Source organism: Streptomyces sp. NPDC002520, from assembly GCF_053595235.1.
The window spans coordinates 228,652-632,422 of the sequence record NZ_JBSFXG010000002.1 but is presented as its reverse complement, the minus strand read 5'-3'; the positions used below and the strand labels follow the sequence as shown (position 1 = coordinate 632,422).

The 403,771-nt window shown below is 71.3% G+C and carries 371 protein-coding genes, 4 tRNA genes, 1 other RNA gene and 14 pseudogenes (1 of these 390 cut by a window edge); 227 read left to right on the top strand and 163 right to left on the bottom strand.

Going from position 1 to position 403,771, the window contains the following annotated elements:
- Window positions 1-148: 148 nt before the first annotated feature.
- Window positions 149-616 (bottom strand): RDD family protein, encoded by a 468-nt coding sequence (locus ACWD5D_RS06005; protein WP_451371559.1) that lies wholly within the window; start codon window positions 614-616, stop codon window positions 149-151.
- Between the two features lie 210 nt (window positions 617-826).
- Here ACWD5D_RS06005 and glnA (ACWD5D_RS06000) point away from each other — a divergent pair, with 210 nt between their 5' ends.
- Window positions 827-2,236, top strand: a complete 1,410-nt coding sequence (glnA, locus tag ACWD5D_RS06000; protein WP_451371558.1) for a type I glutamate--ammonia ligase — start codon at window positions 827-829, stop codon at window positions 2,234-2,236.
- A gap of 122 nt (window positions 2,237-2,358) precedes the next feature.
- On the opposite strand, the gene ACWD5D_RS05995 is transcribed toward glnA (ACWD5D_RS06000), so the two are convergent.
- Window positions 2,359-2,664 carry a hypothetical protein gene (locus tag ACWD5D_RS05995; RefSeq protein WP_451371557.1) on the bottom strand — a complete coding sequence of 102 codons (306 nt, stop codon included), beginning with the start codon at window positions 2,662-2,664 and terminating at the stop codon, window positions 2,359-2,361.
- A gap of 209 nt (window positions 2,665-2,873) precedes the next feature.
- Window positions 2,874-4,496, bottom strand: a complete 1,623-nt coding sequence (locus tag ACWD5D_RS05990; RefSeq protein ID WP_451371556.1) for an IS200/IS605 family accessory protein TnpB-related protein — start codon at window positions 4,494-4,496, stop codon at window positions 2,874-2,876.
- 250 nt (window positions 4,497-4,746) lie between these two features.
- On the opposite strand from ACWD5D_RS05990, the gene ACWD5D_RS05985 reads away from it, so the two are divergent.
- From ACWD5D_RS05985 to ACWD5D_RS05950, 8 genes are all read left to right on the top strand, one after another.
- Window positions 4,747-5,004, top strand: a complete 258-nt coding sequence (locus ACWD5D_RS05985; RefSeq protein ID WP_451371555.1) for an SCO2583/SCO2584 N-terminal domain-containing protein — start codon at window positions 4,747-4,749, stop codon at window positions 5,002-5,004.
- Window positions 5,005-5,046: 42 nt separating this feature from the next.
- Window positions 5,047-6,438, top strand: coding sequence for a hypothetical protein (locus ACWD5D_RS05980; RefSeq protein ID WP_451371554.1), 1,392 nt, complete (start codon window positions 5,047-5,049; stop codon window positions 6,436-6,438).
- A 118-nt stretch (window positions 6,439-6,556) separates the two neighbouring features.
- Window positions 6,557-7,477, top strand: coding sequence for a zinc metalloprotease HtpX (gene htpX, locus ACWD5D_RS05975; protein ID WP_451371553.1), 921 nt, complete (start codon window positions 6,557-6,559; stop codon window positions 7,475-7,477).
- A 4-nt stretch (window positions 7,478-7,481) separates the two neighbouring features.
- Window positions 7,482-8,090 carry a PspA-associated protein PspAB gene (pspAB, locus tag ACWD5D_RS05970; RefSeq protein WP_451371552.1) on the top strand — a complete coding sequence of 203 codons (609 nt, stop codon included), beginning with the start codon at window positions 7,482-7,484 and terminating at the stop codon, window positions 8,088-8,090.
- Between the two features lie 693 nt (window positions 8,091-8,783).
- The gene (locus ACWD5D_RS05965; RefSeq protein WP_451371551.1) at window positions 8,784-10,418 is read left to right on the top strand and encodes a nuclear transport factor 2 family protein; all 1,635 of its coding nucleotides are present in this window, start codon (window positions 8,784-8,786) and stop codon (window positions 10,416-10,418) included.
- A gap of 104 nt (window positions 10,419-10,522) precedes the next feature.
- Entirely contained in the window at window positions 10,523-11,398 is an 876-nt protein-coding gene (locus ACWD5D_RS05960) for an aldo/keto reductase (protein WP_451371550.1), read from the top strand.
- A 167-nt stretch (window positions 11,399-11,565) separates the two neighbouring features.
- Complete coding sequence (locus ACWD5D_RS05955) at window positions 11,566-12,024, top strand: hypothetical protein (RefSeq protein WP_451371549.1); 459 nt, start codon at window positions 11,566-11,568, stop codon at window positions 12,022-12,024.
- On the top strand, window positions 12,017-13,201 hold the full coding sequence (locus ACWD5D_RS05950; protein WP_451371548.1) for a winged helix DNA-binding domain-containing protein: 1,185 nt from the start codon (window positions 12,017-12,019) through the stop codon (window positions 13,199-13,201). The genes ACWD5D_RS05955 and ACWD5D_RS05950 overlap by 8 nt, the downstream gene beginning before the upstream one ends.
- A gap of 188 nt (window positions 13,202-13,389) precedes the next feature.
- On the opposite strand, the gene ACWD5D_RS05945 is transcribed toward ACWD5D_RS05950, so the two are convergent.
- Entirely contained in the window at window positions 13,390-13,704 is a 315-nt protein-coding gene (locus ACWD5D_RS05945) for a hypothetical protein (RefSeq protein ID WP_451371547.1), read from the bottom strand.
- Between the two features lie 233 nt (window positions 13,705-13,937).
- Between ACWD5D_RS05945 and ACWD5D_RS05940 the strand changes: the two genes are divergently transcribed.
- The 8 genes from ACWD5D_RS05940 to ACWD5D_RS05905 all read left to right on the top strand — a co-directional run bounded on the left by ACWD5D_RS05940 (window position 13,938) and on the right by ACWD5D_RS05905 (window position 22,362).
- Window positions 13,938-14,306 carry an arsenate reductase family protein gene (locus ACWD5D_RS05940; RefSeq protein ID WP_451371546.1) on the top strand — a complete coding sequence of 123 codons (369 nt, stop codon included), beginning with the start codon at window positions 13,938-13,940 and terminating at the stop codon, window positions 14,304-14,306.
- 141 nt (window positions 14,307-14,447) lie between these two features.
- Window positions 14,448-15,170, top strand: a complete 723-nt coding sequence (locus ACWD5D_RS05935; RefSeq protein WP_451371545.1) for a hypothetical protein — start codon at window positions 14,448-14,450, stop codon at window positions 15,168-15,170.
- 432 nt (window positions 15,171-15,602) lie between these two features.
- Complete coding sequence (gene glnII / locus ACWD5D_RS05930) at window positions 15,603-16,634, top strand: glutamine synthetase (protein ID WP_451371544.1); 1,032 nt, start codon at window positions 15,603-15,605, stop codon at window positions 16,632-16,634.
- Between the two features lie 349 nt (window positions 16,635-16,983).
- Complete coding sequence (locus tag ACWD5D_RS05925; protein WP_451371543.1) at window positions 16,984-17,580, top strand: winged helix-turn-helix domain-containing protein; 597 nt, start codon at window positions 16,984-16,986, stop codon at window positions 17,578-17,580.
- 60 nt (window positions 17,581-17,640) lie between these two features.
- Complete coding sequence (locus ACWD5D_RS05920; protein WP_451371542.1) at window positions 17,641-18,660, top strand: SDR family oxidoreductase; 1,020 nt, start codon at window positions 17,641-17,643, stop codon at window positions 18,658-18,660.
- A gap of 51 nt (window positions 18,661-18,711) precedes the next feature.
- The gene (locus ACWD5D_RS05915) at window positions 18,712-19,983 is read left to right on the top strand and encodes a sensor histidine kinase (protein ID WP_451371541.1); all 1,272 of its coding nucleotides are present in this window, start codon (window positions 18,712-18,714) and stop codon (window positions 19,981-19,983) included.
- Window positions 19,968-20,618 (top strand): response regulator transcription factor, encoded by a 651-nt coding sequence (locus tag ACWD5D_RS05910; RefSeq protein ID WP_451371540.1) that lies wholly within the window; start codon window positions 19,968-19,970, stop codon window positions 20,616-20,618. The genes ACWD5D_RS05915 and ACWD5D_RS05910 overlap by 16 nt, the downstream gene beginning before the upstream one ends.
- A gap of 193 nt (window positions 20,619-20,811) precedes the next feature.
- Window positions 20,812-22,362 carry a DUF1996 domain-containing protein gene (locus ACWD5D_RS05905; protein ID WP_451371539.1) on the top strand — a complete coding sequence of 517 codons (1,551 nt, stop codon included), beginning with the start codon at window positions 20,812-20,814 and terminating at the stop codon, window positions 22,360-22,362.
- Between the two features lie 93 nt (window positions 22,363-22,455).
- On the opposite strand, the gene ACWD5D_RS05900 is transcribed toward ACWD5D_RS05905, so the two are convergent.
- Window positions 22,456-22,848, bottom strand: a complete 393-nt coding sequence (locus ACWD5D_RS05900) for a hypothetical protein (protein WP_451371538.1) — start codon at window positions 22,846-22,848, stop codon at window positions 22,456-22,458.
- A 95-nt stretch (window positions 22,849-22,943) separates the two neighbouring features.
- Between ACWD5D_RS05900 and ACWD5D_RS05895 the strand changes: the two genes are divergently transcribed.
- The 5 genes from ACWD5D_RS05895 to ACWD5D_RS05875 all read left to right on the top strand — a co-directional run bounded on the left by ACWD5D_RS05895 (window position 22,944) and on the right by ACWD5D_RS05875 (window position 28,338).
- Window positions 22,944-23,471, top strand: coding sequence for a tetratricopeptide repeat protein (locus ACWD5D_RS05895; RefSeq protein WP_451371537.1), 528 nt, complete (start codon window positions 22,944-22,946; stop codon window positions 23,469-23,471).
- A 49-nt stretch (window positions 23,472-23,520) separates the two neighbouring features.
- Window positions 23,521-25,482: a hypothetical protein gene (locus tag ACWD5D_RS05890; protein ID WP_451371536.1), complete on the top strand. Its 1,962-nt coding sequence runs from the start codon at window positions 23,521-23,523 to the stop codon at window positions 25,480-25,482.
- Window positions 25,483-25,603: 121 nt separating this feature from the next.
- Window positions 25,604-26,500 (top strand): metal-dependent hydrolase, encoded by an 897-nt coding sequence (locus tag ACWD5D_RS05885; protein ID WP_451371535.1) that lies wholly within the window; start codon window positions 25,604-25,606, stop codon window positions 26,498-26,500.
- Entirely contained in the window at window positions 26,501-27,580 is a 1,080-nt protein-coding gene (locus ACWD5D_RS05880; RefSeq protein ID WP_451371534.1) for a PDR/VanB family oxidoreductase, read from the top strand. It abuts the gene before it with no gap.
- A gap of 68 nt (window positions 27,581-27,648) precedes the next feature.
- Entirely contained in the window at window positions 27,649-28,338 is a 690-nt protein-coding gene (locus tag ACWD5D_RS05875; protein WP_451371533.1) for a TetR/AcrR family transcriptional regulator, read from the top strand.
- 16 nt (window positions 28,339-28,354) lie between these two features.
- Here the strand turns inward: ACWD5D_RS05875 and ACWD5D_RS05870 are convergent, their stop codons facing one another.
- The 7 genes from ACWD5D_RS05870 to ACWD5D_RS05840 form a co-directional block, all read right to left on the bottom strand.
- A complete protein-coding gene (locus ACWD5D_RS05870; protein WP_451371532.1) occupies window positions 28,355-28,720 on the bottom strand; it encodes a 5-carboxymethyl-2-hydroxymuconate Delta-isomerase in 366 nt (121 codons plus the stop codon).
- A 32-nt stretch (window positions 28,721-28,752) separates the two neighbouring features.
- The gene (pulA, locus tag ACWD5D_RS05865; protein WP_451371587.1) at window positions 28,753-34,128 is read right to left on the bottom strand and encodes a pullulanase-type alpha-1,6-glucosidase; all 5,376 of its coding nucleotides are present in this window, start codon (window positions 34,126-34,128) and stop codon (window positions 28,753-28,755) included.
- 178 nt (window positions 34,129-34,306) lie between these two features.
- Window positions 34,307-35,686 carry an alpha-amylase gene (locus ACWD5D_RS05860; RefSeq protein WP_451371531.1) on the bottom strand — a complete coding sequence of 460 codons (1,380 nt, stop codon included), beginning with the start codon at window positions 35,684-35,686 and terminating at the stop codon, window positions 34,307-34,309.
- Between the two features lie 134 nt (window positions 35,687-35,820).
- A complete protein-coding gene (locus ACWD5D_RS05855) occupies window positions 35,821-37,503 on the bottom strand; it encodes a glycoside hydrolase family 13 protein (protein WP_451371530.1) in 1,683 nt (560 codons plus the stop codon).
- Window positions 37,504-37,654: 151 nt separating this feature from the next.
- Entirely contained in the window at window positions 37,655-38,557 is a 903-nt protein-coding gene (locus ACWD5D_RS05850; protein WP_451371529.1) for a sugar ABC transporter permease, read from the bottom strand.
- Between the two features lie 19 nt (window positions 38,558-38,576).
- Entirely contained in the window at window positions 38,577-39,581 is a 1,005-nt protein-coding gene (locus tag ACWD5D_RS05845; RefSeq protein WP_451371528.1) for a carbohydrate ABC transporter permease, read from the bottom strand.
- Between the two features lie 98 nt (window positions 39,582-39,679).
- Window positions 39,680-40,951 carry an extracellular solute-binding protein gene (locus tag ACWD5D_RS05840; protein WP_451371527.1) on the bottom strand — a complete coding sequence of 424 codons (1,272 nt, stop codon included), beginning with the start codon at window positions 40,949-40,951 and terminating at the stop codon, window positions 39,680-39,682.
- Between the two features lie 421 nt (window positions 40,952-41,372).
- Between ACWD5D_RS05840 and ACWD5D_RS05835 the strand changes: the two genes are divergently transcribed.
- Window positions 41,373-42,407 (top strand): LacI family DNA-binding transcriptional regulator, encoded by a 1,035-nt coding sequence (locus tag ACWD5D_RS05835; protein WP_451371526.1) that lies wholly within the window; start codon window positions 41,373-41,375, stop codon window positions 42,405-42,407.
- A 142-nt stretch (window positions 42,408-42,549) separates the two neighbouring features.
- Window positions 42,550-43,422, top strand: a complete 873-nt coding sequence (locus tag ACWD5D_RS05830) for a phosphatase PAP2 family protein (protein ID WP_451371525.1) — start codon at window positions 42,550-42,552, stop codon at window positions 43,420-43,422.
- Between the two features lie 234 nt (window positions 43,423-43,656).
- On the opposite strand, the gene ACWD5D_RS05825 is transcribed toward ACWD5D_RS05830, so the two are convergent.
- Window positions 43,657-46,665 carry a bifunctional [glutamine synthetase] adenylyltransferase/[glutamine synthetase]-adenylyl-L-tyrosine phosphorylase gene (locus ACWD5D_RS05825; RefSeq protein ID WP_451371524.1) on the bottom strand — a complete coding sequence of 1,003 codons (3,009 nt, stop codon included), beginning with the start codon at window positions 46,663-46,665 and terminating at the stop codon, window positions 43,657-43,659.
- 194 nt (window positions 46,666-46,859) lie between these two features.
- Between ACWD5D_RS05825 and ACWD5D_RS05820 the strand changes: the two are divergent.
- Both ACWD5D_RS05820 and ACWD5D_RS05815 read left to right on the top strand, forming a co-directional pair.
- A pseudogene (locus ACWD5D_RS05820) lies at window positions 46,860-47,093 on the top strand (TolB-like translocation protein); the annotation flags it as partial.
- A gap of 334 nt (window positions 47,094-47,427) precedes the next feature.
- Window positions 47,428-47,766 carry a hypothetical protein gene (locus tag ACWD5D_RS05815; RefSeq protein ID WP_451371523.1) on the top strand — a complete coding sequence of 113 codons (339 nt, stop codon included), beginning with the start codon at window positions 47,428-47,430 and terminating at the stop codon, window positions 47,764-47,766.
- Window positions 47,767-47,861: 95 nt separating this feature from the next.
- On the opposite strand, the gene glnA (ACWD5D_RS05810) is transcribed toward ACWD5D_RS05815, so the two are convergent.
- Complete coding sequence (gene glnA, locus ACWD5D_RS05810; RefSeq protein WP_393880278.1) at window positions 47,862-49,223, bottom strand: type I glutamate--ammonia ligase; 1,362 nt, start codon at window positions 49,221-49,223, stop codon at window positions 47,862-47,864.
- Between the two features lie 306 nt (window positions 49,224-49,529).
- On the opposite strand from glnA (ACWD5D_RS05810), the gene ACWD5D_RS05805 reads away from it, so the two are divergent.
- Complete coding sequence (locus ACWD5D_RS05805) at window positions 49,530-49,751, top strand: hypothetical protein (RefSeq protein WP_451371588.1); 222 nt, start codon at window positions 49,530-49,532, stop codon at window positions 49,749-49,751.
- 41 nt (window positions 49,752-49,792) lie between these two features.
- Here ACWD5D_RS05805 and ACWD5D_RS05800 read toward each other — a convergent pair whose 3' ends face one another.
- Window positions 49,793-50,236 carry an Rrf2 family transcriptional regulator gene (locus tag ACWD5D_RS05800; protein WP_451371522.1) on the bottom strand — a complete coding sequence of 148 codons (444 nt, stop codon included), beginning with the start codon at window positions 50,234-50,236 and terminating at the stop codon, window positions 49,793-49,795.
- A 136-nt stretch (window positions 50,237-50,372) separates the two neighbouring features.
- Here ACWD5D_RS05800 and ACWD5D_RS05795 point away from each other — a divergent pair, with 136 nt between their 5' ends.
- Window positions 50,373-51,059 carry a DUF3105 domain-containing protein gene (locus tag ACWD5D_RS05795; protein WP_451371521.1) on the top strand — a complete coding sequence of 229 codons (687 nt, stop codon included), beginning with the start codon at window positions 50,373-50,375 and terminating at the stop codon, window positions 51,057-51,059.
- Window positions 51,056-51,688, top strand: a complete 633-nt coding sequence (locus ACWD5D_RS05790) for a DUF305 domain-containing protein (protein ID WP_451371520.1) — start codon at window positions 51,056-51,058, stop codon at window positions 51,686-51,688. Before ACWD5D_RS05795 ends, ACWD5D_RS05790 begins: the two co-directional genes overlap by 4 nt.
- Here ACWD5D_RS05790 and ACWD5D_RS05785 read toward each other — a convergent pair.
- Window positions 51,657-52,949 (bottom strand): RNA-guided endonuclease InsQ/TnpB family protein, encoded by a 1,293-nt coding sequence (locus ACWD5D_RS05785; protein ID WP_451371586.1) that lies wholly within the window; start codon window positions 52,947-52,949, stop codon window positions 51,657-51,659. The two genes, ACWD5D_RS05790 and ACWD5D_RS05785, sit on opposite strands and share 32 nt — an antisense overlap.
- A gap of 32 nt (window positions 52,950-52,981) precedes the next feature.
- On the opposite strand from ACWD5D_RS05785, the pseudogene tnpA reads away from it, so the two are divergent.
- The 3 genes and pseudogenes from tnpA to ACWD5D_RS05770 all read left to right on the top strand — a co-directional run bounded on the left by tnpA (window position 52,982) and on the right by ACWD5D_RS05770 (window position 57,829).
- Window positions 52,982-53,478: pseudogene (tnpA, locus tag ACWD5D_RS05780) on the top strand (IS200/IS605 family transposase).
- A 252-nt stretch (window positions 53,479-53,730) separates the two neighbouring features.
- On the top strand, window positions 53,731-55,674 hold the full coding sequence (locus ACWD5D_RS05775; protein WP_451371519.1) for a S53 family peptidase: 1,944 nt from the start codon (window positions 53,731-53,733) through the stop codon (window positions 55,672-55,674).
- 106 nt (window positions 55,675-55,780) lie between these two features.
- Window positions 55,781-57,829 (top strand): NAD(+) synthase, encoded by a 2,049-nt coding sequence (locus ACWD5D_RS05770; protein ID WP_451371518.1) that lies wholly within the window; start codon window positions 55,781-55,783, stop codon window positions 57,827-57,829.
- Window positions 57,830-57,855: 26 nt separating this feature from the next.
- Here the strand turns inward: ACWD5D_RS05770 and ACWD5D_RS05765 are convergent, their stop codons facing one another.
- A complete protein-coding gene (locus ACWD5D_RS05765) occupies window positions 57,856-58,134 on the bottom strand; it encodes a DUF397 domain-containing protein (RefSeq protein ID WP_451371517.1) in 279 nt (92 codons plus the stop codon).
- The gene (locus ACWD5D_RS05760; protein WP_451371516.1) at window positions 58,106-58,969 is read right to left on the bottom strand and encodes a helix-turn-helix domain-containing protein; all 864 of its coding nucleotides are present in this window, start codon (window positions 58,967-58,969) and stop codon (window positions 58,106-58,108) included. Before ACWD5D_RS05760 ends, ACWD5D_RS05765 begins: the two co-directional genes overlap by 29 nt.
- A 112-nt stretch (window positions 58,970-59,081) precedes the next feature.
- Between ACWD5D_RS05760 and ACWD5D_RS05755 the strand changes: the two genes are divergently transcribed.
- Together ACWD5D_RS05755 and ACWD5D_RS05750 are read left to right on the top strand one after the other, a co-directional pair.
- The gene (locus tag ACWD5D_RS05755) at window positions 59,082-59,306 is read left to right on the top strand and encodes a hypothetical protein (protein WP_451371515.1); all 225 of its coding nucleotides are present in this window, start codon (window positions 59,082-59,084) and stop codon (window positions 59,304-59,306) included.
- A complete protein-coding gene (locus ACWD5D_RS05750) occupies window positions 59,303-59,653 on the top strand; it encodes an ATP-binding protein (RefSeq protein ID WP_451371514.1) in 351 nt (116 codons plus the stop codon). The genes ACWD5D_RS05755 and ACWD5D_RS05750 overlap by 4 nt, the downstream gene beginning before the upstream one ends.
- A gap of 121 nt (window positions 59,654-59,774) precedes the next feature.
- Here ACWD5D_RS05750 and ACWD5D_RS05745 read toward each other — a convergent pair.
- Both ACWD5D_RS05745 and ACWD5D_RS05740 read right to left on the bottom strand, forming a co-directional pair.
- Window positions 59,775-60,227 (bottom strand): annotated as a pseudogene (locus ACWD5D_RS05745) (sensor histidine kinase); the annotation flags it as partial.
- 78 nt (window positions 60,228-60,305) lie between these two features.
- A pseudogene (locus ACWD5D_RS05740) lies at window positions 60,306-60,545 on the bottom strand (transposase); the annotation flags it as partial.
- Window positions 60,546-60,752: 207 nt separating this feature from the next.
- On the opposite strand from ACWD5D_RS05740, the gene ACWD5D_RS05735 reads away from it, so the two are divergent.
- Window positions 60,753-62,162: an LCP family protein gene (locus ACWD5D_RS05735; protein ID WP_451371513.1), complete on the top strand. Its 1,410-nt coding sequence runs from the start codon at window positions 60,753-60,755 to the stop codon at window positions 62,160-62,162.
- A 402-nt stretch (window positions 62,163-62,564) separates the two neighbouring features.
- Here ACWD5D_RS05735 and ACWD5D_RS05730 read toward each other — a convergent pair whose 3' ends face one another.
- The 4 genes from ACWD5D_RS05730 to ACWD5D_RS05715 all read right to left on the bottom strand — a co-directional run bounded on the left by ACWD5D_RS05730 (window position 62,565) and on the right by ACWD5D_RS05715 (window position 67,443).
- Entirely contained in the window at window positions 62,565-63,785 is a 1,221-nt protein-coding gene (locus ACWD5D_RS05730; protein WP_451371512.1) for an MFS transporter, read from the bottom strand.
- A 102-nt stretch (window positions 63,786-63,887) separates the two neighbouring features.
- The gene (locus ACWD5D_RS05725; protein WP_451371511.1) at window positions 63,888-64,937 is read right to left on the bottom strand and encodes an endonuclease/exonuclease/phosphatase family protein; all 1,050 of its coding nucleotides are present in this window, start codon (window positions 64,935-64,937) and stop codon (window positions 63,888-63,890) included.
- Window positions 64,938-65,157: 220 nt separating this feature from the next.
- Entirely contained in the window at window positions 65,158-65,781 is a 624-nt protein-coding gene (locus ACWD5D_RS05720; RefSeq protein WP_451371510.1) for a TetR/AcrR family transcriptional regulator, read from the bottom strand.
- A 75-nt stretch (window positions 65,782-65,856) separates the two neighbouring features.
- A complete protein-coding gene (locus tag ACWD5D_RS05715) occupies window positions 65,857-67,443 on the bottom strand; it encodes an MFS transporter (RefSeq protein WP_451371509.1) in 1,587 nt (528 codons plus the stop codon).
- Between the two features lie 245 nt (window positions 67,444-67,688).
- Between ACWD5D_RS05715 and panB the strand changes: the two genes are divergently transcribed.
- The 3 genes from panB to ACWD5D_RS05700 all read left to right on the top strand — a co-directional run bounded on the left by panB (window position 67,689) and on the right by ACWD5D_RS05700 (window position 70,683).
- Complete coding sequence (gene panB, locus ACWD5D_RS05710; RefSeq protein ID WP_451371508.1) at window positions 67,689-68,570, top strand: 3-methyl-2-oxobutanoate hydroxymethyltransferase; 882 nt, start codon at window positions 67,689-67,691, stop codon at window positions 68,568-68,570.
- A gap of 260 nt (window positions 68,571-68,830) precedes the next feature.
- Window positions 68,831-69,856: an ATP-binding cassette domain-containing protein gene (locus tag ACWD5D_RS05705; RefSeq protein ID WP_451371507.1), complete on the top strand. Its 1,026-nt coding sequence runs from the start codon at window positions 68,831-68,833 to the stop codon at window positions 69,854-69,856.
- The gene (locus tag ACWD5D_RS05700) at window positions 69,853-70,683 is read left to right on the top strand and encodes an ABC transporter permease (RefSeq protein WP_451371506.1); all 831 of its coding nucleotides are present in this window, start codon (window positions 69,853-69,855) and stop codon (window positions 70,681-70,683) included. The genes ACWD5D_RS05705 and ACWD5D_RS05700 overlap by 4 nt, the downstream gene beginning before the upstream one ends.
- Before the next feature lie 56 nt (window positions 70,684-70,739).
- Here the strand turns inward: ACWD5D_RS05700 and ACWD5D_RS05695 are convergent, their stop codons facing one another.
- Together ACWD5D_RS05695 and ACWD5D_RS05690 are read right to left on the bottom strand one after the other, a co-directional pair.
- Window positions 70,740-74,009 carry a BTAD domain-containing putative transcriptional regulator gene (locus tag ACWD5D_RS05695; RefSeq protein WP_451371505.1) on the bottom strand — a complete coding sequence of 1,090 codons (3,270 nt, stop codon included), beginning with the start codon at window positions 74,007-74,009 and terminating at the stop codon, window positions 70,740-70,742.
- A 22-nt stretch (window positions 74,010-74,031) separates the two neighbouring features.
- A complete protein-coding gene (locus tag ACWD5D_RS05690; RefSeq protein ID WP_451371504.1) occupies window positions 74,032-74,517 on the bottom strand; it encodes a DUF6578 domain-containing protein in 486 nt (161 codons plus the stop codon).
- 115 nt (window positions 74,518-74,632) lie between these two features.
- Between ACWD5D_RS05690 and ACWD5D_RS05685 the strand changes: the two genes are divergently transcribed.
- Entirely contained in the window at window positions 74,633-75,433 is an 801-nt protein-coding gene (locus tag ACWD5D_RS05685; RefSeq protein WP_451371503.1) for a site-2 protease family protein, read from the top strand.
- Here ACWD5D_RS05685 and ACWD5D_RS05680 read toward each other — a convergent pair.
- Together ACWD5D_RS05680 and npdG are read right to left on the bottom strand one after the other, a co-directional pair.
- Complete coding sequence (locus ACWD5D_RS05680; RefSeq protein WP_451371502.1) at window positions 75,423-75,614, bottom strand: hypothetical protein; 192 nt, start codon at window positions 75,612-75,614, stop codon at window positions 75,423-75,425. The two genes, ACWD5D_RS05685 and ACWD5D_RS05680, sit on opposite strands and share 11 nt — an antisense overlap.
- Window positions 75,615-75,718: 104 nt before the next feature.
- On the bottom strand, window positions 75,719-76,432 hold the full coding sequence (npdG, locus tag ACWD5D_RS05675) for an NADPH-dependent F420 reductase (protein ID WP_451371501.1): 714 nt from the start codon (window positions 76,430-76,432) through the stop codon (window positions 75,719-75,721).
- A gap of 153 nt (window positions 76,433-76,585) precedes the next feature.
- Between npdG and ACWD5D_RS05670 the strand changes: the two genes are divergently transcribed.
- Both ACWD5D_RS05670 and ACWD5D_RS05665 read left to right on the top strand, forming a co-directional pair.
- On the top strand, window positions 76,586-77,188 hold the full coding sequence (locus tag ACWD5D_RS05670) for a hypothetical protein (RefSeq protein WP_451371500.1): 603 nt from the start codon (window positions 76,586-76,588) through the stop codon (window positions 77,186-77,188).
- Between the two features lie 33 nt (window positions 77,189-77,221).
- Window positions 77,222-77,426: pseudogene (locus ACWD5D_RS05665) on the top strand (MFS transporter); the annotation flags it as partial.
- A gap of 25 nt (window positions 77,427-77,451) precedes the next feature.
- On the opposite strand, the gene ACWD5D_RS05660 reads toward ACWD5D_RS05665, so the two are convergent.
- Window positions 77,452-77,685, bottom strand: coding sequence for a hypothetical protein (locus tag ACWD5D_RS05660; protein ID WP_451371499.1), 234 nt, complete (start codon window positions 77,683-77,685; stop codon window positions 77,452-77,454).
- A gap of 58 nt (window positions 77,686-77,743) precedes the next feature.
- On the opposite strand from ACWD5D_RS05660, the gene map reads away from it, so the two are divergent.
- Together map and ACWD5D_RS05650 are read left to right on the top strand one after the other, a co-directional pair.
- Window positions 77,744-78,601, top strand: a complete 858-nt coding sequence (map, locus tag ACWD5D_RS05655; protein WP_451371498.1) for a type I methionyl aminopeptidase — start codon at window positions 77,744-77,746, stop codon at window positions 78,599-78,601.
- 151 nt (window positions 78,602-78,752) lie between these two features.
- The gene (locus ACWD5D_RS05650; protein ID WP_451371497.1) at window positions 78,753-79,400 is read left to right on the top strand and encodes a biliverdin-producing heme oxygenase; all 648 of its coding nucleotides are present in this window, start codon (window positions 78,753-78,755) and stop codon (window positions 79,398-79,400) included.
- Here the strand turns inward: ACWD5D_RS05650 and ACWD5D_RS05645 are convergent.
- Window positions 79,397-80,041 (bottom strand): PhzF family phenazine biosynthesis protein, encoded by a 645-nt coding sequence (locus tag ACWD5D_RS05645; RefSeq protein WP_451371496.1) that lies wholly within the window; start codon window positions 80,039-80,041, stop codon window positions 79,397-79,399. The two genes, ACWD5D_RS05650 and ACWD5D_RS05645, sit on opposite strands and share 4 nt — an antisense overlap.
- 220 nt (window positions 80,042-80,261) lie before the next feature.
- On the opposite strand from ACWD5D_RS05645, the gene efeO reads away from it, so the two are divergent.
- The 4 genes from efeO to ACWD5D_RS05625 are packed head-to-tail and all read left to right on the top strand — an operon-like array spanning window position 80,262 to window position 84,523.
- The gene (gene efeO, locus ACWD5D_RS05640) at window positions 80,262-81,401 is read left to right on the top strand and encodes an iron uptake system protein EfeO (RefSeq protein ID WP_451371495.1); all 1,140 of its coding nucleotides are present in this window, start codon (window positions 80,262-80,264) and stop codon (window positions 81,399-81,401) included.
- 31 nt (window positions 81,402-81,432) lie between these two features.
- Entirely contained in the window at window positions 81,433-82,695 is a 1,263-nt protein-coding gene (gene efeB / locus ACWD5D_RS05635; protein ID WP_451371494.1) for an iron uptake transporter deferrochelatase/peroxidase subunit, read from the top strand.
- 3 nt (window positions 82,696-82,698) lie between these two features.
- Entirely contained in the window at window positions 82,699-83,565 is an 867-nt protein-coding gene (gene efeU, locus ACWD5D_RS05630) for an iron uptake transporter permease EfeU (RefSeq protein WP_451371493.1), read from the top strand.
- Complete coding sequence (locus ACWD5D_RS05625; protein ID WP_451371492.1) at window positions 83,531-84,523, top strand: hypothetical protein; 993 nt, start codon at window positions 83,531-83,533, stop codon at window positions 84,521-84,523. Before efeU ends, ACWD5D_RS05625 begins: the two co-directional genes overlap by 35 nt.
- 230 nt (window positions 84,524-84,753) lie before the next feature.
- Here ACWD5D_RS05625 and ACWD5D_RS05620 read toward each other — a convergent pair whose 3' ends face one another.
- The 5 genes from ACWD5D_RS05620 to ACWD5D_RS05600 all read right to left on the bottom strand — a co-directional run bounded on the left by ACWD5D_RS05620 (window position 84,754) and on the right by ACWD5D_RS05600 (window position 89,894).
- Window positions 84,754-85,491, bottom strand: a complete 738-nt coding sequence (locus ACWD5D_RS05620) for a bifunctional DNA primase/polymerase (protein ID WP_451371491.1) — start codon at window positions 85,489-85,491, stop codon at window positions 84,754-84,756.
- A 61-nt stretch (window positions 85,492-85,552) separates the two neighbouring features.
- The gene (locus ACWD5D_RS05615; RefSeq protein WP_451371490.1) at window positions 85,553-86,182 is read right to left on the bottom strand and encodes a TetR/AcrR family transcriptional regulator; all 630 of its coding nucleotides are present in this window, start codon (window positions 86,180-86,182) and stop codon (window positions 85,553-85,555) included.
- Window positions 86,183-86,208: 26 nt separating this feature from the next.
- On the bottom strand, window positions 86,209-87,204 hold the full coding sequence (locus ACWD5D_RS05610) for a small ribosomal subunit Rsm22 family protein (protein ID WP_451371489.1): 996 nt from the start codon (window positions 87,202-87,204) through the stop codon (window positions 86,209-86,211).
- A 237-nt stretch (window positions 87,205-87,441) separates the two neighbouring features.
- The gene (locus ACWD5D_RS05605) at window positions 87,442-88,617 is read right to left on the bottom strand and encodes a serine hydrolase domain-containing protein (protein WP_451371488.1); all 1,176 of its coding nucleotides are present in this window, start codon (window positions 88,615-88,617) and stop codon (window positions 87,442-87,444) included.
- Window positions 88,569-89,894, bottom strand: a complete 1,326-nt coding sequence (locus ACWD5D_RS05600; protein ID WP_451371487.1) for a multidrug effflux MFS transporter — start codon at window positions 89,892-89,894, stop codon at window positions 88,569-88,571. The genes ACWD5D_RS05605 and ACWD5D_RS05600 overlap by 49 nt, the downstream gene beginning before the upstream one ends.
- Window positions 89,895-90,058: 164 nt before the next feature.
- On the opposite strand from ACWD5D_RS05600, the gene ACWD5D_RS05595 reads away from it, so the two are divergent.
- On the top strand, window positions 90,059-90,817 hold the full coding sequence (locus tag ACWD5D_RS05595) for an SDR family oxidoreductase (RefSeq protein ID WP_451371486.1): 759 nt from the start codon (window positions 90,059-90,061) through the stop codon (window positions 90,815-90,817).
- Window positions 90,818-91,064: 247 nt separating this feature from the next.
- On the opposite strand, the gene ACWD5D_RS05590 is transcribed toward ACWD5D_RS05595, so the two are convergent.
- From ACWD5D_RS05590 to ACWD5D_RS05580, 3 genes are all read right to left on the bottom strand, one after another.
- On the bottom strand, window positions 91,065-92,288 hold the full coding sequence (locus ACWD5D_RS05590; protein WP_451371485.1) for a D-alanyl-D-alanine carboxypeptidase family protein: 1,224 nt from the start codon (window positions 92,286-92,288) through the stop codon (window positions 91,065-91,067).
- 171 nt (window positions 92,289-92,459) lie between these two features.
- Window positions 92,460-93,491, bottom strand: coding sequence for an aldo/keto reductase (locus ACWD5D_RS05585; protein WP_451371484.1), 1,032 nt, complete (start codon window positions 93,489-93,491; stop codon window positions 92,460-92,462).
- Window positions 93,492-93,549: 58 nt separating this feature from the next.
- Window positions 93,550-93,876: a nuclear transport factor 2 family protein gene (locus ACWD5D_RS05580; protein WP_451371483.1), complete on the bottom strand. Its 327-nt coding sequence runs from the start codon at window positions 93,874-93,876 to the stop codon at window positions 93,550-93,552.
- Window positions 93,877-94,038: 162 nt separating this feature from the next.
- On the opposite strand from ACWD5D_RS05580, the gene ACWD5D_RS05575 reads away from it, so the two are divergent.
- Entirely contained in the window at window positions 94,039-94,584 is a 546-nt protein-coding gene (locus ACWD5D_RS05575; RefSeq protein ID WP_451371482.1) for a DoxX family membrane protein, read from the top strand.
- A 275-nt stretch (window positions 94,585-94,859) separates the two neighbouring features.
- Here the strand turns inward: ACWD5D_RS05575 and fabF are convergent, their stop codons facing one another.
- On the bottom strand, window positions 94,860-96,098 hold the full coding sequence (fabF, locus tag ACWD5D_RS05570) for a beta-ketoacyl-ACP synthase II (protein ID WP_451371481.1): 1,239 nt from the start codon (window positions 96,096-96,098) through the stop codon (window positions 94,860-94,862).
- Window positions 96,099-96,640: 542 nt separating this feature from the next.
- Between fabF and ACWD5D_RS05565 the strand changes: the two genes are divergently transcribed.
- Complete coding sequence (locus ACWD5D_RS05565; protein ID WP_451371480.1) at window positions 96,641-96,898, top strand: acyl carrier protein; 258 nt, start codon at window positions 96,641-96,643, stop codon at window positions 96,896-96,898.
- 45 nt (window positions 96,899-96,943) lie between these two features.
- Here ACWD5D_RS05565 and ACWD5D_RS05560 read toward each other — a convergent pair whose 3' ends face one another.
- Together ACWD5D_RS05560 and cimA are read right to left on the bottom strand one after the other, a co-directional pair.
- Entirely contained in the window at window positions 96,944-97,177 is a 234-nt protein-coding gene (locus ACWD5D_RS05560; RefSeq protein ID WP_451371479.1) for a hypothetical protein, read from the bottom strand.
- A gap of 139 nt (window positions 97,178-97,316) precedes the next feature.
- Window positions 97,317-98,954: a citramalate synthase gene (gene cimA / locus ACWD5D_RS05555; protein WP_451371478.1), complete on the bottom strand. Its 1,638-nt coding sequence runs from the start codon at window positions 98,952-98,954 to the stop codon at window positions 97,317-97,319.
- Window positions 98,955-99,177: 223 nt separating this feature from the next.
- Between cimA and ACWD5D_RS05550 the strand changes: the two genes are divergently transcribed.
- From ACWD5D_RS05550 to ACWD5D_RS05540, 3 genes are all read left to right on the top strand, one after another.
- Window positions 99,178-99,867, top strand: a complete 690-nt coding sequence (locus tag ACWD5D_RS05550; RefSeq protein ID WP_451371477.1) for a 4'-phosphopantetheinyl transferase family protein — start codon at window positions 99,178-99,180, stop codon at window positions 99,865-99,867.
- Between the two features lie 386 nt (window positions 99,868-100,253).
- Window positions 100,254-100,787, top strand: coding sequence for a DUF6879 family protein (locus tag ACWD5D_RS05545; protein ID WP_451371476.1), 534 nt, complete (start codon window positions 100,254-100,256; stop codon window positions 100,785-100,787).
- A gap of 88 nt (window positions 100,788-100,875) precedes the next feature.
- Window positions 100,876-101,544 carry a DNA methyltransferase gene (locus ACWD5D_RS05540; protein ID WP_451371475.1) on the top strand — a complete coding sequence of 223 codons (669 nt, stop codon included), beginning with the start codon at window positions 100,876-100,878 and terminating at the stop codon, window positions 101,542-101,544.
- Window positions 101,545-101,550: 6 nt separating this feature from the next.
- Here ACWD5D_RS05540 and ACWD5D_RS05535 read toward each other — a convergent pair whose 3' ends face one another.
- The 3 genes from ACWD5D_RS05535 to ACWD5D_RS05525 all read right to left on the bottom strand — a co-directional run bounded on the left by ACWD5D_RS05535 (window position 101,551) and on the right by ACWD5D_RS05525 (window position 103,767).
- Window positions 101,551-102,282, bottom strand: a complete 732-nt coding sequence (locus ACWD5D_RS05535) for a PIG-L deacetylase family protein (RefSeq protein ID WP_451371474.1) — start codon at window positions 102,280-102,282, stop codon at window positions 101,551-101,553.
- Between the two features lie 34 nt (window positions 102,283-102,316).
- Window positions 102,317-103,216, bottom strand: coding sequence for an alpha/beta hydrolase (locus ACWD5D_RS05530; RefSeq protein ID WP_451371473.1), 900 nt, complete (start codon window positions 103,214-103,216; stop codon window positions 102,317-102,319).
- Window positions 103,217-103,296: 80 nt separating this feature from the next.
- On the bottom strand, window positions 103,297-103,767 hold the full coding sequence (locus ACWD5D_RS05525) for a nuclear transport factor 2 family protein (protein WP_451371472.1): 471 nt from the start codon (window positions 103,765-103,767) through the stop codon (window positions 103,297-103,299).
- Between the two features lie 250 nt (window positions 103,768-104,017).
- Here ACWD5D_RS05525 and ACWD5D_RS05520 point away from each other — a divergent pair, with 250 nt between their 5' ends.
- The 13 genes from ACWD5D_RS05520 to ACWD5D_RS05460 all read left to right on the top strand — a co-directional run bounded on the left by ACWD5D_RS05520 (window position 104,018) and on the right by ACWD5D_RS05460 (window position 119,405).
- Window positions 104,018-105,892, top strand: a complete 1,875-nt coding sequence (locus ACWD5D_RS05520; protein WP_451371471.1) for a BTAD domain-containing putative transcriptional regulator — start codon at window positions 104,018-104,020, stop codon at window positions 105,890-105,892.
- Between the two features lie 205 nt (window positions 105,893-106,097).
- Entirely contained in the window at window positions 106,098-107,642 is a 1,545-nt protein-coding gene (locus tag ACWD5D_RS05515) for an acyl-CoA carboxylase subunit beta (RefSeq protein ID WP_451371585.1), read from the top strand.
- Window positions 107,639-107,881: an acyl-CoA carboxylase subunit epsilon gene (locus ACWD5D_RS05510; RefSeq protein WP_451371470.1), complete on the top strand. Its 243-nt coding sequence runs from the start codon at window positions 107,639-107,641 to the stop codon at window positions 107,879-107,881. The genes ACWD5D_RS05515 and ACWD5D_RS05510 overlap by 4 nt, the downstream gene beginning before the upstream one ends.
- Window positions 107,881-108,879 (top strand): ACP S-malonyltransferase, encoded by a 999-nt coding sequence (gene fabD, locus ACWD5D_RS05505; protein WP_451371469.1) that lies wholly within the window; start codon window positions 107,881-107,883, stop codon window positions 108,877-108,879. Before ACWD5D_RS05510 ends, fabD begins: the two co-directional genes overlap by 1 nt.
- An 86-nt stretch (window positions 108,880-108,965) precedes the next feature.
- On the top strand, window positions 108,966-109,379 hold the full coding sequence (locus ACWD5D_RS05500) for an acyl carrier protein (RefSeq protein ID WP_451371468.1): 414 nt from the start codon (window positions 108,966-108,968) through the stop codon (window positions 109,377-109,379).
- Window positions 109,351-109,911 carry a holo-ACP synthase gene (gene acpS / locus ACWD5D_RS05495; RefSeq protein WP_451371467.1) on the top strand — a complete coding sequence of 187 codons (561 nt, stop codon included), beginning with the start codon at window positions 109,351-109,353 and terminating at the stop codon, window positions 109,909-109,911. The genes ACWD5D_RS05500 and acpS overlap by 29 nt, the downstream gene beginning before the upstream one ends.
- A gap of 113 nt (window positions 109,912-110,024) precedes the next feature.
- Entirely contained in the window at window positions 110,025-111,314 is a 1,290-nt protein-coding gene (locus ACWD5D_RS05490; protein WP_451371466.1) for a beta-ketoacyl-[acyl-carrier-protein] synthase family protein, read from the top strand.
- Window positions 111,315-111,343: 29 nt separating this feature from the next.
- The gene (locus ACWD5D_RS05485; protein WP_451371465.1) at window positions 111,344-112,645 is read left to right on the top strand and encodes a beta-ketoacyl-[acyl-carrier-protein] synthase family protein; all 1,302 of its coding nucleotides are present in this window, start codon (window positions 111,344-111,346) and stop codon (window positions 112,643-112,645) included.
- A gap of 38 nt (window positions 112,646-112,683) precedes the next feature.
- A complete protein-coding gene (locus ACWD5D_RS05480; RefSeq protein WP_451371464.1) occupies window positions 112,684-115,050 on the top strand; it encodes a beta-ketoacyl synthase N-terminal-like domain-containing protein in 2,367 nt (788 codons plus the stop codon).
- Window positions 115,047-116,141, top strand: coding sequence for a 3-oxoacyl-ACP synthase III family protein (locus tag ACWD5D_RS05475; RefSeq protein ID WP_451371463.1), 1,095 nt, complete (start codon window positions 115,047-115,049; stop codon window positions 116,139-116,141). Before ACWD5D_RS05480 ends, ACWD5D_RS05475 begins: the two co-directional genes overlap by 4 nt.
- A 56-nt stretch (window positions 116,142-116,197) precedes the next feature.
- Window positions 116,198-117,196 carry an aldo/keto reductase gene (locus ACWD5D_RS05470; protein ID WP_451371584.1) on the top strand — a complete coding sequence of 333 codons (999 nt, stop codon included), beginning with the start codon at window positions 116,198-116,200 and terminating at the stop codon, window positions 117,194-117,196.
- A gap of 62 nt (window positions 117,197-117,258) precedes the next feature.
- Complete coding sequence (locus tag ACWD5D_RS05465; protein WP_451371462.1) at window positions 117,259-118,479, top strand: FAD-dependent monooxygenase; 1,221 nt, start codon at window positions 117,259-117,261, stop codon at window positions 118,477-118,479.
- A 44-nt stretch (window positions 118,480-118,523) separates the two neighbouring features.
- Window positions 118,524-119,405, top strand: coding sequence for an ester cyclase (locus ACWD5D_RS05460; protein WP_451371461.1), 882 nt, complete (start codon window positions 118,524-118,526; stop codon window positions 119,403-119,405).
- Window positions 119,406-119,702: 297 nt separating this feature from the next.
- Here ACWD5D_RS05460 and ACWD5D_RS05455 read toward each other — a convergent pair whose 3' ends face one another.
- The 3 genes from ACWD5D_RS05455 to ACWD5D_RS05445 all read right to left on the bottom strand — a co-directional run bounded on the left by ACWD5D_RS05455 (window position 119,703) and on the right by ACWD5D_RS05445 (window position 122,354).
- Entirely contained in the window at window positions 119,703-120,611 is a 909-nt protein-coding gene (locus tag ACWD5D_RS05455; protein ID WP_451371460.1) for a glycosyltransferase, read from the bottom strand.
- 17 nt (window positions 120,612-120,628) lie between these two features.
- Window positions 120,629-121,441 (bottom strand): AfsR/SARP family transcriptional regulator, encoded by an 813-nt coding sequence (locus ACWD5D_RS05450; RefSeq protein ID WP_451371459.1) that lies wholly within the window; start codon window positions 121,439-121,441, stop codon window positions 120,629-120,631.
- A 289-nt stretch (window positions 121,442-121,730) separates the two neighbouring features.
- Window positions 121,731-122,354 (bottom strand): dTDP-4-dehydrorhamnose 3,5-epimerase family protein, encoded by a 624-nt coding sequence (locus ACWD5D_RS05445; protein ID WP_451371458.1) that lies wholly within the window; start codon window positions 122,352-122,354, stop codon window positions 121,731-121,733.
- 213 nt (window positions 122,355-122,567) lie between these two features.
- Between ACWD5D_RS05445 and ACWD5D_RS05440 the strand changes: the two genes are divergently transcribed.
- The gene (locus tag ACWD5D_RS05440; protein WP_451371457.1) at window positions 122,568-123,266 is read left to right on the top strand and encodes a hemerythrin domain-containing protein; all 699 of its coding nucleotides are present in this window, start codon (window positions 122,568-122,570) and stop codon (window positions 123,264-123,266) included.
- A gap of 130 nt (window positions 123,267-123,396) precedes the next feature.
- On the opposite strand, the gene ACWD5D_RS05435 is transcribed toward ACWD5D_RS05440, so the two are convergent.
- The 4 genes from ACWD5D_RS05435 to ACWD5D_RS05420 form a co-directional block, all read right to left on the bottom strand.
- A complete protein-coding gene (locus ACWD5D_RS05435) occupies window positions 123,397-124,383 on the bottom strand; it encodes an aldo/keto reductase (protein ID WP_451371456.1) in 987 nt (328 codons plus the stop codon).
- Between the two features lie 46 nt (window positions 124,384-124,429).
- Window positions 124,430-125,434 carry an NAD-dependent epimerase/dehydratase family protein gene (locus tag ACWD5D_RS05430; RefSeq protein WP_451371455.1) on the bottom strand — a complete coding sequence of 335 codons (1,005 nt, stop codon included), beginning with the start codon at window positions 125,432-125,434 and terminating at the stop codon, window positions 124,430-124,432.
- Between the two features lie 67 nt (window positions 125,435-125,501).
- Window positions 125,502-126,893: an NDP-hexose 2,3-dehydratase family protein gene (locus tag ACWD5D_RS05425; protein WP_451371454.1), complete on the bottom strand. Its 1,392-nt coding sequence runs from the start codon at window positions 126,891-126,893 to the stop codon at window positions 125,502-125,504.
- Window positions 126,894-126,949: 56 nt separating this feature from the next.
- Window positions 126,950-127,420: a nuclear transport factor 2 family protein gene (locus ACWD5D_RS05420; protein ID WP_451371453.1), complete on the bottom strand. Its 471-nt coding sequence runs from the start codon at window positions 127,418-127,420 to the stop codon at window positions 126,950-126,952.
- 200 nt (window positions 127,421-127,620) lie between these two features.
- Here ACWD5D_RS05420 and ACWD5D_RS05415 point away from each other — a divergent pair, with 200 nt between their 5' ends.
- Window positions 127,621-128,040, top strand: coding sequence for an ester cyclase (locus ACWD5D_RS05415; RefSeq protein WP_451371452.1), 420 nt, complete (start codon window positions 127,621-127,623; stop codon window positions 128,038-128,040).
- A gap of 90 nt (window positions 128,041-128,130) precedes the next feature.
- On the opposite strand, the gene ACWD5D_RS05410 is transcribed toward ACWD5D_RS05415, so the two are convergent.
- A complete protein-coding gene (locus ACWD5D_RS05410; protein ID WP_451371451.1) occupies window positions 128,131-129,252 on the bottom strand; it encodes a glycosyltransferase in 1,122 nt (373 codons plus the stop codon).
- Between the two features lie 154 nt (window positions 129,253-129,406).
- Window positions 129,407-130,846: a DHA2 family efflux MFS transporter permease subunit gene (locus tag ACWD5D_RS05405; RefSeq protein WP_451371583.1), complete on the bottom strand. Its 1,440-nt coding sequence runs from the start codon at window positions 130,844-130,846 to the stop codon at window positions 129,407-129,409.
- Window positions 130,847-131,264: 418 nt separating this feature from the next.
- On the opposite strand from ACWD5D_RS05405, the gene rfbA reads away from it, so the two are divergent.
- From rfbA to ACWD5D_RS05375, 6 genes are all read left to right on the top strand, one after another.
- Entirely contained in the window at window positions 131,265-132,161 is an 897-nt protein-coding gene (gene rfbA / locus ACWD5D_RS05400) for a glucose-1-phosphate thymidylyltransferase RfbA (protein ID WP_451371450.1), read from the top strand.
- Window positions 132,162-132,195: 34 nt separating this feature from the next.
- The gene (gene rfbB / locus ACWD5D_RS05395; RefSeq protein WP_451371449.1) at window positions 132,196-133,227 is read left to right on the top strand and encodes a dTDP-glucose 4,6-dehydratase; all 1,032 of its coding nucleotides are present in this window, start codon (window positions 132,196-132,198) and stop codon (window positions 133,225-133,227) included.
- Between the two features lie 108 nt (window positions 133,228-133,335).
- Window positions 133,336-133,809 (top strand): hypothetical protein, encoded by a 474-nt coding sequence (locus ACWD5D_RS05390; RefSeq protein WP_451371448.1) that lies wholly within the window; start codon window positions 133,336-133,338, stop codon window positions 133,807-133,809.
- The gene (locus ACWD5D_RS05385) at window positions 133,806-136,118 is read left to right on the top strand and encodes a TOMM precursor leader peptide-binding protein (protein WP_451371447.1); all 2,313 of its coding nucleotides are present in this window, start codon (window positions 133,806-133,808) and stop codon (window positions 136,116-136,118) included. Before ACWD5D_RS05390 ends, ACWD5D_RS05385 begins: the two co-directional genes overlap by 4 nt.
- Window positions 136,119-136,311: 193 nt before the next feature.
- A complete protein-coding gene (locus tag ACWD5D_RS05380; protein ID WP_451371446.1) occupies window positions 136,312-137,502 on the top strand; it encodes a sensor histidine kinase in 1,191 nt (396 codons plus the stop codon).
- 104 nt (window positions 137,503-137,606) lie between these two features.
- Window positions 137,607-138,215, top strand: a complete 609-nt coding sequence (locus ACWD5D_RS05375) for a response regulator (RefSeq protein ID WP_451371445.1) — start codon at window positions 137,607-137,609, stop codon at window positions 138,213-138,215.
- A 43-nt stretch (window positions 138,216-138,258) separates the two neighbouring features.
- Here the strand turns inward: ACWD5D_RS05375 and ACWD5D_RS05370 are convergent, their stop codons facing one another.
- Together ACWD5D_RS05370 and ACWD5D_RS05365 are read right to left on the bottom strand one after the other, a co-directional pair.
- Window positions 138,259-138,894, bottom strand: coding sequence for an NADH oxidase (locus tag ACWD5D_RS05370; protein ID WP_451371444.1), 636 nt, complete (start codon window positions 138,892-138,894; stop codon window positions 138,259-138,261).
- 208 nt (window positions 138,895-139,102) lie between these two features.
- Window positions 139,103-140,356, bottom strand: a complete 1,254-nt coding sequence (locus ACWD5D_RS05365) for an MFS transporter (protein WP_451371443.1) — start codon at window positions 140,354-140,356, stop codon at window positions 139,103-139,105.
- Window positions 140,357-140,463: 107 nt separating this feature from the next.
- Between ACWD5D_RS05365 and ACWD5D_RS05360 the strand changes: the two genes are divergently transcribed.
- Window positions 140,464-140,916, top strand: coding sequence for an SAM-dependent methyltransferase (locus tag ACWD5D_RS05360; protein WP_451371442.1), 453 nt, complete (start codon window positions 140,464-140,466; stop codon window positions 140,914-140,916).
- Window positions 140,917-140,936: 20 nt separating this feature from the next.
- Here the strand turns inward: ACWD5D_RS05360 and ACWD5D_RS05355 are convergent, their stop codons facing one another.
- The 8 genes from ACWD5D_RS05355 to ACWD5D_RS05320 all read right to left on the bottom strand — a co-directional run bounded on the left by ACWD5D_RS05355 (window position 140,937) and on the right by ACWD5D_RS05320 (window position 148,485).
- Window positions 140,937-142,421 (bottom strand): FAD-dependent monooxygenase, encoded by a 1,485-nt coding sequence (locus ACWD5D_RS05355; protein ID WP_451371441.1) that lies wholly within the window; start codon window positions 142,419-142,421, stop codon window positions 140,937-140,939.
- Entirely contained in the window at window positions 142,418-142,951 is a 534-nt protein-coding gene (locus ACWD5D_RS05350) for a truncated hemoglobin (RefSeq protein ID WP_451371440.1), read from the bottom strand. Before ACWD5D_RS05350 ends, ACWD5D_RS05355 begins: the two co-directional genes overlap by 4 nt.
- Before the next feature lie 21 nt (window positions 142,952-142,972).
- On the bottom strand, window positions 142,973-144,061 hold the full coding sequence (locus ACWD5D_RS05345; protein WP_451371439.1) for a hypothetical protein: 1,089 nt from the start codon (window positions 144,059-144,061) through the stop codon (window positions 142,973-142,975).
- 88 nt (window positions 144,062-144,149) lie between these two features.
- Entirely contained in the window at window positions 144,150-144,809 is a 660-nt protein-coding gene (locus tag ACWD5D_RS05340) for a hypothetical protein (protein WP_451371438.1), read from the bottom strand.
- A 178-nt stretch (window positions 144,810-144,987) separates the two neighbouring features.
- A complete protein-coding gene (locus ACWD5D_RS05335) occupies window positions 144,988-145,764 on the bottom strand; it encodes a helix-turn-helix domain-containing protein (RefSeq protein WP_451371437.1) in 777 nt (258 codons plus the stop codon).
- A gap of 134 nt (window positions 145,765-145,898) precedes the next feature.
- Window positions 145,899-146,513: a 3-oxoacid CoA-transferase subunit B gene (locus ACWD5D_RS05330; protein WP_451371582.1), complete on the bottom strand. Its 615-nt coding sequence runs from the start codon at window positions 146,511-146,513 to the stop codon at window positions 145,899-145,901.
- An 83-nt stretch (window positions 146,514-146,596) separates the two neighbouring features.
- Window positions 146,597-147,292 (bottom strand): 3-oxoacid CoA-transferase subunit A, encoded by a 696-nt coding sequence (locus tag ACWD5D_RS05325; protein WP_451371436.1) that lies wholly within the window; start codon window positions 147,290-147,292, stop codon window positions 146,597-146,599.
- Window positions 147,289-148,485 (bottom strand): thiolase family protein, encoded by a 1,197-nt coding sequence (locus tag ACWD5D_RS05320; protein WP_451371435.1) that lies wholly within the window; start codon window positions 148,483-148,485, stop codon window positions 147,289-147,291. Before ACWD5D_RS05320 ends, ACWD5D_RS05325 begins: the two co-directional genes overlap by 4 nt.
- A 70-nt stretch (window positions 148,486-148,555) precedes the next feature.
- Here ACWD5D_RS05320 and ACWD5D_RS05315 point away from each other — a divergent pair, with 70 nt between their 5' ends.
- Window positions 148,556-149,437, top strand: coding sequence for a LysR substrate-binding domain-containing protein (locus tag ACWD5D_RS05315; protein ID WP_451371434.1), 882 nt, complete (start codon window positions 148,556-148,558; stop codon window positions 149,435-149,437).
- A 177-nt stretch (window positions 149,438-149,614) separates the two neighbouring features.
- Here the strand turns inward: ACWD5D_RS05315 and rnpB are convergent.
- The 4 genes and pseudogenes from rnpB to ACWD5D_RS05295 form a co-directional block, all read right to left on the bottom strand.
- Window positions 149,615-150,019, bottom strand: an RNA gene (rnpB, locus tag ACWD5D_RS05310) — RNase P RNA component class A.
- A 115-nt stretch (window positions 150,020-150,134) separates the two neighbouring features.
- Window positions 150,135-150,863: pseudogene (locus ACWD5D_RS05305) on the bottom strand (DMT family transporter); the annotation flags it as partial.
- A gap of 82 nt (window positions 150,864-150,945) precedes the next feature.
- Window positions 150,946-151,779 carry a helix-turn-helix domain-containing protein gene (locus tag ACWD5D_RS05300; protein WP_451371433.1) on the bottom strand — a complete coding sequence of 278 codons (834 nt, stop codon included), beginning with the start codon at window positions 151,777-151,779 and terminating at the stop codon, window positions 150,946-150,948.
- 12 nt (window positions 151,780-151,791) lie between these two features.
- A pseudogene (locus tag ACWD5D_RS05295) lies at window positions 151,792-152,196 on the bottom strand (IS200/IS605 family accessory protein TnpB-related protein); the annotation flags it as partial.
- Between the two features lie 495 nt (window positions 152,197-152,691).
- On the opposite strand from ACWD5D_RS05295, the gene ACWD5D_RS05290 reads away from it, so the two are divergent.
- The gene (locus tag ACWD5D_RS05290; RefSeq protein ID WP_451371432.1) at window positions 152,692-153,006 is read left to right on the top strand and encodes a hypothetical protein; all 315 of its coding nucleotides are present in this window, start codon (window positions 152,692-152,694) and stop codon (window positions 153,004-153,006) included.
- On the opposite strand, the gene ACWD5D_RS05285 is transcribed toward ACWD5D_RS05290, so the two are convergent.
- Window positions 152,957-154,390, bottom strand: coding sequence for an RNB domain-containing ribonuclease (locus tag ACWD5D_RS05285; protein WP_451371431.1), 1,434 nt, complete (start codon window positions 154,388-154,390; stop codon window positions 152,957-152,959). The genes ACWD5D_RS05290 and ACWD5D_RS05285 overlap by 50 nt on opposite strands.
- A 74-nt stretch (window positions 154,391-154,464) precedes the next feature.
- Between ACWD5D_RS05285 and yaaA the strand changes: the two genes are divergently transcribed.
- Both yaaA and eda read left to right on the top strand, forming a co-directional pair.
- Window positions 154,465-155,256: a peroxide stress protein YaaA gene (gene yaaA / locus ACWD5D_RS05280; RefSeq protein WP_451371430.1), complete on the top strand. Its 792-nt coding sequence runs from the start codon at window positions 154,465-154,467 to the stop codon at window positions 155,254-155,256.
- A 70-nt stretch (window positions 155,257-155,326) separates the two neighbouring features.
- Window positions 155,327-155,989: a bifunctional 4-hydroxy-2-oxoglutarate aldolase/2-dehydro-3-deoxy-phosphogluconate aldolase gene (gene eda, locus ACWD5D_RS05275; protein ID WP_451371429.1), complete on the top strand. Its 663-nt coding sequence runs from the start codon at window positions 155,327-155,329 to the stop codon at window positions 155,987-155,989.
- On the opposite strand, the gene ACWD5D_RS05270 is transcribed toward eda, so the two are convergent.
- The 3 genes from ACWD5D_RS05270 to ACWD5D_RS05260 are packed head-to-tail and all read right to left on the bottom strand — an operon-like array spanning window position 155,961 to window position 158,969.
- On the bottom strand, window positions 155,961-157,325 hold the full coding sequence (locus ACWD5D_RS05270) for a bifunctional RNase H/acid phosphatase (RefSeq protein WP_451371428.1): 1,365 nt from the start codon (window positions 157,323-157,325) through the stop codon (window positions 155,961-155,963). The genes eda and ACWD5D_RS05270 overlap by 29 nt on opposite strands.
- A gap of 32 nt (window positions 157,326-157,357) precedes the next feature.
- On the bottom strand, window positions 157,358-158,101 hold the full coding sequence (locus tag ACWD5D_RS05265; protein ID WP_451371581.1) for a zinc ribbon domain-containing protein: 744 nt from the start codon (window positions 158,099-158,101) through the stop codon (window positions 157,358-157,360).
- Window positions 158,102-158,114: 13 nt separating this feature from the next.
- The gene (locus ACWD5D_RS05260) at window positions 158,115-158,969 is read right to left on the bottom strand and encodes a Nif3-like dinuclear metal center hexameric protein (RefSeq protein ID WP_451371427.1); all 855 of its coding nucleotides are present in this window, start codon (window positions 158,967-158,969) and stop codon (window positions 158,115-158,117) included.
- A gap of 187 nt (window positions 158,970-159,156) precedes the next feature.
- On the opposite strand from ACWD5D_RS05260, the gene ACWD5D_RS05255 reads away from it, so the two are divergent.
- Both ACWD5D_RS05255 and ACWD5D_RS05250 read left to right on the top strand, forming a co-directional pair.
- The gene (locus tag ACWD5D_RS05255) at window positions 159,157-160,593 is read left to right on the top strand and encodes a hypothetical protein (protein WP_451371426.1); all 1,437 of its coding nucleotides are present in this window, start codon (window positions 159,157-159,159) and stop codon (window positions 160,591-160,593) included.
- A 95-nt stretch (window positions 160,594-160,688) separates the two neighbouring features.
- Window positions 160,689-160,844, top strand: coding sequence for a hypothetical protein (locus ACWD5D_RS05250; protein ID WP_451371425.1), 156 nt, complete (start codon window positions 160,689-160,691; stop codon window positions 160,842-160,844).
- A gap of 82 nt (window positions 160,845-160,926) precedes the next feature.
- Here the strand turns inward: ACWD5D_RS05250 and ACWD5D_RS05245 are convergent, their stop codons facing one another.
- Genes ACWD5D_RS05245 through ACWD5D_RS05235 form a run of 3 tightly spaced genes read right to left on the bottom strand, consistent with a single transcriptional unit; the run spans window position 160,927 to window position 163,858 of the window.
- The gene (locus tag ACWD5D_RS05245; protein WP_451371424.1) at window positions 160,927-161,865 is read right to left on the bottom strand and encodes a 3-oxoacyl-ACP reductase; all 939 of its coding nucleotides are present in this window, start codon (window positions 161,863-161,865) and stop codon (window positions 160,927-160,929) included.
- A gap of 12 nt (window positions 161,866-161,877) precedes the next feature.
- Window positions 161,878-162,954, bottom strand: coding sequence for a Zn-dependent alcohol dehydrogenase (locus tag ACWD5D_RS05240; protein ID WP_451371423.1), 1,077 nt, complete (start codon window positions 162,952-162,954; stop codon window positions 161,878-161,880).
- 28 nt (window positions 162,955-162,982) lie between these two features.
- The gene (locus ACWD5D_RS05235) at window positions 162,983-163,858 is read right to left on the bottom strand and encodes a MaoC/PaaZ C-terminal domain-containing protein (RefSeq protein ID WP_451371422.1); all 876 of its coding nucleotides are present in this window, start codon (window positions 163,856-163,858) and stop codon (window positions 162,983-162,985) included.
- Between the two features lie 291 nt (window positions 163,859-164,149).
- Between ACWD5D_RS05235 and ACWD5D_RS05230 the strand changes: the two genes are divergently transcribed.
- Together ACWD5D_RS05230 and ACWD5D_RS05225 are read left to right on the top strand one after the other, a co-directional pair.
- Window positions 164,150-165,433: a sensor histidine kinase gene (locus ACWD5D_RS05230; protein ID WP_451371421.1), complete on the top strand. Its 1,284-nt coding sequence runs from the start codon at window positions 164,150-164,152 to the stop codon at window positions 165,431-165,433.
- Window positions 165,434-165,526: 93 nt separating this feature from the next.
- Window positions 165,527-166,159, top strand: a complete 633-nt coding sequence (locus tag ACWD5D_RS05225; RefSeq protein ID WP_451371580.1) for a response regulator — start codon at window positions 165,527-165,529, stop codon at window positions 166,157-166,159.
- A gap of 36 nt (window positions 166,160-166,195) precedes the next feature.
- Here the strand turns inward: ACWD5D_RS05225 and ACWD5D_RS05220 are convergent, their stop codons facing one another.
- The 4 genes from ACWD5D_RS05220 to ACWD5D_RS05205 all read right to left on the bottom strand — a co-directional run bounded on the left by ACWD5D_RS05220 (window position 166,196) and on the right by ACWD5D_RS05205 (window position 170,416).
- The gene (locus ACWD5D_RS05220; RefSeq protein WP_451371420.1) at window positions 166,196-166,981 is read right to left on the bottom strand and encodes a hypothetical protein; all 786 of its coding nucleotides are present in this window, start codon (window positions 166,979-166,981) and stop codon (window positions 166,196-166,198) included.
- Between the two features lie 29 nt (window positions 166,982-167,010).
- Window positions 167,011-167,550, bottom strand: a complete 540-nt coding sequence (locus tag ACWD5D_RS05215) for a SigE family RNA polymerase sigma factor (RefSeq protein ID WP_451371419.1) — start codon at window positions 167,548-167,550, stop codon at window positions 167,011-167,013.
- A 51-nt stretch (window positions 167,551-167,601) separates the two neighbouring features.
- On the bottom strand, window positions 167,602-169,101 hold the full coding sequence (locus tag ACWD5D_RS05210) for an MFS transporter (protein WP_451371418.1): 1,500 nt from the start codon (window positions 169,099-169,101) through the stop codon (window positions 167,602-167,604).
- 127 nt (window positions 169,102-169,228) lie between these two features.
- Window positions 169,229-170,416 (bottom strand): thiolase C-terminal domain-containing protein, encoded by a 1,188-nt coding sequence (locus ACWD5D_RS05205; RefSeq protein ID WP_451371417.1) that lies wholly within the window; start codon window positions 170,414-170,416, stop codon window positions 169,229-169,231.
- 161 nt (window positions 170,417-170,577) lie between these two features.
- On the opposite strand from ACWD5D_RS05205, the gene ACWD5D_RS05200 reads away from it, so the two are divergent.
- The 5 genes from ACWD5D_RS05200 (at window position 170,578) to ACWD5D_RS05180 (ending at window position 176,265) form a co-directional block, all read left to right on the top strand.
- Window positions 170,578-172,323 (top strand): MFS transporter, encoded by a 1,746-nt coding sequence (locus ACWD5D_RS05200; protein WP_451371416.1) that lies wholly within the window; start codon window positions 170,578-170,580, stop codon window positions 172,321-172,323.
- Between the two features lie 204 nt (window positions 172,324-172,527).
- Window positions 172,528-173,181: a class I SAM-dependent methyltransferase gene (locus ACWD5D_RS05195; protein ID WP_451371415.1), complete on the top strand. Its 654-nt coding sequence runs from the start codon at window positions 172,528-172,530 to the stop codon at window positions 173,179-173,181.
- Window positions 173,182-173,275: 94 nt separating this feature from the next.
- Window positions 173,276-174,226: an N-acetylmuramoyl-L-alanine amidase gene (locus ACWD5D_RS05190; RefSeq protein WP_451371414.1), complete on the top strand. Its 951-nt coding sequence runs from the start codon at window positions 173,276-173,278 to the stop codon at window positions 174,224-174,226.
- A gap of 86 nt (window positions 174,227-174,312) precedes the next feature.
- On the top strand, window positions 174,313-175,149 hold the full coding sequence (locus tag ACWD5D_RS05185) for a hypothetical protein (protein WP_451371413.1): 837 nt from the start codon (window positions 174,313-174,315) through the stop codon (window positions 175,147-175,149).
- Between the two features lie 105 nt (window positions 175,150-175,254).
- Window positions 175,255-176,265, top strand: coding sequence for an LLM class F420-dependent oxidoreductase (locus tag ACWD5D_RS05180; protein ID WP_451371412.1), 1,011 nt, complete (start codon window positions 175,255-175,257; stop codon window positions 176,263-176,265).
- Between the two features lie 25 nt (window positions 176,266-176,290).
- Here the strand turns inward: ACWD5D_RS05180 and ACWD5D_RS05175 are convergent, their stop codons facing one another.
- A complete protein-coding gene (locus ACWD5D_RS05175; protein ID WP_451371411.1) occupies window positions 176,291-176,854 on the bottom strand; it encodes a hypothetical protein in 564 nt (187 codons plus the stop codon).
- 129 nt (window positions 176,855-176,983) lie between these two features.
- Between ACWD5D_RS05175 and ACWD5D_RS05170 the strand changes: the two genes are divergently transcribed.
- Window positions 176,984-177,280, top strand: a complete 297-nt coding sequence (locus ACWD5D_RS05170; protein ID WP_451371410.1) for a hypothetical protein — start codon at window positions 176,984-176,986, stop codon at window positions 177,278-177,280.
- A gap of 10 nt (window positions 177,281-177,290) precedes the next feature.
- Here ACWD5D_RS05170 and ACWD5D_RS05165 read toward each other — a convergent pair whose 3' ends face one another.
- The 3 genes from ACWD5D_RS05165 to ACWD5D_RS05155 all read right to left on the bottom strand — a co-directional run bounded on the left by ACWD5D_RS05165 (window position 177,291) and on the right by ACWD5D_RS05155 (window position 180,758).
- Window positions 177,291-178,361, bottom strand: coding sequence for a prenyltransferase/squalene oxidase repeat-containing protein (locus ACWD5D_RS05165; RefSeq protein ID WP_451371409.1), 1,071 nt, complete (start codon window positions 178,359-178,361; stop codon window positions 177,291-177,293).
- Window positions 178,358-179,092, bottom strand: coding sequence for a class I SAM-dependent methyltransferase (locus ACWD5D_RS05160; protein ID WP_451371408.1), 735 nt, complete (start codon window positions 179,090-179,092; stop codon window positions 178,358-178,360). The genes ACWD5D_RS05165 and ACWD5D_RS05160 overlap by 4 nt, the downstream gene beginning before the upstream one ends.
- Window positions 179,093-179,258: 166 nt before the next feature.
- Window positions 179,259-180,758: a glycosyltransferase family 4 protein gene (locus tag ACWD5D_RS05155; protein ID WP_451371407.1), complete on the bottom strand. Its 1,500-nt coding sequence runs from the start codon at window positions 180,756-180,758 to the stop codon at window positions 179,259-179,261.
- Window positions 180,759-180,978: 220 nt separating this feature from the next.
- On the opposite strand from ACWD5D_RS05155, the gene ACWD5D_RS05150 reads away from it, so the two are divergent.
- Complete coding sequence (locus tag ACWD5D_RS05150; protein WP_451371406.1) at window positions 180,979-181,611, top strand: TetR family transcriptional regulator; 633 nt, start codon at window positions 180,979-180,981, stop codon at window positions 181,609-181,611.
- Between the two features lie 60 nt (window positions 181,612-181,671).
- Here ACWD5D_RS05150 and ACWD5D_RS05145 read toward each other — a convergent pair whose 3' ends face one another.
- On the bottom strand, window positions 181,672-181,905 hold the full coding sequence (locus ACWD5D_RS05145; RefSeq protein WP_451371579.1) for a ferredoxin: 234 nt from the start codon (window positions 181,903-181,905) through the stop codon (window positions 181,672-181,674).
- 2 nt (window positions 181,906-181,907) lie between these two features.
- Window positions 181,908-183,359 (bottom strand): aldehyde dehydrogenase, encoded by a 1,452-nt coding sequence (locus tag ACWD5D_RS05140; protein ID WP_451371405.1) that lies wholly within the window; start codon window positions 183,357-183,359, stop codon window positions 181,908-181,910.
- A gap of 117 nt (window positions 183,360-183,476) precedes the next feature.
- Here ACWD5D_RS05140 and ACWD5D_RS05135 point away from each other — a divergent pair, with 117 nt between their 5' ends.
- The 8 genes from ACWD5D_RS05135 to ACWD5D_RS05100 all read left to right on the top strand — a co-directional run bounded on the left by ACWD5D_RS05135 (window position 183,477) and on the right by ACWD5D_RS05100 (window position 193,018).
- Complete coding sequence (locus ACWD5D_RS05135; protein WP_451371404.1) at window positions 183,477-184,505, top strand: MBL fold metallo-hydrolase; 1,029 nt, start codon at window positions 183,477-183,479, stop codon at window positions 184,503-184,505.
- 556 nt (window positions 184,506-185,061) lie between these two features.
- A complete protein-coding gene (locus tag ACWD5D_RS05130) occupies window positions 185,062-186,291 on the top strand; it encodes a prenyltransferase/squalene oxidase repeat-containing protein (RefSeq protein ID WP_451371403.1) in 1,230 nt (409 codons plus the stop codon).
- Entirely contained in the window at window positions 186,288-186,974 is a 687-nt protein-coding gene (locus ACWD5D_RS05125) for an SCO2322 family protein (RefSeq protein WP_451371402.1), read from the top strand. Before ACWD5D_RS05130 ends, ACWD5D_RS05125 begins: the two co-directional genes overlap by 4 nt.
- Window positions 186,975-187,203: 229 nt before the next feature.
- The gene (locus ACWD5D_RS05120) at window positions 187,204-188,400 is read left to right on the top strand and encodes a CbiQ family ECF transporter T component (RefSeq protein ID WP_451371401.1); all 1,197 of its coding nucleotides are present in this window, start codon (window positions 187,204-187,206) and stop codon (window positions 188,398-188,400) included.
- The gene (locus tag ACWD5D_RS05115; RefSeq protein ID WP_451371400.1) at window positions 188,397-190,337 is read left to right on the top strand and encodes an ABC transporter ATP-binding protein; all 1,941 of its coding nucleotides are present in this window, start codon (window positions 188,397-188,399) and stop codon (window positions 190,335-190,337) included. The genes ACWD5D_RS05120 and ACWD5D_RS05115 overlap by 4 nt, the downstream gene beginning before the upstream one ends.
- Window positions 190,334-191,227, top strand: a complete 894-nt coding sequence (locus tag ACWD5D_RS05110; RefSeq protein ID WP_451371399.1) for an ECF transporter S component — start codon at window positions 190,334-190,336, stop codon at window positions 191,225-191,227. Before ACWD5D_RS05115 ends, ACWD5D_RS05110 begins: the two co-directional genes overlap by 4 nt.
- Before the next feature lie 341 nt (window positions 191,228-191,568).
- A complete protein-coding gene (locus ACWD5D_RS05105; RefSeq protein WP_451371398.1) occupies window positions 191,569-191,982 on the top strand; it encodes an aggregation-promoting factor C-terminal-like domain-containing protein in 414 nt (137 codons plus the stop codon).
- 328 nt (window positions 191,983-192,310) lie between these two features.
- The gene (locus ACWD5D_RS05100) at window positions 192,311-193,018 is read left to right on the top strand and encodes a YoaK family protein (RefSeq protein ID WP_451371397.1); all 708 of its coding nucleotides are present in this window, start codon (window positions 192,311-192,313) and stop codon (window positions 193,016-193,018) included.
- Window positions 193,019-193,212: 194 nt separating this feature from the next.
- Here the strand turns inward: ACWD5D_RS05100 and ACWD5D_RS05095 are convergent, their stop codons facing one another.
- Window positions 193,213-194,382, bottom strand: a complete 1,170-nt coding sequence (locus ACWD5D_RS05095; RefSeq protein WP_451371396.1) for a steroid 3-ketoacyl-CoA thiolase — start codon at window positions 194,380-194,382, stop codon at window positions 193,213-193,215.
- 269 nt (window positions 194,383-194,651) lie between these two features.
- Between ACWD5D_RS05095 and ACWD5D_RS05090 the strand changes: the two genes are divergently transcribed.
- The 4 genes from ACWD5D_RS05090 to ACWD5D_RS05075 all read left to right on the top strand — a co-directional run bounded on the left by ACWD5D_RS05090 (window position 194,652) and on the right by ACWD5D_RS05075 (window position 199,889).
- A complete protein-coding gene (locus ACWD5D_RS05090) occupies window positions 194,652-195,887 on the top strand; it encodes a cytochrome P450 (protein WP_451371395.1) in 1,236 nt (411 codons plus the stop codon).
- Window positions 195,888-196,408: 521 nt separating this feature from the next.
- Complete coding sequence (gene proP, locus ACWD5D_RS05085) at window positions 196,409-197,785, top strand: glycine betaine/L-proline transporter ProP (RefSeq protein WP_451371394.1); 1,377 nt, start codon at window positions 196,409-196,411, stop codon at window positions 197,783-197,785.
- Between the two features lie 267 nt (window positions 197,786-198,052).
- Entirely contained in the window at window positions 198,053-199,147 is a 1,095-nt protein-coding gene (locus tag ACWD5D_RS05080) for a DUF2330 domain-containing protein (RefSeq protein ID WP_451371393.1), read from the top strand.
- A 70-nt stretch (window positions 199,148-199,217) separates the two neighbouring features.
- Complete coding sequence (locus ACWD5D_RS05075; RefSeq protein WP_451371392.1) at window positions 199,218-199,889, top strand: O-methyltransferase; 672 nt, start codon at window positions 199,218-199,220, stop codon at window positions 199,887-199,889.
- A 48-nt stretch (window positions 199,890-199,937) separates the two neighbouring features.
- On the opposite strand, the gene ACWD5D_RS05070 is transcribed toward ACWD5D_RS05075, so the two are convergent.
- Window positions 199,938-200,330: a hypothetical protein gene (locus ACWD5D_RS05070; protein WP_451371391.1), complete on the bottom strand. Its 393-nt coding sequence runs from the start codon at window positions 200,328-200,330 to the stop codon at window positions 199,938-199,940.
- A 108-nt stretch (window positions 200,331-200,438) separates the two neighbouring features.
- Between ACWD5D_RS05070 and ACWD5D_RS05065 the strand changes: the two genes are divergently transcribed.
- Together ACWD5D_RS05065 and ACWD5D_RS05060 are read left to right on the top strand one after the other, a co-directional pair.
- Entirely contained in the window at window positions 200,439-200,873 is a 435-nt protein-coding gene (locus tag ACWD5D_RS05065) for a DnaJ family domain-containing protein (protein ID WP_451371390.1), read from the top strand.
- 51 nt (window positions 200,874-200,924) lie between these two features.
- On the top strand, window positions 200,925-201,455 hold the full coding sequence (locus tag ACWD5D_RS05060) for a GNAT family N-acetyltransferase (RefSeq protein WP_451371389.1): 531 nt from the start codon (window positions 200,925-200,927) through the stop codon (window positions 201,453-201,455).
- 135 nt (window positions 201,456-201,590) lie between these two features.
- Here ACWD5D_RS05060 and ACWD5D_RS05055 read toward each other — a convergent pair whose 3' ends face one another.
- Window positions 201,591-203,630 carry a DHA2 family efflux MFS transporter permease subunit gene (locus ACWD5D_RS05055; protein ID WP_451371388.1) on the bottom strand — a complete coding sequence of 680 codons (2,040 nt, stop codon included), beginning with the start codon at window positions 203,628-203,630 and terminating at the stop codon, window positions 201,591-201,593.
- A gap of 163 nt (window positions 203,631-203,793) precedes the next feature.
- Here ACWD5D_RS05055 and ACWD5D_RS05050 point away from each other — a divergent pair, with 163 nt between their 5' ends.
- The gene (locus tag ACWD5D_RS05050; RefSeq protein ID WP_451371387.1) at window positions 203,794-204,954 is read left to right on the top strand and encodes a peptidoglycan-binding domain-containing protein; all 1,161 of its coding nucleotides are present in this window, start codon (window positions 203,794-203,796) and stop codon (window positions 204,952-204,954) included.
- Between the two features lie 84 nt (window positions 204,955-205,038).
- Here ACWD5D_RS05050 and ACWD5D_RS05045 read toward each other — a convergent pair whose 3' ends face one another.
- Together ACWD5D_RS05045 and ACWD5D_RS05040 are read right to left on the bottom strand one after the other, a co-directional pair.
- Window positions 205,039-205,695, bottom strand: a complete 657-nt coding sequence (locus ACWD5D_RS05045) for an HAD-IA family hydrolase (RefSeq protein ID WP_451371386.1) — start codon at window positions 205,693-205,695, stop codon at window positions 205,039-205,041.
- Window positions 205,696-205,907: 212 nt separating this feature from the next.
- Window positions 205,908-206,489 carry a TMEM165/GDT1 family protein gene (locus tag ACWD5D_RS05040; protein ID WP_451371385.1) on the bottom strand — a complete coding sequence of 194 codons (582 nt, stop codon included), beginning with the start codon at window positions 206,487-206,489 and terminating at the stop codon, window positions 205,908-205,910.
- Between the two features lie 376 nt (window positions 206,490-206,865).
- Here ACWD5D_RS05040 and ACWD5D_RS05035 point away from each other — a divergent pair, with 376 nt between their 5' ends.
- The 4 genes from ACWD5D_RS05035 to ACWD5D_RS05020 all read left to right on the top strand — a co-directional run bounded on the left by ACWD5D_RS05035 (window position 206,866) and on the right by ACWD5D_RS05020 (window position 210,051).
- Window positions 206,866-207,510 (top strand): HNH endonuclease family protein, encoded by a 645-nt coding sequence (locus ACWD5D_RS05035; protein ID WP_451371384.1) that lies wholly within the window; start codon window positions 206,866-206,868, stop codon window positions 207,508-207,510.
- 215 nt (window positions 207,511-207,725) lie between these two features.
- On the top strand, window positions 207,726-208,676 hold the full coding sequence (locus ACWD5D_RS05030) for a helix-turn-helix domain-containing protein (protein ID WP_451371383.1): 951 nt from the start codon (window positions 207,726-207,728) through the stop codon (window positions 208,674-208,676).
- 185 nt (window positions 208,677-208,861) lie between these two features.
- Window positions 208,862-209,317: a DoxX family protein gene (locus tag ACWD5D_RS05025; RefSeq protein ID WP_451371382.1), complete on the top strand. Its 456-nt coding sequence runs from the start codon at window positions 208,862-208,864 to the stop codon at window positions 209,315-209,317.
- Between the two features lie 110 nt (window positions 209,318-209,427).
- Window positions 209,428-210,051, top strand: a complete 624-nt coding sequence (locus ACWD5D_RS05020) for a DedA family protein (protein ID WP_451371381.1) — start codon at window positions 209,428-209,430, stop codon at window positions 210,049-210,051.
- 26 nt (window positions 210,052-210,077) lie between these two features.
- Here the strand turns inward: ACWD5D_RS05020 and ACWD5D_RS05015 are convergent, their stop codons facing one another.
- Window positions 210,078-210,308 (bottom strand): DUF2277 domain-containing protein, encoded by a 231-nt coding sequence (locus ACWD5D_RS05015; protein WP_451371380.1) that lies wholly within the window; start codon window positions 210,306-210,308, stop codon window positions 210,078-210,080.
- Window positions 210,309-210,400: 92 nt separating this feature from the next.
- On the opposite strand from ACWD5D_RS05015, the gene ACWD5D_RS05010 reads away from it, so the two are divergent.
- The gene (locus ACWD5D_RS05010; RefSeq protein ID WP_451371379.1) at window positions 210,401-211,426 is read left to right on the top strand and encodes a ketopantoate reductase family protein; all 1,026 of its coding nucleotides are present in this window, start codon (window positions 210,401-210,403) and stop codon (window positions 211,424-211,426) included.
- A 53-nt stretch (window positions 211,427-211,479) separates the two neighbouring features.
- On the opposite strand, the gene ACWD5D_RS05005 is transcribed toward ACWD5D_RS05010, so the two are convergent.
- On the bottom strand, window positions 211,480-212,721 hold the full coding sequence (locus tag ACWD5D_RS05005) for an alpha/beta hydrolase (protein WP_451371378.1): 1,242 nt from the start codon (window positions 212,719-212,721) through the stop codon (window positions 211,480-211,482).
- A gap of 590 nt (window positions 212,722-213,311) precedes the next feature.
- Here ACWD5D_RS05005 and ACWD5D_RS05000 point away from each other — a divergent pair.
- The gene (locus ACWD5D_RS05000) at window positions 213,312-213,653 is read left to right on the top strand and encodes a hypothetical protein (RefSeq protein ID WP_451371377.1); all 342 of its coding nucleotides are present in this window, start codon (window positions 213,312-213,314) and stop codon (window positions 213,651-213,653) included.
- Between the two features lie 45 nt (window positions 213,654-213,698).
- Here the strand turns inward: ACWD5D_RS05000 and ACWD5D_RS04995 are convergent.
- Window positions 213,699-213,770: transfer RNA gene (locus ACWD5D_RS04995), tRNA-Val, on the bottom strand.
- Between the two features lie 179 nt (window positions 213,771-213,949).
- Here ACWD5D_RS04995 and ACWD5D_RS04990 point away from each other — a divergent pair.
- The 3 genes from ACWD5D_RS04990 (at window position 213,950) to ACWD5D_RS04980 (ending at window position 216,331) form a co-directional block, all read left to right on the top strand.
- Window positions 213,950-215,344 carry a hypothetical protein gene (locus ACWD5D_RS04990; RefSeq protein ID WP_451371376.1) on the top strand — a complete coding sequence of 465 codons (1,395 nt, stop codon included), beginning with the start codon at window positions 213,950-213,952 and terminating at the stop codon, window positions 215,342-215,344.
- 176 nt (window positions 215,345-215,520) lie between these two features.
- Window positions 215,521-216,069 (top strand): DUF4383 domain-containing protein, encoded by a 549-nt coding sequence (locus ACWD5D_RS04985; protein WP_451371375.1) that lies wholly within the window; start codon window positions 215,521-215,523, stop codon window positions 216,067-216,069.
- 37 nt (window positions 216,070-216,106) lie between these two features.
- Window positions 216,107-216,331, top strand: a complete 225-nt coding sequence (locus ACWD5D_RS04980) for an FmdB family zinc ribbon protein (protein ID WP_451371374.1) — start codon at window positions 216,107-216,109, stop codon at window positions 216,329-216,331.
- Window positions 216,332-216,480: 149 nt separating this feature from the next.
- Here the strand turns inward: ACWD5D_RS04980 and ACWD5D_RS04975 are convergent, their stop codons facing one another.
- Genes ACWD5D_RS04975 through ACWD5D_RS04965 form a run of 3 tightly spaced genes read right to left on the bottom strand, consistent with a single transcriptional unit; the run spans window position 216,481 to window position 221,035 of the window.
- A complete protein-coding gene (locus ACWD5D_RS04975; RefSeq protein ID WP_451371373.1) occupies window positions 216,481-217,311 on the bottom strand; it encodes an HAD family hydrolase in 831 nt (276 codons plus the stop codon).
- Window positions 217,311-219,848 (bottom strand): phosphoribosyltransferase, encoded by a 2,538-nt coding sequence (locus ACWD5D_RS04970; RefSeq protein WP_451371372.1) that lies wholly within the window; start codon window positions 219,846-219,848, stop codon window positions 217,311-217,313. The genes ACWD5D_RS04975 and ACWD5D_RS04970 overlap by 1 nt, the downstream gene beginning before the upstream one ends.
- A 20-nt stretch (window positions 219,849-219,868) precedes the next feature.
- Window positions 219,869-221,035: an HpcH/HpaI aldolase/citrate lyase family protein gene (locus tag ACWD5D_RS04965; protein ID WP_451371371.1), complete on the bottom strand. Its 1,167-nt coding sequence runs from the start codon at window positions 221,033-221,035 to the stop codon at window positions 219,869-219,871.
- A gap of 178 nt (window positions 221,036-221,213) precedes the next feature.
- On the opposite strand from ACWD5D_RS04965, the gene ACWD5D_RS04960 reads away from it, so the two are divergent.
- Window positions 221,214-222,053 carry a TerD family protein gene (locus ACWD5D_RS04960; RefSeq protein ID WP_451371370.1) on the top strand — a complete coding sequence of 280 codons (840 nt, stop codon included), beginning with the start codon at window positions 221,214-221,216 and terminating at the stop codon, window positions 222,051-222,053.
- Between the two features lie 87 nt (window positions 222,054-222,140).
- Here the strand turns inward: ACWD5D_RS04960 and ACWD5D_RS04955 are convergent, their stop codons facing one another.
- The 7 genes from ACWD5D_RS04955 to ACWD5D_RS04925 form a co-directional block, all read right to left on the bottom strand.
- Window positions 222,141-222,875, bottom strand: coding sequence for a TerD family protein (locus tag ACWD5D_RS04955; RefSeq protein WP_451371578.1), 735 nt, complete (start codon window positions 222,873-222,875; stop codon window positions 222,141-222,143).
- Window positions 222,876-223,025: 150 nt separating this feature from the next.
- Window positions 223,026-224,171 carry a DUF475 domain-containing protein gene (locus ACWD5D_RS04950; protein ID WP_451371369.1) on the bottom strand — a complete coding sequence of 382 codons (1,146 nt, stop codon included), beginning with the start codon at window positions 224,169-224,171 and terminating at the stop codon, window positions 223,026-223,028.
- A gap of 149 nt (window positions 224,172-224,320) precedes the next feature.
- Window positions 224,321-224,500 carry a hypothetical protein gene (locus ACWD5D_RS04945; protein WP_451371368.1) on the bottom strand — a complete coding sequence of 60 codons (180 nt, stop codon included), beginning with the start codon at window positions 224,498-224,500 and terminating at the stop codon, window positions 224,321-224,323.
- Window positions 224,501-224,599: 99 nt separating this feature from the next.
- A complete protein-coding gene (locus tag ACWD5D_RS04940) occupies window positions 224,600-225,178 on the bottom strand; it encodes a TerD family protein (RefSeq protein ID WP_451371367.1) in 579 nt (192 codons plus the stop codon).
- Between the two features lie 100 nt (window positions 225,179-225,278).
- Window positions 225,279-225,854: a calcium homeostasis/redox stress adaptation protein gene (locus ACWD5D_RS04935; protein WP_201815185.1), complete on the bottom strand. Its 576-nt coding sequence runs from the start codon at window positions 225,852-225,854 to the stop codon at window positions 225,279-225,281.
- Window positions 225,855-225,993: 139 nt separating this feature from the next.
- Window positions 225,994-226,452 (bottom strand): peroxiredoxin, encoded by a 459-nt coding sequence (locus ACWD5D_RS04930; RefSeq protein ID WP_451371366.1) that lies wholly within the window; start codon window positions 226,450-226,452, stop codon window positions 225,994-225,996.
- Between the two features lie 133 nt (window positions 226,453-226,585).
- Window positions 226,586-227,023, bottom strand: a complete 438-nt coding sequence (locus ACWD5D_RS04925) for a DUF3052 domain-containing protein (protein WP_451371365.1) — start codon at window positions 227,021-227,023, stop codon at window positions 226,586-226,588.
- Between the two features lie 442 nt (window positions 227,024-227,465).
- Between ACWD5D_RS04925 and aceE the strand changes: the two genes are divergently transcribed.
- Window positions 227,466-230,222 (top strand): pyruvate dehydrogenase (acetyl-transferring), homodimeric type, encoded by a 2,757-nt coding sequence (gene aceE / locus ACWD5D_RS04920; protein WP_451371364.1) that lies wholly within the window; start codon window positions 227,466-227,468, stop codon window positions 230,220-230,222.
- A 113-nt stretch (window positions 230,223-230,335) separates the two neighbouring features.
- Window positions 230,336-231,079 (top strand): potassium channel family protein, encoded by a 744-nt coding sequence (locus ACWD5D_RS04915; RefSeq protein ID WP_451371363.1) that lies wholly within the window; start codon window positions 230,336-230,338, stop codon window positions 231,077-231,079.
- A 211-nt stretch (window positions 231,080-231,290) separates the two neighbouring features.
- On the opposite strand, the gene ACWD5D_RS04910 is transcribed toward ACWD5D_RS04915, so the two are convergent.
- On the bottom strand, window positions 231,291-232,916 hold the full coding sequence (locus ACWD5D_RS04910) for an MFS transporter (RefSeq protein ID WP_451371362.1): 1,626 nt from the start codon (window positions 232,914-232,916) through the stop codon (window positions 231,291-231,293).
- Window positions 232,917-233,049: 133 nt separating this feature from the next.
- Here ACWD5D_RS04910 and ACWD5D_RS04905 point away from each other — a divergent pair, with 133 nt between their 5' ends.
- The 3 genes from ACWD5D_RS04905 to ACWD5D_RS04895 all read left to right on the top strand — a co-directional run bounded on the left by ACWD5D_RS04905 (window position 233,050) and on the right by ACWD5D_RS04895 (window position 235,999).
- Window positions 233,050-233,676: a TetR family transcriptional regulator gene (locus ACWD5D_RS04905; RefSeq protein WP_451371577.1), complete on the top strand. Its 627-nt coding sequence runs from the start codon at window positions 233,050-233,052 to the stop codon at window positions 233,674-233,676.
- Between the two features lie 169 nt (window positions 233,677-233,845).
- Window positions 233,846-235,063, top strand: coding sequence for an alpha/beta hydrolase (locus tag ACWD5D_RS04900; RefSeq protein ID WP_451371361.1), 1,218 nt, complete (start codon window positions 233,846-233,848; stop codon window positions 235,061-235,063).
- A gap of 66 nt (window positions 235,064-235,129) precedes the next feature.
- The gene (locus ACWD5D_RS04895; RefSeq protein WP_451371360.1) at window positions 235,130-235,999 is read left to right on the top strand and encodes a DUF4429 domain-containing protein; all 870 of its coding nucleotides are present in this window, start codon (window positions 235,130-235,132) and stop codon (window positions 235,997-235,999) included.
- A 97-nt stretch (window positions 236,000-236,096) separates the two neighbouring features.
- On the opposite strand, the gene ACWD5D_RS04890 is transcribed toward ACWD5D_RS04895, so the two are convergent.
- Entirely contained in the window at window positions 236,097-236,567 is a 471-nt protein-coding gene (locus ACWD5D_RS04890; RefSeq protein WP_451371359.1) for a MerR family transcriptional regulator, read from the bottom strand.
- Window positions 236,568-236,691: 124 nt separating this feature from the next.
- On the opposite strand from ACWD5D_RS04890, the gene ACWD5D_RS04885 reads away from it, so the two are divergent.
- Window positions 236,692-237,519, top strand: coding sequence for a serine hydrolase domain-containing protein (locus ACWD5D_RS04885; protein ID WP_451371358.1), 828 nt, complete (start codon window positions 236,692-236,694; stop codon window positions 237,517-237,519).
- A gap of 24 nt (window positions 237,520-237,543) precedes the next feature.
- On the opposite strand, the gene ACWD5D_RS04880 is transcribed toward ACWD5D_RS04885, so the two are convergent.
- Window positions 237,544-237,972, bottom strand: coding sequence for an ATP-binding protein (locus tag ACWD5D_RS04880; RefSeq protein WP_451371357.1), 429 nt, complete (start codon window positions 237,970-237,972; stop codon window positions 237,544-237,546).
- Between the two features lie 83 nt (window positions 237,973-238,055).
- Between ACWD5D_RS04880 and ACWD5D_RS04875 the strand changes: the two genes are divergently transcribed.
- The 3 genes from ACWD5D_RS04875 to ACWD5D_RS04865 all read left to right on the top strand — a co-directional run bounded on the left by ACWD5D_RS04875 (window position 238,056) and on the right by ACWD5D_RS04865 (window position 239,878).
- Window positions 238,056-238,880, top strand: coding sequence for a helix-turn-helix domain-containing protein (locus ACWD5D_RS04875; protein WP_451371356.1), 825 nt, complete (start codon window positions 238,056-238,058; stop codon window positions 238,878-238,880).
- Window positions 238,864-239,061 carry a DUF397 domain-containing protein gene (locus ACWD5D_RS04870; protein ID WP_451371355.1) on the top strand — a complete coding sequence of 66 codons (198 nt, stop codon included), beginning with the start codon at window positions 238,864-238,866 and terminating at the stop codon, window positions 239,059-239,061. Before ACWD5D_RS04875 ends, ACWD5D_RS04870 begins: the two co-directional genes overlap by 17 nt.
- Before the next feature lie 403 nt (window positions 239,062-239,464).
- On the top strand, window positions 239,465-239,878 hold the full coding sequence (locus tag ACWD5D_RS04865) for a hypothetical protein (protein WP_451371354.1): 414 nt from the start codon (window positions 239,465-239,467) through the stop codon (window positions 239,876-239,878).
- Between the two features lie 59 nt (window positions 239,879-239,937).
- Here the strand turns inward: ACWD5D_RS04865 and ACWD5D_RS04860 are convergent, their stop codons facing one another.
- Window positions 239,938-240,594 (bottom strand): pirin family protein, encoded by a 657-nt coding sequence (locus ACWD5D_RS04860; protein ID WP_451371576.1) that lies wholly within the window; start codon window positions 240,592-240,594, stop codon window positions 239,938-239,940.
- Window positions 240,595-240,882: 288 nt separating this feature from the next.
- Between ACWD5D_RS04860 and fasR the strand changes: the two genes are divergently transcribed.
- The 5 genes from fasR (at window position 240,883) to ACWD5D_RS04835 (ending at window position 245,873) form a co-directional block, all read left to right on the top strand.
- Window positions 240,883-242,088, top strand: a complete 1,206-nt coding sequence (gene fasR, locus ACWD5D_RS04855) for a fatty acid biosynthesis transcriptional regulator FasR (protein WP_451371353.1) — start codon at window positions 240,883-240,885, stop codon at window positions 242,086-242,088.
- 89 nt (window positions 242,089-242,177) lie between these two features.
- Window positions 242,178-243,104: an ACP S-malonyltransferase gene (locus ACWD5D_RS04850; protein WP_451371352.1), complete on the top strand. Its 927-nt coding sequence runs from the start codon at window positions 242,178-242,180 to the stop codon at window positions 243,102-243,104.
- 23 nt (window positions 243,105-243,127) lie between these two features.
- Window positions 243,128-244,159 carry a beta-ketoacyl-ACP synthase 3 gene (locus ACWD5D_RS04845; protein ID WP_451371351.1) on the top strand — a complete coding sequence of 344 codons (1,032 nt, stop codon included), beginning with the start codon at window positions 243,128-243,130 and terminating at the stop codon, window positions 244,157-244,159.
- 106 nt (window positions 244,160-244,265) lie between these two features.
- Entirely contained in the window at window positions 244,266-244,514 is a 249-nt protein-coding gene (locus ACWD5D_RS04840) for an acyl carrier protein (RefSeq protein WP_451371350.1), read from the top strand.
- Between the two features lie 87 nt (window positions 244,515-244,601).
- Entirely contained in the window at window positions 244,602-245,873 is a 1,272-nt protein-coding gene (locus tag ACWD5D_RS04835) for a beta-ketoacyl-[acyl-carrier-protein] synthase family protein (RefSeq protein WP_451371349.1), read from the top strand.
- 121 nt (window positions 245,874-245,994) lie between these two features.
- Here the strand turns inward: ACWD5D_RS04835 and ACWD5D_RS04830 are convergent, their stop codons facing one another.
- Window positions 245,995-246,489 (bottom strand): DUF3145 domain-containing protein, encoded by a 495-nt coding sequence (locus ACWD5D_RS04830; RefSeq protein ID WP_451371348.1) that lies wholly within the window; start codon window positions 246,487-246,489, stop codon window positions 245,995-245,997.
- Between the two features lie 255 nt (window positions 246,490-246,744).
- Here ACWD5D_RS04830 and ACWD5D_RS04825 point away from each other — a divergent pair, with 255 nt between their 5' ends.
- On the top strand, window positions 246,745-247,653 hold the full coding sequence (locus ACWD5D_RS04825; protein ID WP_451371347.1) for an SGNH/GDSL hydrolase family protein: 909 nt from the start codon (window positions 246,745-246,747) through the stop codon (window positions 247,651-247,653).
- A 237-nt stretch (window positions 247,654-247,890) separates the two neighbouring features.
- On the opposite strand, the gene ACWD5D_RS04820 is transcribed toward ACWD5D_RS04825, so the two are convergent.
- The 3 genes from ACWD5D_RS04820 to ACWD5D_RS04810 all read right to left on the bottom strand — a co-directional run bounded on the left by ACWD5D_RS04820 (window position 247,891) and on the right by ACWD5D_RS04810 (window position 249,658).
- Window positions 247,891-248,280 (bottom strand): RidA family protein, encoded by a 390-nt coding sequence (locus ACWD5D_RS04820; protein ID WP_451371346.1) that lies wholly within the window; start codon window positions 248,278-248,280, stop codon window positions 247,891-247,893.
- 56 nt (window positions 248,281-248,336) lie between these two features.
- A complete protein-coding gene (locus ACWD5D_RS04815; protein ID WP_451371345.1) occupies window positions 248,337-249,146 on the bottom strand; it encodes an EI24 domain-containing protein in 810 nt (269 codons plus the stop codon).
- A gap of 77 nt (window positions 249,147-249,223) precedes the next feature.
- A complete protein-coding gene (locus tag ACWD5D_RS04810) occupies window positions 249,224-249,658 on the bottom strand; it encodes a MarR family winged helix-turn-helix transcriptional regulator (RefSeq protein ID WP_451371344.1) in 435 nt (144 codons plus the stop codon).
- Between the two features lie 87 nt (window positions 249,659-249,745).
- Here ACWD5D_RS04810 and ACWD5D_RS04805 point away from each other — a divergent pair, with 87 nt between their 5' ends.
- Together ACWD5D_RS04805 and ACWD5D_RS04800 are read left to right on the top strand one after the other, a co-directional pair.
- Window positions 249,746-250,744 carry an NADP-dependent oxidoreductase gene (locus ACWD5D_RS04805; protein ID WP_451371343.1) on the top strand — a complete coding sequence of 333 codons (999 nt, stop codon included), beginning with the start codon at window positions 249,746-249,748 and terminating at the stop codon, window positions 250,742-250,744.
- A 104-nt stretch (window positions 250,745-250,848) separates the two neighbouring features.
- A complete protein-coding gene (locus ACWD5D_RS04800) occupies window positions 250,849-251,268 on the top strand; it encodes an organic hydroperoxide resistance protein (protein ID WP_451371342.1) in 420 nt (139 codons plus the stop codon).
- A 136-nt stretch (window positions 251,269-251,404) separates the two neighbouring features.
- Here the strand turns inward: ACWD5D_RS04800 and ACWD5D_RS04795 are convergent, their stop codons facing one another.
- Together ACWD5D_RS04795 and ACWD5D_RS04790 are read right to left on the bottom strand one after the other, a co-directional pair.
- On the bottom strand, window positions 251,405-252,571 hold the full coding sequence (locus tag ACWD5D_RS04795; protein ID WP_451371341.1) for a serine hydrolase domain-containing protein: 1,167 nt from the start codon (window positions 252,569-252,571) through the stop codon (window positions 251,405-251,407).
- 246 nt (window positions 252,572-252,817) lie between these two features.
- Window positions 252,818-253,813, bottom strand: a complete 996-nt coding sequence (locus tag ACWD5D_RS04790; RefSeq protein ID WP_451371340.1) for an SCO2400 family protein — start codon at window positions 253,811-253,813, stop codon at window positions 252,818-252,820.
- Between the two features lie 294 nt (window positions 253,814-254,107).
- Between ACWD5D_RS04790 and ACWD5D_RS04785 the strand changes: the two genes are divergently transcribed.
- From ACWD5D_RS04785 to ACWD5D_RS04765, 5 genes are all read left to right on the top strand, one after another.
- Window positions 254,108-255,874, top strand: a complete 1,767-nt coding sequence (locus tag ACWD5D_RS04785) for a pyridoxal phosphate-dependent aminotransferase (protein WP_451371339.1) — start codon at window positions 254,108-254,110, stop codon at window positions 255,872-255,874.
- 320 nt (window positions 255,875-256,194) lie between these two features.
- Complete coding sequence (locus ACWD5D_RS04780; RefSeq protein ID WP_451371338.1) at window positions 256,195-259,176, top strand: glycoside hydrolase family 35 protein; 2,982 nt, start codon at window positions 256,195-256,197, stop codon at window positions 259,174-259,176.
- Window positions 259,177-259,310: 134 nt separating this feature from the next.
- Window positions 259,311-259,919, top strand: a complete 609-nt coding sequence (locus tag ACWD5D_RS04775) for a toxin-antitoxin system, toxin component family protein (RefSeq protein WP_451371337.1) — start codon at window positions 259,311-259,313, stop codon at window positions 259,917-259,919.
- The gene (locus ACWD5D_RS04770; RefSeq protein WP_451371336.1) at window positions 259,916-261,184 is read left to right on the top strand and encodes an MAB_1171c family putative transporter; all 1,269 of its coding nucleotides are present in this window, start codon (window positions 259,916-259,918) and stop codon (window positions 261,182-261,184) included. The genes ACWD5D_RS04775 and ACWD5D_RS04770 overlap by 4 nt, the downstream gene beginning before the upstream one ends.
- A gap of 151 nt (window positions 261,185-261,335) precedes the next feature.
- Window positions 261,336-261,893 (top strand): hypothetical protein, encoded by a 558-nt coding sequence (locus ACWD5D_RS04765; RefSeq protein WP_451371335.1) that lies wholly within the window; start codon window positions 261,336-261,338, stop codon window positions 261,891-261,893.
- Window position 261,894: 1 nt separating this feature from the next.
- Here the strand turns inward: ACWD5D_RS04765 and ACWD5D_RS04760 are convergent, their stop codons facing one another.
- Window positions 261,895-262,725, bottom strand: coding sequence for an oxidoreductase (locus ACWD5D_RS04760; RefSeq protein WP_451371334.1), 831 nt, complete (start codon window positions 262,723-262,725; stop codon window positions 261,895-261,897).
- 96 nt (window positions 262,726-262,821) lie between these two features.
- Here ACWD5D_RS04760 and ACWD5D_RS04755 point away from each other — a divergent pair, with 96 nt between their 5' ends.
- A complete protein-coding gene (locus ACWD5D_RS04755) occupies window positions 262,822-263,733 on the top strand; it encodes a LysR family transcriptional regulator (protein WP_451371333.1) in 912 nt (303 codons plus the stop codon).
- A gap of 10 nt (window positions 263,734-263,743) precedes the next feature.
- Here the strand turns inward: ACWD5D_RS04755 and ACWD5D_RS04750 are convergent, their stop codons facing one another.
- A complete protein-coding gene (locus ACWD5D_RS04750; RefSeq protein ID WP_451371332.1) occupies window positions 263,744-264,622 on the bottom strand; it encodes an ATP-grasp domain-containing protein in 879 nt (292 codons plus the stop codon).
- Window positions 264,623-264,760: 138 nt separating this feature from the next.
- Here ACWD5D_RS04750 and ACWD5D_RS04745 point away from each other — a divergent pair, with 138 nt between their 5' ends.
- From ACWD5D_RS04745 to ACWD5D_RS04725, 5 genes are all read left to right on the top strand, one after another.
- Complete coding sequence (locus ACWD5D_RS04745) at window positions 264,761-265,852, top strand: MerR family transcriptional regulator (protein WP_451371331.1); 1,092 nt, start codon at window positions 264,761-264,763, stop codon at window positions 265,850-265,852.
- Between the two features lie 138 nt (window positions 265,853-265,990).
- On the top strand, window positions 265,991-266,629 hold the full coding sequence (locus ACWD5D_RS04740; protein ID WP_451371330.1) for a LysE family translocator: 639 nt from the start codon (window positions 265,991-265,993) through the stop codon (window positions 266,627-266,629).
- A gap of 69 nt (window positions 266,630-266,698) precedes the next feature.
- Entirely contained in the window at window positions 266,699-267,298 is a 600-nt protein-coding gene (locus ACWD5D_RS04735; RefSeq protein ID WP_451371329.1) for an O-methyltransferase, read from the top strand.
- 56 nt (window positions 267,299-267,354) lie between these two features.
- Window positions 267,355-268,842 carry an acyl-CoA synthetase gene (locus ACWD5D_RS04730; protein ID WP_451371328.1) on the top strand — a complete coding sequence of 496 codons (1,488 nt, stop codon included), beginning with the start codon at window positions 267,355-267,357 and terminating at the stop codon, window positions 268,840-268,842.
- Window positions 268,835-270,187 carry a carboxyl transferase domain-containing protein gene (locus tag ACWD5D_RS04725; protein ID WP_451371327.1) on the top strand — a complete coding sequence of 451 codons (1,353 nt, stop codon included), beginning with the start codon at window positions 268,835-268,837 and terminating at the stop codon, window positions 270,185-270,187. The genes ACWD5D_RS04730 and ACWD5D_RS04725 overlap by 8 nt, the downstream gene beginning before the upstream one ends.
- Before the next feature lie 32 nt (window positions 270,188-270,219).
- On the opposite strand, the gene ACWD5D_RS04720 is transcribed toward ACWD5D_RS04725, so the two are convergent.
- Window positions 270,220-273,840: a S8 family serine peptidase gene (locus ACWD5D_RS04720; RefSeq protein WP_451371326.1), complete on the bottom strand. Its 3,621-nt coding sequence runs from the start codon at window positions 273,838-273,840 to the stop codon at window positions 270,220-270,222.
- 240 nt (window positions 273,841-274,080) lie between these two features.
- On the opposite strand from ACWD5D_RS04720, the gene ACWD5D_RS04715 reads away from it, so the two are divergent.
- Entirely contained in the window at window positions 274,081-274,527 is a 447-nt protein-coding gene (locus ACWD5D_RS04715; protein ID WP_451371325.1) for a CU044_2847 family protein, read from the top strand.
- Between the two features lie 317 nt (window positions 274,528-274,844).
- Complete coding sequence (locus ACWD5D_RS04710) at window positions 274,845-275,882, top strand: rod shape-determining protein (RefSeq protein WP_451371324.1); 1,038 nt, start codon at window positions 274,845-274,847, stop codon at window positions 275,880-275,882.
- Window positions 275,883-276,906: 1,024 nt separating this feature from the next.
- Here ACWD5D_RS04710 and ACWD5D_RS04705 read toward each other — a convergent pair.
- Genes ACWD5D_RS04705 through ACWD5D_RS04695 form a run of 3 tightly spaced genes read right to left on the bottom strand, consistent with a single transcriptional unit; the run spans window position 276,907 to window position 279,747 of the window.
- Window positions 276,907-277,428 carry a hypothetical protein gene (locus tag ACWD5D_RS04705; protein WP_451371323.1) on the bottom strand — a complete coding sequence of 174 codons (522 nt, stop codon included), beginning with the start codon at window positions 277,426-277,428 and terminating at the stop codon, window positions 276,907-276,909.
- Window positions 277,425-278,321: an alpha/beta hydrolase gene (locus tag ACWD5D_RS04700; RefSeq protein WP_451371322.1), complete on the bottom strand. Its 897-nt coding sequence runs from the start codon at window positions 278,319-278,321 to the stop codon at window positions 277,425-277,427. The genes ACWD5D_RS04705 and ACWD5D_RS04700 overlap by 4 nt, the downstream gene beginning before the upstream one ends.
- Window positions 278,311-279,747 (bottom strand): MFS transporter, encoded by a 1,437-nt coding sequence (locus ACWD5D_RS04695; protein ID WP_451371321.1) that lies wholly within the window; start codon window positions 279,745-279,747, stop codon window positions 278,311-278,313. Before ACWD5D_RS04695 ends, ACWD5D_RS04700 begins: the two co-directional genes overlap by 11 nt.
- Before the next feature lie 221 nt (window positions 279,748-279,968).
- On the opposite strand from ACWD5D_RS04695, the gene ACWD5D_RS04690 reads away from it, so the two are divergent.
- Both ACWD5D_RS04690 and ACWD5D_RS04685 read left to right on the top strand, forming a co-directional pair.
- The gene (locus tag ACWD5D_RS04690; protein ID WP_451371320.1) at window positions 279,969-280,850 is read left to right on the top strand and encodes a helix-turn-helix transcriptional regulator; all 882 of its coding nucleotides are present in this window, start codon (window positions 279,969-279,971) and stop codon (window positions 280,848-280,850) included.
- 264 nt (window positions 280,851-281,114) lie between these two features.
- Entirely contained in the window at window positions 281,115-281,240 is a 126-nt protein-coding gene (locus ACWD5D_RS04685; RefSeq protein WP_451371319.1) for a hypothetical protein, read from the top strand.
- An 80-nt stretch (window positions 281,241-281,320) separates the two neighbouring features.
- Here the strand turns inward: ACWD5D_RS04685 and ACWD5D_RS04680 are convergent, their stop codons facing one another.
- The 4 genes from ACWD5D_RS04680 to ACWD5D_RS04665 form a co-directional block, all read right to left on the bottom strand.
- Complete coding sequence (locus tag ACWD5D_RS04680; protein WP_451371318.1) at window positions 281,321-281,929, bottom strand: hypothetical protein; 609 nt, start codon at window positions 281,927-281,929, stop codon at window positions 281,321-281,323.
- 430 nt (window positions 281,930-282,359) lie between these two features.
- Window positions 282,360-282,869 (bottom strand): hypothetical protein, encoded by a 510-nt coding sequence (locus ACWD5D_RS04675; protein ID WP_451371317.1) that lies wholly within the window; start codon window positions 282,867-282,869, stop codon window positions 282,360-282,362.
- The gene (locus ACWD5D_RS04670) at window positions 282,866-284,434 is read right to left on the bottom strand and encodes a site-specific integrase (RefSeq protein WP_451371316.1); all 1,569 of its coding nucleotides are present in this window, start codon (window positions 284,432-284,434) and stop codon (window positions 282,866-282,868) included. Before ACWD5D_RS04670 ends, ACWD5D_RS04675 begins: the two co-directional genes overlap by 4 nt.
- A 41-nt stretch (window positions 284,435-284,475) precedes the next feature.
- A complete protein-coding gene (locus ACWD5D_RS04665) occupies window positions 284,476-285,333 on the bottom strand; it encodes a helix-turn-helix domain-containing protein (RefSeq protein WP_451371315.1) in 858 nt (285 codons plus the stop codon).
- Window positions 285,334-285,551: 218 nt separating this feature from the next.
- On the opposite strand from ACWD5D_RS04665, the gene ACWD5D_RS04660 reads away from it, so the two are divergent.
- The 15 genes from ACWD5D_RS04660 to ACWD5D_RS04590 all read left to right on the top strand — a co-directional run bounded on the left by ACWD5D_RS04660 (window position 285,552) and on the right by ACWD5D_RS04590 (window position 295,679).
- The gene (locus tag ACWD5D_RS04660) at window positions 285,552-285,815 is read left to right on the top strand and encodes a helix-turn-helix domain-containing protein (protein ID WP_451371314.1); all 264 of its coding nucleotides are present in this window, start codon (window positions 285,552-285,554) and stop codon (window positions 285,813-285,815) included.
- Between the two features lie 94 nt (window positions 285,816-285,909).
- Window positions 285,910-286,419, top strand: coding sequence for a hypothetical protein (locus ACWD5D_RS04655; RefSeq protein WP_451371313.1), 510 nt, complete (start codon window positions 285,910-285,912; stop codon window positions 286,417-286,419).
- Window positions 286,420-286,502: 83 nt separating this feature from the next.
- Window positions 286,503-289,064, top strand: coding sequence for a DUF927 domain-containing protein (locus ACWD5D_RS04650; RefSeq protein ID WP_451371312.1), 2,562 nt, complete (start codon window positions 286,503-286,505; stop codon window positions 289,062-289,064).
- Window positions 289,065-289,385: 321 nt separating this feature from the next.
- Window positions 289,386-290,999, top strand: a complete 1,614-nt coding sequence (locus tag ACWD5D_RS04645; RefSeq protein WP_451371311.1) for a DEAD/DEAH box helicase — start codon at window positions 289,386-289,388, stop codon at window positions 290,997-290,999.
- Window positions 290,996-291,163 (top strand): hypothetical protein, encoded by a 168-nt coding sequence (locus ACWD5D_RS04640; RefSeq protein WP_451371310.1) that lies wholly within the window; start codon window positions 290,996-290,998, stop codon window positions 291,161-291,163. The genes ACWD5D_RS04645 and ACWD5D_RS04640 overlap by 4 nt, the downstream gene beginning before the upstream one ends.
- Window positions 291,160-291,786 carry a hypothetical protein gene (locus ACWD5D_RS04635; RefSeq protein ID WP_451371309.1) on the top strand — a complete coding sequence of 209 codons (627 nt, stop codon included), beginning with the start codon at window positions 291,160-291,162 and terminating at the stop codon, window positions 291,784-291,786. Before ACWD5D_RS04640 ends, ACWD5D_RS04635 begins: the two co-directional genes overlap by 4 nt.
- A 372-nt stretch (window positions 291,787-292,158) precedes the next feature.
- Window positions 292,159-292,614, top strand: coding sequence for an RNA polymerase sigma factor (locus ACWD5D_RS04630; RefSeq protein ID WP_451371308.1), 456 nt, complete (start codon window positions 292,159-292,161; stop codon window positions 292,612-292,614).
- Entirely contained in the window at window positions 292,611-292,955 is a 345-nt protein-coding gene (locus ACWD5D_RS04625) for a hypothetical protein (RefSeq protein WP_451371307.1), read from the top strand. Before ACWD5D_RS04630 ends, ACWD5D_RS04625 begins: the two co-directional genes overlap by 4 nt.
- The gene (locus tag ACWD5D_RS04620) at window positions 292,952-293,335 is read left to right on the top strand and encodes a DUF6907 domain-containing protein (protein WP_451371306.1); all 384 of its coding nucleotides are present in this window, start codon (window positions 292,952-292,954) and stop codon (window positions 293,333-293,335) included. Before ACWD5D_RS04625 ends, ACWD5D_RS04620 begins: the two co-directional genes overlap by 4 nt.
- Window positions 293,332-293,679, top strand: a complete 348-nt coding sequence (locus ACWD5D_RS04615) for a helix-turn-helix domain-containing protein (protein ID WP_451371305.1) — start codon at window positions 293,332-293,334, stop codon at window positions 293,677-293,679. The genes ACWD5D_RS04620 and ACWD5D_RS04615 overlap by 4 nt, the downstream gene beginning before the upstream one ends.
- Entirely contained in the window at window positions 293,676-293,825 is a 150-nt protein-coding gene (locus tag ACWD5D_RS04610; RefSeq protein ID WP_451371304.1) for a hypothetical protein, read from the top strand. The genes ACWD5D_RS04615 and ACWD5D_RS04610 overlap by 4 nt, the downstream gene beginning before the upstream one ends.
- 8 nt (window positions 293,826-293,833) lie before the next feature.
- A complete protein-coding gene (locus tag ACWD5D_RS04605) occupies window positions 293,834-294,340 on the top strand; it encodes a hypothetical protein (RefSeq protein WP_451371303.1) in 507 nt (168 codons plus the stop codon).
- Window positions 294,340-294,690 (top strand): hypothetical protein, encoded by a 351-nt coding sequence (locus ACWD5D_RS04600; protein WP_451371302.1) that lies wholly within the window; start codon window positions 294,340-294,342, stop codon window positions 294,688-294,690. Before ACWD5D_RS04605 ends, ACWD5D_RS04600 begins: the two co-directional genes overlap by 1 nt.
- Window positions 294,691-294,791: 101 nt before the next feature.
- Window positions 294,792-294,992 (top strand): hypothetical protein, encoded by a 201-nt coding sequence (locus ACWD5D_RS04595; protein ID WP_451371301.1) that lies wholly within the window; start codon window positions 294,792-294,794, stop codon window positions 294,990-294,992.
- A 258-nt stretch (window positions 294,993-295,250) separates the two neighbouring features.
- Window positions 295,251-295,679, top strand: coding sequence for a hypothetical protein (locus ACWD5D_RS04590; RefSeq protein ID WP_451371300.1), 429 nt, complete (start codon window positions 295,251-295,253; stop codon window positions 295,677-295,679).
- Window positions 295,680-295,751: 72 nt separating this feature from the next.
- Here the strand turns inward: ACWD5D_RS04590 and ACWD5D_RS04585 are convergent, their stop codons facing one another.
- Window positions 295,752-296,291 (bottom strand): PH domain-containing protein, encoded by a 540-nt coding sequence (locus tag ACWD5D_RS04585; protein WP_451371299.1) that lies wholly within the window; start codon window positions 296,289-296,291, stop codon window positions 295,752-295,754.
- Window positions 296,292-296,395: 104 nt separating this feature from the next.
- Here ACWD5D_RS04585 and ACWD5D_RS04580 point away from each other — a divergent pair, with 104 nt between their 5' ends.
- The 20 genes from ACWD5D_RS04580 to ACWD5D_RS04485 all read left to right on the top strand — a co-directional run bounded on the left by ACWD5D_RS04580 (window position 296,396) and on the right by ACWD5D_RS04485 (window position 314,041).
- The gene (locus tag ACWD5D_RS04580; RefSeq protein WP_451371298.1) at window positions 296,396-296,713 is read left to right on the top strand and encodes an HNH endonuclease; all 318 of its coding nucleotides are present in this window, start codon (window positions 296,396-296,398) and stop codon (window positions 296,711-296,713) included.
- 124 nt (window positions 296,714-296,837) lie between these two features.
- Window positions 296,838-297,080, top strand: coding sequence for a hypothetical protein (locus ACWD5D_RS04575; RefSeq protein ID WP_451371297.1), 243 nt, complete (start codon window positions 296,838-296,840; stop codon window positions 297,078-297,080).
- Window positions 297,043-298,605 carry a terminase large subunit domain-containing protein gene (locus ACWD5D_RS04570; protein ID WP_451371296.1) on the top strand — a complete coding sequence of 521 codons (1,563 nt, stop codon included), beginning with the start codon at window positions 297,043-297,045 and terminating at the stop codon, window positions 298,603-298,605. Before ACWD5D_RS04575 ends, ACWD5D_RS04570 begins: the two co-directional genes overlap by 38 nt.
- 11 nt (window positions 298,606-298,616) lie before the next feature.
- Complete coding sequence (locus tag ACWD5D_RS04565) at window positions 298,617-299,837, top strand: phage portal protein (protein WP_451371295.1); 1,221 nt, start codon at window positions 298,617-298,619, stop codon at window positions 299,835-299,837.
- Window positions 299,834-300,505, top strand: coding sequence for an HK97 family phage prohead protease (locus ACWD5D_RS04560; RefSeq protein WP_451371294.1), 672 nt, complete (start codon window positions 299,834-299,836; stop codon window positions 300,503-300,505). Before ACWD5D_RS04565 ends, ACWD5D_RS04560 begins: the two co-directional genes overlap by 4 nt.
- 139 nt (window positions 300,506-300,644) lie before the next feature.
- Window positions 300,645-302,036, top strand: coding sequence for a hypothetical protein (locus tag ACWD5D_RS04555; protein ID WP_451371293.1), 1,392 nt, complete (start codon window positions 300,645-300,647; stop codon window positions 302,034-302,036).
- Window positions 302,037-302,108: 72 nt separating this feature from the next.
- On the top strand, window positions 302,109-302,318 hold the full coding sequence (locus tag ACWD5D_RS04550) for a hypothetical protein (protein ID WP_451371292.1): 210 nt from the start codon (window positions 302,109-302,111) through the stop codon (window positions 302,316-302,318).
- Between the two features lies 1 nt (window position 302,319).
- Window positions 302,320-302,922 (top strand): phage gp6-like head-tail connector protein, encoded by a 603-nt coding sequence (locus ACWD5D_RS04545; RefSeq protein WP_451371291.1) that lies wholly within the window; start codon window positions 302,320-302,322, stop codon window positions 302,920-302,922.
- An 8-nt stretch (window positions 302,923-302,930) separates the two neighbouring features.
- Window positions 302,931-303,380: a hypothetical protein gene (locus ACWD5D_RS04540; RefSeq protein WP_451371290.1), complete on the top strand. Its 450-nt coding sequence runs from the start codon at window positions 302,931-302,933 to the stop codon at window positions 303,378-303,380.
- A 14-nt stretch (window positions 303,381-303,394) separates the two neighbouring features.
- Entirely contained in the window at window positions 303,395-303,607 is a 213-nt protein-coding gene (locus ACWD5D_RS04535; RefSeq protein ID WP_451371289.1) for a hypothetical protein, read from the top strand.
- A gap of 1 nt (window position 303,608) precedes the next feature.
- Window positions 303,609-304,346: a hypothetical protein gene (locus ACWD5D_RS04530; RefSeq protein WP_451371288.1), complete on the top strand. Its 738-nt coding sequence runs from the start codon at window positions 303,609-303,611 to the stop codon at window positions 304,344-304,346.
- A 62-nt stretch (window positions 304,347-304,408) separates the two neighbouring features.
- Window positions 304,409-304,819 (top strand): phage tail tube protein, encoded by a 411-nt coding sequence (locus ACWD5D_RS04525; protein WP_451371287.1) that lies wholly within the window; start codon window positions 304,409-304,411, stop codon window positions 304,817-304,819.
- Entirely contained in the window at window positions 304,819-305,331 is a 513-nt protein-coding gene (locus ACWD5D_RS04520; RefSeq protein WP_451371286.1) for a hypothetical protein, read from the top strand. Before ACWD5D_RS04525 ends, ACWD5D_RS04520 begins: the two co-directional genes overlap by 1 nt.
- Before the next feature lie 8 nt (window positions 305,332-305,339).
- Complete coding sequence (locus tag ACWD5D_RS04515) at window positions 305,340-305,750, top strand: hypothetical protein (protein WP_451371285.1); 411 nt, start codon at window positions 305,340-305,342, stop codon at window positions 305,748-305,750.
- A gap of 176 nt (window positions 305,751-305,926) precedes the next feature.
- Window positions 305,927-308,851: a phage tail tape measure protein gene (locus tag ACWD5D_RS04510; RefSeq protein WP_451371284.1), complete on the top strand. Its 2,925-nt coding sequence runs from the start codon at window positions 305,927-305,929 to the stop codon at window positions 308,849-308,851.
- A 12-nt stretch (window positions 308,852-308,863) separates the two neighbouring features.
- Complete coding sequence (locus tag ACWD5D_RS04505) at window positions 308,864-312,238, top strand: hypothetical protein (protein WP_451371283.1); 3,375 nt, start codon at window positions 308,864-308,866, stop codon at window positions 312,236-312,238.
- 9 nt (window positions 312,239-312,247) lie between these two features.
- Window positions 312,248-312,748, top strand: coding sequence for a hypothetical protein (locus ACWD5D_RS04500; protein WP_451371282.1), 501 nt, complete (start codon window positions 312,248-312,250; stop codon window positions 312,746-312,748).
- A 64-nt stretch (window positions 312,749-312,812) separates the two neighbouring features.
- A complete protein-coding gene (locus ACWD5D_RS04495) occupies window positions 312,813-313,541 on the top strand; it encodes a peptidoglycan recognition protein family protein (RefSeq protein WP_451371281.1) in 729 nt (242 codons plus the stop codon).
- A gap of 3 nt (window positions 313,542-313,544) precedes the next feature.
- Window positions 313,545-313,760: a holin gene (locus ACWD5D_RS04490; RefSeq protein ID WP_451371280.1), complete on the top strand. Its 216-nt coding sequence runs from the start codon at window positions 313,545-313,547 to the stop codon at window positions 313,758-313,760.
- Window positions 313,757-314,041 (top strand): hypothetical protein, encoded by a 285-nt coding sequence (locus tag ACWD5D_RS04485; protein WP_451371279.1) that lies wholly within the window; start codon window positions 313,757-313,759, stop codon window positions 314,039-314,041. The genes ACWD5D_RS04490 and ACWD5D_RS04485 overlap by 4 nt, the downstream gene beginning before the upstream one ends.
- Before the next feature lie 65 nt (window positions 314,042-314,106).
- On the opposite strand, the gene ACWD5D_RS04480 is transcribed toward ACWD5D_RS04485, so the two are convergent.
- The 3 genes from ACWD5D_RS04480 to ACWD5D_RS04470 are packed head-to-tail and all read right to left on the bottom strand — an operon-like array spanning window position 314,107 to window position 315,741.
- Window positions 314,107-314,958, bottom strand: a complete 852-nt coding sequence (locus ACWD5D_RS04480; protein ID WP_451371278.1) for a helix-turn-helix domain-containing protein — start codon at window positions 314,956-314,958, stop codon at window positions 314,107-314,109.
- A 23-nt stretch (window positions 314,959-314,981) separates the two neighbouring features.
- Window positions 314,982-315,509, bottom strand: a complete 528-nt coding sequence (locus tag ACWD5D_RS04475) for a DUF6879 family protein (protein WP_451371277.1) — start codon at window positions 315,507-315,509, stop codon at window positions 314,982-314,984.
- A complete protein-coding gene (locus tag ACWD5D_RS04470; RefSeq protein ID WP_451371276.1) occupies window positions 315,481-315,741 on the bottom strand; it encodes a hypothetical protein in 261 nt (86 codons plus the stop codon). Before ACWD5D_RS04470 ends, ACWD5D_RS04475 begins: the two co-directional genes overlap by 29 nt.
- A gap of 208 nt (window positions 315,742-315,949) precedes the next feature.
- Here ACWD5D_RS04470 and ACWD5D_RS04465 point away from each other — a divergent pair, with 208 nt between their 5' ends.
- From ACWD5D_RS04465 to ACWD5D_RS04450, 4 genes are all read left to right on the top strand, one after another.
- Window positions 315,950-316,303 carry a hypothetical protein gene (locus tag ACWD5D_RS04465; protein ID WP_451371275.1) on the top strand — a complete coding sequence of 118 codons (354 nt, stop codon included), beginning with the start codon at window positions 315,950-315,952 and terminating at the stop codon, window positions 316,301-316,303.
- On the top strand, window positions 316,300-316,461 hold the full coding sequence (locus ACWD5D_RS04460) for a hypothetical protein (RefSeq protein WP_451371274.1): 162 nt from the start codon (window positions 316,300-316,302) through the stop codon (window positions 316,459-316,461). The genes ACWD5D_RS04465 and ACWD5D_RS04460 overlap by 4 nt, the downstream gene beginning before the upstream one ends.
- 145 nt (window positions 316,462-316,606) lie before the next feature.
- The gene (locus ACWD5D_RS04455; protein ID WP_451371273.1) at window positions 316,607-317,107 is read left to right on the top strand and encodes a hypothetical protein; all 501 of its coding nucleotides are present in this window, start codon (window positions 316,607-316,609) and stop codon (window positions 317,105-317,107) included.
- 80 nt (window positions 317,108-317,187) lie between these two features.
- Window positions 317,188-317,841: a class I SAM-dependent DNA methyltransferase gene (locus ACWD5D_RS04450; protein ID WP_451371272.1), complete on the top strand. Its 654-nt coding sequence runs from the start codon at window positions 317,188-317,190 to the stop codon at window positions 317,839-317,841.
- Between the two features lie 181 nt (window positions 317,842-318,022).
- Here the strand turns inward: ACWD5D_RS04450 and ACWD5D_RS04445 are convergent.
- From ACWD5D_RS04445 to ACWD5D_RS04435, 3 genes are all read right to left on the bottom strand, one after another.
- Window positions 318,023-318,096: transfer RNA gene (locus ACWD5D_RS04445), tRNA-Ile, on the bottom strand.
- 175 nt (window positions 318,097-318,271) lie between these two features.
- Window positions 318,272-318,344 (bottom strand) — tRNA-Asn (locus tag ACWD5D_RS04440).
- A 6-nt stretch (window positions 318,345-318,350) separates the two neighbouring features.
- A tRNA-Asn gene (locus ACWD5D_RS04435) sits at window positions 318,351-318,423 on the bottom strand.
- Window positions 318,424-318,581: 158 nt separating this feature from the next.
- Between ACWD5D_RS04435 and ACWD5D_RS04430 the strand changes: the two genes are divergently transcribed.
- The 4 genes from ACWD5D_RS04430 (at window position 318,582) to ACWD5D_RS04415 (ending at window position 324,336) form a co-directional block, all read left to right on the top strand.
- Window positions 318,582-318,881, top strand: a complete 300-nt coding sequence (locus ACWD5D_RS04430) for a YtxH domain-containing protein (RefSeq protein WP_451371271.1) — start codon at window positions 318,582-318,584, stop codon at window positions 318,879-318,881.
- Between the two features lie 158 nt (window positions 318,882-319,039).
- Window positions 319,040-320,494 carry a xylulokinase gene (locus tag ACWD5D_RS04425; protein ID WP_451371270.1) on the top strand — a complete coding sequence of 485 codons (1,455 nt, stop codon included), beginning with the start codon at window positions 319,040-319,042 and terminating at the stop codon, window positions 320,492-320,494.
- A 180-nt stretch (window positions 320,495-320,674) separates the two neighbouring features.
- Entirely contained in the window at window positions 320,675-322,408 is a 1,734-nt protein-coding gene (locus tag ACWD5D_RS04420) for an ABC transporter ATP-binding protein (protein WP_451371269.1), read from the top strand.
- Window positions 322,408-324,336, top strand: coding sequence for an ABC transporter ATP-binding protein (locus ACWD5D_RS04415; RefSeq protein ID WP_451371268.1), 1,929 nt, complete (start codon window positions 322,408-322,410; stop codon window positions 324,334-324,336). The genes ACWD5D_RS04420 and ACWD5D_RS04415 overlap by 1 nt, the downstream gene beginning before the upstream one ends.
- A gap of 65 nt (window positions 324,337-324,401) precedes the next feature.
- On the opposite strand, the pseudogene ACWD5D_RS04410 reads toward ACWD5D_RS04415, so the two are convergent.
- From ACWD5D_RS04410 to ACWD5D_RS04390, 5 genes and pseudogenes are all read right to left on the bottom strand, one after another.
- Window positions 324,402-325,731 (bottom strand): annotated as a pseudogene (locus ACWD5D_RS04410) (RNA polymerase sigma factor).
- Between the two features lie 78 nt (window positions 325,732-325,809).
- The gene (dnaG, locus tag ACWD5D_RS04405) at window positions 325,810-327,714 is read right to left on the bottom strand and encodes a DNA primase (protein WP_451371267.1); all 1,905 of its coding nucleotides are present in this window, start codon (window positions 327,712-327,714) and stop codon (window positions 325,810-325,812) included.
- A 47-nt stretch (window positions 327,715-327,761) separates the two neighbouring features.
- Window positions 327,762-329,027: an NAD(P)/FAD-dependent oxidoreductase gene (locus ACWD5D_RS04400; RefSeq protein ID WP_451371266.1), complete on the bottom strand. Its 1,266-nt coding sequence runs from the start codon at window positions 329,025-329,027 to the stop codon at window positions 327,762-327,764.
- Between the two features lie 93 nt (window positions 329,028-329,120).
- Entirely contained in the window at window positions 329,121-330,419 is a 1,299-nt protein-coding gene (locus ACWD5D_RS04395) for a deoxyguanosinetriphosphate triphosphohydrolase (RefSeq protein ID WP_451371265.1), read from the bottom strand.
- 145 nt (window positions 330,420-330,564) lie between these two features.
- Window positions 330,565-331,422 carry a sirohydrochlorin chelatase gene (locus ACWD5D_RS04390; protein WP_451371264.1) on the bottom strand — a complete coding sequence of 286 codons (858 nt, stop codon included), beginning with the start codon at window positions 331,420-331,422 and terminating at the stop codon, window positions 330,565-330,567.
- 155 nt (window positions 331,423-331,577) lie between these two features.
- On the opposite strand from ACWD5D_RS04390, the gene ACWD5D_RS04385 reads away from it, so the two are divergent.
- The 3 genes from ACWD5D_RS04385 to ACWD5D_RS04375 all read left to right on the top strand — a co-directional run bounded on the left by ACWD5D_RS04385 (window position 331,578) and on the right by ACWD5D_RS04375 (window position 336,656).
- Window positions 331,578-332,258, top strand: coding sequence for a SanA/YdcF family protein (locus ACWD5D_RS04385; protein WP_451371263.1), 681 nt, complete (start codon window positions 331,578-331,580; stop codon window positions 332,256-332,258).
- Window positions 332,259-332,260: 2 nt separating this feature from the next.
- The gene (locus tag ACWD5D_RS04380; RefSeq protein ID WP_451371262.1) at window positions 332,261-333,730 is read left to right on the top strand and encodes a membrane-associated oxidoreductase; all 1,470 of its coding nucleotides are present in this window, start codon (window positions 332,261-332,263) and stop codon (window positions 333,728-333,730) included.
- Between the two features lie 118 nt (window positions 333,731-333,848).
- Window positions 333,849-336,656, top strand: a complete 2,808-nt coding sequence (locus ACWD5D_RS04375) for a molybdopterin-dependent oxidoreductase (protein ID WP_451371261.1) — start codon at window positions 333,849-333,851, stop codon at window positions 336,654-336,656.
- 71 nt (window positions 336,657-336,727) lie between these two features.
- On the opposite strand, the gene ACWD5D_RS04370 is transcribed toward ACWD5D_RS04375, so the two are convergent.
- Complete coding sequence (locus tag ACWD5D_RS04370; RefSeq protein WP_451371260.1) at window positions 336,728-337,165, bottom strand: gamma-glutamylcyclotransferase family protein; 438 nt, start codon at window positions 337,163-337,165, stop codon at window positions 336,728-336,730.
- A gap of 141 nt (window positions 337,166-337,306) precedes the next feature.
- Here ACWD5D_RS04370 and ACWD5D_RS04365 point away from each other — a divergent pair, with 141 nt between their 5' ends.
- The 13 genes and pseudogenes from ACWD5D_RS04365 (at window position 337,307) to ACWD5D_RS04305 (ending at window position 351,996) form a co-directional block, all read left to right on the top strand.
- Complete coding sequence (locus tag ACWD5D_RS04365) at window positions 337,307-338,956, top strand: M4 family metallopeptidase (protein WP_451371259.1); 1,650 nt, start codon at window positions 337,307-337,309, stop codon at window positions 338,954-338,956.
- A 378-nt stretch (window positions 338,957-339,334) separates the two neighbouring features.
- Window positions 339,335-339,877, top strand: a complete 543-nt coding sequence (locus tag ACWD5D_RS04360) for a hypothetical protein (RefSeq protein WP_451371258.1) — start codon at window positions 339,335-339,337, stop codon at window positions 339,875-339,877.
- Window positions 339,878-340,062: 185 nt separating this feature from the next.
- Window positions 340,063-340,674: pseudogene (locus tag ACWD5D_RS04355) on the top strand (class F sortase); the annotation flags it as partial.
- Window positions 340,675-341,177: 503 nt separating this feature from the next.
- Window positions 341,178-342,392 carry an NAD(P)/FAD-dependent oxidoreductase gene (locus ACWD5D_RS04350; RefSeq protein ID WP_451371257.1) on the top strand — a complete coding sequence of 405 codons (1,215 nt, stop codon included), beginning with the start codon at window positions 341,178-341,180 and terminating at the stop codon, window positions 342,390-342,392.
- The gene (nirB, locus tag ACWD5D_RS04345) at window positions 342,392-345,022 is read left to right on the top strand and encodes a nitrite reductase large subunit NirB (protein ID WP_451371256.1); all 2,631 of its coding nucleotides are present in this window, start codon (window positions 342,392-342,394) and stop codon (window positions 345,020-345,022) included. The genes ACWD5D_RS04350 and nirB overlap by 1 nt, the downstream gene beginning before the upstream one ends.
- Window positions 345,019-345,369 carry a nitrite reductase small subunit NirD gene (gene nirD, locus ACWD5D_RS04340; protein WP_451371255.1) on the top strand — a complete coding sequence of 117 codons (351 nt, stop codon included), beginning with the start codon at window positions 345,019-345,021 and terminating at the stop codon, window positions 345,367-345,369. The genes nirB and nirD overlap by 4 nt, the downstream gene beginning before the upstream one ends.
- Window positions 345,370-345,931: 562 nt before the next feature.
- Window positions 345,932-347,335, top strand: coding sequence for an ATP-binding protein (locus ACWD5D_RS04335; RefSeq protein WP_451371254.1), 1,404 nt, complete (start codon window positions 345,932-345,934; stop codon window positions 347,333-347,335).
- 2 nt (window positions 347,336-347,337) lie between these two features.
- Complete coding sequence (locus ACWD5D_RS04330) at window positions 347,338-347,760, top strand: roadblock/LC7 domain-containing protein (protein WP_451371253.1); 423 nt, start codon at window positions 347,338-347,340, stop codon at window positions 347,758-347,760.
- Window positions 347,757-348,110, top strand: a complete 354-nt coding sequence (locus tag ACWD5D_RS04325; protein WP_451371252.1) for a DUF742 domain-containing protein — start codon at window positions 347,757-347,759, stop codon at window positions 348,108-348,110. The genes ACWD5D_RS04330 and ACWD5D_RS04325 overlap by 4 nt, the downstream gene beginning before the upstream one ends.
- Window positions 348,088-348,726 (top strand): GTP-binding protein, encoded by a 639-nt coding sequence (locus ACWD5D_RS04320; RefSeq protein WP_451371251.1) that lies wholly within the window; start codon window positions 348,088-348,090, stop codon window positions 348,724-348,726. Before ACWD5D_RS04325 ends, ACWD5D_RS04320 begins: the two co-directional genes overlap by 23 nt.
- A complete protein-coding gene (locus ACWD5D_RS04315; RefSeq protein WP_451371250.1) occupies window positions 348,723-349,937 on the top strand; it encodes a cytochrome P450 in 1,215 nt (404 codons plus the stop codon). The genes ACWD5D_RS04320 and ACWD5D_RS04315 overlap by 4 nt, the downstream gene beginning before the upstream one ends.
- 116 nt (window positions 349,938-350,053) lie before the next feature.
- Window positions 350,054-351,298 (top strand): cytochrome P450 family protein, encoded by a 1,245-nt coding sequence (locus ACWD5D_RS04310; RefSeq protein ID WP_451371249.1) that lies wholly within the window; start codon window positions 350,054-350,056, stop codon window positions 351,296-351,298.
- Window positions 351,299-351,438: 140 nt separating this feature from the next.
- The gene (locus ACWD5D_RS04305) at window positions 351,439-351,996 is read left to right on the top strand and encodes a DUF4232 domain-containing protein (protein ID WP_451371248.1); all 558 of its coding nucleotides are present in this window, start codon (window positions 351,439-351,441) and stop codon (window positions 351,994-351,996) included.
- Window positions 351,997-352,154: 158 nt separating this feature from the next.
- Here the strand turns inward: ACWD5D_RS04305 and ppdK are convergent, their stop codons facing one another.
- The gene (gene ppdK / locus ACWD5D_RS04300; RefSeq protein WP_451371247.1) at window positions 352,155-354,902 is read right to left on the bottom strand and encodes a pyruvate, phosphate dikinase; all 2,748 of its coding nucleotides are present in this window, start codon (window positions 354,900-354,902) and stop codon (window positions 352,155-352,157) included.
- An 892-nt stretch (window positions 354,903-355,794) separates the two neighbouring features.
- On the opposite strand from ppdK, the gene ACWD5D_RS04295 reads away from it, so the two are divergent.
- Window positions 355,795-357,393: a CDP-alcohol phosphatidyltransferase gene (locus ACWD5D_RS04295; protein ID WP_451371575.1), complete on the top strand. Its 1,599-nt coding sequence runs from the start codon at window positions 355,795-355,797 to the stop codon at window positions 357,391-357,393.
- 173 nt (window positions 357,394-357,566) lie between these two features.
- Here the strand turns inward: ACWD5D_RS04295 and dusB are convergent, their stop codons facing one another.
- Window positions 357,567-358,709 (bottom strand): tRNA dihydrouridine synthase DusB, encoded by a 1,143-nt coding sequence (gene dusB, locus ACWD5D_RS04290; RefSeq protein ID WP_451371246.1) that lies wholly within the window; start codon window positions 358,707-358,709, stop codon window positions 357,567-357,569.
- A gap of 82 nt (window positions 358,710-358,791) precedes the next feature.
- Here dusB and ACWD5D_RS04285 point away from each other — a divergent pair, with 82 nt between their 5' ends.
- The 5 genes and pseudogenes from ACWD5D_RS04285 (at window position 358,792) to ACWD5D_RS04265 (ending at window position 363,351) form a co-directional block, all read left to right on the top strand.
- Entirely contained in the window at window positions 358,792-360,243 is a 1,452-nt protein-coding gene (locus ACWD5D_RS04285; protein WP_451371245.1) for an MFS transporter, read from the top strand.
- 231 nt (window positions 360,244-360,474) lie between these two features.
- The gene (locus ACWD5D_RS04280) at window positions 360,475-361,839 is read left to right on the top strand and encodes an alpha/beta hydrolase family protein (protein WP_451371244.1); all 1,365 of its coding nucleotides are present in this window, start codon (window positions 360,475-360,477) and stop codon (window positions 361,837-361,839) included.
- A 123-nt stretch (window positions 361,840-361,962) separates the two neighbouring features.
- Window positions 361,963-362,363: pseudogene (locus tag ACWD5D_RS04275) on the top strand (MFS transporter); the annotation flags it as partial.
- A gap of 108 nt (window positions 362,364-362,471) precedes the next feature.
- Window positions 362,472-362,696: a hypothetical protein gene (locus ACWD5D_RS04270; RefSeq protein WP_451371243.1), complete on the top strand. Its 225-nt coding sequence runs from the start codon at window positions 362,472-362,474 to the stop codon at window positions 362,694-362,696.
- A 238-nt stretch (window positions 362,697-362,934) separates the two neighbouring features.
- Complete coding sequence (locus ACWD5D_RS04265) at window positions 362,935-363,351, top strand: hypothetical protein (RefSeq protein WP_451371242.1); 417 nt, start codon at window positions 362,935-362,937, stop codon at window positions 363,349-363,351.
- Here ACWD5D_RS04265 and ACWD5D_RS04260 read toward each other — a convergent pair.
- Both ACWD5D_RS04260 and ACWD5D_RS04255 read right to left on the bottom strand, forming a co-directional pair.
- Complete coding sequence (locus ACWD5D_RS04260; RefSeq protein WP_451371241.1) at window positions 363,338-363,928, bottom strand: TetR family transcriptional regulator; 591 nt, start codon at window positions 363,926-363,928, stop codon at window positions 363,338-363,340. The genes ACWD5D_RS04265 and ACWD5D_RS04260 overlap by 14 nt on opposite strands.
- Window positions 363,929-363,954: 26 nt before the next feature.
- Entirely contained in the window at window positions 363,955-364,965 is a 1,011-nt protein-coding gene (locus ACWD5D_RS04255) for an aldo/keto reductase (protein ID WP_451371240.1), read from the bottom strand.
- A 78-nt stretch (window positions 364,966-365,043) separates the two neighbouring features.
- Between ACWD5D_RS04255 and ACWD5D_RS04250 the strand changes: the two are divergent.
- A pseudogene (locus ACWD5D_RS04250) lies at window positions 365,044-365,196 on the top strand (chitinase); the annotation flags it as partial.
- 77 nt (window positions 365,197-365,273) lie between these two features.
- Here ACWD5D_RS04250 and ACWD5D_RS04245 read toward each other — a convergent pair.
- Entirely contained in the window at window positions 365,274-366,656 is a 1,383-nt protein-coding gene (locus ACWD5D_RS04245) for a glycine--tRNA ligase (RefSeq protein ID WP_451371239.1), read from the bottom strand.
- Window positions 366,657-366,819: 163 nt separating this feature from the next.
- Here ACWD5D_RS04245 and ACWD5D_RS04240 point away from each other — a divergent pair, with 163 nt between their 5' ends.
- From ACWD5D_RS04240 to ACWD5D_RS04225, 4 genes are read left to right on the top strand one after another with little or no spacing between them, the layout of a single operon-like run.
- Window positions 366,820-367,776, top strand: a complete 957-nt coding sequence (locus ACWD5D_RS04240) for a metal ABC transporter substrate-binding protein (protein ID WP_451371238.1) — start codon at window positions 366,820-366,822, stop codon at window positions 367,774-367,776.
- A gap of 20 nt (window positions 367,777-367,796) precedes the next feature.
- Complete coding sequence (locus ACWD5D_RS04235; protein ID WP_451371237.1) at window positions 367,797-368,564, top strand: metal ABC transporter ATP-binding protein; 768 nt, start codon at window positions 367,797-367,799, stop codon at window positions 368,562-368,564.
- Window positions 368,564-369,466: a metal ABC transporter permease gene (locus tag ACWD5D_RS04230; protein ID WP_451371236.1), complete on the top strand. Its 903-nt coding sequence runs from the start codon at window positions 368,564-368,566 to the stop codon at window positions 369,464-369,466. Before ACWD5D_RS04235 ends, ACWD5D_RS04230 begins: the two co-directional genes overlap by 1 nt.
- Before the next feature lie 58 nt (window positions 369,467-369,524).
- Window positions 369,525-369,944, top strand: coding sequence for a Fur family transcriptional regulator (locus tag ACWD5D_RS04225; RefSeq protein WP_451371235.1), 420 nt, complete (start codon window positions 369,525-369,527; stop codon window positions 369,942-369,944).
- A gap of 7 nt (window positions 369,945-369,951) precedes the next feature.
- Here ACWD5D_RS04225 and ACWD5D_RS04220 read toward each other — a convergent pair whose 3' ends face one another.
- The 5 genes from ACWD5D_RS04220 to ACWD5D_RS04200 form a co-directional block, all read right to left on the bottom strand.
- The gene (locus ACWD5D_RS04220; protein ID WP_451371234.1) at window positions 369,952-370,470 is read right to left on the bottom strand and encodes a YcxB family protein; all 519 of its coding nucleotides are present in this window, start codon (window positions 370,468-370,470) and stop codon (window positions 369,952-369,954) included.
- A gap of 185 nt (window positions 370,471-370,655) precedes the next feature.
- Window positions 370,656-371,501 carry an isoprenyl transferase gene (locus ACWD5D_RS04215; RefSeq protein WP_451371574.1) on the bottom strand — a complete coding sequence of 282 codons (846 nt, stop codon included), beginning with the start codon at window positions 371,499-371,501 and terminating at the stop codon, window positions 370,656-370,658.
- 20 nt (window positions 371,502-371,521) lie between these two features.
- Complete coding sequence (recO, locus tag ACWD5D_RS04210) at window positions 371,522-372,268, bottom strand: DNA repair protein RecO (RefSeq protein WP_451371233.1); 747 nt, start codon at window positions 372,266-372,268, stop codon at window positions 371,522-371,524.
- A gap of 158 nt (window positions 372,269-372,426) precedes the next feature.
- A complete protein-coding gene (locus tag ACWD5D_RS04205; RefSeq protein WP_451371232.1) occupies window positions 372,427-373,416 on the bottom strand; it encodes an IPT/TIG domain-containing protein in 990 nt (329 codons plus the stop codon).
- Between the two features lie 139 nt (window positions 373,417-373,555).
- Window positions 373,556-374,347, bottom strand: a complete 792-nt coding sequence (locus ACWD5D_RS04200; RefSeq protein ID WP_451371231.1) for an IPT/TIG domain-containing protein — start codon at window positions 374,345-374,347, stop codon at window positions 373,556-373,558.
- 3,086 nt (window positions 374,348-377,433) lie between these two features.
- Between ACWD5D_RS04200 and ACWD5D_RS04195 the strand changes: the two are divergent.
- Window positions 377,434-377,971, top strand: a pseudogene (locus tag ACWD5D_RS04195) (oligopeptide/dipeptide ABC transporter ATP-binding protein); the annotation flags it as partial.
- Window positions 377,968-378,894 (top strand): dihydrodipicolinate synthase family protein, encoded by a 927-nt coding sequence (locus ACWD5D_RS04190; RefSeq protein WP_451371230.1) that lies wholly within the window; start codon window positions 377,968-377,970, stop codon window positions 378,892-378,894. The pseudogene ACWD5D_RS04195 and the gene ACWD5D_RS04190, both read left to right, overlap by 4 nt.
- On the opposite strand, the gene ACWD5D_RS04185 is transcribed toward ACWD5D_RS04190, so the two are convergent.
- Window positions 378,891-379,100: a DUF397 domain-containing protein gene (locus tag ACWD5D_RS04185; RefSeq protein WP_451371229.1), complete on the bottom strand. Its 210-nt coding sequence runs from the start codon at window positions 379,098-379,100 to the stop codon at window positions 378,891-378,893. The genes ACWD5D_RS04190 and ACWD5D_RS04185 overlap by 4 nt on opposite strands.
- A 7-nt stretch (window positions 379,101-379,107) precedes the next feature.
- Entirely contained in the window at window positions 379,108-379,959 is an 852-nt protein-coding gene (locus ACWD5D_RS04180; RefSeq protein WP_451371228.1) for a helix-turn-helix domain-containing protein, read from the bottom strand.
- 186 nt (window positions 379,960-380,145) lie between these two features.
- On the opposite strand from ACWD5D_RS04180, the gene ACWD5D_RS04175 reads away from it, so the two are divergent.
- Window positions 380,146-380,553 (top strand): ATP-binding protein, encoded by a 408-nt coding sequence (locus ACWD5D_RS04175; protein WP_451371227.1) that lies wholly within the window; start codon window positions 380,146-380,148, stop codon window positions 380,551-380,553.
- Window positions 380,554-380,783: 230 nt separating this feature from the next.
- Window positions 380,784-382,955: a hypothetical protein gene (locus ACWD5D_RS04170; RefSeq protein ID WP_451371226.1), complete on the top strand. Its 2,172-nt coding sequence runs from the start codon at window positions 380,784-380,786 to the stop codon at window positions 382,953-382,955.
- A gap of 316 nt (window positions 382,956-383,271) precedes the next feature.
- On the opposite strand, the gene ACWD5D_RS04165 is transcribed toward ACWD5D_RS04170, so the two are convergent.
- From ACWD5D_RS04165 to leuA, 7 genes are all read right to left on the bottom strand, one after another.
- Complete coding sequence (locus ACWD5D_RS04165; protein WP_451371225.1) at window positions 383,272-384,474, bottom strand: sialidase family protein; 1,203 nt, start codon at window positions 384,472-384,474, stop codon at window positions 383,272-383,274.
- Between the two features lie 105 nt (window positions 384,475-384,579).
- Entirely contained in the window at window positions 384,580-385,248 is a 669-nt protein-coding gene (locus tag ACWD5D_RS04160) for a response regulator (protein ID WP_451371224.1), read from the bottom strand.
- A complete protein-coding gene (locus ACWD5D_RS04155; protein WP_451371223.1) occupies window positions 385,245-386,528 on the bottom strand; it encodes a sensor histidine kinase in 1,284 nt (427 codons plus the stop codon). The genes ACWD5D_RS04160 and ACWD5D_RS04155 overlap by 4 nt, the downstream gene beginning before the upstream one ends.
- A gap of 56 nt (window positions 386,529-386,584) precedes the next feature.
- Entirely contained in the window at window positions 386,585-388,666 is a 2,082-nt protein-coding gene (locus ACWD5D_RS04150) for an MMPL family transporter (RefSeq protein ID WP_451371222.1), read from the bottom strand.
- 211 nt (window positions 388,667-388,877) lie between these two features.
- Entirely contained in the window at window positions 388,878-389,048 is a 171-nt protein-coding gene (locus ACWD5D_RS04145) for a hypothetical protein (protein WP_451371221.1), read from the bottom strand.
- Window positions 389,045-389,740, bottom strand: coding sequence for a TerB family tellurite resistance protein (locus ACWD5D_RS04140; protein WP_451371220.1), 696 nt, complete (start codon window positions 389,738-389,740; stop codon window positions 389,045-389,047). Before ACWD5D_RS04140 ends, ACWD5D_RS04145 begins: the two co-directional genes overlap by 4 nt.
- A 184-nt stretch (window positions 389,741-389,924) precedes the next feature.
- Window positions 389,925-391,646, bottom strand: coding sequence for a 2-isopropylmalate synthase (leuA, locus tag ACWD5D_RS04135; protein WP_451371219.1), 1,722 nt, complete (start codon window positions 391,644-391,646; stop codon window positions 389,925-389,927).
- 367 nt (window positions 391,647-392,013) lie between these two features.
- Here leuA and ACWD5D_RS04130 point away from each other — a divergent pair, with 367 nt between their 5' ends.
- From ACWD5D_RS04130 to ACWD5D_RS04110, 5 genes and pseudogenes are all read left to right on the top strand, one after another.
- Window positions 392,014-393,084, top strand: coding sequence for a M4 family metallopeptidase (locus ACWD5D_RS04130; RefSeq protein ID WP_451371218.1), 1,071 nt, complete (start codon window positions 392,014-392,016; stop codon window positions 393,082-393,084).
- A gap of 21 nt (window positions 393,085-393,105) precedes the next feature.
- Window positions 393,106-393,372 carry a protealysin inhibitor emfourin gene (locus ACWD5D_RS04125; protein ID WP_451371217.1) on the top strand — a complete coding sequence of 89 codons (267 nt, stop codon included), beginning with the start codon at window positions 393,106-393,108 and terminating at the stop codon, window positions 393,370-393,372.
- 81 nt (window positions 393,373-393,453) lie between these two features.
- Window positions 393,454-394,767 carry a GH1 family beta-glucosidase gene (locus ACWD5D_RS04120; protein WP_451371216.1) on the top strand — a complete coding sequence of 438 codons (1,314 nt, stop codon included), beginning with the start codon at window positions 393,454-393,456 and terminating at the stop codon, window positions 394,765-394,767.
- On the top strand, window positions 394,764-396,017 hold the full coding sequence (locus ACWD5D_RS04115) for an MFS transporter (protein ID WP_451371215.1): 1,254 nt from the start codon (window positions 394,764-394,766) through the stop codon (window positions 396,015-396,017). Before ACWD5D_RS04120 ends, ACWD5D_RS04115 begins: the two co-directional genes overlap by 4 nt.
- 92 nt (window positions 396,018-396,109) lie before the next feature.
- Window positions 396,110-396,433 (top strand): annotated as a pseudogene (locus ACWD5D_RS04110) (MmyB family transcriptional regulator); the annotation flags it as partial.
- On the opposite strand, the gene era reads toward ACWD5D_RS04110, so the two are convergent.
- Window positions 396,315-397,268 carry a GTPase Era gene (gene era, locus ACWD5D_RS04105; RefSeq protein WP_451371214.1) on the bottom strand — a complete coding sequence of 318 codons (954 nt, stop codon included), beginning with the start codon at window positions 397,266-397,268 and terminating at the stop codon, window positions 396,315-396,317. The pseudogene ACWD5D_RS04110 and the gene era sit on opposite strands and share 119 nt — an antisense overlap.
- 179 nt (window positions 397,269-397,447) lie before the next feature.
- Here era and ACWD5D_RS04100 point away from each other — a divergent pair, with 179 nt between their 5' ends.
- The gene (locus ACWD5D_RS04100; RefSeq protein WP_451371213.1) at window positions 397,448-397,786 is read left to right on the top strand and encodes a P-II family nitrogen regulator; all 339 of its coding nucleotides are present in this window, start codon (window positions 397,448-397,450) and stop codon (window positions 397,784-397,786) included.
- A gap of 40 nt (window positions 397,787-397,826) precedes the next feature.
- Here ACWD5D_RS04100 and ACWD5D_RS04095 read toward each other — a convergent pair.
- The 8 genes and pseudogenes from ACWD5D_RS04095 to ACWD5D_RS04060 form a co-directional block, all read right to left on the bottom strand.
- Window positions 397,827-398,030, bottom strand: a pseudogene (locus ACWD5D_RS04095) (DUF916 domain-containing protein); the annotation flags it as partial.
- Between the two features lie 56 nt (window positions 398,031-398,086).
- Complete coding sequence (locus tag ACWD5D_RS04090; protein WP_451371212.1) at window positions 398,087-398,440, bottom strand: cytidine deaminase; 354 nt, start codon at window positions 398,438-398,440, stop codon at window positions 398,087-398,089.
- A gap of 124 nt (window positions 398,441-398,564) precedes the next feature.
- Window positions 398,565-398,924: an MmcQ/YjbR family DNA-binding protein gene (locus ACWD5D_RS04085; protein WP_451371211.1), complete on the bottom strand. Its 360-nt coding sequence runs from the start codon at window positions 398,922-398,924 to the stop codon at window positions 398,565-398,567.
- Window positions 398,921-400,219, bottom strand: coding sequence for a hemolysin family protein (locus ACWD5D_RS04080; protein WP_451371210.1), 1,299 nt, complete (start codon window positions 400,217-400,219; stop codon window positions 398,921-398,923). Before ACWD5D_RS04080 ends, ACWD5D_RS04085 begins: the two co-directional genes overlap by 4 nt.
- A 9-nt stretch (window positions 400,220-400,228) precedes the next feature.
- Complete coding sequence (ybeY, locus tag ACWD5D_RS04075; protein WP_393878545.1) at window positions 400,229-400,726, bottom strand: rRNA maturation RNase YbeY; 498 nt, start codon at window positions 400,724-400,726, stop codon at window positions 400,229-400,231.
- Between the two features lie 12 nt (window positions 400,727-400,738).
- Window positions 400,739-401,818: a PhoH family protein gene (locus ACWD5D_RS04070; protein ID WP_451371209.1), complete on the bottom strand. Its 1,080-nt coding sequence runs from the start codon at window positions 401,816-401,818 to the stop codon at window positions 400,739-400,741.
- Window positions 401,819-402,015: 197 nt separating this feature from the next.
- Window positions 402,016-403,158 (bottom strand): carbohydrate kinase family protein, encoded by a 1,143-nt coding sequence (locus tag ACWD5D_RS04065; RefSeq protein WP_451371208.1) that lies wholly within the window; start codon window positions 403,156-403,158, stop codon window positions 402,016-402,018.
- A 117-nt stretch (window positions 403,159-403,275) separates the two neighbouring features.
- Window positions 403,276-403,771: the 3' portion of a glucarate dehydratase family protein gene (locus ACWD5D_RS04060; RefSeq protein WP_451371207.1), read on the bottom strand. The gene runs 794 nt beyond the window's last position; the window shows 496 of its 1,290 coding nt (coding positions 795-1,290); the start codon falls outside the window, past its right edge; its stop codon occupies window positions 403,276-403,278.

Sequence of the window (403,771 nt, the reverse complement as noted above, 5' to 3'; positions counted from 1 at the left end):
GCGCCGGCTACGAGACGACCGTCAACCTGCTCGATCAAGCCGTCACAGCACTGCTCACCAGCCCCGACCAGCTCGGCCAGTTCCGGGCGCCCCCCTCGTCGTATGCCGTCGCATGCCGTCGTATGCGGGGAGCGGGTCGCGGCGCGCGCTACACGCGGACCTCGACGGTCTTCGCGAGCCGGTCGTGCAGGCCGCGGCCGTCCCGGTCCCAGATCAGGGCGGGGAGCGCCAGGCAGAGCAGGAAGGTGCGCAGCAGGGCCCGCAGCGGGTTGACCGTGCCGGTCCGCAGGGCCACCACCCGGATGCCGAAGAGGCGCTTGCCCGGGGTGAAGCCGATCGTGCCGACGGTCAGGGCGCTCATCACGAAGAAGACGAGCAGTGCCCAGTTGCTGGTGGCGGGGCTGTTGCCGTGCGTGATCAGGCCGTATGCGATCAGCACGCACAGTGCCCAGTCCACGGCCAGCGCGCCGAGCCGGCGGCCGGGCCGGGCCAGCGAGTTCGGGCCCTCCTCGGGCAGTCCGAGCTGCTCACCCCGGTACCCGAAGTCGGCACCGGCATCTTCCATGGCCGCCCGCGGTCCGGAGAGCCACGATCCGATTGCTTGCCTGTTGTCCACCCGCCCACGGTACTGCGCCCGGATTCGCACCGGACGCACAGGGGTGTCCCGGGGCTACCGTTGAAGGGTGGCTGGTTAACTTCTGCGAAACAAACGGGTCACGCCCGAGAAATCACCCGTCCCTAGGGTCGAGACCACCGTGTGCCACCGCACTGGGCGCACGAACGATCTACCACCCCGTCGAGGACGGTCGGGAGTAGGAGGAGCTGGATGTTCCAGAACGCCGACGAGGCCAAGAAGTTCATCGCGGACGAGGAGGTCAAGTTCGTCGACGTCCGCTTCTGCGACCTGCCGGGCGTCATGCAGCACTTCACGGTGCCCGTCGAGGCGTTCGACCCGGACGAGGAGCTGGCCTTCGACGGATCGTCGATCCGCGGTTTCCAGGCCATCCACGAGTCCGACATGGCCCTGCGCGCCGACCTGTCGACGGCCCGGGTGGACCCGTTCCGCCGCGACAAGACGCTCAACGTCAACTTCTTCATCCACGACCCGATCACGGGCGAGCAGTACTCCCGTGACCCGCGCAACGTGGCGAAGAAGGCCGAAGCCTACCTCGCGTCCACCGGAATCGCCGACACGGCGTTCTTCGGTCCCGAGGCCGAGTTCTACGTCTTCGACTCCGTCCGCTTCGCGACCAGCGCGAACGAGTCCTTCTACCACATCGACTCCGAGGCGGGCGCCTGGAACACCGGTGCGGTCGAGAACAACCGTGGCTACAAGGTCCGCTACAAGGGCGGCTACTTCCCGGTCCCGCCGGTCGACCACTTCGCCGACCTGCGCGCCGAGATCTCCCTGGAGCTGGACCGGGCCGGTCTGAAGGTCGAGCGCCAGCACCACGAGGTGGGCACCGCCGGCCAGGCGGAGATCAACTACAAGTTCAACACGCTGCTCGCCGCCGCCGACGACCTCCAGCTCTTCAAGTACATCGTGAAGAACGTCGCCTGGCGCAACGGCAAGACCGCGACCTTCATGCCGAAGCCGATCTTCGGTGACAACGGCTCGGGCATGCACGTGCACCAGTCGCTGTGGGCGGGCGGCGCCCCGCTGTTCTACGACGAGGCCGGTTACGCGGGCCTGTCGGACATGGCCCGCTACTACATCGGCGGCATCCTCAAGCACGCCCCGTCGCTGCTGGCCTTCACCAACCCGACGGTGAACTCGTACCACCGGCTTGTGCCGGGCTTCGAGGCGCCGATCAACCTGGTGTACTCGCAGCGCAACCGCTCCGCGGCCATGCGTATCCCGATCACCGGCTCCAACCCGAAGGCCAAGCGCGTCGAGTTCCGCGCCCCGGACTCCTCGGGCAACCCGTACCTGGCCTTCTCCGCCCTGCTCCTCGCGGGCCTGGACGGCATCAAGAACAAGATCGAGCCGGCCGAGCCGATCGACAAGGACCTGTACGAGCTGGCTCCCGAGGAGCACGCGAACGTCGCCCAGGTCCCGACGTCGCTGCCGGCCGTCCTCGACTCGCTCGAGGCCGACCACGAGTTCCTCCTCCAGGGCGACGTGTTCACGCCGGACCTGATCGAGACGTGGATCGACCTCAAGCGCACCCAGGAGATCGCGCCGCTGCAGCTGCGTCCGCACCCGCACGAGTTCGAGCTGTACTTCGACGTGTGACAGACCCGCGGACCGACGCTGAGGGCCGCCACCCGGAAACGCTCCGGGTGGCGGCCCTCTGCCGCGTCATGTCACCACGTCGTGTCACGCGGCTCTCGGCTCATGTCCTCGCCTCCCGGCGATCACCTCACCACGACCACGACCGTGCTGCCGTTGCCGTACCCGTAGCCGTTGCCGTAGCCGTAGCTGTACGGGAAGCCGTAGTTGAATCCGTAGTTGAAGCCGTTGTTGAAGCGGAAGCCGTTGCCGAAGCCGTTGCCGTAGCCGTAGCCGTAGCAATTGCCCCACCCGCCGCAGCCACGGTTGGTGGTGATCTGTGCGGGAGCGGCGGCCGAAGCCGTGGTGGCCGTGGCGATGGTGGCTCCGCCGGCCAGCAGGACGCCGGCGGCGGACATCGCCGCGAGACGCCTGGCACGCTGTGCATTCATGTACGTACCTTCCTTCCGCCCCCCGTGCGGTCGTCGACCGCACGAACCGGATGGCCGCGACCTGGCTTGAAAAGTCCGGTGCGGTCGTTGGTGTGGCCGTATTGTGATGGCCCCACTACTCGATGCTAGTAGCCCCTCGCCCCATCAGCATCCTGGACAGGATCAGCCCCCTGGGAAGCCCGGCGCCGTGCAACCTTTCACCGTTCCTATTAAGTGAGCAGGAGTGAGTCTTGGACCCACGCCTGGTCACTGCGGGCATCCCGAACGGTTGTGGATGTCCTGGTCGCCCGCTTTCGCTCCGTGTCCGGTGACACGGATCGTGTCCGTGGTCCGGGGATACGGGGGCGGGTTTCCTCACGCCCTGGGGTGCCCGGTGCGGCCTGGGCGGTCCGATGCCCGCGACGATCACTCCGGTCGTCGCGGGGCGGTGCCGTCCGACGCCGGATCGGGTGCCCCAGAGCGCGCCTGCCGATCGCGATACTCGCGGCATCGTGTCGGCTGGGTTTCCTGGTCTTGTGAGTGAGGGGTTTCTGCCAGTGCTGGGCGCCCCATCGGGACGTGTAGGCGGGGTCGACGGCGACGAGGGGGATACCGAGTTCGGCCGCCATACTGACCAGCCGAGCACGCAGACTGGAGGTGGGCAGGCCGGAGATCAGCCTGCGGAACGCCTTGCGCAGCCCGTGCCTCTCCCGCGTCTTCTCTGCAGTGAAGTCGAGGTCCTCAACCGCGATCGCGAGTCGGTGGCGCCTTGCGAAGTGCAGCAGGCGGGTGAGGGCATGGCGGACCTGGGCGTCGCGGTGGCTGGCACTGCCCGACAGGTCGTAGCCGAAGCGCATTGGTTCGCCGACCGGGTTGCCGTGCTTGTCGAGGCGCCAGGCGGCCAGGTGGTCGGCGTTGGTGTCGACACCGACCATCCCGTTCGCGCGGGCGGCCGAAAGGGGTACGACGGCGGCCGGGGGGATGGTCCAGGAAGCGGTGAGATACCAGCGCCCGCGCACGGTGTCTTCGTGGATGCGGTACGCGACGGCCCGGTTCGCGGCCACGCGGTCGCGCCACTGCTCGCCCCGGTGCGCGAACGCCACCTTCGCGGTGAGGACGTACCGGCCGTGCGGGGCGTTCGCCAGGTGCGCCAGCGGTGCGGGGAGTTTGAGGCTGACCTCACCGTCGGGGGTGACGCGGATGGTCTCGTTGCCGTACCGCTTTCCGGACTCCCCGTCCGCCTGGAGGAACCGGCGCCCGGCCTCCCACCGGGTCCGCCACCCGGCCTCGGTGAGCAGGGCCGTATCGAGGTGGTGGCGGGTGGCCAGCAGACGCTTGCCGCCTCGCACCACGTGCACCACACCGGCCTGCCAGTCGGCCCGCACGGCCTGGAGGCGGTCCTCGATGACGTGCAGGCGGCGGGACTTGGCATGCCACTCCCGCTTGCTTCGGTAGCCGCCCGGCGACTTTTTACTGCCCTTCTCCCCGAGGGGGAGGGACAGCCGGTGCGCGATGGTGCGCACTCCCGCCTCCAGGCCCTGCAGGTGCGCGAGCTGGGCGCGCCGGGCCAGTCCCCACTGGTCGTGGGTGGCCTTCGTGATCGACCCCGCCCACCGCGACGACGACAACCCGGTCAAAACCCGCTTGCGCTCCGCCCACGCATCGCTGTCGTGGTCCGGCCCGGCCGCACACCGTGCCCTCAGATCACGGGAGGCGAGCGAGCCGAGATGGTCACCCACCAGACGCAGTACCTGCTCGTCGTCGGCGGTCAGCTGCTTGAGCCGGTCACGGACCGCCACCCCGGACGGACCGGGCACCACGAACGGCGCCGCCACCTCCCGCACCCCACCCACCACCAACACCCTCCCCCCAACCCCGCAGAACCCCCGCCACCAAACCCAACGACCACCACCAGAAAAGGTCACCCATTCGATCAGGGAACTCCCGTTCCCTGCACCCCCGTCGCAGCCCGGACACTCACCCATGCATGCCAGAACACACTCGTGCGCTGTCCCGCGGCAGCGGCTCACAACCCTTCCCAGGCTTCCTACTCCCGGGGGATCATGCCCCCCTGGCCCTTCCGACGAGAGAGGTTGCACGGGGATGTCCGAACAGGACGACTGGGAGCGGGAGTTCGATCAACGGTGGGCGAGTTCCGCCGAGCACAAGGAACCCTCCGCACGGGCCCGCATGCTCGCCGCCCGCTGGAAGGAGAACCCCCCTGACCCGGCCCCCTTCCGCGCCGACCCCGACCCCGTCCCGCCACGCCGCTCCTCCTGGGTCTCCACAGCCGTGGTCCTCGGCTGCGTGGCCGTGGTGATAGTCCTGCTGGGATGGGCGCAGATGCGCTCGCCGTACTAGGGGCCATAGGAGACGACGCGCGCGCGTCAGGAGAGACGAGTGATGGATGAGGGCCGGCAGGGGGTCGTAGCCGCTCGGCGGCTCGTGGCGGGCGCCGCACTGGGCGACGTCCTGGACGCCGGCGACCCGGCCGCCTGGACGGCGCTGGACGAGGGCGCGCGGTCGGCATGGTGGTACGTCCCGGCGGATGACGTCCCGGTACGGGAACTGATGGACGGCGGCCGCTCGCTGACCGCGGTGCTGGGCGGCGACGGCCCGCTGACCGAGGGCCAGCTGGCGCTCGCCCTGTGTCACCGGGACGGCCGGATCCGGCACAAGGCGTTGCGGCGGGCCGCCGGGCGTCCGGCCCTGCTGCCCCTGGTCGCCGTGCGCTGCACCGACTGGGCCGAGCCGGTGCGTGACCTGGCCAGGGAGCTGTTCGCCGAGGCCCTGGACGTGGAGACGGCCGTGCGGCTGGCGCCCCTGGTCCGGCGCCTCGCCGACCGCCGGCGCGGCGACCATGTGCTCGCGCTGGTCGCCGGGGTACTGCGCCGGGCGCCCGCCGCCCGCCTGGCCCCGCTGTTCGCCTCCCCCGACCGCCCCGTACGCCGCTTCGCCTACGGGCTCGCCGTCGAGGACGGGCTCCTCTCCCCCGCCGAGCTGGCCCGCGCCGCCGCCGGGGACGACGACGTCGTCGTGCAGACGCGGTGCGCGGATGCGGCCTTCGCCGCCGTGGACGACGGGAACGCGGACGACGTACTGGGTCCGCTGCTCGGCGCCCACAACCCCCGGGCCCGGTCGGCCGGAGTGACCGCACTGCGGCGGCTCGGGCGGCCCGGACAGGCGGTGGGGTTCCTCGCGGACCGGTCGGCGCTGGTGCGGGCCTGTGCGCGGTATGTCGTACGGCAGCACGGGAACGATCCTCTGACCTGGTACCGGGAGCAGTGCGCCGATCCGGCTGGGCCGGGGCCCGCACCGGGTGCCGTCATCGGGCTGGCGGAGTGCGGGACGCGGGCGGATGCCGTGCTGCTGTGGCCACTGCTGGACCACGTCGTGCCGGGGGTGCGGGCGAAGGCGGTGGCCGGGCTGCGCACGCTGGACGTGACGGACGTGGCGCGCATGCGGCAGCTGCTGGACGATCCGGCGCCCGGGGTGGTCGGCGAGGCCACGCGCTCCCTGCTGCCGTCGGCCGGACTGCTGCCCGAGGCGTGGCTGACGGAGCGGCTGGCGGCCCGGCGGCCGCTGTGGGTGCGGGTGTCTGCGTACCGGCTGCTCAGGGCCCGGGGCGGGAAGGCGGGCGTGCGGGCAGCGGTCGCGGTGCTCGGGGATCCGGACGAACGGCTGCGGGCGCGGGGCGAGTGGGCCGTGCGCCTGGAGTTGCGGTGGGCGCGCGTGGGGTGGCCGGACCCGGAGATCGCGGAGCTGATGGACCAGGCCCGGGCCCTGTTGCCGTGAGCCGCTGGAACCAGTGGAAAGGCTTTGCTGGGACTAGGGGCGGTGGGGGCCTGTTCATGGGGGTCGGGAGGTGCACACTGGACAGCGGGACGAGTGCCTGAGTGCGGGGTGGTGCAAGATGCAGAGCCGCTTCCGGAGCGATCGCAAGCTGACTGTACGGATGACGGTCACGCTGTTTCTGCTCGGGCTGCTGTACGTGGCCTTCGTGGCCGCGTTGATCGTGTTGCTGAAGTCCTGGCTGCTGGTCGTGGTCCTGGTCGGGGCGATGTTCGTGGCGCAGTTCTGGTTCTCGGACCGGATCGCGATGTTCGCCATGCACGGGCGCGTCGTGGACCGGGAGGAGTATCCCGAGCTGCACGCGGTCGTCGACCGGCTGTGCGCGATCGCCGACATGCCGAAGCCGGTGGTCGCCGTGTCCGACATGGAGATGCCGAACGCGTTCGCGACGGGCCGCAATCCCGACCACGCCGTGGTCTGTGTGACCACGGGGCTGCTGCGGCGGCTGGAGCCCGCCGAGCTGGAGGGCGTGCTCGCGCACGAGCTGTCGCACGTGGCGCACAAGGACGTCGCGGTGATCACCGTCGCGTCGTTCCTCGGTGTGATCGCGGGGCTGATCGTGCGGTTCGCGTTCTATTCGCAGGTCTTCGGCGGGGGCCGCCGGGACCAGAACACCGCCGCCGTCTTCGCCGCCGTACTGGGTGTCTCCGCGGCCGTGTACGCGATCAGCTTCCTGCTGATCCGGGCCCTGTCCCGGTATCGCGAGCTGGCCGCCGACCGGGCCGCCGCGCACCTGACCGGCCGCCCCTCCGCGCTGGCGTCGGCGCTCACCAAGGTCTCCGGGGACATCGCCCGGATCCCGACGAAGGACCTGCGCACGGCCCAGGCCTTCAACGCCTTCTACTTCACGCCGGCCACAGGCAAGGAGCCCGGCATCGAGCGCTTCTTCTCCACCCACCCGACCCTGGAGCAGCGGCTCGACCAGCTGGGGCGGATCTCCGCGGAGCTGGGCGAGGCTGCCGCTCCCGGAAAGGCGGGGTGAAACCTTGGGCCTGCTGGACATCCTGCTGGGGCGTACGAAGCCGGTGGCGCCGGATCTCGACCGGCTGTTCGCGCTGCCGTCGGCGGCGGTGACGCTCGAGGCGGCGGTCGGGTACAAACCGACCGGCATCGGCGCGGTGTGCTTTGCGACGGTCGAGGGCGCGGCCTTCGAGCAGACGCACCGGGAGGTCCAGGCCCTGCTCGACGCGGACACGGACCGTACGGGTCCACCGGTGGAACTGCGCCAGGACGAGTACGGCTACTCCTGGCTGGTCTCCCGGCGGACCCCCGAGCAGCTGCCTCAGCTGGTCAACGATCTGCACGCGGTGAACAGCTCGATGGAGGTCAACGGCTTCGGCCCGCAGCTGCTGTGCTCGCTCGCCACGTTCGCGAAGGAGGGCGAAGGCGGACGCGAGGGCGAGGGCCGGAAGCTGGCGCTCGTCTACCTGTACAAGCGCGGCACCTTCTATCCGCTCTGTACACGCTCCGGCCAGCAGAAACGTGACAATCCGCTGGAGCTGCAGATCGCCGGCCTGCTGAAGAACGACCTGCGCATCGAGGAAGATCTGGCCCGATGGTTCCCCCTCTGGGGCGCACCCGGAATGGACTCGTGAGCGGGTGACGCCGACCCGCCAGGGCCTCGCCGGGCTTTGCCTCCTCGTCGCCGTTCTCGGCGACAGTCACCTTCCCTGCCCGGTGGCAGGACGTTCGCTCCCCGGATCACGGCCTCACGGAAGGTCGCCTCGCTCGTAGGGATCTCGGCGAACTCCAGGAGTCTTCGCCGCAAACGGCCGGTGTCCAGTACATGGACGGGAAACAAACGGTGCGCTGCCGGGACATTCGCGAGGGTGACTCCCCCATAGGTTGGCGCCGCACCGCCGACATCAGCTGTTGCCCCATTCGGAGGTCACCGAGTGAACGCGATCGAGCCGGTCTCAGACAGCAGTCACCTGTGTATTCGGCACATCATGGGCACCGCCGCCGTCCGCCGGCCGCGCACCGGGGGCACCGACCAACGCTGGAGCGGCGGATCCGGCTGAGCCGCCCGCCTCGGACCGGCCGACGGCACGGTCGTCCACGCCGGCAGCGTGGCGCCGGCCACCCGGTCCGCTCCCCCTTCTTTCCGGGGCCTCTTCTTCGGGGCCTTTGACCCACCGAACGCCGTCGAACAGTTCCTCAGCGCCACCGCCCGCCGGACGTGCCTGGCCAGGGCCTCACTCGAAGGCCACACCTGGCAAACCCCACCAGACTCCGGCTCACCGTCTACTCATGACCCGCAGACCCCGGAGTCGACAAGTATGCGCACCGTGCCTGAGCCCGTCCCCTATGACCTGTACATACGTCTCAGACAGCTGACCGAAGGCTGGAACACCATGCCCGGCTGGGCGGGAAGCTCAGCCGTGGTGGCCGGCTACCACAGCGCCGAGCTGTGCCTGCGTCTCATCGAGGACGCCCTGGGCGACGACCGCCCGGCTGCCTTCCCACACCTGCGGATCGAGCAGTTCACGGAGCTGCTCACCGGCAATCTGCAGGTCCTGGGCGAGTTACTGACCACCCTGGACACGCCGCCGCCCGCCGCCGCACGCGTGTCCGCCCCAGCCGGCTCCCCTTCCCCCCTCTGGGGCAGGGTGCTGCGCCGGATCGGCACCGACCAGGCGCGGGCCGCCGCCCTGAGCTTCGTCGAGGCCCACCGCAAGGCCGGATTTCGGACCGGGCTGGAACAGACCATCGAGGCGGCATGCCGGGACCTCGGCATCTCCCTCGCGCTGCCCGCCCAGGACGGGCCCGTGCTCGACTACGCCTCGGTCGTCGCACCGGCGGCGGTACACGCACTGCGCAGTGACGACCCCAAGGGCCCCGAGGACCACCTCTTCGCCACCGCCCACCAGATCACCGAGTGCTGGCTGCACATCGCCATCCACTGCCTGGAGTCCGCCACGTCCTCGGCCGCCGCGGGCGACTGGGCGCGCGGGGCCCGGATGCTTCGCCTCGCCGTGAGGGCCGTGGGCCGGGCGAGCGCGGCCGGGCAGATCCTGGCCCTGATGGACCTGGCCGACTACCACCCGCTGCGGGTCCGGCTGCGCGACGGCAGCGGCGCCCAGTCGATGGCGGTGCGCGTGCTCATGACGAGAATCCGCGGTGCCGCTCAACTGCTCTTCCAGGCGCTCGAGGAGCGGGGCATCAGCCTGCTGCAGCTGCTGTCGCGCACCGGCGGGGACCTGTCCATGCACGAGTACCTGCGCGCGACGAAGGCCCTCGCGAAGAGCTACCAGAGCTTCCTCTTCCAGCACTACCTGCTGGTGCTGGACGTCCTGGGCACGCACACCACGGGCTCGCTCGGCTTCGAGGTCAGGAAGATGGCCGAGCGTGCCGCCCAGCCGGTCGTCGCCGAGTTCAACGACGCGCACTACGACTACGTCAAGTACACCAACCTCCGGTACGCGCCGTTGGCCGGCAGCCTGGTGCTCGCCAACGAACGGGCGATCGGCTGGGACCCGCTCCCCGACCTGGGCGAGGAGCCCTACGCCTGCCCGGTGGAGCTGATGAAGGAGCGCGTCGGGGACTACTTCCGCTTCCTGGAGGAGCGCGACCCCGAGGGCTGGACCGCGCTGTTCGAGGAGGACGGCGGCAGGCTGTACGACCTTCGCGGGACCCGGCCCTTCATCGGGAGGGCGCGGCTGCGCATCTTCATCGACTCCATGTTCAGCACCTTCGCGGAGATGCGTCCGGCCATCGATTCCGTGACCTTCGAGGGCCACACCACGCTCGCCGAGTGGACGATCCGCGCGGTCGTCTACAACGGCCGCAAGATCGAGTTCTCCGGGAGGGAGGAGTTCGTCTTCTCCCGGACCGGCCACATCGCCCAGGCTGTCGCGCACTGGGACCCCGACGCGGTCGCCCGCGAACTCTGGCCGGAACTCGGCGCGCCGGCCGTGGCGTAACCACGAAGCCCCCGCACAACCCCGCTTCGACCGCACCCCGCTTCGATCACACCCCGGTTCGACCACCAGTCACCCCGTTCACACTCATTTCCGACGAGGAACTCATGACCACTGGGAACGCGCCCCACCACCCCGCTGCGGCCGCCGGAGAATTCCGGATCGCCGACGAACTGCCCGTCCGCCGCCTGGGCTTCGGCGCGATGCAGCTCACCGGCCCCGGCGTCTGGGGTGACCCCGCCGATCCCGAGGAGGCCGTCCGGGTACTGCGCCGGGCCGTCGAGCTCGGCGTGAACTTCATCGACACCGCGGACTCCTACGGCCCCGGCGTCAGCGAGCCGTTGATCCGCAAAGCGCTTCACCCCTATCCGGACGGCCTGGTCATCGCGACCAAGGGCGGTCTGGTGCGCCCCGCCCCGAACGAGTGGCGCCCCGTCGGACGGCCGGAGTACCTGCGCCAGCAGACCGAGCTGAGCCTGCGCCACCTGGGCGTGGAGCGCATCGACCTCTACCAGCTCCACCGGATCGACCCGCAGGTGCCGCTGGCAGACCAGGTGGGCGAGCTCGCCCTGCTCCAGAAGGAAGGCAAGATCCGCCACATCGGGCTCTCCGAGGTGACGGTGGAGCAGGTCAAGGAAGCCCGCGAGGTCGCCGCGATCGTTTCGGTGCAGAACCTCTACAACCTGGCTGCCCGCAGCGCCGAGCCGGTGCTCGAGTACGCCGAGGCCGAGAACATCGCCTTCATCCCGTGGTTCCCGATGGCCACCGGCGCACTCGCCCGCCCCGGCGGCCCGCTGGACGAGGCCGCCAAGGCGCACGGCGCCGCCCCGGCCCAGCTCGCCCTCGCCTGGCTGCTGCACCGGTCACCCGTCATGCTCCCGATCCCCGGCACGTCGAGCGTCGCCCACCTGGAGGAGAACATGCGGGCGGCGGCGATCACGCTCACGGACGCGGAGTTCCAGGCCCTGACCGCGGCCGTCTGACCCGGCGCGGCGGAACTTCCGAGCAGGGTACGGGCGGCGCAGGACACACCGGCCCGTACCCGTTTCGAAGCGGGACGATCCCGCTGCGCACGCCTCGCAGCGGGCCGCAGCGGCGGCCGTGGGGCCGGGCCGCCGGGTAGCCGCCGTGGCCCTGTGCGCACCGGCCCGTGTACGCGTCGGAGGCCTGGGACGTGCCCTTCGGTGACGGCACGGGCCGCTTCAGCGAGATCATCCGAACCCCCGGCAGCTGGCGGAAGGCGCCCGCCCTGGACACCCTGCGGTCGTACGAGGGCCGCGCGGTGCTGGTGGTGCCAGGCACGGACACGGTCATCCCGCCGGAGGTCACCGAGGCCGTGCAGGACGCCCTGTCGACCGGCGCCGACTACATGCGCCTCGAACTCCCGGACGCCGACCACGGGTTGGGCCTGTGGTTCCGCGACCACGCGGAGGACCGCCGGCGGCTGACGAGCGCGCTGCTGGGCGGGCCGGGAGCCCAGGCGCTCCGCCGGACATCCGGTGCGTCATCCGCGGGTCCGTCGTGGCTGGCCGCGCCGGTTGTCAGTGGCGTGCGCGACCATGGCGGACAGCGCGGAGTGTACGGACGACGGGGAGGTCGGCATGGGTGACGGACGGCCGCGGTACATCGACACGGCGGAGCGCCGGGCCCGGCTGGCCCTGCGGCACCGCCTGGCGCCCGGCGAGCGGGCGGCGACCCCCGAGGAGGTCGCCGCGTCCCTGGTGGCCCTGCACGGCTCGGACCCGGCGACGGTGTACCTGGCGGTGGCCGCGCGGCTCGCCGACGCCACCAAGGCGGTGCCGGAGACCGAGCGGGCGCTGTACGAGGACCGCACGCTCGTCCGTATGCACGGCATGCGCCACACCGTGTTCGTGTTCCCGGCGGAGCTGACCGCCGTCGTCCACGCCTCGACGGGCCTCATGGTGGCCGCCCGCGAGCGCGCCTCCCTCGTCAAGGACATGGCCAAGGCCGGCGCCCCCGACGCGGCCTGGCTGGCGGAGGTCGAGGAGTCCACGCTGGCCGCGCTGGCCCGGCGCGGCCAGGCGACGGCGACGGAGCTGACGGAGGACGAGCCGCGGCTGCGCGAGCAGTTCGTGTACGCGGCCGGCAAGAGCTACGAGGGTGTCCACACGGTCTCCTCCCGCCTCCTGCGCGTCCTCGGCGTCGAGGGCAAGGTGGTCCGCGGCCGTCCCCTGGGCTCGTGGACGTCCAGCCAGTTCCGCTGGGCCCCTGCGCCCGAACACCCCGAACTGGACCCCTCCCGGGCGCAGGCGGACCTGCTGCGGCACTGGCTGCGCGCCTGCGGTCCGGCCACGGAGGCGGACCTGAAGTGGTGGACGGGCTGGCGCGTCACGGACGTCCGCCGCGCCCTGTCCGCGATCGGCGCACGCGAGGTCTCCCTCGACGAGGGCACGGCCTACGTCACCGCCGAGGACACGGCTCCGGTGGCACCGCCCGCCGCCCCCTGGGCCGCCCTCCTCCCCGTCATCGACCCGACCACCATGGCCTGGCAGCAGCGTGACTGGTACCTCTCCCCCGACCTGCGCCCCCACCTCTACGACCGCAGCGGCAACGTGGGCCCGACGGTCTGGTGGAACGGCGAGGTGATCGGAGGCTGGGCCCAGCGCGCGGACGGAGAGATCGTCTGGCACATCCCGGAGGCGGGCGTCCGCCGGGAGGCCGAGGCGGCCGTCGCGGCGGAGGCCGAGCGGCTGCGGGCATGGGCGGGGGCGACGAGAGTCACTCCACGGTTCCGGACGCCGCTGGAGCGGACGTTGTCCGCGTAGCGACGCCGAACCGTGGGACGTCGAGCCGTGGAACGCCGAACTGCGCGACGCCGAACCACGGACGTCGAACCACAGGGCGACGCGGCGCCGGCCCCCCACGGCGGCAACGGGGCCTGGCACGTGCCGCGACAACGCGACAACGCGGCGCCTGGCGCCCCGCACCGACGCGGGGCGCCCGGCGCCACGGCTCACCGCGAGTAGCGCATCAGCGCCCGCACCATGTGGCACGTCGTGTCGGACGGCGGGTGCACACCGATCCGCTCCGCCGTGCTGCGGATCGTCTCGTTGTGGGCCTGGTTCGGCAGGTAGACCCCGGAGTCGAGCAGGGCTATGGCGAGGCGCATCGCCTTCAGACGCCGGTTGTGCGTGACGTACCAGTCGCGCGGCCGCCCGGCCGGCAGCGGACGCTTCGCCAGCGGCGTGTAGGGCGAGTCGAGCACGACGGAACGCTTGGCGGTGGACTGGGTCGGCAACGGCTTGGTCTTCAGAGCGGCAGCGGGCACAGGCATCCTCCTGTCGCGGTCAGGGCACCCGCCGGAATCCCGGCGACTCCCTCGAACACTGCTTACAGTCTACTGCCCGGCACTGACATCCCGGGAGGCCGCACGGTCCATCAAATTCCCAGGTGAGCAGGGAAATTGTCGCCGTGTCACACCAGCTCCGGGAGGGGCACCTGAGGCTGCGGCGAATTCGAACAGAGCTGATCTCCGGATCATCACCCGATACCGTGGGCGCCATGGAAATCTGGATCAATCCGGCCTGCTCCAAGTGCCGCAGCGCCCTGACGCTCCTCGACGCCGAGGGCGCCGACTACACCGTCCGCCGCTACCTGGAGGACGTGCCGAGCGAGGACGAGATCAGGGCCGTACTCGACCGGCTCGGGCTGGAGCCGTGGGACATCACCCGGACCCAGGAGGCGGCCGCCAAGGAGCTGGGGCTCAAGGAGTGGGCGCGGGACGCGAGCGCGCGGGACCGGTGGATCACGGCCCTCGCCGAGCACCCCAAGCTCATCCAGCGGCCGATCATCACGGCCGACGACGGCACCGCTCTGGTGGCCCGTACCGATGAGGCCGTACAGGAGGCGCTCTCCCGGAAGAAGGACTGAGCGAGAGCCGAGCGAATGCCGAACGCGGCTCAACTCCACTGTGACGCAGGTAACTTCGACGACTCCTGTGACTGCTGAGTAACCGCGTTCGGCATCTCGTACTTAGCGGCGTACGCTCCCCTACCTCTTCAGGAGGCGCGCATGTCGCGCAGGAGAACTCTCAGCACGAAGAAGAAGCTCGCGGTGTTCGTCAGCGCCGCGGCGGTGGCGGGCGGTGGGGCCTTCGCGCTGGCTTCCACCTCGAATGCCGCACAGCCCGCGCAGAACGCGAGGACGCTGTCCGCGGCGAACTCGACCGTCTGCCAAGGGCTGGCCACGGCCCACGGCAACAACGACAGGTTCATCGCGGACCAGAAGGCGCACCCGGACGCGCAGTCGGCGGCCCGGATCGCCAACCGCGAGGCGGTCGTCAAGCAGATCGAGGTCCAGCAGAAGGCTGCCGGATGCACCGTTGGGGAGTCGGCTCAGGGCTCCCAGGCGGCGCAGGGCGGCGGGCAGGGCAACGGCAACGGCAACGGGCAGGGCAACGCCCGGGGCGGCCAGCAGGCGGGCGGCGCCCAGCAGGGTGCGCAGGCCGGCGGTGCGGGGAACAACGGCGGCGGGGCCGCGGCCTCCGGTCAGCAGGTCTGCAAGGGCTCCACCGTCACGCTCTCCGGCGAGGGCGGCGCCCCGGCCGCGTCCAGCAACCAGTTCCCGGCGGGTACGACGCTGAAGGTCACCAACCTGGACAACAACAAGTCCACGACGGTGAAGGTCACCTCCGTCTCCGGCAGCTGCGTCCTGCTCAACAACGCGGCCTTCGAACAGGTCAGGGAGCCCGGCAAGTTCCTCATCCGCCGCGCGGTGATCGAAAAGGTGGGTTGAGGGCTCAGCCGCCGGCCAGGAAGTCGGTGAGCCGGCGCACTAGACCGTCCGGTGCCGTCTGCGGCAGCAACGCGCAGGCCCCCACCCTCCACCACGGTGAGGGGTGGGGGTCCCCCACTCGAGCGTCCTCGGTCCGCTGATCGAGCGCTCGGTGGAGCTGCCGCGCGGTGACGACGAGCGGCAGCGGTCTACGATCCGGGACTTTCCGGAGGGCGTGCGCGAGGCCGCCGCCGCGCGGATTCCCGGTGCTCCGGGCGCCGGGAGCCCGCCACGTGAGACGCGCCACAGAAGCCCCAGGTAACACGGGGTTCACATAAGAGCAACGGACGGGAAATCGCCTGTTGCCAATGTGACGGGCAGATCGACGCGGCGCACCGAGCCCGCGGCACCCGCACCGAGTGCGCCCGACCCACCCCTAAGGAAGTGGCCCCCGTGACCTTCAAGGCCGAGTACATCTGGATCGACGGAACCCAGCCGACGGCCAAGCTTCGCTCCAAGACGAAGATCATCACGGGTGCACCGGCCGGTCTCGACGCGCTTCCGCTCTGGGGCTTCGACGGGTCCTCCACCAACCAGGCCGAGGGCCACGCCTCGGACCTCGTGCTCAAGCCGGTCTTCACCTGCCCGGACCCGATCCGCGGCGGCGACGACATCCTCGTGCTCTGCGAGGTCCTGGGCACGGACATGACCCCGCACCGGTCCAACACGCGTGCCGCGCTGGCCGAGGTCTCCGAGCGGTTCGCCGCGCAGGAGCCGATCTTCGGCATCGAGCAGGAGTACACCTTCTTCGAAGGCACCCGTCCGCTGGGCTTCCCCGAGAACGGCTTCCCGGCCCCGCAGGGCGGCTACTACTGCGGCGTCGGCGCCGACGAGATCTTCGGCCGCGACGTCGTCGAGGCCCACCTGGACAACTGCCTGAAGGCCGGTCTGGGCATCTCCGGCATCAACGCCGAGGTCATGCCGGGCCAGTGGGAGTTCCAGGTCGGCCCGCTCGCCCCGCTCGAGGTCTCCGACCAGCTGTGGGTGGCCCGCTGGCTGCTCTACCGCACCGCCGAGGACTTCGGCGTCTCCGCGACCCTCGACCCCAAGCCGGTCAAGGGCGACTGGAACGGCGCGGGCGCGCACACCAACTTCTCGACCAAGGCGATGCGCGAGGGCTACGAGGCGATCATCACCGCCTGCGAGTCCCTCGGTGAGGGCTCCAAGCCGCTCGACCACGTCAAGAACTACGGCGCCGGCATCGACGAGCGCCTGACCGGCCTGCACGAGACCGCCCCGTGGGACGAGTACTCCTACGGCGTCTCCGACCGCGGCGCCTCCGTGCGCATCCCGTGGCAGGTCGAGCGCGACGGCAAGGGCTACATCGAGGACCGCCGCCCGAACGCCAACGTCGACCCGTACCTGGTGACCCGCCTCATGGTGGACACCTGCTGCACCGCCCTGGAGAAGGCCGGCCAGGTCTGATCCCCCCATCCCGGTCGGGGCGTTCACCGTGACGGTGGGCGCCCCTTCGGCATGTCACGGGGGTGTCCGAGCAGTGGAACGCGGGAGTGTCCGAGCAGTGGATGGAGGCTCCTGCCCCGCCGTCGCGTCTGCTTGAATGGGGACATGGCCAGCTTCCGGAAGTACGCAGCGACGGGTCGCCATGACCTCGAGCCCTTCTGGCCCTCCCGTCAGCACCACGACTTCGACCGGGTGTGTTGCCGCGCGACGACCGCGCGGGCCCTGTGAAGCCGTAATCCCCGGCCTTCGGCCAGCGCGCACCGACGTACGTCCTCCGACGAACCCCTCGCGCGAAAAGAGCTGACCCCTCATGGCGACCACTCGATCCTTCTCCTCCACCACCGTCACGGCCCCCGCCTCCACCGTTCCCGCTCGCACCGCTCCCGCCCGGCACCGGCTGCGCGCCGTCGACCGGGACGAGACGGTGCCCGACGTCGCGGACTTCCTGCCGCCGGGCGCCACCTGGCTGCCCGCCCCGCAGCACACCCTGCCCGCTCTGCCCGGCCGGCCGCCGATGGTCGGCTACCTGGTGCTGGTCCCGGCCGACCAGCAGTCACCGTTCCTGCCGGTCGCCGTCCCGGACCAGCCGCGCGGCGCGGAGGGCACCGGCACCGAGACCCTGGTCCGCATCGACCCCGTACAGCGCACCGCCAGCGTCGACGGCCGCGAACTCGACCTCACCTACCTGGAGTTCGAACTGCTCGCGCACCTGGTGGCACATCCGCACCGGGTGCACACCCGCGACCAGCTGGTCACCACGGTGTGGGGATACGGCCACGTCGGCGACGGCCGCACCGTCGACGTCCACATCGCCCGGCTGCGCCGCAAGTTGGGCGCGCAGCACCGCCAGACGATCCGGACCGTGCGCCGGGTCGGCTACAAGTACACCCCGCGGACCGGGCGTTGATCGTCTGCCGACAGCAGAACACCGTTCCCTTCGGCGGCCCCGGCGGGCACAGTCACCCCCATGAGACTTCTTGTGCTGGGTGGTACGGAGTTCGCGGGACGGGCCGTCGTCGAGGCGGCGCTCGCCCGGGGCTGGGACGTCACCGTCCTCAACCGGGGCCGGCACGAACCCCCGCCGGGGGCGAGGGCGTTGCGCGGCGACCGCACCGCGCCCGACGGGCTCGCCGCCCTGGCCGAGGGCGAGTGGGACGTCGTCGTCGACACGTGGTCGCGGGCGCCGCGTGCGGTGCGGGACGCGGCGCGGCTGCTGCGGGACCGCGCCGAGCGGTACGTGTACGTGTCGAGCTGCTCGGTGTACGCGTGGGCCCCGCCCGCCGGGTACACCGAGGACGCCGCTCTGGTCGAGGGTGCCGAGGCCGGCGCGGAGCAGACCGAGTACCCGCAGGACAAGCTGGGCGGCGAGCTGGCCGCGCTGGAGGCCTTCGGCGCGGACCGCTCGCTGCTCGTGCGGGCGGGGCTGATCCTCGGGCCGTACGAGAACGTCGGCCGGCTGCCCTGGTGGCTGTCCCGGATCGCCCGGGGCGGACCGGTGATGGCGCCCGGCCCGCGGGACCTGCCCCTGCAGTACGTCGACGTCCGCGATCTCGCCGAGTGGATCCTGGACGCGGCCGGGGCCGGGCTGAGCGGGCCGTACACCCTGATCAGCCCGTCGGGGCACGCCACGATGGGCGAGTTGCTCGACGCGTGCGTGAGCGCGACCGGCGCGGACGCCGAGCTGCGCTGGACCGACCCGGACGTGGTGCTCGCCGCGGGCGTAGAGCCCTGGACCCAGTTGCCCGTGTGGGTGCCGCCGGGGACCGACATGCACGACGCCCTGCACGGCGCGGACGTCTCGCGGGCACTGGCGGCGGGCCTGCGCTGCCGCCCGGTGACCGAGACCGTGGCCGACACCTGGACCTGGCTCCGGTCGATCGGCGGCACCGCGCCACAGCGCCCGGACCGCCCGCCGGTCGGCCTGGACCCGGAGACGGAGGCGAAGCTGCTGGCGGCCACCGGGGGTGTACCTAGGAACACCCCCTGACGTGGGCCTTCGCCCAGTGACCGGGGTCGCCGGGTGGGCGAGACTTACGGCATGAACACCGAAACGAAGAACGGCGGGGTCCGGGCGCGGGCCCGAGAGGTGGTACTGGCCGCCGTACAGGGACTCACGCTGGCGGTGTCCGTGCTGCCCCTCTCGGTGCTGTTCCTCGCCCTGACCCTCGTCTCCGTCGCGCTCATCCCGATCGGCGTCGGCCTCGTCACGACGCCGGCGATCCTGACCGGGGTGCGCGCCCTCGCGGACAAGCGCCGGGAACTCGCGGCGGAATGGTGCGGGGTGCGGATCCCGTCGGCCTACCGGCCCGTCCCCGCCGGCGCCAACCCCTGGACGCGCACCTTCACCCTGCTGCGCGACCCGCAGGTCCGGCGGGACGTGCTGTGGCTGCCGGTCGACATGACGGCCGGCTTCCTCACGGCCCTGCTCCCGGCCCTCCTCCTCTTCTACCCCTTCGAGGGGTTCGCGGTGGCGGCCGGGCTGTGGCGGGTGCTCGCCGACGGCCAGACCTACTGGTACGGCTTCGTGCCGGTCGACAACGGGCCCACCGCGCTCGGCGCCGCCGCCACCGCCACGGTCCTGCTGGTCGCCGCCTACCGCTACACCCCGCGCCTGCTGAAGGTCCACTTCAACCTCACCCGCGCCGTCCTCACCACCGGCCAGGGCGAACTCGTCGAGCGGGTCCGGGTGTTGACCGAGACCCGGCAGGACGCCGTGGACACCTCCGCCGCCGAACTGCGCCGTATCGAACGCGACCTGCACGACGGGGCCCAGGCCCGGCTGGTCGCGATGGGCATGGACCTCGGCACGGTCGAGATGCTGCTCGACAAGGACCCGGCGCAGGCGAAGAAGCTGCTCTCGCAGGCCCGCCGGAACTCCGTGGAGGCCCTGGAGGAACTGCGCGACCTGGTCCGGGGCATCCATCCGCCGGTGCTGGCGGAGCGCGGACTCGGCGACGCCGTACGGGCGTTGGCGCTGCGGCTGCCGCTGCCCACGGAGGTGTCCGTCGACCTGCCCGGCCGCGCCGACGCACCGGTCGAGTCGGCCGCCTACTTCGCGGTCGGCGAGGTGCTCACCAACGCCGTCAAGCACTCCGGCGCCGACCGGGTCCGGGCGGACCTGCACCACGCCGACGGCATGCTGCGGATCACGGTCACCGACAACGGCCGGGGCGGCGCCACGGTCGGCGCGGGCTCGGGACTCGCCGGGATCGAGCGGCGACTGGGTACATTCGACGGCGTCCTGGCCGTCAGCAGCCCCGCGGGCGGTCCCACGCTGGTGACCATGGAGATCCCGTGCGCGTTGTCCTAGCCGAAGACCTCTTCCTGCTGCGCGACGGGCTGGTGCGGATGCTGGAGGCCTACGACTTCGAGATCGCGGCGGCCGTCGAGTCCGGCCCCGAACTGGCCCGCGCTCTGGCCGAGTCGGAGCCCGACGTCGCCGTGGTCGACGTACGTCTGCCGCCCACGCACACCGACGAGGGCCTGCAGTGCGCCCTCCGGGCCCGCCGGGACCGCCCCGGGCTGCCGGTGCTGGTCCTGTCCCAGCACGTCGAGCAGCTGTACGCGCGCGAGCTGCTGGCCGACGGCAGCGGCGGGGTCGGCTATCTGCTCAAGGACCGGGTGTTCGACGCCGAGCAGTTCGTGGACGCCGTGCGCCGGGTCGCGGCGGGAGGTACGGCGATGGACCCGCGGGTCATCCAGCAGCTGCTGTCCCGCAGGGCGGCCGACCGGCCGCTCGGCAACCTCACCCCGCGTGAGCTGGAGGTGCTGGAGCTGATGGCGCAGGGCCGGTCGAACGCGGCGATCGCCGGGCACCTGGTGGTGACGGAACGGGCCATCGCCAAGCACACCTCCAACATCTTCGGCAAACTGGGCCTGGAGGTGTCGGACGACGACAATCGCCGCGTGCTGGCGGTGCTGGCCTACCTCGACCGCGACCGATGAGCGATCCGCACCACATATTCTTCACGTCAACTCCTGCTGCTCACGGGGCATTTGGGGCCCCGGAGCCGAAGTCGAACTCCGACTGATTCGTGGGACGGCTGAACACCGGTGAGCCGGCGTCCGTATGGAAGGGCGCCGCTTCACCCCTGTCGGGCGCCTCGATGCCGCCCCGCAAGGACGTCAGAGGAGTTCCATGGGACGCAACACACGAAAGCGCCGTACGCCGCTGGCCTCCAAGGTCATTGCCGCGTCGGCGGCCCTCGCGCTCGGTGGGGGCGGGCTGATCTGGGCGAACTTCTACGCCTCGGCGCACGAGTCGAACAACGGGCCCTGGGGAGGCGATCAGACCAAGGCCGCTCCGGCGCAGGTCGCGACGATCTCCTGTCCGGACGTCGGCCAGAAGCTGACCGACGTGCCGGACCAGGCCCGTACCGAGGTCGACGGGGAACTGGCCAATCTCGACCGGCAGATCACCGACGCCTACCAGCGGCTGGCGACCACGCGGGACGCGCAGGCCCAGGACGCGAGTTTCGTACAGAACTCCATCCTCCAGCCGCTGCAGGACCAGCGGAAGGTGATCCTCGACCGGATCAGGCTGGAGATCACCCGCGTCGGCGGCACCGCCCCGACCGATCTGGACACCCTCGCCGCCTGCACGGGCAGCCCCGCCGACCAGGCCGGTACCGGCGGCCAGGGCGGCACCGCCCAGCCGGACCCGGGCAGCACCGGCCAGCCGGACCCGGGCAGCACCGGCGGGCAGCAGACCGGTGGCCAGCAGGGTGGAGGGCAGCAGCCGGGCGGCGGGCAGAACATCGGTGGCCAGGCCGGCAACGGCCCGGTCGCGGCCGACTTCGTCGACATCACCCAGGTCCAGCCCAACGTGCCGGCCAAGCCGGCCCGGACCGGCAGCGCGTCGACCGGCACGTTCACCACCCGCTGCGGGGTGAACGCCAACAAGAACCACAACACCGACAACGTGATCGTGGCGCCCGGCGTGGCCAACGGCGCGCACCACCTGCACGACTACGTCGGCAACCAGAAGGTCGACGCGTTCGCGAGCAACGACACGTTCCTGCAGGGCGGCACCAGCTGCCAGAACCGCAACGACCTGTCGTCGTACTACTGGCCGGTGGTCCGCGTCCAGGACGGCACGCAGGACTTCGACCAGAACAAGGACGGCGGCGGCAAGGAAGGCAACGCCGGCAAGATCCTGACCCCGGTGCAGGCACGGATCAAGTACGTGGGCAGCCCGACCGGCAAGGTCGTCGCGATGCCGCAGTTCCTGCGGATCATCACCGGTGACGCCAAGACCACCACCAACGGCCTGGCCAACGCCAACGCGCACTGGAGCTGCACCGGCTTCGAGGACAAGGTGCAGCTGACCACGCAGTACCCGATCTGTCCGCAGGGCAGCCGGGTGGTGCGCACGTTCGCCTTCCAGAGCTGCTGGGACGGGCAGAACATCGACAGCGCCAACCACCGCACGCACGTGGCCTTCGCCGACGCGGACGGCAACTGCCAGAACGGCTTCAAGGCGATCCCGCAGCTCACGATGCGCCTGGTGTACGACATCACCCCGCCGACGCTCGAGAACGGCCAGGTGAAGAACGCCTACGCGGTGGACGGGTTCCCGGAGCAGCTGCACAAGGCGGCCACCGACCACGACGACTTCATCAGCATCACCACCGGCGGCCTGGCCAACAAGATCGCCGGCTGCATCAACTCCGGCCGGCGCTGCGCCTAGTCGCACTCCCCGGGAAAGCGGGCGGTGGGAGTCTCCCACCGCCCGCTTCTCGTGTGCCGGTTCCGTATGCCCGGTTTCGTGCCGGCGGCCGGGTCAGCCGCTGTGGGCGTGGTGGTTCGCGCCGACCTCGACGTCACCGCCGAGCGTGCCGCGCAGCGCCTCGACCACGCCGTCGTCGCCGACGGCGACCCACTTGCGGCCGACGAGGTAGTGACCGCCGTAGTCCTTCGCGTCGTTGATCCACTCGCGCTGGCCGCGGTCGGTGGCGAAGGTGGCGAGGACGAACCTGCCGTCGCCGTTGCGGCACAGGGCCTGCCGGATCTCGTCGGCGTCGGTCTGCATGTCCGGCTTGCACTTCACCTCGGCGGCCAGACTCTCCAGGCTGCCGGTGGCGGTGGGCGGCACCGCCTTCGTGTCACCGCCCGCCGCGCAGCCCGCCAGCGTCAGTGCCGCCGCGCCGGCGAGCAACGCCCTTGTCAGCCTCATCCGTTCCTCCGGTCCTGGGGGCCGAGCATGCCGCAGTCCTGTCGGATACGGCTGCGGGGCGCGGTGTGCTCAAATCCGGTGCCGGTGGGGCACGCGTGTGCGAGGGTGTGCCGGTGAACCGAGACTGGGAAGATCGCGTGACCGCCGCCTGGGCCACCTTCGACGCGTACCCCGAGGAGCGGGCGGCCGAGTTCCGCGACGTGATCGAAAAGCTCGTCGCCGAGCTGCCGGAGGGCAGCCCGCTCGGCCTGTTCGAGCAGGCGAGCGCCTGGGACTCCACCGGGCACTCGGACAAGGCGGTGCCGCTGTACCGGGAGGCGCTGGCGCGCGGTCTGGGCGAGGCGAGCGGATACAAGCGGCGGCGAGCCAAGATCCAGCTGTCCAGCTCGCTGCGGAACATCGGCCGGGCACAGGAGGGTGTCGAGCTGCTCACCCCCGAACTTGACGCTCCGTCCGACGAGTTGGACGACGCGATTCGGGCCTGTCTCGCCCTGTGCCTGTCCAGCCTGGGCCGCGACCGCGAGGGGCTGTCCCTCGTCCTCGGCGCCCTGGCTCCTCATCTGCCGCGCTACCAGCGGTCGATGGCCAACTACGCGCGGGCGCTGGTCGATCCGGAGGCGTGAGTCACCCGCTTGGCGGTGACCAATCAACGGCTCGCTCGTTTTCCCTGACGTGGAGTCACCGGATGTAGCCCAGCGTCACGCAGCCTCCCCCGCCTTTCGGGCGGGGGGACCCTCGTCCCGCTTCGTTCCCGACGGGGCCGCCGGTCCGGCCGTCGACGTCGAGCAGGCCGAGGCCGCGCTCGTCGAGCACTACCCACGGCTGGTCCGGCTCGCCTACCTGGTGCTGCCGCCCTGCCTGAGCCGCGGGCGCCGGGTCCTGACCGCACACGCCCTGGTCCAGCGCGCACTCCCGCGGAGCCGCAGGCAGACTTCGCTGATCCCGGCCCAGGCCTCCGGCCGGGACGGCGATCCCGGGTACGGCTTCGTCCGGCTGCGGGTCCTGCGTACGGCCCTGGAGGCGGCCGGTCCGCGCAAGGGGCTGCTGCCCAAGCGCTCGCAACTGCCGGCGCCGCTGCCCCAGGCGTGGGGCCTGCGGCTGTTCCCGCGCTCGGGCGGTGCGGACGAACTCGCCCTGTACCAGCGGCTGTCGGCGCTGTCCGGCCCGGCCCGCGCCGCGTACGTGCTGCGCGGCCTGGAGGGGCTGAGCGACCCCGATGTGCGGGAGATCCTCAAGGCCGCCGGGGTCACCCGCGCCGAGTCCGCGCTGGCCGAGGCGAACAGTGTGCCCGAGCAGTACACCCTGCTGGCCTCCCCGGAGTTCGACGCGTGCTCGCTCCAGGCCCGGCCCACCGATCTGATGCGGCGCCGTCAGCACATCAAGGCGGCGCTCGCCGCGGCCGCCGCGCTCGCGGTGTGCGGTGCGCTGGTGGCCATGCCGGACGGCGGCTGGGGCCCGGACGGCGCGGCCGCCCCGGCCTACGCGCAGAACCCGGCCGCCGAGGCGGCCCTGGACCCCGGCCGGCTGACCCGTGTCGCCCCCACCGCCTGGAAGTCCTCGGCCCGCACCGACTTCTCGGTGTGGCCCGCGCGCGGCCCGCTCACCGGCGACAAGGCTCTGCTGCGCCGCGCCCTCGCCGTCTGGGCCCGTCCGGGCACGACGGTCCGGGTCTCGGCGACCCCCGGCACCCAGACCGGGGGCGCCGCGGGCCCGCCCCAACTGCTGTACGCGGGCGAGGTGGACACCGCGCGCGTGGTGATCCTCTACGACGGCCTGCGCATCGCCCGCTACGCCGAGCCGACGGACGGCACCCGGGGCGCGGCCCTCGACTTCGCCCGTGCCGACGGGGCGAGCGGGGCCGAGGCGAGCGCCCTGGTGCTCGGCCGTTCGGACGGCAACGTGCGCTTCCTGACCGCGCCCTGGGTGAAGAAGGCCGCCGAGCGGGACCTGATGAAGCCGGACGCGACGCCGACCGGGCTCGCTCTCACCGAGGGCGTCACCGCGTCGATGGCCAGCCCCGTGCTGCAAACCGGGGGCTGCGACTCGTGGAGCGTGCTCCAGCTGACCGGCGCCGACGGCACGCGGCTCTCCACGGACCTCGGAGAGCTGGTCCCCGCGCATCTCACCGCCGGGCGGCCGGGTTCGGCCCGTGAGGTGTCCGGCGAGGGCCTGCGGGCCTGGGCGCCGTTCGCCTGCTCGCTGGCCGCCGAGCGCTCCGCCGGGGTGCGCAGCGTGAACGCGTGGGCGTACGCGGATCAGCCGCTGCCGGACGCGAGCGGCAACGGGGAATGGGTGTGTACGCGGGCCGAGACCTGGCGCGGCGACGGCACGGCCGCGCTGGCGCAGTTCCGGACGCCGGGCGGGCCGGTGGGGGCCGTCGTGGCCAAGGGGACGGACGTACCGGCGTGCGGTCCGCGCGATCCGCATGTGCTGGCCGGTGTGCTGTGGAAGGCCAGGACCGGGAACTGGTACCTGCTGGCCACCGGCGACAGGGACACGACGTCGATCCGGGCGACGGGCGGGGTCACCGCCTCCGGGCAGGGACCGCTGCTGGCGGCTCCCGCGAGGCAGGGGGCGCAGGCCGATCTGTTGGGGACGCTGGCGGACGGAGCGTCGATCAGCGGGTTGCGGTAGCGGCCGGCGGGGCAGTGCCGCGGCGGGCGGGTGCGGCCGGGGCGACCGCCTGATGACACGAATGTGAACAAGCTCGGCCGCGGGGGTTCTCAGACGGCGTACCCGTCAGTACATTGACGCCATGTCTAATACGAAGGCCCGGCCGGTGGAGTCCGAGCGCATACCGCTCAAGGCCCGCAACGTGTCCTTCTCGTGGGAGGACACGCCGCTGCACTGGGTGCCCGGCGATCCGTTCACCACGCACACGATCAACGTGCTGCACCTGCTGCTGCCCGCCGGTGAACGGTGGTTCGTCCACGTCTACAAACAGGCGCTGCCGCTCATCCGGGACGAGCGGCTCCGCGAGGACGTGGTCGGCTTCATCGGGCAGGAGGCGATGCACTCCCAGGCCCACGACGAGGTGCTCCCGCACCTGCGCGAGCAGGGCCTCGACCCGACGCCGTACACCGCTCAGGTCGACTGGTTCTTCGAGAAGCTGCTCGGCGACCGCACGCTGCCGCCGGGCAGGGCGCGCCGCTGGTGGCTGCTGGAGCGGATCGCGCTGATCGCGGCCATCGAGCACTACACCGCCTTCCTCGGCGACTGGGTGCTGGGCGCCGCCGAGCTGGACCGGCGCGGCGCCGACCCGACCATGCTGGACCTGCTGCGCTGGCACGGCGCCGAGGAGGTCGAGCACCGCTCCGTCGCCTTCGACCTGTTCGAGCACGTCGACGGCAGCTACCGGCGCCGGGTGCGCACCTGGGCGCTGGCCTTCTCGGCGCTGGTGTTCCTGTGGCAGCGCGGGACCCGCTTCTTCATGGAGAACGATCCGACCCTGGTGGACGGCAAGGCCTCCTTCAAGGAGTTCTACCAGAGCGGTCGCCGGGGCACCCTGCCCACGACCGGCGCCATGTTCAAGTCGATCCCGCGCTACCTGAGCCCCGCCTACCACCCCTCCCAGGAGGGCTCCACCGCCCAGGCGGTCGCCTACCTGGCCTCCTCCCCCGCCGCGCTGGCTGCCGAAAAGGCGGTGCCGTAAATGCCGAAGCTGCGTACCGTCGCGCTCGTCGCGGGTGCCGCCCTGCTGACCCGGCGGGCCCTGCGCCGCCGCGTCCAGGCCTCCCCGCTGTGGCCGCTGCCCACGCTGGACCCGCCGGTCTCCGGCCGGCCCCGCTCCCGGGCGCTGCGGCTGCTGCTCACCGCGCACGAGACCGTCGCCGACGGGGTCGTACAGCTGCGCCTGGAGGGCGGCGGGCTGCCGTCCTGGGAGCCGGGCGCGCACCTGGACCTGGTGCTGCCCTCGGGACTGGTGCGGCAGTACTCGCTGTGCGGGGACCCGGAGGACCCGTCGTCGTACACGGTCGCCACGCGGCTGGTGGAGGACGGGCGGGGCGGCTCGCGCGAGGTGCACGAGCAGCTCACCGAGGGCATGGAGCTGGAGGTGCGCGGGCCCCGCAACCGCTTCCCGCTCGTCGAGGCGCCCTCGTACGTCTTCGTCGCCGGGGGCATCGGCATCACGCCGATCCTGTCGATGCTGCGGTCCCTGCCCGAGGGCACGGACTGGAAGCTGCTGTACGGCGGGCGGAACCGGGCCTCGATGCCGTTCCTGGAGGAGGTCGGCAAGCTCGCCGAGGGGAGGCTCACGCTCGTCGCCGAGGACGAGGACGGACGGCCGGACCTGGACGCCCTGTTCGCGGATCTGCCGGCGGGGACGGCCGTGTACTGCTGCGGCCCCGAGGGGCTGACGGCCGCGGTCGAGGCTCGGCTGCCGGAGGGGGCCACGCTGCACCTGGAGCGGTTCGCACCGCGCGCCTCGACCGACGGCAACGCCGAGTTCGAGGTCGAACTCAGGCGCAGCGGGCGGACGTTGACGGTCCCGGCCGACTCCACCGTGCTGGCCGCCGTGCGCCGCGAGCTGCCGAACATCGCCTACTCCTGCGAGCAGGGGTTCTGCGGCACCTGCCGGCAGCGGGTGCTGGAGGGCGAGGTGGATCACCGGGACGAGCTTGGGGGCACCTCCCACGCCCTTAAGGCGGTGGGGGAGGACGCGGAGCGTGGCGACTCGATGCTGATCTGTGTCTCGCGGGCCCGAAGTGGGCGTCTCGTGCTGGACATGTGAGGGCCTGCTGTGAATGCCGGGGCGGAACCGACCGATTGACGGTCGGTTCCGCTCGGTAAGGTGTTCGCATGAGTACCGGGGTTCGCCGCAGGATGGGCGTCGAGGAGCGGCGGCAGCAGCTGATCGGCGTCGCCCTCGACCTGTTCAGCCGACGTTCGCCCGACGAGGTCTCCATCGACGAGATAGCGTCGGCGGCGGGCATCTCGCGCCCGCTGGTCTACCACTACTTCCCCGGCAAACTCAGCCTGTACGAGGCCGCGTTGAAGCGCGCCTCGGAGGATCTGGCGGCCCGGTTCGCGGAGCCGCACGACGGCCCGCTGGGGGCCCGGCTGCTGCGCGTGATGGGCCGCTTCTTCGACTTCGTGGACGAACACGGGCCCGGCTTCTCCGCCCTGATGCGCGGCGGCCCGGCGGTGGGCTCGTCGGCGACCAACGCGCTGATCGACTCCGTACGGCAGGCCGCGTACGAGCAGATCCTCTCGCACCTGGGCCTGACCTCCGCGCCCCCGCGGCTGGAGCTGGTCGTCCGCTCGTGGATCTCGCTCGCCGAGTCGACGGCGCTGATCTGGCTGGACGGCCGGCGCATCCCGCGCGGCGAGCTGGAACTCCAGCTCGTGCACGACTTCGCCGCCCTGGCCGCTGTCAGCGCCGCCTACGACGCGGACATGGCCGCGGTGCTGCGCGGCATCCTCAAGGACGAGCCGGCCGACGGCACCTTCGCGGAGCTCGTCGGCCGGCTGATGACCCTGGCGCCCTGAGGGCCCGCGGGTCCCGCTACCGGTCGAACTTCCGGTAGGACGGGTCCAGGTCACGGACCTCGGCGGAGCCGTGCACGGTGACGCCGTCCTCCGGCGTGATGTGCTCGCGGAGCAACTCCACCACGGCCTCCGTCAGCCTCGCCTTGGTCTCCTCGCTGCGTCCGGCGAGGAGACCGATGGTCACGTGCACGATGGCGTGCCCGTCGGCCGCGGAGTCCTCGTAGCCGAAGGCGCTGTCGTCGGTGTACCGGAACAGCGTCTTGCAGGCCTCCGGCTTCGCCGCGGCGATCTCGACGGTGGCCTCGTGCAGTCCCCGCGCGAAGCCCTCCTGGTCGAAGACGTCCTCCACCTGGTACGAGTAGTCGACGGTGATCTGCGGCATGGGCACTCCTGTTCTACGGCGACGGACCGACCCTACTTCGCCGCCCGGGTGAACACCGCCACGGTCCGCGCCGGGACGGTGAAGGTGCCCGAGCCGGCCGCGTAGGAGGAGGTCTTCACCACCTCGTCCGCCCCTGCCGCCTGCACCGGGTGCAGCTCGTACGGCGTCCCGGCGAGGGCGCCGATCCGCTGCTCCTGTGCCTGCGGGGTGGCGTTGAGGACGACGACCAGGTCACCGAGTTCCATGGTGATCACGCCGGGCGTCTCGTCCTTGCCGGACAGCGGGAAGGACAGCCGGTCCTGCACCTGCGCGGCGGTGCCGAGGGAGAACGCGCTCTCCGTCGTACGGATCTTCAGCAGGTCCTGATAGGCGGCCGTCGTCCCGGTGATCTGCGGGCAGCCGACCTTGATCACGCCGAGCAGTGGCTTGGCGTACTCCCACTTGGACTGGTTGTCGGCCGCCATGGGCAGGCCGCGCCCGAACCCGTTGCCGTCGGCGCAGTTCCAGTGGATGGCGTTGAACCAGTCGCCGCTGTCGAAGGAGTTGCGGTCCAGGGACTTCGAGCGCAGCAGGTCGCTGCCGGCCTGGGAGAGCGCCGGGCCCTGCGAGAGTGCGGCCGTGGCCATCGCCAGGACCTGCATCCGGGCCCGGTCGGACGCGGAGGTGTCCTTCGGCAGCTTGTAGGTCAGGGCGTCGAACAGCGACTCGTTGTCGTGCGCGTCCACGTAGGCGAGGGCGTCGCCGGGGGCGTCCGCGTAACCGGCGGGCGAGCCGTTGTAGTCGACCTCCGAACCCTTGACCTGCTTGCCGTCGGTGTCGGTGAAGGCGAAGGACTTCAGGTTGCCGCTCAGACCCACCTTGATCAGGTCCTGGTAGTGCAGGAGCCGGGCCTTCTGCTCGGCCGACGTGCCGTTCGCCGCCGACCCGTTGGGGTCGGTGTACAGGCCCGACGCGAAGCCCTGGACGCCCGGGTCCGAGTCGAAGGGGCCGCCGCCGCGCACGGCGTCACGGGCACGGTCGGAGAAGGTGGCGATACCGGTGCCGGCCATGTTCCTCTGCGTGGCCTGCACGAACCGGGCGTCGTCGGCGACCTCCCCGAAGTTCCACCCCTCGCCGTACAGGATGATCTTCTTGCCGTCGACGCCGTCCTTCTCGGGGGTCAGCGCGTCCAGGGCCTTCCTGACCGCCAGGATGTTGGCCTTCGGGTGGTGGCCCATGAGGTCGAAGCGGAAGCCGTCGACCTTGTACTCCCTGGCCCAGGTGACGATCGAGTCCACGACGAGCTTGCCCATCATGGCGTTCTCGGGCGCGGTGTTGGCGCAGCAGGTGCTGTTGGCCACGCTGCCGTCGGCGAGGAGCCGCTGGTAGTAGCCGGGGACGACCTTGTCGAGGACGGACGTGTCCGCCTGGCCGGCGGCCGCGGTGTGGTTGTAGACGACGTCCATGACGACGCGGAGGCCGTCCTGGTTCAGCGCCTGGACCATCCGGCGGAACTGGACGGTGCGGGCGGTGCCGTCGGGGTCGGTGGCGTACGAGCCCTCGGGGACCGTGTAGTGGTACGGGTCGTAGCCCCAGTTGTAGGCGTCCTTCGCGGCGGTCTTCGCCACGCACTCCTGCTGCTTCTCGGAGTCGGCCGGGTAGGCCGCCAGGTCGCAGTCGGTGCTCTGCTGGTCGGCCCTCTTCTCGGGGATGGTGGCGATGTCGAAGGCGGGCAGCAGGTGCACGTACGAGGTGCCCGCCTTCGCCAGGTCACGCAGGTGCGTGGAGCCGTCGCTGTTCTTGTCGGTGAAGGCCAGGTAGGTGCCCCGGTCCTTCGCCGGGACGGTCTCGTCGGCGACCGAGAAGTCCCGGATGTGCAGCTCCTGGATCTGCGCGTCCTTCAGGGGTACGGCCTTGGGCTTGCGCAGGCCGGACCAGCCGCTCGGGGCGAGAGCCCTGTCGTTCAGGTCGACGACGAGGCTGCGCTCGGAGTTCGCGGTCAGGGCGACCGAGTAGGGGTCGGTGACCTCGTTGGTGACCACCTTGCGGACGCTGGGCGCCCAGACCTTCACGACGTACCGGTAGGGCTTGCCCTTCCAGGAGGCGGGGCCGGTGACGGACCAGACGCCGGTGGCGCTGTTCCGGTGCATCTTCACGGCCGTGCCGTCGAGGTCGAGGTGGACGGACTGGGCGGTCGGCGCCCACACGGACAGGGTCGGCCTGCCGTCGTGGAAGACCGGTCCGAGCGCGGCCTTCGTCGCGCCGGGGTACAGGTCGTCCAGGACCTCGGCGATCTGCACGCCGGTCGCGGCGAGCACGGCGCCGTTCACGGCGCGCTGGGAGGCGACGACCTGGCCGGAGAGCGCCTCGCGCACCCGGTCCCGGTCGCGCGGGTCCACCGACCAGGCGGTGTAGTCCTTCAGGTGCGGGAACTTCGCCTTCTGGGCGTCGGTCAGGGTGGTCTTCTCCAGGCGCAGCCAGCGCTCGTCGTCGCTGGTCAGCGCGCCGTCCTTGGCGGCGATGGAGCCGTCGTGGGAGTACAGCAGCTGGGTGGAGGCGGCGCCGTCGACGCCGTTCCAGGCGACGATGTCCCGGTCGATCCAGACCGCCTTGGAGGTGGTCAGGTCGAGCGCGGCGGCACCGCCCGCGGGCTGCGGGAGCAGATGCTTCTCCTGGCCGCTCAACAGCCACACTTCGTGGCCGTCGGCCTTGAGGTCGAGTGACTGGTCGGTGGGGAGATCCTTGTCGTCGCCCTTGTGGACGATGTAGCTGAGGCTGGTGGCACCCTCGGTGAGCGGCACCTCGAAGACCGCGCCATAGGCATCAGTCTTCACCGGCTTCAGCGGGTCCGACCAGTCGGTGGGGTGCGCTGCACCCGTCCAGACGTGCAGGCCCCAGCCGTCGTAGTTCCGGTCGGCGCGGTGGTAGTGGACGACCGCCTTGGTCGTGTCCTGCGCGGGGTAGGCGGGCCGCTCGGTGAGGACGTCGGCCTTGCCCTGCTCGACCCAGACCTCACCCGTCCTGGTGACGTCGATGGACCGGTCGGCGGAGACGTCCTTGTTCCCGCTCTTGTCGATGACCAGGAAGCCGACGTTCGAGGCGCCCGGCTTGAGCTTGACGTAGGCGAAGGCGCCGTACGCGTCGCGGCCGGCGAAGGGGTGGCTGGCGGGCCAGTTCGTGGCCTCGCCGTCGGCGAGGTCGCCCCAGGCGTACAGGCCCCAGTTGTCGTAGTCGCCGTCGGTGCGCTTGTAGTGGACGATCGCGTAGTCCCGGGAGGAGGCCGTGGGGACCTCGGGCGCGGGCGGGGTGCCGGTGGTGCTGCTCGCGGTGGCGCTCGCGGTGTGCCCGGCCGAGTCGATCACGACGGCCTTGTAGCGCAGGGCGGTCCCGGCGGGTACGGCCTTGCCGATGGTCTGGGTGACCTTGTAGGGGGCGTGGTCGGCGGAGCCGAGCGTCTTCCACGGGCCGTCGCCGGCCTGGGCGGCGAAGACGACGCGGTTGAGCTGACCGCCGTCGACGTCAGCGGTGACGTCCACGGTCCCGGTGGCTCCGGTTGCCGGGGCCTTCAGGGTGATCGCCGGCTTCGTGGCGGGCGGGGCGAGGGCACCGGTCGCCTTGTAGACGACGGTGGTGCCGGCCGGGACAGTGACGGAGAGCCCCCGGTCGGCGTCGGTCTTCAGCGTCCCGTCGGTGCCGTAGATCCCCCGGTACGCCATGTCCGGCGAGCCGGTGGCGAAGGTCGCGGACTGCTCGCTGTCGGCGTTGTTGAGGGCGACGACGTACTCGGCGCCCGTCGTCGCGTCCGTCCGGGTGAACGCGTAGACGCCGGCACCGTCGGCCGCGTACCGCTCGGTCTGGACGCCGTCCGTCAGGGCCGGGTTGGCCTTGCGGAGCTCGGCGAGGGCGGCGATGTCCTTGTAGAGCGGGGCGTTCGTGTCGTACGCGTCGCTCGCGTGGGTGCGGTCGGTGCCGATCTCGTCGTCGTCCAGGTAGTCGGCGACCTTGGAGGCGAACATGGTCTGGCGGGCGTCCTTGTCGCCGCCGGAGCCGGTGAAGCCCTGCTCGTCGCCGTAGTAGACGACAGGGTTGCCGCGGCTGAGGAACATCAGCTCGTTGGCGAGCCTGTCCTTGCGCAGGATCTCGGCGTCGGTGGCCTTCGGGTTGTCCTGCTTCAGGAAGGACCCGATGCGGCCCATGTCGTGGTTGCCGAGGAAGGTGACCTGCTCGTACGCGTTGGCCTTGCCGGACGTGTACTTGTAGTCGTCACCGAGGACACCGGCGAGCTTCTTCGCGCTGCCGCCCTGGGAGGCGTAGGCGCGGGCCGCGTCCTGGAAGGGGAAGTCGAGGGTGGCGTCGAGGCGGCCCTGGGTGACGTACGGGGACGTGACCGAGGTGTCGGCCGAGTAGATCTCGCCGAACATGAAGAAGTTCTTCCGCCCGTGCGCGGCCGCGTACTTGTCGAGCGCGGTGGCCCACTGGGTCCAGAAGTCCATGTCGACGTGCTTGACGGTGTCGATCCGGAAGCCGTCGACGGCGAAGTCCTTCACCCACCGCTCGTAGATCTTCTCCATGCCCCGGACGACCTCGGGGCGCTCGGTCCACAGGTCGTCCAGGCCGGAGAAGTCGCCGTAGGTCGAGGACTCGCCGGCGAACGTCGAGTCGCCCCGGTTGTGGTACATCGTCGGGTCGTTGAGCCAGGCCGGGACCTTGGACTCCTGGGTGACCTGCGGGGTGCGCGGGAAGGAGTCGGTGTCCACGGCCGGGAACGCCCGGCTGCCGTCCGCATAGTCGGCGTCGTCGAAGGGGCGTCCGTCCTTCGTCAGGTACGGGAAGGCACCCTTCGACAGATAGTCGTACGCCTTCTCCTTGTAGTCGACGACGTCGGCGGTGTGGTTGGTGATGACGTCGAAGAAGACCTTCATGCCCTTGGCGTGCGCCTTGGAGATGAGGGCCTTGAGGTCGTCGTTGGTGCCGAAGTGCGGATCGACCTGGGTGAAGTCGGTGATCCAGTAACCGTGGTAGCCGGCCGAAGCGTTGCTGCCCGTGCCCTGCACCGGTCGGTTCTTGAAGATCGGGGCCATCCAGATGGCGGTGGTGCCGAGCCCCTTGATGTAGTCGAGCCGCTTGGCCAGGCCCTTGAGGTCGCCGCCCTGGTAGAAGCCCTTGTCGGTGGGGTCGTAGCCGGTGGTGAGCCGGGAGCCGGTGAGGCCGCCCCGGTCGTTGGACGTGTCCCCGTTGGCGAAACGGTCCGGCATGACGAAGTAGAACTGCTCGCGGGTGTCGTCGTGCCGGGCGGGCTCGGCGGCCAGCCGGGCGTCCGAGGGGGGCGCGGGCGGGCTGGGTGCGGCGTGTGCCGCGAGTGGCTGGATCAGGGCTGCGGCGAGGGCTACGGCGATGACGGCCGCGGCCCGTCTCGCTCTCGGTATCACGGGCACAGGCGGTAACTCCTAGCGAATGCGGCTCTCTTGGGTCCGACCCCGCGCGACCGTATCGCCGACGAAAGCCTTACAGCAAGAGTCTTGCAAGCGATGGCAAGTACTTTCACCTCCAGCTCCCGCGGAGGGCCTGTACCGCTGGGGGAGCAGCGGCACAGGCCGTTCCCGGGTGTCAGCAGCTCGACTTGCCGGCGTAGATGGCGAGTGCGGTGTTCGGGGCGACGGAGGCCGTGAACCAGCCGGTGTTGTTGACCGTCACGGTCCGGTTGGCCTGTACGTCGCAGTAGGTGCCTGCGGGCAGGGAGGTCTGGTACGAGCGGTCGGCCGCGGTGCTCTCGTGGTTGATGACCACGTAGCCCTTGGTGCCGCGGCCGAAGGTGATGAGGTTGTTGCCGTCGTCCCACCAGTTGGTGACCGCCTGGCCGCGAGTGGCGTTGCGGAAGGCGACCATGGACTTGATCTCCGGCCAGGCGTGCTGGCACTTCCAGCCGTCCTGCCAGCAGGCGTTGACCGTGCCTCCATTGGGCGGGCCGGCGTCCGCGTCGGTCCACTCGTAGCCGGAGTTGATGTCGGGGGCGCCGTAGGGCCAGGCCAGCATGAAGACGTTGGCCAGGGTGTAGTTCGCGCCGCTCTTGTAGTTGAGGGTGCTGCCGCCCCGCTCGGTGTCGTGGTTGTCGACGAACACACCGGCACCTGCGCTTGGCAGATAGCCCCAGGCCTCGCCGAAGTTGTTCAGGTAGGCGAGCTTCTCGGAGTTGAAGACCCGCTTGAGGTCGTAGGCGTAGCGGAACTCCTGGACGTCGCCGTTGCCGGTGTACTCGGTGGGCTGGACCGCCTCGCCGGCGCCGTAGATGACCTCCTGCTTCCAGTAGGCGCCCGGGTTGGTCAGCCGGGACTTGATGTTGGCGAGGTCGGCGGTGTCGATGTGCTTGGCCGCGTCGATGCGGAAGCCGTCGACGCCGAGGGAGAGCAGGTCGTTCATGTAGTTCGCGATGGTCTGCCGGACGTGCTCCTCCCCCGTGTCGAGGTCGGCGAGGCCCACCAGTTCGCAGTGCTGGACGTTCCAGCGGTCCTGGTAGTCGGTGACCTGGGAGGTGCAGTCGTCGAAGTCGGCGGAGGAGTACAGGCCCGGGTAGTCGTACTTGGTGTACGACGAGCCCCCGGTGCCGGTGCCGGAGCCCGCCGACATGTGGTTGATCACCGTGTCGGCGACGACCTTCACGCCCGCCGCGTGGCAGGTGTTCACCATGTTCTGGAAGGCGGTGCGGTTGCCGAGCCGTCCGGCGATCTTGTAGCTGACGGGCTGGTACGAGGTCCACCACTGGGAGCCCTGTATGTGCTCGGCGGGCGGGGAGACCTGGACGTAGCCGTAGCCGGCGGGGCCGAGGGTGGTGGTGCACTCACGGGCGACGGAGGCGTAGCTCCACTCGAAGAGGACGGCGGTGACGTCCTTGGTGCCGGGCGGGGAGGCCTGGGCAGCGGTAGTCGGGTACATGCCAATCGAGAGGGCGGCCGCGAGGGCGAACGCCGCGGGGAGGGTTCTGCGCGCCATGTGGGGGTTCCTTCTTCATCGAAGGCACTTGCTGAAACTTTTCAGCAAACTTGCGGTGACGCAGATGCTAAAGGCCCGCTGCCTGAAAAGGCAGCGGGCTGAACCAAGTTGATGCGAGAACTTTCCGGGCCGGGTCAGGCCGTCGTCCACCACACCGTGGTGTCGGCCGGAACCTCGGCCTCGCCGCCCGTCTCGGCGACCTCACCGCTGGCGAGCAGCAGGCGCCCGTAGGCGGGAGTCGTCACCGGCTCGCCCGTGGTGTTCGCGACGCACACGAACTCCCCGCGCCGGAAGGCGAGAACACCCTCGGGAACGGGCAGCCACTCCACCGCGTCACCCGCGCCGAGCGAGGGCTGCTCCCGGCGGGCGGCGAGCGCGGCCCGGTACAGCTCCAGCGTCGAGCCGGGCACGCCCGTCTGCGCCTGGACGCTCAGCTCGCCCCAGCTCTCCGGCTGCGGCAGCCAGCTGCCCCCGTCGCCGAAGCCGTACGACGAGCCGGTCCGCGTCCACGGGATCGGCACCCGGCAGCCGTCACGGAAGCCGTCCTGGCCGGCACCGCGGAAGTACGCCGGGTCCTGGCGCACCTCGTCGGGCAGGTCCACGACGTCCGGCAGGCCCAGCTCCTCGCCCTGGTAGATGTACGCCGAGCCGGGCAGCGCGAGCATCAGCAGGGTGGCGGCGCGGGCCCGGCGCAGGCCCAGTTCGCGGTCGCCGGCCGTACGGATCTGGGTACCGAGGCCGGGCGGGTTGGCGAAGCGGGTGGCGTGCCGGGTGACGTCGTGGTTGGACAGCACCCAGGTGGCGGGGGCACCGACCGGGCGCATCGCCTCCAGCGTCCGGTCGATGACCGTGCGCAGCTCCTGTGCGTTCCAACTCGTGCTCAGATACTGGAAGTTGAAGGCCTGGTGCAGCTCGTCGGGGCGGACGTAGTTCGCGGTGCGCTCGACGGTCGGGGTCCACGCCTCCGCGACGAAGATCCTCTCCCCCGCGTACTCGTCCAGGATCGTGCGCCACTGCCGGTAGATGGCGTGCACACCGTCCTGGTCGAAGAACGGCATGACGTCGTTGCCCAGCAGCTTGAGCTGGTCGTGCGCGCCCAGGTCCGGCAGCCCCTCGGCCTTGACGAGCCCGTGGGCCACGTCGATGCGGAAGCCGTCGACGCCCATGTCCAGCCAGAAGCGCAGGACCGAGCGGAACTCGTCGCCGACGGCCGGGTGGTCCCAGTTGAAGTCCGGCTGCTCGGGCGCGAAGAGGTGCAGGTACCACTCTCCGGGGCTTCCGTCGGGCTCCGTGACCCGGGTCCAGGCCGGGCCGCCGAAGATGGACTCCCAGTCGTTGGGCGGGAGTTCGCCGTTCTCGCCCTTGCCGGGGCGGAAGTGGTAGCGCTCGCGCAGCGGGGAGCCGGGGCCCTCGGCGAGGGCGCGCCTGAACCACTCGTGCTGGTCGGAGGAGTGGTTGGGGACCAGGTCCACGATGATGCGCAGGCCCAGCGTGTGGGCGTCGCGGATCAGCGCGTCGGCGTCGAGCAGGTTGCCGAACATCGGGTCGACCGCGCGGTAGTCGGCGACGTCGTAGCCGGCGTCGGCCTGCGGCGAGGCGTAGAACGGGCTGAGCCAGACCGCGTCCACACCGAGGTCACGCAGGTACGGGAGTCTGGAGCGCACGCCCTCCAGGTCGCCCATGCCGTCGCCGTTGCTGTCGGCGAAGCTGCGCGGATAGACCTGGTAGATCACCGCGTCCCGCCACCAGTCGCGACGCTGGGCGACGGTGGCGAGGGCGGAGTCGGTGGCCGGGGCTGCAGGGTTCTGCTGGCTCATGGCGTCCTTGATACGTAAGGGAGTTCTGGTCATGGGTGGCTGTGGGGCCGGCGGGCGTACGAGGCGGCCGTGGTGCCGGCGGGGTCGGAGAGGCACCGCGGCCGCCTGCCCGCGCGCACAGGCGCGCGGGAGCCCGGTGCGGATCGGGGGCTCAGCCCTTCGTGCCGCCCGCGGTGAGGCCGGTGACGAGGTTCTTCTGCACGAGGTAGAAGAACGCCGACACGGGTATCGCGACCAGCACCGCGGTGGCGGCCATGTAGTTCCACTGCGCGTCGTGCTCGCTGACGAAGGTCTGCAGGCCCACGGCGAAGGTGTACTTCGAGTCGTCCAGCATGAAGGTCGTCGCGAACGCGACCTCGCCGACGGCGGTGATGAAGTTGTAGAAGGCGGCGACGGCAAGACCCGGGCGGGCCAGCGGCAGGATCAGCCGGAAGAAGGTGCCGAACGGGCTGAGCCCGTCCACCCGGCCCGCCTCGTCGATCTCGAAGGGGATGGTGTCGAAGTACCCCTTGAGCAGCCAGGCGCTGTAGGGCACCGCCGTGGTGCAGTTGATGACGATCAGCGCCCAGTAGGTGTCGATGAGACCGAGTTCGCTGAAGATCTCGTACATCGGCACGATCAGGATGGCGATCGGGAAGGCCTGGGTGAGCAGCAGCACCCACATCAGCGACCTGTAGCCGGGAAAGCGCATGCGCGAGACGGCGTAGCCGGTGGTCGCGGCGACGAAGACACCGATCAGGGTGGTGCCGAGGGCCACGATCATCGTCGACTTGAACCAGTCGAAGAACGCGGTGTGCTCCAGCACGAAGCTGTAGTTGGAGAAGGTCAGCTTGCCGAGGATCTTGCCGGGGTGCAGATAGTCGTCCTTCTCCGGCCCGAGCGAGAGGAAGATCAGCCAGGCCACCGGGGCGAGCGCGATCAGGCTCGCGATCGTGAGGCCGCCGTGCAGGAGGGCGGCGCCGAGCGGGCCGCGTTCGCCGCGCCGGCGGCCGCGCCGGGGCCCCGGGTCGGGGACCGGACCGGTCTCGGTCTTCTCGAGGGTCGTGGTGCTCATGGCGGCGGCTCCTGCGGCGTCAGACGGCGAGCTGGTCATTGCGCTTCAGCCAGCGGAAGTAGAAGGACGTGAACAGGGCGATGATCGACAGCAGCAGCACACCGTACGCGGCGGACTGGGCGAAGTCGCGCGGCTGCTGGCCGAAGCCCAGGTAGTACGCCCATGTGACGAGGATCTGGGCGTCCGGGGCGCTGGTCGGGCCGAACAGCAGGAAGATGATGGCGAACTGGTTGAAGGTCCAGATGATGCCGAGGAGCACGACGGTCGAGCTGACGGACCTCAGCCCCGGCAGCGTGACGTGCCGAAAGCGCTGCCAGGCGCTCGCGCCGTCCATCTCGGCGGCCTCGTAGAGCGAGGAGTCGATGGACTGGAGGCCGCCGAGCAGCGAGAGCATCTGGAACGGCACACCGCACCAGGTGTTGACCATGATCGCGGCGAAGCGCTGCCAGAAGGTGTCCTCCAGCCACTGCGGCTCGGGCAGGTGGAGGGCGCCCAGGATCTGGTTGACCACGCCGGAGTCGGCGAGCATGATCCGCCAGGAGAAGACGGTGACGAAGGTCGGCACGGCCCAGGGCAGCACCAGCAGCACACGGTAGAGGGTGCGTCCGCGCAGCTTCTCGTTGAGCATGAGCGCGAGGCCCAGGCCGATGGTGTAGTGCAGGGCCACACAGGCGACCGTCCAGAGAACGGTCCACAGGAAGTGCGACCAGAACCGGTCGTACGACAGCGGTCCGAACAGGATGTCCTTGTAGTTGTCGAGACCGATGAACTTGTAGGTGGCGGCGATGTGGTTGACGCCGATCGTCCGCGCCGAGTTCAGGCTGTTGGCGTCGGTGAGGGTCAGGTAGAACCCGCGGACCAGCGGATACCCCACGATGACACCGAGCACGACGACCACCGGGGCGATCATCGCGTAGGCGTACCAGTGCTTCTGGTAGGCGTTCTTGAGGCGCTGCACCAGCCCGGGCCGCGGCGCGCGGTCACCGCGGCGCTTGCCGGTCGCGCGGTCGATGGCGACTGTCATGGTTCGACACCTTCTGATGGTTCAGGGGTTGGGCCGGGCACAGCCGGTGGCCGCCGGATCCTCTCCCCCCTGGAGGAGGACCCGGCGGCCAGGTGGGCTCACTTGCTGAAGTCGGGCACCAGCTTGGCGATGGCGACCTCGGCGTTGCTCAGGCCCTTGTCCAGGGGCTCCTTGCCACCGGCGATCTTGGGCAGCTCGGTGTCCAGCGGACCCCACAGGGAGCTGTACTCGGGCAGCGCCGGGCGGGGCTGGGCGGCGGCGAGGACGCCCTGGTAGCCGGCGATGCCGGGGTCGGCCTTGACCTGGTCGGTGTAGGCGTCGGAGCGGGTGGGCAGCGTGGAGTTCTTCAGGGCGATGGTCTCCTGGGACTTCGCCGAGGTCATGAACTGCACGAACTTCAGCGCCGCGGCCTGGTGGGCCTTGTCGGAGCCGGCGTAGACCGAGAGGTTGTGGCCGCCGGTCGGGGCGCCCGCCTTGCCGCTGGAGCCGGCCGGGACGGTGGCGATGCCGAGGTTGGACTTGTCCTTGAAGGCCGAGCCCTTGTAGAAGTTCGTGATCTCCCAGGGGCCCTGGACGATCGCGGCGACCTTGCCGTTGACGAACGCGTCCTGGATGTGGGCGTAGGCGTCGGCGGTGGTGTCGGCCTTGTGCAGGCCCTTGCCGGAGAACAGGCTCAGCCAGGTGCCGTAGGCCTTCTTGGCGGCCGGCGAGTTCACGGTGACCTTCTTGGCGGCGGCGTCGACGGTGTCGGTGCCCTCGCCGTACAGGAAGCTCTGCGCGTAGTAGGCCTGGGTGGAGCCCCAGTAGCCGTCGACCTTGGCCTTGTCCGCGACCTTGGCGGCGTCGGCCTTCAGCTCGTCCCAGGTCCCCGGGGCCTCGGTGATGCCGGCCTTCTTGAACAGGGCCTTGTTGTAGACCAGGGCGAGGGTGTCGGTGACCAGCGGCGCGCCGTAGGTCTTGCCCTCGTACTGGGCCTGCTTGATCAGGTTCGGCTGGAACTTGTCCTGGTCGGCGAGGGCGTCGGTGCCGTCCAGCGGCAGGAAGTAGCCCTTCTTCGCGAAGGCCGGGGTCCAGCCGACCTCGGAGCGCAGCACGTCCGGGGCGCCCTTGGAGCCGGCGGCGGTGTCGAACTTGTTCTGCGCCTGGTCGAAGGGGACGTTGACGTACTTGACCTTGACGTCCTTGTTGGCCGCCTCGAACTGCTTGACCAGGGCCTGGTACGTCGGCGCCTCATTGGTGGCGTTGGAGGTGTCCCACCAGGTGATGGTCACCGGGCCGTCCGACTTGCTGTCGCTGTCGCTCCCGCCGCACGCCGTCGCCGTGAGGGCGAGGGACGCCACCAGCGCGGAGGCCGCTATGCCACGCCGCATGAGTTCTCCTTGAGGGTTAAGCCCGTGTGATGCGGGGAGCGGTCCCGTCCGCCGTCCCGCGGTCTTGCCGGCTGCGCCGATGGGGCCCCGCTCGGGCGGAGCCGAGAGCGGGAGGCGGCCGGGCGACTGGAACGTAACAGCGATGCAAGCGCTGCGAAAGACCTTGCAGAAAAAATATGCAAGGAGCGAGGATGGTTACGCCCCCGTGACCTCCCCTCGACCCCCACGCAACCGGGTGTTGAAGCCGTTGGGCGGGCAGGCGGGCACGTGTGCAAGACTCTGCAAGCTCTTGCTGTCACGAATTCGAGGGAGCGCGATGACGCAGCAATCCACGGGAGGCCGTCCGGCCGGCCGCGCACGGCGTCCCGTCGGTCGTCCCGTCGGTGGGCAAGGGCAGGTACGGCCGGTACAGTCCGGTGCCGTGACCACACGGCTTGCGGACATCGCCGCGCAGGCGGGGGTGAGCGAAGCGACCGTCAGCCGCGTCCTCAACGGGAAGCCGGGCGTCGCCGCCACCACCCGCCAGTCCGTGCTGGCCGCGCTGGACGTGCTCGGCTACGAGCGTCCGGTGCGACTCCGCCAGCGCAGTGAGGGCCTGGTGGGCCTGATCACCCCGGAGCTGGAGAACCCGATATTCCCGGCCCTGGCCCAGGTCATCGGCCAGGCACTGACCCGGCAGGGCTACACCCCGGTGCTCGCCACCCAGACCCCGGGCGGGTCCACGGAGGACGAGCTGACCGAGATGCTGGTGGACCGCGGCGTGGCCGGGATCATCTACGTCTCCGGGCTCCACGCCGACACCACCGCCGACATGCAGCGCTACGAGCGACTGCGGGCGCAGGGCGTGCCGTTCGTGCTGGTGGACGGGTTCTCCTCGAAGGTGCAGGCGCCGTTCATCTCCCCCGACGACCGGGCCGCGATGACGCTCGCCGTGACGCACCTGGTGTCGCTGGGGCACACCCGGATCGGGCTGGCGCTCGGGCCGAAGCGGTTCGTGCCCGTGCAGCGCAAGATCGAGGGCTTCGTGCGCGCGGTGCAGGACCAGTTGGGGCTGAGCGCGCAGACCGCCGAGCACGAGCTGGTGCAGCACTCGCTGTACACCCTGGAGGGCGGTCAGGCGGCGGCGACCGCGCTGATCGAGCGCGGGTGCACGGCGGTGGTGTGCGCGAGCGACATGATGGCGCTCGGCGCGATACGGGCGGCCCGGCAGCTGGGCCTGGAGGTCCCCCGGGACGTCTCCGTGGTCGGTTTCGACGACTCCCCGCTGATCGCGTTCACCGACCCGCCGCTGACCACCGTCCGCAAGCCGGTTCCGGCGATGGGGCAGGCGGCGGTGCGCACGCTGCTGGAGGAGATCGGCGGGACGCCCGCGCCGCACAGCGAGTTCGTGTTCATGCCGGAGCTGGTGGTGCGCGGCTCGACCGCCTCGGCCCCGGGTGAGCGTCATCGTGGGTGACCGCGGTCCCGGTCGAGTGTGATCGTCGGTCCCGGGCGAGTGTGATCGTCACAAATGTCCTCCATGCGCCGTAGGACATGCGTGACAGACCCGACCTTGGGATGATCTGTCGAGGAAGTCCCGTCTGGCAGACTCTGTGCCTATGAGTGACTCGACCGTGACAGATCCGGAAGGTCGCGAGGAGCCGGCCGTTCCGAGGACCGTCACGGGCGAGGGCGGACAAGGTGCCCTGGGCAGACTGCGCCGACCGCGCAGGCCCCGGCTGTGGTTCGAAGTCCTGCTGATCGCGGTGAGTTACTGGACGTACTCGCTCGTCCGCAACGCCGTCCCGGAGCAGCGGGGCGACGCGCTGCGCAACGCGGACCGGATCTGGCAGCTCGAACATCATCTCGGCATCGCTGTCGAGGCGTCGGTCAACCACACCGTGAACACGGTGAATTGGCTGATCGTCGGCATGAACTACTACTACGCCACGCTGCACTTCATCATCACGCTGGGTGTGCTGGTGTGGCTGTACCACTGGCATCCGGGCCGCTACGCGGCGTCCCGGCTGGTGCTGTTCGCGACCACGGGTGTGGCTCTCATCGGTTACTACCTGTATCCGCTCGCACCGCCTCGGCTGATGAACGGCGGGCGGTTCGTGGACACGGTCATGATCCACCACACCTGGGGTTCGATGGCCTCGGGCGACCTCAAGCACATGTCCAACCAGTACGCCGCCATGCCGTCCATGCACATCGGCTGGTCGCTGTGGTGCGGGCTCACCGTCTTCGCGCTGGCCTCGGTGCCGTGGGCACGGGTACTCGGGCTGCTGTACCCGGCCACGACTCTGCTGGTGATCGTTTCCACCGCCAACCATTTCTGGCTGGACGCGGTGGGGGGCGTGGTGTGCCTGGCCTTCGGGTTCACGCTGGCCCGGGTGTGGTGCGGCACGCTGCCGCACGCCCTGCCGAGGGTGGTGGCGGGGCCGGGTCCGGTGGGCGAGCCGGAGGTGGTCGTGGTGCGGTCGTCGTAGTGGGCGGTGGCTGGTGTCGTGACGGGACGGGTTTCGTGGGGGGCCGGTCTGGCCACGTGGCCGGGCTCGCCTCGTGACGGGCCGGGTTTCGCGGTGGGTCCGGTCGCGTGGCCGGGCTCGCCTCGTGGGGCCGGGTTTCGCGGTGGGTCCGGTCCCGTGGCCGGGCTCGCCTCGTGGGGCCGGGTTTCGCGGTGGGTCCGGTCGCGTGGCCGGGCTCGCCTCGTGGCGGCCGGGTCAGTCCTGGTAGAACAGCTCGTCCACGACCGTCCGCGCCCTGCGGGTGGTGCGGCGGTAGGCGTCCAGCATGTCGCCGGCGTGACCGGCGCCGTAGCCCAGGTAGCGGCCGACCGCGGCCAGCTCGCGCGGTTCGGTGGGGAAGGTGTCCCCGGCCCGGCCGCGGACCAGCATGACCGCGTTGCGCACACGGCCGGCCAGCACCCAGGCCTCGTCCAGGACCGCCGTGTCCTCCGCGGACAGCAGCCCGGCGGCGCGGGCGGCGGCCAGGGCGTCGCGGGTGCGGGTCGTCCGCAGGTCCGGCTCCTGCCAGCCGTGCCGCATCTGGAGCAGCTGCACCGTCCACTCGACGTCGGACAGCCCGCCGGGGCCCAGCTTGGTGTGCAGCTTGGGGTCGGCGCCGCGCGGCAGGCGCTCGGACTCCATGCGGGCCTTGAGCCTGCGGATCTCGCGGACCGCTTCGTCGCCGAGACCGTGCCGCGGGTAGCGCAGCGGGTCGACCAGCTCGATGAAGCGGCGGCCCAGGTCCAGGTCCCCGGCCACCGTCTCGGCCCGCAGCAGCGCCTGTGACTCCCAGACCAGGGACCACCGGCGGTAGTACGCCTCGTACGACTTCAGGGTGCGCACCAGCGGGCCCGACTTGCCCTCGGGGCGCAGATCGGCGTCGATCAGCAACGGCGGGTCGGCGCTCGGCAGTTGCAGCAGGCGGCGCATCTCGGCGACGACCTTGTTCGCCGCCGCCGCGGCCTCCTGCTCGTCCACTCCGTCGCGCGGCTCGTGCACGAACAACACGTCCGCGTCGGAGCCGTAGCTCAGCTCGTGACCGCCGAAGCGGCCCATCCCTATGATCGCGAACCGGGTCGGCAGGGTGTCGCCCCAGCCCTCGCGGACCACCGCGCGCAGGGTGCCGGCGAGTGTCGCGGCGGTGAGGTCGGAGACGGCGGCGCCGACCCGGTCGATCAGGGCGCCCTGATCCGCCTCGGCGGGGTTGGTCTCGGTGCCGTAGGAGCCGACGATGTCCGCGGCGGCCGTACGGAACAGCTCGCGGCGGCGCACGCCGCGGGCCGCGGTGACGCCCTGCGCGGCGTTCTCGGCACGCCCCACCGCCGCGAGGATCTCCTGCTCCAACTGAGCGCGTCCACGCGGTTCGAGGCCGCCGACGCGGCCGACCGTGCCGTCGCCCTCGCCGAGCAGGGCCACCGCCTCGGGGGCCCGCATCAGCAGGTCGGGGGCGAGGCGGCCCGCCGACAGGACACGGGCCAGGTTCTCGGCCGCCGCGCCCTCGTCACGCAGCAGGCGCAGGTACCAGGGCGTCTTGCCGAGCGCGTCGGAGACCTTGCGGAAGTTGAGCAGGCCGGCGTCCGGGTCGGCGGAGTCCGCGAACCAGCCCAGCAGAACGGGCAGCAGCGTGCGCTGGATCGCCGCCTTCCGGGTCACGCCCGACGCCAGCGCCTCCAGGTGGCGCAGGGCGGCGGCCGGGTCGGCGTAGCCGAGGGCGACGAGGCGCTCGCGTGCCGCCTCCGGGCGCAGCCTGGCCTCACCGGGCGCGAGTTGGGCGACCGCGTCGAGCAGCGGGCGGTAGAAGAGCTTCTCGTGCAGGCGGCGTACGACACCGGTGTGCCGCTTCCACTCGCGGTTCACCTCGGCCACCGGGTCGGTGCGCAGCCCCAGGGAGCGGCCGAGGCGGCGCTGGTCCGCCTCCTCCACGGGCACGAGGTGGGTGCGGCGCAGGCGGTACAGCTGGATGCGGTGCTCCATGGAGCGCAGGAAGCGGTACGCCTCGTCGAGGCGGGCGGCGTCCTCGCGGCCCACGTAACCCCCCGCGACGAGGGCCTGGAGGGCGTCCAGGGTGGTGCCGCTGCGCAGGGACGGGTCGGTGCGGCCGTGCACCAACTGGAGGAGCTGGACGGCGAATTCAACGTCCCTGAGGCCTCCCGGGCCCAGCTTGAGTTCGCGGTCGATCTCGGACGCGGGAATGTTCTCCACGACCCTGCGGCGCATCTTCTGCACGTCGGCCACGAAGTTCTCGCGCTCGGCCGCCATCCACACGAGAGGGCCGAGCGCGTCGACGTAGGCCTGGCCGAGGTCGGCGTCCCCCGCCACCGGGCGGGCCTTGAGCAGGGCCTGGAACTCCCAGGTCTTGGCCCAGCGTTGGTAGTAGGCGACGTGGCTGCTGAGGCTGCGGACGAGGGGGCCGTTGCGGCCTTCGGGGCGGAGGTTGGCGTCCACGGGCCAGATGGAGCCCTCGACGGTGGTCTCCGAGCAGATCCGCATCATGTGCGAGGCCAGCTTGGTCGCCGATCCGAGGGCCTTGCCCTCGTCCGCGCCGTCGGCCGCCTCCGCCACGAAGATCACGTCCACGTCGGAGACGTAGTTCAGCTCGTGGCCGCCGCACTTGCCCATCGCGATCACCGCGAGGCGGCAGACGGCCGCCTCGTCGGGTGCGGCGGCGCTCGCCTGCGCCAGGGCGGCGCGCAGCGTGGCCGTGGCGAGGTCGGCGAGTTCGGCGGCGGTCTGGGCGACGTCGGTGGTGCCGCAGACGTCCCGGGCGGCGATGGACAGGAGGCAGCGGCGGTAGGCGACGCGGAGGGCCACGGGGTCGGTGGCCTCGGCCAGGCCGCGCTCGAACTCCTCCACGCCGGGGTGCAGGTCGCGGGGCTCGTAGGTGACGAGGACCTGCCAGTCACTGGGGTGGCGGGCGAGGTGTTCGGCGAGGGCGGAGGAGGCGCCGAGGACGCCGAGGAGGCGGTCGCGCAGCGGCTTGGCCGCGATGAGGGTGTCCAGGAGTTCGCGGTGGGCATTGGGCGCGGGCTGGGCCTCCAGGAGGCGGGCCAGGCCGTGCAGGGCGAGGTCGGGGTCGGCGGTGGCGCCCAGGGCCTCGAGGAGGACCGGGTCGTCGCGGACGGCGGACAGCTCGGGGCCCTCCAGCAGGCGTTCGGCGGCGGAGGGGTCGGTGAAGCCGTGCCGGAGCAGTCGGGTGAAGGTGCTGCTTCTGCGCCCCGGCGTCATGCGCGGCCTCCCGTGAGGTCTGGTCGTCCTGGCCAGAGCCTAACGGGAATGGGCGGGGGTGGGGTGGTCGTGGGTTTCGGTTCGGGGGTGGGTGGTGCGTGCCTGCGGCGGCCCGTGCGGGTGCGTCGGGGCTTCTGCCGCCCCTACGGTGGGTGGTGAGTCGATGCCGCGGCCGGTGGTGCATGCCTGCGGCGGCCCGTCAGGACGCTCCCTGGCGGCTGTACGTCCTCGGTCTGCGGACCATGCGGGAGACCGCGCCGGCCGAGCGGCGGAGCGTGGACGACCAGGCGGTGTGGAAGGACGCCCGCACGCTCGTGTACGCCCTGCCCGGGGACCACGGCGCCGATCTGCACGAGGTTTCGGCGAACGGCTCCGGTAAGGCCCGGCTGATCAGCAGGGCGGCGGTGTCGCCCGCCTATGTCCGCTGAGTGGAGCGGCGCGTGGGGCACTGCGGGGGCGCGGTGTGGTGTTCGGGCGGTGGGGCGCCCAACAACACGCCCTCGGGCTCCACTTGACTCAACGGCGGGAAGCAGACGAACAGGGAGGCCTCCTGTCGCGAGACCTCGAAGGCACGTGAGCTGCTGCCGCTGCCGGTCGGCGTCGACCGACCTCATGCGGCCCCGGCATCACGCCGAGCCGCCACCACACCCCGTGCGCCCGGCCGAGGCGAGGAACGCCTGGCCGACCAGCGCGGTTGCGACACCCATTTGGGCGACTAGAGTGAAATGACCCTATGTGAGAAACCTTCCCAAGGGGATCATTATGCCCGCCACGAACAGAAAACGGGCCGTCCTGGGCTCGGTCTTCGTCGCCGCAACCGTTGCTCTCGCGCCCTTCGGCTTTCAGCAGGCTTCCGCGGCCACACCGAGCGAGACCCACGTCGGTACAAGCGTCAACGTTCCCACGTCGGACCAGGACTACCGGCGCGGCTTCAAGGACGGCTTCAAATCCGGGTTCCGCCAGGGGCAGCGGAACTGCAACCGCGACCATGACGAGGAACGAGCCGCCACGGTTGTCCCCAAGAACCAGGACCAGGACTACCGGCGCGGCTTCAAGGACGGCTTCAAATCCGGGTTCCGCCAGGGGCAGAGGTCGTGCTGAATCCCGGCCAGGGCTCGTAGAACGTGGTGGGGCCGACGCACCACGACTGTCAGCCCCACTCGCCGCATCAGCGGTGAACCCGCTCCGGCCTGCGCCTACAGCACCGGCAGGTTCTTCCGCAGTTCGAACGCGGTGACCTCGGAGCGGTACTCCTCCCACTCGGACTTCTTGTTGCGCAGGAAGAAGTCGAAGACGTGCTCGCCCAGAGTCTCGGCGACCAGGTCGCTGCGCTGCATCAGGGCGAGGGCCTCGCCGAGGTTCTGGGGCAGGGGCTCGATCCCCATCGCGCGGCGCTCGGCGTCGGAGAGCGCCCAGACGTCGTCCTCGGCGCCCGGCGGGAGTTCGTAGCCCTCCTCGATGCCCTTGAGGCCGGCGGCCAGCAGGACCGCGTACGACAGGTACGGGTTGGCGCCCGCGTCCAGGGAGCGGACCTCGATGCGGGAGGAACCGGTCTTGCCGGGCTTGTACATCGGGACGCGGACCAGGGCGCTGCGGTTGTTGTGGCCCCAGCAGATGTAGGAGGGGGCCTCGCCGCCGGCGCCGGCGGTGCGCTCGGAGCCGCCCCAGATGCGCTTGTAGGAGTTGACCCACTGGTTGGTGACCGCGGAGATCTCCGCAGCGTGCTTGAGCAGGCCGGCGATGAAGGAGCGGCCGACCTTGGAGAGCTGGTACTCGGCGCCCGACTCGTAGAACGCGTTCCGGTCGCCCTCGAAGAGCGAGAGGTGGGTGTGCATGCCGCTGCCCGGGTGCTCGGAGAAGGGCTTCGGCATGAAGGTCGCGTGGACTCCCTGCTCCAGCGCGACCTGCTTCATGACCAGGCGGAACGTCATGATGTTGTCCGCCGTGGAGAGCGCGTCGGCGTAGCGCAGGTCGATCTCCTGCTGGCCGGGGGCGCCCTCGTGGTGGGAGAACTCGACCGAGATGCCCATCGACTCCAGCATGGTGATCGCCTGGCGGCGGAAGTCCATGCCGACGTTGGTCGGGGTGTGGTCGAAGTAGCCCGAGTTGTCGGCCGGGGTGGGGCGTGAGCCGTCCAGCGGGCGGTCCTTCAGCAGGAAGAACTCGATCTCGGGGTGGGTGTAGAAGGTGAAGCCCAGGTCGGAGGTGCGGGCGAGGGCGCGCTTGAGGACGTAGCGCGGGTCCGCGAAGGACGGGGAGCCGTCCGGCATGAGGATGTCGCAGAACATGCGGGCGGTGCCGGGGGTCTCCGCGCGCCAGGGCAGGACCTGGAAGGTGGAGGGGTCCGGCTTGGCGATCATGTCGGACTCGTAGACGCGGGCGAAGCCCTCGATGGCGGAGCCGTCGAAGCCGATGCCCTCGTCGAAGGCCTGCTCCAGCTCGGCCGGGGCCACGGCGACGGACTTGAGGAAGCCCAGCACGTCCGTGAACCAAAGGCGTACGAACCGGATGTCGCGCTCCTCCAAGGTCCGGAGCACGAACTCCTGCTGCTTGTCCATCTTCCGCTTCCCCATCCTTGCTGGTCAGGCCGCCTGTGCCCCCGGGTGAAGGGAGGCGGTCGGGCACCTGAGCATCCCACCACACCACCGTTTCGTGCGCGTTGCGGACCTTGATCGCGTGAGCGTCCCGGGCCTGAACGCGCCTTGCGGGGCAGGTGCACTGCTCTGTTGCCCATCTTGCCTGCTCGCACCGGCATCCGTCATGGCCGGATCGCTTCACCCGTGACCCAGAACACGGCCATTCAATTTGCATCTCGGATGCAAGTTTTCATGGCGTGCGGATCAGTCGAGTCGGGAGGAGCCCCGATGCTGTCCGACCAGTCCGCGGCCACCGTCCGCGCCACGCTTCCCGCCGGTGGGGGCACCTCCCGCGCGAGCGGATTCGAGCGTGGGGGAGCTGCCCTCGGCGAGATCACCGAGCGTTTCTACGCCCGGCTCTTCGCCGCCCGCCCCGGACTGCGCCGATCGGGAAGGGCGTGGCTCCCGCCGACATCCACTACGAGGTGTTCGGGCCGGATCTCTGGCTGACGCGGGACTGAGCGGGCGGAGAGGACGGAGAGGGGCCCGGGTCAGTCGCCGCGCGGGCCCCTCGCGATGTTCAGCAGCAGGGGGCCCGTCGGGTCGGCGACCATGTCCTGCACCGTCACCGGGTCCAGCGTCGCGTAGAACGCCTCCTGGGCCCGGCGCAGGGCGCCCCGCAGCCGGCAGGCTGAGTTCAGCGGGCAGGGGGTCGCGCCCTCGCACTCGACCACCTCGTCCTCGCCCTCGAAGGTGCGGACGACTCCCCCGACGGACGCCGTACGGCCCTTCTCGGTGAGGGTGAGACCGCCGCCGCGGCCGCGCCGGGCGTCGACCAGGCCCAGGTGCTGGAGTTCGGCGACGACCTTCGCGAGGTGCGTGTAGGGCACGTCCATGTCCTGCGCGACCTGGCGGGTCGTGGGGCTGGCGTCGCCGGCGACGGCGAGTCTCATGAGGACCCGCAGAGCCAGGTCGGTGGAACGCAGCAGCCGCATACGGCGAGGGTAGGTAATGCGCATCCCGGGTTCAAATTACCCGGTTGCGGTGCCCTCCCTACGGGAGAGCACACCGAGCCCACTACGATCAGCGAGCCTCACCGTCCACGTCTCTTCCCCCAGAAGGACACGCCTCATGGGTTCCGGCAAGAACAGCAGCAACGCGGCGCGCAAGGCGCGCATCGAGGAAATGCGGCGCGCGGAGCGCAACCGCGAGCGGCGAGGCCGGGTGCTGACCATCGGTGCGAGCGTGGTGGTCGTCGCGGGTCTCGTCGTCGGCGGCGTGGTTCTCGTCAACTCCCAGACTGGCAAGAAGGACTCGTCCGCGAGCGACGACGCGAAGAACGCCGGGACCTCGGGGGACTCCGGTCGCTTCGTCACCGGCGAGGACGGCGTGAAGACCTGGTCCGGCAAGCTGTCACGGACGCACGTGACGACCGAGGTGACGTACCCGATGCACCCGCCGGTCGGCGGCAACCACAACCCGGTGTGGCTCAACTGCAACGGCGACGTCTACCCCCAGCCGGTGCAGGACGAGAACGCGGTGCACGCGCTGGAGCACGGCGCGGTCTGGGTGACGTACACGGACAAGGCGAGCAAGGCCGACGTGGACGCGCTCGCGGCGAAGGTGAAGAAGACGCCGTACTCGCTGATGAGCCCGTACCAGAACCAGGACGCCCCGCTGACCCTGTCGGCCTGGGGTCACCAGGTGACGGTGAAGAGCGCGAACGACCCCGAGGTGGACAAGTTCTTCGCCGCCTATGTGCAGGGCCAGCAGACGCCCGAGCCGGGCGCCTCGTGCACCGGTGGGGCGATGAAGTGAGGCGGCAGCACGTCGGCTGGGTCGCCGGGGCCGCGGCGGCGGTGCTCGTCGCGGCCGGTGCGATCACGTACGCGGTCGCCGAGGACACCGGCGCACCGCAGGCGAGGACGCCGGATGCGGAGTCCGCCGACGCCGGGTTCGCGCGGGACATGGCCGTCCATCACCAGCAGGCCGTCGAGATGTCGTACATCGTGCGGGACCGCACGAAGGACGAGGAAGTCCGGCGGCTGGCGTACGACATCGCGCAGACGCAGGCCAACCAGCGCGGGATGCTGCTCGGTTGGCTGGATCTGTGGGGGCTGCCGAAGGTGTCGGCCGATCCACCGATGACCTGGATGGGCATGGGCGACATGGCCTCCGGCAAGGACGGTGCGCTGATGCCCGGGATGGCGACGAACACGGAGCTGAAGAAGCTCCAGTCGCTGAGCGGGAAGCAGGCGGAGATCCTGTACCTCCAGCTGATGACGGCCCATCACAAGGGCGGTATCCACATGGCCGAGGGGTGTGTGGCCAAGTGCGCCGTCGGGGTGGAGAAGCGGCTCGCGCAGGGCATGGTCGACGCGCAGCAGTCGGAGATCCAGCTGATGGCCGACATGCTCAAGGAGCGTGGCGCGCAAGCCCGTTCTTGACGTGCTCCCTGGCCTGAGGTCCAGGGATTCCGGCCTGGGTCGTCTGACCCTTCCGGGGGCTTCCTGCTTCAACGCGCTGTGCCGGGACTTTCGCCCTGGTCTTACCGGCGCTCCACGAGGCGTTTAGTGTCTCCGCCCGTCCGGCGGCGACGATTCGGCGTCCTTCGAAGAGGACGTTGCGTGCCGCGTTGTGGTCGCGGTCATGCACGGTGCCGCACGCGCCGCACGTCCACTGCCGGACGTGCAGGGGTTTGGGGCCGTCCCGGAATCCGCAGGCCGAGCAGACCTGCGAGGACGGGAAAACGCGGTCGACCTTGGCGAAGGTGCGGCCGTGCTTGACCGCCTTGTACTGGAGCATGCCGACGAACGCGGACCATCCCGCGTCGTGGACGGACTTGGCGAGCCTGGTGCGGCCGAGGCCGGACACCGCGAGGTCTTCCACATACACCGCTTGGTTGTCGCGAATGATCTGTGTGGATGCCTTGTGGTGGAAGTCCCGGCGCCGGTCCGCGACACGCGCGTGCTGGCGTGCGACCTTGATGCGGGCCTTGGCCCGGTTCTTCGATCCCTTGGCCTTGCGGGACAGCTCCCGCTGAAGGCGCCTGAGCTTCTTCTCCGCCCGGCGCAGGAAGCGGGGGCTGTCGATCTTGCTGCCGTCGGACAGGACGGCGAAGGCGGACAGACCGAGGTCAATACCGGCGTCCGTGTCCACCTCGGGCAGGATGTCCGGCTCGGTGTCCACGACGAAGCTGAGGAAATACCGGCCCGAGCTGTCCTTGATGACGGTCAGCGAAGTAGGCGGGGCCGGGAGTCGCCGGGACCACCTGACCTTCAAGTAGCCGACCTTGGCCACATACACCGTGCCGTCGCCCTGGACGGAGAAGGCGTTGGCGTTGAGGCGGATCGACTGCCGGGTGTCCTTCTTCGACTTGTAGCGGGGAGGGCCGACCTTGCGGCCCTGCCGCTTGCCCTTGACCGAGTCGAAGAAGTTCTTATATGCGGTGTCCAAGTCCCGCAGGGACTGCTGCAGGACGACCGCCGATACGTCGGCGAGCCAGGCGCGTTCCTCGGTGCGCTTGGCCTGGGTGATGCGAAGCCGGGACAACTCGGCCGACTTCACATACGGCAGTCCGGCCGCGTGTGCTTCCTTGCGGTCGCGCAGGCAGTCGTTCCACACCACGCGGGCGCACCCGAACGCATTCGCCAGCGCGCGGCGCTGGGAAGTGTCCGGGTAGGCCCGGAAGTTGTAGCGCAGCTGCACGGCCGCGATGCTAGCCATGATCGGTCTCATTGATGTGCAGAACGCTGCAGAACGACTGCAGATATGACAGACGTATCGTTTCGGCGATGCACGTGCATGTGGTCTTCGTGACGAAATGTCGGCCGGGAGTCTTCGACGACGAGACGCTGACGCGCTGCGAAGAGATCATGCGCAAGGTGTGCGAGGACTTCGAGGCGGAACTGAAAGAGTTCAACGGCGAACACGATCATGTCCACCTCCTGGCGCACTACCCGCCCAAGATCGCCGTATCGAAGCTGGCCAACAGCCTCAAGGGCGTCTCCGCCCGCCGGATACGGCTGGAGGCACCTCCCGGCCGAAAGCCGGGGGAGAGTTCACCAGCCATGTCAACCGCGCCATCACGCACGGGCACCTGTGGTCGCCCTCATATTTCGCCGCATCCTGCGGCGGAGCACCGTTGGCGATCGTCCGCCAGTACATCGACCAGCAAAAACGACCGCTCCAAGGTGCACGTCAGAGCAGCCTTGAGATGCATTCATCCCCGGCGTGAACGCCAGGGCTTTCTACAAGATTCCCGGTAACACCACCGGAGGGACGAACCCTTCACGAACCCCTCAAATCGCTCTGGATGACGGTTCCTTGAGCTTCTCTTGACCTTTGCGTTCCCCTGGCATGAACGGTTCATCGCAAGAGTGGCCCCCATCGTGTGATCCATTCGCCGGCCGGTACCGCCGCGGGCCGGCGATCGCCTCCACGACGTATCGACCACTACATGCATGCGAACCGCATCGCAGGGGGTTCTATGAGATCCAACCGCGCGAAGGTGCGCGCCGGCGTGAGCATGGCGGCGACACTGCCCATGATCGCCGGTGCGCTGGCGCTCGGCATACCCGCGGCGCAGGCCGCGGACACCCCGGCCCGTGACGCGCTGGCGGGCACCAGGCCCGCCTGGGCCACGGCCACGGCGGACAAGGGTGCCACCGCCGACAACGCCCAGGTCAAGGCCCGGGTCTACCTGGCCGGCCGGGACCGCGCCGGACTCGCCGCCTACGCCAGGGCCGTGTCCGACCCCAGCTCGCCGCACTACGGCAAGTACCTCAACGCCAAGAAGGCGCAGGCCCGCTTCGGGGCCACCAAGGCCCAGGTGTCCGCCGTGAAGACCTGGCTGCGGTCGGCCGGTCTGAAGGTCACCGAGGTCACCGCGCACTACGTCACCGTCTCCGGTGACGTCGCCGCCGCCGAGAAGGCCTTCAACACCCAGCTGCACGAGTTCGCCAAGGGTTCGAAGACCTACCGCGCCCCGGCAAGGACGGCGTCGGTGCCGGCCGGTCTGCAGGGTGCCGTCCTGACCGTGACCGGTCTGGACAACGCCCCGCACAAGTCGAACCACGACGAGCAGCTCCCGCCGCCGGACGCCGTGTTCAAGAACGCCGGGCCGTTCTCCTCGTACTTCGGCTCGAACGCCGCGAGCACGCTGCCGCAGGCGTACGGTCACACGATCCCGTACGCGATCAAGGGCTACACCGGCAAGCAGCTGCGCTCCGCCTACGGTGCGGGCGCGTACACCGGCAAGAACGTCCGCATCGCGATCACGGACGCCTACGCCTCGCCGACCATCGCCTTCGACGCGGGCAAGTACGCGGTGAAGAACGGTGACGCGGCCTGGAAGACCGGCCAGCTGCACCAGGTGCTGCCGAAGAAGTACACCAAGACCAAGGAGTGCGGCGCGGCTGGCTGGTACGGCGAGGAGACCCTCGACGTCGAGGCCGTGCACGCGGTCGCGCCGAACGCCGACGTCACCTACGTGGGCGCCGCGTCCTGCTACGACGACGACCTGCTCGACTCGCTCAGCAAGATCGTCGACAACCACCTGGCCGACATCGTCTCCAACTCGTGGGGCGACATCGAGGCCAACCAGACGCCGGACCTCGCGGCCGCCTACGACCAGGTCTTCCAGCTGGGCGCGGTCCAGGGCATCGGCTTCTACTTCTCCTCCGGTGACGACGGCGACCAGGTCGCCAACACCGGTACGAAGCAGGTCGACACCCCGGCCAACTCGGCGTGGGTGACCGCGGTCGGCGGCACCTCGCTGGCCGTCGGCAAGGACAACGCGTACCAGTGGGAGACCGGCTGGGGCACCGAGAAGGCGACCCTGGCGGCCGACGGCAAGAGCTGGACGAACTTCCCCGGCGCGTTCACCTCGGGCGCGGGCGGCGGCACCAGCAGGACGGTGGCGCAGCCGTACTACCAGAAGGGCGTCGTCCCGGACTCGCTCGCCAAGGCCAACAGCGCCGACGGCAACCGCGTCGTCCCGGACATCGCGGCCATCGCCGACCCGAACACGGGCTTCCTCGTCGGCCAGACCCAGACCTTCCCGGACGGCTCGGAGCAGTACAGCGAGTACCGCATCGGCGGCACCTCGCTGGCCGCCCCGGTGATCGCGGCGGTCCAGGCCCTGGCCCAGGAGGCGCGCGGCGGCACGGCGATCGGCTTCGCCAACCCGGCGATCTACGGGAAGTACGGCAAGGCCGGTGTCTTCCACGACGTCACCGACAACCCGACGGGCTCCGGCCTGGCGGTGGCCCGGCTCGACTTCGTGAACGGCTTCGACGCCGCCGGCGGCCTCGCGACCTCGGTCCGCAGCCTCGGCAAGGACAGCTCGCTGTCCGCGGTGAAGGGCTACGACGACGTCACCGGCGTGGGCTCGCCCGCGAACGGCTACGTGCAGTCGTACCGCCGTCACTGAGCCGCTGAGCCGCTGAGCCGCTGACGCGGTAGGCGCGGCCAGGGGGGCGTGGGGTGTCGACACCCCACGCCCCCCATCGCGTCGCTCTGACGATTACACTGGGCGCGTGCCTCCGTTGAACTTCTGGTCGATCTATCAGCATGGCTTCGCACGCGTCGCCGCGTGCACGGGTCACACCGTCATCGCGGACCCGCACGCCAACGCCGAAGCGGTCCTGCGCCACGCGCACCGGTGCTCCGAGGAGGGGGTCGCCGTCGCCGTCTTCCCGGAGATGGTGCTGTGCGGCTACTCGATCGAGGACCTGCTGCTCCAGGACGCGCTGCTCGATCAGGTCGAACAGGCCCTCCAGGAGGTGGTGGCCGGGTCGGCAGAGCTGCTGCCGGTCCTGGTCGTCGGTGCCCCGCTGCGCCACCGCAACCGGGTCTACAACTGCGCGGTGATCGTGCACCGCGGCCGTGTCCTCGGTGTCGTGCCCAAGTCGTACCCGCCGAACTACCGGGAGTTCTACGAGCGCCGGCAGATCGGCGACGGCGCCGACGAGCGCGGCGGGTCGATCCGCGTCGGCGGCGAGTCCGTGCCGTTCGGCGTGGATCTGCTGTTCGAGGCGGGGGACGTGCCCGGCCTCGTGCTGCACGCGGAGATCTGCGAGGACATGTGGGTGCCGGTGCCGCCCAGCGCGGAGGCGGCCCTCGCCGGTGCGACCGTCCTCGTCAACCTCTCGGGGAGCCCGATCACGGTCGGGCGGGCCGAGGACCGCAAGCTGCTGTGCCGCTCGGCGTCCTCCCGCTGCCTGGCCGCGTACGTCTACGCGGCGGCCGGCCTCGGCGAGTCGACCACCGACCTGTCCTGGGACGGACAGACCATGATCTACGAGAACGGCGCGCTGCTCGCCGAGACCGAGCGGTTCCCGCTCGGCGACGAGTACGCGGTGGCCGACGTGGACCTCGACCTGCTGCGGCAGGAGCGGCAGCGGACGGGCACGTTCGACGACAACCGCCGTACGCATCACGCGCGGACGAGCGACTTCCGGACCGTCACGTTCGAGCTCGATCCGCCGCTCACCGACCTGGGGCTGCGCCGTCGCCTGGAGCGCTTCCCGTTCGTGCCGGCCGACCCCGACCGCCTCGCCCTGGACTGCTACGAGGCCTACAACATCCAGGTCGAGGGCCTCCAGCAGCGACTGGCGGCGATCGGCGCCCCGAAGGTGGTCATCGGGGTGTCCGGCGGCCTGGACTCCACGCACGCGCTGATCGTCGCCGCCCGCGCGATGGACCGCGCGGGCCGCCCGCGCGGCGACATCCTGGCCTGGACCCTGCCCGGCTTCGCCACCAGCGACCACACCAAGGACAACGCCCACAAGCTGATGAACTCGCTCGGCGTCACCGCGGCCGAGCTGGACATCACGCCGACCGCACGGCTGATGCTGCAGGAGATGGGGCACCCGTTCGCCTCCGGCGAGCCGGTGTACGACGTCACCTTCGAGAACGTGCAGGCGGGTCTGCGCACGGACTACCTCTTCCGGCTGGCCAACCAGCGCGGCGGCATCGTGCTCGGCACCGGTGACCTCTCGGAGCTGGCGCTCGGCTGGTCCACGTACGGCGTGGGCGACCAGATGAGCCACTACAACGTCAACTCGGGCGTGCCGAAGACGCTGATCCAGCATCTGATCCGCTGGGTCATCAGCAGCGGCCAGTTCGGCGAGGAGACCGGCGGGACGCTCGCGGCGATCCTCGACACGGAGATCAGTCCGGAACTGGTGCCGGGCGAGGAGATGCAGTCGACGGAGTCGAAGATCGGCCCGTACGCGCTGCACGACTTCACGCTCTTCCACGTGCTGCGCTACGGCTTCCGGCCGTCGAAGATCGCCTTCCTGGCCTGGCACGCCTGGCACGACGCGGAGGCAGGCGCCTGGCCGCCGGGCTTCCCGGAGGCCAAGCGGGTGGCGTACGACCTTGAGGAGATCCGGCGCTGGCTGGAGGTCTTCTGCCGCCGTTTCTTCGGGTTCGCGCAGTTCAAACGCTCGGCCATGCCGAACGGGCCGAAGGTCTCGGCCGGCGGTTCACTCTCCCCGCGCGGCGACTGGCGCGCACCGTCGGACAGTTCGGCACGGGCGTGGCTGCGGGACCTGGCGCGTTTCGACACCCCGGAGGCGTGAGGGTAACGGCCCCCTGGGCCCCTGGTTCACCTCTTGAGCGAGGCGACGAAGGGGGCCCAGGCGGCGGCGCTGAGGATGAGGGCGGGGCCGTGGGGGGCCTTGGAGTCGCGGACGGGGACGAGTCCGGGGATGTTGTCGGCGACTTCGAGGCAGTTGCCGCCGTCACCGTTGCTGTAGCTCGACTTGCGCCAGATGGCGGCGCCGGGGAAGTCGCCGGCCACTTCGACGCATTCCCCGCCGTCACCGTTGCTGTAGCTGCTCTTGAACCAGAGCGCGTCACTCAAGTCGATCCGGTTGCTTGCCATTTCGGAAATCCTCTGCAGCTGCCTTGATCATGGCGAGGGACGTGTCTGGTGACAGCGCGACGGCCCTGAGCCGATCGTATGCCTTGCGGTACTGCTTCACGAGGCCCGGATCATCGATGGTGTCGCCGCTGTAGGACGCCTCGGTGTAGATCAGTGGCGGCGCGTCCGGGAAGGTCATCACCATGATGGAGGCGGCGATCAGAGGGTACGCGCCGCACGTCCGCGGAACGATCTGCGGAGTGATCCGGCGCCGCTCGGCCAACTCCACGACCCGGTCCAACTGTTCGGCCATCTCCGGCGGAGGAAGGATCGGGGCCGCGATCAGCGACTCGTGCAGGACCGCCCAGTACTCCGGGGTGGGGTGATCCTCCTCGAAGAGGCGGGCACGGGCGAGTCGGGCCGTCACCTTCTCCTCGACCCACTCGTCGGAGGCCGCCGGGTGGGCCGACCGGACCAGCGTCCGAGCGTACGGGGCGGTCTGGAGCAGCCCGGGGAAGATGATGGGGGACCACAGCTCAATGGACTCCGCATACTTCTCCGCCTCCAGGGCCTTCTCGAAGTACACGGCATGCGGCCCCCTCCGCGCCTTCCGCACATCCTCACAGTGCCGCTCGAAGAACCCATCGGTGTTGAGCACCCGGTCCGCATGCCTGGCCAGATCGAGCGGCATCCTCCGCTCCCCGCGCTCGATGTCACTGAGAAACGTCTTGCCGTAGAAGCTCCCTTCAAGGAACGCCTCCAGCGACATCCCCGCAGCCTCCCGCTTCCACCTCAACTCCTTGCCGTAGAAGGTCGGGACGCTCATCGAGCCGTCAATGTCCTTGCGCCGTGCCATCGCTCACCTTCCGCTGCCCCGGTCGCGAACGCGAAACCCCTTTCACGGTAGCCAGCCCGAAGACAGTCTGTGAGGCGTTCGTCACACACCGCACAGAAGGCTGCCCACACCCATGCCCGACCCCTCCCCCACCGCCTTCGACGTCACCCTCTGCGTCGAGGACCTTCGCACCGCCCTCGCCCTCCACGGCATCACGCTCCCCTCCCTCCGCGTGGACCTGCCGAGCTTCGCGGGTAGGTACACACAGCCCGTCGGCCTCGTCGCGCTCGGGAACTGCAACACCGCCACGGCACGCGCACTCGCCACTGCCCTCCGGAAGACGGCGGGCGCGCAGTGACTCTCGAACTCAACCTGCTCGCCACCCCGAAGGCCGTACCCGAGCTACGCCACCACCTCCGCGCACACGGCTTCGACGTCGGCTTGTGTGCCACGGAGTTACTGACGAACGTCATCGACCACCTCGGTGAAGGCACCCCGGTGACGGTCCGTGTCACCGGCACGGCCCATGGCCACACCCGCATCGAGGTCACCGACCCGGACCCGCGCGCCCTGCCCGTCCTGCTGTCCGCGACGGCAACGGAACAGTCCGGGCGGGGCATGGTCCTCCTCGACGCGCTGACCGACCGATGGGGCGTGGACCAGGGCCCGGACCACAAGACGGTCTGGTGCGAACTCAGGAACTGAAACGGCGTCGGCGGCACCCAAGGGGGGGTTCGCGCGGGCCCACGCCGAAAGGTTGCCGTTGGGCCACTCGCCGATCGAGGCGTCCGAGGAGTCGCTGGCGCGCTTCAGTCGCACATCGAGGCTACGGCGTACGCGAAGGGGTTTTCGGTGGCGGAGTTCTCGCCCCTGGAATAGTCATGACCGCCCTGGTGCCGCCACCGGGTGCCGGCTGTAGCCCGACAGTCCCACCAGATGCATGTACCGCCCTGGCGACGATGGCCAGACCGAGGCCACTCCCGGGAAGACTGCGGGCAGAAGGCGAGCGCCAGAAGCGTTCGAAGACATACGGGAGTTCGCCTGACGGGATACCCGGACCTTCGTCCCCTATCGACAGTCGTCCTGCTTCGAGACGCAGCGAAACCGTGCTTCCGGCCGGTGAGAACTTCACCGCGTTGTCCAACAGGTTCACCACGGCGCGTTCAAGTGCGGCAGGCTCGGCCCAGACGAACCAGTCCTCCATCTCGCAGGTGAACTCCACGTCCTTACCTCGAAGTTTCACCCTTGCAAGGGCGGCCACCGGGTCTGTATGGCAAGCGGTGCAACTGGGGTTGGTATGGCTAGAGTTGGCCTGCGGTGAGGCGGCCGTCGAACGCCAGGTCGAAGGCGTTCACTTGTCCCAGTCCTGCCGGGCTGCGTAACGGAACGACGCCCGCGGCAGGTGAACTACGCACGTTTGCACCACAGTTCGCGGCCAGACCTGCCCGACCGCGTCGGGCAGCCCCTTCAACTCGTCGCAGACCAGCATGAGGACGTCGTCGACGCCCCTGTTCTTGAGCTCGGAGAGCACCCGCAGCCAGTGTTTCGCGCCCTCGCCGCCGTCACCAGCCCATAGTCCGAGATTGTCGCGGTCTCCAGCGACGGTTCCGCCTGGTCATCGACGGTCATGAACTCGGTCACGGTGTTAGTCACTTGACATCGCTTCCGTGATCATCAATCACACCGGTGAGCGTACAGACCCGCTACACGTTCGAAACGATCGTATAAAGTCCGGTGATCGACATCGGGCGTCTGGTGTCCGGTCACGCCGGGTGGTCGGGGCGGGGCGCGGGGGGCGATTCACATGGGTGGGACACGCGGACGAAAGAGTGCTCCGGCGGCCGGGCGCTCGCGTAGGCGAGCGGGTGGGAAGTCGGACGGGCTGACGCGGCGGGGCCGGATCGTTGCCTGGACCGCCGGTATCGGCGCCGTGTGCGTCCTCGGCGCCGGCGGTGCCGGTGCGTGGATCTACAACGACCTCGACGGCAACGTCCACGGCGCCTCCCTCGACGGCAAGCTCGGCGACGACCGCCCGGAGAACCTCAGTCCCGGGTCGCGGAACATCCTGGTCGTGGGCTCCGACAGCAGGTCCGGGGCCAACGCCCGGTACGGCGGCATGGAGGGGGGCACCATGCACTCCGACACGCTGATGGTCCTGCACATCCCCGCGAACCGGAAGTGGGCCGCGGTCGTGTCCATACCCCGCGATTCCTGGGTGCGAATACCAGCCTGCGACAAGGGCGACGGTACGACCTCCGAGGTCCATCACTTCAAGATCAACGAGGCGTTCTCGCTCGGCGGCACAGGCGGCGAGGTGGCCGACGCCGCCGCTTGTACCATCAAGACGATCGAAGCCAATACTGGTCTGCGCATCGACAACTTCATGTCGGTCGAATTCCAGGGGTTCAAGGGCATGGTCAACGCCCTGGACGGCATAGAGGTCTGCCCTGAGCAGGCCATCCACGACGAGAAGGCCCACCTCGATCTGGAGGCCGGCTGCCAGACGATCAGGGACGAGAAGGCGCTCGGCTACGTGCGTGCCCGCTACAGCGTGGGCGACGGCTCCGACACCGGACGCATCGGCCGCCAGCAGGAGTTCATGTCGGCGTTGGCCGAGAAGGCCAAGTCGAAGATCACCAACCCCGTCGCTCTCTACAAGTTGCTGCAGTCCCTCACCAAGTCCCTCACCACGGACGACGAACTGGCCGGTGCGAAAGCCCTCACCGGCCTCGCGTCCGAGCTGAAGGGCGTTCCCGAGGACCGGTTGACGTTCCTCACCGTTCCCAGCTATCCGCGCGAAGCCGACGTCCCGACGGACAAGGCCAATGTGGTGTGGCAGTACCCGCAGGCCGCCACCGTGTTCACCGCCCTGGCCAAGGACAGGGAGATCGACAAGAAGAGCCTGGAGGCGGGCGCGAAAGATCCGCTGTACGCGTCCTCCGTGCACGTGCGTGTCCTCAACGGATCGGACGCCGAGGGGAAGGCCGCCGCGGTCGCCGAGAGACTGCGCGAGGCCGGGTTCACCGTCACGGGCACCGGCAACGCGCCGCACCCCGGCCGCACCACGGTCACCTATCCCCCGGGCCTCGCCGACCGGGCCGCGGTCCTCGCGTCCCAGGTACCCGGCGCGCACGCTGTCGAGGACGCCGCCGCCCCGGCGGGCGAGCTCACCCTGGTGGCCGGCGCCGAACTGGACGTCGACGACCTGCGATAGGGCACCACATCGAGAGACCGAGCGAGCTGTGCTTCCGCGTCTGCGACAGGACGCCGGAGTACGGACTCCGCGACCCCTCACGCGCCGGCCACCGCGCTCCGGAAGACGGCGGCCGGGCAATGAGCTTCGAACTCCACCTGCTCGCCACCTCGAAGGCCGTACCGGAGCCACGCCACCACCTTGGCGCACACGACTTCGAAGTCCTGCTCTGTGCAACGGAGTTGCTGACGAACGTCATCGACCACCTCGGCGAGGGCACCCGATTGCCCTGGCAGGGCTCACAGCAGGCTTCAGGGTTGCTCGGGCGTCCGGTTCGTGACAATCCGCCAGCTTGGCGGTAATCCGGAACGACCGAATCGAGTGGGGAGCGAAACAGGGATCCAGGGGGCGGGAGCCCCTGGGTCAGGAGTGCAGCGCGCTCGACTGCTCGGGAACATGCGCGGCCACGACCCGTTCCCGGCCGACCGACGGAGTCACCCCGCGCCGGTCCACCGCGTACGCCACGGCGGCGACCCCGAGTCCCAGGACCGCGAGTGCCGCGCCGGCGAGCGCGGGGGACGTGGCGCCGAAGCCGGCCGCCAGGGCGAGGCCGCCGATCCAGGCGCCGCCGGCGTTCGCCAGGTTGAAGGCCGCCTGGTTGGCGGAGGAGGCGAGGGAGGGGCCGGCGGAGGCCTTCTCCATGACCATCAGCTGGAGTGGGGAGCCGGTGACGAAGGCCGCCGTGCCGAGGAGGGTCACGGCGAGGGCCGCGCTCCATTCGGCGCGCATCAGGACGGGGAAGAGGAGGAGGACCACACCCAGTGAGGCCAGTCCGCCGAACAGCGTGCCGCGCATCGCGTGGTCGGCGAGGCGGCCGCCCAGCAGGTTGCCCGCGGTCGCGCCGACGCCGAACAGGGCGAGCAGCACCGTCACGCTGCCCTCGGCGAAACCGGCGGAGTCCGTCAGCATCGGGGTGACGTAGCTGTAGGCCGCGAAGAGGGCGCCGAAGCCGGCCACTGTCGTGCCGAGGGCCAGCCACACCGGCAGTGAGCGCAGTGCGGCCAGTTCGCCGCGCAGGCCGGTCGTGGGGGCGGTGGTGTGGTCGTGCGGGATCAGGAGAGCGAGCGCGGCTATCGCGGCGACGCCGATGGCGCTCACGCCGAGGAACGTCGCCCGCCAGCCAAGGTGCTGGCCCGTCAGCGTGGCGACGGGGACGCCCGCGACGTTGGCGACGGTCAGGCCGAGGAACATCAGGGAGACCGAGCGGGCCTTGCGCTCCGGCGGGACCATCGCCGTGGCGACGACCGCGCCCACGCCGAAGAAGGCGCCGTGCGGCAGGCCGCTGAGGAAGCGGGCGGCGAGGAGGGAGTCGTAGCCGGGGGCCAGGGCCGACAGGGCGTTGCCCACGACAAACAGGACCATCAGGCCGATCAGCACCGTGCGGCGCGGCATCCGCGCGGTCACGGCGGCCAGCAGCGGGGCGCCGATGACGACGCCCAGCGCGTACGCCGAGACCAGGTGTCCGGCGGTGGGGATGGAGACGTGCAGGTCGTCCGCGACGTCGGGCAGCAGGCCCATCATCACGAACTCGGTCGTTCCGATACCGAAAGCGCCGACGGCCAGGGCGAGCAGGGCCAGGGGCATGACGGGCCTGTGCCTTTCAAAGGGAGTAGGGAGGGCGGAAGTTCCGTCCCATTGTATGTTCAGACGCGGAACAAACTCTCCCAGGCCCAGTATTCCGGCTGGTTACGAGGACGTGTCCACCTTCACACGAGCAGCCACCGGCAGATGGTCGCTGTCGGTGCGCGGCAGGGTCCAGGAGCTCTCCGGCTCGACGCCCCTGACCAGGATCTGGTCGATACGCGCCATCGGGAACGACGCCGGCCAGCTGAACCCGAAGCCGCTGCCCGCCGCGCCCTGCGTGGAGCGCAGCTGCGAGGAGACGGCGTTGAGCGAGCGGTCGTTCATCGTGCCGTTCAGGTCGCCGAGCAGCACGACCCGCCCGAGCGTCTCGTCGGCGATCGCCTCGCCGAGCGCGTCGGCGCTCTTGTCGCGCTGTCGCGCGGTGAACCCCGCCTCCACCTTCACCCGCACTGAGGGCAGATGGGCGACGTACACCGCGACGGGTCCCTCGGGGGTGGCGACGGTCGCGCGCATCGCGCGCTCCCAGCCGAGCTTGATGTCGACGGTGCGCACGTCGGACATCGGGTACTTGCTCCACAGGCCGACGGTGCCGACGACCGCGTGGTGCCGGTACGTCGTCCCGAGTGCCTTCTCGTACACCGGGAGGGCGGACGCGGGCAGTTCCTCCAGGGCGAGCAGGTCGGCGCCGGAGGAGGCGACGTCCCGGGCGGTCGCGGCCGGGTCGGGGTTGTCGGCGTTGACGTTGTGGGTGGCGACCATGAGGTCGCCACCGCTGCCCGTCTTGTCGGTGAGCAGTCCGCCGAAGAGGTTCAGCCACACGATCGCCGGGAGGAGGACCGTGATCAGCGCGGACGCCGACTTACGCAGCACTCCGAGCACCAGCAGCACCGGGACGGCCAGCCCCAGCCAGGGCAGGAAGGTTTCCGTGAGGCTGCCGAGGTTGCCGACCCGGTTGGGGATGTGCGAGTGCAGCAGCATCACCAGGGCGAGGAGCAGGGCCAGCGCCGCGAGGACCAGGCCGCGGCGCCAGATCCCTGGATCGTCGCGCCAGCCGGAGAGCACGCGGTGCGACAGGCGCCGAAGCCGGGATCCGCGTCGGCCGGGCCCCGAGCCGCCGTTGTCCGTCTCCGTCATGTACGCCTGCTGCGCCATACCGCCTGCCTCACTGCCTGCCGTGCACTCCGCCGTCCCCCGGTGTTCATCCGACCCTAGGGGATGAGCGGGTCCGTTCCCGCCGTCACATGACGGCCGTACGGAAGACGAGGACGAACAAGGCGGGGCGGGGAGTTCCGGTCGCACCGCCACGGGTGGAGTCTGTGACGAAACATGCACATCAGCGCTACCGGACCGTCGAGTTTTCCCCGCGATCGCGTCAGGCGGGCGCCCCGGGTCGCAGGCCCGCGAGGACCGTGTCGACGATCTCCTCGGGCAGCCGCTCGGGCAGGTCGGCGTCGGGGCGCATGACGGAGCGGACGAGCATGGGGCCCATGAACATGTCGCTGGCCAGCTCCAGGTCGACGTCCGCGCGCAGTTCGCCCTCGCGCTGACCCCGTTCGAGCACCTCGCGGGTCAGGGCGCGCCGGGGCGCTATGACGCAGGTGTGGTAGGCCGACCAGACCTTGGGGCTGCTCTTCATCTGGGCGAAGACGTTGTGCAGGATCGCCGACGAGCGGCTGGCGAGGCCGCGCCTGCGCAGGGACTCCAGCAGGACGACGAGGTCGTCGCGCATGGAGGTGCCGGGGAGGTCCGGGTCGGGGGGTTCGGCGGCGCGCATGACGTCGACGAACAGTTCCTCCTTGCCGCTCCAGCGGCGGTAGATGGTGGCCTTGCCGACTCCGGCCGTGCGCGCGACGCGCTCGATGGACAGTTCGGCGAGCGGTACGCCGTCCTCCAGGAGCTTCATCACGCCTTCCACGATGGCGTGTTCCACGGCCTCGCTGCGGGGCCGGCCCCTGGCGGGGCCGTCCGGGCGCGGCCGGCTTTCGGCAAGGCTCACGACACTTCGTCCTCTCACTGTGCTGCGGGAATTGTCCCGCAACAGCCTCCTTCCCCCCGTACCGGCGCCCGCGGCTCAGTCTGCCGCGGCCACCAACTCCTGTTCCTTCTTGTCCTCCTGACCCGCCGGCGGCCTGCCCGGCAGGAAGAGGGCCGTGACCACGGCGCCGACGATCGCGACACCCGTACCGCACAGGGCGGTGACGTGCATGGCGTGCAGGAAGGCGTCGTTCGCGGGGGTGACGAGGCCCTGTCCGCGCGAGCCGAGCTTGGCGGCGACGCCGAGCGTGGCCTCGATGGACTCGCCGGCCGTGTCGCGCAGGGCGGGCGGCAGCAGGCCGAGCTTGCCCTCGATGCCGTTGCGGTACGCGGTGGAGAGCACCGAGCCGAGGACGGCGATGCCGAGGGCGCCGCCGACCTGGCGGAAGGTGTTGCTGAGCGCGGAGGCGGAACCGGCCTTCTCGCGCGGCAGGGCCTGCATGATGACGACGGAGGTCGGCGTCATGATGTGCGCCATGCCGGTGCCCATCAGGAAGAAGACGACCTCGAGCATCCAGATCGGCGTGTCGGCCTCGAAGCCGGCGAACGCGGCGAGGGTGGCGGCGACCAGCACCAGGCCCGCGGTGGTGGTGGCCTTGTTGCCGAACCGGTCGACCAGCAGCCGGGCGCGCGGCGCGAAGATCATCTGCGCGGCGGCCAGCGGCAGCATCAGCAGGCCGGACTGCAGCGGCGAGTAGCCGCGCACGCTCTGGGTGTAGAAGACGCCGAAGAACGTGACGCCCATCAGCGCGAAGAAGACGAGCGCGATGGCGCTCATGGCGGCCGAGAAGACCTTGTTCTTGAAGTAGGTGACGTCCAGGGACGGGTGGTCGCTGCGCTTCTCGAAGACGACGAAGGCGGTCAGGACGACGAGACCGGCGATGATGGTCGCCAGCACCTTGCCGTCGGTGAAGTCGGCGAGTTCGCCGCCCTTGATGATGCCGTAGACGAGCAGCACCAGGCCGACCACGGACAGGACGACGCCGACCGGGTCGAGGCGGCCGGGGTTCGGGTCGCGCGAGTCGGGCACCAGCCACGTCATCAGGGCGAGGGCGACGATCACGATCGGGACGTTGATGAGGAAGACCGAGCCCCACCAGAAGTGGTCGAGGAGCACTCCGCCGGTGATCGGGCCGATGGCGATGGCGAGGCCGACGCCGCCCGCCCAGATGCCGATGGCCTTGGGCTGCTCCTCGCGCTCGAAGACGTTCATGAGGACGGCGAGGGTGGCGGGCATGACGAAGGCGGCACCGAGGGCCATGAGGGCGCGGTAGGTGATCAGCTCGCCCGGGGTGCCGGACTCGGCGGCCAGGGCGGAGCCGATGCCGAACACGACCAGACCGCCGAGCAGGACCTTCTTGCGGCCCAGGCGGTCACCTATGAGGCCGGCGGTGAAGAGCAGGCCGGCGAAGACGAGGGTGTAGGCGTTGATCGCCCACTCGATCTCGCTCTGGGTGGCGCCGAGGCCGGTGGGCGCCGGGGTGGAGATCGTCTTGATGGCGACGTTCAGGATCGAGTTGTCGAGCACGACGATGAGCAGGCTCAGCATCAGCACGCCGAGGATCGCCCAGCGGCGCCGGTGCACGGCTTCCGGTATCCGGGAGGCAGGGACGGACGTTGTCATGTGTTCGATCGTACGAGTATTCCAATACGGCACCGTCTCGTATCTGAATTCTTTTACCGATTGCTTACACGGAGGGGTGGCTTCCGCAAGCCCGGGCCGCCGGACGGGTGATCCTGCGGATCGCGGCGGGACCGACAGAGGGATCACAGGGGTCCCCCCTGGCCCTCTCCGGCACGAGGTGCCACCATGGAGTCGATCCGGGGACGCCGTCAGGGCGCCTCGAGATGACTGAAGGAGCCGTTGCCATGACGCAGCTTCCGGCTGCCCAGAACAACCCTTCCGACGGCAGCAAGGCGCTGTACGGAAGCCTCTACGGAGGAAAGGGCAGCACTCGCCGCATCACCGTCCGCGACATCGCCCTCGCCAAGGAGCGGGGCGAGAAGTGGCCCATGCTCACCGCCTACGACGCGATGACCGCGTCCGTCTTCGACGAGGCCGGGATCCCGGTGATCCTCGTCGGCGACTCGGCGGGCAACTGCCACCTCGGGTACGAGACCACGGTGCCCGTCACCCTCGACGAGATGACGATGCTGTCGGCGGCCGTCGTACGCGGCACACAGCGCTCGCTCATCGTCGGCGACCTGCCCTTCGGCTCCTACCAGGAAGGCCCGGTGCAGGCGCTGCGCTCGGCGACCCGGCTGGTGAAGGAGGCCGGGGTCGGCGCGGTCAAGCTGGAGGGCGGCGAGCGCTCGCACGAGCAGATCCGGCTGCTGGTGGAGTCCGGCATCCCGGTGATGGCGCACATCGGTCTGACCCCGCAGTCCGTGAACGCGATGGGGTACCGCGTGCAGGGGCGGGGCGAGGAGGCGGCCCAGCAGCTGCTGCGCGACGCCAAGGCGGTGCAGGACGCGGGCGCGTTCGCGGTGGTGCTGGAGCTGGTTCCCGCGGAACTGGCGGCCGAGGTCACGCGCGTGCTGCAGATCCCGACGGTCGGCATCGGCGCGGGACCCGAGACGGACGCGCAGGTGCTCGTGTGGACCGACATGCTCGGCCTGACGCAGGGCCGGGTCCCGAAGTTCGTCAAGAAGTACGCGAACCTGCGTGAGGTCATGGGCAACGCGGTGAAGGAGTTCGCGCAGGACGTGGTCGGCGGGACGTTCCCGCTGGAGGAGCACTCCGTCCACTAGCCATTGCGGCAACACCCCGGCAGCCCGCCGACCGTCCCCCGTCGGCGGGCTGCCGCTTTTGCGCCTGAACCGGCGCCGCTCTCGCGGACCGGGGGGGCTCGCCGTCGTGGTTGCTCAATCGGTGGTTGCGGTGCTCGTCGGTGACACGGGGCGCCCGGAAGGCGCCGCGCACATGCCCGCCGACAGCTGTTGTCGCTCTGTAGGTGCGATGTAGGCGCTCTGTCGGTGGTTTGTCGGTCGGCTCTGGCACGGTCGTGGGCATGACGCGAATCGATGACAACCCCGTCGGCGGACGCCCCGCCGTGACCGTGCGGGGGCTGGTCAAGCACTACGGCGAGACCAAGGCGCTCGACGGTGTCGACCTCGACGTGCGCGAGGGCACCGTGATGGGCGTCCTCGGGCCGAACGGCGCCGGGAAGACCACCCTCGTACGGATCCTGTCCACGCTGCTCACCCCGGACTCCGGGCAGGCCACCGTGGCCGGCTACGACGTCGTACGCCAGCCCCGACAGCTGCGCCGGGTGATCGGCCTGACCGGGCAGTACGCCTCGGTCGACGAGAAGCTCTCGGGCTGGGAGAACCTGTACATGATCGGGCGGCTGCTGGACCTGCCCCGCAAGGAGGCCCGGACCCGCGCCGACGAGCTGCTGGAGCGGTTCTCGCTGACGGACGCCGCCAAGCGGCCGGCGAGCACGTACTCCGGCGGTATGCGGCGGCGCCTCGACCTGGCCGCCTCGATGATCGGGCGGCCGGCGGTGCTGTACCTGGACGAGCCGACCACCGGGCTCGACCCGCGCACCCGCAACGAGGTGTGGGACGAGGTCAAGGCCATGGTCGGCGACGGCGTCACCGTGCTGCTCACCACCCAGTACATGGAGGAGGCCGAGCAGCTCGCCTCCGAGCTGACGGTCGTGGACCGCGGCAAGGTCATCGCGAACGGCGGCATCGAGGAGCTGAAGGCCAAGGTCGGCGGGCGCAGCCTGCGGGTCCGGCCCGTCGACCCGCTGCAGCTGCGGCCGCTCGCCTCGATGCTCGACGAACTGGGCATCACCGGGCTCGCGAACACCACCGTGGACACCGCGACCGGGACGCTGCTGGTGCCGATCCTCAGCGACGAGCAGCTGACCGCCGTGGTCGGCGCGGTCACCGCGCGCGGCGTCACCATCTCCTCCATCACCACCGAACTGCCCAGCCTCGACGAGGTGTTCCTGTCCCTCACCGGCCACCGCGCCAGTGCCCCGCAGGACACCGTGCCCACCGCGTCCCGCGAGGAGGTCGCCGTATGAGCGCCACCGTCACCACCCCGGCACCCGGACCGGCGACCACCGCGGACGCCCGCATCACGCTGCGCGGACACCTGCGGCACACCGGGGCGCTCATCCGCCGCAACCTGCTGTGGATCCGCCAGGACCCGGAGTCGATGTTCGACGCGCTGCTGATGCCCGTCATCTTCACACTGCTGTTCGTGTTCGTCTTCGGCGGCTCGATCGGGCAGGCGCTGGGCGGTGGTCAGGACCGGTACGTGCAGTACGTCATCCCCGGCATGCTGGCGATGATGAGCATGACGATGTCGCAGGGCGTCGGCACCGGCTTCAGCCAGGACATCAACAGCGGGGTCATGGACCGCTTCCGGTCCCTGCCGATCGGGCGCGGCTCGGTGCTGTTCGCGAAGATCGCGGTGGAGCTGGGCCGGATGCTGTTCGCGACGGCCGTCCTGATGGTCGTGGCGGTCCTGGTCGGTTTCGACATCACGAACTGGCCCGGCCTGTTCGCGACCGTGGGTCTGTCCGCGCTGTTCGCGTCGTCGATCATGTGGGTGTTCCTCACCCTGGGCGTGATCATGAAGAGCGCGCAGTCCGTGCAGGCGATGGGCTTCCTGGTGCTGTTCCCGCTCCAGTTCGGCTCGTCGATCTTCGCGCCGACCAACTCGATGCCGAGCTGGCTCCGGGCCTTCACCGACTACAACCCGCTGTCCACGCTCGCGGACGCGGCCCGCGGTCTGATGGTGGGCGGCCCGGTCGCCCACGACCTGTGGGTGACGGTGGCCTGGTCCGTGGTGATCACCGCGGTGATGGCCCCGGTCGCCGTCCACAAGTTCCGTACGAAGAGCTGACGTACGGCGAGCCGACGTACGAAGAGCTGACGTACGAAGAGCCGACGTCGGCCGGCTCAGACCAGGGCGGTGGCCTCCGTGAGGGAGAGGCCACCGCCCTCGGCGTACGCGGCCTCGTACGCCGGGCCGTCGATGGACTCGCGGATACGGGCCTCGGTGAGGCCGTTGACGCGGCGCTCCACGCCGGAGGGGACGTGTCCGGGCGGCAGCAGGGCCTGGGCGGCGCCCAGGCAGCGGGCGGCGTCGGCGGCCCGGCCGCCGCCGTCGAGTCCGGCCAGGGCCATGGCCGCGACGGTGAGACAGATGGAGGACAGATGCGGTGTGATCGCCTCGGACAGCGGGTCGCGGGACAGCCGCATCGCCGTACGGACGCGGGTCAGAGCCTCCTGCGAACGGCCGTCCAGCGCGTCGACCCACGCCTCCTGGCCGAGGATCATCGCGTCGAAGACCACGAAGTGCGCGATCTTGAACTCCTCGCGCAGCATCCGCAGTTGGTCGCGCGCCTCGGCGACGCGGCCGGTCAGGGAGAGCCAGCAGGCGAGGAAGAGCCGGGCCGCGGGCATGGCCTCGTTGGGGATGCCGTCCTGGGATGCGATGACCTCGCGCAGCAGGCTCTCGCCGCGTTCCAGCTCGCCGGCCTCCATGAGGACGCTGCCGAGCCGGGCGCCGAGCACGGCCATCTGGGCGCGGGCGCCGAGGCGTTCGGCGTGCACGGTCGCTCTCTCGTAGTCGGCGGCGGCCGCGCGGTAGTCGCCCTTGCGCTCGTGGGCCTCGCCGCGGGCGGACAGTGCCTCGGCGAGGCCCCACTCGTCGCCGAGGCGGCGGTAGATCTCCAGTGCCTCGTCGGCGTCATGGGCGGCGTCGCCCGCCCATTCGGTGCGGTTGGCCTGGATGTTGGCCCGCATCCGCAGGGCGCCGGCCAGGTCCCACTCGAAGCCGGGCGTGTCCCGGCAGGTCTGTACGGCGGCATCGAGGATCGTGCGCAGCCGGTCCATGCCGCTGGTCAGCATCTCCGCGAAGCACCACATCATGCCGGGGACCCGGCAGGTCTGGGGCATGCCCGGCTCGTAGACCCGGGTGATGGCGCGCAGCTTGCCCTGGGCCGCGGGGGTCTGCCAGCTTTCCAACTCGGTGTCCATGCAGGCGAGATGGGCCAGGTGGACGCCGCGCCGGGCCTCGGCGAGGAGTTCGCCGGTGAGCGGCGGCGGGCTGTCGGTGCAGCGCTGCCACACCGGGAGGGCCCGCTCGACCGGCTCGGTGAACGGGTCCGGGCCGAGCGCCATGACCTCCTCGCACCAGGTGCGGGCGTCGACGCGCAGGTCGCGCATCTGCCAGTACCAGACGAGGGACAGCACCAGGACGAGCCCCTCCTGCTCGTCGCCGGCGGCGACGGCGTGCCGCAGGGCGGTGCGCAGGTTCTCGTACTCCAGCTGGATCCGTTCGATGGCGGCGCGCTGTTCGGGGCCGCGCAGCAACGGGTCGGTGGTACGGGCGAGTTCACGGTAGTACGTCAGATGGGCACGCTCCGCCCCGGCGCGGCCCCCGGCCTCGTCGAGCCGTTCGGCCGCGTACTCGGCGACGGTCTCCAGCAGCCGGTAGCGCATCGCGCCGTCCGCCGAAGGGGAGGCCACCACCAGGGACTTGTCGACCAGGGAGCCGAGCGCGTCCAGGGCGGCCGGTCCGCACACGGCCTCGGCGGCGGCCAGGTCGCAGCCGCCCGCGAACAGCGCCAGCCGGGACAGGACGTCCCGTTCGTCCGCGTCGAGGAGGTCCCAGGACCAGTCCACGACGGCGCGCAGGGTCTGCTGGCGGGGCAGCACGGTGCGGCTGCCGCTGGTGAGCAGCCGGAACCGGTCGTCGAGCCGGTCGGCTATCTGGCGGGGGGTGAGCATGCGCAGCCGGGCGGCGGCCAGCTCGATCGCGAGGGGCAGTCCGTCGAGGCGGCGGCAGATCTCGGCGCACGCCTCGGGATCGTCCTCGACACGGAATCCGGGCCGGGCGGCCCCGCCCCGGTCGGCGAGCAGCCGCAGCGCGACCGGCTCGGGCAGCGGCTCCAGGGGCCGCACCACCTCCCCGGGCACCCCGAGCGGTTCCCGGCTGGTGGCGAGGACGGTCAGCTGCGGGCAGCGGGCCAGCAGCCGCTCGGCCAGCTGGGCGGCGGCCTCGACGACGTGCTCGCAGTTGTCGAGGATCAGCAGCATCCGGCGGCGGGCGCAGTGCTCCACGAGCTGGTCGACGGGGTCGTGCCGGTCGGTGACGGCGCGCATGGTCTCGGCGCCGGCGCCGTGCAGCACGGTCTCGCGGGCGCCGATCGCGGTCAGCACGGCCTGGGGCACGGCGTCCGGGTCGTCCACGGGAGCCAGCTCGGCCAGCCACACCCCGTCCCGGACGGTGTGCCGTACCGCCTCGGCGGCCTCCTGCGAGAGCCGGGTCTTGCCGGCTCCGCCGGGCCCGAGCAGGGTGACCAGCCGGGCGGCGGCGAGGTCGGCGCCGATGGCCGCGATGTCGCTCTCGCGGCCGACGAAGGAGGTGAGCCGGGCGGGCAGGTTGCCGGGCGCGGCAGCGGGCGTGGTCCAGGTCGGCGGCGCGGTCCGCGGCCGCGGCGGGGCCTCGGTGAGCAACTCGGTGTGCAGGGCGCGCAGTTCGGGCCCGGGGTCGGAGCCGAGCCGGTCCGCGAGGAGCCGGCGTACGTCCTCGTAGGCGGCCAGCGCCTGGGCCGGGCGGCCGGCGTCGCGCAGGGCGCGCAGCCGCAGCGCCTGGAGCAGCTCGTCCAGCGGGTGGGTGTCGCACAGAGCGGCCAGCTCGGGCAGGGACTGCTCGGCGTGGCCGAGGGCGAGGGCCGCGGTGTGCCGGGCGCGCAGGGCGTCCAGCCGGCGGGTCTCGAAGCGGGCGGCCTCGGCGGTGTGGCCGGGCAGGTCCGCGAGGGCGGGGCCGTGCCACAGGGCGAGGGCGTCGTCCAGGACGACGGCCGCCTTGGCCGGGTCGCCGTCGGCGAGGGCGGCGAGGCCCTCGCCGGTCAGCCGGTCGAAGCGGGTGAGGTCGATGTCGTCGGGGGCGGCGGCGAGCCGGTAGCCGCCCTCGGCGGAGGCGACGGCGTCGGTGCCGAGGGCCCTGCGGAGCCGGCCGACCAGTGCCTGCAGGGCGCCCGTGGCGTCGGCGGGCGGGTCGTCGCCCCAGACGCCGTCCACCAGCAGGTCCGTGGGCACGGTCCGGCCGGCCCGCAGCGCGAGCACGCTCAGCAGCGCACGCAGCCGCGCCCCGCCGACCGGGACGGGCGTGCCGTCGGGGCGGAGTGCCTGGGTGGGTCCGAGGAGGCGATAGCGCACGGGGCCATTGTCTCCGGAGCGGTCAGGACTGGTCACCAGGTTGGCGCGGCGCGCCGCCCGACGTCTGGGGACCGTCCGGGACCTCCAGGGTGACGAGGGCGCCGACGGTACGGCGGAAGCGGCGTGGGCCCCGCGAGGGTACGGACTCCTCCCCGAACCACCTCGGGCAGCGGTCGACGGACTCCATGGTCCGCGTGCCGGGAACCGGTTCGAGACCGCGCCCGGTGGAGGCGAACGTCACCTTCCCGGGCACCGGCTCGACGGGCTCGGGGACGTGAGTGGCCGTGTAGTCCTGGCGTACCAGGTCGATGGCACGGACCCGGCCGGCGGCCGGGTGCTCGCAGTCGCCGTGGTTCTCCACCCATGCCTCGGCGCCGTACCGGAGGCCGTCGCGGACGTCCTGCCCGCCGGCGGCGACCAGCGGCCAGCCGACCTCGTCGCCGACCGAGAAGGGACGGCCGCAGCACTCCATCTGCCAGTCCTCGTAGAACACCCTCATCAGCGCCATCCCTCCACCCTCCCGGAACCGAACGGCGACCGCGAGACGTTTTCCCGGCACCACCGGTACGGTCGAGCGCGTCACGACCGCCCGCGCACGTCGGCCCATCCACGTCAGGAGCCCCATGACCGCCACCACCACCCGCCCCGGCGACCGGCGGGTCAGCCCCGTGTTCCTCGGCATCGCGGCCGTCACGGCGGTGACCGGCTGGGCGACCTGGACGGGGTTCGCCGCGCAGCCGGGTGTCGCGGTGTTCCTGTTCGTGACGGCCGCCTGGGTCGTCTCGCTGTGCCTGCACGAGTACGCGCACGCGCGCACCGCACTGCACGGCGGGGACATCACGGTCGGCGCGAAGGGCTACCTCACGCTGAACCCCCTGAAATACACGCATGCGCTGCTGAGCATCGTGCTCCCGCTGGTGTTCCTGATCATGGGCGGGATCGGTCTGCCGGGCGGCGCGGTGTTCATCGAGCGGAACCGGATCCGGGGCCGCTGGAAGCACAGCCTGATCTCGGCGGCGGGCCCGCTGACGAACGTGCTGTTCGCGGCGGTGTGCACGGCGCCCTTCTGGCTGCACGCCCTGGACGGGGTGCCCCTTCACTTCCGGTATGCGCTGGCGTTCCTCGCCCTGCTCCAGGTGACGGCGGCGATCCTGAACTTCCTGCCGGTGCCGGGCCTGGACGGGTACGGCGTCATCGAGCCGTGGCTGTCATACCAGGTGAAGCGGCAGGTGGAGCCGTTCGCGCCGTTCGGCCTGATGATCGTGTTCGCGCTGCTGTGGGTGCCGTCGCTCAACACCGCGTTCTTCGACGTGATCAACGCGATCCTGCGGGCGCTGGGCGTCGACGACTATTCCTGGTACTGCGGCAAGGAGCTCTACCGCTTCTGGCAGGGCACCCCGGAGATCTGCACGATCACTCCGTGACGGACGTGCGCTGCGCGGCGGCGGCCCGGCCGCGCTTGACGTAGTACCAGGCCATGTTGGACGACAGGCCGGCCAGCAGCACCCAGACGATCCCCAGCCAGCTGCCCTGGGCGAAGGAGACGACGGCCGCGGCCACGGCGAGGACGCAGACGACGAGGGCGTAGAGGGCGATGCGGGGCATGGGGGTCGGCTCCTGTCGGGGACACGGGGGCACTGCTCGGAACTGCTTCGCCGACCAGTGTCCCCCATGCTCGCGCGCCGTCCGCCATGCGCCCCCGGCCGGACTCACACGTCGGTGACGCGCAGCCCCGCGTGTGCCTTGTAGCGGCGGTTGACGGAGATCAGGTTCGCGACCAGCGACTCGACCTGGTGGGCGTTGCGCAGCCGCCCCGCGAAGACGCCCCGCATGCCGGGGATGCGCCCGGCGAGGGCCTGGACGATCTCCACGTCGGCGCGCTGCTCGCCGAGCACCATCACGTCGGTGTCGATCCGGTCGATCTCCGGGTCCTCGAGGAGGACGGCCGACAGGTGGTGGAAGGCGGCGGTGACCCGGGAGTCCGGCAGCAGCGCGGCGGCCTGCTGGGCGGCACTGCCCTCCTCGGGCTTCAGCGCGTAGGCGCCCTGCTTGTCGAAGCCGAGCGGGTTGACGCAGTCCACGACGAGCTTGCCGGCGAGGTCCTCGCGCAGCGATTCGAGGGTCTTGCCGTGGCCCTCCCACGGCACGGCGACGATCACGATGTCGCTGCGGCGCGCGGTCTCGGCGTTCTCGAAGCCCTCGATGCCGTGGCCGAGTTCCTCGGCGGCGGCCCGCGCGCGCTCGGCCGCGCGCGAGCCGATGATCACCTTCTGGCCGGCCCTGGCGAGCCGGTAGGCGAGGCCCTTGCCCTGCGGCCCGGTGCCGCCGAGCACGCCGACGACGAGGCCGGAGACGTCGGGCAGGTCCCAGGGGTCCTTGGCGGGCGCCTTCGCGGCGGTCTGTGCGCTGTCGGAAGAGGTCATGGGCCGACTCTACGTCCGCCCGCGGCAGCGCACGGGGCCGGGTGATCCTCGTCGGGGGCGCCGGGGGCGCCGGGGGCACGGTCGTCCCCAGGTCGGGCGTATTTGGGGTGAACTCCACGTCGCACGTGACCGGTTGCGGCAGGATGCGGTCGCATGGACGCCGTACGGGTCGCGTTGTTGCGCGAAGTGCTCTCCGGGACCGAGTGGTTGGGGGCCACACGGCGGTTCGCGGGGGTGCTGCGCGGATCGGTGGTGGCGCACGGGGGCGGGCTGCTGCTGGTGGGCACGCCCGCGTACGAACCCTGGCATCTGGCGGCACATCTGGTGGACGAGGCGGCCTGGTCAGGCACGCCCGAGCTGGCTCCCACGCTCGTACGGCACCACGCGCGCCCCTGCGACCCCGCGCACCTCACGGTCGGGCCGGGCAGGATCGAGGAGGCGCGGCGCGGCGAGACCCTTCTGGTGGTCGCCCCCGAGGAGCCGGCGGAGCTGCTGGAACGGGTGCACGCGGCCCGGCGGGCCGGGGTGACCGTGCTGGCCCTCGGCTCCGGCGGCGCGGAGCTCGCGGCCATGGCCCACGAGACGCTGGCCGTCCCGGACGGCGCCGAGCTGGACCTGGACAGCGTCCAGCATCTGGTCGGCGCGGCAGCCGGAGAGAACGCGAACGGTGTCTCTCCGAGGGTTCGGCGGGGTTTCCGGGACCGTCTGTCGCGGCTGGCCGAAATCCTGACCGCCCCGCCGACGGCCCCTTGGTGACGTCCCCCGGCGAAGACCGGCAAGGGCCCCTTCAAGGTGGGCCAGGTCCGCTCCGGCGGGGTCGCCGCGTGGGCCGGGGTGCGGACGTCCGTGTTGGTCGGGCGGGCTGCTGTGCGCGGGCGCGATGGGGCTGCTCGCGATGGGGCTGCCGGGGCTGATGTCGTACGACGCGCGGACCGACGAGCACGCCGTACGGCTGCGCGAGCTGCGCGCCGCCGTCACGCCCGCGGGGGCATGACCGGCGACGCGCCCGCGCCGGACGGTCAGTCCTCGTCGGCCGAGCCCTCCGCGGGAGCGTCGTGCCAGCGGGGGTCGGTCTCCCATTCGAGGTTGCGCTCGCGGGCGGTGTCCATCGCGTGCTGCGCCTCTTCCCGGCTGGCGTAGGGGCCGAATCGGTCCTTGCCGGGACAGTCCGGGCCCTCTTCGACCTTCTTGTGCTCCAGGCAGTAGTACCACTCGCCCGGCTTGCCGACCGTGCGCTTCTTGAACAGGGCCATGAACCGCTCCTCTCGCCAAGCACATGGTGCCCCATGGCCGCTGGTTAGACTCGCTGGCATGTCTGGCCAGTCGCTGCTCGTACCAGGGGAGCTGTCTCCCACCCGTCCGGTGCCCGGAAACATCCGGCGTCCCGAGTACGTCGGAAAGCCCGCGCCGAAGCCGTATACGGGGCCGGAGGTGCAGACTCCGGAGACCATCGAGGCGATGCGGGTCGCCGGCCGCATCGCCGCGCAGGCGATGGAGGCTGCGGCGAAGATCATCGCGCCCGGCGTCACGACCGACGAGCTGGACAAGGTCGCGCACGAGTACATGTGCGACCACGGCGCCTATCCGTCCACGCTCGGCTACCGCGGCTTCCCGAAGTCTCTGTGCACGTCGGTCAACGAGGTCATCTGCCACGGCATCCCGGACTCGACAGTCCTCAGGGACGGCGACATCGTCAACCTGGACGTGACGGCGTACATCGGCGGCGTGCACGGCGACAACAACGCCACGTACCTGGTCGGGGACGTGGACGAGGAGTCCCGGCTGCTGGTGGAGCGCACCCGCGAGTCGCTCGACCGGGCGATCAAGGCGGTCAGGCCCGGCCGGCAGATCAACATCATCGGCCGGGTCATCGAGTCGTACGCCAAGCGCTTCGGGTACGGGGTCGTGCGGGACTTCACCGGGCACGGCATCAGCACGTCGTTCCACTCCGGGCTGATCATCCCGCACTACGACAGCCCGCACGCGACGACCGTCATGCAGCCGGGGATGACGTTCACGATCGAGCCGATGCTGACGCTGGGGACGTACGAGTACGACATGTGGGACGACGGGTGGACCGTCGTGACGAAGGACCGCAAGCGGACCGCGCAGTTCGAGCACACGCTGGTGGTGACGGACACAGGGGCGGAGATCCTGACCCTGCCGTGACGAGGCCGCCCGAAGGCCTGCTGAAGCCCGCCCCGACCTGTCAGGGCGGGCTTCTCGTCGTCCCGGCACTCCACCGCCCCGGCTTCCGCATGTTTTTCCGACGTCCTGTCGGTAAACTTACCGACAGAACGTCGGAAACCAGGGAGTGCCCATGGAGTCGTTCTCGGCCCTCATCCGCGGCGCGTCGCGCGAGCAGCACGGGCAGGTGCAGACGTCGGACTTCATCGGCGGCCTGCTCGACGGCAGGCTGGGGGTGCCGGCGTACGCGCGCTACACCGAGCAGCTGTGGTTCGTCTACGACGCGCTGGAGAGCGCGGCCGGACGACTGGCGGCCGACCCGGTGGCCGGCCCCTTCATCCGGCCTGAGCTGCTGCGGCTGCCCGCGCTGGAGCGGGACCTGGCGCACCTGCGGGGCGCCGGCTGGCGGTCGGGCCTGTCCGCGCTGCCCGAGACGCGGACGTACGCCGACCGGATCCGCGCGTGCGCGGAGCGATGGCCCGGCGGTTACGTCGCCCACCACTACACCCGCTACCTCGGCGACCTGTCCGGCGGCCAGGTCATCCGCGACCGCGCGGAAAAGACGTGGGGCTTCGCGCGCAGGGGCGACGGGGTCCGCTTCTACGTCTTCGAGGAGATCTCCAACCCGGCCGCGTTCAAGAGGAGTTACCGCGCACTGCTGGACGGGGTACCGGCGGACGAACTGGAACAGCAGCGCGTCGTGGCCGAGTGCAAGCGGGCCTACGCACTGAACGCGGAGGTCTTCCGGGCCCTGGACGAGGAGTTCCCGCTCAGCGCCTAGCGTTCCAGGAAGACCCGGCCGCCGATCTCCACCCACCCGTACGGCTGGGGTGCGGTCAGGATCTGCGAACCCTTGCCCTGGGTGATGTTGAGCGCGCGGCCCAGCCGGTCGGTGAGGAGCAGCGCTGCGGCGCCGGTGGCCTCGTCTTCGGTGATGCCGTCGTCACGACCAGGGAATGCGCGGGCACGGACACGTCCGGCCGCCTCGTCCTCCCAGGCCCACGCGTAGATCCACTCACCCGGCGGCGGCACGTCAAGGGCGTCGACCTCCGCCGCGGTCGCGTACTGGCGCAGGGTGCGCGGCGGGGCCCACTCGGCGCGGGCCTCGATCCAGTTGAACTCGCCGTCCAGCCGGGCGCCCACCACTCCGGCCGGGGTGACGAGTTCGGGTATGTCCAGCAGCCAGGCCGTGCCGACGCAGGGGTGACCGGCGAAGGGCAGGCGCAGGGTGGGGGTGTAGATGTCGATCACTCCGCGCTCGGGGTCGTCCACGAACACGGTCTCGCTGAAACCGAGTTTCGCGGCCAGCGCCTGCCGGTCGCCGCGCTCGGGCAGGACCGAGCCGTCACGCACGACACCGAGTTCATTGCCGTAGCCGCCGTTCGGTGCGCAGAACACGCGGAGTACGTCGTAATCAGTCACGCGGGAAATTGAAACATCGCCGCCTCGGCGAGGACGCCCCAGGCCCCTTCGGTCTCTTGACCTTTCCCTTACCATCTCCTGGGATCTCTTTTAAGCCGTCGAGATCAAGCCGTGTCTGTGATCTTTCCCGGAGAGGTGAACCGCGGCCCCGGGGGTACAGCTAAGGCAAGCCTCAGGTAAGTTAGGCCAGCCTCACCACACCAGATCCGCTGGAGTCTGCATGCGAGCCGTCCGACTGACCGTCACCGCCGCCACCGCCGTGGCCGCCCTGACCGCCCTCTCGGCCTGCACCGCGAAGAGCGACGCGAAGAACGACGATCGCGTCATCGGCGTGACCGCCACCGACGACAAGTGCCAGCTCTCCAAGCAGGAGATCTCCGCCGGCCACGTCGAGCTGTCCATCGAGAACAAGGGATCCAAGATCACCGAGGTCTACGTCCTCTTCCCGGACGACCGGATCGTCACCGAGCGCGAGAACATCGGCCCTGGCACCAAGCAGAAGGTCACCGCCGAGGTGAAGTCCGGCGAGTACGTGGTCGCCTGCAAGCCCGGTATGAAGGGCAAGGGCATCCGTCAGAGCCTCAAGGTCACCGGCTCCGGCACGACGGCCAAGCGGGACCCGAAGCTCGACAAGGCGGTCGCCGACTACCGCGAGTACGCGCAGCAGCAGGCCGACGCCACGCTGCCCCTCGTCGAGACCTTCGTGAAGGCGATCAAGGACGGCGACCTGGAGGCCGCGAAGAAGGCGTACGCGCCCTCCCGCCTCGGCTGGGAGCGCACCGAGCCGGTCGCCGAGTCCTTCGGTGACATCGACCCGAAGGTCGACGTCCGCGAGGACGGCCTGGAGGCCGGCCAGAAGTGGACCGGCTGGCACCGCCTGGAGAAGGCGCTCTGGCACGACAAGAAGACCGGCGCCACGGAGAAGGCCCTCGCCGACCAGCTGGTGACGGACCTGAAGGACTGGCAGGCGCGGGTCGGCAAGGCCGAGATCACCCCGACCTCCATGGCCAACGGCGCCAAGGAGCTGCTGGACGAGGTCGCCACCGGAAAGGTCACCGGTGAGGAGGACCGCTACGCGCACACCGACCTGGTCGACTTCAAGGGCAACGTCGAGGGCGCCCAGAAGGCGTACGAGCTGCTGAAGCCGGTCGCCCAGAAGAACGACAAGGCGCTGACCACCGAGCTGGACAAGCAGTTCACCGCGCTGGACACGCTGCTCGACAAGTACCGCACGGACAAGAACTCCTACGAGTTCGTCTCCTACGACAAGGTCACCAAGGACCAGCGCAAGGAGCTGTCGGACGCGGTGAACGCGCTGGCCGAGCCGCTGTCCAAGCTGGCCGCCGCGGTCGCGAAGTAGCACGTGGCGAAGTAGGACAGGGAGCAGGACGATGACCGACACCCAGGAGAGCCGGGGCGGCAGCCCGTCGCGCCGGGCGCTGATCGGCTGGGGAGGCGCCGGGCTCGCGCTCGGTGCCGCCGCGGCGGGCGGCGCGGTCGCGATGGCCAGGACCGGCGACGACGCGACCCCGGTGGCCGCGGAGACCGGCAACGCGGTGGAGTTCCACGGCACCCACCAGGCGGGCATAGCCACCCCGGTCCAGGACCGGCTGCACTTCGCCGCGTTCGACGTGAAGACCGACGACCGCGACGAGTTCGTGCGGATGCTCAAGGACTGGACGGACGCGGCCCGGCGGATGACCGCCGGCAAGGCGGTCGGCGAGGGTGCGTTCGGCGGGCTGGCCGAGGCGCCGCCGGACGACACCGGCGAGGCCGTGGGCCTCAAGCCGTCCCGGCTGACGCTGACGATCGGCTTCGGGCCCTCGCTCTTCGACCGGTTCGGTCTGTCCGGCAAGCGGCCCGAGGCCCTCGTCGACCTGCCCAAGTTCCCCGGCGACAACCTCGACCGGACGCGCACCGGCGGCGACCTGTGCATCCAGGCCTGCGCCGACGACCCCCAGGTCGCCGTGCACGCCATACGCAACCTCGCCCGCATCGGCTTCGGCAAGGTCGTCATCCGCTGGTCGCAACTCGGCTTCGGCAAGACGTCGTCCACGACCCCGGAGGCGCAGACCCCGCGCAACCTGATGGGCTTCAAGGACGGCACCCGCAACATCGCGGGCACCGAGCCGGACCGGCTGAAGAAGTTCGTGTGGGTGGACGAGAAGGACGGTTCCGGTTCCGACTGGATGGCTGGCGGCTCGTACCTGGTCGCCCGTCGCATCCGGATGCACATCGAGACCTGGGACCGCACCTCGCTGCAGGAGCAGGAGGACGTCTTCGGCCGGGACAAGGGCGAAGGCGCCCCGGTCGGCAAGGCCAAGGAGCGTGACGAACCGTTCCTGAAGGCGATGAAGCCGGACGCGCACGTGCGGCTCGCGCACCCGGACTCCAACCACGGTGGGACGATCCTGCGCCGCGGCTACTCCTTCACCGACGGCACCGACGGCCTGGGCCGCCTGGAGGCGGGCCTGTTCTTCCTCGCCTACCAGCGGGACGTGCGCAAGGGCTTCATCCAGATCCAGCGCAACCTGGCCACCGACGCACTCAACGAGTACATCCAGCACGTGGGTTCGGCTGTCTTCGCCGTTCCGCCCGGCGTCCGGGACAAGGACGACTGGTGGGGCCGCACGCTGTTCGCCAAGGAGGCGTAACCCTTGTTCTCCAACTACCTGATCGGCCTGCGCGAGGGTCTGGAGGCGTCGCTCGTCGTCTGCATCCTGATCGCCTACCTGGTCAAGACCGGCCGCAAGGACGCCCTGAGGCCGATCTGGATCGGCATCGCCATCGCCATCGCCATCGCCTTCGGCTTCGGCTTCGCGCTCGAGTTCGGGTCGCAGGAGCTGACGTTCAAGGCGCAGGAGGCGCTCGGCGGCTCGCTGTCGATCCTCGCCGTCGGCCTGGTGACCTGGATGGTGTTCTGGATGCGGCGCACCGCCCGGCACCTGAAGTCGGAGCTGCACGGCAAGTTGGACGCCGCCCTCGCCATGGGCACGGGCGCGCTGGTCGCCACCGCGTTCCTGGCCGTGGGCCGGGAGGGCCTGGAGACCGCGCTGTTCGTGTGGGCCTCGGTGCACGCGGCCAGCGACGGCACCCCGCGCCCGCTGATCGGCGTGGCCCTCGGTCTCGCCACCGCGGTACTCCTGGGCTGGCTGTTCTACCGGGGCGCCCTGAAGATCAACCTGGCCAAGTTCTTCACCTGGACCGGCGGCCTGCTGGTCGTGGTCGCGGCGGGCGTGCTGGCGTACGGCGTCCACGACCTGCAGGAGGCCGGCTGGGTTCCGGGCCTCTCCGACCTGGCCTTCGACATCAGCGGCACGATCCCGCCGGACAGCTGGTACGGCACGCTCCTCAAGGGTGTCCTCAACTTCCAGCCGGACCCGACCGTCATCCAGGTCACGGTGTGGCTGCTGTATCTGGTCCCGACTCTCGCGATCTTCCTCGCCCCGGTAGGGTTCGCCTCCGGGAAGGGGAAGGTGAAGGCACCTCATGACCAGGGAACGCAGCCGTCGAAGGCTTCGTAGGCGGGACCGGAACTCACTCATAGCGGCTTCACTGGCCGCTCTGTCGCTGACAGCGAGCGGCTGCGTGGTGGTGCACGGGGAGCGCGAGATGCTCCCCGCCACCACCCGCGCCGAGGCGGCGAAGGCGCTCCGGCAGTTCACGGACGCCTACAACAAGGCCGACAAGGCCTACGACAGTTCCCTGGACGCGGACTACGTCACCGGTGCCCTCTCGGACATCGACTCCGCCCGGCTGAAGGCGGGGCACGCCAACAGCCCGGCGGGCAACGCGAACCACACGCCGCTGGAGCTGACGGACGCGAAGTTCACCATCCCGAAGAAGGCCGGCTGGCCCCGCTGGTTCGTCGCGGACGCCAAGGGCAACAAGGGCGGCACGGCCCGCTGGCTGCTGGTGTTCACCCGCGGCGCCCTCGGCCGGCCGTGGCAGGTGGCGTACCTGACGCTCGTCGCGCCCGGCGACGTACCGAAGTTCAAGAAGGACAAGGACGGCTGGGCCGAGGCGGTGCCCGCCGACGCCACGGGACAGGCGATCCCGCCGGGCGAGTTGAGCAAGGGCTACACGAGTTACCTGAAGAGCGGTGGGAAGACGTTCGCGGACGGCAGCTACACCAGTGCCTGGCGCGCTGACCGCGCGAAGCAGGCGCGGAAGCCGGGCCTGGTCCGGCAGTACATCGACGAGCCGCTGAACCGCGACGACTACGCGCCGCTCGCGCTGCGCACGGCGGACGGCGGGGCGCTGGTGTTCTTCGCCTCGCACCACTTCGAGAAGCGGACCGGCGCCCCGGGCACCTCCGTGCAGATCCCGAACAAGGACGTGCAGGCCCTGACCAAGGGCGAGGTGAAGCAGTCGCTGACGCTGGAGTTCATCTCCAACGAGGTCGCCCTGGACCCGGCCGGCAGCGGTCCGGTGTCGGTCGTCGGGCGGGTGCTGGGGCTGACGGCGGCGCAGGGCGAGTAGAGGCGCCTCTCAAGGGGCGCGGGGCTGTATCGACATGCGGCTCCGCCGCGATGGGGGTCCCCCCGCGATGGGGGTCCCCCCGCGATGGGGGTCCCCCCGCGATGGGGGTCCCCCCGCGATGGGGGTCCCCCCGCTCGAGCGAAGTCGAGAGTGGGGGGAGAAGTCGAGAGTGGGGGAGCGACCAGCCACGACGGACCCGCGGATGACGCACCGGATTTCCAGCGGAGCGCTCAGTGCCGCAGTGGCCAGGCGGCACCCTGATGATCGGTGCCCGCGTGACGCGCACACGCGTCCGTGAGCACCTCCAGCAGGCTCAGCGGGTCGGGCAGCGGATGCTCGGGGCCGCGTACCCAGCGCACCTGCCGCTCGTCGTCGCCGGGCAGCCGAGCGGGCGGTACGAGGACGTAGGAGCCCCGGCAGTGCCAGCGCAGGCCGGGGTGCTCGTCCATGGTCTCGGGGTGGCAGTCCAGCTCGCACGGCCACCACTCGTCCTCGTCCTCGGGGGTGCCCCGGGTGAGGGTGAAGAACAGTATGCGGCCGTCGTCGCTCTCCGCTACCGGGCCCACCTCGACGCCCGCGCCGAGCAGCCGCTCCAGCGCCTCCCGGCCCGCCTCCAGGGGCACGTCCAGGACGTCGTGGGTCATGCCGGTGGCGGTGATGAAGTTGGCCTGCGGCTGATGCCGGGCCCAGCGCTCGATCTGGGCGCGGTCGGTGGTGGACTGGGTCTGCCACGCGAACGACAGCGGGTGCCGGCCCGGGGTGGGACAGCCGACGCGGACGCAGGAGCACCGGTAGCCGTCGGCGGGGTGCGCGGCGGGCGCGAGCGGCAGTCCCGCCGCGGCGGCGGCGAGCAGCAGGTCCTCACGGCCGCCGCCCTCGGTGGCGCCCGTCTCCTTCGGCCGGCGTCCGCGCAGCCACTGGGAGAGTCTGCCCCGCCGGCCGGACCTGCCGCCGAACGTCGCGCTCATCAATCGCCTCGCCTCGCTGGTCGCCGCTGGTGTGCGGACAGCATGCCTTATCGTCCCATCTTCATGTGCTTCGGGGTGTCTGGGGTCCGATTCCGTGCAGGGCGTAGTCGACCAGGGTGTCCGTGTAGTCGTACGTGATCGGTCCGGTCCGTTGCAGCCAGCGCTGCGCGAGCGGCGAGACGAACAGTTCCAGGGCGATCCGGGGATCGACGTCGGCCCGTACGGCCCCGGCGTCCTGGGCGGAGCGCAGCCGGTCGACGTACAGCTGGAGCTGGGGTTCGAGGAGCTTGCTCACGAACTCGCGGCCGACCGGCTCGTTGACGACGCCCTCGGCGGCCAGCGCCCGGGAGGGCACCTCGAAACGCGGGTCGACGAGCTGGTCCACCGTGATCCGCAGCACGGCCTTGAGGTCGGCGGCCAGGTCGCCGGTGTCCGGGATGACGTACGGCTCCTGCCCGGCTTCCTCCGCCGCCTGCCTGGACAGGTCGAGGAACGCCTCCAGCAGGACGGCCGCCTTGGAGGGCCACCAGCGGTAGATCGTCTGCTTGCCGACCCCGGCGCGGGCGGCGATCCCCTCGACCGTGGTCTTCGGGTACCCGACCTCACCGACCAGGTCGAGGGCGGCGGCGTAGATCGCCCGGCGGGACTTCTCGCTGCGGCGGGTGGCGTCGGGGGCCGGCTTCTTCACCATGGGGTGACGCTAACAAGCCACGCCGGCTACGCCGTCGCGTCCCGCGGCGGCCACGGGTCCCCCCAGTCGGCGTCCCGGGCCGCCCTGTACAGATCGCCGTGACGCTTGGTGACCGTCGTGCGGCGCAGCTGTTCGTCCGCCTCGCACAGGTCGAGGAGCACCTGCCCCTTGCGGATCTGCGGGCGCCGGACCACCCGGGCGGGGGCCGGGTCGGCGGGCAGCCGGGTGGCGGCGACGTAGCTGAACTTCTCGTCCTCGTAGGCGAGGGAGCCGCCCTTGACCTGCCGGTGCAGGGAGGAGCGGCTGACCCGGGCGGCGAAGTGACACCAGTCGGTGCCGGGCACGATGGGGCAGGCGGCGCTGTGCGGGCAGGGTGCGGCGATACGGAACCCGGCGCGGATCAGCCGGTCGCGGGCCTCGATGATCCGCTCGTAGCCGGCCGGGGTGCCCGCCTCCACGATCACGACGGCCCGCGCGGCGGCGGCAGCGGCGTCGACGAGCGCGGCGCGGTCGGCCTCGGCGAGTTCGTTGAGGACGTACGACACCGTGACCAGGTCGGTGTCCTCCAGGGTGAGCGCGCCGCCGATCCGGGCGCGCTGCCAGCGGGCACCTGCGAGGGCCGGGTTGGCGGCGGCGATCTCCCTGCCGAGGGCGAGCGCCGGCTCGGCCCAGTCCAGCACGGTGACGCCGCGCTCGCCCGGCCAGGTGGCGGTGACGGCCCAGGTGGCGGCGCCGGTCCCGCCGCCGACGTCGGTGTGGCTGCCGGGCGTCCAGTCGGGCACGGCCGCCGCGAACGCCGCCAGCGCGGCGCGGACCGCTTCGAAGGTCGCCGGCATCCGGTAGGCGGCGTAGGCGGCGACGTCGGCTCGGTCGCGGAGGATCGGGGCGTGGGTGGGGGTGTCGCCCCGGTAGTTCGCGATCAGCCGTTCGACGGCTCCGGCGGCCTGCCGGGGCGGAAGACCGTCGAGCACTCCGGCGAGGGTGGCACGCAGGGTCTCGGCTGGGGAGGAAGGGGCGTTCACCGGGTGATTCTCTCAGGTGCCCGGAAGGGCGGCGGCCACCCGGCGGAGCGGGCGAGGGGCAGGGGGCACAGCCCCTCCCAGGGCTGGACGCTCAGCAGGGGTCACAGCACCTCCCGGGGCCGGACACTCGGCAGGGGGCACCATCCGGGCCGGGCTCCGGGCAAGGCCGCACCCCCCAGGCTCCCGAGCCGCAGCCGCCCCTGGCCCCCGAGCCGCGGCCCCCGCCCCGTCCCCGGCTCACGCGCCGCGCACCGCCCTTGCCAGGTGGGTCGCGAGTGCCGCCCTGGGGGTGCTGTCCGGTGGCCGACGGCGGGGGTGGACCGTGTTGGCCAGCAGCACCAGGAACGTGTCCGTCGCCGGGGCCAGGACCAGCGAGGTGCCGGTGAAGCCGGTGTGGCCCGCCGCTCCCCTGCCCGCGAGTTCGCCCATGAACCAGGGCTGGTCCATGGCGAAGCCCAGCGCGGGCGGGGTCAGCAGGAGTTCGACGAAGTCGGGGCCGAGTATGCGCGCGGGGCCGTAGGAGCCGCCCGCGAGCAGGGTGCGGCAGAAGACGGCGAGGTCGCGGGCGGTGGAGAAGAGGCCCGCGTGGCCGGCGACGCCGCCGAGCGCGAAGGCGTTCTCGTCGTGGACCACGCCCCGCAGCATCCCCCGGTCCGCCTTGGCCCACGGCCGCCGCTGGTCCTCGGTGGCCGCCGCGCCGGGGCAGGGTCCGAAGGCGGTGGCGGTCATCCCGAGGGGGCGGGTGATGCCTTCCTCGACGAGGACGTCGAGGGTGCGGCCGCTGATCCGCTCCAGCACCAGCTGGAGCAGGATCATGTTCAGGTCGGAGTACAGGTAGGCGCCGGGTTCACCGGTGGGTGCCTCGGCGCGCAGCAGGGCGAGGCGGGCGGAGTCGTCCGGGCAGTCGTACAGCGGGAGTTCGGGGCGCAGTCCGGAGGTGTGGGTGAGCAACTGCCGTACGGTGACGCCGTTGCCGGCGGCGCCGGTGAACTCGGGCAGGTAGGCGCCGACCGGGGCGTCGATGCCGAGGGTGCCGCGCTCGATCTGCTGCACAGCGGCGACGGACGTGAAGAGCTTGGTGAGCGAGGCCAGGTCGAAGCAGGTGTCGACGGTGGCCGGGACCCGGGCGGCGGGCGGCAGTTCGACGCCGGAGTCGGTCTCGGGGTCGTAGGCGGCGTACCGCACCGCGAAGCCCGAGGCCTCGGCGACGGCGATCACGGGTCCGCGTCCGGCCACGACGACGGCGCCGGCCGCCCAGGGGCGTGCTCCGGCGGTGAGGGCGTGCACCTCGCCGACGAGGTGCGCGAGTTCCGTGGGGTCGAGCCCGGCCCGTTCCGGGGTGTCGACGCGCAGTCTCGGTGCGCTCAGTTGCCGTCTCCCTCCGACCCCGCGCTTGCCTTCCAGGGACGGCACATTCCCACGAAGCAGGCCGCCGCGACCAGTGCTCCCGCCAGTTGGACCACGGCCATGGGCACGGCGGTGTGCTCTCCGGCGATGCCGACGAGCGGGGAGGCGACCGCGCCGACGAGGAAGGAGGAGGTGCCGAGCAGCGCGGACGCGGAGCCGGCGGCGTGCCGGGTGCGCAGCAGGGCGAGGGACTGGGCGTTGGGCAGGGTGAGGCCCATCGCGGACATCAGCACGAACAGCGCGGCGGCGACCGGGGCCAGGCCGACCTCGCCGAAGACGCCCGTGGTCAACAGCAGCAGGGCGGTGGCGGCGAGCACGATCAGGGCGAGGCCGGTGGCGAGCACCTTGTCCAGGCTGACCCGGCCCACCAGCACCTTGCCGTTGATCTGCCCGGCGATCAGCAGTCCGACGGAGTTGAGTCCGAACAGCAGGCTGAAGGTCTGCGGGGAGGCGCCGTAGATCTCCTGGATGACGAAGGGCGAGGCGGATATGTAGGCGAACAGCGCGGCGAAGGTGAAGCCGCCGACGAGCATGTAGCCGGTGAAGGGCAGGTCGGCGAGGAGCCCGCGCATCGTGCGCAGCGCCTCCCCCGTCCCGCCGCGGGTGGGGGTCCCCCCGCTCGAGCGAAACCGAGAGTGGGGGAGGTCGGCGGGTGGCAGGGTCTCGGGCAGCCGCAGCCGGACCAGTGCGGCGAGTACGGCCCCGACCACGGTGAGGACGACGAACACGCCCCGCCAGTCGGTCACCCGGAGGATCTGCCCGCCGATCAGCGGGGCCAGGATCGGGGCGACCCCGGAGATCAGCATCAGGGTGGAGAAGAAGCGGACCATGGCGACGCCGTCGTACAGATCGCGTACGACGGCCCGGGCTATGACGATCCCGGCCGAGCCCGCGAGGCCCTGCGCCAGCCGGAAGGCGACGAGCGTCTCGACGTTCGGCGCGAGCGCGCACAGGGCGGTGGCGACGATGTACACGAGGAGGCCGGCCAGCAGCGGGCGGCGGCGGCCCCAGCGGTCGCTCATCGGGCCGATGACCAGCTGCCCGAGCGCCATGCCGGCCAGGCACGTGGTGAGGGTGAGCTGGACGGTGGCGGCGGGGGCGTGCAGGGAGCGGGTGACCTCCGGCAGGGCCGGGAGGTACATGTCCATCGCCAGCGGGGGTGTGGCGGTGAGGCCGCCGAGGACGAGGGTGACGAGGAGGCCGGTACGGGGGGTGATGGACGTGGTGGACGTGGTGGACCTGTGCAGCGTTTCCGGTATCGGTGCCGCCGCGCGCTCGGACATGCGTCCGCCCCTCCCTCTGTAGAACAACCGGCCCTGTGTGGAACGGCCCGGTCCATGCTCTCAGCTCGTACACAGTGCCGGGGCACACGTCGATCAACTACAGGGGGACCGTATGGCGGACAGTTGATTCCGCATGGCGGACTCGCCGCCTACGCTGCGGAACCATGACTGACAGGCAATCGAAGATCGCGGTGGTGACGGGAGCCGGTTCCGGCATCGGGCGGGCCGTCGCCGCGGAGCTGCTGCGGGCCGGCTGGTCGGTGGCCCTGGCCGGCCGGCGCACCCGGACGCTGGAGGAGACGGCGGCGCTGGTGCCCGAGGCGCCCTCGCTCGCCGTGCGGGCCGACGTGTCCCGGCCCGAGGACGTGGAGGCACTGTTCGCGGCGACCGTCGAGCGGTTCGGGCGGGTGGACCTGCTGTTCAACAACGCGGGGACGTTCGGCCCGGGTGGAGTCCCCGTCGAGGACCTGCCCTACGACGCCTGGCGGCATGTGGTGGACACCAACCTCAACGGGGCGTTCCTGTGCGCGCAGGCGGCGTACCGGTGCATGAAGGAGCAGGACCCGCGGGGCGGCCGGATCATCAACAACGGTTCGATCTCGGCGCACACGCCCCGTCCGCACTCGGTCGCCTACACCGCGACCAAGCACGCGCTGACCGGTCTGACCAAGTCGCTGTCCCTGGACGGGCGTCCGTACGACATCGCCGTCGGTCAGATCGACATCGGCAACGCGGCCACCGACATGACGGCCCGGATGCAGACCGGGGCGCTCCAGGCGGGCGGGGAGGTCGCCCCGGAACCGGTGATGGACGTGGCCGACGTGGCGCGCACGGTGCGGCACATGGCCGAGCTGCCGCTGGCGGCGAACGTGCAGTTCGCGACGGTGCTGGCGACGGCGATGCCGTACATCGGGCGAGGCTGAGGCGCCACGGCCGCCGACGCGCCAATCTTCACAAGTGGAGTTTCAGTTTCCGCAGCATGACGGCAGATCGGGCACATATGCTCAACTTACCTCCACAAGAGCTTCACACTTGGAGCACGGAGGTTCCGCGGCCATACCGAGGGGGGAAGGCGGCGGTCGTTCCACCGGGCCGGAATTGGGGGTGGACCCCGCGCGGGACGCGGGGTACGCACCGGTGGGTGGAGCGGCCGCCGCACAGACGGCACGCTCAGCGCCGATGCCTGCCGCCGGACTGGGCGACCACCTTCTCCTCGGGCGCCTCCCGCCCCGGCTTCACCGCCGTCGCGGCCCGCGCCCGGCGACGCCGCAGCAGCGTCCACGTGCCCGCACCGAGCAGCGCCGCCGTCCCCGCGGCACCCTCCACCAGCCGCCACGGCGAGGGGCCGCCGTGTCCCGCGCCCGTTGCTCCGGCCGCGGCGTGAGCGGCCTTCCGCACCGTTCCCGAGTTCGCGTCCACCGGTGCCCCGCCCTCGCTGAGCGGTTCGACCAGGGTGCCGACCGGCTGGGCCGAACGCCCTTGCCCGAAGCCCCAGTCGAGCAGCGCGGCACTCTGCTCGTACACCGCGTTGCTGCCCATGGTGGGGTGCATCACGGTGACCAGCAGGGTCCGTCCGCCCCGGGTGGCGGCTCCGGTGAAGGTGTTGCCGGCGTGGCTGGTGTAGCCGTTCTTCACACCGATCAGACCGGAATACGTGCTCAGCCCCCATGCTCCCGTGAGCAGGCGGTCGGTGTTCTGGATCTGGAAGGTCTTCTTGCCCCCCGCCGGGAAGTCGGCGGTCCGCGTGCCGCAGTAGCCGCGGAAGTCGGGGTTCTTGAGGCCGTGCCGGGCGAACAGCGTGAGGTCGTACGCCGAGGAGAGCTGGCCCGGGTGGTCGAAGCCGTCGGGGCTGACCACACGGGTGTCCAGGGCCTGCAGGTCCTCGGCCCTGGCCTGCATCTCGGCGACCGTCCTCGCGACGCCGCCGTTCATGTGGGCGAGCACGTGGACCGCGTCGTTCCCCGAGCGCAGGAACACGCCCTGCCACAGCTGCTCGACGGTGTAGGTGATGCCCGGCTTGATGCCGACGAGGCTGGAGCCGAACGGAATGTCCGCCAGGTCGGCGTCGGTGACCTTGTGCCGCTGGTGCCGGTCGAACTTCTCCAGCACGGTGTCCGCGAACAGCATCTTCAGCGTGGACGCGGGCGGGAGGCGCCGGTGCGCGTTGAACGAGGCGAGCACCTCCCCGCTCTCACCGTCGGCCAGGACCCACGCCTGGGCGGTGAGCTTCCCGGGCAGTCCGCCGGCACCCCGCACCTGGGTCCCGCCCCGGGCCAGCCGCTCGCCGCCGATGACGGTGGTCTCGGAGGCGGCGGCGCCGGTCGCGGACAAGGGGAGGGCGGCGGCCGTCAACCCGAGGACGGCACGTCGGCTGAGCTGGGAACATTCGCGCACCAGGGGACCGTACACCGCCCGCTGTGACGAAAATGTGACCGAGAACTCCCCTTTCCCGGCCCTGGCGCATCCTTTACCCGGCGGACCTCGAAGATTCATCCGCGGCGTGAGACCGGGGTCACATCGACGCATGGGGCCGGGGTCGCATGGGCGCATGGGGCCGGGGTCGCATCACCGCCCCAGCACCCGCTCCACCTCGGCCAGCTGCTCCGGCGTGAGCGGCCCCTTGGCGATCGCGCCGGCGTTCTGCTCGGCCTGGGCGACCGACCGGAACCCGGGGATGGGCACGGTGCGCGGGCTGCGGGCCCACAGCCAGGCCAGGGCGCCCTGGGCGAGGGTGCGTCCGTCGCCGGTGAGGATCTCGCGCAGCGCCTCGACCCGCCCCAGCCACTGCGGATCGACGCCGGAGCCGTCGCCGCCGAAGCCCTGGAGCCAGACCGGAGGACGGCTGCGGATGTCCCCGGCCTCCACGGGAGCCGACCGCTTCCCGCCCAGCACCCCCATGGCGAGCGGGCTCCGGTTGATGCTCGCGAGGTCCAGCCGCTCACACAGTTCGACGAGGCGCGGCGCGTCCTGGAGGACGTTGAGCGCGTGCTGCACGGCCGCGCAGTGGGGGCCTTCGGCGAAGACGGCGGCACGGTCGGGGTCGTCGGTGCTCCAGGCATACGCCCGGATGAGCCCCTCGCTCACCAACTCCTCGCACAGATCTCGGAGTTCGGCGGCGCGCTCCGGCTCGGCGTCGGAGATGTGGAGCTGATACAGGTCGACGTACTCGGTGCCGAGGCGGCGCAGGGACGCGGTGAGGGCGCGGCGGGCGTACTCCGGGGTGTCGTCGGTACCCGTGAGGGTGCGGGTACCGGCGTCGAAGACATTGCCCCACTTGGTGGCGAGGACAACCTGGTCCCGGCGGCCGTGCAACGCTCGGCCGAGGATCTCCTCGCTGTGCCCGGTGCCGTAGACGTCGGCGGTGTCGAAGAAGGTCACGCCCAGTTCGAGCGCCCGCCGGATCGCCCGCACGGACTCCTCGTCGTCGACCTTCCCCCACCCGAGCGGCTGTCCGTCGGCGGCCTGGAACTCGCCGCCGATGGCCCAGCAGCCGAACCCGAGGGCACTCACGTCGATCCCGCTGCGCCCCAGTGTCCTGGTGGTGGCACCGGTGGAGGTCGTGGTGGCGGCGGCCTTTGTGGTGTCGGTGGTCTCCATGCCGCAGGACACTAGGAGTTGAAGTGCACGCGAGGACAAGGCCCGTGACCGGGCGGGGTCACGCCTCTCCGGTCTCGAACCGGGAGATCCGTCCGTCGTCCGCGACCGTGAAGTCCCACTTGGTGCGCATCTCGCCCCAGGTGTCGTTGCGGTAGCGGGCGACCAGGGAACGGCCGCCGTTGGACTCCTTGTCGACCTCCATGTGGCCGTGCGAGGAGAAGATCTCCTCGTCGATCCAGTCGGCGAGCTCGCGGTCGGCACCGTCGTCGGCCATGGTCGCGCCGGGCGCGAGGATCGACATGAAGCCGTCGCGGTCGTGGGAGTTGACGGCGGTCACGAAGGCGCGGACGGCCGGGTCACTGAGTTTGGCTGGCTGAATGGGCATGGCGTCAGGCTCACACCGCTCCCCCGCCCCCGCCACCCGAACGCCGTCCAGGACGGGCCCGGCCGGGCGCAGGGTGCGACGGTGGACCCGCGGCGGAACACCGCCCGCCCGCCGAGGAGCCTGTCTCACCTGCCCATGTCCACCTGTTGCCGGGGAGCCACCGTGACCTGTTACGACCGACGAGATCTGGGCCTGCTGCTGCTCCGGCTGGGGACGGGCGGGGTACTGGCCGCGCACGGCACGCAGAAGCTGTTCGGCTGGTTCGGCGGGCACGGCTTGGAGGGCACCGGCCAGTTCATGGAGTCCGTCGGCTATGTGCCCGGCAAGCAGAGCGCGACGGCGGCGGGCCTCGCGGAGGCGGGCGGCGGCACACTGCTGGCGCTGGGCCTCGCGACGCCGACGGCGGGCGCCGCGGCGGTCGGCGCGATGGCCGGCGCGACCGCGGTCCACCTCCCCAACGGCTTCTTCGCCCAATCGGGTGGCTACGAGTACGCGGCCACCCTCGGCCTCGCCGCCGCCGGACTCGCCGTCGCCGGCCCCGGCCGCCTCTCCCTGGACCACGCCTTCGGTCACGTCTTCGACCGTGGCTGGATGGTTCCGGTGGCGCTGGGAGTGACGGCCGCGGCGACGGCGCTGGTGGTGGGCGCACGGAACCGGCGGGTGCGGCAACGGACGGAGGGCGAGCAGGAGGCGCTCTTCGAGGACTGAGCGCCCCGCCGGACATCCGGTGCGTCCGGTGCGTCATCCACGGGTCCGTCGTGGCCCTGTGCCCCGGTCGACGGCGGCCCGTGGCGCCGGCGGGCTGGCGGGCTGGCGGACCTGCAGCACCTGGGCACCCGGGCACCTGGGCACCTGGGCACCTGCCGGCCTCTTCGTCCGCCAGGTGCCCCGGGGCGCCGCCCTCACCGCCGGCGTTCCCTGCGCCCGCCGGGCCGGCCGGTCGCGGGACACGGTCGACGTCGGACCCTCTGGGCGTCGGATCGTCAGAGCGGGTCGGGGGCGGTGAACACCACGACGCAGTTCTGGCCGCCGAAGCCGAAGGCGTTCGCCATCGCCGTACGCACGGGAACCCGCCGAGCGACGTTGGGCACATGGTCCAGGTCGCACTCCGGGTCCGGGGAGTTCAGATTGATCGTGGGCGGCACGACGCCGTCGCGGATGGCCAGCGCGCACACCATCGCGCTCAGCGCGCCGGCGCCGGCGAGCAGATGGCCGACGGTCGACTTCGGGCTGCTCACAGGGATCCGGTCCACCGCCGCGCCGAACGCCGCACGGAGCGCCATGGTCTCGGTGCGGTCGTTGGCCTTGGTCGAGGTGCCATGGGCACAGACGTAGTCGATGTCGTCGGGTGCGACCGCGGCCCGTTGGACGGCTGTCGTGATCGCGGCCGCGGCGTACTCACCTGTCGGGGACGGGGCGCTGACGTGGAAGGCGTCACAGTTCAACGCGGCACCGCTGACAGTGGCGTACGGGGTGGCTCCGCGTCGGCGGGCGTGCTCGGCGGACTCGAGGACCATGACCACCGCCCCCTCGCCGAGCACGAACCCGTCCCTGTCCGCGTCGAACGGGCGGCTCGCCGCGGTGGGGTCGTCGTTGCGCCGGGACAGCGCGCCCATGGTGGACAGACCGTTCATGAACACCGGCGTGATCCCCGCGTCGGTGCCGCCGCAGACGACCACGTCCGCCTCGCCGGAGAGGATCAGGCGCCGCGCGTCCATCAGGGCGTACAGGCCGCTCGTGCAGGCCAGCGCGTTCGCGTTGACAGGGCCGTGGACGCCGAGGTCGATCGCCACTTCGCAACTGGGCATGTTCGCCAGCGAGTACGGCACGAAGTAGGAGCTCGGTTCTCTGTCGGCGACCAACTGCCGCGTGGCTGCCTCGATGGTGTCGAAGCCCGCGACCGCTGCGTTCACCACGACCGCCACCCGGTCCCGGTTGTCGTCGTCGATGTCCAGCTTCGCGTCGGCCACCGCTTCGCGCGCCGCCACGACGGCGAACGCGGTGAACCGGGAGATACGTCGGGTGCGTTTGGCGTCGAAATGGTCGGAGGGCCGGAAAGATTTCACTTCGCCGGCGATTTTGGTGCCCATTCCGGTGGCGTCGAAAGCGGTGATGGGTGCGATGCCGGATCGGCCCGAGACCATCGCTTCCCAGCTGCTCTCACGATCATTTCCGACCGGAGTCAGGGCCCCTATGCCTGTGATTACCACGTCATCATGCATTGCACCGACACTACGCCGCCGAGTCGATGCGGGCAATACCGTCCGACAGGCCTTCCGCTCCGCATGCCCAGCCTGGACACCGGGATGATCCGGTGTCAAAATAGGGAACCGTCACCATCGCCGGAATGGGCCTGCGCCCGCCCGGAGGAATAACGGATTCCGATTCCTGCGGGGCGGCCGTCAGGAGCTGCAAGAACTCTGTTCGCCGACTCGTTTTGGCTGGTCAGAGCATCTTTCGGCAGCGAGTTGGGGGCCTGGCGACCTGCGGAGGACACCCGTCCGGCCTGTTCGACCTGTTCGGCTTCGACGCCGGATTCTTCGGCACATCTCCCCGGGAGACGTGCGCCGCAAATCTTGACAGCACCTATTATTCAAGCAATTCTCGGGAATTCTTCGAGTACTTTTCGAGCGGTGCTCAAGCGTTTATCTAGTACGCCTGGAGACAGTATAAGAGGCGTTCGTGATCGCATTTCTCATACGCTCGGACTGCAGGGCCCGGCCACCCGCGGCTGGCTTTCCGTACAACCATAAGGAGAAATCCCATGTCCAAGCCCACTGAGGTGACCGCGGAGGACGTGCACGAGCTGCTCCGCACCGAGCTCGTCGACCTCGGCATACCGGAGGAGGCCATCTCCGCGGAGACCACGATCGACACGCTGGAGATCGACTCGCTCGACATCGCCGACCTGATGGTCACGGTCAAGCGGGAGTACGGGCCGGACATCCGGCGCGCCGAACTGGCCGGTGTCACCATCGGCCAGCTGGTCGACCGCATCCTGGCCGACGCCTCCATTCGCTGACACCGATGCCGGCGGTGGCCGCGCCCATCAGGTCGCGGCCGGCGCTCAGCAGGACATCCGCACGCGCACCGCTCCGGCGGCGGCGAGATCTCGGCCGATGCCGGGGAAGCCGATGCCGGGGAAGCCGATGCCGGGGAAGCCGATGCCGGGGAAGCCGATGCCGGGGAACAGGCGCTCCAGGCCCGCCTCGGCGGTGAGTAGGAGGCGGTGCGTGTGCCGCGCCCGGGGAACGCCCCGGCGCCGTTCCGCGCCGTGTGGCATCCGGGCGAGTTCGGTCATGGCGGCCCGGTCCGTGAAGCGGGTCGACGCAACGGCCGCTTGAGCCCGGCAGTCCCCGCGCCGGTCATCAACGCGGGGAAGCCGGCATCAAGCGGCCCTCGACGCGGCCGTGAAAGTGCCGCCGTGACAGTGCCCGGGATCAGCCGCCGGCGGAGAAGAGGGCGGGCTCGGCGAGCGGGGCGGCCTCGGGAGCCGGCCCCGCGCTGTCGCGCAGCGTGTACCGGAACGCGTCCAGCAGCGCGTGCCACGAGGCGGTGACCAGGTTCTCGTCGACGCCGACGGTGCTCCAGCGCCGATGGCCGTCGACGAACGTGGCCAGCACCCGGGCCGGGGCCGCGCTGCCCCGTCCGCCGGTGGGGATCCGTACCTGGTAGTCCGTCAGCTCCAGCCCGGCCAGCGCGGGAAAGAGTGTGTCAAGGCCCTGGTGCAGCGCGCGGTCCAGCGCGTTGACCGGTCCGCTGCCCTCTCCCACGGCGTCGACCGGCTCGCCGCCGGGGACCCGCAGCCGCACGCGGGCCTCGGTGACGGCGTCGTCGGAGCACTGCTCGACGGTGACCCGCCAGGATTCGACGGTGAACGGCTGCCTCTCGGCCGTCTGCCCGAACAGCGCCTCGCGCAGCAGCAGTTCGAAGGAGGCGTCGGCGGACTCGAAGCTGTAGCCCTTGTTCTCCAGTTCCTTGATGCGCGCCGAGGCCCGGGCCACCGGTTCGGAACCGGCCTCCACCGTGTAGCCGAGCTCGCGGGCCTTGAGCTCGACGGACGACCGGCCGCCCAGGTCGGAGACGAGGGTGCGCATCCGGTTGCCCACGACGTCCGGGTCGATGTGCTGGTACAGATCGGGGTCCACCCGCAGCGCGGAGGCGTGCAGCCCCGCCTTGTGGGTGAAGGCGGAGGAACCGACATAGGGGTCGGCCGGCCGCGCAGGGCGCCCGGTCAGCTCGCTGATGGCGCGGGCCGTGGCGGCCATGCCGGCCAGTCGCACGACCGGCAGGACCTCGATGCCCCGCTTGAGGACGAGGTCGGCGGCGACGGTGAACAGATTGGCGTTGCCGCACCGTTCGCCGTACCCGTGGGCGGTGCCCTGCACCTGCACGGCGCCCGCGTCGACGGCGGCGAGGGTGTTGGCGACGGCGCAGCCGGTGTCGTCGTGGCAGTGGATGCCGAGCCGGGCACCGGTCTGCGCGAGCGTGTCGGCCACGGCCTCGCGGACCTGGTCCGGCAGCGAGCCGCCGTTGGTGTCGCACAGCACGACGGCGTCGGCACCGGCCTCCACCGCCGCGCGCACGCATTCATGGGCGTACGCGCGGTTCACGCGGTAGGCGTCGAAGTAGTGCTCGGCGTCGACGAACACCCGCCGGCCGGCGTGGACGAGATACCGCACGGTGCTGGAGATCATGGCCAGGTTCTCGGCGAGAGAGGTCCGCAGCGCCCGTTCCACGTGCCGGACATCCGTCTTGGCGACCAGGGTGATCACCGGCGCGCCCGAGTCGAGCAGGGCCTGGACCTGGGGGTCCGTGGCGGCCAGCGCGCCGGGGCGGCGCGTCGCGCCGAACGCGGCCAGCTCCGCGTTCTCCAGGGTGAGTTCGGTGCGGGCGCGGCGGAAGAACTCGGTGTCCCTGGGCACCGCGCCCGGCCACCCGCCCTCGATGAACCCGACGCCGAAGGCGTCCAGGTGGCGCGCGACGGCGAGCTTGTCCTGCACCGTCAGCACCATGCCCTCCTGCTGGGTGCCGTCCCGCAGCGTGGTGTCGTAGAGCTGCACGCCTTCCACTGCCATCACCGTGACCCTCCTGGGTAGCTCACTGGGCGCCACGGTCCGGCAGAGCCCTCAAGAATCGCTTGACCGGAGCCCGGTGGCACCGGCGGGCGTCCGCGCGGCTCGACTCACCTTGTGCCGGGCCGTCATGCCCGTCGCCGAACGGCCGTACAGATGGCAGTGGTCGAGCCACCCGCCCCGGTACGCTGTGCGGCTGCGCGCGGGCTCGAGGGGACGGGGAGCGATGACTGAGGCGGGCGGCCCGGTGGCCGTGGTGGCAGGCACCGACGAGGTGCTACGGCATCCGCTGGCGGGGACGCACCTGCTGAACGAGGCAGAGCGGGGGCGACTCGCGCGGTTCCACCGGGAGACGGCCCGTCGGGACTTCGTCGCCGCGCACGCTCTGGTCCGGCTCTGCGCGGGGTGGCTGCTGGGCGTCGCCCCGACCGAGGTGGCCTTCGCCCAGCACTGCCCGACGTGCCGCGGGACCGACCACGGCCGGCCGCTGCTCGCCGACCGGCCGGACGTGCATCTGAGTCTCTCCCATGCCGACGGCGTGGTGGCCGCCGCCGTCGGTCACGTCCCGGTGGGCATCGACGTGGAGAGGCTCGGGCGTGGCCGCAGGACCGAGCTCATGCACCGCGTGCTCACCGCCGCCGAGCTCGCTCTGGTGACTGCGCATACGGACCCTGATCACGCCTTCCTGCGTCAATGGGTCCGTAAGGAGGCATTCGTCAAGATAGGCAGGACGGACCTGGATTCGCTCGACGCCCTTGATCTCTCGGCGCTTCCGCTGGGCGGGCGAGGGGACGGGACACCACTGCGCTTCGAAGACCTCTACGTCATGGACGTGACCGATGCGCGCCGGGATTGCCTGGCCGCGGCGGTGAGCACCGAACCGACTCGTCTGGGCGGCGCATCGATGCTCGGGTGACCGCGGTACGAGGTCGTGATGTCCGCGCTTCCGCGCCGGGTGGCGGGAGGCTCGTACGGCGAGGCTGCCGGACCGGTCCTCTAGCCCGGTTCGAGGCCGAACCTGTCAACTGGGGTCAAGGCCATGGGCTCGCCTCCCACGGCGGGCACTGGCGAAGGGCGGTGCGTTCGGATGACCGCGCCCCAAAAGTCGGGCAGGCGACCGACCGCTGACGGGGAGCATCTCCGGCGATCGCCGACCGGCTGCGCCCGCGCACGTGCTGACGGGCGTCGGCGAACCGGTGCCCGCGACGTGCCCCGCCGGGCCGCAGCCGGTGGAGCCGCGGGCCGAGGCGCTCGCCGATCGGTTCGACCTCACTCTGGTACGACCTTGGATTGGAGACTCGCATGTCGAGCAACTTCCCGGCCTTCGCCGAGTTGATCGCGCAGACCAAGCACTCCGCCGTCCATCTGGAGACGCGCGACATCTACACCCCGCAGGGGCCCGTCTTCGTGGACTGGCAGAAGGGCGTCCCGATCGAGTACGACCGGCACGGTGACTGGATCGACCTGGTGCAGGACGCGACGAAGCGCGGCATCGACTGGCGGCGGGCGCGGATCGTGTCCGAGCCGGTGACCGACTTCATCCAGTACGAGTGGGAGACCACCACGATCGTCAACGTGCCCGCCGGCGAGAAGGTGCGCTGGCTGCCGCGGGAGCGCGCCTCGGACCTGCTGCTGCCGGGCAACGACTTCTGGGTGTTCGACGACAGCCTGGTGCGCTTCACCAACTTCCACGGCGACGGTTCGTGGGGCCCGCACGAGTTCTCCGAGGACCCGAAGCTGATCCAGCGGTGCAAGGAGGCCTTCGAGGCCGTGTGGGAGCGCGCCGTCGACCACGCCGACTACACGCCGCCGCGCAAGGAGCAGGCCGCGGCCTGAGGCGCCACGCCCCGACGACCCCTCCCCCGTCACCGCGGGCCTCGTTCGCGGGACGGGAGACGGGTCGTCTTCGTCGTAGGAGGAAAACATGACGGCATACCGGATGCTCCACCTGGACAGCGCGGACAAGGCACGTGAGCGGCCACCGGGTGCGCGTAACGACATCCACTTCACCGAGGCGCAGGTCCGGCCGATCGTGGAGGCGTTCAGTCCGCCGGGCGGCCGGGTGCTCGACCCGTTCTCCGGCTACGGGACCACCATCGTCGTCGCCGACCGGCTCGGCCGCGTCGGCACCGGGATCGAGCTGCAGGAGCAGCGCGTCGCGTCGAGCAACGCCCGGCTGCCGACGGGTTCACGGAGCCGCTTCCTCGCGGGCGATGTGCGCGACTGGGACCGGCTCGGGCTCGGCGAGTTCGATCTGTGCCTGACGAGCCCGCCGTACATGGCGCGGCACGACCACCCGGAGAACCCGCTCACCGCGTTCCGCACCATGGACGGCTCCTACGGGCGCTACCTCGCCGAGCTGGCGGACATCTTCGGCACCATCGGCAAGCATCTGCGGCCGGGCGGCAGGATCGGCGTCTGTGTCGGCAACTTCCGTGATTCCAGCGGCAAGGTCACCCCGCTGGCGTTCGACATCGGGCACACGCTGTCCGCGGTGCTCGAGTTCGAGGGCGAGATCTACTTCGAGTGGAGCGCTCCGTCGGAGAGCCTCACCGGCGACTACTGCCTGCTGTTCTCCGCTCCCGGGTCCTGATCCGGCTCAGACACCGATGATCTCGAACGGCATGGCCGGCACGTTGCCGAAGCGCTCGCCGAAGCGCGTGAGCTTGGTGGTGAGGTAGCCGGCCACGTCGGCCATCGGGTTGTCCGGCGGCAGCGAGGCCAGATAGCCGGCGTGCGCGGCCAGTGCCTCGATGCCGGCGTCCATGCCGTCGGTGACGTCGAGGGCGTGCCCGGAGTCCGGGGAACCGCCGACCGCCACGAAGCGCACGCCGGCCCACGGCTTGAGGCCCTCGTCGCCGAGTTCGGGGAAGACCCAGGGGTTGCCGGCGTCGCTCGCCGCGTCGAGCAGTGCGACGCCGACGTTGCGGTGGTCGGCGGTGTTCCAGTCGCCGCTGCGCCACCGCTCGTAGAAGTTGATGGTGACCAGCACGTCCGGGCGGTACCTGCGGATCGAACGCGCGAGGTCACGGCGCAGCGGCAGGCCGTACTCGATGACGCCGTCCGGGTGGCCGAGGAAGTCCACGTCCCCCACCCCGACCGCGGCCGCGGCCCGCAGTTGTTCCTCGGCGCGCATCGCGCCGGTGGCCTCCGGGTCCATGGTGGCGATCCCGGCTTCGCCGCGGCTCACCACGGCGTAGGCGACGAACTTGCCCTGCGCGGTCCACCTGGCGACCGCGCAGGCGGGCCCGTACTCCAGGTCGTCGGGATGCGCGACGACGCACAGGGCGCGCTGCCAGTCCTCCGGCATCGGCTCGTACGGCTCGGTCATGTCGTCTCTCCAAAGGTGCGCGTCGGCCGGGTCTTCACGAAGTGGTCTGCGCGGCGGATTGCAGGCACTCCTCGAAGAAGGCGAGCGCGCGCAGGTGGTAGCAGCGGGCGGCCCGGCCGAGGCTGATGTTGTGGCCGGCGTCGGGCTGGTGCTCGACCCGGACGACGGGGGCCTTGGTCAGCCGGGAGGTCAGATCGGCGATGTCCTGCTCCTCGTGCAGCCACCAGGCCTCGTGCTCGGCGAAGGTCAGCCGCAGCGGGATGTCGATCCGTGGGGCCAGTTCCTCGAACATCCGCGGCCACAGGGTCATTTCGGCGGCCTCGCGGGCGGGCATGGGGGCGAGCAGGGCCTCGGCCGCGCGGAAGGTGCCCGGGGGGTACAGCCCCAGCGGGCCCCAGTTGCGCTCCCAGTCCATGTGGCGGCGCAGCCGCGGCCGGTCGGCCGGCTCGATGTCGAAGCGGTGGCCGACGCCGGAGGCGTCCAGGGCGAGCAGGCCGGGGGTGCGCGCGACGGTCGTGAGGGCGAGCTTGCCGCCGTAGGAGTGGGCCAGCAGCAGGAACCCCCGCCCGACGGCGTACCGTTCGGCGAAGGCGTCGAGTGCCTGGGGCAGGACGGCGGCCTGCTCGTCGAGGGTCAGGCCTGCGGGTATCTGCTCCGCGGACCGGCCGTAGCCGGGCCGGTCGAGGGCCAGCACCGTGAAGCCGAGCCGGGCGCCCAGCGTGAGCAGGGACAGGTCGGGGTGGACCTGTCCGTCGAAGTAGCCCGCGTGCATGCCGCCGCCGTGCACGGCGACGACGGTCGCCCGCGGCGGCCCGTCGGGCGGCTCGGCCAGCAGGCCGGACAGGGTGAGGCCCGCGGCCTCCAGGAGGAGCGGGCGCACCCCGGCCGAGTGGGTCTGCGACGGCTTCTTCCGGTCCGTCCTGGACACGCTCATGGGTGGTCCTTGTCGGTCGGCGATGGACTGGGCCCCGGGCAGCCGGGGCGCCCGGACGCGGGCACCCCGGCACGGGAGGCTCAGGCGAGCTGACGGGCGAAGGTGGCCATGTCGAAGTAGAGGGTCTCGTCGATCAGCACGTCGCCGTCGAAGTGGAAGAAGACGGCCACGGGGGCGTCGACGGTCTTGCCGCGGTTGGGTATGCCGCGCCAGTCCGCCTCCTGCTTGGCGCGGAACTGAGCCTCCAGGATCACCGCGGTCGGCGTGTGGTGGACGTGGAACAGGCCGTGGTCGGCGACCGGGAAGGCCTTCTGCAGTTCGGCGAAGTAGCCCTTCTTGATGGCCTCTTCACCGACCAGCGGCCCCTCCTCGAACGGCATGACCCGGTAGACGCCGCCGCGCGGGAAGGTGGCGATCACCCCGTCGATGTCCCAGGCGCTCTCGGCGACGGTGTGTTCCATGACGACCGCCTCGCGCTTCTTGCGCAGCTCGGCGTCGGGCTGCGGAAGATCCGCGCCGGGCAGAGTGAACTCGTGCTCCTCGGTGGCCATGGGGACTCCTTCGGACTTTGGCCGGTTCGGTTCGGGAGGCGACGCTAGGCCTCTCCCCTCGCCTGTCCCTCGCGCTCGGCTGGAGCGCGAGCGCCGCTCGTGCGCGGCCCGCGAACGGCGCGGGCCTCGACGGTGCAGGACGGCCACGGAAACGGAATGAGGTGCTCCGTCCGGGCAGAGCGGAAATCTAGGAGCGCTGCACCGGCCGGAGTTAGCTTTCCGGGCACTGAAGGGATACGGGTGATCTTCGATGGAGCTCCGGATACTGGGATCGATAGAACTCTGGACGGGCAGCGCCCTGGCCGATATCGGCCCCGCGCGGCAACGCAGCATCCTCGGCGCCCTGCTGGTCGATCCCGAACGGCCGGTGCCCCTGGAGGCACTCGTCGACCGGGTATGGGGAGACCGGCCGCCCGCGGGAGTCCGCAACGTCGTCCACACCTACGTCACCCGGCTGCGCCGTGCGCTCGCCCGGGCCTCGGCGGAGCTGCCCGAGCCGATCGGCCTGGTCAGGTCGCCGGCCGGCTACCTGGTCTCGGTCGATCCCGGCGCGGTGGACCTGGTGCGGTTCCGCCGGCTGCTCAAGAGCGCCCAGCAGGAGGCCCTCGGCGACCAGGAACGCAGCACGCTGCTCCAGCAGGCCCTGACCATGTGGCGGGGCGACGCGCTGAGCGGCATGCACAGCGACTGGGCGGCCCGGGTCCGGGAGACGCTGCGGCAGCTGCACCACGAGGCACTCAGCCAGTGGGCGGACACCGAGATCCGGCTCGAGCGGCCCGGCACCGTCCTCGCGGAACTCCGCGCCGCTCTGCTGACCGACCCGCTCTCCGAGCAGCTCGGCGAACGCCTGATGCTCGCTCTCTACCTGGAGGGGCGCAGCGTCGACGCTCTTGAGCACTACCAGTCGATGCGCCGGCTGATCGCGAAGGAACTCGGCACGGATCCGTCGCGGCGGCTGCAGCAGCTCTACGAGACGATCCTGCGCGGCGACGCGGCCGCTCCCGCCCCGCCGCCCGAGCGGAGCGGCGAGGCGCAGGGCACCGGGACGCACCAGATCCTCGCCCCCTCCCGGACCGCGCCCGTCGTCCCGCAGATGCTGCCGCTCGACCTCCCCGACTTCACGGGACGCGAACGCGAACTCGACCTGGTCCAGCGGACCCTGACGCGACCCTCCGAATCGCAGCCGCCCGCCGTCCTGGTCGTCGGCGGAGGAGGTGTCGGCAAGACCGCGCTGGCCGTGCACCTGGGGCACCGGCTGCAGTCCGCCTTCCCGGACGGCCAGTTGTTCGCGGCGCTGCGCGGCAGCGGCGCGCGTCCGGCGGATCCCCACGCGGTGCTGGGACGGCTGCTGCGCGCGCTGGGGACGGACCCCGACCGGATCCCGGCCGACCCCGACGAGCGCGCCGAGGTCTACCGGCTGGCTCTCGCCGGGCGTCAGCTGCTGATCACGCTCGACGACGCGATCGACGACGAGCAGGTGCAGCCTCTGCTGCCGGGCAGCGGGGACACCGCGGTGCTGCTCACCAGCAGAGGCCGGCTCAGCACTCCGCTCGGCGCCCGCGTCCTGCAGCTGGCGGACCTGCCGCACGGGCACAGTGTGCGGCTCCTGGCCCGGATCCTGGGCACGGAGCGGGTCACCCAGGAGCCGGCCGCGGCCGCCGCGATCGCCCGGTACTGCGGCGGGCTGCCGCTCGCCCTGCGCGCCGCGGCCGTACGCCTCAACGCCCGGCCCCACTGGTCGCTGCGCCGCTACGCGGAACGACTGAGTGACGAGGCGCGGCGTCTGGACGAACTGGCGCACAGCTCGCTGAGCGTGCGCGCCAGCTTCACGGCGTCGTACAACGCGCTGCCCGAGGACGCCCGCGAGGTACTGCGCCGCCTGGCCGACCTGACGGTGTCCGAGTTCGACGCCCATCTGGCGTGCCCGGTGCTCGGCAAGGACTTCGCCACGGTCGAGGACGCCTGCGAACAGTTGGTGGAGGCCCACTTCCTGACCGTGGCCGAGGCCGCCGTGGCCGACCTCCCCACCCGCTACCGGCTCGACGGCCTGCAGCGCAGCTTCGCTCAGGCGCTCCGGACGGAGCGTGCCGGCGAGGCGACCGAGACCGTACAACTGCCCGTATAGGGCCTCGACCTGGGAGTACACCCCCGGTCAAGACGCGCTCCAGTTCTGCGCCCACCCCGCTGTCCGACAGTTGTACGGACGACGCGACAGGGCAGGACAGAGAGGGATCGCTATGGCTCTTCCGGACGCTCCCCCGGCCGTGCTGCCGGACCTCGGCGAGACCGACTCGCACACCCGGCCGACGGCACCGGTGCGCACACCCACGATGGCGGACCTGACCGACGAGCTCACCGCCCGCCGGGCCGAGGCCCACTTCGGCCACGACCCGGAGGCCGACGCCCGCCACCTCTCCAAGGGCAAGCTGCTGGCGCGCCAACGCATCGACGAACTGCTCGACCCCGGCACGTTCACCGAGCTCGGGCTGTTCGCCGAGCACCGGGCGACGGGCTTCGGCATGGAGGATTCGCACCCCGAGGGTGACGGAGTGATCACCGGGTGGGGCGAGGTCGACGGCCGTACGGTCTTCGTCTTCGCTCACGACGCCCGGGTCCGCGGCGGTGCGCTGGGCGCGACGTTCGCCGCGAAGATCCACCAGCTGCTGGACCTCGCCGACTCCGTCGGCGCCCCGGTCATCGGCCTCAACGACGGCGGCGGCGCCCGCATACAGGAGGGCATCGACGCGCTGGCGGGCTTCGGCAAGCTCTTCGCCCGCAACGTCCGCGCCTCGGGCGTGGTGCCGCAGATCAGTGTCGTGCTCGGTTCCTGCGCGGGCGGCGCGGTCTATTCGCCGGCACTCACCGACTACACGTTCATGGTCGAGGGCATGGCCAACATGTTCATCACCGGGCCCGACGTGGTGCAGGCGGTGACCGGCGAGAAGATCACGCAGGAGGAGCTCGGCGGCGCGTACACCCACGGCACGCGAACCGGCGTGGCGAGCTTCGTGGCCCCGGACGAGGAGTCCTGCTTCGAGGGCGTACGGGAACTGCTCTCCTACCTGCCGTCGAACAACGCCGAGACTCCGCCCTGGACGAGGCCCCTGGACGAGCCGGACCGGCGCTGCGAGGAACTGCTGCGTCTCGTGCCGGTCGACGACCGGACGCCGTACGACATCAGGACGGTCATAGGCCACATCGTCGACGACGGCGACTACCTGGAGATCCAGGAGAGCTGGGCGCCGAACATCGTGTGCGCCATGGCCCGCCTGGACGGCCACACGGTGGGCATCGTGGGCAACCAGCCCGCTGCCATGGCGGGGGTGCTGGACATCGACTCCTCGGAGAAGGCCGCACGGTTCGTGCGCACCTGCGACGCGTTCAACATCCCGCTCGTGACACTGGTCGACGTGCCGGGGTTCATGCCCGGGACCGAACAGGAGCACAACGCGATCATCCGGCGCGGCGCGAAGCTCCTGTACGCGTACTGCGAGGCGACGGTGCCGCGCGTGCAGGTCATCCTGCGCAAGGCGTTCGGCGGCGCGTACATCGTCATGGACTCCAAGTCGATCGGCTCCGACCTGTCGTTCGCCTGGCCGTCCAACCAGACGGCCGTGATGGGCGCCGACGGGGCCGCCAACATCATCTTCCGTCGGCAGATCAACGCGGCGGCGGAGCCGGAGAAGCTGCGCCGGGAGCTGGTCGCCGAATACACCGAGCAGCTGATGAACCCCTTCGTCGCCGCCCGGCGCGGTCATGTCGACGACGTCATCGATCCGGCGGACACCCGGCGGGTGCTGATCAAGTCCCTGGACATGCTGCGCACCAAGCGGTCCCGGCAGCCCATCCGCAAACACGGCAACGAGCCGCTGTGAGCACGCCACCGGCCACCCCGCTGTCGGTGCTGCGGGGCAACCCCACACCGGAGGAACTGGCCGCGCTGCTGGTCGTGCTCACCGCGGTGCTCCGTGCCCCCGACCCACAGGAGACGCGGCAGGCCGCCGGGCGCGGCTGGGGGCGGCCGGCGGCCTGGCACCGCCCCGAGCCCGCCACCGCACCCGACGCGGCCGGCTGGCAGCGCACCCCCGCACCGACTCACGGAAGGAGTACCTGATGACCGGTCGGACCGGCTTCGTCAGCCCCGGCACGCCGACCGGCTGCCTGGCCATGTTCCCCGGGCAGGGCTCGCAACGGCCCGGCATGGCCGGGCACCTGCTCGACACCCATCCCTCGGCCCGGCGGCTGTTCGCACAGGCCGACGAGATCCTGGGCCTGCCGCTGTCGCGGATCTGTGTGAGCGGCAGTGCCGAGGAACTCGGCCGCACCGAGATCACGCAGCCCGCGATCGCCACGACCAGCCTCGCCGTATGGGATCTGCTGCAGGCCGCCGGCTACCGGCCCGCGGCGACTGCGGGCCACAGCCTCGGCGAGTATCCGGCCCTGGTGGCCGCCGGGGTGCTGTCCCTGGAGTCGGCCCTGGAGCTGGTGCGGTTGCGCGGCCGGCTGATGGGCGACGTGGCCCGTGAGGTGCCCGGCGCGATGGCGGCCGTACTGGGCCTGCCCGCGGACCAGGTGCTGGCCGCCTGCGACAGCGCCGAGGGCGTCGGCCTGGTCCAGGTCGCGAACTACAACGAGCCGCTGCAGACCGTCATCTCGGGGCACGCCCGCGCCGTCGAGGAGGCCGGCCGGGCCGCGCTGGACGCCGGCGCCGAGCGGGTCGTGCCGCTGGACGTGGGTGCCCCCTTCCACTGCTCGCTGATGAGGGCGGTGGAGGAGGAGTTCACCGAGGCGCTCGCCGCGCGGCCGTTCGCCGATCCCGTCCTGCCCGTGATCAGTTCGGTCACCGGCACCTACGTCCGCTCGGGCGAGGAGGCCCGGGAGCTGCTGCGGCGTCAGCTCACCGGCCCTGTCCGCTGGGTCGAGGTGCTGCGCACGGCCGCACGGCACCCGGTGAGCGCGTACACCGAGATCGGCCCCGGCCGGGTGCTCAGCGGACTCGCCCGCCGGACGCTCCAGGAGGTCCCCACCCGCTCCACCGGAGACCCGCGTCGCCTGACGGCGCTCCACGCCGCCCTGGCATCCGACGCGTGGCAGGAACCGGTGGCGTCCTGACGCCTCACGAACCGCCGGCCCGCCGGCCGGCCGCACCACCCCGGTCCGTCCATCAGCAGCAACCGTTCACGAAGGGTGAAGGACACATGTCGTACGAGGGTAAAGACTTCGGCACCATCGTCCAGGAGGCCGTCGCCGACGCGCTGGGCATCGACATCGAGGAGGTCGTGCCCGAGGCCACCCTGCTGGGCGACCTGGACGCCGAGTCCATCGACCTGCTCGACGTCCTGTTCCGCATCGAGCGGGCGTCGGACGTGAAGATCAAGGTCGCGGACATCGCCGAACTGCTCCAGGGCGGCATACCCGACGAGGAGTTCGCCGACGAGGACGACATCATCAACGAGGTCGGGCTGGCCCAGCTCAAGAAGTCGCTCCCGCAGATCGACGTGCGGGAACTGGCCGGCAAGCTCACGGCGGACGAGGTGCTGACCCTCTTCACCGTGCAGAACCTGACGGATCTGGTGACCGAACGTGCCGCGCTCGCCACAGCCGCTGCGTGAACCGGGCGCGGGGCGGTCACCGGACCGCCCCGCCCCGCCGCCACTGCGGGTGCGCACCGGCATGGACCTGGCCGAGGTGGCCCGGGTCGAGGAGCTGATGACCGCACAACCCGGGCTGCGGGAGAGGGTGTTCACACCTCGCGAGCTGGCCTACTGCGATCGCCGCAGACGGGCCGGCGAGCACCTCGCCGGCCGCTGGGCCGCCAAGGAGGCCGTACTCAAGAGCCTCGGGACCGGTATGGGCCCGCGCATGGAGTGGACGGACATCGAGGTCGTCAACGACCGCGACGGACGCCCCCGGGTGCGGCTGTACGGCGAGGTGGAGGCCGTCGCCCGGTCCCTCGGTATGCACCACATCGAAATCTCCCTGAGCCACAGCGGAGGTCTCGCTGTGGCGCACGCCGTCATGGTGTGCCTGCCCGACCCTCCCGACACGGCCCTCGAACCGGAGCCGTCCACCCGCACGACGCCCGACACGGCAACAGCCCGCACCACACACACGGCAGAAGGAGACGATCGGCATGAGGCGTGACGGCCCGACCGCACAGCTCGGCCTGGGGCGGCCCACGACCGAGGGAGGGCGATGATGCGGTTCCATCCGATCGACCGCGTCGACAGCCGGGAGCCGCGGACGGAGGCGCTGCGATGAACCGCAGAGTGGTCGTCACCGGCATGGGCGCCGTCACGCCGCTGGGCAACGACGCGCCGACCACGTGGCAGGGGCTGGCCGAAGGGCGCAGCGGAGTCGGCCAGTTGACCTCGATCGACACCACCGGCATGGACGTGACCATCGCCGGCGAGGTCAAGGACTTCCGGCTCACCGACGCCGTACCCGGTTCGGACGGGCTGCGCCGTCTGCTGCGGTCGGGCACCTTCGCCGTGGGCGCGGCCTGGGAGGCGCTGAGCGACTCGGGGGTCGGCAAGGAGACGTACGACAGCGCCGACATGGGCGTGGCCATGGGCGGAAGCTGTGACCGGCCGGACCTGCAGTGGCTGGTGGACGTCGGGGCGCTGCGCGAGGAGAGCGGCCGGGACGACGCGTTCTTCCCGTACTCGCCCTCGGCCGCCCTGTCCTACAGCCAGAACATCCCCACCGCGGCGATCGCCCGGATGCTGGACGCGACCGGCCCGATGCTGGGTGTGTCCACCGCCTGCTCGGGCTCCGCGCACGCCGTCGGGGAGGCTTTCCGCTCCATCGCGGAGGGCGACGCGACGCTCATGCTCGCGGGCGGCTTCGACTCGCTGACGTCCTGGCTCGACCTGGTGGGCTTCAGTCTGCTGGGCGCGCTGACGAAGGAGTACAACGACGACCCGGAGCGGGCCAGCCGCCCCTTCGACGGCAAGCGGTCCGGGTTCGTCCTCGGTGAGGGCGGCGTCGTCTTCGTCCTGGAGGAGCTGGAGGCGGCCCGTGCCCGCGGGGCGCACATCGTCGCCGAGATCCTGGGCTACGGCACCAGCCTGAACGCCTGGCGGGTCACCGACTCGCCGCCGGACGGCAGCGGAGCCATCGAGTCCATGCAGAGCGCGATCGCCGACGCAGGTCTGGAACCGGCCGACATCGACTACGTCGTGGCGCACGGCACCAGCACCCACGGCAACGACCTGTCCGAAACCACCGCGATCAAGAAGGTGTTCGGCGACGACGCGCAGCGGCTGCTGATCAGCTCGCCGAAGTCGATGGCCGGTCACCTCACCTCGGCGGGGGCCGCGTTGAGCATGTTCGCCGCGATCGGGGCGATCAACCACTCGCTGGTGCCGCCGACCATCAACCAGGAGACGCCCGACCGCCGGCTCGGCCTCGACTACGTCCCGAACACGGCGCGTGAGCGGGACGTGCGGCACGCCCTCATCAACGCGTTCGCCTTCGGTGGCACCAACGTCGGGCTGGTCGTGGGGCGTTACGAGCCGGAGGGGACGGAGGGGGCGGAGCGATGACGACCCCACAGCGATTCGGAGGAGCACCGATGAGCGGCACCGGACGCCAGGTCGTCATCACCGGCATCGGCCTGCTGACCGCGCTGGGTGAAGGCCCCGAGGCCAACTGGAAGGCGCTGGTGGCCGGTGAGTCCGGGATCGGCACGATCCGGGCGTACGACCCCTCGCCGCTACAGACCCGGCTGGGCGGCGAGATCGCCGATTTCGACGCCACTCGGTTCGCCACCAAGCGCCAGCTGCGCACCATCAACCGCGGTGACCGCCTCGCGCTGGCCGCCGCCCGGCTCGCCCTCGACGACGCGGGCCTGCCGCACAACCAGGCCGGCGGCGACGAGCTCGGCCACCGGGCCGGCCTGTACCTCGGGGGCAACAAGACGATCGGCCGCATGGAGCAGCTGATCGAGGAGCTGAAGGTCATCCGCCGCCCGGACGGCAAGGCCGACCTGGCCCACCTCGGCCGGCACGCCGACGTCATCATGCCGCCGCTGTTCTTCGTCGAGGGACTGCAGCCCGGCGCGGTGTTCAACATCTCGCAGACGTACGGCATCCGGGGTTCCAGCACCTTCTTCGCGGGCGGCGCGGACGCGGGTGCCACCGCGATCGGCCGGGCCATGCGCGCGGTGCGCCGCGGGGACGCGGACGTGGTCATCGCGGGCGGCTACGACGACGCCACCGACTGGTGGCAGATGACGCTGCTCGACCGGCTCGGCGTGCTGACCACGCGCAACGACCTGGGGCAGCAGGCGTACCGGCCCTACGACCGCGGCCGCAGCGGAGCGGTCCCCGGCGAGGGCGCCGCGCTGCTGGTACTGGAGGAGAAGCAGGCGGCGCTGCGGCGCGGCGCCCGCGTCTACGCCGAGCTGACCGGCTACGGCGCCGGCCACGACTCCCGTACCCCACCGGCGCCGGACGCCGAGGGCCGGGGCCTGTCCCGGGCGGTGCGGCATGCGCTGCGGGACGCCCGGCTGACCGCCGACGACCTCGGCTACATCGCCTCGGACGGCTCCGGCACCCGGCTCGGGGACGCCTCCGAGAGCGTCGCCCTGCGCACCGCGCTGGGCCCGGCCGCCCGGTCTGTGCCGGTCAGCACCGTCAAACCGCAGACGGGCCACCTCGTCGGCGGCGGCGGTGCGCTGAACGCCGCCGTGTCCGCGCTGGCCCTGCACCACGGGGCGGTGCCCGCGACGCTCAACCTCGACGACCCCGACCCGGTGTGCGACCTGGACCACGTCCGCGGCAGCGCCCGGGAGTCCAGGCCCGCACACGCGATGGCGCTGGCCCGGGGCATCGAGGGGCAGGCCGTGGCCCTGAGCCTGTCCAGGCCCGCGTGAGCGGCCGAACAGCCCTGTCCAGAGAGGGAAGCAGACGCATGACTGACGTTCCTGACCAGACCGTCCGCGTCGTGATCGCCTCAGTGGGTGCGATCACCTCGCAGGGCGGTTCGGCCGAGGCCCTGTGGGAGGGGGTGCGCGCGGGGCGGGTGGCGATCTCGCCCGTGCGCGGCCTGTCCATGGACGGCTACCAGACCGCTGTGGGCGGCGAGATCACCGAACCCCCCTTCCCCGTCCACGACTACGCCCCGGGCTCCGACACCCACGATTCATCCATCGACTTCGCGCTGACCGCCGCCGAGGAGGCCATGGCCGGCTCGGGCCTGCGGGTCGGCGTGGACATCCCCGCAGAGCGTTGGGGCGTCGCGTACGGCACCTGCCACGGCGGTCTGCGCAGCGGCGAACTCGCCCTGCGCGAGGTGCAGGAGGGCCGCACGCCCGACTGGCACCGCTACACGTTCGTCCCGCCGCAGGCCGGCGCCGAGGCGCTCTCCGCCGCCTTCGGCCTCAAGGGGCCGGTACTCAGTGCCAACACGGCCTGCGCCTCCAGCGCGCACGCGCTCGCCCACGCCCTGGAGGTGATCCGGGCGGGCCGGGCCGACGCGATGCTCGTCGGCGGCAGCGACGCCTTCACCGAGTCGGCGTACGCCGGGTTCAGCAGCCTGGAGTCGCTCTCCGTGCAGCCCGCGGCCCCCTACTCCAAGGACCGCTCGGGTCTGTCGCTGGGCGAGGGCAGCGGCATGCTCCTGCTGCTGTCGGGGGCGGTGGCCGAGCGGACCGGTGCCCCGGTCGTCGCCGAGGTGCTGGGCTACGGCCTGTCCGCCGACGGCCACCACCCGACGGCACCGCACCCCGAGGGCGAGGGCGCGGCGCGGGCGATCCGTGCGGCCGTCTCCTCCTCGGGCCTGACCCCCGACGACGTCCGGTACGTCAACGGGCACGGCACCGGTACGCCGAAGAACGACACGGCGGAGAGCAACGCGGTGCGTGCCGCGCTCGGCGACGCCGCCGAGAAGACCGCGCTGTCCAGCACCAAGTCGATGATCGGCCATCTGCTCGGCGCGGCCGGCGCGGTGGAGGGCATCGTCACGGTGCTGGCCCTGCGCGACCAGGTGGCGCCGCCCACCGCGAACTTCACCGGACGGGATCCGGGTTGCGGTCTCGACCCGGTGGCGGGGACGGGCCGCCCGATGGTGCTGGACACCGCGCTGTCCAACAACTTCGGGTTCGCCGGCGCCAACGCCACCGTCGCCTTCGCCCGCCCCGGCGGCGCCGCTGTGCCGGCTCCGGCCGCCGGCCCGGACGACGTCGTGGTGACCGGGTTCGGTGTGATCACCTCGGCCGGCGAGGGGGCCGAGGCGCTCTGGGAGGCGTACGCGGCCGGGCGTCGGCAGGGTGTGCCGGAGGACGGACTGCGCCTGGCCCGGGTCGAGTTCGACCGCTCGGCCGCCGGCTCCGCCAAGGAGCGCCGGCGCATGGACCGGGCCTCCCAGCTCGCCGTCGCCGCGTGCCGGGCCGCCCTGGCGCATGCCGGGGCGGACGGCGACGCGGACGCCGTCGCCGCGACCGGCGTGGTGGTCGGCACCCAGATCGGGCCGATGGAGAGCAGCGAACGGTTCACCGTCCCGGTGCTGTCCTCGGGCGCGCAGGCCGCGAACCCGGCCGTGTTCCCGTCCACCGTGTACAACGGTGCGGCCGGCCAGGTCGCCATGGCTCTGGGCACCAAGGGGCCGACGTCGACGCTGACGTCGGGGCACGCGGCGGGCGCCGCCGCCCTGGGTGTCGCGTACGACATGCTGCGCGCCGGGCGCGCAGAGCGCCTGCTGGTGCCCGCGGTGGAGGCGTTCTCACCGGGCACGCTGGACGCGTACCGCGGCATCCCGCTGTTCGGCACGGCGGCCGGGCGCCGGTACACGCTCGCCGAGGCCGGCATCGCGCTGGTGCTGGAGCGCCGGGCGAGTGCCGAGCGGCGCGGCGCCCGGGTCCACGCCGTGGTCCTGGGGCACGCGACCGCGTCGGACGCGTGCGGCATCGGCCGCTGGGACCCGTCCGGCGACGGCGTGGAGCGGGCGATGCGCGAGGCGCTGCGCGGCGCCGGGCTCGGGCCGGACGACGTCTTCGCCGTCTGGGCGAACGCGGCGGGTCTGGCTGCCGTCGACCGTCCCGAACAGGCCGCCGTGGAGCGGGTGTTCGACATGGGCCAGGTGCGGTTCGAGGCTCCGAAGCGGGTCCTCGGCGAGCCGGTCGGCGCGGGTGCCCACCTGTCGGCGGTCCTCGCCGTCGGCGCCTGGCGCGAAGGCGGGGAACCCGGCCCGGTCCTGGTCAACAGCTCGTCCCTCGGCGGCACCCACACGTCGCTCGTCCTGTCCCCCACCCCTCTCTCCGGAACGGAGTCCGGCCGATGACCACCGCGTACGACGTGAGGATCCTGTCCACCGGCGGCTATGTGCCCGGTGACCCGCTGGACAACGCCACGCTGGAGAAGTATGTCGGGCCGCTGCCCGACGACGTCCTCGACGGCATCCAGGTCAGGACCCGGTACTGGATGATCGACCCGGTCACGGGCAAGCACGTGATCAACAACAGCCGGATGGCCGAGCGGGCCTCCCGGCAGGCCCTGGAACGGGCCGGTGTGGAGCCCGGCGAGGTCGACCTGATCGTGGTGTGCACCGCGACCCCGGAGTACACGCTGCCCAACGTCGCCACAACGCTGCAGCACTACCTGGGACTGGAGAGCGTGGCCGCGATCGAGATCCGCGGGGCCTGCGCGGGCTGGGTGCAGGCGCTGGACCTGGCCCGGCGGCAGCTGGCCGACGGGACGGCGCGCACCGCCCTCGTGGTGGGGAGCGAGGCCGTCTCGCCGCTGATGGCTCCGCTCTTCCTGGACAAGGACCCGGCGCGCGTGCGGATGCGGGACCGGCTGACGCTGTACACGTTCGGCGACGGCGCGGGTGCCGTGGTGCTGCGGGCCGAGCCGGCGGGGGCGTCGGCGGAGGAGTCCACCTTCGTCAACGCCTGTGTGGGCGGCCTGCGCAAGCCCGGTATGGAGATCATCGGCGGCGGTACGGACGTGTCGCAGGCGGAGCAGCTGCGCCGGCGCCAGCTGATCCAGATGAAGATCGACGTGCCCGGCACCTCCACGTTCGGGCCGCAGGTGTTCGTCCGCGCGATCCAGGAGATGGCGCGGGGGGAGGGCCGGGCGCTCGGGGAGTTCGACGCGATCGTGCTGCCGGAGGGGAACGCCGACTATTTCGCCGGCGAGTACCAGGCCGCCGGACTGTCCGCCGAGGACAACCAGGCGCTCACCGGGCGGATCGTGGAGAACCTGGCCGATGTGGGCGCCACCGGTTCGGCCGCGGTGCCGCTGTCGCTGGACGCGGGCTGGACCTCGGGGCGCATCCGGCCCGGCGACCGGATCGTGCTGCTCGGCATCGAGGCCAGCCGGTACGTCTACACCGGGCTCTCGGTGACCTGGCGGGCACCGCTGCCGGCCTGAGTCGCCGTCACCTCAGTCATCAGACGCAACGCAACTCCAGGAGGCATCAAGTGGCAATGGAACATCGCACGTTGGGAAAGACCGGGCTGGACGTCTCCGCCCAGGGTCTCGGCTGCATGGGCATGACGATCGGGTACGGCGAGACGGACGCGACCGAGGCGCTCGCCACCCTCCACCGGGCGCTGGAACTCGGCGTCACCCTGCTGGACACCGCCGACATGTACGGCCCGTACGCCAACGAGGAGCTGATCGGCCGCGCCGTCGCCGGGCGCCGAGACGAGGTCGTGCTCTCCTCCAAGGTGGGCAGCGAGATCGACGCCGACGGCCAACTCACCTGGCGGGTCAACGGCCGCCCCGACTACATCCGCCGGTCGATCGAGGGCAGCCTGCGCCGCCTGGGCACCGACCACCTCGACCTCTACTACCTGCACCGGGTCGACCCCGACGTCCCCGTGGAGGAGTCCTTCGGCGCGCTCGCCGGCCTCGTGGAGGCCGGACTCGTCCGGCACCTGGGGATCTCCGAGGCGGGGCCCGCGACCATTCGGCGCGCCCACGCCGTGCATCCGCTGACCGCCGTACAGACCGAGTACTCGCTGTTCACCCGGGACGTCGAGGTCAACGGCGTGCTGGAGACCGTGCGCGAGCTGGGCATCGGCTTCGTGGCCTACAGCCCGCTCGGCCGCGGATTCCTGAGCGGCACCATCCGCGGCACCTCCGACATCGCCGAGGGCGGCTTCGACTTCCGGCGCATCGCGCCCCGTTTCGAGGACGAGAACATCCGCCGGAACCTGCCCGTCGTCGACCAGCTCAGCGATCTCGCCGCCGCGGCCGGCACCACCGTGAGCCGCCTCGCGCTCGCCTGGGTGCTCTCCCGCGGCCAGGACGTCGTCGCCATCCCCGGCACCAAGCGGCGCACCTACCTGGAGGAGAACGTCTCCGCGAGCGACCTGCACCTCTCCGACGACGTCCTGGCGGCGATCGACTCCATCGCCCCGTACGGCATCACGGCCGGCGACCGCTATCCGGCCAGCGAGATGCCCCAGCTGAGCCGCTGATCCCCCGTTCCCCCGTTCCCCCGTTCCCCCGAGCCATCCGCCCCGACCTCCGGGAGAAAGCAATGTCCGTAACCGCACTCCGTCCCATACGCCGAGTTCTCATCGCCGGCGGCGGGCTCGGCGGTATCGCCACCGCACTGGCCCTGCAGCAGCAGGGCATCGACTCCGTCGTCTTCGAGCGCGCGCCGCAACTGCGCGACGGCGGCGCCGGACTGCACATCTTCACCAACGGCATGCTCGCCCTGGCCCACCTCGGGCTCGCCGACCGGGTCGCCGAGATCGCCCCCGCCCAGTCCGTGTGCCACTTCGCGACCTCGACCGGCCGGGTCATCGGCACCTACCCGGTGGGCGAGTTCGTCGAGCGCTACGGGCAGCCCACGGTCGCCATCGGCCGCTCCGACCTGCACGGCATCCTGCGCGACGCCGTGACCGCGCCCATCGTCACCGGCGCCGAGGTCACCGGGTACACCGAGCACGCCGACGGGGTGAGCCTCCACTTCGCCGACGGCACCTCCGAGGACGGCGACCTGCTGGTCGGCGCCGACGGCGTCCGCTCCGCCGTGCGCGCCAAGCTGCTCGGCCCCCAGCCGCCCGACTACACCGGCTACATCGCCTGGCGCGGCCACGCCAGGATGAGTCCCGAGGAGTTCCCGCCCGGCAGCTTCCAGGCCCTGTTCGGTCCCGGGACCCGCTTCACCTACTACGACATCGCCCCCGGCGTCGTGCACTGGATGAGTGTCGCCAACGGGCCCGCAGGCGGGCGCGACGAGGGCACGCCCGAGCAGACCCTGGACATGCTGCGCGCCCGGCACGCCGGCTGGACCGACCCGGTGCGGCAGATCCTCGACGCCACCGTGCCGGAGAGCATCCTGCGCGGCGACGTGGTGGACCGCAAGCCCGACCCCGTCTGGGGGCGGGGCCGGGTCACCCTGCTCGGCGACGCCGCGCACGCCGTCAGCTTCAACATCGGGCAGGGCGCCTGCCTGGCCATCGAGGACGCCCTCGTACTGGCCGAACACCTCGCCGCACCCGGTGCCGCCGTCACCGGGGCGCTGCGTGCCTACGAGGCCGAGCGGCAGGAGCGCACCCGGCCGATGCAGCTGCTCGCGCACCGCATCGGCGTGATGGGCGCCCTGCAGAACCCGGCCGCCATCTGGCTGCGCGACCGGCTGCTGAAGCTCGGCTGGTCCCGCACCCTGCACACCACGGAACACGAACACGTCGCCTACGCCACGCGGTGGGCCTCGGCCTCGGCCTCGGACGCCGCCGCGACCGCGGCGTGAGCGCGTTCGTAGGCACCCACGCTCACGACGAGAGGACTGCTGCTGTGACCACTGCGACCACCACGAACCCGACGCTGACAGCGTGGGAGAGCACCGAGGAACGCAACAAAGCGACCATCCGGCGCGTCTTCGCCGAGTTCGTCAACCAGGGCGACTTCTCGCTCGTGGACGAGCTCTACCGGCCGGACGTCGTCGACCACGAGGGCCTGCCCGGCGCGCCCGAGGGCGCCGAGGGCGTGAAGTACACCATCGCCGGACTGCGCGAGGCGTTCCCCGACTTCCACGTCACCATCGAGGACATCAGCGCGCACGACGACATGGTCGTCATCCACAACACCTGGCGGGGCACTCACCTGGGCGACCTGCTCGGCATCGCGCCCACCGGCCGGAAGTTCCTGTCCGTCGGCATCGTCATCTGGCGGTTCGACGAGGAGGGCAGGATCGCCGAGCGCTGGGCGCACGGTGTGGCGTCCAACATGTTCGCCGCGCTCGGCATGCGGATGCTGGCGCCCCGCAAGGGCGGCCGGCGCGCCGCGGAGGGCACCCGGTCCGTGATGCGCACCGTGCCGCTGCGCAACGCCAAGCCCGTGGCCTGGGACCGGCTCACCCAGGAGCTGCAGGGACCGCGCCGGCGCGAGTACGAGGCCTCCCGGCGCAGGCTCGGCATCACCCACGAGGTGCTCCGCATCGACCCGCGGCCCGAACGGGACTACGTGATCGTGCACTTCGAGACCGCGGACCCGGAGCGGACCAGGAAGCGCTGGCTGGAGTCGAAGCACCCCTTCGACCTGTGGCTGCGCGAGCAGATCCTCGACATCCACGGCGAGGATCCCTGGGCCGGCCCCGCCACCTCCTGCGAGTCGATCGGCCTCACCTGGACGACGCCGCCGCGGCTCACCCCGGATCAGCCCGACGGATCCCGCTGACCGGCGCACGGTCGGCCGACCCGTGTTCGAGCCGTCTTCCAGACCCGGCCGGCAGACTGGCTCATGACGCGGCCCCGCTCCTGAGACCTGATCCGCAGGGCCGTCCGGACCGACGGGCCCGCGCCGTACATCCCCCGGCGGCGCGGGCCCGTCGTTTTTCCCGCTGCTCTTCTGTTCCTGTCGCTCTCGCGTTCTGTTTCTCTCGCGATCTGTTTCTCTCGCTCTCGCGCCGATCCCTCCTCACTCCTTCCCACTCCTTCCCACTCCTTCTCGCTCCTTCTCCCCGACGTCAGCGCGTCAGCGCGTCAGCGCCTCGATGCCCGGGACGAGGTCCCCCGGCGACGGCATGCGGGCGATGGTCCGGCCCAGGCGGGCGGCCGCGGGCAGCACACGACCGCCGTTGACCAGCTCGGCGATGTGGAAGCGCAGCCGGAGCATGCTGGGGTCGCCCGCCAGCTCGTCGTCGGGGAGGCAGCGGCCGATGCCGGCCTGCTCCAGGCGCGCCCCGGCCCGCCGTTCCTCCTCCCCCGCCGGCAGCACCAGCTGGGAGACCCCGAACCGGGCGGCCGCGTACACGACCCCCTCGTCCCCGCCGTGCACGACGACGACGCAGCCGGGCAGCAGCAGGCTCCAGGGGTGGTCGTCGCCGGTCAGCACGAGGAGTTGCAGGCCGAGACTCTCGACGCCCTCGGCGACGCGCCGGAAGAGTCGCGCGCGGCGCCGGTCCTCGGGCCGACTCCCGGCGGGCACTCCGGTGATGCAGACGCGCGGCAGCAGCGACGACCCGGTGAGCCAGGGCGCCGGCTTTCCGGGCAACTCGTAGGCGTCACAGCGCACATGCCAGGCACCGGGCTCCGGTCGTTCCCGCAGCGGCGGGGGACAGGGGTCGATCCAGACGGTCGGCCGCGGCGACAACGGCGGGTGGGCGTACGGAAGATAGCCGATGGTGGGCACCCCGGACATGGCCGCCATGGCGGTCGAGTCGGGGCACAGCGGATCGTGGACCACCAGGTCGGGCCGCCAGGCCCGGCCGAACCGCTGCGGATCTGCCAGCACCGGGACGAGTCCGGCCCGGGCCACGCGGTGGCGGGCCCGGGCCGGACAGCAGAAGCGGACCTCGTTACCGGCCGCCTGCAACGCCCTGGCGAGCAGGACCAGTCGCAGCACGGCCGGCAGACCGAGGCCCCCCGAGAACAGCACTCGCACGGATCCTCCCTGGACGGTCACCCGGTGAAGCGGTCGAGCACCCGCCCGGTCCCGGGGTCGACGTCCAGTGCCGGGTCGCTTCCGAGCACGGCCCGCTGCAGACGCTGCAACCGCTGTGAGGGCTCGATGCCCAGGTCCTCCACGAGGTGGGTGCGCAGGTTCTGGAAGACCTCGAGCGCGGCGGAGGGGCGCCCGGCCCGGTAGAAGGCCACCATGGACTGGGCGTGCAGGCCCTCGTGCAGCGGGTGCCGGGCGGTCAACGCGGTGAGTTCGGTGAGCAGTTCGGCATGGCGGCCGAGCCGGAGCTCGACGTCGTTGCGCCGCTCCAGCACCCCGAGACGGCTCTCCTCCAGCCGCATCGCCTCGATCTCGAGCAGCGGCCCGGTGCGTACGTCGACCAGGGCCGGGCCCCGCCACAGGCCGAGGGCCTCCCGGAACAGCCGCGCGGCCTCCTGGTTGTCACCCCGGTCGAAGGCGCGCTGGCCGAGAGAGGACAGCCGGTCGTACTCGTGGACGTCGATGCTGCCCGGCTCGGCGTGCAGGAGGTATCCCCCGTGCCGGGTCAGCAGCAGTTCCTTGGAGCCGCCGGGTTCTCCTTCGAGCGCGTTCTCCATGCAGCGCCGCAGCTGGAGGATGTACGTCTGCAGCGTGGTGAGCGCGCTGCGCGGCGGGGCGTCTCCCCAGATCTCCTCCATCAGCGCGGAGACCGGCAGGACCTGGTTGGCGTAGATGGCGAGGAGCGTCAGGATCTGCCGCGGCTTGGCCGCCGTGGGCAGGATCGGAACGCCCCTCAGCTCGGCGTCCAAAGACCCCAGAACGAAGATTCGCATGCGGGCCCCCCTTGTCTCTGTCGTCGGACCTCGAACATCCCATGCGGTCCGCCGCCCGGACAGTGCGTCACTCCTCCTCTGCCGGGTGTCTCCGTCCTGCTCAGGGCATGAGTTATTCATGGTCAGCGGGACGGGCCGCCGGCCGGTCGACGGGCGTCCCGGACATGACGGAGGCCCCGCGTGTCCGCATGACACGCGGGGCCTCCGGTCCGACAGGTCCGACAGGTCCGACAGGTCCGACAGGTCCGACAGAGAGGCGAGCCGGAACCTCGGTGGCTCAGTCGGTGGCTCAGTCGGTGGCGAGCGTGGGACGGCCGTACAGCCTGAGGCAGTCCTCGTAGGCCGGCAGCAGCCCTTTGGCCAACGCCTCCTGGACGGTGGGCGCGGCCAGGTCGTCGTCGGTCATCACCGGCGCCTCGGTGAGCCCCCAGGGCAGGGCGAGCGCGGGGTCGAGCGCGCTGACCGTGTAGGCGGATTCCGCCGTGTACGGCCGGGAGCTGTGACAGGCGACGGCCGTGTCGTCCTGCAGGGCGAGCCAGGCATGGCCGAAGCCTTCGGGGACGAACACCCCGGACACGTTGCGGTGGTCCAGCCAGACCGTCTCGTACCGGCCGAAGTCCGGGGAGCCGACCCGCAGGTCCACCACGACGTGCACGGCGGCGCCCCGCACACAGCCGAACAGCCTGGCACGGCTGTCCGGGCCCGTGGTGCCGTGGACACCGCGCAGCACCCGGCGCCGTGCGACCGACAGTTCGCTGCAGCGGATCGCGAAGGGCCGTCCGACCGCCTCCTCGACGTGGTCCTGGCGGAACGCCTCGTAGCGCACGCCGGCCTCGTCCTCGACGGCCCGGGGCGAGACCAGGAACACGTCCGGGAGGGCGAGTTCGCTGATTTCCAGGCCACTGAGATCCATGGCGACTACGGTAGAAGCCGCTGCTCAAGACCGGGTGGAGCGGTGCGGGCGCGGTCAGCGGGCCTGCCTTGAGCCCTCTCCCGCCGAAGGCGATCCGACCGCCCCGGAGCACGCCCACCGCCGGCGGCTCAAGCGGAATTCGAGCGCTCCCACGTCAAGCTGGAGACGATCCCGGTTCCCGAGTCCGGTAACCCCCACGAAAGGAACACGTACATGACCTCGTCCACGTCCGACCAGTCCCAGGCTCCCGGGAGCGACTCCGGGTACGGCGGGTTCGACGCCCAGGAGATGGCGATCGTCCACCGTGCCTTCCGGCGGGAGCTCCGGCTGATCGGCGAGATGATCGCCGCGGTCGCCCCGGGGGACGTCAAGCGCGCCGCCGTCCTCGCCGAGCACTTCACCGACCTGCGCACCGGGCTGATCAACCACCACCAGGGCGAGGACGAGTTGCTGTGGCCGCCGATGCTCGCCCGGGTCGGACCCGAACGCGAGGTCGTCCTGCGCATGGAGGCCGAGCACGAGCGGGTCGTCGAGACCCTCGACGCGGCCGACGACCTGGTCAAGAAGTGGTCACCCACGGCGGACGCGGAGACCCGCGACCGCCTCGTGGCCGCGATCGAGGAGCACCGCACCGTACTGGTCGAGCACCTCGACGACGAGGAGGCACACCTGCTGCCTCTCGCCGAACGGTTCCTCACCGCCAAGGAGTTCGGCGCACTGGGCGATCACTTCGCGCAACACACCCCCAAGACCAAGCTGTTCAAGTTCTTCGGCATGGTCATGGAGGACGCCGACGAGCGCGAACGCGCGATCATGCTCGGCAACGTGCCCGCACCCGTCCGCCTGCTGTGGCGCCTGCTGGGCCCGCCGCTGTACGCCCGCACCATGCGCCGGGTCCGCGCCACGGCCTGACGTCCGGGGGGACTACACGGCCCCGTCGAGCATCGGCTCGGCGGGGCCCAGTGCTGCGAAGCGGCCGGCGCGTGTGCCGGCACATGGCGTTTCGGTGAGGCGGGCGTCGATGCGGGCGAGACGCTTCAGGTCAGGTCAGCCAGCAGTCGGGGGCGGGGCCACCTCGACCGACCGGCGGGAAGAGTTCGTCGAGCTCGGCCAGCACCGACTCCGGCAGCGCACACTCCAGAGCTTCGAGTGCGCCCTCGATGTGCTGCTCCGTCCGAGGCCCGATCACCACACCCGTCACACCGGGGCGGGACAGTGTCCAGGCCATACCGACCACCGCCGGGTCCAGGCCGTGATCGGCACAGAGCTTCTCGTAGGCCTCGATGGTGTCGTGCTGCGCGTCCAGGGCCTCCAACGCACGGCCCTGCGCGGACTTGACGGCGGAGTTGGTCCGCATCTTGCGGAGCACGCCGCCGAGCAGGCCGCCGTGCAGCGGTGACCAGGCGAAGAGACCGAGTCCGTACGCCTGGGCGGCGGGAATCACCTCGAGTTCCGTGTACCGGGTGACCAGGTTGTAGACGCACTGCTCCGTGACCAGGCCCAGGCTGTTCCTGCGCTGCGCGACCGCCTGCGCGGACGCGATGTCCCAGCCGGCGAAGTTGGACGAGCCGACGTAGCGCACCTTGCCCTGAGCGACCAGGAGGTCCATGGCCTGCCACACCTCGTCCCAGCCCACGGACCGGTCGAGGTGATGCATCTGGTACACGTCGATCCAGTCCGTGCCCAGCCGCCTGAGCGATGCCTCGCAGGCTGCGACGATGTTGCGCGCGGACAGGCCGTGGTCATTCGGGCCCTCGCCCATCGGGTCGCCCACCTTGGTGGTCAGGACGACCTGGTCGCGGCGGGCGGGGCTCTTGCCGAGCCATCGGCCGATGACCTCCTCGGTGTGGCCCTTGTAGACGCGCCAGCCGTAGATGTTGGCGGTGTCGACCAGATTGATGCCCCGCTCCAGGGCGTGGTCCATGAGGCGGTGCGCCTCCGGCTCCTCCACCCGGCCACCGAAGTTGACGGTGCCGAGGGCCAGCCTGCTGACCCGCAGACCGGTACGGCCCAGCTGTGTGTAGATCACGCGACCTTCTCCTCCTTCAGGGATGAATGCTTACGCGACGACCGGCTCAGGACACCTCTGTCTCCCGGCCGCTGGAGCAGAACTCCGTCGTCATGCGCAGGCCCTCCTCAAGGGACACCTGCGGTTTCCAGCCGGTGGCGGCCCGGAACGCGGAGGAGTCGATGGTCGCACTCCGGAAGTCGATGGCCTCGGCGTACTCCGGCGGCTCCACGGAGACCACCGGCACCGGTTCCTTGCCCGTCTGTTCGGCGACCAGCGCGGAGACCCTGCTGAACAGGGGCCCGAGCGGGGCCCCTTGGCCGGTGCCGAGCAGCCAGCGCTTTCCCGCGAGGACGTCCATGCGGGGGATGGCGGCCCAGAAGGCGCGGGCGACGTCATCGGCGTGGAGCAGGTCCCGGCGGACGGTTCCGTCGTGCCACATGGTCAGGGGCTCGCCGGCCACCGCGCGGCGCGTCATCGTGGAGACGATGCCCTTGTCCCGGGCGGTGGACCCGGCGCTGTAGCCGTACACCGTGGTCAGGCGCAGGGAGGCACCACGCACCGTTCCCGCCGCGTCGGCCTCCAACAGCAGTCGCTCCGCCTGAAGTTTCAGCCGTTCGTAATATCCCTTCGGCCGGTCGGGTTCGGTGCCGTCCAGGACCTCCTTGTCCGAAGGGCCGGCCGCCGTGACCGATCCCGTGAACAGGACGGTCGCCGGCGCCTTCGAATCGGCTCGGTCGCCAAGGGCGTGCAGCAGGTCCTGCATCAGGCCCACGTGAACGCGTTCGGCTCCTGTGTCGCCATCCGCTATGCGCCAGGTGGACGCCCCTGCGATGTACGCCAGCGAGTGGATGACGACATCGGCGCCGGCGACGGCGGCGGCCATCCGGCCAGGCTCGGTCAGATCCGCGGAGAGCACCTCGATCTCGGCACGGGCGTCCTCGGGGACAGGGCACTTCCTGCGGGAGACGGCCCGTATCCGGACCGGGTGCCGTGCCAGCTCGCGGAACACGGCGGATCCGACGAAGCCTGCGGCGCCCAGCACCACGATGAGCGGGGAGTTCTCGGTCACAGCGCTGCCTCCAGCATCCGGGCGGGGTTCGGTTCGGGGAGCGGGCCGCCGGCCAGGGTGATCCCTTTCACAGAAGACATGCGGCCAGGCTCCGGGCCTCGACGTTGACGTGGTATCCGAATTGAGTCAGGCCGTTGAGCAGATTGAGGGTCATCCACCGGTAGTTGTCCGGCGCCTCGATCTCGTGGTCCTCGGGGATTTCGACGACCAGGTGGCGCGTGTCCGCCCGGGAGAAGCGGCCGCCGTCCTCCGACTGGACGGCGTCCAGCCGGATCCAGGATTCGGGTGCGTCGAGATATTCCGTCAGCGGCGGGAAGTCCTGGGGGCCGCGGTGGTAGCCCGGAGAGAACTGCACGGTGGGCGCGAGTTCGAGACGGTCCGTCAGGCCGGGCTGGACCATGGCCTGGACCAGGAACCGCAGTACCCCGGCCCGCCGTTGGCAGATCAGGGCCACGACGTTTCCGGGGCGCGGCTCCAGCATGGGCTGCCACCACGTGCCGACCTCCCGGCTTGTCGCCTGGACCGACGTGCCGATGATGTCGAAGATGCGGCCGTCGCGATGACGGATGCTGTCGTCGTCGACGATCCATTCGTCCATGTCCCGCAGACTGGTCCGCCTGACGTCCAGGCTGAACGTCGCTTTCCGGTCGAAGAGCCACGTCAGCGCCCCGGAAAGGTCGTCGGCCGAAGACGGCGTCCGATGCGACTTCAGGAGCTCGGCGTGGAATCCGTCAGGCTGCTCGGCGGATGGCAGGAGCCGGTCGCCGTCGGCAGCACCGTAGGCTATTCCGGAAAGCACGGTACGGGCATTCATGTTGACGCGATTTCCCAGCATGAGCTGCTCGCGCACCTGACCCAGCGTCAGCCAGGTGAAATCGTTCTCGACAGGTACTTCCTCGTCCTCGGGCACCTCGACGATCATGTTCCGATTTCTCTTGTACAGGTACCAGAAGCCGTGCTCGGAAAGGAGTTGGTCGAACAGGACACGTCGCCGCGTGCCCTCCAGGAAGTACTCCAGATACGGGGTGGCTCTGCCGCCGTGGACGCGTCGGTAGTTGCTCTGCGTCGCCTGGACGGTCGCCGCGTACTGGACGAAGGCGGTGTTCCCCGGCTCCATCTTCGCCTGCATGAGGAAATGGAGCACGCCGTCGAACCGCTTGGCGATGATCCCCAGGATGCCTATCTCCGGCTGGACGATGATCGGCTGGGACCAGTGCGGCACAGGTCCGAAATCCGTCCGTACAAAGAGCCCTTCCACCGTGAAGAACTTGCCGTCCGCGCGGCTGAGCCGGTCACCGAGGTGCCAATTCGGGAGAGCGGCCAGTGGCACCCGCTCGACGTCGTACGAGGCGGACTCCTCCCGTTCCTTGAGGAAGGCGCCCGCGTCGGGGGTCAGCGGGGACTTCGACACCATCGCCGACGCCAGGAAGTCCTCGGCACCGTTCACCTCGGGCTGCATCCTGCTACTTCCTTTCAACGTTACGGGCCATGACGGGCGAGCCGGCTTCGTGAGGGTCAGGCGAGCTGGCGGGCGAAGGTGGCCATGTCGAAGTAGAGGGTCTCGTCGATCAGCACGTCGCCGTCGAAGTGGAAGAAGATCGCCACCGGGGCGTCGACGGTCTTGCCGCGGTTGGGGATACCACGCCAGTCCGCCTCCTGCTTGGCACGGAACTGCGCCTCCACGATCACGGCGGTCGGCGTGTGGTGCACCTGGAACAGGCCGTGGTCGGCGACCGGGAACGCCTTCTGCAGTTCGGCGAAGTAGCCCTTTTTGATGGCCTCTTCACCGATCAGCGGGGACTCCTCGAACGGGATGACCCGGTACACCCCGCCGCGCGGGAATGTCGCGAGCACCCCGTCGATGTCCCAGGCGCCCTCGGCGATGGTGTGCTCGATGACGACCGCCTCGCGCCGCCCCCGCAACTCCTCGTCGGGCTGCGGCAGGTCCGCGCCGGGCAGCGTGAACTCGTGCTCCTCGGTGGCCATGGGGACTCCTTCAGACAGTGGCTGATTCGGTTCGCGAACCGACGCTAAGCCGCCCCCCTCGCCTGTCCCTCGCGCTCCGCTGGAGCGCACTGGTGCTCGCCGCGACCGCGCGCCCGTGCGCATGCTCCAGGGGGATTCGACCGCGGGTGGCGATGCTTCGACCACATCGTTCGTCTCCAACCCCGTCAGGAGAGGCCGGCATGTCGAAGAATCACCACGCTCTCGTCCGGAGCTTCGTGGACATGATCAACAGCCATGACATCAGCACCATGCCGGAGCACACGGCGTCCGGACACATCGACCACAACCCTGTGGTGGCCGACGGCATCGAGGCCAACCAGGCTTTCTGGGTCCAGGTGTTCACCGCCTTCCCCGACCTGAAGGCCGTGCTGCACGACGTCATCTCGGAAGGGGACCGGGTGGCCGCCCGCCTGGAGTACTCCGCGACCCACCAGGGCACGTTCCTCGGCATACCGGCGACCGGCCGCTCGGTGAACTTCCAGTCCATCGACATCTGGAGGGTGGAGGACGGGCTGCTCGCCGAGCACTGGGACCAGCTGAACATGGACGACCTCTTCCGGCAGCTGGGGGTCGACCCGGCGGCGCTCGCGCATTCCTGAACGAGCCTCGCGCCACCGCCGCCTGCCGTCCCCTACGCACCGTGCCCCGCGCTCGCAGATGAGCGCGGGGCACGGTGCGTAGGGGGCCTTTCAGCCGACGAACTCGGGGAACCTCGCGACCGTGTCGGCCGGCCCGGGCAGGGCCGCGATCTCGCGGGCCACCCTGCGGGCCGCCTCCTGGTGCGCACCGTCGGTCAACAGGACGCGCATCTCGGTCTCCACCGCCTCGGCGGACACGTCCTCGCCGAGCAGCAGACGGCCCGCTCCGGTCGCGCGCACCGCGGGCGCGTTGCCGAAGCCGTCGCTCTCCGCCGGCAGGATCAGCTGGGGCAGCCCCGCGGCCAGCGAGGTCAGCGTGGTGCCATGGCCGCCATGGTGGATGACGGCGGTGGCGTGCCGCAGTGCCTCGGCCTGCGGCACCCAGGGAAGCGCGACGACCCGGTCCGGCAGCTCACCCAGCTCGGCCGGGTCCACCAGAGCGCTCGTCGCGACGAGGACCCGTACGTCCAACGGCAGCAGGCCGTCGATCACGGTGCGCAGCCGCTCCGCGGAGCCGACCACCGTGCCGAAGCTCAGATAGACCAGAGGGCCCTCCCCCTGGGTGACGCTCGCGGGCAGCTCGCCCGGTTCGCTGAAGGGGGTGGGCCGCTGCGGGATCACCTGGACACCCGAGGCCAGGAACTCCTGGTTCTGCACGACAGGAGGGCAGATGTCGATGTACGGGTTGCCCAGGGCCGGATCCTGGCCGATCTTGTCGGCCACCCCCAGGTCGCCCGCCGTGGCGAACAGCTCCCGCGGGATCAGCGGGTCGGACGAGACCCGGCCGATGCTCTGGGACACGGCGGGCACACCCGCCGCCGCGGCCGCGAAGCCGGCTCCGGGATTGAGGCTCTCGTAGACGACCAGATCCGGCCCGACGGCGTCGAGGACCGGGGTGAGATCCGCGAACACACTGCGCGGCAGCACCGAGCCGAACGCCTTCACGGCCAGGCCCGCCAACACCTCGGGCGGAATGTCACTGGCCTGCACGGAACCGCCGTTGGCCTCCAGGAACGCCTGGCCGCCGGCCGCCTCGATGAACGCCTCGGGGACGGTGAGCCCGCTGGTGACCGGCCGCAGCGCCGCCTTCTCGACGATCGGGTGGAACTGCTGGTGGGTGGCGAACCAGACCTCGTGCCCAGCCGCATGTGCCGCCCGGGCGAGCGGAATCAAGGGGAATACGTGTCCGTAGTTTCCGAGGCTTGCGAAGAGAACCTTCATGTCGCGCACGGCCTTTCTGCCGGTGGCGTGAGGAGGGATGACGTGCTGCCGACCCGCGGCCCGACGCGATGTCGTCGAGTGGGGCCGCGGGTCGGCGTACGAGGTGTCAGCGGGTGGCCGAGGCGGTCGGCGCGACCGCGTCCCGGGCCGGTTCGCCGCTGTGCTGCTCCTGCGCACCGGCGGGCCGGGTGGAGAAGAGCATCACGACCGCGGCGATCGCCATGGCCGCCGCACCGACCCACAGGGCGGGCACGAAGCCGTCGACGAAGTTCTGGCCCGACGCGTAGCCGCCGTTGTGGATGAAGACGGTGGTGAGGACGGTCACGCCGAGCGGCGCTCCCAGCTCGCGGGCGGCCGAATTCGCGCCGGAGGCGATGCCCTGCTCGGAGGCGTCGACGGAGCTCATCGTCAGGGTGAACAGCGGGGCGAAGAAGCAGGCGACGCCTACGCCGCCCAGGAGGAAGCCGGGCAGTTGCTCGGCGTAGGACGCGTCGGGGCTCAGCACCAGCGCCCAGTAGGCGAATCCGGCGGCAAGCATCACGAGTCCGAAGACCGCCACGGGACGTCCGCCGATCCGGTCCGACATCATGCCCGCGACGGGCGCCACCACGATCGGCATCGCCGTCCACGCCAGCATCCGCACGCCCGCCTCCGTCGGCGTCATGTGCTGGATGTTCTGCATGAACTGCGTGATGAGGAAGACGACGCCGTACATGCCGAAGGCCATCAGCAGGGCGCCGGCGTTGACGGCGCTGAAGGCCCGGTTGCGGAACATGCGCATGGGCAGCATCGGAGCGCTGCTGCGCAGCTCCCACTGGACGAACGCGACGATCAGCACGGCACCGGCCACCAGGGGGCCCAGGACCTGCGGGGAACCCCAGCCGTCGTGGCCGCCCGCCCGGATCAGGCCGTAGACGAGGCCGAGGATGCCGAGGCTGATCAGGGCCGTGCCCGGCACGTCCAGGCGGTTGTTCGGACCGCGGCTCTCGGCCAGACCGCGCCAGGCGGCCGGGGCGAGCAGCAGGCCCACCGGCACATTGATCCAGAAGATCCAGTGCCAGGAGATGTGTTGCGTGACGACACCGCCCACCAGGGGGCCGCCCGCGATGGACAGTCCGCTGACCGCGCTGTAGATGCCGAGGGCCGCGCCCCTCTTCGCCGCGGGCACGGCGTGGGTGAGCAGGGTGAGGGAGAGCGGCATGATGATGGCGGCGCCGACACCCTGGACCACGCGGGCGGCGATCAGCTCGCCGATGCCCGGTGCCAGAGCGGCCCCGGCCGACGCGGCGGTGAACAGCAGCAGACCGGCGATGAACATCCGGCGGCGCCCGAACCTGTCGCCCAGGGCGGCGCCGAACATCATCAGCACGGCGAACGACAGCGTGTAGGCGTTCACCGTCCATTCCAGGTCCTTCAGGCTGCCACCAAGGTCGTCCCTGATGGTGGGCAGCGCGATGAGGACCACCAGATTGTCGAGCCCCGCCATGAAGGCGGTCAGGCCCGTGATCAGTGTGGCCACGCCCGGGGATTTCCCCACCCCGGCCATGTTGCCGCCGGCGGCGACCTTGTCAGTACTCATTCGGGGATTTCCTTCCGACTTCACCATGGAGGGACAACGGTTTCCGTCGCGGGGTCGGTGACAGAGCGCCGGCCCGATGCGGGCGGCGCAGAACATCACAGCCGAGGCTAGGAACCCCGGCTCAAGTACCGGTCGAGTCCTGGCCCACGCCTCCCCGGGCGCGCGCCTGCCCGGGACCCGGCCGCGGTCGCCTCCAGCGCTTCTCCGCCCGCGCCCGATCGGACGGCAGCAGCATCGGGCCAGCGGGATCCGGGCAGGTAGCCCCGGCGCGTCCGGGGCTACCTGCCCGAGCGCCGCGTACGTGTACGTCCCGGTCTGCCGCTTTGCGAGCTACCGCGGTACGAGGAGAGCCCTCGGCTCGAACAACAGTGGAAGGTGATCTGAGATGAAAGGCATCATCCTCGCCGGCGGCAGCGGCACGCGCCTGCGTCCGCTCACCGGAGCTTTGTCCAAACAGATCCTGCCGGTCTACGACAAGCCGATGATCTACTACCCGCTCTCCGTGCTGATGCTGGCGGGTGTCCGGGAGATCCTGGTGATCTCGTCCAAGGACCACTCGGACAGCTTCCGCACGCTCCTCGGGGACGGCTCCCGGCTCGGCCTGAACATCGAATACGCCGAGCAGGACCAGCCACGCGGCATCGCCGAAGCGCTGATCATCGGCGCCGACTTCATCGACGGCGACCAGGTCGCGCTGGTGCTCGGCGACAATATCTTCCACGGGCCGCGCTTCGGGCTGCTCCTCGACGACGCGGTGCGTCAGCTCGACGGCGCGGCGCTGTTCGGCTACCGGGTGCGCGACCCGCATCGCTACGGGATCGGGGAGATCGACGAGGAGGGCCGACTGCTGTCGCTGGAGGAGAAGCCGCGCCACCCGCGCTCCAACCTCGCGGTGACCGGGCTGTACCTCTACGACAACGACGTGGTCGGGATCGCCAAGAACCTCACCCCCTCGGCACGGGGCGAGCTGGAGATCACCGACGTCAACCTGGCCTACCTGGCGCAGGACCGGGCCCGGCTCACCCCGCTCGGTCGCGGCTTCGCCTGGCTGGACATGGGCACCCACGACTCGCTGCTGCAGGCGGCGCAGTACGTCCAGCTGATCGAGCAGCGACAGGGCGAGTACATCGCCTGCGTCGAGGAACTCGCGCTCAACCGCGGCTTCATCACCCCCGAGCAGTGCCTCCGCCTCGGCGAGGAGATGCGGGGTACGGACTACGGCGCCTATGTCACCGAGTTGGCGTCCCGCCGCATCCCGCAGCCGGCCGTCCGCGCCGCCTGACCCAAGTCCCCCTGCCGACCGAGGAGTCCGCCCCATGCCCCCGACCCGACCGGCCACGCCGGCCACGACCCGCCTCCTGGTGACCGGCGGCGCCGGATTCATCGGCTCCCACTACGTCCGTACGCTGCTCGGCCCCGAGGGTCCCGGCGACGTCGCGATCACCGTCCTGGACAAGCTGACGTACGCGGGCAATCCCGCCAACCTCGACGAGGTCCGGGCGCACCCGCAGTTCTCCCTCGTGCAGGGCGACATCTGCGACCCCGAGCTGGTCGACAAGCTGATGGCCGAGCACGCCCAGGTGGTGCACTTCGCCGCGGAGTCGCACGTCGACCGGTCGATCGACGGGGGCGCCGAGTTCGTGCGCACGAACGTGGTCGGCACGCACACGCTCGTCGACGCGGCCCACCGGGCCGGCGTCGAGGTCTTCGTGCACGTCTCCACCGACGAGGTGTACGGCTCGATCGACGAGGGCTCCTGGCCCGAGAGCCACCCTCTGAGCCCCAACTCGCCGTACTCCTCGTCGAAGGCGTCGAGCGACCTGATCGCGCTGTCGTACCACCGCACCCACGGCCTCGATGTCCGGGTCACCCGCTGTTCGAACAATTACGGCCACCACCACTTCCCCGAGAAGGTCATCCCGCTCTTCGTGACCAACCTCCTCGACGGCAGGAAGGTCCCGCTGTACGGCGACGGCGGCAACGTCCGCGACTGGCTGCACATCGACGACCACGTCCAGGGCATCGAACTGGTCCGCACCAGGGGCCGCGCGGGCGAGATCTACAACATCGGGGGCGGCACCGAGCTCTCCAACAAGGAGCTCACCGGGATGCTGCTCGCGGCGTGCGGCGCCGACTGGGAGGACAGCGTCGAACACGTCGAGGACCGCAAGGGGCACGACCGCCGCTACTCCGTCGACTGCACGAAGATCCGCGAGGAGCTGGGCTACTCGCCCCGCAGGAGCTTCGAGGAGGGTCTGGCCGAAACCGTCCGGTGGTACCGCGACAACCGGAACTGGTGGGAACCGCTCAAGCCGCGGCTGACGGAGCTGGGGACTCCGCTTGAGTGAGAACTTCACCCCTCGGCGATGAACCGGACACTGTCCGTGAAGCTCTCACCCGGGAAGTATTCCGGCCATTGGAGCACCAGCCGACCACGTCAGTGAGGATCTTCTCCGATGAGCCACGCCAGTGCCACGCCTATGACCTCCCACTCGGCGCGCATCACCGAGGCAGCTCCCGCACGTCCGCTCCTCGTGGTCGAGACCCTCGACCACTCCGCCGGCTCCACCATGCTGTTCACCTACGGCATGGAAGCCGCACCCACTGGCACCGCTCCGTTCACGTACTGCGCCCAGGCAGCCCCCACGGACACCGCCCAGTTCACCTTCTGCGCCCAGGCAGCTCCCACCGACACGGCCCAGTTCACCTACTGCGCCCAGAGCGCCCCGACCGGCACCGTCCAGTTCACCTTCTGCGCCGAGGCAACCCCCACCGACACCGCCCAGTTCACCTACTGCGCCCAGAGCGCCCCGACCGGCACCGTCCAGTTCACCTTCTGCGCCCAGAGCGCCCCCACCGATGCCCTCGGTACGAACGCCGCGGCTCCCGTGGCCGTCGAGGGTGACGCGGTCGTGGGGTCCTGGATATGACTTCCGGGTCGCCGCACACCAGGAGATCCGGACCGGCCGCCCTACAGGACGGCTCAATCCTCGTGGGTTTCAGGCACCACCTGCGTCCCGCGACCGTCCCCGGCGAGGCGACCTACCTGGTCTCTCGCCGGGGCGTAACCACCCTGCACGGCGCCCTCGCCGAGGTGCTCGTCCCGCTCCTGGACGGCACCCGGTCACTCGCCGAGATCCTGAACGGTGCCGCGCCCGCGCTGACCGTCGAGGAGGCGCAGGCCGGGTTGCGCCTGCTCAGCGAGGCCGGGCTGCTCCGCTTCGGCAGCCCCGCCCCGGCGGAGGCCGGCCCGGCGGCGACGGGCACCGACCCGGTCGCCGAGGCGTACTGGGACCTGGCCGGCCTGGACGGCGCCCGGGCAGCGGCGGGGCTGGCCGGCTCCCGGCTCCGGGTCCTGCCGCTCGCCGGCGTCGACGCCGGACCGGTGCTCGCGGCGGGTGTCGAGTCGGGCATCAACGTGACCGACTCGGACGCGGACCTCACGCTGGTCCTGTGCGACGACTACCTCTCTCCTGAGCTGGAGCGGGTCGACGCCGAGCACCGGGCGGCGGGCAGGCCGTGGCTGCTCACCCGGCCGTGCGGCTACGAACCCTGGATCGGCCCGTTCTTCCGGCCGGGCGAGGGACCCTGCTGGTCGTGCCTGGCCGCCCGGCTGGAGCAGCACCGCGGGTACGAGGGATCGCTCCAGCAGGCCCTGGGCCTGGACCGCCCGCTCGGCCGGCCGATCGCCTCGCTGTCGGCGGGACGCGTCATGGCCGCGCAGAGCGCGGTCCTCGAGGCCGCCAAGTGGCTGGCCGGCCTGCGCTACGCCGACCAGGACTCCGTCCGCACGGTCGACACCCTCACCCTGCGGACCCGCGTCCACGCCGTGGCCCGTATCCCCCAGTGCCCCTCCTGCGGCGACCCCGCGCTGACGAGCCGGCGCGTGCTCGCGCCGTTCGTCCCGGTGTCGCGGCCCAAGGCCGGGCAGGGCGGCGGCGGTCACCGGGCGCTCAGCCCCGACCAGCTGCTCAAGCGCTACGGGCACCTGGTGAGCCCGATCACCGGAATCGTTCCGGTGCTCGAACCCTCCCCTGGAGCACCGGAGTTCGCCACCACCTACGTGTCGGGGCGCAACCTCGCGATGCGGGACCGCGGCCTGGCCGGGCTGCGCTCGCTGAGCGGCGGCAAGGGCCTGACCGACACCGAGGCCCGCACCAGCGCGCTGTGCGAGTCGGTGGAACGCTACAGCGGCACCCGGCACGGCGACGAACCGGTCGTGGTGGACACCCTGCGCGCCCTCGGCGACGAGGCCCTCCACCCCAACTCCTGCCAGCTGTACGCGGACCGGCAGTTCCGCGAGCGGGACCGCTGGAACCGCTCCGGCTCGCCCTTCCACCACGTACCCGAGCCCTTCGACGAGAACCGGCCGGTGGAGTGGACACCCGTCTGGTCCCTGACCGAGCGGCGCCACCGGCTCCTGCCCACGTCGATGCTCTACTTCCCGTCGGGCACCCCCTCCCCGCAGGGGCCGTACGCCGACTCCAACGGCAACGCGGCGGGCAGCAGTCCGGAGGACGCCCTGCTGCAAGGGTTCCTGGAACTGGTGGAGCGGGACGCCGTCGCGCTGTGGTGGTACAACCGCACCCGGCAGCCGGCGATCGACCTGGACTCGTTCGACGAGCCGTACATCGGGCGACTGCGCGACGGATACCGGAAGCTGGGCCGGGAGCTGTGGGCGCTGGACCTCACCTCGGACCTCGGCATCCCCGCGGTCGTGGCACTGTCCCGGCGTACGGAGGGGCCCACCGAGGACATCGTCTTCGGCTTCGGCGCGCACTTCGACCCCGCGATCGCGCTGCGCCGCGCGCTCACCGAGATGGGGCAGCTGCTGCCGGCCGTGGGCGCGGGCCGCCCCGGCGGCGGCTACGGCATCACGGATCCGCTCCCGGTGCGCTGGTGGCGGCAGGCGACCCTCGCCAACCAGTCCTACCTGGCGCCCGATCCGGCCACCGGGCCACGAACTCCCGGCCACTGGAACTACGTTGTGCGCACCGACCTGCTCGACGACGTCAAGGCCGTCACCGAACTCGTCAGCGCCAAGGGCCTGGAGCTTCTCGTGCTCGACCAGACCCGGCCGGACGTCGGCATGCCGGTGGTCAAGGTGATGGTGCCGGGACTCAGGCACTTCTGGGCCCGGTACGCGCCGGGCAGGCTCTTCGACGTACCGGTCGCGCTCGGACGCCTCTCCCGGCCCACACCGTACGAGCAGCTGAACCCGATCCCGCTCTTCGTGTGACCGACCGCTTTCGGACAGTTGCCCGACCGCCCCATGGACACTTTGCGCCAGTCTCCGACCGTGCTCTGTCTAGAATGACGCCGGTTGCATCCGAACCGGAATCGTGACACGACGGGGGGCTCGGGCGAGAGTGGACGGTACCGATCCGCACAGATCTCCATCGCATTCCGGACAATCGCAGGACCACAGCAGCGTGGCCACGAGAACCGCCCGAGGCGTTCTGGTGGCCGCGTTGGTCTGTTATCTGGGCATCACCTTCCTCAACATCCTTTCCCAGCGGCTCAATCCGTACGACCTGACCCTCGCCCTGATCTGCCTGGTGCTGGTCTTCCTGCTGCAACTCGTGCACTCGGCACCCAGCAGTTCCGGGGCACCGATGCGCACCAAGCTGCTCACCCTGGCCGCCCAAGGCGTCCTCTCCTACCTGCCGTTGATCTGGTTCGGGGTGTCCTGGGGCGCCATGGCGGGCTTCTTCGCCGGCTCCGTGCTGCTTCTCCTGCCCGCCCGGGCAGGCTGGACGCTGTACGGACTGACGACGCTCAGCCTGCTCATCCCCGGCATCCTGTACGACCGGGGCGTCGTCGACATCGTGTACATGTGCCAGACCACCGCGCTCACCGGTCTCGTGGTGTACGGCCTGAGCCGCCTGACCAGCCTGGTCGACCAGTTGCACCGGGCCCGCGCCGACCTGGCCCGACTGGCCGTCAGCAACGAGCAGTTGCGGTTCTCCAGGGACCTGCACGACCTGCTCGGGTACAGCCTCTCCGCGATAACCCTCAAGAACGAGCTGATCCACCGCCTCATTCCGGCCAACCCGTCCCGCGCCCGCGACGAGGTCGACGAGGTACTCGTCATCTCCCGACAGGCACTGGCCGATGTACGCCGGGTCGCCCGCGGGTACCGGGAGATGTCCCTCGGCTCCGAACTCACCTCCGCCGAATCGGTGCTGGCCGCCGCCGGTGTCTCGGTCACCGTCGACACCCACGACGCCATCGAGAGCCTGGGAGTGACGACGTCCACCGTGCTGGCCACGGTGCTGCGCGAGGGCGTCACCAACCTGCTGCGGCACTCCAAGGCGTCGTACTGCCGGATCTCCGCGCGGATCGAAGACGATCTCGTCCGCCTCACGATCGTCAACGACGGCCTGGTGCTCGGCCATCATGTCCCGTCGCCGCACAGCGGCAGCGGCCTCGGCAACCTGGAGCGGCGGCTGGAGGACATCGGAGGCTGCCTGATCGTGCGGCGCGTCCCCGACGGTTCCGACACGGGCGTCTTCCGGCTCACCGCCGAGGCACCGGTCCGGGAGGCCCGGGCCGGGGATCCGGGCGCGGGCGAGATCACGAACGGCGAGCGGCCGTACGGCCGGGACGACAACGTCGCGTGAGCAACCTTGGCCTGATCTTTGTCTGTTGACGAAACACCGACGACGGATGCGCTTGGGTAGGATCCAAAAACTTCCACATACGTCGGGCAACGGGGGCAGCGGCGATGATACGGATCCTCCTGGCCGAGGACATGCACATGGTCCGTGGCGCACTGGTGGCTCTGCTCAATCTGGAGGACGACCTGAAGGTGATCGCCGAACTCGAACGCGGCGATCAGATCCTGGGCGCGGCACGCGAACACCGGCCGGACGTGGCCATCATCGACATCGACCTGCCCGGCCTGGACGGACTCAGCGCGGCCGAACTCCTGCACGAGCGTCTCCCCGAGTGCCGGACCCTGATCCTCACCAGCCTCGGCCGCCCCGGCACGCTGCGCCGGGCGATGTCCGCGCACGTCGCGGGTTTCCTCCTCAAGGATGCCCCGCCCAGCGAACTCGCCCAGGCCGTGCGCCGGGTCGTCGCCGGCCAGCGGGTGATCGACCCCCAACTGGCCCTGGCGGCCTGGGGCGGCAGCGAGAGCCCGCTGACCACCCGCGAGACCGAGGTGCTCCAACTGGCCGCGCAGGGCTCGGAACCACAGGAGATCGCGGAGCACCTGCGTCTTTCGGTGGGCACCGTACGCAACTACCTCACCACCGCCGTGACGAAGCTCAACGCGCGTAACCGGGTCGACGCGATCCGCATCGCCCGTGAGTCGGGCTGGCTGCTGTGACCGGGCCCCGCGGGCTGCCGCCCCCGCACTGGCGGTGGCGCGGTCAGGTCGCGGCCACCGTCATCCCGGCCCCCGCCAGATAACCGAGGATCGACAGGGTCAACTCGGCTGGCAGGGGCAGCACTTCGACCATCGCGTCCGGTGTCGTCGGCCAGGCCAGCAGCGACACCACCCACATCGCCTCGGGGCGGTGGATCTCCACCTGATGTTCCAGGGTGCTGCACCGCACCAGGAACGCGTCCCCGCGCACGCTGATCGTCACGGTGGGCCGCAGCCGCACCCTGCGCTGCGCCGCCGGCCGGACGAGTGAGAAGCGGGCGGTTCGTCCCACCGGCACCACCGACAGCACCGGCCCCTTGAGGTCCTCCAGGGACAGCGTCCTGATCACCACGTGGGAGATCCCGCGGAGCACCGACAGGACCACCGTGTAGGTGTCGTGCCCGGGGGCCGCTGCGCCGTTCGGCTGCAGCAGGTTGGCGAGCAGCACGGGACCGAGTTCCATCCGGCGCAGCGCCTCGGCCACCGCGGGCGCGGGATCCTCGACCCGCTCCGTGCCCTGCGGACCGCTGAGCACGAGCGTCCGGCCTTCCTCTTCCCACCCGACCACCGTGTCCTCGCGCAGGGACCACAGGTGGTGGATGCGCGCAGGGGAGTCCTCTGTGGGTGGAGTCGTGGTCAACTGACCTCCTCGGGCCGTCGGAACGGGCCGGAAGTGCGGCTCCGCCCGCCGACCCGCTCGCGCCCTCCAGTATGAAACCGTCGGCAGGGTTCCCTGCAGCGAAGGGTTCACACCGAAGGCATGAGGAAATCATGGGTCCTTCACCGCGAGCGCCGTGACGCCCGCGGTCTCGCGCGATCGAGGTGCGGTGGACGGAACCGGCTGCGTCTCACGCCTGTGTGGTCAGCGGGGCATCGGCCGTCCCGGGCTCCGGCACCCGGGTCCGTTCCGCCCACCGGACGGCGGGGCCGCCGGCGACCAGCACAGTGAGGAACAGGGCGGCGATCAGCAGCCAGCCGGGGCCGCCGAGCCGGTCGGGCACCGTGGTGACCAGGGTCGGCCCGGCGATCAGGGCGAAGGCGTCACCGGTCGCGAAGACCCCCAGGTACTGTCCCTGCGCGTTCGCGGGCGCCAACTCGTATCGCAGCCCCCACCGGGCGGCCTCGCCCCAGATCTCACCGAAGGTGAAGAGCACCGCGGCGGCCAGGAGCACGGAGGCGGCCGCCCAGGCGGGCATCGATCCGGTCAGCGCGGTGACGGCACAGGCGACGGCGAGGACCACGGCGGTGAAGCGCTGAAGTCGCGCCGCCCCCCGTACGGTGTCCGCGTCGCGCGACATCCGCACCTGCAGGAACACCACCATCAGCGTGTTGACCAGCATGATCCATGCCGCCAGCGCCCGGGGGGCGTCGGTGTGCACCACGAGCCAGAGCGGCAGCCCCACCGCCAGTGCGGTCGGCCCGATCCTGAGGATCCCGGAAACCTGGGCGACCATCAGATAGGGGACGTCGCGCACCGCCCCGCGCGGCCGCTTGCCGCGGGGTTCGCGCGGGACGCCCGGGACCTTCGGCAGCCGCATGTAGAGCGCGGCCACCAGCACCATGGCCACGGCGTTGCCCCAGAACAGGGCGAGAAACGCGGTCTTCGAATCGGCGGCGATGATCAGGCCGGCCGCCAGCGAGGCCAGCGAGAATCCGCCGTTGAACACGCTGCGCATGTACGCGGAGAGCCGGACCCGGCCCTCTCGGCCCATCACCCCCGTCACCAGTGCGCCCCGGGTGACATTGCCGCTCTGCTCGGCCAGCCCGAGGGCCACGGCCATCACCAGATAGGCCGGGAAGGAGTGCACGAAGGCCGCCGCGACCAGCGCCGCCGCCTTGCCGAGCGCGAACACCGCGGTGGTTCCCCGCGGCCCGAACCGGTCGGCGAGCTGCCCGGCCGGCATCCCCAGAGCCAGCGCCAGGATGCCGGCGAGCGACATGCCGATGCCCACCTGCCCCGGTGACAGCCCCACGACATGGACGAAGTAGACGGCGCCGCCGGTGACGTAGAGACCGTTCCCGAGGCTGGCCACGGCGGTGCACAGGACCAGCACCCGGCCGGCACCGGGCTCGGGAAGCAGGCGGGAGATCAGGCGGGACATGGCTGAAACCTCGTTCGGTGGGGGCTGGTTGACTCCGCGGCGGGCGGACGGACATGCTTCGCGGGTTCCGGACGACCGAGACTCACCGGGCAGGAAGCGGGGATGGAATGAATCCGATCAGTCCCATCGGGGTGGTACGCGGCGGACGCCTGCAGGTCCACGAGGACGGTTGGGGCGCGGTGGTCTCACGGATCGAACTGGACCCGGCCGTGTTCGACGAGTCGGCGACCTCCGGCCTCGACGAGTACTCGCACGTCGAGGTGATCTTCGCGTTCCATCTGGCGAAGCGGACCTGCACCGCCACCCAGCACCCCCGGGGCAACACCGACTGGCCGCTCTCCGGCATCCTGGCGCAGCGCGCGCCCAACCGGCCCAACCACCTCGGGGTGTCCGTCTGCCGCCTCGCGGCCGTCGACGGGCTGACGCTCACCGTGCACGGCCTCGACGCCGTCGACGGCTCCCCGGTGCTCGACGTCAAGCCGTATCTGCCGGAGTTCGCCCCGCGCGGCGAGGTGCGGGGTCCGGCCTGGGCCGGCGAGCTGATGCGCAACTACTTCTGAGCCCGCCGGGCCGCTGCGGCTCATGACATGGCCACCAGGTCCGTACGCGCCGCGGCGATCAGGGTGTTGGCCTCGTCCCGGAGCAGTTCCTCGTCGACCAGCAGCGCGATCGGGAGCGCCGCCGCGCTGCGGATCCGCGCGGCGGGAGCGCTCCTGGTGACCCGGCCGCCCTCCGGCCGGGCCCGCACCGCGAGGAAATCGATCCCCGGCAGCGGCCCGTCGGGGGCCCGGTCCACGACCAGCCCGACCGCCCGGGTGCCGTCCGTGCCGCGCAGCACACACCGGCCGTCCCGGCGCTCCAACTCGACCATGCGGTGGTCCAGGCGCACCCGGCCCACCGTCAGCGGCACGTCGACGGGCTCCGCGTCGGTGGGGTGGCCGGCCAGCCGCGCCACGGTGCGCGCGACGAACTCCGGATCCCGCTCCCGCAGCCGGCTGAAGGTGTTCACCGCCCGGCGGCTGCGCAGCGCGAACACCGTCTGGTGGCCCTCCAGCCGCTCACCGCGGCACAGCTGCTCGAACCACGCGGTGCTCTCGGCCGCCTCCGCCTGCATCTGCTCGACGACCGGCCGCCGGACGCTCTCGTACTCGGCCGCCGCCTGGAGCGGATCGTCGTGTCCGGCGATACACCGGGCGAGGCACAGTGCGTCGTCGATGGCCAGCGTGGTGCCGGAGCCGGTCGAGAAGTGGACCGTGTGCGCGGCGTCCCCGGCCAGCACCGTCCGGCCGTCGGACCAGCGGCGGTTGACGACGGTACGGAAGGGCTGCCAGCCCGCTGTCCGAGCCGTCAGGGGAGCGCCGCCCAGCTCGCTGCGGAACAGCTCGGCAAGCCGCAACTCCGCCTCGGCCGCCGCCAGGTCGAGCAGGCCGAGGGCGGACAGGGTGTCCGGATCGGCCTCGACGATGAAGGTGCTCGCATCGGCCGCGTGCGGATAGGCGTGCACCACCAGGGGGCCCGGGCCCAGGTCCTTGAGGAGGAAACACGGTTCGAGGACCGAGGGTGTGCTCATCCACAGATACCGGGTGCGGCCCGGAGAGACGGAGGTGCCGAACCGGTCGGCGCGCTCCTGGCGCAGCTCGCTGCCCGCACCGTCCGCCAGCACCACCAGATCCGCCCGCTCCGGCAGTTTGGTGACGGTGCGCCTGATCAGCCGCACATTGGCGTTCCGCGCGGCCAGCGCGCGGACATGCGCGTGGAAGACCTGCCGGGAGATCCCCGACATGCCGAAGGCGCCGGACGGGATTCGTTCGCCGTCGATCATCGTGATCGTCTCGTCCCACGAGGCGTACGCGGTCTCCGGCAGCCGCAGCACCTCGGGGTGGACGGCACGGATGCGCTCGGCGAACTCGTCCGTCAGCACGATGCCGGCCCCCGGCCCCCGGTCCTCGCGGTCGTAGAGCTCGATGGCCGTGTCCGGAAGCAGCCGGGCCAGCTCCAGCGCGCAGAAGGCGCCTGCAGGGCCTCCGCCCACCACGGCCACGGTGCGGACAGGAGTGGCGCTCATGCCGGGGTCCCGTCCCAGTGGAACCGCTCGCCGCGGGCCAGCGCGGCTCCCCTGGACACCGCTGTCATCTCACCGCTCGCTATCTTCATGATGGTGAGGAACTCGGTGAAGTGCGGTTCGGGTGCCTTCAGTTGGGTGCCCGCCTCCTTCATCAGGGCCAGCCAGCGCAGCCGCTGCTCGCGGGAGATCAGGAAGTGAGCGTGCGCCTGGTGCATCTTCGGGTCCCAGGCCGCGGCCAGGTCGTTCTCGCCGTAGATCCGGCGGAAGTGGTCGTTCAGCCGTGCGGCGTGGCGGCTCCAGTCGGGGACGGCGAAGAGCGGGGACAGCACCTCGTCCTCCGCGACGAGCTCGTAGAAGCGGGTGGTGAGCGCCTCGAAGAACTCGGCACCGCCGATGCCGGTCCAGAAGTCGGAGACCTTCCGGTCGACCTGCGTGGGAGTCATCCTCTCGGCGGACTGCAGGCCCTGGTCGGCGACGAGGAGTACCTTCCCGTCGTGCCGGGGGGCCGAGGTGGCTGGATTGGGCGACATGGGCGTACTCCTTCAGTCGGATCAGTCGAGCAGCAGGCCCGCGGCGGACAGCGTGCTGACGGTGCAGCCACGCAGCCGTTTGGCCTGTACGGTTCCGAGCCCGTAGGCGATCGTGGTGATCCCCTGCCCGGGGGCCAGCTCGGCAGGGCGGTAGAACATCGTGGCGAAGTACGTGAACGAGGCGTCGGGATGCTCGTAGTCGGTACCGCTCATCAGCGCGGTCCACTGGTCGCCGTCCCGCACCAGCATCGTGAAGGAGAGCAGGGCGCCCCGCTGCCGGGCCTCGACGATCCAGACGTTCTCCGGGCCGAAGTGGTCGCGCAGATGCCGGAACGAGTCCGCCTCGCGCTTCGCGTCGGGCACACCGCCGTACTTGGTCACCAGCTGGGCCCGTAGCGGGATGAGCTCGGGCTCCTCGTCGCCGATCGGGCGTTCGCCGATCTCGATGCCCCGGGCGGCGATCTCGCGCAGCTCGCGCCGTACCGCGAAGCGCTGGTTGCGCCGCAGCCCGGCTATGTAGCCGTCCAGATCGTCCCAGGTGACATCCATGTCGCTGCGGTCCACCATCGGGACCACGGCGAACCCCGCGGTGTGCAACACGTCGAGGAACTCGGGATAGTCGGGGCGCAGGAACAGCGCCGAGACGCTGCGCATCCCCTGGTCACGGCACCAGTCGAGCAGGGCGTCCAGATACGCCCGCAGCACCCGCGGATCACGGGAGCCCGGACCGGCCGGCGCCGACTCGTAGTTGGGGCCCATCAGTACGCAGGACGGGAACAGTTCGTCGGCGGAGAGCCCCTGCCACGGGTGCGGTCCGTCGGCTACCACCCCGTCGGCGACCGACCCACCCGACAGCACCCGCTGCGGATCGAACCGCACATGTCCCGTCGGTGCCTCCATCACGCCACCGACCAGGGCCACTTGGTCCCCGTCCGGGCCGGGCAGACCGAAGGTGCGGGCGCCGCCGGGGATCCTGTTCTCGGCGAGGGAGATCCAGCGCCGGCGCAGTGTGACGGGGGCTCTGCCGATCCAGCCGTCCCAGCTCTCGGGGATCTCGGTGCGTACCTGAAGCCCGGCTGTGCCCAATGCCGGTTCGAGGCGGTGTGGCATCACGGCAACTCCCTTCCGGTCCTGCTCGGCGCCCGTCCGGCCCGGCGATGCACAGGGTCGCCGGGCCGAATGGGCTGTGCGTGGAGGGTCAGGCCGCCTGCAGTTCCCGCACCCGGTCCCAGACCGGCACCTGGTCCCAGACGGACAGGTCGTCGCGGCTCCGGTCCCAGACGGACAGGTCCTCGGCGGTCCGGTCCCACACCGACAGGTCCTCGGCGGTCCGGTCCCAGACCGACACGTCCTCGGAGGCCTTGTCCCAGACCGACACGTCCTCGGAGATCCGGTCCCACACCGACAGGTCCTCGCCGGTACAGTCCCAGACCGACAGGTCGTCGCGGCTCCGGTCCCACACCGACACGTCCTCGGAGGCCCGGTCCCAGACCGACAGGTCCTCGCGGGTCCGGTCCCAGACCGACAGGTCCTCGGAGGCCTTGTCCCAGACCGACACGTGCTCGGAGGCCCGGTCCCACACCGACAGGTCGTTGCAGGCCTTGTCCCAGACCGACACGTCCTCGGAGGACCGGTCCCAGACCGACAGGTCCTCGCGGGTCCGGTCCCACACCGACAGGTCGTCGGAGGCCTTGTCCCAGACCGACACGTCCTCGGAGATCCGGTCCCAGACCGACAGGTCGTTGCAGTCCTTGTCCCAGACCGACAGGTCCTCGGAGATCCGGTCCCAGACAGGAGCCATGTCCCACACGCCGAATTCGCCGGCCGACTCCGCTCGGATTACATATGCGTCGCGCATGCAGTACCCCTTCGGGAGGTTCACAGAAGGCGATCCACCGGACCGCCGAGACGCGGCCCTCACCGCGCTCATCAAGGAGCCTCGCAGCCTGAGTCACGACCTGTCTTCTCCTTAATTGCTGACCTTCCGAGAAGTATGACGAGCCAGTCCTTGAAATCCGCTTGAAGCCACTGGAAATCTACTTGAATCCGCTTGATATCCGCTTGAACCCGGGTCGAGGAGCCACCTCCGCGAGCATCTCGAGGCCGGGAGCCGCGAACAGGATGGGCGGGTGCGACCAGCCTCGCGGACACAGCACCAGTTCCACCTCGAAGGTGACGTACGGGTCGATACGTATGGGCCCGAGCGTGGCCGTGAGCAGCATGGTCTCCAGCGGCCGCCCCGGCTGCTCCTGCGCCGCCCGCATGGTCGCGTGCAAGTAACAGGTCCCGTGCGGCACCTGGTGCAGCACGAAGGGACCGAGGCGCTCCGTGGTGGTCCAACTGGACGGATGCCCCTGGAGTATGGGGCTGTCGAAGGAACCGATGTAGATCGAGGAGACGGGCTCCGCCGCAGCCCGCGCCACGCCGCGCAACTGGCAGCGCGTCATGTCGCCCCGGCCGCCGGCCGAGGAACGCACGGCGTACTCGCCCTCGCCCCGGCTCAACTGGCGGTACTGAGTGGGCGGGATTCCCACGGATTCGGTGAAGCGGCTGGTGAAGCTACCTGTACTGCTGTACCCGACCGTGGAGGAAATGGTGGCCACACCGAGATCGGAATTCTTCAGAAGGCGTTTCGCTTCACCGATGCGCACCGCACTGAGAAAACGCCCTGGGGTCACTCCGGTAATCTGACTGAACACACGTAGAAGATGGAATTTGCTCACCATGACCGCACGAGCGATGTCGTCAAGGCTGAGTGGTTCCGCGTATCGTTCCCGAATGATCTGTACGGCCCGTTCCACAATATGCTCCACACGCATCTCCTGAACAGCCGAATGGAACAAGGCGTACGCCCGTCCCAACGCTAGGGAAAACGCATGGAGGCCTGCTTGACATGAGATCGAGCCACGCCCCGGCGTAGTTCGTCTCGCCCGCGGGCCCAAGGAGGTCAGAGCAGCTCGACGTCGAGGCGTGAGCGCAGTTCGTCGAGGGTGATGCCGTAGGTCTCCCGCACGTGGACGCCGTCGGGCCGCAGGTCGAAGGTGGCGACCTCGGTGTAGACCCGGCTGACGCAGCCGAGGCCGGTGAGCGGGTAGGTGCACCGGCGGACCAGTTTGGGTGCACCGGACTTCGTGAAGAGCGACATCATCACGTAGACGTCCCTGGCTCCGATGGCGAGGTCCATCGCACCGCCGACAGCGGGAATGTCGCCGGGCTTGCCGGTGTGCCAGTTGGCCAGATCACCGCGCTCGGAGACCTGGTAGGCGCCGAGCACGCAGACGTCGAGGTGGCCGCCGCGCATCATGGCGAAGGAGTCGGCGTGGTGGAAGTACGCCGCCCCCAAAAGCTCGGTGACCGGAACCTTGCCCGCGTTGGTGAGGTCGGGGTCGATCTGGGCGCCCTCGGCCTTCGGCCCCATGCCGAGCATGCCGTTCTCGGTGTGGAGGACGATGCCGAGTTCCTCGGGCAGATGGTCGGCGATCTTGGTGGGCTGGCCGATGCCGAGGTTGACGAACGCGCCGGCCGGGATGTCCCGTGCGATCACCGCGGCCACCTCGTCCATGCCGAGCGGACGGTCCACGCTGATCGGCGCCTCGGCCGTGGGCGCGGGGCGGGTCGAGTCGGTGGAGTCGGTGGAGTCGGTGGTCATCGTGCTCCCTGGACGGTGTAGTGGCGGGACTTGACCTGGACGACGCGGTCGACGTACACGGATGGCGTGACGACCGCCTCCGGGTCGAGCTCGCCGAGCGGGACGACTTGGTCGACCTGGACGATCGTGGTGGTGGCGGCGGTCGCCATCACCGGGCCGAAGTTGCGGGCGGTCTTGCGGTAGACGAGGTTGCCCATCGGGTCGGCCCGGTGCGCGGAGATGAGGGCGTAGTCGCCCTTGATCGGATACTCCAGCAGGTAGTCGCGTCCGCCGATGGTGCGTACCTCCTTGCCCTCGGCGAGGGGGGTGCCGACCGCGGTCGGGCAGTAGAACGCGCCGATCCCGGCGCCGGCGGCCCGCATCCGCTCGGCGAGGTTGCCCTGGGGCACCACCTCCAGCTCGATCTTCCCCTCGCGGTAGAGCGCGTCGAAGACGTAGGAGTCGGCCTGCCGGGGGAAGGAGCACAGCACCTTGCGGACCCGGCCGGCCGCGAGCAGCGCCGCAAGTCCGACATCGCCGTTCCCGGCGTTGTTGGAGACGATCGTGAGGTCCTTCGCGCCCTGGCGGATGAGGGCGTCGATGAGGTCGAAGGGCATCCCGGCCAGACCGAAGCCGCCGACCAGGACGGTGGAACCGTCCTCGATCCCGGCGACGGCCTCGTCGGTCGATTCCAGCACGGCGGTGCGGCTCACTTCGACACCTCCAGGTTCTCCAGTACGACGGCCAGCCCCTGGCCGACGCCGATGCAGATCGCGGCCACGCCGTACCGCTCGCGGCGTTCCCTCAGGACCGCGGCGAGAGTCCCGAGGATCCGGCCGCCGGAGGCGCCCAGCGGGTGCCCGATCGCGATGGCCCCGCCGCGCTGGTTGACGATCCCGGGCTCGCGCAGCCCTTCCTTCAGCCAGGCGTCGACGCAGGCCAGCGACTGGACCGCGAATGCCTCGTTGAGCTCGACCGCGCCGACCTGGTCCCAGGTGATTCCCGCGCGGGCGAGCGCCCGATCCGCGGCCTCGACCGGTGCGTAGCCGAATTCCCGCGGGTCCAGCGCCATCGCGCCTCTGCCCGCGATCCGGCCGATCGGGTCGCGGCCGATGGTCGCCGCCGCTGCCTCGGTGCCGAGGATCACCGCGGAGCCGCCGTCGGAGAGCGGGGAGGCGTTGCCCGCGGTGATGGTGCCGTCCGGCCTGAACGACGGCTTGAGCTGGGCGAGCTTCTCGGTGTCCGAGTCCGGGCGGATGCCCTCGTCGCGGACCAGGTCGCCGACCGGGGTGACCAGCGCGTCGTAGAAGCCGTCCTCCCACGCCTGGTGCGCGAGGCGGTGAGAGCGGACGGCGAACTCGTCCTGGCGCTCGCGGGAGATGCCGAAGCGCTCCTGGAGCTGCTCGTTGCACTCTCCCAGCGAGACGGTCCATTCCTTCGGCATCCGCGGGTTGACCAGCCGCCAGCCCAGTGTCGTCGACACCGCGGTGACGTCGCCCGCCGGGAAGGCCCGCGACGGCTTGGGCAGCACCCACGGCGCCCGCGTCATCGACTCGACACCGCCCACGAGAACGACATCCGCGTCACCCGTCTCGATGGTGCGGGAGCCGGTCATCGCCGCGTCCAGGCTGGAGCCGCAGAGCCGGTTGATCGTCGAGCCGGGCACGCTGGTCGGCAGACCGGCCAGCAGCGCGGCCATCCGGCCGACGTTGCGGTTCTCCTCGCCGGCGCCGTTGGCGTTGCCCCAGACAACCTCGTCGATCGCGGCGGGATCCAGCGACGGCGCCTGCGCGAGCACACCGCTGATCGCGGCAGCGGCCAGATCGTCGGGCCGGACGCCGGCCAGCGCGCCGTTGAACTTGCCGAACGGTGTCCGTGTGGCGGCGTAGACGTATGCACTGTTCATGACTCGACGCTAGACGGCACCGCCGATACTGTGAAGTATCAATATCGACGTCGATTGAAACTCTGAAACTATGGATCTGCGCCAGCTCCGTTACTTCGTCGCCGTCGCGGAGGAGCGCCATTTCGGGCGTGCGGCCCAGCGGCTCCACATGGCACAGCCGCCGCTCTCGCAGGCGATCCGGCAGCTCGAGGGCGAGCTCGGCATCACTCTGTTCCAGCGCACCACACGTCGGGTCGACCTCACCGACGCCGGCCGCGCCTACCTCGACCGGGTACGGGCGATCCTCGCCGAGGTCGACGAGGCCGCCCACCACGCCCGCCGGGTCGCCTCCGGTGCGGTCGGTCACCTCACCCTCGGTTGCGTCGGCTCGGCGACGTACAGCCTGCTGCCGACGCTGTCGCGTTACCTCGCCACCGAGCTGCCGGGCATCGACTTCTCGTTCCGTGGGGAGATGCTCGCTCCGGATCAGGTGGAGGCGCTGCGCGGCGGCGCGATCGACGTGGCCCTGCTGCGCCCGCCCGCGGCCGACCCGTCCCTCACCGTCCACGCCCTGCGCCGGGACCGCCTCGTCGTGGCACTCCCGGCCGAGCATCCACTCGCGGCGAAGACCCGGGTGCGCGCCGCGGACCTCGCCGGCCTCGACCTGATCATGCACTCGGCGGGCCGTCACTCGGTGATGCACGATGTCGTGCTCGGTGTCCTGCGAGACGCGGGCGTCGAGCCGCACATCCGGCACGAGGTCGGGGAGACCTCGACGCTCATCACCCTCGTCGCCGGCGGCCTCGGAGTCGCGGTCGTGCCCGAGCCGGTGACCGCGCTCGCGCTCGACGGTGTCGTCTACCGGCCCCTGATCCGCCCGGCGGCGTCGATCGAACTGGCCGTAGCCCACCGCGCCGACCGCGACGAACCCCACCTGGCTCGCACGATCGAGGTCATTCGCCGACTCTTCTGAGCGGCCCGCGGGCGACTCGACCTCGTCCAGACCCTTGTGAAACCACGATCTGTCCCAGGTTAGAGACAAGGGACTCCGAGGGACTTTCCGCCGCCTGGCGCGGCAAGCCCCCGAAAGACCGGAAGGGCCTCCGACGCAGATCGGAGGCCCTTTCCGAGGCAAAGCCGCAGGTGAGGGCAGACGAGTCGGGCTGTACGCCGGGTTCTGTTCCCTGGGTTCCTCGCGGAGCCCGGGGCGACGGCCATCCATCTAGGGCCGGTGTTGCCACCGGCCTCGTGCGGTCTACCCGCGGACTCGGGCGGGCAGCCCTCGAACGTCCGCGCAGAGCGCTTTTCACGGCGCTCCTCTTGACCTTGCTCCAGGTGGGGTTTACCTAGCTGCCCAGGTCACCCTGGGCACTGGTGGTCTCTTACACCACCGTTTCACCCTTACCGAGGACCGAGGTCCCCGGCGGTCTGCTTTCTGTGGCACTGTCCCGCGGGTCACCCCGGGTGGCCGTTAGCCACCACCCTGCCCTGTGGAGCCCGGACGTTCCTCGGGAAGCCCCCTAGGGGGACTCCACGCGGCCGTCCGCCCGGCTCGTCTGCCGTGTCGACCATGGTACCGGGCGTGCGGGCCGGCGTGGACCGGTGGCCGTGGCGAGGACGGAGCCCGCCAGGATCAGGGTGAAGGCGGCCAGGACGGACGGGGTCAGGGGCTCGTCCAGGAAGAGGGCGCCCGCCGCGACAGCGACCGCCGGGTTGACGTAGGTGATGACGGTCGCGCGGGTGGGGCCCGCTTCCTTGATCAGTTCCAGGAAGGCCACGAAGGCGACCGCCGTGCAGACGACCCCCAGGCCGGCCAGGGCCACGAGGACCGAGACGGAGGGGACGGCGGACGGGCGGGTGAGGACGGCGGCGGGGGCGTAGACCAGGGCCGCGAGGGTCAGGCAGACGGCCGTCAGGTGCAGGGACGGGACGTCCTTGAGGCGGCGGGCCGCTATCAGGGGGGCGGTGGCGTAGCCGACGACCGTGAACAGGACCTCCAGCAGGGAGCGGGCGTCGCCACCGGTGAGGTGCGGGAGGGTCAGGACCGTCACGCCTGCCAGGCCCAGTGCCAGGCCGGTGATACGGCGTCCTCCGAGGTGTTCCTTCTCCCCTGCCCCCGGGACGAGGAATCGGGCGGCGAGGACGCCGACGATCGGCACGCCCGCGATCAGCAGGCCCGCCGTCGAGCTGGACAGATGCCGTTCGGCGTCGGTCAGGGTGAACCAGGGGGCCATGATCTCCAGGCACGCGAAGGCCAGTACGGGACGCCAGTGGGCGCGGACGCTGGTGAGGAGGCCGCCCTGGCGCAGGGCGAAGGGGAGAAGCAGGGCCGCGCCGAGGGCGCAGCGGGTGAACACCACCACCGGCGGGGACACCGCGTCCACCGCCACTTTGATCATCAGATAGGGGATGCCCCAGACCACTCCCATCAGGGAGAAGAGGAACCAGCCGCGTGCAGTCATACGGCGAGTCTCGACCGGGTCAGCGGGCGGAGTCTTGAACGCTGTTGCGATAGGCCGCCGGGGTCACCCCGAGCACCCGGCGGAACCAGCGGGTCAGGTGCGCCTGGTCGGCGAAGCCGACGAGGGCGGCCACCTCGGCGGGGCGCAGGCCGGCGGCGAGCAGCGAGCGGGCGCGGGTCACGCGGTACTGGGCGAGCCAGGCGTACGGGGGTATGCCCATCGTCGTACGGAAGGCGCGCAGGAGCTGGTAGCGGGACAGGCCCAGGTCGGCGGCGAGGGAGGAGAGGGTGGGCGGGGCGGTGAGTTCGTCGGCGAGGCGGTCGCGGACCGTGTGGGCGATGCCGCTCGCGCCGGGGATCATGGCGGGCACGGCCCGGGCCGTGGAGTGGCGCTGGGCCAGGGCGGTCAGCAGCCAGGGGAACCGTGACTCGGCCTCCAGAGGGTCGGGGCAGGCGCTGAGTTCGGTGTGGGCGAGGCGGAGCGCGGCGGCGAGTTCGGGGTCGTCGAGGAGCGGTTCGCGAAAGTGCGGGCGCGCGCCGAGGGTGCCGTCGGCGAGCAGGGCGGACTCGGCGTACAGCGCGCGGTAGGCGTAGCCGTCGGTGGGGCTGCCGGGCCCGCCGGTGTGCATCTCGCCGGGTTCGAGGACGACGACGGTGCCGGGTCCTGTGCGGATGCGGCCGCCCCGGTAGTCGATGACCTCGCAGCCGCCGACGCTGACGCCGACGGTGTACTCCTCGTGGGCGTGCGGGGCGTAGACGTGGCGCCGGAAGTTCGCGGTCAGGAGGTCGAGCGGCGGGCCGCACAGGCCGAGCCGCGCCCTGGTCCACCGTGCCTGCTCCGTCATGCCGTCCATGGCGGACCGTTCCTAATCAGTGAGCAGGAGTGGGTCTTGGACCCGTGCCTGGTCACTGCGGGCATCCCGAACGGTTGTGGATGTCCTGGTCGCCCGCTTTCGCTCCGTGTCCGGTGACACGGATCGTGTCCGTGGTCCGGGGATACGGGGGCGGGTTTCCTCACGCCCTCGGGCGCCCGGTCGGGCCTGGACGGTCCGGTGCCCGCGACGATCACTCCGGTCGTCGCGGGGCGGTGCCGTCCGACGCCGGACCGGGTGCCCGAGGGCGCGCCTGCCGATCGCGATGCTCGCGGCATCGTGCCGGCTGGGTTTCCTATGGGAACTGGTGAGGGGTTTCTGCCAGTGCTGGGCGCCCCATCGGGACGTGTAGGCGGGGTCGACGGCGACGAGGGGGATGCCGAGTTCGGCTGCCATCGACCGGCCCACGCGTCGCTGTCGTGGTCCGGCCCGGCCGCGCAGCGTGCCTTCAGATCGCGGGAGGCGAGCGAGCCGAGATGGTCACCGACCAGCCGCAGTACCTGCTCGTCGTCGAGGGTCAGCTGCTTGAGCCGGTCACGGACCGACACCCCGGACGGACCGGGCACCACGAACGGCGCCGCCACCTCCCGCAGCCCACCCACCACGCCCCCTCCCATCCCACCCACGCAGAACACCGTCACGGCACTCAACGACCAGCACGCCGCGAAGGTCACTCATTCGACGAGGGAACTCCCGTTCCCCGTAGGCCCACCGCAGCCCGGACACTCGCTCATCCACGCCAGAACACACTCGCACGCTGTTCGACGGCAACTGTCCACAACCCCATTGTCGTGCCGTCCCGTCCGGCATCCGGTTCCCGCGCGTGCCCGCCCCCGCTTACGGGTGCAACGCCTTCAGGCCCCGTTTCCATGCCGCGTCGAGGTCGGCGGCGTCGTGCTGGCCACGGACGTTCTGCGTGTCCGCCACGGCGTCCACACGGACCTGCGGATACCGCTCGCGGCGATCACGACCGTACGCCGGGAGACCCGGATCTCGCACGAGCGCACGGTCGGCGAACTCGACCTCGCCGTCGGCTCGCAGACCTCCGTCACACTCGAACTGTCCGCGCCCGTCACGCAGACGACCGTGCTGGGCCGCCGCCGGGAGGCGAGCGTGGTCAGATTCCACGCGGACGACGCCGCCACCCTCGTACGAGAACTCACGCGGGCGCGAACAGGATCTTCGTCGTCCCCGGCTCCGCGGAGGTGAGCCGGACCCGCAGCCGGGCGCCGAGCGTGAGGCCCTCGCCCTCGATGCGGCCGATGACCGCCGGGCTGTCCACCTGTACGGTGCCGACGGTGGGCCGGTTCTCCGACACGTCCACCACGCAGCCCTCGAAGACGTCGCCGACCCTGTCCTTGAGCAGCGCGGCCTCGACGATGTCGACGCACTCACGCTCCACCGTGCCGGCGATCCGGGCGCCGTCGGCCATCCGCCGGGGCAGCGCGGCGAGCGCGGCGAGCACCCAGTCGGGCGGGGCCGCGCCGGCGACGGCCGCGAGGCAGATCTCGGCGGCGTAGCGGTCGGCGAGGCGGCGCAGCGGGGCCGTGCAGTGGGCGTAGGGGGCGGCGACGGCGGCGTGCGAGGTGATCGCGGGAAGGGCGCCGTCGCGGAAGACCGAGTAGCCGGCACCGCGCAGCAGGGTCGTGCACTCCTGGAGGAAGGCCGCGTGGTCGGGGCGGTGTGGGTCGAGCGTGCGGATCAGCGCCGCGTACGACACATGGTGCGGCCAGTCGATGTGCAGCGCGGTCGCGGTACGGCGCAGCCGGGCCACGGCTCCGTCGGGGGCGGCCGGGAGGGTGCGCAGGATGCCGGTGCCGGAGGCCAGCATCAGATCGGCCGCGGCCATGCCGGTGAGCAGGGAGATCTGGGCGTTCCACTCGTCGGCGGGCAGCGGGGCGCGGTAGGTCAGCTGGTAGGTGTGGTCCTGTTCGGTGATCTCCTGCTCGGGCACGTTCAGGGAGATCCCGCCGCGCTCGACCTCCAGCTTCTCCCGGGCCAGGCCGATCTCCCGGAGCAGGGCCACCGGCTCCTCGGCCGTCCCGTCGTCGATCTGCCGCTGCACGCCCGCGTAGTCGAGCCTGGCCCGGCTGCGGACCAGTGCGCGGCGCACGTCGACGGCGACGGTACGGCCCTCCGCGTCCAGGTCGATCGTCCACAGCACCGCCGGACACGTCTGGCCGGGCAGCAGGCTCGCGGCGCCCTCGCTGAGCACGGTGGGGTGCAGCGGGACCTTCTCGTCCGGGAAGTAGAGCGTGTTCACCCGCCGGTGCGCCTCCGCGTCCAGGGCGCCGCCGGGCGCCACGAAGGCGGCGACGTCGGCGATGGCGTACCGGACCCGGTGGCCGGTGCCCTGCCGGGACAGGTGGATCGCCTGGTCGAGGTCGGTGGCGCCGGGCGGGTCGATGGTGAAGAAGGGGAGGTCCGTCGCGTCGTACGAGGGCAGCGCGGGCGCCTTCGCGGAGCGTTCGGCCTCCTGCCGGACGTCGGCCGGGAAGGCCTCCGGGACGCCCAGTTCCGCGCGGAGCGCGGCGAGGGCGGCCCGGAGGGGGGCCTCGGGGGCTCCGGTGACACGGATCCTGCGGCAGGGCATGTGTCGAGCGTAGGACGTAGGCGTCCGCGCAGCACCCCGTACCCTGACGCACACCGACAGTCGAAGGAGTACCTGTGCTTGTCCTGCTGCCGCCCTCGGAAGGCAAGGCGTCCTCGGGCCGTGGCGCCCCGCTGAAGCCGGAGTCGCTGTCGCTGCCGGGGCTGACCGGTGCGCGGGAGGCCGTGCTCGGGGAGCTGGTCGAGCTGTGCTCCGGGGACCCCGGGCAGAACGAGAAGGCGCGCGAGGTGCTCGGGCTGAGCGAGGGGCTGCGCGGCGAGATCGCGAAGAACGCCGTACTGCGCACGGCAGGCGCCCGCCCCGCCGGGGAGATCTACACGGGTGTCCTCTACGACGCCCTGGGCCTGGCCTCGCTGGACCCGGCCGCGAAGCGGCGGGCGGCGCGCTCGCTGCTGGTCTTCTCCGGGCTGTGGGGCGCGGTGCGGGTCACGGACCGTATCCCCTCCTACCGCTGCTCGATGGGCGTGAAGCTGCCGGCGCTGGGCGCGCTGGCCGGGCACTGGCGGGCGCCGATGGCCGAGGTGCTGCCCGAGGCGGCCGGCGACGGTCTCGTCCTGGACCTGCGCTCCGCCGCCTACGCGGCCGCCTGGAAGCCGAAGGGCGAGGTCGCCGGGCGCACCGCGACCGTGCGGGTGCTGCACGCGCCGACCCGGAAGGTCGTCAGCCATTTCAACAAGGCGACGAAGGGCCGGATCGTACGGAGCCTGCTCACGGAGGGTGTCGCACCGCAGGGCCCCGCCGAGCTGGTGGAGGCGCTGCGGGACCTCGGGTACGAGGTGGAGGCACAGGCACCGGGCAAGGGCGGGAAGGCGTGGTCGCTGGACGTGCTGGTGGACGAGATCCACTGAGCCACCGCAATACGTTGCAGCATGCGCAACGCTCTTTGCGCATGCTGCATTCGCTGGGCACGATGAGGGCATGACCTCACCGCTGCCCTCCTCCCCGCCTGCCTCCGTGCTGGATCTCGCGCCCGTCGTGCCCGTGGTGGTCGTCTCCGACGCCGGCGACGCCGTACCGCTCGCGCGGGCGCTGGTGGCGGGCGGGCTGCCCGCGATCGAGGTCACGCTGCGGACGCCCGCCGCGCTGGACGCGATCCGGGCGATCGCGGACGAGGTGCCGGACGCGGTGGTCGGGGCGGGCACGGTCATCACGCCGGACCAGGTGGAGCGGTGCGTCGCGGCCGGGGCGCGGTTCCTGGTCAGCCCCGGCTGGACGGACGCGCTGCTGACGGCGATGCGGGCGTCCGGGGTGCCGTACCTGCCGGGTGTGTCGACCACCTCGGAGGTCGTCGCACTGCTGGAGCGCGGGGTGCGGGAGATGAAGTTCTTCCCGGCGCAGGCGGCGGGCGGCACGGCCTATCTGAAGTCCCTCGCCGGCCCCCTGCCGCAGGCCCGCTTCTGCCCCACCGGCGGGATCGGCCCGGCCACCGCACCCGAATACCTGTCCCTGCCCAACGTCGGCTGCGTGGGCGGGAGTTGGATGATCCCGGCGGACGCGGTGGCGGCCGGTGACTGGGCCCGGATCGAGGAGCTCGCGCGGGCCGCCGCCGGGCTCAGGGACGCAGGTGGGACGTGTCGTTGAACAGCCGGACGCTCGCGTTGCCGTCCGCGTAGTACGCCACCGCCGACAGGGACGCCGCCGAGAGTTCCATGCGGAACATGGACTGCGCCGGGGCGCCCAGGGCGAGGCGGACGAGGGTCTTGATCGGGGTGACGTGCGTGACCAGCAGGACCGTACGGCCCTGGTGCACCGCGACCAGCTTCTCCCGGGTGACCTCGATCCGCGCGGCGGTCTCCGCGAAGCTCTCGCCGCCGCCGGTGGGGTGGGCCTCCGGGTCGGCGAGCCAGGCGTTCAGATCGTCGGGGTGGCGCTCGCGGACCTCACCGAAGCTGAGGCCCTCCCAGGCGCCGAAGTCCGTCTCCCGCAGCCCCTCCTCGATCGTCACGTCCAGGCCGAGACGGGCGGCGACGATACCGGCGGTCTCCTGGGTGCGGGCCAGCGGGGACGCGACGATCGCCTGGATCGTGCCACGCCGGGCGAGCGCCTCGGCGACTCGGCGGGCCTGCTCGCGCCCGGCCTCCGAGAGGGAGGGGTCGGTGCCGCCGCTGCCGGAGAAGCGTTTCTGCGGGGTGAGGGGTGTCTCGCCGTGCCGCAGGAGCACGAAGGTGGCGGGGGCGCCGAGGTCGGGGGCGGCACTCCAGCCGGGGCGCTGCTCGCCGGAAGAGGGCTCCTCGCCGGAGGAGCGCTCCTCACCGGAGGTGGCCGTGGTCTCCGCACCGGGTGCCGCTGCGCCTGCCCGTGCCGCCCCGGCGGCACGACTGCCCGCAGCCGCGTGGGCGTCGGCGGTGGCTGCCGCTGCCGCGGCTGGACCCGCGCCGCGGCCCTCCGCCAGTGCCGCTCGGGCCTTCGCCGCGCCCGCTGCCGCGTCGCCGGGTGGGCCCGACGGCACCGGGACGGGCGGCGGGGTGTCCAGGGCCGCGCGGGACCGCGAGGGGGACCACTGCTCGCCCTTGGTGCCCGCGTCCATCGCCTCGTTGGCCAGGCGGTCGGCGTGTTTGTTGCGTTCGCGGGGGATCCACTCGTAGGTGACCCGGCCCGGCGGGAAGACGCGGCCCGCCTCGGCGGCCAGGGGCTTCATGTCGGGGTGCTTGATCTTCCAGCGGCCCGACATCTGCTCGATGACGAGCTTGGAGTCCATGCGGACGTGGACCCGGGCGGCGGGGTCGAGGGCGAGGGCGGCGCGCAGGCCGGCCAGCAGGCCCCGGTACTCGGCGACGTTGTTCGTGGCGATGCCGATGAACTCGGCCGCCTCGACCAGGGTCTCCCCCGTCGCCGCGTCACTGACCGCGGCCCCGTAGCCCGCGGGTCCCGGGTTGCCCCGTGACCCGCCGTCGGCCTCGACGATGAACTCCCGCACGCCCGGCGCCCCTTACCACTGCCTACAAGTGTCTACAGACCCGACTCGGCCGTACGCACCAGGATGCGGCGGCAGTTCTCGCAGCGCACCACCGTGTCCGGCGCGGCCGCGCGGATCTCGTTCAGCTCGGTGATCGCCAGCTCCTGGCGGCAGCCCTGGCAGGTGCGGGCGTACAGCTTGGCCGCGCCGATGCCGCCGCCCTGCTCGCGCAGCTTCTCGTAGAGCCCCAGCAGGTCCGCGGGGACCGAGCCGGCGACGACCTGGCGCTCCTTGGTGACGGAGGCGGTCTCGCCGTCGATCTCCTGGAACGCGGCGTCCCGGCGGCCGGACGCGTCGTCGATCTTCGCCTGGACGGAGCCGACCCGCTCGGTCAGCTCGCCGACCCGCGCCTGCGCGGTCTCGCGGCGCTCCATGATCTCCAGGACGATGTCCTCCAGGTCGCCCTGCCGCTTGGCGAGGGAGGCGATCTCGTGCTGGAGGTTGGACAGGTCCTTCGGCGAGGTGACCACACCGGAGTCCAGGCGCTGCTGGTCGCGGACGGCGCGCTGACGCACCTGGTCCACGTCCTGCTCGGCCTTGGTCTGCTCGCGGGCGGTGTCGCTCTCCTCCGTCTGCGCGGCCACCAGCAGGTCGCGCAGCTGCGTGAGGTCCTTGCTCAGCGACTCGATCTCGGCGTGCTCGGGCAGGGACTTCCGCTTGTGCGCGAGCTGCTGCAGGCGGACGTCGAGGGCCTGGACGTCGAGGAGTCGGATCTGGTCGGCGGGCGCGGCGTTCAGTTGGGGGCTCCCATTAGCTAGTGGTGGTGACGGAGGACGCCGCGTGGGCGGTCCAGGGGTCGGTGACCGTCTTGGAGACGTGGACCCTCAGGTCCCATCCGTTGCGGTCGGAGATCTCGTCGAGCTGAGCTGCGGCCAGCTCGCACCAGGGCCACTCGGTGGCCCAGTGCGCCGCGTCGAGCAGCGCGAGGGGACTGTGCGCGACGCTGTGCGCGACGGCCTCGCTGGCCGGGTGGTGGCGCAGGTCGGCCGTGAGGAAGGCGTCGACGCCGGCCGCGCGGACCTGGTCGAAGAGGCTGTCGCCGGAACCGCCGCTGACGGCGACCGTGCGGACCACGGCCTCGGGGTCGCCGGCCACCCGGATGCCCTGCGCGGTGGCGGGCAGCCGCTCGGCGGCGCGCGCGGCCAGCTCGCGGACGGTCAGCGGGTGGTCGAGTTCGCAGACCCGGCCGAGGCCCCGGCGGCCGGACGGGTCGGTGGGGTCCGGTACGAGGGGTCGTACGACGCGGAGATCGAGTGCGCCCGCGAGCGCGTCGGAGACGCCCGGGTCCGCCGTGTCGGCGTTGGTGTGGGCGACGTGCAGGGCGATGTCGTTCTTGATGAGGGTGTGGACGACCCGCCCCTTGAAGTGGGTCGCCGCGACCGTCGTCGTCCCGCGCAGATAGAGCGGGTGGTGGGTGACCAGCAGGTCGGCGCCGAGCTTCACGGCCTCGTCGACGATGTCCTGGACCGGGTCGACGGCGAACAGGACCCGGGTGACCTCCTGGTCGGGGTCGCCCACGACGGTGCCGACCGCGTCCCAGGACTCGGCCCGCTCGGCGGGCCACAGGGTCTCCAGCGCGGCGATGACTTCAGACAGACGGGGCACGGGCCAAGGCTACCTGGCCCTTCTGCCGGGCTGTACCGCATCCGCCTCACCTGGTCCCGCTCAGCACATACGCCCCGTTTTCCTCGGAGGAATCGCTTCTGCGACACCCGTACGTGTGAAGCGGGGGTCGGCCGGTCCCACGGCCGTGCGTACGAAAACTAACTTCGTGGCCGGAGGTGACCGAACCATGACGACCTGTGCGATCGAACCCCCCTCGACCGACGAGTCCGACGAGCTCGCCGTGCCGAGCGAGCCGTCGGGCGAGTCCGATGTATCGCGTGCGTCCGACGTGTGGCGTGCGCCCGACGTGTGGCGTGCGCCCGACGTGTCGCGTGCGTCGGACGCGACGGGCGAGCCGGGTGTGTCCAGTGAGGGTGCGCCGGCCGAGTCCGGCGCGTACGACGGTGTGCCGGGGACGGGGTGCGCCATCACGGCGGACGGCACGTACGCCGCCCGTCTCGCGCGGGCCGGCGCGTCCTGGTTCCCGGAGCGCTGGACGCTGGACGGCCCGGAGCCGTACGCGGTGCCGCTGCCCGGCAACCAGCCGGAGGAGCCCGGCACCCAGGTGCAGCCGATGGGGGACGGACGGGTGCTGATCCACCGGCTGGTGGAACGGCGGCACATCTTCTCCCTGCTGTACCCGACCGGCCCCGGCACCGGCGAGCAGCCGCTGGGCGCGGTGGAGTGCCCGGAGCCCGGCACCCGGCTCGGACTGCTGCCGCCGGCGCCGGGCGGAGGGCGGGCGTACGCCCTCGCGGTCGGCCCGCGCTCCACCGCCGTGTGGCTGGTGGCGGGCGGTGCCTTCGGGCCCGAGCAGCTGGCCGAGGTACCGGGCCGCTGCTCGGGCGGGGTCTGGCTGGACGGCGGCGGCCGGCTGCTGGCGCTGGACCGGGAGCTGGACGGGCGGACGAAGACGGTCGTGGTGGACCTGGAGCGGCGCGGCGAGATCTCGCCGCTGCTGCAGATCACGGCGGACAGCGACGACCGGCTGCTGCTCGCCGACCCGGACAGCGGGCTGCTGCTGATCTCCTCGGACGCGCCCTCCCCCGGGCGGGAACGCCTGGGCTGGGGGGTCATGGGCAGCACGCTGCCGGTGCGTTTCCCGGAGTGTCTGCGGCTGCCGGACTGCGCGGTGACGCCGTTCGCGATCCAGCCGGGACAGGTGCTGATGCCGGAGAGCTGCGGGGTGGCGCTGCGCATCGACGGCCCCTTCGGCAGCTGGGTCGGCATCTGGCGGCCGGCCGAGCGGCAGGTGTGTCATCTTCCGGCGCCCGAGGGCTGGTTGACGGGGTCCGGGCTGTGGACGCGGGACGGGGTGCTGCGGCTGCCGTACGCCACGGCGGACGTCCCGTGCGGTGTGGCGGAGGTGGCGGTGCCCCGGAGGGAGACGCGGGGCACGGGAGCCACGGGCGGGGCGACCGCCGGGGCTCCGGGGGAAAGTGCGGCCGCAGGGCCGGAGGGACCGGGGGACGCAGATCCGGAGGGTCCGGTCTGGGAGGACGGCACGGCTGCCGGGGTGCTCGGGGCGTCCCGGGAGGCGTCCGAACCGGACCCTCCGGGGCTCGCCATGGCCCGTCCGGTGCCGCTGGCGCAGGCACCTCTGGGACGTCTTGTAACGAAGTAGTGCCGGTTGGCGTGTGCGCCTGGATTCGGTGCGTGGTGTGCCGGTTACACTCGCCGGGCTGTAAGAGATCATGTTTGACGGGGTGAATTCTTCCAATGAGCGACACCAGCACGACTCAGCCGCTGTCTGCCGACTCGCAGGACGCCGGGCACGGCCGGCACCGGGGCGCGGGCGCGTCCCAGGACATCGAGACGGCGCCGCACGGGCGTCACCGCAAGCCGGCCGAGGAGACCACCGAGGCGGCTGCCTGACGGCAGGGAAAAAGGAGGGGGTGCCGCCGGCCGGCGGCACCCCCTCTTTCGTCCCCTTTTTCCGTCCCCTTTTCCGTCCGCCTCAGCCGCGTTTGAGGCCCAGCACCTCGGCCGCGGCGAACGTCTCCCCCTGCGGCCGGTCCGCGTAGTGCGGGGTGAGCACCGCGTCGAGCTCGTCGTACGTGAACGTCTCCTGCTTGCTGTCGAACTTCGCCTGCACCCGCGGCCGTTCCACCACCGCGACCATGCCGCCGTGGACGACGAGCAGCTGCCCGTTGACCCGGGCGGCGGCCGGTGAGGCCAGGTAGCCGACGAGCGGGGCGACATGCTCGGGAGCGAGCGGGTCGAGGCCTTCCGCGGGCTCGGCGAAGCCCGCGAAGACGTCCTCGGTCATCCGGGTACGGGCGCGCGGGCAGATCGCGTTGGCCGTGACGCCGTACTTGGCGAGGGCCAGGGCGCTGGAGGTGGTCAGGCCGACGATCCCGCCCTTCGCCGCCGCGTAGTTGGGCTGCCCGGCGGACCCGGCGAGGAACGCCTCCGAGGAGGTGTTCACGATCCGCCCGTACACCGCTCCCCCGGCCGCCTTGGAGCGCTCGCGCCAGTGGGCGGCGGCGAGGTGGGTGGTGTTGAAGTGGCCCTTGAGGTGGACGCGGATCACCGAGTCCCACTCGTCCTCGGTCATGGAGAAGATCATGCGGTCGCGCAGGATGCCCGCGTTGTTGACGAGGACGTCCAGTCTGCCGAACCGGTCGATCGCCAGGCCGACGAGGTCGCGGGCCTGCTGGAGGTCGGCGACGTCCCCGGTGTGCGCGACGGCCCGGCCGCCCTCGGCGCGGATCTCGGCGGCGACCTCCTCGGCGGGCCCGTCCGAAGCCGCGCCCGAGCCGTCGCGTCCGGGCTGTCCGTAGTCGTTGACCACGACGGCCGCGCCGAGCCGCGCGAGTTCCAGCGCCTCGGCCCGGCCGAGTCCGCGCCCGGCGCCGGTGACGACGGCCGACAGTCCTTCGAGTGGCAGTGTCATGCGCGTCCGCCCTCAGATCTCGATGCACGTACGCAGGGCGGTCCCGGTACGCATCTGGTCCAGTGCCTCGTTGATCTCCGCCAGCGGTACCCGGTGGGTGATCAGGCCCTCCAGGTCGACACGGCCCGCGCGCCACAGGGCGATGGTGCGTTCGTAGGAGCGCAGGACGTCCCCGCCGCCGTACATGGACGGCAGGATCCGCTTCTCGTCGAAGAACAGCTCGAACATGTTGAGCTGGAGGAAGTCGTCCATGGCACCCGCGCCGACCACGACGAGGGTGCCGCCGCGACGGGTGTTCTCGTAGGCGGTGCGGGCGGTGGCGGAGCGGCCGACGACCTCGAAGACGTAGTCGAAACCCTCGCCGCCGGTGACCTGCTGCTTGGCGTCGGCCAGTTCCTCCGGCGCGACGGCCTTCGTGGCGCCGAACCTGAGGGCGGACTCGCGCCGGGAGGCGACCGGGTCGACGGCGACGATCTCGGCGGCGCCCTTCAGCCGGGCGCCCTGGACGGCGGAGATGCCGACGCCTCCGCATCCGATGACGGCGACCGACGAACCGGCCTCCACGTCGGCGGTGTTGAGGGCGGCGCCGAGTCCGGTCGTCACCCCGCAGCCGATGAGGGCGGCGACGTCGAAGGGCACGTCGTCCGGGATCGGTACGGCGCAGCCCGCGTCGACGACGACCTCCTCGGCGAAGGTGCCGGTGCCCGCGAAGCCGAAGACGTCCGCGCCGGGGCGCTTGAAGTTGGGGGTGCCCGCGTTCATGAACCCGGCCAGGCACAGCTCGCTCTGGCCGCGTCTGCAGGCGGGGCAGGCGCCGCAGGCGGGCAGCCAGCAGATGAGGACCCGGTCGCCGGGCTTCAGGTTCTTCACGTTCTCGCCGACTTCGAGGATCTCGCCGGCGCCCTCGTGACCGGGCACGAACGGCGCCGGCTGCGGCAGCACCCCGCTCATCGCGGACAGGTCCGAGTGGCACAGCCCGGTGGCCCGCACCCGGACGCGCACCTTGCCGGGGCCGAACCCCACCGCCTCGATGTCGTCGAGGACCTCCAGTTTCTCCTGTCCGATCTCGTGCAGTACGGCTGCGCGCATGGTGCGGCTCCCCTCGGAAGGACGGGTTCTACGAGTGCTGTACGACGGTGTCGGCGAGGACCGGTGCGTCCTCCCGCTCGACTGCGCTCACGGCGACGCGGACGGATCCCTCCTGCCGCCACATCCGGATCCGGAGCGTCTCCCCCGGGAACACGACGCCCGCGAACCGGGTGGTGTACGACCGCACGCGGGTCACATCGCCACCGAGCAGGGTGTCCACGACCGCCTTGAGCGTGATGCCGTAGGTGCACAGGCCGTGCAGGATGGGCTTGTCGAAGCCGGCGAGCTTGGCGAACTCGGGGTCGGCGTGCAGCGGGTTGTAGTCGCCGGAGAGACGGTAGAGCAGGGCCTGGTCGGGGCGGATCGGCCGTTCGACGGTCCGGTCGGGTTCGCGGGTGGGCGGTTCCAGGCGGGTACTCGGCCCGCGGTCGCCGCCCCAGCCGCCCTCGCCGCGTACGAAGATCTGGGCGTCGTTGGTCCACAGCGGGCCCTCGGCGTCGGCGACCTCGGTGCGCATGACGAGGACGGCGGCCTTGCCCTTGTCGTACACGGCGGCGATGCGGCCGGTGGCGGTGGCGGTGCCGTCTGCCGGGATCGGGCGGTGGATCTCGAGGCTCTGGCCGCCGTGCAGGACCTTCGCCAGATCGACGTCGACGCCGGGCATGGACAGGCCGCTGATCACCCCGGGGGATCCGGCGCCCGCGACGGTGGCGAAGCTGGGCAGGACCTGAAGCCGGGATTCCAGGGTGTAGCGCAGCTCGTCGGGGTCGGTGGCGGGGCTGTCCTTGTCCGGATCGGCGCCGGCTCCGATGCCGAGGTGGTAGAGCTGCACGTCCTTGGCGGACCAGCTGATCTCACCGGTCCGGGGTTCGGCGGCGACCGCCTTCGCTGCGTCGATGGGCATGGGGCTCCTGACGGGTCTCAAGACCTCGGTGCGGACGTCCGCACCGTCGGCCGCACCGAGGTCGTCCACGGGCGGATCTAGAACGCGTTCCAGTCCGGCGCCCCCTGTATAGCCCAGCGTCCCGGAGTTGTGAAGACTCCTGACGCCGCGTCAGATTGCGTCGGCAGTGACATTTGTACTGCCCGGGTCCGGACATCCGCCTCTGCCGCGCACCGGGGCCCGGTTCCTACTCTGGCCCCATGACTGTCGTACCGCCGCCGGGCGGGGACCATCTGATCGGGGGACAGAGACATGTCGTGGTGGCGGCGGACGAAATGCCACATCCAGGCTCTGCGGGAGGAACGGGCCCACTGGCGGGCCGAGGTCGAGCGGTTCCGGGCCGCACAGCGGGCCGCCCGCAAGAGCGGTACGGCCCCGGCCGTCGATCACCCCGGCCCGCCGCCCACCGGATTCTCCCTGCTGCCCTGGCTGCTGATGGGCATGGGGGCCTTCTCCAACCTGCTCCAGGGCAAGACCCCCAACCCGTGGATCGGCGGCCTGGGGCTGCTCGCCTTCAACTCCCTGTACCTCTACGTCACCTTCCGCTCCTTCGATCCGGCCAAGCGCCGGGCGCTGTCCACGCGGGTGGCGCTGGGCCTGATGGCCCTGCTGACCACGGGGCTGGGGCTCGGGTACGGCGGCAACTGGCTGATGTTCTTCCCGCTGCTGGGCCTCGCGACCGGCGCCACCCTGCGCGGCCCGTGGCTGGGCCGCACCGGTGTGCTGCTCGCGCTGTACGCGGGCGCCGTCTCCGGTGTCCGCGACGGCTGGGGGGACGCGGTCAACATCGGCTACGCGACGTTCCTGTCCAGCATGGTGACCGCCGCGATCCTGGGCCTGGCCGAGGCGGTGCGGGAGCTGCGCGCCGCCCGGGAGGAACTGGCCCGGCGGGCGGTGGAGAAGGAGCGGCTGCGCTTCTCCCGTGATCTGCACGACCTGCTCGGCCACACCCTGTCGGTGATCGTGGTGAAGTCCGAGGCGGCCCGGCGGCTCGCCCCGCGCGACATGGACGCGGCGCTCGCGCAGATCGGGGACATCGAGTCGGTGGGCCGGCAGGCGCTGACCGAGATCCGCGAGGCGGTGACCGGCTACCGCGAGGGCAGCCTGGCCACCGAGCTGACCCGGGCCCGCTCGGCGCTGTCCGCGGCGAGCGTGGAACCGGTGGTGCGCCAGTCCGGGGCCCCGCTGGACCCGCCGACGGAGGCGCTGCTCGGCTGGGCGGTGCGCGAGGCGGTCACCAACGTCGTCCGGCACAGCGACGCCACCCGCTGCGAGATCACCGTCGACAGCGCCGCCGAACGCGTCCGGCTCACGGTCACCGACAACGGCACCGGCAAGGCCGTCACCCACCCCCGGAAGGGCATCGGCGGCACGGGCCTCACCGGCCTCACCGAACGCCTCGCCGCGGCCGGCGGCTCCCTCACCGCCGGCCGCCCGGCCCGCGGCGGCTTCACCGTCACCGCGGAACTCCCCGTGGAACCGGCCAAGTTGTCACCCGCAGGGATCGCCACGACGCCGACGACGACAACGACGTGACGGAGAATGCGGCCATGTGAGCGAGGACCGGCGCCGGCTGCCGCGCGGGGGCGTGACGAACCCCCGGCTGGCTACGCTTGATCCGTGAACGAGATGCCCCGGGACCACCGGCCCGCCACGTCCATCAGGGTCCTGCTCGCCGAGGACCAGGGCATGATGCGCGGCGCCCTCGCCCTGCTGCTGGGCATGGAGGACGACATGGAGGTCGTCGCGCAGGTCTCGGCCGGGGACGCGATCGTGGACGCCGCGCTGCTGCACCGGCCGGACGTGGCTCTGCTGGACATCGAACTCCCGGGCATCAGCGGCCTGGACGCGGCGGCCCGGTTGAGGGAGCAGGCGCCGGACTGCCGGGTGCTGATCCTGACGACCTTCGGCCGGCCCGGCTATCTGCGCCGGGCCATGGAGGCCGGGGCGGCCGGGTTCCTCGTCAAGGACGGGCCCGTGGAGGAGCTGGCCGGGGCGATCCGACGGGTGCTCACCGGGGAGACGGTGGTGGATCCGGTACTGGCCGCGGCCGCGCTCAGTGCCGGGCCGAGTCCGCTGACGGCTCGGGAGTGCGAGGTGCTGACGGCGTCGGTGGACGGGGCGACCGTCTCCGACATCGCCGCGAAGCTGCACCTGTCCGAGTCCACCGTCCGGAACTACCTGTCCTCCGCCATCGGCAAGACGGGCACGCGGAACCGGGCGGAGGCGGTGCGGGAGGCCCGGCAGCAGGGGTGGCTGTGACCCGGCAGCAGGGGTGGCTGTGACCTCCCGTCGGCCCTACTTCGTCACCTCCGCGGATGCGTACGCCGTCCCTTCCGGGGCCACGCACACGACCCAGTCGGCCCCCGCGAAGCCGGCGGCCGGGCGGATCGCCGCACTGGTGCGGGTCCCGTAGCCCTGGGGAACCCGGCCGGCCACGGTCGTCGTGCCGTCCTTCCAGTGGCAGGTGACCTGCCGGGCGGTCTCGGCGACCATGCCGATCACCAGACGTCCGGAGCTGGCGCCGTCGGACGAGAGGCGAGTGGCGATGGCCTCGATGTCCGTGCCCGAAAGGCGGTCCACCTCCTTGGCCGTGTTGTACATGACCTGCAGCTTGCGCTCGGTGCCATAACTGCGGCTCACGAAGTACGAGGTCTTGCCGATCAGGTCGGCGGACGTGTGGACCGGGGGCTCCACTCCCTGGTGGGACATCGCGCTGAACTGCCTTGCCGCCTCCGGCGCGTTGCGGGGCGCACCCCATACCTCCACGCCCGCACTCCACTCCTTGCCCCGGTAGGTCCCCCGGGCCAGCTCGGTGAACTGCGGTTCGTACACATGCCGTGCCTCCGGTGAGGACGGCGGCTTCGCCACGTCCGCCCCCCGGTCCCCGTGTCCGGGCAGCCCGGCGAAGGCCAGCGTCGCACCCGTCGAACCCGCGAGCACCACCGCCGTCGCCGCGGCCACGGCCCAGCGGCGGGCTCTGCGGCGGCGGCCGGCCCGCATGACGGCCTGGACCGGGGCTATGCCGACCTCGACGTCGTCCGCGGCGTCCGCGAGGAGGAGGGCGATGTCCGTCTGGCTCATGTCGTCGTTCCTGTTCCGGTCCGCGTTCGTCACTTCCGCCCTCCCTGCGTCACCATGTCGGTCAGTCCCGGTATGGCGCGGAGTTTCGCGATCCCCTTGGCCGCGTTGCTCTTGACCGTGCCGACCGAGCAGCCCATCGCCTCCGCCGCCTGGGTCTCCGTCAGGTCCTCCCAGTAGCGCAGCACCACCGCCTCCCGCTGCCGGGCGGGGAGTTGGGCGAGCGCCTTGAGCAGGGCGCTGCGGTCGTCGGCCCGGGCGATCGGGTCGCCCGTGTCGGCCACCTCGTGCACCAGGCCCGAGTCGTCCCTCGGCGCGAGGAACTCCTTGAGCCTTCTTCTGTGTTTGCGCGCGTGCAGGTTGATCATCACGCGCCGTACGTACGCCTCCGGATCGTCGGCCGCGCCGACCCTGCGCCAGGCCACGAAGGCCTGCTCGAGCGTCGACTGGACCAGGTCCTCGGCGGCGTGCTGCTCCCCCGTGAGGAGAAATGCCGTACGCATCAGCCGCGGCCAGCGGCCGATCATGAAGCTCTGGAACTCCTCGTCCCGAGCCTTCTTCCGATCCCCCATGGGCACCTCCTAGATGTCAGAAGGAGTCCATGAGCCCCCCGGATCGTTGCCTCATTCGGTCGAAGAATCCGCCGAAGATCCCGCCGCCGATTCCGCCGAAGATCCCGCTGACGATTCCGCCGCGGCCGGAGAGACGCCGCGCGGCAGCCACACCAGCATCAGCGCCGCACCGCCCACCAGCAGCGCCGCGCTGGTCCGGAAGGCGAGCGCGTAGCCGTCCGTCAGCGCATCGGGCCCGCCGCCGTCGCCCGTCCCGGCCGCCGCGACGGTCGACATGACGGCGAGGCCGAGCGAACCGCCCATCGTGCGCGAGGTGTTGACCAGCCCCGCCACCAGTCCGGCCTCTCCCGGCGCCGCCCCCGACGTGGCCAGCGAGGCCAGCGGGGTCGCGGCCAGGCCCGCGCCGAGCATCATCAGGATGCCCGGGATCATGATTCCGGTGACGTAGGGGCCGTGCGCGCTCATCGTCGACTGCCAGCCGAACCCGGTGGCGGCCACCAGGGTTCCGGCCGTCGCCACGGTCCGCGCCCCCGCCGACCGCATCAGCCGCGGTGCCAGTTTCGAGCCCACCACCACCGACAGCGAGCTGGGCACCAGAGCGACCCCGGCCTCCAGCGGCGAGTAGTGGAGCACGTTCTGGGCGTACAGCGTCATGAAGAACCACATGCTGAACATCGCCGAGCCGGAGACGAACATCGCCGCGTTCGCCGAGGCCACCGAGCGCAGCCGCAGCAGGCCGAGCGGCATCAGCGGGGCCGCCGTACGGGCCTCGGCCAGCAGGAAGAGGGCGATCAGCGCCAGTCCGGCGCACAGCGGCACCAGTGTGGCCGCGGCCGTCCACCCCTCCGCCTCGGTCTGCACGATGCCGTAGGCCAGCGTCGCGAGGCCCGCCGTCACCAGAAGGGCGCCCGGCAGGTCCAGCCGCCGCCCGTCCCCCGCCCGGCTCTCCGCCAGCCAGAACACGGCACCGGCCAGCACCACCGCACCCACCGGCACGTTGATCAGCAGCACCCACCGCCAGGACAGCAGGTCCACCAGCACGCCGCCGACGAAGCCGCCTGCGGCCCCGCCGCCCGCGCCCACGGCGGTCCACGTCGCTATCGCCCGTGCCCGGGCGGCGCCCTCCGGCACCGCGGCCGTCACCAGGGTCAGGGTCGACGGTGCCAGTACGGCGGCGCCGAGCCCCTGCGCGGCCCGCGCCAGCAGCAGCTGCCAGCCCTCCTGGGCCAGCCCGCCGCCCAGCGAGGCCAGCGTGAACATGCCGAGCCCGACGAGGAACATCCGCTTGCGGCCGTAGAGGTCACCGGCGCGCCCGCCGAGCAGCATGAAGCCGGCGAAGGCGATGGCGTAGGCGTTCACCACCCACTGCAGGCCGCTCTCGCTCAGTCCGAGGCCGGTGCGCATCGACGGCAGGGCGACGTTCACCACGGACACGTCGAGCACGACCAGGAACTGGCCGGCGCAGGCCAGCGCGACCACCAACCAGGCGGGGGGCACGGTGCGGCGGGATATGAGGGGCGGGGTACCGGCGGCTTCGAGCATGGGCGTCATGTTCTCAACCCGCTCACGGTCCATGCATCGGCATTTCGGACCACCGGGTCGTGGGCCGCACGACCTACCCCCGGCAACCCCCACCGATCCACCGACACCTGGCCGGCTCACCGCACCGCCCGCCCCCTCACCCCACAACCCTGAGCAGCGTCACCACCGCCGCGCCGCCCAGTCCGATGTTGTGCGCGAGGCCCACGCGCGCCCCGGGAACCTGCCGCTGCCCGGCCTGGCCGCGCAGCTGCCAGACCAGTTCGGCGGCCTGGGCGAGGCCGGTCGCGCCCAGGGGATGCCCCTTGGAGATCAGCCCGCCGGACGGGTTCACCACCCAGCGGCCGCCGTACGTCGTCGCCCCGGACTCCACGAGCGGGCCGGACTCCCCCGGCTCGCACATGCCGAGCGCCTCGTACGTCAGCAGTTCGTTGACGGAGAAGCAGTCGTGCAGTTCGACGACGTCCACGTCCTCGATGCCGAGCCCGGCACGGTCGTACACCTGGCGGGCCGCCGCCCGGGACATGGGCTGTCCGACGACGTCGATGCAGGAGCCGGAGGCGAAGGACTCCTCGGTGTCCGTGGTCATGGCCTGGGCGGCGATCTCGACCAGGCCGGTCAGGGAGCGCTCTTCGGCGAACCGCTCGGAGACCACGACGGCGGCGGCCGCGCCGTCCGAGGTCGGCGAGCACTGGAGTTTGGTCAGCGGCCGGTGGACCGTGCGTGCGGCGAGGATGTCGGAGACCTCGTACACGTCCCGGAACTGGGCGTTGGTGTTGTGTGCCGAGTGGCGGTGGTTCTTGGCGGCGACCGCGGCGAGCTGTGCCTCGGTCGTGCCGTACTTCTCCATGTGCTCGCGGGCCGCGTCGCCGAAGATCTGGGCGGTGGGCGGGCTCATCTCGAAGCCGTGCCGGGCGGCCATGACGCCGTAGTGCCGGGCCACCGGAGACGTGGAGAAGTCTCCGTCGGCTCCTCCGCCGAGCGCGCCCTTCTTCATCTTCTCGAAGCCCAGCGCCAGTACGCAGTCGCAGGCGCCGCCCTCGACGAGCTGGCGGGCCAGCATCAGCGCGGTCGCGCCGGTGGCGCAGTTGTTGTTGACGTTGTAGACGGGGATGCCGGTCAGGCCGAGTTCGTAGGCGGCGCGCTGGCCGGCGGTCGAGGGCTGGAAGCAGTAGCCGATGGGAACCTGTTCCACGTCGTCGTAGGCGATCCCGGCGTCCGCGAGCGCCGCGCCGCCCGCCTCCCGCACCATGTCCCAGTACTGCCATTCACGGGTCTCGGGCTTCTCGAACCGCGTCATCCCGACGCCGGCGACATAGGCCTTCATGGCGCGCAGAGTAGAACGTGTTCCAGTAACAAACCAGACCCTGACGCCAGATCAGAAACCCATGGGCCGGTCAAGGATTCGTTAGACGCCCGAAGCAACGGAATAGATGCTCGCGCATACGAGGTTTACCCGGCACTTATCCATGCGGGAGGCCTCACTCAATGTCCCACTCGACGACCGATCAACCGAGCCGGCAGGCGGGCAGGGCCGTGGTCCCGGTGCTCGCCTTCGCGGGCATCGTGGTCGCGGTGATGCAGACCCTGCTCGTGCCGGTCATCAAGGACCTGCCCCAACTGCTGGGCACCGCGCCCAGCAACGCCACCTGGGTCCTGACCTCGACTCTCCTGTCCGGCGCCGTCGCCACCCCGATCATGGGCCGGCTCGGCGACCTCTACGGCAAGCGGCGCATGCTGATCCTCAGCCTCGCCGTCATGGTGGCCGGCGCTCTGATCAGCGCGTTCACCAGCCAGCTGGTCACGATGATCGTGGGCCGCACCCTGCAGGGCTTCGCCATGGGCGCGATCCCGCTGGGCATCGGTCTGATGCGGGACATGCTGCCGCGCGAACGGCTCGGCTCGGCCATGGCCCTGATGAGCTCCTCCATCGGCGTCGGCGGCGGCCTCGCCCTGCCCAGCGCCGCACTGGTCGCCCAGCACACCGACTGGCACGCCCTGTTCTACGGCGCCGCCGGCCTCGGCGTGTTCGCCATCCTCCTCACCCTCCTCGCCGTACCGGAGTCCCCGATGCGCGCCGAGGGCTCCTTCGACGCGCTCGGCGCGCTCGGCCTGTCCACCGGTCTGGTGCTGCTCCTGCTGCCCATCACCAAGGGCAGCGACTGGGGCTGGTCCTCGGCGACGACGCTCGGCCTGTTCGCCGCGGCCGTCGTCGTACTCCTCCTGTGGGGTCTGTACGAGCTGCGCGTCACGGCACCGCTGGTCGACCTGCGCACCACCGCCCGCCGCGAGGTGCTGCTCACCAACCTCGCCTCGATCATGGTCGGCGTCAGCTTCTACGTCGTCTCGCTCGTCCTGCCCCAGCTGCTCCAGCTGCCGAAGGCGACCGGCTACGGCCTCGGCCAGTCGATGGTCGTCGCGGGCCTGTGCGTGGCCCCGCTGGGCCTGACGATGATGTTCACGGCGCCGGTCTACGCCCGGCTGTCCGCCCGCTACGGCCCCAAGGTCACCCTCATCACCGGCCTGCTGATCATCGCCGTCGGCTACGGCGGCGGCCTCGGCCTGATGGACGCGGCCTGGCAGACGATCGTCACCTCCGTGATCCTCGGTGCGGGTATCGGCCTCGCCTACTCCTCGCTGCCCGCGCTGATCGTCGGCGCGGTCCCGGCGTCGGAGACCGGCGCGGCCAACGGCCTCAACACGCTGATGCGGTCCATCGGCACCTCGGTGTCGAGCGCCGTGATCGGCATGGTGCTCGCCAACACGGCGAACAACGTGGGCGGCGTCGCGGTCCCCACCATGCACGGCTTCCGTGTCTCCTTCCTCATCGCCACGGCCGCCGTCGCGCTCGGCCTGCTGCTCGCGCTGTTCCTGCCGAAGGCCGGGCGCCCGGACCGGCAGCACACGCAGCTACGGGCGAGCAGCGAGGAGGACGCGGTGCTGGAGCGGGCCGAGGAGGCGCTGCGCGGCTTCCGGGGCCGGGTGCTGGACGCCTCCGGCACGCCGGTCGCACGGGCCAAGGTCACGCTGATCGACCGGGCGGGGCGGCAGGCGGGGGCTGCGTTGTCCTCGGCGGACGGCAGCTACGCGCTGACCGTGCCGGCCGGTGGGGCGTACGTGCTGGCCGCACGGGCTTCGGGACATGGGCCACTCGCTTCTTCGGCGACACATCCCGGTGAGGAGAGGGCTGTGGATCTGGATCTTTCGTTGCCGGGGGAGAGTGTGACCGCTTAAGAGCTCGGGGCGTTCTGTCGGTTGGCGGCTGCGGGTCCGTGATGGCTTGTCGCGGCCACGCAGCGGAGCCGCACACCGATACAGCCCCGCGCCCCTTTCGGAGCGCTGCCCCGCAGGATGTCAGCACCGCACCCCCCTGTCGCCCGGTCGCAGGGGGGTGCGGCAGCATTGGCGGGCCACGTGTCGTGCGATCGAGAGGCCCCCATGTCCGCCATCGCTCCCAAGCCCGAGATCCTGGCCGCCTTCGAGGCGGCGAAGGGCTTCATGCCCGTGGACGAGGGGCTCGCGCTGTACGCGGCCGCGGTGGAGGCGGGGCGGGCGGGGTTGCCGTTGCTGGAGGTGGGGACGTACTGCGGGCGCTCGACGATCCTGCTCGCGGACGCGGCCCGGTCGGCCGGGGTCACCGCGCTCACCGTCGACCACCACCGCGGCAGCGAGGAGCAGCAGCCGGGCTGGGACTACCACGACGCGGAGACGGTCGACCCCGAGATCGGTCTGATGGACACGCTTCCCACGTTCCGCAGGACGCTGCACCGGGCGGGCCTGGAGGAACACGTGGTGGCGCTGGTCGGCCGCTCCCCGCAGGTGGCGAAGATCTGGAACTCGCCCCTCGGTCTCGTCTTCATCGACGGCGGCCACACGGACGAGCACGCCACCGCCGACTACGAGGGCTGGGCACCGCATGTCGCCGAGGGCGGGCTGCTCGTCGTCCACGACGTCTTCCCGGATCCCAAGGACGAGTTCACAGGGCAGGCTCCGTACCGCGTGTATCTGCGGGCGCTGGAGTCGGGTGCGTTCACCGAGATCTCCGTCACGGGGTCGATGCGGGTGTTGCGTCGGACCGCAGCGGGGATCTGACCTGAATCACCGGGGTTCCCGCACCTCTGGCCCCGCCACCCGTTGGGACCGCGCCGCCATGTGAAGGATATGTGCGGCCGCTAGGGTGGCAGGCGTGTCGTACGCAGGCCCGGACCTCGAACCCCCGCAGCCCCGCCGACCCCGGCGAGGGCCGCTGACCGTGGCGCTGGCGGCGCTCGTGCCCGGTGCGCTGCTGGGCTGGCTGGCGTACGGGGCGGTGGGCGGACCCGGGGGCTCGGACGCGGCGGGTGCGCACAGTTCCTCGCCGTCCTCCCCGGGAACGGGGAAGCCGGGGTCGGCCGGGGCCACCGACGACGCGAAGCAGACGGACCCGACACCCACCGCGTCCGCCCCCGCCGGTCCGGACGCGCTCAAGGGCAAGGTCGTCGTCATCGACCCGGGCCACAATCCCGGCAACGTCCGGCACACGGCCGAGATCAACCGCAAGGTGGACGTCGGCAACGGAAGCAAGGAATGCGACACGACGGGGACGTCCACCAATGACGGCTACACCGAGGCCGAGTTCACCCTGGACGTCGCCCACCGGTTGCGGACGCTGCTGGAGCGGCAGGGCGCCACGGTGAAGCTGACGCACGACAAGGGCTCGCCGTCCTGGGGCCCGTGCGTCGACGACCGGGCGCGGATCGGCAACACCGCGCGCGCGGACGCCACCATCTCCATCCACGCCGACGGCGCGGCCGAGGGCGACCGCGGCTTCCACGTCATCCTGCCCGGATCCGTGCACGCCGGCGCCGCCGACACCCGCCCGATCCTCGGCACCTCGCGCGACCTGGGTGAGCGCGTGGCCGGTTCCTTCCTGCGCGAGACCGGCGAGCAGCCCTCCAACTACCTCGGTGAAGGTACCGGTCTCGTCACACGTACGGACCTGGGTGGTCTCAATCTGTCAACAGTCCCCAAGGTGTTCATCGAGTGCGGCAACATGCGCGATAGCAAGGACTCGGCGCTGCTGACCACCGGCGCCTGGCGGCAGCGGGCCGCGCAGGGGATCTCTGAGGGAATCGTGAGCTTCCTGCGCGCGTCCTGAACGGCAGGCGGAACCGGGCGGACAGCGGGATCTTGCGGACGATAGTGTCTACCGACGACGAGACGACCTACGAAGGACCTGCTGAAGTGAATATCCGCTCCCTCACTAGAGGCGACGGCGTGGTGATCGGAGCAGCGGTGTTGCTGTTCATCGCGTCGTTCCTCGACAACTACTCGTACGACGACCTCCCGGGCAGCGTCGACCTGCCGAACCTCTGGGAGAGCGGACCGGTCCTGCTCAGCGTCGTCCTGGCGGGCCTGATCGCGGCTGCACTCGTCGTCGTGGCCCGCGGCCTGCCGCAGGCCCCCAAGGTCGCCGGCCTCGAACTCGGCCCGTTCGGCGTCGCGTTCGCGGTCTTCGCCGCCTGGAGCGCGCTGGGCAACGTCATCGACCCGGTCGGCGGTCTCGACAACCTCGGGGGCGGCTCGAGCAATGCGCCGAGCGCCGGCATGGGCCTGATCCTCGCCCTCGTCGCCACCGTGGTCATGGCCGCCGCGGCCATCGCCACCCCGCTGGTCCCGGCCCTGCAGGGCTCCCTGGTCCCGGCCCCGAAGCCGGCCGCCCCGCAGCCCTACGGCGCCCAGCCGCCCGGTGGTTACGGCTACCCGGGCGCCCAGGCCCCGCAGCAGCAGCCGTACGGTGCCCAGCCGCAGCCGGGGCAGCCGTACGGCGCCCAGCCGCAGCCCGCCCCGCAGGCCGCTGCCGCGCCGCAGCCCGCGGCCGCGGACTTCTCGCCGTTCTGGTTCGCCGTGCCGGTGCCCCGTCCGCTGTTCGGGGAGGACGGCTCGCCCAACCCGATCGCCGAACTGGCCCCCGGTACCTGGTACTTGGCGGTCGAGCAGCGCGGTGCCGCGCTGGTGGCCCAGACCCAGGACGGCCGCCGGGGCGTGCTCCAGGACACCTCGGGGATCCAACGCGGCTGAGCCCCCGATCCCTCGCGCACGGCCCCTCGCCCTTCCGGGCGGGGGGCCGTTGTCGTACAGTCGGCCCCCGGCAAGCGAACTGACGAGACGTCAGGAGGAGGGCTCATGCGGCTCGGTCTCTCACTGGGCTATTGGGGACGTGGTCCGGACGCCGGTCATGTACCGCTGGTCCGTGAGGCGGAACGGCTCGGCTACCGCTCGGTGTGGACGGCCGAATCGTGGGGCTCGGACGCCTTCACCCCGCTCACCTGGATCGCCGCGCAGACGTCGACGATCCTGCTGGGTACGGGCGTTGCCCAGATGGCGGCCCGCACCCCGACCGCGACCGCGATGCACGCGCTCACGCTGGACCATCTCTCGGGCGGCCGCATGCTGCTCGGGCTCGGCCTGTCCGGGCCGCAGGTGGTGGAGGGCTGGTACGGCCGCCCGTTCCCGAAGTCGCCGCTGACCGCGACCCGGGAGTACGTGGACGTCGTACGGCAGGTGCTGCGGCGGGAGGGGCCGGTGGAGTCGGCGGGGCGTTTCCATCCGCTGCCGTACCGGGGGCCGGACGGCACCGGGCTGGGCAAGCCGCTGAAGCCGATCACTCATCCCCTGCGCCGTGATCTGCCCGTTCTGCTGGGCGCGGAGGGGCCGAAGAACGTGGCGCAGACGATCCGGATCGCCGACGGCTGGCTGCCGCTGTACTGGTCGCCGAGCCGGCCCGAGGTGTACGGGGACGCGGTACGGGAGCTGCCCGAAGGGTTCCTGGTGGCGCCGATGGTCCAGGTGCAGGTGTGCGACGACGTCGCCGAGGGGCTGCTGCCGGTGAAGGCCATGCTCGGCTTCTACATCGGCGGCATGGGGCACGCGGCCCGCAACTTCCACGCCGACCTCATGGCCCGCATGGGCTACGAGGAGAAGGCGCGGCGCATCCAGGAGCTGTTCCTCGCCGGGCGGCGCGAGGAGGCCGTGCTGGCGGTGCCGGACGCCTTCGCCGACGAGATCTCGTTGGTGGGCCCGCGTGAACGCATCGCCGAGCGGCTGGAGTTGTGGCGCAAGGGCCCGGTGACGGACCTGCTGGCCCTGTCACCGGACCCGCACACCCTCAGGGTGCTGGCGGAACTGAACTCCTAGCCCCGACGAGCGGGGAGCGGGCGGCTCAGCCCTTGGCGAGCTGGGAGGCCGAGGGCACCTGGTTCTTGACCGGGGCGCCGGCGCTCTGGCCCGCGTCCTTCACCTTGTTGATCAGGTCGCCGTAGGTACCTGCCGCGTTCGCGTCGCCCTTGCGGAGCTTGGCCGGCAGGTCCTTGAGGGAGTTGATCCCGGCGGTGAGCGGTTCGAGGGCCTTGGCGAGCGCAGGGTCGCCCTGGGCGTTGCGCTGGGCGGCCTTGAGCCGGTTGTAGGTGAAGACGCCGGCCAGACCGGCCTTGACCAGGGCCGTCTTGCGGCCCTTGGCGCCCTTCTTGAACTTGCCGGCCTTCCAGGGCTTCACGATCCACTGGTAGGTCGCGCCGGCCGCGAGGCCCGCGTTCGCCACGAACCGGGTCTTCGCGAACTTCTGGCGTTCCGCGGACGTGCTCGGGCTGGGCGTCGCCGCTTCGGCGGCCGCTGCCGAGACGTCGCTCGCCGTGGTCTTCTCACTGCTGCCGCAGGCGGTGGAACCGGCCATGAGGGCGCAGCACAGGGTCAGCGCGACGAAGAGGCGCCGTATCGGAACAGGCACGGGGTCCTCCGGACGTGTCTCCCCGAGCGGGTACTTCCTCCGGCAGCGTCACCCGAGGCGGCCGTGTGCGCCACTCGGGGGACACACTTGTCCGGGTTTCATCTTCCGTTTCACGGCAACCCGGTGGACATGACCCCTCGATATCGCCACTACGGCGCGAATCCGGCCGGGAGGGTCATCGCGGCCGTCGCCGACCTCATGGCGTCGGTCATCGCCCTGTGGATCCTGCTGTTCCTGCTGGACGCGAACCGGTCCAACCGCGTGGTCCGGTTCGTCCACGACGCGGCGACGTGGCTGGCGGGCTGGGCCCAGGGCATCTTCACCTTCGACCAGGAGTGGGCACGGGTGGTCGCGGACTACGGTCTGGCGGCGGTCGTGTACCTGCTCGTGGGCCACGCCGTCGCCAACCGCATGCACCGGCTCTGAACGCCGTGCGCTAGCCGCAGCAGTCCGGGTCCAGCCCCGTCGGCAGGAGGTCGCCGCCGAAGACCGCGCAGGTGGCGTCGTGGCCGCCCAGCGCCGCGACGGCCAGCAGCAGGGAACCGGCCGTCCAGGTGGTCAGCTCACGCGGCCAGACGACCTGGTCGTCGAAGACGTAGCCCGTCCAGTACAGGCCGGTCTCCGGGTCGCGCAGGTGCTGGATGGACTGGAGAATCTCCAGAGAACGGTCGGACTCGCCGACCGCCCACAGCGCGAGGGCGAGCTCGCTGGACTCGCCGCCGGTCACCCACGGGTTGGGGACGACGCAGCGCACGCCGAGGCCGGGGACGACGAAGCGGTCCCAGTCCTTCTCGATGCGTGCCTTGGCCTCCGCCCCGGTCAGGGCGCCGCCGAGGACCGGGTAGTACCAGTCCATCGAGTAGCGGTCCTTGTCCAGGAAGCGCTCGGGGTGCCGGCGGATCGCGTGGCGCAGTGCGCCCACCGCCAACTCCCAGTCCGGCTGCGCCTCTTCGCGCTGCTCGGCGATGGCGAGTGCGCAGCGCAGGGCGTGGTGGATCGAGGAGCTGCCGGTGAGCAGGGCGTCCGCGGTGGGCGTCCCGTCGTCCTCGCGCCGCCAGCCGATCTGCCCGCCGGGCCGCTGGAGCCGCAGCACCCACTCGACGGCCGCGTAGACGGTCGGCCACATGCGGTCCAGGAACGTGTCGTCCCCGGTCGACAGGTAGTGGTGCCAGACGCCGACGGCTATGTAGGCGACGAAGTTCGACTCGCGGGCGCGGTCGGTGACGTCGTCGTGGGCGCCGTCGGCGTAGGCGGCGTACCAGGAGCCGTCCTCGTTCTGGTGGGCGGCGAGCCAGTCGTAGGCCCGCTCGGCGGCCTCGTGCTCGCCGGCCGCGTCCAGGGCCATCGCGGCCTCGGTGTGGTCCCACGGGTCCAGGTGGTGCCCGCGGAACCATGGGATCGCGCCGTCCTCCCGCTGCACGGCCAGGATGCCGCGGACGGTCGCGGCGGCCTGCTCGGCGGTGAGGACCCCGGGCAGGACGAGGTGTTCTGTCCGGGGAGTCGTCACTTGGCGTCCACCCGGGGGAGGTGGGGCTTGGTCGCGTAGGCCACGAAGCTCTTGCCGATCAGCGGGTTCAGCGCCTGCTCGGCGACCCGGGTGGCCAGCGGCTTCTTCATGATGTCCCAGACCAGCAGCTTGTGGTACGCCCGCACCGGCAGCGCCTTCTCGTTGTCGACGCCGAAGGCGCACTTCAGCCACCAGTAGGGCGAGTGCAGGGCGTGCGCGTGGTGGCTGCCGTACGGCTTCAGGCCGGCCTCGCGGATCTTGCCGATCAGCTCGTCCGCCTTGTAGATGCGGATGTGGCCGCCCTCGACCTCGTGGTAGGCGTCGGACAGCGCCCAGCAGACCTTCTCGGGGCCGTAGCGGGGCACGGTGACGGCGATCCGGCCGCCCGGCTTGAGCACGCGCACCATCTCGGCGAGCACGCCCTTGTCGTCGGGGATGTGCTCCATCACCTCGGAGATGATGACGACGTCGAAGGACTCGTCCGGGAAGGGCAGCGCGAGGGCGTCGCCCTCCATGGCGGTGGCCGTGGCGCCCGCGGGGGCCTCGCCGGCCTCCTTCATCGCCGCGAACCACTTGGCGACCTCGCGGATCTCCTCGCCGTTCTGGTCGAGGGCCACGACGTGCGCGCCGCGCCGGTAGCACTCGAAGGCGTGCCGGCCGGCCCCGCAGCCGAGATCCAGGACACGGTCGCCGGGGGCGAGCGGGAACCGGGAGAAGTCGACGGTCAGCACGTGGCCCTGCTTTCGGGGTTGGAATCGACGGTCACGGGTTCGGCGGCGACCGGTCCGGTGGTCACGGGTGGGGCGGTGACCGGTCCGGCGGTCACGGGTCCGGCGGTTGCGGGTGGGGCGGTCACGGGTGAGGCGGCGGCAGGTGGGGTGGCGGCGGGGCCGGCGGTCACTTGACGGCCTCGGTCAGCCGCGCGTCCCGGGCCGCCTCGTCCAAGTGAGTCGTATCGGCATCGGCCTGGACCGCCTTGTCGGCCGCGCCCTTCGCGGTCTTCGCGGTCTTCGCGCCCTTCGCGGCCGCACCGAGGCGGCCGGGTACCGGGGTCGCGGGGCGCGGGGCGGCCTGGCCCGCGGCGGCGGAGACGGCCTCGCGGTACCGGGCCACCGTGCCCTCGGCGGCCCGTGCCCAGGTGAAGTGCCGCAGCACCCGCTCGCGTCCCGCGGCGCCCAGCCGGGCCCGCAGCTCGGGGTCGCCCAGCAGCCTGGTGAGCCCTGCCGCCAGCGCGCCGGAGTCGCCCGGCGGCACCGCGAGGCAGGTCTCGCCGTCGCGGCCGGCGACCTCGGGGATCGCGCCGCCGGTGGTGGCGACCAGCGGGGTGGCGGTGGCCATGGCCTCGGCGGCGGGCAGCGAGAAGCCCTCGTACAGCGAAGGCACGCAGGCGACCTGGGCCGAGCGGATCAGGTCGACCAGTTCGGCGTCGGAGATGCCCTTGACGAAGTCGACGGCGCCTTCGAGGCCGTACCGCTCGACCGCCTGGGCGACCGGGCCCTCCGTGGGGCGCTTGCCGACGACGACGAGGTGGGCGGCCGGCTGCTCGGTGCGGACCTTGGCGAGCGCCTCCACGAGGAAGACGAGGCCCTTGAGCGGCACGTCGGCGCTGGAGGTGGTGACGATCCGGCCGGGCACCTCGGCGACGGCGGGATCCGGCGAGAACAGGTCGGTGTCGGCGCCGATGTGGACCACGTGGACGCGGTCGTCGCGGACGCCGAGATGGTCCACGATCTCCTGGCGGGAGCTGCCGGAGACGGTGAGAACGGAGGGCAGCCGGCGGGCGACGCGCTTCTGCATGCGGGTGAAGGCGTACCAGCGGCGCACCGAGTAGCGGCGCTGCCAGCCCTCGGCCGCGTCCAGCTCGAGCTGCCGGTCGACGGTGATGGGGTGGTGGATCGTGGTGACCAGGGGGGCGCCGATGTCGCCCAGCAGGCCGTAGCCGAGGGTCTGGTTGTCGTGCACGACGTCGAACTCGCCCTGCCGGGCGCGCAGATGGCGGCGGGCGCGCAGGGAGAACGTCAGCGGCTCGGGGAATCCGCCGGTCCACATGGTGCCGACCTCGAGGGCGTCGATCCAGTCCCGGTACTCGTCCCGGTGCGGGGTGCGGAAGGGGTCGGGCTGGCGGTAGAGGTCGAGGCTGGGCAGCTCGGTCAGGGTCAGCCGTCCGGCGTGGGCGTCGTTGCCGTCGGTCCAGTCCAGGACGGGATACGGCTGCGAGCCGATGACCTCCACGCGGTGGCCGAGGCGGGCCAGTTCGCGGGACAGATGGCGTACGTAGACGCCCTGGCCGCCGCAGAACGGGTTCCCTTTATAGGTGAGGAGTGCGATGTCCAGCGGTCGCTGGCCGTCGGCAGCGAGATCCTGCCGAGGACCCGCCTGACTGGCCTCAGCGGTCACTCTGGGCCCCTCTCTGCCTGCGCTGTCCCGCGAGACTACGACGGGACGCTAATCTAGAACAAGTTTCAGACTTGATCGTTCAAGAGGCTCTGAATCTACCGGCAGGTAGGGGTGCTGGGAGCAGTGGATCAGGTGATTCACGCCACGGCGCGGGCCCCTGTCATGCTGTTTGATCACGTGCCCTACGGACGCCCTCACCGACTGTCACGGAACGGGACCCATGCCTGCGCAATCCAAGGCGGAATCCAGTAGCGTCCGGCCCCTGTCGGCACCGCTCACCGAGCGGCAGGAGGCCCGGCGGCGGCGGATCCTGCACGCGAGCGCGCAACTGGCCAGCCGGGGCGGTTTCGACGCGGTGCAGATGCGCGAGGTCGCCGAGTCCTCGCAGGTGGCCCTCGGCACGCTGTACCGCTACTTCCCGTCCAAGGTGCATCTGCTGGTCGCCACCATGCAGGACCAGTTGGAGCACATGCACGGCACGCTGCGCAAGAAGCCCCCGGCGGGCGAGCGGCCGGCCGAGCGGGTCGCCGAGACCCTGATGCGGGCCTTCCGCGCCCTGCAGCGCGAACCGCACCTGGCCGACGCCATGGTCCGCGCCCTGACCTTCGCGGACCGCAGCGTCTCCCCCGAGGTCGACCAGGTCTCCCGGCAGACCACGGCGATCATCCTGGACGCGATGGGCCTGCAGAACCCGACCCCGGAACAGCTCTCCGCCGTCCGCGTCATCGAACACACCTGGCACTCGGCCCTCATCACCTGGCTCTCGGGCCGCGCCTCCATCGCCCAGGTCAAGATCGACATCGAAACGGTGTGCCGCCTGATCGACCTGACGGACCCGGAGGCGTCCCGCTGACCCACGCACCGCCGGACACGCCTCCGGCGGCTCGGGCGGCTCGGGCGGCTCCGGGTGTCGCTAGTCCTCCGGTGGAAACACCGGCTCGCCGCTGTCCGCCAGGGTGATCGTGATCGCCTCGACCGGGCAGCTCTCGGCTGCCGTGAGGACCTGTTCGAGGGCGTCGGTGTCCGGTTCGACGGTGTGGGACTGGCGGGCCGGGTCGAGGCGGAAGCCGTGGGGGGCGTGGTGGAGGCACTGGGCGGAGCCGATGCAGATGGAGCGGTCGACCTCGATGTGCCAGCGGTCGCCCATCCTCATGCCCCCGCCGGGAGGTGGATCATCTTGTGTTCGAGGTATTCGGCGTAGCCCTCGGGCCCGAACTCCCGCCCCAGACCTGAGTTCTTGTAGCCGCCGAACGGGCCGAGCATGTCGAGGCTGAAGGTGTTGACCGAGTAGGTGCCGGTGCGGACCTGCCGGGCGACCTCGATGCCGCGCTCGACGTCCGCCGTCCACACGCTGCCGGAGAGGCCGTAGTCGGAGTCGTTGGCGATCTTCACGGCCTCCTGTTCGTCGCCGTAGGGAAGCAGGCAGATCACGGGACCGAAGATCTCCTCGCGGGCGATCCGCATGGAGTTGTCGACGTCCCCGAAGAGGGTGGGTTCCACGTACCAGCCCTTGTCGAGTCCGGCGGGGCGGCCGCCGCCGGTGAGGACCTTGGCGCCCTCCTCCTGGCCGATGCGGATGTAGTCGAGGTTGCGCTGCTGCTGGCGCCGGGCGACCAGGGGGCCGACCTGGGTGGCGGGGTCGAGCGGGTCGCCGACCTTCAGGGCACTCGCCGCCTGCGCGAAGGCGTCGGCGAACTCGTCGTAACGGGCGCGCGGGACGAGGATGCGGGTCTGGGCGACACAGGCCTGGCCGTTGTTCATCCAGGCCGCCGGGACGATGCCCGACACGGCGGTCTGGAGGTCCGCGTCCGGCAGGACGACCGCCGCCGACTTGCCGCCCAGTTCCAGGGTGACGCGGGTGAGGTTCCGGGCCGCCACCTCCATCACGCGCTTGCCGGCCGCGACCGAGCCGGTGAAGGAGACCTTGTCGATCCCGGGGTGCCCGACCAGGTACTCGCTGACCTCGCGGTCCGCGGGGAGGATGGAGAGCACGCCCTCCGGCAGGCCGGCGTCGCGCGCGATCTCGCCGAGCAGGTACGCGTCCAGCGGGGACTCCGGGGACGGCTTGAGGACGACCGTGCAGCCGGCCAGCAGCGCGGGCGCGAGCTTGGCCGCGGCCACGAACTGCGGGACGTTCCACGGGACGACGGCCGCGACCACGCCGACCGGTTCGCGCCGGACGAGGAGGGGGCCGAGGATGCCGTCGCGGCGCTCCTCGTGGGTGAAGTTCCGGGCGACCCTGATCGCCGCGTCCCACACCATCATCGCGCCGAGTGCCTGCGCGAGGACGCTCCACGAGTACGGGGAGCCGTTCTCGGCGGAGATCACCCGGGCGATCTCCTCGTGGCGGGCGAGGATCCCGTCCTTGATACGGGTGACGACCTCGATCCGCTCCTCCGGCGTCGCGCGCGGCCAGGGGCCCTCGTCGAAGGCGCGGCGCGCGACGGCCACCGCCCGGTCGACGTCCGCCGGGGAGGCGTGCGGCACCCGGCCGATGACCTCCTCGGTGTGCGGGGAGATCACCTCGATGACGTCCCGGCCCAGCGGGTCGGTCGGCTCCCCTCCGATGAACAGCTGTCCGTGCTCCACGAGTTCCGTCATGGCCGACCGCCTCCGCACTGCCTCACACGGTTTCTGACGCTGCATCAGAACTGATATCAGTTCTAGCTATAGTGGGCAATGGTCTTGGAGCAGCGGCGTCGGCGGGGCGGAGGACAGATGGCGGAGACGTTCGATCACGGTGGGGGCGTGCGGTCCGTCCAGGTGCCCATCCCGGACAACCCCCTCGGGCACACGCTGGTGTACGTCGTGGACACCGACCGGGGTCCGGTGCTCGTGGACACGGGCTGGGACGACCCCTCGTCGTGGGACACGCTGGTGGCGGGACTCGCCGGTTGCGGCACCTCGGTCGAGGAGCTGTACGGGGTCGTCATCACCCACCACCACCCCGACCACCACGGGCTGTCCGCGCGGGTGCGGGAGGCCTCCGGGGCGTGGGTGGCGATGCACGCGGCCGACACGGAGATCGTGCTCCGGACGCGGGAGACGCGTCCGGAGCGCTGGTTCTCGTACATGGCCGACAAGTTGACGGCCGCCGGGGCGCCCGAGGATCACGTCGCTCCGCTGCGCACGGCACGTGGCCGCCGTGCCCTTCCCGGCCTCTCCCCCGCGCTCCCGGACCGCGAGGTCGTCCCCGGTGAACTCCTCGACCTGCCCGGCCGCCGGCTGCGCGCGATCTGGACCCCGGGCCACACCCCCGGCCACGTCTGCCTGCACCTCGAGGAGAAGCACCCCTCCCGACTCCCCGGCAACGGCCGCCTGTTCAGCGGTGACCACCTTCTCCCGCGGATCACCCCGCACATCGGCCTGTACGAGGACCCCGAGGACGCGACGGTCACCGATCCCCTCGGCGACTACCTGGACTCCCTGGAGCGGGTGGGCCGCCTCACCCCCGCCGAGGTCCTGCCCGCGCACCAGCACGCGTTCACCGACGCCCCCTCCCGGGTCCAGGAACTCCTCACCCATCACGAGGAACGGCTCACCGGCCTGCGGTCCCTCCTCTCCGTCCCCCTCACCCCCTGGCAACTGGCCGAACGCATGGAGTGGAACCGCCCCTGGTCCGACATCCCTTACGGCTCTCGCACGATCGCGGTCTCGGAGGCCGAGGCCCATCTGCGCCGCCTCGTGAAGCTGGGGCACGCGGAGGCGGTCCCGGGGAGCGAGCCGGTGACGTACGTGGCTGTGTAGACCTGCGGCTGCCCTTCGGCGGCCCCACGCCCAGGGCGGCGACGGCCGGCTGAGGCCCTGGAGTCCTGGCTCAGGCCGAACGCCCCCGACCTCAGCGGTCCGCCCCCCTCCGTCCCGGTCACCGGTCCCCTCTCCGTCGTCGGCCCCCTCTTCGTCATCTCTCCGTCGTCGGCCCCCTCTTCGTCATCTCTCCGTCATCGGTCCCCTCCCCGTCATGGGCCGTGAGCCCGGTCACCAGGTCCATGTGCCCACGGCCACTCCCCGGGCCCTGCGCGGCTGCCGGTAAGGTGACGGGGTCGTCATCACACCTGTACGGGGGGAAGCCGGTGCAATTCCGGCGCTGACCCTCCCCCAACTCTCGGCTTCGCTCGAGCCGGGGGCACCCCCATCCGTGAGCCGTCCGCAGGACGGTGAGCCGGACCGCCTCGCACGGGACGTTGACCGGCTCGCGTGCTCGGCGGCCCGCCGAGCACGGCACCGTCGAGGTATACGGAGCCGCGCCGCCCGGGTGCTTCCCGTGCGCTGCCGGCCCCCGCAGGAGAGGCAGTCGCCGACCATGAACGTCCGCCGCAGTGCCGCGGCTCTCGCCGCCGTAGGCGTGCTGGCCGCAGCCGCGCCCGCCACGGCCGCCGACCCGTCCCCGTCCGCGTCCCCGAAGGTGACGCTCCCCGCCGGGCTGTTCGGCAAGGCCGACCCGACGTACGACGGCGTCTGGCGCCAGTCGCTGTCCCTGCTCGCCCAGCGGACCGTCGGTGAGCGGCCGGCCGCCTCGGCCGTCGACTGGCTGGTGGGGCAGCAGTGCGACGACGGCTCCTTCGCCGCGTTCCGGGCCGACACCGCGGGGCCCTGCGGGGGCAAGAGCGGTGCCCAGCCCGACACCAACAGCACGGGTGCGGCCGTCCAGGCCCTGCGGGCGGTCGGCGGGCACGACGGCGAGGTCCGCAAGGCCGTGGCCTGGCTGAAGACCGTGCAGAACAAGGACGGCGGCTGGGGCTACGCGCCGGGCGGCGCGAGCGACACCAACTCCACGTCGGTCGTCATCGGCGCCCTCGCGTCCGCCGGTGAGGACACCGCCGCGCTGCGCGGCAAGGGCAAGAGCCCGGACGAGGCGCTGGCCGGTCTGGCCCTCGCCTGCTCCGAGGACGGGGGCGGCGCCTTCGCCTACCAGCCCGACAAGAAGGGCAAGCTCGTCGCCAACGCGGACGCGACGGCGGCCGGCGTGCTGGGCGCGCTCGGCAAGGGTTTCGTGGTGGAGCCGGGCAAGGCCCGGGACAAGGCCCCCGCCTGCTCCTCGTCCGGCAAGGCCACGTCGGGCCGGCTGGCGGACAACGCCTCCGCGTACCTCGCCGACGCCGTCGCCAAGACCGGCCACCTGATGTCCGCCCTTCCGGGCGCAACCGACCAGCCCGACTACGGCAACACGGCCGACACGGTCGTCTCGCTCGCCGCGAACGGGTGGGCCGAGCAGGCGAAGAAGCCGTACGCCTGGCTGGAGAAGAACGCCGTGACCTGGGCCGGGCAGACCGGCCCGGCCGCCTACGCCCAGCTGATCCTCACCGCCCACGCGATGGGCGAGCAGCCGCGGGACTTCGGCGGCACGGACCTCCTGACGGCGCTGGACAAGTTGGGGCCGGCTCCGCAACAGGCGACGAAGTCCGGCACGCAGGAGTCGAAGGCCGACAAGAAGGGCTCCGGCAACGGCGTCTGGTGGATCGTCGGCGTCGGTCTCGTCGCCGGTATCGGCATCGGCTTCCTGCTCAGCGGCCGGAAGAAGCGGCAGCCGTGACCGCCGTCCGCCGTGCCACGGTCGTACTGATATCCGCGCTGACGTCCGCGCTCGTCCTCGTGGCCGGGGCGGGCCAGGCGCAGGCCACCGGGTACCGCTACTGGTCGTTCTGGGAGCGTTCCGGCGACCACTGGACGTACGCCACGCAGGGCCCGGCGACCGCGCGTCCCGACGACGGTTCCGTGGAGGGCTTCCGGTTCGCGGTCAGTGTGGGTTCCGCCGACGCGAGCCAACCGCGCGGCACGGCGGACTTCGCGACGATCTGTGCGAAAACGCCCGCCAAGTCGGGGGCGAAGCGGGTGGCCCTGGTCATCGACTTCGGCATCCCCGCGGACGCTCCCTCCGGCGAGACCCCGCCGGCCCACCGCCGCACGGCGTGCGCGCAGGTCGCCTCCGACGCGACGACGGCGGAGGCCCTGGCCGCCGTCGCCAAGCCCCTGCGCTACGACACCAACGCCCTGTTGTGCGCCATCGCCGGGTATCCGCAGAAGGGGTGCGGGGAGCAGGTCGCTGCCGCGAAGGAGCAGGGGCCGGGGGCTTCGGAGAAGAAGGCTTCGGGGAAGGAGGCTTCGGCGAAGGAGTCGGACGGTGGCCCCTCGCTGGGGTTGCCGATCGGTGTGGGCGTGGTCGCTCTGCTGGCCGGGGCGGCGGTGTGGCAGGCGCGGCGGCGCAGGAATGCGTAGTCGCGCCGCGGGTGGGCGTGGATTCGCTGGGGGCAGTTCCCTGGCCGCGGGCCCGTCGTGGTCGCTCGCGCAGTTCCCCGCGCCCCTGAGGAGTCGCGGTGCCGTCGGCCGCATGGCTGGCGTACCCACGCGGCCGCGGGGAACTGCGGGCCGCCGCCCGGCCGCGGGTCGGTCGTGGTCGCTCGCGCAGTTCCCCGCGCCCCTGAGGAGTCGCGGTGCCGTCGGCCGCATGGGTGGCGTAACCACGGGAGCGCGGCCGGCCGCGGTCCGTCGTGCGGCGGGCCGCCGGCGCGGGCGGGAAGCGCACGGTCCCGCACGGCGCGGGCAGGAAGCGCACGGCCCCGCTCGGCTGCGGCGCGGAGCGCGGTTGCACCCCGGCGCCTGGTGGCTCTGGTCACTCGGGCTCGGTACGGCCGCCACCCGCACCACCAACCCCCTTCTCCTCGCCCTCCTCATAGCCTCGGCGGGCTACGTCGTGGCCACGCACCGCTCCGCCACCCCCTGGGCCCGCTCCTACACCGCCTTCGCCAAGCTCGCCGTCGCCGTCCTCCTCGTCCGCCTCGCCTTCACGGTGGTCCTGGGCTCCCCCATCCCGGGCACGCACGTCCTGTTCACGCTCCCCGAGGTCCCGCTCCCCGCCTGGGCGCAGGGCATCCGTCTCGGGGGGCACGTCACGGCGGAGGCGCTCCTCTTCTCGGCGTACAACGGACTGAAACTGGCCGCGCTCCTCATCTGTGTCGGCGCCGCGAACGCCCTCGCCAGCCCCGCCCGTCTGCTGAAGTCGCTGCCCGGCGCCCTGTACGAGGCCGGTGTGGCGGTGGTCGTCGCGCTGACGTTCGCGCCGCATCTCATCGCCGACGTGCAGCGGTTGCGGGCCGCGCGTCGGCTGCGCGGGCGCCCGGACCGGGGGGTGCGGGGGCTGCTTCAGGTCGGACTGCCGGTGCTGGAGGGCGCGTTGGAGCGGTCGGTCGCGCTGGCCGCCGCGATGGACGCGCGCGGGTACGGTCGTACCGCCGACGTGCCCGCACGGGTGCGGCGTACGACGACCGCGCTCACCCTCGGCGGTCTGCTCGGCGTGTGCGCGGGGACGTACGGGCTGCTCACCGCGGAGGGCGGCACGTACGGAATTCCGGTGCTGCTCGCGGGGGTCGCGGCCGCGCTCGCGGGGCTGCGGCTCGGCGGGCGCCGCTCGGTGCGCACCCGGTACCGGCCGGCGCCGTGGGGAGTACGGGCGTGGCTGGTCGCGGGCTCGGGGGCCGCGGCGGCCGCGATGCTCACACTGGCGTCGGTCCGTGTTCCGGACGCGCTGAACCCAGGGGTCGTCCCGCTCGTCGCCCCCGCCTTCCCGCTGTGGCCCGCAGCGTCCGCCCTGCTCGCCCTGCTGCCCGCCTTCGTCGTACCCCAGGACCCCGAGGAGCTCGCGTGATCCGCTTCGAGGAGGTCAGCGTCACGTACGAGGGCGCGGCCGAACCGACCGTCCGGGACGTCGACTTCGAGGTGCCCGAGGGTGAACTCGTGCTGCTCGTCGGGCCGTCCGGGGTGGGCAAGTCGACCGTGCTGGGCGCGGTCAGCGGACTCGTCCCACACTTCACCGGCGGCACCCTGCGCGGCCGGGTCACGGTGGCCGGCCGGGACACCCGTACGCACAAGCCGCGCGAACTCGCGGACGTGGTCGGGACGGTGGGACAGGACCCGCTCGCGCACTTCGTGACGGACACGGTGGAGGACGAACTCGCCTACGGCATGGAGTCGTTGGGGCTCGCCCCGGAGGTGATGCGGCGCCGGGTGGAGGAGACCCTGGATCTGCTGGGCCTGGCCGACCTGCGCGACCGTCCGATCACGACGCTCTCCGGCGGGCAGCAGCAGCGGGTCGCGATCGGCTCGGTCCTCACCCCGCACCCGCGGGTGCTGGTCCTGGACGAGCCGACCTCGGCGCTCGACCCGGCCGCGGCGGAGGAGGTGCTGGCCGTCCTCCAGCGCCTGGTCCACGATCTCGGTACGACGGTCCTGCTGGCCGAACACCGGCTGGAGCGGGTGGTCCAGTACGCCGACCAGGTCGTCCTCCTGCCCGGCCCCGGCGCCGCCCCCGTCGTCGGCACCCCGGCGGAGGTGATGGCCGTCTCGCCCGTGAGCCCCCCGGTGGTGGAACTGGGCCGCCTCGCGGGCTGGTCGCCTCTCCCCCTGACCGTCCGCGACGCCCGCCGCCGCGCGGGCTCCCTCCGGGAACGACTGGCCCGGGGGCCGGCGCCCACGTCCGAGGCGCGGCCCGAGCCGTCGGCCGAGCCGTCCTCCGGGGTGGCGCCTGGTCCGGTCGTCGCCGCGGCGGACGAACCCGCGACCGCCGGCGGCGAGCACGCCCCGCAGGGGCCACCCGCACCCGACGACGAGATCCGCACAGGTGGTTCGGGGGGGTCGGGGGGTTCGGGGGGTTCAAGTGGTTCAGGTGGTTCGGATGGGAACACGATTGCCGAAGGCGAGGCCGAGGCGGGCACGGCCGACGCACCGCAGATACCCGCGCCACCCGTCCGGCGGCGGCTGTTCCGCCGAGCCGCCGCACCCGCCGGAACTCCCGCACTCGCACCCGTACCCTCACCCGCGCCCCCGCCCGCCCCGCACGTCGCCGAAGTCCACGCCCTCGCCGTCCGCCGGGGCCGGGTGGACGCGCTGCGGCACATCGACCTGACCGTGGCCCCCGGTGAGACCGTCGCGCTGATGGGGCGCAACGGCGCCGGGAAGTCGACGCTGCTCGGCTCCCTCGTCGGACTCGTCGAGCCGACCTCCGGCACGGTCCGGGTCGGCGGAGCCGTACCGCACCGCGCCTCGTCCCGTGACCTCGTACGCCGTGTCGGTCTTGTCCCGCAGGAGCCGCGCGATCTGCTCTACGCGGACACGGTGGCCGCCGAGTGCGCCGCCGCCGACCGGGACGCCGGGGGCGAGCCCGGTACCTGCCGCGACCTGGTGTCGGGACTGCTGCCGGGCATCACGGACGACACGCACCCCCGTGACCTCTCCGAGGGCCAGCGCCTGGCGCTCGCCCTGGCCGTCGTGCTGACCGCCCGGCCTCCGCTGCTCCTGCTCGACGAGCCGACGCGCGGCCTGGACTACGCTGCGAAGGCCCGCCTGGTGGCGGTGTTGCGCGGGCTGGCGGCCGAGGGGCACGCGATCGTCCTGGCCACGCACGACGTGGAGCTGGCCGCGGAGATCGCGCACCGGGTGGTGCTGCTCGCCGACGGCGAGGTGATCGCCGACGGGCCGACGGCGGAGATCGTGGTCTCCTCCCCTTCCTTCGCCCCGCAGGTCACCAAGATCCTGGCCCCACAGCCCTGGCTGACGGTGACCGAGGTCCGGGAGGCCCTCGCATGACAGCGCCCACGACACCTCCGGACGCACCTGCGGACACCCCTCTCACAGCGCGTACGGCATCCGCGGACGCCTCACGTCGGCGCGTCCGTGCCGTCCCTCTGGGACCCCGCTCCCTCGTGGCACTCGTGCTGGTCAGCGCCGTCGGCGTGGTCGGCTTCGGCTGGCCCTTCCTCGCGCCGCCCGCCTCGCAGCTGAGCGCGCACGCCGAGGACGCGCCCTGGCTGTTCGCCGGACTGCTGGTGCTGCTGGTCGCGGTCGTGGCGGCGACGATCTCCGAGTCCGGTCTCGGTCCGAAGGCCGTCGCCATGCTGGGTGTGCTGGCGGCGACCGGGGCGGCGCTGCGCCCGATCGGCGCGGGCACGGCGGGGATCGAGCCGATGTTCTTCCTGCTGGTGCTCAGCGGCCGGGTGCTCGGACCGGGCTTCGGCTTCGTCCTCGGCTCGGTGACGATGTTCGCGTCCGCCCTGCTCACGGGCGGGGTCGGGCCGTGGATGCCGTTCCAGATGCTGGCGATGGGCTGGTTCACCATGGGCGCCGGCCTGCTGCCGGGCCGGGGCCGTCTGCGCGGGCGGGGCGAGCTTGTGCTGCTGGCCGGCTACGGCTTCCTCGCCTCCTTCGCCTACGGCACGATCATGAACATGGCCGGCTGGCCCTTCATGGGCACCCTGGCCTCGAACATCTCCTTCGACCCGCAGGCGACGGTCCCCGCCAACCTGGCCCGCTTCGTCGCCTACTGCCTGGCCACCTCCATGGGCTGGGACCTGGGCCGGGCGCTCTGCACGGTCGTCCTCACCCTGGCGCTGGGTCCGGCCGTGCTGCGCGCGCTGCGCCGGGCCACGCGGAGGGCCGCTTTCGAGACCGCGGTCACATTCGACGCACCCCGAGCGTGAGGGGCCGTATTCGCTCGGTCAGCCGAGCGGTGAGACACCCCACATGACCCACATCACCTACGATCCCGAGTCGTAGTATCGAATGTCTGATACGCCCTTTATCGCATCCCGCCTGACCTGCGGATTGAGATGTACGCCACATGAGGGACCTTTGCCACCGATCCGGCCACAACTAGTAAAAGGGGTGATTGCGGACGGGTCGGATGCCTGTTTCTCTGGACGACGTCGCCAGGCGCCACGAACCCACGCGGGACGCGGCGCCGACGTATGCGGCAGGCCGGCACTCGTTGCGCGGCCCGCACATACCGGCGAAGCCCTGTCCCCGACGCAAGAGGTCGAACGTGTCCGTCTCCTTCATGAGCCGCATCGCTTCCCCGAAGAAGGCCCTCACCGTCGCCGCCGTGGCCGCAGCCACCGCCGGTGTGGCGCTGACCGCGGCACCCGCCCAGGCCGCACCCAGCTCGGCCTCCTCCGCTCGGTCGATCGCACACAAGATGATCCCGGACGCCGCCCAGTTCAACGCGTTCAGCAAGATCGTCGAGCGCGAGAGTGGCTGGAACCCCTCCGCCACCAACAGCTCCTCCGGCGCCTACGGCCTGGTCCAGGCTCTGCCGGGGTCGAAGATGTCCTCCGCCGGCTCCGACTGGAAGACCAACCCGGCCACCCAGATCAAGTGGGGCCTGGACTACATGAACTCCCGCTACGGCAGCCCGGTGAAGGCCTGGAGCTTCTGGCAGGCCAACGGCTGGTACTGAGCCGTCCCCACCCGGCCGCTCCACCCCGGCCGCTCCACCCCGGCCGCTCCCAACCGGGCCATCCGCCGCCGTTCAGGCGCGCGTACCACGCATGATCCGCCCGGCATGACCACCCACGGTCGACGGCCACCCGTACAGCGCGCCCCACGACAGCCACCACAGCACCACTGCAGCACCACCGCAGCACCACGACGCGCACCCTCGCCTCCGTTCGGCGAGGGTGCGCGCGTGTGTCCGGACGCGGCGGCGCGCGCCGGATCGCCCGGGAGTTCCCCACCCCCGTGGTGGACTGTTCCTTCCCCTGCCAGTCCGGCCGACCGGAGGAACGATGACGACTCCACCGACGCCACCGACTCCCCCGACGCCACTGGCCCCGGACCCGGAGATGCGCGGGGTGCGGCTGGTGGTCGTCCTCCTGGCGCTGACCGTGGTGAGCGGACTGATCGACGCGGTCAGCTATCTGGGTCTCGGCCGGGTCTTCACCGCCAACATGACCGGCAACGTGGTGGTCCTGGGCTTCGCCGCGGCCGGCGCCCCGGGCTTCTCGGTGCCGCACACGGCCACCTCGCTGGCCTGCTTCCTGCTGGGCGCGGTCGCCGGCGGCCGACTGGCGGCCCGCTGCCGGGAGGGCTCGCGCCGCAAGTGGACGCGGGTGACCCTGACCGCGGAGGCACTCCTGGTCGCGCTGTCGGCGGCGGTCGCCTTCGCCTGGCCGGGCCGGCCCGGCACCCGGTACGCCCTGATCGCCCTCACCGCCTTCGCGATGGGCCTGCGCAACGCGACCGTGCGCAAACTGGGCGTCCCCGACCTCACCACCACGGTCCTGACGATGACCCTGACCGGCCTGGCCGCCGAATCCCGCCTGGGCGACGCCACCGGCCGCCGCTCACCGCGCCGCACGGCCGCCGTGCTCGCCATGATCGCCGGAGCCTGGCTGGGCGCCTGGCTCGTGCTCCACCACGGCCTGGGCATCCCCCTGCTCATCGCGGCGGCGGCATCGGCCGTCCTGGCGGCGGTGGCGTCGGGGCGGGAGTGAGCGGGGGCGGCACCACCGCTGCCGTACCGCCCCGGCGCCCTACCGCCCGGCCACCGGCCCTTCCGGCCACCGGCCATTCCAACCACCGGCCCGCCCTACCGCCCGGCCAACCGGCCCTTCCGACCACCGGCCCGCCGTACCGCCCGGCCGCCCCGCCACCAGCCCCCCACCCGCACCCGCACCCGGCCCTGTGTCTACAGACGCTGGATGATCGTCCCGGTGGCCAGCGCTCCGCCCGCGCACATCGTGATGAGCGCGAACTCCTTGTCGGTGCGCTCCAGTTCATGGAGTGCGGTGGTGATCAGGCGGGCGCCGGTCGCGCCGACCGGGTGACCGAGGGCGATCGCGCCGCCGTTGACGTTGACCTTGCCCAGGTCCTGCTCGAAGACCCTGGTCCAGCTGAGGACGACGGACGCGAAGGCCTCGTTGATCTCGACCACGTCGATGTCCTTGAGGGACATGCCGGCCTTGCCCAGGACCGCGTTGGTGGCGTCGACGGGGCCGTCGAGGTGGAAGTGCGGGTCGGAGCCGACCAGGGCCTGGGCGACGATCCGGGCGCGGGGCCGCAGTTTCAGGGCGCGGGCCATCCGTTTGGAGGCCCACATGATCGCGGCGGCGCCGTCCGAGATCTGCGAGGAGTTGCCGGCCGTGTGGACGGCCGTGGGCATGACCGGCTTCAGCCCGGCCAGCGCCTCCATGGAGGTGTCCCGCAGCCCCTCGTCCTTGTCGACCAGCCGCCACATGCCGTGCCCGGCGTGCTGCTCCTCCTCGGTGGTGGGCACCTGGACCGCGAAGGTCTCCCGCTTGAAGCGCTCCTCCGCCCAGGCGTGCGCCGCCCGCTCCTGGGAGAGGAGGCCCAGCGCGTCGACGTGTTCGCGGGTCAGTCCGCGGCGCCGGGCGATGCGTTCGGCGGCCTCGAACTGGTTGGGCAGGTCGACGTTCCACTCGTCGGGGAACGGCTTGCCCGGCCCGTGCTTGGAGCCCGACCCCAGCGGCACCCGCGACATCGCCTCGACCCCGCAGCTGATCCCGACGTCGATGACGCCCGCGGCGACCATGTTGGCCACCATGTGCGAGGCCTGCTGCGAGGAGCCGCACTGGCAGTCGACGGTCGTCGCCGCCGTCTCGTACGGCAGCCCCATGGTCAGCCAGGCGGTGCGGGCGGGGTTCATGGACTGCTCGCCGGCGTGGGTCACGGTGCCGCCGACGACCTGTTCGACCGCGTCGGCGGGAATGCCGGTGCGGCCGAGGAGTTCACGGTAGGTCTCGCCCAGCAGATAGGCGGGGTGCAGATTGGCGAGCGCGCCACCGCGCCTGCCGATCGGGGTGCGTACGGCTTCGACGATCACGGGTTCCGCGGCCATGGGGGTCGTCCTCTCCTCGGTCGCCCGCGCGGCGCGGAGGCGTCCCGGCCCGCCCGCCACGCAGAACTAGAACACGTACTAGTTCTGCGTGCAGTTTGCTGACATCTCGTCCACTGCCGCAAGGGTCGTGCACGCCCCGAAGTCGTGATCTGCACGAATTACACACGCAATTGGGGCCGCCGTGGGTCTTGCCACTTCTAGAACCCGTTACTACCGTCACGGCAGCCCGCCAGCTGATGGACCGTCAGAACGGACGACGGGAGCCTTTGATGCCCTGCCCCGAGCTGCCCGACGGGTTCGACCTCACCGACCCCGACCTGCTCCACCACCGCGTGCCCTTCCCGGAGTTCGCCGAGTTGCGCCGCAGCGAGCCGGTCCGCTGGATCCCGCAGCCGCACGGCCTGGCGGGCTTCGCCGACGACGGCTACTGGGCCGTGACCCGGCACGCGGACGTCAAGTACGTCTCCACGCACCCCGAACTCTTCTCCTCGACCCTGAACACCGCGATCATCCGCTTCAACGAGCACATCGAGCGCGACGCGATCGACGCCCAGCGGCTGATCCTGCTGAACATGGACCCTCCCGAGCACACCCGGGTGCGCCAGATCGTGCAACGCGGATTCACGCCACGCTCCATCCGGGCGCTGGAGGACCGGCTGCGCGACCGCGCGCAGCGAATCGTCGCGGGCGCCCGCGCCCGCTGCGGCCCCTTCGACTTCGTCACCGAGGTCGCCTGCGAACTGCCCCTGCAGGCCATAGCCGAGCTGATCGGCGTCCCGCAGGAGGACCGCTCCAAGATCTTCGACTGGTCCAACCGGATGATCGCGTACGACGATCCCGAGTACGCCATCACCGAGGAGGTCGGCGCGCAGTCGGCCGCCGAGATCATCGCCTACGCGATGAACATGGCCGCCGAGCGCAAGCGCTGTCCGGCCCACGACATCGTGACGACGCTGGTGGCGGCGGAGGACGAGGGCAACCTGAACTCCGACGAGTTCGGCTTCTTCGTACTGATGCTGGCGGTGGCCGGGAACGAGACCACCCGCAACGCGATCACCCACGGCATGCACGCGTTCCTGACCCACCCCGGCCAGTGGGACCTGTTCACCCGGGAGCGCCCCGCGACCACCGCCGAGGAGATCGTCCGCTGGGCGACGCCGGTCAACTCCTTCCAGCGCACGGCCACCCAGGACACCGAACTGGGCGGGGCGCTCATCCGCAAGGGCGACCGCGTGGGCCTCTTCTACGCCTCCGCCAACCACGATCCCGAGGTCTTCACCGACCCCGACGCCTTCGACATCACCCGCGACCCCAATCCCCATCTGGGCTTCGGCGGGGGCGGCCCGCACTTCTGTCTCGGCAAGTCCCTGGCGGTCCTGGAGATCGAGCTGATCTTCACCGCGATAGCCGACGCCATGCCGGGCCTGCGCCTGGCCGGCGACCCGCGCCGGCTGCGCTCGGCGTGGATCAACGGCGTCAAGGAACTCCAGGTCGTCGCGGACTGACCCACCCGATCCGGGCCGGCGGCTCCCGGCGCCGCCGGCCCCACCACGCGCGCGCACCGGCCCCACCACGCGCGCCCACCGGCCCCCACCACGCGTCCGCGCGCCGGCCAGGGGATCGGTCGTGCCGGCCCCGGGCTCAGCTCGCAGCCGCGTCCTTCACCAGTTCCCGCGCCTCCCGGCCCGCGGCCACCACGGCGACCGTCCGCGCGCGGCCCCCGGAAGGGGACGCAGGCGACCCCCGCTTCACCTGCCGGCCCCCTGCTTTCTGTCCGAAGACGACAGTCGGAGGGGGCGGATCCGACCGGCCGCAGGGCGAGAAGCATCACAGCGACTGTCCGGTTTCCGCCCCTGGAGCCGGGCAGACGTCCCTGCATACACCGCATTTAGCTGCACTGTGCATCGATTCGCGTACGGGGCGTGAGGGACCGAAACACCCCTATGGTCGTTTTTCGGCCGGACGCACGGCGCCGTCGTCGTCCGACCCCGTCCCTGTCCCCGTCGAGAGGTAGGCGAGCCCCGTTTTGGCGACCGCCGCTGCTGTCACCCCGCATCTGAAGACCCCGCGGGCCGCCCAGGCCCCTGCCGGGGCGACCGTCACCGACCCCGCTCTCGTCCGGCGCGCCGTGAAGGCGGCCGCGCTGGGCAACGCGATGGAGTGGTTCGACTTCGGCGTCTACAGCTACATCGCGGTCACCCTGGGCAAGGTCTTCTTCCCGTCGGGCAACCCGACCGCGCAGTTGCTCTCGACGTTCGGGGCGTTCGCCGCGGCGTTCCTGGTCCGCCCGCTCGGCGGCATGGTCTTCGGTCCGCTGGGCGACCGCGTGGGCCGCCAGAAGGTGCTCGCCGTCACCATGATCATGATGGCGGTGGGCACGTTCGCGATCGGTCTGATCCCGTCGTACGCGACGATCGGTGTGGGCGCGCCGCTGCTCCTGCTGGCCGCCCGGCTGGTGCAGGGCTTCTCCACCGGTGGCGAGTACGCGGGCGCGTCGACCTTCATCGCCGAGTACGCCCCGGACAAGCGGCGCGGCTTCTTCGGCAGCTGGCTGGAGTTCGGCACGCTGGCCGGCTACATCGGCGGTGCGGGCCTGGTCACCCTGATGACGGCGCTGCTGTCCACGGACGACCTGCTCTCCTGGGGCTGGCGGATCCCGTTCCTGATCGCGGGCCCGATGGGCATCATCGGCCTCTATCTGCGGATGCGCCTGGAGGAGACCCCGGCGTTCGCCGCCGAGGTCGAGAAGTCGGAGGCGAACCGGCCGAAGGTGCCGCTGCGCGAGATGGTCGCGGGCCAGTGGAAGGCGCTGCTGCTGTGCATGGCCCTGGTGCTGGTCTTCAACGTCACCGACTACATGCTGCTGTCGTACATGCCGAGCTATCTGACCAGTGAGCTGAAGTACGACGAGACGCACGGGCTGCTGGTCGTGCTGGGCGTGATGGCCCTGATGATGATCGTCCAGCCGTTCGCGGGCGCCCTGACCGACCGGGTCGGCCGCCGTCCGGTGATCGCCGCGGGCTGCGCGGGCTTCCTGTTCCTGTCCGTTCCCGCCGTGCTGCTGATCCGCCAGGGCAGCCTGCTCGCCGTCGCGCTGGGCATGGGTGCGCTGGGGCTCCTGCTGGTCTGCTTCACGGCGGCCATGCCGGCCGCGCTGCCCGCTCTCTTCCCGACCCGGGTGCGCTACGGCTCGCTGTCCATCGGGTTCAACGTGTCCGTGTCGCTGTTCGGCGGGACGACGCCGCTGGTGGTGACCGCGTTGATCGGGGCCACCGGGAACATGATGATGCCCGCGTACTACATGATGGCCGCGGCCGTCGTGGGCGGGTTCGCGGTGTGGCGGATGTCCGAGTCGGCGGGGCGGCCGTTGCCCGGTTCCGCTCCGGCGGTGGAAGGCCGCTAGGCGCCTTGTGGGGTGCTCGCCGTCGCCGGGTGCGGGTGCGGGTGCGTGAGGCTTGTCTGCGGGTGCGCGTGCGGGTGCGCTGTGGCTGGTCGCGCCCACGCGGCGGAGCCGCATATCGATACAGCCCCGCGCCCCTGGGGAGACGCAGTCGCCGTCGGCCGTTCAGGCGCCGTGGCCCCACGAAGGCGACTGCGACCCGCCGTCCCCACTTGGCTGCGCAGCCCAGGCAGCAGGAACCGTTGATCACCGGGTGTCGTCTGAAGCCCTGTGAAACGTGCCCGGGTACTCGCGCTGGTCCTCTCCCTCCTCGGCATCCAGCTCGGCTGGCTCATCGCGCCCGCCTACGCCTGTGGGTGCGGGGCGATGGTGCCGCAGGCCTCACGGCAGATCGCCGTGGCGAACGAGCAGTCCGTGGTGCGGTGGGACGGGCACACGGAGCAGATCGTGATGCGGCTGACCGTCACCGGCGACGCCGAGGACGTCGCCTGGATCATGCCCGTCCCGCACCGGGCGACCGTCCGTCTCGGTGACCCGGCCCTCTTCGACCAGCTGGGCAAGGCCATCGCCCCGGTGCACCGCACCCGCCACCACTTCTGGCCGCAGAACGGCGACTGGCCCTTCGACAGCTCCGACACCGCCGCCGAAGCCCCGGCCGGCGCGGGGTCCGGCGTCGGCGTCGTCGACCGGCAGCGGCTCGGCCCGTTCGACGTGGCGCGGCTGACCGCCACCGACCCGGCCGCCCTGGAGGGCTGGCTGCGCGAGCACGGCTTCACCTTCCCGCCCCGGCTGCGCAGCGCGCTTCGGCCGTACGTCGACCAGCACTGGGAGTACGTCGCCGTACGGCTCGCTCCGCAGGCCGCGCACACCCCGTTGCGGGGCGCCCTCGACCCGCTGCATCTCACCTTCGCCAACGACCGCCCCGTGTATCCCATGCGGCTGTCCCGGCTCGCCGGCCTCCCGCAGTCCCTCGGCCTGTACGTGCTCGCCGCGCACCGCATGGAGCCGCGCACGGCGATCGGCGGCTACGCGCCCGAGGTGGTCTTCGCGGGCCGCCTCGACAAGCCGGTCGGCGCGCTCGGCGACCTGGCCGACGGGACGCCGTACCTGACGGCGCTGACCCAGTCGTTCCCGTACCCCGACCGGATCTCCGGCGACCACGAACTGCGCCGGGCGGCCGCGGACACCCCGGTCCGGCAGGTGGTCTACGACGACGAGCTGCTCGAGGTGGCGGGGACACCGGCGTGGCTCCTCGTCGTGGGCGTCGTGGTGCTCCTCGACGGGCTCGTCGCGCTGGTCGTCGTGCGCTCCCGCCGGTCCGGGACTCAAGTACCGAAGATCACCCCGTCGGCGCCGCTCGGCTGAGACCATCCAGGGGAAACGCCAAGGACTCGGGAAGAGACTCGAAAAAACATTCGGGAAAGGCAGCAGACGCATGAGCGGGTCGCAGCTCTGGGACGACGTCGACTTCTATTTCTCCAGCCACCTCGCACCGGACGACGAGACACTCCAGGCCGCCCTGCGCGACAGCGAGGCGGCCGGGCTGCCGCACATCAGCGTCACGGCCGCCCAGGGCAAGTTCCTCCAGTTGCTCGCCGAGGTCCAGGGGGCCCAGAACATCCTGGAGATCGGCACGCTCGCCGGCTACAGCACGATCTGGATGGCCCGCGCCCTGCCCGCCGACGGCAGGCTGATCTCGCTGGAGTACGACCCCAAGCACGCCGAGGTCGCCACCCGCAACATCGCGCGGGCCGGCCTCGACCGGATCGTGGAGGTCCGGGTGGGGCCGGCCCTGGAGTCGCTGCCCCAGCTCGCCGACGAGAACCCCGCCCCCTTCGACCTGGTCTTCATCGACGCCGACAAGGTCAACAACGCCCACTACGTGGAGTGGGCGCTCAGGCTGACCCGCGCGGGCAGCGTGATCATCGTGGACAACGTGGTGCGCGGCGGCCGGGTCGTCGACTCCGCCAGCACCGCGCCGGACGTCCTCGGCACCCGCGCCGCGATCGAGCTGATCGCCTCCCACCCGCGGCTGAGCGGCACCGCCGTGCAGACCGTGGGCAGCAAGGGCTACGACGGCTTCGCGATGGCGCGGGTCCTGGCGTAGCCCCGTTCACGTGGGCCCGTTCACATGGACCCGTTCGCATGGGCCCGTTCACGCCTCGTGATAGAAGCCCACGTTGACGCTGCGCGGCGCGCCGCGGTCCTGGATGACGACCTCGCCGGAGCCGCCGCGCGGCAGCGGCACGGTGCCGCCGTAGGCGAGGGGCTGGACGTGCTCGCCGACCCTCAGCCGCACCTCGGAGGACGGCTCGGCCTGCGATCCGCGCAGCCAGGACAGCTGCCAGCCACCGTCGGGGCCGCACACGAACTCCAGGTGGACCCGGGAGACGAACAGCCAGTCGTCGGGCGTGACCAGCGGGCACACGGACCGGTCCCGGCCCACCCGCAGCACGGCGCCCGGCAGGCTGGGCGCCTCGGCCATCGACATGCCGGCCGTGGCGCCCGCGTCCTCGCCGGAAACGGCGGCCATGGTGAGTTCGAGCACGTGCGCTCCCCCTGAGACGTCCCTGCGCGGGGCCGGTTCGCCGTCGCCGCCGCTTGACAGTCCGCATGATAAAACGCCCGGCGGGACCGCGTCCGGCACAATGGGTTCATGACCGAGCGAAAGCCACCGGGTGTCCCGTTCGAGTCCTGGGTGGACCACCAGATCCGCGCCGCGCAGCGGCGCGGCGCGTTCGACCGGCTGCCGGGCGCGGGCGAACCGCTGCCGGCGGGCCTCGATTCCGACTACGACGAACTGTGGTGGGTCAAGCGGAAGATGGCCCGCGAGGGGCTGACGATGCTGCCTCCGTCGCTGGCCCTGCGCAAGGAGGCCGAGGACGCGCTCGCGGCGGCCTACGCGGCCCCCTCGGAGCGGATCGTCCGGAAGATCATCACCGAGGTCAACGTGAAGATCCGCGACATGATGTTCAAGCCCCCGCCCGGCCCGCCGCTGGGCAGGAAGCCGTACGACGTCGAGGACGTCGTACGCGAGTGGCACCGGCGCAGGGCGGAGGGCGCGGGCGACGCTCCCGGGCCGGAGGCGTAAGGCGCATATTCGGTTGCGGAGGGTGCGCGGCGGGGGCCGAGAATGGCCGGCATGACGTGGACGATCGCCCCGGAACCGTACGACTCCCCGGTCGCCGCCGCGCTCTGGCGGGCGTACTACACGGAGGTCAGCGACCGCTGGTATCTGCTCCACGAGGGGCACCGCACCGACCCGGACGAGCTGGAGCGCGAGATCGCGGCCGCCGGCGGGTCCGAACTCGCGCCGCCCTGCGGGCGGTTGCTGATCGCCCGGTACGAGGGTGAGCCAGCCGGTTCGGCGGGCGTACGGCTGCTGGACGCGGACACGGCGGAGCTCACCCGGGTGTTCGTCCACGAGGGCATGCGCGGCAGGGGCGGGGCCGCGCTGCTCGTCGGCGCCGCCGAGGAGGCCGCCCGCGCCCTGGGAGCCGGCGAGTTGATCCTCGACACCCGCAGCGACCTCATGGAGGCCCGCACCCTGTACGCCCGCCTCGGCTACCGGGAGACCGCGCCCCACAACGACCAGCAGTACGCCGAACACTGGTTCCGCAAGGACCTGTCGGCGCCCGGAGCGGTCGACCGGCCATCCGACGCCGCTTGTTGACCGCCCGATCCGTCAACCGACCTTCCGACGCCGCTTGTTTACCACCCGAGCCGTCAACCGACCTTCCGAAGCCGCTGGTTGACCACCCGATCCGTCAACCGACCTTCCGACGCCGCTTGTTTACCACCCGAGCCGTCAACCGGGCCTGGTCGCCGTCCCGTCGCCCGGTCGTTCGCGTTCCGAGCCGCACAGTTCGCCGGTGAGTTCCTTCACCAGCCGGTCCAGGTCGGCGGACCGGCCCGGCTGCCACCAGTCGCCGAGCAGCTCGGCCAGGGACTCCTCGCGGGCCCGCGCGAGCCGTTCGGCGACCTCGCGGCCGGACGGGGTGAGCGTCAGGTCCAGGCCCAGGCGTTCGGCCAGGTGCCGCTCCTCCAGCTGGCGTCCGGCCTCCAGGACGACCTGGAGCGGGACGTCGGCGCGCTCGGCGAGCACGCCCGGCTCCACCGAGCCGTACTTCCGGATGCGCAGCAGCATCCAACTGGCGGCGGGCAGCAGGTCGTACCCGGCCCGCTCGGTGATCTTCCGGTAGATCTCCCGGCGTCCCTCCCGGGTGCCGAGCACGGACAAGGCGCGGCAGCACTCGTCGTAGGAGGAGCGTTCGACCGGGTTGGGCGGGATGGTCTCGGACACGTCCGGCGCGGTGACCGAGCCGCGCAGCGGGTCCTCCTTCAGGAACCACGCCAGCGCGAAGCCGAGGAGGGCCACCGGGGCGGCGTACAGGAAGACGTCGGTGATCGAGGACGCGAAGGCGTGCAGGGCGGCCGGGCGCAGGCCGGCCGGCAGGGCGCCGAGGCTGCGCGGGTCGGCCTTGAGGGCGTCGGCCGAGACACCGGGCGGCAGCCGCACGCCCCGGAAGGCGTCGGCGAGCCTGTCGCCGAGCCGGCTGGAGAAGACGGTCCCGAAGACGGCGACGCCGAAGGAGGCGCCGATGGACCGGAAGAAGGTGGCGCCGGAGGTGGCGACGCCCAGGTCCTCGTACGACACCGCGTTCTGCACGATGAGGATCAGGACCTGCATGACCAGGCCGAGGCCGAGGCCCAGGACGAAGAAGCAGACGCTCATCCTGGCGGTCGAGCTGTGCTCGTCGAGCCGGTGCAGCAGGAGCAGGCCGATGGTGGTGACGGCGGTGCCCGCGACCGGGAACACCTTCCAGCGGCCGGTACGGCTGACGATCTGCCCGGAGAGCGTCGAGGTCAGCAGCAGGCCGAGCACCATCGGCAGCATGTGCACGCCGGACAGGGTCGGCGAGATGCCGTGCACGACCTGGAGGAAGGTCGGCAGATAGGTCATCGCGCCGAACATGGCGAAGCCGACGATGAAGCTGATCACGGCGGAGAGCGTGAAGGTGCGGATGCCGAACAGCTTGAGCGGCAGCACCGGTTCGGCGGCGCGCCGCTCCACGGCGACGAACGCCACGATGAGTACGGCGCTCAGTACGACGAGCCCGATGATCCGCGCGGACCCCCAGGCCCACGTCGTGCCGCCGAGCGAGGCGACCAGCACCAGGCAGGTGGCGACCGAGGCGATGAGCAAGGTGCCGAGGTAGTCGATGACGTGGTGGGCGCTGCGGCGCGGGATGCGCAGGGCGGCCGCGATGGCCACGAGCGCGACGACACCGACGGGCAGGTTGACGTAGAACACCCAGCGCCAGCTCAGTTGCTCGGTGAGCACCCCGCCGAGCAGCGGCCCGAGCACGCTCGTCGTGCCGAACACGGCGCCGAACAGGCCCTGATACCGTCCCCGGTCACGCGGCGGCACGAGGTCGCCGACGATCGCCATGGACAGCACGATCAGGCCGCCGCCGCCCAGCCCCTGCAACGCACGGAAGGCGATCAGCTGGCCCATGTCCTGCGCCATGCCGCACAGCGCGGACCCGATCAGGAAGATGACGATCGCGACCTGGAACAACCGCTTGCGGCCGTACTGGTCACCGAGCTTGCCCCACAGCGGGGTCGCGGCGGTGGAGGCCAGCAGATAGGCGGTGACCACCCAGGACAGATGCTCAAGACCGCCGAGGTCGCTGACGATCGTGGGCAGGGCCGTCGACACGATGGTCTGGTCGAGCGCGGCCAGCAGCAGCCCGAGCAGGAGTGCGCCCATCGGGACGAAGACGTTGCCGGGTATCTGCTCGGCGTCCTTCACGTCTTTGGCCGTGCCGTGCGTGTCCAGGGTCATGGAGACCTCCCGGGGCCGGAGTGCGCTCCCTCCATGGTCGACGGTGACACCGTTTATGGCCTGTCGAGCCCCGTACATGGCCGGTTCACCGCGTGTCCCGCCCCGGCGGACGTGAAGGCCGTGTGCATAAACTCGGGTTTTCCCGAGGGGAGGGGACGAGCACGTGACGGAACCGAAGGGCCACACCTGCCCGGAGTGCGGGACACCGAGGGGGCCGGACAACACCCCGTCGTGCGACTGCACCCGACGCGCGTCGGACGCCCTGCGCGACGCGCGCACGGCGGAGGCGGCCGCGGCGGAGGACTTCGACCCGCTGCGCATACGTCCGTACATCGAGGTCACCGAGACGGACGCGATCGGCACGACCGCACCGGAGGGCGAGCCCCGGCCGGTGCGGGGCGCCGACGACACCTTGCCGATGCCTACGGCGCCCGGCCCGGCCACCACCGACGTGCGGCTCTTCGACCAGGAGTCGGCGCGTGAGCAGGAGCCTGGGAGCGGGAGCCGGAGCGGGAGCGGGAGCGGGAGCCAGAGCGAGGCTGGGGCCGATGCCGGTTCCGGGGCGGCGGCCGGTGGAGGGTCGCCGGAGGCCGCACCCGGTGGGGAGTCGCTGGGGAGCGCGCCTGATGGGGAGCTGCTGGAGGCCGCGCCTGGCGGGGAGCCGCTGCGGAGCGCGCCTGGCGGCGAGTCGCTGAGGGCCGTGCCTGATGAGGTGGCGCCGGAGGAGTCTCCGCGTCGGTCCCGGCCGGCGTCCGTGCTGTCCGTCGCGGGGGTGGGGGTCGCGGTCGTGGCGGCGGCCGGTTTCGTGATCGCGATGTTCGCGTATCAAGCGCCGTCGCGGGACCGGGCGGCCGAGGAGGTCCGGCAGAGCGTCCCGGACGTGACGACACCGGACACCTCGTCGGCGCCCGTGCCGTCCGGGCCGACCGGTACGGCCTCCTCCGCCCTCTCCCCGGCGCCCTCGACGAGCGCCTCCCCCAGCTCCTCCTCGCCCTCCGCCCCGCCCCCCACGGCGTCCGGCACCCCGTCCCGCCCGGTCTCACCACCCCCGTCGACAGCGACCGCCGTCAGCCCGGACTCGGCGCCCGAGCCCGTCTCGGGCCCGGTGCTCCGACACGGCGACCAGGGCCCGGAGGTCACCGAACTCCAGCTCCGGCTCAAGCAGTTGAACCTCTACACGAACCCGGCGAACGGCGTGTTCAACAACCCCGTCGAGTACGCCGTACGCACCTACCAGCAGGCCCGCGGCATTTCCGACGACACTCTCGGGGAGTACGGTCCGGCGACCCGGGCGAGCCTGGAGGCGGAGACCACGGAGCCGTAGGACACGGTCCCGGCCGACAGGCGGTCCCGCACGGCGGTCCCACGCGGGGGGGGCGGGTCCCGCACGGGGGTCCCGAAAGGCGGCTCAGCCGATGTGCAGTCGGATCGTGCCGTCCGCCAGGGCCTCGACCCGCACGTGGGTGAGGTCGGGCACGACCGCGTCGGGGGCGTGGACGCCGGCCCGGGGGCCGACGCCGACGACCCGCATCCCGGCGGCCCGCCCCGCGGCGATCCCGGCGCCCGAGTCCTCGAAGACCACGCAGTCCGCGGCGTCGACGCCCAGCTCGGCGGCCGCCTTCAGGAACCCCTCGGGGTCGGGCTTGCTCGCGCCGACCGACTCGGCGGTGACGCGCACCTCGGGCAGCGCGAGGCCGGCGGCGGCCATGCGGACGGTGGACAGGGCGACGTCCGCGGAGGTCACCAGGGCGTGCGGCAGACCGTCCAGGGAGGCGAGGAAGGCCGCGGCACCGGGGATCTCGACCACACCGTCCGTGTCGGCGGTCTCCGCCTCGAGCATGCGCGCGTTGTCGGCGAGGTTCTGCTCCACGGGCCGACCGGGCAGCAGGACCGCCATCGAGGCGTGGCCCTGCCGGCCGTGGACGACCTTCATCACGTCGTCGCCGTCCAGCCCGTGCCCCTCGGCCCACCCCCGCCAGATGCGCTCGACGACGGCGTCCGAGTTGACGAGGGTGCCGTCCATGTCGAGCAGGAGGGCGCGGGCGGTGAGGACGGTGGCCGGCATCGGCAACTCCAAGAACAAGGGCTTCGAAGTACGGAGGAACCTCGAGGTACGAAAGGACAAGGCGGCCCCGCCCGCCGGTCAGGGAAAACGGGCGGGAGCCACTTTGTTCCTCCACGGTACAAAACAGCGCCGCATCCCGCCACCGTCTCCGGCGAGCGTTCACCGTCCGTTCAGCTCGGACCCGCTCGGCCGGCCGGCGCCGCCGGCCCGGCTCAGCCCGCCACCGCCTCGTACAGGCTCCACACGCCGAGACCCAGCATCAGCAGCGCGGCGATCTGCGTGATCAGCCGCAGCGGCACCCGCTTCATCAGGGCCTTTCCGCCGACGATGCCCAGTCCGGCCACCGCCCAGAGACCCAGGACCGCGCCCAGGCCGACGGAGATCGGGTCGTCGTAGCGGGCGGCGAGGTTCGCGGTCATGATCTGGGTGAGATCGCCGAACTCGGCGACGAGGATGAGCGTGAAGCCCGCGCCCGCGACCTTCCAGAAGGACTGGTCGGACGGCTTGCGGACCTCCTCCTCGTCCTCGTCCTTCTTCAGCAGCAGCACCGCGGCACCGCCGAGGAAGAGGACACCGGTGATCGCGTGCACGATCTGCTGCGGCAGGAGGGTCAGCACGCTGCCGGCCGCGACGGCCAGCACGACGTGCAGCAGGAAGGCGGCGGCGACGCCCGCGAAGACGTACGAGGCGCGGTAACGGGTGCCGAGCACGAGACCGGCGAGCGCGGTCTTGTCCGGCAGTTCGGCGAGGAAGATGACGCCGAAGACGAGCGCCGTCACGGTGATGCTGATCAAGGGTCCTCAATCGGTCGGGGCTGCCCCACCGAGAGTGCTGAGCCTCACATGAGACACCTCGGCACGGCAGCACATTCAGCGCCCGTACTGAGGGGCACGGGCATGCACTGCTTGCCGAAGGTCTCGCTGGGCGGTCCTCGCGGGATCCGCCTCCGGGCGCCGGCTCAGGCTGGCTGAGCAGTATGTCGACGGTCCGGCGAAGAGCTACTCCCCTTCTGCGCCACTCATGGTACCCGAGGTGAAAGTTCCGCCCCGAACCTTGTCGTGTCATGAGCGCGTCATTAGATTCTAACCGAGCGCTCACCCGACCGCAATGCGGCGTCGCGAGCATTCCCTAGCTCGCGGTCCAACACCCCCACCCCTCAAGGGAGTTCGCATGCCGAAAATCTACGCGCGTCGACGACTGAGCATACTCGCGACCCTCACGGCCCTGATCGCCTCCGCCGCCCTGTTCAACTCTCCGAGCGCCTCCGCCGCCCTTCCCACCCCGGTCAGCGGTGCCACCGCCCGCAGCTACCTCTCCCAGCTCACGGTGGCCACCGAGAACCGCACCGGCTACAGCCGCTCCCTGTTCCCGACCTGGATCACCATCTCCGGCACCTGCAACACCCGCGAGTGGATCCTCAAGCGGGACGGCTCGAACGTCGTCACCGACTCCGCCTGCGTCTCGCAGAGCGGCAGCTGGTACTCCCCGTACGACGGCGCCACCTGGACCTCCCCCGCCGACGTCGACATCGACCACCTCGTCCCGCTCGCCGAGGCCTGGGACTCCGGCGCGAGCAAGTGGACCACCGCCCAGCGGCAGGGCTTCGCCAACGACGTCACCCGCCCGCAGCTCCTGGCGGTCACCGACAACGTCAACCAGGCCAAGGGCGACCAGGACCCGGCGACCTGGATGCCGTCGCGCACGGCGTACCGCTGCACCTACGTCCGCGCCTGGGTGCAGGTGAAGTACTACTACAACCTCTCCGTCGACTCGGCGGAGAAGAGCGCGCTGCAAAGCGACCTGGCGAGCTGCTGACCTCTTTCCCCGCATTCCCCGCATTCCCCGCATTCCCCGGACGCGGCCCCACCGACGGCTCGCCCAGGGCCTCCCCGGCCGGGGGCGGGCCGTCGCCGCGTTCCGGGCCGCGGTCGCCTCCGCACCGGACCGCCGTGCCGGGTCGCCGTATCGGGCCGCCCGATGTGCTCCACTGCACTTGAATCTCCCGCGGGGGGAGACCCGAAGGTGGACCCATGGACGGCGGCACACTCAGCTCGATCGGTGAACTGGCCCGGCGCACCGGCCTGACGGTCAAGGCGATCCGGTTCTACTCCGACCGCGGGCTCGTACCGCCGGCCGACCGCACCCACTCCGGTCACCGCCGCTACGGCTCCGACGCCGTCGCGCGCCTGGCGCTCGTCCGGACACTGCGCGAACTCGGCCTCGGCGTCGAGGAGATCCGCCGCGTCCTGGACCGCGAGCTGCCGCTCGGCCGGGTGGCCAGGGAGCACGCCGCCGCCCTGGACGCGCAGATCGCCGTCCTGCGGTTGCGCAGAGCGGTACTGATCGCGGCCGCCGGCCGCGAGGCCACCTTCGAGGAGATGGAACGCATGCACCAGCTCGCCACCCTGTCCGCGGCCGAACGACGGCGCCTGATCGACGACTTCCTCCGCGCCGCCCTCACCGACGGGCACGAGCCGGGCGGCACCGGCCCCACCGCCGCCGCCCGGCGCTCCCTGACCCCGGAACTGCCCGACGATCCCACGGAGCAACAGGTCACCGCCTGGGTGGAGTTGGCGGAACTGTCCCTGGATCCCGGCTTCCGCTCCGAGATCCGGCAGCTGTACGACCTCCATACGGCCACCACGCCCGCCGGCACGGCCCCCGCACCGCCGCGCCCGGACGTCGTCGCCCTCACCCGCGAGCACGTCGCACCGGCTCTGTCCGCCGGGACCGATCCCGCTTCCCCGCAGGCCGACTCCGTTCTCGCCCGGCTCACCGCGGCCTGCGCCCGCACTCTCGACCGCCCCGACGACACCGGCCTGCGCACCTGGCTCCTGGACCACCTGGCCACCGCGAACACCCCGCGCTGGGACCGCTACGTCCACCTCCTCGCCGTGATCAACGGCTGGCCGGCCCCCGAACCCCTGACCCCCGTACTCGACTGGGCGGTCCGGGCCCTGCGCTCCCACCGGAGCGCATGACCGGCCACGCGGACGCCCGCCGCCCGCTCCCCGAAGTCCGGCTGGAAGTGGCCGCCACCCTCTCGGCCCACATGGCTGAATGTTGAACTTGCAAGTAATGATTAGGTACGCCTAACCTTTCCTCTTGATCGGTACCCGCCACCCCCACAACCGGCCCGACCGACCCACAAGAGGAGAAATCCCCCATGTCCGCACGTCTCAATTCCGCTCAGCACTACGTCATCGGGATCTTCCGCATCGTCGTCGGCCTGCTGTTCGCGGCGCACGGCGCGGCCTCGCTCTTCGGTGTCCTCGGCGGCGCCATGGGCACCGGCGGCGAAACGGTGGAGACCGGTGCCTGGCCCGGCTGGTACGCGGCCGTGATCCAGCTGGTCGCCGGCGGACTCGTCCTGCTCGGTCTCGGCACCCGCGCGGCCGCACTGGCCGCCTCGGGCTCGATGGCGTACGCGTACTTCGACGTCCACCAGCAGGCCGCCCTGTGGCCCATCCAGAACGGCGGCGAGCTGTCCGCCCTCTTCTGCTGGACCTTCTTCCTGCTGATCTTCACCGGCTCCGGCGCCCTCGGCCTGGACCGCCTCTTCAACCGGCGCTCCACGGCGACGTCCGAGCCGGCCTCGGAGCGGACCCCGACAGCCGTCTGACCAGCGGCCACCCGGGACACCACACCAGTCACTCACGCCCCCGTCGCATCCCCTGTCACACCCGCGGCGTACGCTGTACGGCTGTATCGGGGGATCTGCGGGGAGTCATCGTGTGGGAAAGCGTGGGGTCGCTGGCGGCCGGTCCATGGATCTACGGCGTGGTCGCGCTGTCGGTACTGCTCGACGTCTTCGTGCCCGTCCTGCCGAGCGGAGTCCTCGTCATCACGGCGGCCACCGCGGCGGCGGCCGGTTCGGGCGCGGCGACGGGGCAGGTCCCGCACGCCGTGCCGGACATCGCCGCCCTGATCCTCTCCGCGACGACCGCCTCGGTGCTCGGTGACCTGGTCGCCTACCGGCTGGCCTGGCGGGGCGGAGACCGCCTGGACCGCGCCATCGCCCGCTCACGGCGCCTGGCCACCGCGCAGGAACGTCTCGGTGAGGCCCTCGCCCGGGGCGGCGGCGCCCTGGTGGTCCTGGCCCGCTTCGCCCCCGCCGGCCGCTCGGTCGTCTCCTACTGCGCGGGCACCGCCCACCGCCGCGCCCGCGACTTCCTCCCCTGGTCCGCCCTGGCCGGCCTCTCCTGGGCCGCCTACAGCGTGGCCCTCGGCTACTTCGGCGCCCGCTGGCTCGGCGCCACCTGGCTGGCGACCGGGGTGTCGGTCGCCGCGCTCTTCGGCGCGGGCGCCGCGGCGGCGTTCCTGATGCGCAAGCGCCCCGCGACGACGGAGGGCTGAGCCGGGGCCCCCGCCCCGATCGCGAACTACCCGGCACCCCGCGCCGACTGCCCCCGCACCTCCAGCCCCCCGAGCAGTTCCGCGGTCGCCTCCGCCACGGCGGCGACGGCACGGTCGAACACCTCGCGGTTGTGTGCGGCGGGCGCCCGGAACCCCGAGACCTTCCGTACGTACTGCAGCGCGGCGGCGTGGATGTCGTCCTCCGTGGCCTCTTCGGGCAACACGGGCGGACGCAGCGTCTTGATGCTCCGGCACATGCCCCCAGTCTCACGCACGCCGCGCGCCCCTGCGAGGATCCCTGCGAAGGCGGCCACCGAATCCCGGGGCCGACCGACGAGAGGACAACCTCATGACGAGCAAGCCCACCGTGGCGGTCCTGGGTCCCGGCGGCGTCGGCGGTCTCCTCGCCGCCCTGCTGTCCCGCTCCGGGCACCGAGTGATCTGCCTGGCCCGACAGACCACGGCGCACGCCCTGCGCACCGGCGGGATCCATGTCCGCAGCGGCCGGTTCGGGGACTTCACGGCGTCCGTGGAGGCGGACACCGAGCTGCGTGGACCCGTCGACGCCTGCCTGATCACCGTCAAGCACACCGCCCTGGACGCCGCCCTCACCCGCGTCCCGCCGGCCGCCCTCGGCGACGCCCTCGTCGTACCGCTCCTGAACGGCGTCGAGCACCCCGCCACCCTGCGCGCCCGCTACCGGCCCGACCGCGTCGCCCCCGCCGTGATCCGCGTGGAATCCACCCGCGTCCACGAAGCACCCGCCACCGATGAGGCGCCCGTCACCGGCGAGGCAGCCACCCCCGGCGAGACGACCACCACCGGCGAGGCGACCCCCGCCCCCGCGACGCCTCCCGCCGGCCGCCCCGACGCGGGCGAGCGCATCGTGATCGAGCACGGCAGCCCGTTCACCGAGATCGACCTGACCGCCGCCACCGCGCCCCGCGCCCGCCTCGAATCCCTCGCCACCGCCCTGTCCGCCGCCGGTACGACGGCCCGCGTCGTCGAGGACGAGACGACAGCCCTGTGGGCCAAGATGGCCTTCCTCGCCCCCTTCGCCCTGCTCACCACCCGCTACTCCCTCCCCCTCGGCGAGGTCCGCACCCGCCACCGCGAGGAACTTCAGTCCCTGGTCGCCGAGACCACCGCGGTCAGCCGCGCCTGCGGCGCCCCCGCGGACCCCGCCCAGGCCCTCGCCCGCTACGACGCCTTCCCGCCCGGCGCCAAGTCCTCCATGCAGCGCGACGCGGAGGCGGGCCGGCCCCTCGAACTCGACGCCATCGGCGGCGCGTTGCTGCGCGCGGCCGACCGGCACGGCGTCCTGGCACCGGTGACGGCCCGCCTGGTACGGGAACTTCGCAACGCCGGCCACTGAGCCCTCGGCCCGCAGGCCGAACGCTCGCTCCCCGGAAGGCGCATGACGACGTGTCACGAGCAGGTCGCGCCGCGCTCCGGGGCCGTGCCGTCGAGGAGATACGAGTCGACGGTCCTGGTGGCACAGCGGTTGAACGGGTAGGTCCCGTGCCCCTCGGCCCGCACGGTCAGCAGGACACCGACACCCTCACCCAGCTCCCCCACCATGTGCCGGGCGCCCGCGTACGGCGTCGTCGGGTCGCCGGTGCCGGCGACGACGAGGATCGGGGCCGCGCCGTCCGCGCTGACGTCGGGGGTGGCGCGCTCGCCGTCGAACGGCCACTCGTAACAGAGGTAGACACCCGAGGACCAGGCCTCGCCGAAGACGGGGGACGCCGCCTCGATCCGCGCGATCATCTTCTCGGCCTCGGTGAATCCGGGGCGCAGGTCGGAGTCGGCGCAGCTGATCGCGACGAAGGCGGACACGCCGTTGCCGCCCGACGTCTTGCTGCCGCGGGCGTCGACACCGGCCCGCGGCCGGACCCGGGCGCCCGGGTCATGGTCGTACGCCTTCGCCATCAGCTTGCTGCCCGTGCCCCGCTCCACGACCTCCTTGAGCGCCTTCACCAGGGGCCCCCAGCCGTCCTTGCCGAGGTCCAGGTAGTTCGAGATGGCGTGAGCGGCCAGATCTCCGTCGAGTTTCCCGTCGCCGTCGGTGGGGGCGGGCTTCTTCTCGAGCTTGTCCAGCAGCGCGACGACCCGGCGGTCGGCCTGCTGGGGGTCGCTGCCGGTGGGGCAGTCGTCGTACGTCCGCGCGCAGTGACGCGCGAAGCGCTCGAAGGCCCGCTGGACGGCCTCGACCTGGCTGAGGTCGCTCTGAAGGCGGTTCTGCGTGGGGTCGACGGGCGCTTCGAGCACGAGCCTGCCCACGTTCTTCGGGAACAGGTGGGCGTAGGCACCGCCCAGCTCGGTGCCGTAGGAGACGCCGAAGTAGTGCAGCTTCTCGTCACCGAGGAGGTAGCGCATCAGATCCAGGTCGCGGGCCGTCTGCGTGGTGCCGACGTACGGCAGGAGCCGGCCGGAGTGCTTCGCACAGGCGTCGGCGCCCTCGTACTCCTTCGCCCCGCAGATGACGGGGGCGGTCCCACCGACCCCTCTCGGGTCGAAGCTGACGAGGTCGTACCGCTCGCCCAGCGCGGCGTAGTCGCCCGCGAACCTGGGGAGCCCGGTGACACCGGACTGGCCGGGGCCGCCGAAATTGAAGAGAAGCGACCCGATCCGCTTGCGCTCCGGCCCGGTGCTCCGCTTCCGGATCATCGCGACGTCGATCGTCCCGCGTCCGGGCCGCCGATACTCCAACGGCGCCTTCATCGTGGCGCACTCCCACCCGTCGCCCGGAGCATCCCCACCACCCTGCGCCGCGGACGGCGGCGGACAGACCGCCCAGTGAAGCCGCTGACCGGCGGTGAAGACCGCGGGCAACCCCGGCGGCGGATTCGTCGCCTTGACCTCGATCCGACGCTCGGCCCAGCCACCGCCGGCAGACCCGGACGAACCTGACCCCGAGCCCCCGACGACATCGCACCCGACCCCTACGGCCATCACGACGACGGCGACCGGCCCCGCAACCGCGCGCCGCCACAAAGCCGAGGCCGAACACCCCGAGAACCACATCCGCGTGCACATCCACGTGCGCATCCGCGAGCCCCCTCCCCTGGGGATACCGGAACGCCGTGGCGCCCGGACACCGACAGCACAGGCCCCACGAACCTACTGACCGTCGACGCCCGACGGCAATGGATCAAGCATCGCTCCCCCTCGGCAACCCCTCTGAGCACCCCCACCCGTTCGACTGAACCTCACTGCCGAACTCGCCACCCAAAATCGAACAGGCGTAGCATTGCCGCGTGGCTACGACCTATGAATTCCCCAGTGACCTCCTCGCCGGTCAGGAGGAGCTGCATCAGGTCCGGGCCGAGCTGTCGGCCCTGCTCAGGCGGCTGCCGTGGTCGGTCGAGCCGATGGACGGCTTCAGCGACGACAGCGGCTGGCGCAAGATCGAGCGTCCTGCCTCCCCCGGCTGGACGTCGGATGAACAGGCCGAGGTGGAGAAGCTCCGGCGCCGGGAGCACGAACTCGCGGTCTTCGTCAGCGGTCACCGCTTCTGGGCAGAGGTCACGGCGGCGGACCGCGTCGAGAGCCGCATGAAGCTGAAGCACGCCCACGAAGAGGCACCGGAGCAGCATTGACGCAAAAAGCCCCCGACCGCACTCGGTCGGGGGCTTCTCCAGATGTGGGCGCGGACGGTTTCGAACCGCCGACATCCTGCTTGTAAGGCAGGCGCTCTACCCCTGAGCTACGCACCCGGGCAGGTCGACAGCCTACATTGCCCTGGGGGCGGTGCCGCAAACCCCGTTCACAGGGCCATCACGGCAACAGGGCCGCCTTGTGGCCGAAGCACGGCGAACCGACCGACCCGTGTGTTCGTCTTCAACGGGTGGGAGAATGTCACCACCCAGGGCGAACCACAACGCAGGAGAGGGATGTGACGGCGACACCGGGCACGCCACCTTCGCAGCCGTACCCGCCGTCGATCCCACGGGCCCGGCACCGGGGCGCGTTCATGTCGCTGCGTGACACCCTCACCCTGATGAGTCTGCCGGTGCTGGCGGCGCTCGCGCTGCCGGCCGCGTTCGCGGGCGGTGGCACCCGGCGCTGGTTCGGCGGGCGCGCGGAGAGCCAGCGGGCGGAGGCGCAGGCCGCGAAGGACGCGGCGGCGGCCGCGTTCTACGAACTCGACACCGCCCAGCGGGATCTGCGGATCTCAGTCGAGACCATCACGGCCGTCGACGACTCCCCGGCCGCCCGGCGCGCGGTCTCCGACTTCGACGCGCTGGGCCGGCGTATAGACGAGGCCAGCCAGCGGTATATCCAGGCGGTCGACGCCCATGACCTCGACCGGGACGACCTGGACGCCGCTACGGCGGTGCGGGCGCGCGGGGAGCTGACCGCGGCCAAGGACGAACTGGTCCGGGTCAAGCAGGAGCTGGACGGTTTCGGCAGTTCGCTCGGTCCGCTGCTCGGCAAGGCCGAGACGCAGCTGGCCCGGCTCGCCCCCGCCGTGGAGCGGGCCCGGCAGGCGCTGCTGGGCGCGAGCAACGCGCTGGACGCCGTACGCGCGAAGAACCTGCGCGCCGACGACCTCGCCGCCCGGCTCGCCGCCCTCTCGCCCGAGCTGACGAAGCTGAACCAGGGCGCCGGGCAGCACGGGGTGGCGGCGACGCTGGAGCGGGCCGAGCGGGTGCAGCGGGAGGCCGCGGCGATCCGGGCGGAGGCGGAGCGGCTGCCGGAGAAGGCCGCCGAGATCGATCACCGGCTGGTCAGCCTGCGCACCCGCGCCCAGGCGCTGACCACCAGGGCCGGGCAGGTCGACCCCGTCCTGAGCGAGCTGCGGCGGCGGTTCGCGGCCGCCTGCTGGCAGGATCTGCAGCACGTGCCGGAGCAGGCCACGGAGAACGTCCGGCAGGCCGAGCTGAAGCTGCGCGAGGCGCAGGCCGCGCGAGACGCCCAGCGGTGGGCCGACGCCACCTCGCTGCTGTCGGCCGTACGGGCCCTTCTCAACACCACCGACGAGGCAGTCTCGGCCGCCGGTGACCGGCTGACCAGGCTGAACGCCGTGCAGAAGGATCCGCAGGCGGAGATCCAGCGGACCCGGTTCGCGATCCGGGACGCCCAGCGGCTGGCGATGACGGGGCGCAGCACACCGGACCCGCGGCACGCCCGGCCGCTGGACGACGCGGTGGCCCGGCTGGAGCGGGCGATCGGCACGCTGGAGGGGCGGCACCCCGACTACTGGCACTTCCTGACCGAGACGGAGGCCGTCCGGCAGACGGTCGCCCGGGTGGTGGCCCAGATTCGCGAGGAGCGCGGCGGGCACTGAGCGGGGCCGTGCCCCGAGCGGGGGGCTGTGCCGGGCGGGGGGCTGTGCGGATCGTGCCGTGCGCGTGCCCTCGCCCTCATGCCCGCAGCAGGCGGCCCCGGCGGTTGCGGGGCGGCGCGGGGCAGGCGGATATTGGGTGGACGGATGGCCTCCGCTAGCGCCCGAGGGAGGCGGACATGGCCACACACGCAGTGCACACGAAGCCGCGACGACGGATCGAGTTCGACAGGCATCTGCCCGTCGACCATCGGCTGAACACGGTCTACCGGATCGGCGCGGGCGTCATCGGCGCGTTCCTCGTCGCCTTCGGCATCCTTGGTCTGCTCAACCACATCGGCTTCTTCAGCACAGGCGGTGCGACCGCCGCCGGGCTGAACACCAACGGCGCACTCAGCGTCCTCTCGATCTGCATCGGCGCGATCCTGCTGCTCGGCATGGTGATCGGCGGGAACGTCGCATCGACGCTGAACATGGTGCTCGGCGTGCTGTTCCTGCTGAACGGCTTCCTGTTCCTCGGCCTGCTGGACACCCCGAACAACTTCCTGGCGTTCAAGATCCAGAACGTGCTGTTCAGCTTCGTCGTGGGCATCCTGCTGATGACCTTCGGCATGTACGGCCGGGTGGGCTCGACCCTGCCGCACGACAACCCGTACTGGCGGGCCCGCCACCCCGACGCGGCCGAACAGGCCACGGAGCGACAAGCCACGGAGCAGCACCCTTCGTGACGTCCCGTCCTTCGGGTCCGGCGGTTAACCTGTGCGCATGCCTCGCTACGAGTACCGCTGCCGGACCTGCGGCGACACCTTCGAACTGAGCCGCCCCATGGCGGAGTCCGCCGCCCCGGCGGCCTGCCCCACGGGCCACGACGACACGGTCAAGCTGCTGTCGACGGTCGCCGTGGGCGGCACGTCCAAGGCCGCGTCCCCGGCGCCGCAGGCGGGTGGGGGCGGAGGAGGCGGCTGCTGCGGCGGAGGCTGCTGCGGCTGATCGACGGGCGTTTGCCTACGGGTGTCGACCCGGGGAGTCGGCACCCGTTGGGTTGACCTTCGGGTGTCGGCCCACGGGCGTCGCCCCGCCGAGCCGGCGCCCGTGGGGCCACAACCGTGGCCCACGACCGTTCGCCTACAACCGTTCGCCTACGACGGTTGACCCACCTGCGCGCCCCCACGCGCCGCCTTCAGGAACTCGCGTGTGATGCGTTCCCCGGCCAGTACGCCCCGTTCCGCCAGCGCGGCGATCGCCGGGGCGGTCCAGTCGCTGTCGGCCAGTTCGCCGTGCGCGGGGCGCCAGCCGCGGTCGGCGGCCAGGAGCAGGTCGGCGTCCAGGAGGGAGTCGCCGGCCGCCAGGGTCAGCTCCGCGCCGGTGCGGCGGGCGACCTCGCGGACGGCCGCGCTCTTGGTGAGCGGCTTGGGGACGGCGTAGATCTTCCGGCCCTGGAGGGAGACCCCCCAGCCCCGCTCCTGCGCCCACACGGCCAGTTCCTTCACCCATTCCTCGGGCAGCAGCTCGCGCTCGACGACCAGGTAGGCGAAGAGATCCTCGGCGACCCGGTGCTTGCGCAGCCACGCGGGGTCGGCGGACACGTTCAGGTGCTCGCGGATCTCCTCCAGCGGCGCGCACTCGTCGGCGAGCCGGGCCTGCACCGCCGCGTGCCAGTCCTGGTCCGTGACCCCGTCGACGAGGAGGTGGCCGCCGTTGGCGCAGATCGCGAACGCCGGCTGCGGGCCGGGCAGGTTGATGCGCTGGTACTGCTTGCGGGTGCGGGTCGTGGTCGGCACGAAGACGGCCGTGTCGCCGAGGTCGGTCAGCAGCTGGGCCGCCGTCTCGGTCATGAACGACAGGGGCTTGCTCTCGTGGACCTCCACGCACAGCAGCCGGGGCGCCCGCGCGTCCGGCATGGTCAGGGCCAGGGCCGCGGAGGAGTAGATCAGCGTACGGTCGAGGTCGCTCGCCACCAGCACCGGCATCAGACGTTCACCGCCCTGCCGTCGGCACCCGTGGCGCCCCGCGTGTACTTGGGGTGGATCAACCCCACGCAGGTGTACGGCAGTTCGCCGACCTCCTCCACCGGAACGCCTCTCTGTTCGGCCAGCAGCCGTACGTGGTCGAGGTCGGCGCCGGCGCCGGCCTTGGCCAGGATCTTCCAGGGCACCCGGCGCAGCAGCACCCGGGTGGTCTCGCCGACGCCGGGCTTGACGAGGTTCACGTCGTGGATGCCGTACTCCTCGCTGATCCGCTCGACGGCCCGCCAGCCGGCCCAGGTCGGGGTGCGGTCGGCGGCCATCAGGTCCTTGACGGCCGCGTCGACGTCTTCGGTGACGTCGGGGAAGCGGTCGGAGACGGCGTCGAGGAAGGCGACGGAGACGTCGGCGCCGGCGAGTTCGCGGTAGAACTTCGCGCCGTGGTAGTCGTTCGGGCCGACCAGGTCGGCGCGCAGGACCGTGCGCGAGATCAGGCCGGAGACCGTGGAGTTGAGGCACGCGGAGGGTATGAGGAAGTCCTCGCGGGTGCCGTAGGTGCGCACGCAGGAGCCGGGGTCGGCGAGGACGGCGATCTCCGGGTCGAAGCCGGTGACACCCTCGCTTCGCTCGAACTCCTCGACGGCCTCGGCGAGTTCGCGGGTGATGGCGCCCTTGCCGGTCCAGCCGTCGACGAAGACGACGTCGCGCGGGTCGTGGTGGGCGGCGAGCCAGCGCAGCGCGTTGGCGTCGATGCCGCGGCCGCGGACGATCGAGACGGCGTAGTGCGGGAGTCGGAGGCCGTAGCGGTGCTGGGCCCAGCGTCGCATGAGGACGCCGACGGGGGTGCCTGCGCGGGCGAGGGAGACGAGGACGGGGCGGGGGTTGGGGGTCCCCCCGCTCGAGCGAAGCCGAGAGTGGGGGAGTTCGGTGAGCACGGCTTCGGTGACCACGCCGACGGCCTGGGCGATCCTGGCGGCCGAGACGTCCAGGGCGGCGTGGAACAGTTCCTGGTACTGCTCGCTCGGCTGGTACTCCACCGGCAGCGACTCGGCGTAGTGTGCGCCGCCGCTCTGGATGGCCTCCTCGCGCTCCTCGGTCGGTGCCTCCAGGGTCACGTCCGAGAGGTCCTGGAGCAGCCAGCCGACCTCCTCGGGCGCGTACGAGGAGAAGGCGGGGCCGCGGAGGGGCTCGGGCAGCATGGCCGGCCTTTCGGTGCGAGTGCGGGGCTCGGGGGCGTAGGACGGGACGACCGCGAGCAGGACGTGCGGGGTGTGGGCCGCGAGGCGGGCCAGGAGGCCGTCGGGGGTGTGCAGCAGGGGGGTGTCGGCGGCGGAGTCGACGACGGCGACCACGGCGTCGAAGCCGGCGCCGGCGACGTTGTAGGCGTAGCGCTCGCCGGGGCCGTCGGCGGGGTCGTCGTGGGCGGGGAAGGCGAGGCGGGTGCGGATCGCGTAGCCGGGGTCGTCGACGGCGAGGACGGGTGAGCGGGTGGTGGTCGAGAAGCGCACCTCGGCCGGGACGATCTGCTCCAGCTCGCGGGCGATGCGCAGCGGGGCGTACATCAGCTCCTCGAAGCCGAGGACGAGCACCCGCCGGGCGCCTGTGGGCAGCGCTTCGGCGACCCGGGCGGCCATGGCGGGCAGCGCTGCCTCGAGCCGGGCCCGGTGCGCGGGTGTGAACCCGTGCCGGCCGCCGTCGGGCAGGCCGCGGGGCCAGTACAGGTCGACGTGGGTGATCCGGCCGTACGACGCCTCGTACGAGCCGTGGTCCGCGTCCTGGCCGGGGGCGGGCGCGTCGGGTGCGGGTTCGCTCCCGGCGGCGGCCGTCTCGTGCTCGGCGACCAGCCGCCGGCCCTTCTCCAGCACGTCCTGCGGCAGGCGTACGGTCCCGGAGGCGGCGGCGACCAGGTCCACGCGGGCGCCGATCTCGGTGGCGAATCGTTCCAGCCGGGCGGTGTCGTCGGCGGAGCGCATGTCGACCAGGGCGACGACCACGTACCGGCGCCGCGGGTAGCGTGCGTGCAGGTCGCGGATGGTGTTGAGGACCGTGTTGCCGGTGGAGAACTCGTCGTCCACCAGGACCAGCGGGCCGTCGCCCGCCAGCAGGGCGGGGTCCTCGGGGAGCAGCAGGTGGGAGGTGGCGTGGGAGTGGGACTCCTCGAAGCCGCCCGCCGGGGCGATGCCGGGGACGGGGCGGCGCGTGGAGTGCAGGTACGGGGCGTGGCCGAGGCCGTCGGCGACCGCGTGGCCGAGGCCGGTGGCGGTCTCCGCGTAGCCGAGGACGACGGCGGAGGCGGCCTCGGTCTCGCCGAGCAGGTCGCGGACGCGGCGGCCCAGGCTGAACCCGTGGCCGTAGACCACGGACGGCGACTGCGGTACGTGCTTGCCGAGCACGTGGGAGACGAGCAGGTGGGCCCGCTTGGGGTTGCGGCGCAGCGCGAGCCCGAGCAGGGCCCGCAGGCCGTCGTCGCCCTCGAGTTCGACCCCGAGTCGCTCGGCGACCCAGCGGCCGGACCAGACCCCGTCGTTCACTGCCTTGTTCATGCGTTCCTTGGGTTGGGTGGTCAGCCGGGTATCCCGGCGGCGAGCAGCTCCACGAAGCCGACGTCCTCTTTGGCGACGCCGAAGACCTCGGCGCGCAGCAGGGTCCGCTCGGCCCAGGCGCGGTGCGGCTTCACTTCGTTCATCTTGTTCGTGTAGGCGGACCTGAGTACACCCCCGCCGCCGCGTTCCGGCCGCAGGATGTCCTGGGCGTCACTGAACTCTTCGTGGCTGACCACGGACAGCGCGTGCACGGGCAGGACGTGGGAGGGATGGATGCAGGTCTTGCCGAGCAGGCCGTTGGCCTGGTCGAGGGAGATCTCCCGCAGCAGCCCGTCCATGGCGTGCTCGATCAGCTTCTCGCGCAGTTCGACGGCCTGCACCTGCAGGAAGGGGCTCTGGCGCAGCTGGGGCTTGAACATGCGCTCGGGCATGCGGAAGTACTCCCACACGGGGCCGGTCACGGTGAATCCGGTGCCGTCGGCGCGGGCGAGCATGTTGACGACGTCGGCGATCACGGAGGCGACGATCTGGACGTCGTAGGCGGTCATGTCGGGGGCGCGGCGCAGCCCGTAGGAGGAGCAGAAGTCGGTGACGCCGAGGCGCAGGGCGAGCACGCGGTCGCGGAACTTGCCGACGGCGCGGAGTATGCCCTCCAGGGTCTCCACGCGGGACTCGCGGTAGAGCAGCTCGGGCGATTCGAGGACGGGCATGGCGAACAGCCGTCTGCCGCTGGCGGCCTCGGCGGCGGTGAGCGCCTCGAGGAAGGGGATTCCGCGTTCCTCGGTGAACTTGGGCATCACGAAGCCGGACAGCTGCCGGACGGCGGTGCCCAGGCGGCGGGCCAGGTCGGGGATCTGCTCGGGGGTGCGCACCCGGATGAACAGCAGGGGCGGCTCGGCGCCCGGGCGGGAGTCGAGGTCGGTGAGGTGGCGGACGAGGTTGTCCTCGCCGGCCGCGACGTCCGCGTCGTCGATGGAGTCCTCCAGGCACAGCACCATCGAGACCACGCCAGCGGCGGCCTGCTTGAGGACGTCGTCGGCCAGCCGGGGCCGGGTGGCCGGGCTGTACAGCGTGGCGCCCAGGGCCGCGGCGAGGACCCGGGCCGGGGAGTCGGCGGTGAACGCGCACGGCTCCTGGTGGAACAGACGCTCCCGCACCTCGGGGGCGATGTGCCCGAAATGACGCATAGGACTCCCTCACGGCGCTTGCCGTGTCTGTGAGTTCGGTAAAAAGGGTGACCGTAAATAGTACGTAGGGACCCATGTCGAGGGTTCCCTGCGGGCATGAATTCCGGGTAACTCGCCCGTGCACACGGGAACACCCCCCGCGTTGTCGTGGCCAGGACGGAGAAGGCAGGATGACCGCATGACGCACGCGATGCTGAAGGGGTCGAACGTCCCCCTCGAGGCCACCACGGTCCGTGCCGTGCTGCGCTGGACCGCGGGACAGGGCGTCCCGGACGTGGACGCGTCGGCGCTGCTGCTGGGCTCCGACGGGCGCGTGCGCTCCGACGAGGACTTCGTCTTCTACAACCAGCCCCGGCACCCTTCCGGGAAGGTGTGGCGGCTCGGCAAGAAGCGGGTCGCCGAGGGGCTGACCGACACGATCCAGTCGGACCTGGCCGGTGTCGAGCCGGCAATCGACCGCATCGTGCTGGTCGCCTCCGCGGACGGTACGTCCTTCGACAGCGTGCCCGCGCTGTGCATCTCGCTGTACGACGCCGCGCGCGCCGACGCCGAGCCGCTGGCCCGGTTCGAGATCACGCCGGAGACCGGTGCGGAGACGGCCCTGATCTGCGGGGAGCTGTATCGGCGCGGGGAGGGCTGGAAGTTCCGTGCCCTGGGCGAGGGTTACTCGAACGGGCTGAAGGGCCTGGCCACGGACTTCGGCATCTCGGTGGACGAGTCGGAGGCGCAGGAGGAGCCCCGCCGCCCCGAGTCCACGTCGCTGCCCCTGCCGCCGGAGCAGCCGACGGCGGTCCCGGCGCAGCCGGCGTACGGCTACCCGCAGCCGGCGTCCGTGCAGCAGCCGGCGTACGGCTATCCCCAGCCGGAGAGCCGCCCGGCCTACGGCTACCCCCAGCCGGTGAGCCGCCCGGCCTACGGCTATCCCCAGCCGCAGCCCGCCGTGGCGGCCTCCCTGGACCCGAACTTCCGGCTGCCGCCCCAGGGGCCGCAGTTCGTCGGCCGTCAGGGTGCGGCCTGAGGGCCCCGAGCGGTCTCAGGGGTCCCAGCGGACCGAGGGGTCCGAGCGGGCCAGGGGTCCGAGCGGGTCGAGGCGTCGGCGGGGCGCCTACCGCTCCGCCTTGGTCTTGTAGCCCCGTCCCCAGGTCAGCCCCCACCCGTACAGCCGGTCCAGCTCACCCTGGAAGCCGTACACGAACTTCACCTCGCGCCGGACTATCAGCTCGTCCTTGACGTTCTCGATCATCACGACGGCGCACGAGCGGGCCTGGGGGTGCCGCTCGTCGAGGCCTATCTCGATGCGGGGGCCGTTGCTCGGGTAGAGCGTCACCACCGCGTGCGTGCGGTCGAAGGCGGGCGTCTGGTCGTAGATGTACACGAAGACCAGCAGCCGCTTGATGGCCTCGCGGTGGTCCAGGTTCACGTACATGGTCTCGCCGGACGCGGATCCGAACCGGTCGTCGCCGCTGAGCTTGATGTACGGAGGTGAGTTGACGTCGCCGAGGTAGCCGCCGAGGGGCTGGACGACTCCCTTGGTGCCGTCGGTCAGCTCGTACAGGCAGCCCAGGTCGAGGTCGACGTTGACCATGCTCTGCCCGTGCTCGAGGATCTCCGGCGGCTTGAGGGCCCTGAAGGGGTGCCGGAAGAGGCTGGTGCGCTGGGTGCTGTCGAAGTCGGAGGTGCGCATCCGCCAGGTGAGGTTGACGCGCAGGTGGCCGGTGGCCGCGTCCTGTTTGGTGAGGGACACCGTCTGGTGCCGCCGGTGCAGCTCGATCGCGTTGCTGCCGGCGCTGCCCGAGTCGAACTCGGCGCGCCCGCCGCGCAGCCCGTCGAAGAATCCCATTCCCGCCCCCAGATGTCCGTCCGCACGCCGTTCGGGGCGGCCGACCACGTCGGCCGCCCCGAACAGAGCGTTCCTCGTCGCGCGGGGCGTCACACCCCCGCACGTCCCTGATCTTGCCCGTAGGGGCAGGCAGGGGCGCAGGCAGGGGTGTCAGACCCCGGAGGAGACCTCGGCTCTCTCGTCCGAGCCCGTCTCTCCCTCCGCGGCCGCCAGCGCGCGGTTGCGGCGCACGGAGGACCAGAAGGACCAGGCGATCAGGACGACGCCGACGAGGCCGGTGATGACCTCGTTGATCTCGTACCGGATGGTGACCATGAGGATCACGGCAAGGGCGCCGATCGCGTAGTGGGCGCCGTGCTCCAGGTAGACGTAGTCGTCGAGGGTGCCCTGGCGGACCAGGTAGACGGTGAGCGACCGGACGTACATGGCGCCGATGCCGAGGCCGAGCGCCATCAGGACGATGTCGTTGGTGATGGCGAACGCGCCGATCACACCGTCGAAGGAGAAGGACGCGTCCAGGACCTCGAGGTAGAGGAACATGAAGAACGCGGCCTGGCCGGCGAGGACGATGGCCGGCTTCTTCTTGCCGGTGCGGGCGGCCTCTTCCTCCTCCTCGTGCTCGCGCTCCTCCTCCGCCTCGAGTCTGTCCTCGAAGAAGCCGGAGAGGCCGCCGACGATCATGTATGTGATCAGGCCGGCGATTCCGGCGATCAGGACCGTCTGGGCCTTGTCGACATGGGCGCCGCCGTGCTGGTGGGCGTGGGTGGCGAAGGTGAAGGACGCGATCAGCAGGACGACCAGCGAGATGCAGACCGACAGCATGTCGACCTTGCCGAGCTTGGCCAGGGGCCGCTCGATCCAGCGCAGCCACTGGATGTCCCGCTCCTCGAAGATGAAGTCGAGGAAGATCATCAGCAGGAACATGCCGCCGAAGGCCGCGATCGCCGGGTGGGCGTCGGTGACCAGCTGCTGGTAGCGGTCCTTGTTGTTGAGGGCGAGGTTGACGGCCTCGATCGGGCCCATCTTGGCGGTGACCGCGACGATGACGACGGGGAAGACCAGTCGCATGCCGAAGACCGCGATGAGCACGCCGATCGTGAGGAAGATCTTCTGCCAGAAGGCGTTCATCTTCTTCAGGATTCCGGCGTTGACCACCGCGTTGTCGAACGACAGCGAGATCTCGAGGATGGAAAGGATCGCCACGATGCCGAGGGCCTCCCACCCCCCGTAGAAGACCGCTGCGACCAGGCCGACCGCGGTAATCGCGAACGACCAGCCGAAGGTTTTCAGAAGCACTGGCTACCCCATCATGTGTGTACGGGTCTCCCCCGCGCCGTACTCGGCTTTGCTAAACGTTGACCACGAGTCTAGAGGGGTATCCCTCCCAGTGGTACGCGCAGGTCGGTCGCCACGGGGAAGCCACAGGTCCAGGGGCCCGCGGGGGCTCAGCGCCCCCTGACCCCTTCGAAGATCACAAGAAAGGGAGAGGTGAAGCCAGAGGCCTCGACCGGGTTGGCCCGCCCGGTCACGATCAGTACGACGCCGGCGATCAGCACGGCGCAGTACACGAACGCGCAGAGCGCGGGGCTGAGGCGCAAGGGCGTCTGTTGCGGTTCCCGTTCCACGAACGCACTCCGATCATCCGAAGTCGGCGACCTGGGTCTCCAGCCCGATCACGGTTGGCGGTCCGAGCGGAACCCCTTCACCCCACCCCGGAATCGGCTTTACGAAACGTTGACCCCGAAGTCTAGGGCGATCCCGCGCAGCCCCGACGCGTACCCCTGGCCCACCGCGCGGAACTTCCACTCGCCCTGGTAGCGGTAGAGCTCGCCGAAGATCATGGCCGTCTCGGTGCTGGCGTCCTCGCTGAGGTCGTAGCGGGCCAGTTCCTGGCCGTCGGCCTGGTTGACGACGCGGATGAACGCGTTGGAGACCTGTCCGAAGGTCTGGCCGCGCTCGTCGGCCATGTGGATCGAGACGGGGAAGACGATCTTCTCGCACTGGGCCGGCACCTTGGCGAGGTCCACCAGGATCGACTCGTCGTCGCCCTCGCCCTCACCGGTGAGGTTGTCACCGGTGTGCTCGACCGAGCCGTCGGGGCTCTTGAGCTGGTTGTAGAACACGAACCACTCGTCGCCCATGACCCGGTTCCCGGCACCGCAGAGCAGGGCGCTGGCATCGAGGTCGAAGGGGGCGCCGGTGGTGGAACGCGCGTCCCAGCCGAGCCCGATCAGGACGTTGGTGAGGTTCGGTGCGGCCTTGGAGAGGGAGACGTTGCCTCCCTTGGCGAGCGTGACGCCCATGATGCTGGTCCTCCCCTAGTGGTGCTTCCCTGGTTGTCCTGCGCGTCCGGCGCCGCCCGTAAACGGTGCGGCGCCGGACGTACTCTGCGGTCTTTCCGCGTCAGACGTTGACGCCGAAGTCCTGGGCGATGCCGCGCAGGCCCGAGGCGTAGCCCTGGCCGATGGCGCGGAACTTCCACTCCGCGCCGTGCCGGTAGAGCTCGCCGAAGACCATGGCGGTCTCGGTGGACGCGTCCTCGCTCAGGTCGTAGCGGGCGATCTCCTGCTCGCCGGCCTGGTTGACGACGCGGATGAACGCGTTGCGGACCTGGCCGAAGGACTGCTGACGGTTCTCGGCGTCGTAGATCGACACCGGGAAGACGATCTTCTCGACGTCGGCCGGGACGCCGGCCAGGTTCACCTTGATCTGTTCGTCGTCGCCCTCGCCCTCACCGGTGATGTTGTCACCGGTGTGCTCGACCGAGCCGTCGGGGCTCTTGAGGTTGTTGAAGAAGACGAAGTGCTGGTCGCTCGCGACCTTGCCGGAGTTGTTCAGCAGCAGGGCACTGGCGTCGAGGTCGAAGTCGGTGCCGGTCGTGGTACGCACGTCCCACCCCAGGCCGACGATGACGGCGGTCAGGCCCGGGGCCTCCTTCGTCAGCGATACGTTGCCGCCCTTGCTGAGGCTGACTCCCACGGGTCCTCCATGTGGTGTCCAGGGGCCGGGAAGCCCCGTCGTGCTTCGGATATGGGATCAACGTGCCGATCCTAGTGACGGGTTCCCGCCCTCGCAGACCCTGAGCCCGAAGGTTCACCGGTGTCGGGGGCGGACCGGCTCACAGGGTGTCGAGCGCCTTCACGTACTCGTTCAGGTCACGGGCGTCCGGCAGGCCGTTGACGACGGTCCACCGCACGACGCCCTCCTTGTCGATGACGAAGGTGCCCCGGACGGCACAGCCCTTGTCCTCGTCGAAGACGCCGTAGGCGCGCGAGACGTTGCCGTGCGGCCAGAAGTCGCTGAGCAGCGGGTACTCCAGGCCCTCCTGCTCGGCGAAGACGCGCAGGCTGTGGATGGAGTCGTTGGAGACGGCGAGCAGCTGGGTGTCGCGGTCGGAGAACTGCGGCAGGTTGTCGCGCAGCTCGCACAGCTCACCGGTGCACACACCGGTGAAGGCGAAGGGGTAGAAGAGCAGGACCACGTTCTTCTCGCCGCGGAAGTCGGAGAGCTTCACGCTGCGGCCGTGGTTGTCCTTGAGTTCGAAGTCGGGTGCCTTGTCGCCGACCTGGATCGCCATCGTCGTGCTTCCCTTCGGTGGGCCCCCGGGATGAGGGCACAGCAAACGCTGGACCCCACCCTACGCAGCGATCACCGAGGCACGTGCGGCAGCCGGGCTGGGCCGGTCGGCCCAGCCCGGACTCACCGGAAGGTCACCTCTTGGACTTCGCGGCCTTCGGCGTCGCCAGGCGCGAGCCGCTCCAGTCCTTGCCGACGCTGACGCTCTTGGACGCGGTCAGGCCGGCCGTCGTCGCGGCTTCCGAGATGTCGCTCGGCTCCACGTACCCCGAACGGCCGGTCTTCGGCGTGAGGAGCAGGATGGCGCCGCCCTCTTCGATGTACGTGGTGGCATCCACCAGCGCATCCGTGAGGTCGCCGTCGTCATCACGGAACCACAGCACGACGGCGTCGGCCACGTCGTCGTAGTCCTCGTCCATGAGGTCGGCCTCGATGACTTCCTCAATGACCTCGCGGAGCTCCTGATCGACGTCGTCGTCGTAGCCGATCTCCTGGACCACCTGCCCGGGCTGGAACCCCAGCCTGGCGGCAGGGTTCGTCCGCTCCTCCGCGTGGTCCGCGGTCGCGCTCACGGGTTGCCTCCTGATCATGTCTGTGAATGTCTCAGCCACGCGCGTGCGCGAAGCATTGGCCGTAGTCCACACGGGCGGGACGGATCGCGCAAGTACCCGGCCGTTCAGGCCGCCGAAACGGTGACGATCCCGGCCGTGTCGCCGCAACTCCTGGCACCGTATCCCGATTCCCGAGGAACCACATCACCCCGCTGCGCCCGACTTGCCCGCTTTACCCGGTTCGGAATCATCCTCCGATACGCCCCTCGAACAACTTTGCCATGCCCGTCACACCCCGGGCGTATCGTTGCGTTTTGACCAGCGAAGTGCGCAGGTGGAGATGACGTACGCCGTTCCGAGGTACACGATGGGGAACGGTGCAGGCACGAACAGTAGGTGCCGGCAGCAGGCACGAGCAGTACGTGCGAACAAAAAAGCGGCCCTTTGACAGGTAAGGAACAGCGTGGCTTCCGGATCCGATCGCACCCCGATCATCATTGGCGGCCTGCCGAGTCAGGTTCCTGACTTCGACCCCGAAGAGACCAAGGAGTGGCTCGACTCCCTCGACGCGGCGGTGGACGAGCGCGGCCGGGAGCGGGCCCGCTACCTCATGCTGCGCCTGATCGAGCGAGCCCGCGAGAAGCGCGTGGCCGTGCCCGAGATGCGCAGCACGGACTACGTCAACACGATCGCCACCAAGGACGAGCCGTTCTTCCCCGGCAACGAGGAGATCGAGCGCAAGGTCCTCAACGCGACCCGCTGGAACGCGGCCGTGATGGTTTCGCGCGCCCAGCGCCCCGGCATCGGCGTCGGCGGCCACATCGCCACGTTCGCCTCCTCCGCGTCCCTGTACGACGTGGGCTTCAACCACTTCTTCCGGGGCAAGGACGAGGGCGACGGCGGCGACCAGGTCTACTTCCAGGGACACGCGTCCCCTGGCATCTACGCGCGCGCGTACCTGCTCGACCGCCTCTCCGCGGACCAGCTCGACGGTTTCCGGCAGGAGAAGTCGAAGTACCCGGACGGGCTGTCCAGCTACCCGCACCCGCGCTCGATGCCGGACTTCTGGGAGTTCCCGACGGTCTCCATGGGCCTCGGCCCGCTCGGCGCGATCTACCAGGCGCGGATGAACCGCTACATGCAGGCGCGCGGCATCGCGGACACCTCCAGGTCGCACGTGTGGGCGTTCCTCGGCGACGGCGAGATGGACGAGCCGGAGTCGCTCGGCCAGCTGTCCATCGCGGCGCGCGAGGGCCTGGACAACCTGACCTTCGTGGTCAACTGCAACCTGCAGCGCCTGGACGGCCCGGTGCGCGGCAACGGCAAGATCATCCAGGAGCTGGAGTCGGTCTTCCGGGGCGCCGGCTGGAACGTCATCAAGCTGGTGTGGGACCGCACCTGGGACCCGCTGCTCGCCCAGGACCGTGACGGCGTGCTGGTCAACAAGATGAACATCACGCCCGACGGCCAGTTCCAGACGTACGCCACCGAGTCCGGCGCGTACATCCGCGACCACTTCTTCGGTGACGACCAGCGGCTGCGCGCGATGGTCCAGAACATGACCGACGACCAGATCCTGCACCTGGGCCGCGGCGGTCACGACCACCGCAAGATCTACGCGGCGTTCAAGGCGGCCAAGGAGCACAAGGGTCAGCCGACGGTCATCCTCGCGAAGACGATCAAGGGCTGGACGCTGGGCCCGAACTTCGAGGGCCGCAACGCCACGCACCAGATGAAGAAGCTGACGGTCGACGACCTCAAGGGGTTCCGGGACCGCCTGCACCTGCCGATCTCCGACAAGGAGCTGGAGTCCGGCCTGCCGCCGTACTACCACCCGGGCCGCAACTCGGAGGAGATCCAGTACATGCACGACCGGCGCAAGTCGCACGGCGGGTACGTCCCGACGCGCGTCGTGCGCTCGAAGCCGCTCGCGCTGCCGGACGACAAGACGTACGCGAGTGTGAAGAAGGGCTCCGGGCAGCAGTCCATCGCCACCACCATGGCGTTCGTGCGACTGCTGAAGGACCTCATGCGGGACAAGGAGATCGGCAAGCGGTTCGTGCTGATCGCGCCGGACGAGTACCGCACGTTCGGCATGGACTCCTTCTTCCCGAGCGCGAAGATCTACAACCCGCTCGGCCAGCAGTACGAGTCGGTGGACCGGGACCTGCTCCTGGCCTACAAGGAGTCGCCGACCGGTCAGATGCTGCACGACGGCATCTCGGAGGCGGGCTGCACGTCCTCGCTGATCGCGGCCGGCTCGGCGTACGCCACGCACGGCGAGCCGCTGATCCCGGTGTACGTCTTCTACTCGATGTTCGGGTTCCAGCGCACGGGTGACCAGTTCTGGCAGATGGCCGACCAGCTGGCGCGCGGCTTCGTCCTCGGCGCGACCGCCGGCCGGACGACCCTGACCGGTGAGGGCCTCCAGCACGCCGACGGCCACTCGCAGCTGCTCGCCTCGACGAACCCGGCGTGCGTGGCGTACGACCCGGCGTACTCGTACGAGATCGCGTACATCGTCCAGGACGGTCTGCGCCGCATGTACGGCGGCTCCACCGAGAACCCCGGACATCCGCACGGCGAGGACGTCTTCTACTACCTCACCGTCTACAACGAGCCCATCCAGCACCCGGCCGAGCCGGAGAACGTGGACGTCGAGGGCATCCTCAAGGGCGTCCACAGGCTCAGCGAGGGCACGGGCGGCGCGATCCCGGCGCAGATCATGGCGTCCGGTGTCGCCGTGCCGTGGGCGCTGGAGGCCCAGAAGATCCTCGCCGAGGAGTGGAACGTCAGGGCCGGCGTCTGGTCCGCGACCTCCTGGAACGAGCTGCGCCGTGAGGCCGTGGCCTGCGAGGAGCACAACCTGCTGCACCCGGAGGAGGAGCAGCGGGTGCCGTACGTGACGCAGAAGCTGAGCGGGTCCGAGGGGCCGTTCGTGGCGGTGTCCGACTGGATGCGGTCGGTTCCGGACCAGATCGCCCGGTGGGTGCCGGGGTCGTACCAGTCGCTGGGCGCGGACGGGTTCGGCTTCGCGGACACCCGGGGTGCGGCGCGCCGGTTCTTCCACATCGACGCGCAGTCGATCGCGGTCGCGGTGCTGACCGAGCTGGCGAAGGAGGGCAAGGTCGACCGGTCCGTGCTCAAGCAGGCCATCGACCGGTACCAGCTGCTGGACGTCACGGCGGCGCATCCGGGGGCCGCGGGCGGCGACGCGTGACGCCGCTGCGCACCTGACGGCGGAGGCCGAGGGCGGTGGAGCGAACGCTCCACCGCCCTTGTTTCGTCTTGGGCCTGCGCCGTCCCGGCCCGCGTCTTCTCTACGATGCGGGCATGGAGGAACAGACGGCGCTGGCCCGGTGGGAGCGGCACACCCAACGGCCGCTGCTGGCGCTGGCGGTGGCCTTCGCCGTGGCGTACGCCGTGCCGATCGTGGACAGTTCCACGAGTCCTGCGACGACGGCCGCGTGCACCGTCGTGGAGTGGGTGGTGTGGGGGGCGTTCGCGCTGGACTACCTGGTGCGCCTCGCCCTCGTGCCCCGGCGCCGGGAGTTCGTACGGACGCACTGGCTGGACCTGTGCGCGGTGGTGCTGCCGGTGCTGCAACCGCTCCGGCTGCTGCGGCTGGTGTCGACGCTGCTGCTGGTGGGGCAGCGGGCGCGGATGGCTCCGCAGATCCGGCTGACCACGTACGTGGTGGGGTCGGTGATCGGGCTGCTGATGTTCGGTTCGCTGGCGGTGCTCTCGGTGGAGCGGGACTCGCCGAACGGGAACATCCGGACGCTGGGTGACGCGGTGTGGTGGTCGTTCACCACGATGACCACCGTCGGGTACGGGGATCATTCGCCGACCACGGGGCTGGGTCGGATGATCGCGGTGGGCCTGATGCTGTCCGGGATCGCGCTGCTGGGTGTCGTCACCGCGAACATCGCCGCGTGGTTCATCTCCCGTTTCGAGAAGGACGAGGTGGAGGAGCGGCGGCAGACGGAGGCGATCGCCTCGCTGACCGAGGAGGTTCGCCTGCTGCGAGCCGAAGTCGCTCGGCTGGCCACGGAACGGGAAGAGCAACGGAGCTGAACCGACGCCGGGTATGACAACCGGCTGGGGGTGGGCGCAGCGGCACGACTGCCCGCAGCGGCGCCGGTACGCGATCCGGCCGACGGCACCGCGGTTCCCCAGGGGCGCGGGGAACCGCGCGAAAAGCCCCCACCCAGCCGCAGCCGCAGCCGCCCGGCGACGAACGCAGAACGGCGCTTGAGCGGGGTCCGCCCAAGCGCCGCAGGCACTCTCAGATGTGACCGACGCCCGCGCCCGCCTCCGCGTTCTCCCCGCGCTTGGTGAGGAGGGCGACGAGGACGGCGACCGCGGCCACGCCCGCCGCGACCAGGCAGGCGAGGCTCATACCGGAGATGAAGGTGTCGTGCGCGACCGAGGTGATCTTGGCGACCAGCGCCGCCGGCATGTCCTTCGTCACCGGCGCCACACCGACCTGGACGGCCTCGGAGGCCTGGTCCAGCTGGGACGGCGTCAGCTTGGGCAGCCCCGCGGCGGCCCAGTTGTCCGGCAGGGAGCTGTCGACCTTGGACGCCATCACGGCACCCAGCACCGCCGTACCGAGGCTGCCGCCGATCTGCATGGCCGCCTGCTGGAGACCGCCGGCGACACCGGACAGCTCCATGGGGGCGTTGCCGACGATGACCTCCGTCGCACCCACCATCACCGGCGCGAGGCCGAGACCGAGCAGCGCGAACCAGATGGACATGACCCCGCTGCCGGTGTCGGCCTCGAGCGTCGACATGCCGTACATGGCGATCGCGGTGACCGCCATGCCCGAGGCGAGCGGGACGCGCGGGCCCAGCTTGGTGATCAGCACGCCGGCCAGCGGCGAGCCGACGATCATCATGCCGGTGAGCGGGAGCAGGTGCAGACCGGCGTCGACCGGGCTGAGCCCGTGCACCTTCTGGAGGTAGAAGGTCACGAAGAACAGGCCGCCCATGAAGGCGATGGCCATGAGGACCATCAGGACGACACCGGCGGACAGCGCGACCGAGCGGAACAGACCGAGCGGGATCAGCGGCTCACGGACCCTCGTCTCCCAGAAGGAGAAGAAGGCGAACAGGAGCACCGAGACGATGATGAACAGCCACGTCCGGCCGCTGCCCCAGCCCCAGGCCGGCGCCTTGATGAGCGCCCAGACCAGGCAGAACATCGCGCCGGAGAGCAGTGCGATGCCGAGGACGTCGAAGGAGCGCGGCGCGTTCTCGGCGCGGTGGTCGCGCAGGATCAGCAGGCCGAGCGCGAGGGCGAGCAGGCCGACCGGCACGTTGATGAAGAACACCGACTGCCAGTTGACGTGCTGGACGAGGACGCCGCCGAGGATCGGGCCGCCGGCGGTGGAGGCGCCGATGACCATGCCCCAGATGCCGATCGCCATGTTGAGCTTCTCGGCCGGGAAGGTGGCCCGCAGCAGGCCGAGCGCGGCCGGCATCAGGAGCGCGCCGAACAGGCCCTGGAACACGCGGAAGGTGACCACCGCGGGGATGCTGTCGGACAGCCCGATGGCGCCGGAGGCGAGGGCGAAGCCGGTCACGCCGATGAGGAAGGTCTGCCGGTGGCCGAAGCGGTCGCCGAGCTTGCCCGCGGTGATCAGGGAGACCGCGAGGGCGAGGAAGTAGGCGTTGGTGATCCACTGCACGTCGGAGAAGCTCGCGTGCAGGTCGTCCGCGATGGCCGGGTTGGCGATGGCCACGATGGTGCCGTCGAGGGCCACCATCATGACCCCCACGGCCACGGTGATGAGGGTGAACCAGGGATGGCCGCGCAGTCCCGCGGCCGGGGCCGGGGTCCGCTTGGAGAGGTCCGCCGGTGCCCCGTCCCCCGGCCCCGCCGTCTCGATGGTGGTCTGACTAGTCATACCTTCGAGGCTAATGGCAGCCACTGACAATTGACGAACCAATTCACTAGGCGGTAACTGACATGTCACCGCGACATAGGCTGAGCTGGTCGGACGTGCACGGAGGGACACGGAGGGAGAGGTCGCAGTGGCCATGGAGACGCTGCGCGAGCGCAAGAAGCGGCGTACGCGCGAGGCACTGGTGCGGGCCGCCCTCGAACTGTTCACCACGCAGGGTTACGAGCGCACGACCGTCGACGAGATCGCCGAGGCGGTCGACGTCTCGCAGCGCACCTTCTTCCGCTACTTCGCCGGCAAGGAGGAGGCCGCCTTCGCCGTCCAGGAGATGACCGAGGCGCACTTCGTGGCCGCCGTGCGGGCACGCCCGCCGCACGAGGCGCCGAAGGAGGCGCTGCGGCAGGCGGTCCTGGAGGGCTGGGTGGCGATCGCGGAGACGGTGGAGTCGGTCGTACCCGTCGAGCTGTACGTGCGCATGTACCGCACGATCGAGTCGACGCCCGCGCTGCTCGCCGCCCATCTGCGCCGCTCGGCGGCGACGGAGGAGACCATCGCCCGGGTGCTCGCCGAACGGGAGGGCGTGGACGTGGACACCGACCCCCGGCCGCGGCTCGCGGTGGCCGTCTTCGGCGGGGTGATAAGGGTCACCGAGCGGCAGTGGAGCACGGGCGACGACTTCAGCCTGGACGCGATACGGACGCTCACAGCGGCCTACCTCGATCAGGTGGGTCCGGCCCTCATAGGGAACTGGCGCGACGCCTGAGCGCGTTGGCCCGTCGGCCCTCGGACCCCGCCCGAAACGCTCGCGCACCACCCGAGATCGTTCGCACGACGCCCCGAGATCGTTCGCATTCCGTTCGAGAAATGACGAAACGTGATCCCTGCCACTCGGTTACCGCGCGACCCGTTCGTTCTCCTAGTGTGTCCTCCCAGTGACTTCCTTCGACACTCCCCCGCAACTGAACGTCGGGCGCGCACTGCTGGCGCTGGCCGTCGTGTTCGTGATGCTCGCGACCACCGGCTGGACCGCCCTGCGTACGCACCGGGAGTCCACCGAACTGCAGGCCTCCCTGGACAAGTGGAAGCACGGCAGCGTCCACGGCCTCCACCTGCCGGACCCGCAGGGCGCCCCGGCGAAGCTCACCCGCTTCTTCGCCTCGCTCACCCCGCACGAGCGCGACCGTCTCGCCCACCGCTATCCGCTCGCGGTCGGCAACATGAACGGTGCGCCGGTCTCCCTGCGCTACCGCGCCAACCACATCGCGCTGGACCAGGCCCGCAAGGTCGAGCGCAAACGCATGCACGACAGCCGGCTCACCGCGGCCGGACACCAGGACGCCGGCCGCCGGATGCACCGCTACGAGGCGCTGCTGCAGCCCGGCCGCCAGATCCTCGCCTTCGACCCGGCGGACTCGGGCCGCGTCGCCGAGGTCTTCGGGGACCTCACCCGGGCCGAGCGGATCTCCGTCGTCGTCCCCGGTGTCGACACGAACCTGCTCACCTTCCAGCGGACGAACCGTCCGTACAGCGCCCCGGTCGGCATGGGCAAGGCCCTGTACGCCGCCGAGCGGGAGGCGAGCCCCGGGGCCCGTACGGCCGTGATCGCCTGGGCCGACTACACCACCCCGGACGGACTCGGCGTGGACGCGGCCACCGCGATGCGCGCCGCCGAGGGCGCCGTACGGCTGAACGCGCTGCTGCACGCCCTGCCCGGCCGGGCCCCGGTGTCGATGTTCTGCCACAGCTACGGCTCGGTGCTGTGCGGGGTCGCCGCGCACGACATGCCCCGGCGGGTGACCGACATAGCGGTGGCCGCGAGCCCCGGCATGCGGGTCTCCAAGGCCTCCGGCCTCGGCACCTCGGCCCGGGTGTGGGCGATGCGCGACGCCACCGACTGGGTGCAGGACGTGCCGTACCTGGAGGTCGCCTGGCTCGGGCACGGGGCCGACCCGGTGTCCTCGGCGTTCGGTGCGCGGGTGCTGGCCGCGCGGGACGCGCAGGGGCACAGCGGCTATTTCCAACCGGGCACGGACAGCCTGCGCAACCTCGCCGCTGTCGGGGTAGGCGCGTACGACAAGGTGACCTGCGCCCGGGAGAACGACGTCTGCCGGGCCGACCTGACGGGCACCACGACGGCCGGACGCGCGTAGAAACAGCAGGAAGTGCGGTCTGCGCGGGTGGCGACGGAGGGACATGTGCCGCATACGATGAGCCGCATGGGTGACGTACTGGCGGGTTTTCATGCCGTCTGGGAGTTCGAGTCCGACTCCGTGCTCATCCGCTACGAACGGGGGATTCGAACACCGAAGCTGTTCCAGGCACTGGGTGAGCGGCGTGTCCCGCTGTCCGCGCTGGAGGGTGTGACGCTGACCCGGGGCAAGCGCGGCACGGTCGTTCTGCGGCTCGAGCCGCGCGCGGGCGCCGACCCGCTGATGGAGGCCGCGGCCGGGCAGCTGCGCGAGGGCTCCGATCCGTACCGGCTGGTCCTGCCGGCCGAGCGGGAGACCCTCGCCGAGTACTACGCCGACGAGCTGAAGGGGCTGCTGACCGAGTCCGGGGCTGGTCCCGCCGAGCGCTTCCTGGTCGACGTGCCAGGCGCTCCGCTGCACTTCAAGGCGTACGACGGGAAGGCGTCCTTCGACGGTACGACCGTGCAGTTCCGCTGGTCCTGGACCGGCGCGTCCTCGGCGAAGTGGAAGGCCGGCGACCAGAGTTTCGCGGTGGCGGACCTCAGCGGGGTGGAATGGCGCTCACCGGAGGTGTTCGAGGGACACCTGCGCCTGTTGAAGCGTTCCGCCGAGTCGGGCGGGGCCTCCGGTGGGTCCTCCGTTCAGCCCGACCAGGATCCCGCGGCGGTCGCCTTCGGGCTGGGGTACGGGCCGGTGCACGAGTCGCTGCCGTTCGCCGCGGCCGTGCTGGCGGCGGTGCGCACGAGGGGGCCGGTGCCCGTGGCACCGGCCCCGGCACGCAGGGATCCGGCGGACATCGCCGAGCGGATCCGGCATCTCGGGGAGCTGCATCAGGCCGGGCTGGTCACCGACGAGGAGTTCTCCTCCAAGAAGGCCGAACTGCTGGCCGAGCTGTAGCCACTCCCGGCCCCAGCCACTTCCAGCCGGAACCACTCCCGCCGGCACCGAGCCGTACCGTCGGAATCGAGCCGTACCGCCAAAATCGTGGCGCCGGTCATCGAGTGGCCCCCTCCGTCGCATCCGCGTAGAAACTGATCTTGCGGTCGAGCACGGCGAGCGTGTCGTGCAGTTCGGCGATCCGGGCCAGCACGTCCCTGCGGGTCGCCTCCAGCAGGTCCTGGCGTTCCGCGTACGTGCTCTCCCCCTCCCGCACCAGCTCCGCGTACCGGACCATGTCCGCCACCGGCATGCCGGTCAGGCGCAGCTTGGTCACCAGGTCCAGCCAGTCCAGGTCGCGGTTGCTGTAGCGGCGCTGGCCGGTGTGCGAGCGGTCGACGTGGGGCATCAGGCCGATCCGCTCGTACCAGCGCAGGGTGTGCGCGGTCAGGCCGGTGAAGGCGACGACCTCGCTGATCGTGTAGCGGTCCTGGCCCTCGGGCCGGGGATGGCGCCGGGGTGGGGCTGAGCAGAGGTCGGCGGGGGTGGCCTGCCCGGTGGCCGCTGGCGTGGTCTGCATCACCGTCATGACCACCACGCTATGGCCTTGGAGCGCACTCCAAGCAAGCGGATTCCGGGGGGAGCCGGGTAAGAAACGCCCCCTGGGTGCCCCTCGGTTTGGCGGGGGCGGGGCGCCGCATAGGCTCGATGCCATGTCGTTGCAGAGCTTGGCACTGATCGAGAACTGGCCGGTTTCCACCGCCGCGGTGGGCGTCGTACGAGCCGACGGTACGGTCCTGGGAACCCACGGTCCCGTCGGGCACCGTTTCCCGCTGGCCTCCGTGACCAAGCCGCTGACGGCGTACGCGGCGCTCGTCGCGTACGAGGAGGGGGCGATCGAGCTGGACGAACCGGCCGGTCCGCCCGGCTCCACGGTCCGCCACCTCCTCGCCCACACCTCCGGCCTGGCCTTCGACGAGCACCGCGTGACGGCGCCGGCCGGGGAACGGCGGCTGTACTCCAACGCCGGATTCGAGGAGCTCGGGGACCACATCGCCAAGGCGGCGGACATGCCCTTCGCCGAGTACCTGCGGCAGGCGGTGCTGGAGCCGCTGGGGATGACGGGGACGTCGCTGGAGGGATCGGGCTCCCCCGCGAAGGACGGGGTGTCGACGGTGGCGGACCTGCTGCGGTTCGCTGCGGAGGTGCAGGCGCCCCGGCTGCTGGATCCGCGGACGGTCGCGGAGGCGATGACCGTGCAGTACCCCGGGACGAAGGGCGTGCTTCCGGGCTACGGCCACCAGAACCCCAACGACTGGGGTCTCGGCTTCGAGATCCGCGACTCCAAGTCCCCCCACTGGACGGGGTCTTCGTCCTCACCGCGCACCTTCGGCCACTTCGGCCAGGCCGGTACGTTCCTGTGGATCGACCCGGACGCGGGGGTGGCCGCCGTCGCCCTCGCGGACAAGGCCTTCGGCCCCTGGGCGATCGAGGCCTGGCCGGTGTTCACGGACGCGGTACTGGCGGAGCTGCGGGCCTGAGGCCACTGCCGTCGACGCGCGGGCTCACCGCTCCGGCGGCTTGGCCAGGCACTCGAACCAGACGGTCTTGCCACCCCCGGCGGGGCGCGGCCTCACACCCCACCGGTCGGTGACGGTCTCGACGAGGATCAGGCCGCGCCCACCGTCGGCGAGTACGTTCCCGCTCCCCGGAACCGGCAGCCGCGAGCAGCTGTCCGAGACCTCCACGCGCACCACGCCGGGCAGGAGCAGGAAGCAGATCCGGCAGCGGCGGCCGGGTACGTGCCGGACGACGTTGGCGAGCAGTTCCGTCAACGCCAGTTCGGCCGCGTCGGCGGCGTCGAGCAGACCCGAGCCTGCGAGGTGGAGCCGCAGAATGCGGCGCAGATGCCGGGCCGAGTGCTCGCCCAACGCGAGCTCGGCGCGGTAGTACGGCTGAAAGTCGGTCACCTGCGGACCAGTTGCGTGATTCACGTCACCACAATGCGACGCACCGCATACGCTCGGCTACGCAACGAAACGAACGCCGCGAGGCGTTGCAGGCCGGAGGTGCCGCTGTGGCCAACATCCAGTCCCTCGACCCCAGCGCTTCCCCGCTGGACTACTACGGCTGGGAACTGCGCCGCCACCGCGAGGCCCACGGCCTGAAGCAGGGCCAGCTCGGGGACGTCATCTTCTGCACGGGCTCCCTGATCGGCCAGATCGAGACCACGAAGAAGGTCCCCACCCGCGACTTCTCCGAACGCGTCGACGCCGCCCTCGGCACGGACGGCCTCTTCTCCCGCCTGGTCGGCCTGGTGCTCCGCAGCCAACTGCCCACCTGGTTCCAGCCGTACGCGGAGATGGAGGCGAAGGCGACGTACATCTCCACGTATCAGGCGCAGTTGGTGTACGGGCTGCTGCAGACGCAGGAGTACGCGCGGGCACTGCTCGGCGTCGACCACCCCGACAAGGCCGACGAGATGGTGGCGGCCCGGCTGGAGCGCCAGCGCATCCTGGAACGCGAGCAGCCACCAGCTCTGTGGGTCGTACTGAGCGAGGCCGCGCTGCTCCAGGAAGTCGGCGGCCGTGACGTCATGCGAAGGCAACTGGCCCGCCTGTTGGACTTCCGCGACGCTGCGTGGGTGCAGATCCAGGTGCTTCCGTTCTCTGTCGGCCAGCACACGGGAATGATGGGATCGTTCACCCTTCTCAGGTTCGACGACGACCCTGATCTGTTCTACGTGGAGAGCTACGATCAGGGCCATGTGACCGCCAACCCACAAGTGATCAGGGAGCGTTCGGTCGGTTACGCTCGCTTGCAAGCCACAGCCCTCTCCCCCGAGGACTCGGCGGCTCTGATCGCTCGTGTGATGGAGGAACGCTATGGGGATCGGCCGTGACCTGACCAAAGTTCGGTGGCGGAAGTCGTCGTACAGCGGCACGAGCGGCGGCGAGTGCGTCGAGGTGGCCGATAGCTACCCGGCCGGCGCCGTCCCGGTGCGCGACAGCAAGGACCCTTCGGGTGCCGTCGTGATCGTCGGCGCGTCCGCCTGGCAGGCGTTCGTCGACGGTCTGCGGTAGTCCACAGGCAGCGTGCCGGAGCAGGTGGCGCGGGCGAACGTGCCAGTGGCGGGGGCGCTTTGGATGTGCTGTCCGCGGATGGCGAGGGTGCAGCGGGCGGTGCCGCCGTGCTCGCCGAGGACGATGCCGATGGTCGGGTCCTGTCCGAGGGGGACGTCGACGGTCTTGCGCCAGGGCAGGTGGGCGTTCTGGCCGACGGCAGCCTTCCCGGTCTCGCTGCGGGCCTGATAGGTGAGGTCGGCGGTGCCGGTACCGGTGACCTCGTACGTCACTGCGGCGGTCGGCATGCTGGGCGTGCTCGGCTTGTCCTCAGTATCAAAGACGCCGTAGAGGACGAGTCCGGCGCAGACGGCGAGCCCGGGGCAAGTAGTCCGTAGGAGGCTCGATGGGGAGGGGCGGCAGCATGATTCAACACGTCTCAGAGGAAAAGAGGCAGGAATACGGGCGTACTGCGGAAGAGGTCCGGCAGACACTACGCCTGGTCGGAATCCCCCTCGTCGATCGCAAGGGACACTCCGGTGTTCACGTGTACATCGACACGTTCCTCGACGCAGGTTCGGAAGGGGGGTCGGAAGGCGTCTATGCCGAGTGGTCGTCCAGTGCGGATCTGATGACGAAGGTGGGCGATTGTGCAGCACGGGGAGATTTCGAAAACCCTGTACTCCCCTTTGCCGACGCGGTTTTGGAGACCATGAGAACGATGTTGAGGGACATCTTGCAAGGCGCAGGGTGGCGGACCTCCCTGGACGATGTGGGAGTCCACGAGGAGGGCGTCCGGGTGTTCGGCCGGAGCGGACCGCTGCCGTGGGGCGGCTGAGCAACTGAGGCACTGAACGCGCCACCCTCGTGCACAGCTGGCTGATGAATTTCCAAGGCTCAGCGTCCGGCCATCTCCCACACCAGCACCTCGGCCGCCGTGACCCCCACCGCCTCCAGGCCCTCCGCCCCCGTGATCCGCGCCGAGTCCCCCGCTCCCAGCGTCTCCTTCCCCAGCCGCACCTCGCCCCGCACCACATGCACGTACACATGCGCCGCGTCCGGCACCGCCGTCCGCTCGCCCGCACCCAGGCGCCGTACATGCAGCATCGCGCCCGCGCCGGGCAGCGCGTACGGCGTGGCGTCGGCGATGCCGGGGACGATCTCGTAAGAGGGCTCGCCGCCCGGCTCCAGGGGGGCCAGCCACATCTGGAGGAAGGTCAGGGGGGTGGGGCCGTCGTTGCGTTCCACGTGGCGGACGCCCGCCGCCGCGCTGAGGTGCTGGACGTCGCCGGGGCGGACCTTCGTCTCGTGGCCGGTGGAGTCGCGGTGGGTCAGTTCGCCCTCGACGACCCAGGTGACGATCTCCGTGTGGCTGTGCGGGTGCTCGTCGAACCCGGCGCCCGGCGCGAGCCGCTCCTCGTTGCAGGCGATCACCGCGCCGAAGCGCAGGTTGTCGGGGTCGTAGTGCGGGCCGAAGGAGAAGGCGTGGCGGGTCTCGATCCCGGCCTCCGGGGCCCCGCCGGGGTAGCGCTCGTCGGCGCGCCGTACGTCCATCACGCGCACCACCGTAGACCGCACCCGGACATCACGGGCACCACCCTGCACCGCACAAGGACCTCACGCACACCGCCTTCAACCGCACACAGACCTCGCGCACCTCACGCACACCGCCCTCGACCGCGCACGGACCTCGCGCACCTCACGCACACCGCCCTCGACCGCGCACGGACCTCGCGCACCCCACCGTCAACCACCTACGCACACCTCCGCAGGCCGCGCCCCGCACCTCTCACCCGGACCCGGCGGCACACGTCCGCGTCCGGATAAGGCAGTCTTGTCCACGTGCCCGAACCCGAATCCCATCACCGCGAACTCGCGGCGCACGACGCCCACGCGCACTCCGCGACCCTGAAGCGGCTGGAGAAATCCTCCGGAAGTCTCGCCGCGCAGGCCATCGCGCGCATGGACGAGACTCTGCCGTGGTACCGGGCCATGCCACCGGAGAACCGCTCCTGGATCGGGCTCGTGGCCCAGGCGGGCATCGCCGCCTTCACGGAGTGGTTCCGGCATCCGGACGCGCCGCAGGCGATCTCCACCGATGTGTTCGGGACGGCGCCGCGGGAGCTGACCCGGGCCATCACGCTGCGGCAGACCGTGGAGATGGTGCGCACCACCATCGAGGTCATGGAGAGCGCCATCGACGAGGTGGCGGCGCCCGGCGACGAGAGTGTGCTGCGTGAGGCTCTGCTCGTGTACGCGCGGGAGATCGCCTTCGCGACCGCCCAGGTGTACGCGCAGGCCGCCGAGGCACGCGGTGCCTGGGACGCGCGGCTGGAGTCGCTCGTCGTGAACGCCGTGCTCAGCGGGGAGGCCGACGAGGGGGCGGTGAACCGGGCCGCCGCGCTGGGGTGGAACTCCCCGGAGCATGTGTGCGTCGTGCTCGGTACCGCGCCCGACGGGGACAGCGAGCTGACCGTGGAGGCGATCAGGCGGGCTGCCCGGCATGCCAAGTTGCAGGTGCTCACGGGGGTGCTCGGGGACCGGCTCGTCGTCATCGCGGGCGGGAGCAGCAATCCGCTCGCCGTCGCCAAGTCGCTGATCGGGCCGTTCGCCGCCGGGCCGGTGGTCGCCGGGCCCGTCGTCCCCGACCTGCTGGCCGCGACGCGGTCCGCGCAGGCGGCCGCCGCGGGACTGAAGGCGTGTTTGGCCTGGCAGGACGCGCCGCGGCCGGTGCTGGCGGACGATCTGCTGCCGGAGCGGGCCATCGCGGGCGATCCCGGGGCGCGCGAGCAGCTGGTGGAGGAGATCTACAGACCGCTGGAGGAGGCGGGCTCGGCACTCCTGGAGACCTTGAGCGTCTACCTGGAGCAGGCGAGCAGTCTGGAAGGCGCGGCCCGGATGCTGTTCGTTCACCCGAACACCGTGCGCTACCGGCTCCGACGTGTGACTGACGTCACCGGCTGGTCGCCATCCGATGTACGATCCGCGTTCACACTGCGGATCGCCCTGATCCTGGGGCGTCTGGCCGAGGGAGACACCCAGCTCTAGTTTTTTGTCGAGGGCCCACAAAAGCCCTTCGTGTTCTTCGTCCTTGTCCTCACGGGCGGCCGTGGCCGTCCCCAAGAGAGAGTGTGAAGGTGCTCGTACTCGTCGCTCCCGGCCAGGGCGCCCAGACGCCCGGCTTCCTGACCCCCTGGCTCGAACTGCCCGGCGCGGCCGACCGCGTCGCGGCCTGGTCGGACGCCATCGGCCTCGACCTCGCCCACTACGGCACGCAGGCCGACGCGGACGCGATCCGCGACACCGCCGTCGCCCAGCCGCTGCTGGTCGCCGCCGGGATCCTGTCCGCCGCGGCACTCGGTGACATCGCGGAGATCGCACCGGGCGCGGTCGCCGGCCACAGCGTCGGTGAGATCACCGCCGCCGCCTTCGCGGGCGTGCTGGACGACACCTCCGCGCTGCGTCTCGTGCGCACGCGGGGTCTGGCCATGGCCGACGCCGCCGCGATCACCAGGACCGGCATGTCGGCGCTGCTCGGCGGCGACCCGGAGGTCTCGGTCGCGCACCTGGAGAAGCTCGGCCTGACCCCGGCGAACATCAACGGCGCCGGCCAGATCGTCGCCGCGGGCACGCTGGAGCAGCTCGCCGCGCTGAACGAGGACAAGCCCGAGGGTGTCCGCAAGGTCGTCCCGCTGAAGGTCGCCGGCGCTTTCCACACCCGCCACATGGCCCCCGCGGTCGCGACGCTGGCCGCGGCCGCCGCGAAGCTGACGCCCGCCGACCCGACGGTCACCTACGTCTCCAACAAGGACGGCCAGGCCGTCGCCACCGGCGCCGAGGTGCTGCAGCGGCTGGTCGGCCAGGTCGCCAACCCGGTCCGCTGGGACCTGTGCATGGAGACGTTCAAGGAACTGGGCGTCACCGCGCTCGTCGAGGTGTGCCCGGGTGGCACCCTGACCGGACTGGCCAAGCGCGCGCTGCCGGGCGTGAAGACGCTGGCGCTGAAGACCCCCGACGACCTCGACGCGGCACGCGCGCTCGTCTCCGAGCTCGCCAACGCCTGACGCCCTAAGGAGCCGTACCGATCATGGCGAAGATCAAGCCCAGCAAGGGCGCCCCGTACGCGCGCATCCTCGGCGTCGGCGGCTACCGGCCGGTGCGGGTCGTGCCCAACGACGTGATCCTGGAGAAGATCGACTCCTCCGACGAGTGGATCCGTTCGCGCTCCGGCATCGAGACCCGGCACTGGGCGAGCGCCGAGGAGACCGTCGCGGCGATGTCGGTCGAGGCCAGTGGCAAGGCGATCGCCGACGCGGGCATCTCCGCCGAGCAGATCGGCGCCGTGGTCGTCTCCACCGTCTCGCACTTCTCGCAGACCCCGGCCATCGCGACCGCGATCGCCGACCAGCTGGGCACCGACAAGGCCGCCGCCTTCGACATCTCGGCGGGCTGCGCGGGCTTCGGCTACGGCCTCACGCTCGCCAAGGGCATGGTCGTGGAGGGCTCCGCCGAGTACGTGCTCGTCATCGGCGTGGAGCGGCTGAGCGACCTGACCGACCTGGAGGACCGGGCGACGGCCTTCCTGTTCGGTGACGGCGCCGGCGCGGTCGTGGTCGGCCCCTCCCAGGAGCCGGCGATCGGCCCGACCGTCTGGGGCTCGGAGGGCGACAAGTCCGAGACCATCAAGCAGACCGTCCCCTGGGACCGCTTCAGGATCGGCGACGTCGCCGAGCTGCCCCTGGACTCCGAGGGCAACATCAAGTTCCCTGCGATCACGCAGGAGGGCCAGGCGGTGTTCCGCTGGGCCGTGTTCGAGATGGCGAAGGTCGCCCAGCAGGCGCTGGACGCGGCCGGAATCACCGCGGACGACCTGGACGTCTTCATTCCGCACCAGGCCAACATGCGGATCATCGACTCGATGGTGAAGACGCTGAAACTGCCGGAGAGCGTCACGGTCGCCCGTGACGTGCGCACCACCGGCAACACCTCGGCCGCCTCGATCCCGCTCGCGATGGAGCGGCTCCTGGCGACCGGGGAGGCGAAGAGTGGCGACACCGCGCTCGTCATCGGATTCGGGGCGGGTCTCGTCTACGCCGCCACGGTCGTTACCCTCCCCTAGGCACTCCGTGCCGGATCATGCGATCCGGCGCACGTGCCGCACCACCTGCCGCTGACGCGGCGGGCGCCGAAAAACCGTCTGGAATATCGAAGAAGGAGCGCCTGACATGGCCGCCACTCAGGAAGAGATCGTCGCCGGTCTCGCCGAGATCGTGAACGAGATCGCCGGGATCCCCACCGAGGACGTCCAGCTGGACAAGTCCTTCACCGACGACCTGGACGTCGACTCGCTGTCCATGGTCGAGGTCGTCGTCGCCGCCGAGGAGCGCTTCGACGTGAAGATCCCGGACGAGGACGTCAAGAACCTGAAGACCGTTGGTGACGCCACCAACTACATCCTCACGCACCAGGCCTGAGCCACCCCTTAGGCAGTCAGGCTGCGAGGCCCCGCCACCCGGCGGTGGCGCCGTATGAATCCCGCATCCGTTGGAGAAAGAATTCCCGTGAGCCCGACCAATCGCACCGTGGTCGTCACCGGTATCGGCGCAACCACACCGCTGGGTGGCGACGCAGCTTCCACCTGGGAGGCCCTCGTCGCCGGCAAGTCCGGCGTCCGCGCCCTCGACCAGGACTGGGCCGCCGACCAGGCGGTCCGCATCGCGGCACAGATCGCCGTGGAGCCGGGCGAGGTCATTCCGCGCCCGCAGGCCCGCCGCCTGGACCGCTCGGCGCAGTTCGCGCTGATCGCGGCCAAGGAGGCCTGGGCGGACGCCGGTTTCACCGACAAGGCCGGCGACGACAGCAGCGTCGACCCCGACCGCCTGGGTGCGGTGATCGCCTCCGGCATCGGCGGTGTGACGACCCTGCTCGACCAGTACGACGTGCTGAAGGAGAAGGGCGTACGCCGCGTCTCCCCGCACACCGTGCCGATGCTGATGCCGAACGGCCCGTCCGCCAACGTGGGTCTCGCCGTGGGCGCGCGCGCCGGTGTGCACACCCCGGTCTCCGCCTGCGCCTCCGGCGCCGAGGCCATCGGCTACGGCATCGAGATGATCCGCACCGGCCGTGCCGACGTCGTCGTCGCCGGCGGCACCGAGGCGGCCATCCACCCGCTGCCCATCGCCGCGTTCGGAAACATGATGGCGATGTCCAAGAACAACGACGACCCGCAGGGTGCCTCGCGCCCCTACGACCTCGCGCGTGACGGCTTCGTCCTCGGCGAGGGTGCCGGCGTCGTGGTCCTGGAGTCCGCCGAGCACGCCGCCAAGCGCGGTGCCCGCGTCTACGCGGAGGCCGTCGGCCAGGGCATCTCGGCCGACAGCCACGACATCGTGCAGCCGGAGCCGGAGGGCCGCGGCATCGCGCACGCCCTGCAGAACCTGCTCGACAACACCGACCTGAACCCGGCCGAGATCGTGCACGTCAACGCGCACGCCACCTCGACGCCGGCCGGTGACGTCGCCGAACTGAAGGCGCTGCGCAAGGTCTTCGGTGACGACACCGACCACTTCGCGGTCTCCGGCACCAAGTCGATGACCGGTCACCTGCTCGGTGGTGCGGGCGGTGTCGAGACCGTCGCGACCGTGCTGGCCCTGTACAACCGGATCGCTCCGCCGACCATCAACGTCGACAACCTCGACCCGGAGGCGGAGGCCACCGCCGACGTCGTCCGCGGTGAGGCGCGCAAGCTGCCCGCCGAGGGCCGTATCGCCGCGCTGAACGACTCGTTCGGGTTCGGCGGACACAACGTGGTCCTGGCGTTCCGGACGGTCTGAGGACGTACGAGACCTGCCTGACGGTCCGAGAACGCGACGGAAGGGCCCCCACCGGCCGGTGGGGGCCCTTCCTCATGTCCTGGTGCCCTCGGTGTCCTCTGTGTCGCCGGTCTCCCGCGGTTCACACCACCTGGTGAAGCCAGCGCACCGGGGCGCCCTCGCCCGCGTAGCGGAAGGGTTCCAGTTCGTCGTCCCAGGGCTTGCCCAGGAGCTTGGCCAGTTCGGCCTCCAGGTCCGTCTCGCCCCGCCGGCTGCGCAGCAGGGCCGCGCGCAGGCGGTCCTCGGGGATGAGGATGTCGCCGTGGATGCCGGTGACGGCGTGGAAGATGCCGAGGTCGGGGGTGCAGCTGTAGCGCTCGCCCTCGGCGGTGGGGCAGGGCTCGGCGGTGACCTCGAAGCGCAGGAGGTGCCAGCCGCGCAGGGCGGAGGCGAGCTTGGACGCGGTGCCCGCCTCACCCTTCCAGGAGAACTCCGAGCGCCAGGTGCCGGGGGCCGCGGGCTGCCGGATCCAGTCGAGGCTGACGCGCGTGCCGAGCACCCCCGCGACGGCCCACTCGACGTGCGGGCACAGCGCGCGCGGCGCGGAGTGCACGTACAGAACTCCACGTGTCGTCACCGGAACCTCCGGGCAGAGCGGGACATCCTTCGGACTGGCCGGCGGCAGTGGCGCGACGGCCGCGTTCATGGCGAGGCTACCCTGCGGCGGTGCAAGGAGTGTGACGTACCGTCGGTCCCGCTGCCAGGAAACCCCTGCCATTCACCCAGGGGGACGCTTGTACGGGGGTGCGCCGTTCCAAGGGGCCCGGCCGGGAACCCTCGCACGTTGTCATGGGAGGGAACACTGCGGCGCCGAGCGAGGGGATCAGCAGGGATGCGGAAGCGAGGCCACCGTGTGCGGGCCGTCGTAGCGGTGGTGACGGCGGCGGTGACGGCGGCGGTGCTGGCCACGGGGTGCGACGCGTTCGGCGGGGGCGGCTCCTCCGGTACGAAGGACTCCGGGAGCGCGTCCCATCGTCTGCCGAAGCCGGCCCCGGTGTGGGACCGCAGCCCGGACTCGATCGCCGCGGTCGGTGACTCCATCACGCGCGGCTTCGACGCGTGCACGGTGTTCTCGGACTGCCCGGAGGTGTCGTGGGCGACGGGCAGCGACGCGAGGGTGGACAGTCTGGCGGTGCGTCTGCTCGGGGTGACGGGGGCGGCGGAGCGCAGCTGGAACTACGCGGTGACCGGCGCCCGGATGGCCGACCTGCCGGACCAGATGGCCCAGGCGGCCGCCCGGGAGCCCGAGTTGGTGACGGTGATGGCCGGGGCCAATGACGCCTGCCGGGGCTCGGTGCGGGCGATGACGTCGGTGGCCGGTTTCCGTGCCGACTTCGAGGAGGCGCTGGGCACCCTGCGGACGGCGCTGCCGAAGACGCAGGTGTACGTGGCGAGCGTGCCGAACCTGAAGCGGCTGTGGGCCGAGGGCCGCACGGACCCGCTGGGCAGGCAGGTGTGGAAGCTGGGCATCTGCCCGTCGATGCTGGGCGACGCGGACGACCTGTCCGGTGCGGCCGAGCGGCGGCGGGAGAAGGTGCAGGAGCGCGTGGAGGCGTACAACGCGGTGCTGAAGGAGGTCTGTGCCAAGGACCGCCGCTGCCGCTTCGACGGCAACGCGGTCTTCGACTTCCGCTTCGCCACCGAGCAGCTCAGCCACTGGGACTGGTTCCACCCGAGCCGCAACGGCCAGGCGCGGCTCGCCGAGATCGCCTATCGGACGGTCACGGCCGCACAGCCGTGACCTGAGCTCTGCCCCGCTCCGGGTTCGTCGGGGGGGGCAGACACGGCTTCTGGTACCGGGCGGGGCGGGCGTAGCGTGCCCCGGTCCGGATGTCAGGAGTCCGGGCCGGGGCTGCACGTGGGGCACTTGTCCCGGATCAGAACCTAATCGGCGCGGCGGCCCCGCAGCCCGTGATCGAACGCCTGCCGGAGATCTCGTACGAACCCTTCACAACTGGCGGACGCGTCCGCGGCCCCGTCACCTGTCGGCCGGCACCGCCGCGACGATCTCGATCTCCACCTGGGCCTCCGGGCGGAACAGGCGCGGCACTTCGAAGGTCATGCTGGTCGGCGGGGTGCCGGTGAGGAACTCGCGGCGGACCGCGCCGTATTCGTCGAGCCGGGTGATGTCGGTGAGGTAGGTGCGGATGTTGATGACGTCCGTGAGGGTCGCGCCGTGCGCTTCGAGGAGGGCGCCGATGGTCTCGAAGACGCCCTTTGTCTGCTCGGCGAGGGTGGTGCCTTCGGCGATCTGCCCGGAGAGGAACAACAGGGCGCTGCCGTCGGCCTGTTCGACGCGGGCGACCTGGGAGTGGTAGGGGCTCAGCGGCCGGGGCGCGGAGGCGGGATTGCCGAGGGTGATCTGCATGGTGTTGACGCTAGGTCCGACCGGCGGATGCGACAAGCGAATGTCTGGCACGGCTGTCATGCGTACGGGCTGTTCGCGCCCGCGGACTCCTCCTCGGACTCCTGCTCGCCCTCCTGCGCGCTCTCCTCGCCCAGCAGGTCCCGGGCGAGGAGGGTGGCGCCGGCGACCGCGCCGGGCATGAGGAACACGGCGACGAAGGGGACCAGGAAGGACAGGCCGAGGGGGGTGCCGAAGCCCCAGACCAGGGTCTTGCGGGAGCGGAGCAGGGCGAGGCGGGCGCGGAGATCGATGCCGCGGCGCTGCAGGGCGACGGAGGCGAGTTCCTCGGTGAGGAAGAACCCGGTGACGAAGAAGCCGATGACCGGGACGACCGTCTGGCCGACGACGGGCAGGAAGCCGAGGGCGAAGAGCAGCACGCCCCACAGTCCGGCCCGGAGCAGGACGCGCAGGCTGTCGCGGGCGGAGATCCACAGCTCGTGCCAGAGCGGCAGCTGCGAGCGCGGCGCCGTGCCGTCGGGCGAGACGTCCTCGTCGACCTTCTCGGAGAGGCTCTCGTAGAAGGGCTGGCCGATCAGCAGGGTGACGGCCGTGAAGGTGAGGACGGCCAGCAGCAGGCCGAGGGCGAACAGCACGACCGTGAGGAAGCCGCGGAACAGTCCCTGCCAGGGGCTCGACCAGTCGTCCGCGAACGGCGTCGCCCATGCGACCGCGTCCTGACCCCACACCGCGAGCGCGACGAGCGCCGCCACGTACAGGACCAGGGCGATCAGGCCGGGCAGCAGTGCGAACCCGTACTGCCGGCCGTGCCGGCCCACCCAGCGCTGGCCCTGCAGCAGATAACCGAACCCCACCCCGAGATCACGCATGGGAGAACCCTATCGGGGGACGGCGGCCGGCCGGTTCCCCCCTTGGTCGGGCGGGCTCCTGGGCCGCTGAACAGGCGTTACGCGTCCAGCATGCGGCGCAGCAGGTCGCGCAGGGAGCGGCGTTCCTCGTCGGAGAGGCCGGCGAGGGGGGCGCGGGCGAAGCGGAGGTCCTCGCGCAGTTCGCGGACCACGCGCAGGCCCTCGTCGGTGGCGACGGCCATCTTCACGCGGCGGTCGGCGGGGTCGGGGCGGCGCTCGACCAGGCCGCGGGATTCGAGGCGGTCCACGATCCCGGTCACGTTGGACGGCTCGCACTTCAGTTTCTGGGCCAGCTTGCGCATGGGCAGCGGGTCGAGGGCGAGCAGGCTGAGCAGCTTGGCCTGGGCGCCGGTCAGGGTGTGCCCGGCGGCGGCCTCCTCGTAGTCCGCGTGGTAGCGGCCCACCACCTCGCCGATGAGCTCGACGACCTCCACGGTCAGTTCGTCCGGACGGGTGCTCTGCGGTGTGGCCATGCCTCAAGAGTACCCCATTTACTTGACACCTGAAATATTCAGAGGCACTGTTGTTTCAGGTACTGAAGTAATTGGAGAGGCACCCTGATGATCAATCGTGAGTGGCACCTGCGGAGCCGTCCGGTCGGCTGGCCGAAGCCCGAGGACTTCGCCCTGGTCGAGACCGAGGTCCCGACCCCCGGCGAGGGCCAGATCCTGGTACGGAACGAGTACCTCTCCGTGGACCCGTACATGCGGGGCCGGATGAGTGCCGCGAAGTCGTACGCCGCCCCCTACGAGGTGGGCAAGGTCATGCAGGGCGGCGCGGTGGGCGAGGTCGTCGCCTCCGACGCCGAGGGCATCGCGGTCGGCGACCACGTCCTGCACTTCTTCGGCTGGCGCGAGTACGCGGTCATGGACGCGCAGCACGCCGTCAAGGTCGACCCCCAGGCCGCGCCCCTCTCGACGTACCTCGGCGTCCTCGGCATGCCCGGCCTGACCGGCTACGCCGGCCTGCTGCGCACCGCCTCCTTCAAGGAGGGCGACATCGTGTTCGTCTCCGGCGCCGCGGGTGCCGTGGGCAGCGAGGTCGGCCAGCTCGCCAAGCTCATGGGCGCCTCCCGGGTCATCGGCTCGGCCGGGTCGGACGAGAAGGTGAAGCTGCTGCTGGACGAGTACGGCTTCGACGCCGCGTTCAACTACAAGAAGGGCCCGGTGAGCGAGCAGCTGCGCGCGGCCGCCCCCGACGGCATCGACGTGTACTTCGACAACGTCGGCGGGGAGCACCTCCAGGCCGCCATCGGGTCGCTCAACCTGCACGGCCGGATCGCCATCTGCGGCGCGATCTCCGTCTACAACGCCACCGAGCCCGCGCCCGGCCCGAACAACCTCGCCCGGCTGATCCAGACCCGCGGCCGCATCGAGGGACTGCTGGTCGGCGACCACTACGACCTCCAGCCCGAGTTCGTCGCGAAGGTCGGCCCCTGGGTGGCCTCGGGTGAACTGAAGTACCGCGAGACGGTCATTGAGGGCATCGAGAACAACGTCGAGGCGTTCCTCGGGGTGCTGCGCGGCGACAACGTCGGAAAGATGATCGTCAAGCTCTGACCGGCCGGGGCTTCTGCTGGGTTTCCGGCATGCGGTAGCTTCTTTCCGAAATCCGCCGTCGATCGTGGGCGCGAGTCGTGGCGGGCCGAGGAGGAAGGCACCGCATGCCCATCCAGCAGTCCGACGTCGTCTACACCGCCGTCGCCACCGCAGAGAACGGCCGCGACGGTCGCGTCGCCACCGACGACGGCAAGCTCGACGTCGTCGTGAACCCGCCCAAGGAGATGGGCGGCAACGGCGCCGGCACCAACCCGGAGCAGTTGTTCGCCGCCGGATACAGCGCCTGCTTCCAGGGCGCGCTCGGCGTCGTCGCCCGGCAGGAGGGCGCCGACATCACCGGGTCGACCGTGACCGCGAAGGTCGGGATCGGCAAGAACGAGGACGGCTTCGGGATCATCGTCGAGATCTCGGCGAGCATTCCGAACGTCGACGCCACCGCCGCCCGGGAGCTGCTCGAGAAGGCGCACCAGGTGTGCCCGTACTCGAAGGCGACGCGCGGCAACATCACGGTGACGTTGGTCTGAGCGCGGTACCGGCGTACGGCGGCAGCCGCATCCTGTGAGGGGTGCGGCTGCCGTCTTTTCGGGTGCGGGTTGCGGTGGGCCGGTCGCGCCCACGCGGCGGAGCCGCACATCGGCACAGCCCCGCGCCCCCGGGGTGTCAGCGCTGCCCGGTGTCCAGCGCTGCCCGGTGTGCCGCCATCGCCAGTCTTTCGTTCTCCGGAGCCGCTCCGCCCGGGAAGGCGAAGCGGCGGCGGGTGTAGCCGTAGGCGAGGCCGCTGCGGGGGTCGGCGAAGGCCTGGGAGCCGGCGGCGCCGCTGTGGCCGATCGCGCCGGCGCCGAGGAAGGGGTGCCAGATGTCGGCCGTCACCTGGAAGCCGAGACCGAACGACTTGTGGGTGCGGGCCACCAGGTCGTAGCCGACCGAGTGCGGCTGTCCGAACTCCGCGACCGTGTCCTCCTTCAGCAGCGGCGCCTTCTCGTCGACCTCGCTGATCATCGCCGCGTACATCCCGGCCAGGCCGCGCGCCGATGCGATGCCGCCCACCGAGGCGGGCCCCTTGGCGCGGACGGTGCGCTCGTTCGGCAGCGACTCCAGGTCGACCGGCTCGGGGGCGTGGCGGTTGAAGGCGATCGAGGTGAGCGTGTGCGGACCGGTCGGCCGCGCGTCCGGCAGCGCCTGCTGCCCGGGGGTCGGCAGCATCGGCAGGGTGGTGCGGAAGCGGGGCTCGCGGGAGGCCGGCAGGCCGAGGTGGAGGTCCAGGCCGTAGGGGGCGCGGACCCGCTCCTCGTACAGCTCCTGGATCGTACGGCCCGTCGCGCGCCGGACGACCTCGCCGGTCAGCGCGCCGAGCACCAGGGCGTGGTACCCGAACGCCGCGCCCGGCCGCCAGAACGGCCGCTGGTCGGCGAGGCGTTCGGCCAGCGCGCGGTCGTCGGCCAGCTCCGCCGCGCCGAACCCGGCGTCCGTGCCGATCAGGCCGGCCCGGTGGGCGAGCAGCTCGCGCAGCGTCAGCGCAGCCTTGCCCTCGACACCGAACTCCGGCCAGTAGTAGGTGACTTTGCGGTCCAGCTCCAGGGTGCCGTCCTGCACCAGCAGCGCAGCGACGAGGTGGGCGGCGCCCTTGGTGGACGAGAACACGCCGTACAGGCAGTCGCCGTCGACGCCCTCGCCCGCCCACAGGTCCACGACCCGGCGGCCGTGGACATATGCGCACAACTGCCCCTCGTAGTCGCCGCGTTCCCCGGCGACGAACGCGGCGAACTCCTCGCGCACGGCCTCGAAGCCCTCGGCGACCGTGCCGTGCACGGTGATCTCCTGCGTCATCCGCTCTCCTCAGCCTGAGCCGCTGCTCGCCACTCCCCCTCGGCACGACGCCCGCTCGGGTCTCGGGCGTCCCCGAGGTCGAGTACGGCGAGACGTACCTGTTCGACTCAACAGCCGTGAGGGCCCGTTGGTGTCACCGATACCCCGGATGGCCGATGACATGGGGCGGCACGGGGAGAGGAGGTGAGGATCATGAGGAGGTTGCGCGGGTGCGGACGGCTGCCGTCGCCTCGAAAGAGGGAACGGCTACGTGCACCACCACAGGAAGCGGTTGCACGTCCTCGTCGGCGACGGCCGCGGCGTGGGCGCCGAGGTCGTCGGGGCGCCGGTCGGGGTGGCGGTCGGATGCGAGGGCGGCGGGGCGACCGTCGCCGACGGGTGGGCCGACACCGTGGCCGACTGCGTCTCCTTGGCGCTCGGGGACGCCGAGGCCTTGTGCTTGGGGTCCTTGGACGCGGACGCGGAGGCCGACGGGTCCGGGGATGCGGCCGAGGCGTTCTGGCCGGTGGCGACGCCCGCGCCGTCGTCCGGGGTGGCCGAGCCGTCGGGGGCGTCGGAGGCGGCGGCGCCGTCCGCGGCCGTCTGGTCGGGGGCGGCGGGGCCACCGGAGGAGAAGGGGGCGTCCGTGCCGATCTCGGCGAAGGTCAGACCGCCCGCCGCGAGGACCAGGCCCGCGGTGATCAGCACCGTGCGGCGCCGGCGGCGCCGGTGCGCGGCGGCCTTGCGGTCCCGCCGGCTGCCTTCGGTACGGGACTGGCGCCGGCCGGAGGAACGGGACGCGCGGCGGCCGTCCGGGGCGTCGTCCGCGTACTCGTCCGCATGGTCGTCGGTGTGGTCGTCGCCGTACTCGCCCGCGTGCTCGTCGCCGTCGCCGTGGTCGTCGTACTCGGCGGCGTAACCGCCGTCGGCGCCGGCGTCGGACGCGTCGTAGGAGTCGCGCTCGCCGCCGGGAACGGCGTGCCCGCCGGCCTGCCCGTAACCGCCCGCCGATTCGTACGCCTCGGGCGCGCCGCTCTGCCGGGGGACCCGGGTGCCGGCCGGGGGTGTCGGCGCGCCCTGGCCGTCGTGGCCCGCGGGGGCTCCCGGACGTCCGTTCTGTCCGTGGGGGTCGGCCACCATGCCCTCGTACCCGCGCACGAGAGGTACTTGTGCGGGCGCGGCGGGCGTCTGCGCCGGTGCACCGCAGCCCGGGCAGGCCAGGGCGCCGTTGAGGTGCCGTTGGCACGTGTGGCAGTAGTCCATGACGCGGGAAGACTAGATTCCACAACCGTCACCTTCCTAGGCAGCGCTGTGAAGGTTTCGTGGGGGATGGCAAATCTTCTCCAAACCGTTGCCGAAACCGTTCCCTGTGCGCCCATCCATCCACTCACCGTCAGGCTCCCGGGCCCGATGCCCACTCCGGGCCGCCCCGGCCGCAGTGAACCGGCTAGTGAACCGGCTCACGTGCCCCGTGAGTTGAACGCCACCTCCGGCGCCCGCGTACTCATGGGCGGCCCGTGCTCCCCCGCACGGGCCACCCTTCGACGGAGGTTCCCCTTGCCTGACAACGTCACCTCGTTGTTCCGCGGCACCGCGGCGCACAGCCCTTCGATGGCGGCGCTGACGCGGGAGAACGACGGGTCAGGGCCGGTGGACTTCTGCATCCCGTGCAACCCGTACTTCCCGACGCCGGCCATGTTCGAGGAGATGTCGGTCCGGCTGCGCGAGATCATCACGTATTACCCGAGCGACACCGACACGATCACGGCCGAACTGGCCGGCCTGCTCCAACTGCCGCCGCAGTGCATGGCGATGGGCAACGGCTCGACGGAGCTGATCACCTGGATCGACCATCTCCTGGTCCGCGAGTCCCTGGCGGTCCCGGTCCCCACCTTCGGCCGCTGGACCGACCAGCCGATGGAGACCGGCAAACGGGTCGACATGTTCCCGCTCCAGGAGGCGAACGGCTTCACGCTGGACCTGGCCCGGTACGCGGAGTTCATCCGCGCCCGGGGCACCCGCGTGGCGGTCGTCTGCAACCCGAACAACCCCGACGGCGGCCATGTGGCCAAGCAGTCGCTGGTGCGGTTCATGGACGCGATGGCGGACCTGGACCTGGTCGTCGTGGACGAGTCGTTCCTGGAGTTCGCCGACGCGGAGGCCGAACCGAGCGTCGTGCAGGAGGCGATGCTCCGCCCCAACGTGGTGGTGCTGCGCAGCCTCGGCAAGAACTTCGGACTGCACGGCGTCCGCTTCGGCTATTTGGTGGCGAACCCGGCGATCGCGGGCAGGATCCGCTCGATGCTCCCCAAGTGGAACCTCAACTCCTTCGCCGAGCACGTGGTGTTCATGCTGCGCGAGCACGGCCCGGAGTACGCGCAGAGCCTGCTCCAGATACGGCGCGACCGCCTGGAGATGGCCGGCCACCTCTCCACCCTCCCCGGCCTCACGGTCTACCCCTCCCAGGGCAACTTCCTCTTCGTCCGCCTCCCCGTGGGCGCCGAAGGCACCGTGGTCCGCGACCGGCTGCTCACCGAGCACCGGATCCTGGTCCGCGAGTGCGGCAACAAGATCGGTTCGTCCAGCCGCTTCCTGAGACTCGTGGTGCGCCCCCAGGTCGACGTGCGTCGCCTGGTGTCCGGCCTGGAGCAGGTGCTCTACGGGACCAGGAGGGGAGCCGCCGTGCCCGAGCTGAGCACCGGGACCAGCTACAGCTCGGGCACGGCGGCGGTGGACCGGCTGGTGAGCGAGACCAACGGCGCCGGAATGCCGGGACTGGCCGCACAGGCCGTCGCCGCCGTCGCCACCCCGGGCCCGGCCGCCTTCCCGACCACCGGCACCGCCCCCGCGGCGGCCGCCTTCCCGGCCGCCGACGGCGGGATGCCGATGCCGATGCCGGCGGCAGCCCAGGCGGTGCCCGTGCAACAGCCCGCGGCGCTCGTCATGGAGCGACTGGAGCAGCCGATGGCCGTTCCGACGCAGCAACCACCGGCACCCGCGCCGGTCCTGACCCCCGCGCCCGCCCCGGCACCGGCTCCCTACGCCACACCGGCCCCGGCCCCCACGCCGTTCCCCGCTCCGGCTGCCACCCCACCGGCCCCTGCCCCGGTGCCGGTCCTCCCGGTCCCGGCCCCCGCGCCCGTCGCGGTCGCCCCGACCCCTCCGGGTGTCCCGGCCCGCGGGGGCCTCACGGCCGCCCAGGTCCGCGGAATGACGGCCCCCGGCACGCCGGCCCCGACGGCCGGTCTGACCCCGGCCCCGGCGACCGGCTGGCCCAACACACAGAGCTGGCCGAACGCGGCGGGGATGGGGCAGGCGGGTTAGCCACCGGCTCTCACCCCCGGGCGTCGACGCCGGGCTGGCCGGGACAGCGGAAGGTCGACCTCGGCCCGTACGGTTTTTCCGGGTGGGTCGCGGTCGAGTACCTCCCAGCGGTCGGCGAAGACGTCGACCAGTACAGCCTCGCCCTCTCCCCCGCCGCCTGGACCGACTTCCTCGTCCACGCCTCCGGGCACTGAAGCCGCCTCGGGTACCGCTTCCGCGTGATCCTCCCGCGCCGAGGCCCCCTGGGGTCCGTCGCGGAGCGTGCCGGCATGGAGAATGGCCGGACCGCGCCCCCGTAAGATCGCCCGGGAGGGTCCACCTTGGCGCTCAGCAGACGTACTTTCAGTGCCCTGGCCGGCTCGGCCGCGCTCGGTTTCGCCCTGGGCGGCAGTGGCGGGCCCGGGGCGCCCTCGGCGTACGCGGCGCGCAGTGTGCCGACCGGTCCCGCGCCCGCCCCGCCGCGTGCCGACGGGAAGCGGCACACCATCGGCTACGACTCGTACTCGCTGCTGGTCGACGGCCGGCGGCTGGTCGTGTGGTCCGGCGAGATGCACCCCTTCCGGCTGCCGAGCCCCTCCCTGTGGCGGGACGTGCTGCAGAAGATGCGGGCGCACGGGTACAACGCCGTGAGCATCTACGTGTCGTGGAACTACCATTCGCCCGCGCCGGGCCGGTACGACTTCTCCGGGGTCCGGGACCTCGACCTGTTCCTGCGCACGGCGGCCGAGACCGGGCTGTACGTGATCCTGCGGCCGGGCCCGTACATCAACGCCGAGGTCGACGGCGGCGGCTTCCCGGGCTGGCTGACGGCGACGAAGGGGACGGCGCGCACCACCGACCCGACGTATCTGTCGCACGCCGACGAGTGGCTCACCCAGGTGAACCGGATCGCCCGGCGGCATCTGTTCACGCAGGGCAAGGGCACCGTCCTGCTCTACCAGATCGAGAACGAGTACGACGCCCACGTGAAGGACGGGACCGGGCGGGACTACATGTCCCATCTGTACAAGAAGGTCAGGTCCGACGGGATCGACGTTCCCCTCTTCCACAACGACAAGGGGCGCAACGGCTACTGGGTGCCGGGCTCCTTCGACACGGGCGGGGAGAAGGGCGGCTGGCTGTACGGGTTCGACGGGTATCCCTCACCGTCCCAGACCCCGCCGGACTGGGGGCACTTCGGGCACGGAGGCGTGACGGGCGGGGCGACCGCCTCGCCGCGTACGCCCGGGTTCGTGCCGGAGTTCGGGGGCGGCTGGTTCGATCCGTGGGGCGGGGCCTGGTTCGACGGCAAGGGGTACGCCGAGTCGCGGCGCACCCGGGACGCGGCCTACGAGCGCCGCTTCTACCTCACCAACCTCGCCAACGGCATCACCCTGCACAACGTGTACATGACCTTCGGCGGGACGTCGTGGGGCTGGCTGCCCGCGCCGGTCGTCTACACGTCGTACGACTACGGGGCGGCGATCGACGAGGGCCGCAACGTCACCGAGAAGATCGCCCCGATGCACCAGCTCGGGCATCTGCTCCAGCGCGTGCCGGACTTCGCCCGGCTGGACCGGGCGGCGGAGGTGAAGGCGGAGGGGCTGAAGGTCTACCACCTCACCAACCCGGACACCGGCACCCATGTGTACGTGGCCCGCAACGACGGCCCGGAGGCGGTCACCACCGACCTGCCGACGGACGCCGGCAGGCTCCCGGTCACCGTGCCCGCGCACGACGCCCGCATGCTGACCACCGGCCTCTCGCTCGGCAAGCGGACACTGAAGTACTCCACCGCCCAGCCCATGATGTGCCTGAACACCGGACGGCAGGACATCGCCGTGTTCACCGGGCGCCGCGACGACATGGCGGACCTGGTCCTGGAGTGTCCCGTGGAGCCGCTCGTCCAGCGGCTCGACCCGGAGGGCGCCTGGGCGTACGACGGCAACGAACTGCACGTCAACGCGCCCCTCGGGCACGGCGGTCTGATCCGGATGCTGGTCGCGAAGGGCGGGAGCGACATCCCGCTGCTGCTGCTCCTCGCGGACGACGCCACCTCGGTGCGGATGTTCCCGTACGACACCGCGTCCGGGACCCTGCTGGTGTACGGCCCGCAGCTGCTGCGCCACGCGGAGGTGCGCGGCTCGGAGGTGCATCTGACGGGTGACATCACCGGGGGGACCGCCATCGAGGTGTGGGGTCCGCGCGGGATCGCGAGCCTGGTGTGGAACGGGCGGCGGCTGCCGACCCGGATCACCCTGTCCGGCAGCGTGATGACGACCGGTTCGGTGCCCCCGGTGCCGGAGGTGGAGCTGCCGGCGCTGACCGGCTGGCGGACGCGCACGGAGAACCCGGAGGCGGGACCGAACTTCGACGACAGGTCGTGGAAGGTCGCGGACAGGACGTCGTCGTACAGCGTCACCGCGGTCCCCGACGGTCAGCCGGTGCTGTTCGCGGACGACTACGGCTTCCACTACGGGGACGTCTGGTACCGGGGCACGTTCAGCGACTCGTCCGGCGTCGAGGAGGTCGCGCTCGCCTACAGCACCGGCACGCAGGGGCTGCTGATGGCGTGGCTGGACGGGGAGCCGCTGGGCACCCACCGGATGCCCGTGCCGGACAAGGACACCACCATCCGCAAGGGCAGTTGGGACGCCACCGCCGTCTTCCCGGTGCGTGAGCGGCTGCGCGGGCCCGGCCGGCACGTGCTGTCCGTGCTCGTCCGGCGCATGCAGCACGACATGGACGGCAAGGCGCAGGACACGCACAAGGTGGCGCGCGGTCTGACCGCCGCCGTCCTCAAGGGCATCCCGACGGGCGCGGCGCCCCGGGTGACCTGGCGGATCCAGGGCGAGGCCGCCCCGGACCCGGTGCGCGGGCCGCAGAACAACGGCGGCCTGTACGGCGAGCGGGAGGGCTGGCACCTGCCCGGCTTCGCCGACCGGGACTGGCAGGCGGTGACCTTCCCGCGCGCCGAGCGGCGGCAGGGTGTGACCTGGTACCGGACGACGTTCCGGCTGTCGGTGCCGCAGGACGTCGACGCCTCGATCGGGCTGACCCTGGAGGACCACCGGTACCGGGCCTACCGGGCGCAGATCTTCCTCAACGGCTGGAACATGGGCCAGTACGTCAACGACGTCGGCCCGCAGCACACCTTCGTGCTGCCGAACGGCATCCTGCGCACCCGGGGCACCAACACCCTCGCGCTTGCGGTCCTCTCGGAGTTCACCTCGCTGTCCGGGCCGGGGAAGGCGAGCCTGACCCTGCTGGGCCGGGCCGCCGGAGGGGTACCGGTGACACCGGTGGCATCGCCGGGGCGCTGATCCCGTCCGGTTTCGTTCGGGTTTGGTTCCGGTTCAGTTCAGGTCTGAACGACGGGCGCCCGATCGCCTGACGTGGACACACCCCGGCGCGTACGCTCGGACGAGCCGCGCGGCGGCGGCGCGAAAGGGGAGCGATGGCATTCGCGGGCGGCGTGCGACAGCGAGCGGCACGACTGACCGCACGGCTGGGCCGCCCCCGTCCGGGCCCGGCCCGGCGCACCCTGGCCGCCGGCCTCGCCTCCGCCGTCCGGGCCCGGCCGCAACCACCCGACGGCGTACGGGAACTGTGCCGGGCACTGTGCGAGGAGATGAGCGCACGGCGGGGCGGCCGTCCCGTGGAGCTGCGGTTCGAGCGGTTCCCGGACGAGATCGAGGTCACCGGACTGTGGGTGGAGTTCCACGACTTCGACCTGGTGATCGTGGAGGAACGCGCGGAGGCCGTGCAGCAACTGGTCATCCTGGGCCATGAGCTGTGGCACCTGCACGCCGGGCACCGGCACCACTCGCCGGCCAAGGAAGCCGCCGCGCAGGCCCTGGCCGACGAGCCCCGCTGGCGCGAGCGGGCGCTGACGGTCGCGGCCCGCAACGGGTCCCGGGCCGCCGAGGAGGCCGAGGCGGACGACTTCGGGCACCGGCTCGCCACGCTGTTCCGGCCGTACCTGACCGGGCGGACACCCGATGCCGGGCCCGACCCGGTGCAGCGCTCCCTCGGCTACCGCGGACGGGGCGGAGCCGCCCGGTGACCGCGCCGGCGCTCACCCCCTCGCGCCTCCTCGACCAGCTCTACATCTCCTTCTGGATCCCGGTCGCGGCCCTCACCCTCGCCCTGCTGATCAAACTGCCTTCCATCGTCCGGCTGTGGCGGGACCCGCTGCTGCGCGCGGCCGGCGGCACGCTGCTGGTCACCTGCGCGGTGTTCGTGTTCTGCGCGCCGTCCATGATCGTCCGGGTCAACCGGGTGACCGGAGTGCCCAACTTCGCGGCGCCCTGGTGCTATTCGCTCATCACCGCGATGAGCGGGTCCTGCCTGCTGCTGATCATCACCTGGCGCAACGGCCCCTCCGACCGCTCCGCGGTCACCCGCCGCGCGATCCGCCGGGTGGTGTCGGTGTACCTCGGGGTGATCGTCGCCCTGTGGGTGCTGTTCGCGCTCGCCGACGTTCCGGTGGAGCGGGTGCACGACCTCGACACGTACTACGCCGGGACGCCGTTCATGCGCGAGGAGATCCTGCTGTACCTCGTCGCGCACGCCGTGGCCTGTGCCGTCGCGTCCGGGCTGATCCGGAACTGGGTACGCACCGAGGGCCTGGACGCCTGGCTGCGGTGGGGGCTGCGGCTGATCGGTGCCGGGTACGCGCTGAGCCTCGGCTTCATCGCGGCCAAGCTGGTCGCCGTCGCGGCGCGCTGGTCCGGGGGCGACCTGGACTGGCTGAGCACGGATCTCGCACCGCCGCTCGCCGCGCTGGCCGCGCTCCTGGTCGCGGGCGGGTTCATCCTGCCGCACGCCGGCCAGTACCTGCACGGCCGCTGGCACCTCCGGCGCACCTACCGTGAACTGCGGCCCCTGTACGACCTCTTGCGCGCCGCGAGCGGCGAGGCCGCGGTACCGCGCGCGCCGCTCGCCGGCCCGGAACTGCGCCTCACCCGACGCGAGACCTTCGTCCGGGACCTGCTGCTCCCGCTGGCCCGGCACATCGACTGGGACCTGCACCGCCGCGCCCACGACGCCGCCCGCGCCCTCGGCCACGCACCCGACCGGGCGCGGGGGCTGGCGGGAGCGGTGAGCGTGCTGGACGCGATCGAGCGCAGGGACCGGCTCCCGGAGCCGGCGGTACGGGACCGGCGGACTCCCGGGACGGACACCCACGTGGGCGCGGGCACGAGCACGGGCACGGTCCCCGGGAGCCTGCTCCGGGACATCGGGCCGATCTCCCGGGCGCTGCGGCATCCCGCTGACGTCGAGGCGTTGCGGGCCCGCGCCGCGCAAAGCGTCGCCGTGCGTGAGTGAGGCGTGCGTGAGTGAGCCGGGGTCAGGGTCGGGGGCCGGGGTCAGGGCCGGGGTCAGGGCCGGGGGCCGGGGTCAGGGCCGGGGGCCGGGGTCAGGGTCGGGTCGGGTCGGGTCGCGGTGACGGATGCGCGCGTGGCGCACCATGGATGCCATGCGACTCGACTTCCAACTGGTGCTGCTGCGCCGCATGGCCGACCACAACCCGGACCTGGTCGAGGACGCCCGGCGCCGGCTGGGTGCGTCGCTCGCGGACATGCGGGAGGCGAACAAGCGCTGGCAGGCCATGGTCCGCTCGCCCAGGTCCCGGTCCGCCGCCGGCCGCTACCGCTCGGTCCTCGGCGCACCGGAGGCCGTCGTCCCGCGCCGCCTCGGCGACGTCGACTGCGAGTCCTGGCAGTGGGCGCTGCCCCTCTGGCCCGACCTGCGCTTCGAGGCGCTGGTCTCGCCCGACGGCGCGGTGTGGAACGAGTGGCTGGTACGGGCGCCGGGCGCCCCGGCCCCGGCTCTGCGCACCCTGGACGACCTCGCCCCGTGGTCGTGCACGGTGGACGAGGCCGCCCGCGCCTTCGCCCCGGCCCGCCCGCTGGAGGGCACGGCGCCCACCCGGTGGGGGCTCGCCTTCACGGCCCCCGACGGGGAGGGCGTACGCCATGAGGTCGTCGCCGAGTTCACGTGGGGGCTGCTGCAGCGGACGGCCCTGCGCAGCTGACTCACGCGTCGAAGGCCGTCGCCCTGGACTTCTTCTCCCAGGCGGTGACGTCTTCGCGGACCTGGTCCAGGTGAGCCAGGACGGCGCTCACCCCGTCGTCGCCGAGCGGCAGCCTGAGCGGGGTGCGCTCCGCCTCCAGCGCGGCCAGGATGACGGCCGCCGCCTTGACCGGGTCGCCGGGCTGGGTGCCGTCGCCGCCCTCGACGAACCCTCGGGTCTCACCGACCTTCGTGTACAGCCCGGTGTCCGTGCTGGCCCCGGCCCGGGCGGGGTCCATCAGCGAGGTCCGGAACCCGCCCGGCTCCACGATCAGCACCTTGATGTCGTATTCGGCGACCTCGTCCGCGAGTGCCTCGGACAGGCCCTCCAGCGCGAACTTGGTCCCGCTGTACGCCCCGAAGCCCGCGAAGGACATCTGCCCGCCCATGCTGCTCAGCTGCACGATCGCGCCCGAGCGCCGCTCCCGCATGTGCGGCAGCACCGCCCGCACCAGGGCCGCCGGGCCGAAGAAGTGCAGGTCGAACAGGTCCCGCAGCTCCTGGTCGGTGGTCTCCTCGACGGCGCCGACGTGCGTGCGCCCCGCGTTGTTGACCAGCACGTCGATCCGCCCGTGCCGAGCCACCACGTCCCGCACGGCCGCCTCGACAGCGGCCGGATCGGTGACGTCGAGCCGCAGCGCCTCCACCTGGTCGGGATGCGCGGCCACCAGATCGTCCAGGGCCTCGGCACGGCGGGCCGCGCCGACCACCACGTCACCGGCAGCCACGGCCGCCTCGGTGATCGCCCGGCCGAAGCCACTGCTCGCACCGGTCACCAGCCACACCTTGTTCATCGCAACTCCCCGTAATTCCCGCCTCTTTCCTGACACGCACCACCCTCCTGCCGAATACCGTTGCCCGTCCAAGACCCATGGTGATAGCCATCGGTTATGACCATGGACGTCCATGCCCGGGATCTGCGCTACTTCGTCGCGGTCGCCGAGGAGCTGCACTTCACGCGCGCGGCCGAGCGGCTGTACGTGTCACAGCCCGCGCTGAGCAAGCAGATCCGGGCGCTGGAGCGGCGGTTGGGGGCCGAGCTGCTGCTGCGGGACCGGCACGGGGTGGCGCTGACGGCCGTCGGCGAGGCGCTGCTGCCGCACGCCCGGCGGGTGCTGGTCGCTTGGGAGGAGGGCGCGGCCGCGGTGGAGTCGGCCAAGGCTGGGCAGCGCAGCACGCTGGTGGTGGGCATGAGCACCAGCCCGGGCCGAGGCGGCCTGCTGCCCGCCATCCGCTCCCGTTTCACCGCCGCGCAGCCGCAGGCCACCGCCCGACTGCGCCAGGTGAGCTGGGAGGACCCGACGGCGGGCCTCGCGGACGGCGGCGCGGACGTCGCCTTCGTCTGGCTTCCGCTGCCGGACCCGGAGCGCTACGGCTGGACGGTGGTCGCCGAGGAACCCCGTCTGGTCGCGCTGCCCGAGACGCATCCGCTCTCCGCCCGAGCCGGGATCGACTTCGCGGACCTGCTCGACGAGCCGTTCCTCGCCCTGCCCGCGAGCGCGGGCCCGCTGCGCGACTACTGGCTCGCCGTGGACGCCCGCGCCGGCCGGCCGCCGCGCATCGGTGCGGAGGTCGCCGGGGTGGAGGAGACGTACGAGGCCCTGGTCGCGGGCCTCGGGGTGTGCCTGGTCGCCGAGGGCAACGCCCCGCTGATCAGCCTGGGAGGTGTCACCACCCGCCCGGTCCGGGGCATCACCCCCAGCCGCTACGCGCTGGCCTGGCGCCGCGAGGACGCCGGACGTCCCCTGGTCCGGGCATACGCGGAGGCATGCCGGGCCACGGTCGGGAGTGAGACGCGGTAGGGCCTACGGCCTATTCCTCCGCAGCCCCCGCCAGGATCGCCTCCGTCACGCGGGGCAGCGAGGCCGGATGCAGGAAGAGGAACAGGTTGGGCTCCACCAGCTCCAGCTCCATCACCCGGGGCTGTCCGTCCTCCCCGTCGACCAGGTCCACGCGGGCGTACAGCAGCCCGTCCGCGCCGCCGGGTACGGCCTCCAACGCCTTGTCGGCCACGGCGATTTCGGCGTCCGTCGGCTCCCAGGCCGCAAGGTCCGGGTGGGCGACCTTGTCGGCGTCGTAGGGCGTGCCGGGCGCGAGGACGGCGCCCTTGCGGCTGGCGTGGAGCAGACGGCCGCCGAAGAACTGGAGGGCCCGCTCGCCGCTGACGTCGATGCCGGGCACATACGGCTGCACCATCGCCGTGAAGCCCTCGGCGTGCATCCGCGCAAGCTGCCGTACGGCCGTCTCGTGCTCGGCGTGCGCGTAGCGGGCGGCGAACCGGGCGCCCGCGCCCGAGGTCGGCTTGATCACGTACTCGTGGTCGGCAGGCAGGTCGGCAGGCTCGCCCGGGGCGATGTACCGGGTGGGGACAGTCGGAACACCCGCCGCTGCCAGCTCCCCGAGGTAGCGCTTGTCGGAGCTCCAGCGCACCACGGCGGCCGGATTGGCCAGCCGCGTCACCGCGCCGACCCGCTCCACCCACGCCCCGAACTCCGCGGCGCGCCAACTGTAGTCCCAGGTAGAGCGGATCACGACGAGGTCGTACCCACCCCACTCGGCATCGGGGTCGTCCCAGTACCGGCTGTCGGCCTCCGCCCCCGCCTCCCGCAGGGCCCGCACCAGCACCGGAAGGTCGCTGTCCTTGCCCGGCTCGGTGCCGGGGTCGTAGGTGGCGAGGGCGATACGGGGCACGGCGGGCTCCCTCTCATACGACGGTTCGATCACTCGCGAGGCTAACAACCGCCGACGGAACCGGGACAGCCCCGTTGACCTTCACCTTTGGTGAAGCCCCAGCATCGGTGGTGGACGACGAGGAGCGCGAGGAGCTTCATGGAGTTGCTGACGATCGGTGCCTTCGCCAAGGCGAGCCGGCTGTCGCCGAAGGCACTGCGGCTCTACGACGAGCTGGAGTTGCTGCGGCCCGCGCGGGTCGACCCGGACACCGGCTACCGGTACTACGCCGTCGAGCAGCTCCAGCGGGCCCGGCTCGTTGCCTGGCTACGACGCCTCGGCATGCCCCTCGCCGAGATCCGCACGGTGTGCGCCCTGGACGCGGCGGGTGCCGCGCGGGAGATCCGCGCGTACTGGGCGCGCATCGAGGCGGAGACGACCGTACGGCGGGATCTCGCCGCGTTCCTCGTCGACCAGCTGGCCGACCAGTCGGGAGACGCCGAGTCAAGAAGGGACCACACCACCATGCTGGAACTGCGCTATTCCGCCCACTCCGACCGTGGGCACGTCCGCCCCGCCAACCAGGACACCGTGTACGCGGGCCGCAGGCTGCTCGCCGTGGCCGACGGCTTCGGCCCGGCGGGGGCGCCCGCGAGCAGCGCCGCCGTTGAGGCGTTGAGGTTCCTCGACGAGGAGGAGCTTGCCGCCGGCAACGTGCTGAACCTGCTGGAGGACGCCGTGCGGGGCGCGAGCGAGGCGATACGGGGCCTCGCGGAGGGCGACGAGGAGAACGGCACCACACTGACCGCGCTGCTGTGGACAGGGTCAGCGCTGGCACTCGTGCACATCGGGGACTCGCGGGCGTATCTGCTGCGGGACGGGGAGCTGTTCCGGATCACCCACGACCACAGCGTCGTGCAGTCCCTGCTCGACGAGGGGCGACTGACTCCGGAGGAGGCCGAGAGCCATCCACAGCGGGCGCTGCTGCTGAAGGCGCTGGGCGGGGGCATGTCCCCGGTTCCGGTTCCGGACCTGCGGCTGCACGAGGCGCGGGAGGGGGACCGGTATCTACTGTGCTCGGACGGGTTGACCTCTGCTGTCCCGGACACCCGGATCAAGGAGTTGCTCGGGCGCGAGGACGTGGTCCGGGCACTGGTGGACGAGGCCCTCGCTGCAGGCGGAGCGGACAACGTGAGCTGTGTCGTCGCCGACGTCGTCTCGCCCACCCGCCCGCCCGAAGCTGTTGGCTAGGACTGGGACCGCTTCTTCTCGACCGAATCGGTCTCGAATAGACCATTCCCATCACACATAGCGGGATCATCCCGCATGAATGATCACCAGACCCACGCGGGGTTGCCGCGTACCAACTCACGCTCCTAGCCTGACGGCATGTTAGGTATCGGGCACTTCTGGGCTTTCCTCGCCGTGGTTGCTGTGCTGATCGCTGTTCCGGGGCCGAGCGTTGTGTTCGTGGTCGGGCGCGGAGTGGCGCTTGGGCGTCGGGCTGCGCTGGCCACGGCGGTGGGCAACAACGGCGGGGTGCTGATCCAGGCCGTGTTGGTGGCCTTTGGGCTGGGAGCCGTGGTCGCGCGGTCGATCGTGGTCTTCTCCGTGCTGAAGTTCGCAGGCGCGCTGTATCTGGTCTATCTCGGCGTCCATACGTGGCGGCACCGCGGGGAGCTGGCCGTCACGGACGCGCAGCAGCGGCCACCCACGAATGTGTGGCGCATCGTCCGGCAGGGTTTCGTTGTCGGAGTGAGCAATCCGAAGGGCTTCCTGATCTTCTCGGCCGTGCTGCCTCAGTTCGTCAACCGCTCGGCAGGGCACGTGACACTTCAACTCCTGCTCCTCGGCATCGTCTGCGCCGCTGTCGCTCTGGTCTCGGACTCGGCCTGGGGGCTCCTCGCCGGGACAGCGCGTGGCTGGTTCCGCGGGTCGCCCCGCCGCTTGTCCGCGATTGGTGCGGCGTCCGGGACCGTGATGGTCGGCCTCGGTGTCCGTCTGGCTCTCACCAGGAATGATGCGTGACAACGCATCGGATACTCGAAACGTTGCGCGGGTCGCTGGTTACGGCCCAGCGAGCGAACCAGTGAGCCCATGGCATCGGACGGCACCGACACGTACACCGGCACGCACGGCCTCCCGCCCCTCGTACGCAACGCCCTGACCGCCGCCCGCGCCCATGGGTTCCCATACTCCTGCCGCCCCGAACAGGGCCGCCTGCTGCACGCCCTGGCAGGCGGCGCCCGCGCCCGGATCGGCGAGACCGGTACCGGGCTCGGGGTCGGGCTCGCCTGGCTGGTGTCGGGGGCGCGGCCGGGGGTGCGGGTGTGCGGCGTGGAGCGGGATCCGGAGTGGGCAGCCGCCGAGGTCTTCGCCGGACGGTCCGAGGTCACCGTGCTGTGCGGGGACTGGCGGCTGATCGAGGAGCACGGGCCGTTCGATCTGCTGGTGCTCGACGGCGGCGGGCAGGGGAAGGCGCCCGGGGACGTGGCCGCCGATGTCGAGCGGCTGCTGGTGCCGGGCGGGACGGTCGTCGTCGACGACTTCACCCCGGCGACCACCTGGCCGCCGCTGCACGAGGGCGTTCCCGATCTCGCTCGGCTGCACTGGCTGGAGCATCCCGCGCTGCGGGCGGCCGAACTGCGGCTTGCGCCCGACCTGAGCACGGTCGTGGGGACGAGGGTCCTGGTGTAGGAAGGGGGTGTCGTCGCCCGACGGCCCTGTCTCCCGACGTTCAAGGAGTGCGCCACGTGTCCTCCCTCTTTCCCGCCCTGGCGGACGGTCCGGGCGAGCGCAGCGAGATGGGGGTCCCCCCGGACGAAGTCCGGGGGAGGGTCGCCCTGCGGTTCGGCGAACGGTCGCTGACGTACGGCGGACTCGCGGCGGCCGCGGGCGCGGTCGCCGCCCGGGTGCGGGGCGCCGGCCGGGTGGCCGTGTGGGCGACCCCGGAGCTGGAGACCGCCGTCGCGGTGACGGGGGTGCTGCTCGCCGGGGCGGCCGCCGTGCCGCTGAACCCGAAGTCGGGCGAGAAGGAACTGGCGCACATCGTCGGCGACAGTGCGCCGGGCCTGGTGCTGGCCGCTCCGGGCGCCGAACTGCCCGCGGCGCTCGGCGGGCTGGAGCGGGTGGACGTCGACGCGTCCGCCGCCGCGAGCATCCCGGAGGTGCCGGTCTCCGACGGCGACCCGGCGCTGATCGTCTACACCTCCGGCACCACCGGCCCGCCCAAGGGCGCCGTCATCCCGCGCCGGGCCCTCGCCGCGACCCTGGACGCGCTGGCCGACGCCTGGCAGTGGACCGGGCAGGACGTGCTGGTGCACGGGCTGCCGCTGTTCCATGTGCACGGGCTCGTGCTGGGCACGCTCGGCCCGCTGCGGCGCGGCGGCAGCGTCCGGCACCTGGGGCGGTTCAGCACCGAGGGGGTGGCCCGGGAGCTGAACGAGGGCGCGACCATGCTGTTCGGGGTGCCGACGATGTACCACCGCATCGCCGAGGACCTGCCGGACGACCCGGGGCTGGCGAAGGCGCTGGCCGGGGCCCGGCTGCTGGTCTCCGGCTCGGCCGCGCTGCCCGTGCACGACCACGAGCGGATCGCCGCGGCCACCGGCCGGCGGGTGATCGAGCGGTACGGCATGACGGAGACCCTGATGAACACCAGCGTGCGGGCCGACGGGGAGGCCCGCGCGGGCACCGTCGGCGTGCCGCTGCCGGGCGTGGAGCTGCGGCTGGTCGAGGAGGACGGCACGGAGATCGCCGCGTACGACGGGGAGAGTGTCGGCGAGATCCAGGTGCGCGGCCCGAACCTGTTCACCGAGTACCTGAACCGGCCCGACGCGACCGCCGCCGCCTTCACCGCCGACGGCTGGTTCCGCACCGGTGACATGGCGGTGCGCGAGTCCGACGGATACGTGCGGATCGTCGGGCGCAAGGCCACCGACCTGATCAAGAGCGGGGGTTACAAGATCGGGGCCGGCGAGATCGAGAACGCGCTGCTGGAGCATCCCGGGGTGCGGGAGGCGGCGGTCACCGGGGAGCCGGACGCGGACCTGGGTGAGCGCATCGTGGCCTGGATCGTCCCCGCGGACGCTCAAGCACCGCCCGCCGCCGAGAAGTTGGCCGATCACGTGGCCCGGCGACTGGCACCGCACAAGCGGCCCCGCGTCGTCCGGTACCTGGACGCGCTCCCCCGCAACGACATGGGTAAGATCATGAAGAGGGCGCTGGTGGCCGATGCCTGAGCGGCTGTCGGCCCGCCAGGTCCTCGCCCTGGTCGCGGACGAGGGGACCTTCGCCGAACTCCCCGACCTGATAAGGAAGCCGCGGACGGACGGCCCGCTCGGCTGGGAGGGGTACGACGCCTCGCGCGCCCGCGCCGCCGAGCGCACCGGCGAGGAGGAGTCCGTCGTCTGCGGCACCGCGAACGTCGAGGGCACCCGTGCCGTACTGATCGCGTTCGAGTTCGGCTACCTCGGCGGTTCCCTGGGCGAGCGCACCGGTGACCGGACAGAGGCGGCCTACCACCACGCCCGTGCCCACCGGCTCCCGGTCGTCCCGCTGGTCGCCACCGGAGGCAGCCGGATGCAGGAGGGCATGCTCGCCCTGACCCAGCTCCAGCGGGTGGCCCGCGAGTCGGCGCTCACCCGGGATGCGGGCCTGCCGCAGATCGCGGTCCTGCGGGACCCCACGACCGGCGGCGGCTGGGCCACCCTGGGCGCCGGCGCCGATGTGATCCTGGCCCTCCCGGGCGTCCAGGTGGGCTTCGCGGGCTCCCGGGTCCGGCCACCGGACGCGGACCCGGCCGCCTACACGGCGGAGGCGCAGGTGGCGGCGGGCTCGGCGGACGCGGTCGTACGCCCGCAGGAGCTGCGGGAGACGCTGGGCCGCTGGCTGCGGCTGCTCACCACCCCGGCGCGGGAGGCCCCGGCGCCGCGTGCCCTCGGCGCCCCGGATCTCCCCGCCACCGGCTGGGAGGCCGTCCGCCGCGCCCGCTCCCCCGAACGCCCCCGCGCCCAGGCCTACCTGGACGCCTACTTCACCCACCGGGTCGCCATCGGCGGCGACCGCTGCGGCGGCACGGACCCCGACGGCATGCTGTGCGGGTTCGGCGAGCGGGACGGCCGTACCGTCGCGTACGCGGCGCAGACCGGGGCGGCGACCCGGCCGGCCGGGTACCGCACCGCGGCCCGGCTGATCCGGCTCGCGGGCCGGCTCGACATCCCGGTGCTGACGCTGGTGGACACACCGGGCGCGGCCAACGACGCCGAGGCCGAGCGGCAGGGGGCCGGGGCCGCGATCGCCGAGCTGTTCGGGGAGGTGGCCTCGGCCCGGGTGCCGGTCACCACACTCGTGATCGGCGAGGGCGGCTCGGGCGGGGCGCTGGCACTGGCCGCGCCCGGCAACACCTGGGCCACGCCGGACAGTTACTTCTCGGTGATCGCCCCGGAACTCGCGGCGGCGATCCTCAAACGCCCGCCGGAGGAGGCCGAGACGACCGCGGGACAGCTGCGCATCCGCCCGCAGGACCTGCTGGAACTGGGGGTGGTCCGGGGCATCGTCGACGCCCCGGACCACTCTCACTCCTGAATCACCGCTCCTGAACTACCTGATCCCGGCGGTCACTTCACCGCCACCGCCCGGATGATCTCCTGCTTCACCGAGCCGCCCTCGTCGTCCTGGGCCGAGGCCCGCAGGGAGACGGACGTGGCGTCGCCCGGCACGGTCAGGGTGCCGCTCCAGGAGGCGCCGCGGCCGGCGGTGAGGGCCACCGCCTGCCAGGTCTTGCCCTCGTCGTAGGACACCTCCAGCTTCCCGCCGCCGAGGGTCCCGGTGCCGGACGCCTTCGCCACGTACTCGGCGCCGAGGCCGACGGGGATCCGCTTGCCTGCGGCCACCTTCCCGGCGAGGTCGGTGTCGATGTCGTAGGAGAGGTTGATCAGCGGCAGGTAGGTCCAGCGGTCCTGCGGGGTGGCCGCCGACCGGAAGGTCCACTCGCTGTGGCCCTTCGAGGCGGGCTGCCACGTACCGGCGTCCAGCGCGGTGTCGGTGACCACCTTGTAGGTGTGCTCGTCGGCGGGCGCGGTCCACACGTAGGAGGCGGAGCCGGTGCGCACCCGGTCGACCAGGGTGCCGTCCAGGTAGACGCCGGACTTCTGGGTCATCCCGCTGTCCGGGCTGTACGCGTCGCCGAAGCCGGTGTGGTCGGGTCCGGAGTCGCCCCAGCCCGGGGTGTTCAGCTGGATCTGGTTCCCGGCGCGCTGCTGTCCCCAGGCGAGCCCGGTGCCCAGATACGGGTGCCACACCGGGCGGAACCAGTTCAGCCGCGGGCTCGTCCCGCCCTCGTAGCGCACCAGACCGCCGCGCTCCTCGAGGGCTCCGTCGTGGGCGGTGACGGACTCGTGCCAGAGCTGGCCGGCGCCGGTGGAGACGTAGTCGGTGCGCTCGGCGGGGAAGTCGACGCGCTGCTGGAAGCCGAGGCCGATCTTGAAGGTGTCGGAGAGCGCGTAGCGGAACTCGCCGCCGCTCACCGGCTCGGCCGCGTGGAACCTGACTTTCACCGCGGCGAGTTGGCCCTCGGTGGGCGCGTAGGTGAGGTCACGGTCCGGGACCGCGCCCCGGTGGCTCTGCGCCAGGTCGTACACGTAGGGCGAGTTGCGGGTGCCGGTCATGTCGACCGTGCCCGCCGCCCGCAGCCGCGCCGCGTCCGCCGCGTCGACCGTGGCGATCTGCAGGGGCCGGTCGGAGCCGTCGTCGGCGCCCCACCAGCGCATCAGCCGGCCCGGCTCGTCGTCGGTCACGAACAGGGCCTCGGCGCCCGCGTCCTGGGCGGCCTGGGCGAGGGCGACGGGGTCGGCGTCGGGGGCGAGCCGCGCGAGCACCGCCTTGCCGGACACCCCGGTGACGGGCCCGTCACCGACGTCGACCAGCGGCAGCCGGGTCCGTCCCTCGATGAGGGTGCCGCCCACCTGGACGGTCGCGTCGGTGACTCCCTTGACCTCCAGCAGGGGCTTGCCGAGCCGCCACACGGTCCGGTACTCGAAGCTGCCCTGGGTGACCTTCTTGGTGGGCGCGGCGAAGACGCTGTCGTAGGTCAGGGGCACCTGGACCGCGTCGAAGAGGTCGGAGCCGTTCGCGTTGCGGACGTCCTCCATGATCAGCTGCTGGGTCTCGGTGCGCCGGTCGACGTCCGCCTTGATCTCGCGCAACGTCCGCCCGTCCAGGGTGACTTCGCGGTCCTGGTCGAGCTTGATCTCGGGGTCGGAGAGGAAGCCGAGGCCGAGCGAGTCGGCGCCGTGGCTGCCGTGCACGTCAAGGTAGGAGGTCAGGCTGTAGGTGCCCGGCTTCAGCCGCAGCTTCAGGGTGCCGGAGTCACCGACCTGTGCGGGGAACGCGTCCACCTTCGCGGCGAGGGTCTGCACGCCGAGGTAGGCCGAGGTGGGCGAGCCGTCGCGGTCCTTGACGTGGACGGTGAGCGTGTACCGCTCCTCCTCCTTGACCATCCCGAACGCGGTGTGCGCGAGCTCGGTGCCGTCCGCGCCGGTGGCCACGATCTGCCCGCTGGTCTGCCCGACCGGCGCCTTGGAACCGTCACCGGTGACGGTGGTGGAGGCGGTGCCGTGCGCGGGGACGGTGAGGGAGGAGTCGGCCAGGGTGGCGACGCCGTCCGGGGCGCCCTGCGCGGAGAGGTTCAGCCGCACGTCCTGGTCGGAGGAGTTGCGGTAGGTGACCGTCCGGGTGACGGGCTTGTTCCCGTCGTACGGCCAGCTGTAGAAGCCGAGGTCGGCGCTGCCGGTGGCGGTGATGTCCGCCTTCACGGCGCCCGCGACGCTGAGGCGGCCGGCGCCCAGGTCGTAGGGGGACGCGTCGAGCTGCCTGGAGCTGGACATCAGGGCGTCCTTCAGCTGCGCGCCGGTCCAGTCGGGGTGTTCCTGGGCGAGCAGGGCGGCGGCGCCGGCGACGTGCGGGGTCGCCATGGAGGTACCGCTCAGGGTCGTGTAGTAGCCGCTGCCGGAGACCAGTTGGGAGCGGGCGGCGAGGATGCCCACGCCGGGCGCCGAGATGTCCGGCTTGAGGGCGTTGTCGCCGTAGCGGGGGCCGCGGCTGGTGAAGTAGGCGGCCTGGTCGGCGGAGTCGACCGCGCCGACGGTGAGGGCCGCGTCGGCGGCGCCCGGCGAGCCGATGGAGGACGGGGAGCCGGTGTTGCCGGCGGCGATGACGAAGAGGGTGCCGGTCTCGTCGGAGAGGCTGTTCACCGCCTGGGCCATCGGGTCCGTGCCGTCGCTGGCCTCGGTCGAGCCGAGGCTCATGGAGACGACCTTGGCGTGCACGTCCCGGGCCGCCCACTCCATGCCGGCGATGATCTGGGACTCGCTGCCCGAGCCCTGGTCGCTGAGCACCTTGCCGACCGCGAGGGTGGCGTCGGGCGCGACGCCCTTCTCCTTGCCGTCGGATGCGGCGCCGCTGCCGCCGACGGTGGAGAGGGTGTGGGTGCCGTGCCCGTTGCGGTCGGCGACCTCCTGCCCCTCGATGAAGCTCTTGGTGGTGCTCACCCGGTTCGCGAGGTCCGGGTGGCTCAGGTCGGCGCCCGTGTCGAGGACGGCGACGGTGACGCCCTTGCCGGTGAGCCCGGACTCCCAGGCCGACGGCGTCCCGATCTGGGCGTTGCTGTCGGCCATGTCGGCCTTCACCCGACCGTCGAGCCAGACCTTGCCGACGCTGTCGCCGCGCGTGAAGGCCTTCCAGAAGGTGCGGCCCCGGTGGGCGTCGACGGCCGCCCCGCGCAGGCTCGGCAGGTTCCGGGTCCGCTCGGTGCCGGCCGGGGCGGCGGCGGAGCGGGACTTGCCGTAGGTGACGATCAGCGGCAACGCGTCCGCCTTGGCATCCGTGAGCCCCTGCCGGATCAGCCCGCTCACGTCGAACAGCCGCCGGTCCAGGGTGCCGGCCTTCAGATAGGGCAGCGCCTCGTCCGGTACGACGGTGATGTCGCCGTTCTGCGTCTGGGTCCGTACGGCACCGGTGGCCCCCCGGGGCCGCTGCACGGTGGCCGTCTTCCGCCCCTGCCCCAGGTCGGTGACGGTCACCTTGTCGCCGGTGACGAGGGTGACGGTGGTGGCGGCGTCCGGGCTGCGCGGGGCCGGGTTGACGGCCTCCTGCGCGAGGGACGGTGCCGACGGCGACAGGGCGATCACGAGCCCCGCCGACAGCAGTGCCGCTCCGCGTCCGACTGGTCCTCTGGTCATCCACGCCTCTTCTCGTGTCGAGTGCGTCGGGTGCGTCGAGTGCTGGGACGAGTGTCATGTGCCTCGTGGTGCACGGCGGCCGACCGTCGGTGGCGGAAAGTCGTACTGGCGTGTTCCCGCCAGCGGGCCGCGCCCCGAACCGAGGCCCGCCGCCCCCGGGACGAATCGGAGACATCCCAAGTCCCCGTCGGCAACAATGGAGTTGGCAAGGAAACACGCGGACGGGGGGCGGACGTCGCCATGAACAAGCTGATGGAGTTCACCACGGAGGACGGTGCCGTCGTCACGGTGGAGGCCACGGACGCCACGGGCGGAACCCGGCTGGTCTCCAACGCCCAGGGCGGCCCCGCGGCCCAGGTCGCCCGCACCTTCGAGGCGACCCTGGACGGAGTGCGCGCGGCCACCCTCTCCGCCCTGCGCGTCTTCCGGGACGGCACCCTGCGCCCCGACTCCGTGGAGCTGGAGTTCGGCGTGAAGCTGACCGCCGAGGCCGGCGCGATCATCGCCAAGGGCGCGGGCGAGGGACAGCTGGTGGTCCGGCTGGCATGGACGTCCCAACGTCCGGCACAGGACGCGACCGCCCGCACCGACGCGTCGGCGACCACCTCACCCGGACCCGGCACTCCGCCGTCGCCCGGCCCCGCGGCCTCCGCACCGCGGGTGCCGGGCCCGACGACCGTCTCGTGATCCGCGCGCCCGCCCCGAGCGGGCCGCGGCGGTGTCGGCCAGCATCAGGTACCTGCACATCCAAGGCACCGAGAAGCTGAACTCGTTCCATACGTTCGTCGTGGTCTCCGGCGGCCTCCGCTCCCTCCCGCACGCCGCACGATCCCTCTGATCAGGAGACACGCCCGATCCCCGGCAGCGACACGCCGAAACCCCCCATTCAGCGGCACCCCGCCCGGCCCCCTCCAGAAGGCACCCACCCCCGCATCCCGCGCAGGATGCCAGTGGGCCTGCCGATCCGGCGGCCGTTCAGGGCCCGCCTACCCGGGAGGATCGCCGTGACCGTCAGGCTGGAGCAGTTGCGCCGCTGCCACTTCGCCGTCGACCTGGGTGCGGCCCGCACGCGGGTGTACGTGAAGGGCGCCGGTCTCGTCGTCGACCAGCCCTCGGCCGCGGCCATCAACACCCGTACGGGTGCGCTGATCGCGGTCGGTGACCTCGCGGAGCAGATGACGGGACGGACGCCGAGTTACATCAGGGTCGTACGGCCCGTGTCCGGCGGCACGGTCGTCGACATCGAGATGGCCCAACGCATGCTGCGGCACCTGATCGGCGACAAGACGCGCCGTGCCCTGCGCCGCAAGCCCCGGCTGCGCGCGGCCGCCTGCACCCCGCACGACGCCGATCCGCTGGCCCAGCGGGCGACGATCGAGACGCTGGTCGGGCTGGGTGCCCGGCGTGTGGAGCTGGTGGACACGCTGATCGCGGCCGCCGTGGGCTGCGGGCTGCCCGTGGAGCAGCCCGAGGCCACCATGATCATGGTGTGCGGGGCGGCGGCCACGCAGGTCGCCGTGCTCTCCCTCGGGTCCATCGTGACGGCCGAGCGGATCCCTGTCGGCGGGGAGGCCGTGGACAACGCGATCGTGCAGCATCTGCGGCACGCGCACGAACTCATGCTGCCTCTGCAGTCCGTACGGCCGTTGCAGATCGCCCTGTCCGACACCGGGCTCACCTCGCAGGGCCCGACCTCCACCGAGATCCACGGGCGGGACGTCGCCACCGGCCTCGCACGCAGCGTACGGGTCGACACCGCCGCGATGCGCGACGCCATCCAGACCCCGCTGACCGGCGTCCTGGACGCCATCGGCACGGTGCTGCGCGCCTGCCCGCCCGACCTGGTGGCCGACCTCGCCGACCGCGGGATCGTGATGGTGGGCGGCTCCGCGCTGCTGCCGGGGTTCGACCAGATGCTGCGGCAGGCCACCGGGATGCCGGTGCACATCGCCGAGCGGCCCGACATCTGTGCCGCGCAGGGCCTCGGTGCGATGATGGAGGGCAGGATCGAGCCGCTGGTCCTGGACCCGCTGGCCGCCTGAACCGCCCCGGCCAGGGCGGTACCCGAAGATCCGGCGCCCTGGATCCGCCACCGCACGTGCCGCCGTCCCCGTCCGTCTCCTCGCCGCCCGAGCCCGCGCACCGAGGATGCCGACGGGACGGCGGCATACACGCGTCCTGGCGCTCACACAGCTGAATCGGGGCCCGCAGGTGCGCACGCGTCGAGGCCCGCGGGCGCGCCCGCCGATCAGTACGGCAGGATGCGCCCCGAAGGCGTCCTGCGGTCGATCTCCTGCCCGCGCGGGGCCTGGGGCCGACGACTGACACGCACTCGGATCCGACGGTCCATGACGCCCTCCTCCTGCCGGCACCGTCCGGCAGTGGACGCCGGTAGGAGGACCGTGCCCCGGACACAGCATGTCCAAGCCAGAACCGGACCAACTCTTCCGTTTCGGCCGACGGTTGAAGAGAGGACATCCGGGCCGGGCAGCGACCACGGCGACCGCGAGAACCCGCTGTTGTCCCGGCGGAACACCCCGACGAAGCCGCTCTCCGGCTTCTGTCAGGACGTCACGATCGCTCCGGGGCCGCTGCCCGCATGCGCTGCGGAGTCCAGCGATTCTCAAGGTCCGGCATCGTCTTTCTCGCCCTTTGGACGGTCACCCCGTCGCCGGAAGAAGCTCCGCCGTCGGCCACGTGGAAGCCTGCGACGACCGCCGCCGCTCCCGCCGCGAGCCCGAGCGAATCCAAGGGCCTTCGCATCAGGGTTGCCTGCCGGGGACAGGAAACATCACGCCGCGACCCACGAACTGGAGGGCAGCGGTCTCCGGGCCGGACAGCGCTGACGAGTTCGGCGGCGGCAAGCCCTTCGGCATCCTGGATGGTCAGTGACGGACAGCGGACTGTTGCCCGGCCGGAGTGCCGCCGCTCGCGACGACAGCACCGGGGGCTCGCTCTGGGCCAGTTCGACCGACGCACGCAGCGCGTCGGCTGGTGAGAAGCCCGCGCCGACGGGCGACTGGTCCAGCAGCACCGACAGGCGCGGGGCCGACGCCGCCGCCCCGCTCATCGCGCGCCCCGCACGATCGCCGGCACGATCCGGTAGTCCCGCTGGAAGACCAGGTTGTGCAGATCACCGGTGGCGATCGCGCGCAGCGTGGGCACCTCCGCCGCCGCCTGCTCGGGCGTGAACACGTTCAGCGGCCAGTCGTGGACGGTCGCGCCTCGCAGATGCGGATGGTGGAAGCCGCCGCCGTAGTACGCGAAAAGGGTGATCGGCGCGATCCTGGTCTCCCGCTGCTCGGGCCACGACAGCGTCCAGCTCGCCCCGAGCCCCCGGTCCTGGGTGCGCCGGATCCCGCTCGCCGTCACCTCACCGGTACCGAGGAGCAGGGCGGTGTCGAACTCCTCCAGCACCTGGACGGCGTACGGGTGGAGCAGTTCGACGGCCTGCTCGAAGTGCCGTTCCTTGCCCCGGCGCGACACGGTGTCGCCGCCCTCGCCGTGGGTGCCGTCGCGCAGGTCCCCGAAGTGGCGCAGCAGGGCCGCGATGTGCGGCAGTCCTGTCTCGGGCCGTGTGGTGGTCATTGAGACTCCTTCCCTGATTCCAGTTGCTCGCGCAGCGCCGTGCCGAGCCAGCGCCGCAGCCCCGGGTTCCCCGCACCGGGACCGCCGGCGGCGAGGAAGGTCGCGTGCGGGGTGCCGGGGAAGGTCTTCAGCCGTACGGCGTTGCCCGTCTCGCGCAGCAGCCGGGCGTACTCCGTGACGTCGTCGCGGACGGGATCGAGCTCGCCGACCGCGAGCAGGGCCGGGGCCAGTCCGCCCAGCCGCTCTGCCGCCAGGGGGGTGCTGTACAGCGGGGTCCCGCCGCGTACGGCGGTTTCCACCCCGCCGCGGTACGTCTCCCAGGCCAGCCGGAGGTCCTCGGCCGCAGGGAAGGCGCCCCGCTCGCTGGTGTAGGAGGCAGCGGCGCAGTCGGGGTCCAGTGGCGGGTAGGCCAGCACCTGGGCGGCGAGCGGCTGGTCGCGGTCTCGGCGGGCGAGGGCCGCGCAGGCGGCGATGGTGCCACCCGCGCTGTCGCCCCCGACCGCCAGCGGCTCGCCGTCCGCCGCCTGTTCCCCGGCCCAAAAGAGCGTGGTCAGCACGTCCTCCAGCTGGGCGGGGTGCCGGTAGCCAGGGGCCAGCCGGTAGCCGGTGCTGACCACCGTGCACCCCGAGGTCCTCGCGAGGTCCATGACGGGCCCGTGCCAGTGCTCGATCGACCCGGCCTGCCAGCTGCCGCCGTGCACCCAGACCAGCCAGCCGTACGGGCGCGATCCGGGCCGGTAGATCCGTACGGGTATGCGATGGGTCCCCGCGTCGAGCCAGTCCGGCCGCCACTGCACCTCACCGGACCGCCGGCCGTCCGGACGTACGGCCCTGTCCTCGTCCGGAGCGGCCGGGCCGGTGCGGGGTTCGTACCGTCGTGAGTTACTGCGCACTCGACCGCACACCACGCAGGAACACGGCGCTGGTGAGGGCACCGAGGAGGACGAGGGCGGCGTTGACCGCGATGGCCGTCTTCAGACCGCCGAGCACGGCCGAGGCTCCCGTGCCGGCCATCGCGGCGGTTGCGATGGCGCTCATGATCGGCGTGCCCATGGTGATGCCGATCTGCTGGGTCATGGTCGCGAGCCCGGTGGCCAGGCCCTGTTCGTGGTCGGCGAGACCTGAGGTGGCGGTGACCATGAATCCGACGATGACGAGCATGTTGCCCACACCACCGACGAAGGTGGCGACCAGCAGCAGCCACATCCAGGAGCGGTCGTCGCCGAGGCCGAGCAGGGCGGCCGTGAACACGGTCTGCAGGATGCCGCCGGTGATCAGGGTCTGCTTGCTGCCGATCTTCCCGATGACCTTCGGGGCGACCGAGCCGCCGACGACAGTTCCGATGCCCAGCACACCGAAGGACAGACCGGCTGCCAGCGGGGAGAAGCCGAGCACTTCCTGGAGGTAGAGGGTCAGCAGGAAGACCAGGGAGGTCTCGGTGAGGAAGGCGATCAGACCGGCGACGTTGCCCCAGGCCACCGAACGCTTGCCGAGCACGCCGAGCGGCACCAGCGGGGCGCTCACCCTGCGCTCGACGGCCCAGAACACGATCAGCAACAGCAGGCCGACCGCCAGTGACAGCAGGGCGTTCGCGGAGCCCCAGCCGTGCTCACCGGCCTGGGTGAGGCCGAAGACGATGGCCAGCAGACCGAGGGTGACGCTGACTGCGCCGGGCACGTCCAGCTTCGGGCGCTCGTCGGGCCGGGACTCCTTGATGACCGTCGGGGCGACGATCAGGACGGCGAGGGCGACGGGCACGTTGATGAAGAACGCCCAGCGCCAGGAGAGCAGGTCGGTCAGCAGGCCGCCGAGGATCGCGCCGGTGGTGAATCCGGCGGACATCAGAGCCCCGTTGAGGCCGAGGGCCTTCTCCCGCAGCGGGCCCTCCGGGAACGAGGTCGTCATGAGCGAGAGGCCGGCCGGGGTCACCGCAGCGGTCGCGAGCCCCTGGAAGACACGGGCCGTGATCAGCACCTCCGGGTTCTGTGCCAGACCGCCCACGAGCGAGGCCGCGCCCAGCACCACCAGACCGCCGAGGAAGAGCCGACGACGGCCGAACAGGTCCGCGACCCGGCCGAACAGCAGGGTGAAGCCCGCCGCGCACAGGGCGAACGCGGTGCCGATCCACTGCAGATGCGCCAGAGAGAAGCCCAGACCCTCGCCGATCACCGGCAGCGCCACGTTCAGGATGGAGAAGTCCACGGCCAGCATGAACTGGGCCGCGAGCAGCAGCACCAGCACCAGCCGCAGGCGCGGGGTGAGGACGGGCGGGGCCGTTCCCACGGCCGTAGCGGCCGTGTCCGAATCAGTGACGGACATGACTCGAGTCCCTTTCATTAGAGTTCGTTCGAGTTCGTTCGAGCTTCTTCGGTGCGTCTGTCGTGCGCACCGCTGGGAAAGAGACTTGTCTCGGCCCGGGACCCCAGCCAGCACCCTGTCTCGCACAGCCAGCGCAAGGGTGGTCATCACATGACCACCCTTACGGCTCACCACCGGCGCGGTGGGCGGGCATCATGGAGGGGACTGATCGGGAGGCATCGATGGACGCTCCGTCCGAACTGGGAGACTTCCTCAAGTCCCGCCGTGCCGCACTGCGCCCGGAGGACGTCGGCATCACCCCTCACCCGACCCGCCGCCGGGTCAGCGGGCTGCGCAGGGAGGAGCTGGCCATGCTCGCCGGGGTCAGCATCACCCACTACACCCGTCTCGAACAGGGCCGTGCGCTCAGTGCCTCGGACTCCGTGCTGGACGCGATCGCACGCACCCTGCGGCTGACCGACGACGAGACCGCGCATCTGAAGGACCTGGCCCGCCCCACCGCCGCCGCGGCCCGCCCCACCGCACCCCGCGCGGAGCAGGCCAGCCCCTCGGCACGGCAGCTGCTGGCGGCCATGTCGGAGGTGCCGGCGCTGGTCCTGGACCGCCGCAACGACGTACTGGCCTGGAACCGGCTGGGGCACGCACTGCTCGCCGCGCATCTGCCCGCGGACAGCCCCGAGACGCCGAGCACCCGGCCCAATGTGACACGGATGCTGTTCCTGGACGAGCGCTACCGCGCGCTGTACACCGACTGGCATGACGAGGCGCAGCTCGCGGTCGCCTCGCTGCGGCTGATCGCCGGCCGGCACCCCGACGACCGCCGACTGACCGAACTGGTCGGCCAACTCACCGTGCAGTGCGACGAGTTCGCCTCCCGCTGGGCCCGCCATCCGGTGCGCACCTGCACCTCGGGGCTGAAGCAGCTGCGTCACCCGTTGGTCGGCACGATGGACTTGAGCTTCGAGAACCTCGTCATCCCAGGCTCGGCCGGCCAGCGCCTGATCGCCTACACGGCCGAACCGGGCTCACCCTCCGAGGCGGCTCTGCGCCTGCTGGGCAGCGCAGCCGCACCTGAGGTCGAGAGCACCTCCGCGGCGGTGTGAGGCCAGATCCTGCTGACCTGCCGGGAGGGGTACGACCCCTCCCGGCAGGTGCCGTTTCAGGCGCCGAGATGGTCGGCCAGATGCGGCAGGGACGGATACCCGGAGTCCGGGGCTGCCGTCATCGGCTGGTCCTGGTACACGCAGCTGGACCTCGTCTGCCGCCGCGACGGCGCACCCGATCCCGCGCCCGGCAACGGGAAGGGGGGTGGTCCGCTGTCCACCGGCCTCGACCCGGCACGCCGCCAGTACCCCTGAGGGGAGCGCATGCCCCAACCGATCTCCGCACAGCCCCGCGAGGACGCTGGCGCCGCCGACATCAAGAGCCTTGTCCAGCTCGGCCGCGAGGAGCTGCCGCCCATCCCGGAGGTCGTGTTCCTCGAGCCGACCTAACCGGATCTGCCCGGCGGCTTCGCACCAGACGAACCAGCGTGACGAACGCCCCCCCTTCGGGAGGGGGCGTTTTGCCGTGTCTACGGGCAAGACTCGCCGTACTTGACCGCATTCAGCGTGACCGGCTGTCCGTTCAGCTTCGCCCCCGCGGCGGGCTCCTGCGTGTAGACCTGCCAGTTGGACTCGACGAGCACCCACCTGCTGTCCCCGCTGGCGTCGTTCACGGTGATCGAGGTGCTGGAGTCGAGCGCGCCACGGGCCGCCTTCACGCTCTTCCCGTGGAAGTCCGGCATCTTGCCGCCAGCCGCGGACGGCGGCACCTGGTCCTTGGCCGGGCAGGTCTCGGCGAGCTTCACCGAACCGAAGTCCAGCATGGTGTCCGTAGGCACGGACTTGCCCGCGGCGATGTTCTGGGAGCAGACCTTCCAGTCCCGGTCGAGGATCTGCATGCGGTCGCGGCCGAGTGCGTCGTGGGACTTGAGCCCGTAGAACCCGGCGGCCTGCGCGTTGTCCTGCGCGGACTGCAGGCCCATGCCGACGAAGTTCGGGACGGCCTTCGTCTCCGTGGCTGGCTTGTCGTCCTTATTCGGCGTGGCGCTCACGGTCGGTGTGCTCACGGTCGGCGTCGAAGTGATGCCCGAGCCAGAAGGCTTGGCGCTGTCGGTCGGCTGGCAGGCGACGACCCCCATGCGTCGGGGCCTCTTCGTGTCTTGATCGTTTGCCCTTCGGGCCAGCAGCGGGCCAGCTAACGATCTCCCGCGTGTCGCTCCCCGCCTGAGACGATCCGAGGGTGCACAGTCGGCGCAGGTGAAATCGTTCCTGCGCCGACCAGCGGTGGTGGGGCGGGTGGGACTCGAACCCACGGCCGACGGATTATGAGTCTCCAGCGCCCTCGATACGCCCTGTTCCGAGTTGTGTCACCCGCTATCGGGCCTCACCGGAAAGTACTGGTCGCGGCAAGGGTGGGCACTGGTGCCCACCCTTCGTCGTGACGGCTTATGCCGTCCCGTGTCGGCCCGTTCCGAGACGTTCGGTTGAGCAATGGCTGAGCAGAAAAGGCTCCCGACCCGCAGGTCAGGAGCCCTCTCGATGCACGTCCAGGGTACCGCGAGCCGTCGGTCATGAACCCCATGAACCAACCTCGATCGGCGAGCCGGGCCTGTTCTGCTCGGCCGCGAACCAGGCCGCGATCGCATCGAGCGTATTCCGCACCGGCTTGCCTGCGAGATGCAGCTCATAGTTCTCCGCCTGGCCCCGGCCGGGCGGTCGGTCCGGCTGCGGCAGCTGACCGAGTGGCAGCCAAACAATCTCCTCGGCGCGCAGCGGCGCCCTCAGCGGCGCCTGGAATCCGTCACGACTCTCCAGGAGCATCGGCAACTGGTGCGTCGCACGGTTCCGGGCGTACCGGGTCCCTTTCAGAATGGATCGCCCGTACTCCTGTGAGTCCCGATACCAGGCGTCACGGCGCTCCAACTGCTCGTCCAGCGTGCAGGACCAGTAGATGACCTCCATGGCAGAGATGACGAGCACCTCCTCTGGCTGGCCGTCGTCAAGTTGACTGAGGTACCGCTGCCGCGCGATGTGGAAGCCGTGCATGGCGATGGGCAGCATGTCGAGTTGATCAGTCATATCGTCTCCGGTGACTTCCGGGCCCTCGGCACGATGGACGCAGCACGCTCCGCGATCTCCAGGTCGACCTCCTGCAAGAGGCTGGTGTACGTGTCCGACGCGAGCTTGATGGTCGAGTGGCGCAGCGTCTCCTTGATCGCATGGAGGTCACCGCCGCCCGCGTGAATCAGCGTCGCCGCGCAGTGCCTCAAGTCCCGCAGGTTGACCGGCGGCAGATCCGCGCGCCGGCAGATCCGACGGAACGCGTCCGACACCTTCTCCGGGTGCAGCCACGTCCCGTCGACGTCGACGAACACCTTGCCCGTGTCCGTCCAGTCCACCGTCTTCTTGCCCTTCGCGCGCTCCTCGGCCGCATGCCTGTTCCAGGCCTCACACTCGACCAGCTGCCGCTCGCGGTGCGCCCGGAGCACCACCACGTTGAGACTGTCGAGCGCGATCGTGCCGGCACTGCCGTCGGTCTTCGGCGCGCTCTCTTCCGGGGTCCACTGGCGGACGACGATGTTCTTGGCGATCGTGATCGCATGCCCCTCGAGGTCGACGTTCCGCCAGTCCTGGCCGACGGCCTCGCCGCGGCGCAGGCCACGGAAGGCAACCAGGTGGAAGAACGCGTACAGCCGGTCGTCCTCGGCCTCGTCGAGGAACGCTCCGATCTGCGTCGGTGTCCACACCATGACCGCTGACGGTTTCTCCCCCGTCTTCCGCCAGTGCGCCACGTGCTGGTCGGTCCACAGCACCGCCTTGGGCCGCTTGCCGGAGTCGAGCTCCACCCACTGGGCCGGGTTGAAGGTGATCAGCTGACGGCGGATCGACGCGTTCAGCGCGGTCCGCAGGGTCGCGCGGATCCGCTGCTTGGTCGCCGGGCCTGTGATGAGTCTGTAGGGCGGCATCGCCGCGAGTTTCTCCCGTTCCACCGCCAGGCGCGCGGACTCGGCGGCCGGCGGCCGCGAGTTCTTCCCCCACTTGCAGCGCGCTTCCTGCTCGCGGCGCGCCTGGTTCTCCGCTGCGACGACTTCGTTGTGGTCGTCGATGGCGTCGAAGAACTCCTGGACGTGGGCGACGGTCAGCTTGTCGAGCCGGTGATGGCCGAGCCCGGGCTTCAGGTGGACGCGGATGTGGGAGGCGTAGCCGTCCGTGGTGGTCGGCCTGGTCTTCTTGGAGGCCACCCACGTGTCGAGCCACTCGCCGACCGTCATCTTGCCGTCGAGGGGGACGCCGACGCCCAGCTTGCGGGACACCTCCGTCGGCTCCGGTATCGGCCCGCGTGTGGCCTGCAGCTCGGCGAGGAGGTCGCCAACGCGACGCAGGCCGTCCTCGTCGTCACCGGCGAGGTCGAGGATCGCGCGGATGCGGTCGAGGTCCTTCTGCGCTTCCTTGCCGTCGGTGTAGCCGGTGCGCTGAAAACGGCGGCGGTTCCCGTCGGCGTCCTCGGGGAGTTCCTGGCTGACGCGGTGCTTGCCGTGCGATCGCTTCGGCAGCTGCGGGCACTTGGCGCCGAGGCGTTTGCCGTCCGGGCCGCGGCACTCACACCGCTTACTGATGCCGCCAGCGCGGCGAGATGCAGGCATAGATTATGCCCCCTTCCCGAGAGTTCTAAATCTACTCGCCGTCAGATGCCACTCGATGAATCAAAAAGATCCACCAGATAATCCGGAATCTCTGGCTCTAGCCAACCATCCGACTTCAGATCATCCAAGGCTTTACGAACATTCACCTTAGCCGCCTCGACCTCCAGTCGATATAGCTCAATCTCTCGCTCATCGTCCTTGCGTTCATCGAGCTTAGCCTCCAGGGAGCGCGCCCGACGCAGGGCCTCTTGCGCCTCTTTTTCGAGGATGCGTCGACGCTCCGAAGCTGCCTGCATCACCTTCGGGTCATCCGATTCCGCGATCGATTTAATCAGCCCTTCTCGTACCGAAATGATCTTTTCGGCTTCATCCAGGGCTCGCTTATACAGGTCAAAGTAGTGATTGAATTCGTGCACCTCTGCTAGCGATTTCTCCATACGCCGTATATACCTCTCATTGGCATCAAGGTGCCTCATGACAGCATGCTGAATCGACCTGGCGCGATTCATTGGGAACGCCAGAAGTCGACCTTCTGCTTCTTCGTTCTCTTCGCCTGGCAAAAGCTCTTCCCCCGAGAACCAGAACGCCCAGTCGTAGGCATCTCCGTGACGTCCAGGTAGCCCCTCAACCACCTTCTCGTACCCGGCTGGATACACAAGAGACAGGGGAGGGACCTCAAGGGCGGCCGCCAGGACGGAAATCTCGGCGATCGTGACGGTTGTCCGCCGACCGCTCTCCAGGTTAGCCAGCACCGACCTCTGGATCGGCATCCCGATCTCCGCGCAACGGTCGGAGAGCTGTTGCGCGCTCCACCCCTTCGCCTGTCGGTGCCGGCGGACCTCCCGCGCTACGGACAGGGCAAGGCGCGCGGACCAGTCGGGCTCAGGTTCTTGTGTCATGACGGCGAGACTCCCACGGCATCTGTGCTCGGACCAATCGAACCCGCCTGAACAGTGCGAACGCGACCGGACGGCCCGACAGGGACTGTCAGGATTCAGCAACAGTCCCACGGGATCTGTGCTCGCACAAGACAACAGCGCTTGACATGGCTCGAAAGAGAAGTCCAGACTCGGATCACTTCCTCAGGAAGCAACTTCCGCAAGGAGTGTCACGAATCATGACAACGGCAATCGCGAGAGGCCCGCTCACCCGGAGCGACCTGCTCGCGCTCCCCGCAGCCGTCGACGTGGAGACCGCAGCACGGGCCTTCGGGATCGGCCGCACCACGGCATACGCCCTGGTACGCGCCAACGAGTTCCCCTGCAAGGTGCTCCGCGCCGGCAAGGCGTACCGCGTGATCACCGAGGACCTTCTCCGCGTCCTTGAGATCACCCCCGAGAACGGCGACGGCGCCGGACCTTGCACGTCCGACGCCGCCTGAGAACGACCCAGTCCAACCAGCGCTAACCAGCAAGACGGCGGCACCCGGGGTCTAGCCCACCCCATCAGCGCCGCCGCCGGAAAGAGACGTCTCAATGACCAGCGTAATCCCCGAGGCATCAATGGCGATGCCGGACCCGAGCGAACAGTGCACCGGCGTCGACCTGGACGCCATCCTCGCCGCCACCCCGGACGCCGTCCGCGTGGCCATGCAGAAGGCCATCCCTGACCAGTACACGCCCGAGCTGGCCGACGCCATCGCCACCGGCACGATCACCCGTCTGAACGCGCTCCGCACCAGCGCCTGCCCGGTCTGGCCGGGCCTGTGCACCGACACCGCCCCCGGCCACGACACCCACTCGAACCACGAGATGGAGGCCACCCAGACCGGCTGGCCCGTCTCCATAGGATTCGTCGGCCTCGACGACGGCGCCCCCCTGGTCTACGTCGACTCCGGCATGGCGTCCGACTGCGGCCTGGACGAGGTCGCCACCGTCACCGCCCAGCTGCGCGCCGCCGCCGACGCCATGGAGGCGCTGCGAGACCAGGTCATCACCGTCCGCCAGGCCCGCCGCGGCCCCGCGCTCGACGACAGCACCGGCTGAGGACCCGCCGGGGGCAGGCGCATCCCCCCGCCTGCCCCCGGCACTCACGGACCACCACCAGACCCACCACGAGGGACATGTTCGTGACCAACTTCCCTGGTGTCGCCGTAGAGCTCGTACTCAAGGCGTGCGACGCCAACGGCCTCACCTACCGCCGCTCCGGCGGCGGCTTCGAGGCCCAGTGCGGAAATCCCGCCCACCCCGACGACAAGCCGTCCATGTCCATCCGGCAGGGCAACCTCGGCGTCGTCCTTCACTGCCACGTCTGCGGCGAAGAAGGCAAGGACGACATCATCGCCGGCCTGGGGCTGACCAAGGCCGACCTGTTCGACAAGCCCCTGGAGCGGCCCGATCGCCCGCAGGTCGTCGCCACCTACATCTACGAAGACGCGGACGGCAACGAGCAGTACCGCAAGGACCGCGTCGAACCCGGCAAGGACGGCAAGTCCAAGAGCTTCAAGCAGTACCGCATCGTCAACGGCAACACCGTCTGGAGCATCAAGGACGTCACCCGGGTCCCGTGGCGCCTCCCGCAGGTGATCGCCGCCGTGAAGAATGGCGAGGAACTCTGGTGGGGCGAGGGCGAGAAGTGCGTCCAGGCGCTGGAGAAGCTCGGCCTGACCGCGACCACCGCCGGCAGCGTCGGGGACTGGCGGCCCAGCATGGCCGCGTACTTCGACGGCGCGGCCAAGGTCACCGTCTTCGCCGACAACGACGAGCCGGGCATCAAGCATGCCCGCCAGGTTGCGGCCGCCCTCAAGGGGCGGGTCCGTGAGGTCCGCATCGTGCGTGCCGCCGTCGACCGGCCCAAGGCCGACATCGTCGACCACCTTGCCGCCGGGCACACCCTCGACGAGCTGGTGGATATCACCGACCCGCGCACACACCTGCGATCCGTGCCGCCGCCGACCGACGCACCGGCCGACGGCACGACCGCCCGGCAACCGGACATCGAGGAAGACAGCCGCCAGCAGGTCGGCTTCGACCTCACAACCACCTTCGGCCTGCGCGGCTGCACTGTCCCCCGCGGCTATCGCATCACCGGACGCGGCGTGGACCACACCACAGGCAAGGACGATCCACCGTGGGCCCGCTTCACCTACGCCCCGCTCGTCGTCACGGCCTCCTACGAAGATCCGGACGGCGAGCAGAGCGTCCAGCTGTCGTGGACCGACCGTGGGCGCACCATCTCCAGGGTCGTCGCCCGAGACATCGCCAAGCGAGGTCGCGAGTTGGTGAAGACGCTCGGCTCGGCCGGCCTGCCCGCCATCGAGGGCGATGCGCGCATCCTGGAACGCTGGCTCGCCGAGTTCGAGGCCGCCAACCCCAAGGCCATCCCGCGCGAGCAGCTGGCCCGCAACCTGGGCTGGCAGCCCGACGGCACGTTCGTCTCCTCCCCCGACTCCGGGATCAAGCTGGAGGTCCGCTACGACGAACAGCGGCTGCCCTCCCAGGCGTTCGGTACGGCTGGCACCTTCGAGGAGTGGCGGCAGGCTGTTGCTCTCCTGGAGCCGCACCGCGTCCCCAGGATCGTGCTCGCCGCCGCGCTGGCCGCACCGCTGCTCCGCCCGCTGGGACTGGACTCATTCACCGTCGACGTGTCCTCGCGGTCCACAAAGGGCAAGACGACAGCCCTGCAGTGCGGGTGCAGCGTCTGGGCCAACCCCAGCGAGAACGCGTCCGCCATCTCCAACTGGCGCGGCACCGTCTTCGCCATCGAGAAGCGCCTCAACATGGTCCGCGGCCTGCCCACGTTCCTCGACGAGACGATGGCCGTCTCCGACGAGGGCATCATCGACTACCTGCTGTACCAGCTGCCGATGGAGAAGGGGAAGGACCGGTCCGGCGGATACGCGGGCGCCCTCCCGTGGCAGACGATCCTGCTGTCCTCCGGGGAGCGCAGCATCCTTTCGTACACGCGGAACCAGGGCGCGGCGGCCCGTGCCCTGTGCACCACAGAGGCCCCGTTCGGTGACGACGGCGACACGGCTCGCGAGGTTCACGACGCGGTGTTCGCCAACTACGGTCACGCCGGTCCCCGGTTCGCCGAACTGATCCGGAAGGGCCTGGCGCGTGAGGGTGGCCGGGAACGGCTCAGGACGCGCCACAAGGAACTCGCCGTGCTGTTCCGGGGCGACAGCGCCATGACGGGCCGCCGCGCCCCCATGGTGGCCGTCTTGGCGCTCGCGGAGGCGATGGCGTGCGAGACGGGCATCCTTCCGTACGAGCCGCTTCCGGCAGAGACGTGGGCCGAGATGTTCACCGTCGGCAGCTCCACGGACAACCAGCCCGAGATGGCCATGGACGTCGTCCGCGAATACCTAGCCGGACACTCCTTCGAACTGTACCCAGGGCGCATGGACGACCGCCCGCCCGTACGCGGCTGGCTCGGCGCCACTCAGGTACGCAAGGAGGGCACGTTCGTGGCGGTCCTCCCCGAGCGGCTCCGGGGCATCCTCGCTGACGCCGGGTACTCCCTCGACGCCGTCCTCGGCGGCTGGATCAGTTCCGATTACCTGATGTCCGCGACCGACAAGGGCCGCACCGTCTACCGGGTCAACGTGAAGATCGACGGGCGGGCGGTCCGCTGCTTCGTCTTCACCCCTGACGCCCTCCTCACCGAGTCCTTGCAGGAGGCCGCGTGACCCACAACCCAACGGTTACGCAGCCCAGTTACTCAGGTGGCGTAACCGCCTCGCAGCGACTTAGCAGCAGGTCAGAGCCTCGCCGCAACTTCTGGGGCGCCAGTTACGCAATCGACGCGGACACACACCTCCCTGCAGGCGCGCGCCCGCAGGCGCGGGCGAGCGTGCGTGTGTGCATGTGCTTTCTAAGTAACTACGTAACTCAAGAAGAAGAGAAGAAAGAACAGCAGGTCAGCCCCACGAAATCCGGTTACGCAGGCGGTTACGCGCCGGTTACGCACTGCGTAACCCATTCCCCTTCGCTCCGAGCCGAGGTGACCCATGCCTGAATTCAAGCCCCGCCCCTACCAGACCAAGGCCATCCAGGCGCTCACCTCCGGCTGGGCTGCCGGTCCGGGTAACCGGCTCGCGGTCGTCCTTCCCACCGGTGCTGGGAAGACCGTCGTGTTCGCCAACCTGATCAGCCAGATGCTCGCCCAACTCGACGGCCACCGCGCCCTGGTCATCGCCCACCGCGAAGAACTACTTACCCAGGCCGCCGACAAGGTTCGCGCCGTCCGCCCCGACCTCCGCGTCGGCATCGTCAAGGCCCAGCACAACGACCACCGCGACGTCGACGTGGTCGTGGCCAGCATTCAGACCCTCGCGGTCGAACGGCGCCGCAACGCCATCCGCGACATCGGCCTGATCATCGTCGACGAATGCCACCACGCCGCCGCCCGCACCTACCTCGATGTCCTGGAGCACTTCGGTGCCTGGCGCGGTATCCCGGTCGCCGGGTTCACCGCGACCATGACCCGGCAGGAAGGCGGACTCGCCGAAGTCTGGGAAGACGTCGTGTTCACCCTCGACATCCTCGACATGATCCGCGACGGCTACCTCGTCGACGTCCGCGGCAAGCGCGTCGTCGTCGATGGCCTCAATCTCGACAAGGTCAAAACCAGGCACGGCGACCTCCAGGACGGCCAGCTGGGTCAAGCCCTGGACGACTCCGGCGCCGCCGACGTGGTGGCCAACGCCTACAAGGAGTTCGCCTCCGACCGGGCCGGCGTCGTCTTCACCCCGACGGTCGCGACCGCGCAGTCCATGGCCGACGCCCTCAACGACGTGGGGATCTCCGCCACCACGATCTGGGGCGACATGCCGAAGGAAGCCCGGCAGACCGCACTCAAGTGGTACGAGGCCGGTGACGTCCAGGTACTGACGAATTGCATGGTTTTGACCGAGGGTTTCGACGCTCCGTGGACGTCGTGCGCGGTCATAGCCCGCCCCACCAAGTCGGCCGGTCTGTACTGCCAGATGGCCGGCCGGGCACTCCGACTGTGGGAGGGAAAGCAGGACGCCCTGCTGTTGGACGTCATGGGCGCGTCCACCCGGCACAAGCTCGCCTCCATCGTCGACCTCACGGGCAAGAAGCTGTCCAAGGCCAAGGAAGGCCAGTCCCTGCGGGAGGCGGCCGACGAGGAAGACCTCCACGCACCGATCGGCAGCGTCGAGTGGGAGGACGTCAACCTCTTCCACGAGTCCCCCGTCCGCTGGCTCCAGACCGACACAGGCGTGTGGTTCGTGCCGCTCACCCCGCGGATGTTCCTGTTCCTCATCCGCGGCAGCAAGCCGGGCGTCTACCGCGTGCGTCGCTGGGACTCCGGCGCAGGCGTCCGCCCTCCGAGCCCGGACCTGGAAGCCCCGCTCACGGAGACGATGCGCTGGACGGAGGACCAGGCCCGGCGCCTGGTGCACCCGTCGTACCTGGACCGCGCAGCCCAGTACCGGAGCAGACAGCCGAGCACGAAACAGCGTGCCTGGTGCCGCTACAACCGCGTTCCCATCCCGCCAGGCAGCACCGCCGGCGACGTCTCGGACCTTATGGACATCCACGCGACGGGCCAGGCCCTGCGCAACTACGACCTCGCGCTGGAAGGACTTGCAGCATGAGCGACCACGAAATCCAACTGCTCGCCATCGGTATCGCCATCGGCGTGTACCTGATGTTCCTGGTCCAGATCGGCTTCGGCCTGCTCGACGACCGCCGGGACCGTAAGGCCGCGCGCGCCGCCGAGGCAAAGCTCGCGGCCGCACGCGAGAGGGCCGCACAGTGACCTCCTGCGAGCTGTGCGGCGAGGAGACCGGCGGCCGGTATCTGTGCGAGAGGGACACCACCCTGCTCGCTGCCCGCCTGGACCGAATGCCGAAGTGGTACGCCGCGCTGGAGGGCTTCCTCGTCCCCGCCGTCCACGGCGGTGGCGAGCGTGTCGCGGGCGGCCGTGCGGAGCCCGGACTGCCCGTCAACGAGATGGTTCTCGACCTCCGGTACGGCGGCATTGCCCTCGTGCTGGAGGGCTGGCGGGCGGACGCGCAACGCTTCCGGGGCTGGGGGGAGCCGGTCTTCGCCGGGACGGTCGAGCGGCGGGTGCTGGCTGCGGCTCGGTGGCTGGGCATGAACCTGGACTGGATCGCGGTCGAGTATCCGGCGGCCGGTGATCTGGCGCGGGAGGTACGGGGGATGGAGGGGGCCGCGCTGTCGATCGTGGGTGATCCGAAGCCGAAGGCGCAGCGGTTGGGGACGTGCGTCAAGGTGACGGCCGACGGGTCTGCCTGCGGTGCGGTCATCAGCCGGCTGCCGGGTGAGACCCGGCTGACGTGCCCCTGGTGTAGCTACACCTACGCGACGGCGATGGACTGGTTCGCACTGACGGAGTCCGACACGAAGGAAACGGCGTGAACCGCTTGTGCGTGACTCTAGGGTCACGCTACGGTGAGGATGTGCCAACAACACATTGGCGCGCACGTGTTGAAGCCGAAGACCGTGAACGAGAGCGACTGCTCGGCCAGATCTCGGAGAGTGCTCAGAGGCGAGCAATAGCGCTCGAAGACGGAGTACGCGAACTGGGATCCAGGAAGGCAGTCGCCGAGGTTCTCGGTATCGACGCCAGCGCAGTACGGAAAGCGATCATCCAGCACGGCACGGGAACCCTACTCCCGGGTCGCGCCCCGACCACAAACGAATAGGCCCGTAAAGCGGGCAGCCCCGGCAAAGCCGACCCTACCGGCCGCCGGGACCACCACTTGATCACGAACGAGATAGAGGCTCGTCATGACCCAGCGGAACCTTAGCGCGCCCACTGGTGCGCAGGTCACCCCCACCCCGGCGGAGCAGCTCAACGAGCGGTTCGCCGCCATCTACGCCCGTCACCAGCCCCGCATCGCGCGCCTCGTCGCCCGCGAGGTCCGCCTCGGCGCACTCGACCTCGCCGAGGACCTCACCGCCGACACCTTCTTCCGCGCCTGGCTCGACCTCCACAAGTGCAGGGCCACCACTGACGCCCAGATGTACGGGTGGCTCGCCACCATCGCCCGCCGCACCGTGACCGAGCACTACCGGTGGAAGAAGAACACCAGCGAGGTCCCCACCGACACCGGCCACTGGCGGTTCACCAACCGCGAGCTGGCCCCGGCCGGCGCCTACACCGTCCCGGTCCGCCCCGGCGCCTCTGACTCGGACATGAACGAAGCCCTGCGCCGTGTCCGCGCCGAGGCGGTGGCCCGGTGACCAACCTCGACCTTCCCGAGCCCGTGCGCGACCTGCTGGCGGCCGTGCTGGAAGCGATCGATCTTCCCCACCCGGCAACCTTCGGCGGCACCGAGGCCCACGACCGCCTGCTGAACGACCGCGTCGTGTACGCCCGGCTCGCCCTGCGCAGCGCCCTCGGGGACACCGACCTCGGCCCCGACATGGGCCCGGCCTGGAACGCCCAGTACCTGCGCGGGCGCCTCGCCAAGCACCCCGTCGCCGGATACGTCACCGTCGACCAGGCCCAGGCCGCCCTCGACGCGGGCAAGACCTGGTCCGAGGCCGTCACCCTCCCCGCCGAGCAGGGCGGTGACCTGTGAGCATCGAGCCCCGCACCATCACCCTGCCCACCAGCGACCACGGCGACGTCACCGTCATCGAACCCGACTGGTGCCAGGGGCACCCGAACCACCGGCCCGACGACCTGCGCGCCGACATCCACCACAGCGGCCCCGACGTCACCCTCGCCTTCCGGGGCCACCACATCACCGACGCCTGCCTCGTCCAGTCCCCGTTCACGGAGATCGACGTCCCGGAGCTGAGCAGCCGCACGCCCGGCGTGTCCGTCAGCGTCATCGCCCGCACCCTCGACCCCGCCGGCCTGTACGAGCTCGCGGCCGCCCTCGACCGGTACGCCGACGAGCTGCGCGCTCTCGCCGACCAGCTCACCGGGATCCTCGCCGGGGGTGGCGCACGATGAGTCAGCCGACCCCCACCATGGACGCGCGCCGCGCCGAGGTGGCGCAGCTCCTGGCGCACGACCCCGATCTGTCGGCGCGCGCCATCGCCGCACAGCTCGGCGTCAGTAAAGACACCGTGCGCCGCGACATGGACGCCATCCGCGCCACCAGTGCGCCGCCCGCGCCGCAGGACGACGACGTGCTCGTGCTCCGGCTCGACGCTCCCCTGCGCCAAGCTCTCGCCGTCCTCCGCGCCATGCGCCCCGTACCGGACACCCCGGCGCACAACGTCGCCGTGGCGCGCGCCGCGATCCGCGCCATCGCCGACAGCGTCCTGGAGACGCACCCGGAGGTGGCGCCATGAGGTGGCTCACGGTCTCCTTCGCCGCCGCCTCGCTGCTCGCCCTCGTCGGGCTGTGCGCCATCGCGCTCCACGACGTGCCCCGCATCACCGGGACCGCCGCCTTCATCCTCACCCTCGCCGCGCTCGCCGTGGCCGTCCTCCGATAGGACCGCTCGTGCAGTACGTGACCTACGGCGGTGTCACCGTCGGCATCTGCCTCCTCATCCACCACCTCGTCCACTGGTGGCCCGGCCTCAAAGCCCTCCGCAAAGACCCCGCCCGCCACGCCGCCACGCTCGCCCCGTTCCTCATCGCCTGGTGCTACGGAGCCCTCACCGTCCTCGGCGTCGGCGGCCTGATCGGCTGGTTCGGCCGCGCTACCCGCTGGATCTCCAACTGGCTCGGCGACGTCGCCCTGGTCTGGGGCGTCGGCGGACACATGGGCCAGCACGCCCGCGGCGTCACCTACGTGCCCCTCACCCAGGCCGGCGGTGCCGTCGTCCTGATCCTCACCGTCGCGCTCCTTGCCGCGGTGAAGAAGAGCCGGTACGGCTCCGACATCAAGCGCGGCGCCTGGTGCGGTGTCTGCCTCGGCACGAGCGCGGGCGTGGCCGGATTCGCGGCGGCACCCCTGGCGCTGGGCGTCAGCTGGCTCGGTGACACCGTCTACGGGGCGCTGTGATGGCCGCGCGCACAGAGGAGCCGGAGGAGCGGTCCCGGGCGGCCGGGGCGTGCGTCCTGGTCGTCCTCGGCGGGGCCGCGGTGGCGGGCGCGTTCGCCGTGGACGAGGCGGCCGGCGTCCTCACGGTCGTGACGGCCGGAACGGTCGCGCTCTGGCGGTCCGCCCGACGCATGTCCGATTCGTCCGCCACTCCCCCACCGCCCCCTGAACCCCCCTCTCAGGACGTTTACGCACGTGAGACCACACGCGTGCGAGAAGTACGGAAGGGGCCAGGGGAGGGGTTGACGATCTTCCCCGAGATCGAGCACACCACCGACCCGAGTACCGCAGAGGAGGTGACCGCGCGATGATCCGACGCCTCGCCGCCGCCCTCGGCTACGAGTACTGCGCCACCTGCGGCTGGTGGACCAAGCCCCACTGCGGCCACTGAACGACCCTGCATCATGGGGTCATGGAGTCGCAGAACATCCGCCCCGGCCACGTCACCGCCCACCAGGTCGCACAGGAACTCGGCATCACCCTTGGCGGCGTCCGCCTGCTCGTCCACCGCGGCCAGCTCCAGCGCTCTGGCGGCACCGCCCGCCAGCCCTGGTACGCCGTCCAGGACGTCTACGCCCTCGCCGCCAAGCGCGCTACACGCAAGGCCGCTTGACCGCAGCTCAGGCAGCGTGTAACGATCTCGGTGAACAACTGTGCCCTCAACCGGCACCACAGACTGCCGGGACAAGGCCGGAACCAGGGAACTGGATCCCTCCACCCATCGAGGTGGTTGTGGCCCCCGGAGAACCACGACGAAGCCCCGGCTCGGTCGGCCGGGGCTTCGTCGCGTCACAGCATGATCACTAATTCTTCACTGGAACCTCACATGTTGCATGATGGCTGCTCAGCACCATCGATCCATGGGGGGACCATGCGCATCCGCACCACCATCGCGGCCATCACCGCCACGCTCGCCATCACCCTCGTCGGCTGCAGCAGCAGCGACGACAGCGGCGCCAAGACCGAGCCCACCAAGGCCAGCGCACCGAAGGCCAGCGCACCGAAGGCATCGAAGTCCGTGGACAACAGCGACGCAGAGAAGGCAGCCGGCATCCCGGCCGAGCCCACCGGCGCCGAGCGCACCGCGCTCCTCGAAGTCCTCAAGGCCATCAACCCCGCGCTCGTCGCGGACGAGGACAAGGCCATCGACAACTCGCGCAACCAGTGCTCGACCATCAACGGCGGCGGCAACGCCGACATGACCGCCAAGGCCCGCTTCTCCACCAGCGACCACGAGGTCACCGACGCCGAGGCCAAGGCCATCAACGCCGCACTCAAGGCAAGCTTCTGCGCGTCCTGACGACAAAGGGCACCACAGACGCAACGGCGAAGCCCCGACCCGGAAACCAGGTCGAGGCTTCGTCGCGCTCGCCTAGAGGCTGTCCAGGATCTTTGTCCGGCGGTCCCGGTACTCCTCGTCTGTGATCGCACCAGCAGCGCGCAGCTGGTCCAGGGTCGCCAGCCGCGAAGCGATGTCACCGGCCGGCGCAGCAGGGGGCGCGGCCTGGGCCGCGGCGCTCGGAGCGACACCGGAGATCCGCTGCCGCAGCAGATCAGCGAGAGCCTTCCCCTGGTCCTTCGGCACCTGCTTGATCTCGGCCTTGTTGCCCGACGTGAACACCGTCAGCGTCCCCATCAGCATGCCGCCGGTCCACTGCACCGAACTGATCTTGCCGTAGGGGAAGTCCTCCACCCTCTGGGACATCAGCCCGTTGAGATAGAAGACCAGCCGCTGGTTCGTCATCGCCAGCAAGCCGTTCCCCTTCCCGTACACGCCGGTGGCGAGCATCTCCACCGTCTCGCCCTCCCACAGCACTTCGGGCAGTCGCTGTATCTCGCGCTTCGCACCGAAGGCACTGGACAACTTCTCGGCCGCTGCGTCGATGTCCGGTCGCACGTTGAACGCCACCATGGCAGTCCCCCCATCTTGATGGTGGTGGGATCGTATCGACGGGCCTGATGCAGCACACGGGTATCAGCCGTCATCGGGTACCAAATGACCGACGGCGAGGTGACGTGGCTACCGATCGCGGCGAGCTCACGAGCTACGCCTATCGCCAGCTTCGCGCCCGCATCCTTGCCGCGTCCGACGTGTGCATCGTGTGTGGCCACGGCGCATCCGACACCACCGACCACGTCCACCCCGTCAGCAAGGGCGGCGCTCGCCTCGACCCCGACAACCTCGCACCCATCCACGGCGTGGCCGGTTGCCCCGTCTGCCTGAGGAAGTGCAACAGCGAGAAGGGCGCTCGCTCGCTCGCCGAGGTGGTGCAGCTGACGACCTCGGTCGACTGGTTCGCGGGACCACAAACATGCAGGTCGAAGGCGCATTGATCGCGGTCAGCTCGGGATCTCCCAAGATTTTTTAGGAAAGATCGTCTTCTCAACCCCGCGCCCAGCTTTCATTTTTCTCCCCCCCGGCCCGATTCCGTCGGAACGATCTTGGAAGGGGGCGGCTGTGGGCCCCGTCGAGAAGGCCGTCCGGGACGACGTCGAGCAGCTCGGCGACCTGGTCGGCGTAGAGCCGTCCCTGTCCGAGATGGCGTACACCCTCGCCCGCGAGATCGACGCCGGCGGAGGGGAGGACGGCCGCCAACTGCCCCAGTTGAACCGCGAGCTCCGGCAGACGCTCGCCCAGCTGCTGGAGGGGCGGGCCGCAGACGATGACGACGACCTCGGAGACCTGGCGTCCCCCGACTGAGTTCGCCGAGGACCTCAAGGAGCGATACGGGCTGGAGTGCCCGCCGCTGTGGGGCACGCCTCGGCATCCGGACCGGCCGTCGCTGGGTCCGAAGCTGTGGAAGGTCATGGCCAAACTCGACGCGCCACCCATGCCCTGGCAGAAGTACGTGACCGACGTCGCCCTCGAACTGGACCCGGACACCGGACTGTTCGCGCACCGCGAGGTGGGGTTGTCGGTTTCCCGGCAGCAGGGCAAGACGGAGTTGTGCCTGGGCGCCCAGGTCCACCGGGCGCTGGCCTACCCGCGGCAGAACATCGTGTACGCGGCGCAGACCCGGGGCATGGCCCGGCAGCGGTGGGAGGACGAGTTCTGGGAGAAGATCTCAGGCTCGGACCTGGCCAAGATGGCGCGCATCCGGAAGTCGAACGGCAACGAGGCCATCCTGTGGGGCCGCACACGTTCCAAGATGGGCATCACCGCGAACACGGAGAAGGCCGGCCACGGCCCGCCGCTCGACATGGGGTTCATCGACGAGGCGTTCGCACACGAGGATGACCGGCTGGAGCAGGCGTTCAGCCCGGCCATGCTCACCCGGAAGATGGCGCAACTGTGGTGGGCGTCTGCCGGCGGTACGACGAAGTCGGCGTGGCTGAACAAGAAGCGGGAGATCGGCCGGAAGCTGATCGAGGCCTTGTGGGCTGCGCTGGCCGAGGACCCGTCGGCGGTCCGGCCGCGGGCGGCGTACTTCGAGTGGTTCGCCCCGGAGGACATGCCGCGGGACGACCCGGCGACCTGGTACGCGACGCTGCCCGCGCTCGGGCACACGGTCACTGAGGACGTGATCCGGGCCGAGCTGGAGAAGATGGACCCGGCCGAGTTCGACCGGGCCTACCTGAACCGCACCAGGAAGCCGACGCCGCCCACCGATCCGAACGTGCCCAAGCTGAAGTGGCCTGGCCTCGTTGACGCGAAGAGCCGGCCGGTTGCGTCCAGCGTGGCGTTCGCCATCGACGTCTCGCAGGACCGCTCGTCCGCGTCGATCGCGGCCGCGTCCAAGCTGCCGGACGGACGCGTGCACCTCGAGGTCGTCGCGCGCCGCCCGGGTACGGACTGGGTGGTGCCCGCCATGGTCCGGCTGCGCGACTTGTGGAAGCCGGTGGCGGTGGCCATCGCCTCGTCCGGGACGCCGGCCGGGTCGCTCATCGACGACCTGATCGCGGCCGGGATCGACGTGCCCGCCGACAAGGAGCATCCGGTGCGCGGCGACCTGGCGGTGATGCGCACTGGGGACGTCACGGAGGCGTGCGGGCAGTTGGCCGACGCCATGAACCAGGGCACGCTCCGGCACACCGACCAGGTGCCGCTCACCGCCGCGGTAAACGGGGCAAGGACGCGCCGTAACGGGGACGCCTGGCAGTTGGACCGCACGTCCAGCCAGGTGGACATCAGCCCACTGTGCGCGGCCGTCTTCGCCCGCTGGGCGCTGCTCATCCGGGGCCCGCAGGTCGAAGAGGACTACGACGTGAGCGATTCGTTCCTGTAGGGAGGGCACGTATGGGCACCTGGTCGAAGGTGCGGCGCGTCTTCAAGCGGGACGCGAACATCATCACCGCCGAGGATCTGCTGAACCTGTCCCGTGAGGGCCGCCTCGGCGGCAGCGGCGTGCACGTCACCAACGACACCGCACTGCGGCACTCCGCAGTCTGGGGAGCACTGCGGCTGCGTGCGGACCTGGTGTCGATGATGCCGATCGACGTCTACCGCATGGTGCAGGGCCTGCAGGTGGAGGTGTCGAAGCCTCCCGTCCTGGTCACTCCGGGCGGGCAGCAGGTCGGCATCAAGGAGTGGATGTACTCCACCCAATTCGACCTGGACCGGGCGGGGAACTGCTTTGGGCTGATCACCGAACGCTCGGGCGTGATCGGACCGGACGGGCGGGGCCTGCCTGGGCGCATCGACCTGGTGAACCTGGGGGACGTCACGGTCCGCGCCAACGGCTCGCAGATCACGAAGTACAAGATCTGTGGAGCCGAGTACGACCCGTGGGACGTCTGGCACGAGAAGCAGTACACCGTGGCCGGGCTGCCGTTGGGTCTGTCCCCGGTGGCGTATGCGGCGTGGACGATCGAAGAGTCCCTGAACGCGCAGCAGTTCGCCCGGGACTGGTTCGCGGCCGGCGTCGTCCCCTCGGGCACGCTGAAGAACACCAACAAGCTGCTCGACAAGAAGAACGCGCGGGAGGCGAAGGAGTCGTTCCGCGCGGCAGTCTCCAACGGTGACGTGTTCGTGCACGGCGCCGACTGGGAGTACAAGCCCATCCAGGCTGTGGCGCAGCAAACCCAGTTCATCGAGGCCCGCCAGTACGGGCTCGGGGACATCGCCCGGTTCTTCGGTGTGCCCGGCGACATGATCGACGCGGCTGTGTCGGGCAGCAGCATCACCTACGCCAGCATCACCCAGCGCAACCTGCAGTTCCTCATCATGCATCTGGGGCCGGCCGTGGGCCGCCGTGAGGACGCGTTCAGTCGCAAGCTCGTGTCCGGGCCGCGCTACGTCAAGTTCAACGCCGATGCGCTGCTGCGGATGGACCCGGAGGCCCGCGCGCGGACGATCGCCAGCCAGATCAATTCAAGGACGCTCGCCCCGTCCGAGGCGCGGGCCCTCGAGGACCGGCCGCCGTTCACCGAGAACCAGCTGGCCGAGTTCGACCGGCTCTTCGGTTCGCGCTCCGTGCCCACGCCACCTCCGACCGCCCCGACGGGAGCAACGTCATGACCGTTTCCACGCTCGCCGCCGCGGCGGCGGAACGAGCCCAGCACGTGCGCCAGCGCGCCGACCGGCCCTCGCAGCGCCGCAGCGGCGAGCAGACCGGCTCCAGGGCCGTCGTGCGGGGCGCCCTGTCCGGCGTCCAGGTCCGCGATTCCGTCGACGGCGGCACGCTGGAGTTCCGCGGGCACGCCTCGGTGTACGAGCAGGGCTACGAGATGTGGGACATGTTCGGCCCGTACACGGAGATCGTGTCGCAGGGCGCCGGTACGGACTCCCTGGCGCGCGGTGACCTGGACGTGCCGCTTGTGCTCGGGCATGACCAGCTGCGGCGCCTGGCACGGACGACGACCGGCACGCTGGTCCTCACCGAGGACGACGCGGGGCTGTCCGTCCACGCGCCCGCCCTGGACCCTGCAGACCACGATGTCGCGTACATCGCGCCGAAGCTGCGGGCGGGGCTGATCGACGAGATGTCGTTCGCGTTCCGCATCGAGTCCGGCCAGTGGTCCCCGGACTACACCGAGTACCGCATCAACCGGTACGACATCCACCGCGGCGACGTCGCGATCGTCGGCTACGGCGCCAACCCGTACACCGGGGCGAGCATGCGCCAGCCCGCAGCCGCAGTGAACAGCCGGGCCCGCGCGCTCCTGGAACTCGCCATCGCCCGCTGACCCCTTGAGTTTCCCGCCGCCCGGCGGGAGTTCTGCCCTGCGCTTCACGCGCACGAGCCCACCCGGCGCCAAGGCCTCGGGTGGCCGTCTGACCTGGACACGGGGCGCCTGGAATCCATGAGAAGAGAGGACCGACGAGATGACTCTCGCCGAGCTGATCGCCCAGGCGCGCACCGCGCTGGACACGGCGATCACCACCCGACAGCAGGAGCAGGACGCGCTGGTCGCGCTCCGCTCCGACGAGAACCTGACCGAGGACGCCGTGCGCGCCCAGGTCGAGCGGCGTGACACGGCTGACGCCGAGGTCACCCGTCGGCAGACCGCCCTCGATGAGCTGCTCGCCGAGGAGGCCCGCGAGGCGGAGATCGCCGCGCTGCAGGCCCGTAACACCCCGGCCGCAACCCGAGCGCCGGCCTACGACCAGGTTGCCCGTGTGGGCGCCGAGGAGCGCACGTACCGGGCCGACCAGGACCGGCGCGGCCAGCACTTCGAGCGGGATGTCGCCGCGGCGTTCCTGGGCGACTACGAGGCCCGTGACCGGCTGGCCCGGCACATGGCCGAGGAGCGGACGCTTCGCGGCGACCAACTGCAGCGTGCGGCCGGTACGGGCGCGTTCTCCGGTCTGGTGGTGCCGCAGTACCTCACCGACCTGTACGCCCCGGCAGCGGCCGCCCGGCGCCCGTTCGCGGACGCCTGCCGTCACCACGACCTGCCCGCGCAGGGCATGACGGTCAACCTGTCCCGCATCACCACGCCGACCAGCACCGCGATCCAGGCTTCGGAGAACACGGCCGTCGCCAACCAGGACATCGACGACACGCTGCTCACGATCCCGGTCCAGACGATCGCGGGTCAGCAGACCCTGTCCCGGCAGGCGATCGAGCGCGGCTCGGGCGTGGAGCCGATCGTCCTGGACGACCTGTTCCGCCGCTACGCGACCACGCTGGACAACACGCTGCTCAACCAGGCGACGACCGGTCTGGCCGCCTCGGCGACGACCATCACGTACACCTCGGGTGCTCCGAAGGTGGTGGAGGCGTACCCGCAGGTCATCGCGGGCCTGTCCGGCGTCGAGTCCGCGATGCTCGACATGGCCTCCGGCGAGAACATCGTCGTGATGCACTCGCGGCGCTGGTACTGGCTGCAGAACGGCCTGTCCTCGACGTGGCCGCTGATCTCGCAGCCGGGCATCGCCGCGCAGATGGGCGGCAACAACCTCGCCAACACCTACGGGTCCGGGGTGCGCGGTGTTCTGCCGAACGGCACTCCGGTGATCGTCGACAACAACGTGGTGACGAACCTCGGCGCTGGCACCAACCAGGACGAGATCTACGTCGCCGACCGCAACGAGTGCCACCTGTGGGAGGACCCGTCGGCGCCGATGTTCATCCGGGCCGAGCAGCCCGCGGTCGCCAGCCTCGGTGTCCTGCTGGTCGTGTACGGGTACGCCGCGTACACGCATTCGCGGTACTCGCAGGCCCAGAAGGTCACCGGTACCGGTCTGGTCGCGCCGGCCTTCACCGGCGTCTGATCCCTCGCCATGCAGGGCCCGCCCCACACCGGGGCGGGCCCTCGTGGTCCGCCCAACTCTCTGGAGTCCGCCATGAGCGAAGACCCGATGGTCGCCGCGCTGCTGCGTGAGCGTGAGGGCCTGGTCCAGTCCGGTCTCACCGACCGCGTTGCCCAGGTCGACGAACAGCTGCGGCTGCACGGCGTCCAGCCGCCTGCCTCCGGCAAGTCCGAGTCCGCCAAGCCGTCGTCCCGGTCGACGCCGCCCAAGGGCCGCAGGGCACGGAGCACGGAGACCGCCTGATATGGCCACCGAGTACGCCACCCGTGACGAACTCAAGGCGCAGTTGGGCATCGAGGTCGCCGACACGACTCGGGACGCTCTGCTGGACAAGGCGCTCACGGCCGCGTCGCGCGGCATCGACCGGGCGACCGGGCGCCGGTTCTGGCTGGACGATGTCGCCACGGCGCGCACCTACCGGCTGTACCAGCGGATCGTCCGCGAGGAAGACGGGAACGTGCTCCTGGTCGACGACATCGGCAGCATCACCGGGATGACGGTGGAGTCCGCGTCGACCGCGGGCGGCACGTACACGACCGTCACCGGCTACGAGGCGACGCCCGACAACGCTCTGGCCGACGGCAACCCGATCACTGGGCTGCTGCGGCCCAACAGCATCTGGGGCACCTCGTTCACCCGCATCCGGGTCACCGCACACTTCGGCTGGCCGGACGTCCCGCACGACATCGCCCAGGCCTGTCTCATCCAGGCCACCCGGCTGTACAAGCGCAAGGACTCCCCCGAGGGCATCATCGGCTCGGCCGAGTGGGGCTTGCGGAACCTGTCCCGCCGGGACCCGGACGTGTGGGCGCTGATCGAGCCGTACATCCTGCCGGGCTTCGGATAGGGGACACCATGCAGATTTCCGCCATTCGCGACGCCCTCGCCAGCGCGGCCCGGGCGGTCGTCATGCCGGACGGCATCGCCAAGCTGACCTGTACGGGCTACGTCCCGGATGCCGTGGTCGCGCCGCACTTCTTCGTCGCCGAGTACGAGCAGGAATTCGACCGGGCCATGGCCCGCGGCTTGGACGAGCTGACGTTCACCTGCCGGGTGCTGGTCTCCCGCGCGGATGACCGCTCGGCCCAGCGGCTCCTCGACGGCATGCTGTCCGGCTCCGGTCCGGGGTCGCTGAAGGCCGCGATCGAGGTAGCACGCGGGGCGCCCGGCCAGTACGCGCTGGGTGGTCTGGCCCACGATCTGCACGTCATGCGGATCCAGGGCTACCGCTGGTACGAGCACGCCGACGCCACCTATGTCGGCGCCGAGCTGATGATCAAGGTCATCGGAGACGGGAACACCTGATCATGAGAATCCGCATGTTGGTCGACATGCCCGAAGGCGCCGCGCGCAACGGCGAACCGTGGCCCGCCAAGGGCAAGACCGCCGACCTGCCCACCGCCGAGGCCAGCCACCTCGTGGCCTCCGGTATCGCCGAGGAAGTCCCGCAGAACGCTGAGGACGAGGCCGACCAGGCGCCGGCCGAGCCGCGCCGCGGCCGTCGCAAGGCAACCGCCGAGGGGGAGGAGTGACGTGGGCAAGACGATTCTCACCAACGTGCGCGCCTTCGCGGTCGGCGTCGACCTGACCGGCAACTCGAACAAGGTCGAACTGAGCAGCGAGGTCGAGGACAAGGACGCCACAAACTACGCCTCGAACGGGTGGAAGGAGGTCCTCGGCGGCATCGCCTCGGCGGAGATCTCTGCGGAGGGCCAGTGGGAGGCCGGCGACCCCACGGAGGTCGACGACGGATCCTGGGCCACCATCGGCGGCGTCGGCCCCTGGTCGGTCAGCGCCAACAACGCCGCGAACGTCGGAGACCTGGCGTATTTCACGAACGCGCTGCGCTCGGACTACAAGCTGTTCGATGCCGTCGGCGAGATCGCCCCGTGGTCTGGCACCGCCAAGAGCAGTTGGCCTCTGGTCCGCGGCCAGTTCGCCCACCCGCCCGGCACTGCCCGCACCACGACGGGCACCGGGACCAGCCTCAACCTCGGCGCCGTCCTCGCGGGCAAGCGTCTGCACGCCGCCCTGCACGTGCTGTCCGTGGCCGGCACCACGCCGAGCCTGACCGCCCGCGTCGAATCCAGCGTCGACAACACGTTCTCGGCGCCCACGACTCGGCTCACGTTCACTGCCGCGACCACAGTGGGGGGCCAGATCCTGCGCACCGCCGGGACGGCGATCACTGACCCCTGGTGGCGCGTTGCCTGGACGATCTCCGGCACAACGCCATCGTTCCTGTTCGTCGCCACGCTCGGCATCCAGTAGCCGCTACACCCAGTCCGGCCCGTTCCGGGCCCGTCGTCATGCCCTGAAAGGGGGCCGCCGTCATGCCCAAGATGGTTCTTCTCGCTCAGTTCCTGTCGATCAACGGCCAGACCCTGAACACCTTCACCAAGAAGGCCGAGTTGTCGGTCGAGGTCGAGGACAAGGACGTCACCAACTACGCCAGCGCGGGCTGGAAGGAAGTCCTCGGCGGCCTGAAGTCCGGCGAGCTGGCTGTCGAGTTCCTCCAGGACTTCGCCGCCTCCCAGCTCGACGCGACCATGTGGCCGCTGCTGGGGACCGTGGTGCCGTTCGAGGTCCGCCCCGACGTGGCGGCGGCCAGCGCCACGAACCCCAAGTACACCGGCAACATCCTGATCAAGGGATGGAACCCGATCGAGGGCAGCGTCGGCGACGAGGCCACGGTCGGCCTGTCCTTCCCCACCTCCGGCGCCGTGACGCGCGCGACCAGCTGATGGCCGGCGGAGGCCCGCCGTTCAATCTGGGCGTCGAGACCGTCGAGGGCCTGGACGCCCTGGTGCGCGCGATCCGGGCCGAGGAGGACGGCAAGCAGCTCCGCAAGGAGCTGGCGCGGGACATGCGCGAGGCCCTCAAGCCCGGAGCGGCCGAGGCGAAGTCGCAGATCATGTCGATGTCCTCGGCGGGTCTGCGGACCGCCCCGGCTCTGCGGGCGTCGATCGCGCGGAAGATTCGGCCCGAGGTGAAGCTGGGCGGCCGCTGGTCCGGCGCTCGCGTGAAGGCCTTCAAGACCAAGAACGTCCGCGGGTTCCCCAACGCGCCCAAGCGGACGAACAGCGCCAGCGGCTGGCGTCACCCGGTCTGGGGCAACCGCGAGGTCTGGGTGCAGCAGCGCGGCAAGGTCGACTGGTTCGACCGCAGCTTTCAGGGGCGCGAGGGCGTCTATAAGGCCGCTGTCGAGGCGGCGATGGAGAACATGGCCCGGCGCATCGCCGACCGGGCCCGATAGGGAGAGCGATGTACCTGGTCTACAGCCCCGAGGGCAGCGACGAGCCGAAGCGCTGGAAGTACAACCCGCGCAAGGTCATGTCCGCCGAGCGGGAGAACATCGAGCGGATCACCAGCCGCAACTGGTCCGAGTTCACCAAGGACGTCATCCAGGGATCGTCCCTGTGCCGCCGGGCCCTGCTGTACACCTACCTCAAGCGCGAGCACCCCACGGTCAAGTTCGACGACGTCGATTTCGCGTGGGACGAGCTGAAGCTGGAGTACAGCAAGGGCGAGCTGGCCGAGATGCGGGAGGCCGTCGCCGAGTCCGCGTCCGGCGACGAGCGTGCCGCCGTCCTCGCCAAGCTCGACGCCGAGATCGCCGAGGCCTACGAGGACCCCGAGGACGAGGGAAAAGCCCAGCTGCCCGTCGCCGACTGAGCCGGATCGGCGACGCCGCCCACCTGCTCGGCATGCGGCCACGGGACTGGGACGCGTGCACCGTCGAGGAAACCGACGCGCTCCTCGACTGGCTCGACGCATACGAGGAAGCCCAGCGCAAGGCCAGTGAAGAACTGAAAAGGGGCTGACGCCCCCTGGTGAAGGGGGTGTTCGGCGTGAGCGACACGTCGCTCGTGTTTAACCTGGTCGCTCGGGATCGGACCGGCGAGACCCTGTCACGGGTCCGGGAACGGTTCGACACCGCGGCCGCCGGCATCGGCGCAGGCGTTGCGGGCGCGCTCGGCGTCGGTGTCGCGGCCAGCCTCGACATGTCGGCCGCCAGCAGCAAGTTGGCCGCGCAGCTCGGCATCGGTCCCGAGAAAGCGGCCGAGCTGTCCAAGGTCTCCGCCAGCGTCTACGCCAACGCGTGGGGCGATTCGATCCAGACCGTTGACGACGCGATCCGTGGCGTCTACCAGAACATCGGCGATGTCTCCCAGGTCGAGGGCGGGCTCGAGGGGATCACCACCAAGGCACTTGCCCTGGCAGACACCTTCGACCAGGAGGTCGGGCCCACGACAGCGGCCGTCGGCCAGATGCTGAAGACCGGTCTGGCGAAGAATGCCGACGAGGCGTTCGACATCCTGACCCGCGGCTTTCAGACCGGCGCCAACAAGGCCGACGACCTGTTGGACACCGTCAACGAATACGGGACCCAATGGAGAAAATTCGGCCTCGACGGCAAGACCGCCATGGGGCTGCTCTCCCAAGGCCTCAAGGGCGGCGCGCGCGACGCCGACCTGGTCGCGGACAGCATCAAGGAATTCAGCATCCGGGCCGTCGACGGCAGCACCACCACGGCGCAGGGCTTCAAGGCCATCGGCCTGAGCGCCGACGACATGGCCACACGGATTGGCAAGGGCGGCTCCTCGGCCGCCTCGGCCCTCGACATCACCCTCGACCGGCTGCGCGGCATCAAGGACCCGGTCGCGCAATCCCAGGCCGCCGTCCAGCTGTTCGGAACCCAGGCCGAGGACCTAGGGGCCGCGCTCTACTCACTGGACCCGTCCTCGGCCGTCGACGCACTGGGGAAGGTCGGCGGCGCCGCCGACAAGATGGCGAAGACGGTCGGCGATACCCCGGCCTCGGCGCTTGAGTCCTTCAAGCGCAAGGCCGTGACGAAGCTGGCCGAGGTCTCCGGGACGTTCATCCAGTTCGCCACGGAGAACCAGGGCGTGTTCCAACCGCTGGTGTACACGCTGATGGGTCTGGCGGGCACGGTCCTGGTCGTCCGCGCGGCGATGGTGACCTACTCGACCATCTCAGCCGTGGTGGCTGGCGCCAACGCCATCATCTCCGCCTCGGCCTGGACCGTCATCGGTAACTGGATGCGGATGATGGGCATCGGTCTCATGGCCTACCTGCGTATCGCCGCCGGGGCGGTGGCTTCCGCGCTGACGACCGCGGCCGCCTGGACCGGCTCCGCGCTCGTCTCCATCGGCACCTGGGTCCTCGCGGTCATCCGGGCCGCGGTCGTCTCCGGCGCCCAGTTCCTGCTCATGGCCGCGCGCGCTGTGGCCTGGGCTGCGGTCATGGCCGCTCAGTGGCTGATCGCCATGGGCCCGGTCGGCTGGGTCATCGCGATCGTCGTCGGCCTGGTCATTCTGATCATCGCCAAGTGGGACCTGGTCAAGAAGTACACGCTCATGGTGTGGGACTGGGTCTGGAAGAAGATCCAGGCCGCGGCCGGCTTCATCCTCAGCGGAGTGAAGCGACTGGGGGCACTGCCCGGCCTGGTCCTCGGCTACTTCATCAAGATGCACCTGTGGGCCATCCAGAAGGCCTGGGACCTGGTCAAGTGGATGGCCGGCCTGCCGGGCAGGATCGGCAAAGCCGTCGCGTCCCTGAACAACCTGCTGGTGTCCAAGGGCGTGGCTGTCGTCCAGGGACTGTGGCGCGGTATCAGCAGCATGGGCGGATGGATCAAGTCCAAGCTGATCGGCTGGGCCAAGTCGGCGATCCCTGGCCCGATCGCGAAAGCGCTCGGGATCGCCAGCCCGTCCAAGGTGACGACTGCGCAGGGCCGTTGGATCGCCCGCGGCCTGATCGTGGGTCTGACCGGCTCGACCAAGCAGGTGAAGGCCGCTGCCACCAAGCTCGCGGACATCGTCCGTGACGCCATGGCACCGGGCAAGAAGAAGGCCAAGGCCCTGGCCACCATCAACTCCGGGACCAGCCAGTTGATGAAGCTGGCCAACCACGAGAGTGCCGTCGCGGCGAAGCTGAAGAGCGCCAACAAACACCTCGCCGACCTGATCAAGTCCCGGGACAAGCTGGCCGCCGACGTCAAGAAGGGCGTGCTGGACGCGGCCAACATCACCCAGAACACCAGCGGAGGCCCGGTCACCGGCGACACCATCCTGACCAGCCTTCAGACCAAACTCGCCCAGGCCAAGCAGTTCGCCGCGAACCTCGCCCAGTTGCGGAAGAAGGGCGTCCGAGGCGACCTGATCGCGCAGATCGCGCAGGCGGGTGTCGAGGGGGGCTCGGCGGCCGCGACCGCGCTGGCCACGGCGGACAAGGGCACCATCAAGCAGATCAACGCCACCCAGGGCCAGCTCGTCTCGGCCGCCGGCCAGGCCGGGTCCGCTGCGGGCGAGGCCATGTACGGGGCGGGGATCAATGCCGCTCAGGGCATCGTCAAGGGCCTGCAGAAGGAACAGAAGGCGATCGAGAAGCAGATGCTGAAGATCGCCGAAGGCATGTCCGAAGCCATCAAGAAGGCGCTGGGTATCCACTCGCCCTCGACGCTGATGGCCGACGAGGTGGGCCGGTTCATCCCGCCGGGCGTGGTCAAGGGCATGCAGCAGACCGCGCCTCAGCTGGATGCCGCCATGCGCCAGCTGGTCCGGCCCGAGCTGTCCGCCCCCCGTCCGCGCCCGCTGACCGGCATGGCACCGCAGATGGGTGCCCAGAGCGGCGGAGTAACCGTGCTGGTGCGGTTCGAGACGGGCCGTGGTGAGGACGACTTCCACAAGCTCATGCGGAAGATCACCCGCGTCCAGGGGCGCGGCAACGTACAAGTCGCCTTCGGGCAGTAGGGAGGCAGGACCGTGGCGTTCCCCCAGACTCCGCTGGACGTGCGGATCGAGCTGCTCATCAACGGCGCCTGGTCCAACGTCACGGCGGACGTGTACACCGCCGAGAAGATCAGCATCTCCCGGGGCCGGGCGGACGAAAGCGCCCGCACCGACCCCGGCAAGTGCACGCTCACCTTCAACAACAGCGCCTCCAGGGTCGCCCCCGGCGTCGTCGGCCGGTACTCGCCGCGCAACCCCCGCAGCGACCTGTACGGACTCATCGGCCGCAACACCCTGCTGCGGGTATCCGTGCCCGGGCCGACGTCGTACCTCGAGCTGGACGGCAACCCGGCCAACTACGCCGGCACCCCTGATGTTGCGGCGCTCGACATCACCGGCGACCTGGACCTGCGCTGGGACGGCGAGACCAACTGGAACCAGAACAACCCCCAGGTCCTGATCGGCAAGTGGGAACCGGCCGGCAACCAGAAGGCGTACATGCTGCGCCTGCAGAACGGCACACTCACCCTGCACCACAGCACCGACGGCTTCACCGGCGGCATCTTCAGCCAGAACCTGCCCGCACTGCCCGAGCGAGCCGCGCTGCGGGCCACGCTGGACATCGACAACGGCGCAGGAGGACGCACCGCAACCTTCTACTGGGCGCCCACCATGGCCGGCCCCTGGACGCAGTTCGGCGCCCCGGTGACCCTGGCGGGCACCACCGCCACCTTCGCCAGCACAGCGCCGCTGCGGGTGGCCCCCGCCGACCTCACCGTGATCCCGCAGCGCTACCCGGTCGCCGGGCGGGTGTACAAGGCCGAGGTCCGCGCCGGAATCAACGGCACTGTCGTGGCCAGCCCGGACTTCACCGCACGGACGCCGGGCACGACCAGCTTTACCGACAGTGCAGGTCTGACGTGGACGCTCCAAGGCTCAGCGGTGATCTCCAACCGGCGCACTCGGTTCGTCGGCGAGGTCTCCTCCTGGCCGCCCCGGTGGGACGTCTCCGGCAAGGACGTCCGGGTGAGCGTCGAGGCCGCCGGGGTGCTGCGCCGGTACGGGCAGGGCGCCAAGCCCCTCGACTCCACGCTGCGGCGCAGGATCCCGTCCGCCCGCCCCCTGGCGTACTGGCCGATGGAGGACGGCTCGTCGGCCACCCGGGCGTCGTCCGCGGTCAGCGGTGGCCAGCCGCTCAGGGTGTCCGGAATCGCGTTCGGTGGGAGCGACTACCCGGCCGGCTCCAACCCTCTGCCCTCGCTCGGCCAGAGCGCCTCGCTGGACGGCCGGGTTCCCGGCGCGCAGGCCGGCGGCTGGCACGTCGAGATGGTGTACAAACTGCAGTCCCTGCCAACGGTCGAGCAGACCATGCTGACCGTGAATCTCACCCCGGGCAGCGGCGGGGTGGCCCAGGTCGTGTGCCGCGTCTCGACCGCCGGGATCCGGGTGCAGGGCCTGGACGGCGACGGCAACGTGGTGGCGTTCTTCCTCTTCAACAGCGCCGACGCCATCAGTGCCTTCACGGGGGTGTGGAACCGGCTGCAGTTCTACTCGGCAGTCAGCGGGTCCAACGCCTACCTCAACGTGGCCTGGCGGGACGTCGTCGCGAACACCTGGTACAACTCACGCACCACCTACCTCGGCACCCCCGGCACCCTCACCGGCATCAAGGGGAGCTGGGGACCCGAATTCCAGGGCATGACCATCGGCCATCTGGCCGCCTTCGACATCGGAGGCACCACCGCCCCCTCCGCTGGCGTCACGGTCTACGAGAGCGCCGACGACGGGTTCAGGGGGGAGACCGCCGGCACCCGCATGAACCGACTGGCCTCCGAAGAGAGCATCCCGGTCACCGTGTACGGCTCGGTGAACGGGCAGGAACGCATGGGGCCGCAGCGGCCGGAAACGCTGCTCTCCCTGCTCGAGGAAGCGGCCGACGTGGACGGCGGCATCTTCTACGAGCGGCGCGAGACGCTCGGGCTCGTCTACCGCGACCGCGCCTCCCTGTACAACCAGACGCCGGCCCTGCTGCTGGACTACACAACGCCCGGCCATGTGGCGCCGCCGCTGGAGCCCGTCGACGACGACCAGACGGTCCGCAACGACATCACCGTCACCCGGGACAGCGGCGCCTCCGCCCGAGCCACCCTCGACGTGGGCGCCATGTCGACGCAGGCCCCGCCGAACGGGGTCGGCGTCTACGACGAGTCGGTCACCCTCAACCTATACACCGACGACCAGCCCGCGCAGCACGCCGCATGGCGGCTGCACCTGGGCACCGTGGACGAGGCACGCTACCCGGTCGTCAACCTCGACCTGGCCGCCGCCCCGTCCCTCGTCGACGCGGTCACAGCGCTGGACTGCGGTGACCGCGTTCAGATCGCCAACCCGCCCGCCTGGCTGCCGCCCGGCCCGATCGACCTGATCGTGCAGGGCTACAGCGAAGTCCTGGGGCACCCCAACGACTGGGACCTGCAGCTCAACTGCACCCCGGCCAGCCCGTGGAGCGTCGGCGTGACCGACGACCCTGTGCTCGGCATGGTCGACACCGACGGCTCCAAGCTGGCCGCAGCCGCCACTGCGAACGACACCGCCCTGATCGTCCAGGTGACGAACGGACCGGTGTGGAGGTGGGAAACCGCCTTCGCTGCTCTGGTCGGCGGTGAAGCGGTGACCGTCAACGCGATCGGCCCCGCGGTGAGCGACGCGTTCACACGCACGGTCAGCAGCGGCTGGGGCACGGCCAGCACAGGCGGCACGTGGTCGACGTCCGGCGGCACCGGCAGCGACTACAGCGTCAACGGCAGTGCGGGCCTGCACTCGCAGACCAGCATCAACATCTCCAGATACAGCGTGCTGCCCGCACCGTCGGCTGATGTGGACGTGGTGGTGAGCGCGTCGACCAGCGTGCTCGCGGCGGGCGGCCCGCACTATGTGGGCCTGGTCGCGCGCTGGCTGGACGCGAACAACAACTACTACGCGCGGCTGGCGTTCAACACGGACCAGACGCTCACCCTGGTGCTTCAGAAGCGGGTCGCCGGCGCACAGACCGACCTTGTGTCGGTGCCCATTCCGGGTACGCACGCCGCGAGCACCCTGTTCCGGGTGCGGTTCCAGGTACAGGGGTCGACGCTGCAGGCGCGCGCCTGGAGGGCGTCCGATCCTGATCCCACGCTGTGGCAGGCGACGGCTACGGACACCGCGCTGACGGCTGCCGGATCGGTCGGGGTCCGGTCGATCCTCTCGGCAACGAACACGAACACGCTGCCGGTCACCGCGGCCTACGACGATTTCACCGTGCTCAACCCGCAGCGCTTCACCGTGACCCGCAGCGCCAACGGCATCGTCAAGTCCCAGTCGGCCGGCACGGATCTGTGGCTCGCCCACCCGACCCAAGTCGCACTCTAGGGGGTCCCTGTGCCATACGAACCTTGGCAGCCCGGGATGGTGATTACAGCCAATCGTCTGGCGTCGATCTCACCGACCTGGCAGACCTGGACGCCGTCGTGGTCGACGACCACGGGTCTACGTCTACCCAGCCTCGGGAACGCGACCCTCTCCTGTGATTTCTGTCAGACCGGCAACCTGGTCGTCTGCTCCTTCGACATCGGGTTCGGAACGACGACGAACTTCGGGGCCTCGCCCACGTCAGCGGACAACTGGCTCTTCGGCCTGCCCGTCGCTTCGGCAGCCGCGTCCGGAGACACGCTGGGGTACTGCTCGCTGCGTATGTCCGATGCGGCGACGCTGATCGGCCGCGTGCAGGCCAACACCAACTCGACGTTCCGGATCTCCGTGGACTCGGGCCGCGTCGACGCCGTCGCCGTCACTGCGGCCGGACTTGTCGACTCGGTGTCGCCGTGGACGTGGGCGTCCGGGCATGCGCTCCATGGGTCCTTCCAGTACCAGGCGGCCTGACCCGTTCCCCTGTTCATACGCCCCGCGCCGCCCGGCCGGGGCCTTCCTTATGTCTGGAGGCCGTATGGCCACCCCCCTGTCTGCCTCGGCGTTCCTCGCGGCCCTGCGCGCCGAGGGCGTCCGCATCGTCGAGGTCGGCGACTGGCCGCACCACAACCGCAACGCCAAGGGCTCGTGGGGGCCGGTGAACGGCGTGATGATCCACCACACCGTCACCAAGGGCACCGCGAACACCGTGGCGATCTGTCGCGACGGCTACACCAGCCTGCCCGGACCGCTCTGCCACGGCGTCATCGACAAGCAGGGCATCGTCCACCTCGTCGGCTACGGCCGCGCCAACCACGCCGGCCTCGGCGACCCGGACGTACTCGCCGCGGTTGTCGCCGAGCGGGCGCTGCCCGCCGACAACCAGGCGACCGTCGACGGCAACCCGCACTTTTACGGCTTCGAGTGCGAGAACCTCGGCGATGGCCGCGACCCGTGGCCGGCCGTGCAGGTCGAGGCGATCGTCCGTACCGCGGCCGCGCTGTGCCGGGCGCACGGCTGGGGCAAGACCGGCGACACCTCCGTCATCGGGCACAAGGAGTGGCAGCCCGGCAAGGTCGACCCGGCCGGGCCCGGGGTGTCCATGCCGGACATTCGCAAGCGGGTGGTCGAGCGGCTGAAGCACGCGGCCAGCTGGTCGCCGGCCGCGCCGAAGCCGCCCACACCCGCGCCCGCGCCGCGCACCACCGAACAGCGGCTGACCGACCTGGAGAAGCGCGTCACCGCGCTGGAGAAGAAGGGTTCCTGACCCATGAAGTTCCTCATCGACATCGCCGAGCGCACGGTCGCCACCTACCTCGAGGCGTTCCTCGGCCTGCTCCTCGCCGGGGCCGTCGTCGACCTGCCGGCGGCGAGGGCCGCCGCCGTCGCCGCGATACCGGCCGCACTGGCCGTGGTGAAGGGCGCCCTGTCCGCGTTCGTCGGCACGCCGGGGACGGCGGCCGCGCTGCCGAGGAGCGACGGGTGACCGTACCAGAGGCCTCGGTGGCCGTAGAGCTCGAACGGCTCCGCGGTACGGTCGCCACCGGATTCGCCGAGGTGAAGGGCTCGTTGGCCGTCCTCGTCGAACGGTCGGAGCGCAACGAGAAGGACCTGATGCTGCTCCGGCAGGACACCGAACGAGACATCGCCGACCTCCGCGCCGACGTCGAAGCCCTGAAGAAGAACCGCTGGCCCCTGCCTGCCATTGCCGCACTCACCGGTGTGGCCGGCGCCGCCACGGGCGCCATCGCCCTGTTCGCACGCTGAACCCCCCAACGCCCCCAGTCACGGTCCCCGCGGCCGTGGTTGGGGGCGTTTCGTCATGCCCGGGGTCAGCGGAGCGCGTCGAGGGCCTTCACGATGAGCGTGCGGGCGTCGGCCCCGTACACGGCCATGCCGCGCAGCTGCTCGAAGGCCTTCACGTACTGGGTGATCTCGGAGGGCTGTGTCACCTGCACGCGGGCCGCGAGCAACTCGACGGACACGAGTGTCTCGTCGTACACGTGGAACAGTTCCTGCGGCCACATCGGCCGGTCTTGGACCGCGCTGGGAATGATGCCCAACGACACCTGTGGCAGCGCCCCCGCCGTGAGCAGGTAGCCGAGCTGCGCGGCCATCGCATCCGGATTGCCCAGCTGGTAGTGGAGCACCGGCTCCTCGATGACCATCGCGAACCGGTGACCTGGCTCGTGAATGATCCGGGACCGCTCCAGCCGGGCGGCGACCGCGTCTGCGACGTCGTCGGGGATATCCCGGAAGCGGGTGATCGAGGTCATCAGCCCGCGCGCGTATCCCTCGGTCTGCAGCAGGCCGGGCACCATCGTGGGCGAGTACACCCGGAACAGCTTCGTCGCCTTGAATAGCGGCACGTAGCTGTTCTGCAGCTGCTTCAGCCCGGTGCGGACTTTGCGCCGCCAGTCCACATACATCGACTCGGCGGTGCGGGACTGGGCGATGATGTCGTCCGCCTGGTCCCCGACGCCGCAGGCTTCGCACCATCGGCGGATGTCGTCGGCGGACGGCGGGGTGCGGGCGCCCTCGATCCGGTACGTCTTGGGGTGGGACCAGTCGCAGCGTGCGGCCAGCTCAGGCCCGGTGATCCCGGCGTCGGCACGGAGTTCTTTCAGGCGCTGCGCGACGGCTTCACGGGCGGCCTGGGCCGAGGAGGACGGGGAGAGAGGCATGAGCTGGCCTGGTCACTTTCGCGTTAGCTGATCTTGTAGTTCTCGTGCGGGACGGCGCGCGCCCACACCGCTTCGAACGCGTCGGCGCACAGCTTCGCCGCGGCCGGGTCCTCGCTGATCTCGCCACCCGCCGACGCTCCGTTCCCGGTGAAGTGGTTCCACCGGACCAGGCGGCCGTCGATCAGCCAAAAGTCATTGCCCGGGAGCGCGATATCTGAGGCGCGCCGGCGAGCCAGCCACCGCACCTGTTCGCCGGCCTCCAGGTTGACGACGGTGCTCGCATGTTCGTACCGGATGTAGTCGCTCACGGGCTCGGAAACAATGCGGGCACGGCGCACGGTCACGCCGCGGGCGACGGTGCGGCGGATGAGCGCTACCCACGGACCCCAGTAGGGCGAGGCGGGGTCGGTGTCACGCTGCCCGGTGCTTTGCCAGTGGGCGAAGTCGTCGGCCTCGCTGGCGACTCCGTAGGCGTCTCGCATTTCGAGGTGGACGGCTGAGCTCTGCGCGCCGTCCAGCAGCTCATCGAAGCTCGGCACGTTCTGCGGCATCGCACGCCTTCCTCAGGATCGGCACCATGCGGGCCGGGATTCGGACAACTGCCTCATGCTCGGGGATGCCTGCTGCGTGGCCGGGGACCTCGAACGCGGCGCATTCTGCTTCGAGTTCAGGGCCTGGTTTCCATCCCTGGATGACCAGTTCGTTCTTGTTGTCGTCGACCCAGACCGTGGGGCTTTCACCTGTGCCGGTGTTCGGGTCGATCCCGATGAACTGTAGGGGCATGACCGCCTCCTGCACGTTTCGTGTTCAGAGATGTACACCACCGTCGTGCGCGGGACTTGGCAGGTCAAGGGCGCAAACAAGACGCGTGTACATCCGTGCACATTGCTGGCTGTGCTGCACACCTCACTCTTAGCGTCGGTGGATACGAGAAACCCCGGCGGCCGCGTGAACGGCCCCGGGCACGGCCAACCTGAGAAAGCAGGCTGACGTGACCAACAGTAGAGGCGGCAGCGCCGGCCTGTCTGTAGCCCCAAACCCGCTCGCCGCCGTCATCCTCCCGCCGTACAACAGCCTCTCCCAGGCGCAGACTCGCGGCATGACGTGCGTGTGGGACGGCGTCGCCCTCACCCCCGGCACGGCCGTGGATCTCGGCCCGCGCACGTTCAAACGCCTCGGTGAACCCACCGCGTGGTTCCCGCGCGCCTGCAAGCCGTGTGCACAGCAGCAGGCCATGGACACGCTGATGCAGCACACCCAGACCTGCGAGCAGTGCGTCGACGACCACACCCAATGCCCCACCGGGCTCGGGCTGGTGCGGCTCGTTCGGGAGGCACGCCGGTGATCTGCGTCCGCTGCGGCAAGTCGATCCGCGAGGGTGAGCGGTACGTGGCCGTCGACCGCTTCTCGCCGTCCGGCCCCGGGACCACGGCGCACGTCCACGAGGAACGCTGCCAGCCCACACCCCAGCAGACCTACCCCACCCGCCGACGCGGCACGTAGGCACACAGGCTCTCGGCGTCGCAGAGGGTCCGATGCCGAGCGCGGCCCGCCCGGACGGCAAGAGACGGGCGGACCGCACACCTGCCGCCAGGTCACCCCGTCCCGGCGGCAGGCCCAACGAACAGCCTTCCATCCAGGAGGAATAGTGACCGTCGCGTTAGAACGCCCCACCGCCACCGGCACCCGCGATCCGCAGGAACTCCTCAACGCGGTCGCCCCGCACATCACCGAACTCACCGTGAACGTGTTCGACTCCGGCATGAGCCTGTGGGATCGCGAGATCGCCCTGCTCCTGCGCGACCACACCATGGTCCGCGACATGGCCGAACGGATCCTCGGCAACGCGATCATGTACGTCATGGGCTCCATCGAGAACCCCGACATGCACCTCGGCGTCGGCAAGCTCGTCGACATCGGCGTCCACCAGCTCATCCTCGACACCCCGGTCTGGTGGGGCATCTGCCGCCTCTACAACGGCGGCCGCTTCAAGCACCACGCCCCGTTCATCGAGCGCCGCCGCGACGGCCTGTGCCTGCGCACCGGCGACTTCCTGAAGAGCCAGGGCTGGCCGATCGACGAGGAACTGTGGGCCATCGACGGCTCGGAGTGCTCCCCGTGTGACGACAAGGTCCCCGACAGCCACTGACCCCGGCTACAGTCGCCCCCGCCCTCACGTTCCCCCGGAGGGCGGGGGCTCCCGCACACCAACGACCTGAGGACCCAGCTGTGCCCGTACCGCACGACATCGCAGCCGAGACCGAACTGTGGGACGCCTTCGCAGAGTCGGCGTTCAAGGAGGACGCCGAGCCGTCGTTCTGCTGGACCCAGTACGCAGGCCACGGCCCCGGCCCCGAACTCCTCGGCAGCCCCGAGTTCGCGCTGGAGATCGGCTGCGGAACCGGCCGCGCCCTCGCCCACCTCTCGCAGCAGGGCGTGAAGGCCGCTGGCGTGGACCTCTCGCCGCGCATGGTCCAGTTGGCCGGCGGGCGGTGGGCGCCGCTCGGGGTACGGATCGAGCAGGGCGAGATCCTCGACTGGCTCGCTCGCGACTGCGGCCGGTACGACGCCGTCTACTCCATCTTCGGGGCGGCCTGGTTCACCGACCCGTCCCGGCTCTTCCCCCTCGTGCGTGAGCACCTGGTGCCGGGCGGGGTGTTCGTGTTCTCCCAGCCGCCGGCCATCCCGGGCGCCTACGGCCCGCAGGGCATGTACAAGGGCGGCTTCGCAGGGAAGGCCATGTTCACCTACCGCTACAGCTACAAGCCCGCCGTGTGGGAACGGTTCCTGCTCCGGGCAGGCTTCGCCACGGCGGAGGCGATGGTGGTGGAGGCCCCGAAACCGGGCCACATCGGCACCCTCATCGTCCAGGCCCGCGTCTGATCGTCGCCCCTTGGCCCCGGCCGGCACCTCGCCGGTCGGGGCTTCTTCGTGTCTTGATCGCCTGCACTTCGGCTGAGCCTCGGCTGAGCCAGCGATCTCTGGCGTGTCGCTCCACGCGTTCGCCAACGGGGCGGTGCACAGTCGGCGCAGGTGAAATCGTTCCTGCGCCGACCGGTGACGGTGGGGCGGGTGGGACTCGAACCCACGGCCGACGGATTATGAGTCCGCTGCTCTAACCGGCTGAGCTACCGCCCCATAGCGGCGTGTCGCGTACAAGTGTGCGCGCCGTCTGCCGCAGCATAGCCGCTCATACGATCTCCTGCTTCGGATGGTCGGCTTCCGCTCGGCTTCCTGACCTTGAGACTTCCGCGTACGCGCCGTGGTTCCCGGGAACATGAAAAAGGACCCCCAAGGGGTCCTCTTCACTGCGCTCCCCCGACTGGACTCGAACCAGTAACCTGCCGGTTAACAGCCGGCTGCTCTGCCAATTGAGCTACGGAGGACCGAAGCTCCCCCGACTGGACTCGAACCAGTAACCTGCCGGTTAACAGCCGGCTGCTCTGCCAATTGAGCTACGGAGGATCGCCTCGTTGCATCGAACGCACCTACCTGGGTATTCGCCAGGGGGCGGGCGCTCGCTGCGACACATACATTAGCGCAAGCAGGGGGGTGCTCCGCCAATCGGTATCCCCAGGCCCCGACGCCGCACCAGAGACCTACGCAAGGGAAGGGTGGCCGCCATGCGCTACCGGCTCACGTTCGTCGCCGGACTGGCCCTCGGTTACGTGCTCGGCACCAGGGCGGGACGCGAGCGCTACGAGCAGCTGAAGAAGTCCGCCCGCCGGATCGCGCAGAACCCCGCGGTGCGCAACACCGCCGAGACCGCCGCCCAGCAGGGCCGTGTCTACGCCGGCAAGGCCTTCCACACCGTCAGCGACAAGGTCGGCGACCGCGTCCCCGAGTCCGTGGCCCAGCGGATGCGCTCCCTGCGCAACCTGAACGGCACCCCGGAGGACGACTGGGGCACCAGCAACACGTAGGGGTACTTTCCGGCCCCGGGCAAGGTGACCCACCCGAGGGGCGCGGGGAACCGCGCGATCAACCACGACGCACGCGCACCCGGCACACCACACCCACCCCCGCGACGCTTGACCGCCCTCGGCGGAAGCAAGCGCCGCGATGCTGCAAAATTCTCCGTATGGGGATAGTCGCCGGCTTGGACAGCTCGTCCGATTTCACTCGCATCGTGGTCTGCGACACGGACACCGGTGCCGTACTACGGCAGGGATACGCGCCGCACCCGGTCGAGGCGCCGGACGGTGCCTCGCGTCCGAGTGACGTGGACCCGCAGGCCTGGCTGCTGTCCCTGGGCGAGGCCGCCGGGGGCGGTCTGCTGGAGGGCGTGCAGGCCATCGGCGTCTCCTCGCAGCAGAACGCGCTGGTTCCGCTCGACGCGCAGGGCAACACCGTGCGCCCGGCGATGACCGGCGGCGACAAGCGGACGCAGATCGCGGCGGCCGACCTGATCGACGCGCTGGGCGGCCGGGAGGCCTGGGCGCAGGCGGTCGGCTGTGTGCCGCAGGCCGCGCAGCCGGTGACCAAGCTGCGCTGGCTGGCGAAGAACGAGCCGGAGAACGCGCACCGCACGGCGGTGCTGCTCCAGGCCCACGACTGGCTCGTCTGGCAGCTGCTCGGCCGGCCGGTGCGCCGTACGACGGATCGCGGTGGCGCCTCGGGCACCGGGTACTGGTCCGCGGCCACCGGCGGCTACCGGCCCGACCTGGTCGAGCTGGCCCTCGGGCACCAGGCGGTGCTGCCCGAGGTGATCGGTCCGGCCGAGGCGGCCGGGACGACCCCGGAGGGGCTGCTGATCTCCGCCGGCACCGGGGAGACCATGGCCGCCGCGTTCGGGCTCGGGATCGGGCTGGGCGACGCGGTCGTCTCGCTCGGGGCGTCCGGGTCGGTGATGGCCGTGCACCCGGAGCCGCTCACCGACCAGTCCGGGATGATCACGTCGCTCGCCGACGCCACCGGCATGCACCTGCCGGTCGTCACCACCCTGAACGCCGTGCGCACCCTGCGCGGCACCGCCGAACTGCTCGGCCTGCCCGACCTGGAGAGTCTGTCCGAGCTGGCGATGAAGTCCACGCCGGGCTCGCACGGGCTGGTCATGCTCCCCTATCTGGAGGGCGAGCGGACGCCGAACCTGCCGCACACGGCCGGCACGATCGCGGGGCTGCGGCGGGAGTCGATGAAGCCGGAGCATCTGGCGCGGGCCGCGTTCGAGGGCATGCTGTGCGGGCTCGGGGACGCGCTGGACGTGCTGCGCGGGCGGGGCGTGGAGGTGCGGCGGATCTTCCTGCTGGGGCCGGCCGCCGAGCTGCCCGCCGTACAGGCCGCGGCGCCCTCGCTGTTCGGGGCGCAGGTCGTCGTACCGCAGCCCGCCGACTACACGGCGATCGGCGCGGCCCGGCAGGCCGCCTGGGCTCTCGGGGTGTCGCGGGGCACGCTCGACCCGCGCACCCCGCCGTCCTGGCAGGGTCCGTCGGCGCAGGTGCTGGAACCGGGCGAGGAGCTGCCCGTGGGCCAGGCGGTGCGGCAGCAGTTCACGGCGGTGCGGGAGCAGACCCACCCGGGGGCGTTCCAGAGCTAGAGGGTGCAGCGGATACACATCAGGGACATAGTGCCGCAAACCTGTTGAATTCGGACGGCACCCGTAAGGCCGTACGAATGTCCGCTGTTGGGTTAATCGGTTGAGGTAACACCGGTGGAGTGTTCGACGATAGGGGCCAAGGGCACACCTGCCCCCACCGCCGACTCCGAGAGACGTAGCGTGCTCATACGACTTCTGCGGACCTATCTCAGGCCCTACAGGAAACCCATCGCCCTCCTGGTGCTGCTGCAGTTCCTGCAGACGTGCGCCACCCTTTACCTTCCCAACCTGAACGCGCGCATCATCGACAACGGTGTCGTGAACGGTGACACGGGTTACATCGTGTCCGCCGGTGCCGTGATGATCGGTATCTCGCTGGTCCAGGTCGTGTGCAACATCGGCGCCGTGTACTACGGCGCCCGGACCGCCTCCGCGCTCGGCCGGGACCTGCGCGGCGCGGTCTTCGACCGGGTGCAGTCCTTCTCCTCGCGTGAGGTGGGTCACTTCGGGGCACCCTCGCTCATCACCCGGACCACGAACGACGTCCAGCAGGTCCAGATGCTGGTCCTGCTGTCGTTCACGCTGATGGTGTCGGCGCCCATCATGTGCGTCGGCGGCATCGTGCTGGCCCTCGGCCTGGACGTGCCGCTGTCCGGGGTGCTCGTCGCCGTCGTCCCGGTGCTCGGCATCTGCGTGACGCTGATCGTGCGCCGGCTGCGGCCGCTGTTCCGCAGCATGCAGGTCCGCCTGGACACGGTGAACCGGGTACTGCGCGAGCAGATCACCGGCAACCGGGTGATCCGCGCCTTCGTCCGGGACGAGTACGAGCAGGGCCGGTTCGGGAAGGCCAACGGCGAGCTGACCGAGATGCAGCTGGCCACCGGCCGGATGCTCGCGCTGATGTTCCCGATCGTGATGACGGTGGTGAACCTGTCGTCCATCGCGGTGGTGTGGTTCGGCGCGCACCGCATCGACAGCGGCGGGATGCGCATCGGCGACCTGACCGCGTTCCTCGCCTATCTGATGCAGATCGTCATGTCCGTGATGATGGCCACCTTCATGTTCATGATGGTGCCGCGCGCGGAGGTGTGTGCCGAGCGCATCCAGGAGGTGCTGGACACCGAGTCGAGCGTGGTGCCGCCGCTCGCGCCGGTCACCGAGCTGCGCCGGCACGGGCATCTGGAGATCCGCGCGGCGGGCTTCCGCTATCCGGGTGCCGAGGAGCCGGTGCTCAAGGGCATCGACCTGGTGGCCCGGCCCGGCGAGACGACCGCCGTGATCGGCTCGACCGGCAGCGGCAAGTCGACGCTGCTGGGGCTGGTGCCGCGGCTGTTCGACGCCACGGAGGGTGAGGTGCTGGTGGACGGCACCGACGTCCAGGAGGTCGAGCCGCGCCTGCTCGCGAAGACCGTCGGACTGGTGCCGCAGAAGCCGTACCTGTTCGCCGGCACCGTGGCCACCAACCTGCGCTACGGCAATCCGGACGCCACCGACGAGGAACTGTGGCACGCGCTGGAGGTGGCGCAGGCCAAGGACTTCGTGAGCAGGCTGGAGGGCGGGCTGAACGCGCCGATCGCGCAGGGCGGCACGAACGTGTCCGGCGGCCAGCGCCAGCGCCTCGCCATCGCGCGCACACTCGTCCAGCGCCCGGAGATCTACCTCTTCGACGACTCCTTCTCCGCGCTCGACTACGCCACGGACGCGGCGCTGCGCGCGGCGCTGGCCGAGGAGACCGCCGAGGCCACCGTGGTGATCGTCGCCCAGCGCGTGGCGACCATCCGGGAGGCCGACCGGATCATCGTCCTCGACGAGGGCCGGGTGGTCGGCTCCGGCCGGCACCACGAACTGATGGCCGGCAACGAGACCTACCGGGAGATCGTCCTCTCCCAGCTCACGGAAGCGGAGGCTGCCTGATGGCCGGGCCCATGGGACGCATGATGGCCGGGGGCGGCCCCGACCAGCGCTCGATGGACTTCAAGGGGTCGGGCAAACGGCTCGTCGCCCAGTTCAAGCCCGAACGGGTCACCATCTACGCCCTGCTGCTGTGCGTGGTCGTCAGCGTGACCCTGAACGTGATCGGCCCGAAGATCCTCGGCAAGGCCACCGACCTGGTGTTCGCCGGGATCATCGGCCGGCGGATGCCGGCCGGGGCCTCCAAGGAGCAGGTGCTCGACTCGATGCGCGCGCGGGGCCAGGGCTCCATCGCGGACATGCTGAAGAGCACCGACTTCACCCCCGGCAAGGGCATCGACTTCGACGCCGTCGGGAACGTCCTGCTGCTCGCGCTGGTCACGTTCCTGGTGGCCGGTCTGCTGATGGCGGTGGCGACGCGGCTGGTCAACCGGGCCGTGAACCGCACGATGTACCGGCTGCGGGAATCCGTGCAGGTCAAGCTGTCGCGGCTGCCGCTGTCGTACTTCGACAAGCGCCAGCGCGGCGAGGTGCTCTCCCGGGCGACCAACGACATCGACAACATCGGGCAGACGCTCCAGCAGTCGATGGGCCAGCTGATCAACTCGGTGCTGACCATCATCGGCGTGCTCGCGGTGATGTTCTGGGTCTCCTGGGTGCTGGCGCTGGTCGCGCTGGTGACCGTACCGCTGTCGTTCGTGGTGGCGACCCGGATCGGCAAGCGGTCGCAGCCGCACTTCGTGCAGCAGTGGCGCTCCACCGGCACGCTCAACGCGCACATCGAGGAGATGTACACCGGGCACACCCTGGTGAAGGTGTTCGGGCGGCAGGACGAGTCGTCGAAGCAGTTCGCCGAGCAGAACGAGGCGCTGTACGAGGCCGCGTTCAAGGCACAGTTCAACAGCGGTGTGATGCAGCCGCTGATGATGTTCGTGTCGAACCTGAACTACGTGCTGGTGGCGGTCGTCGGTGGCCTCAGGGTCGCGTCGGGCGCGCTGTCCATCGGTGACGTGCAGGCCTTCATCCAGTACTCGCGGCAGTTCTCGATGCCGCTGACGCAGGTCGCGTCGATGGCGAACCTGGTGCAGTCGGGCGTCGCCTCGGCCGAGCGGATCTTCGAACTCCTGGACGCGGAGGAGCAGGAGGCGGATCCGGTGCCGGGCGAGCGGCCGGCCGAGCTGCGCGGGCGGGTGGCGTTGGAGGGCGTGTCCTTCCGGTACGACCCCGAGAAGCCGCTGATCGAGGACCTGTCGCTGAAGGTCGAACCCGGCCACACGGTCGCGATAGTCGGCCCGACCGGCGCGGGCAAGACCACGCTGGTCAACCTGCTGATGCGGTTCTACGACGTCTCCGGCGGGCGGATCACCCTGGACGGCGTGGACATCCGGAAGATGTCCCGGGACGAACTGCGCGCCGGGATCGGCATGGTGCTGCAGGACACCTGGCTGTTCGGCGGCAGCATCGCGGACAACATCGCGTACGGTGCCTCGCGGGAGGTCACCCGGGGCGAGATCGAGGAGGCCGCGCGGGCCGCGCACGCCGACCGGTTCATCCGTACCCTCCCCGACGGCTACGACACCGTGATCGACGACGAGGGCACGGGCGTCAGCGCCGGTGAGAAGCAGCTCATCACCATCGCGCGGGCGTTCCTGTCCGACCCGGTGATCCTGGTGCTGGACGAGGCGACGTCCTCCGTCGACACCCGTACCGAGGTGCTGATCCAGAAGGCCATGGCCAAACTCGCCCACGGCCGCACCTCGTTCGTCATCGCCCACCGTCTCTCCACCATCCGGGACGCCGACACGATCCTGGTCATGGAGAACGGCTCGATCGTCGAACAGGGCGCCCACGCGGACCTGCTGGCGGCGGACGGGGCGTACGCCCGCCTGTACAAGGCCCAGTTCGCGCAGGCGGTGGCCGAGGTGGACTGAGTCCGCTGCTCCGAGCCGGCGCGGGTGGGTGAGTCTCGCTCGCCCGCGCCGGCCCGCGGACGAGTTCAGTCGAGATACCCCCGCAGCTGATCCGCATACGCGTGATCGCGAAGCTTGTTCAGCGTCTTGGACTCGATCTGACGTATCCGCTCCCGCGTCACGCCGAAGAGCCGCCCTATCTCCTCCAACGTGCGGGGACGCCCGTCGGCGAGGCCGTAACGCAGTTGGACCACCTTGCGTTCGCGTTCCCCGAGGGTGGAGAGGACCGCCTCCAGGTGCTGGCGCAGCAGCAGGAACGCGGCGGACTCGACGGGGCTGGCCGCGTCGCCGTCCTCGATGAGATCGCCGAGGGCGACATCGTCCTCCTCACCGACCGGCGCGTGCAGGGACACCGGTTCCTGGGCGAGCCGCAGCACCTCGGAGACCCGCTCGGGAGGCAGGTCGAGGTGGGCGGCGACCTCCTCCGGGGTGGGTTCGTAACCGCGTTCCTGCAGCATGCGGCGCTGGACGCGCACGACCCGGTTGATCAGTTCCACGACGTGCACCGGCACCCGGATGGTGCGGGCCTGGTCGGCCAGGGCGCGGGACATGGCCTGGCGGATCCACCAGGTCGCGTACGTGGAGAACTTGTAGCCGCGTGCGTAGTCGAACTTCTCCACGGCGCGGATCAGCCCGAGGTTGCCCTCCTGGACCAGGTCGAGCATGGTCAGGCCGCGGCCTATGTAGCGCTTGGCGACGGAGACCACGAGCCGCAGGTTGGCCTCGATGAGACGGCGCTTGGCCATCCGGCCCATGACGACGATCCGGTCCAGGTCGAGCGCGAGCTGGCTGTCCAGGTCGGGCGTGCTGCTCAGCTTCTCCTCGGCGAACAGGCCCGCCTCGACCCGGCGGGCGAGTTCGACCTCCTCGGCGGCGGTGAGCAGTTGGATGCGGCCTATCTCGCGCAGGTACTGGCGGAACAGGTCCGAGGTGGGGCCGCCGGTGTCGGCGCGCGCGGCGGCCGGCGCCTCGGCGGGTTCCTCGGCCTCGTCCGACTCGCCGGGCGCACCGGTCGCGTCGGGGTCCTCCGTCAGCGCCTCGGCGGGCGGCTCCGCCGGCTCGTCGGCCGGCTCCGGGGTCTGCTCGATCGAGAGGCCGGGCTCCGGGCCCGCCTCCGGATGGTGGAGGGAACGGTCCTGCCGGGGTACGGCCGCCAGGACGTCGGACTCCGCGTCCGGCTCGTCGGCGGTTGCGCTGGTGGTGCTTCTGTTTTGGGTGAGGGTCTGGGTCTGCACGGGGGCGACCTCCAGGATGATCGCTGCTCAAGGTGTGCGGCAGCGGCACTTGGGGGGCGGAGAGTCGACGGCCTGCGCTCCGAGGACTCGGGCACCGCACCCAGTGTGGAGTAAGACACATCGCCGCCACGAGGGTCGTGCGGTGACTTTTTGCGTCCGGCCCGTGACCGACGGGTGATCCCGGTGGCCCGCGGGCGGCTCAGAGAGCAGTCGGGCCCTCGTCCTGGAGAGCCCTTTCGTACCTGGTCAGGACCATCATCTCGTTCTGGACTGCGGCCGACTGGGCCGGATCCGAGTGCCCGAGCCGGGTCAGCGCGCCCTGCAGATCGGCGAGCCGACGGGCGACGGCCCTGCGACGGACGGTGACGAGCTGCTCGCCCGCGTACGACTCGTCGACGGTACGGCGCAGGATCGCCTCCACCGCCAGCTCGGTCACCATCGCCCGGACCGCGTCGTCGGGGGCCGCCTCGCGGACCCGGACCAGATACTCCTGGGCGTCCTGCGTGCCGTACTCGGCGCCCCCCGCCTCCGCGATCGACTGACGGACCGCCGCGTACGGGGGCGCGGTGAACTCGTCGACGCCGTACGCGTCGAACGCGGGCGACACCAGCTCGGGCCGCTGGAGGGCCAGTTTGAGCAGTTCGCGTTCGGTGGCGAAGACCGGGTTGCGCAGGGTGAGGGCCGGGCCGCCGCTCGCCGGGCGGGGGGCGGTCTCCCACTGCTGCTGGGGGCCGCGCGGCTGCTGCTGGGGGCCGCCCTTGCCGCCCCGCTCCCGGGCCCAACGGGCCAGCTGGGCCACCCGCTTGACCACGAACTGGGTGTCGAGGATGCCGAGCATGCCGGCGAGTTCGACGGCGACCTCGTGCTGCGCGCCGCTGTTCTTGATGCGGGCGACGACCGGGGCGGCCTCGTCCAGGGCGGCGGCGCGGCCGGCCGGGGTGTCGAGGTCGTAGCGGCCCACGATCTGGCGGAGCGCGAACTCGAAGAGCGGGGTGCGGGGTTCGGCCAGGTCGGCGACCGCCTCGTCGCCCTTGGCCAGGCGCAGGTCGCAGGGGTCCATGCCGTCCGGGGCGACGGCGATGTAGGTCTCGGCGGCGAACTTCTGGTCGTCCTCGAAGGCGCGCAGGGCCGCCTTCTGGCCGGCCGCGTCGCCGTCGAAGGTGAAGATCACGCGGGCCGAGCCGTTGTCCATCAGCAGCCGGCGCAGGATCTTGATGTGGTCGCCGCCGAAGGCCGTGCCGCAGGTCGCGATGGCGGTCGTCACGCCCGCCAGATGGCAGGCCATGACGTCCGTGTAGCCCTCGACGACGACGGCCCGGCTGGTCTTGGCGATGTTCTGCTTCGCGAGGTCGATGCCGTACAGGACCTGCGACTTCTTGTAGATCGCGGTGTCGGGCGTGTTCAGGTACTTCGGGCCGTTGTCCGCCTCGTACAGCTTGCGGGCGCCGAAGCCGACGACCTCGCCGCCGATGTCCCGGATGGGCCACATCAGGCGGCCCCGGAAGCGGTCGATCGGGCCCCGGCGGCCCTCCTGGGAGAGCCCGGACAGGACGAGTTCCTTGTCGGTGAAGCCCTTGCCGCGCAGATAGCGGGTGAGGTGGTCCCAGCCCTGGGGGCTGTAGCCGACGCCGAAGTGGACGGCGGCGGCCTGGTCGAAGCCGCGCTCGGCGAGGAAGACCCGGCCGGTCTCGGCCTCGGGGCTGGTGGCGAGCTGCTCCGCGTACCACTGCGCGGCGATCTTGTGCGCCTCGACCAGCCGGATGCGTTCGCCGCGCTGGTGGGCGGGGTTGTACCCGCCCTCCTCGTAGCGCAGCGTGATGCCGGCCTGTCCGGCGAGGCGCTCCACCGCCTCCGAGAAGGAGAGGTGGTCCACCTTCATCACGAAGGTGATGGTGTCGCCGCCCTCCTGGCAGCCGAAGCAGTGGAAGAGTCCCTTGCTCGGGCTGACCTGGAAGGACGGCGACTTCTCGTCGTGGAAGGGGCACAGCCCCTTGAGGTTGCCGCCACCGGCGTTTCGCAGCTGGAGGTACTCGGAGACCACGGCGTCGATCGGGACCGCGTCCCGTACCGCCTTCACGTCCTCGTCGTTGATCCGTCCTGCCACGGATGAATTCTACGGGGGCGGTGTGACAGTGCGGACGCGCGAAGAGGTCAGGAGGCCAGGCTGTCGAGAGGTACGTGCGGGTTCGCGAGGGCCTCGGTGTCCACCTGGGCCCGGGAACGGATGAGGTTCTGGATCGGCTCTGTGACGTCCCACACGTTCACGTTCATCCCGGCCAGCACCCTCCCCTCCTTCACCCAGAACGAGATGAACTCCCGCTTGCCCGCGTCGCCCCGGATCACCACCTCGTCGTACGACCCCGGCGGCGCCCATCCGCTGTACTCCATGCCCAGGTCGTACTGGTCGGTGAAGAAGTAGGGCACGCGGTCGTAGACGACCTCCTGTCCGAGCATCGCGCGCGCGGCCGCCGGGCCGCCGTTGAGGGCGTTGGCCCAGTGATCCACCCGCAGCCGGGTGTCGAACAGCGCGAGCGGGAAGTTCGCCACGTCACCGGCCGCGTAGATGTCGGGGTCGGACGTCCGCAGCCGCTCGTCGACCACGACACCGCCGCCCTGCGACCGGTCGGCCAGCTCCAGGCCCGCCGCCTCCGCGAGGCCGACCCGCGGAGCCGCTCCGATCGCCGCGAGCACGTCGTGCGCCGGGTGTTCCTCGCCGTCGTCGGTGCGGACCGCGAGGACCATGCCGTCCTGGCCGACGATCTCGGTGAGCCGCCGCCCGAAGTGGAAGCGGACCCCGTGATCGCGGTGCAGCTCGGCGAAGACGTTGCCCAGTTCGGGGCCGAGCGCGCGGTGCAGCGGGGTCGACGCCGGCGCGATCACTGTGACCTCGGCGCCGTATCCGCGGGCCGCCGCGGCGATCTCCAGGCCGATCCAGCCGGCACCGGCGATCACCAGGTGCCCGTTGTCCCGGCCGAGGCTGTGCAGGACGTGCTTGAGGCGCTCGGCGTGGGCGAGCCGGCGCAGATGGTGGACGCCCGCCAGGCCGGTGCCGGGGATGTCCAGGCGGCGGGGTTCGGCGCCGGTGACGAGCAGCAGCTTGTCGTAGTGGACGAGGGTGCCGTCGTCGCCGTAGCGCACGGTCTTCGCGGCGCGGTCGATCCGGTCGACGGTCTGGCCGAGGTGCAGTTCGATGTCGTTCTGCGCGTACCAGGCGGGCTCGTGCACGAAGACGCTGTCGCGCTCCTCCTTGCCGAGCAGGTACCCCTTGGACAGCGGCGGGCGCTCGTACGGCTGGTCGCGTTCGTCGCAGATCAGTATCACGCGCCCGGTGAAGCCCTCCGTACGGAGCGTCTCGGCCGCCTTCGCGCCGGCGAGGCCGCCTCCGACGATGACGAATGTCTGATCCGCGTCGACCACTTGTTGCCTCCTCTTGAGGGTGCCGCCACATGCGAGCGTCCCGCACACGGCGTGGTGCGGGAAGAGGGAGTGACCCAATCAGGCCACCCGGTGTCACTTTCCCTTCACATATGCCCCGGTGAGTCTCGCGTGCAGCGAGCGGGCCGAGGCGTCGGTCAGGGAGGCGATCTGGTCGACGATCACCCGTTTGCGGGTGTGGTCGTCCGGGGCCGCCTCGAACAGGGCCCGGAACTGCGGGTCGAGACCGTCCGGGGCGCGGGCGGTGAGCGCCTCGGCCAGTTCGGCGACGACGACGCGCTGGTCGGCGCGGAGCCGCTCCTGCTCGGCGCGCTGCATCACGTACCGGTCGGCGACGGCCTTGAGCACCGCGCACTCCAGCCGCGTCTCGTGGGGTACCACGAGTTCGGCGCCGTAGCGGGTGAGGCGGCCGCTGCCGTGGGCGGCGCGGGTGGCGCCCTCGGCAGCCAGGCAGAAGCGGCCGATGAGCTGGCTGGTGGCGTCCTTGAGGCGGGCCTGGGCGACCGCCGAGCCGTCGTAGCCGTGCGGCCACCACTCCTGGTCCTGGAGCCGGTCGAGGGCGGCGGCGAGTTCGGCGGGGTCGGTGCCGGCGGGGACGTAGCGGCCGGCGGCCACCTCGAACACGGCCTGCCGTTCGGGTTCCGCGCGCAGGCGGTCGGGGTCGATGTGGCCGGCGTGCAGGCCGTCCTCGACGTCGTGCACCGAGTAGGCCACGTCGTCCGCCCAGTCCATGACCTGTGCCTCGAAGCAGGTGCGGGTGCCGGGGGCCTCCTTGCGGACCCAGTCGAAGACCGGGCGGTCGTCCTCGTACACGCCGAACTTCGGGGACGCCGGGTCGGTGGGGTGGGCGCCGCGTGGCCAGGGGTACTTCGTGGCGGCGTCCAGGGCGGCGCGGGTGAGGTTGAGGCCGACGGAGCCCTCCGGGGTGAACCGCTTGGGCTCGATACGGGTCAGGATCCTCAGGGACTGGGCGTTGCCCTCGAATCCGCCGCAGTCGTGGGCGAACTCGTTCAGGGCCTGCTCGCCGTTGTGGCCGAACGGGGGGTGGCCGAGGTCGTGGGAGAGGCAGGCGGCCTCGACCAGGTCGGGGTCGCAGCCGAGGGCCGCGCCCAGTTCCCGGCCCACCTGGGCGCACTCCAGGGAGTGGGTGAGGCGGGTGCGGGGGCTGGCGTCCCAGGTGTGGTCGCCGCGCTCGTCCGGCGTGACGACCTGGGTCTTGCCGGCGAGGCGGCGCAGGGCCGCGGAGTGGAGGATGCGGGCGCGGTCGCGTTGGAAGGCGGTGCGGCCGGGGCGTTTGTCGGGTTCGGGTGCCCAGCGGTCGGCTGACGCCGGGTCGTAAGCGGGGAGGGGGGCGGGACCTGCGGTGCCTTCCATGCTTCGACAGTAAAGGTCGGTAGTGACAAAAGGGGGGTGGTGGTGCGCCTATTCGTCTGCGTGGTGTTGAAATCGGGCGAGTGCCGGTCGTGTGTGGCTGATCGCGCCCACGGCGGAGCCGCATGTCGGACACAGCCCCGCGCCCCTAGGCAGCTTCCGTCGAGCGTGTTGTCAGGCTCTGGCCGTAGCGCTGGAGGATCAGGCGGGCCATCGAGTCGTGGGCGCCCAGGGGGGCCGAGGCCAGCCAGGGGGCGAGGTCCGCGCACTGGGTGGCGAAGCGGCCGGGGGCGGTGAAGTAGGAGGCGATGGCCACTTGGTGGCGGCCCCTCGCGGCGAGGGCACGGAGGGCGGTGGGGATGGTCGGGGTTGCCGCCGAGGCGTATGCGGGGATCACGGGGACGTTCAGCCGGGCTGCGAGGAGACGGGCGGTGCGGCGGGTGTCGATGGCGGAGTCGGGGTCACGGGAGCCTGCGGCGGCGAGGACGACGGCGGTGGAGCGGCGGGCGGTGTCGTCCATGGTGGTGGGCCAGCCGGCCTCGGTCAGGCGGGCGTGCAGGGTGTCCACGAGCAGGGGGTGGGGGCCCAGGGGTGCGGCTACGCGTGCGCGTACCGGAGAGGCCGCCGCCATCTCGGGGATGTCGTGCTTGACGTGGTGGCCGCGGCCGAGGAGGAGCGGGACGAGGACGGCGGGGGTGTCGCCGCGGGAGGCGAGAGCGGCGAGGGTGTCGGGGAGCAGTGGCTCGTTCAGCTCGATGTGGCCCAGGTGGAGGGGGAGGGCGGGGCGCAGCTGTCGTACCCGGTCCATCAGGGCCCGGACGGTGGTGAGCGCGCGCGGGTCGCGGCTGCCGTGGGCGACCAGGACGAGGGCGGGCGGGGCCGGGCGGCGACGGCCGGGCGGCGGGACGAGCCTGAGCTGTCCGGCGAGCCGGCTGCCGATGCTGTTCATGAGGTGCGCCGCGCTGTCGAGGCGGGGCTCGTCGCGGAAAGTGTTCGACGCCGTCATGGAAGGATCCTGCCGCCGCCACGTTGCACCCCGGTTGCCGGGCCGTCACGAGCGTTTTCCGTACGATCACCGAGAGCGGTCGCGGAGCGTGAGGCGAACCGGATGGGTTTCTCCCGCGTCCTCCATGGTCGGAACGGAACGGATGGGGGCAGTGGATGAGGATCCGTCGACCGCGGTGGCCGCGCACCCGTAGCGGGCAGCGGCACCTGGTGCAGGCCGTGGTGGCCGTGTGCGTGCTGGCGCTGCTGCCGGCCACCTGGCTGTACGTGTCGACTGCCGACCGGCTCCGTACGACGGCGGACGCGCCACGCACCGACGTCGCCGTCGTCTTCGGCGCCGGACTGTGGGACGGGGAGCCGTCGCCGTATCTCGCGCACCGCCTGGACGCGGCGGCGACGCTGTACCGGGAGGGCAGGATCAGGGTCGTCCTGGTCACCGGGGACAACAGCCGCGAGGACTACGACGAGCCGGACGCCATGCGCGCCTACCTCGACAAGCACGGGGTGCCGGACCGCCGCATCGTCAGCGACTACGCCGGTTTCGACACCTGGGACTCCTGTGTGCGGGCCCGGAAGATCTTCGGGGTGCACCGGGCGGTGCTGATCAGCCAGGACTTCCACATCCGGCGGGCGGTGGCGCTGTGCCGGTCCGCGGGCGTGGACTCCTACGGCGTCGGGGTCGCGGCCAAGCACGACGTGACCTGGTACTACGGCGGCACCCGCGAGGTGTTCGCGGCGGGCAAGGCGGCCCTGGACGCGGTGTTCCGGCCGGACCCGACGTTCCTGGGGCCGCGGGAGCACGGGATCACGAAGGCACTGGCGGGGGCGCGGGGCTGAGCATGGAGATCACGGACCTCACGCCGGCCGAGCTCCGCCTCCGCGAGGCCTTCCCGCTCGGCGAGGGCGTCGACTTCCGGGAGAGCGACGACGAGGATCCCGCGCACGGCGCCGCGTGGGGCCCCGAGCGCACGCTGCGCGCGGAGGTGCTGCGGGAGCTGCTGCTGGACGGGCCGGTGCGGGAAGGGCGGATCGCCGGCCTGAAGGTGACGGGCGCGCGGATCACCGGGAAGCTGGACCTCATGTACGGCACGGTCGGCCACTCCGTCCGGCTGCGCTCCTGCCACTTCGAGGAGGAACCCAATCTGTACGGGGCGCACGTCGTCGCCCTGATTCTGAGCGACTCGGTGCTGCCGGGGCTGATGGCGGGGAATCTGCGCGCCGAGGGGGTCGTACGGATATCCCGCTGCCGGATGGCGGGGCCCGCGCGGTTCCAGGGGGCGAAGCTGTCCGGGGCGCTGTTCGCCGACGAGGCGCGGCTCGGCACGCCCGACGAGGTCCTGGAGGAGCCCGTGCTCCAGCTCAACCACGCCGAGCTGGGCACGGACGTGTGGGCGCCGGGGCTGGTCGTGCACGGAAAGGTGCACCTGCAGGGGGCGGTCGTCCGCAACCAGGTGAACCTCAACGACGCGGTGCTGGACGCCCCCGGGCGCACCGCGCTGCACGCCGAGGTCCTCAACGTCGGCACCGACCTGCACGCCATGCGCCTGCGCGTCCGCGGCCGGGTCAATCTGGGCGGTGCCCGCATTCCCCGCCAGCTCAATCTCGCGTACGCCCGGCTGTCCAACCCGGACGGCCAGGCCCTGCGCGCCAGCAGCGCCGTGGTCGGCGAGCTGTGGCTGCGGGACGCCGCGCCCATCGAGGGAGCCGTCAATCTGCGCCGTGCCCAGCTCGACCTGCTGCACGTGCCGCCGCAGGTGTGGCCGGCAGAGGTCCAGACCGAGGGGCTCAGCTACCGCGTCCTGACCCCGCATCTCCCGGCCGAGGAGCGTCTTCCGCTGCTGGAGCGCGATCCGGCGGGTTATCTTCCGCACCCTTACGAGCAGTTGACCACGGCGTACCGCACGGTGGGCGACGACGCCGCCGCGCGCACCGTCCAGCTGGCCAAGCTCCGCCGCCACCGCCGCACCCTGCCGGCGTACGCCCGGCTGTGGGGCTACCTCCAGGACGCGGCCGTCGGCTACGGCTTCCGTCCGATGCGGGCCGCGGGCTGGCTGCTGTTGCTGCTGTGCACCGGCACGCTCGCCTTCGCCCTGCACCGTCCGCCCGCGCTCAAGCCGTCCGAGGCACCCGGCTTCAACCCGCTCTTCTACACCCTCGACCTGCTGCTGCCGATCATCGACTTCGGCCAGGAGGCGGCGTACGCGCCGCGCGGCTGGTACCAGTGGCTGTCGTACCTGCTGATCGCCACCGGCTGGGTGCTGGCGACGACGATCGCGGCGGGCGTCACCCGCTCCCTGAACCGGCAGTGAGCAGCGGGAACGGAACCGGGACCTCACGCCCGAGTCCGACCGGCGGGGAGGTCGCCGTGCCGGGCGTGTAACCGGCAGCGGATCCGGGTCGTAACACGCCCGACGCACGCTGGGGTACATGGAGATCACCGCGACGCCCACCCACTGCCCGTACTGCGCCCTGCAGTGCGGGATGAACGTCTCGCCCCTGCCCCAGGGGGGCGTCGAGGTGACCGAGCGGCCGGACTTCCCGGTGAACCGGGGCGCGCTGTGCGGGAAGGGGCGGACGGCGGCGCAGGTGCTGTCGCCGGGGGCGCGGCTGGCCTCGCCGCTGGTGCGCTCCGGTGGCCGGCTGGTGGCGGCGGGCTGGGACGAGGCGCTGGACCGGATCGCCGGGGCGCTGGCGTCGGTGCGCGCGGACAGCGGCGCCGACGCGGTCGGGGTGTTCGGCGGGGGCGGGCTGACGAACGAGAAGGCGTACGCGCTCGGCAAGTTCGCGCGGGTGGTGCTGGGCACCTCGCAGATCGACTACAACGGCCGCTTCTGCATGTCCTCGGCGGCGGCCGCCGGCACCAAGGCGTTCGGCCTGGACCGGGGGCTGCCCTTCCCGCTGGAGGACATCCCGCGCACCGGCTGTGTGATCCTGGTCGGCTCCAACCTGGCCGAGACCATGCCGCCCGCGCTGCGCTTCTTCCGGGAACTGCGGGAGAACGGCGGCACGTTGATCGTCGTGGACCCACGCCGGACGAGGACGGCCGAGCAGGCGGACCTGCATCTCGCACCCCGCCCCGGTGCCGATCTCGCCCTGGCTCTCGGCCTGTTGCACCTGGTGGTGGCGGAGGGCCGTACGGACGAGGAGTACATCCGCGAGCGGACGAGGGGCTGGGAGGAGGCCCGTGCGGCGGCGATGGCGCACTGGCCGGAGTACGTGGAGCGGATCACGGGGGTGTCCGTCCCCGAACTCAGGGAGGCGGTCCGGCTGTTCTGCGAGCCGGAGGCCGCGATGGTGCTGACCGCGCGGGGCCCGGAGCAGCAGTCCAAGGGGACGGACACGGTGGGCGCGTGGATCAACCTGTGCCTGGCGACCGGCCGAGCGGGCCGGCCGCTGTCGGGGTACGGCTGTCTGACCGGGCAGGGCAACGGGCAGGGCGGGCGCGAACACGGGCAGAAGGCCGACCAGTTGCCCGGCTACCGCAAGCTCGACGACCCCGCGGCCCGGCGGCACGTGGCACAGGTGTGGGGCGTCGATCCCGACTCCCTGCCGGGGCCCGGCCGCAGCGCGTACGAGCTGCTGGACGCCCTCGGCACGGACATCCGGGCGCTGCTGCTGATGGGGTCCAACCCGGTGGTGTCGGCGCCGCGCGCGGCGCATGTGGAGGAGCGGCTGCGCTCGCTGGACTTCCTGGCCGTGTGCGACGTCGTCCTCTCGGAGACGGCGGAGCTGGCCGACGTCGTCCTGCCGGTCACCCAGTGGGCCGAGGAGACGGGTACGACGACCAGTCTGGAGGGCAGGGTCCTGCTGCGCCGCCGGGCCGTCGCCCCGCCCGCCGGAGTCCGCAGCGACCTCGACGTCCTGCACGGCCTGGCCGCCCGCCTCGGCGTGGAGAAGGGCTTCCCGACCGAACCGGAGGAGGTCTTCGAGGAACTGCGACGCGCGAGCGCGGGCGGCCAGGCCGACTACTCGGGCATCAGCTACCGCCGACTGGCCGAGGAGAACGGCGTGTTCTGGCCGTGCCCGCAGCCCCCTGCCGGGGAATTCGACGGGGCCGAAGGCGCTCGCCGTGCCGAGGGGGCCGGCGGGGCCGAGGCCGTGGGAGCCGGCGGGGCCGAGGCAGATGGCGAGGCCGTGGGAGCCGAGGAGATCGGCGAGACCGAGGAAGCGCCCGCCCACCGGGCCGAAGGAGCCGACGGAGCCGGGGCCGCCCACCGGGCCGAACGAGCCGGCAGAGCCGAGGCCACCCATCGAGCCGAGGACGCCGACGAGGCCGTGGGCGCCGGCGAGGCCGTGGGAGCCGGCGGGGCCGAGGCAGATGGCGAGGCCGTGGGAGCCGAGGAGATCGGCGAGACCGAGGAAGCCGACCGGACCGCGCCCGCCCACCGGGCCGAAGGAACCGACGGAGCCGGGGCCGCCCACCGGGCCGAACGAGCCGGCAGAGCCGAGGCCACCCATCGAGCCGAGGAGGCCGACGAGGCCGTGGGAGCCGGCGGGGCCGAGGCAGATGGCGAGGCCGTGGGAGCCGAGGAGATCGGCGAGACCGAGGAAGCCGGCGAGACCGAAGGAGCCGGCGGGGCCGAGGAGATCAGCGAGACCGAGAGAGCCGACCAGGCCGCGCCCTCCCCCGGAACCGGACCCGCCGCCCCCACCCCGCACCCCGGCACCCCGCGTCTGTTCCTCGACCGGTTCGCCACTCCCGACGGCCGGGCCCGCTTCGTGCCCGTGGCGCACCGGCCCGCGGCGGAGGAGCCGGATGCCGAGTACCCGCTGCTGCTGACCACCGGCCGGGTGGTATCGCAGTACCAGTCGGGCGCGCAGACCCGCCGCGTCGCGGAGCTGAACGCCGCCGCGCCCGGTCCGTTCGTCGAGCTCCACCCGCGCCTCGCGGCCCGGCTCGGCGTCGCCGAGGGCGACCCGGTCGCCGTGGTCTCCCGGCGGGGCCGCGCGGTCGCCCCCGCCCGCATCACCGCCGGCATCCGCACCGACACCGTCTTCATGCCCTTCCACTGGCCGGGCGAGGGCCGTGCCAACACCCTCACCAACCCGGCCCTGGACCCGACGTCCCGGATGCCGGAGTTCAAGACGTGCGCGGTGCGGGTGGAGGTCCCAGGGCCGCAGGGGGAACACGGTTCCCTCCAGGGGACGAGGTCGGGCGAGGCGGAGGCCCGCCGGCCGGTGGAGGAGGAGGAGTTCGGTATCACCGTGCCCGAGGGGCTGCGGCCGCTGGGCTGAGCGCCGTCACCGTGCCCGGCGGACTCTCGGCACCGGGCCGATCAGCGCCGGGCCGATCAGCGGCGAGCTGATCAGCGGCGGGCCGGCCAGTCGCCGTCCGGGATGCGGGTGCCGTGGGCCCGCAGCCGGGCGGCGACGTGTGGGGCGGCCAGGTACACCCATGCCCGTGCGGTGGTGCCGTCGGCGCGGACGATGTCCCGGACGACCCGCTCGTACAGGCTGCGCGGGTCGCCGGGCGTGTACTCCTCCAGGCGGTCCAGGGCGGCGAGCAGCGCCTCGTACGTCTCCGGGCGGGCCGTCACCAGTTCCCCGCGCACCTCTCCCCCGGGCTCCTCGACGGCATAGGGGTAGCCGGGGCCGTCGTACAGCACGGCACCGGTGAGTCGTCCCGGTTCCTCTGACGTGGTGCGGCCGCGCAGGAACAGGTCGTGGTTGGCCTCGCCGGGGCGCAGGGTGCCGTAGACGAAGAAGGGGAGGCGCGGGGGCGGCCCGGGGGCGGGAGTGATCACGGAAACGATTCTGGACCCCCTCCGGCTCCCCACACATCTCCATGGCGAGGCTATGGACATGACATGTCAGGGACCTCTTGAATCTCAGTCAGTGGTGTCAGCGCCACCCCCATGCCTCCAGGCAACTCCCCAAGGAGACAGATGAGTCGGATACGGTCGCACCTTCGCGGAACCCGTCGTCTCGCCACGGCGGGTCTCGCCGCCACCACGGCCACCCTGCTGGCCGCCGCACTCTCCCCCGCCGCCCACGCCGACGGCAGACCCACCCCGGCCACCGCGATCGAGAACGCGGCGTCGGCCCTCCTCGCGCACGCCACGGGCCTGGGCCTGACCTCCGCCGAGGGCACCAGTGTCCGTGACGTGGTCGTCGACAAGGACGGCACCCAGCACGTCCGCTACGACCGCACCTACCACCGACTCCCGGTCCTCGGCGGGGACTTCGTGGTCCACCTGAACCCCGACGGCGGCTACCGGAGCGCCGACCGGTCGACCCGGGGCACGATCTCCCTGCCCACGATCGTCCCGACGCTGTCCGCGCCGAAGGCCGCCGACCTCGCGGTGAACGCCCTGCGCGCCGTGAACCTCGGCGAGACCCTGAAGCAGGTCAAGGCCAAGCCGGCGCTGATCGTCGACGCCCTGCACGGCAAGCCGCGGCTCGCCTGGCGGACCGACGCGGCCGGCCTGGACTCGCTCGGCAACCCGGTCGCCCGCACCGTGCTGACCGACGCCCGCACCGGCGCCCAGATCGACGCCTGGGACAGCATCGAGACGGCCGCCGGCGACGGCAAGTCGCTCTACGGCGGGACGGTTCCACTGGAGACGACCCAGTCCGGGGCGTCGTACCAGCTCAAGGACCCGACCCGGGGCAACACGTACACCGGTGACGCCGGCAACAAAACCGACGTGTGCTTCGGCAGCATCTGCATCAGCCGGGCCCCGGCCACCCTGTTCACCGACGCCGACAACCACTGGGGTACGGGCACCACCGCCGACCGCGCGTCGGCGGCCGTCGACGCCCAGTACGGCACCGACGAGACCTGGGACTACTACAAGAACGTCCACGGCCGCAACGGCATCGCCGGTGACGGCAAGGGCTCGTACAACCGCGTCCACTACGGCAACAACTACAACAACGCCTTCTGGGACGACAGTTGTTTCTGCATGACCTACGGCGACGGTGACGGGACGACCTTCGGCCCGCTGGTGGCGCTCGACGTCGCCGGACACGAGATGACCCACGGGGTCACCTCCAAGACGGCTGCGCTGACCTACTCGGGCGAGTCCGGCGGCCTGAACGAGGCCACCTCCGACATCCTCGGCACCATGGTCGAGTGGTACGCGGGCAACTCCTCCGACCCGGGTGACTACCTGATCGGCGAGAAGATCGTCCGCTCCGGCTTCGGCAAGACCGCGCTGCGGTACATGGACAAGCCGTCCAGGGACGGCAACTCGGCGGACTACTGGAGCAGTTCGGTCGGCAACCTCGACGTCCACTACTCCTCGGGCGTCGCCAACCACTTCGCCTACCTCCTCTCCGAGGGCAGCGGCGCGAAGACCATCAACGGCGTCAGCTACGACTCGCCGACGTACAACGGCTCGACCGTGACCGGCATCGGCCGGGACAAGGTCGGCAAGATCTGGTACCGGGCGCTGACGGTCTACATGACGTCCTCCACGAACTACGCGGGCGCGCGGACCGCGACGCTGAACGCCGCCAAGGACCTGTACGGCGCGGGAAGTGCGGAGTACAACGCGGTGGGCGCCGCCTGGAGCGCCGTCAACGTGAACTGAGCACGGGAACGGGCCGCGTGAATCGTTCACGTGGACCGAGCCCGACACCGCGGGCATGACACGGGCCGCCCCGGCCAAAACGCGCCGGGGCGGCCCTTCGCGTTTGCCGTCAGCTGCGGCACGGTCACCCGTTCATCGGTGACCGGCGCTCCATTCGTGTGCTCTTCGCCCGCGCCCTCGCACCCGCCCATGACCTGCCGGAACTCGGCGCGGCTAGCCCGTGTGGGGGGCCGTGGGCGCCACCCGTTCACCGCAGTGCCGACGGATTCTCGGGAGGCGGTCCGGCCGGAGTGCCACTTACCTCGAAGGAGCAGGGGCTCGCCCCTGGTCGAGTCGAAGCACGAGTCGGACACGAGTCGGACAAGCCTGGGGAGCACCATGCGACGTACCGCCCGCCTGCTGACCGGTACCGCGCTCGCCGCAGCCGCGGCCGGGCTGGCCGCCGCTCCGGCCTACGGCGGTGGCCAGGTCCGCACGCCGACCGCGGCCGGAAGCCTGCAGGTGTACCCGACCACCGCGGTGCCGGGCAGCAATGTCACGGTGAACACGGCGGCCTGCGGGAACAGCGGAGCGGCGCTGGGCGACGCGGGCGCGGTCGGTGCCGGAACGTTCACTCTGGCGCCCAGCTCGCACGAGGGCGAGGCGATCGGCGAGTTCCGGGTGCCACCGAGCGCGCAGCCCGGGACGTACGAGATCGTCGCGAAGTGCGCCGAGGGCGACAAGCAGGTGACGGGCGACCTGATGGTGGCGTTGAGCGCGGTGCACGACCAGCTGCAGCCGCGGGGAAGCGTGAAGACGGGGGTCGGCGGCGCACTCGGTCGCGACCCCGTGCAGACCGCGGCAGGCGTGGCGGCTCTGGCCGTCGCCGCCGCGGGCGGTACCTGGCTCCTGCATCGCCGGGCGAGAGGCGACGGGATCTGACGGACACCCTCCGCTGTCCGTCCGCCGGTACCGCACGTCCCGCCCCCTCCGGGTCCGATGCCCCTCGCGGCCCGGAGGGGGAGGGAGTTCCACCCCCGTAAGGGCTCCCCCCGGGGCCCGGCCCGGGGAATCGACCTCATAGGGGTCCGTCTCGCAGCGGACGCGGCCCCGGGAGAGGGGTTCGTATGCGCAGGATCGGGGACACCGCGATAGCCGCGGTCACCGTCGTCGCCCTCGGCTCGGGGGTGTGGCTGCTCGGCGGCACCGGGACGTCCGCGCCGCCGCAGCCCTCGGCCGCCGAGGGCCGGCCCGACCCGGGCGGGCAGCGGCTCGCGGCACCCGGCCTGGAGGCGTCCCCGCCCACGCGCATCCGCATCCCCGCGATCCGTGTGAACGCCCCTCTGATGGGCCTCTCCCTCACCGGCAACGGCAGCCTGGACGTGCCGCCCGCCGCGAACAAGAACCTGGCCGGCTGGTACGAGGCCGGCATCACGCCCGGCGAGAGAGGCACCGCGATCGTCGCGGGCCATGTCGACAACACCGAGGGCCCCGCCGTCTTCTACGACCTCGGCGCCCTCAGGCGCGGCGCCACCATCGAGGTGGACCGCGAGGACGGCACCGTGGCCGTGTTCAGCGTGGACGCGGTGGAGGTCTACGCGGCACGGAACTTCCCCGACGAGAAGGTCTACGGCGCCGCCGACCGCCCCGAACTGCGGGTCATCACGTGCGGCGGCGGCTACTCCAGGACCACCGGCTACCAGGGCAACGTGGTCGTCTTCGCGCACCTGACGTCCTCGCACAGCTCGTCCCAGAGCAGCACGCCCCCGAGCCCACCGTCCCCGAGCAGCACGTCCTCGGGCAGCCTGTCCCCGAGCAGCACGTCCTCGGGCAACCCGGCCCCGGAAACCCTGTCCCCGGGCACCCCGTCCCCGGACGACCCGTCCCCGAGCAGCGCCTCTTCGGACAGCCCGTCTTCGGACAGCCCGTCCCCGGGCACCCCGTCCCCGGGCACCCCGTCCCCGGACGACCCGTCCCCGAGCAGCGCCTCTTCGGACAGCCCGTCTTCGGACAGCCCGTCCCCGGACGACTCGTCCACGGACGACTCGGCCCCGGACGACTCGGCCGCGAGCGGCTGACGGCCGCGGGCACGGCCGGTCACCCGCGGGGGCGGACCTCACCGGCCTCCCCCGCCCGCGCGCAGACCCCTCACACACCCGCTCCCGCCCCGCTGAGGTCAGCGTTCCGCAGGGGAAACAGACGGGATCCGGCCGGGTAACGTCCGCACCGCACGCTCGGGAGCATGACCTCGACAACGCGTGTGGTGGTGATCGGCGCCGGCCTCGCGGGCGTACGGCTCGCCCGGCGGCTCGGCGAGCTGGGCGTGCCCGCGCTGCTCGTCGGCGATGAGGAGCACCCGCCGTACAACCGGGTCCTGCTGGCCGAGGTGCTGGCCGGCCGGTACGCGCCGGAGGTGATCTCCCTCCCCGGGCCCGAGCACCTCGTACGCGCCCGGATCACCGGTATCGACCGGGCCGCCCGGACCCTCCGGTGCGCCGACGGTTCCTCGATCGCCTACGGCACGCTGGTCCTTGCCACCGGCTCCAACCCGGTCCTGCCGCCGCTGCGCGGGCTGTTCACCCCCGACCGCCGGCTCCCGGAGGGCGTCCACGCGTTCCGCACCATGGACGACTGTCTCGGCCTGGCGAAGGCGGTGCGGCCCGGCGTGCGCGCGGTCGTCGTCGGCGGCGGGCTGCTCGGGGTGTCCGCGGCCCGCGCGCTGGCCGTGCGCGGCGCGCAGGTGGTGCTCGCCCAGCAGGCCGAGCGGCTCATGGAGCGCCAGCTCGACCCGGACGCCTCCCGGCTGGTGCTGCGGCACCTCACGGACCTCGGCGTCGAGGTGCACGCCGAGTGCCGGGTGCGGGACGTGCGCTGCGCGGCGGGCGCGGTCCGCTCGGTGGAGATGGCCGACGGATACACCCTCGACGCCGATCTCGTCGTCCTCGCCTGCGGGGTGCGCCCGCGCACCGGCCTTGCCGAGCAGGCGGGGCTCGCCGTCGAGCAGGGCGTGCTCGTCGACGACGAGCTGCGCACCTGTGACCCGCACATCCACGCCGTCGGCGACTGCGCCCGGCACGACGGCACGGTCTACGGCCTCGCCGCCCCCGCCCTCGAACAGGCCGACACCCTGGCCGCGCTGCTCGCGGGAGACCGCGGCGCCCGCTACACCGGCACCCGTTCCCTGACCCGGCTCACCCTCACCGGCCCGGACTCGCCCTTCGACCTCGCCGCGTTCGGCGACCCGCAGGCCCGGCCCGGCGACGACGTCGTACGGCTCGCCGACGCCACCCGGGGCACGTACCGCAAGGTCGTCGTCCGCGACGACCGCCTGGTCGGCGGGGTCCTCGTCGGCGAACTCGGCACCGTCGGCGCACTCGCCCGCGCCTGGGAGGGAGCGGAGCCGCTCCCCCACGACGGCCCGCTGCTCCACCTGCTCACCCATGACGGAGGTTCCTGATGACCGCCACCCCGGGGGCCACCCCCACGATCGTGCTCGTCGGCCATGGCATGGTCGGCCAGCGCTTCCTCGAAGCGCTCGCCGAGCGCGGCCTGACCCGCACGCACCGTGTGGTCGTGCTGTGCGAGGAGCCGCGTCCCGCGTACGACCGCGTCCAGCTCACCTCGTACTTCTCGGGCCGGACACCCGAGGAACTCTCCCTGACCGACCTGGAGTTCATCAAGGACCACGGCATCGAGCTGCACGTCGGCGACCCCGCGGAGACGATCGACCGCGGGACGAGGAAGGTCACGGCCAGGTCCGGCCAGGTCTTCGCGTACGACACCCTCGTCCTCGCCACCGGTTCGTACCCCTTCGTGCCGCCGGTTCCCCACAAGGACGCGGACGGCTGCTTCGTCTACCGCACGATCGAGGACCTGCTCGCGATCGAGGAGTACGCGAGGACCAGGGCCCAGGTGGGGGCCGTGGTCGGTGGTGGCCTGCTGGGTCTCGAGGCGGCCGGTGCCCTCAAGGGGCTCGGACTCACCTCCCACATCGTGGAGTTCGCGCCGCGTCTGATGCCGGTGCAGGTCGACGAGGGCGGTGGCGCCGCGCTCCTGCGCACGATCGAGAACATGGGCCTGACCGTCCACACGGGCGTGGGCACGCAGGAGATCGTGGTCGACGCGGAGGGTGCCGTCACCGGCATGAAGCTCTCCGACGGCTCCGAACTCGCCGTCGACATGGTGGTGTTCAGCGCGGGTGTCCGCCCCCGCGACCAGCTGGCCCGCGACTGCGGCCTGACGGTCGGTGAGCGCGGCGGTATCACGGTCGACGGGCAGTGCCGTACCGTCCGCGACCCGCAGGTGTTCGCGATCGGCGAGTGCGCGCTCGCGGCGGACGGCCGGGTGTACGGGCTGGTCGCACCGGGCTACGAGCAGGCGGAGACCGCCGCCGCCGCGATCGCCGCCGACGACACCGACCGGATGTCGTTCACCGGCGCCGACCTGTCCACCAAGCTCAAGCTGCTCGGCGTGGACGTGGCCTCCTTCGGCGACGCGCACGGCACCACCGAGGACTGCCTGGACGTCGTGTACTCCGACTCCCGCGCGGGCCTGTACAAGAAGCTGGTCATCGGCCGGGACGGCACGCTGCTCGGCGGCGTCCTGGTCGGCGACGCGGACGCGTACGGCACCCTGCGCGCGCTCACCGGCTCGGTCCCCCCGATCTCCCCCGAGTCGCTCGTCCTGCCCGCCGGAGCGGGCTCGGGGGCCCAGCTCGGCCCGTCCGCGCTCCCGGACGACGCGGTCGTCTGCTCCTGCCACAACGTCACCAAGGGCGCGATTCGCGGGGCGGTCACCGAGCACCGGTGCACCACCGTGCCCGAGGTCAAAAAGTGCACCAAGGCCGGTACGGGCTGCGGCAGTTGCGTGAAGGTGCTGGGTCAGCTGGTCACCGCCGAGCTGGAGGCGAGCGGTGTCGAGGTCGACAAGGGCCTGTGCGGCTGCTTCTCCCAGACCCGCGAGGAGCTGTACGAGATCGTCCTCGCCCTGCGCGTCACCTCGTACCAGGAGCTGCTGGACCGCCACGGCCGCGAGGGCGCCCGGGGCGGCGACGGCTGCGAGACCTGCAAGCCGGCCGTCGCCTCGGTCATCGCCTCCCTCGCCCCCTCGATCGGCGCCAGCGGCTACGTCCTGGACGGCGAGCAGGCGGCCCTCCAGGACACCAACGACCACTTTCTCGCCAACCTCCAGAAGAACGGCTCGTACTCGGTGGTGCCGCGTATCCCGGGCGGGGAGATCGCACCCGAGAAGCTGATCGTGATCGGCGAGATAGCCCGGGACTTCAACCTCTACACGAAGATCACCGGTGGCCAGCGGATCGACATGTTCGGCGCCCGGGTCGAGCAACTCCCACTGATCTGGACGCGGTTGGTGGACGCCGGCTTCGAGTCCGGGCACGCCTACGGCAAGTCACTGCGCACGGTGAAGTCCTGCGTGGGCCAGACCTGGTGCCGCTACGGCGTCCAGGACTCGGTCCGCATGGCGATCGACCTGGAGCTGCGCTACCGGGGGCTGCGCTCCCCGCACAAGCTCAAGTCGGCCGTCTCCGGCTGCGCCCGCGAGTGCGCCGAGGCCCAGTCGAAGGACTTCGGCGTGATCGCCACCGCGACCGGCTGGAACCTGTACGTCGGCGGCAACGGCGGCGCCACCCCGCGCCACGCGGACCTCCTCGCCCAGGACCTGTCCGACGCCGGACTCATCCGCCTGATCGACCGGTTCCTGATGTTCTACATCCGCACCGCCGACCGGCTGGAGCGCACCTCCACCTGGCTGGAGCGGATCCCCGGCGGCCTGGACCACGTACGGGACGTGGTCGTGGACGACTCCCTCGGCATCTGCGCGGAGCTGGAGGAGCTGATGGCGGCCCACGTCGCGCACTACCGCGACGAGTGGGCCGAGACGATCGACGACCCCGAGAAACTGGCCCGGTTCGTGTCCTTCGTGAACGCGCCGGACACCCCGGACCCGGTCGTCGCCTTCGTCCCCGAGCGCGACCAGCTGAAGCCCGACCTGCCGCTGCTCGCCATCGGCCGCCGTCCCCTGGAAGACGCACTGGAAGAAGCACTGGAAGGAAGCGCCCAGCGATGACCCTGGCACCCGAGACGACGACCCTGCGGATCCAGCTCCAGCTGACGGAGGGCTGGTTCACGGTCTGCGACCCGCACCGGCTGGCCCCGGGCCGCGGGGTCGCCGCCCTGCTGCCCGACGGCCGCCAGGTGGCGCTGTTCCGGGACCGGGAGGACCGGCTGTACGGCATCGACAACCGCGACCCCTTCACCGGCGCGGCGGTCCTCTCCCGCGGCCTGACCGGCACCCACCAAGGCCGCCCGTTCGTGGCGTCCCCGCTGCTCAAGCAGCGCTTCGACCTGGAGACCGGGCAGTGCCTGGACGACGAGGCGGTGCGCGTCGCGGCGTACGAGGTCCGGGTGGCCTGAGATTTTCTCGGCCTGTCGTTCCGCCGTCGAGCAGATCGCCGCCGCGGTCCCCCGCCCGGCCTCGGACGACGCGGCGTCGGCCGTCGGCACCGACCTGGTGGTGGACGGCGGCTGCACGACCTGACCCGTCGTCATGGATCTTTCCCAGCCTTCTGGTTGGGGAAGATCGATCACCGTGCCGGTTTGCGGTTAAGCTCTGGCGGACCGGAAAGCCACCGGGCGTCGCAGACGTGACGCAGGACGACACGACCGCGCACCCGGAGGAAACCTTGCCCGCCTCGCTCCCCGCCTTAGGGCCCTGCTTACAGATCAGGCCGACTCGGACCGAGCGAGCGTCCCAGCCCCCGGCGGGATCCGGAAGCCGGGCCCGAGGCAGCAGGCCTGTTCGCCTCCGCCACACCTCCCGCTCCCCGGTGCGGGAGGCATGTTCCTCATACGCGGACCCAGGCCTTCCCCTTTCGGCCATGCGAGCTTCGGCCTGTCATGTCCGCATCCAGAGAGTTGCTCCCGCAACGGGCGGGACATGCGAGATGCGCGGCTCGGACACTCTGGAGAGGATTTGATGACCGATCTGATACCGGCCGTGAGTGCCGCGGTCGCCCTGGCCGCCGGCGGGAGCACGTGGCGCTTCCACCGCGCGTACCAGCGGGAGCGGGAGCGGGCCGACCGGCTCCAGGGCCGTACGGATCAGCTCACCCAGCAGCTGGGAGCCGTGGAGTACGCCCTCGGGCAGCTGGCGTTCGAGGTGATACCCGCGGCGGGCGCCGCCGAGGGGCCCGCCGCCGGCCCCGCCCCGTCCGCGCCCGTGACGCACACGGCCCTCGCCGAGCGGCTCCGCGACGTCTCCGCTCAGGCGGTCGCCACCGTGACACAGGTACGCGAGGCCGCACAGGCGTCCGCCGACCGGCGCGTCGACGAGATCCGCTCCGCGGCGCAGCAGGAGGTCGCGCAGGCGCGCCGGCAATCGCAGCAGGCGACGCGCGCGGCCGTGCGCAGTTTCGCGTCCAGCGTGGTGGCGCGGGCCGCCCGGCTGAGCCGGGAGATCAGCAAGGGGGTGCGCTCTCACCAGGACGACGAGGCGTACGCGACGCTGGTGCACATCGACCACATCGCGCAGCAGATGCTGCTGACCGCCCAGGGCTATGCGGTACTGGCCGGCGACAAGCCCTCCAGACGCTGGCCGCGTACCTCCCTGACCGATGTGATCCGCGCCGCGATGGGCCGGATCGAGGGCTACCAGCGGGTGGCACACCACGAGTCGGACGCCATCGCGGTGGAGAGCCGGGCGGTCGAGGCCGTCGTACACACGCTGGCACTGCTGCTGGACAACGCCCTGCGGTACTCCCCGCCGGCCGCCCGGGTGCACGTCTCGGTGGAGGAAGGCCATCACGCCTGCTTCCTGACCGTCGACGACGCCGGCCTGCGGATGGACGACGAGCGGCTGCTGTGGGCCAAGGACGTCATGTCCGGCAAGCAGCGCGACGACATCACACAGCTCGGCGCACATCCGCAGACCGGCCTGCGGGTCGCCTCGCTGCTCGCCGAGAACTACGGCTTCCGGGTCGAGCTGACCGCGCCGAACATCTACCAGGGCACGCGCGCCGTGCTGGTCCTCCCGAAGAACCTCCTGGTTCCCTCCGCCGCGCCCCGGCCCGCCGCGGCCCAGCCCGTCATCGCGTCCCGGCCCACCGCCGAGCCCGGTCCCGCCGTCGCGCCGGCCACGAAGGACTCCGTCGCCCCGGAGCCGACACCGACGTCGGCGCCGGAGCCGGAGCCGGAGCCGGCCGCGACCACCGCGAGCGGACTGACCGTCCGCAGGCGCCCGGCCAGGGCGCGCGGCGCCGCCGCGGCCACGCCCGGGACACCGGTCGCGCCGGGGCGGCCGAGCGTCGCCGCCGCCTGGGCGGCGGGCAGCCGCCGGGGACGCGAAGCCGAGCCGAACACCGGACCCACCGAAGGAAACTGATCATGCGCGACACCCACAGCAACGGCCTGGGATGGCTGCTCGACCAGGAGCTGGGCTCTGTCGAGGGCGTCGAGTACGCCGTGCTGATGAGCAGCGACGGCCTTCTGCAGGCCCGCACGCAGACGATCGGCCAGGAGAACGCGGAGAAACTCGCCGCCGTCACCGCATCGCTGCGCGCGGCCGGCAAGGCGTGGGACGAGCACGTCGGCGGCAAGGGGATGAGCCAGCTGCTGATCGAGTCGCAGGGCCGTATCGGGCTGACCACGGCAGCCGCGAGGAACTCGATGCTCTCGGTGGTCACGACCGGGCCGGAGGCCGATGTCGGCCTGATCAGCCATCACATGGTGCGCCTCGCGGCCAGGCTCGGCCACGAGCTGGAGGTCGGGGACCGGCGCCCCCTCGCGGAAGACGGCACCGCGACGTGAGCGGTCCGCGGCACGACCCGGACCTGATCAGGCCCTACGTCCGCACCGGCGGGCGGAACCGGCCCCGCCCGGACGTGCGCCTGGAGACGGTGGTCATCGCCGCGTCCGGCCCCACCGACACACTCGGGCCGGACACCCGCAGGGTGATGCGCCTGTTCGCGGGCGGGCGGGGCGGTCTGGCCGTGGCGGACATCGCCGCCGCGCTGGAGCTGCCGCCGTCCACCGTGCGGATCCTCGTCTCCGAGCTGATGGACAGCGGCCGTCTGGCCTGCCCGGCCCCCACCGAGGACGACGGGCCCGGATCCGACCTGCTGCAGGAGGTACTGCGTGGACTACGCGAACTGGTCTGACCAGCCGTCCGACCAGCCTGCCGTCCACTACGTGGCCCCCGGCGTGGCCCGGTCGGCGAAGATCGTCGTCGCCGGGGCGTTCGGGGTCGGCAAGACCACCTTCGTCGGCAGTGTCTCCGAGGTGACACCGCTGCGCATGGAGGAGCCGATCACCGAGGCGAGCGTCGGCGTGGACGATCTGCGCGGCACACCGCACAAGACGACCACGACGGTCGCCATGGACTTCGGGCGCATCCATCTGCTGGGCGACCGCCTGGTGCTCTACCTGTTCGGCACTCCGGGCCAGACCCGGTTCCGCCCCCTGTGGGAAGGGCTGACCGAAGGGGCGCTGGGCGCGGTCGTCCTGGCCGACACCCGGGACCTGGACGGCTGCCACGAGGTGCTGAGCCTGCTGGAGGAGCAGCGGACGCCGTACTCGGTCGTCATCAACGTCTTCCCCGACGCGCCCCGCTACCCCCTGCACGAGATCCGGCAGGCGCTCGCCCTGGATCCGGAGACCCCGCTGACCGAATGCGACGCGCGGGACCGCACCTCCTGCGTGTACGCGCTGATCACCCTCGTCGAGCACCTGACGACCCGTCATGTCCCCGCGTCTCTTGTGGAGTCCCGCCCATGACCACCCCCGACCCCGGCACCGCGAGCCCGGCGCGGGTCGCGCTCTACGACGCCGCGTTCGCCAAGGACCCCCATGCCGCGTACGAGCGCATGCGGCGCGACCACGGTCCGCTGGTCCCCGTGGATCTCGCCCCCGGCATACCGGCGACCCTGGTCATCGGCTTCCAGCAGGCCCGGCGCATCCTCAACGACCCGCTGCACTTCCCCGCCGACCCACGGATCTGGCAGCAGGCCGTGCCCGAGACCTGCCCGGTCCGGCCGATGATGGAGTGGCGTCCCAACGCGCTGCGCTCGTCCGGCGCCGAGCACACGCGCTACCGGGCGGCGAACACCGCGAGCATCCAGGCGGTCGACCAGCACGAGCTGCGGGCCCTGGTGGAGAAGATCGCGTCCGACGCCATCAGCGGGTTCGGCGGCCTCGGCCGAGCCGACCTGCTCACCCAGTTCTCGTTCCCCATCGCCTTCCACGTCCTGAGCGCGCTGCTGGGCTGCCCGGACGAGATCGGCATGCGCATCGCCGACGGCATGGCCAAGATCTTCGAGTCGGAGGCGGAGACGGCCGCCCTCGGCAACCAGATCCTCGGTCAGGCCGTGGCCGAACTCGTCGCCCTCAGGCGGCAGTACCCCGGGGACGACATCACCTCCCGGCTGATCGCGCACAGCGCCGCCCTGGACGACATCGAGATGTCCCACCAGCTCGTCACGCTCTACGGCGCGGGCATCGAGCCGCTGACCAACCTGATCAGTAACACCGTGCTGAAGATCCTCACCGACGAGCAGTTCTCGGCCGGTCTGCACGCCGGGCAGCCCGTCCGGGACGCTCTCGACACGGTCCTGTACACCGACCCGCCGATGGCCAACTACTGCATCAGCTACCCGGCGTACCCGATCGACGTCGAGGGCGTACTGCTCCCCGCCCACCAGCCCGTCGTCATCTCCATGGCCGCCTGCAACAACGACCCGGCCGTCACCGACGGGCTGGGCCCCGGCACGCTCACCGGCAACCGCGCGCACCTGTCCTGGAGCATCGGCCCGCACACCTGCCCGGCCCGCACCCACGCGTACCTCATCGCCGAGACGGCCATCGCCTGCCTCCTCGACACGCTTCCCGAGATCGACCTCGCCTGTCCCGTGTCCGATCTGGTGTGGCGGCCCGGTCCGTTCCACCGCGCGCTGGAAGCCCTGCCCGTCCGCTTCCCCGCCGTCGCCTGACTCCCCGCCGGCACCCGACTCCCCGCCGTCGCCTGTCCCCCGGCGCCGTCCGAAGCCTCCCCCCAACGGTCCGAACCCCCGTCCGATCCCCGCAGCCGTCCGAAGGAGACCCGTCCTTGTCCCCGCACACTCCGCTCGTCCTCGACCCCACCGGGGCCGCCCGGCACCTGGAGCACGAGACCCTGCGCGCCCAGGGCCCCGCCACGCAGGTGGACGTCCTCGGCGTCCAGGCCTGGGCGGTCACCGACCCCGCCCTGCTCAGGCAACTGCTGACCAGCCCCGACGTGTCCAAGGACGCGCGTGCCCACTGGCCCGCCTTCGCCCAGACCGTCGCGACGTGGCCGCTCGCCCTGTGGGTCGCGGTGCAGAACATGTTCACCGCCTACGGTGCCGACCACCGCAGGCTGCGGCGCATGGTCGCCCCCGCCTTCACCGCGCGTCGCATAGCCGAGCTGCGCCCGGCCGTCGAGGCCATGGTCACCGAGCTGATCGACGACCTCGCCACGGTGCCCGCGGGAGAGGTCGTGGACCTGCGCGAGCGGCTGGCCTACCCGCTGCCCATCTCCGTCATCGGCCACCTGATGGGCGTACCGAAGGAGCAGCGGGCCGGCTTCCGGCGGCTCGTGGACGGCGTCTTCGACACCACGCTCACCCAGGAGGAGGCCCAGGCCAACGCCGTACGCCTCTACGGCGTCCTCGACGAGCTGATCGCCACGAAGCGCGGCGCTCCCGGCGACGACATGACCTCCCTGCTCATCGCGGCCCGCGACGAGGAGTCGGACGGCACCGGCTTCACCGCCGAGGAGCTGAGGGACACGCTCCTGCTGATGATCAGCGCGGGGTACGAGACCACCGTCAACGTCATCGACCAGGCCGTCGTGGCGATGCTGACCTCCCCCGACCAGCTCGAACTCGTCCACGCCGGCAAGGCCGGCTGGGACGACGTCGTGGAGGAGACCCTGCGGCACGAACCCGCCGTCAAGCATCTGCCGCTGCGCTTCGCCGTCACCGACATCGCGCTGCCCGACGGACGGACCATCACCCGAGGCGAGGCCATCGTCGCCTCGTACGCCGCCGCCAACCGCCACCCGGACTGGCACGGTGACGACGCCGACACCTTCGACGTCACCCGCACCGTCAAGGACCACCTGGCCTTCGGCCACGGGGTGCACTTCTGCCTCGGCGCCCCGCTGGCCCGCCTGGAGGTGGCAGAGGCCCTGCGGCAGCTCTTCGACCGCTTCCCCGAGCTCTCCCTCGCGGCACCGGCCGGGGAACTGCGCCCGGTGCCCTCCCTCATCAGCAACGGACACCAGCAACTCCCGGTCCGCCTTGGCCCCGCGCAGGGGGCCGCGGGCCGGTAGCGCTCGTCAGGAACCGGAGGCGGGTGGTCCGCCCGCCTCCACGGGCGCCTTGGCCGGGCGGGACTTTTCCGGGCGAGCGGCACAACTTTTCCGTCCGAGGGTGCATCCAACACAGTGCCCTTCATCCATCCTTTCGCCCGATGGAGGCGGATGTCGCCATGTATCCGTATCTGCACTCTCGAATATCGTCCCGGATCTTCTCCCGGCGCGGTGCGGCCGCCGTGCTGACCTCGGCCGTCCTGGGGCTCACGGCGGCCGGAGCCGCGTGGAGCGCGAGCGCCCGGACCACCACCGCCGTGCGGACCTGCGCCGTCGGCGACCTGTATCTCTCCATGGGGCGCCAGGAGCCCGCGGCGGGGTCGCTGTACTGGCCGGTGAAGTTCACCAACACCAGCACGACCAGCTGTGCCCTGCGCGGTTACCCGGGCGTCAGCGCCCTGGACACCGCGCACCACCAGATCGGGCCGGCCGCCACGCGCAGTGGACGGTCGTACGGCACGGTCACGCTCGCCCCCGCCCACTCGGCCACGGCGGTCGTCCGTACGACGAACGGCCCGATCGGCGGCCCCTGCCTGAAGACCAGCAGCTACCTGCGGATCTACCCGCCGGCCTCCCGCACGGCGGTCCTGGTCCCGGCACGCTGGCTGGTCTGCCCCCACTTCCAGGTCGGTCCGGTCAACGTGGAAGGCGCCTTCTGAGAAGTCCGGGCACGCGACGAGGCGGCACCCCCGCACGGGGTGCCGCCTCTTCTTTGGTGGTGCCGGAGCCGCCGCCGATCGGTCTTGAGGGTCGGGGACCGACGGCGGCTCCGGGGTCTGGTCGGGCGGCACCCCCGCACAGGGTGCCGCCCGTCGGATCAACGGTGGTCGCTGCCCTCCGACTGGGTCGCGGCGCGGCCGGCCTCGAGGCGGGCGACCGGGATGCGGAACGGGGAGCAGGAGACGTAGTCGAGTCCCACCTCGTGGAAGAAGTGGACCGACTCGGGGTCGCCGCCGTGCTCGCCGCAGACGCCGAGCTTGAGGTCGGGGCGGGTGGCGCGGCCGGCCTGGGCGGCCGCCTTCACCAGGGAGCCGACGCCGTCCTTGTCGATCGTCTCGAACGGGGAGACTCCGAAGATGCCCTTCTCCAGGTAGGCCGTGAAGAACGAGGCCTCCACGTCGTCGCGGGAGAAGCCCCAGACCGTCTGGGTCAGGTCGTTCGTGCCGAAGGAGAAGAACTCCGCGGCCTCGGCGATCTGTCCGGCCGTCAGCGCGGCGCGCGGCAGCTCGATCATCGTGCCGATCGCCAGCTTGAGCTTCGTACCCGTGGCGGCCTCGATCTCGGCGATGACCTGGTCGGCCTCCTCGCGGACGATCTCCAGCTCCTGGACGGTGCCGACGAGCGGGATCATGATCTCGGCGCGCGGGTCGCCCTTGGCGTTCTTGCGCTCGGCCGCGGCCTCGGCGATCGCGCGGACCTGCATGGTGAACAGGCCGGGGATGACCAGACCCAGGCGCACACCGCGCAGACCCAGCATCGGGTTCTGCTCGTGCAGGCGGTGGACCGCCTGGAGCAGCCGCAGGTCGTTCTCGTGCGGCTCCTGGCGGGACTCGGCGAGGGCCACGCGGACCGACAGCTCGGTGATGTCGGGCAGGAACTCGTGCAGCGGCGGGTCGAGCAGACGGATCGTGACCGGGAGGCCGTCCATCGCCTCGAACAGCTCGACGAAGTCCTTCTTCTGCAGGGGCAGCAGCTCCCGCAGGGCGGACTCCCGCACCTCCTCGGTGTCCGCGAGGATCAGCTTCTCGACCATCTCGCGGCGCTCGCCGAGGAACATGTGCTCGGTGCGGCACAGGCCGATGCCCTGGGCGCCGAAGCGACGGGCGCGCAGCGCGTCCTCGGCGTTGTCGGCGTTGGCGCGCACCCGCAGGCGGCGCTTGCGGTCGGCGAAGGCCATCATGCGGTGCACGGCCTCGACCAGCTCGTCGGCGTCGTCGGCGCCCGGGTGCATCCGGCCCTCGAAGTACTCCACGACCGGGGACGGGACGACCGGGACCTCACCCAGGTAGACCTTGCCGGAGGAGCCGTCGATGGAGATCACGTCGCCCTCTTCCACGACGTGACCGCCCGGGACCGTCATCCGGCGACGCTTGGTGTCGACCTCGAGCTCCTCGGCGCCGCAGACACAGGTCTTGCCCATGCCGCGCGCGACGACGGCCGCGTGGGAGGTCTTGCCGCCGCGCGAGGTCAGGATGCCCTCGGCCGCGATCATGCCGTCGAGGTCGTCGGGGTTGGTCTCCCGGCGGACCAGGATGACCTTCTCGCCCGAGCGGGACCACTTGACGGCGGTGTACGAGTCGAAGACCGCCCGGCCGACCGCGGCACCCGGCGAGGCCGCGATGCCCCGGCCGATCTTCTCGACCTTGGCGTCCTCGTCGAAGCGCGGGAACATCAGCTGGGCGAGCTGGGCGCCGGTGACGCGCTGGAGCGCCTCGGTCTCGTCGATCAGGCCCTGGTCCACCAGCTGCGTGGCGATACGGAAGGCCGCGCCCGCCGTGCGCTTGCCGACGCGGGTCTGGAGCATCCAGAGCTGGCCGCGCTCGATGGTGAACTCGATGTCGCAGAGATCCTTGTAGTGGTTCTCCAGGGTCTCCATGATCTGCATGAGCTGGTCGTACGACTTCTTGTCGATCGACTCCAGCTCCGCGAGCGGGACCGTGTTGCGGATACCGGCGACGACGTCCTCGCCCTGCGCGTTCTGCAGGTAGTCGCCGTAGACGCCCTGGTGACCGGAGGCGGGGTCACGGGTGAAGGCGACACCGGTGCCGGAGTCCGGGCCCAGGTTGCCGAAGACCATCGAGCAGACGTTGACGGCCGTGCCGAGGTCGCCCGGGATGCGCTCCTGGCGGCGGTACAGCTTGGCGCGGTCGGTGTTCCACGAGTTGAAGACGGCCTCGATGGCGAGGTCCATCTGCTCGCGCGGGTCCTGCGGGAAGTCCCGGCCCGCTTCCTTCTTGACGATCTTCTTGAAGCTGGTGACCAGCTTCTTCAGGTCGGCGGCCTCCAGGTCGGTGTCGACCGTGACCTTCTTGGCCTCCTTGGCCTTGTCGAGGGCCTCCTCGAAGAGCTCGCCGTCGACACCGAGGACGGTCTTGCCGAACATCTGGATGAGGCGGCGGTAGGAGTCCCAGGCGAACCGGTCGTCGCCGGCCTGCTTGGCCAGGCCCTGGACCGACTTGTCCGAGAGGCCGATGTTCAGGACCGTGTCCATCATGCCGGGCATGGAGAACTTGGCGCCGGAGCGGACCGAGACGAGCAGAGGGTTGTCGGCCTGGCCGAGCTTCTTGCCCATCTGCTGCTCGAGGGCGTCGAGGTGTGCGCTCACCTCGTCACGCAGTGCCGCGGGCTCCTCGCCGCTCTCCAGGTAGACCTTGCAGGCCTCGGTGGTGATGGTGAAGCCCGGAGGCACCGGAAGGCCCAGGTTGGTCATCTCGGCGAGGTTGGCGCCCTTGCCGCCGAGGAGGTCCTTGAGGTCCTTGTTGCCCTCGGTGAAGTCGTAGACGAACTTCACGCCCTCAACGCTGTGGCCCTGCTCGGCTACCTGAGGATCTTTGTTTTCCGACACGGGTCTCGACTCCTTGAGGCCGCGGTGGCTGCCCTGACGGGCAGGAACATACCCAGATCGAAGGCATCTGGGTACGTCCACTCGCGCGTCATGTGCCTGTAACTCGCCGTCCGCCACAGGATCGAAAGTCAAGGCTTGGCAAGCTCGACACGGCAAATGTCTTCACTTCTTGAACGCAACCACGCCCGCAAGCGCCTTTTCTCGCTCAAATGAGCGGCTACCAGCACGCCTGAGTTCGATCGATGAACGATCAGAGGGTGGCACTCAGTGCCACCCCTTGGAGAAGTGCAGCCGCTCATGATCCGCTCATTTGAGCGCAACCCTTATCAAGGGTGGTGAGAATCACGCTGCCACAGGCGCCCGGATTTCACCATGCGGACGTGTCCTGGACTCCGGGACACCCGGACCGCCCTCCTCCCTCCCACCGGTGTTTGCCCGCTGTTTGCCCTGGCCCGTGAACAGGGGTGACGGGGCAGCCGTACGAGATGACGTCACCGGTCTCGCACGGACGTCACGGGTCTCGCACGGAAGGGCCTCCGGGTTGCCTCAGCACACGAGCACGCGTCAGAACACGGCTGAAGAGAAGGCCGAGGACACCTCGGAGGGCATGGCCGCGGTCGCTTCCGAGGACGCGCCGGAAGCCGCCCCCGAGGAGTCCGTCGACGAAGAGTCCGTCGACGATTCCGTCGCTGAAGGGTCCGTCGCCGAAGATTCCGCCCCCGAGGAGCCTCTCCCCCGCGAAGCCGCCGCCGGAGAGCCCACCGCGCCCCGGCCCTGGCTCAACCGGCTCGGCCGGTTCAGCCGGTCCGGCTGGTCCGCCTGGTCCGGCTGGGTCCGGCGTCGGCGCGAAACCCACCCGACCGCCGCCCGAGCCCTCTCCCTCACCTTCACCATGCTCGCCGCCGCCCTCGTCGTCGCCGCGCTCGTGCTGCCGAACACGGTCGTCGGGCTGAGGCCGGCGACGTTCCTGCGGATACCGGGAGAGGCGGTGATCGGGGCGGCGGTGCTGATCGCGCTGCCGCGCCGGCCGCGGATCGCGCTGGCGGCGGTCGCGGGTGTCGTGCTCGCGGCGATGACCGTGCTGAACCTGCTGGACATGGGGTTCAACCAGTACCTCGGCCGCAGCTTCAACCTCGTGCTCGACTGGACCCTGCTCGGTGACGCGGAGTCGTACCTGGAGGACTCGCTCGGCCGCACGGTCACCCTCGCGGCCACGGTCGCCGTGATCGCGGTCGTCCTGCTCCTCTTCGTCCTGCTGGCGCTGTCCATGGTCCGCCTGGGCAACCTGCTCGCCCGGAACACCGGCGCCGCGACCCGGGGCACGCTGGTCGCGGGCGTCGTCTGGATCACCTGCTCCTCGCTCGGCCTTCAGGTCTCCGGTGTGCCGATCGCCTCGGACCGCACCGCGACCGCCGTGAAGACCCAGGTCCGAGGGGTGGCCGGCACGCTGCACGACGAGGCGGAGTTCCGGAAGGTGGCCGGGGTGGACGCCTTCGGCAACACCCCCGCCGCCCAACTCGTGCCCGATCTGCGCGGCAAGGACATGATCTTCACGTTCATCGAGAGCTACGGCCGCAGCGCGATCGAGGACCCGATCATGTCGCCCGGCGTCGACAAGACCCTCGACGAGCGCACCAAGGCCCTCGCGGCGGCGGGCTACCACGCCAGGAGCGGCTGGCTGACGTCGGCGACGTACGGCGGCAGCAGCTGGCTCGGCCACTCCACCACCATGTCGGGGCTGTGGGTCAGCAACCAGCAGCGCTATCGCACGGTGATGGCGAGCGACCACCTCAGCCTCACCAAGGCCTTCAAGAAGACCGGCGCCTGGGACACGGTCGGTGTCATGCCGGGCGTGCAGAAGGCCTGGCCGGAGCAGAGCTTCTACGGCCTGGACAAGGTCTACAACGCCTTCCAGCTCGGCTACCGGGGGCCGAAGTTCAGCTGGTCGACCATGCCGGACCAGTACGCGCTGGAGCAGTTCCAGCAGCGGGTGCACGGCGAGAAGCACGCCAAGCCGATGATGTCGGAGATCATCCTGACCTCCAGCCACCAGCCCTGGGCGCCGATCCCGAAGATGGTCGGCTGGGACCGGTTGGGCGACGGCTCGGTCTTCAAGGGCATCCAGGCGGCGGGCAACAAGTCGGCCGACGTCATCGCCGACACCACGAGGTCCCGCGAGGAGTACGGCAAGTCGATCCAGTACTCGGTGACCGCGCTGACGGAGTGGCTGGAGCGCTACGGCACCAAGGACACCGTCCTCGTCTTCCTCGGCGACCACCAGCCGCTCGCCCGCGTCAGCGGCAACCACGCCAGCCGTGACGTGCCGGTCTCGATCGTCGCCAAGGACCCGAAGGTCCTCGACCGGATCGCCGGCTGGGGCTGGACGGACGGCCTCCGCCCCGCCCACAACGCCCCCGTCTGGAAAATGAGCGCCTTCCGCGACCGCTTCCTGACGGCATACGGCTCAACCCCCCACCCGAAGACCCGCTGACACCCAGGGATCGGGGCGGACCCCCCACCCACCAAGTCCCGGCCGGACCCCCCACCCGCCGGATCTTGGGCGGAGCCCCTGACGGGGTCCGGGGCGGAGCCCCGCCACGGAGCCCCGCCACGGAGCCCCGGTGAGGCTCAGCCACCCGGTGAGGCTCAGCCACCCGGTGGAGCTCAGCCGCCGGAGGTGTCCAGCTCCGCGTCCTCGCCGACGCCCGCACAGTCGTACGGGTCCTTCAGCCAGCCGTCCGGCAGCACCACGCGGTTGTTGCCGGACGTGCGGCCGCGCGGGCCGTCGGCGCCGACAGGCCACGGCTGGTCGAGGTCCAGCTCGTCCAGCCCGGAGCGGAGTTCCTCCAGGGACGACGTGATGGCGAGCCGCTTACGCATCTCCGAGCCGACCGCGAAGCCCTTCAGGTACCAGGCGACGTGCTTGCGGAAGTCGATGACGCCGCGCGCCTCGTCGCCGATCCACTCCCCGAGCAGGGTGGCGTGCCGGACCATGATGTCGGCGACCTCCCGCAGGGTCGGCCGCATGATGTCTTCCGTACGCCCCTCGAAGGCCGCCACCAGGTCGGCGAACAGCCACGGCCGGCCGAGGCAGCCGCGCCCCACGACCACGCCGTCGCAGCCGGTCTCCCGCACCATCCGCAGTGCGTCCTCGGCGGACCAGATGTCGCCGTTGCCGAGCACCGGGATCTCCGGGACGTGCTCCTTCAGGCGGGCGATGGCCTCCCAGTCGGCGGTGCCGCCGTAGTGCTGGGCGGCGGTGCGGCCGTGCAGGGCGATGGCCGTGACGCCCTCCTCGACGGCGATCCGGCCGGCGTCGAGGTAGGTCATGTGGTCGTCGTCGATGCCCTTGCGCATCTTCATCGTGACCGGGAGGTCACCGGCGCCGGAGACGGCCTCGCGCAGGATGGCCCGCAGCAGGTTGCGCTTGTAGGGGAGCGCGGAGCCGCCCCCCTTCCGCGTCACCTTGGGGACCGGGCAGCCGAAGTTCAGGTCGATGTGGTCGGCGAGGTGCTCCTCCGCGATCATGCGGACGGCCTTGCCGACGGTCGCCGGGTCCACGCCGTACAGCTGGATCGAGCGCGGCTTCTCGGTCGCGTCGAAGTGGATCAGCTGCATGGTCTTCTCGTTGCGCTCGACCAGCGCCCGGGTCGTGATCATCTCGCTCACGAACAGGCCCTTGCCACCGCTGAACTCCCGGCACAGGGTGCGGAAGGGCGCGTTGGTGATCCCGGCCATGGGGGCCAGCACGACGGGCGGCCGGACGGTGTGCGGGCCGATCTGCAGGGGGGACTCGGGCGTGGGCATTGCCCCATTGTCGCGTATCGACGAAGATCATGTAACGGTCATTAGTTAACCGCACTATTGAAATCGGCGTACGATGAGACGCATGCCGGAGCTGAGCCCACGCCGACGTCTGCTCGTCCTCGCGATCTGCTGCATGAGCCTGCTGATCGTGAGCCTCGACAACACCGTCCTGAACGTGGCGCTGCCCTCGTTGCAGCGCGAGCTGCACGCCACCACCTCCGGCCTGCAGTGGACGATCGACGCCTACACGCTGGTGCTGGCCTCGCTGCTGATGCTGGCGGGCTCGACGGCCGACCGGATCGGCCGCAAGCGGGTCTTCCTGGCGGGGCTGGTGATCTTCTCCGCCGGCTCGCTGCTGTGCTCGCTCGCCCCGAACCTGGAACTGCTGGTCGTCTTCCGCATGGTCCAGGCGGTCGGCGGCTCGATGCTCAACCCGGTCGCCATGTCGATCATCACCAACACCTTCACGGACCCGCGCGAGCGCGCCCGCGCCATCGGTGTGTGGGGCGCGGTGGTCGGCATATCCATGGCCGCCGGTCCACTGGTCGGCGGCCTGCTGGTGGAGTCGGTCGGCTGGCGGTCGATCTTCTGGGTCAACCTCCCCGTGGGCCTCGCGGCCCTGCTGCTCACGCTGCGCTTCGTCCCCGAGTCCCGTGCGCCCCGGCCCCGCCGCCCCGACCCGGTCGGCCAGGTGCTGGTGATCGCCCTGTTCGGCTCGCTGACGTACGCCATCATCGAGGCGCCGGACTCGGACGCCCGCACGGTGGCCCCCTTCGCGGTGATCGCCCTCGTGGCGCTGCTGGGTCTGCTCCGCTACGAGCCCCGGCGCCCCGACCCCCTCATCGACCTGCGCTTCTTCCGCTCGGCGCCGTTCAGCGGGGCCACCGTGATAGCGATCAGCGCGTTCGCCGCGCTGGGCGGGTTCCTGTTCCTGTCGACGCTGTACCTGCAGAACGTGCGCGGGCTCGACGCCCTGCACGCGGGCCTGTGGATGCTGCCGATGGCCGCGCCGACGTTCCTGTGCGCGCCGCTGTCCGGACGGCTGGTCGGCAGCCGCGGTCCACGGCTGCCGCTGCTGGTCGCCGGTACCGCCATGACCGCGAGCGCGCTCCTGTTCGCCGTCTTCGAGGCGGAGACCTCGAACGCCACGCTGTTCGCCGGGTACGTGCTGTTCGGCATCGGCTTCGGCTTCGTGAACGCGCCGATCACGAACACCGCGGTGTCGGGGATGCCGAGGGCGCAGGCGGGGGTCGCGGCCGCGGTCGCCTCCACCAGCAGGCAGCTGGGACAGACGCTGGGCGTGGCGGTCGTCGGCGCCGTGCTGGCCTCGGGGGTCGGCTCGTCGTCGTACAAGGACGTGTTCGTCTCGGCGGCCCGGCCCGGGTGGTGGATCCTCACGGCGTGCGGACTGGCCGTGCTGGTCCTCGGGCTGCTCACCAGCGGGCGCTGGGCGCGGCGGACCGCCGAGCGGACGGCCGAGCGGCTGGAGTCGCCCGAGGTGCGCGAGGCGGTGGGGGCTCCGGGGCGCGCCTGAGACCTCTCTCCGCCGGACCGGGCGTCCTCCGGCCGGCCGGAGGACGGGTCCCGGGGCCTGTGTCCGACGCGGATCCGGGCCAGCACTCGCGGACGGGCGCGGGCTGAATCCAACGGAATCCAACGGGGGGGCGGAGCGGGCGGCCGTTCGGAGGAGCGGAGTGCGCGGCTCGGAGGAGTGGGCTGCGCGGCAGCGGCCGGGCGGGAACCCGACGCCCTACGGTGCGGCACCATGACCCACCTCTCCCGCCGTGCCGCCCTTGCCGGTCTCGCCGTCGGCACGGGATCCCTCGCCGTCACGGGCTGCGTGGCCGGGGCCACGACCATCGCACCCTCCCCGTCCGCCGTCCGGCCCTCCGCGACCCGCACGCCCCTCACCCCGGGCGCCATGCGGCTGTTCGCGGACGACGCCTTCAACTACGCGGGGCTGCACGCACTCGGCGCGGCCACCATGCGGGCGGCTGAGGTCGGGCAAGTACTCACCGCCGTGAACGTGATCAACACCTCCGGGCTGTCCGAGCAGTCCTTCACCGACACCTTCCGCGCTCTCGGCGACCGGGTCACGGCTCCGGGCGACCAGACGAGCGACCAGACCCGCCGGTTCCGTTCCCTGGGCGCCGCCCAGTACTACGGGCAGGCCCTGTTCTACGTCCTCGGGACCAAGTCACCGGGCGACGAGAAGGACCTGTACCTGGCCGGCCGGCGCGCCTGGGACGACTTCTGCCGGCTGTGCACGCCGGCCGCCGTGACCACCCTGATCCCCTACGAGCGGACCCTGATGCCTGTGTGGTTCTTCCGCCCCGACGAGCAGGAGAAGCCGCGGCCCACGGTGATCCTCACCAACGGCAGCGACGGGCAGAACGTCGACATGTGGACCTACGGCGTGTGCGCGGCCCTGGACCGCGGCTGGAACGCACTCGTCTACGACGGCCCCGGCCAGGGGCAGTTGCTCTTCGTGGACGAGGTCCCGGTCACCACCCGCTGGGAGCGTGTGGTCACCCCGCTCGTGGACTGGCTGCTGCGCCGCAAGGACGTCGACCGCGCCCGGATCGCCCTGACCGGGCTCAGCATGGGCGGCAACCTGGCCGCCCGGGCCGCCGCCTTCGAGCACCGGATCGCGGCTCTCGTGTGCCAGCCCGGCTGCGTCCAGCCCTGGCTCGCCTTCCCGCAGGAGCTGCGCGGCATGGTCACCGCCGACAAGGCGGAGACCAACCGGACCTGGCAGGCCGCCGTACCCGGACTCCGCCCGAACCAGGCGTTCACGGTGAAGAAGCGCTTCGAGATCTTCACCCGCGAGGCCCTGCTCCAGGCCCGCCAGGGCAAGGTCCTCACGGACCTGTGGAGCGCCGCCCAGGTCGCCATCGGCCTCGACATCACCAAGGCGATCCCGAAGATCAAGGCCCCGACCCTCATCCTCGACTACGAGGGCGAGCAGTTCTACCCCGGCCAGCCCCGGCAGATGTACGACCTGCTCGGCACCCGCCGCGACTACTTCCGCTTCACCACGGCCACGGGCGCCCAACTCCACTGCTCCCCCATGGCACCCCAGCAACACTGCGACCGGGTCTTCGACTGGCTGCGTTCGGCCCTGCACTAGGGCCGCCCGGCGGATCCCGGTTCTTCGCCGTGCGGGTCACCGTCCGCGGGCCCGGCTCCGGGCCCAGCCACAGGTCCGTGTGCTCCAGCGTCAGTTGGCCCGCGTACGGGTTGAGGAACAGTCCGGTACGGCACCCGGGTGGTCACCGCCGGCTCGCCGGCGCAGGGCGCCGGGGTGCTACTGATCGTGCCGGCCGCGTGGCGGCAGTGGCCGCATCCTGGCTTCGGCACGCTGCTGCCGGGCGCGGCCGTCGCCGGGCCGGGCAGGCGCTCCAACTCCCCGATGTGTTCCGGATCGTGATGTCCGAGGTGCCGCCGGACCGGGCGGGCGTCGGCAGCGGTGTGACGGTCACCACCCGGCAGGCCGCGCTCGCCCCGGGCGTGGCGGCCCTCGGCACCCTCTTCCGCTCCGTCGTCCCGCACCAGGGAATGCGGGACGCGCTGGTCATCGCGCTTGTGGTGCGGCCGGCCGGCACCATGCCGGCCCGTCCACTCAGCCTGCGGATGCCCCGCACCGTCGGCTGATCCCGGCAACGGCCGGGCGAACTCGCCGGGAAGCTCTCCCTGTTGATGTTGCTCTTGCTGCACACTCCTTGCCGTCGGGCAACGGCAGCCGCGGACGTGGGAGACGTCATGCCGCAGAACAACACCATGAGCAAGGTCAGCCGCTGGGACCAGCACGGGCGCGAGCACGTGGTCCGGGTCCAGCGCACGGGAATCCAGCGCACGATCCGCTGCGACACCTGCGGCTGGCGCAGGTCGACGCAGTTCCTGCCCTGGCTGAAGGCGGAGGAGCATCTGGCGGAGGCCCATCAGGCGACGGTGGACCCGGCAGGGGACGGGCAACCGTCACGCTGAGGACCGTGCGGCGAGCCCCGATCGGACGCTGATGCCGGTGCGGCACCGTCGAAGCGGTCCGGGGCGGGTTCGCGGGTAATCGCGGGTAATTCGCGGGTAAGAGGACACATTGCTAAAGATGGCTTTGAGCTGCGGTCTTACGGAAAATTCAGGGCGTTCTGACCGATCTCAAGTGGCCGTTCGGGACGGGCCGATACAGCCTGGGAAGGTCCAATGAGCGACAGGACGGGAGATGCACATGACCTCCGTACTCCGCCACCGCTACGGCCGAGCGCTCAGCGCCGGTGCCCTGTCCGTGGCGCTGCTCTCCGGCGGTACCGCCGGGGCGTACGCCGCCGGAAGCAGCCCCAGCCCCAGCCCGAGCGCCAAAGCCGCCTCGATCACCGCCAAGGCACACAAGACCACGGTGAAGGCCGGAGACAAGGTGACGTTCACCGGACGCACCACGGGCCTGAAAGTCGGCTCGCCGCTCGTGCTCATGCAGGAGAAGGCGGGCAAGTGGACCCCGCTGAAGGCGACGACCAAGGTCAAGACGGGCAGCTCGTACGCGCTGACCGCCCGGCTCAACACCAAGGGCACCCAGCATCTGCGGGTCGCCAGCGCGAACATGTCCGGGAAGGTCCACTCGCCCTCCGTCATGGTCAAGGTCGACTGAGCCCGCCTGTCAGCAGGTCCACGACCGCGGTGAACTCCTCCTCGACTCCCGGCCGTTCCCACTCCCGGGCATAGCACGGGTCGTGGAAGCGGCCGGTGGCCTGGAAGACGGCTCGGGCCGCGGTGGCCGGGTCGGGTGTCCGGAAGGTGCCCGACCCGGCGCCGTCCTCGATGATGCGGGTCAGCTGTGCGGTCAGGTCGGCGATGTGCTCGCCGACCGCCGCGCCGTTCTCGTCGGTCAGCACGGTGTACGTGGCGAACAGCTCCGGATCGTCGCCCGCCTTGTGCCGCTTGGCCTCGAACAGGGCCGCCAGCCAGGCGCGCAGGCGCTCCTCGGGAGTGCCGTCCCCGGTGACGATCCCGGCCAGCCGCTCCGAGGTCCGGTCCAGCCAGCGCTTGGTCACCGCCTCCCGCAGCACCGCCTTCGTACGGAAGTGCCGGTAGACGCTGCCGTGGCTGACGCCGAGCGCGCGGGCCACGTCGACCACGGTGGCCTTGGCCGGCCCGTGCCGGCGCAGCACCTCCTCGGTGGCTTCGAGGATGCGCTCGGCGGTCAGGGTCTCGGTGGGCGGTGTCATGACATAGACCGTACCTGCGGGCGCGCTCAGCGCTCGCTGTCGAGGTGTGCCATCTGCGAGGTCGGGTAGCGGTCGCCCGCCGCCGCGTCCGCCGGCACGGCGTCCTCGATGGCCGCGAGGTCGGCGTCGTCCAGCGCCACGTCCAGCGCGCCCAGCGACTCGGCCAGGCGCTCGCGGGTGCGGGCGCCGATGAGCGGAACGATGTCCTCGCCGCGGGAGAGCACCCAGGCGATGGCGGCCTGCGCGACGGTGATGCCCTTCTCGTCGGCGACCTTGCGGAGCGCGTCGGCGAGGTCGAGGTTGCGCTGCAGGTTGTCGCCCTGGAAGCGGGGCGAATAGGCGCGGAAGTCGTTCGCGGCGAGCTGCCGGTCGCGGGTGAAGTGCCCGGAGAGCAGACCGCGCGAGAGGACGCCGTAGGCGGTGACGGAGATGCCCAGCTCGCGGGTGGCCGGCAGGATCGACCGCTCGATGCCGCGGGAGATGAGCGAGTACTCGATCTGGAGGTCCGCGATGGGCGCGGTGGCGGCGGCCCGGCGGATGGTCTCGGCGCCGACCTCGCTCAGGCCGACGTGCCGGACGTACCCCTTCTCGATCAGTTCGGCGATCGCGCCGACGGTCTCCTCGATCGGCACGTCCGGGTCGAGGCGGGCGATCCGGTAGACGTCGATGTGGTCGACGCCCAGGCGCTGCAGGGAGTAGGAGGCGAAGTTCTTCACGGCGGCGGGGCGGCCGTCGTAGCCGCTCCAGTTGCCGTCCGGGTCGCGCAGGGCGCCGAACTTCACGCTGGTCAGGGCCTGTTCGCGGAGGGCGGCCGGGGCGGTGCGCAGGGCCTCGCCGATCAGCATCTCGTTGTGGCCCATGGCGTAGAAGTCGCCGGTGTCCAGCAGGGTCACGCCCGCTTCCAGGGCGGCGTGGATGGTCGCGATGGACTCCGTGCGGTCGGTGTCGCCGTAGAGGGCGGACATGCCCATGCAGCCGAGACCGAGGGCGGAGACCTGGGGTCCGGTCGTTCCGAGGGTTCGGGTTCGCATCGTCATGGGTCCACCCTGGCATGACGACTGACAGATTTCAATATCTGTCAGGCCATACTTGTCACTGCTCGGCGCAGGCTCCGCGCGGGCGGCGGCTACATGCCCCCGCCCCTGGTCGCCCAGGCCTGGACGCACTACGGCACCTCGCTCAAGGGCCTGATGACGTGGCCGGCCAACCGGGACGGATCGAAGAACTGGACCTTCGGCGACAACGCGAAGGCGCTGCAGGGCCGTTGAGGCCGTGAGCCGGACGAAAAAGCCGGGCGGGCCGGAGTGATCCGACCCGCCCGGCGTTCGCCTGTGGCGCGCAGCGACTAGCAGCCCACCAGGCGCCCGGCCAGGTAGCCCTCGATCTGGTCCAGCGACACGCGCTCCTGCTTCATGGAGTCACGCTCACGCACCGTGACCGCGTTGTCCTCGAGCGTGTCGAAGTCGACGGTCACGCAGTACGGCGTACCGATCTCGTCCTGACGGCGGTAGCGGCGGCCGATGGCGCCGGCGTCGTCGAACTCGATGTTCCAGTGCTGGCGCAGCGCCTGGGCGAGACCCTTGGCCTTCGGGGACAGCTCGGGGTTGCGGGACAGCGGCAGCACCGCGACCTTCACCGGGGACAGACGCGGGTCGAGCCGCAGCACGGTCCGCTTCTCCATCTTGCCCTTGGCGTTCGGCGCCTCGTCCTCGATGTACGCGTCGAGCAGGAAGGCCAGCATGGCGCGGCCGACACCGGCCGCCGGCTCGATGACGTACGGCGTCCAGCGCTCGCCGGCCTCCTGGTCGAAGTAGGAGAGGTCGGTGCCGGAGGCCTTGGAGTGGGCGCCGAGGTCGTAGTCGGTGCGATTGGCGACGCCCTCCAGCTCACCCCACTCCGAGCCGCCGAACTGGAAGCGGTACTCGATGTCGGCGGTGCGCTTGGAGTAGTGGGAGAGCTTCTCCTTCGGGTGCTCGTACCAGCGCATGTTCTCGGTACGCAGACCGAGGCCCGTGTACCAGTTCCAGCGCTGCTCCATCCAGTACTCCTGCCACTTCTCGTCCTCGCCCGGCTTGACGAAGAACTCCATCTCCATCTGCTCGAACTCGCGGGTGCGGAAGATGAAGTTGCCCGGCGTGATCTCGTTGCGGAACGACTTGCCCATCTGGGCGATGCCGAACGGCGGCTTGCGGCGCGAAGTGGTCTGCACCTGGCCGAAGTTGGTGAAGATGCCCTGGGCGGTCTCGGGACGCAGGTAGGCGACGGAGCCGGAGTCCTGGGTGGGGCCGAGGTGGGTGGAGAGCAGACCCGAGAACTGCTTGGGCTCGGTGAACTGGCCCTTGTTGCCGCAGTTCGGGCAGTTGATGTCGGCCAGCCCGTTGGCGGGAGCGTGGCCCTTCTTCTCCTCGTACGCCTCCTCGAGGTGGTCGGCGCGGAAACGCTTGTGACACGAGGTGCACTCGGTCAGCGGGTCCGTGAAGGTGGCGACGTGGCCGGAGGCGACCCACACCTCCGGAGCCAGGATGACGGACGAGTCGATACCCACGACGTCCTCGCGCGACGTCACCATGTAGCGCCACCACTGACGCTTGATGTTCTCCTTGAGCTCGACACCCAGCGGTCCGTAGTCCCAGGCGGCACGCTGTCCGCCGTAGATCTCACTGCAGGGGAAAACGAAGCCACGGCGCTTGCTCAGGCTGACGATGGTGTCGATCTTGTCGGCGGCCACGGTGCTCTCTTCATTACGACGACGGGCGTTGAAGCGAGATGCTTCCAGCGAATGATTCAGGTTACCGGCGCAGGCTCCCCCACGGCCAAATCGGCCCCCTGCAGCGAAGCCTCTCACAAGGGCTTGTTGACAACGGTTTCCATATTTGTTGAAAATGACTGTCATGAACGTACGACGCCTCATACCCGGGTCCGCGATCCTGGCCGTCACCGCGCTGGGCCTCGGCACCCTCTCCGCCTGCTCCACCGACAGCGCCGCCGCGGGCGGCACGGGCAGGTTCGACGTCGTCGCGTCGTTCTACCCGATGGCCTTCCTCGCCGAGCGGATCGGCGGCGACCACGTCCACGTCACCACGCTCACCTCCCCCGGCCAGGAACCGCACGACCTGGAGATCAGCCCGCGGCAGATCGCCGGGATCGAGGAGTCCGACGCGGTCCTCTACCTGAAGAACCTCCAGCCCTCCGTCGACGACGCGGTGGCCCAGTCCTCCGTGAAGACGAAGATCGACGCGGCCTCCCTGACCACTCTGGAGGAGCACGGCAACGAGGTCGGAGGGCACGCGGCCGCGCACGACAGCCACTCCGGCGAGGAGTCCGGCGCCAAGGACCCGCACATCTGGCTCGACCCGGTGCGCTACGCCCAGGTCGCCGAGGGCGTCGGCAAGGCCTTCGAGAAGGCCGACCCCGACCACGCGGCCGACTACCGCGAGAACACCGCCGCCCTGGTCGAGAAGCTGGACGCCCTGAACACACAGTTCAAGGACGGCCTCGCGCACACGAGGACCAAGGTCTTCATCACCACCCACGCCGCCTTCGGCTACCTCGCCGAGCGCTACGGCCTCACCGAGGAGGCCATCAACGGCCTCGACCCCGAGTCCGAGCCCAGCGCCGCCCGGATCAGGGACCTGGAGCGGATGGCGAAGGCCGACGGCGTCAGCACCGTCTTCTACGAGACCCTCGTCAGCGACAAGACCGCGAAGACCGTCGCGCAGGACGCGAACCTGAGGACCGACGTCCTCGACCCGATCGAGGGCATCACCTCGAAGTCCCGCGGCAAGGACTACTTCACCGTCCAGCGGGCCAACCTCAAGGCCCTCCAGCAGGCCCTGGGCGCCAAGTGACCGGCACCGGGAACGAGACCATGAGCGAACCCGTCGTCACCCTGCGCGGCGTGAGCGCCGAACTCGGCGCGCGTCCCGTGCTGCGCGGCATCGACCTCACCGTCGGCCGCGGCGAGGTCGTCGCCCTGCTCGGCGCGAACGGCTCCGGCAAGTCCACCGCGATCCGCTCGATCATCGGCCAGGTACCGGTCAGCGGCGGCACGATCGAGCTGTTCGGCACCCCGCGCCGCTCCTTCCGCGACTGGGCGCGCGTGGGCTACGTACCGCAGCGCACCACCGCCGCCGGCGGGGTCCCCGCCACGGTGACCGAGATCGTCTCCTCCGGCCGGCTCTCCCGCACCCGCTTCGGCCTCTTCCGCAAGGCGGACCGCGAGGCCGTGCGCCGGGCCCTGGAGCTGGTCGGCATGGCGGACCGCGCCAAGGACTCGGTGACCGCGCTCTCCGGCGGCCAGCACCAGCGGGTGCTGATCGCCCGCGCCCTGGTCGCCGAGCCCGAGCTGCTGATCATGGACGAGCCGATGGCGGGCGTCGACCTCGCCAGCCAGGAGGTGCTCGCCCGCACCCTCCGGGAGCAGGTCGCGGCCGGTACGACGGTCCTGCTCGTGCTGCACGAACTGGGCCCGCTGGAGCCCCTGATCGACCGGGCGGTCGTCCTGCGGGACGGCTGCGTCGTCCACGACGGCCCGCCCCCCGAGGCCCTCGGCCAGCATGCCCTGCCCGGCCACGACCATGTGCACCCGCACGCACCCGCGGGCGCCGAACCGATCCGCACGGGACTGCTGAGCTGATGGAATTCCTGAACTACGCCTTCATGCAGCGGGCGCTGCTCGCGGCCGTCCTGGTCGGCGTCACCGCGCCCGCGATCGGCATCTACCTCGTCCAGCGCCGCCAGCCCCTGATGGGCGACGGCATCGGACACGTGGCGATGACCGGCGTCGGCCTCGGTTTCCTGCTGAACGCCTCGCCGGTATGGATGGCCATGGCCGTCTCCGCGCTCGGCTCCGTCCTGATGGAGCTGATCCGCTGGTACGGAAAAACACGCGGCGACATCGCCCTCGCGATGCTCTTCTACGGCGGCATGGCGGGCGGCGTGATGTTCGTGAACCTCGCCCCGGGCGGCTCGAACGCCAACCTGACCTCGTACCTGTTCGGCTCGCTGTCCACGGTCTCGCCCTCCGACGTGACCGCGATCATGGTGCTGGCCGCGTTCGTGGTCGTGGTCACCCTCGGTCTGCGCCGCCAGCTGTTCGCGGTCAGCCAGGACGAGGAGTTCGCACGGGTCACCGGGCTGCCCGTGCGCGCCCTGAACCTGCTCACCGCCGTCACCGCGGCCGTCACGGTGACCGTCGCCATGCGCGTGGTCGGCCTGATCCTGGTCTCCGCGCTCATGGTCGTACCCGTGGCCGCCGCACAGCAGCTCACCCGCAGCTTCGCCGCGACCTTCGCGATCGCCGTGGCCCTCGGCGTCACGGTGGCGATCAGCGGCACGATCACCTCGTTCTACCAGGACGTCCCGCCCGGCGCGACGATCGTCCTGCTGACCATCGGCGCGTTCGTCGCCCTCACCGCCCTGGCCGCTCCGCTGGCCCGCCGCAGGGCCCGCGCGGCCGCCGCCGCACTGCCCGCCGGGGACCCGACGGAGTGTTCGATCCCGGCCACCCGGGCGGCCGGGGACGGGGTCGGCGCCTGACCACTCCCGGTCCGGACTGGCACAATGGCCCGGGCAGAAGCGAGACGAGGAGGCAACGGTGACCACCGCTGGACAGCCCGTGAGGGGCCGCTCCACCCGGCAGCGTGCGGCCGTGGCGGCGGCCCTGGACGAGGTCGACGAGTTCCGCAGCGCTCAGGAACTGCACGACATGCTCAAGCACAAGGGCGACTCGGTCGGCCTGACCACGGTCTACCGCACCCTGCAGTCCCTCGCCGACGCCGGCGAGGTCGACGTGCTGCGCACCTCCGAAGGCGAGTCCGTCTACCGCCGCTGCGCCTCCGGCGAACACCACCACCACCTGGTCTGCCGCGCCTGCGGCAAGGCGGTCGAGGTCGAGGGCCCGGCCGTCGAGAAGTGGGCCGAGGCCATCGCGGCGGAACACGGCTACGTCAACGTGGCGCACACGGTGGAGATCTTCGGTACGTGCGCGGACTGCGCGACGGCCTCCGGCGGCTGAGCCGGGTTCACACGCGGGGCTGCGCGCCGTCCAGCAGGGCGCGCAGCCGCTCCAGGTCCTCCGCGGAGTGCAGCCCCCGCTTGGGCAGCACCTCCACCAGCAGGATGTTCGGGTCCCGGCTGAGCAGCACCACGTGGTCGCGCGTCTCGCGGTAACCGCGGAACACCGACCAGCGCTGTACGAGGGTCGCGTGCGCGGTCTCGACCGTGATCCCGCTCTCGCCAACGGTCGCGCGGTACTCGCCCTGCCAGGAAATCGTGCGCAGCGCATGGCGGGCCTGAAAGCGCGGGGTCCCCCAGATCAGAGCGGCGCAGAAGAGCGCGACGAGGACCGAGAACGCCGACGGCCTTCCGGACGTCGCGGTCAGCACGGCCATGAGCAGGAAGAACCCGGCGAAGCCCCACCGGAGGAGGTGCAGGCGCCGCATGCGTTCCCGCACCCCCAGACCGACCAGTACGTCCGCGCGTGTCGGCCGGTAGGTCAGCTCGACCACGCCGTCCTGTACGGTGTCCCGCCCCATGTCCATGGACCGGGATGCTAACGCCCCGCCGGCTCCCGACCCGGCCCGGGTGGATCTTCGGGAGATCTCAGCCCCGGTCGTAGCAGGTGTACGAGCCGGCGACGAGGAGGAGGAGGAGGAGGAGGAGGAGGAGGACGGCCGCGCAGCAACCGCGGACGACTCTCACCAGCACCTGGCTCCCCCCGGGTGGCCTACGCCTGGTCGCCCCGCATCGCCGCCTCCATGGCGAGGAGTTCCTCGTTCGGCACGGCGCCGCCGAAGCGGCGGTCGCGGGAGGCGAATTCGAGGCAGGCGCGCCACAGGTCGCGGCGGTCGAAGTCGGGCCACAGGACGTCCTGGAAGACCATCTCGGCGTAAGCGCTCTGCCAGAGCAGGTAGTTGGAGGTGCGCTGCTCGCCGCTGGGGCGCAGGAACAGGTCGACGTCCGGCATGTCCGGGTAGTACAGGTACTTCGCGAGGGTCTTCTCGTTGACCTTGGACGGGTCGAGGCGGCCCGCCTTCACGTCCTCGGCGAGCGCCTGCGCGGCGTCGGCGATCTCGGCGCGGCCGCCGTAGTTCATGCAGAAGTAGAGGGTGAGCAGGTCGTTGTCCTTGGTCTGCTCCTGGGCGACCTGGAGCTCCTTGGCGACCGACTTCCACAGCTTGGGCATACGGCCCACCCAGCGCACCCGGATGCCGAGCTCGTCGAGCTGGTCGCGGGTCTTGCGGATGAAGTCGCGGTTGAAGTTCATCAGGAAGCGGACCTCGTCGGGCGAGCGCTTCCAGTTCTCGGTGGAGAAGGCGTACAGGGAGATGTTCTTGACGCCCATCTCGATCGAACCCTGCAGCACGTCCAGGACGCGCTCGGCGCCGACCTTGTGGCCCTCGGTGCGGGGCAGGCCGCGCTCCTTGGCCCAGCGGCCGTTGCCGTCCATGACGATCGCGACGTGGTTCGGGACCAGCTCGCCGGGGAGCTTGGGCGGACGGGCACCGGACGGGTGGGGCTCCGGCGCCTTGTACTCGCGCCGCTGGCGTCCCAGGATCCCGCGTACGACCATGTGCTTCTCGTCTCCCTCGATCACTTTTCCACGTATCGGAGCGAGCGCAGCCCGCGCTCCATGTGCCAGTGCAGGTAGGCGGACACCAGTCCGCTGCCCTCACGGACGTAGCGCGCCTCGCACGCGTCCGCCGTCTCCCAGTCTCCCGTAAGCAGAGCACCGAGCAGTACCAGGGTCTGCGGTGAGGGTACGACGCTGCCGGGCACCCGGCAGTCCACGCAGACGCTGCCACCGGAGGCGACCGAGAAGAAGCGGTTGGGGCCGGGCATGCCGCACTTCGCGCAGTCGCCGAAGCTGGGCGCGTAGCCGTTGACGGCGAGGGAGCGCAGCAGGAACGCGTCGAGGACGAGGTGGGGGGCGTGCTCGCCGCGGGCGAGGGTGCGCAGGGCGCCGACGAGCAGCAGGTACTGCTGCACGGCCGGCTCGCCCTCGTGGTCGGTGAACCGCTCGGCGGTCTCCAGCATGGCGGTGCCGGCGGTGTAGCGGGCGTAGTCGGTCACGATCCCGCCGCCGTACGGGGCGATCGTCTCGCTCTGCGTGCACAGCGGCAGGCCGCGCCCGATCAGCTCGCTGCCCCGCGCGAAGAACTGCACGTCCACATGAGAGAACGGCTCCAGCCGCGCCCCGAACTTCGACTTGGTGCGCCGCACGCCCCGGGCCACGGCCCGCACCCGGCCGTGACCGCGCGTGAGCAGAGTGATGATCCGGTCCGCCTCACCCAGCTTCTGGGTGCGCAGCACGATGCCGTCGTCGCGGAACAGGCTCATGGCCCCATTGTCGCGTACGGCGCCGGCGCCTGCGGTCGGGGTGACGCACAACGTCCCGGGGAACCTGGTTCCGGGAGCCGGAACGGTTCGCCGGGTCGAGCGGGGAGCGCAGGTGGGCGCCGGCTGCGGCCCGGGGTGCGGAGAAGTCCGCGTCGAGGTCACGGTGTGTACTGGTAGACGGTGCCGCTGGTGCCGCCCGGGGTGTGGACGACGAGGGTGACGCTGCCGGGGGCGCCTCCTGGCGCGACGGCCACGACCTTGGTGTCGGAGACGGTGACGAACGGGGCCGACGCGCCGCCGACCTTGACGCTGTCGGTGTAGGTCAGGTTGCTGCCGGTGATGGTGATGCTGTCTCCGCCGGCGGCCGGCCCCTGGTTGGGGCTGAGTCTGGTGACGGCCGGCCCCGCGACGTAGGTGTAGTAGGGATTGCCGGCCCCGGTGAGGCTCGTGCCGCCCGGCGTGGTGGCGGTGACGCCGACGGTTCCGGAGCCTGAGGGAACAGTGGCGGTGATCTGGTCGTCCGAGACGACACTGATGCCGACGGCCGTACGGGAGCCGAAGCGCACTGCGCTGGTGAGGGACAGGTTGCTCCCGGTGATGGTGACGGTGTTGCCGCCCAGGGCCGGCCCCAGAGCGGGGTCGACGCTGACGACGGTCGGCGGGGGGACGTAGGAGTACGGCAACGGACTGCTGGTGCCTCCCGCCGTGGTGACCGTGAGGTTGACGGGTGACGCCGCGGGGGCCTGGACGGTGATCTGTGTGCCGGTGTTGCCGGTGATGGTGCCACTGCGGCCGCCGAACAGGACGGCGGTGGCACCGGAGAGGTTGGTGCCCGTGACGGTGACGGTGTTGCCTCCGGCGGTGGGGCCCTGGTTCGGAGTGACCGAGCTGACGACCGGGCTGGTGAGGTAGGTGAAGGTCACGCCGTTGCTGGTGCCGCCCGGGGTGGTGACGGTGACGACGGGCGAGTCCGACCCCGAAGGGGCCGTGCAATTGATCCTGGTGTCGCTCATCGTGGCGAACTGCGCCTGGTTCGTGCCGAAGTTCACCGACGTCGCGCCGGTGAAGCCGCTGCCGGTGAGTGTGACGGCCGTACCGCCGGCGGCCGGCCCCTGGTTGGGGCTGACGCCGGTGAGGGTTGGTGGCATGACGTGCTCCTTCCCACGTGACAGAGCGCGGACCACCGTGCCCGGGCCGGGCGCGGTGGTCTGTGCTGTTCCGGGTAAGTGCCCGGGGCGGCCCCCCGTCCGAGGGGTTGCCGAGGGGCGGCCCCGGGGCGGAGGAGGGTCAGACGGCGGTGAACACGTCGCCGGCGACGGCCGGGCTGGTACCGCCGGGGGTGACGACCTGGATGTCATAGGTCGCGGCCGGGGTGAGCCCGGTGGGGACGACGGCGATCAGCTGGGTCTCGGAGACGGAGGTGATGCTCGTCGCCGAGACCGAGGCGCCACCGCCGGTGGGCGTGAAGGTCACGTCGCTGACGCTGTCGAAGCAGGTGCCCGTGACGGTGACGTTGATGCCGGCCGCGCCCGTGGTCGGGCTGATTCCGGTGACGGCGGGCGCGTTGTAGTAGACGAACTGGTCGTTGACGTTCACGGTGCTGGTTCCGCCTGGGGTGGTGACCGTGATGTCGACGGTGTCCAGGCATCCGGTGAAGGCCCCGTGCGCGGGAGCGGTGACGGTGAGCTGGCCGTCGTTGACCACGGTCACCCCGGTGCCCGCGCCGATGGCACCGAAGGTCACCCCCGTGGCGTTGAGGAAGCCGCTGCCGTTGACGGTGATGGCGCCGGGGCTCGCCGCGCCCGAGACAGGGGACACGGACGAGATGGCCGGAGTGGGCGCGTAGAAGAACGGCAGGGAGTTGGTGGTCGACGCGCCGGCCGTCACGTTGACGTTGTACTGCCCGGCGCACAGCGACGGGATGGTGCAGGTGAGCTGGGTGGCGTTGACGACGGTGGCGGTGGCCGACTTGGTGCCGAAGTTCACCTTGGTGGCGCTTGAGAGGCCGGTCCCGTTGACCGTCAGGGTCTGCCCGACCGAGCCGGGGCTGCCCGTGCTGAACGAGGTGATGGTTGCCATGATGCGTCCTTTCTCGCAGTTGACCGCGTGGTCGGCTGTGGTTGCGTGGGCTGACGGGCCTTGTGGGCGTGGGTGTTCGGGAGGACATGGCGCAATGGCCGGCTGAACGGTGGGGTGGCCCGGCGCCGGCGCAGGGCCGTGCGGTCCGTGTGGCGGGCGCGGGCCATGGCGAGCCGTTCGTGCGTGGCGGGGAGCGGAAGAGCCCCGGCGAACTCGCGGCTCTGGGAGCCTGCGGCATACGTGGACCGGATGACGTCCTGGGTCGGTCCCGGTACCGGGACCGACGTGTATGACGTCCTGAGCCTCACCGGAACGGCGGCTTCGGTCCCGAACTCAAAGCTGAATGAATTGGTCTACCTGACAACAGCTGACAACAGTTAGTAACCCATTCAGGTGACTCTCATCGCAAGAGATTAATAACCGATTCACACATTCAGCGGAGCGCGCGCCCATCCACCACTACATGGGGTACCACCTGCGCAAACGGCTGACTGAACCGTACTCCCGGCGCGGTTTAGTCTGAAAATATCACCACACCGAACGACGATATCCGGGCACCCCAAAAAGGGACGTGCGCAGCAAAAAGCGGTCCGTGCCGCCCGCCGGACAGGCGGAGCGGCACGGACCGCTGAAGGGCCGAGGATCAGACCGGCTGGCAGAGCGACAGAACGTTGACGGCCACGGCGCCGGGACCTGGGTTGTGGACACTGACGGACCAGGACGTACCCGGAGTACTCGTCAACACGTCCGCCTCAGCCGTTCCCGACTCCTGGGTCACCCCGCCGCTGACGGCCAGGAACGACGGCCCGAGGGTCGTGCAATCCCCTCCCTGCAGAGGCACCGTGAGGCCGGCGGGAATCGTCTGGGGGTTCAAGGGCGAATTCAGCGCCTGCGTCTGCGAGGTGCCGGACGCGCCGGTGGCGCCCGTCGCACCGTCCAGACCCTGCGGGCCCGTCGCACCGGTGGCACCGTCCAGACCCTGCGGGCCGGTCGGACCCGTCAGACCGTCAACACCCGCCGCACCAGTGGCACCAGTAGCACCCGTGACACCCGCCAGACCCTGCGCACCCGTCGCACCGGTGGCACCGTCCAGACCCTGCGGGCCGGTCGGACCCGTCAGGCCGTCAACACCCGCCGCGCCAGTGGCACCGGTGACACCCGCCAGACCCTGCGCACCCGTCGCACCGGTGGCACCGTCCAGCCCCTGCGGGCCGGTCGGACCCGTCAGGCCGTCAACACCCGCCGCACCAGTGGCACCAGTAGCACCCGTGACACCCGCCAGACCCTGCGCACCCGTCGCACCGGTGGCACCGTCCAGCCCCTGGGGACCCGTGGGACCCGTGGGACCCGTCACGCCGTCAGTACCTGCCGGACCCGTGGCACCAGTGACACCCGCAGCACCCTCCAGACCTTGGGCACCCGTCGGACCCGTCACACCATCAACACCCGCCGGACCCGTGGCACCAGTGGCACCCGTGACACCGTCCAGACCCTGCGCACCCGTCGCACCGGTGGCACCGTTCAGACCCGCCGCACCCGTCGCACCCGTGGCACCGTTCAGACCCGCCGCACCCGTGGCACCAGTGACACCCGCCGCACCCTCCAGACCCTGCGGGCCGGTCGGACCCGTCACACCATCAACACCCGCCGCACCAGTGGCACCAGTGGCACCCGTGACACCGTCCAGACCCTGCGCACCCGTCGCACCGGTGGCACCGTTCAGACCCTGGGGACCCGTCGCACCCGTGGCACCGTTCAGACCCGCCGCACCAGTGGCACCAGTGACACCCGCCGCACCCTCCAGACCCTGCGGGCCGGTCGGACCCGTCACACCATCAACACCCGCCGCACCAGTGGCACCAGTGGCACCCGTGACACCCGCCAGACCCTGCGCACCCGTCGCACCGGTGGCACCGTTCAGACCCTGGGAGCCCGTCGCACCGGTGGCACCCGTGGCACCCGTGACACCGTTCAGACCCGCCGCACCCGTGGCACCCGTCGCGCCGTCCAGCCCCTGGGAGCCCGTCGCACCCGTCGCACCGTTCAGACCCTGGGGGCCGGTCGCACCCGTCGCACCCGTGACACCCGCCAGACCCTGCGCACCCGTCGCACCCGTCGCACCGTTCAGACCCGCCGCACCCGTGGCACCCGTGGCACCGTTCAGACCCTGGGAGCCCGTCGCACCGGTGGCACCGTTCAGACCCTGGGGGCCGGTCGCACCCGTGGCACCGTTCAGGCCCTGCGCACCCGTCGCACCCGTAGCACCGTTCAGACCCGCCGCACCCGTAGCACCCGTAGCACCGTTCAGACCCTGCGCACCCGTCGCACCGTTCAGACCCGCCGCACCCGTAGCACCGTTCAGACCCTGGGGGCCGGTCGCACCCGTGGTACCCGCCAGACCCTGCGCACCCGTAGCACCGGTCACACCCTCCAGACCCTGAGGGCCGGTCGGGCCGGTCGCGCCCGTCGCGCCCGTGGCTCCGGTCGACCCAGAGACCGCGTCGCAGTGCGGCACGCCGCTCGCGGCGACCCAGCGGGCGGTCACCCAGCCGGGACGGTCCGCCAGCCGGTACCAGACGGGGTTCCCGTCCACGGGAACGCCCGTGTCCCAGCACAGGATGCTGACCTGCGCCTCGAACGGGTACGAGCCCAGGGTCGCGGAGCCGACCGTGGGCTGCTCACGGATGTTCACGCCGCTCCCCGCGGTGACCGTCCCCGTGACGGCCGCCCGGAAACGCTCGTGACTCCCCCTCGCCCCAGCCTCCCGAGCGATCCGCGCAGCCTGCGCGGCGGCGGCCTGAGCATGCGCCCGGCCCGCGAGAGTCTGCGCCTGCGCGAGGACAGGGGCACACAGGCCCCACGTAAGGCCGAGACTCATTGCCCCAAGTACCAGAGACGAGACGCCCCTGGTCTTGAATGCCTCATGCACCAGAACCCACCGTGCCTTTCCAGATGAACCGTCGGGGAAGGGGTGGGGCCAGAAAACTTCATACACTTCTGCAAACTCTGGCAACTCGCCATAAAAGTCAGAAATTACATTCATATCACCCGATAGGACCGAAGATAATCTGCTAATAAGAACCAGTAGGGTCGCCATCGCCCGCGCGCTCGCCCTCGGCCCCCGGCCTCGTCGTGGCGGACGAACCGACCAGCGCCCTGGACGTCTCCGTCCGCGCCCAGATCCTCAACCTCCTCCTGGACCTCAAGGAACGTCTCGGCCTCGCCCTGGTGTTCGTCTCGCACGACATCCAGACCGTGCGGAGGATGAGCGACCGGGTGATCACCATGTACCTGGGCCGGATCGTGGAGGAGACCCCGGCCGGCCGGGTCACCGACAGCGCCCGGCACCCGTACACCCGCGCCCTGTTCTCAGCCACCCCCGGACTGCTGGACCCCGTCGACCCGATCCCGCTGACCGGCCCGGTGCCCTCGGCGACCCGGCCGCCGAGCGGCTGTCCCTTCCGTACCCGCTGCTGGAAGGCCGACGAGGTCTGTGCGGGTGCGATGCCGGACTTCTCGGCCGCGTCACGGCCCGGCCACCGCTACCGTTGCCACCATCCTGTGGAGGAGGACCAGCCGATCCGCGACCTCGTGCGCCAGAGCAAGCCCCGGAGCCCCGAATGACCCTTCCCGTCCCGCTGACCGGTGTCGTACCGCCCGTCTGCACGCCCCTGACACCGGACCGCGAGGTGGACGTCCCCTCCCTGCTCAGGCTCATCGACCACCTGGTGGAGGGCGGGGTGCACGGCCTGTTCGTCCTCGGCTCGACCTCCGAGGCCGCCTTCCTGACGGACCGCCAGCGCAGGCAGGTGGTCGAAGCGGTCGTCGGTCACATCGGTGCCCAACTCCCCGTCCTCGCCGGGGTCATCGACATGACCACCCCGCGCGTCCTGGACCACGTCACGGCGGTCACCGCCGCCGGCGCCGAGGCGGTCGTCGTCACCGCCCCCTTCTACGCCCGCACCCACCCCTCCGAGATCGTCCACCACTACCGCCGGATCGCCGCCGCGAGCCCGGTCCCGGTCATCGCCTACGACATCCCGTCCGCCGTGCACACCAAGCTCCCCACCGACGTGGTGCTGGGCCTCGCCGCCGACAGCGTCCTGGCGGGCCTCAAGGACTCCAGCGGCGACCTGGCCGCCTTCCGCGAGGTCGTCACCGGCGCCCGCGCCCTCCCCGGCTTCAGCGTCCTGACCGGCTCCGAGGTCATCACCGACGCCGCGCTGGCCCTGGGCGCCGACGGGGCGGTCCCCGGCCTCGCCAACGTGGACCCGCACGGCTACGTCCGCCTCTACCGTCGCAGCCGGGCCGGCGACCTGGACGGCGCACGCGACGAACAGGACCGCCTGTGCGCCCTGTTCGGCATGGTCGGCGTCGGCGACCCGGCCCGGATGGGCGGCAGCTCCTCCGCACTGGGCGCCTTCAAGGCGGCCCTGCATCTGCGCGGCATCATCGACTGCCCGGTGACGGCGGAGCCGCAGATGCCGCTGTCCGGCGAGGAGGTCGAGAGGGTCGGCAAGTTCCTGGCGGGGGCGGGGCTGCTCTAGAGGTCGGCAGCGGTGGGGTGAGTCTTCTTTTTCAGCGCCTCGATGAAGGGGGTGAAGACTCCGGGCGGGAAGGCGAGGGTGGCTCGGGCGGGGGTTTTGGAGTCGCGGACGGCTACGTGGGCGGGCGAGGTCGCGATCTCCACGCAGTTGTTGCCGTCGCCGCCGCCTGAATAGGACGACTTCCGCCAGTTGTCGTGGGTGGTCACGGTGGTCTCACAGCTCCTTGGCCACTTTATGGATGAAGTCACGCGAACGAGTGGGGTCGAGTGATACGGCTTCTACTCTACGGAAGAGCGTTCGAAAGACGCTGAGTTGAGCCTCAGAGTCGATGAAACCGGTGCCGTGAGGTGCGTCGCGAACGGCGGTGTCCAGCTTGGGCACCGCGCCGCCCGCGAGCATCACGGGACTCCACGCACCGCCAAATCCGTCCAGGTCGAAGGGGATGACACGCACGGTGATGTGGTCGGCATCGGAGAGTTCCAGGACGCGGAAGAGCTGGGCCCGCGCATCGGCTCGGTCGCTGAGTCTGATGCGCAGGGCCGCCTCATGGATGACCGCCTCGTAGGGAGCGGGATCGCGCCCCACGAGGATTGCCTTGCGCTGCATGCGATGCTCGACACGCAGTTCACGCTCCTCCTCGGGTAGTTCGGGAATCCTGGAGGAGAACGCGGCGCGGGCGTACGCGGGCGTCTGAAGCAGGCCGGGAATGAACAGGAACTCGACGTCGCGCCGGTACGTGGAGTGGTGTTCCAACTCGGCGAGGTCCAGAAATGGTGTGGGCAGTCGTTGCCGATACTCCTCCCACCAACCCCGCGTCCGGTCGATCGCCATGGCCACCAGGGCATCGATCAGCTCGTCGTCCGAGCATGAGTAGTTGGCGGCGAGAAGGCGCAGTCGCTTCTCACTCACACCCGTGAGGCCGGCCTCGATCTGGCTGATCTGCGCCGAACCCACTCCGAGCATCGCCGCCGCCTCACGGGCTGGGAGACCTGCGGCATCCCGGAGCCTGCGCAACTCAACCGCCAACCGCATCTGACGTGCCGTTGGCTCGCTCCTGAGCGCCATGCTGCTTCTCCTCCCAACACGCCTGCACACGCGACTCGTTCGGGGTCAGATTACGCGACCTGCTTGCGAAACCTAAAAATCTAGGCCTACCGTCTGTGATGTCACCAACACGCATCGGAAGCGCACCGCAGATGCGGCGATGCCACCGTGCGTGAAATCCACTTCCCCCACCGGAGTCGATGCCCCATGCCCGAAACCTGGGACTACACCCTCTACATCCCCAACGACCTCAGAGCCGTCACCGTCTGCCGCCGCACCCTGCGCCTGATCCTGACGCTGCACGGCCTGATCGGGCTGGTCGACACGGCGGAACTCCTCGCGACGGAGCTGGTCTCCAACGCCGTACGCCACACGAAAGGGCCGGCCGCGCTCAGGGTGCGCCACTCCCCGGAGGGGGTGGTGTGGATCGGAGCGTGGGACACGGACCCCGAGCCGCCAGATCCGCCGCGACCACTGGGCCCGGAAGGCGAGCTGGACGAGGAGGGCCGGGGGCTTGGACTGGTCGTGGCTTGCGCGGACTACTGGGGCTGGCAGCCGTCGGCACGTTTCGGAAATCGGGGCAAGTACGTGTGGTGCGAGCTGCAGACTGCGTGACGGTCGCCCCGACGCTTGAGGCGCTGCACCGACTCTTGGCCGTCCTTCCTTGCGTCGGCCAACATGGAAGCGTCCCATCGTGGGTTCGTCGCGGCCGTCATGGTGCCCGATGGACTGCGCGCTCGCTCACGGGTGAGACGATCTTGCTGTTGCAGGTGTGTGATCACAGCGTCGGAGCGCGTGCAAAAACTCCTGTGCACCGGCTCGCGCGCCTCTGCGATCATGCCCGAATGGCGCACAGTCTCGAATCGCTGGTCATCCGGCACACTCACCGCCTCTCCTCCCCCAAGGGCTCCGCCGGGGAAGGAGTCGTCGCCGCACGACAGTTCGACGCGGCGCTGACATCCGTGGGCTTCAAGCTCTCGGCGGAGCTGCTGGAGCGGCTGTCGGGGCTGTCCGAGGCCGCGGTCGTGCACACCGCCAAGCGGACGTTGCGCACAGTGAGCGAGATGGTGGGCGACCATGTCCGGCACAACTCGTACTTCATCGACTTCCCGGCGAACGTGCCGGGCACCGAAGAGTTCTGGGTGCAGTGCGTGGCGAAAGCGCTCGGCGACGAGAAGTCGCGCAAGAGCGTGCTGACGCAGCTGAGGCACGGGGTACTGGACCTGCTCAGCCTCCCCACGTACGGCCGGTACCAGCACACCTACGAGGAAATGCTCGCGGCGCAGGACGAACTGATCGCCTCGGCGGGCGACCGGGTCACCGTCCTGCATCTCGGTCGGGACCTGGACGACGAACTCACCGACCTGTACCTGGCCCTGGCCGGCAGCACGACCCCGCTGGGCGAGGACCACCTGCACGACCTCAAGGCCCTCGCCGAGCGGTGCGCGCTCGGCCCCCAGCCGGAGGCGATCCCGGTCCGGGAGAACCGGGCGGTCATCAACGAGGCCCGGCTCGGCATCGGGGCGGACCTCCTCCTCGACACCGTCACCGATGTGCTGCGGCTGGCCTGCGCACTGTCGGGCGGCGACGTGACGCTGCAGGAGCCGACCCGGTTTCGGGCGCTGTCGCGGCCGCTGCGCCGGGGACTGCTCGCGGGTCTCGACGCCGTGGTCGCGGCGAACCCCGCGAAGCTCGCCGATGTGCACGCGCACCGGGAGCCCTTCAAGCGGCTCGGCGAGCGCCTCCACCCGCACGAGTACCCGCGCTGGCCGCACGCCGCCGATGTGTTCGCGGTCGCGCGGGGCGAGAAGGAGGCACGGTCCTTCGACAGCCGGATCGAGAAGCTGCTCGACGCGTTTGACGTCCTCGGTGCGGTGAAGCTGCTGAAGTCCGCTCCCGGCAAGCTGTTCCGCGCCCTGGACCTCCTGCTGCGCATCGCCGCCGACCAGGAGGAACGGGACGCTGTGGTGGCCGCCGCGGTGCAGGTCGCTCCCGACGTCTCCGGCCGGGTCGTGCTCTCGGTACGCGAGCATCTCCACAACCGGGCACGTGAGAGCGACGAACCCCGGGTCTTCGTCAACCGCCGGGGCCGCGCCTGGGTGACCCCCGACTTCCGGCCGCCGGTACCGGCCGCCGACCGCGATCGTCTGATCGCCGCCCTCGACGCCGAGATGCGTCGTCGGCTCCCGGCGCCGGGCCGGCTGCTGCTCGACCCCGATGTCCTCGATGTGGCGCTTCCGCTCAGCGGCCGGGCAACCGCGGCCGGGCTCGGCGTACTGCCGCGAGGGTCGATCTCCGCGGTCGACGGCGAGCAACTGCGCTTCTTCGTGTACTGGAAGGAGACCAAGGACCGGACCGACTACGACCTGTCGGCGCTGCTTCTCCACGCCGACTACAGCACCGATTCCTGGCTCTCGTACACGTCCCTCAAGGCCGTCGGGGGCGAGCATTCGGGCGACATCACCGAGGCACCCGACGGGGCCTCGGAGTTCATCAACCTGTCCCTGGACCGAGTGCGGAGCACCTTCATCGTTCCGCAGGTCAACATCTACGCCGGCGAAGGCTTCGAGGAGGTCGAGGAGTCGTTCTTCGGCTTCATGCTGCGTGACGGTGAGCAGAAGGGCCGGCCGTTCGAGCCGCGCACCGTGCGGATGAAGTCGGAGCTGCGTGGGGTGGGCCGGGTGGCGCTGCCGCTGGTGTTCCGGCGCGGGGACGACGGCCGGTGGCGCGCGAAGTGGCTGCACCTGTATCTGAAGGGCATCTCGTCGGCCAACCGGGTCGAGGAGAACCAGGTATCCGTGTCGAAGGTGGTACGTGCCATCGTGGAGCGCGAGCAGTTGACGGTGGGGTACCTGATCGACCTGATGTCCGGCGACACCACGACCGTGGACCTGTGGGACGGCGAGCCGGTCCCGGACGAACCCGTGATGTACATCGGCCTCGAGCGTCCCGAGGGGCTGCATCCGGACTCACGGATCATCACCCTCGAAAATCTGCGCGACTTGATCCCGGGCTGAGTGCTAGCGTTGCCTGCGGCGAGGCCATGAAGGGGCTTCCTTCTCAATTCCTTTGCTGAAACGAGTCCCTTCGCTTTCCTCGCCGTCGACCTCGACTGGGAGGCGCCCGCTCGGCGCCTCCCAGTTTTTGTCTGCGCTGGTACCCCAACACGCGGGAAGACCCGGATGACGGGTACCGGGTCGACTGCCCCGCAGGGTTCCGCGACTCCCGCAGCAGCCGGTAATTGTCTGCCTCAGGATTTCGTCGGGAAATTGCGGATGCCCACTCCTTCACGCCGTAGGACGTGGTGCTGGTGTTGGGTCGGCGGCACAGTTCCTAGGGCAAGCCCACGCGGCGGAATTCAATGGTCTGATACGGACCCGTCGTGCCCGTCTCATACAGGACGCCCACCCGGTCGTGGCCGAGCTGGACCAGGTCGGAGTAGCCGGCCGGGTGGGCGGAGAGGGTGCGCAGTTTGGTGAAGGTGCGGCCGGCGTCCGTGCTGGACCACAGGGCCATGGAGCGGCGGGCGGTGGGGACGGACGGGGCGGAGAAGAGGAGGGGGGCCCGGGGGCCGTGGACCTGGAGGACGCTGCCCTGGACCACCGGGACGTCGTCGAGGGTCGGCTGGACGGTGTAGGGGTGGGTCAGGGTTTCGCCGCCGTCGCGGGAGTAGGCGTCCAGGCGGTTGCCGGGGGCCGTGCCCTTCTCGTCGCGGGCGTTGAAGTACAGGCGGCCGTCGGAGAGTTGGGTGGCGCTGGTCTCGTTGGCGTTCGTCACACCGTCGTGGGTGTCGGCCACGAAGCCGAGGTGCCAGCTGCGCCCGCCGTCGTCGCTGTAGAGGGCGTGGCCGCCGTGGTAGCGGCGTTCCTGGCCGGTGTCGGACGAGCCCTTGGGCGGGGCCGCGGAGTGGTTGGCGGGGACGACGAGGCGCCCGGGGTTCCCCCCTCTGGGGGAGTGCGGGCCCCGGGTGAGGGCCACCGCGTGGCCGGGGCCGGTCGCGTACCAGCGCCAGTCGGGTCGTTTCACCTGGTCCGTGATGTCGCGTGGGGGCGAGAAGTGGCGGCCGTCGTCGGTGCTGTGCTGCACGAACACCCGGCGGCTCTGCTCGGGGGTGACCTCACCGCGCGTGATCTGCGCCTCCGTCACCGCCCCGCTGTTGTAACAGGTCAGCAGGATGATCGCACCGGTGCGCGGCTCGACGACGGGCGCCGGGTTGCCCCGGGTGTCGCCCTGCCCGGCGGCCACGACCGTGAGCGGGCCCCAGGTGCAGCCGCCGTCGGTGGAACGGCGTACGACGACGTCGATGTCGCCGGTGTCGCCCGCGCCGTCGTGCCGGCCCTCGGCGAAGGCGAGGACGGTGCCGCGTCTCGTGACGACGGTCGCCGGGATGCGGTAGGTGTCGTAGCCGCCCTGTCCGGATGTGTAGGGCACGGAGGAGACGCAGCCGGAGCGGGAGTCGGCGTGGGCGGGGTGGGTGGCGGCGAGCGGGCTGAGGAGCACGGTGGCGGCGAGGAGCACGCGGCGCAACGAGGTCACGCCTCCTATGCTCCCCGCAACCGGCGGACCCGATTCGGCATTTCCCCGCCACCACCGTCCGCACATGTGTTCCCGGCCCGGCCTCGGCTCATCCGCCCCTCCAGCTCACCCACCCCCCGGCACCACCAGCCCCGACTCGTACCCCACGATGACCAGTTGGGCCCGGTCCCGGGCACCCAGCTTGCCCATGATGCGGCTGACGTGGGTCTTCGCGGTGAGCGGGCTGAGGCGCAGGGCCTCGGCTATCTCGGTGTTGTTCAGGCCCCGGGCGACCAGCGTGAGCACTTCGCGCTCGCGGTCGGACAGGCACTCGGGGCCGCCGGTGGCCGGTGGCGCGGAGGGGCTGTGCAGGAAGCGTTCGATCAGCCGGGCCGTCGGTCCCGGCGAGAGCAGTGCCTCGCCGGCGGCGACCGTGCGGATCGCGTCGAGGAGGTCGGCCGGACGGGTGTCCTTGACCAGGAACCCGGAGGCGCCGGCGCGCAGCGCGTCCACGATGTTCTCGTCGGTGTCGTAGGTGGTGAGGACCAGTACCCTCACCCCGGCCAGGTCCTCGTCGGCGGCGATCAGGCGGGTGGCCTCGATGCCGTCCAGGTCCGGCATGCGGATGTCCATCAGCACCAGGTCGGCACGCCCGGCACGGACCAGCTGGACCGCCTCGCGGCCGGTGGCGGCCTGCCCGACGACCTCCATGTCCGGCGCGGACTCGACCAGCATCGCGAACGCGGCCCGCACGAGGGTCTGGTCGTCGGCGAGCAGTACGCGAATGGCGCTCATCCGGTCCCTTCCGCGGTGGTCCTCGTGGGCAGTACGGCTCTCACCTCGAAGCCGCCCCGCGTGCGCGGTCCGGCGTCGAGGGTGCCGCCCACGCTGCGGGCCCGCTCCCCCATGCCGACCAGTCCGAAGCCGGGCGCGCCACCGGGGGCGGGGCCGGTTCCGTCGTCGGCCACCGTCAGGTGCAGGGCGCCGTCCCGCTCGTACAGGTCGATGCTGACGGCCGGTTCGGGGCCGGCGTGCCGTACCGCGTTGGTCAGCGCCTCCTGCACGATGCGGTACGCGGCGGCGCCCACGGCGGGCGGTGCCGTGCGCACCCGTACGGTCTGCTCGACGCGGGCGCCCGCGAGGCGCGCGGCCGCCACCAGGTCGGGCAGGCCGTCGAGACCGGGCAGGGGGCCGCGGGCGTCCGGGGAGCCGTGCTCCCGCAGCACCTCCAGGGTGGCGCGCAGTTCGCCGCGTGCGGTGCGGCAGGTCTCCGTGATGTCGTCCAGCGCCTTGGCGACCGTCTCCCGGTCGAGCCGCTCGGGGTCGGCGGCCAGGACGTGGGCGGCGACGGAGGTCTGGACGCCGATCAGCGTGATGCTGTGGGCGAGGAGGTCGTGCAGATCGCGCGCGATGCGCAGCCGCTCCTCGGCGACTCTGCGGCGCGCCTCCTCCTCGCGGGTGCGTTCGGCGCGTTCGGCGCGTTCGACGATCGCGGCGACGTGCCGGCGGTGGTAGCGGATGGCGACGCCGAGGAGGAGCACGGCGATCACCCAGCCGGAGGTGCGCAGTATCTGGGCGGCGTGATGGGTGTTCACCGTCGTCATCACGCCCACGATGACGGCGAGGACGGTGACGCCGGTCAGGACGGTGCGCAGGGGGCGGCTGGTGGCGGCGACCGTGTAGAGCGCGGTGAGCCCGGCCGGGACCGTCGCGGCGTGGTTGTTGTCGAGGGCGTTGTACGTCGCGATGAGGGCCACGGCGGCGGCGAGCACCAGCACGGGGCGGCGGCGCCGCCACACGAGCGGTGCGTGCGCGGCGAGCAGCAGCGTCCAGCCGAGCGCGTCGGGGCGGCGGCCCGGGTCGGTGAACAGGGCGAGGCACACGGCCGGCACGACGAGGGCGAGGGCGAGCAGGGCGTCGTTGCGGGTGGCGTGCGGGGCGGTGCGGGGGTCGCGGTTGATCGCCGTGAGGATCCGCTCGCCCTGGCGGGGCCGGCCCGCCGCCGGATCGCGGCGCACCGGCGCCGGGATCCACGGAGACCGGTGGCGGTCTGTCGTCGTCGGGGTTTCCTGCACGGGGTTCATCTTCCGGTAGGCGGGCGCCCCCGCCGAGGGTGGGGGCGCCCGGTGGTTCAGCCCACGGGCTGCGGTGCCCGCTCGGCGCTCACCGCGTCCGGTGCCTGGGACAGCGGCCCCGGCCACCACACCTTCCGGCCGAGCGCCACGCTCGCGCTGGTCACCAGGTAGGTGCGGACGAGGAAGGTGTCCAGGAGCACGCCGACCGCGATGACGAAGCCCAGCTCGACCAGTTGCACGAGGCCCATGTTGGTCAGCACCGCGAAGGTGGCGGCGAGGACGAGCCCGGCGGATGCGATGACCCCGCCGGTGGTGCGCAGCGCGGTCAGTGCCGCGGCCGCCGGTTCGGCACCCCGCAGCGACTCCTCCCGCATCCGGTGCATCAGGAAGATGCCGTAGTCGACGCCGAGGGCGACCAGGAACACGAAGGACAGCAGGCCGAGGCCGGGGTCGGTGCCGTGGAAGCCGAACAGTGGCCCGAAGACCAGCCCGCCGAGGCCGAGGGCGGCCCCCCACACGGCGACCACGGCGACCACCAGCAGCAGCGGGGCGACCAGGGACCGCAGCAGGGCGATCAGGATCAGCAGCACGGAGAGCAGGACGATCGGTACGACGACCATCCGGTCGCGGGCGTTGGTGTCCGCGAGGTCGAGCTGCTGTGCGCCGGCCCCGCCGACGCGGGAGCCGTCGAGCCGGTGCCGGAGATCCTTGATGGTGGCGGTCTCGGCGGCGGACTGGGGCGGGGCGGACGCGGTGACCGTGATCTCGGTCCATCCGGCGCCGGTACGGCCCTCTCGCGCATCCGCCACTCCCTTCGTGGCCCGGATCGTGGCCAGGGCGGCGTCGGCGCGGCCGACCGGGGTGAGGACCTCGATGGGCTGCGCGGACCGCTCCGGGTAGGCCTTCGCCAGGGTCTGCATGGCGGTGACGGACTCGGGCCGGTCGACGAAGGCGTCCAGCTGCTTGGCCGGACCGGGCAGGTTCAGCGTGCCGAGGGCCAGCGCGCCGAGCAGGGCGGCGCCGCAGGCGAGGACGGTCAGCGGGCGGCGTCCGGCCGAGGAGCCCATCGCCGCGAACAGGGAGCGGCGGACCTTGGGCCGGGAGCCGTAGGCGGGGACGAGCGGCCAGAACAGGCGGCGGCCCAGCAGGACCAGAACGGCGGGCAGCAGGGTCAGCATCGCGGCCAGCGCGCACAGCACGCCGACGGTGCCGAGCGGGCCCATGCCCCGGCTGGAGTTGAGGTCGGCGGCGAGCAGGCACAGCAGTCCGGCGGCGACCGTGCCCGAGGAGGCGAGCACGGCGGGCCCGCAGCCGCGCAGTGCCGCGCGCATGGCGTCGTACGGCCGCTCGTGGCCTCGTAGCTCCTCGCGGTAGCGGGAGACGAGCAGCAGGGCGTAGTCGGTGCCGGCGCCGAAGACGAGGATCGTCATGATGCCGACGCTCGCGCCGGTGACGGCGGTGTCGAAGGCCTGGTTGAGGGCGTAGGCGGCGGCCTGGGCGAGGAAGTCGGCGATGCCGGCGACGACGAGCGGGACGAGCCACAGCAGCGGGCTGCGGTAGATCAGGATCAGCAGGAGCGCGACGACGGCGACGGTGGTGTAGAGCAGCGGGCCGCCGAGCGACTGGTAGACGCCGGCGGCGTCGGTGGCGAGGGCGGCCGGACCGCCGACGTCGACCGAGAGGCCGTCCGTGTCGTGGGCGATGCCCCGGACGTCGTCGACGAAGGCGTCGCGCTTCTTCTCGTCGGTGCCCGGTTCGTTGCTGGTGACCGGGTACATGAGGGTGGTGCCGTCGGCGGACGGGACGCCCTGCGGGGGGCGGCCGGTCAGGGTGTGCCGGTCGGCGACGGCGGCGACCTGCGCGCCGGCCGTGGCCCGGTCGGCGGCGGTGAGGCCGCCCGCGCGGTGGTAGACGAGGACGAGTTCGGTGGTCTCACCGCCCGGCAGGCGTTCCTGGAGCCGGGCCACCTGGGTGGAGTCGGCGGACGCCGGCAGGTAGTCGGTGGTCCGGTTGTGCTGGACGTCGGTGAGCTTGGCGGCGAACGGCCCGGCCACGGCGAGCAGGACCACCCACAGGCCGAGTACCAGCCAGGGCAGGCCTCGTCGCCTGCCCCTCCCACGTGTTGTCGCGGCCCTCATGGAAACAGGCCCCCCTCCGGAGCGGATGTCTGGTGTCGGCTTCCAGACTTCCGTCGCGCGGGGGCGGATTCGTCGGGCGTGGGGGCGAGTTCGGCGGTACTGCGCGGGGTGACCGGACGGCGCGCCTACTCCCCGGGGAGTACGGACGCGGAGTGTTCCACGGAGGGTCAGGAGGAGGCTGCGGGGCGGTCAGGAGGGGGCTGCGGGGCGGTCAGAAGGGGGCCCGCGGGGGCAGGAGGGGTCCCGCGGGGGCAGGAGGGGGTGCGGGCGCGGTCAGGAGGGAGGTGCGCGCGGTCACGAGGGAGCTGCGGGCGGCCACGAGGGAGGTGCGCGCGGCCACGAAGGAGGTGCGGGCGGCCACGAAGGAGGTGTGAGCGGTCACGAGGGGGTGCGGGCGGCGGCCAGCAGTCTGGTCACGTCGTCGGCGCACATGGTGAGGGCCGTGCCGATGGTGGTGAGGGCGTCACGTTCGGCCGGTGTGTAGGGGCCGTCGGCGAGGGCGATGCGGGCGGCCTGGAGCAGGAGGGACTCGCGGCCGGCGAGGGCGAGGTGCGGGGCGAGCGGGTCGAGGGCCTCGTGCAGCTCTATGGTCAGGCCGGCGCCGCTCGGCCCGCCAAGGATCCGGCCGGTGTCGGCGGCGAGGGCCTCGACCAGGGTGGCGAGGTGGTCCTCGGTGCAGTCGTCGAAGCCGGCGGAGCGGACCGTGGCGGCGGCCGTCTCCAGGGCCGTGCGGGAGCCGGTGCCGCCTGCGGCGAGCACGGCGAGGGCGACGGTGTGCACGGCGTCGCGGAGCATCGCGGAGAAGCGGCGGGTGGTGGGGTGGTCGAGGACGTCGGTGCCGTAGTGGTGCCGGCAGGCGGCGCACTCCACGACCGGGCCGGTCGCCCCGCGCGGCAGCACGGGCACACCGAGGAGGGTGAAGCGGCGGCGTCCGGTCAGCCGCTGGTAGTTGCGGTCGCCTCCGCAGCCGGGGCAGAAGAACTCGCCGTCTCCGACGGGTGTCCACGCGGTGCGGGTGCCCAGGATCCGCGCAGCCCTGGCGGCACGGCCGTCTCGTCCCCGTACTGGCAGCACGTCGCACCTCCGTAACCGCGCGGCAACATCGCAGCGCTGGCGTGATGTTAGCCACATCACGGAGGCTGAGTCAGTACCTCGTACGAGACCTTTCTGTGACCTGCGGGGCGCGATGGCCGACAATCGACGGCGCCCCGGCCGTCGTGATCAACGGTCGGGGCGCCGAAACAGCCGGTCAGAGGGGTCAGCGGGACGCGCGGTTCACCGCGGAGACGACCGCCTTCAGCGACGCACGCGTCGTGTTCGCGTCGATGCCGATGCCCCACAGAACCTTGTCGCCGATCGCGCATTCGATGTAGGAGGCGGCCTGCGCGGAGGCGCCCTCGCTCATCGTGTGCTCCTGGTAGTCCAGCAGGCGTACGTCCACGCCGAGGGACTCCAGGGCGTCGAAGAAGGCCGAGATCGGACCGTTGCCGGAACCGGTCAGGACCGTGTCCTCGCCGTCGACGGTGGCCTCGACGGTCAGCGTGTCCACGCCGTCCGTGTCGGTGGTCGACTGGCCGGTGCGGACCTGGATGCGGCCCCAGGGGTTGTCCGGGTTCGGCAGGTACTCGTCCTGGAAGACCGCCCAGATGTCGCCGCCGGTGACCTCGCCGCCCTCGGCGTCCGTCTTCGCCTGGATGATCTTCGAGAACTCGATCTGCATCCGGCGCGGCAGGTCCAGCTTGTGGTCGTTCTTCAGGACGTACGCGATTCCGCCCTTGCCGGACTGCGAGTTGACGCGGATGACCGCCTCGTAGGAGCGGCCGACGTCCTTCGGGTCGATCGGCAGGTACGGCACCGCCCACTCGATGTCGTCGACGGTGACACCCTTGGCCGCGGCCTCGGCCTCCATGGCGTCGAAGCCCTTCTTGATGGCGTCCTGGTGGGAGCCGGAGAAGGACGTGTAGACCAGGTCGCCCACGTACGGGTGGCGCGGGTGGACCTCCATCTGGTTGCAGTACTCCCACGTACGACGGATCTCGTCGATGTCGGAGAAGTCGATCTGCGGGTCGACGCCCTGGGAGAACAGGTTCATGCCCAGGGTGACCAGGTCGACGTTGCCGGTGCGCTCGCCCTGCCCGAACAGGCAGCCCTCGACGCGGTCGGCGCCGGCCATCAGGGCCAGCTCGGCCGCCGCCACGGCCGTACCGCGGTCGTTGTGCGGGTGGACGGACAGGCAGACGTACTCGCGGCGGGACAGGTTGCGGCCCATCCACTCGAAGCGGTCCGCGTGCGTGGAGGGGGTCGAACGCTCCACGGTGGCAGGCAGGTTGAGGATGATCTCGCGGCCCGGACCCGGCTGGTAGACGTCCATCACCGCCTCGCAGACCTCCAGCGCGAAGTCCAGCTCGGTGTCGGTGAAGATCTCGGGGCTGTACTGGTAACCGAACTCGGTCTCCGGGCCCAGCAGCTTCTCGGCGTACTCCATCACCAGACGGGTGCCGTCGACGGCGATCTGCTTGATCTGTTCCTTGGAGCCGCGGAAGACGACCCGGCGGAAGACCGGGGCGGTGGCGTTGTACAGGTGGACGGTGGCCCGGCGGGCGCCCTTCAGGGACTCCACGGTCCGCTCGATCAGGTCCTCGCGGGCCTGGGTCAGCACGGAGATGGTCACGTCCTCGGGGATCGCGCCCTCTTCCTCGATGATCGAGCGCACGAAGTCGAAGTCGGTCTGGCCGGAGGCGGGGAAGCCGACCTCGATCTCCTTGTAGCCCATGTTGACCAGCTGGTCGAACATCCGGCGCTTGCGCTCGGGCGACATCGGGTCGATCAGGGCCTGGTTGCCGTCGCGCAGGTCGGTGGAGAGCCAGCGAGGGGCGGCGGTGACGCGCTGGTTCGGCCAGGTGCGGTCCGGGATGTCCACCTGCTCGTAGCGGCCGTACTTGCGGATCGGCATGTGGCTGGGCTGCTGGCGGTTGACCATGACTGCGTGGGCTCCTCAGGAGGTCCGGATGGACGGCCGACGACGCAACGCCAGAGCTCCGCGGGGAGGGAGTCGGCCTTTGTCTACAGGCCCTCGCCGCGGCAGCTAAGGAGAAGCAGCCCGAAACGCATGATGCTCCGCAGCCTAGCCGAGCCTCGCCGGATACGCGGGCCTGTATCAGTATGCGAAACCGGGGCGGCAAATGGGATAAAAAGTGCGCCATACCACTTCTCGGCCGCCCGAACCCTACTTTCCGGCGTCGAGCCATACCACTCAGTGACATGAAGCGACGACGAATGTCCCGGTATTTCACCAATCACGGTTGCGAGTAGTGACAGTCGCGTCACACAGTGCAAGGGTTCCCGGCATGACCACCAACGGGGGCTTCCAGCCCGTCTTCTGCACGATCGTCCCGCCGCACCTCCTCGACAGGCTCGCCCGCCACGAGGACGCCGCCGTGTCCGGCCCGGCCCGCAGGTCACTCCAGATCGACGCCTACGAGCGCACCAAGCGCCGCCTGACCACGGTGATCGGCGCACCCTCCGTGGCCGCGCCCGCCGGCGCCGCGGCCGACCAGCCGCGCCGCACGATCTACGACGCGGACCACACCCAGGACCTGCCCGGCACGAAGGTCCGAGCGGAGGGCTCCGAACCCGGCGCGGACGCCACCGTCAACCGCGCCTACGCGGGCCTCGGCGCCACCTTCGAGCTGTACCTGAAGGCGTACGGCCGGCACTCCATCGACGACGACGGGCTGCCGCTGAACGCCACCGTGCACTACGACAAGGACTACGACAACGCCTTCTGGAACGGCGAGCAGATGGTGTTCGGCGACGGCGACAGCGAGATCTTCCTGGACTTCACCATCCCGGTGGACGTCATCGGCCACGAGCTGACCCACGGCGTCACCCAGTACTCCGCCAACCTCGAGTACTTCGGCCAGTCCGGCGCGCTCAACGAGTCGGTCTCGGACGTCTTCGGCTCGCTGATCAAGCAGTACTCGCTCGGCCAGAGCGCCGAGCAGGCCGACTGGCTGATCGGCGCCGGTCTGCTCGCCCCGAAGGTCACGGGCACCGCCCTGCGCTCGATGAAGGCACCGGGCACGGCCTACGACGACGACGTCCTCGGCAAGGACCCGCAGCCGGCCACCATGGACGGCTACGTCCGCACCGGCCGCGACAACGGCGGCGTGCACATCAACTCCGGCATCCCCAACCACGCCTTCTACCTCGTCGCCACGGCGATCGGCGGCCACGCCTGGGAGCGGGCCGGGCAGATCTGGTACGACGTCCTGACCGGCGGCGAACTCAAGGCGGACGCGCAGTTCGCCGACTTCGCGGAGCTGACGGTGAAGGCGGCCCGGTCGCGGTACGGCGCGGGCGACGAGCACCAGGCCGTGCAGAAGGCCTGGGAGCAGGTCGGGGTGCAGGCCCGGTGAATCGGTAGTAGACAGGGACCCATGCGTATTTTGGTGAGGCGCACGGGTGGCTTCGGGGGCATCGAACGGCACGCCCAGGTGGACACCTCGGGACTGTCCGATGCCCCCGAATGGCACGCCCTGGCCGACAAGGCGCTGGCCGGCGGCCGGGACACGCCCCCGGTCGGTGTGCCGGACGGCTTCAACTACCAGATCACCGTGGACGGACGCACCGTGTACTGCGCCGACCCGCGACTGACCGACGACCAACGCTCGCTGATCTCCCGGGTGTTGAAGGAAGGGGCGTAACCACCGTTGCGGGAGGGGCGTAGCCGCCGTTTCACGCACGGGCGTTGACTTCTGTTACCGCGGGTACGGATGATCCCGCCCATGGCGACTGACGCAGGCGATCCGATGCCTCGCTTCCCGGACGGCTTCCTGTGGGGTGTCTCGACCTCGGCCCACCAGATCGAGGGTGCCGCCGAGGAGCGCGAGCCCTCCGTGTGGGACGTGTTCACGGCCGAGCCGGGCCGGGTCAAGGACGGCTCGACGGCGGCGGTGGCCTGCGACCACTACCACCGCCACCCCGAGGACGTGGCCCTCCTCGCCGGCCTCGGCGTGGACGCCTACCGCTTCTCCGTCTCCTGGCCCCGGGTGAACTCCCCCGGCGGCCTGGACTTCTACGACCGCCTGGTGGACGAGCTGTGCGCGGCGGGCGTACGGCCCGTGCTCACCCTCTTCCACTGGGACCTGCCCGCCTCGCTCGACTGGCTGGAGCGGGACACGGCCTCCCGGTTCGCGGAGTACGTGTCGGTCGTGGCGGAGCGGCTCGGCGACCGCGTGCGCAAGTGGATCACGCTCAACGAACCCGCCGAACACACCCTGCTGGGCCACGCGCTGGACGTCCACGCGCCGGGCAGGCGGCTGCTGTTCGACGCGCTGCCCGTCGCCCACCACCAGCTGCTCGCCCACGGTCTGGCCGTACGGGCGCTGCGCGCGGCCGGCGCCACGGACGTGGGCATCGCCAACTCGCACGGCCCCACCTGGCCCGCGTCGGCGGAATCGGCCGACGTGGAGGCGGCGGACTTCTACGACGTCCTGTTGAACCGGATGTTCGCCGAGCCGATCCTCCTTGGCGCCTACCCGGAGGGCATCGGCGAACTGCTGCCGGGCGACGTGCCCTCCGATCTCAAGGTCGTCGCCGAGCCGATCGACTTCTACGGCGTCAACTACTACGCGCCGACCCGGGTGGGCGCCCCGCAGGGCACACGGACCGAGTTCGGCGGGATCCCCATGCCCGCCGAACTCCCCTTCTCCGTCCAGGAGATCGAGGGCCGCCCGGTCACCGACTTCGGCTGGCCGATCGTCCCGGAGGGCCTCACCGAGCTGCTCACCGGCTTCCGCGACCGCTACGGCGACCGGCTCCCGCCGATCGTCATCACCGAGAACGGCTGCTCGTACGAGGGCGTCGACGACCAGGACCGCATCGCCTACCTGGACGCCCATGTCCGCGCCCTGCACCGGGCCGTGGACGCCGGTGTGGACGTGCGCGGCTACTTCGTCTGGTCCCTGCTGGACAACTTCGAGTGGGCGGAGGGCTACGCCCGCCGCTTCGGTCTCGTCCACGTCGACTACGCCACCCAGCAGCGCACCCCGAAGGCGTCGTACCACTGGTTCCGGGAGCTGCTGAGGGCGCAGCGGTGACCACCGCCCGTGCCTCGGCCGCGCTCACCGAGCCGGCCGAGCCGGTCGGCCGGGGCTGGACGGCCGCGCTGTCGCTGGCCAACGGGGCGATCTGGGTGGGCTGGTTCGGCCCGCTGCAGATCCTGCTCGCCTCCCAGGCGAAGGACTTCGCGCCCGGCACCGGCATGTCGAAGGAGTCCCTGCTGGCGTGGGTGACCGGCGCGGGCGCGGTGGTCTCGCTGCTCGCGAACCCCCTCTTCGGCGCCCTGTCGGACCGGACCACCGCCCGCCGGGGCCGCCGTACGCCGTGGATCGTGGCCGGGAGCGCGGGCGGCGCGCTGGCCCTGCTGCTGCTCGGGGGCGCGAGCGGACCCTGGACGATGGCGCTGGGCTGGTGTCTGGTGCAGCTCACCCTGAACGCGGCCTTCGCGGCGGTGACGGCGGCCGTGCCGGACCGGGTGCCGCGGCGGCAACGGGGCGTGGTGGGCGGCTGGCTGGGCGCGGCCCAGATCCTCGGCGTGGTCGTCGGCACGGGGCTCGCGACGCTGGCGGGCGGGACCGGCGCCGGGTACGCGGCGTGCGCGGTGTTCACGCTGGTGGGCGTGGCGCCGTACGTGCTGCGCCACCAGGATCTGCGGCTGGCCCCCGAGGACCGCCCTGCCTGGTCCTGGCGGTCCTTCCTCGCGGGGTTCTGGCTGAGCCCGCGCCGCCACCCGGATCTGGGCTGGGCCTGGCTGACCCGCTTCCTGATCAACCTCAGCAACTCCCTGGTCCTGCTGTACCTCCTCTACTACCTCCGCGACCGCCTCCACTACACCGACCCCGAGCAGGGCGTGCTGATCCTCACGGCCGTCAACGGTCTCACCCTGATGGCGACGGTGGTGTTCGGCGGGGTCTGGTCGGACCGGGTGGGCCGGCGCAAGCCGTTCGTGGTGTGGTCGGGCGTGCTGATGGCGGTCGCGACGGCGGCGCTGGCCGGCTGGCAGACCTGGCCGGGGGCGATCGTGGCGGCGGCCGTGCTCGGCATCGGGTTCGGCGTGTTCACCTCCGTCGACTTCGCCCTGATGACGGACGTCCTGCCGACGGCCCTGGACCGGGGCAAGGACCTGGGCGTGATCAACGTGGCCAACGCCCTGCCCCAGGTGGCGGCCCCTGCACTGGCCGCACCGCTCGTGACCTACCTGGGCGGCTACCAGGTGCTGTACCTGGTGGCGGCCGCGATCGGGCTCGCGGGGGCGGTGCTGGTGGGCCGGATACGCGGGGTGGACTGAGCGGTCAGGGGTGCGCGGTCAGACGTGCGCGGTCAGGGGCGGGGCGGGCGGTCATTCCAGCACGGTGACCGGAGCGTCGTCGGCGACGCAGTCGCCCGGAACCGGCCGCCCTGGACGCCGAACTCCGTTCGGCCAGCGGGGAGTTCGCCCGGCTCTGGGACGAGCACGAGGTCTCCACGCGGCGCCCGGACACGAGGCGCTTCCTGCATCCGGTGGTGGGTCCCCAGGACCTGGAAGCGGCCCAAGGGCCGGGGCCGTCCGACCTGCGGCTGACGCCCCGCGCTCGGGAAACCCCGGCTAGAACCCCAGTCGGCGCAGCTGCTTCGGGTCCCGCTGCCAGTCCTTGGCGACCTTCACATGGAGGTCGAGGAAGACAGGGGTGCCCAGCAGGGCCTCGATGTGCTTGCGGGACTTGATGCCGACTTCCTTCAGACGCTTGCCCTTGGGGCCGATGATGATGCCCTTCTGGCTGGGGCGCTCGATGTAGACGTTGGCGTGGATGTCGAGGAGGGGCTTGTCCGCGGGGCGGTCCTCGCGGGGGAGCATCTCCTCCACGACGACGGCGATGGAGTGCGGCAGCTCGTCGCGGACGCCCTCCAGGGCCGCCTCCCGGATCAGCTCCGCGATCATGACCTGCTCGGGCTCGTCCGTGAGGTCGCCCTCGGGGTAGAGCGCCGGGCCCTCCGGCAGCAGCGGGACGAGCAGGTCGGCCAGCAGGCCCACCTGCTTGTCGCCGACCGCCGACACCGGGACGATCTCCGCCCACTCGAAGCCCAGCTCCTTGCCGAGCTGGTCGATCGCGATCAGCTGCTCGGCGAGGGCCTTGGAGTCCACCAGGTCGGTCTTGGTGACGACGGCGACCTTCGGGGTCTTCCGGATCCCGGCCAGCTCCTTGGCGATGAAGCGGTCACCGGGGCCGATCTTCTCGTTCGCCGGCAGGCAGAAGCCGATCACGTCGACCTCGGCCCACGTGGTGCGGACCACGTCGTTGAGGCGCTCGCCGAGCAGGGTGCGCGGCTTGTGCAGCCCGGGGGTGTCCACCAGGATCAGCTGGGCGTCGGGCCGGTGCACGATGCCGCGCACCGTGTGCCGCGTCGTCTGCGGCTGGTTCGCGGTGATCGCCACCTTCTTCCCGACCAGAGCGTTCGTGAGGGTGGACTTGCCCGCGTTGGGACGGCCCACGAAGCAGGCGAAGCCGGCACGGTGGACGGTCTCGGCCGGCTGCTCGGATGACTGGGTACGAACGCTCATGACGTTCATTGTCCCTGATCCACGGGAGCGCGCCGCACCACGGCCGAAGAAGCCCCCTCCGCGTAAGCTCCCACGCACACCGGGACCGCTTACGATCACGGGGTCCTCGGCCAAGGCGCCCCGGTCGCCCGCTCCGTCGCCGCCGCGAAGGCCCCCACCCAGCAGATCGAGAGCCAGACATGAAGCTCATCACCGCGATCGTCAAGCCGTACCGTCTTGAGGCGGTCAAGACCGCCCTGCAGGAGCTGGGCGTGCACGGGCTGACCGTGAGCGAGGCGAGCGGGTACGGACGTCAGCGCGGTCACACCGAGGTGTACCGGGGGGCCGAGTACCAGGTCGACCTGGTGCCGAAGGCGCGCATCGAGGTCGTGGTCGAGGACGCGGTGGCCGACGAGGTGATCGACGCGGTCGTCAACGCCGCGCGGACGGGGAAGATCGGGGACGGGAAGGTGTGGGCACTGCCCGTCGAGACCGTCGTACGCGTACGGACCGGCGAGCGCGGCCCCGACGCGCTCTGACCAGCAGCACCCCCGTCACCGCACCGGCGGCGGACACCAGGCCGGTCTTGTTCTGGACGGCGACCTTGTCGGTGAGGGTCTGGCCGGGGTCGGCCGAGAGGGAGAAGTAGGGCCGCGCGGCGACCCGCGAGGCGACCGGGTAGACGGACCAGCTGCCGTTGTCGGCGGCGTGCGCGGGCGCGGCCTGCCAGACCGGCAGGAGGCCGAGGTGCAGGCCGAGGAGGAGGACGTACAGCTTGCGCATGGGTGCGGACCCCCACGGACGAGCCCAGGAGGCAGAAGAAGACCCCCCGGGGTACGTCAGCCGGCGGAAACGGTGAGCCGCACACTCCCGTCGGGCGCGGCCAGCAGCACCGGCGTCCCGGGGCCGCCCAGATCGGCCACAGCGGCCCGGTCCTCGGGAGCGACGGCCTCCGCCTCGCTCACCACCGCCGCCGCCTCCAGCGACGTCGCCCCGGAGGCCACGGCCATGGCGACGGCGGTCTGCAGGGCGCTCAGCCGCAGCGAAGGGAGCTGCACCGACCCGGCGACGTACGTACGCCCGGTCTCGTCCCGTACGGCCGCGCCCTCGGGCACACCGTTGCGGGCCCGGGCGGAACGGGCCAGGGTGACGATCTTGCGGTCCTCGGCGTCAAGCGCGCTGCTGTCGGTCATGCCCCGAGCATACGAAGCCGCACCGCACCCACGGACACGCAGGTCGGCCCGGCCCCGCACCGGAACCGGAAAGGCCCGGACGGGGCCCGGCGGGCGCAGGCGGCAAAGGGGGCCGGACAGAGATCTACGGCCGGTCCAGCCGCAGCCGCTCCGCCCTCGGCAGCCCCGCGACGACCAGGTCGTACGAGTCCTCGACCAGCTCCTTCACCAGCCGCTCGGGCAGGGCGTCGTCGACGGTCACGGTGTTCCAGTGACGCTTGTTCATGTGCCAGCCGGGGACGATCAGGCCCTCGTGCTCGCTGCGCTGCCGGCCCGCGTCCTCCGGGTCGCACTTGAGGTTGACCGTCAGGGGCCGCGCGTCCAGCCGGCTCAGCGCGAACATCTTGCCCAGCACCTTGAACACCGAGGCGTCCGGGCCGAACGGGAACTCCTCGACGGCCGCGTTGAAGGACAGACAGAAGGCGCGCAGCTGCTGGGGTGTCACTCGGGCTCCTCCTGCGGCGCCGGTCCGCCGGCCGGCTCCACCAGTACGGTCATGATCTTGTTCCGGCGTCCGGCCGACGCCTCCGCCGTGAGCCTCAGCCGGCGCTCGTCGGGCAGTTCGACCTCGGCCGAGGCGCCCGCGATGGGCACGCGGCCGAGCGCCTTGGCGAGCAGTCCGCCGACGGTCTCCACGTCCTCGTCGTCGTACTCCTCGAGCCCGTACAGCTCGCCGAGGTCGGTGATGTCCAGGCGGGCGGTGACCCGGTAGCGGTCGTCGCCGAGGTCGACCACGGGCGGCAGTTCGCGGTCGTACTCGTCGGTGATCTCGCCGACGATCTCCTCGAGGATGTCCTCGATGGTGACGATGCCGGCGGTGCCGCCGTACTCGTCGATGACGACGGCGACGTGGTTGCGGTCCTTCTGCATCTCGCGCAGCAGGTCGCCGGCGTTCTTGGTGTCCGGCACGAAGACGGCCGGGCGCATGGCCGTGGACACCAGGTCGTTCTCGGCGTCCCGGCTGATGTGCGTCTTGCGGACCAGGTCCTTCAGGTACACGATCCCGACGATGTCGTCCTCGCTCTCGCCGGAAACCGGGATCCGGGAGAACCCGGAGCGCAGGGCGAGGGTGAGGGCCTGCCGGATGGTCTTGTACCGCTCGATGACGACGAGGTCGGTGCGGGGCACCATGACCTCCCGCACCAGGGTGTCGCCCAGCTCGAAGACGGAGTGCACCATGCGGCGCTCCTCGTCCTCGATCAGCGACTCCTGCTCGGCGAGGTCGACCAGCGCCCGCAGCTCCGCCTCGGAGGCGAACGGCCCGCGCCGAAAGCCCTTGCCGGGGGTGAGCGCGTTGCCGATGAGGATCAGCAGGTACGGGATCGGGCCCATGATCCGGGCGAGCGGCAGCAGCACGTACGCCGCCGCGGTCGCCGTGTTCAGCGGGTGCTGGCGGCCGATGGTGCGCGGCGAGACGCCGACGGCGACGTACGACACCAGCACCATGACGCCGATGGCGACCAGCAGGGCCTGCCAGGTGGCGGTGAACTCCTGCAGGCAGGCGTACGTCACCAGGGCCGCGGCCGCCATCTCGCAGGCGACGCGGACCAGCAGGGCCACGTTGAGGTAGCGGGTGGGATCGGCGGCGACCTGGGCGAGCTTGGCGCTGCCCCGGCGGCCGGACTTCACGGCCTCGTCGGCGCGGAAACTGGAGACGCGCGCGATGCCGGCCTCCGCGCAGGCGGCGAGCCAGGCCACGACGACGAGGGCGATCGCACCGATGACGATCTGCGCAGACATGGGACCCGCTTACGAGACGGTCGGCGCCGGGGAGGGCCCGGTCAGCCCCCGCTCGGAGCGCCATCCGTCCACGATGGCGGCCTGGAGGCCGAACATCTCGGCCTTCTCGTCGGGCTCCTCGTGGTCGTACCCGAGCAGGTGCAGCACGCCGTGGACGGTGAGCAGCTGGAGCTCCTCGTCCATGGAGTGCTGCGTGGGCGCCTCGGTCCCCTGCTTGGCGGCGACCTCCGGGCACAGCACGATGTCACCGAGCAGCCCCTGCGGGGGCTCCTCGTCGTCCTTGGACGGCGGCCGCAGCTCGTCCATCGGGAAGGACATGACATCGGTCGGGCCCGGGAGGTCCATCCACTGGATGTGCAGTTGCTCCATGGCGTCGGCGTCCACGACGATCACCGAGAGTTCGGAGAGCGGGTGGATGCGCATCCGCGCGAGCGCGTAGCGGGCGATGTCGAGGATCGCCTGCTCGTCGACCTCGGTTCCGGACTCGTTGTTGACGTCGATCGACATGGGCGTGCTGGTCTACTTCCCCTTGGAACCCTTGGCACCGGGTCTGCCGTGGCCACCCTTGTGGCCGCCGTTCTCGGTGCCGTGCTTGCTGTCGTACAACTCGTACGCGTCGACGATACGGCCCACGAGCTTGTGCCGTACGACATCGTGGGAGGACAGCCGGGAGAAGTGGACGTCCTCGACGCCCTCCAGGATCTCCTGCACCTGTCGCAGACCGCTCTTGGTGCCGTTCGGCAGGTCGACCTGCGTCACGTCACCGGTGATCACGATCTTCGAGTCGAAGCCGAGGCGGGTGAGGAACATCTTCATCTGCTCGGGGCTCGTGTTCTGGGCCTCGTCCAGGATGATGAAGGCGTCGTTGAGGGTCCTTCCTCGCATGTACGCGAGGGGTGCCACCTCGATCGTCCCCGCCGCCATGAGCCGCGGAATGGAGTCCGGGTCGAGCATGTCGTGCAGCGCGTCGTACAGCGGGCGCAGGTAGGGGTCGATCTTCTCGTAGAGGGTGCCGGGCAGGAAGCCGAGCCGCTCGCCCGCCTCCACCGCCGGGCGGGTCAGGATGATGCGGTTGACCTGCTTGGACTGCAGGGCCTGGACGGCCTTGGCCATGGCCAGGTAGGTCTTTCCGGTACCGGCGGGGCCGATGCCGAAGACGATCGTGTGCTTGTCGATCGCGTCGACGTAACGCTTCTGGTTGAGTGTCTTGGGGCGGATCGTACGGCCGCGCGAGGACAGGATGTTCTGCGTCAGAACCTCGGCCGGGGTCTCCGGACCGTCGTTCGTCCCGTTCTCGCTCGCCTTGAGCATGGCGATCGAGCGTTCCACTGCGTCCTCCGTCATCGGCTGCCCGGTGCGGAGCACCAGCATCATCTCGTCGAACACGCGCTGGATCAGGGCGACTTCCGCGACGTCGCCGACCGCGCTGATCTCATTGCCCCGGACGTGTATGTCGGCCCCCGGGAAGGCCTTCTCGATCACGCGCAGCAGAGAGTCTCCGGACCCCAGTACGGTCACCATGGGGTGCTGGGCGGGAATGCTGATCTGTGCTCTCGCCTGCTCCGGCGCGGGGGTGCGAGCTGTGGGTGTCTGAGTCATGGGCCGGCGCTTAAGGCCTGCGGTTCCTCCTCGTCACGGCCGCGTAGCTGAGGGCGGCCTCGCACTGTCCAGGGTACGACGGTGCACTGACAAGGCCGTAGGCCTTTTTGGAGGGCCGTTACCCGGCCCGTTCGCGGCCGGCGGAGACGGGTGGGCCGGTGGGCCGACCGGGATCCGGGGGCGGAGCCCCTGGTGCGTCAGCCGGCGCGCCGGAACCCGATGGTCGGCACCGCCCGCCTGAGCGGCCACGGCCGGTCCAGTTCCTCGGGGACGAGGCTGTCCAGGAACGCGTACCGTCGCAGCGCCGCGGGATCCTGCCCCGCCACCGACTGGACCCTGCGCCACCAGGCCCCGATCTCCGACCACCCGGGCGCCGACAGCGACCCCCCGAACTCCTGCACCGACAGCGCGGCCGTGAGCCCCGCGAAGGCGAGCCGGTCGGCGAGCGGCCAGCCGGCCAGCGTGCCGGTCACGAAACCGGCCACGAACACGTCCCCCGCCCCGGTCGGATCCAGCGCCTCCACCGCGATCGCGGGCACCTCTGCGGTCTCCCCGGTCCGCCGGTCCACCGCGTACGCCCCCTCCGACCCGAGGGTGACGACGGCCACCGGCACGTACTCGGTCAGCGCGTGCGCGGCCGCCCGCGGGCAGTCCGCCCCGGTGTAGCGCCTCGCCTCCTCCGCGTTCGGCAGGAACGCCTCGCAGTGCTGCAGATCGGCCAGGCCCTCAAGGTCCCAGGCGCCGGTGTCGTCCCAGCCGACGTCCGCGAAGATCCGGGTGCCGTACCGGGCGGCCTGGGCGATCCAGGGGGCCGGCCGCCCGGGGGTGAGGGAGGCCACGGCCGCCCGCGCCCGGGGCGGGCGGTCCGGCGCCGGTTCCCCGGGCGGCGGCTCGTGGCCGTGGGAGACCATGGTCCGCTCCCCCTCGTAGGCCATGGAGACCGTCACCGGCGAGTGCCAGCCGGGCACCGTGCGCGACGGCGTGAGGTCGATGCCCTCGCCCTGCTCCAGCGCGTCCCAGCAGTACTCCCCGTAGTGGTCGTCCCCGAAGGCCGCCGCGAGGGACGTCCGCAGGCCCAGCCGGGCCAGCGCGGCGGCCATGTTGGCGACCCCGCCGGGGCTGGACCCCATTCCGCGGGCCCAGGACTCGGTGCCGCGCACGGGTGCCGAGCCGAGGCCGGTGAAGATGATGTCGAGGAAGACCGTGCCCGTGAGGTAGACGTCCCAGGGCGGATCGGCGGGGGTGCGCAGCCCGGCCAGCGGGTCGATCTGGGCCTGACAGCGCGCAGCCCGCGTGAGGTGCTCCGGTTCCTCTCCGGCGATCGTGTGGGACGGGGTCACGGTGCGCTCCCTGACGTGGTGCGGATCTGGCCAGTGTGCACCAGATCGCACCCTTGACAAGCCCGTCACGCACGGCCGTTCACCCTCGGCCGTTCGCCCCCGGCCGCCGGTGCCCGGTCACCAGCGGGGCATCACCGGTGTCCGCCACTTCGGCCGGCCGCGCCGCATCGCCGCCGCGTCGTCGCGCTCGCGCAGCGACCCGTCGTCCTCGGCCCATCGCCGGTGCAGCCGGGCGAGTTCGTCCCGGTCCAGTTCGACGCCGAGTCCGGGCGCGTCGGACACCGCGACCCGGCCGCCGGCGAAGGCGGGCCGCTCGGTGAGGACGTCCTCCGACTGCCAGGGGTAGTGGGAGTCGCAGGCGTGGTGGAGGTTCGGCACGGTGGACGCCACCTGGGTCATGGCGGCGAGGCTGATGCCGAGGTGGGTGTTGGAGTGCATGGACACCCCGACGCCGAAGGCGGCGCAGATCGCGGCCAGATGCTGGGTGTTGCGCAGTCCGCCCCAGTAGTGGTGGTCGGAGAGCACCACCTGGACGGCGTCCTTCGTGAACGCCTCCCTGATCTCGCCGAAGGTGGTCACGCACATGTTGGTGGCCAGCGGGACGCGGGTCCCG

Coding starts and splice junctions, on each gene's coding strand:
- glnA (WP_451371558.1), top strand. CDS start 827: ATGTTCCAGAACGCCGACGAGGCCAAGAAGTTCATCGCGGACGAGGAG.
- ACWD5D_RS05995 (WP_451371557.1), bottom strand. CDS start 2,664: ATGAATGCACAGCGTGCCAGGCGTCTCGCGGCGATGTCCGCCGCCGGC.
- ACWD5D_RS05985 (WP_451371555.1), top strand. CDS start 4,747: ATGTCCGAACAGGACGACTGGGAGCGGGAGTTCGATCAACGGTGGGCG.
- ACWD5D_RS05980 (WP_451371554.1), top strand. CDS start 5,047: ATGGATGAGGGCCGGCAGGGGGTCGTAGCCGCTCGGCGGCTCGTGGCG.
- htpX (WP_451371553.1), top strand. CDS start 6,557: ATGCAGAGCCGCTTCCGGAGCGATCGCAAGCTGACTGTACGGATGACG.
- ACWD5D_RS05960 (WP_451371550.1), top strand. CDS start 10,523: ATGACCACTGGGAACGCGCCCCACCACCCCGCTGCGGCCGCCGGAGAA.
- ACWD5D_RS05950 (WP_451371548.1), top strand. CDS start 12,017: ATGGGTGACGGACGGCCGCGGTACATCGACACGGCGGAGCGCCGGGCC.
- ACWD5D_RS05940 (WP_451371546.1), top strand. CDS start 13,938: ATGGAAATCTGGATCAATCCGGCCTGCTCCAAGTGCCGCAGCGCCCTG.
- ACWD5D_RS05935 (WP_451371545.1), top strand. CDS start 14,448: ATGTCGCGCAGGAGAACTCTCAGCACGAAGAAGAAGCTCGCGGTGTTC.
- ACWD5D_RS05925 (WP_451371543.1), top strand. CDS start 16,984: ATGGCGACCACTCGATCCTTCTCCTCCACCACCGTCACGGCCCCCGCC.
- ACWD5D_RS05920 (WP_451371542.1), top strand. CDS start 17,641: ATGAGACTTCTTGTGCTGGGTGGTACGGAGTTCGCGGGACGGGCCGTC.
- ACWD5D_RS05915 (WP_451371541.1), top strand. CDS start 18,712: ATGAACACCGAAACGAAGAACGGCGGGGTCCGGGCGCGGGCCCGAGAG.
- ACWD5D_RS05905 (WP_451371539.1), top strand. CDS start 20,812: ATGGGACGCAACACACGAAAGCGCCGTACGCCGCTGGCCTCCAAGGTC.
- ACWD5D_RS05900 (WP_451371538.1), bottom strand. CDS start 22,848: ATGAGGCTGACAAGGGCGTTGCTCGCCGGCGCGGCGGCACTGACGCTG.
- ACWD5D_RS05885 (WP_451371535.1), top strand. CDS start 25,604: ATGTCTAATACGAAGGCCCGGCCGGTGGAGTCCGAGCGCATACCGCTC.
- ACWD5D_RS05880 (WP_451371534.1), top strand. CDS start 26,501: ATGCCGAAGCTGCGTACCGTCGCGCTCGTCGCGGGTGCCGCCCTGCTG.
- ACWD5D_RS05875 (WP_451371533.1), top strand. CDS start 27,649: ATGAGTACCGGGGTTCGCCGCAGGATGGGCGTCGAGGAGCGGCGGCAG.
- ACWD5D_RS05870 (WP_451371532.1), bottom strand. CDS start 28,720: ATGCCGCAGATCACCGTCGACTACTCGTACCAGGTGGAGGACGTCTTC.
- ACWD5D_RS05860 (WP_451371531.1), bottom strand. CDS start 35,686: ATGGCGCGCAGAACCCTCCCCGCGGCGTTCGCCCTCGCGGCCGCCCTC.
- ACWD5D_RS05855 (WP_451371530.1), bottom strand. CDS start 37,503: ATGAGCCAGCAGAACCCTGCAGCCCCGGCCACCGACTCCGCCCTCGCC.
- ACWD5D_RS05850 (WP_451371529.1), bottom strand. CDS start 38,557: ATGAGCACCACGACCCTCGAGAAGACCGAGACCGGTCCGGTCCCCGAC.
- ACWD5D_RS05845 (WP_451371528.1), bottom strand. CDS start 39,581: ATGACAGTCGCCATCGACCGCGCGACCGGCAAGCGCCGCGGTGACCGC.
- ACWD5D_RS05840 (WP_451371527.1), bottom strand. CDS start 40,951: ATGCGGCGTGGCATAGCGGCCTCCGCGCTGGTGGCGTCCCTCGCCCTC.
- ACWD5D_RS05830 (WP_451371525.1), top strand. CDS start 42,550: ATGAGTGACTCGACCGTGACAGATCCGGAAGGTCGCGAGGAGCCGGCC.
- ACWD5D_RS05825 (WP_451371524.1), bottom strand. CDS start 46,665: ATGACGCCGGGGCGCAGAAGCAGCACCTTCACCCGACTGCTCCGGCAC.
- ACWD5D_RS05815 (WP_451371523.1), top strand. CDS start 47,428: ATGCCCGCCACGAACAGAAAACGGGCCGTCCTGGGCTCGGTCTTCGTC.
- glnA (WP_393880278.1), bottom strand. CDS start 49,223: ATGGACAAGCAGCAGGAGTTCGTGCTCCGGACCTTGGAGGAGCGCGAC.
- ACWD5D_RS05805 (WP_451371588.1), top strand. CDS start 49,530: ATGCTGTCCGACCAGTCCGCGGCCACCGTCCGCGCCACGCTTCCCGCC.
- ACWD5D_RS05800 (WP_451371522.1), bottom strand. CDS start 50,236: ATGCGGCTGCTGCGTTCCACCGACCTGGCTCTGCGGGTCCTCATGAGA.
- ACWD5D_RS05795 (WP_451371521.1), top strand. CDS start 50,373: ATGGGTTCCGGCAAGAACAGCAGCAACGCGGCGCGCAAGGCGCGCATC.
- ACWD5D_RS05775 (WP_451371519.1), top strand. CDS start 53,731: ATGAGATCCAACCGCGCGAAGGTGCGCGCCGGCGTGAGCATGGCGGCG.
- ACWD5D_RS05765 (WP_451371517.1), bottom strand. CDS start 58,134: ATGGCAAGCAACCGGATCGACTTGAGTGACGCGCTCTGGTTCAAGAGC.
- ACWD5D_RS05760 (WP_451371516.1), bottom strand. CDS start 58,969: ATGGCACGGCGCAAGGACATTGACGGCTCGATGAGCGTCCCGACCTTC.
- ACWD5D_RS05755 (WP_451371515.1), top strand. CDS start 59,082: ATGCCCGACCCCTCCCCCACCGCCTTCGACGTCACCCTCTGCGTCGAG.
- ACWD5D_RS05735 (WP_451371513.1), top strand. CDS start 60,753: ATGGGTGGGACACGCGGACGAAAGAGTGCTCCGGCGGCCGGGCGCTCG.
- ACWD5D_RS05730 (WP_451371512.1), bottom strand. CDS start 63,785: ATGCCCCTGGCCCTGCTCGCCCTGGCCGTCGGCGCTTTCGGTATCGGA.
- ACWD5D_RS05725 (WP_451371511.1), bottom strand. CDS start 64,937: ATGGCGCAGCAGGCGTACATGACGGAGACGGACAACGGCGGCTCGGGG.
- ACWD5D_RS05715 (WP_451371509.1), bottom strand. CDS start 67,443: ATGACAACGTCCGTCCCTGCCTCCCGGATACCGGAAGCCGTGCACCGG.
- panB (WP_451371508.1), top strand. CDS start 67,689: ATGACGCAGCTTCCGGCTGCCCAGAACAACCCTTCCGACGGCAGCAAG.
- ACWD5D_RS05705 (WP_451371507.1), top strand. CDS start 68,831: ATGACGCGAATCGATGACAACCCCGTCGGCGGACGCCCCGCCGTGACC.
- ACWD5D_RS05700 (WP_451371506.1), top strand. CDS start 69,853: ATGAGCGCCACCGTCACCACCCCGGCACCCGGACCGGCGACCACCGCG.
- ACWD5D_RS05690 (WP_451371504.1), bottom strand. CDS start 74,517: ATGGCGCTGATGAGGGTGTTCTACGAGGACTGGCAGATGGAGTGCTGC.
- ACWD5D_RS05685 (WP_451371503.1), top strand. CDS start 74,633: ATGACCGCCACCACCACCCGCCCCGGCGACCGGCGGGTCAGCCCCGTG.
- ACWD5D_RS05680 (WP_451371502.1), bottom strand. CDS start 75,614: ATGCCCCGCATCGCCCTCTACGCCCTCGTCGTCTGCGTCCTCGCCGTG.
- npdG (WP_451371501.1), bottom strand. CDS start 76,432: ATGACCTCTTCCGACAGCGCACAGACCGCCGCGAAGGCGCCCGCCAAG.
- ACWD5D_RS05670 (WP_451371500.1), top strand. CDS start 76,586: ATGGACGCCGTACGGGTCGCGTTGTTGCGCGAAGTGCTCTCCGGGACC.
- ACWD5D_RS05660 (WP_451371499.1), bottom strand. CDS start 77,685: ATGGCCCTGTTCAAGAAGCGCACGGTCGGCAAGCCGGGCGAGTGGTAC.
- map (WP_451371498.1), top strand. CDS start 77,744: ATGTCTGGCCAGTCGCTGCTCGTACCAGGGGAGCTGTCTCCCACCCGT.
- ACWD5D_RS05650 (WP_451371497.1), top strand. CDS start 78,753: ATGGAGTCGTTCTCGGCCCTCATCCGCGGCGCGTCGCGCGAGCAGCAC.
- efeO (WP_451371495.1), top strand. CDS start 80,262: ATGCGAGCCGTCCGACTGACCGTCACCGCCGCCACCGCCGTGGCCGCC.
- efeB (WP_451371494.1), top strand. CDS start 81,433: ATGACCGACACCCAGGAGAGCCGGGGCGGCAGCCCGTCGCGCCGGGCG.
- ACWD5D_RS05625 (WP_451371492.1), top strand. CDS start 83,531: ATGACCAGGGAACGCAGCCGTCGAAGGCTTCGTAGGCGGGACCGGAAC.
- ACWD5D_RS05620 (WP_451371491.1), bottom strand. CDS start 85,491: ATGAGCGCGACGTTCGGCGGCAGGTCCGGCCGGCGGGGCAGACTCTCC.
- ACWD5D_RS05615 (WP_451371490.1), bottom strand. CDS start 86,182: ATGGTGAAGAAGCCGGCCCCCGACGCCACCCGCCGCAGCGAGAAGTCC.
- ACWD5D_RS05600 (WP_451371487.1), bottom strand. CDS start 89,894: ATGTCCGAGCGCGCGGCGGCACCGATACCGGAAACGCTGCACAGGTCC.
- ACWD5D_RS05595 (WP_451371486.1), top strand. CDS start 90,059: ATGACTGACAGGCAATCGAAGATCGCGGTGGTGACGGGAGCCGGTTCC.
- ACWD5D_RS05585 (WP_451371484.1), bottom strand. CDS start 93,491: ATGGAGACCACCGACACCACAAAGGCCGCCGCCACCACGACCTCCACC.
- ACWD5D_RS05580 (WP_451371483.1), bottom strand. CDS start 93,876: ATGCCCATTCAGCCAGCCAAACTCAGTGACCCGGCCGTCCGCGCCTTC.
- fabF (WP_451371481.1), bottom strand. CDS start 96,098: ATGCATGATGACGTGGTAATCACAGGCATAGGGGCCCTGACTCCGGTC.
- ACWD5D_RS05565 (WP_451371480.1), top strand. CDS start 96,641: ATGTCCAAGCCCACTGAGGTGACCGCGGAGGACGTGCACGAGCTGCTC.
- ACWD5D_RS05560 (WP_451371479.1), bottom strand. CDS start 97,177: ATGACCGAACTCGCCCGGATGCCACACGGCGCGGAACGGCGCCGGGGC.
- cimA (WP_451371478.1), bottom strand. CDS start 98,954: ATGGCAGTGGAAGGCGTGCAGCTCTACGACACCACGCTGCGGGACGGC.
- ACWD5D_RS05550 (WP_451371477.1), top strand. CDS start 99,178: ATGACTGAGGCGGGCGGCCCGGTGGCCGTGGTGGCAGGCACCGACGAG.
- ACWD5D_RS05545 (WP_451371476.1), top strand. CDS start 100,254: ATGTCGAGCAACTTCCCGGCCTTCGCCGAGTTGATCGCGCAGACCAAG.
- ACWD5D_RS05540 (WP_451371475.1), top strand. CDS start 100,876: ATGACGGCATACCGGATGCTCCACCTGGACAGCGCGGACAAGGCACGT.
- ACWD5D_RS05535 (WP_451371474.1), bottom strand. CDS start 102,282: ATGACCGAGCCGTACGAGCCGATGCCGGAGGACTGGCAGCGCGCCCTG.
- ACWD5D_RS05530 (WP_451371473.1), bottom strand. CDS start 103,216: ATGAGCGTGTCCAGGACGGACCGGAAGAAGCCGTCGCAGACCCACTCG.
- ACWD5D_RS05525 (WP_451371472.1), bottom strand. CDS start 103,767: ATGGCCACCGAGGAGCACGAGTTCACTCTGCCCGGCGCGGATCTTCCG.
- ACWD5D_RS05520 (WP_451371471.1), top strand. CDS start 104,018: ATGGAGCTCCGGATACTGGGATCGATAGAACTCTGGACGGGCAGCGCC.
- ACWD5D_RS05515 (WP_451371585.1), top strand. CDS start 106,098: ATGGCGGACCTGACCGACGAGCTCACCGCCCGCCGGGCCGAGGCCCAC.
- fabD (WP_451371469.1), top strand. CDS start 107,881: ATGACCGGTCGGACCGGCTTCGTCAGCCCCGGCACGCCGACCGGCTGC.
- ACWD5D_RS05500 (WP_451371468.1), top strand. CDS start 108,966: ATGTCGTACGAGGGTAAAGACTTCGGCACCATCGTCCAGGAGGCCGTC.
- ACWD5D_RS05490 (WP_451371466.1), top strand. CDS start 110,025: ATGAACCGCAGAGTGGTCGTCACCGGCATGGGCGCCGTCACGCCGCTG.
- ACWD5D_RS05485 (WP_451371465.1), top strand. CDS start 111,344: ATGAGCGGCACCGGACGCCAGGTCGTCATCACCGGCATCGGCCTGCTG.
- ACWD5D_RS05480 (WP_451371464.1), top strand. CDS start 112,684: ATGACTGACGTTCCTGACCAGACCGTCCGCGTCGTGATCGCCTCAGTG.
- ACWD5D_RS05475 (WP_451371463.1), top strand. CDS start 115,047: ATGACCACCGCGTACGACGTGAGGATCCTGTCCACCGGCGGCTATGTG.
- ACWD5D_RS05470 (WP_451371584.1), top strand. CDS start 116,198: ATGGAACATCGCACGTTGGGAAAGACCGGGCTGGACGTCTCCGCCCAG.
- ACWD5D_RS05465 (WP_451371462.1), top strand. CDS start 117,259: ATGTCCGTAACCGCACTCCGTCCCATACGCCGAGTTCTCATCGCCGGC.
- ACWD5D_RS05450 (WP_451371459.1), bottom strand. CDS start 121,441: ATGCGAATCTTCGTTCTGGGGTCTTTGGACGCCGAGCTGAGGGGCGTT.
- ACWD5D_RS05445 (WP_451371458.1), bottom strand. CDS start 122,354: ATGGATCTCAGTGGCCTGGAAATCAGCGAACTCGCCCTCCCGGACGTG.
- ACWD5D_RS05440 (WP_451371457.1), top strand. CDS start 122,568: ATGACCTCGTCCACGTCCGACCAGTCCCAGGCTCCCGGGAGCGACTCC.
- ACWD5D_RS05425 (WP_451371454.1), bottom strand. CDS start 126,893: ATGCAGCCCGAGGTGAACGGTGCCGAGGACTTCCTGGCGTCGGCGATG.
- ACWD5D_RS05420 (WP_451371453.1), bottom strand. CDS start 127,420: ATGGCCACCGAGGAGCACGAGTTCACGCTGCCCGGCGCGGACCTGCCG.
- ACWD5D_RS05415 (WP_451371452.1), top strand. CDS start 127,621: ATGTCGAAGAATCACCACGCTCTCGTCCGGAGCTTCGTGGACATGATC.
- ACWD5D_RS05405 (WP_451371583.1), bottom strand. CDS start 130,846: ATGGCCGGGGTGGGGAAATCCCCGGGCGTGGCCACACTGATCACGGGC.
- rfbA (WP_451371450.1), top strand. CDS start 131,265: ATGAAAGGCATCATCCTCGCCGGCGGCAGCGGCACGCGCCTGCGTCCG.
- rfbB (WP_451371449.1), top strand. CDS start 132,196: ATGCCCCCGACCCGACCGGCCACGCCGGCCACGACCCGCCTCCTGGTG.
- ACWD5D_RS05390 (WP_451371448.1), top strand. CDS start 133,336: ATGAGCCACGCCAGTGCCACGCCTATGACCTCCCACTCGGCGCGCATC.
- ACWD5D_RS05385 (WP_451371447.1), top strand. CDS start 133,806: ATGACTTCCGGGTCGCCGCACACCAGGAGATCCGGACCGGCCGCCCTA.
- ACWD5D_RS05375 (WP_451371445.1), top strand. CDS start 137,607: ATGATACGGATCCTCCTGGCCGAGGACATGCACATGGTCCGTGGCGCA.
- ACWD5D_RS05365 (WP_451371443.1), bottom strand. CDS start 140,356: ATGTCCCGCCTGATCTCCCGCCTGCTTCCCGAGCCCGGTGCCGGCCGG.
- ACWD5D_RS05360 (WP_451371442.1), top strand. CDS start 140,464: ATGAATCCGATCAGTCCCATCGGGGTGGTACGCGGCGGACGCCTGCAG.
- ACWD5D_RS05355 (WP_451371441.1), bottom strand. CDS start 142,421: ATGAGCGCCACTCCTGTCCGCACCGTGGCCGTGGTGGGCGGAGGCCCT.
- ACWD5D_RS05350 (WP_451371440.1), bottom strand. CDS start 142,951: ATGTCGCCCAATCCAGCCACCTCGGCCCCCCGGCACGACGGGAAGGTA.
- ACWD5D_RS05345 (WP_451371439.1), bottom strand. CDS start 144,061: ATGCCACACCGCCTCGAACCGGCATTGGGCACAGCCGGGCTTCAGGTA.
- ACWD5D_RS05340 (WP_451371438.1), bottom strand. CDS start 144,809: ATGCGCGACGCATATGTAATCCGAGCGGAGTCGGCCGGCGAATTCGGC.
- ACWD5D_RS05330 (WP_451371582.1), bottom strand. CDS start 146,513: ATGGACGAGGTGGCCGCGGTGATCGCACGGGACATCCCGGCCGGCGCG.
- ACWD5D_RS05320 (WP_451371435.1), bottom strand. CDS start 148,485: ATGAACAGTGCATACGTCTACGCCGCCACACGGACACCGTTCGGCAAG.
- ACWD5D_RS05315 (WP_451371434.1), top strand. CDS start 148,556: ATGGATCTGCGCCAGCTCCGTTACTTCGTCGCCGTCGCGGAGGAGCGC.
- ACWD5D_RS05300 (WP_451371433.1), bottom strand. CDS start 151,779: ATGGACGGCATGACGGAGCAGGCACGGTGGACCAGGGCGCGGCTCGGC.
- ACWD5D_RS05285 (WP_451371431.1), bottom strand. CDS start 154,390: ATGCCCTGCCGCAGGATCCGTGTCACCGGAGCCCCCGAGGCCCCCCTC.
- eda (WP_451371429.1), top strand. CDS start 155,327: ATGACCTCACCGCTGCCCTCCTCCCCGCCTGCCTCCGTGCTGGATCTC.
- ACWD5D_RS05255 (WP_451371426.1), top strand. CDS start 159,157: ATGACGACCTGTGCGATCGAACCCCCCTCGACCGACGAGTCCGACGAG.
- ACWD5D_RS05250 (WP_451371425.1), top strand. CDS start 160,689: ATGAGCGACACCAGCACGACTCAGCCGCTGTCTGCCGACTCGCAGGAC.
- ACWD5D_RS05245 (WP_451371424.1), bottom strand. CDS start 161,865: ATGACACTGCCACTCGAAGGACTGTCGGCCGTCGTCACCGGCGCCGGG.
- ACWD5D_RS05240 (WP_451371423.1), bottom strand. CDS start 162,954: ATGCGCGCAGCCGTACTGCACGAGATCGGACAGGAGAAACTGGAGGTC.
- ACWD5D_RS05235 (WP_451371422.1), bottom strand. CDS start 163,858: ATGCCCATCGACGCAGCGAAGGCGGTCGCCGCCGAACCCCGGACCGGT.
- ACWD5D_RS05230 (WP_451371421.1), top strand. CDS start 164,150: ATGTCGTGGTGGCGGCGGACGAAATGCCACATCCAGGCTCTGCGGGAG.
- ACWD5D_RS05225 (WP_451371580.1), top strand. CDS start 165,527: ATGCCCCGGGACCACCGGCCCGCCACGTCCATCAGGGTCCTGCTCGCC.
- ACWD5D_RS05220 (WP_451371420.1), bottom strand. CDS start 166,981: ATGAGCCAGACGGACATCGCCCTCCTCCTCGCGGACGCCGCGGACGAC.
- ACWD5D_RS05215 (WP_451371419.1), bottom strand. CDS start 167,550: ATGGGGGATCGGAAGAAGGCTCGGGACGAGGAGTTCCAGAGCTTCATG.
- ACWD5D_RS05210 (WP_451371418.1), bottom strand. CDS start 169,101: ATGACGCCCATGCTCGAAGCCGCCGGTACCCCGCCCCTCATATCCCGC.
- ACWD5D_RS05205 (WP_451371417.1), bottom strand. CDS start 170,416: ATGAAGGCCTATGTCGCCGGCGTCGGGATGACGCGGTTCGAGAAGCCC.
- ACWD5D_RS05200 (WP_451371416.1), top strand. CDS start 170,578: ATGTCCCACTCGACGACCGATCAACCGAGCCGGCAGGCGGGCAGGGCC.
- ACWD5D_RS05195 (WP_451371415.1), top strand. CDS start 172,528: ATGTCCGCCATCGCTCCCAAGCCCGAGATCCTGGCCGCCTTCGAGGCG.
- ACWD5D_RS05180 (WP_451371412.1), top strand. CDS start 175,255: ATGCGGCTCGGTCTCTCACTGGGCTATTGGGGACGTGGTCCGGACGCC.
- ACWD5D_RS05170 (WP_451371410.1), top strand. CDS start 176,984: ATGACCCCTCGATATCGCCACTACGGCGCGAATCCGGCCGGGAGGGTC.
- ACWD5D_RS05150 (WP_451371406.1), top strand. CDS start 180,979: ATGCCTGCGCAATCCAAGGCGGAATCCAGTAGCGTCCGGCCCCTGTCG.
- ACWD5D_RS05145 (WP_451371579.1), bottom strand. CDS start 181,905: ATGGGCGACCGCTGGCACATCGAGGTCGACCGCTCCATCTGCATCGGC.
- ACWD5D_RS05140 (WP_451371405.1), bottom strand. CDS start 183,359: ATGACGGAACTCGTGGAGCACGGACAGCTGTTCATCGGAGGGGAGCCG.
- ACWD5D_RS05135 (WP_451371404.1), top strand. CDS start 183,477: ATGGCGGAGACGTTCGATCACGGTGGGGGCGTGCGGTCCGTCCAGGTG.
- ACWD5D_RS05130 (WP_451371403.1), top strand. CDS start 185,062: ATGAACGTCCGCCGCAGTGCCGCGGCTCTCGCCGCCGTAGGCGTGCTG.
- ACWD5D_RS05120 (WP_451371401.1), top strand. CDS start 187,204: ATGGGTGGCGTAACCACGGGAGCGCGGCCGGCCGCGGTCCGTCGTGCG.
- ACWD5D_RS05110 (WP_451371399.1), top strand. CDS start 190,334: ATGACAGCGCCCACGACACCTCCGGACGCACCTGCGGACACCCCTCTC.
- ACWD5D_RS05100 (WP_451371397.1), top strand. CDS start 192,311: ATGACGACTCCACCGACGCCACCGACTCCCCCGACGCCACTGGCCCCG.
- ACWD5D_RS05095 (WP_451371396.1), bottom strand. CDS start 194,382: ATGGCCGCGGAACCCGTGATCGTCGAAGCCGTACGCACCCCGATCGGC.
- ACWD5D_RS05090 (WP_451371395.1), top strand. CDS start 194,652: ATGCCCTGCCCCGAGCTGCCCGACGGGTTCGACCTCACCGACCCCGAC.
- ACWD5D_RS05075 (WP_451371392.1), top strand. CDS start 199,218: ATGAGCGGGTCGCAGCTCTGGGACGACGTCGACTTCTATTTCTCCAGC.
- ACWD5D_RS05065 (WP_451371390.1), top strand. CDS start 200,439: ATGACCGAGCGAAAGCCACCGGGTGTCCCGTTCGAGTCCTGGGTGGAC.
- ACWD5D_RS05060 (WP_451371389.1), top strand. CDS start 200,925: ATGACGTGGACGATCGCCCCGGAACCGTACGACTCCCCGGTCGCCGCC.
- ACWD5D_RS05055 (WP_451371388.1), bottom strand. CDS start 203,630: ATGACCCTGGACACGCACGGCACGGCCAAAGACGTGAAGGACGCCGAG.
- ACWD5D_RS05045 (WP_451371386.1), bottom strand. CDS start 205,695: ATGCCGGCCACCGTCCTCACCGCCCGCGCCCTCCTGCTCGACATGGAC.
- ACWD5D_RS05035 (WP_451371384.1), top strand. CDS start 206,866: ATGCCGAAAATCTACGCGCGTCGACGACTGAGCATACTCGCGACCCTC.
- ACWD5D_RS05030 (WP_451371383.1), top strand. CDS start 207,726: ATGGACGGCGGCACACTCAGCTCGATCGGTGAACTGGCCCGGCGCACC.
- ACWD5D_RS05025 (WP_451371382.1), top strand. CDS start 208,862: ATGTCCGCACGTCTCAATTCCGCTCAGCACTACGTCATCGGGATCTTC.
- ACWD5D_RS05015 (WP_451371380.1), bottom strand. CDS start 210,308: ATGTGCCGGAGCATCAAGACGCTGCGTCCGCCCGTGTTGCCCGAAGAG.
- ACWD5D_RS05010 (WP_451371379.1), top strand. CDS start 210,401: ATGACGAGCAAGCCCACCGTGGCGGTCCTGGGTCCCGGCGGCGTCGGC.
- ACWD5D_RS05005 (WP_451371378.1), bottom strand. CDS start 212,721: ATGATCCGGAAGCGGAGCACCGGGCCGGAGCGCAAGCGGATCGGGTCG.
- ACWD5D_RS04985 (WP_451371375.1), top strand. CDS start 215,521: ATGGCCACACACGCAGTGCACACGAAGCCGCGACGACGGATCGAGTTC.
- ACWD5D_RS04980 (WP_451371374.1), top strand. CDS start 216,107: ATGCCTCGCTACGAGTACCGCTGCCGGACCTGCGGCGACACCTTCGAA.
- ACWD5D_RS04975 (WP_451371373.1), bottom strand. CDS start 217,311: ATGCCGGTGCTGGTGGCGAGCGACCTCGACCGTACGCTGATCTACTCC.
- ACWD5D_RS04970 (WP_451371372.1), bottom strand. CDS start 219,848: ATGAACAAGGCAGTGAACGACGGGGTCTGGTCCGGCCGCTGGGTCGCC.
- ACWD5D_RS04965 (WP_451371371.1), bottom strand. CDS start 221,035: ATGCGTCATTTCGGGCACATCGCCCCCGAGGTGCGGGAGCGTCTGTTC.
- ACWD5D_RS04960 (WP_451371370.1), top strand. CDS start 221,214: ATGACGCACGCGATGCTGAAGGGGTCGAACGTCCCCCTCGAGGCCACC.
- ACWD5D_RS04955 (WP_451371578.1), bottom strand. CDS start 222,875: ATGGGATTCTTCGACGGGCTGCGCGGCGGGCGCGCCGAGTTCGACTCG.
- ACWD5D_RS04940 (WP_451371367.1), bottom strand. CDS start 225,178: ATGGGCGTCACGCTCGCCAAGGGAGGCAACGTCTCCCTCTCCAAGGCC.
- ACWD5D_RS04930 (WP_451371366.1), bottom strand. CDS start 226,452: ATGGCGATCCAGGTCGGCGACAAGGCACCCGACTTCGAACTCAAGGAC.
- ACWD5D_RS04915 (WP_451371363.1), top strand. CDS start 230,336: ATGGAGGAACAGACGGCGCTGGCCCGGTGGGAGCGGCACACCCAACGG.
- ACWD5D_RS04910 (WP_451371362.1), bottom strand. CDS start 232,916: ATGACTAGTCAGACCACCATCGAGACGGCGGGGCCGGGGGACGGGGCA.
- ACWD5D_RS04905 (WP_451371577.1), top strand. CDS start 233,050: ATGGAGACGCTGCGCGAGCGCAAGAAGCGGCGTACGCGCGAGGCACTG.
- ACWD5D_RS04895 (WP_451371360.1), top strand. CDS start 235,130: ATGGGTGACGTACTGGCGGGTTTTCATGCCGTCTGGGAGTTCGAGTCC.
- ACWD5D_RS04890 (WP_451371359.1), bottom strand. CDS start 236,567: ATGACGGTGATGCAGACCACGCCAGCGGCCACCGGGCAGGCCACCCCC.
- ACWD5D_RS04885 (WP_451371358.1), top strand. CDS start 236,692: ATGTCGTTGCAGAGCTTGGCACTGATCGAGAACTGGCCGGTTTCCACC.
- ACWD5D_RS04870 (WP_451371355.1), top strand. CDS start 238,864: ATGGGGATCGGCCGTGACCTGACCAAAGTTCGGTGGCGGAAGTCGTCG.
- ACWD5D_RS04865 (WP_451371354.1), top strand. CDS start 239,465: ATGATTCAACACGTCTCAGAGGAAAAGAGGCAGGAATACGGGCGTACT.
- ACWD5D_RS04860 (WP_451371576.1), bottom strand. CDS start 240,594: ATGGACGTACGGCGCGCCGACGAGCGCTACCCCGGCGGGGCCCCGGAG.
- ACWD5D_RS04845 (WP_451371351.1), top strand. CDS start 243,128: ATGGCGAAGATCAAGCCCAGCAAGGGCGCCCCGTACGCGCGCATCCTC.
- ACWD5D_RS04840 (WP_451371350.1), top strand. CDS start 244,266: ATGGCCGCCACTCAGGAAGAGATCGTCGCCGGTCTCGCCGAGATCGTG.
- ACWD5D_RS04825 (WP_451371347.1), top strand. CDS start 246,745: ATGCGGAAGCGAGGCCACCGTGTGCGGGCCGTCGTAGCGGTGGTGACG.
- ACWD5D_RS04820 (WP_451371346.1), bottom strand. CDS start 248,280: ATGCAGATCACCCTCGGCAATCCCGCCTCCGCGCCCCGGCCGCTGAGC.
- ACWD5D_RS04815 (WP_451371345.1), bottom strand. CDS start 249,146: ATGCGTGATCTCGGGGTGGGGTTCGGTTATCTGCTGCAGGGCCAGCGC.
- ACWD5D_RS04810 (WP_451371344.1), bottom strand. CDS start 249,658: ATGGCCACACCGCAGAGCACCCGTCCGGACGAACTGACCGTGGAGGTC.
- ACWD5D_RS04805 (WP_451371343.1), top strand. CDS start 249,746: ATGATCAATCGTGAGTGGCACCTGCGGAGCCGTCCGGTCGGCTGGCCG.
- ACWD5D_RS04800 (WP_451371342.1), top strand. CDS start 250,849: ATGCCCATCCAGCAGTCCGACGTCGTCTACACCGCCGTCGCCACCGCA.
- ACWD5D_RS04795 (WP_451371341.1), bottom strand. CDS start 252,571: ATGACGCAGGAGATCACCGTGCACGGCACGGTCGCCGAGGGCTTCGAG.
- ACWD5D_RS04790 (WP_451371340.1), bottom strand. CDS start 253,813: ATGGACTACTGCCACACGTGCCAACGGCACCTCAACGGCGCCCTGGCC.
- ACWD5D_RS04775 (WP_451371337.1), top strand. CDS start 259,311: ATGGCATTCGCGGGCGGCGTGCGACAGCGAGCGGCACGACTGACCGCA.
- ACWD5D_RS04765 (WP_451371335.1), top strand. CDS start 261,336: ATGCGACTCGACTTCCAACTGGTGCTGCTGCGCCGCATGGCCGACCAC.
- ACWD5D_RS04760 (WP_451371334.1), bottom strand. CDS start 262,725: ATGAACAAGGTGTGGCTGGTGACCGGTGCGAGCAGTGGCTTCGGCCGG.
- ACWD5D_RS04755 (WP_451371333.1), top strand. CDS start 262,822: ATGACCATGGACGTCCATGCCCGGGATCTGCGCTACTTCGTCGCGGTC.
- ACWD5D_RS04745 (WP_451371331.1), top strand. CDS start 264,761: ATGGAGTTGCTGACGATCGGTGCCTTCGCCAAGGCGAGCCGGCTGTCG.
- ACWD5D_RS04740 (WP_451371330.1), top strand. CDS start 265,991: ATGTTAGGTATCGGGCACTTCTGGGCTTTCCTCGCCGTGGTTGCTGTG.
- ACWD5D_RS04735 (WP_451371329.1), top strand. CDS start 266,699: ATGGCATCGGACGGCACCGACACGTACACCGGCACGCACGGCCTCCCG.
- ACWD5D_RS04725 (WP_451371327.1), top strand. CDS start 268,835: ATGCCTGAGCGGCTGTCGGCCCGCCAGGTCCTCGCCCTGGTCGCGGAC.
- ACWD5D_RS04720 (WP_451371326.1), bottom strand. CDS start 273,840: ATGACCAGAGGACCAGTCGGACGCGGAGCGGCACTGCTGTCGGCGGGG.
- ACWD5D_RS04715 (WP_451371325.1), top strand. CDS start 274,081: ATGAACAAGCTGATGGAGTTCACCACGGAGGACGGTGCCGTCGTCACG.
- ACWD5D_RS04705 (WP_451371323.1), bottom strand. CDS start 277,428: ATGACCACCACACGGCCCGAGACAGGACTGCCGCACATCGCGGCCCTG.
- ACWD5D_RS04695 (WP_451371321.1), bottom strand. CDS start 279,747: ATGTCCGTCACTGATTCGGACACGGCCGCTACGGCCGTGGGAACGGCC.
- ACWD5D_RS04690 (WP_451371320.1), top strand. CDS start 279,969: ATGGACGCTCCGTCCGAACTGGGAGACTTCCTCAAGTCCCGCCGTGCC.
- ACWD5D_RS04685 (WP_451371319.1), top strand. CDS start 281,115: ATGCCCCAACCGATCTCCGCACAGCCCCGCGAGGACGCTGGCGCCGCC.
- ACWD5D_RS04680 (WP_451371318.1), bottom strand. CDS start 281,929: ATGGGGGTCGTCGCCTGCCAGCCGACCGACAGCGCCAAGCCTTCTGGC.
- ACWD5D_RS04675 (WP_451371317.1), bottom strand. CDS start 282,869: ATGACTGATCAACTCGACATGCTGCCCATCGCCATGCACGGCTTCCAC.
- ACWD5D_RS04670 (WP_451371316.1), bottom strand. CDS start 284,434: ATGCCTGCATCTCGCCGCGCTGGCGGCATCAGTAAGCGGTGTGAGTGC.
- ACWD5D_RS04665 (WP_451371315.1), bottom strand. CDS start 285,333: ATGACACAAGAACCTGAGCCCGACTGGTCCGCGCGCCTTGCCCTGTCC.
- ACWD5D_RS04660 (WP_451371314.1), top strand. CDS start 285,552: ATGACAACGGCAATCGCGAGAGGCCCGCTCACCCGGAGCGACCTGCTC.
- ACWD5D_RS04655 (WP_451371313.1), top strand. CDS start 285,910: ATGACCAGCGTAATCCCCGAGGCATCAATGGCGATGCCGGACCCGAGC.
- ACWD5D_RS04645 (WP_451371311.1), top strand. CDS start 289,386: ATGCCTGAATTCAAGCCCCGCCCCTACCAGACCAAGGCCATCCAGGCG.
- ACWD5D_RS04640 (WP_451371310.1), top strand. CDS start 290,996: ATGAGCGACCACGAAATCCAACTGCTCGCCATCGGTATCGCCATCGGC.
- ACWD5D_RS04630 (WP_451371308.1), top strand. CDS start 292,159: ATGACCCAGCGGAACCTTAGCGCGCCCACTGGTGCGCAGGTCACCCCC.
- ACWD5D_RS04615 (WP_451371305.1), top strand. CDS start 293,332: ATGAGTCAGCCGACCCCCACCATGGACGCGCGCCGCGCCGAGGTGGCG.
- ACWD5D_RS04610 (WP_451371304.1), top strand. CDS start 293,676: ATGAGGTGGCTCACGGTCTCCTTCGCCGCCGCCTCGCTGCTCGCCCTC.
- ACWD5D_RS04600 (WP_451371302.1), top strand. CDS start 294,340: ATGGCCGCGCGCACAGAGGAGCCGGAGGAGCGGTCCCGGGCGGCCGGG.
- ACWD5D_RS04595 (WP_451371301.1), top strand. CDS start 294,792: ATGGAGTCGCAGAACATCCGCCCCGGCCACGTCACCGCCCACCAGGTC.
- ACWD5D_RS04590 (WP_451371300.1), top strand. CDS start 295,251: ATGCGCATCCGCACCACCATCGCGGCCATCACCGCCACGCTCGCCATC.
- ACWD5D_RS04585 (WP_451371299.1), bottom strand. CDS start 296,291: ATGGTGGCGTTCAACGTGCGACCGGACATCGACGCAGCGGCCGAGAAG.
- ACWD5D_RS04570 (WP_451371296.1), top strand. CDS start 297,043: ATGACGACGACCTCGGAGACCTGGCGTCCCCCGACTGAGTTCGCCGAG.
- ACWD5D_RS04565 (WP_451371295.1), top strand. CDS start 298,617: ATGGGCACCTGGTCGAAGGTGCGGCGCGTCTTCAAGCGGGACGCGAAC.
- ACWD5D_RS04560 (WP_451371294.1), top strand. CDS start 299,834: ATGACCGTTTCCACGCTCGCCGCCGCGGCGGCGGAACGAGCCCAGCAC.
- ACWD5D_RS04555 (WP_451371293.1), top strand. CDS start 300,645: ATGACTCTCGCCGAGCTGATCGCCCAGGCGCGCACCGCGCTGGACACG.
- ACWD5D_RS04550 (WP_451371292.1), top strand. CDS start 302,109: ATGAGCGAAGACCCGATGGTCGCCGCGCTGCTGCGTGAGCGTGAGGGC.
- ACWD5D_RS04545 (WP_451371291.1), top strand. CDS start 302,320: ATGGCCACCGAGTACGCCACCCGTGACGAACTCAAGGCGCAGTTGGGC.
- ACWD5D_RS04540 (WP_451371290.1), top strand. CDS start 302,931: ATGCAGATTTCCGCCATTCGCGACGCCCTCGCCAGCGCGGCCCGGGCG.
- ACWD5D_RS04535 (WP_451371289.1), top strand. CDS start 303,395: ATGTTGGTCGACATGCCCGAAGGCGCCGCGCGCAACGGCGAACCGTGG.
- ACWD5D_RS04525 (WP_451371287.1), top strand. CDS start 304,409: ATGCCCAAGATGGTTCTTCTCGCTCAGTTCCTGTCGATCAACGGCCAG.
- ACWD5D_RS04520 (WP_451371286.1), top strand. CDS start 304,819: ATGGCCGGCGGAGGCCCGCCGTTCAATCTGGGCGTCGAGACCGTCGAG.
- ACWD5D_RS04515 (WP_451371285.1), top strand. CDS start 305,340: ATGTACCTGGTCTACAGCCCCGAGGGCAGCGACGAGCCGAAGCGCTGG.
- ACWD5D_RS04495 (WP_451371281.1), top strand. CDS start 312,813: ATGGCCACCCCCCTGTCTGCCTCGGCGTTCCTCGCGGCCCTGCGCGCC.
- ACWD5D_RS04490 (WP_451371280.1), top strand. CDS start 313,545: ATGAAGTTCCTCATCGACATCGCCGAGCGCACGGTCGCCACCTACCTC.
- ACWD5D_RS04480 (WP_451371278.1), bottom strand. CDS start 314,958: ATGCCTCTCTCCCCGTCCTCCTCGGCCCAGGCCGCCCGTGAAGCCGTC.
- ACWD5D_RS04475 (WP_451371277.1), bottom strand. CDS start 315,509: ATGCCGCAGAACGTGCCGAGCTTCGATGAGCTGCTGGACGGCGCGCAG.
- ACWD5D_RS04470 (WP_451371276.1), bottom strand. CDS start 315,741: ATGCCCCTACAGTTCATCGGGATCGACCCGAACACCGGCACAGGTGAA.
- ACWD5D_RS04430 (WP_451371271.1), top strand. CDS start 318,582: ATGCGCTACCGGCTCACGTTCGTCGCCGGACTGGCCCTCGGTTACGTG.
- ACWD5D_RS04425 (WP_451371270.1), top strand. CDS start 319,040: ATGGGGATAGTCGCCGGCTTGGACAGCTCGTCCGATTTCACTCGCATC.
- ACWD5D_RS04415 (WP_451371268.1), top strand. CDS start 322,408: ATGGCCGGGCCCATGGGACGCATGATGGCCGGGGGCGGCCCCGACCAG.
- ACWD5D_RS04395 (WP_451371265.1), bottom strand. CDS start 330,419: ATGGAAGGCACCGCAGGTCCCGCCCCCCTCCCCGCTTACGACCCGGCG.
- ACWD5D_RS04390 (WP_451371264.1), bottom strand. CDS start 331,422: ATGACGGCGTCGAACACTTTCCGCGACGAGCCCCGCCTCGACAGCGCG.
- ACWD5D_RS04385 (WP_451371263.1), top strand. CDS start 331,578: ATGAGGATCCGTCGACCGCGGTGGCCGCGCACCCGTAGCGGGCAGCGG.
- ACWD5D_RS04380 (WP_451371262.1), top strand. CDS start 332,261: ATGGAGATCACGGACCTCACGCCGGCCGAGCTCCGCCTCCGCGAGGCC.
- ACWD5D_RS04375 (WP_451371261.1), top strand. CDS start 333,849: ATGGAGATCACCGCGACGCCCACCCACTGCCCGTACTGCGCCCTGCAG.
- ACWD5D_RS04365 (WP_451371259.1), top strand. CDS start 337,307: ATGAGTCGGATACGGTCGCACCTTCGCGGAACCCGTCGTCTCGCCACG.
- ACWD5D_RS04360 (WP_451371258.1), top strand. CDS start 339,335: ATGCGACGTACCGCCCGCCTGCTGACCGGTACCGCGCTCGCCGCAGCC.
- ACWD5D_RS04350 (WP_451371257.1), top strand. CDS start 341,178: ATGACCTCGACAACGCGTGTGGTGGTGATCGGCGCCGGCCTCGCGGGC.
- nirB (WP_451371256.1), top strand. CDS start 342,392: ATGACCGCCACCCCGGGGGCCACCCCCACGATCGTGCTCGTCGGCCAT.
- nirD (WP_451371255.1), top strand. CDS start 345,019: ATGACCCTGGCACCCGAGACGACGACCCTGCGGATCCAGCTCCAGCTG.
- ACWD5D_RS04335 (WP_451371254.1), top strand. CDS start 345,932: ATGACCGATCTGATACCGGCCGTGAGTGCCGCGGTCGCCCTGGCCGCC.
- ACWD5D_RS04330 (WP_451371253.1), top strand. CDS start 347,338: ATGCGCGACACCCACAGCAACGGCCTGGGATGGCTGCTCGACCAGGAG.
- ACWD5D_RS04315 (WP_451371250.1), top strand. CDS start 348,723: ATGACCACCCCCGACCCCGGCACCGCGAGCCCGGCGCGGGTCGCGCTC.
- ACWD5D_RS04305 (WP_451371248.1), top strand. CDS start 351,439: ATGGAGGCGGATGTCGCCATGTATCCGTATCTGCACTCTCGAATATCG.
- ACWD5D_RS04295 (WP_451371575.1), top strand. CDS start 355,795: ATGCTCGCCGCCGCCCTCGTCGTCGCCGCGCTCGTGCTGCCGAACACG.
- dusB (WP_451371246.1), bottom strand. CDS start 358,709: ATGCCCACGCCCGAGTCCCCCCTGCAGATCGGCCCGCACACCGTCCGG.
- ACWD5D_RS04285 (WP_451371245.1), top strand. CDS start 358,792: ATGCCGGAGCTGAGCCCACGCCGACGTCTGCTCGTCCTCGCGATCTGC.
- ACWD5D_RS04280 (WP_451371244.1), top strand. CDS start 360,475: ATGACCCACCTCTCCCGCCGTGCCGCCCTTGCCGGTCTCGCCGTCGGC.
- ACWD5D_RS04270 (WP_451371243.1), top strand. CDS start 362,472: ATGCCGCAGAACAACACCATGAGCAAGGTCAGCCGCTGGGACCAGCAC.
- ACWD5D_RS04265 (WP_451371242.1), top strand. CDS start 362,935: ATGACCTCCGTACTCCGCCACCGCTACGGCCGAGCGCTCAGCGCCGGT.
- ACWD5D_RS04260 (WP_451371241.1), bottom strand. CDS start 363,928: ATGACACCGCCCACCGAGACCCTGACCGCCGAGCGCATCCTCGAAGCC.
- ACWD5D_RS04255 (WP_451371240.1), bottom strand. CDS start 364,965: ATGACGATGCGAACCCGAACCCTCGGAACGACCGGACCCCAGGTCTCC.
- ACWD5D_RS04240 (WP_451371238.1), top strand. CDS start 366,820: ATGAACGTACGACGCCTCATACCCGGGTCCGCGATCCTGGCCGTCACC.
- ACWD5D_RS04235 (WP_451371237.1), top strand. CDS start 367,797: ATGAGCGAACCCGTCGTCACCCTGCGCGGCGTGAGCGCCGAACTCGGC.
- ACWD5D_RS04230 (WP_451371236.1), top strand. CDS start 368,564: ATGGAATTCCTGAACTACGCCTTCATGCAGCGGGCGCTGCTCGCGGCC.
- ACWD5D_RS04220 (WP_451371234.1), bottom strand. CDS start 370,470: ATGGACATGGGGCGGGACACCGTACAGGACGGCGTGGTCGAGCTGACC.
- ACWD5D_RS04215 (WP_451371574.1), bottom strand. CDS start 371,501: ATGGTCGTACGCGGGATCCTGGGACGCCAGCGGCGCGAGTACAAGGCG.
- recO (WP_451371233.1), bottom strand. CDS start 372,268: ATGAGCCTGTTCCGCGACGACGGCATCGTGCTGCGCACCCAGAAGCTG.
- ACWD5D_RS04205 (WP_451371232.1), bottom strand. CDS start 373,416: ATGCCACCAACCCTCACCGGCGTCAGCCCCAACCAGGGGCCGGCCGCC.
- ACWD5D_RS04200 (WP_451371231.1), bottom strand. CDS start 374,347: ATGGCAACCATCACCTCGTTCAGCACGGGCAGCCCCGGCTCGGTCGGG.
- ACWD5D_RS04190 (WP_451371230.1), top strand. CDS start 377,968: ATGACCCTTCCCGTCCCGCTGACCGGTGTCGTACCGCCCGTCTGCACG.
- ACWD5D_RS04180 (WP_451371228.1), bottom strand. CDS start 379,959: ATGGCGCTCAGGAGCGAGCCAACGGCACGTCAGATGCGGTTGGCGGTT.
- ACWD5D_RS04175 (WP_451371227.1), top strand. CDS start 380,146: ATGCCCGAAACCTGGGACTACACCCTCTACATCCCCAACGACCTCAGA.
- ACWD5D_RS04170 (WP_451371226.1), top strand. CDS start 380,784: ATGGCGCACAGTCTCGAATCGCTGGTCATCCGGCACACTCACCGCCTC.
- ACWD5D_RS04160 (WP_451371224.1), bottom strand. CDS start 385,248: ATGAGCGCCATTCGCGTACTGCTCGCCGACGACCAGACCCTCGTGCGG.
- ACWD5D_RS04150 (WP_451371222.1), bottom strand. CDS start 388,666: ATGAGGGCCGCGACAACACGTGGGAGGGGCAGGCGACGAGGCCTGCCC.
- leuA (WP_451371219.1), bottom strand. CDS start 391,646: ATGGTCAACCGCCAGCAGCCCAGCCACATGCCGATCCGCAAGTACGGC.
- ACWD5D_RS04130 (WP_451371218.1), top strand. CDS start 392,014: ATGACCACCAACGGGGGCTTCCAGCCCGTCTTCTGCACGATCGTCCCG.
- ACWD5D_RS04125 (WP_451371217.1), top strand. CDS start 393,106: ATGCGTATTTTGGTGAGGCGCACGGGTGGCTTCGGGGGCATCGAACGG.
- ACWD5D_RS04120 (WP_451371216.1), top strand. CDS start 393,454: ATGGCGACTGACGCAGGCGATCCGATGCCTCGCTTCCCGGACGGCTTC.
- era (WP_451371214.1), bottom strand. CDS start 397,268: ATGAGCGTTCGTACCCAGTCATCCGAGCAGCCGGCCGAGACCGTCCAC.
- ACWD5D_RS04100 (WP_451371213.1), top strand. CDS start 397,448: ATGAAGCTCATCACCGCGATCGTCAAGCCGTACCGTCTTGAGGCGGTC.
- ACWD5D_RS04090 (WP_451371212.1), bottom strand. CDS start 398,440: ATGACCGACAGCAGCGCGCTTGACGCCGAGGACCGCAAGATCGTCACC.
- ACWD5D_RS04080 (WP_451371210.1), bottom strand. CDS start 400,219: ATGTCTGCGCAGATCGTCATCGGTGCGATCGCCCTCGTCGTCGTGGCC.
- ybeY (WP_393878545.1), bottom strand. CDS start 400,726: ATGTCGATCGACGTCAACAACGAGTCCGGAACCGAGGTCGACGAGCAG.
- ACWD5D_RS04070 (WP_451371209.1), bottom strand. CDS start 401,818: ATGACTCAGACACCCACAGCTCGCACCCCCGCGCCGGAGCAGGCGAGA.